Genomic DNA, 461,373 nt, shown 5'->3' with positions numbered 1-461,373 from the left:
CCAAAGCCGCCGGACGGAGGGTGCGCGGCGCACGGGGAGCGAATATCCGGACGCGGAGAATCCGGATTCCGGGCGTCCGGACGCCGCCCCCTCGTTCGCTCGCGAGAATGTACGCTGGGTTGTATAACATTAGACAGCCTGGATAATGCAGTACAAAACGGGCGCACTTTTCCGCCACTGCCGGAAAGTGATGTTGCGAATCGCCGCCCGGTGGTTATCTTGTGGCCGAGATGCACGGTGCGGCTGAAATATATGGTCTGGAGTTGCTTATGGCTTGCGTACCACGGGTACGCAAGCTCACGGGGGTGAGTATTCCGGAATGGCTTTCGTGAGTCGTGAGAGGGAACTCGGGATTCTGAAGACGGCCCTTTGCAGCGGTTGCCACGGCCCATCGAGAACAATCGTCATCACCGGCAGCGCAGGCGCAGGAAAGAGCGCGTTACTGCACGCTTTCACCGAACACGCCATGACCGTGGGAGCCACGGTCCTCAGCGCCCAGGGCAGAGCGGTGACCGCCGACCCGCCGCTTTCCCTGTTCCACCAACTGGCCGCGCAGTTGTCGGCGTCCCTGCCGGACGATCGGCCCGCACCCGCCTCCTCCGCGATGCAGTTCGCCACCGCACTGCCCCGCGTGGCCGATGACGGCGTGGTGATCTGCGTGGACGACGTACAGGAAATCCCCTGGTCCCAGCTGGATTTCCTGATCCAGACGGTCACCTGGCACCGGGACCGGCGCATTCTGCTCGTCGTCGCCGACTCCCCGCATCTGCTGCACCGGGAGACACCGGCCAAAACGGAATTCCTGCGCCGCCCCGACGCCGAGCGTGTCCGGCTGGGCCCTCTCGACGCACAGGGAGTCCGGGAGATGATCACGGCGGAGACCGAGCGGCCGCACGAGGGCTGGGTACGGCTGTGCCACCACCTGAGCGGCGGCAGCCCCCTCCTGCTGAGCGCCCTGCTGGAGGATTTCAAGAGCAGGGACATGAAAATCCCCCCAACCGGAATGGAGCAGTCCGACGAACTCGGAATGTACGGTCAGGCAGTGATGTCCGTTCTGCATCGCAGTGGTTCCGCCGCCGTAAAAATCGGTTGCCTACTGTCCGTGCTCGGCGATTCCGCCTCACCGGAGCTGCTGTCCCGGATGAGTGGGATTTCCACCTCTCTCATCGACCCGCAGCTCGCGGCTCTTCGACATTCCGGCGTTATCGACGGAATGTCGTTCCGGCATCGGACGGCTCAGCGAACGGTTCTGGCGGACGTGGATCCGTCGGTGCGCACCGAGTTGCACATCCGGGTGGCGGCCGCCCTGTACGGGGCGGGAGCGCCCGCCACCGAAGTGGCCCGGCATCTGCTGGCCGCCCGGCACACGCAGGAGTCGTGGCAGCGGACGGTGCTGCGCAACGCCGCGGAGACCGCGATGGGCGAGGAGGACACCCGGCTGGCCGTCCAGTGTCTCGAACTCGCCCTGGAGGGCTGCCCCGAAGGACCCGACCGTATCGAGATCCACATGCGGCTGGCGCTGATCGCCCTGCGGATGAACCCCACGACCGTGGAGGCCCGGCACCTGCCCGAACTCATGGAGGCCTTCCAGTCGGGCACGATGCCCGCCGCGGCCTGTGACGGGCTGGCGGACCTGCTCTTCGGCTGCGGCCGACTGGAGGAGGCCTTCACCGTGCTGCAGAAGCAGGGGGCGGAGACCAGCGCGGGGAATGTCAGAGCGGGCGACCATCCCAACATCGCCTGGCTGTGGGCCTGGTCCAGCTTCCGCTCCCCCGCCCACCCGGACGAGCGGCCCGCCGCGCACGAATCGGCCACGGCCCTGTTCCGGACCGCCGAGGGGTCCTTCCTGATCGGGGACCGGGACGACTGGGCGACCGCGGCCGAGAACCTCCTGAAGGTCTCGGCCCTGTCGGACGCCACCGTATGGTCGCTGTCCAGCGCGGTGAAGGCTCTGATCATCACCGACCGGCTGGAGTCGGCGTGGCGCTGGTGCGAGCTGCTGGTCGAGGAGTCCGCCGCCCGTGAAGCCCCCGGCTGGCAGGCGGTCTTCGCCCTGCTCCAGTCCCTCGTCGCGCTGCGCCAGGGGAAGCTGAAGGCGGGACTGGACTGCGTCCGGCTCGTGCAGCACGTCATCACCGAGCGCAGCAGCGCGATGGCCTGCGCCACCGAGTCCGTGCTCGCCGCCCTGTACATCGAGATGGGGCGGTACGACGAGGCCGCCCGGGTGTTCGCCAAGCCGGTGCCGCCCGCCTGGGAGAAGAGCGTCTACTGGCTCAGCTACCTCCGGGCCCGCGGCAGTCTCCTGATCGCCACGAACCGGCCGCACGCCGGACTCTCCGACTACCTGCGCATCGGCAAGCTGGCCGAGCGGTTCCACGTCGACCACCCGACGCTGGTGCCCTGGCGGTTGTTCGCCGCCGAGGCGTGGCTGCGGCTGGGGCACCCGAAGCAGGCGGCGTACATGCTGGCCGAACACATGGCGCGCGGCCCGCGCAAGTCCGGCCGGAACGAGGCCATGGCGCTGCGTCTCAAGGCGGCACAGGCGGAGCCGCACGCACGGTCGCGCCTGCTCCTCCAGGCCGCGCGCGAGTTCCACGCCTCGGGCGACCGGCCAGAACTGGCGAGGACTCTGCTCGACCTGGGCCAGACCCTGTGCTTACTCGGCCACGGCACCTGGGCCGTGCTGGCCGGCCACACCGCCGTACTGATCGCCCGCAGCTGCCTGGAGGAGACCGGCGTCCCCTGTGAAGAGGACGAGCCGGACCCTCCGGCCACGCCCCAGCGGCTCACCCGGGCCGAGCACCGGGTGGCCGAGCTGGTGGCCAAGGGGCTCACCAACCGCCAGGTCGCCGGCCGCCTCCACATCACCGTCAGCACGGTCGAACAGCACCTCACCCGCATCTACCAGAAACTGGGCATCACGCATCGCAAGGAGATCCGTATCCACCTCGGCACCCGCACGGCGTGAACGCACGGAGCGCACCGGAACACGCGGCCCTTTAGCGGAACGTTGTCGGCCTTTCAACCGACGTCCCTAGCGTCGCTGACGTCAGATGAAACCGAGTGCCCCAGGTGCGCTCTTCGCCGTGTGCCACGCGCTCTCGCACCCGGGAGGGCGGAGGAAGGCATGGCCGCGGTGCCCATAGAGATCCCGTTCGACGACATCTGGCTGCGCCGCTTCGGCGCGGCCCGGGAGCCGAGCGTCCGATTGGTCTGCCTGCCCCACGCCGGGGGCTCCGCAAGCGCGTTCTTCGCGCTGCACCGTGAACTGCCGCCATCCGTCGACTGTGTGGCCGTGCAGTATCCGGGCCGTCAGGAGCGCCGCCACGAGCCGCCGCTGCGCAACGCCCGCGCCCTCGCGGCCCGGGTCGCCTCGGTGCTCGAACCGCTGACCGACCTGCCACTGGTCCTGTTCGGGCACAGCATGGGCGCCGTCGTGGGCTTCGAGACGGCCGGGCTGCTGGAGCGCGGCGGCGCCAACGCGCCCGTCGGGTTCATCGCCTCGGGCCGGCACTCGCCCGCCACACCCCGCCACGAGACCACGCATCTGCGGGACGACGACGGGCTGATCGCCGAGATCACCACGCTGAGCGGCACCGATCCGCAGGTTCTGGCCGACCCGGACATGCGGGACATGATCCTGCCCGCGCTGCGCGCCGACTACACGGCCGTCGAGACCTACCGCCGTGACCCCGGGCTCGTCCTGCGCTGCCCGATCACCGTCTTCACCGGCACCAGCGACCCGCGGGTCACCGACGCGGAGGCGCGGGCCTGGGACCGGCTGACCACGGGCGCCTTCCGCGTCGAGCGGTTCCCGGGCGGTCACTTCTACCTGGACGGCGCGGAGCGGGCCGTCGCCGCCGCTCTCCTGCGCGACCTGCACGCCTTCTCGAACTCCGCGGCGACCACGGCCCGTTGACCCTCCGCCTCGGGCCCGAACCCGGAAGGACCCGTTCATGAACACGATCGACGATCTTGTCGTGCTGATCCGTGACGAACTGGGACTGGCGGTGTCCGTCCAGGACACCGAGCGGCCCCTGGACGAGATCGCCGGCTGGGACTCCGTCCACCTGCTGTGGCTGACCGCGGCACTTGAACGCCGTACCGGCCGCAGCGTCTCCCTTCCGGACCTGCTGGAGGCCGGGACCCTAGGGGGCATCTACCAGGTGGCGGTCGCGGCGTGAGCGACTCCCGATTCCCCGCCGAGCGGCGCCACACCCTCTACCACTGCGACGAGATCCGCGCCGCCGCCCCCGTCTACCTCGACACCGAGGTCGACATGAGTGGTGTCGCACACCATCGGGCGACGGCCCGCGACGAGGGCCGCCGGTACTCGGTGGTGAGTTACGTCCTTCAGGCCGCGGGCCGGGTGCTGGCCCGCCACCCGGAGGCCAACGCGGCCGTTCGCGGACGGATGCGCCCCCGGATCGCGCGGTTTCCCACCGTCAGCGGCAAGGTGACCCTGGACAAGACGCTGGGCGGCCGCCGCGTCGTGCTGGCGACCGTCGTACCGGAACTGGAACGGTCGAGCCTGGACGCCGTGCAGCGGCACCTGGAGCGGTTCCGGGACGGAGATCCCGACCACATGCCGGAGTTCGCGCCGGTGCGCAGACTGCACCGGCTGCCCGTGCCGGTCGGCCGGCTGCTGTTCCGGCTGGCGACCCGCTCCCTGACGCACCGCACCGAGCTGGTCGGCACCGTCGCCGTCACCTCTCTCGGCCACCGGCCGGTGGACGGCTTCCAGTCGCTCGGCGGGACGACCGTCACGCTCGGTGTCGGTCGCGTCGTGGACCGTGCCGTCGTCAGGGACGGTGCGGTAGTGGTGGCGCCGGTGATGCGACTGAGCCTGGCGTTCGACCACCGGGTCATCGACGGCGCCGAGGCGGCCGACGTGCTGGCCGAGATCAAGGAGTTCCTGGAGACGTACGGACCGGACGCCGCCGGGCTCCCGGAGGGGGACCGGCCGGCCGCCTCCCGTACGACGGACCGCCGGCCCGCCTCGGCCTCCGGCGCCTGACCACCTCGTACCACCGTTTCCGCCCCGCCGCGGGCCCGCGCTCCTGACGCGGGCCCGCGGCATCGGTGTCCCGGGCCCTGGGGCCTCAGCCCCGGCCCAGCTCCCTGTCGATCAGCGCGAACATCTCCTCGTCACTGGCCGCGGACAGTTCCGCGCCGGACTCCTCACCGGCGCCCGCGCCACCGTCGGGCTCGGGGTGCGTGTCCTCCAGCTGCCAGAGCAGCGACTTCAACCGCTGGGCGAGCCGCGACCGCTCATCCGCGTCGAGGGCGCCCTCGGCCAGCTGCCCCTCAAGTGCGGCGAGGCTCTCCGTACGGGCGTCGGGCCCGGTCTCGGCGGCCGTGCCGGGCAGTTCCGCGTCGATCACAGCGGCGAGCGCATCGGGTGTCGGGTTGTCGAACACCGCGGTGGCCGAAAGGCGCAGCCCGGTCGCCGCGTTCAGACGGTTGCGCAGTTCCACGGAGGCCAGCGAGTCGAAGCCGATGGTCTTGAACGCGGCGTCGCGAGGCACCGCGTTGGTGGACCCGTGGCCGAGCACCACCGCGGCGTGCGTGCGAACCAGCTTCACCAGTGCCTCGGACCGCTCGGCCGGCGACAGCGCGGCCAGCTGCCGGCTCTGCGCCCCGCCCGCCGCGCCGGGCCCGTCCGTCCCCGCGGCGCGGCGCGCCACCGGCCGAACCACCTTGCTGAGCACCGCGGGAACGTCGGCACCCTGCTCGGCCCGGGGGCTCAGCCGGGCCGGCACCACCACGGACTCACCGAGCGCCACGGCGGCGTCGAACAGCGCCAGGCCCTCGTCCGTGGCCAGCGGCAGGATGCCGCTGCGGCTCAGCCGGGCCACGTCGGCGTCGCCCAGATGTCCGGACAGCTCGCTCTCCTGCGCCCAGTACCCCCAGGCCAGCGAGACCGCCGGGTGCCCGAGCGCCTGGCGGCGCTGTGCCAGGGCGTCCAGACCGGCGTTGGCCGCCGCGTAGTTGCCCTGGCCGGCCGTACCGAGGGTGCCCGCGATGGACGAGAACAGCACGAAACGGCTCAGGTCCAGATGCCGGGTCAGCTCGTCGAGATGACCCGCGGCCGTCACCTTGGGGTCCAGGACCCGGTCCACTGCATCGGCGTCGAGCGCTTCGAGCGTGCCGTCGGCGGTCACTCCGGCCGCGTGGACGACCGCGGTCAGCGGATGCGCGTCCGGCACCTCGGCCAGCAACCGCGCCACGTCCTCGCGCCGCGAGACATCGCACGCCGCCACCGTGACGGACGCCCCGAGCTCGGTCAGCTCGGCCCGCAGCTCCGCCGCTCCGGGCGCGTCCGGGCCGCGCCGGCTGGTCAGCAGCAGCTGCCGCACACCGTGCACGGTGACCAGATGCCGGGCCGTCTGTGCGCCCAGGGCGCCCGTGCCGCCGGTGACCAGCACGGTTCCGTCGGGGTCCAGTGGGGACGGCACGGTCAGCACGATCTTGCCGATGTGCCGTGCCTGGCTCATGAAACGGTAGGCCTCGGTCGCCCGTCGTATGTCCCAGGTCCGCACGGGTGGCGGGTCGATCACGCCCGCCTCCAGCAGCGCGACGATCTCGCCGAGCATCTGCCGGATCCGGTCGGGTCCCGCCTCCATGAGGTCGAACGCCTGGTAGGTGACGCCCGGATGGCGGGCCGCGACGTCGGCTGCGTCGCGGATGTCGGTCTTGCCCATCTCGACGAACCGCCCGCCCGCCGGCAGCAACCGCAGCGAGGCGTCCACGAACTCCTTCGCCAGCGAGTTCAGCACGACCCGCATCCCTGTGCCGGACACGCGCAGGAAGCGGTCGGCGAAGTCCAGATCCCGCGAGGACGCGATCCTCTCCTCGGGCAACCCCATCTCCCGCAGCAGCCCCTGCTTCGCCGGACCGGCGGTCGCGTAGACCTCCGCCCCCCAGTGCCGCGCCAGTTGTACGGCGGCCATGCCGACGCCACCGGTCGCCGCGTGCACCAGGACCGCGTCGCCCTCCGCCAGGCCGCCCAGGTCGCGCAGGCCGTAGTAGGCGGTGAGGAAGACGACCGGCACGGCGGCGGCCTGTGCGAAGGTCCACCCCTCGGGCATCCGCACCAGCAGGCGCTCGTCCGCGACCGCGACCGGCCCGAAGGAGTGGGGCAGCAGGCCCAGCACACGGTCCCCGGGAGCGAGTCCCGTCACCCCGGGGCCCACCTCGGTGACGACGCCGGCGCCCTCGCTGCCCATGACTCGCTGCCCCGGATACATCCCGAGCGCCATCAGCACGTCCCGGAAGTTCAGCCCGGCAGCGCGCACCGCCACCCGGACCGTGCCGGCAGCGAGCGGCGCGGCCATCTCCTCGCAGGGCACCAGCCGGAGCGACTCGATGGTGCCCGGCTCGGCGGTGTCGAGCCGCCAGGCCGCGACACCCGACGGCGGGGACAGCGGCGGGTCGTCGTGCAGGCGGGTGAGGTGGGGGGTGTGGGGGGTGCCGTTGCGGAGGGCGAGTTGGGGGGTGGTGGTGGTGAGGGTTTCGGGGAGGTGGGTGGGGTGGTCGTCGGTGTCGAGGAGGTGGATGCGGTCGGGGTTTTCGCTCTGGGCGGTGCGGGCCAGGCCCCATAGGGCGGCGTGGGCGGGGTCGACGGGGTCGCCGGGGGTCAGGGCGTGGGCGTGGCGGGTCAGGATGGTCAGGGGTGCGTCGGCCAGGCGGGGTTCGGCCAGGTACTGCTGGAGGAGGGCGAGCAGGCCGTGGATGGCCTGGCGGGTGGTGGTGTCGCGGGGTGGGGCGTAGAGGAGGGCTTTGGGCTGGTGCTCGGTGTCGTCGAGGAGGGTGGGCAGGTCGGGGTAGTGGCGGGCGGCGCCCGGCAGTACGGGGGTGGCGAGGGTGGTCCAGCGGCTCGGGTCGGGTGGGGTGGTGGGCAGGGGCTGGGGGGTCCAGCGCAGGGTGTGGAGATGGTCGGCACCGGCCGTTGTGTCCGCCGCAGTGAGGGCGCGCAGGGTCAACTCGCCGACCTCGGCGACCAGACCACCCTGACCGTCGTACAGCGTGACGGCGACCGTGTTCTCCCCCGTTGCCCGTACGACCACGCGGAGTTGGGTGGCGCCGGTGGCGTGCAGGGTTACGTCGGACCACGCGAACGGGACCAGCACCTCGGCGTCCTCGCGGTCGACGAGGAGGGTGTGCAGGGCCGCGTCGAGCAGGGCGGGATGCAGGCCGAAGACGTCGGGGCCGTGACCACCGGTGTGCTCCTCGGGCAGGCTGACCTCGGCATAACGGACCTCTCCGGCACGCCACAGCCCCGTCAGACCCCGGAAACCGGAACCGTAGGCATAGCCACTCTCGGCCAACTCCCCATACGCGTCCGTCAGGTCCACGGGATCCGCGCCGTGCGGCGGCCAAGCGCCCTGCCAGTCGCCGTCCGACGTCTTCCCCTGCGGGGCGAGCCGCCCTGTGGCATGGCGGGTGTACGGGCGTGCCGGGTCGTCGTCGGGACGGGCATAGATCTCGACGCCTCGCCTGTCGTCCCCATCTTCGTCGAACGGCTCGACCGTGAGCTGGAGTTGGAGACCACCGCTCACCGGAAGCTCCAACGGCGCCTCAAGGGTGAACTCCTCCACCACCGGACAACCCGTCTCATCACCCGCCCGCAACGCCATCTCCACCAACGCCGCACCAGGCACCAACACCCGCCCCTGAACCTCATGACCCGTCAACCAGCCATGAGACGAACGGGAGACACGCCCCGTCAGCACAGTCGTGTCCGTCCCCGCGACCGTCACCGCCGCACCCAACAAACCGTGCCCGAACGCCCCCAGACCCAGACCCACCGGATCCCCACCCGCACCAGACCCCTCCAGCCAGTAACGCCGGCGTTGGAAGGCATACGTCGGCAACACCACCCGACGACCACCCGCACCCGCGAACACCGACCCCCACTCCACCCCCGCCCCGGCCACGAACGCCGACCCCACACCCGACAACAACGCCTCCGCCGCCGACACCCCAGGACCCCGCGACAACACCGACCACGTCACCGGCACATCCGGCAGACACTCCTGCCCCATCACCGACAACACCGCAGCCGGCCCCACCTCCATGAACACCGACACACCCAGACCATGAGCCGACCGCACACCCTCCGCGAAACGCACCGGCTCACGCACATGCCGCACCCAATACTCCGGATCACACACCAACACCGGATCCGCCAACCCACCCGTCACATTCGACACCAACGGAATCCGCGGCGCCCGATACTCCAACCCCCGCACCACCTCACGGAACTCCTCCAGCATCGGCTCCATCAACGGAGAGTGGAACGCATGCGAGACCGTCAACCTGCGCGCCCGCCCCCCACCCGCCTCCCACCGGGCCACCAACCCCTCCACCACAACACCAGGCCCGGAAATCACCACCGACCGCGGCCCGTTCACCGCCGCCACCGCAACCCCCGACACCCCCTCCAACAACCCCTCAACCTCAGCAACACTCCCCCGCAACGACACCATCACCCCACCCGACGGCAACCCCTGCATCAACCCACCCCGCGCCGCCACCAGACGACACGCATCCCCCAACGACCACACCCCCGCACAGAACGCCGCCGCCACCTCACCCACCGAATGCCCCACCAACACACCCGGCTCCACCCCCCACGCCCGCAGCAACCGAAACACCGCCACCTCGAACGCGAACAACCCCGCCTGCGCAAACTCCGTCCGATCCACCAACTCCCCACCACCCCACAACACATCCGCCAACGAACGACTCAACAACCCATCAAAACCCGCACACACCTCCTCAAACGCCTCCCGGAACACCGAAAACCCCATCAACCCCGAACCCATCCCCGACCACTGCGCCCCCTGACCCGTGAACAACAACCCGACACCGGCCGCAGAGGTCGCCGGGGCGGCCGGGGTCTCGGCTGCGGTCATCAACCCACGCTTCAGTTCCCCGAGATCAGCGCCGACGACCACGGCCCGGTACTCCCCCACCGCCCGCGACAGCAACGACACACCCACATCCACCGCGGACACATCCACACCCGCGCCCGCGACGAACTCCCCCAGCCGCGCCGCCTGCGCCCGCAGACCCTCCTCGCTCCGCCCCGACAACACCCACGGCACCACCGGAAGAGCCCCCACGGCCTCCGCCGAAGACCCCGCCTCCACCGGCGCCGCCTCCAAGATCACATGCGCGTTGGTCCCACTGATCCCGAACGACGACACCGCCGCCCGACGCGGCTCACCCGTCTCCGGCCAGGATCGGGAGCCGGTGAGCAGGGCGACATGCCCCGAGTCCCAGTCGACCTGTGGCGAGGGGCGGTCGACGTGCAGCGTGGCCGGCAGCTCTCCGTGCCGCATGGCCTCGATCACCTTGATCACACCCGCGACACCCGCCGCGGCCTGCGTGTGCCCCAGATTCGACTTCACCGACCCCAACCACAAAGGCCGTTCAGCCGAGTGCTCACGACCATAGGTGGCGAGGAGGGCGTCGACCTCGATGGGGTCGCCGAGCTTGGTTCCCGTCCCGTGTCCCTCGACGACGTCCACCTGGCCGGCCTCCAGCCGTGCGTTGGCGAGGGCCTGGCGGATGACGCGCTGCTGGGAAGGGCCGTTGGGAGCGGTCAGACCATTGGACGCACCGTCCTGGTTCACCGCCGAACCACGCAGCACCGCCAGCACCTCATGACCGTCGCGCCGCGCCTGCGACAGCCGCTCCAGCAGAACCAGGCCCACCCCCTCACTCCACCCCGTCCCATCCGCCGCCTCCGCGAACGCCTTGCACCGCCCGTCCGGCGACAACCCCCGCTGCCGCGAGAACTCGACGAAGGTGTTCGGTGTGGCCATCACGGTGACGCCACCGACAAGGGCACGGTCGCACTCGCCGTTGCGCATCGCCTGGGCGGCCAGGTGCAGGGCGACCAGGGAGGACGAGCACGCCGTGTCGACGGTCACCGCCGGGCCTTCGAGCCCGTAGGCATAGGCCACCCGTCCCGAGAGCACGCTGGACAGGTTGCCGGTGAGGGCGTAGCCCTCGATCTCCTGGTGCTCGGTCGACATCCGGGGTGCGTAGTCGTGGTACATCACGCCGATGTAGACGCCGGTGCGGGAGCCACGCAGAACGTCCGGATCGACACCCGCCCGCTCCAACACCTCCCACGACACCTCCAACACCAACCGCTGCTGCGGATCCATCGCCAACGCCTCACGCGGCGAGATACCGAAGAACTCCGCGTCGAAATCACCCGCACCATGCAGAAACCCGCCATGCCGGGTGTACGACTTACCCGACCGACCCGGATCACCGTCGAACAGATCCACGTCCCAGCCACGGTCCCGCGGGAACTCCGAGATGCCCTCCCCGCCCGACCGCACCAACTCCCACAGGTCCTCCGGAGACGCCACCCCTCCCGGGTAACGGCACGCCGCCCCCACCACCACGATCGGATCATCCACGTCGACGGTCGAGGGGACCGCGGGGACGGTCACGGTGTCGGTGACGGCGGCTCCGAGCAGTTCGTCACGCAGATGGCGTGCGAGAGCGGCGGGGGTCGGGTGGTTGAAGACCACCGTGGGGGCGAGCCGGGTGCCCGCTGCCGCGCTGACCCGGTTGCGCAGTTCCACGGCCGTCAACGAGTCGAAGCCGAGTGCCTTGAAGTCCTGGTCCGGGTCGATCGCGCCTGCCCCGTCGTGGCTGAGCACGCGTGCCGCCTCGGCACGCACGAGGCCGAGCAGTTCGGCATGGATGGCCGGTTCGTCGAGTCCGGCCATCTTGGCGGCCAGGTCGGAGGCGCCGGTGACCGTGGCCGAGGCCGCCGTCCTGCGCGCGGGACGTGCCACGAAGTTCCGGAGCAGGAAGGGGACTTCGCCGCTCCCGGCCTGGGCACGCAGTGCTGTCGGATCGAGGCGGACGGGGACGATGTTCGGCACGCGGGTGCGCAGTGCCGCGTCGAATGCCGCGAGTCCGAGCGCGGGGGACAGCGGAGCGATGCCGGTGCGGGACCAGCGGGCGAGGTCGGCGTCGCGGAGCGCGGCGCCCATGCCTCCGGGGCCGCCATCCGTGGCGCTGACATCGCCGACATCACTGGTATCGCTGATGTCACTCGCATCGCCGGTGTCGCCGGCTTCGCTGGTGTCGCCCCACAGCCCCCAGGCGAGGGCCTGGCCCGGCAGTCCCCGTGCGCGGCGGTCCGCGGCCAAGGCGTCCAGGCAGGCGTTGGCCGCCGCGTAGTTGCCTTGGCCCGCCGTGCCGAGCAGGCCGGCGACCGAGGAGAAGAGCACGAACGCGTCGAGGTCGAGGTCGCGGGTCAGCTCGTCCAGGTGTGCCGCGGCGTCCACCTTGGGCGCGAGGACCGCGTCCACCGCTTCCGGCGTGAGCGAGGTGATCGTCGCGTCGGCGAGGACGCCGGCGGTATGGACGACCGCGGTCAGTGGCCGGTCCTGCGGCACGGCCGCGAGCACCTCCGCCAGGGCCTCCCGATCGCTGACATCGCACCGGGCGAAGGTCACCTCGGCGCCCGACCTCTCCAGTTCCTCTCGGAGTTCACCCGCTCCTGGTGTGTCGCTGCCGCGCCGGCCGATCAGCAGCAGGTGCCGCACACCATGGGTCGCCACCAGATGGCGTGCGACGAGGCCCCCCAAGGCACCCGCACCGCCGGTGATCAGGACCGTCCCGTTCTGCCGCAAAGCCCGCCCGGGTTCTTCCGAGAGGCGAAGGCGGGTGAGGTGGGGGGTGTGGGGGGTGCCGTTGCGGAGGGCGAGTTGGGGGGTGGTGGTGGTGAGGGTTTCGGGGAGGTGGGTGGGGTGGTCGTCGGTGTCGAGGAGGTGGATGCGGTCGGGGTTTTCGCTCTGGGCGGTGCGGGCCAGGCCCCATAGGGCGGCGTGGGCGGGGTCGACGGGGTCGCCGGGGGTCAGGGCGTGGGCGTGGCGGGTCAGGATGGTCAGGGGTGCGTCGGCCAGGCGGGGTTCGGCCAGGTACTGCTGGAGGAGGGCGAGCAGGCCGTGGATGGCCTGGCGGGTGGTGGTGTCGCGGGGTGGGGCGTAGAGGAGGGCTTTGGGCTGGTGCTCGGTGTCGTCGAGGAGGGTGGGCAGGTCGGGGTAGTGGCGGGCGGCGCCCGGCAGTACGGGGGTGGCGAGGGTGGTCCAGTGGCTCGGGTCGGGTGGGGTGGTGGGCAGGGGCTGGGGGGTCCAGCGCAGGGTGTGGAGATGGTCGGCACCGGCCGGTGTGTCCGCCGCAGTGAGGGCGCGCAGGGTCAACTCGCCGACCTCGGCGACCAGACCACCCTGACCGTCGTACAGCGTCATCTCTACGATGTCCGGCCCGGTCTGGACGGCCTTGACCCTCAGGTGCCTGGCGCCGGTGGCGTGCAGGGAGACACTCGCCCAGGTGAACGGCACTCGGAGGTCGGCGTCCTCGCGGTCGACGAGGAGGGTGTGCAGGGCCGCGTCGAGCAGGGCGGGATGCAGGCCGAAGACGTCGGGACCGTGACCACCGGTGTGCTCCTCGGGCAGGCTGACCTCGGCATAACGGACCTCTCCGGCACGCCACAGCCCCGTCAGACCCCGGAAACCGGAACCGTAGGCATAGCCACTCTCGGCCAACTCCCCATACGCGCCGGCCAAATCAACAGGAGTCGCCCCAGGCGGCGGCCAAGCCCCCTCCCAGTCCCGTACCTCCCCGTCACGCTGAGGAGCGAGCAGTCCCGTCGCACAGCGGAAATACGGTCGAGTGGGATCGTCGTCGGGGCGGGCGTGCACCGCGACCGTACGCAGACCGGATCCGTCCTCGTCGAACGGCTCGACCGTGAGCTGGAGTTGGAGACCACCGCTCACCGGAAGCTCCAACGGCGCCTCAAGGGTGAACTCCTCCACCACCGGACAACCCGTCTCATCACCCGCCCGCAACGCCATCTCCACCAACGCCGCACCAGGCACCAACACCCGCCCCTGAACCTCATGACCCGTCAACCAGCCATGAGACGAACGGGAGACACGCCCCGTCAGCACAGTCGTGTCCGTCCCCGCGACCGTCACCGCCGCACCCAACAAACCGTGCCCGAACGCCCCCAGACCCAGACCCACCGGATCCCCACCCGCACCAGACCCCTCCAGCCAGTAACGCCGGCGTTGGAAGGCATACGTCGGCAACACCACCCGACGACCACCCGCACCCGCGAACACCGACCCCCACTCCACCCCCGCCCCGGCCACGAACGCCGACCCCACACCCGACAACAACGCCTCCGCCGCCGACACCCCAGGACCCCGCGACAACACCGACCACGTCACCGGCACATCCGGCAGACACTCCTGCCCCATCACCGACAACACCGCAGCCGGCCCCACCTCCATGAACACCGACACACCCAGACCATGAGCCGACCGCACACCCTCCGCGAAACGCACCGGCTCACGCACATGCCGCACCCAATACTCCGGATCACACACCAACACCGGATCCGCCAACCCACCCGTCACATTCGACACCAACGGAATCCGCGGCGCCCGATACTCCAACCCCCGCACCACCTCACGGAACTCCTCCAGCATCGGCTCCATCAACGGAGAGTGGAACGCATGCGAGACCGTCAACCTGCGCGCCCGCCCCCCACCCGCCTCCCACCGGGCCACCAACCCCTCCACCACAACACCAGGCCCGGAAATCACCACCGACCGCGGCCCGTTCACCGCCGCCACCGCAACCCCCGACACCCCCTCCAACAACCCCTCAACCTCAGCAACACTCCCCCGCAACGACACCATCACCCCACCCGACGGCAACCCCTGCATCAACCCACCCCGCGCCGCCACCAGACGACACGCATCCCCCAACGACCACACCCCCGCACAGAACGCCGCCGCCACCTCACCCACCGAATGCCCCACCAACACACCCGGCTCCACCCCCCACGCCCGCAGCAACCGAAACACCGCCACCTCGAACGCGAACAACCCCGCCTGCGCAAACTCCGTCCGATCCACCAACTCCCCACCACCCCACAACACATCCGCCAACGAACGACTCAACAACCCATCAAAACCAGCACACACCTCCTCAAACGCCTCCCGGAACACCGAAAACCCCATCAACCCCGAACCCATCCCCGACCACTGCGCCCCCTGACCCGTGAACAACAACCCGACGGGCCCACCGGAAGCCACGGGCAGGGCGGGTCGGTCGGCGAGCTGTGCCAGGTTCTCCGTCAACCGCTCCACGTCCGAGCCGACGACCACGGCCCGGTACTCCCCCACCACCCGCGACAGCAACGACACACCCACATCCACCGCGGACACATCCACACCCGCGCCCGCGACGAACTCCCCCAGCCGCGCCGCCTGCGCCCGCAGACCCTCCTCGCTCCGCCCCGACAACACCCACGGCACCACCGGAAGAGCCCCCACGGCCTCCGCCGAAGACTCCGCCTCCACCGGCACCGCCTCCAAGATCACATGCGCGTTGGTCCCACTGATCCCGAACGACGACACCGCCGCCCGACGCGGCTCACCCGTCTCCGGCCACGGCTGCGCCTCCGTCAACAGCGAGACCGCACCCGCGCTCCAGTCCACGTGGCTGGTAGGACGGTCGACGTGCAGGGTGGCCGGCAGCTCTCCGTGCCGCATGGCCTCGATCATCTTGATCACACCCGCGACACCCGCCGCGGCCTGCGTGTGCCCCAGATTCGACTTCACCGACCCCAACCACAAAGGCCGTTCAGCCGAGTGCTCACGACCATAGGTCGCCAACAGCGCCTGGGCCTCGATCGGGTCGCCGAGCGTCGTGCCCGTGCCATGGGCCTCGACGACATCCACCTGCCCCGCGCGCAGACCGCCGTTGGCGAGGGCCTGGCGGATGACGCGCTGCTGGGAAGGGCCGTTGGGAGCGGTCAGACCATTGGACGCACCGTCCTGGTTCACCGCCGAACCACGCAGCACCGCCAGCACCTCATGACCGTCGCGCCGCGCCTGCGACAGCCGCTCCAGCAGAACCAGGCCCACCCCCTCACTCCACCCCGTCCCATCCGCCGCCTCCGCGAACGCCTTGCACCGCCCGTCCGGCGACAACCCCCGCTGCCGCGAGAACTCCAGGAACATGCCGGGGGAACCCATGACGGTGACGCCTCCGGCGACGGCCAGGGTGCAGTCCCCGTCGCGCAGGGCCTGGGCGGCCAGGTGCAGGGCGACCAGCGAGGAGGAACACGCCGTGTCGACGGTCACCGCCGGGCCCTCCAGGCCGAGCGCGTACGCCACCCGCCCGGACGTCACGCTCACGGTGCTGCCGGTGAGCAGATGCCCGCCGTGGTCGTCGTGGCCGTCCGCGAGCCGTGGGCCGTACTCGTGGGTGGTCGCGCCGATGTAGACGCCGGTGCGGGAGCCACGCAGAACGTCCGGATCGACACCCGCCCGCTCCAACACCTCCCACGACACCTCCAACACCAACCGCTGCTGCGGATCCATCGCCAACGCCTCACGCGGCGAGATACCGAAGAACTCCGCGTCGAAATCACCCGCACCATGCAGAAACCCGCCATGCCGGGTAGCCGACGACTTCGCCGACCGACCCGGATCACCGTCGAACAGATCCACGTCCCAGCCACGGTCCCGCGGGAACTCCGAGATGCCCTCCCCGCCCGACCGCACCAACTCCCACAGGTCCTCCGGAGACGCCACCCCTCCCGGGTAACGGCACGCCGCCCCCACCACCACGATCGGATCATCCACGTCGGAGGCGACAGCGGCGGTCTCGGAGGGGTGTTCGGTTCCGGAGAAGAGGGTGTGCAGGTGGGCGGCGAGGCGTTCGGGGGTGGGGTGGTCGAAGAGCAGGGAGCTGGGCAGGTCGAGTCCGGTGGCGTCGGCCAGGCGGTCCCGGAGGGTGACGGCGGAGAGGGAGTCGAACCCCAGGTCGCGGAAGGCCCGTCGGGTCTCCAGGGCCGAGGGGTCGGCGTAGCCGAGGATGTCGGTGGCCTCCGCGGTGACCAGGGCGAGGGCGTCGGAGGGTCCGAGGTGCGCACCGGAGGTGACCGGGGCGGGGGGTGCCACGAGCTCCGGGAGGGTCGACGGGGCGGGTGCCGTGGCCCGTTCGGCGGGTGCGCGACCCGGCCGTTCTCCCTCCAGCCAGTGACGTTCGCGCTGGAATGCATAGGTGGGCAGGTCGACGTGGTGGGTGCCGGTGCCGTGGAAGACGGCCGCCCAGTCGACGGGGACGCCGTGCAGATGGGCGCGGGTCACCGCGGTGAGCACCTCGCGCGCCTCGGATGCCGCGCCTCGGCGCAGGGGGACGGCCGGTGTGGTGGGCAGGCCGTCCTCGGCCAGGGTGGACAGGGTGCCGTCGGGTCCGATCTCGACGACGGTTGTGACTCCGGTGGCGTCCAGTCGGCGCAGGGCGTCGTGGAAGCGGACGGTCTCGCGCACGTGACGCACCCAGTGGCCGGGGTCACGGATCTCGTCCGGGGTGAGCTCCCGGCCCGTCAGCGTGGAGACGATCGGGATGCGCGGCGGTCGCGGGTCCAGTCCGGCGGCGACGGTGGCGAAGTCGGTGAGCATGCCGTCCATGTGCGCGGAGTGGAAGGCGTGGCTGACGCGCAGCCGGCGGGTCTTCCAGCCTCGGTCGGCGCAGGCGCGGGTGAGGCGGTCGACGGCGTCGGCGTCTCCGGACACGACGGTGGCCGTGGGGCCGTTGACGGCGGCCAGGTCGAGACCGGGGATCGCGCCCGGCCCGTCGAGCAGTGCTGCCACCTGGGCCGCGGGGGCCCGGACCGAGAGCATGGCTCCGCCTTCCGGCAGGGTCTGCATCAGTCCGCCACGGGCGGCGACGAGGGTGCACGCGTCCGGCAGGGTGAGCACTCCGGCGACATGGGCAACGGCTAGTTCTCCGATGGAGTGGCCCGTCAGGACGTCCGGTCGGAGGCCCCAGCTCTCCAGCAGCCGGAACAGGGCGACCTCGAAGGTGAACAGGGCCGGCTGGGCGTACACCGTGCGATGCAGGTCGGGATCGTCGTCGGCGAAGAGGACGTCTCGCAGCGGGCGGTCGGTGTACGGGGCGAGGGCGGTGTCGAACGCGGCGCACAGCTCGTCGGTCGCGGCGCGAAAGACCGGCCACACGGCGTGCAGTTCGCGGCCCATGGCCGCCCGCTGGCTGCCCTGGCCGGCGAAGAGGTACGCGATGCGGCCGTCGCGGGGGGTGCCGCGCTGAATGCCGGGGGCGGGGGTGTCGTCGGCGAGCGCGGCGAGGCCCGCGAGCAGGGCGGCGGGGGCGGTGTCCGTCCCGTCGGTCGTCTGCGGAGCGGGCAGGACGGGGAGTACGGCGGCCCGGTACTCGAAGACGGAGCGGGTGGTGGCGAGAGCCCGGGCGATGTCGACGGGCGGCACGTGACCGCCGGTCTCCGTGAGGTGGGTGTGCAGGCGGCGGGCCTGCGCGCGCAGGGCGGCGGCGCTGCGGCCGGACAGCAGGAAGGGCAGCACGCCCGAGGCGGTGACGGGCGCGGTGGTGGCGGGCGCCGGGGCGGGTTCCTCCCCTGACGGTGTGCGGACCGGTGGTTCGGCGACGACGACGTGGGCGTTGGCGCCGCCCATCCCGAAGGAGCTGACGCCGGCGATCAGCCGACGGCCGGGGTGCGGCCACGGCCCGTGCTCCCGCTGGACGCGCAGGCCGAGTTCGGCGAGGGGGATGGAGTCCGGCGCGGTGTGGAAGTGCAGGCTGCGGGAGAGTTCGCGATGCCGGAGGCAAAGCAGCGTCTTGATCAGGCCGGTGATTCCGGCCGCTCCCTCCAGGTGACCCACGTTGGTCTTGGCGGAGCCGACGCGCAGTCGGTCCGGGCCGGTCCGTCCGGTGCCGAGGGCCGCGCCGAGGGCCGCCGCTTCGACGGGGTCGCCGAGCCGGGTCCCGGTGCCGTGCAGTTCCACGTACTGGATGTCGCCGGGGGCGATGCCGGCGCGGTCGCAGGCCAGGCGCAGCAGGTCGGTCTGGCCGCGGGTGCCGGGGGTGGTGAGGGTGCCGGTGGCACCGTCGTTGTTCACGGCGCTGCCCAGGATCACGCCGAGGACCTGGTCGCCGTCGTCGAGGGCGTCGGAGAGCCGCTTGAGCAGGACGACACCGCCGCCCTCTCCGCGTACGTAACCGTCCGCGCGGGCGTCGAAGGTGTGGCTGCGGCCCGAGGGTGACAGGGCGCCGAAGGCCTCGGTGATGTCGTAGCCCTCGGCGGCGAGGTTGAGGTGCACGCCGGCGGCGAGCGCGAGGTCGCAGTCGCCGCCGCGCAGGCTCTCGCAGGCCAGGTGGACGGCGGTGAGCGAGGAGGACTGCCCGGTGTCGACGGTCAGACTGGGGCCGGTGAGGCCCAGTGTGTACGAGACACGGTTGGCGATGATGCCACGGTGCAGTCCGGTCGCGGTGTGCTGGCTGACGGCGTGGGTACCCTGACGCTGGATGAGGCGGGCGTAGTCGTCGGACATGGCGCCCACGAAGACGCCGGACCGGGTGCCGGCGAGGGTCGCGGGGACGATGCCGGCGCGCTCCAGGGTCTCCCAGGTCAGCTCCAGCACCAGACGCTGCTGCGGGTCCATGGCGGCGGCCTCGCGAGGGCCGATGCCGAAGAACGCCGGATCGAACCGGTCGACCTGGTCGAGGAAGGCGCCCCTGCGGGTGGTGGCGCGGGTGCCGGAACCGTCGTCCAGATCGGGGCGGTCGGCGGGGAGGCCGGTGACGGTGTCGCGACCGTCACGCAGCACGTGCCAGAACGCTTCGGGGGTGTCGGCACTCGGGAGACGGCACGCGGTTGCCACCACGGCGATGGCCGAGGTGCCGTCGGGTCGTGCAAGGTCCTTGACCGCCGGTTCCGACACGGTCCAACTCCGATCCGTCGGTCCCGGCGGGGCGCGCGGATGCCGTGCCGGGCGCTGTTGTGGTCATGCTGGGCAGCGTGGCTAAAGCGGTACTAACCGTGATCTGAGTTCCGTCGCGGCAGGTCAGGCCGGTCCGGCCGAGGTGTCTCGGCGGTCTTGGCGCCGTGCGCGAAGCCGGATGACGACGAACCGTACGACCACCGCCAGCAGGGCGGCACCTACGACGACGGTGAACCAGTTGGCGTACCGCTGCACGGTGTCGGCGTCGCGGCCGGCCGCGTAGCCGGCGCTGAGCAGGGCGAGGTTCCAGAGCGCCGTGCCGGCCGCGGTGAGGGTGACGAAGGGCAGCAGCCGCATGCGTTCGATGCCGGCCGGAAGCGAGACGTAGCTGCGGACGATGGGAACGAGCCGGCACAGCAGGACGGCCTTGGCGCCGTGGCGGTCGAACCAGTGCTCGGCGCGGTCGAGGTCGCTCTCCCGGACCAGCGGGATGCGGACGAACAGCGCGCGGGTGCGGCGCCTGCCGAGGAGCGCGCCGACGTAGTAGTGGACGACGGCTCCGACGACCGAGCCGACGGTGCTCCAGAACAGCAGGGCCAGGAAGCTGAGTTCGCCGAGACGGGCGGTGAATCCGCCCAGCAGCAGCACCAGTTCGCTGGGCACGCTGGGGAAGAGGCTCTCCAGCCCGGTGGCGACGGCGACCCCGGGGGAGCCCAGGCTCTCCATGAGGTCGGTGGCCCAGTTGCCCGGGCTGTCGGCCGGGGCGGCGGCCCACGTGAGGTGTTCGAGGATCATCGCACTTCCCGGGCTCGGCTGGATGGGTGCCGGTGACCGGCGGGCAGGACGGCCCGCCGGTCTCGGGGCGTCGTACGGTTCTTGGCGGGGTCAGCCGCAGAGCTTGATGGAGTTGAGCGACTCGGTGGCGCTGACCAGCGTCCAGGTCAGCTCGCCGGTCTTGCCGGCGTAGCGGCCCTTGAGGCCGGCCGCCGGGAGCTTCTGCGTCTCGCCGGCGGCCAGCCGCGTCAGGTTGACGATGCCGGCGACCTGGATCACGCCGTCGTCCAGCGTGTACTTGGCGGTGGAGAACGAGAACAGCTCGCCCGTGGCGGCATCCTTCTTGATGATGACGCCCTGGATGTCGTTGGTGCCGACGCGGTTGCGGTCCTCGTCGAGCACCGCGTCCTCGGTGATGACGACGTCCCCGACACTCGGGCCGGCCGGGGCCACGTCCGTGGTGTCGGTGGTGACCAGTTGCTCGATGAACGAGACGGTGACGCAGTGGCGGCTCTTGCCGTGGGCGGGCGCCGCCTCGGCCGCGCCTGCGGCGGTGCCGATCGGTACGACGAGCGCGGCGGCCGCGGCTCCGGCCACGGTGAGCCGGGCGGGGAACGATGTTGAGCGCACGGGTGTCCCTTCTGACGGACGGAGATGCTGGGGGAACTGGCCGGACGGGGCGCACGGCGGCAGGCCCCGTACCGACGCGGTCATGCTGTGCGAGTGGCCTAAAGCCGCCCTTGGCCTCGTCTGCCGCTGCCGGGCGGCCAGACGGTCAGCCGGCGGCGGCTCCGAACCAGGTGGTGAGCGCGGCCCGCAGGACGTCCTCCCCCCAGCCGTGGCCGTCGTGCCAGGCGACGCAGCCGTCCGGGCGCAGCAGCAGGGTGGCCGGCAGGTCGGGCACCGGCTGGGTCCGCACCACGTCGACCCGGCCCGCCCAGTCGGCCACGTCCGGTCCCCCGGTCCGCCCGGACAGGTCGAGCAGGACGCCGCGCCCGCCGTGCAGGGTTTCGGCCACCGCGACCTCCCCGCTCTCGGTCTTGATCCGGGCCCGCGGCAGCCGGCGGCCCAGCAGCCGGTCCCGCTCGGGCGGTTCCGGGAAGCCGTCGTAGCGCATCCGGACGGCCGGGCCGAGGTTGGTCACCAACTCGGCCAGGAACACGTTGACGTCGTCGAACGCGAGGAACTCCGCCAGCATCTCGCGCATGTAGCGGGCCAGTCCGGGCGGGTAGAGCAGGGCGAGCTGCGCCTGGATGTTCATGCAGGCCATGCGCCCCGCCGCGTGCCGCTCCTCGTGATAGGTGTCCAGCAGACCTTCGGGCGCCCAGCCGTGGACCTCGGCGGCGATCTTCCAGCCGAGGTTCACCGCGTCGCCGACCGCGGTGCCGATGCCCTGTCCGTTGTACGGGTAGTGGACGTGCGCGGCGTCGCCCGCGAGGAAGACGCGGCCCTCGCGGTAGCGCTCGGCGTTGCGGGTGATGATCGAGTAGTGGCGCAGCCAGTGCGCCCCGGTCGCCTTCAGCTCCGTCCCGGTGAGCCGCCGCACGACGGTCCCGAGCTGCTCCAGGGTCGCCGGTCCGTCCTCGAACTCCGGCGGCCGGGTGGTGAATTCGGCGCTGAAGACGCGCATGGTGCCGGGGCTCAGCGGGGCGCCGAGGAACTGGTCGCCGTTGGGGGTGTACGACAGGCCGTACTGCTCGGGCGCCACGTCCGCGCGGTCGATCGCCACGTCGCCGACGATCCCGCGCACGATCACCCAGTCGTCCCCGACGTAGTCGATGCCGGCCCCCTCGCGGACCAGGCTGTCCCGTCCGTCGCAGCCGACCAGGTAACGGCACTCCAGCCGCTCCTCGCCGGTGTCCGAGGCGAGGAGGGCGGTGACGCGGGAGCCGTCGGGTGCCTGCTCGAAGCCGGTGAGCCGGGTACCCCAGCGCAGGTCCACGCCGAGCTCCAGGGCCCGGTCGATGAGTGCCTTCTCCAGGCGCGACTGGAGCACCATGTGGGTCTGCTCGCGCGGTCCGGGCACCTTGTCGAAGGCCAGCGGCAGATCCGCGAAGCGGACTTCGGGGAAGGTGACCGTGCCCTCCCGTAGCGCGTCGGCGAGGCCTCGCTGGTCCAGCAGTTCCAGGGTGCCCGCGTTGATCGCCATGGCCGGCGCCTCAAGACGCTGCGCGGGGTGGGGGTCCACGAGGACCGCGGGGACGTCTCGCATGGCCAGCTCGCAGGCGAGCATCAGACCGGCGGGGCCGGCTCCCACGACGACGACCGGCTCACTCATGACAGGGCTCCTTCGGGAAGAACGTAGGTCGGTACGGGGCGCGTCGCTCATGTCGTCGCGGACGTGTCACCGGCGGGCGGCCCGGACTCGGTCTCCGCGTCGAGCGTGGTCACCAGGTGAGCCGCCAGGGACTCGGGGGTCGGGTGGTCGAAGATCGCCACGGGCGGGATCCGCACCCCGGAACGGGCCGCGACCCGGTTGCACAGTTCGAGGGCGGTGAAGGAGGAGAGCCCCAGTTCCGTGAACAGGGCGTCCTCGGGGATCTCCGTGGCGTCCGCGTGGCCCAGCACCTGTGCCGCGGTGTCCCGCAGCAGGTCCAGCAGCAGGACCATGCGTTCGGCGCCGGAGGCGCTCAGCAGCCGGTGCCGTAACCGGGCGGCGGCCTCACCGAGCTCCGCCTCGGCGCCGGACTCGGGCGGGTCGCCGTCGAGCGTGGCGGTTCCTGCGACGTCCGGGACCGAGCGCAGCAGCGAGCCCGCCACGCCCTGCCCGGACTGGCCGACGTAGCGGTCCCAGTCGACGTCCACCAGGACCAGACCGCGCGCCGGAGCGCCCATCGACCGCACCAGCCTCCTGGCCGCGAGTCGCGGCGGCAGCGGACGGATCCCCTGATAGCGCAGGTGTTTCCCGGCCGCGGTCTCCGCTCCGTCCGGGACGTGCGGGGGGCCGCAGGCCACCGATGTGACGGGCAGGCCCCGCTCCCGGTACGACTGCGCCAGCGCCGCCAGATGGGCGTGCACGGCCCCCTGCCCGCCGAGCCCGGCCACTCCCAGGGCGCCCACCACCGATGTGCACAGCAGGAACACCTCCAGTCCCCGCTCCGCGGTCAGTTCGCACAGATGGGTCACGGCGGCCGCGGCCGGTCCGAGCAGACGGTGGACGTCCTCTCCGTCCACGGCCCCGACCACGGTGTCGTCCAGCTCTGCGGCCAGGTGCACGACCGCTGTCAGCGGATGCTCCGGCGCGACGGAGTGGAGCAGCGCGGCCACGGCCTCGCGGTCGGTGAGGTCGACCGGGGCCACGATGGCCTCGGCCCCCGACTCCCCCAGCGTCGAGACCAGTTCGGCCCCACCGTCCTCGGCGCCCGGTTCCGCGACCAGCAGCAGATGCCGTACGCCGTCCCGGGCGAGCCGCATGGCGATCTCGCCGGCGAGCGCCCCGGGCACCCCGGTCACCAGCACCGTCCCGTCCGGGGCCAGGGCCGGCCCGGCGCCGGTGAGGTCGACCGGGTGCAGACGCCGCCCGAAGACACCCTCGGACCGGACGGCGACCTGGTCCTCGCGCGCACCCGCGCGGCCCGTACCGCCGGTCAGCACAGCCCTGAGTCGCGCCCGTGTCCGCCGGTCCCACGCCCCGCCCCCGGGCAGGTCGACCAGCCCACCCCAGCGTTCGGGGTGTTCCGAGGCGGCGGGAGACTGCGCCAGTCCCCAGACACGCGCCTGGTCCGGGTCGGCGGGCGGGCCCGTGCCGACCGAGACGGCACCCGTGGTCACGAACCACACCGGCACCTTCACGGCCGCGTCGTCCAGGGCGTGCAACAGGGTGGCGGACAGATCCAGCCCGTCGCCCCCGTTCCGCCCGGTGTCGGCGTACCCGAGCAACGAGAGCACACCGGAGACCGGGCCGCGGGAGGGGCCCAGCGCCGCACGCAGGTTCGCGGCGAGCGCCGAACGCCCCGTGTTCCCCTCGACGGTGACGTCCACGACGGCCGCACCGCCCTCGGCCAAGGCGTCCCGCACGGTCCGCACCGCCGGGTGTTCCTCGTCCCCCACGGGCGCCAGCACCACCCAGGTGCCGGCCGGCATGGACACCGCCCCCTCGTCCAGGGCCTCCCAGTCGAGCCGGTGCCCCCAGCGCCGCTGCCGTCGCCAGGCGGCGAGCCCGGGCAGCGCCCTCCGCCACGCCGCGACGTCCCCGTCCGGCACACCCAGCGCCGCCACCGCGCCGTCCAGATCCTCCCGCTCCAGTGCCTCCCACAACTCGGCTTCGCCGTCCGTCGATTCGCTCGCCTTGGCGGGGTCGGGGCGGAGCCAGTAGGGCTGGTGTTGGAAGGGGTAGGTGGGGAGGTCGGGGTGGGTGGGTTGGGGTTGTGGGAGGTGTGGGGTGAGGTCGGTGGGGTGGTGGTGGGTGTGGAGGGTGGTGAGGGTGGTGAGGTGGGTGTGGGTTTCGTTGGGGTGGTGGGGGGTGGTGTGGGTGTGGGTGGGGAGGTGGGGGGTGAGGGTGGGGTGGGGTGCGAGTTCGGTGAAGAGGGTGATGTGTTGGGTTTCGGTGAGGTGGGTGATGCCTTGGTGGAAGTGGACGGGTCGGCGGATGTGGTGGGCCCAGTAGGCGGGGTTGTGGTGCTGGTCGGGGGTGGCGGGGGTGCCGGTGAGGTTGGAGATGACCGGGATCTCGGCGTTTCCGAGGGTGTGGCGGGCGAAGAGTGCGGCCAGGTGGGTGGTGAAGGTGTCGAGGATGGGTTCGGTGTGGGCGCTGTGGAAGGCGTGGGCGACGTTCAGGGTCCGGGTGCGGATTCCGGCGGCTGTCAGTTCGGCGGCGATCTGGTCGAGTTGGTCGGTGGGTCCGGCGAGGGTGGTGGCGGTGGGTGAGTTGTGGGCGGCGATCTCGATGCGCGGGTGGCGTGTGAGGTGTTCGGTGAGTGGTTCGGGTCCGGAGTGGACGGCGAGCATGCCGGTGCCGGTGGGGAGGGTGTTGAGGAGTTTGGCGCGGGTGGTGACCATGTCGGCGGCCACCGGCAGGGGGAGGACCCCGGCGAGGTGGGCGGCGGAGAGTTCGCCGATGGAGTGGCCGATGAGGGCGTGGGGGGTGATGCCGTGGGTGTGGAGGAGGTGGTAGGTGGCGGTGTGGTGGGCGAAGAGGGCGGGCTGGGTGTAGAGGGTGGTGTCCAGGAGGGTGGCTTCTTCGGTGCCGGGCTGGGCGAACATGACGTGTTGCAGGGGGAGGTCGAGGTGGGGGTCGAGGGCTGCGCAGACTTCGTCCAGGGCGTGGGCGTAGGCGGGGTAGGTGGTGTAGAGGTCGCTTCCCATGCCGGGGCGTTGGCTGCCCTGGCCGGAGAACAGGACGGCGAAGCGGGCAGGGCCTGTCGTGGTGGTGCGGGAGGGGCCGGTGATCAGGGCGGGGTGGTCGTCGCCGGCGGCCAGCGCGGCCAGCGCGGCGCGCAGTTGCGCGGGGTCGGCGGTGACGATCCCGGCGCGGTGTTCCAGGTGTGCCCGGCCCGACCACAAACGGGCCGCCAGTACACCGGGCTCCGCCTCCGGGTGCGCCTGGAGGTAGGTGGCGAGCCGGCCCGCGGTGTCGGCCAGGGCTTTGCGTGAGCGCGCCGAGACCACAACGGGTACGGGCCTTGCGTCCGGCTCGTCCTCCCGGGCGGGCTCGGGCACCTGCTCGGTCGGTGGTTCTTCGAGGATGAGGTGGGCGTTGGTGCCGCTGATGCCGAAGGAGGACACCGCGGCACGACGCGGACGGCCGGTCTGCGGCCATGACCGGGACTCGGTCAGCAGGGAGACCGCGCCGACGCTCCAGTCGACGTGCCGGGACGGCTCGTCGACATGCAAAGTCGACGGCAGCACCCCGTGCCGCATCGCCTGCACCATCTTGATCACACCGGCCACACCCGCGGCGGCCTGCGTATGGCCGATGTTGGACTTCACCGACCCCAGCCACAACGGCTGTTCGGCGGAGTGCTCCCGACCGTAGGTCGCCAGCAGCGCCTGTGCCTCGATGGGGTCGCCGAGGGTCGTGCCCGTGCCGTGCGCCTCGACCGCGTCCACCTGGCTCGCGCCCAACCGCGCGTCGGCCAGGGCCTGTTCGATCACACGCTGCTGGGAGGGCCCGTTGGGGGCGGTCAGGCCGTTGGACGCGCCGTCCTGGTTCACCGCCGAGCCCCGCAGCACCGCCAGTACCGGGTGGCCGTTGCGCTGGGCGTCGGACAGCCGCTCCAGCAGGACCAGGCCGACACCCTCGCCCCAGCCGGTGCCGTCGGCGGCGTCGGCGAACGGCTTGCAGCGGCCGTCGGGAGCCAGCCCGCGCTGACGGGAGAACTCCATGAACACACCCGGCGTCGACATCACGGTGACGCCGCCGGCCAAGGCCAGTTCGCACTCGCCGTTGCGCAGTGCCTGGGCCGCCAGATGGAGGGAGACCAGCGAGGAGGAACAGGCGGTGTCCACCGTGACGGCCGGGCCCTCCAGACCGAACGTGTACGCCACCCGCCCGGAAGCCACACTCGCCGCACTCCCGTTGCCCAGGAAGCCGTCGTAGCCGCTGGGCAGCCGGTCGAGGAGCCTGGCCACATACTCGCTGTACATCACGCCCGCGTAGACGCCGGTCTTGCTGCCCCTGAGGGTGTGGGGATCCAGGCCCGCGCGTTCGAAGGTCTCCCAGGCGGTTTCCAGGAGGAGGCGCTGCTGGGGGTCGGTGGCCGTGGCCTCACGGGGGCTGATGCCGAAGAACGCCGCGTCGAACGCCGCCGCGTCGTGCAGGAATCCGCCTTCGCGCGCGTAGCTCCTGCCGGTCGCGTCCGGGTCGGAGTCGAAGAGACCGTCGAGGTCCCAGCCACGGTTGGCCGGGAAGCCGGAGATGGCGTCGGTGCCCTCGGCGACCAACGTCCACAGATCCTCGGGTGACCGCACCCCACCCGGATACCGGCACGCCATCGCGACGATCGCCACCGGCTCCCGGGCCCCGGTCTCCAGGACGGAGAGCCGCTGCTGTGCTTCGTGCAGTTCGGCAGTGACCCATTTCAGGTACTCGACGAGCTTGTCTTCCTTGGACATCCGCACTCGATCCAGTCGTGGCGAAAGGCGAAGGCATGCTTTCGGCGAGTTTCCGTACGACCGCTAAAGGGCCCCTAAGAATTGTCGAAGTCTCCTCGGTGTCGACTCGGCGCGGGGTCGGACGTCGTGTGCAGTGACATGTCCGTATGGCCGCTGAAAACCCTCATGTGGCGGATGCGGCCGGTTGCGTCGATCCGCATGAGCGCAATCAGGGAGATCCTCAGGAATTTTCCCTCCGGTACCTGTTCGGGGCGGAGTTCGGCGACGATCGGCAGGGCCACGTGTTCGCCGTCGAGGGCGGCGACGGGGGCGCCGGGGGTCTCGTGGACGCCGTAGGCCACCAGCCCGGCCACATGGGACCGGTAGGTGGCGCGGTCGGTGAACGTGTTGTCGCCGACCGGGTCCTCGACGTGCGGCGGATCGGTGAAGAGGGCGAGGACTCCGTCGACGTCGCCCTCGTTGATCCGCCGGCAGTACTCCAGGGCGACGCGTTTGCGCGCGGCCTCGTCCAGCATCGGTGCTCCTCCCCTGACGACGGTGCGGGCTCGTCCGGCCCCGGGGAGCATGCTGGGTGCCGCCGCCAAAGCGCTGCCAAAACCCAGGGCGTGTCCGGCTCGACGACGGCTCGGGCCTGCCAGTGGTGGCGACACCGCATGGGGTGCGTGGGCAGGCCGAGCCGTGGTCGCCGCCGTGATGACGGCAGGTCCGGTCGAAGACCAGGCGCTCCGGCGGCCGGTCCAGCCATCTCCCGAGCACCGGCCGGGCCAGTGCCCAGGCGGCCAGGCAGCGGTCCCGGTCCCCGTCCCGTTACCGCGCCCGGCGGCCTCCCATTCCTCCACAGCTGCGACGGCACGTCTAGACCGGACCAAGACGGTCTTTAGAAGCCGCTTCTAGCTTCCCGTTCGTCAGATGTGGGATTTTCCGCGGCCGTCTCGGGCGCCCGATCGCAGAAGGGGATCGCCGTCGTGAAGCTGTCGGCACTGTGGCAGGACATGCGGATGCTGGGGAACCTGTTCCTCGTCCGTACAACGTCAGACCCCGAGAAGAAGACCGCGCGGCTGTACGAGATGTACCCACCGGACCGGCTCGTGGTCGAGGACACGAATTACTACAACCTCGGCTACTGGAAGCCGGGTTGCACCACGCTGGACGAGGCGGCGGAGACGCTGGCCGACGTCGTGGCGGACACCGCCGAGTTCAAGCCCGACGACACGATCCTGGACGTCGGCTTCGGCTACGGCGACCAGGACTTCCACTGGATCGACCGGTACGGGCCGAACAAGATCATCGGCATCAACATCACCAGGATCCACATCCGCACGGCCCAGGAACGTGCCCGAAAGCTGGGCCTTGGGGACCGGGTCGACTTCCGCGAGGGCTCCGCGACCGCGATCCCGCTGCCGGACAACAGCGTCGACAAGGTGGTGGCCCTGGAGTCCGCCTTCCACTTCGACACCCGCGTGGAGTTCTTCGCCGAGGCGTTCCGTGTGCTGCGTCCCGGCGGCGTGCTGGTCACCGCCGACATCATCCCGATGGCGGGCGGCAAGGCCAAGGCCGACATCAGGTCCCACGCCATCAAGTGGATCCGCATCATGATCGACGACGCCAACTGGTATCCCCGCGAGCGCTACGGCGATCTGCTGGTGACCGCCGGCTTCGAGACCGTCGACGTCCGCTCGATCCGGGACAACGTCTACGAGCAGTGGCGGCAGTACCACGTGCGCCGGGTGCAGGACCCGGCCTTCCAGCGCCGTTCCAGCAAGCTCTTCTACAAGATGGTCGCGGTAGCGCACCGCGACCAGGACCTGCTCACCGAGGAGCTCAAGTCGCTCGACTACGTGGTCGCCTCGGCCCGCAAGCCGGCCCTGTGACCACCGGCGGTCCGTGCCCTTGAGCGGGCACGGACCGCGCCCGTCGAACGCAGCCCCGCCGGTCCGCATCCGCCGCGCGGTTCCCTGCCCCGCAGGGCCCGCGGGCGCCGTTCCCGAAGGCGTTCCATGGCCAGCAACGAGGACAAGCTCCGCTCGTATCTGAAGGCGGTCACCGCCGACCTCCAGCAGACCCGGCAGCGGCTCCAGGCGATGGAGCAGCGCGAGCACGAACCGATCGCGGTGATCGGGATGGCCTGCCGCTATCCCGGCGGGGCGGTGTCCCCGGACGCCCTGTGGGAGCTGGTGGCGACGGGCCGGGACACGATCGGTGAGTTCCCCGCCGACCGTGGCTGGGACCTTCGGGCCATGTTCGACGCCGACCCCGACCGGGCCGGCACGAGCTACGCCCGCCGCGGCGGGTTCCTCTACGACCTGCCGGAGTTCGACGCCGAGTTGTTCGGGGTGTCGCCGCGCGAGGCCATGGCGATGGACCCGCAGCAGCGGCTGCTGCTGGAACTGGCCTGGGAGGCGCTGGAGCGGGCCGGGCTCGCGGCCGACCGGCTACGAGGATCGGCCACCGGCGTGTTCGCGGGGGCGTCGGCGGCGGACTACGGGCCGCGGCTGCACGAGGCGAGCGGCGGCGCCGAGGGCTATGTGCTGACCGGGACCACGCCCAGCGTCGTCTCCGGACGGATCGCCTACACGCTCGGGCTCGAAGGGCCGGCGCTGACCGTGGACACGGCCTGCTCGTCCTCACTGGTGGCGGTGCATCTCGCGGCGCGGGCGCTGCGCCGCGGGGAGTGCGGGCTGGCGCTGGCGGGCGGCGCGACGGTGATGTCGACGCCGGGCATGTTCGTGGAGTTCTCACGGCAGCGCGGACTGGCCTCCGACGGACGCTGCAAGTCGTTCTCCGACGACGCCGACGGCACCGGCTGGGCCGAGGGGGCGGGCCTGCTCGTCCTCGAACGGCTCGGTGACGCCCAGGCGAACGGACATCCGGTGCTCGCCGTCATCCGGGGCAGCGCGGTCAACTCCGACGGCGCGTCCAACGGGCTCACCGCGCCCAACGGCCCCTCCCAGCAGCGGGTCATCGCACAGGCCCTGGCCGACGCCCGGCTCACCGCACGGCAGATCGACGCGGTCGAGGCGCACGGCACCGGCACGACCCTGGGCGACCCGATCGAGGCGCAGGCGCTGCTCGCGACGTACGGGCGGGCGCACTCGGCCGAACAGCCGCTGTGGCTGGGGTCGGTGAAGTCCAATATCGGGCACACCCAGGCCGCGGCCGGTGTGGCGGGCATCATCAAGATGGTGCAGGCCCTGCGGTACGGCCGTCTGCCGCGCACCCTGCACGCCGAGCGTCCCTCCCGGCACGTCGACTGGACGTCGGGCGGAGTGGCGCTGCTGGCGGACGACACCCCGTGGCCCGCCACGGACCGGCCCCGGCGCGCCGCGGTCTCGGCCTTCGGCATCAGCGGCACGAACGCGCACGTCGTCCTGGAGCAGGCACCCCGGCCGGTGGACCCGGAGGGCGACGGGCACGCGGCGAGCCCCGCGGAGCCGGTCGACGGGCAGCGCGCGCGGGCCACCGCAGGCCAGGCGGCCCGGCCTGCGTCGGCGGAACCCGGACGGCGGGCGGACGCCGACCCCGCCCCCCGGACCGCGCTGTGGGTGCTGTCCGCCCGTTCGCAGGAGGCGTTGCGCGCCCGGGCCGTCGAGTTGGCGGACGCCGTGCGCGGTGCGTCCGGCCCTGCGGTCGCCGACGTGGGGTGGTCGCTGGCCACGACCCGGGCGGCGTTCGAGGACCGCGCCGTGGTGCTGGGGGCCGGCCGGGGCGACCTCGTCGAGGGCCTCGACGCGCTGGCCGTGGACGGTACCTCGCCGCGGCTGGTGCGCGGGAGGGCCGTTGCCGGTGCGGCGCGCCCGGTGTTCGTCTTCTCCGGTCAGGGCTCGCAGTGGTCCGGCATGGCGGTCGCGCTGTGGGAGGCCGAGCCGGTGTTCGCCTCGTGGATGCGGCGCTGCGGCGAGGCCCTCGCCCCGCACACCGGCTGGGAGCTGCGGAGCATGCTGGACACCCCCGCGGACGACGCCCGCTGGGGCCGTGACGACGTCGTACAGCCGCTGCTGTGGGCGGTGATGGTGTCGCTGGCCGAGCTGTGGCGGCACCACGGGGTCGAGCCGGCCGCGGTCGTGGGGCATTCCCAGGGCGAGTTCGCCGCGGCGGTGGCGGCGGGTGCGCTGTCCCTGGAGGACGGCGCCCGGCTGGTGGCCGCGCGCGGCAGGGTCGTGGGCTCACTGGCCGGGCGCGGCGCCATGGCGTCGGTGGCGCTGCCCGCCGCGGAGGTGGAGGGCCAACTGGCCGAGCGGGGTGGTGAGATCGGTGTGGCGGCCGTCAACGGACCGTCGGCCACGGTGATCGCGGGTGCCTGCGACGCCGTGGAGGACTATCTGGCGCACTGCGCGCGGCAGGGGGTGCGGGCCCGGCGGGTGCCCATCGCGTACGCCTCGCACTCGGCGCTGGTCGAGCCCGTGCGCGAGGAGCTGCTGCGCGAGCTGTCCGGGGTCACCGCGCGGGCCGGTTCGGTGCCGTTCTGCTCGACCGTCACCGGGGATCTGCTGCCCACGGAGACGCTGGACGCCGCCTACTGGTACCGCAATCTGCGTTCCCCGGTGCTCTTCGCGCGGGCGGTGGAGCGGCTGCTGGACGCGGGACACACCGTGTTCCTGGAGATGAGCCCCCACCCGGTGCTGGCGCCGGCCGTGGAGGAGTGCCTCGACGCGGCCGGCACGGACGGCCGGGCGCTGGGCACGCTGCGCCGCGGCGAGGGCGGTGAACCGCGGTTCCGGCAGGCTCTCGCCGAGGCCTGGACGGCCGGTGTGGTGCCCGACTGGCGGACCCTGTTCCCCGCCGCGCGGACCGTGCCCGTGCCCACCTACCCGTTCCGGCGCCGCCGCTACTGGCTCGCCGACCGGGTCGAGGGCGGCCCGCGTCCGGATCGCGGGCACGACGACGCGCGGTTGTGGGAACTGGTGGCGCGGGCCGACGCCGCCGCCCTGCGGCGGGAGCTGCCCGGGGTGGGCGAGCAGGCGCTGAGCGAGGTCGTCCCGGCACTGCGCGAGTGGCGCGCCCGCACCCGCGCCGACGACGCACTCGCCGAGCTGCGCCACGAGGTGGTGTGGCGCCCCGTCACCGAACGGCCGGTGCCGGGCCCGGCCGGGCACTGGCTGCTGGTGACCCCGGGCGCACCGGCCGGGGAACGTGCGGCCGGCTGGGCCGAGGCGGCGCGCGCCGCCCTGACCGCCCGGGGCGCGCGGGTCACGGTGGTGGAGCTGACCGGTCTGGGACCGGACGACCGCGCGGCGATCGCGCGGCGCGTGGCCCGGGTGTCGGCGGACGGGCCGGTCGAGGGCATCCTGTCGCTGCTGGCGCTGGCCGAGCGGCCGCATCCGGCGCACGGCGCGCTGCCGTCCGGCGTGGCCGGCCTGCTCGGGCTCGTGCAGGCCCTGGCCGACCTCGCGTCGAGCGTTCCGCTGTGGTCGTTGACGTGTGCTGCGGTGAGCGCCTTCGACGGTGATCCGCTGCTGCATCCGGTCCAGGCGCAGACCTGGGGACTGGGCCGGGTGGTGGCTCTGGAGCAGCCGCAGGTGTGGGGCGGTCTGATCGATCTGCCGCCGGAGCCCGGCGCCGAGGAGTGGCAGGGGCTGTGCACCGTCCTGGCGGGCGGGGCCGGTGCGGAGGACCAGCTCGCGATCCGTCCGGGCGGCACCCGGGTCCGCCGGCTGGTGCCCGCCCCGGTGCCCGCCGGGGGCCCGGTGTGGCGGCCGGGCGGCACGGTCGTGGTCACCGGCGGCTCCGGCGCACTGGCACCGCACCTGGCGCGCTGGCTCGCCGACGGCGGCGCCGAGCACGTCGTCCTGGCCAGCCGTCGGGGGCCCGACGCACCCGGTCACGCGCCGCTCGACCACGAACTCGCCGCGCACGGCACCCGGGTGACGGCGCTGTCCTGCGACGTCACGGACCGGGAGTCGGTGCGGGCGCTGCTGCGGGAGGCCGCCGAGCTGGGCGGCCCGGTGCGGGCTGTGGTGCACGCGGCCACCGCGACGCGGCTCGCGCGGCTGACCGACACCGGTGCCGCCGAACTGGCGGACGTGCTGGCGGCGAAGACGCTCGGAGCGGTGCACCTGGCGGAGCTATCGGACCAGGACAGTCCGCCTCAGCTGGTCTTCTTCTCCTCCATCGCCGCCGTCTGGGGCAGCGGCGAGCACGGCGCGTACGCCGCGGCCAACGCCTTCCTCGACGCATACGCCGAGCGGTTGCGGCAGCGTGGCCGCGCGGCCACGGCGGTCGCCTTCGGCGCGTGGCGCAGCGACGAACTGCCCGAGGAACTGAACGAGGTCCAGCTGGAGCGGCAGGGGCTGCCCCTGCTGGAGCCCGGTCTCGCGCTGGCCGGGCTCGGCCGGGAACTGGCCGCCGGCGGCGGACGTCCGGTGGCCCTGGTCGACGTGCGCTGGGAGACCTTCGCGCCGGTGTTCGCCTCGGCCCGGCCCCGGCCACTGCTCGACGGGATTCCCGCGGTGCGCGCCGCGCTGGAGCGGGCCGCGCACCCGTGGACCGTGGCCGCCGACGGCGGCGAGGAGCGGGTACGGCGGCTGGCCCGGCTGCCCGAGGCGGCGCGCGCCCGGGAGGTGCTGGACGTGGTGACCGCCGAGGTGTCCGCGGTGCTGGGCCACTCCCCCGCGGACCGGCCCGCCGCGGACCGGACGTTCAAGGAGCTGGGGTTCGACTCTCTCACCGCGGTGGGCCTGCGCAATCGGTTGCGCGCGGCGACCGGGCTGCCGCTGCCCGTGACCCTCGTCTTCGACCATCCCAGCCCGCGGGCGCTGGCCCGGTTCCTGACGGGCCGTCTGGGCGAGGACGGCGGGCGTCCGCCCGCCGGGTCGGTGCACGAGGAACTGGACCGACTGACCGCCGCCCTGGAAGGCGCGCCCGTGGCGGCCGGGGATCGGACGGCCGTGCGCGACCGGCTGCTGGCGCTGGCCGACACGCTCGCCCCGCCGTCTCCCGGTGGCAGTCCGGGCGGCGCCGACGCGGACCTCGACGAGGTCAGCACCGACGACCTGCTGAAGATCATCGACCACGAGTTCGGAACCGACGGTATCGGCGTCGACTGAACCCGACCCGACGGAACGTCACCGGAGCCGGAAGCGGCGGACGGAAGGAGCTGTCCCGGCCATGGCCGAGGAAGACAAGCTGCGCGACTACCTCAAGCGGCTCACAGCCGATCTGCGCCGGACCACCCGCAGGCTCCGGGAGTTGGAGGAGCAGCGGCGGGAGCCGGTCGCGGTGGTCGGCATGGCCTGCCGCTACCCCGGCGGCGTGGGGTCGCCGAAGGAGCTGTGGGATCTGCTGCGGGACGGCCGGGACGCCGTCGCGCCGATGCCCGCGAACCGTGACTGGCACCTGGACGACCACTTCCACCCCGACCCCGGCCGGCCTCACACCTCGTACGTGCGGGAGGGCGGGTTCCTGGACGACGTGTCCGGGTTCGACGCGGCCTTCTTCGGGATCTCGCCGCGCGAGGCCCTCGCCATGGATCCGCAGCAGCGGCTGCTGATGGAGCTGGCCTGGGAGAGCGCGGAGCGGGCCGGTATCGATCCGCACGCGCTGCGCGGCACCCGTACCGGCGTGTTCGTCGGCAGCAACCCCACCGAGTACGGCGGGTTCCTCGGGGACGCCCCGGCCGGTGTCGGCGGGCATCTGCTCACCGGCACGGTCCTGAGTGTGCTGTCCGGCCGCCTCGCCTACACCCTCGGCCTGGAGGGGCCCGCGGTGAGCGTGGACACGGCCTGTTCCACCTCGCTGACCGCGGTGCACCTGGCGGTGCAGGCGCTGCGCCGCGGGGAGTGCTCGATGGCGCTGGCCGGCGGGGCGACGGTGTTCTCGACGATCGGGCCGTTCACCGAGATGAGCCGGCAGCGGGTGCTGGCCGCGGACGGCCGGTGCAAGGCCTTCGGCGCCGGCGCCGACGGCATGGGCATGTCCGAGGGCGCGGGCCTGGTGCTGCTGGAGCCGCTGGGCGAGGCCCGCCGCAAGGGGCACCGGGTGCTGGCGGTGATCCGGGGCAGCGCGGTCAACTCCGACGGTTCCTCGAACGGGCTGACGGCGCCCAGCCGGCACGCCCAGGAGAAGGTGATCCGGGCCGCCCTGGCCGACTCGGGGCTGACCGCCGCCGACGTGGACGTGGTCGAGGCGCACGGCACCGGGACCGAACTGGGTGATCCGATCGAGGCCCTGGCGCTGCTGGCCACGTACGGCCGTGGCCGCGGCGCCTCGGGGGCGCCCCTGTGGCTGGGCTCGGTGAAGTCGAACATCGGGCACACCCAGGCGGCCGCGGGTGTGGCCGGACTGATCAAACTGGTGCTGGCGCTGGAGCACGAGGAACTGCCCCGCACCCTGCACGCGCGTACGCCCAGCCCGCACATCGAGTGGGATCCCGCGGCGCTGGCTCTGCTGAACGAGCCGGTGCCGTGGCGGGAGAACGGCCGTCCGCGGCGCGCGGCGGTGTCGGCGTTCGGTATCAGCGGGACCAACGCGCACGTGATCGTCGAGCAGGCGCCCGCCGCCGACGAGGAGGAGCCGTCGGCCGCCGGCACGCCCCGCTCCGGCGCCGCGGGCACGGGCCGGGCCCCGGCCCCGCCCTGGCTGCTCTCCGGGGCGAGCGCGGACGGGCTGCGGGCGCAGGCCGCGCGGCTGGCCGACCGGCTGCGCGCCCACCCGGAGCCGGCCGACGACGATGTGGCGCACGCGCTGGCGACGGGCCGGGCCGCGCTCGGGCATCGCGCGGTGCTGCTGGGCCGCGACCGCCGCGAGTTACTGACCCAGTTGGACGCCCTCGGCCGGGGCGAGTCGGCCGCCGGGCTGGTCACGGGCGTCCGGCAGTCCGGACGTACGGCGTTCCTCTACTCGGGGCAGGGCAGTCAGCGTCCCGGTACGGGAAGGGAGTTGTACAGGGCGTTCCCGGAGTTCACCGAGGCGCTGGACGAGGTGTGCGCGGCGCTGGACGAGCATCTCGACGTACCCGTACGCGAGGTGCTGTTCGCCGAGGCCGGTACCGAACGCGCCGCCCTGCTCGACCACACCCTGTACACACAGCCGGCCCTGTTCGCCGTGCACACCGCGCTGACGCGTCTGCTTCTGGCGTGGGGTGTCCGGCCTGATCACCTCATCGGGCATTCGGTCGGCGAACTCTCCGCCGCCCATCTCGCCGGGGTCCTGCCGCTGCCGGTGGCCGCCGACATGGTCGCCACCCGCGCCAAACTCCTCAACACCCTCCCCGCGGGCACCGGCATGCTCGCCGTCGCCTCCGGACCCGAGCCGCTCGCGGAACACCTCGCACGGCATCCGCGGGTCGAGCTCGCCGCCCATAACGCGCCCGCCGCCACCACCCTCGCCGGGCCCACCGACGAACTCGACCAGATCGCCGCCGAGTTGACGGCCGCCGGGCTCCGCACCCGGACCCTGAAAGTCGCCCACGCCTTCCACAGCGCCCACACCGACCCCGTCCTGAAGGCCTACAGCGACCACCTGGCCGCACTCTTCGCCCGCCACACCCTCGGCGTCGCCGAGATCCCGGTGATCTCCAACGTCACCGGCACCCCCGCCACCCCCGACCAGCACCACGACCCCGCCTACTGGGCCCACCACATCCGCCGACCCGTCCACTTCCACCAAGGCATCACCCACCTCCTCGGCCAAGGTGTCACCGCCTTCCTGGAGTTGGGTCCGGACAGCACCCTCAGTCCCCTGGTCCAAGCTGTCCTCGACCGTGCCGACCCGGCGGCGGAGGGCCCCGAGCCGGTCGTCGTGACGTCGGCCCAGCGGCGTGACCACGCCGAGGCCCCGGCCCTTCTGACGGCGGTCGCACGGCTGCACGCGCACGGTGCGGACGTCGACTGGCGCCCCCTGTTCGCCGGCCGGGACGTCCGTCCGGTCGACCTGCCCACCTACGCGTTCCAGCGGCGCGCGTACTGGCTGGCTCCGCCCGCACCGACGGCCGCACAGCCGGGGGTACGGCCCACCCGCCACCCCCTGCTGGGCGCGGTCCTGGAGGTCGCGGACCCGGAGCGGCCGGGCACGGTGTTCACCGGCCGGATCAGCACCCGCGCGGCCGACTGGCCGGCCGACCACGTGCTCGGCGACTCGGTGGTGCTGCCGGGCACGGCCACGCTGGAGATCGTCCTGTGCGCCGCCCGGCACGCGGGGGGCGCACACGTCGAGGAACTGACCCTGCGTGCCCCGGTGGTGGTGCCGGACGGCGGCGCCGTCGAGATCCAGGTGGGCATGGGCGCGCCGAGCGCCGACGGCCGCCGCGCGCTGACCGTCTCCACCCGCCCCGAGCCGGACGCCGTCGACGACGCCACCGAGCCGGACGGCGATGACACGGAGTGGACCCTGCACGCCACAGCCACCCTCGCGGCCGGGCCGCCCGACGCCCCGGCACAGTGGCACGACGGCGGCGTCTGGCCCCCCGCGGGCGCGACGGCCGTCCCGGTGGAGGACCTCTACGAGCGGCTGCACGACCGCGGGATGCGTTTCGGCCCGGCCTTCCGCTCGCTGCGCGCCGTCTGGCGGCAGGGCGATCACCTCTACGCCGATCTGGCCCTGCCCGAGGGCCGCGACACCGACCTGGAGGAGTACGGCGTCCACCCGGCCCTGCTGGACGGCGCGTTGCACACGATGGGCGTACTGGACGCGGCGGGCACGGATCTGCGGCTGCCGTTCGCCTGGTCCGGCGTACGGCTCCTGGGGCGGGCCGGGGCCGCCCGGTTGCGCGCCCGGGTGACACCGACCGGCCCGGACACCCTGGCCCTGGACCTCGCCGGCGTCGACGGCACCCCGGTCCTCCGGGCGGACGAGGTGACACTGCGCCCGGTACCGGCGGGGGGCCTGGGCGCCGTCCCGGATCCGCTGTACGGGGTGGAGTGGCGGGTACTCGGCGAGTCCGAGGCCCGGGCGGCGGCACCGGCCGCGCTGCGGGAGACGGAGCTCGAAGCGTCCGCCGAGCCGCCCCTCGACACGGACGGCCCCGGCACCCTCGTCGTGCGCTGCCCGGCGGGCAGCGGGCACGGGGAGGCCGCCACCGCCGAACGGGCGCGCGCCACCGCGGCCCGCGCGCTGGCCTTCCTCCAGAACTGGCTCGCCGACGACCGGTCCGCCGAGAGCCGCCTCGTGATGGTCACCCGCGGAGCGGTGGGCACGGGCCCGCGGGAGGACGCGCCCGCGCTGGACACGGCCCCGCTGTGGGGCCTGCTGCGGTCTGCGCAGTCCGAGCACCCGGGCCGGATCGTGCTGATCGACGACGACCCCGCCGACCGGGCCTCCGGTCGCGTCCCGGTGGCCGAAGCGGTGCGCCGCGCGCTCGCCGCCGACGAGCCGCAACTCGCCATCCGCGGCGACCGGCTCCTCGTCCCCCGGCTCGCCCGGCTCACCCCGGACAGCACGACGCCGGCCCTGGACCCCGAAGGCACGGTCCTCGTCACCGGAGCGAGCGGCGCGCTCGGCGGCCAGGTCGCCACCCACCTGGCGACCACGCACGGGGTACGCCGGCTGCTGCTGGTCAGCCGGCGCGGCGCGGCCGCCGAGTCCGCTCCGGCGCTGCGCGACGCACTCACCGCGCTCGGCGCCGAGGTGACCTTCGCGGCCTGTGACATCGCCGACCCGCGGGCGCTCGCCGACACGCTGGCGCTGATCCCGCCGGAGCATCCGCTCACCGCCGTGGTACACGCGGCGGGCGTCCTGGACGACGCGACCGTCACCGAACTGACACCCCATCAGCTCGATGCCGTACTGCGGCCGAAGGCCGACGGCGCCTGGCACCTGCACCGGCTGACGGCGGACCGGCCCCCGGCGGCCTTCGTGCTGTTCTCCTCGTTCGCCTCGGTGATCGGCACCCCCGGCCAGGCCAACTACGCCGCCGCCAACAGCTTCCTCGACGCCCTCGCCCAACACCGCCGGGCCCGAGGACTGCCCGCCGTCAGCCTCGCCTGGGGCCTGTGGGACCAGGGCGGGATGGGCGAGGGCCTGGACCGGGCGGGACGAGCCCGGATCGCCCGCGCCGGCGTCCGCGCGATGCCCGCGGACCGGGCCCTGGCACTGCTGGACGCGGCGCTGCGCAGCCCGGCCGCGCTGACCGCGCCGGTACTCCTGGACCGGCAGGCGCTGCGCGCGCAGGTCCGCACCGCGACCCTGCCCGCCGTCCTGCGGGCCCTGGCACCCGTGCCCTCACCGGCCGGCGGGCTCTCGGCGGACACCCGACCGGAGGCCGCCCCCACCGGGTCGGGCAGCAGCGCGCTCGGCGGACCCGAGCGGGACCGCGCGCTGCTCGCACTGGTGCGCCGAACCGCCGCGCTGGTGCTCAACCTCCCCGAGGGCGAGTCGGTGAGCCCCGGCCAGTCCTTCCGTGACCTGGGATTCGACTCGCTCACCGCGGTCGACATGCGCAACCAGCTGAGCGCCGAGACGGGACGACGCCTGCCGGCCACGGCGGTCTTCGACCATCCCACGCCCCAGGCGCTCGCCGACTGGCTGGGGACCGAACCGTCCGATGCCGCCCCGGCCGTGACGCGACCGGTGGCCGGCCCCCGCCCACCGGACGACGACCCGATCGCCGTGGTCGCCATGGCCTGCCGCTACCCCGGCGGCGTGGACTCGCCCGACGCCCTGTGGGATCTGCTGCGCCGGGGCGGGGAGGGGATCAGCACCTTCCCCGACAACCGCGGCTGGCCCGTCGAGGCGATCTTCGACCCGAGCGGCGAACGGCCCGGCACGACGTACACGCGCGCCGGCGCCTTCCTGCACGAGGCCGACCGGTTCGACGCGGAGTTCTTCGGCGTCTCGCCGCGCGAGGCGGCCTCCATGGACCCGCAGCAGCGGCTGCTGCTGGAACTGTGCTGGGAGACGCTGGAGAGTGCGGGCATCCCCGCCGACCGGCTCCGCGGCTCGGCCACCGGCGTCTTCGCCGGGATCATGTACAGCGACTACGGCGGCCGACTGCTGCTGCGCACCCCCGCCGAGTACGAGGGGTACGTCGGCAACGGCAGCGCTCCGAGCGTGGCCTCCGGGCGGATCGCCTACACCTTCGGGTTCGAGGGGCCCGCGCTGACCGTCGACACGGCCTGCTCCTCCTCCCTGGTCGCGCTGCACCTGGCCGCTCAGTCGCTGCGCAACGGCGAGTGTGAACTGGCCCTGGCGGGCGGCGCCACGGTGATGGCCACCCCGGCGGTCTTCGTGGAGTTCTCCCGGCAGCGCGGACTCGCGCCCGACGGCCGCTGCAAGTCCTTCTCCGACACGGCCGACGGCACGGGCTGGGGCGAGGGCGCCGGCCTGCTGCTGCTGGAACGGCTGTCCGACGCGCAGCGCAACGGTCACCCGGTGCTGGCGGTGCTGCGCGGCTCGGCGGTCAACCAGGACGGCGCGTCCAACGGTCTGACCGCCCCCAACGGCCCCGCCCAGCAGCGCGTCATCCAGCAGGCGCTGCACAACGCCCGGCTGACGGCGGCCGAGGTGGACGCGGTCGAGGCCCACGGCACGGGCACCACCCTCGGCGACCCCATCGAGGCACAGGCGCTGCTGGCGACCTACGGGCGGGACCACACACCCGAACAGCCGCTGTGGCTGGGGTCGGTCAAGTCCAACCTGGGGCACACGCAGGCCGCGGCCGGTGTCGCGGGCGTGATCAAGATGATCCTGGCCCTGCGCCACGGCGTGCTGCCGCGCACACTGCACGCCGGCCGGCCCTCGCGCCATGTCGACTGGGAGACCGGGGCCGTCGCACTGCTCACCGAGGAACGACACTGGCCACGGACCGGGGTGGGAGGACCGGCGGAACGACCGCGGCGGGCCGGTGTGTCGGCCTTCGGGATCAGCGGGACGAACGCACACGTGATCGTGGAGGAGGCACCACCGGGGGACGGGAGCGGGGCGGCAGGGGACACCGGCCAGGGCTTCGGTACGGAGGGGGCGCCCGGCAGCGGCTTCGCCGGTGAGCGGCCCGAGAGCGTCGGCTCCGAAACCGACCCCACCGGCGACCGGCCCGTGGCAGCGGTGCCCGATCCTGTCGTGCCGTGGCTGGTCTCCGGGGCGACCCCCGGCGGGCTGAGTGCCCAGGCCGGGCGACTGGCGGAACACCTCCGGACGCGCCCCGAGCTGGATCCGCACGACGTGGCCTGGTCGCTCGCGTCCCGCCGCACCGCCCTGCCGTACCGCGCCACGGTGCTCGGCCGGGACCGTACGGAACTCCTCGACGGACTACGGACGGTGGCCCGGGGCCGGTCGGCGCCCGCCGCCGGGGTGATCCGCACGGAGAGGGAGCCGAAACCGGGCGGGCTGGTGTTCATGTACTCCGGCCAGGGCAGCCAGCGGCCCGGCATGGGCGCGCAACTGTACGACGCGCTCCCGGTGTTCGCCGACGCGCTGGACGAGGTGTGCGCCGCGCTGGACGAGCATCTCGACGTACCCGTACGCGAGGTGCTGTTCGCCGAGGCGGGCAGCGAACGCGCGGAGCTGCTGAACCAGACGCTGTACACCCAGACCGGCCTGTTCGCCCTGCACGTGGCACTCACCCGGCAACTGCGGGCCTGGGGAGTCCGTCCGGACCATCTGATCGGCCACTCCATCGGCGAACTCTCCGCCGCCCACGTCGCCGGCGCCCTGTCCCTCACCGCCGCCGCCCGCCTCGTCGCCACCCGTGCCTCGCTGATGCAGCGGCTTCCGCGGCACACCGGCGGGATGCTGGCCGTGCAGGCGGGCCCGGACACCCTCGCCGCCCCTCTGGAACGGCATCCCGAAGCGGAGATCGCCGCGTACAACTCCCCCACGGCGACCGTGCTGGCCGGGCCGGTCCCGGCCCTGACCGCACTCGCCGAGGAGCTGCGGGCCGCCGGCATCCGCACCCGTGTCCTCAAGGTCGGTCATGCCTTCCACTCCGCCCAGATGGACGCCGTCCTGGACGAGTTCACCCGCGCCGCGGGGCAACTGCCCCCTGTGCCGCCGACCCTCCCGGTCGTCTCGAACGTCACCGGCACCGAGGCCACGGCGGAACAGCTCACCGACCCCGCCTACTGGTCCGAGCACATCCGCCGCCCGGTCCGCTTCCAGCAGGGCATCACCCACCTGCTCGGGGAGGGTGCCACCACGTTCCTGGAGATCGGTCCCGACGCCACGTTGACGGCCCTGACCCGGACGATCCTGCCGAGCGAAGACCCGTACGCTGCGATGGCGGCGCTGCGACCGGCCCGAACGACCGCAGCGCCGGCTCCCGACGAACCCACGGCGCTGTCGTACGCCCTGGCCACCCTCCACGCTCACGGCTCGGGCCCCGACTGGACGGACGTCCTGCGCCCCGCCCGGCCCGTGGACCTGCCCACGTACGCCTTCCAGCACCGGCGCCACTGGATCGACCCGGTGGACCCTGAGGACCCGGCGCGGGACCGTGCGACGGCCGCGGCGCGGTCCGGCCCCCACTACCGGACGACTTGGAACCGACTGCCGCGCGGCGGCGGCGCCCGCCTGGAGGGGACCTGGCTGCTGGTCGTACCGCAGGACGGACGCGCGGGCGAATGGGCCGAGTTCTGCGCCCGCGCCCTGCGCGACGCCGGGGCGCGGGTCGCCCTCCTGGAGACCGACCCGAGCAGGACGGAGCGGGCGGAACTGACCGGTCGTATCACCGCCCTGGTCGCGGAGGAGGCCGGCACGGCCCGTGACGGCGTCGCAGGGGTGCTGTCCTTGCTCGCCGTGGGCGGGGAACCGGCCGTGGGCGAGGAACCGGCCGTGGACGGGAAGCTGTCTGCGGGCGGCCATGGCGTGCCGGCCGGGCTCACCGCCACGATCGCCCTCACGCAGGCCCTCGGCGACGCGGGCGTCGAGGCTCCTCTGTGGGCCGTCACCCGGCAGGCCGTCTCCGTGGACGAGGACGATGCCCTCGCCGACCCGGACGCGGCGCTGGTGTGGGGCTTCGGCCGGGTCGCGGCACTCGAAGTCCCCGGCCGGTGGGGCGGGTTGATCGACCTGCCCGCCGCCGCGGAAGACCTCGGTGCGCGCGGACGGCAGGACCTCGTCGGCGTACTGGGGGCGCCGGACACGGGGAGCGCGACCGACGGACCGGCCCCCGAGGACCAGATCGCCCTGCGGGCCGACGGCACGCGAGTACGGCGGGTCAGGCGTACGACACCGCGGACGCCGGTGTCCACGTCCCCTTCCGCCCTCGCGTCGCCGTCCGAGGTCGCGCCCGACGCGGCGGCCACGTCGGTGGACTGGCCCTGGCCGCCCCGCGGCACCATTCTCATCACCGGCGGCACCGGCGGTCTCGGCGCCCATACGGCCCGATGGCTGGCCGCGAACGGCGCCGAGCACCTGCTGCTGGTGAGCCGCCGCGGTCCGGACGCCCCCGGCGCCGACACCTTGCGGACCGAACTCACCGCGGCGGGCTCCGCCGTGACCATCAGCGCCTGCGATGTCGCCGACCGGGCGGCGCTCGCCGCGCTGCTGGACACCGTACCGACCGAGACCCCGCTCTCGGCGGTGGTCCACACGGCAGGCGTCAGCGTCGACCGCGCCCTGGACGAACTGGACGCCCGACACCTGGCGGATGTGCTCGGCCCGAAGACCGCGGCGGCCCGCCATCTGCACGAGCTGACCCGGCAACGGGACGGAGCCGACCGGTTGAGCGCCTTCGTGCTGTTCTCCTCGACCGCCGGGGTGTGGGGCAGCGGTGGGCAGAGCGCGTACGCCGCCGCGAACGCCTACCTCGACGCGCTCGCCGAGCACCGCCGCGCTCTCGGTCTGCCCGCCACCGCGGTCGCGTGGGGCGCCTGGAGCGGCGGCGGTATGGCCGACACCGAGGAGACCACGCGACGCCTGCGCCGCCGCGGTGTCCGGGGCCTCGACCCGCGGGCCGCGGTGGCGGCGCTGGCCGACGCCGTACGCGGTCGAGAGACCCACCTCACCGTCGCCGACGTCGACTGGGCGACCTTCGCCCTGGCCTTCACCTCCCGCCGTCCCAGCGCACTGCTCGCCGAACTGCCGGACGTGCGCGAGGCGTTGGCGGCGACATCGGGCCGACACGGCCCCGCCGCAGACGGCCGACGGACGGACGAGGATCCCGGTACGCGACTGCGCGGGCGCCTGAGAGGGCTCTCGTCCGAGGAACGACAGCGCGTCCTGCTGGAGTTGGTCCGGACGCAGGTCGCCTCCGTGCTCGGGCACACCTCGCTGGACGGCGTGCGCCCGGGAAAACCGTTCAACGCCCTGGGCTTCGACTCGCTGACCGCCGTGGAGCTGCGCAACCGCGTCAATGCCGAAACGGGCCTGAGCCTTCCGACGACCGTGGTCTTCGACCATCCGACGCCGGACGCCCTCGCCGAGTGTCTACGCTCCGAACTCGGCGCCTCCGACGCCACCGGTCCCTCCCTACTGGCCGACCTCGAACGCCTGGACAGCGTGTTCACCGGCGACGCTCTGCGGGACGCGGAGACACGGCGCAGGGCCGAGGAGCGGCTGCGGGCGATGCTGCAACGGCTGGACGAGTCGTCGCCGTACCTGGGGCCTGACCAGAACGGGGCTGCCGTGGACGGTGCGGGCGCGAACGGAGCGGGCGGCGGCGCCCGCAGAGGCGTCCGTCATGGCTCCGGCGACGCGCCCGGTGACGGCTCCTTCGACGGTTCCGTCGCGCGGCAGGACCGCGATCTGGAGTCCGCCTCCGTCGACGACCTCCTCGACATCATCCAGACGGAGTTCGGCAAGTCGTGACTGCTGACGGCCACCGCGAGCCACCCCCTCGATCGTCCATGACCACCCCCGCCCCGCACCATTCCGCGCCTCGACAAGGAGCTTGCGCCCATGACTGACGAGCAGAGGCTTCTGGACAACCTGAAGTGGGTGACCGCGGAACTCCGCCAGGCCCGTCGCCGCCTCAGCGAGGTCGAGTCGAAGTCCACGGAGCCCATCGCCATCGTCTCCATGGCCTGCCGCTACCCCGGTGGGGTCGGCTCACCCGAGGACCTGTGGAACCTCGTGGCCGAGGGCCGCGACGGCATCACGGAGTTCCCCCTCGACCGCGGTTGGGCGGAGGACCTGTACGACCCCGACCCGGCCGCCGGCGGCAAGAGCTACACGCGGAGGGGTGCCTTCCTGGAGGGAGCGGACCGCTTCGACCCGGATCTCTTCGGCATCTCGCCCCGCGAGGCACTGGCCATGGACCCGCAGCAGCGGCTGCTGCTGGAGACGGCGTGGGAGGTGTTCGAGCGGGCGGGCCTGGACCCCACCGGGAGGAAGGGCACCGCGACCGGAGTCTTCGCCGGGCTCAACTCCCAGGATTATCTGCTCCGTCTGTACCGTGCCACCGACGATCTGGAGGGCTACGCGGCCACCGGCAGCGCGGGCAGTGTGGCCTCGGGCCGGGTGGCGTACACGTTCGGGCTCGAAGGCCCGGCGGTGACCGTGGACACCGCCTGCTCCTCCTCTCTCGTCGCCCTCCATCTGGCGATCCAGGCGCTGCGCAACGGTGAGTGCGACGCCGCGCTCGCCGGTGGTGCCACGGTCATGACCAGCCCGTCCGCGTTCACCGTCTTCTCCCGTCAACGGGGTCTGGCGGCGGACGGCCGCTGCAAGGCGTTCGCCGAGGCGGCGGACGGCACCGGCTGGGGTGAGGGCGTCGGACTCCTGCTCCTGGAACGCCTGTCGGACGCGCAGCGCGAAGGCCACCCGATTCTCGCGGTCCTGCGTGGCTCGGCGGTCAACCAGGACGGCGCGTCCAACGGCCTGACCGCCCCCAACGGCCCCTCCCAGCGCAGGGTGATCGAGCGGGCGCTGACCAACGCGCGGTTGCGGCCGGGCCAGGTGGATGTCGTCGAGGCCCACGGCACGGGCACCACCCTCGGCGACCCCATCGAAGCCCAAGCCCTACTGGCGACTTACGGCCGGGAGCACTCCGCCGAACGACCGCTGTGGCTGGGCTCGGTGAAGTCCAACATCGGGCACACCCAGGCGGCGGCGGGTGTGGCCGGCGTGATCAAGATGGTGCAGGCGATGCGGCACGGGGTACTGCCGCCGACCCTGCATGTCGACCGTCCGTCGAGCCACGTGGACTGGAGCGCGGGGTCCGTCTCCCTGCTGACGGAGGCGCAGGAGTGGCCGGAGACGGGTGAGCCGCGTCGGGCGGCGGTGTCGTCGTTCGGCATGAGTGGGACGAACGCGCACGTGATCCTGGAAGCCGCACCGGAACCTGCGGAGGCGGAGGCACCGGAGCAGGGGCAGGAGCCGCAGTTCGGGCCGGTGCCGGTGGTGCTGTCCGCGCGGTCGGAGCGTGCGCTGGCCGATACGGCGGGCCGGTTGGCCGAGTTCGTGGACGCCCATCGGGAGGTGGAGGTCGGTCCGCTGGCCGCGCGGTTGTGGTCGGGGCGGGCGAAGCTGGAGCACCGCGCCGGGATCGTCACCGACAGTGTCGGGGAGCTGCGTGACGCCCTGACCGCTCTGGCCGAGGGAAGCGGTCATCCCGCGCTGGTGGTGGGGCCGGGCGTGGTGGAGCCGGGGAAGACCGTCTTCGTCTTCCCCGGGCAGGGCTCGCAATGGGCCGGCATGGGCCGCCGCCTGGCCGCCGAAGAGCCGCTCTTCGCCGCCCACCTGGCCGCATGCCAGCAGGAGCTGGCGCGCTGGTGCGACTGGGACCTGCTCGACGTCCTCGCCTCCGAGGACGAAGACGCCCTGGCGCGGGTGGATGTGGTGCAGCCCGCCCTGTTCGCCGTCATGACCGGCATCGCGCGGGTGCTGGAACACTACGGCGTCAGGCCCGACGCCGTGATCGGCCACTCCCAGGGCGAGATCGCCGCCGCCCACATCGCCGGAGCACTCACCCTGGCGGACGCCATCGCCGTGGTCACCCTGCGAGCCCAGGCCATCAGGCAACTCGCCGGCACCGGCACCATGGCCTCCCTCCCCCTGCCCGCTTCGGAGCTCACCGACCTGCCCGACGGGGTCCACCTCGCCGCCGTCAACGGACCGGCCACCACCGTCCTGGCCGGCGAAACGGTTGCACTGACGGCACTCGTCGAGGCCTACCAACAGGACGATGTCCGGGCCCGCCTCATCCCCGTCGACTACGCCTCACACACCCCCGCCGTCGAAGCCCTGCGCGAAACCATCCTCACCGACCTCACCCACCGCGCCCAGATCCAGCCGCTCCCACCCACGATTCCCTTCTACTCCACCCACACCGGCAGCCTGCTGCCCGACGACCGGCCCCTGGACGGCGCCTACTGGGTCGACAACCTCCGCCACCCCGTCCACTTCCACACGACGGCTCTCCAACTCCTCGACGACGGCCACCACACCTTCATCGAGACCAGCCCCCACCCGGTGCTCGCCGCGGCCCTCGCCGACACCCTCGCCGCACACCCGGCAGACGCCCACCACTACCCCACCCTCACCCGCAACAACGACAACACCGCCCGACTGCTGACCACCCTCACCAACCTCCACACCCACCACCACGGCATCGACCTGGCCCAGCACCTGCCCACCACACCGCACCACGGCCTGGACCTGCCGACGTATCCCTTCCAGCACCAGCCCTACTGGCTCCAAACCCCCACCCAGCTCACCGACGCCAGCGACCTGGGACTCACGGCCGTCGACCATCCGCTGCTCAGCACCGCCACCCAGCTCGCCGACACCAACAGCACCGTCCTGTCCGGACGCATCGCACTGAAGACCCACCCCTGGCTCGCCGATCACGCCGTGTCCGGCACGGTCCTGCTGCCTGGCACGGCTCTGGTCGACCTGGCTCTGCACGCCGGGGACCACACCGGAGCCACCCACCTCGACGAACTCACCCTCCACACACCCCTCGTCCTGGACGACACAACCAGCCGCGACCTCCAAGTCACCACCACTCCCGAGGCGAGCGGATGGCAGATCACCATCCACTCCCGCCCCCACACCGACGAACCGGACACCGCCAACTCCGAATGGGTATGCCACGCCACCGGCACCCTCACCACGTCACATGAACAGGCCCAGCCCCTCACCCAGTGGCCGCCTGTCGGGACACGACCAGTCGACGTTTCCAGTCTTTACCGTCAATTGGCCGTCAGTGGTTACGAGTACGGGCCGGTCTTCCAGGGCGTCACTTCGGTCTGGGCCCAATCCGACGGCACTTTGCATGCCGAAGTGGCACTGACCGACTCAGCTGATCCCACCGGACACACCATCCACCCGGCTCTCCTCGACGCAGCCCTCCACCCCCTCGCGACAGCGGCAGAGACAGGCAGTGAGGTGCGCCTGCCGTTCGCCTGGACCGGTGTCACCGTGCACGCCACCGGCGCCACCCACCTGCGCGTCACCCTCACCACCACCGGCAACGATGTATCGCTCCAGGCCTGGGACCCCACCGGCGCCCCTGTCGCCACCGTGAACACGCTCGCCACCCGCCCCATCGACCCGGCATCACTGCAGAAGACGGCGGATGCTGGAATCCGCAACAGCCTCTTCCACCTGACCTGGAAGCCGATCCAAGCAGGCTCTGAGGTCGTGGACCCGGACCAGGTCGATGTTTACGCAGCTCCAGCCGACCTGGACGACCACAATCCGGCCGCCGCGCACGCGGCCACCGAGGCCCTCCTGGCTCACCTTCAGTCCTGGCTGACCGACAACGACGCCACCAGCCGCAGCCTGGTCATCCTCACCCAGCACGCGGTCGCCACCAGCCCAGCGGAAGACGTCCACTTGGCCCACGCCCCGTTGTGGGGTCTGATCCGCTCCGCGCAGAACGAGAACCCCGGCCGCATCCACCTCATCGACACCGACGACCCGGCGGACACGTCGTACCTCGCCGACGCCCTCGCCACCGGCGAACCCCAACTCGCCCACCGCCACGGCCAACTCCTCGCACCCCGCCTGGCACGCACCGAGGACCACCACACCCTGCACCTGCCCCAGCAGTCCTGGAAACTGTCCGCCGACACCAGCGGCACCATCGAAGCCATCACCTGCCGGCCCGCACCCGAATGGGACGCCCCCCTGACCCCCGGCCAGGTCCGCATCGACATCCGCGCCATCGGCCTCAACTTCCGCGACACCCTCATCGCCCTGGGCATGTACCCCGGCACCGCACCCCTGGGCAGCGAAGGCGCCGGCATCATCACCGAGATCGCCGACGACGTCACCACCCTCACCGTCGGCGACCGCGTCATGGGCGTCTTCACCCACGGCGCCGGCGCACGCACCGTCACGGACCACCGTCTGGTCACCACCATCCCCGACCACTGGTCCTACACCACCGCCGCCGGCACCCCCGTCGCCTTCCTCACCGCCTACTACGCCCTCTACGACCTCGCCGACCTCCAACCCGGCGAAACCCTCCTCATCCACGCCGCCACCGGCGGAGTCGGCTCAGCCGCCCTCCAACTCGCCCAACACACCGGCGCCGACATCTACGCCACCGCCCACCCCACCAAACACCACCACCTCACCACCCAAGGACTCCCCCCCACCCACATCGCCTCCAGCCGCACCCTCGACTTCGAACACCACTTCCGCACCCACACCCCCCACCACGGCATCGACGTCGCCCTCAACGCCCTCGCCCACCAACACACCGACGCCACCCTCCGCCTCCTCCACCCCGGCGGACGCTTCATCGAAATGGGCAAAACCGACATCCGCGACCCCGACCAACTCGCCCAAACCCACAACATCCACTACCGCAACTTCGACCTCATCGAAGCCGGCCCCGACCGCATCCAACACATCCTCACCACCCTCCGCGACCTCTTCACCCAAGGCACCCTCACCCCCCTGCCCACCACCAACTTCGACATCCGCCACACCCCCCACGCCCTCCGCCACCTCAGCCAAGCCCGCCACACCGGCAAACTCACCCTCACCCTCCCCCAACCCCTCAACCCCCACGGCACGGTCCTCATCACCGGCGGCACCGGCGGACTCGCCACCCTCACCGCCCACCACCTCATCACCACCCACCACACCCACCACCTCCTCCTCGCCTCCCGCACCGCACCCCAACACACCACACTCCAAGCCGAACTCCAGGCCCTCGGAGCCCACGTCACCCTCACCGCCTGCGACCTCACCGACCCACAAGCCGTCGAAGACCTGATCGCCTCCATCCCGGAAGAACACCCGCTCACCGCGGTCATCCACACCGCCGGCACCCTCGACGACACCACCCTCACCGGCCTCACCCCCGACCGCCTCCACCCAGTACTCGCACCCAAGATCGACGCCGCCTGGAACCTCCACCACGCCACCCGCCACCACGACCTCACCGCCTTCGTCCTCTACTCCTCCGCCGCCGGCACCCTCGGCAACCCCGGCCAAGCCAACTACGCCGCCGCCAACACCTACCTCGACACCCTCGCCCACCACCGCCACCACCACGGCCAACCCGCCACCAGCCTCGCCTGGGGCTACTGGAAACACACCACCAACCTCACCCACCACCTCACCGGCACCGACATCCGCAAAGTCACCGCCGGCGCTCAACCCCTCGACACCGACCACGCCCTCCACCTCCTCGACACCGCACTCACCACCGCCGAGCCATACCACCTGTGCCTCCCCCTCACCCCCAGCGCGCTGCGCACCACCGATGCCGTCCCCGCACTGCTGCGCGACCTCGCCCCACGCCCCACCCGCCGCAGCGCCGCCACCCACACCCCCACCACCGCCGGAGCCCTGGCCCAGGAACTGACCCGCCTGCCCGAAACCGACCGGCACCACCGCCTGCTCGACCTCGTCCGCAGCAACGTCGCCGCCGTCCTCGGCCACCACACCCCCGACGCCATCGACCCGCAACGGCCCTTCAAAGACCTCGGCTTCGACTCCCTCACCGCCGTCGAACTCCGCAACCGCCTCACCGGCACAACCACCCTGCGCCTGCCCGCCACCCTCATCTTCGACCACCCCACCCCCCACACCCTCACCACCCACCTCCTCAACCAACTCCTCAACACCCCCACCACAACCACCACCGCCCACACCACCAGCCCCACCACCCACGACCCCATCGCCATCGTCGCCACCGCCTGCCGCTACCCCGGCGACATCCGCAATGCGCAAGCACTGTGGGAACTCGTCAGCGAGGGCATTGACGCCGTCGGTGACCTTCCGACCAACCGTGGCTGGGACCTGGACAACCTCTACGACCCCGACCCGGACGCCACCGGCAAGACCTACACACGCCACGGCGCCTTCCTCCACGACGCCGACCAGTTCGACGCCGACTTCTTCCACATGAACCCCCGAGAAGCCCTCGCCACCGACCCCCAACAGCGACTGCTCCTCGAAACCGCCTGGGAAGCCTTCGAACACGCCGGCATCGACCCCACCACCCTCAACGGCAGCAACACAGGCGTCTTCACCGGAGTCATCTCGCAGGACTATCTGCTACGCCTCCACCAGAACCCGGAGGGGCTAGAGGGCTACATCGCCACGGGCAGTTCGGGAAGCGTGGCCTCCGGCAGGGTGGCGTACACGTTCGGGCTTGAGGGCCCCGCGATGTCGGTGGACACCGCCTGCTCCTCGTCCCTGGTCGCCCTACACCTCGCTGCCCAGTCTCTCAGCCAGGGTGAGTGCGACATGGCTCTGGCGGGCGGCGCCACCGTCATGGCCACCCCCGGCACCTTCCAAGTCTTCTCCCGTCAGCGCGGGTTGGCTGCCGACGGCCGCTGCAAGCCCTTCGCCGACGCCGCCGACGGCACCGGCTGGGGCGAAGGCGCAGGACTCATCCTCCTCGAACGCCTCTCCGACGCCCAACGCAACGGCCACCCGGTACTGGCGGTACTACGCGGATCAGCCATCAATCAGGACGGCGCCTCCAACGGCCTCACCGCCCCCAACGGACCCTCCCAACAACGCGTCATCGAACAAGCCCTCGCCAACGCCCAGTTGACCCCCGCCCAGATCGACGCCGTCGAGGCCCACGGCACCGGCACGACCCTCGGCGACCCCATCGAAGCCCAAGCCCTCCTCGCCACCTACGGGCGCGAACACACCGCCGAACAGCCGCTGTGGCTGGGCTCGATCAAATCCAACATCGGCCACACCCAGGCCGCCGCCGGCGTCGCCGGCGTCATCAAGATGATCGAAGCCATGCGCCACGGTCGACTCCCCCAAACCCTTCACGTGGACGAGCCCTCCACTCACGTGGAATGGGAAACAGGTCATATTGCACTGCTGACGGAGGCGCAGGAGTGGCCGGAGACGGGTGAGCCGCGTCGGGCGGCGGTGTCGTCGTTCGGCATGAGTGGGACGAACGCGCACGTGATCTTGGAAGCCGCACCGGAACCTGCGGAGGCGGAGGCACCGGAGCAGGGGCAGGAGCCGCAGTTCGGGCCGGTGCCGGTGGTGCTGTCCGCGCGGTCGGAGCGTGCGCTGGCCGATACGGCGGGCCGGTTGGCCGAGTTCGTGGACGCCCATCGGGAGGTGGAGGTCGGTCCGCTGGCCGCACGCCTGTGGAACGGACGCGCCAAGCTGGAGCACCGCGCCGGGATCGTCACCGACGACCGCGCGGAACTGCTCACCGCCCTCACCGCACTCGCCGACGGCAGCGGCCACCCCGCACTCGTCGTCGGCCCAGGCACAACAGCACCGGGAAAGACCGCCTTCGTCTTCCCCGGGCAGGGCTCGCAATGGGCCGGCATGGGCCGCCGCCTGGCCGCCGAAGAGCCGCTCTTCGCCGCCCACCTGGCCGCATGCCAGCAGGAGCTGGCGCGCTGGTGCGACTGGGACCTGCTCGACGTCCTCGCCTCCGAGGACGAAGACGCCCTGGCGCGGGTGGATGTGGTGCAGCCCGCCCTGTTCGCCGTCATGACCGGCATCGCGCGGGTGCTGGAACACTACGGCGTCAGGCCCGACGCCGTGATCGGCCACTCCCAGGGCGAGATCGCCGCCGCCCACATCGCCGGAGCACTCACCCTGGCGGACGCCATCGCCGTGGTCACCCTGCGAGCCCAGGCCATCAGGCAACTCGCCGGCACCGGCACCATGGCCTCCCTCCCCCTGCCCGCTTCGGAGCTCACCGACCTGCCCGACGGGGTCCACCTCGCCGCCGTCAACGGACCGGCCACCACCGTCCTGGCCGGCGAAACGGTTGCACTGACGGCACTCGTCGAGGCCTACCAACAGGACGGTGTCCGGGCCCGCCTCATCCCCGTCGACTACGCCTCACACACCCCCGCCGTCGAAGCCCTGCGCGAAACCATCCTCACCGACCTCACCCACATCCAGCCCGTTCGCCCGGCTATTCCCTTCTACTCCACCCACACCGGTGGCCTGCTGCCGGAAGACCGGCTCCTGGACGGCGCCTACTGGGTCGACAACCTCCGCCACCCGGTTCACTTCCACACGACGGCTCTCCAGCTCCTCGACGACGGGCACCACACGTTCATCGAGACCAGCCCCCACCCGGTGCTCGCCGCGGCCCTCGCCGACACCCTCGCCGCACACCCGGCAGACGCCCACCACTACCCCACCCTCACCCGCCACAACGACAACACCGCCCGACTGCTGACCACCCTCACCAACCTCCACACCCACCACCACGGCATCGACCTCACGCCCCACCTCCCGCAGCCGCAGCCCGCCGACTCCGAGCTGCCCAGCTACCCCTTCCAGCACCAGCCCTACTGGCTCCAAACCCCCACCCAGCTCACCGACGCCAGCGACCTCGGCCTGACAGCCGTCGACCATCCGCTGCTCAGCACCGCCACCCAGCTCGCCGACACCAACAGCACCGTCCTGTCCGGACGCATCGCACTGAAGACCCACCCCTGGCTGGCGGATCACGCCGTGTCCGGCACGGTCCTGCTGCCTGGCACGGCCCTGGTCGACCTGGCCCTGCACGCCGGGGACCACACCGGAGCCACCCACCTCGACGAACTCACCCTCCACACACCCCTCGTCCTGGACGAGGCCACCAGCCGCGACCTCCAAGTCACCACCGCCCCCGACGCCGACGGCTGGCGCGTCACCATCCACTCCCGACCCCACACCGACGAACCGGACACCGCCAACTCCGAATGGGTGTCCCACGCCACCGGCACCCTCACCACGTCACAGGAACAGGCCCAACCGCTCACCCAATGGCCACCCGCAGCCGCGGAACAGGTCGACATCTCCGACCTCTACGACCAACTGGCCGCAGCCGGCTACGAATACGGACCAGCCTTCCAAGGCGTCAGCGCCGTCTGGTCTGAGAGGGACGGCACCCTCCACGCCGAAATCACCCTGCCCGAAGAGGCCGACCCCACCGGACACACCATCCACCCAGCCCTCCTCGACGCAGCCCTCCATCCCCTCGCCCGCCGGACTGCGGACATCGGAGAGACACGGCTTCCGTTCGCCTGGACCGGTGTCACCGTGCATGCCACCGGCGCCACCCACCTACGCGTCACCCTCACCACCACCGACAACAACATCTCCATCCAGGCCTGGGACCCCACCGGCACCCCCGTCGCCACCGTGAACACGCTCGCCACCCGCCCCATCGACCCGGCATCACTGCAGAAGACGGCGGATGCAGGAACCCGCAACAGCCTCTTCCACCTGACCTGGAAGCCGATCGAAGCAGGCCCTGAGGTCGTGCGTGACGACGAGGTCGACGTCTATGCGACCCCGGTCGATCTGGAAGACCTAAGCCCGGCCGCCGCGCACGCCGTGACCGAGGCCCTCCTGGCTCACCTTCAGTCCTGGCTGACCACCAACGACGCCACCGATCGCCGACTGGTCGTCCTCACCCACCACGCCGTCGCAACGAACTCTGCGGAGGATGTCCACCTCCCGCATGCACCCCTGTGGGGTCTGATCCGATCCGCCCAGAACGAAAACCCCGACCGCATCCACCTCATCGACACCGACGACCCGGCGGACACGTCGTACCTCGCCGACGCCCTCGCCACCGGCGAACCCCAACTCGCCCACCGCCACGGCCAACTCCTCGCACCCCGCCTGGCACGCACCACCCCAACAACCGAAACCCTCCCCCAACCCCTCAACCCCCACGGCACGGTCCTCATCACCGGCGGCACCGGCGGACTCGCCACCCTCACCGCCCACCACCTCATCACCACCCACCACACCCACCACCTCCTCCTCGCCTCCCGCACCGCACCCCAACACACCACACTCCGCGACCAGCTGAAGGCCCTGGGAGCCGAAGTCACCCTCGCCGCCTGCGACCTCACCGACCCACAAGCCGTCGAAGACCTGATCGCCTCCATCCCGGAAGAGCACCCGCTCACCGCGGTCATCCACACCGCCGGCACCCTCGACGACACCACCCTCACCGGCCTCACCCCCGACCGCCTCCACCCGGTACTCGCACCCAAGATCGACGCCGCCTGGAACCTCCACCACGCCACCCGCCACCACGACCTCGCCGCCTTCGTCCTCTACTCCTCCGCCGCCGGCACCCTCGGCAACCCCGGCCAAGCCAACTACGCCGCCGCCAACACCTACCTCGACACCCTCGCCCACCACCGCCACCACCACGGCCAACCCGCCACCAGCCTCGCCTGGGGCTACTGGAAACACACCACCAACCTCACCCACCACCTCACCGGCACCGACATCCGCAAAGTCACCGCCGGCGCTCAACCCCTCGACACCGACCACGCCCTCCACCTCCTCGACACCGCACTCACCACCGCCGAGCCATACCACCTGTGCCTCCCCCTCACCCCCAGCACGCTGCGCACCACCGATGCCGTCCCCGCACTGCTGCGCGACCTCGCCCCACGCCCCACCCGCCGCAGCGCCGCCACCCACACCCCCACCACCGCCGGAGCCCTGGCCCAGGAACTGACCCGCCTGCCCGAAACCGACCGGCACCACCGCCTGCTCGACCTCGTCCGCAGCAACGTCGCCGCCGTCCTCGGCCACCACACCCCCGACGCCATCGACCCGCAACGGCCCTTCAAAGACCTCGGCTTCGACTCCCTCACCGCCGTCGAACTCCGCAACCGCCTCACCGGCACAACCACCCTGCGCCTGCCCGCCACCCTCATCTTCGACCACCCCACCCCCCACACCCTCACCACCCACCTCCTCAACCAACTCCTCAACACCCCCACCACAACCACCACCACCGCCCACACCACCAGCCCCACCACCCACGACCCCATCGCCATCGTCGCCACCGCCTGCCGCTACCCCGGCGACATCCGCACGGCCGATGACCTCTGGCGGTTGGTCGCCGAAGGGAAGGACGCCATATCCGGCTTCCCGACCAACCGTGGCTGGGACCTGGACAACCTCTACGACCCCGATCCGGACGCCACCGGCAAGACCTACACACGCCACGGCGCCTTCCTCCACGACGCCGACCAGTTCGACGCCGACTTCTTCCACATGAACCCCCGAGAAGCCCTCGCCACCGACCCCCAACAGCGACTGCTCCTCGAAACCGCCTGGGAAGCCTTCGAACACGCCGGTATCGACCCCACCACCCTCAACGGCAGCAACACAGCCGTCTTCACCGGAGTCATCTACGCGGATTACGGACCGCGCCTGATGCACCGGACGCCCGAGGGCTTCGAGGGGTACCTCGGCAACGGGAGTGCGGCGAGTGTGGCTTCCGGGCGGGTGGCGTACACGTTCGGCCTCGAAGGCCCAGCCATGACGGTGGACACCGCCTGCTCCTCGTCGTTGGTGAGTATGCATCTGGCGGCCCAAGCCCTACGCCAAGGGGAGTGCGATCTCGCCCTCGCCGGCGGCGTCACCGTGATGTCGACGCCGTCCGCCTTCCTGGAGTTCTCCCGTCAGCGGGGGTTGGCTGCCGACGGCCGCTGCAAGCCCTTCGCCGACGCCGCCGACGGCACCGGCTGGGGCGAAGGCGCAGGACTCATCCTCCTCGAACGCCTCTCCGACGCCCAACGCAACGGACATCACGTCCTCGCCCTCCTGCGGTCCTCGGCGGTGAACCAGGACGGCGCGTCCAACGGCCTGACCGCCCCCAACGGGCCCTCCCAGCAGCGTGTGATCGAACAAGCCCTCGCCGACGCCCAGTTGACCCCCGCCCAGATCGACGCCGTCGAGGCGCACGGCACCGGCACCACCCTCGGCGACCCCATCGAAGCCCAAGCCCTCCTCGCCACCTACGGGCGCGAACACACCGCCGAACAGCCGTTGTGGCTGGGCTCGATCAAATCCAACATCGGCCACACCCAGGCCGCCGCCGGCGTCGCCGGCGTCATCAAGATGATCGAAGCCATGCGTCACGGCGTACTGCCCTCAACCCTGCACGTCGACCGGCCCACCAGCCACGTCGACTGGGAGACAGGCGGACTGGCCCTGCTGACCGAGTCCCGGTCATGGCCGCAGACCGGCCGTCCGCGTCGTGCCGCGGTGTCCTCCTTCGGCATCAGCGGCACCAACGCCCACCTCATCCTCGAAGAACCACCGACCGAGCAGGTGCCCGAGCCCGCCCGGGAGGACGAGCCGGACGCAAGGCCCGTACCCGTTGTGGTCTCGGCGCGCTCACGCAAAGCCCTGGCCGACACCGCGGGCCGGCTCGCCACCTACCTCCAGGCGCACCCGGAGGCGGAGCCCGGTGTACTGGCGGCCCGTTTGTGGTCGGGCCGGGCACACCTGGAACACCGCGCCGGGATCGTCACCGCCGACCCCGCGCAACTGCGCGCCGCGCTGGCCGCGCTGGCCGCCGGCGACGACCACCCCGCCCTGATCACCGGCCCCTCCCGCACCACCACGACAGGCCCTGCCCGCTTCGCCGTCCTGTTCTCCGGCCAGGGCAGCCAACGCCCCGGCATGGGAAGCGACCTCTACACCACCTACCCCGCCTACGCCCACGCCCTGGACGAAGTCTGCGCAGCCCTCGACCCCCACCTCGACCTCCCCCTGCAACACGTCATGTTCGCCCAGCCCGGCACCGAAGAAGCCACCCTCCTGGACACCACCCTCTACACCCAGCCCGCCCTCTTCGCCCACCACACCGCCACCTACCACCTCCTCCACACCCACGGCATCACCCCCCACGCCCTCATCGGCCACTCCATCGGCGAACTCTCCGCCGCCCACCTCGCCGGCACCCTGCCGCTACCGGTGGCCGCCGACATGGTCACCACCCGCGCCAAACTCCTCAACACCCTCCCCACCGGCACCGGCATGCTCGCCGTCCACTCCGGACCCGAACCACTCACCGAACACCTCACACGCCACCCGCGCATCGAGATCGCCGCCCACAACTCACCCACCGCCACCACCCTCGCCGGACCCACCGACCAACTCGACCAGATCGCCGCCGAACTGACAGCCGCCGGAATCCGCACCCGGACCCTGAACGTCGCCCACGCCTTCCACAGCGCCCACACCGAACCCATCCTCGACACCTTCACCACCCACCTGGCCGCACTCTTCGCCCGCCACACCCTCGGAAACGCCGAGATCCCGGTCATCTCCAACCTCACCGGCACCCCCGCCACCCCCGACCAGCACCACAACCCCGCCTACTGGGCCCACCACATCCGCCGACCCGTCCACTTCCACCAAGGCATCACCCACCTCACCGAAACCCAACACATCACCCTCTTCACCGAACTCGCACCCCACCCCACCCTCACCCCCCACCTCCCCACCCCCACCCACACCACCCCCCACCACCCCAACGAAACCCACACCCACCTCACCACCCTCACCACCCTCCACACCCACCACCACCCCACCGACCTCACCCCACACCTCCCACAACCCCAACCCACCCACCCCGACCTCCCCACCTACCCCTTCCAACACCAGCCCTACTGGCTCCAAACCCCCACCCAGCTCACCGACGCCACCGACCTGGGGCTCGCCGCTACAGAGCATCCGTTGGTAACCACAGCCACCCAGCTCGCGGACACGAACCACACTGTCCTGTCCGGCCGCATTGGTCTGCGGAGTCACCCTTGGCTGACCGGTCACGCCGTGTCCGGGACGGTCCTGCTTCCTGGTACGGCCCTGGTCGACCTGGCCCTGCACGCCGGGGACCACACCGGAGCCACCCACCTCGACGAACTCACCCTCCACAGCCCACTGGTCTTGGACGACACGAGCAGCCGCGACCTCCAAGTCACGACCGCCCCCGACGCCGACGGCTGGCGCGTCACCATCCACTCCCGACCCCACAGCGCACAGCCCGACGACACCGAGCCCTGGACCTGCCACGCCACCGGCACCCTCACCACCGCCCACCGACCGGCCGAGCCGCTCACCCAATGGCCACCCGCAGCCGCGGAACAGGTCGACATCTCCGACCTCTACGACCAACTGGCCGCGGCCGGCTACGAATACGGGCCAGCCTTCCAGGGCGTCACCGCCGTCTGGGCCCAGCCGGACGGCACCCTCCACGCCGAAATCGCCCTGCCCGAAGAGGCCGACCCCGCCGGACACACCATCCACCCAGCCCTCCTCGACGCAGCCCTCCACCCCCTCGCCACAGCGGCAGAGACAGGCAGTGAGGTGCGCCTGCCGTTCGCCTGGACCGGTGTCACCGTGCACGCCACCGGCGCCACCCACCTGCGCGTCACCCTCACCACCACCGGCAACGATGTATCGCTCCAGGCCTGGGACCCCACCGGCGCCCCCGTCGCCACCGTGAACACGCTCACCACCCGCCCCATCGACCCCGCATCACTCCACAAGGCAATCGGCTCGGGAACCCGCAACAGCCTCTTCCACCTGACCTGGAAACCGGCCGAAGCAGGCACCCGCGAAGTGGACCTCGACGAAGTCGACATCTACATCCCTGAGAGGGACGAGGACAGCGACAGCCCAACAGCCGCGCACGCGGCCACCGAGGCCCTCCTGGCTCACCTTCAGTCCTGGCTGACCGACAACGACGCCTCCGAGCGGCGCCTGGTCATCCTCACCGAGCACGCGGTGGCCACCAGCCCAGCAGAGGACGTCCACTTGGCCCACGCACCCCTGTGGGGTCTGATCCGATCCGCCCAGAACGAAAACCCCGACCGCATCCACCTCATCGACACCGACGACCCGGCGGACACGTCGTACCTCGCCGACGCCCTCGCCACCGGCGAACCCCAACTCGCCCACCGCCACGGCCAACTCCTCGCACCCCGCCTGGCACGCACCACCCCAACAACCCAAACCCTCCCCCAACCCCTCAACCCCCACGGCACGGTCCTCATCACCGGCGGCACCGGAGGACTCGCCACCCTCACCGCCCACCACCTCATCACCACCCACCACACCCACCACCTCCTCCTCGCCTCCCGCACCGCACCCCAACACACCACACTCCGCGACCAGCTGAAGGCCCTCGGAGCCCACGTCACCCTCACCGCCTGCGACCTCACCGACCCACAAGCCGTCGAAGACCTGATCGCCTCCATCCCGGAAGAACACCCGCTCACCGCGGTCATCCACACCGCCGGCACCCTCGACGACACCACCCTCACCGGCCTCACCCCCGACCGCCTCCACCCAGTACTCGCACCCAAGATCGACGCCGCCTGGAACCTCCACCACGCCACCCGCCACCACGACCTCGCCGCCTTCGTCCTCTACTCCTCCGCCGCCGGCACCCTCGGCAACCCCGGCCAAGCCAACTACGCCGCCGCCAACACCTACCTCGACACCCTCGCCCACCACCGCCACCACCACGGCCAACCCGCCACCAGCCTCGCCTGGGGCTACTGGAAACACACCACCAACCTCACCCACCACCTCACCGGCACAGACATCCGCAAAGTCACCGCCGGCGCTCAACCCCTCGACACCGACCACGCCCTCCACCTCCTCGACACCGCACTCACCACCGCCGAGCCATACCACCTATGCCTCCCCCTCACCCCCAGCGCCCTCCACAGGACCGACCACGTTCCTCCCCTCCTTCGCGACCTCACCCCGACCAACCGCCGCACCGCCGCCACGGCCCACTCAACGGACGCAGGCCTCGCGACCCGACTGAGTTCGTTGCCGCCGGAGTTGCAGGAGAAGTTGGTGCTTGAGGTCGTCTGCGCCGGCGTCGCAGCGGTGCTGGGGCACGGCGGTGCGGAAGCCATCGATCCCCAACGACCCTTCAACGAGCTGGGGTTCGACTCGCTCACAGCGGTACAGCTCCGTAACCGCCTCACGGAGACCACCGGCCTGCGCCTCACCTCCACCCTGATCTTCGACTACCCCACGCCCCATGACTTGGCGCGTCATGTCGGCACGGCCCTCGGCGTGGGTGAGGCATCGGTCGAATCGACGTTCCTGGTCGAGATCGAGAAGCTCGAACAGGCCTTGATCGAACGTGCCGAGGACGATTCCGGGCGGGTGAAGGTGACTCGTCGACTGCAATCTCTCCTCTCTCGCCTCACTGAGAGCGGACAGGCAACGGCCAGTAACGAGGACATCGAGGAAAAACTCCGTTCGGCGTCCAACGAGGAACTCTTCGACCTGATCGACGGCGATCTCGACCTTTCCTGATCCACAGCGGCTCACCACCAGAGCAATCCCGCGTAGAGGAGCGACGACCCATGTCGGACGAAGCCAAGCTTCGGGAATACCTGACCCGCGTAGTGGCCGAACTGCACCAGACGCGTCAACGCCTCCAGGACGCCGAGTCGGCAGGGCAGGAGCCGGTGGCGATCGTCGCGATGGCCTGCCGGTATCCGGGTGGGGTGCGGTCACCCGAGGATCTGTGGACGTTGGTCGCCGAGGGCACCGACGCCATCTCCGGTTTTCCGGACAACCGTGGCTGGGACCTCGACGGCCTCTTCGACTCCGACCCGGACGCGACCGGCAGGAGCTACGCGCGCGAAGGCGGATTCCTGCACTCGGCCGATGAATTCGACCCCGAGTTCTTCGGCATGAGCCCGCGCGAAGCGATGGCCACCGACCCCCAGCAGCGCCTCCTCCTGGAAACCGCCTGGGAGACCTTCGAACGCGCGGGCCTGGACCCCCACACCCTCAAGGGCAGCAAGACCGGCGTCTACGCGGGCGTGATGTACGACGACTACGCGGGTCGTCTCATGCACCGCGCCCCGGAAGGCTTCGAAGGCTTTCTCGGCAACGGGAGTGCGGCGAGTGTGGCTTCCGGGCGGGTGGCGTACACGTTCGGTCTGGAGGGCCCGGCCGTCACGGTGGACACCGCCTGTTCCTCCTCGCTGGTCTCACTCCATCTGGCGGCCCAGGCACTGCGCAACGGCGAGTGCGAACTGGCCTTGGCCGGCGGCGTCACCGTAATGGCCACCCCCGGCACCTTCGTCGAGTTCTCCCGCCAGCGCGGCCTGGCTCCCGACGGCCGCTGCAAGCCGTTCGCCGACGCCGCCGACGGCACCGGCTGGGGCGAAGGCGCAGGACTCGTCCTCCTCGAACGACTCTCCGACGCCCAACGCAACGGCCACCCGGTACTAGCAGTCCTACGCGGATCAGCCATCAACCAGGACGGCGCGTCCAACGGCCTGACCGCCCCCAACGGACCCTCCCAGCAGCGCGTGATCGAACAGGCGCTGGCCGACGCGCAGTTGAGTGCCAGTCAGGTGGACGCGGTCGAGGCGCACGGCACGGGCACCACTCTCGGCGACCCCATCGAGGCACAAGCCCTCCTCGCCACCTACGGCCGTGAGCACACAGAAGAACAACCCCTCTGGCTGGGCTCGATCAAGTCCAACATCGGACACACCCAGGCCGCCGCCGGCGTCGCCGGCGTCATCAAGATGATCGAAGCCATGCGTCACGGCGTACTGCCCTCAACCCTGCACGTCGACCGGCCCACCAGCCACGTCGACTGGGAGGCAGGCGGACTGGCCCTGCTGACCGAGTCCCGGTCATGGCCGCAGACCGGCCGTCCGCGTCGTGCCGCGGTGTCCTCCTTCGGCATCAGCGGCACCAACGCCCACCTCATCCTCGAAGCCGCGCCCGAACCCCAACCGGCCGAGCCCACCTCACCACAGGCAGGTGTCCCCACCACGCCTGTGCCCATCGTGATCTCGGCCCGCTCGTCCAAAGCCCTGGCCGACACCGCGGGCCGGCTCGCCACCTACCTCGACGCACACCCGCAGACCGAGGTCGGCCCCCTGGCCGCCCGCCTGTGGACGGGCCGGGCCAAGCTCGAACACCGCGCCGGAATCGTCACGCATGACCGCGCCACACTCCAGGCCGCACTCGCCGCCCTCGCCGAAGGCGCCCCCCACCCCGCGCTCATCACCGGCACCCGCCCCGACGGAAACAGCCCTGCCCGCTTCGCCGTCCTGTTCTCCGGCCAGGGCAGCCAACGCCCCGGCATGGGAAGCGACCTCTACACCACCTACCCCGCCTACGCCCACGCCCTGGACGAAGTCTGCGCAGCCCTCGACCCCCACCTCGACCTCCCCCTGCAACACGTCATGTTCGCCCAGCCCGGCACCGAAGAAGCCACCCTCCTGGACACCACCCTCTACACCCAGCCCGCCCTCTTCGCCCACCACACCGCCACCTACCACCTCCTCCACACCCACGGCATCACCCCCCACGCCCTCATCGGCCACTCCATCGGCGAACTCTCCGCCGCCCACCTCGCCGGCACCCTGCCGCTACCGGTGGCCGCCGACATGGTCACCACCCGCGCCAAACTCCTCAACACCCTCCCCACCGGCACCGGCATGCTCGCCGTCCACTCCGGACCCGAACCACTCACCGAACACCTCACACGCCACCCGCGCATCGAGATCGCCGCCCACAACTCACCCACCGCCACCACCCTCGCCGGACCCACCGACCAACTCGACCAGATCGCCGCCGAACTGACAGCCGCCGGAATCCGCACCCGGACCCTGAACGTCGCCCACGCCTTCCACAGCGCCCACACCGAACCCATCCTGAAGGCCTACACCACCCACCTGGCCGCACTCTTCACCCGCCACACCCTCGGAAACGCCGAGATCCCGGTCATCTCCAACCTCACCGGCACCCCCGCCACCCCCGACCAGCACCACAACCCCGCCTACTGGGCCCACCACATCCGCCGACCCGTCCACTTCCACCAAGGCATCACCCACCTCACCGAAACCCAACACATCACCCTCTTCACCGAACTCGCACCCCACCCCACCCTCACCCCCCACCTCCCCACCCCCACCCACACCACCCCCCACCACCCCAACGAAACCCACACCCACCTCACCACCCTCACCACCCTCCACACCCACCACCACCCCACCGACCTCACCCCACACCTCCCACAACCCCAACCCACCCACCCCGACCTCCCCACCTACCCCTTCCAACACCAGCCCTACTGGCTCCAAACCCCCACCCAACTCACCGACGCCACCGACCTGGGCATGGCGACCAACGCGCACCCTTTGCTCGCCGCCACCGTTCAGCTCGCAGACACCGCAAGCAGGGCAGCATCCGGTGAATCGTCCGGCGCGTCGACGGTGTTCACGGGTCGGATCGGCCTGAGTACTCACCCCTGGCTCGCGGATCACGCCGTCGCAGGAACGGTCCTCCTGCCCGGAACCGCCCTGGTCGACCTGGCCCTGCACGCCGGGGACCACACCGGAGCCACCCACCTCGACGAACTCACCCTCCACGCACCCCTCGTCCTGGACGACACAACCAGCCGCGACCTCCAGGTCACCACCACACCTGAGGCGAGCGGATGGCAGGTCACCATCCACTCCCGCCCCCACACCCCCCAACCCGACGACACCGAACCCTGGACCTGCCACGCCACCGGCACCCTCACCACCGCCCACCGACCGGCCGAGCCGCTCACCCAATGGCCTCCGGTGAACGCCACCCGCGTGGACATCGCAGAGCTCTACGCCCGCTTGGCAGCCGCCGGCTACGAGTACGGCCCGGCCTTCCAGGGCGTCACCGCCATGTGGAACCAGCCCGACGGCACCCTGCTCGCAGAGATCGTCCTGCCCGATACGGCCGACCCCGCAGGGCACACCCTCCACCCGGCTCTCCTCGACGCGGCTCTGCACCCCCTGGCTGCCCAGGGACTCGCCTCTGCCACGGACAGCGAACTGCGGCTGCCCTTCGCCTGGAGCGGAGTAGACGTACACGCGAGCGGTGCCACCCACCTGCGCGTCACCCTCACCACCACCGGCAACGATGTATCGCTCCAGGCCTGGGATCCCACCGGCGCCCCCGTAGCCACCGTCACCGCCCTCGCCTCCCGCCCGGTCGGCCCCACCGCCCTGACCAGCGGTGCGGGCAGCGCGACCCGCAACAGCCTCTTCCACCTCGCCTGGAATCCCGCCGAAGCCGTCACGGCGGAGAGGGACCTCGACCAGGTCGACCTCTACACCCCGGACATGGACGGGGACAGCGAGGGCCCGGCAGCCGCCCATGCGGCCACCGAGGCCCTGCTCACACATCTGCAGTCCTGGCTGGCGGTCAACGAGACCACCGACCGCAGCCTGGTGATCCTCACTCACCACGCGGTGGCCACCAGCCCGGCGGAAGACGTTCATCTCACCCACGCACCCCTGTGGGGTCTGGTCCGCAGCGCGCAGAACGAGAACCCGGGCCGCGTCCACCTCATCGACACCGACGACCCGGCGGACACGTCGTACCTCGCCGAAGCCCTCGCCACCGGCGAGTACCAACTGGCCATGCGTCACGGCCAGTTACTCGCGCCGCGGCTGGTTCGATCGGCCGATCACATCGACGGCCGGCTGAGCATTCCGGACGGCAACTCGACCTGGCGGCTGGACAAGACGGCTCCCGGCACGTTCGACAACCTGGCGTTCCTGCCCAACCCCGAGCTGCCGGACGAACTCGCGCCGGGGCAGGTGAGGATCGCTGTCCGTGCGATCGGGCTGAACTTCCGTGACGTGCTGATCACTCTCGGCATGTATCCGGGCGACGCTCTGCTGGCCAGCGAAGGCGCCGGCATCGTCACGGAGATCGCCGACGACGTCACCACCGTCGCCGTGGGCGACCGCGTCATGGGCATGTTCCCGCACGGTGTCGGCGCGCAGACGGTCACCGACCACCGTCTGGTCACCACCATCCCCGACCACTGGTCCTACACCACCGCCGCCGGCACCCCCGTCGCCTTCCTCACCGCCTACTACGCCCTCTACGACCTCGCCGACCTCCAACCCGGCGAAACCCTCCTCATCCACGCCGCCACCGGCGGAGTCGGCTCAGCCGCCCTCCAACTCGCCCAACACACCGGCGCCGACATCTACGCCACCGCCCACCCCACCAAACACCACCACCTCACCACCCAAGGACTCCCCCCCACCCACATCGCCTCCAGCCGCACCCTCGACTTCGAACACCACTTCCGCACCCACACCCCCCACCACGGCATCGACGTCGCCCTCAACGCCCTCGCCCACCAACACACCGACGCCACCCTCCGCCTCCTCCACCCCGGCGGACGCTTCATCGAAATGGGCAAAACCGACATCCGCGACCCCGACGCCATCCACACCCAACACCAAATCCACTACCGCAACTTCGACCTCATCGAAGCCGGCCCCGACCGCATCCAACACATCCTCACCACCCTCCGCGACCTCTTCACCCAAGGCACCCTCACCCCCCTGCCCACCACCAACTTCGACATCCGCCACACCCCCCACGCCCTCCGCCACCTCAGCCAAGCCCGCCACACCGGCAAACTCACCCTCACCCTCCCCCAACCCCTCAACCCCCACGGCACGGTCCTCATCACCGGCGGCACCGGAGGACTCGCCACCCTCACCGCCCACCACCTCATCACCACCCACCACACCCACCACCTCCTCCTCGCCTCCCGCACCGCACCCCAACACACCACACTCCAAGCCGAACTCCAGGCCCTCGGAGCCCACGTCACCCTCGCCGCCTGCGACCTCACCGACCCACAAGCCGTCGAAGACCTGATCGCCTCCATCCCGGAAGAGCACCCGCTCACCGCGGTCATCCACACCGCCGGCACCCTCGACGACACCACCCTCACCGGCCTCACCCCCGACCGCCTCCACCCGGTACTCGCACCCAAGATCGACGCCGCCTGGAACCTCCACCACGCCACCCGCCACCACGACCTCGCCGCCTTCGTCCTCTACTCCTCCGCCGCCGGCACCCTCGGCAACCCCGGCCAGGCCAACTACGCCGCCGCCAACACCTACCTCGACACCCTCGCCCACCACCGCCACCACCACGGCCAACCCGCCACCAGCCTCGCCTGGGGCTACTGGAAACACACCACCAACCTCACCCACCACCTCACCAACACCGACCTACCCCACAACAACTCCGCGCTCAGCACCGAGGAAGGCCTCCGCCTTCTCGATGCCGCGCTCGTCAGCCCGTCCGCGTATCACTTGTGCGCTCCTCTCACGGCTTCCGCTTTCCGAGACGCGGACAACGTGCCGGCCCTCCTGCGTGACCTGGCTCCCCGCCGGCTCCGCCGAGCCGCGAAGGCGGCCCCCCGAGAGGCTTCAGGGCTGGCGCACGAACTCGCCGCGCTGGCGCCGGCGGAACAGCGACGTCTGCTGCTGAACCTCGTGCGGAGTAATGCGGCCACTGTCCTCGGGCACCCCGACGTGACGGGTGTGGACCCGCAGCAGCCGTTCAGGGATCTGGGGTTCGACTCGCTCACCGCCGTAGAGCTACGCAACCGGCTCGACGCGGCCACCGGATTGCGGCTCCCGGCCACCTTGATCTTCGACTACCCGAACGCACAGGTCTTGGCCGACCACATCAGCTCCGAGCTGCTGGAATCGGCGCCACGGTCGGCCGGCCCAGTGCTCACGGGTACCGACACCTCCGACGATCCGGTCGTCATCGTTTCGATGTCGTGCCGCTTCCCGGGAGACGTTCGCTCCGCCGCGGACCTGTGGGATCTGGTCGCCGAGCGTCGCGAAGGTCTGTCCGGCTTCCCGACGAACCGCGGGTGGGACCTCGACAACCTCTTCGACCCGGATCCGGCGGCGAACGGCAAGAGCTACACGAGTTACGGCACCTTCCTGCACGACGCCGACCAGTTCGACGCGGACTTCTTCCGCATGAACCCCCGCGAGGCCCTCGCCACCGACCCCCAGCAGCGACTGCTCCTGGAAACCGCCTGGGAAGCCTTCGAACACGCCGGCATCGACCCCACCACCCTCAAAGGCAGCAACACAGCCGTCTACGCCGGAGTGATCTACGGCGACTACGGCGCCCGCCTCATGCAGAACGCCCCTGAAGGCTTCGAGGGCTACCTGGGCAACGGCAGCGCGGCGAGCGTGGCTTCCGGCAGGGTGGCGTACACGTTCGGGCTCGAAGGCCCGGCGGTGACGGTCGACACGGCATGCTCGTCCTCGCTGGTGGCCCTTCATCTGGCCGCTCAGGCCCTGCGCAACGGTGAGTGCGAGATGGCCCTTGCGGGCGGTGCGACCGTCATGTCGAGCCCGGGCGCGTTCGTCGAGTTCTCACGCCAACGTGTCCTGTCGGTGGACGGCCGCTGCAAGCCGTTCGCCGACGCCGCCGACGGCACCGGCTGGGGCGAAGGCATCGGCCTGGTCCTGCTGGAGCGACTGTCCGACGCCCAGCGCAACGGCCACCCGGTACTGGCGGTACTACGCGGATCAGCCATCAATCAGGACGGCGCCTCCAACGGCCTCACCGCCCCCAACGGACCCTCCCAGCAACGCGTCATCGAACAAGCCCTCGCCAACGCCCAGTTGACCCCCGCCCAGATCGACGCCGTCGAGGCCCACGGCACCGGCACCACCCTCGGCGACCCCATCGAAGCCCAAGCCCTCCTCGCCACCTACGGGCGCGAACACACCGCCGAACAGCCGCTGTGGCTCGGCTCGATCAAGTCCAACATCGGCCACACCCAGGCCGCCGCCGGCGTCGCCGGTGTGATCAAGATGGTGCAGGCGATGCGGCACGGGGTGCTGCCGCCCACCCTGCACGTGGATCAGCCCTCGCACCACGTCGACTGGAGCGCGGGCAGCATCTCCCTGCTCACCGAGTCAATGCCGTGGCCCGAGTCCGGACAGCCGTACCGGGCGGCGGTGTCATCATTCGGCATCAGCGGGACGAACGCGCATGTGATTCTGGAGGCCGCGCCGGAGACTGCGGAGGCGGAGGCACCGGAGCAGGGGCAGGAGCAGCAGTTCGGGCCGGTGCCGGTGGTCGTCTCCGCACGGACCCCGCAGGCCCTCGCGCAAGCAGCCGGTCAACTGGCCGAGTTCGTGGACGCCCATCGGGAGGTGGAGGTCGGTCCGCTGGCCGCGCGGTTGTGGTCGGGGCGGGCGAAGCTGGAGCACCGCGCCGGGATCGTCACCGACAGTGTCGGTGAGCTGCGTGACGCCCTGACCGCTCTGGCCGAGGGAAGCGGTCATCCCGCGCTGGTGGTGGGGCCGGGCGTGGTGGAGCCGGGGAAGACCGTCTTCGTCTTCCCCGGGCAGGGCTCGCAATGGGCCGGCATGGGCCGCCGCCTGGCCGCCGAAGAGCCGCTCTTCGCCGCTCATCTGGCCGCATGCCAGCAGGAGCTGGCGCGCTGGTGCGACTGGGACCTGCTCGACGTCCTCGCCTCCGAGGACGAAGACGCCCTGGCGCGGGTGGATGTGGTGCAGCCCGCCCTGTTCGCCGTCATGACCGGCATCGCCCGAGTGCTGGAACACTACGGCGTCAGGCCCGACGCCGTGATCGGCCACTCCCAGGGCGAGATCGCCGCCGCCCACATCGCCGGAGCACTCACCCTGGCGGACGCCATCGCCGTGGTCACCCTGCGAGCCCAGGCCATCAGGCAACTCGCCGGCACCGGCACCATGGCCTCCCTCCCCCTGCCCGCTTCGGAGCTCACCGACCTGCCCGACGGGGTCCACCTCGCCGCCGTCAACGGACCGGCCACCACCGTCCTGGCCGGCGAAACGACCGCACTGACGGCACTCGTCGAGGCCTACCAACAGGACGATGTCCGGGCCCGCCTCATCCCCGTCGACTACGCCTCACACACCCCCGCCGTCGAAGCCCTGCGCGAAACCATCCTCACCGACCTCACCCACATCCAGCCCGTTCGCCCGGCTATTCCCTTCTACTCCACCCACACCGGCAGCCTGCTGCCCGACGACCGGCCCCTGGACGGCGCCTACTGGGTCGACAACCTCCGCCACCCCGTCCACTTCCACACGACGGCTCTCCAACTCCTCGACGACGGCCACCACACGTTCATCGAGTCCAGCCCCCACCCGGTGCTCGCCGCGGCCCTCGCCGATACCCTCGCCGCACACCCGGCAGACGCCCACCACTACCCCACCCTCACCCGCCACAACGACAACACCGCCCGACTGCTGACCACCCTCACCACCCTCCACACCCACCACCACGGCATCGACCTCACGCCCCACCTCCCGCAGCCGCAGCCCGCCGACTCCGAGCTGCCCAGCTACCCCTTCCAGCACCAGCCCTACTGGCTCCAGGCCCCCACCCAGCTCACCGACGCCAGCGACCTCGGCCTGACAGCCGTCGACCATCCATTGCTTGGCACGGCAACACAGCTCGCCGACACCAACAGCACCGTCCTGTCCGGACGCATCGGGCTGAAGACCCACCCCTGGCTCGCCGATCACGCCGTCGCAGGGACGATCCTGCTGCCTGGCACGGCCCTGGTCGACCTGGCCCTGCACGCCGGAGACCACACCGGAGCCACCCACCTCGACGAACTCACCCTCCACACACCCCTCATCCTGGACGACACAACCAGCCGCGACCTCCAAGTCACCACCACTCCCGAGGCGAGCGGATGGCAGATCACCATCCACTCCCGCCCCCACACCACACAACCCGACGACACCGAACCCTGGACCTGCCACGCCACCGGCACCCTCACCACGATGGAGGAACAGGCCCAATCGCTCGCCCAATGGCCACCCGTGCACGCCACCCCGGTCGAGATTTCGGCTCTGTACGACCAACTAGCCACAGCCGGCTACGAATACGGACCAGCCTTCCAAGGCGTCACCGCCGTCTGGTCTGAGAGGGACGGCACCCTCCACGCCGAAATCACCCTGCCCGAAGAGGCCGACCCCACCGGACACACCATCCACCCAGCCCTCCTCGACGCAGCCCTCCACCCCCTCGCCACCCGCACCACAGCAACCGGCGACACACAACTGCCCTTCGCCTGGACCGGCGTCACCGTCCACGCCACCGGCGCCACCCACCTGCGCGTCACCCTCACCACCACCGACAACAACATCTCCATCCAGGCCTGGGACCCCACCGGCGCCCCTGTCGCCACCGTGAACACGCTCACCACCCGCCCCATCGACCCCGCATCACTCCACAAGGCAATCGGCTCGGGAACCCGCAACAGCCTCTTCCACCTGACCTGGAAACCGGCCGAAGCAGGCACCCGCGAAGTGGACCTCGACGAAGTCGACATCTACATCCCTGAGAGGGACGAGGACAGCGACAGCCCAACAGCCGCGCACGCGGCCACCGAGGCCCTCCTGGCTCACCTTCAGTCCTGGCTGACCGACAACGACGCCACCAGCCGCAGCCTGGTCATCCTCACCCAGCACGCGGTCGCCACCAGCCCAGCGGAAGACGTCCACTTGGCCCACGCCCCGTTGTGGGGTCTGATCCGCTCCGCGCAGAACGAGAACCCCGGCCGCATCCACCTCATCGACACCGACGACCCGGCGGACACGTCGTACCTCGCCGACGCCCTCGCCACCGGCGAACCCCAACTCGCCCACCGCCACGGCCAACTCCTCGCACCCCGCCTGGCACGCACCGAGGACCACCACACCCTGCACCTGCCCCAGCAGTCCTGGAAACTGTCCGCCGACACCAGCGGCACCATCGAAGCCATCACCTGCCGGCCCGCACCCGAATGGGACGCCCCCCTGACCCCCGGCCAGGTCCGCATCGACATCCGCGCCATCGGCCTCAACTTCCGCGACACCCTCATCGCCCTGGGCATGTACCCCGGCACCGCACCCCTGGGCAGCGAAGGCGCCGGCATCATCACCGAGATCGCCGACGACGTCACCACCCTCACCGTCGGCGACCGCGTCATGGGCGTCTTCACCCACGGCGCCGGCGCACGCACCGTCACGGACCACCGTCTGGTCACCACCATCCCCGACCACTGGTCCTACACCACCGCCGCCGGCACCCCCGTCGCCTTCCTCACCGCCTACTACGCCCTCTACGACCTCGCCGACCTCCAACCCGGCGAAACCCTCCTCATCCACGCCGCCACCGGCGGAGTCGGCTCAGCCGCCCTCCAACTCGCCCAACACACCGGCGCCGACATCTACGCCACCGCCCACCCCACCAAACACCACCACCTCACCACCCAAGGACTCCCCCCCACCCACATCGCCTCCAGCCGCACCCTCGACTTCGAACACCACTTCCGCACCCACACCCCCCACCACGGCATCGACGTCGCCCTCAACGCCCTCGCCCACCAACACACCGACGCCACCCTCCGCCTCCTCCACCCCGGCGGACGCTTCATCGAAATGGGCAAAACCGACATCCGCGACCCCGACGCCATCCACACCCAACACCAAATCCACTACCGCAACTTCGACCTCATCGAAGCCGGCCCCGACCGCATCCAACACATCCTCACCACCCTCCGCGACCTCTTCACCCAAGGCACCCTCACCCCCCTGCCCACCACCAACTTCGACATCCGCCACACCCCCCACGCCCTCCGCCACCTCAGCCAAGCCCGCCACACCGGCAAACTCACCCTCACCCTCCCCCAACCCCTCAACCCCCACGGCACGGTCCTCATCACCGGCGGCACCGGCGGACTCGCCACCCTCACCGCCCACCACCTCATCACCACCCACCACACCCACCACCTCCTCCTCGCCTCCCGCACCGCACCCCAACACACCACACTCCGCGACCAGCTGAAGGCCCTGGGAGCCGAAGTCACCCTCGCCGCCTGCGACCTCACCGACCCCCAAGCCGTCGAAGACCTGATCGCCTCCATCCCGGAAGAACACCCGCTCACCGCGGTCATCCACACCGCCGGCACCCTCGACGACACCACCCTCACCGGCCTCACCCCCGACCGCCTCCACCCAGTACTCGCACCCAAGATCGACGCCGCCTGGAACCTCCACCACGCCACCCGCCACCACGACCTCGCCGCCTTCGTCCTCTACTCCTCCGCCGCCGGCACCCTCGGCAACCCCGGCCAAGCCAACTACGCCGCCGCCAACACCTACCTCGACACCCTCGCCCACCACCGCCACCACCACGGCCAACCCGCCACCAGCCTCGCCTGGGGCTACTGGAAACACACCACCAACCTCACCCACCACCTCACCAACACCGACCTACCCCACAACAACTCCGCACTCAGCACCGAACTGGGCCTGCGGCTCTTCGACATCGCGCTCGACGACCGCGCGGAAGCCTCCCTGGTCTGCATGCCGATCGAGCCGGCGAGTCTTCGCCGCGGTGGCGACGTGCCGACGTTGCTCCGGGACCTCGTTCCCGCTGCGGGACGTCGGGGGGCAGCCGCCGGAGCCGGGGCGGTGCAGCGCTCCGGGCTGGCTCAGCAGCTCGCCACCCTGGGCGAACCGGAACAGCAGCACCTTCTGCTCGACCTCGTCCGCAGCAATGTGGCCGCCGTCCTCGGGCACAACCGGCCCGAGACGATCGACCCGCATCGGCCTTTCAAGGAACTCGGGTTCGACTCCCTCACCGCCGTCGAACTCCGCAACCGCCTCACCAACACCACCGCGCTCCAGCTCCCGTCCACCCTCGTCTTCGACCACCCGACGCTCACCGCGCTCGCCGCACATCTACGAGCCGAGTTGCTGGACCAGCAACCGCAGACGCGGGCACCGAAGGCGGCGTCGGCGGTGGTCGACGACGACGATCCGATCGTGATCGTCTCGATGGCCTGCCGCTATCCCGGAGGGGTCAGGCAGCCGGAAGACCTCTGGAGGCTCGTCGCCGAGGGCGGCGAGACGCTCGGCGACCTGCCCGACAACCGGGGCTGGGACCTTGATGCCCTGTACGACCCGGACCCGGACGCCCCGGGCAAGATGTACACGCGCAAGGGATCGTTCCTGTACGACGCGGGCGAGTTCGACGCGGGTTTCTTCCGTATGAACCCTCGCGAGGCGCTCGCCACCGACCCCCAGCAGCGACTGCTCCTCGAAACCGCCTGGGAAGCCTTCGAACACGCCGGTATCGACCCCACCACCCTCAACGGCAGCAACACCGGAGTCTTCGCGGGCGTCATCTCGCAGGACTATTTGATGAGGATGCACGGCGCACCGGACCAACTGGAGGGCTACTTCGCCACGGGCGGCTCCGGCAGCATCGCGTCGGGCCGGGTGGCGTACACGTTCGGGCTCGAAGGCCCCGCCATGACAGTGGACACAGCCTGCTCCTCATCCCTTGTCGCCCTGCACCTGGCGGCCCAGGCGCTGCGCAACGGTGAGTGCGACATGGCCCTGGCCGGTGGCGCCACCATCATGGCCACCCCCGGCACCTTCCAAGTCTTCTCCCGCCAGCGCGGGTTGGCTCCCGACGGCCGCTGCAAGCCCTTCGCCGACGCCGCCGACGGCACCGGCTGGGGCGAAGGCATCGGCCTGGTCCTGCTGGAGCGACTGTCCGACGCCCAACGCAACGGCCACCCCATCCTCGCCACGGTTCGGGGCTCGGCGGTGAACCAGGACGGCGCCTCCAACGGCCTCACCGCCCCCAACGGACCCTCCCAACAACGCGTCATCGAACAAGCCCTGGCCAACGCCCAGTTGACCCCCGCCCAGATCGACGCCGTCGAGGCGCACGGCACCGGCACGACCCTCGGCGACCCCATCGAAGCCCAAGCCCTCCTCGCCACCTACGGGCGCGAACACACCGCCGAACAGCCGCTGTGGCTCGGCTCGATCAAATCCAACATCGGCCACACCCAGGCCGCCGCCGGCGTCGCCGGCATCATCAAGATGATCGAAGCCATGCGCCACGGCGTACTGCCGCCGACCCTGCACGTCGACCGACCCTCCACCCATGTCGACTGGGAGACCGGCCACATCGCACTACTGACGGAAGCTCAACCGTGGCCCGAGACCAGCAAGCCCCGTCGTGCCGCCGTCTCCTCCTTCGGCATGAGCGGGACGAACGCACATGTGATCCTGGAGGCCGCACCGGAACCTGCCGAGGCGGCGGCACAGGAGCAGGGGCAGGGGCAGCAGTTCGGGCCGGTGCCGGTGGTCGTCTCCGCACGGACCCCGCAGGCCCTAGCGGAAGCAGCCGGTCAACTGGCCGCCTTCGTCGAAACCCACCCGGATGTAGCGACAGGCCCGCTGGCCGCACGCCTGTGGAACGGACGCGCCAAGCTGGAGCACCGCGCCGGGATCGTCACCGACGACCGCGCGGAACTGCTCACCGCCCTGACCGCACTCGCCGACGGCAGCGGCCACCCCGCACTCGTCGTCGGCCCGGGCACAACAGCACCGGGAAAGACCGCCTTCGTCTTCCCCGGGCAGGGCTCGCAATGGGCCGGCATGGGCCGCCGCCTGGCCGCCGAGGAGCCGCTCTTCGCCGCTCATCTGGCCGCATGCCAGCAGGAGCTGGCGCGCTGGTGCGACTGGGACCTGCTCGACGTCCTCGCCTCCGAGGACGAAGACGCCCTGGCGCGGGTGGATGTGGTGCAGCCCGCCCTGTTCGCCGTCATGACCGGCATCGCGCGGGTGCTGGAACACTACGGCGTCAGGCCCGACGCCGTGATCGGCCACTCCCAGGGCGAGATCGCCGCCGCCCACATCGCCGGAGCACTCACCCTGGCGGACGCCATCGCCGTGGTCACCCTGCGAGCCCAGGCCATCAGGCAACTCGCCGGCACCGGCACCATGGCCTCCCTCCCCCTGCCCGCTTCGGAGCTCACCGACCTGCCCGACGGGGTCCACCTCGCCGCCGTCAACGGACCGGCCACCACCGTCCTGGCCGGCGAAACGGTTGCACTGACGGCACTCGTCGAGGCCTACCAGCAGGACGATGTCCGGGCCCGCCTCATCCCCGTCGACTACGCCTCACACACCCCCGCCGTCGAAGCCCTGCGCGAAACCATCCTCACCGACCTCACCCACCGCGCCCAGATCCAGCCGCTCCCACCCACGATTCCCTTCTACTCCACCCACACCGGCAGCCTGCTGCCCGACGACCGGCCCCTGGACGGCGCCTACTGGGTCGACAACCTCCGCCACCCCGTCCACTTCCACACGACGGCTCTCCAACTCCTCGACGACGGCCACCACACCTTCATCGAGACCAGCCCCCACCCAGTGCTCGCCGCGGCCCTCGCCGACACCCTCGCCGCACACCCGGCAGACGCCCACCACTACCCCACCCTCACCCGCAACAACGACAACACCGCCCGACTGCTGACCACCCTCACCACCCTCCACACCCACCACCACGGCATCGACCTGGCCCAGCACCTGCCCACCACACAGCCACTGGACATCGGCCTGCCGACCTACCCCTTCCAGCACCAGCCCTACTGGCTCCAAACCCCCACCCAGCTCACCGACGCCAGCGACCTGGGACTCACGGCCGTCGACCATCCGCTGCTCAGCACCGCCACCCAGCTCGCCGACACCAACAGCACCGTCCTGTCCGGACGCATCGCACTGAAGACCCACCCCTGGCTCGCCGATCACGCCGTGTCCGGCACGGTCCTGCTGCCTGGCACGGCCCTGGTCGACCTGGCCCTGCACGCCGGAGACCACACCGGAGCCACCCACCTCGACGAACTCACCCTCCACACACCCCTCGTCCTGGACGACACAACCAGCCGCGACCTCCAAGTCACCACCACTCCCGAGGCGAGCGGATGGCAGATCACCATCCACTCCCGACCCCACACCGACGAACCGGACACCGCCAACTCCGAATGGGTATGCCACGCCACCGGCACCCTCACCACGTCACATGAACAGGCCCAACCGCTCACCCAATGGCCACCCGCAGCCGCGGAACAGGTCGACATCTCCGACCTCTACGACCAACTGGCCGCGGCCGGCTACGAATACGGACCAGCCTTCCAAGGCGTCAGCGCCGTCTGGTCTGAGAGGGACGGCACCCTCCACGCCGAAATCACCCTGCCCGAAGAGGCCGACCCCACCGGACACACCATCCACCCAGCCCTCCTCGACGCAGCCCTCCATCCCCTCGCCCGCCGGACTGCGGACATCGGAGAGACACGGCTTCCGTTCGCCTGGACCGGTGTCACCGTGCATGCCACCGGCGCCACCCACCTACGCGTCACCCTCACCACCACCGACAACAACATCTCCATCCAGGCCTGGGACCCCACCGGCGCCCCCGTCGCCACCGTGAACACGCTCGCCACCCGCCCCATCGACCCCACCGCTCTACACACCAGCGCGGAGAGCCGTAGTCGAAACTCCTTCTTCCGTCTGACCTGGAAACCGGCCGAAGCAGCCACCCACGTCACCGACCTCGATGAGGTCGACATCTACCGGCCCGACACGTATCCCCAGGACGATCCCCAAGCCGCGCACGCCGCGACCGAGGCCCTCCTGGCTCACCTTCAGTCCTGGCTGACCACCAACGACGCCACCGACCGCCGACTGGTCATCCTCACCGAGCACGCGGTGGCCACCAGCCCAGCGGAAGACGTTCATCTCGCCCACGCACCCCTATGGGGTCTGATCCGATCCGCCCAGAACGAAAACCCCGACCGCATCCACCTCATCGACACCGACGACCCGGCGGACACGTCGTACCTCGCCGACGCCCTCGCCACCGGCGAACCCCAACTCGCCCACCGCCACGGCCAACTCCTCGCACCCCGCCTGGCACGCACCACCCCAACAACCCAAACCACCCCCCACCCCCTCAACCCCCACGGCACGGTCCTCATCACCGGCGGCACCGGAGGACTCGCCACCCTCACCGCCCACCACCTCATCACCACCCACCACACCCACCACCTCCTCCTCGCCTCCCGCACCGCACCCCAACACACCACACTCCGCGACCAGCTGAAGGCCCTGGGAGCCGAAGTCACCCTCACCGCCTGCGACCTCACCGACCCACAAGCCGTCGAAGACCTGATCGCCTCCATCCCGGAAGAACACCCGCTCACCGCGGTCATCCACACCGCCGGCACCCTCGACGACACCACCCTCACCGGCCTCACCCCCGACCGCCTCCACCCAGTACTCGCACCCAAGATCGACGCCGCCTGGAACCTCCACCACGCCACCCGCCACCACGACCTCGCCGCCTTCGTCCTCTACTCCTCCGCCGCCGGCACCCTCGGCAACCCCGGCCAAGCCAACTACGCCGCCGCCAACACCTACCTCGACACCCTCGCCCACCACCGCCACCACCACGGCCAACCCGCCACCAGCCTCGCCTGGGGCTACTGGAAACACACCACCAACCTCACCCACCACCTCACCGGCACCGACATCCGCAAAGTCACCGCCGGCGCCCGCCCGCTGGAAACCGACCACGCCCTCCACCTCCTCGACACCGCACTCAAGACCTCCCACCCTCATCACCTCTGTCTCCCGCTCACCCCCGCCGCCCTGCGTGCCATCGAGCACGAACACCTCCCCCCGCTCCTCCGCGACCTGGTTCCCGCCAACCGGCGCACCGCCGCCGCGGGCCCTGGCACCGGCGGTTCCCCGCTGGCCGAGCGGCTGGCCGCGTTGGTGGAACCGGCCGAGAGGCAGCGGCTGGTTCTCGATCTCGTCCGCACGCATGTCGCCGCCGTCCTCGGTCATGCCAGGCCTGACGGCGTCGACCCGCAACAGCCGTTCAAGGAGCTCGGGTTCGACTCGCTCACCGCCGTCGAACTCCGTAACCGCCTCACCGGTGCGACCGCCCTGCGGCTCCCCGCCACGCTGATCTTCGATCACCCCACCCCCGAAGCGCTGACCAGTCGGATCCTTCAGGAACTGGTGCCGGCGTCCGGCAGTGCCTCCCTGCGGGTGATCGGGGAACTGGACGCGTTGGAGGCGGAGTTGACGCGGCTGGCGCCCGATGACGAGGATCGGGCGAGGATCACGCTGCGACTGCAGACGCTGCTGTCGAACTGGAACGACGCACGGCCGGCGGCGACCGTGGATGTGGGAGACCGGATCCAGGAGTCGTCGACGGAGGAGATCTTCGACTTCATCGACCGGCAGCTGGGCCGGGCCGACGGCGCCGACACCACCTCCGCCACCGGCCACTGATCCCGCGTCCGGCCCTGACGCGGAGCCGGCCCGACGACGAACCGCCCCGGTGCCGATAGGGCACCGGGGCGGTTCGTCGTCGATGGGGGCGGCTCTCGGTCGAGGGTCGCGGCTCTGTGTCGTCGGGGGACGGCTTACCGCGTGCTCGGATTACCGCGTGCTCGTCCTCCGCAGCACCGCCGCCTCCGCCACACTCAGCGGCGCGGCGCTCAGCGGCGGCCGTGCGGGTCCCTGCCGCAGCGCCGTGAGGAACTCGGGGGTCTCCAGGTGGGCGAGCGGTGCGGTGAGGGTCGTGACGGCCGTGAGGGCGTCGCAGACCCGCTCGTTCACCAGCGATGCGCTGGTCACCAGGTCGGCGAAGCCCTGGCGTCGGGCGGCCTGGGTGGTCAGGCGCGGGTCGCTGACATCGGCCCGGTTGTCGGGGTAGCACAGGTCCTGGGAGGCGGAGAGCAGCCAGGGTGCGTCGGCGGCGGCCGCGATGGCTCGCTGGGCGGTTCGGGCCAGGCCTGGTTTGAGGCCGCCGGCGCGGCGCAGGCAGTTCTCCAGCGCGTGGGCGGAGCGGGCCGCGACGCTCATGCCGTGGCCGTGGATGGGGTTGAGGGAGACCACGCAGTCGCCGAGTGCGACGAGTCCCTCGGGGTGCCGGGTCAGACGGTCGAGGTGGAGGCGGCGGTTGAGGGTGCTGCGGGTGGTGCGGACGGGCGTGAGGGGTGTGGCGGCGTCGATCAGGTCGGCGATGAGGGGGTCGCGCAGGGTGCGTGCGAACGTGGCGAAGTGGTTCTCGTCGGTGGTGGGTTCGCCGCCTCGGGTGCCGGAGAGGGTGATGATCCACCGGCCGTCCTCGATGGGGAGGAGCAGGCCGTTGCGTCCTGGGCGGCCGGTGCGGTGGTCGGCGTAGACGCTGACGACCGGGAAGGGCCTCGGGGCGCCGTCGGGGGCGCGGAAGACGCGGGTGGCGTAGGTGAGTCCGGTGTCGACGCTCTCCTCGGTGACGGGTGGCAGGCCCAGTTCGCCCAGCCAGTGCTTGAGGCGTGAGCCTCGGCCGGTGGCGTCGACGACGAGGTCGGCGGGCAGGTCGCGGGTGGTGCCGTCCTGGGTGCGGACGCGGGCGCCGGTGACGCGTTCGTGGTCGCCGAGCAGGCCCTGTGCCTGTGCGCCCTGGAGGACTTCGATGCGTGGGTCGCCCAGGGCTGCGTCCCGAACGGTCCGGTCGAGCAGGGGGCGGCTGCAGGTGAGGGCGTAGTGGGATGAGGGGAAGCGGTGCTGCCAGCCGTAGGCGCTGTAGAGGACCATGTCCTGTTTGACGCCGATGCGATGGGTGCCGGCGGTGCGCAGGCGGTCGAGGGTGCCGGGCAGCAGGGCTTCGATGGCCTCGGCGCCGCCGGACCACAGAATGTGCGCGTGGTGGCTCTGGGGGGCGCCCTTGCGGGGTTCGGGTCGGTCCGGGTAGGTGTCGCGTTCGATCACGGTCACCTTGTCGACGTGGTCGCGCAGGGCGCGGGCGGCCAGGACGCCGGCGAGGCCGCCGCCGAGTACGACGCCGTGCACGGACTCCCGCGTATGTGGTGTTGCTTCCGCCATCCCCGATCCGCCCTTTCCTCGTGGTCCGGTTCGGGCGGTCGACGTATGCCGCCCGGCTCACCTTGCGGGGTGCGGCTTGGGGGTGACTTGCCGGTTTCTAAAGCCTTTCGCGGCTTCGTGGGGGACGGTCGAAGGCCTTACGCTACGGGCCTGTTCGGCAGGTCCGAGTCCGGAAGGGTGCCCTCATGCGGGATTCGTCCATGCAGGTCGGAGTCGATGTGAACCGGTGTGTGGCGTCGGGCATGTGTGCGCTGCTCGCGCCCGGGGTCTTCGACCAGGAGGCGGACACCGGGCAGGTGGTGCTGTTGGAGGAGCGTCCGCCCGCGGAGGAGTGGGAGGCGGTGGAGGAGGCTCAGCGCTCGTGCCCGGGGCAGGTCATCCGCTTCCGGGAGGCGGCCGCCACGCGGGGTGAAGGCCGGTAGCGGGGCGCGGTCCGTTGCCGCGTTAAGGCGAGCCAAGGGCGGCTTAAGGGGGCTCCCCGAGGCTGGGCGAAAAGGCGTGGACCGGTGTGGTCGGCGTCGCCTTCGCGCAGCGGGTTGCGGGCGCGGGGTGGGCGTACCCCCGTGCCCAGGCGCGCGCGTGCACCGCGCGGGCGCGGTGGCAGGGGGGTGCGTCGCGCCCCGGGCTCGACCGCCCTCGTGTGCGGCGCGGCCCGATGTGCCCTGACGTTCTGTCACCTGCCGGTTCCGTCCGCCCGCCGCGCCGGATGCGCCGGTCGCGGGAGCAGGCCGAGAAGGGAACGCGAGATGACGGACACGCTGTCCACGCCGCCGCGGCGCTTGCCGACCGAGCGGACGCGTCCGCTGGATCCGCCCGAGGAGCTGGGCCGGCTGCGTGAGGAGGAGCCGGTGAGTCCGCTGTTGTACCCGGACGGGCACGTGGGCTGGCTGGTGACCAGTCACGCCGCGGCCAGGAAGGTGCTCAGCGATCAACGGTTCAGTGCCCGCGGCGACTTGAAGAAGGTGCCGTTCGAGCTGCCGTCGGGGGGCCGGCCGTGGGAGACGGTGCCGCCCGGCTTCTTCATGCACATGGACCCGCCGGATCACACGAAGTACCGGCGTCTGCTCACCGGCCAGTTCACGGTGCGGCGGATGAAGGCGCTGGAGCCGCGGATCGCGCAGGTCACGGAGGAGCATCTGGACGCGATGGAGCGGCAGGGGCCGCCGACGGATCTGGTGCCGGCGTTCGCGCTGCCGATCCCGTCGCTGGTCATCTGTGAGCTGCTGGGCGTTCCGTACAGCGAGCGTCCGCGGTTCCAGGACCACTCGACGACGGTCATGCGGATCGGGTCGTCCCACGAGGAGGTGGCGGCGGCCTTCGCGACGATCTACGGGTTGATCCACGAGTTGGTGCAGCTCAAGCACAAGGAGCCGGCGGACGATCTGCTGAGTGGTCTGATCGCCAGTGGTGAGCTCGACGACGCGGAGCTGACCGGGGTGGGGATGCTGCTGCTGATGGCGGGCCACGAGACGACGGCGAGCATGCTGTCGCTGGGGACGTACGCGCTGCTGCGCCATCCCGGCGAGCTGGCGCGGCTGCGGGAGGATCCGGAGCTGTTCGGCAACGCCGTCGAGGAGCTGATGCGATATCTGACGATCGCTCAGTTCGGGGTGCCGCGCACGGCGTTGGAGGACGTCGAGCTGGAGGGCAAACTGATCAAGGCCGGTGACGGGGTGACGGTGTCGCTGGCGGCGGTCAATCGTGATCCGGGGCGGTTCGAGGATCCGGACCGGCTGGACGTGGGGCGTTCCACGTCCGGGCACATGGCGTTCAGCTACGGCATTCACCAGTGCCTCGGGCAGCAGCTGGCGCGGGTGGAGATGCGGATCGCGTACTCGGCGCTGTTCCGGAGGTTCCCGGGGCTGCGGCTGGCGGTGGAGGCGGACGAGGTGCCGCTGCGTTCGGAGGCGACGATGTACGCCGCGCAGCGGCTTCCGGTGACGTGGTGAGGCGGGCCGTGGGCCCGGTGGGGTCGGCGGGTCGGCCCGGGGTGGTTCCGACGCGGCGGGGAGGTGCGGCGCGGTGCTGGTGGTGAACGGGCGTCCTGCGCTGCGGATGGCTTCGGTGGGTACGGCGCTGCCGGGGCCGCGGATCGACAACGCGATGCTGGGGCGCCGGATGGGTCTGGGGCCGGCGTGGGAGCAGTGGGCCGAGGCGTTCATCGGTACGCGGTTCCGGCATCTCGCGGTGGATCTGGAGTCGGGTGAGCCGCGGTTCTCGTTGGCGGATCTGGGCGAGACGGCGGGGCGGCGGGCGCTGTCCGCGGCGGGTCTGGAGCCGTCGGACGTCGATGTGATGGTGATGGGTACGGCCATGCCCGACATGCTGATGCCGACGACGGTGAATGTGATCGCCGACCGGCTGGGCATCGACCAGGTGCCGACGTACCAGTTGCAGTCGGGGTGTTCGGGTGCGGTGCAGGCCCTGTCGCTGGCGGCGTCGCTCCTGCTGTCCGGGGGGCATCGCACGGCGCTGGTGCTGGGCGGTGATGTCTCGGCGAAGCTGGTCGATCCGGACATGGACGCGGCGGCGCTGCCGCCGGCGCAGCTGGTGAACCTGGTGCTGTTCGGGGACGGGGCGGGGGCGTCGGTGCTCACCACGGAGCCGTCGCCGGGTCCGGTGCTGCGGGCGGTGTTCACGCGGCTGGTCGGCCTGGGGCGGGAGCCGGGGCAGACCCTGGACTGGTACGGCGCGAGCAGGCGCTTCGACGGCCCTCCGGTGACCGAGGACTACAAGGCGATCGAGGAGGCGGTTCCCGTGCTGGCCGCGGAGTCGGCCGAGGAGTTGCTGGACGCGCTGGAGTGGAAGCCCGGTGATCTGTCGTATGTGCTGCCGCCGCAGTTGTCGGGCCGGATGACGGCGCGGATCCGGGAGCGGATGGGGATGCCCGCGGCGCGGGAGGTGTCCTGCGTGGAGGAGACCGGCAACAACGGCAACGCGCTGGTGTTCTTCCAGTTGGAGCGGCTGCTGTCGCGGCTGGCGTCCGGGGACCGGGCCGTCGGGGTGGCGATCGAGTCCAGCAAGTGGATCAAGTCGGGCTTCGCCCTGGAGGCGGACTGAGGTTCCGCTACGGCTGTGCCGCCGCCGTTGCGTGTGTGTCGGCGCCGCGACCCCGGGCAGGGGTCGGGGCGCCGACGCGTATGCCGGGGAGGCCGCTTTCGACGCCCGGTGATATATGGTTTTCATGAAACAGTGAACCAACGTCCCGGTGCGTTCGGCCATTTCCCCGGCGTACGTCACATCGGTACACATGACGCGGAGGGATGCGCGGATGGCGGCCGCCCCGGACGACACTCGGCAAGGCTCCGACCAGGAGCTGGCGGTGAGCCGCTTCATCGAGCAGTTCGCGCTCAGCATGGCGGGGCTCGGTTTTCCACGGATGGCCGCGCGGGTGTTCGTGGCGGTGCTCATCTCGACGAACGGGCTGACGGCGGTCGAGCTGGCGACGCAGCTGAGGATCAGCCGGGCCGCGGTGTCCCAGGCGGTGCGGTATCTGATGCAGTTGGGGCTGGTCGAGCGGCAGCGCGAGCCGGGGCAACGCCATGATCACTACCGGGTCACGGACAGCATGTGGTACGAGATGTTCGCCCGCCGCGACGAGGTCTTCCTGCGGCTGGAGGACAACCTGGCCGACGGGATCGACGCGCTCGGCGGTCAGAGCCCGGCGGCGGCGCGGCTGGACGAGACGCGGCGGTTCTTCGCGTTCATCCGGGGCGAGGTGCCCAAGCTCATGACGCGCTGGCGCGAGTCGCAGGGTGAGGCTCCCGACAAGGACTCCTGAGCACGTCAGCGGGCCCGGGGTGCGAGGACGGCCGCTTTAGGTGGCGGCAAGGTGGCGCCAAGCGGGCGCGGTGAGGCTGGGGGTGCCCGCCCGGGTGCGGTGATCGCGTCGCGGGGCGGACCGTCGCGAAGTCTCGCCTGGAGGGTGTGATCCGTGTCCCCGGCCCCCGCTCCCCCGCCCGCCGCCGACCCCGTGGCCGACCTGCACCGGTCCGGCCGCCTGGCCGCCGAGTATCCACGGCTGCCCATGTTGTTGCGTGGCCTCGGCGAGGAGGAACTCCAGCGGGCGGGACGGTTGTTGACGCGTCTGTCCGCCGACGAGGTGCTCGCCGAGCACCCGGCCCAGCCGACGGTGTCGGTCGCGGTCACCGGTCACGGCACGGTGGCCGGTCTGGTCCCGCCGCTCACCGCCCAACTGGCCCGGCACGGGCTGCTGTTGCGGCCGCACGTCGCCGACTTCGGCAGCTGGCTGTTCGATCTGGCCGATCCGGCGAGCGAGGTGTACGCGGCCGGCCGCGACCTGGTCGTGTGCGTGCTCGACGCCGGCGTGGTGTTCGACGAGGTTCCCCTGCCGTGGCGGCCCGAGGACGTGGAACGGGTGCTGGCCGAGAAGGTCCGGCTGCTGGACAAGCTCGCCGCCACCCACACCTCGGCGGGGTCGGGCACGCTCGTGTACACCACGCTGCCGCTGCCCCGCGAGTTCCATGCCCAGTTGGCGGACCACCGCTCCCGGGCCCGGCTGGGCGCGGTCTGGCGGGAGGGGAACGCACGGCTGCTGGGGCTGATGGAGGAGCATCCGGGTCTCGTCGTCCTCGACCTGGACCCGCTGCTCACCGGTCCGACCGCGCTGGGCGAGGCCCGCCTGGCGGCGTACACGGCGACGCCGTACACACCGGAACTGACCGCCGCCCTCGCCCGCGATCTGGCCCATCTGGTGCGCGGGCGGTCGGGGCGGGCGAAGAAGGTGCTGGCCCTGGACCTGGACGGCACGGTGTGGGGCGGGGTGCTGGGCGACGACGGTCCGGAGGGCATCGAGGTCGCCGGCGGCCGCCGGGGCCGGGCCTTCGCGCATCTCCAGCGGGTGGCCGCGCAACTCGCCTCGCGCGGGGTGCTGTTGGCGGCCGTCAGCAAGAACGACCTGGAGCCGGTGCGGCAGGTGCTGCGCGAGCACCCCGAGATGACCCTGCGCGAGGACGACTTCGTGCGCGTGGTGGCCAACTGGGAGCCCAAGCACGAAAATCTGCGGGCCCTGGCCGAGGACCTCAATCTGGGCCTGGACGGCTTCGTCTTCGCCGACGACAGCGCCTACGAGTGCGGTCTGGTCGCCCGGGAACTGCCCGAGGTGACCGTACTGCACCTGCACGGTGACCCGGCGCTGCACGCCGAACGGCTGCTCGCCGACGGCTGGTTCGACGTACGGGACCTCACGGAGGACGACGTACGCCGCCCGGCGCGCTACCGCGAGGAGCTCGGGCGCAAGGACTTCCTCGACTCCTTCGCCTCGCTCGACGACTATCTGCGGGAGCTGGAGGTGCGGGTCGAACTGGCCGCGGCGCGCGAGGCCGACACCGCCCGGCTCGCCCAGCTCACCCAGCGCACCAACCAGTTCAACCTGACGACCCAGCGCCTCCAGCAGGACGAGGTCCGTGCCCTGGCCGGCGCTCCCGGGCAACTCGTCCTCGCCATCAGGTCCGGTGACCGCTTCGGGGACAACGGGCTGGTGGGGGCGGTGTTCGTGCGGACCGGCGGCCCGGTGTGGCACATCGACAACTTCCTGCTCAGCTGCCGGGTCTTCGCCCGGGGTATCGAGCAGGGCTGCCTGGCCGCGCTGCTGGAACACGCCCGCGCCGCCGGAGCCGAGGCGGTCGAGGCGCGTCATGTGCCGTCCTCGAAGAACGGCAAGGTCAAGGACTTCTATCCGCGCAACGGCTTCGAGGTGTTCGGGCACGCCGAGGACGGATCCGGCCTGTTCCGCCACAAGCTGCGGAGGATCACGGCGGCGCCCGGGCATCTGGGCCTGACGGCGCGCTGGGAACGGGAGGGAACACGATGAACGACGTCGGCGAGCTCAAGGAGTTCACGGTCGTCCACGCCCGGGCGCTGCAGCTGCCGCCCGAACTGCACCAGGGGGTGCTGGACCGCGTCACCAACGACGAGGACGGCGCCTTGGGCTCGTGGGCGGTGGAGTGGTCGGCGGCGTCGGCCACGCTGGCCGAGTCCGGTCAGCTGCTGCCGGCTTTCCTGTGTTCGGCCATGGCCCGCTTCCCGTTCGTGGACGGTCCGGCGCGGCGCGCGGCGTACGAGCGGCTCCGGTCCCTGTTCGACCGGTGGCGTGCGCAGCATCCGGACATCGAGCCGGTGCGGGTGAAGATGCCCGATGGTGAGCTGGTCTGCTGGGCGGGCGGCCTGTCGGCCACGGAGCCGAAGCCGCTGCTGCTGGTGACGGGCGGGATCGTCAGCGTCAAGGAGCAGTGGGCGCCGGTGGTGCTCCAGGCGGCTCAGCTGGGCATGGCGGTCGTGGTGACGGAGCTGCCGGGCGTGGGCGAGAACACTGTCCGGTACGACTGGGAGAGCTGGCGGATGCTGCCCGCGGTGCTGGATGCGGTCGCGGACCGGGCGGACGTCTCGCGGACGTACGCCCTCGCGAACAGCTTCGGCGGCCATCTGGCGCTGCGCTGGGCCGGGCGGGACGGACGGCTGCGCGGGATCGTGACGTCCGGGGCGCCGGTGAGCGACTTCTTCACGGACGGCGCCTGGCAACGTCGGCTGCCGCGCGTCACCCGGGACACGCTGGCCCGGCTGACGGGTGTCGAGCCGGGCGACGAGGCGGCGCTGCGTGGGATGCTCACCGACTGGGCGCTGACCCCGCAGGAGCTGTCCGGCCTGGACATTCCGGTCTGTTATTCGGCCAGTCTGCGGGACGAGATCGTGCCTTCGGGGGATCCGGAGTTCCTGCGCCGGCATGTACGGCGGCTGTCCCTGAACGAGTTCGACGACGTACACGGCGCGCCGGGGCACGTGCAGCAGACCGTGGAGTGGACGTTCGGTTCGCTGCTGGCCATGCGGGGCGGCGCTCTGCCGTCCTGACCGGGGCGCCGCCCACGGGGGAAGGGCCGTCACCGGGACCACGTCGGGGGAATGCCGTGGTCCCGGTGACGGCCGGTGCCGTCCGGCCGGCCCTCAGTCGGGGGATGTCACTGGAGGGCCAGGTCGCGGCGACGGAACAGGGCGGTGCCCGCGGCGGTGAGAGCCGCCGTGATCGCCAGGAGCACCAGCAGCGGGCCTACGGTGAAGTCGCCGCCGGGCAGTCCGGGCACATGGCTGAACGGCGAGATGTCCATGACCGCCTGCGGCAGGTCCAGGGTCGAGCCGATCTGGCCGATCAGCAGGCAGATCGCGAACGCCGCCCAGGGCAGGCCGATGGCGAGCCGGGGCAGGGAGCCGAAGGCGAGCACGGCGAACGCCGCCAGCACCAGCACGGCGGGCAGGCGCACCAGCGCGGCCGCGACGAGGGAGCCGAACTCCGCGCCCATGTCCCCGGTGGCCACGCCGTAGCCGACAGCGGCGCTGATGCCGGTGAGCAGCATGAGCACGGTGACCCCGGCGAGGGTGACGACCAGGTGGCCCGTCATCCAGCTGAACCGGCTGGTGGATGTGGACAGTACGGTCTCCATGCCGCCGCTGGTCTCCTCGTGGCGCATCCGGTTCAGGGCCTGCACGGCGAATCCGGCGACCGCGAGGCCCATCAGACCGATGGTGGCGGAGAGGTAGGCGTCCAGCAGTGAGCCGGTGCCGCCGAGTTGCTGGATGATCTCGGCGGTGCGCTCGCTGTCGCCGATGAGGTCGTTGATCTCGTCGCCGACCACACCGAAGGAGAAGCTCATCACGGACACCCCGACGGCCCAGCCGGCCAGGGTCCCGCGGTGCAGGAACCAGGCGAGGCCGATCGGGCTGAGCAGGGCCGGAGCGGCCTCCGGCGAGCGGGGCTGGACCGCCCGCATACCCATCCCGACGTCACGGATGCGGGTCAGGGCGAAGGCCACGCCGACCTGGACGGCGAAGGCGGCGAGCGGCAGGGCCAGCACCCACCACCGGTCCTGGTCGAACGGGCGCATCTGCTGGCCCCAGCCGATCGGGGACAGCCAGGACGGCCATGCGCTCTCCACACGCGGGCCGCCTCCGGTGGTGCGGCCCGCCACGTCGCCGACGGCGCGCAGCATGAACGCCACACCGAGCGCCGCCGCCGCGGCGCCGTTGGCGGCCCGGGCGCTCTCCCAGATCTGGGCGGTGATCGCGGCGACACCGGCGAAGGAGACCCCGACCGCGCCGATCGCGGCGCCGGCCGCGAAGGAGGAGCCCAGTGGCAGCCCCGCCGAGGCCAGTCCGAGGGCGCTCACGACGGCGAGCACCACGTTGGCCAGGACGGCGAGCAGCAGCCCCGCGGTGAGGGCCGCGTGCCGGCCGACGGCGGTGGAGCCGATCAGTTCGGAACGTCCCAGTTCCTCGTTCTGCCGGGTGTGGCGGACGACGGCGAGGGTGCTCATCAGGGCGGCGGCCACCAGCACGAGCAGCAGGGACTGCGTCATGGCGGTGGCGCCCTCGCTGGAGCCGGAGACCAGGCCGCTGAACACCAGTGAGGCGGGGTTGTCGGCGGCGCTGGTCTGGGCGGCGATCCGGTCCTTCTCGGTTTCGTACAGACCGCTGATGCTGGAGGCCGTGGCCGTCTGCACCAGTGTCAGGCCGAGGATCCACAGCGGAAGTTGGATCCGGTCCCGGCGCAGGGCGAGCCGCAGGAGGTCGCCGGTGCCGGCGAAGTAGCGGCTCATCACCGCGCTCCTGCCGTCTCGCGCTGGGCGGGCACCTCGTCGCCGTAGTGCCGCATGAACAGCTCCTCCAAGGTGGGCGGGGTGCTGGTCAGCGACACGATGCCGAAGTCGGCCGCGTGGCTGATGACGGCACCGACCTTGCCGCTGTCGACGGTGAAACCGACACCGTCGGGCCCGGAGTGCACGTCGTGGACGCCCTCGAACCGGTCCAGGCCGGTCAGTTCGCGTTCCGTCTGGACCGTGACCGAGACGCGGGTGAGGTGGCGCAGTTCCTTCATCGAGCCGGACTCGACCGTGCGGCCCTCACGGATGATGCTGACGCGGTCGCACAGGGCCTCCGCCTCGGCCAGGATGTGACTGGACAGCAGCACGGTGGCGCCGGCCCGCTTCAGGTCGAGCACACAGCTCTGGAAGACCGACTCCATGAGGGGGTCGAGACCGGAGGTGGGCTCGTCGAAGATGTACAGCTCCACGTCGGAGGCGAGCGCGGCGACCAGGGCCACCTTCTGCCGGTTGCCCTTGGAGTAGGTGCGGAACTTTTTCGTCGGGTCGAGTTTGAACCGCTCCAGCAGCTCCGCGCGGCGTTTCCTGTCGATGCCGCCGCGCAACCTGCCGATCAGGTCGATCGACTCGCCGCCGGAGAGATTGGGCCAGAGGCTCACGTCGCCCGGGACATAGGCGAGCCGGCGGTGCAGGTCCACGGCCTCGTGCCACGGGTCGCCGTCCAGCATCCGCACCTCGCCGGCGTCGGCCCGCAGCAGGCCGAGCAGGACCCGGATGGTCGTGGACTTGCCGGCGCCGTTGGGCCCCAGGAGGCCGTGCACCTCGCCCTGCCTGACCGTCAGGTCGAAGCCGTCGAGGGCCCGCACCTGACCGAACTTCTTCACTAAGCCTGCTACGGCAATGGAGTTCGTCACTGTCACAACGTATCAAACTTCCATGACTTTGTGAAATCTGCGAAATCTCGGCTCCCGATGGAGGGACGGGTTCCCCGGCCGGGCGGGTCGACCCGTCCACGCCGGGACCTGAACCCCGCCACCGTCCCCCTGCCCCCTGTCGCGCCGGATGCACCGCGACGCCCGAACACTAGGGGGCTTTTAGGGGTGGGTAGGGGCTTCAGACGCCCTCCGCTTTCTCATAGCCTGCAAAGGCCTGCACGGCCGACGGAACAACAGCCCGGCACATCACGAAGATGGACGGGAGAAGACTTGAGAACTGTTCCAGCAAGAGAACGGCAATCGACGCAGCGTATTGTCAACGGGGGTTGAGTAAGTGCAATACGACATACTCGGACCGGTTCGGGTGACCGACAGCCGCGGTGGCAGGTTCGTCAGCGCCAGAAAAATGCAAGTGCTGCTGGTGCTCCTACTCATCCGCGCCCGACAGGTGGTCTCCATCGACGAGGCCATCGCCGAGATCTGGGGGGACAATCCCCCCCGCCGGGCCACGGCAGGCATTCATGTGTACATCTCCCAACTCCGCAAGTTCCTCGCGCAACCCGGCAGTCAGCACAATCCGATTCTGACCCGGCCGCCGGGATATCTGTTCCACCTGGGCGACGACCGGATCGACGTGGACCTGTTCCAGGAGTTGCTCCACCAGGGGCGGCGGCACCTCAAGGAGGGGCGGCCGGAGAACGCCGTCGCCGCCTTCGAGGCGGGGCTCTCCCTCTGGCGCGGCCAGGCCCTGGGCGACCTGTGCGACGGACCGGTCATCGAGGGCTTCGCCACCTGGCTGGAGGAGACCCGGCTGGAGTGCGTCGAATCGCTCATCGAGGCGCAGCTCAGTATCGGACTGCACCGCGAACTCGTGGGCCGGCTCTACTCTCTGACGGCCGAGCACCCGTTGCGGGAGACGTTCTACCGCCAGCTCATGCTCGCCCTGTGCCGCTCGGAGCGGCAGGCCGACGCGCTGCGCACCTACCAGCAGGCCAGGACCCGCCTCAACGAGGAGCTGGGTCTGGAGCCGTGCCGTGCGTTGCGCGATCTGCAGCAGGCCATCCTGATCGCCGACGAACGACTGGAGCTGCCCACCGCGGTATGACCCGCGCCACCAGCCGCCACCGGGCGGGCGGAGCCAGTAGCTCCGCCCGCCCGGTCGGTTTCCCGCGGCGGACCGCCGTCAGCTCCGCGTCGGCCCGTGCGGGGCGCGCAGCCGGTGCGTGAGCTCCGTCAGGACCCGGGGCCCGCTCTGGTCGCCGTGCACGAAGTAGTGGTCGCCGGGCAGGACCAGCAGCTCGAAGTCCCCTGTGGTCAGCGTCCGCCACGCCCTCGCGTCCGGCTCGCGGACCACGGGGTCGGCCGTGCCGTGGAACGCCGTCACCGGCAGGTGCAGCGGCGCCTCGGTCAGGTCGTGGCGGTAGCTCTCGACGATCCGGAGGTCCGCGTACCCGGCGCCGTCGAGGGCCACCTCGGCCATGCCTGCGAGGTCCTCGCCCAGTTCCGTGCGCAGCGCGTCCCGATAGCGTTCCGGCTCCGCGCGGCGCAGCCGCATCAGGTCCTCGTGGTCGGGCATGCCGGTGAAGCCCAGGCCGCGCGTGACCGACCGCAGCCGCGCGCCGAGCGGGTTCTCCCGCCCCGTCGGCGCGCTGAACGCGCTGACGAACAGATGGCGCAGCGACTCGCCGTACTTGCCTTCCAGCCGGTGCGCCAGCCGGAAGGCGAGCAGGGCGCCCATGCTGTGTCCGTAGAGGGCGAAGGGCCGGTCCAGGTACGGCTCGATCGCCTGCGCGACGGCCTCCACCGCCTCCTCCACGGTGTCGAGGGGACGCTCGTCCCCGCGTTCCTCCCGGCCCGGCAGCTGCACCGGGCACACGTCGATCGCCGGATCGGCGTCGGCCGCCCAGTCCCGGTACAGCGAGGCCCCGCGGCCGCCGTAGGGCAGGCAGAACACCCGTACGGCGCAATCGTCGCGCGGGGCGGCCGGGAGCCAGCGGGCGCTGTCGGTGTCGTAGGGGCGCCGGGTCTCGCTCACCGGGTGTCCCTCGACGGACGCGGTGACGCGGTCCAGTACCTCGTCGAGCGTGGGTCCGGCGATGAGCAGGTCGACCGGGAGGTCGACCGCGGCCTCGGCCCTAACGCGCCGGCGCAGTTCGAGGGCGGCCAGCGAGTCGAGCCCGGTCTCCGACAGCGGCAGGCTGAACGGGACGTCCTCGGGAGGCAGTTGCAGCAGTTCCCCGACCATCCGCGCGAGCCGGGAGCGCAGGGCCGCGTGGCCGGCCGGTCCACGCCATCGCGCGCGGGTCTCGTCGGTGGGCGGGGCGTCCGGGGCCGGGCCGCCGGAGCTGATGACGCGGATCTCGGTGGCGCGGGCCCAGCCGACCGTCCGACCGTCCTCTGCACCCAGCAGATGGTCACCGACCAGGCTCTGGCGGGTGGCGGGAGCGGTCAGCCGTACATGGCACCACAGGGGGCCGTCCGTCCGGGCGCCGAAACCGGCCTCGCCGAGCCCCGCGACCATGAACAGGTCACGCTCGTGCAGGTCCCGCTCCGCGGCGAGGGCGTAGAGCGGGGCACAGGCGTCCAGCACGCCCGGCGGCACCGGGAGTTCGGGAGCCGGCCTGCCGGGCCCGCCGTGCGTCTCCTCGGCGGACGGGGCGCGGAGGCGGGCCAGGACCTCGCCGTCACCGAGCCACGCCTCGGTGACCCACTCGACGGACGGGCCGTACGGCACACCGCGTTCCCTCAGCCGACGGTAGAAGTCGGCGCCGTCGATCCGCACGGCGCAGCGCTCCTTGATCGCCGCCCGGGCCTGCTCGGTCAGCGGCTCCGGTGCGGCGGCAGTGTCCTCGGCGGTCGGCCCGGTGCGCACCCGGCCGCCGACGTGCCGGCGCCAGCTGCCCGGCTCGTCGGCGGTGGCCGGTGCGTCGATGGCCCGGCTGTGCACGGAGAACGCCGACCAGCCGTCGCCGTCGGGCGGGCCGACGACGAGGTGCACGGCGCGTTCCCGGGTGCCGGAGAGGGCCAGCGCCTGCTCGAAGGTGACGTCGGACAGCCGCAGTCCACCGTCGGCGGGCGCCACCGAGGCGAGCATGTCCTGGTGGTAGCCGACGTGGACGACGCCCGCGGTGTCGGCGACCTCGGGGAGCAGCGCCCGGCTCACCGTGGCGGTGAACTGCCGCTGCTCCAGCGGCGACGGCAGCGCCTGCAGTCCCAGGGTGCCGACCGGGGCGCCGGTGCCCGGTACCGCCGGGGTGTCCGGCTCGGCGGCCGCGGTGCGGTACGCGCGGCGCCGGAAGACCTGGCCCGGCAGATCCAGCCGGGTCCGGTCGTAGCCGTCGTCGAAGGCGGACCAGTCGACCTCGTCGCCCTGGAGGTGGCGGTGGGCCAGGCCGTCGAGGAGCTCCCGCCAGATGTCGTCACCGGGCAGCCGCCACACACCGCTCGGGTCCTCCGCTGCCGCCGCGCCGCCGATGTGGATCAGGGTGTCGTAGCCGTGGACGGTGAGCGCTCCGGCGGCCGCTCGTGCCGAGGTTCCGGTCGCGGTCCGGGTCCAGAACGCCGGGTCCGCGACCTGGTCGGCGGTCACCTCGGTGGCGTCCGGGCCGTGCAGCAGACGCAGAGCGGGGGCGCGCCGGGGCAGGGCGGTGGGAGCGGGGGCGGCCGTGTGCCGGGCGCCGAGCAGGCTGCCTGCCTCGCGGACGCCGAGGGCACCGCCGAGCAGACCGGCCGCGAGGTCGCCAGGGGCTTTCCCGGCGGCCACGGCGCCGGGGGCGAGGCCCCAGTCCGCGAGCGTACGCACCAGGGCGACCTGGCAGGCGACGGTCAGCACGTCCGCCGCGAGGGTGGAGGAGAGGTGTCCGGAGGCGGCCGCCGCGGCGGGGTCGGCGCCCGCGGCGGTGGCCAACTCGGCGGCGCACTCGTCGTAGTGGGCGCGGAAGCCGGGGTGAGTGGGGTGCAGCGCCGCGACGACGTGGGCCGCGCGGTCCGCGTCGGCGCCGAGCAGGAAGGCGACCGGCCGCGTGGGGGCGCGGTCACGGGCGCCGACCGCGTCGGACGCGGAGAGCTGTCGGCCGCCGGATGCCACCTCGGGGGCGCCGCCCGCGGCGAGGGCCGCCAGCCGGCCGACGAGTTCGTCGCGCGAGGCGGTCACGAGGGCGGCGCGGTGCGCGAAGTGCGCGCGGCGGGCGGTGGTGGTGTGGCAGACGTCCGCGAGCGGGGCCTCGGGGTGGTGGGCCAGCCAGTCGCCGAGGCGGGCCGCCGCGTCGCGCAGTCCCTCGGGGTCGCGGGCCGACAGGGCCAGCACATGGGCGGGGCGGTCGGGGCCCGACGCGCGGCGGGGCGCGGCCGCGGGTTCGGTGAGGACGACGTGCACGTTGGTGCCGCTGAAGCCGAAGGAGCTGACGCCTGCCGTGCGCGCCCTGCCGTCGGCGTGGTCCGGCCAGGGGCTCGTCCGGTCGTTGAGGACCACCGGCAGCCGCTCGACGCCGAGTCGCGGGTTGGGGGTGCGCAGGTGCAGGTTGCCCGGGATCTCCCGGTGCCGCAGGGCCAGGACCGTCTTGATCAGGCCCGCCACTCCGGCCGCCGCCTCCAGGTGCCCCACGTTGGACTTCACGGCGCCGATGCGCAGCGGCGTCACGGCGGTCCGGCCGGCGCACAGGACGTCGGCGGCGGCCCGCACCTCGATCGGGTCGCCCAGCGGGGTGCCCGTGCCGTGCGCCTCCAGGTAGTCCACGTCCTGCGGATCGGTCCGGGCCGTCCTCAGCGCCTCGGTGATCAGTTCGCGCTGCGCCCTGCCGTTGGGGACGGTCAGACCGCTGGTGCGGCCGTCGTGGTTCACGGCCGACCCCGTGATGAGGGCGAGCACGGGCGCGCGTACGGCGGCGGCGTCCCCGGCGCGCATGAGGGCGACCATGCCGCAGCCCTCCGCCCGGGCGTAGCCGTCGGCCGCGACGTCGAAGACCTTGCAGCGCCCGTCCTCGGACAGCGCCTCCATCCGGCTCAGGGCGACCATGACGGCGGGTGACATCATCGCGCTCACCCCGCCGGCCACGGCCGCCGCGCACTCGCCGCGGCGCAGGCTCTCGACGGCCAGATGGACGGCGAGCAGCGACGAGGAGCACGCCGTGTCCACCGCGAGGGCGGGACCGCGCAACCCCAGGGTGTGGGCCACCCGTCCCGCGGCGACGCTGATCGCGGAGCCGGTGGCGGTGTACGGCCCGGTGTCCCGCAGCGGCCGGGGCCGCAGGGCGTTCTCGGAGCCGGAGATGCCGACGAAGACGCCGACGCGCTGCTCGGCGCGGGTGCCGGAGACCAGCCCGGCGTGTTCGAGCGCCTGCCAGCTCGCCTCCAGCAGCAGCCGGTGCTGCGGGTCCAGCTCGCGGGCCTCGGCGTCCGGGATGCCGAAGAACGACGCGTCGAACGCGTGAGCGCCCTCGGTGAGGAAGCCGCCGCGGCGGGTGTAGGAGGTGCCGGGGGTGGTGCGGTCGGGCGAGTACCAGCGGTCGTCCGGCCAGCGGTCGGCGGGGACGTCCGTGATGCCGTCGCGGCCCTCGCGCAGCAGGTCCCAGTAGCGTTCGGGGCTGTCGGCACCACCGGGGAAGCGGCACCCCAGGCCCACCACGGCGATGGGCTCCTCGGTCCGGGCGCGCAACTGCCCGACCTGCTCCCGCAGTGCGCGGACGGCGTCCAGGGAACGCCTCAGCAGGGCGTCATCGGTCATGACCGTTCCTCTCCCCCAGTGGTTCGCCGGACGTCCGCGCGGTCGGCTCCGTCGCGGGCGTCCGGCACACGTGCTCGGACTGCACGCCCTACAACTCCAGTTCCGCCAGGACGTGCTCCAGTTCGGCCGCCACCGTCGAGTAACCGTCCGCGGCGGCCGGCGCGGGCCGGTCGGTGTCCTGCGCCGGTTCGATGCGCAACAGCCGCTCCAGCTTGACCCGTTCGGCGTGGACGACCCCGAACTCGGGCCTGGCGTGGTGCAGGGCGGCGTCGAACGCGGCCACGCCGACGGCGTTCTCCAGCGGGGTCAGCCCCAGCCTGCGGCGTACGAAGCCTTCGGTGGCCTCGTCGACGCGCATGCCGCCCTCGCGCCAGAACGGCCACACCACGGCGATGCTGGCGCCGGACCGCTCCCCCGCGGCCCGCTTCTCCTCGCGAGCGCGGCTGAAGGCGTTCAGGAAGCGGCTGGCGAAGGCGTAGTCGGCCTGGCCCGGGTTGCCGGCGAGGGCGGCCAGCGAGGAGAACACCATGAAGACGTCGAGGTCGTCGTCGCGGGTCGCCTCGTCGAGGTGGCGGGCGCCGTCGATCTTGCCGGCGAGGACGGTGTCGATCTCGTCGGCGGTCTTGTTCGGCAGCAGCCCGTCGCGCAGCACGCCGGCGGAATGGATGACGCCGTGCACCGCGCCCCACTGGTCCCGGGCGAAGGCGAGGAGCCGGTCCACCTCGGTCCGGTCGGCGACGTCGGCGCGTTCGTACCGGACGTCGCTGCCGAGGGCGCGGATGCCCTCCAGGGCCGTGAGGCGGTCGTCGGTCAGCTCCGAGCGGCCGGCCAGGAGCAGGTTCACCCGGGCCCGGCGGGCCAGGTGCCCGGCGAAGAGCAGGCCGAGGCCGCCGGCACCGCCAGTGATCACCCAGGTCGTGCCGTCCCGGACGGTGTCACCGGCCCGTGCCGACGGCGCGGCCTGCAGCTCCCGGAGCCGGCGCGCCCAGCGCCCCCGGTCGTCGTGGCGGACCTCGGCCTCGGTGCGCGTGTCGGCGGCCAGTTCGACGAGGGCGGCCTCCAGGAGGGCGTCCGCCGGGTGGCCGTCCGCGCGGTGCACGGCCACGGCCTGCTGGACGAGGCGGGGGTTCTCGTGCTCGACGGAGCGGGCGAAGCCGCCGAAGGCCTCCGCGAGGGCGTCGGCCGGCCCGCCGGTGCGGGTGTGCAGGCGCAGCAGCCGCACCGGTCGGCGCAGGCCGCCCCGCAGCAGGGCCTGGCTGAGGTGGAACACGGACGTCAGCGCGGTGCGCGGATCGGTCCAGGCGTGCAGGACGGTGACGGGCGGTGTGTCCAGGCCGGCGAGGAGGGCCGTGTGGTCCTCGGCCGATCCGGGCCGGATCGTGCGCTCGGTACCGGAGGCCGTGTACCGCTCGCCGGGCTGTACGCCGATGACCAGGGCGGCGTCCGAGTGGTGCCGTCGGACGCGTTCGGTGAGGGACCCGTCGGCGTCGAGGACCAGGACCGGGTGGGTGAGCCAGGAGCCGGGTCCGTGGGGCGCGTCGGCGCGTTCCCAGGCGGCGGTGTAGTGGAGGACCTGCGGTGCCGGACCGTCCGCCGGGTGGTCGGCCGGCGTCGCGGTGGGGGCCGGGTCGGGCGCGTCCAGGTCGAGCTGTTCCAGCAGGTGCCCGGCGAGGTCGTCGATGCAGGGGTAGTCGAAGACGACGCCGGCGTAGAGGACCAGCCCCAGCGACTCCTCCAGCAGGTTGCCGAGCCGGACGGCCATCACGGAGTCCATGCCCAGTTCGAAGAAGCCGCGCTGCCGGTCCGGCGGGTCGTCCGGCGGGAACTGGAGGAGCGTGCCGAGTTCCCGTTGCATGTGGGCGGCCAGGGCGCTGTGCCGCTCGCCGCGCGGCACGGCGGCGAGCACGAGGCGCAGGTCCGGGCCCTGCGGGGCGTCGGCACTCGGCGCCAGCGCGGGTCGGTGTACCGGGTCCGGGTTGCCGCTCGGCTCAAGCCAGTAGCGGCCGCGGGAGAACGGGTACGTCGGCAGCGACACCCGTCGCCCGCCGGTCGGGGCGGCGGCCCAGTCGGTGTCGGCGCCGTCGGCCCAGCGGGCGGCCCGCTCCTCGTCCGTGGCGTCCGCCGGCACGGCCGGTACGGTGCCGGACCGGTCGGGCCGGCGGCCGATGTGGAGGCCGGCGGGGGTGTCCTGGCCGGCGGCCAGCCGGTCGAAGCGGTCGATCGCCTCGGCGAGGGTGCGGGCCGTGAACGCGGCCCGGTACTCCATGGCCTCCCGGCCCTGCTGCAGGGTGTGCGCGACGTCCTCCGGGCGTGCCGTGTCGTCGTCCGTCCCGGCCGGGGTCCGCTCCGGGGAGCGCAGGAACGCGGCCATCCGGGACGCGTAGGAGCGCAGACTCTCGGGCGTACGGGCGGACAGCGGGAACACCAGCGGCCGGCCGGCGGCGGGCGGCCGGGGTCGGGCCGGGGCCTCCTCCAGGACGAGGTGGACGTTGACCCCGCCGGCACCGAACGAGCTGATCCCCGCCCGGCGTGGCGCGGTCTTCTCACGGCCGGGGCCGGGCAGCCGGACCTGTTCCCAGGCGGTGGTCTCGCGCTGCACGCGGAACGGCGTGCTGTCGAGGTCGAGATGGGGGTTCAGCCGCGGCGAGTGCAGCAGCGAGGGTACGAGGGTGCCGTGCCGCATCTGTAGCACGACCTTGGTGACCTGGGCGATGCCGGCCGCCGCCTCGGCGTGGCCGATGACCGACTTCACCGACCCGATGGCGCACGGCGGGCGGCCGTCCCGGCGGTGCGGGAGCGCCGCGTCCCCGTACGCCTCGGTGAGGCCGCGCACCTCGATGGGGTCGCCGAGGCTGGTGCCGGTGCCGTGCGCCTCGACGTAGCCGACGGTGCCGGCGTCCACCCGGGCGTCGCGCAGCGCGGCACGGACCAGTTCGGCCTGCGCGACCGGGTTGGGCACGCCGTAGCCGTAGGTGCGGCCGTCGCTGTTGACCGCCGAGCCCTTGATGACGGCGTGGATCCGGTCCCCGTCGGCCAGCGCCCGGTCCAGCGGCTTGAGCAGGACCGCGCCGACCGCCTCGGCCGGGACGTAGCCGGTGCCGCCCTCGCCGAAGGCCCGGCAGCGACCGTCCTCGGCGAGGAATCCCGCCTCGGCGAGCATCACGTACTTGCTGGGGTGCAGCGACAGGTTCACGCCGCCCGCCAGCGCGGTGGCGCACTCGCCGCGGCGGATGGCGGCGCAGGCCAGGTGGATCGCGTAGAGGGAGGAGGAACAGGCGGTGTCCAGCGTGAGGCTGGGGCCGCCCAGGTTGAGCAGGTGGGATATCCGGTTGGCGACGGAGAAGGTCTGGGAGGTGACCATGCGCCAGACACCCTGGTCCAGGTCGTTCCCGGCGAACATCTGGTAGTTGTTGTAGGTCACCCCCGCGAACACGCCCACCGAGCCGCGCCGGTCGCCGAGCCGGGGGTCGGCCAGGGCCGCAGGGGTGTATCCGGCGTCCTCCAGGGTTTCCCAGGCGGTGGTGAGGAAGAGCCGCTCCTGCGGGTCGAGGAGCCGGGCGTCGCGCGGCGAGATGTGGAAGAACTGCGCGTCGAACGCGTCGACGTCGTCGAGGAACCCTCCCCAGCGGGGCCACGCCTCGCCGAAGCGCTCCTGGGCGAGCTCCGCGTAACGCCGGTAGCCGGGCCGGTCGAGCGGTATCTCCCCGACGCAGTCCCGGCCGTGACGCAGGTTCTCCCAGAAGTCGGCCAGGGTCGGGGCCTGGGGGTAGCGGCCGCCGATGCCGATGATGGCGATGTCGGCGGACCCGTGCCGCTCATCGAAGGTGGCGGAGGAGGTGGCCGCCGGCGAAGCCGTCACGGTCGGGGCGTTCGCGGCGGGCGCGGGAGAAGCGGGCGCGGGTGTCCGGCGGACCCGGTCGGCCACATGGCGAGCCAGCGCGTCCACGCTCTTGTAGGTGAACAGCGTGGTGCTGTCGAACGGCCCGTAGTGCTCCTCCAGACGGCGCCGCAGCTTCTCCACGAGGAGGGAGTTGAGCCCGAGGTCCTCGAAGCGGGCGGACGGATCGATCTCCTCCTGCCGCCACTTCAGCGTCTCGGCGAACAGCTGGACCAGGTGCCCGCGGATCTCCTCGGTCGAGACCGGTCCCACCGGAGCGGCGGGTGCCGTCACGGCGGCGATCGCGTCCGGCGCCGGATGCGGGAGTCCGTGCGGTACGAGGTCCTGCGGCCGGCAGCGTCGGCGTTCGAACGGGTACGTCGGCAGCGGTGTCCGGCGCACGGGCCGGTCGCCGCGCAGCACCGTCCAGTCGAAGTCGGCACCCGCCGCCCAGAGCCGGGCCAGGGTGCCGGTCTTCCCGGCCTCGACCAGGGCGGCGAGATGGGCCGCTCCCTCGGGGCCGTCGAGCAGGGCGCGGGACAGGTCGGCGGTGCCGGCGGCGTGTCCGGTGCGCCAGGTGTCGCCCTGCTGTTCGCCGCGCAGGAAGCGGACGAGTGCGTCGTACAGGTCGTCGATGTCGTCCGCGACCACCGCGAGCCGTGTCTCCATCGGCTCCCGGCCGAGCTGGAGGGTGTCGGCGAGCGCGGTCAGGGCGAAGTCCGGCGGGCTGCCGGGTGCCGCGTGATGGTCGAGGTGGTGGACCAGGTCCCGGGCGTACTCCCGCAGCGCGTCGGGGGTGCGGGCGGACAGCGGGATCAGCAGTGGACCGGCGGTCGGGACGGCGGCCGTCCGGTCGCTGACGTACTCCTCCAGGACCACATGGGCGTTCGTACCGCCGAAGCCGAAGGAGCTGACGCCGCAGCGGCGCGGGAGAGGGGTGTCGTCCGCTGTGCGGGGCGGCTCCCAGGACGCGAGGCGGTCGCCGATGCGGAACGGGCTGCCGTCCAGGCGGATGTACGGGTTGAGGGCCTCGAAGTGGCGCAGGGCGGGGAGCCGGCCGTACCGCAGGGCCTGCACCATGGTGACGAGGCCGGCGAGCCCGGCAGCCGCCTCCAGGTGGCCGATGGCGGTCTTCACCGAGCCCAGGGAGCAGTGCGGCACGGCGGGCGCGGGAAGTCCCCAGTCGTGGTAGAGGCGGGTGAACGCCTGCTTGAGACCCTCGATCTCGATCGGGTCGCCGAGGCTGGTGCCGGTGCCGTGGGTCTCGATGTGCGTCGCGGTGGCGGGGTCGAGGCGGGCGGTGCGCCAGGCGTCGACGACGACGTCCGCCTGGGCCTCGGGGCTGGGTGCGGTCAGTGAGGCGCTGCGGCCCGAGTGGCCCACGGCGCTGCCCCGGATCACGGCGTGGATGTGATCGCCGTCGGCCTCGGCGGCGGCCAGCGGTTTGAGCAGCACCGCGACCACGCCCTCGCCGCGGACATAGCCGTTCGCGGCCCGGTCGAAGGTCTTGCAGCGGCCGTCCGGCGCGAGCATCCCGGCGAGGCCGAAGCATTCGAACGGTGTGGGGCTGAGCAGCAGGTTCACGCCGCCCGCGAGGGCCAGGTCGCACTCGCCGGAGCGTAGAGCGCGCACCGCGCGGTGGACGGCGACCAGGGAGGAGGAGCAGGCGGTGTCGACGGCCTCGCTGGGTCCGCGCAGATCGAGTTGGTACGACACGCGGTTGGGCAGGACGGCGTGCGCCAGGCCGGTGGCGGTGTGCGCCTGGGGTCCGGCGGCGCTGTGGCCCAGAACTTCCAGGTAGTCCATTGAGCTGAGGCCGACGAACAGGCCGGTGCGGCTGCCGGCCAGGTCGCCGGGGCGGCGTCCGGAGTCCTCGATCGCCTTCCACACGGTCTGCAGGAACAGCCGCTGGTGCGGATCCATCAGCTCCGCTTCCTGCGGTGAGATGCCGAAGAAGGAGCAGTCGAAGGTGTCGACCTCGTCGAGGAAGGCGCCGTGCGCGTCCCGTGCCCGCTCCGGCCCGGCCCAGTCGCTCCAGCGCTCGCCCGGCACGCCGGTCACGAACTCGTCGCCTGCCACCAGGCGCCGCCAGAACTGTTCCAGGTCGGGGGCGCCGGGCAGGAGCGCGCTCACTCCGACGACGGCGACGGCGTAAGGGGCGTCGTCCAGGGCGCCCGGCCGGGCCGCCGCCGGTACCGCCGGACGCGTGTCCCGGTACCTCGCGGCCTCGTGCTCGGCACCCCCGTGCCCCACCTCCTCGGGCTCGGCCTCCGGATGACGGGCGGTCACCAGGTCGCGGTGCTCGGTGAGCAGATGGCCGGCGAACGCCTCCAGCGTGAAGTGCTCGAAGAACACGGACGGGGTGAGGTCGACGCCGAGGTCCCGCCGCAGCCGGTCGGCGAACTCGATGAGCCGGATCGAGTCGAAGCCGAGGGCGCTGAGCTCCGCCTCTGGCCGGACGGCGGACGGCTCGACCTTCAGCACGTCGGCGACCGTGCCGCGCAGGTCGCGCAGCAGCGCGTCACGCAGCGACTCCCCGGGGGCGACGGCGCTACGCGCCGGGCGCTGCCGCTCGGGCCGCCGCAGGCGCAGTTCCCCGTCGGGTGCCGTCGGCGGCGCGGGCGGCTCGTCGGTCTGCGGGGCCGGCCGCTCCACCTCCCGCCGGGTCGCCTGGATCAGCCCCCGCAGCGCCCGGCCCGGCCCCAGGGGTTCGATGTCGACGACGCCCCGGGCGAGGAGGTGGCGCACGGTGTCCGTCCACCGCACCGGGTGGTCGAGTTGGCGGATCAGCGCGCCGGCCACGTCGTCGTCGTAGGGGCGGGCGGTCACATTGGAGATCACCGGTATGCCGGGCGGCCGGAGGGCGAAGGTCCGTACGTGGTCGGCGAACTCGTCGCGGAGCTCCGACATGTAGGGCGAGTGGAAGGCGCCGCTGACCCGCAGCACCGTGTACAGGCCCGCGCCCGCGTCCTCGAAGGCGGAGCGGGCGCGCTCGATGTCCTCCCGGGGACCGGCGATCACGATCTGGGTCGGGTTGTTGTAGTTGGCGATCGACAGGTTCCCCAGGCCCGGCGCGTCGAGGACCTCGCCGACCCGCTCGGCCGTCAGGCCCACGACGGCGGCCATGCCTCCGTCGGCCACGCGGGCCATCAGTTCGCCCCGCTTGGCCACCAGGCGCAGTCCGGTGGCGAAGTCGAAGACGCCCGCGGCGTGCAGCGCGTTGTACTCACCCAGGCTGTGCCCCGCCACATAGTCGGGCTCGGGCCCGCCGTCCCGGCGGTGTGCGAACAGGCTCAGCGCGTTCACCACGTACAGGGCGGGCTGCGTGAACTCCGTGTTCTGAAGCAGACCGTCGGTGTCGGCGCAGCACAGTTCCTCGACGGAATAGCCGAGGAACTCGTCGGCCTCCGCCAGCACGTCCGGGAACGCGGAGAAGAGCTGCTCACCCATCCCTTTGTGCTGTGAACCCTGTCCGGGGAAAACGAGCGCGAACACGGCGTGTTGTTCCTTAGGTTGCATCGGAAATACCGATCCGGGATCTGACGGATGCGGGAATCCGGGGATTGCCCGGCAAATTTCAGCCAATCCATCATGCCCGGGGCGACTAAGGATGCTCTTGCGGCTCCCTAAAGCCATGGTCCAGCAATTGCCGTGCTTGACTTCCCCGTTGCATGCTGCACATCATGCGCTCGCATTCGCCATGCCATTTTCAGCCGCTCTGCGGCTTTCAATTCGGGGGTAGGAAATGCCAGTTGCCGTTTCGACCCAGGACGTTCACATCGACCGGAGGGGATTCGAGCCGGAAGACCGTCCGGGACCGGTGTCCCTGACCTCCGCGAGCACGATCGGTGCGGCCCTGCTGGAGATCGCCGAGCGCGATCCCGGCCGGCCGCTGGCCTACGTCGAGGGCTCCGGGGAGCCGGTGCGGCTGACCGCGTCCGAACTCGCCGAACTGGCGGGGGCGGCGGCGACCACGCTGGCCGAGCACGGGGTGCGCCCCGGTGACCGGGTCGGTGTCTGCATGGACACCGGGGTCGACGCCTACGCGGCGCTGCACGGCTGCTTCCTGCTGGGCGCCGTCCCCTTCGTGTGCGAGCCTCCCCTGGCCACCATGCGGCGGCAGCGCTGGGAGGACCGGCTGCGGCTGCTGATCAGCCGGGCCGAGCCGCGTGCCGTGGTGGCCTCCCCGGAGTTCCGGGACGCCGTGTCGGCGCCGTGCGCCCAGGCCGGGGTGGCGATCGTGGAGCCGCCGTTCGAAGGCGGTCTGGTGCCGGGCTCGGTGCGGGCGCGGCCCGGCGACCTCGCACTGATCCAGTTCACCTCCGGCACCACGGGCGACAGCCGGGGTGTGACCCTCACCCATGAGGCCGTCTTCGCCAATGCCGCGGCGATCGGTGACCGTGCCTACCGCTCGGGCGATCTGATCGTCAGCTGGCTGCCGCTCCACCACGACATGGGACTGATCGGGCTGAACCTCGCCCCGCTGCTGCACGGCCTTCCGGTGGCGAGCATGCCGCCGCTGTCGTTCGCGCTGCGTCCGGAGCGGTGGCTGTGGGCGATGCACCGCTACCGGGGCACGTTCACCTCGGCACCGAACTTCGCCTACCGGCTGTGTGCGACCAATGTGCCGGACAGCAAGCTGGCGGGGCTCGACCTCGGTGCCTGGCGGCTCGCCGGCAACGGCGCCGAGGTGGTGCAGGCCGGCACGCTGCGCGCGTTCGCCGAGCGCATGGCCCCCTACGGCTATCGGGAGCGGGCGATGACGCCCTGCTACGGCATGGCGGAGATCACCCTGGCGGCGACCATGTGCGTGCCGGGCGACCCGCTGATCACGCTGCCGGTGCGCCGCGACCGGCTGGCCGCCCACGGCGAGGTCGTGGAGGCCTCGCCGGACGATCCCGACCATCAGGAACTGGTGTCGTCGGGCAGGGCGTTGAAGGGGATCGAGATCCGGGTGGTGGACGAGACGGGCGCGGACCTGCCGGAGCGCCGTCAGGGGACGATCCTGCTGCGCTGCCCCTCCATGATGTCGGGCTACTACCGCCAGCCCGAGGAGACCGCGAAGGTTCTCGGCAACGACTGGCTGGACACCGGCGACCAGGGGTTCCTGGACAACGGCCAGGTGTACGTCACGGGCCGGATCAAGGACGTGGTGATCATCGCCGGGTCCAACTATCACCCGTACGCCTTCGAGGCGGCGGCCGCCACGGTGGAGGGTGTGCGGGCGGACGCGGTGGCCGCGGTGGGCTGCCCGGACCCGGAGCGGAGCACCGAGGTACTGGTCCTGGTGGTGGAGTCCCGCAGCCACGCCGACGCCGAGCGCGTCCCGGAGATCCGCGCGGCGGTGACCGCGGCGGTCTCCGCGGAGACCGGGCTGCGTCCCGATCGGGTGGAGGTGGTCCCCCGGGGTGCCCTGCCGAAGACCCCGAGCGGCAAGCTGCAGCGGCGTCAGGTCGTCGAGGCGCTCGTCAACGGGACACTCCCCGGGCGCCGTTGAGAGACGGCGACGGTGTCACGGCACGGACGGCGGGGCGCCCAGCTGGCCCAGCAGCATGGCGTCGGCGTAGGGCCCGTAGAGGTCCACGACCGTGTCCAGGTCCATGTCGGCCAGCGGGCCGATGGGGACCACATAGCGGCCGGTGACCAGCCCGACGAGCAGGGAGGCCACGAGCACGGCCCGCACTTCGGGCTCGGGGGTCGGGATCCGGCGGGCGATCGGCACCAGCAGTTCACCGCCGGCCACCTCCCTGAACAGCCGCGAGGCCTCGGGGTGCTCCATCGCGGAGCGGAAGACCACCAGGAGCGAGGAGCGTGACCCGGAGTCCTCCCAGCGCGTCAGGAAACCGCGGACCAGCCGACTGCCCGGCCCGCCCCGTGAGCCGTGGGTCCCGTCGGTGCCCTGGGGGTCGTCGAGGATCTCGGGCAGGGCGGGCAGCAGCTCCTCGGCGCGCATCGCCTCCCGGATCACCACGGAGAAGACCTTCTCCTTGCTGCCGTAGTGGTACATCACCAGGGCCGGGTCCACACCGGCGCGTTCCGCGATGGCCCGGACCGTGGTGCCGCGGTAGCCGTGCCGGGCGAACAGCTCGACCGCCGCGAGCCGGATCAGCTCGCGGCGGTTCTCCGGTGCCCCGTCAGGGCCGTCCGGCTTCGTCGGTACGGGGGCGGGGCCGCTGGGCTCCTCCGCCATCAGGCCGCCCGGGGACGGCCGGCCCGCAGCGCGGAGGCGGGTGCGACGACCACGACCGGGCGGAACGGCCGGAACCGCTCCACCACCAGCGCCACGCTCCAGGAGACGGCCGCCCACAGCGCCAGTGTGAGCAGCGGGCCGCCGGCCGCGTTGCCGTCGAAGTAGAAGACCCTGCGCAGCAGGGAGACCGTACTGCCCATGGGCAGGTACTCCGAGACGGCCGCGTAGAAGGCGGGCTGGAAGTGCGGGTCGACGACACCGCCGGACGACGAGACGCCGAGCGGCAGCACGAGCAGTGCGCCGACGACGATGCCGAGCGCGCGCAGCAGCGCCTGGCACGCCGCCACCACGCCGACGACCGCCAGCGACAGCAGGACCGAGATTCCCAGCAACTCCGCGAAGTGCCCCGTGAGGGCCCCGGTGACCGGTCCCGCGAGCAGGGCACCGACAAGACCGGCGACCATCGCGTAGGCGACGGAGGCCAGCCATCGCGCGGCGGCTCGTTCACCTCCCGCCGCCAGGCTCAGACCCACCTGGAAGAGCAGTCCGCCCACGGACAGGGCGACGCACAGCAGGACCGCGCTGACCCCTCGGGAGTCGTGCTCGGGCAGGGGCGCGACGTCCTGCGTCCGCGGTGGGGTGCCGAGTTGGTCGATCAGCCGCTCGTAGGCCGCTGTCGCCGCCCGGGTCGGCGCGTCGCCCGCCGCGCTTGCGGTGAGAAGGGTGGGCGCGCCCTGGGGCCCGATGACGATGGCGCCCAGGATCTCCTGGTCGCGCAGTGCGTCACGGGCCGCCTTCTCGTCGGCGTACGTGGTGACGTCGAAGGCGCCGGGCGCGCCCGTCTCCAGCTGCCGGCCGAGGGTCTCGACGGCCGGGGGCGGTCCGGCCACCCCGAGCGGCATGTCGTGCGGGGCGGGATTGCGCAGGCCGGGGATCATCAGCCCGGCGAAGGCGACTACCAGGAAGAGCCCGAGCAACGACGGGCCGAGCAGGACTCGGAGGTCGGGGGAACGCCGGGTCGTGGGCGGGGGTTCGGACGGGGCTGTGCCGGCGGTCGGCCCGGCAGCAGGAGAAGTCACGGTGTGCTCCCTTGAGCCAAGAAACAGGACGATTCCACTCAACAGGCGTTGAAGACCAGTCTGGCGTGCACCGTGCGGTCGCCACAACTCCCCCTGCGGGGTTCTTTTTTGGCCCGAATTTAGGCAGTGGCGCGAACCTGGCGAGGCATGACAGACGGCCCATCCACGTGTCAGGAGGCTTTCGCCATGTCGGACTTCGAAGTACTGCTGGTCGGCGGTCCGTCCGCCATTCCGGACGCGGACCGCGTCCAGCTGTCCCCGTCGCTGACGGAGAAGATCAAATACCTGTTCGGCGCCCACTACGAACACTTCGTGCACGAGGGGGAGTTCGGCGACGTCGGCGACAGGCGGCTGCCCATCTACCGGTGGACGATGCGCACCGCCATCGCCGAATGAACACGGACACACGCGGGCGAGTGGCCGAGCTGCACGAGATCCGTGCGCAGGCGCTGGCCGGCCCGAGTGACAAGGCGACCGAGGCGCAGCATGCCAAGGGCAAGCTGACCGCCCGGGAGCGCATCGAGCTGCTCCTGGACACGGGTTCCTTCCAGGAGGTCGAGCAGCTGCGCCGGCACCGGGCGACCGGGTTCGGCCTGGAGGCCAAGAAGCCGTTCACCGACGGTGTCATCACCGGCTGGGGCACGGTCGAGGGCCGCACGGTCTTCGTCTACGCGCACGACTTCCGGATCTTCGGCGGCGCGCTGGGCGAGGCCCACGCCACCAAGATCCACAAGATCATGGACATGGCCATCGCTACTGGGGCTCCGCTGGTGTCGCTGAACGACGGCGCGGGCGCCCGTATCCAGGAAGGCGTTTCGGCGCTGGCCGGGTACGGCGGCATCTTCCAGCGCAACACCAAGGCGAGCGGGGTGATCCCGCAGATCTCGGTGATGCTCGGCCCGTGCGCGGGCGGCGCGGCCTACAGCCCCGCCCTCACCGACTTCGTCTTCATGGTCCGCGAGACCTCGCAGATGTTCATCACCGGTCCGGACGTGGTCAAGGCCGTGACGGGGGAAGAGATTTCCCAGAACGGCCTGGGCGGCGCGGACATCCACGCCGAGACCTCCGGCGTCTGCCACTTCGCGTACGACGACGAGGAGACGTGCCTCGCCGAGGTGCGCTACCTCCTCTCCCTGCTCCCGCAGAACAACCGCGAGAACCCGCCGCGCGTGGAGTCCACGGACGCCGCGGACCGCCACAGCGAGGCACTGCTGGAGCTCGTCCCGGTCGAGGGCAGCCGGCCGTACGACATGACTCGGGTCATTGAGGAGATCGTCGACGACGGTGAGTATCTGGAGGTGCACGAGCGCTGGGCGCGGAACGTCGTCTGCGCGCTGGCGAGGCTGGACGGCCAGGTTGTCGGCATCGTCGCGAACCAGCCGCAGGTGCTGGCGGGAGTCCTGGACATCGAAGCCTCCGAGAAGGCGGCCCGGTTCGTCCAGATGTGCGATGCCTTCAGCATCCCGATCGTCACGTTCCTGGACGTCCCCGGCTTCCTGCCCGGTGTCGACCAGGAGCACGGCGGGATCATCCGGCACGGCGCCAAGCTGCTGTACGCGTACTGCAATGCGACCGTGCCGCGGATCTCGCTGATCCTGCGCAAGGCGTACGGCGGTGCCTACATCGTCATGGACAGCCAGTCCATCGGTGCCGACCTCACCTACGCGTGGCCGACGAACGAGATCGCCGTGATGGGCGCCGAAGGCGCCGCCAACGTGATCTTCCGCCGGCAGATCACCGAGGCCGAGGACCCCGAGGCCATGCGGCAGAAGATGGTCAAGGAGTACAAGTCCGAGCTGATGCACCCGTACTACGCGGCCGAGCGTGGCCTGATCGACGACGTCATCGACCCGGCGCAGACCCGCGAGGTCCTCATCAAGTCCCTGGCGATGCTCCAGTCCAAGCACGCCGACCTGCCCCTGCGCAAGCACGGCAACCCCCCGCAGTGAGGTTTCCGCGACCGGACCTCGCCGACCAGGACACCCCGAGGAGACTTCATGGAGACGGCGGTCCCCAGGTTAACTCCCTGAAAACTCATCGCAAGTGACGGGAAATTTTGCAGTGTTGTCATTGACATGCCATTGTCTACGCGCGTCATCATGACGGCATGAGATTCCCCCCACGGATCACCCGTATCGGCGCCGCAGCCGCCGTCCTGTCCGCCCTTCTCGTCGGCGGCACCGTCACCACCGCGACCCCGGCGGCCGCCGCGGTCGGCAGCATCTGCTACGGCAGCCTGCCCTCCCAGGCGCACGACACCCTGGACCTGATCGAGCAGGGTGGCCCCTTCCCGTACTCGCAGGACGGCGTTGTCTTCCAGAACCGGGAAGGCGTCCTGCCCAGCCAGTCGTCCGGCTATTACCACGAGTACACCGTCATCACTCCTGGCTCTTCCACGCGCGGAGCGCGCCGGATCGTCACCGGCCAGAAGACCCAGGAGGACTACTACACGGCTGACCACTACGTGACGTTCAAGCTGGTCAACTACGGCTGCTGAGCCGGGCGGTCACACAGCCGTCGAGGAACGGTGCGACCCGCCGGAGGTCCGGTCCGCGTTCAGCCGGACCTCCGGCTCCCCCTCGTGATCGGTCGACACGCACTGGTGCGCCCCGCCGCCGGGACCTGGGTCAGCCTGCCGCCCGGCGCCCCCACGCGGTGCCCACCAGTACCAGCGCGCCGCCCGCCAGGCCGAGCACGCCGAGCCGGTCCCCGCCGAGCGCGATGCCGGCCAGGGCGGCCCACAGCGGTTCGGTGCCGAGCAGGAGGCTGACCCGGGACGGGGAGGTGCGGCGGACGGCCCACATCTGCACGAAGAAGGCGAACAGTGTGCAGCACACCGACAGGAACAGCAGGCCCGTCCACTCGCGCGGCCCGAAGTCCGCGGCCGCGGCCCACGGCGTGCTGTCGGCGCCGGTCGCCAGAAGCGCGAACACCGCTACGGCGGCGCCGAGTTGGACCGTGGTCAGGGACAGCGCGTCGGCGCCCCGGACGGACTTGACGCGGGACATGGCCAGGACGTGGACCGTGCGGGCTACGGCCGCGAGCAGCATGAGCAGGTCACCGAGGGAGGGGCTCGTGAAGCCGCCGCCCTGGGTGAGCAGGACGACGCCGAGCACGGAGAGGGCGGCGGCGCCGAGGAAGGCCCGTGAGGGGCGGACGCGGGTGACGGCGGCCTCGGCGAGCGGCGTGAAGATCATGGTGAGGCTGATGATGAGGCCCGCGTTGGTGGCCGAGGTGTGGACGACGCCGTACGTCTCCAGCAGGAAGATCCCGCTGAGGATCAGCCCCAGGAGCCCGGCCCCGCGCCACTGGGCGGCGCTCAGGGTGCGCAGCGAGCGCCACCCGACGGCCACGAGGGCGGGCAGGACGATCGCGAAGCGCAGCACCAGGACCGCGATCACCGTGCGGGCGGTGGTGATGTCCTTGGCGGCGAGATAGCTCGCGCCCCACACGACCGCCACGAGCAGGACGGGCAGGTCGGTCAGCCAGGTGCGGCGGGGCGCTAGGACGCCCGGTACGGCGATCGAGGACATCTGGGCGGCTCTCCCGGTCTCCATCGGTGATGTGGAGACGTCGGTGGCTCGCACGCGGAGCGATCACCGTACCCGCGCGGCCGGACTTCGCCTAGGGGTTTTCGGGGAGCTCGTACGACCCGTATTCCGGCCGTCCTGCCAGGTCGTAGGTCTGGATGGAGGCGCCCGTGGAGGTGATGAGCCCGCTCCGGTGTGTGAAGGCCGTCGGCAGGCTGCCCTCGGTGAAGAGGCGGCGGCCGGCGCCGAGCACGACCGGGAAGGTGATCAGGTGGACGGTGTCGACCAGGTCGAGGTTCAGCAGGGACCGCAGGAGCGCTCCGCTGCCGTGGAGCTGGATCTCGCCGTCGGTGCGCTCCTTGAGGGCGGTGACCTCCTTGGCGAGGTCGCCGCCGATCACGGTGGTGCCGGCCCACTCGGGGTCGGTGAGGGTGGACGAGGCGACGTACTTGGGCAGGGCGTTGAGCTTCGAGGCGACCGGGTTGGCGGGGTCGGTCACCTTCGGCCAGTACCCGGCGAAGATGTCGTACGTACGACGGCCGAGGAGGAACGCGCCGACGTCGGCGAAGACCTGGTCGACGAACCGGCCGAAGTCCTCGTCGGCGTACGGGACGGTCCAGCCGCCCTGCTCGAAGCCGCCCCTGGTGTCCTCCTGGGGGCCGCCGGGGCCCTGGTAGACGCCGTCGAGGCTGACGAAGATCTGGGAGACGAGCTTGCCCATGACGGGTGCCTTCTCTCTCGGGTGGGGTCTGTTGTCATCAGCTCAGACCCCACCGGCACCCGCAACTCATCGGTGGCGCGTCACCCGGCGTTCGTCGAGAACAGACCGCCCGTCGGGCCCTGCTTGTCGCCACCCTGGGCCTTCTTCAGGGCGTTGGCGAGGCTCTCGATGGTGAGGGACTGCAGGATGACGCGGCCGTTGCCCTCCAGGGTGGCCAGGGAGAGGCCCTCGCCGCCGAGGACGGCGTTCATGATCCCCTGCCGGTTCAGGCCGCCGACGCGCTGGACGCCGTACTGGATGCCCTCCTCGAAGGCGACCACACAGCCCGTGTCGACCTCGATGCGGCCGCCGAAGTCGGCCGGGTTGAGGTCGATGAAGTTGCCGGCGCCGGCGATGATCACGGTGCCCCGGCCGGTGAACTTCTCCAGGACGAATCCCTCGCCGCCCTTCATGCCGGTCCTGCCGCCCTGGAAGGCGATGCCGAAGTCGACGGTGGACTCGGCGGCGACGAAGGCGTCCTTCTCCGCGAACCACGCGCGCGTGCCGTCGAGCTCCAGGGCCCGCATCTCCCCGGGCAGAACGCCCGCGAAGCCGACGGTGCCCTCGCCGCCGGTCGACGTGAAGTACTGGAACGCCAGCGACTCGCCCGCGAGCGCGCGCTGACCGACCTGCATGGCGGTGCCCATGGCCTGACGGAGCATGCCGCCCATACCGCCGGCGCCGCCCTGGGGCTGCTGACCGCCGGGGTTCGACGGGCCGCCGAGGCGGGTCTCCATGGTCACGTTCGTGGTCTTGAACAGGAACTTTCCGGCCTCGCAGTACACGGTCTGACCGGGCTGCAGGCTCACGACCGCCATCTGCATGGCGTTGCCGACGATGTCTTGCTGAAGGGTCACGTCAGGAGAACGCGGGAAGCGGAGGAAAGAGTTCCGGCCATCCGACCTCGGTGTCCGTTCGCCGCCAGCACGGGCGTCCGCGGACCACTGGGATGGAGCCATGACTACTTCTTTGAACGGCAAGGCGGCTCTCGTCACGGGTGGCAGCCGCGGTATCGGCGCGGCCACGGCGGTACGGCTGGCCCGGGAGGGCGCGGACGTGGCCCTCACGTACGTGAACGGCAAGGAGACGGCCGAGGACGTCGTACGGGCCGTCGAGGCACTGGGACGCCGTGCGGTGGCTCTGCGGGCGGACTCCGCGGACGCGGCGGAGGCGGCGGGGGCGGTGGACCGTGCGGCGGAGGCGCTGGGCGGCCTGGACGTGCTGGTGAACAACGTGGGCGTGGGGGTGCTGGGACCGCTGGAGGACCTGCCGCTCGCGGAGGTGGACCGGGTGCTGGCGGTCAATGTGCGCGGGGTGTTCCTGGCCTCGCAGGCGGCGGCCGCGCGGATGCCGTCCGGTGGCCGGATCATCACCATCGGCACCTGTATGACCCAGCGGGTGCCGGGCCCCGGCGGAACGCTCTACGCGACCAGCAAGTCGGCCCTGATCGGCCTCACGAAGGCCCTCGCCCGGGAACTGGGCCCCCGCGGCATCACCGCGAACATCGTCCACCCCGGCCCGACCGACACCGACATGAACCCGGCGGACGGTCCGTACGCCTCCGGCCAGTCGGCGATGACGGCGCTCGGGCGGTTCGGGACGGCCGACGAGGTGGCGTCGATGGTCGCGTACCTGGCGGGGGCGGCCTACGTCACGGGCGCGGAGTTCGCGGTGGACGGGGGCCACGCGGCCTGACACACACGTGGGGCGCACCGGAGCTCTCGGGCCCGGTGCGCCCCACGCGCGCGTGCGGGTGTCAGCCGCCCAGCTCCTGGTGGCGGGCCGCCAAGACCGCCGCGCCGGACTCCGTCAGCGAGCCGTGCAGCCGCAGTCGGGAGATGCCGCCGTCCGGGAAGATGTCCACGCGCGCGTGGGTGCCGACCGCCGGGGCCGGGAGGACGAAGCGGTGATCGGTGTCGGGCTGGAGGCGGGTGCGCGGGAGGATCTCCGTCCACTCGCCGTCCTCGCCGTCCTTGACGGACACCGAGGCCCAGCCGGCGCTGTTGCCCTTCAGATACGCCGTGTCGATCTCGATCGCGCGGATCCGGGACTGGGCCGCCAGGCGGTAGCTGATCCAGTCGTTGCCCTGGTCGCGGCGGCGGCGGGTCTCCCAGCCGTCGTCCATCTTGCGGGAGCGGCCCGGCTGGATGGTGTTGGAGGCCGGGGAGTAGAAGAGGTTGGAGGCGTCCTCGGCCCGGCCGCCGTTCTCCAGGGCGACCACGTCGAAGGTGCCGAGGACCGACAGCCACTGCGGGTCCGGGACCACCTCGCCGTGGACCCGCAGGCGGGCGACGCCACCGTCGGGGTGCTGGTTGACGCGCAGGTGCGTGAAGCGCTGCTCGACCGCCACCTCGAAGCCGTTCGCCGCGTGGCCGCCGACCGCCGTGCGCGGGACCAGCGTCGTCCACTTCACGTCGTCGCCCAGCAGCTCCTCCGGCGACGGCGAGCCCGCCACCGAGGTGCCCTCGACCGACACCGCCTGCGGGTAGTTGCCGCGGAAGTGGGCCGTGTCGACGACGATGCCGCGGATCACGCCGGGCGCGCCGAGGCGGACCAGCGCCCAGTCGTGGTCCTCGGCCGTCGGCCACGGGTGCCCGGCGGAGGCACCGCGGCGGCGGCGTGTCTCCCAGCCGTCCATGATCTTGCCCTTGTGCCCGAAGTGCTCGGGGTCGAACTCGGCGCGCTCGGGGATCAGCAGGTTCTCGCGCTGGGCGAAGAACTCGTCGTTGGCGGCGATGACTCCGGCACCGAGCTGCCGGGCGGCGAGGTCGGCGTACTGGGTGAAGGGGAAGTCGGCGGTGCGGTAGTCGGCGTACGGGTCACCGCCGCCGTACGGGTTCGCGTCGCCGGTGAAGCTCGGAATCGCCGTCAAAGGTCTGCCTTTCGAGAGTCGGCCGCTGCGGGTGCGGAAGTCTGAATCAGTGGTCCCGGGTGAGAAGTCGGCCCTTCGGCTCCGTGAACTCGCCGTCCTGGACGATGCGTTCGCCGCGCAGCCAGGTCGACTTCACGACGCCGTACAGGGTCTTGCCCGCGTACGCCGTCACGCGGTTGCGGTGCTGGAGCTGCGCCGGGTCGACGGTGAAGGTCTCGTCGGGCGCGAGGATCGCGAAGTCGGCGTCGCGGCCGGCCTCGATGGCGCCCTTCTGGTCCAGGCCGACCAGTTCGGAGGTCCGCGTGGACATCCAGCGGACGACGTCCTCGAGCGAGTGGTCACGCCTGCGCGCCTCGGTCCACACCGCCGCGAGGCTCAGCTGGAGACCCGAGATGCCGCCCCACGCCGTCGCGAAGTCGTCGGTCTTCAGGTCGGCCGTCGACGGCGAGTGGTCGGTGACCACGCAGTCGATGGTGCCGTCGGCCAGTGCCTGCCAGAGCAGGTCCTGGTTGGCGGACTCGCGGATCGGCGGGCAGCACTTGAACTCGCTGGCACCGTCGGGGACTTCCTCGGCGGTGAGGGTGAGGTAGTGCGGGCAGGTCTCGACCGTGATGCGGACGCCCTCGGCCCTGGCGGCGGCGATGAGCGGGAGCGCGTCACTCGACGAGAGGTGCAGGACGTGCACGCGCGCGTCCAACCGCTTCGCCTGGGCGATGAGTTGGGCGATCGCGGTGTCCTCGGCGTCGCGCGGACGGGAGGCCAGGAAGTCGGCGTACCTGGGGCCGCCGTGCTGCGGGGCGGCCTCCAGGTGGTGCGGGTCCTCGGCGTGCACGATCAGCAGGCCGCCGAAGGAGGTGATCTCGGCCAGCGACTGGGCGAGCCGGTCCTGTTCCAGGTGCGGGAACTCGTCCACGCCGGACGGGGACAGGAACGCCTTGAAGCCGAAGACACCCGCCTCGTGCAGCGGGCGCAGGTCCTTGACGTTGTCGGGCAGGGCACCACCCCAGAAGCCGACGTCGACGTGAGCCTTGTCGACGGCGACGTCCCGCTTCGTACGGAGGTTGTCGACCGTCGTCGTCGGCGGCAGGGAGTTGAGGGGCATGTCGACGAGGGTGGTGATGCCGCCGGCCGCCGCCGCGCGCGTGGCGGTCCAGAAGCCCTCCCACTCGGTGCGGCCCGGGTCGTTGACGTGCACATGGGTGTCGACCAGGCCGGGCAGGACGACGTGGTCGCCGACGTCCTCCAGGCGGGCACCCTCCGGGACAGCGGCTTCGTACGGCAGGACGGCCGTGATCTTCCCGGCGGAGACGGCGACCGAAGCGGCACGCGTCCCTTCCGGAGTGATGACGCGCGTCGAGCGCAGCACCAGTTCTACGTCGGACACCCGGACCCCTCTCTGTCGCCGTTGTTACTTCCGGGAAACGGGATTTACTCCCACGTAACGGAATTCAACGTTCTGTTGAAGGAGTCTTCACTCCCGCTTCCGCGCCGTCAAGGGCACACTTCTTCACAGGGCCCCGATGCGCCACACTCTGGACGTTTCCACAAAGCGGAATTAGAATTCCGACAGGCAGAACGTAGCTACGCACCAGCGGGGAGTCAACCGACTGGCGGGTAGGCTTCTGCCCTTTCCGCCCGCCCGCCCCGAAAGGAATGCGCCGTGCCGACGTCCAGCGCCAGCACCACCGACTCCGCCAAGTCCACCACTGGCGGGGTCCAGTCCCTCGAGCGCGCCTTCGACCTGCTGGAGCGGATGGCGGACGCGGGCGGCGAGGTCGGCCTCAGCGAGCTCTCCGCGAGCAGCGGACTGCCGCTGCCCACCATCCACCGCCTCATGCGCACGCTCGTGGCCTGCGGATACGTCCGTCAGCAGGCCAACCGCCGCTATGCGCTGGGCCCGCGTCTGATCCGCCTCGGCGAGTCCGCGGCCCGGCTGCTCGGCACCTGGGCCCGCCCCTACCTGGCCCGGCTGGTCCAGGAGACCGGCGAGACGGCGAACATGGCGCTGCTCGACGGCGACGAGATCGTGTACGTCGCCCAGGTGCCGTCGAAGCACTCGATGCGTATGTTCACCGAGGTCGGCCGGCGCGTCCTGCCGCACTCCACGGGCGTGGGCAAGGCCCTCCTGGCGAACGTCCCCGACGCCGAGGTGCGCGCCCTGCTCGCCCGTACCGGCATGCCGGCCGCGACGGAGAAGACGATCACCACGCCGGAGGGCTTCCTCGCGGCCCTGGCGGATGTACGGCAGCTCGGTTACGCGGTCGACGACAACGAGCAGGAGATCGGCGTCCGCTGCCTCGCGGTGTCGGTCCCCGACTCCCCCACCGCCGCCGCCATCTCGATCTCCGGTCCGGCGGGCCGGGTCACCGAGGCGGCCACGGACAAGATCGTGCCGGTGCTCCAGCAGGTCGCCGGGGAACTGTCCGAGGCGCTGGCCACCCAGAGCCCCGTATGACCGGCTTAGTGCGCTGGCCGGGCCGGTACACCGACGGGCACGGCACCGAGGAGATCGTCATCGAGTCGGACGGCCGGGAGCTGATCCGTACGACGATCAGGGGCGTCCGCTTCGAGGGCGACTCGATGGACGATCTCGGCGCCCTGGGTGGTGCACCGCCCGAGCTCGCGTTCTCCTTCTTCGGCGGAGGTCTGTGCTCCTGCCTCCTGGAGTGGGAGGTTCCGCTGCCCGTCGACGTGGCGGGGGACGGCGCACGGCCGGGTGTGCTGCACTGCGCGCTGCGGATGGGGGACCCGGCGGGTCCGGGGCGCGGCCTGGACTCGGAGACCCTGACCGTCACCCTGCGGCTGGACGGACACGAGTACCACGTCGTCGACGGCCCGGGCGACCTCGAGCACGCCCTGCACGCCCTCCAGCGCGAGTTGCCCAGAGCGGCCCGGCTCCGGGCCTGCGTCGCGTGCGCCTGGTCCGACTACCACCCGGCCGGCAGCCCGATGATGGCGGGGCTGGCCTGCTTCCGTGACGCCAAGGACCTCTACCGCCGGGTGGACGGCAAACACGGGCCGCACGGCATCTTCGCGGTCTGGCCCGCACAGACCGAGCTCGTCCAGGAGACCTGGCTGTGCGAGGAGTTCGAGCACCGCACCTCGGACCACGGCTACCGAGGGGGGTTCCCGTACCGCGGGCCGCTCTGAACCTAGCGCCGCGGCTCCCCGAACAGATCCACCGCGTTCCGTACGTCCGTCAGCCCCCGCGACAGCGCGCTCACCGAGCCGATCGCCCCCGCGATCAGCAGCAGCGACCTCCGCAGCCGGGGCACCTCCGGTGTCCCGTCGACCGTCATCGCGGCCAGCGCGGCGAGTTCGTCCTCGGCGATGCCACGGTCGGGGAACTCGGCCGGATGCGCGGCGAGTTCACGGCGCAGCCGGGACACCGCGGTCCGCAGGCCCGCCACCCTAAGATCCTCGTCGCTGCCGGTCACTGGCGCCCTCTGCCCCAAGCTCCGCAACACAGCTCTCCCCCCTCGCACGCCGTTGTGCGCCCTACGTCGTGATCCCGCCCGAACCGCCCCATGGCGTTGGTCAGGCGCCGGGGACGGGGGTCAGTAAACGCCAGCCGGCAGGGGCCGCGCCACTCCGCGGACCGAAATTCAGCCCTCGGAAACCGGCCAGTGGCGGGGGCGTCAGGTATGCAGGACGCATGACGGACAACGCACACCAGGTCGCCGGGCTGCTCCTCGCCGCGGGGGGCGGCCGGCGGCTGGGCGGGCGCCCCAAGGCGCTGCTCGAACATCGCGGCAGGCCATTGATCGAACACGCGGTGGGCGTCCTGCGCGCGGCGGGCTGTACGCGTGTGCACGTGGTGCTGGGCGCCGCCGCCGACGCCGTACGCGAGACCGCGCGGCTCGACGGCTGCGTGCTCGTGGACAACCCCGAGTGGGAGCAGGGCATGGGCTCCTCGCTTCGAGCCGGTCTCGACTCGTTCTCCGGCACGGACGTGCGGGCCGCGCTCGTGTCGCTGGTCGACCAGCCCGGTATCGGACCCGAGGCGTACGCGCGCGTGCTCGGCGCGTACAAGTCCCCCGACTCCCTGGTATCGGCCGCCTACGACGGCGTACGCGGACATCCCGTGCTCTTCGGGTCCGCCCACTGGGCGGGGATCGCCGCGACTGCCACCGGGGACCGGGGGGCACGTGCCTATCTCAAGGAACACGCCGGGAAGATCGCCCTCGTCGAGTGCGGGGACATCGCCCGGCCGTACGACATCGACACCGTCGAAGATCTGCTGCACCTTGAGTGAGCGAGGTGGCACTCAGCGCCACGTTCCCTCGACTCGGAGAATCTCGACATCAACAAACCATTGAACTTCCACGATGAGGAAACTAGTATCCACTGATCAGAAGCGCCCTACCGCTCCCAGGGCGTTCCTCGCCGTACCCGGTTCGAGTGGCACCCGGTGCCAACGCTGAAGGAAGTGACAGCTCATGTCCGCACCAGCGCCGTCCCCGCTGGCCATCGTCGACGCCGAGCCCCTGCCCCGGCAGGAGGAGGTGCTCACCGACGCGGCCCTCGCCTTCGTGGCCGAGCTGCACCGCCGGTTCACGCCCCGCCGTGAAGAGCTCCTCGCCCGCCGTGCGGAACGCCGCGCCGAGATCGCCCGCACCTCCACGCTCGACTTCCTCCCGGAGACCGCCGCGATCCGCGCGGACGACTCCTGGAAGGTGGCCCCCTCCCCCGCGGCCCTGAACGACCGCCGCGTCGAGATCACCGGCCCCACGGACCGCAAGATGACGATCAACGCCCTCAACTCGGGTGCGAGGATCTGGCTCGCGGACTTCGAGGACGCCTCGGCGCCGACCTGGGAGAACGTGGTCCTTGGTCAGGTCAACCTGGCCGACGCGTACACCCGCAGCATCGACTTCACCGACGAGAAGTCGGGCAAGTCGTACGCCCTGCGCCCGAACGAGGAGCTCGCCACCGTCGTGATGCGGCCGCGCGGCTGGCATCTCGACGAGCGCCACCTCGTCGCCGCCGACGGCTCCCAGGTCCCCGGCGCCTTCGTCGACTTCGGCCTCTACTTCTTCCACAACGCCCAGCGCCTGCTCGACCTCGGCAAGGGCCCGTACTTCTATCTCCCCAAGACCGAGTCGCACCTCGAAGCCCGCCTGTGGAACGACGTGTTCGTCTTCGCGCAGGACTACGTCGGCATCCCGCAGGGCACCATCCGCGCCACCGTCCTGATCGAGACGATCACGGCGGCGTACGAGATGGAGGAGATCCTCTACGAACTCCGCGACCACGCCTCCGGGTTGAACGCGGGCCGCTGGGACTACCTGTTCTCCATCGTCAAGAACTTCCGTGACGGCGGCGCCAAGTTCGTCCTGCCGGACCGCAACCTGGTGACCATGACCGCCCCGTTCATGCGGGCGTACACCGAACTCCTCGTCCGCACCTGCCACAAGCGCGGCGCGCACGCGATCGGCGGCATGGCGGCGTTCATCCCGTCCCGCCGGGACGCCGAGGTCAACAAGGTCGCCTTCGAGAAGGTCCGCGCCGACAAGGACCGCGAGGCCGGCGACGGCTTCGACGGCTCCTGGGTCGCCCACCCCGACCTGGTCCCGATCGCCCTGGAGTCCTTCGACAAGGTCCTCGGCGACCGGCCGAACCAGAAGGACCGGCTGCGCGAGGACGTCCACGTCGAGGCGGCCGACCTGATCGCGATCGACTCGCTGGACGCCAGGCCGACGTACAACGGACTCGTCAACGCCGTCCAGGTCGGCATCCGATACATCGAGGCCTGGCTGCGCGGTCTCGGTGCGGTCGCCATCTTCAACCTCATGGAGGACGCGGCCACCGCCGAGATCTCCCGCTCGCAGATCTGGCAGTGGATCAACGCGGGCGTCGAGTTCGAGAACGGCGAGAAGGCCACCCCCGAACTGGCCCGCAAGGTCGCCGCCGAGGAACTCGCCGACATCCGCGCGGAGCTCGGCGAGGAGGCGTTCGCCGGCGGCCACTGGCAGCAGGCCCACGACCTGCTCCTGGAGGTCTCCCTCGACGCCGACTACGCGGACTTCCTGACGCTGCCCGCGTACGAGCAGCTCAAGGGCTGACGTCCTCCTGCGCGGCCTTGTCCGAGTGGCCCAGGGACTTTCCCGGGGCCACTCGGTCGCGTACGGCCTGCTTCACGGCGGTGGGCTCCGGGAAGCCCTGCTCCTTGCGGTCCCAGACGACCTCGTCGTCGACACGGACGACGAAGACGCCACCGGTGCCGGGCTTGAGCGAGAGCTCGCCCAGCTCCGTCTCGAAGGTCGTGAGCAGCTCCTGCGCCAGCCAGGCCGCGCGGGGCAGCCAGCGGCACTGGGTGCAGTACTCGATCTGTACGACGGGACTCATCCGAGGTGTACCGACCAATCCTGTTCCGCCGCCGGTTTGCCGTGCAGGTCGGGGACCCGCTTCAGCCAGTCCGGACGGCCCTGCTGTGTCTTCGCCGCGCGTCGGGCTTCCTCCGCGGCGAGTTCCTCCCGGGTGGGGAAGTCGGTGGGCAGCCAGGCCTGGGAGGCCTGTACGCGCGCGTGGAGGTACTCCACGTATGCCTCACGCGCCAGGGACGGCGTGTCGAAGTCCGTGAGCCAGGCGTCGGGGACCTCGGCGACCACGGCGCGCAGCAGTTCCTCGGTGACCTTCGGCGCCAGCTCCGCGTCGGCGGCGCGTACGTCGGGGGCGTAGTGGCCGAGGGCGTGGTGGCGGAAGTCGTAGCGCTTGGCGGGGTCCGAGCCGTCCCAGCGGTGGTGGAAGACGAGGGCCGCGCCGTGGTCGATCAGCCACAGGCGCGGGGGCGCGATGCCGAGCGTGGGCCAGACCATGAGGTTGGAGCTGTGGACCGTACGGTCCACGTTCACGGTCAGGGCGTCGAGCCAGACGATCCGGCCCGCCTCCAGGGGGTCGACCCGGAAGGTCCTGGCGACCTCCGGGGTGAAGTCCGCGGCGCCCGACAGGTAGTCCATGCCGAGGTTGATGCCCGCGCTGGCGCCGTGGAGTTCGCGCACCTCCTGGTGGGGCTCGCTGTCGGCGATCGCCGGGTCGAAGTGCACGAGGACCAGTTCGGGGAAGCGCATTCCGAGCGCGCGGGCCAGCTCACCGACGATCACCTCGGCGACCAGGGCCTTGCGGCCCTGTGCGGAGCCGGTGAACTTCACGACGTACGTCCCCAGGTCGTCGGCCTCGACGACTCCGGGCACGGAGCCGCCGGTCCGCAGCGGGGTCACGTATCGAACAGCAGTCACATCACGCAGCACACCGGCCAGGGTAATTCAGATCAGGTGACGGCCAGCGGGTTCGACAGGGGCAGGTAGCGCGCGTCCGCGCCGTCGGCCCCGGTCCAGCGCAGCAGCAGGTTGGTCTTGCCGGGGAGGGTGGGCGAGGCGAGAAGGGCCCTGGTCTCCGGGAGGTCGTGGCGGGCCAGTTCGCGGCGGGCGGCGGGCCAGGGGTCGAGACCGGGGTGCCGCTCGGCCAGGACGGCCGCGACCTCGCACAGGTGGTTCACGACCAGCGTGTAGACCAGGCGCTCCCACCCGGCCGCCCGGTCCACGTCCGACAGCAGCTTCACTCCCTCCGCGTCCCGGAACAGCGCCTGGACGGGTGTTCCGTCGGCGTCGACGGCGACCAGCGTGTTCTGCAGATGTGCCTCGAGTACGACGCCGTGGTCGGCGAAGGCCGCGAGGGCGGGCGGTACGACGGCGCGCAGATACGCCTCCCACCAGGCCGCGCCTGTGGACGGGCTGCCCTCGAAGCCCTCCACGAGGCCCGCGGCGAGCAGTGGGGTGGCGCCGGTCCTGAGGTGGCCGTGAAAGCCGTCGCGGACCAGGACCGCCAGTTCCTCGAAGGCGAAGTCGGCGGTGCGGTAACCGCGGTCCGACAGCCAGGCCGCCGGTCCTCCGGCGAACGCGCGGGCCGCCGCCGTGTCGGTCGTGCGGAGTCTCAGCAGGTCGTGGCGCCACAGGCGGCGGATGTCGTTCGTGATGCGCACGTCCAGGCTGAACTTCAGGAACAGGTCGTGCTCGGGGGCGTACAGGGTCCGGATCGCGGCCGTGGGCCAGGCGTCGAAGCCGGTGGTGCCGAGGCGGATCAGACGGCCGTCGGCGAAGGCGTCCGAGAGGTCGACCAGGTCGAGCTGCCAGGGGTGGGCGGGCAGCAGCCGGTAGCCGGGCGGGGCCGCGCCGAGGGCGTCCAGGGCCGCGGTGTCGCCCTCGTCCACGACCGTGTCCTCGCGTACGCCGAGCAGCGTCAGCGGGAAGCGGACGTGCGCCTCGGGTGCGTACGGCAGCCAGCCGGCGGCCGGGCCGCCGCCGCGCGCCTTGGGGGCGGGGTGGTACGGGTGGCCGGTGAGCAGGGACTGCTCGGAGAGCAGGTACGGGTCCGAGGGCGGCGTGGCACGCGCGCGTGCGGCGAGGATCGCGGCCACCGCGTCCCGGCTGTCGATCATCTCGGCGGGCAGTTCGGGGTTGGACAGGCCGGTGTGACGGGTCAGTTCCTCGACGACGAGCTTCACCAGTTCGGTGTGGCCGATGCGCCGCCAGCGACCGCCGGTGTCCACCTCGGGGTCCGCGGGCCGCCGTTCGCCGCGCACTCGCAGCAGTCGGCCGCTCGGCAACCGGTGCGTGCGCAGTTCGCCGGGGCCCGGGAGCGGCTCGGCGACCTCGCGCAGCAGACAGTTGAGCAACGGCGCCGCGGCATGGGCGTCGGCGGCGGCCGGGGGAATGAGGTCCACGCGGTTCACTCGTTCTCTACGGGCGGGCGGAGACGATCAGTATCTATGTCGTCACCCCCGCCGTGACGTCCTACTCGTACCCGAGGAGCCAGCCCGTGCGCCATTCCCCCACCGCCGAGGCCGAGGTCGCCGAGGAGCTGGCCGAAGTGCGCCCCGACCTCGTGTCGCGGTACACGGCTCACCTCCCCGGCGCCCGCGCGGCCGTGTTGACCCGGCTGTGGCGGGCGTTGGCCCATGAGCCGCTGCCTTGGGTCACCCGTCGCGAACGCGGCCGGGACGCTCTGGTCCTGCGCCTTCGTGACGGACGCCGGCTCCAGGGGCCGCCCGCCGACCCGTACGCGACCGCCGCGTACGTCACCGTCGTCCACCTCGACGACCTGGCGTACGACGATCCGGCACGGCTGACGACCGACCTCTGCGTACCGCACGGCCCGGATCTGGCCGCCGAGCTCGGCCACAGCGTCGCCTCCATGGCACTGTCACGGGCCGGGCAGGAGAATACGTCGCACGAGTGGCCCGGGACCGACTGGGAGTGGGAGCAGCGGGTGGTCGACGGGCATCCGTACCACCCCAACTGCCGTTCCCGGCCCGGCTTCTCGGTGGCCGAGCAGCTGGCGTACGGGCCCGAGCACCGGCCGCCGGTCGCGTTGCGCCTGATGCCGGTCAGGGCGGAGGAGTGCCTGGTGACCGGCGGGTGGCCGGACGGGATGCGGGACGGGGAGCGGCTGTTGATCCCGGTGCATCCCTGGCAGGCGGCCCATGCGCTGAAGCGGGCGGGCGTCGAGGGGCCGGCCGCGCATCCGCTGATGTCCCTGCGCACGCTGGCCCTGGCCGACGGCGGTCCGCATGTGAAGACGGCCCTGAGCGCCCGGTTGACGTCCTCGGTGCGGGACATCTCCGTCTACTCGATCGGCCTGTCGGCGACCCTGTCGGCGTTCGCGGAGACGCTCACCGCGCACACGGACGGTCTGCTGCACTTCACCCGCACCCTGGGCGCCGCGACGGCCGGCTCCCCCGACCTGGCCGCCGTCCTGCGCGAATCGCCGCAGGTGTACGCCGGGAGCGGCGAGCGTGTCGTCCCGGTGGCCGCCCTCGCCACCACCGCGCTGCCCGAATCCCCGGCCTGGCTCGCGGAGTTCGCGCGGCTCGCGCTCACCGTGGGGCTGCGGCTGCTGGAGCTGGGTGTGGCTCTGGAGGCACACGGCCAGAACCTCCTGGTGGTGGTGTCCTCGACGGGCGCCCCGCTGCGGTTGGTCTATCGCGACCTGGCCGACATCCGGGTCAGCCCGGCACGGCTGGCGCGGCACGGGCTCCCGGTCCCGGAGTTGACGGGCCGGATCGTCACGGACGACGAAACCGCCCTGCGGCGCAAGCTGTTCGGGGCGCTGGTCGGCGGGGCCCTGGCGGGGACGGCGGGTTCGGGGACGGCGTTGGGCGCGGCGCTGGAGACCGTCGTGGGAGATCTTCCGCGCACGCCGGATCTGGTGGCGCTCCTCGAGAACCCGCTGCCCGCGAAGGCGTTGACGCTGATGAGGCTGTCATCGGGGACTCCTGGAGACCAGTGGGCGCAGCTGCCGAACCCGGCCCGTTTTGGAGTGCGGCACTCCTGATCAATAGGATCCGCCGATGATCACACGTAAACGGCTGGCGGCAGGAGTGTGCACCCTGCTCGCCGCCCTCACGGCCGGGATCGCCCTCCCGACCGGTGCGGCCGCCGGCGAACCCACGGGCGGGACCGCGCCCCAGGTCGACCTCGTCCTCGACGTGAGCGGCTCCATGCGGACGGCGGACATCGACGGCGGCACCCGGATGGCCGCGGCGAAGCAGGCCTTCAACGAGGTGCTGGACGCGACGCCCGAAGAGGTCCAGCTCGGCATCCGGACCCTCGGCGCCAACTACCCCGGCGACAACCAGAAGACGGGCTGCAAGGACACCGCGCAGCTCTATCCGGTCAGCACGCTGGACCGTACCGAGGCCAAGACGGCGGTGGCGACCCTCTCCCCCACCGGCTGGACGCCGATCGGTCCCGCGCTGCTGAAGGCCGCCGACGACTTCACCGAGGGCGCCGGTTCCAAGCGGATCGTCCTGATCAGCGACGGCGAGGACACCTGCGCCCCGCTCGACCCGTGCGAGGTGGCCCGCGAGATCGCCGCCAAGGGCATCGGTCTGACCATCGACACGCTCGGCCTGGTCCCGAACACCAAGATGCGGCAGCAGCTGAGCTGCATCGCGGAGGCGACCGGCGGTACGTACACCTCGGTGGAGCACACCGTGGAACTCACCGACAAGGTCAACCAGTTGGTGGACCGGGCGGCCGACCCGGTGGTGACGCCGGTGGCCACCGAGGGCGCCGCCGAGTGCGCGAAGGCGCCCACGCTGAAGTCCGGGCTCTACACGGACCGCGAGGAGTTCGGGCAGGAGCGCTGGTACCGCGTGGAGGTCTTCAACGGACAGGAGCTGCGTGCCTCGGTGAGTGTGGCGGCCGACCGGGCCGTGAACCCCGCCCACGGGGCACTGCTGCGGGCCGTCACCGTGCACGGCCGTGAGATCGTGCGCGGCGAGGCCGCCGGCAACGGGCGCACGGACGTCGTCTCCACCGGGCTGCGCTATCCGAAGCCCGAGCGGGACGACGACGACAGCGACAAGCCGGCCGCCGAAGTCGTCTGCCTCCAGGTCACCAACTCGTTCTCGGCCGCCTCCGGTGTGAAGACCACGCCCGGTCTGCCGCTCGAACTGACCGTGGACGTCGTGGACGCGCCCTCGGCCGCCGGCGACGTGGCCTCGTTCGGTCTCGGACGTGGCTGGTGGCTGCTCGGCGTACTGATCCTCACCGGCTTCCTCGCCGGTGTGCTCTGGGGCTGGCTGTCGCGCTGGCGGTTCGCGGTCTGGAGGACCAACTGATGAGGACCACACGCGTGTTGGGCGCCGCGGCGCTCATGCTCGGGCTGGCGGTCGCCCCCGCGGCGGCCGACTCGTCCCCCTCCCCTTCGGCTTCCGCCGACGACAGCGCCCCCACGTCGGCCGGTACGTCGTTCCGTACGGCGACCGAGATCGAGCAGGGCCAGGAGGCCACGGCGAGCGGCTCCACCGGCGACTACCAGTACTGGTCGTTCCCCGCGGACGCCGGACAGCGCCCCACCGTGAAGGCGACGGTGAAGCTGCCGAAGACGCATGCCGCGCAGACCTGGCAGGTCGACGTGTACGACGGACTGCGCCGCCGGCAGGCCTGCCAGTACGGCGCGCAGACCCGCACCGCCGCGGCGGACGCGGCCTCCGTGGAGCTGGCCTGTGTGCTGCGCACGGTCCGCGCCTGGTCGGAGCCGTGGGCGAACGACCCGCTGCCGGGGACGTACTACATCCGGCTGACGGCCGTCGATCTCAGCACGGCCGACCTCGGCCAGCCGGTCGACACCTCGGTCCAGGTCGACTCCAAGGACATCGGCGGTGCCGCGGCGGTGGACGGCTCCCTGGCCGAGCCGCTGGTGCCGGGCATCGCGGTCACGTCGGCGTCCGACGAGGAGACCTCGGAGTCGTCGGCCGTGCTGTCCGCCATCGAGCCCGAGGACGGCTGGTCCTCGGGCTGGTGGTCCGACCGCTGGGTGTGGACCGTGCTGGGCGGTGTGCTGGCCGCGCTCGCGGGGGTCGGCGGCTACGCCCTGACGCGCGGGGCGGGACGGCCGCGGCAGGTGCCGCCGGGCGCCTGACGGGACATCAAGAAGCCCTGGGAGAAGGCCCGCTGCTCAGTGCAGCGGGCCTTCTCGCATGTCTGTCTCATGCCTCCCGCAGGGCCTTCGCGAGCGCTCCGTCGCCGGTCACGTCGATACGTCCGTCCCGCACCGCGTCGGTCACGCTCACCTCTCCGCGACTGATCGCCGTACAGGTCGCCGTGTCCAGGACGAGCCGCGCGTCGGGCTCCCCGGGCGAGGGCCCGTCGCCGTAGACCGGCCCGTCCTCGGCGCCGACGTGCAGATGGAAGTGCCCTTCCTCCAGCCGGACTTCGACGAGCCCTGCGCCTTCTCCCCGGTCCCGCAGGGCGCGCAGCATCGGCAGCGCGAACCAGTGCGCCCGTACCGCGTCCGTGGGCCGCAGCTCTCCGAGTTCCGCCTCGCCCCACGCGCCCAGCGCCTGCAGCACGGGCAGCAACTCCCGTCCCCGAGGCGTGAGTTCGTAGACGTTCGCCGCTCCGGGCGGCGGCAGCCGGCGCCGGGTGGCCAGTCCGTCGCGCTCCATGTCCTTCAGCCGTGAGGCGAGTACGTCCGTGCTGACGCCCGGCAGATCCGCGTGCAGGTCCGAGTAGCGGCGCGGCCCGGCGAGCAGCTCGCGGACGATCAGCAGGGTCCAGCGGTCGCCGACGGTGTCGAGCGCACGCGCGGCGGAACAGTACTGGTCGTAGCTTCGGCGAGGTGACATGCGACGCAGTCTAGACAAGTCGTTGGACTTTCCAAGCCGCTACTTGGTAAAACCAAGCAACACAAGAAACCGGAGAGGCAGCAGCGCATGGAGTTCCGGCAGTCCAGCAAGCTCAGCGAGGTCTGTTACGAGATCCGCGGCCCGGTGATCGAGCACGCCAACGCGCTGGAGGAGGCAGGGCACAGCGTGCTGCGCCTCAACACCGGCAACCCGGCACTCTTCGGTTTCGAGGCGCCGGAGGAGATCGTCCAGGACATGATCCGGATGCTCCCGCAGGCACACGGCTACACGGACTCCAAGGGCGTCCTCTCCGCCCGCCGGGCGGTCGCGCAGCGCTACCAGACCCTGGGCCTGGAGATCGACGTCGACGACGTCTTCCTCGGCAACGGCGTCTCCGAGCTGATCTCGATGGCCGTGCAGGCGCTGATCGAGGACGGCGACCAAGTCCTCATCCCCGCCCCGGACTTCCCGCTCTGGACGGCGGTCACGACCCTCGCCGGCGGCAAGGCGGTCCACTATCTGTGCGACGAACAGGCCGACTGGTACCCGGACCTGGCCGACATGGAGTCGAAGATCACGGACCGAACCCGGGCCGTCGTGATCATCAACCCCAACAACCCCACGGGCTCGGTCTATCCGAAGGAGATCGTCGAGGGCATCCTCGACCTCGCCCGACGGCACGGGCTGATGGTCTTCGCCGACGAGATCTACGACCAGATCCTCTACGACGACGCCGTGCACCACTCGGCCGCGGCCCTCGCCCCCGACCTGGTCGTGCTGACCTTCTGCGGTCTGTCGAAGACATACCGCGTGGCCGGCTTCCGCTCGGGCTGGCTGGTGATCACGGGCCCCAAGCAGCACGCCAAGGACTATCTGGAGGGCCTGACCATGCTGGCCTCCATGCGGCTGTGCGCCAACGCCCCCGCCCAGTACGCCATCCAGGCCGCGCTCGGCGGCCGCCAGTCCATCCGCGAGCTGACCGTGCCGGGCGGGCGACTGTACGAACAGCGCAATGTGGCCTGGGAGAAGCTCAACGAGATCCCCGGGGTGTCGTGCGTGAAGCCCAAGGGCTCGCTGTACGCGTTCCCTCGGCTCGACCCCAAGGTGTACAAGATCCACGACGACGAGAAGTTCGTCCTGGACCTGCTGCTGCGGGAGAAGATCCAGGTGGTCCAGGGCACCGGCTTCAACTGGCCCACCCCCGACCACTTCCGCATTCTGACGCTCCCTCATGCCGATGACCTGGAGGCGGCGATCGGGCGGATCGGGCGGTTCCTGAGCGGGTACCGGCAGTAGGGAATGCCGGACATCCGCTTCCTGTTGATCGATTCCATACGGGACCGACGACTGGGGGAAGCGGGATGTCGTACGACGTGCAGGGCACCGTGGCCGACGGCTTCGAGGGCGTGCGCGAGGAGTTCGCCGCCTTCGTCGCCGAGGAGGCGCACGACCCGGGCGCACAGCTGGCGGCGTACGTGGGCGGCCGGCGGGTGGTCGACCTGTGGGCCGGGGAGGACATCAGCGGCTCCTCGCTGACCAGCCTGTACTCCATCACCAAGGGCGCCGCGCACCTCGTGGTCGCCCTGCTGGTGCAGGAGGGCGTGCTCGACCTGGACCGTGAAGTGGCCGCCTACTGGCCCGAGTTCGCGACCGAGGGCAAGGAACGGCTCACGCTGCGGGAGCTGTTGCAGCACCGGTCGGGTGTCGTCGGCGTGGACGGCGGGTTCACCACCGCGGAGTTGGCCGACGACCGGCTGAGCGCCGCGCGGCTGGCCGGGCAGAAGCCGCTGTGGGAGCCGGGGGCGGCCTACGGCTACCACGGCTTCGTGATCGGCGCGCTCACCGGAGAAGTGGTGCGGCGGGTCACCGGGCGGTCGATCCAGGAGCTGTACGAGGAGCGGATCCGGGCGCCGTACGGGATCGACTTCCACCTCGGGCTGCCCGAGGAGTTGGAGGCCCGGTGGCGGGAGGTGCTGCCGCTGGAGCCTACGGAGGAGCAGCTGGAGGCGCTGCTGGAGCGGGCGGCGGAGCCCGACAGCATCCGGGGCGTCTCCTTCAACATGAACGCGCCCGAGCCGACCGATCTGGTGGCCTTCGGCAACAGCCGTACCGTGCGCGCCCTCGGGCCCGCCTCCTCCGGCGGGGTGGGCAACGCGCGCGGGGTGGCCCGGATGTACGCCGCCGCGATCGGCACGGTGGACGGACGGGCGCCGCTGCTCACCCGGGAGACGGTCGCCGCGTTCGGGGGCCGGCGGACGCCGGGGACGGATCTGGTCACCGGGCAGTCGGGCCACTTCGGGCTCGGGTTCGAGTATCTGACCAGGCTGTACCCGTTCCTCGGGGAGGACACGATCGGGCACAGCGGCGCGACGGGCTCGCTCGGCTTCGCCGACCCCGGAAGCGGGGTGGCGTACGCCTACACGCGGCGCCGTTTCGCGTTCCCGTCCGGCGAGGGCGCATCCCCCGAGAACGGCCGTCTGGCCGAGTCCGTCGTGCGGGCCGCCCGCGCCGCATGACACCGTGCTGACAGGCATGGCAGGAGGACGGCGTGGGTGACCTGTTTCTCGTCCGGCACGGTGAGACCGAGTGGTCGCGGTCCGGACGGCACACCGGATGGACGGATGTGCCGCTGACCGAGCACGGGCGGGCGGAAGCACGTGGCCTGGTGCCGCTGATCCGCTCGCACCGGATCGGCGCGGCCTTCGTCAGCCCCCTCCAGCGGGCCCGCGAGACGGCACAGCTCATCGGGGTGCCCGACGCCCGCGTCGACGTCGACCTGCGGGAGTGGGACTACGGCGGCTACGAGGGGATCACCACCGTCGAGATCCAGCGCACCCGGCCGGACTGGTTCCTGTTCACGGACGGGGTCGCACCGGGGCCGCCGGACCGTCCCGGGGAGACACCGGAACAGGTCAGCGCCCGGGCCGACCGGGTCCTGGCCAAGGTGGACGCGGCCCTCGCCAACACGGAGGGCGTGGTGCTGCTGGTCGCCCACGGGCACTTCCTGCGGGTGCTGACGGCGCGGCGGCTCGGGTTGCCGCCGTCGCAGGGGGCGCTGTTCCAGCTGGCGACGGGGACGGTGTGCCGACTGGGCACGGAGCATGGGCGGCCGGTGGTGGCGGGGTGGAATGTCAGACCCCCGTCGTAGTCTTCGAGTGGGTTGATCGCCGCACGGTGATCGCCTGTCCCACCGGCCTGCCGACGGGAAGGAGCACGCCGTGACACGACCGCCGACCGCCGCACAGCGGCGTGTCATCGACGGCGCCGATCCCGTCACCGGACGGCTCAGGGGTACGGAGGCGCAGCTCGCGGCCCTGGTGAAGCACGGGCTCGCGTTCCGGCACCCCCGGCCGCCGCACGACCACTTCCTGACGCCGGCCGGACACCGGATCCGGGAAGCCGAACCGGCGGCGCCCCCACCGGAGCCCGAGGCGCCCTCGGCCGCCGGGGTGTTCGCCGCGCGCATCGGCGGGGAGGAGAATCCGCCGGCCGCCGGTGCGGCACGGGTGCGGGAGGTGCACAGCGCCTGGCAGGGGTTGTCGGAGCTGCGCCGGATGACGAACCCGGACGGGGCCACGGACCGGCCCTGCGGCTGGGAGCGCACGCATCTGGTGCAGGCCGCCGCGCTCGCCCTGGAGGCTGCCGGGCACCGTCCGGCGACCGGAGAGGGCGTCGAGGGATACCGGGTGCGCGTGACCCCGCAGCCCGAGGCGGTCGCCGTGCGCGAGCCGGACGCCGCCGCGCTCAGGGCCTGCGCGGCCACCCTGGAGGGGGCGGGCTGGCAGGTCGGCGAGTACACCGAGCCGCGAACCGGAGCCCGGTACCTGCTGGCCTCCCCGCGACGGGTGTAGGGCACCACAAGGAGCTGCGGCAGGTCCCGGACTGGCGGTGGTCGGCATCTCGTCGTCCTCCCGCGCAGGCCTTGACCGGGCGCTGGCGGCCCTCGGCACCAATCTGCTGACCGTCTCGCCCGGCAGCACGCTCACCGGCGACACGGCCCAGCTCCCCCTCACCGCGGAGGAGATGGTGGGCCGGATCGACGGCGTGGAGTCCGTGTCCGCTGTGGGCAAGGTGACCGACGCGAAGGTGTACCGCACGGACCGCATTCCCGAGGTGCAGACGAACGGCATCGCGGCCTACGCGGCCCGCACCTCGCTGCGTGGCGCCATCGGCGCCGACCTGGCGAGCGGTACCTGGCTGAACGCGGCCACCGCCCGCCACCCGGCCGTCGTGCTCGGCGCGACGGCGGCCGAGCGGCTCGGCGTCGGACGCGCGGGCCAGGACACCCAGGTCCTGGTGGGCGGCGTCTGGTTCACCGTCGTGGGCATTCTCGAACCGGCGCCGCTGGCACCCGAGTTGGACTCGGCCGCGCTGATCGGCTGGGCGGCGGCGCGCTCGGCGCTGGGCTTCGACGGGTACCCCACCACCGTCTACACCCGCTCGGAGGAGGCACGGGTGGAGGCGGTCCGGGATCTCCTGGGCGCCGCCGCCAACCCGGAGGCGCCGAGCGAGGTGCAGGTGTCACGGCCCTCGGACGCCCTGGCGGCACAGCGGGCGGCGGGCGAGGCGTTCACCGGCCTGCTGCTGGGTCTCGGCGCGGTGGCGCTGCTCGTCGGCGGGGTGGGCGTGGCCAACACGATGGTGATCTCGGTGCTGGAGCGCCGGGGTGAGATCGGGCTGCGCCGCTCGCTCGGGGCGACGCGCGGTCAGATCCGCACCCAGTTCCTCGCGGAATCCCTGCTGCTGTCCGCGCTCGGCGGCGCGGGCGGGGCCCTGCTGGGCCTGGCCGTGACCGCCGGATACGCCCTCTACCAGGGGTGGCCCACGGCCGTACCGCCGTGGGCCCTGGCGGGCGGGGTCGCGGCCACCCTGGTGATCGGTGGCCTGGCGGGCCCTGTACCCGGCGATCCGCGCGGCACGGCTGTCGCCCACGGAGGCACTGGCCACACCGTAGGAACGCCTATGCGTCGACCAGCTCCGGCTGGTGCTCGGTGTCGTAGGCGGCCCTCGACTCGGCGATGTAGACCCTGTTGCGCTCGGCCCAGTCGGTCAGGCGCTGCAGGGTCTCGTGCAACTCCCGGGCCGCCGTGGTGAGTTCGTACTCGACCTTGGGCGGGACCGTCGGGTGCACGGTACGGGTCACGAGTCCGTCGCGCTCCAGGTTGCGCAGCGTCAGGGTCAGCATGCGGCGGCTGATGCCCTCGATGCTGCGCTCCAACTCGGTGAAACGGATGGGCCCGTGGGCGGCGGCGACCAGGATCTGGACGCTCCATTTGCCGCTGACCCTGTCAAGAACTTCGCGGACGGGGCAGGCGTGCGCGTTCACTGCCTGGACGGTAACACCCGTGTTCCTCTGGGACATCGGACTGCCTCCTTACGGCCGGCCTCCATGGTCACCCACGATGAACCCCGTTACAAGTCGTGCACCAAGGGAAGACCGGAGGCAACGCCGCCATGACGGCCATCATCGAGTCCCGTAGCCGGACACCGCACCGAACACAGCGAACGTACTCCCGCTGGGCCTCCCTTGTCGTCCTGTGCGCGGGGACGCTGATGACGGTCCTGGACGGCAACATCGTCACGGTCGCCATGCCGGCCATCCAGAGCGACCTCGGCTTCTCGGCCCCGGGCCTGGCGTGGGTCGTCAACGCCTATCTCATCGCCTTCGGCGGGCTGTTGCTGCTCGTCGGCCGGCTCGGTGATCTCGTGGGCCGCAAACGGATGTTCACCGCGGGGCTCGCCGTGTTCACCGTGGCGTCCGTGCTGTGCGGGGTGGCGACCGAGCAGGGTGTGCTGATCGCGGCCCGTGCCCTGCAGGGCGTGGGTGGGGCGATGACCTCGGCCGTGGTCCTCGGCATGCTGGTCGCCCTGTTCCCCGAGCCGCGCGAACAGGCCCGTGCCATCGCGGTGTTCAGCGCGGTCGGCGCCGGCGGCGCTTCCCTCGGCACGTTCCTGGGCGGGGCGCTGACCGAGGTCCTGAACTGGCACTGGATCTTCCTGATCAACCTCCCCATCGGCATCGTCGCCCTGCTGGCGGCGTCCCGTGTCCTGGCCCCGGACAGCGGGGAGGGACTCGGCAAGGGTGCCGACTATCCCGGCGCGACGCTGGTCACGGGCGCCCTGATGCTCACGGTCTACGTCATCGTCGGAGCCGGTGACCGCGATCTGACCGCCACGCTCCTGCTGGCCGCCCTCGCCGTCACCCTCTTCGTGGCGTTCACCGTCCGTCAGGCGCGGACCGCCCGCCCGCTGCTGCGGCTGCGACTGTTCCGCTCCCGGGTGCTGAGCGGTGCGAACGCCGTGCAGATCCTGATGATCGCCACCATGTACGGCTTCCAGTTCATCGCCGCGCTCTACCTCCAACGCGTCCTGGGATACGGCGAGTTGGCCACCGGCACCGCGTTCCTGCCGGCGCCGATCGTGATCGGGGCGCTGATGCTCGGCCTGTCGGCGCGGACCATCGGGCGGTTCGGCGCGTACCGGGTGCTGCTCGCCGGGCTCGTCCTCATCGTCGCCGGCATGGCCCTGCTGAGCCGGGCACCCGTCGACGGCGCTTACGTCACCGACGTACTCCCGTCGCTGCTCCTGCTCGGCGCCGGGTTCGCCGCGGCGATGCCCGCGCTGACCGGGCTGGCCATGTCGGGGGCGCGGGAGGAGGACGCGGGGCTGGCGTCCGGACTGTTCAACACCACGCAGGTGGTGGGTGGTTCGCTGGGGCTGGCGGTGCTGTCGGTACTGGCGGCGAGCCGGACGGAGGGGCTGGTCGACGGCGGTACGGGGCGCCTCGCGGCGATGGCCGAGGGGTATCAGCTGGCGTTCGGGGTGGGGACGGGGATCGCGGTGGTGGCGTTGGGGCTGGCGGCGGGGGTGCTGCGACGCCACTCCGTTGGGGAACGGTGACCAACCTGCGGGCCGGTGGGGGCTGATCGCGCAGTTCCCCGCGCCCCTTAGGGGGCGCGGTTCCGCAGCCGGGGCCGGTGGCGGGCCCCCGCTGTCCGCCACCGCGCCATCCCGTCACCCTGCGGCGAACGCCTGCCGGTGGTCCTCGGCCCACTCCCGGTACGTCCGGGCCGCCCGCCCCAGCACCTCCGGCACATCCTCCGTGACGACCGCGTTGCCTCCCCCGCGCACGAAGGCCGTACCCGCCAGGATGCCCGCCGCCTGCGCCTCGTCGAAGCCCCACGCGGTGAGCAGGTGGTCGCGGGTCTCGTCCGGCGAGAGATCCCGGGTCGCGACCGGCCGGCCGAGGACCGAGGCCAGTACGGCGGCCTGGTCGGGGACGCTGATCGCCTCGGGGCCGGTCAGGGTGTACGTCCGCCCCGCGTGTCCGCCGTCGACGAGGATCCGCGCCGCGACCTCGGACACGTCTCGCGGATCGATCACCCCGGACAGCCCGTCACCGGTCATGTTCGGCACCGGCTCGCCCTGCCCGACGGCCTGCGCCCAGCTCAGCGTGTTCGAGGCGAAGGACGAGGGCCGCAGGATCGTCCACTCGGTGCCGCTGTCCCGCACCGCCTGCTCACCGGGCACATGCCAGGCGCCGGACGGACCGACCTCGGGATCGCCCGTCCCGATCGCGGAGAGCTTCACCAGCCGGTGGACGCCCGCCGCAGCCGCGGCCTCCACCAGCGCCTGGTCGTGCCGTGAGCCCGGACCGGGCGCGCCCAGCAGGAACGCGGCCGTCACACCCGCCGTCGCGCCCTCCAGGGAGCCGGGGTCGAGGTAGTCCCCGCGCACCACCTCCACCCCCGGCGGCACCTGAGCTTTCTCCGGGTCGCGGGTCAGGGCGCGGACCTTCTCGCCGCGCGCCGCGAGCTGTCGTACGAGTTCACTGCCGATGGTGCCCGTGGCACCGGTAACGAGGATCATGTCCCCACCGTGCGCCGGACAGGGGCCCGGGCTCTTGGAAATTCCGGCACGGTTCGCCCGCCCTCCGGGCCGTGCGGCTCGTCTACGGTGAAGGGGTGACGAACTCCCGCGCCGAGCAGGCCCTTGCGATGCCCGAGGCACTGCGTCCCTGGATCACCGGGATCAGCACCGTGGCCGCCGTCGGCCCGCCCGAGGAGTCGTTCGTCCATCTCCCGGACGTCGGCACGAAGATCGTCGTACGCGTGGGAGTGAGCGGGCACCGTGACGTCATCGCCGTCGGTCCTCGGGTCCGGGCTTCGTACCACGACGGCAAGGCCCTGGCCTCCTGCGTGGAGATGCGCCTCGCTCCCGGAACGGCCCGCCCCCTACTGGGTGTTCCGGCGGTCGCGCTGGTGGGGAAGGTCGTTCCGCTGGACGAACTGCCGAGCAGCACCGCACGCGAACTCGGCCGTGATCTGCGCTGGTTGGCGCCCGAGCAGACGGCGGCCCATCTGGCGGACGTGCTGCCGGACCGGCTCACCAGGACGTCCGACCGCGCCGAGCTGGTGCGGGCCGGGGTCGACGCGATGTCCGTGCGGATCGGCCGCACCCCTGGGCAGGTCAGCCAGGTGGCCCGCGAACTGGCCGTCAGCGAGCGCCAGTTGCGCAACCTCTTCGCGGAGGGGGTGGGCCTGTCCCCCAAGCACTACGCCCGCATCAATCGCGTGCACGCGGTCCTCACCCACGCCACGACAGCTCCCTGGGCCGAACTCGCCACCGCCACCGGCTACTACGACCAGTCGCACATGACATCCGACTTCCGCGACCTCATGGGCGTCCCGCCCCGCTCGTACTTCACCGGCCGGCTCCCCGCGGCCACCCCCTGCCAGGCGAATCCGCGCCCCTGAATTGGGATGCGAACCTCATGGCACGGGCCGGACAGCAACTCACAGTGACTTGCCAAGGGCACCCCACGGCTTTCCCAAGTCGGCGCGCGACTCTCGACTGCCGCTCACAGCGTCTGCCTTGGAGAACACGTGCCCTTCCCGTCCGGAAAAGCCGCCCGTCGTACCGTGCTCGCCGCCCTCGGGACGGCGGTGTTGAGCACTCAGTGGCCCTCCGCGCAGGCCGCGGACTCGACCGGGCTCGACGACCCGGAGAAGAAGGAGCTCGCGATGCGGCTGGTGTCCAGCGCGGAGAACTCCTCCCTGGACTGGAAGGCGCAGTACAGGTACATCGAGGACATCGGGGACGGCCGTGGCTACACGGGCGGCGTCATCGGCTTCTGCTCCGGGACGAGCGACATGCTCGCGCTGGTCGAGCTGTACACCGAGAGGGACGCGGACAACCCGCTGGCCGGCTATCTGTCGGCGCTGCGGGCGGTGGACGGCAGCGACTCGCACGAGGGGCTGGATCCGGGCTTCCCCACCGCCTGGCGCAAGGCGGCGAAGGCGGCCGCCTTCCGCGAGGCCCAACGCGACGAGCGGGACCGCGTCTACTTCGATCCGGCGGTCGCGCGTGCCAAGAAGGACGGTCTCGGCACGCTCGGCCAGTTCGTCTACTACGACGCGATGGTCATGCACGGTCCCGGCACCGACAGCCTCAGCTTCGGCGGCATCCGCAAGCGGGCCAGGAGTAACGCCGACACCCCTGCGGACGGCGGCGGTGAGAAGACGTATCTGCACGCCTTCCTGGACGCCCGGGTGTGGGCGATGCGGCAGGAGGCCGCCCACAGCGACGTGAGCCGGGTCGAGACCGCCCAACGGGTCTTCCTCGAGAAGGGCAATCTCGACCTGGCCACACCGCTCAAGTGGAAGGTGTACGGGGACAGTTACACGATCGGCTAGTGCGCCGCCGCGATCTCCTCGCCGGCTTCCATCGGGTGCGTGACGTCCTGCGCGTCGCGCTGTCTGCCGAGGTGGTTGAAGAGCAGGTTGAGCACCACCGCGGCCACGCAGCCCGTCGAGATCCCCGAGTCGAGCACGATCTTCGCCGTCTCGGGGAACGCGTGGTAGAACTCCGGCGCCGTGATCGGGATGATCCCGACGGCGAGCGAGACGGCCACGATCAGGACGTTGTTGTCCTTGTCCAGACCGGCCCGGACCAGGGTCTGGATGCCGCTCGCCGCGACCGATCCGAACAGGACCACGCCCGCGCCTCCGAGCACCGGACGTGGTACGACGGCGATGAGCGAGGCGGCCATCGGGCACAGGCCCATCAGCACCAGGAAGGCGCCGCCGGTGGCGACGACGTACCGGCTGCGGATCCTCGTCATCGCGACCAGGCCGATGTTCTGGGCGAAGGCGCTGCACATGAAGCCGTTGAAGAGCGGGCTGACGGCCGAGCCGAGGGTGTCGGCGCGCAGACCCGCCGCGATGGTCTTCTCATCGGCCGGGCGGTCGACGATCTCGCCCAACGCCAGCATGTCCGCGGTCGATTCGGTCATCGAGACCACCATCACCACGATCATCGACACGATCGCGGCGACCTGGAACTGCGGGGCGCCGAAGTGGAACGGCGTCGGGAACCCGACCACGTCCGCGTCCGCGACCGGGCCGAAGTCGGTGACTCCGAAGGGGATCGCGACCAGGGTGCCGATCACCAGGCCGAGCAGGACGGCGATCTGCTTGACGAAGCCCCGGGTGAAGCGGCGCAGGAGCAGGACGATCACCAGCGTCGCACCCGCGAGACCCAGATAGGTGGTCGAACCGTAGTCGTCCGCCGCAGGGTTGGGCCCTTGCGCCCAGCCGAAGGCGACCGGCAGCAGGGACACGCCTATGAGCGTGATGACCGTCCCCGTGACGACGGGCGGGAAGAAGCGGACCGCCTTGCTGAAGAAGGGGGCGGCCAGGAAGCCGAGGAGACCGGCGACGATCACCGCGCCGAAGATGACCGGCAGCGCGTCGGACTTGTCGTCGGTGGACGCCACGATCGCGGTCATCGGGGCCACGCCGGCGAAGGTGACGCCGTTGACGAAGGGCAGCCGGGCACCGATCTTCCAGATGCCCAGGGTCTGCAGGAAGGTGGCGAGGCCGGCGGTGAAGAGACAGGCGCCGGTCAGGAAGGTGAGTTCGGTGCCGGACAGGCCGATGGCCGCGCCGACGATCAGGGGCGGGGCGACGACTCCGGCGTACATGGCGGCCACGTGTTGGAGGCCAGTGGTGGCCATTTTGAGTGCGGGGAGCTTTTCGTCCACGGGGTGGGCGGTCACGGCGGTTCCTCCGGGTCAGCTAACACGTCGGCTCTGACGTGGGTTTCTTGGAGGTGGTGCGCGGTCGTGCGGGACCGGAGGACGGGTGCATGGGGATGCACGGAGACCGTTCCGGGGCGCGCGCGTGTGGCGCGCACCCCGGAGACGGCCGCCATGAACCCCGCTCGGGTTCACGGCTGCCGGCCAGGAGCCGTCCCTCCCGGCCGGAGTTCACAGGCCGTACTTCAGTACGGTGTTCAGTGACCGGCGATCTTCGCCAGGCGCTGCGCCTGCTCCCGCGTGGAGCGCGCGATCGCGTCCTCGTCGACGTGCAGCAGACGGTTGTTCTCGACGATCTGGCGGCCGTTGACGAAGGAGGCCGTGACCGGGGCGGCCGCACCGAAGACCAGCGCGGTGACCGGGTCGGCGATGGAGGCGTGGGCGAGGGTGTCCAGCTTCCACAGCACCAGGTCGGCGAGCTTGCCCGGCTCCAGGGAGCCGATCTGGCCCCCGCGCCCCAGGACCTGGGCGCCGCCGAACGTGCCCAGGCGCAGGGCCTGGCGGGCGTTCAGGGCGGCCTCGCGGTGGGCTCCGAGGCGGTTGATGAGCAGCGCGTTGCGCAGCTCGGTGTGCAGCTCGCCCGACTCGTTGGAGGCGGTGCCGTCGACACCGAGGCCGACCGGGACGCCGGCCTTCAGCATGTCCGGGACCCGTGCGATACCGGCGGCCAGACGGGCGTTCGACGAAGGGCAGTGGGCCACGCCCGTCTTGGTCCGGGCGAACGCGGCGATGTCGGAGTCGTTCATGTGGACGCAGTGCGCCATCCACACGTCCTCGCCGAGCCAGCCGGTGGACTCGAAGTAGTCGGTCGGCCCCATGCCGAACAGTTCCTTGCAGAACTGCTCCTCCTCGACGGTCTCCGAACCGTGGGTGTGCAGGCGCACGCCCAGACGGCGGGCCAACTCGGCACCGTCACGCAGGAGTTCGGTGGAGACCGAGAACGGCGAGCAGGGGGCCACGGCCACCTGGGTCATGGCGTCGAAGGAGGAGTCGTGGTGCTCCTTCACGGTCGCCTCGGTCGCGGCGAGGGCACCTTCGAGGGTCTCGACGGCGAAGTCCGGGGGCAGGCCGCCGTCCTTCTCGCTGCGGTCCATGGAGCCGCGGGCGAGGGTGAAGCGGACGCCCATCTCACGGGCGGCGCGGATGATCGCGCCGGACAGGTCGCCGGAGTCCCTGGGGAAGACGTAGTGGTGGTCCATGGCGGTGGTGACGCCGCCGCGGGCCATCATGCCGAGCGAACCCTGGGCCGCCGAGTAGCACATCTGCTCGTCGATGCGCGCCCACGTCGGGTACAGCGCGACGAGCCAGTCGAAGAGGTTGTGGTCGGTGGCCAGGCCCCGGGTGATCCACTGGTAGAAGTGGTGGTGCGTGTTGACCAGACCCGGGGTCACGAGATGACCGGAGGCGTCGATACGGCGTACGACGTTCTCCAGGCCCTCGGGGGCCCTGCCCGCGCCGAGCGCCTCGATGCGGTTGTCGGCGATGACGACGTATCCGCTCGCGTACTCGGTGTCGTCGGCGTCGACGGTCGCGATCGAACAGTTCTCGATGACGATGCGCTGGGCTGCTGCCATGGTTCGCCCCTTTGTCCTGAGGGTGTGCTGATGTGGAGTGGGCACGGCAGGACCCCGGGAGTTTGAGTGCCGCGGCCGGGGAGCCCGGAAGAGCTCGCCCCGCCGGCCGCGGGTGCCGATGTCGGGTTGCTACAGGTTGGTGAGGTCCACCGGGATCTTCGGCTCGCAGCCGTCCCGCAGGATCGTCGCCTCGATCAGGCCGTAGGGCCGGTCGGCGGCGAAGTACACCTCGTTGTCGTTCTTGAGCCCGAACGGCTCCAGGTCCACGAGGAAGTGGTGCTTGTTCGGGAGCGAGAAGCGCACCTCGTCGATCTCGCTGCGGTTGTTGATGATCCGCGAACCCATCTGGTACAGGGTCTGCTGGAGCGAGAGCGAGTAGGTCTCGGCGAAGGCCTGGAGCATGTGCTTCCTGGTCTGCTCGTAGGACTTCTCCCAGTTGGGCATCCGCTGCTCGTCGTCGGTCCAGTTGAACCGCCAGCGGCTGGAGACCTGGGTGGCCAGGATGCGGTCGTACGCCTCCTGGAGCGTCGTGTACTTGTCCTTGACGTAGCCCCAGAACTCGGAGTTGGTCGAGTTCATCACGACGAGGTCCTTGAGGCCGGAGACGACCTCCCACTTCTCACCGTCGTAGGTGATCTGCGTGACCCGGGTCTCCTGGCCCTTGCGGACGAAGGAGTGCTTGACCTCGTCCGCGCCGATGAACTGCGAGTTGGCGTCGGAGGCGGCGATGCGCTCCCAGGCGTACTCCTCGATGCGGATCCGCGCGACCTTGATCGGTTCCTGCGACGTCACGAAGTGGCGCGCGAGGTGGATGCCGAACTGTTCGGCCGACTCGATGCCGTGCTCCTTGGCGAACGCGTACACCGTGTTCTTGGTGGTGTCGGTCGGCAGGACGTGGGCGTTGGAGCCGGAGTAGTGGACCTCGTCCATGTCGCCGGAGAGCGCGACCGAGACGTTGAGGTCCTTGATGTGATGGGTGGCGCCGTCCCGCGTGATCTTTACGACTCGGTTCTCGGCCTTGCCGTACTGGTTCTGTCCCAGGATCGTGGGCATTTAGCTAGCTCCCTCGGTAAACGGAGTAGCCGAACGGGTTGAGCAGCAGCGGTACGTGGTAGTGCTCCCCGGGCTGCACGGCGAAGGTGATCGCCACCTCGGGGAAGAACACGGCACCGCTGTCCCGACTCGCGGGGGCGTCCTGCTGCGCATCGGCTTGCTTCTTTTCGAAGTACGCCTCGACCGCGAAGTCGAGCCGTACGTGGGTGGTCCCCTCCGGCAGAGCCGGGAGGTCCTTGCACCGCCCGTCCGCGTCGGTCGCCGAACCGCCGAGCGTCTGCCACCGGGCGTCCCGGCCCGAGCGGGCCGTGAGCTGGATGGCGACGTCCTGCGCGGGGCGGCCGATGCTGGTGTCCAGGATGTGCGTGGACACCGAGGCGGTGGTGCTGGTGCTCATGCTGCGTCAGTCCTCCTCGACGAGTCGGGCGAGCCGGATACGGTTGATCTTGCCCAGCTCGGTGCGGACGATCTCCCGCTCCTGCTCCGGCGAGTTCCCGATCCGCTCCTTGACCGCGTCGCGCATCTGCTCGCCGGTCCTGCCGGTGGCGCAGATGAGGAAGACATGGCCGAACCTGTCCTGGTAGGCCAGGTTCAGTTCCAGCATCTGAGTCCTGAGGTCCTCGGAGGCGCCGGCCATGCCGCGCTGCTCCCGCGCCGAGGTCGGGTCGCCCTCCTTGGGGCGGCCGATGGGCGGGTGCCCGGCCATCGCCTCCTCCAGGTCCGCCGTGGTCAGCTCGGCCATGGCGGCGTCACTGGCGGCGTAGAGGGTGTCGACGGTGGGATACGGGCGTGCGACGAGCAGCCGCTGCGCCCATGCCGTGGAGGCACACGCCTCGTGGAGAGCGGCGAAGGCCGCATGCTCCTCGAGGGCGTTGAACCGGGTAAGGCCCGGCGGCGTGGAAGTCGAAGTCACGGGAGCCTCCGTGGCCGCGAACGGCCTTCGTACTGAACGGGCTTCCGTTAGCTAACGCCCTTCGAAACAAGACGTCAACACTTTGTTGAAAATTCCGGGTTACGAAGCCCGTGGAGATGCAGGTCAGACACCTTTGTCACGATTGAGGTAGTTGTAGACGGTGAAGCGGCTCACCCCGAGCGCGCTCGCCACGGTCTCCACGCCATGCCGTACGGAGAAGGCGCCACGCGCCTCCAGTATCCGTACGACCTCCTGCTTGGCCTTGCGGTCCAGGTCGGCCAGCGGCTTGCCCTGCTTGCGCTCCATGGCGGCGAGGATGTGATCGAGGGAGTCCGCGAGCTGCGGCAGGCGTACGGCGACCACGTCGGAGCCGCCCCAGCTGAGCACGACGTCGTCGGGGCCGGCCTCGTCGGGCGGGACCATCTCGCCACCCATGGCGTCGACCAGCGGCTTCACGGCCGTGATGAAGGGCTCGTCCCCCGTGCCGGTCACTTCTCGCCCTCCCCGATCACATTGACCTGGAGCGAGACCCGGGTGGCACCGGCCGCCAGGGACTTGCGCAGCAGCGCGTCGACAGCGTTGAGCACGGCGTCGGCCCCGCCTTCCGCCGTGTTGCCGAACGGGCCGACGTCCACCGCGTCCAGCTCGGCCGCCTCGACCACCTCGCGGGCCACCAGCGCGTGCGCGGGTGCCTCGTCCAGGTCGAACGGCTCGGTCGTGAACTCCACTCTCAATCGCACGCGCACAACCTAACGCGCGGCACGTACTTCCGCCGACCCCTCTTGACAAGCAGCTACACCCGACGGCAATCTTCCATTAAGCAGAAACAAACTTCCGCAATACGGAATCACTCGACACGGAAGGGAGCGCAGGCCCACATGCCAGCTTTTGAATCGGGCACAGCCGCAGAGCAGCGCTTCAACGTCAACCTGTCGATCCTCTTCACGGAACTCCCGCTCCTGGAGCGCCCCGCGGCCGCAGCCGCGGCGGGCTTCACCGCGGTCGAGCTGTGGTGGCCCTGGATCGACTTCCCCACCCCCGAGCAGTCCGAGCTCGACGCCCTGAAGGGGGCGATCGAGGACGCGGGCGTCCAGCTCACGGGCCTGAACTTCTACGCCGGCCGACTGCCGGGCCCGGACCGCGGCGCCCTGTCGCTCCCCGGCGAGGAGTCGGAGAGGTTCCGCGCCAACATCGACGTGGCCGCGGACTTCGCCCGGTCCCTGGGCTGCAAGGCGCTCAACGCCCTGTACGGCAACCGCGTCGAGGGCGTGGACCCGGCCGAGCAGGACGCGCTCGCCCTGGAGAACCTGGTCCTCGCGGCGCGGGCGGCCGACCGGATCGGCGCGATTCTGCTGATCGAGGCGCTGAACAAGCCCGAGTCGCCGCTGTACCCGCTGGTGTCGGCGCCGGCCGCGGTCGGGATCGTCGACAAGGTCAACGAGGCGACCGGGCTGGACAACGCGCGCTTCCTCATGGACCTCTACCACCTGTCCATGAACGGTGAGGACCTGCCGTCGGTGATCGAGGAGTTCACCTCGAGGACCGGCCATGTGCAGATCGCCGACAACCCCGGACGCGGCGCGCCGGGCACGGGGACGCTGCCGCTGGCGGAGCTGCTCGACCAGCTGAAGAAGGCCGGTTACGAGGGCTATGTCGGCCTGGAGTACAAGCCGGGCGACAAGCCCAGCGCCGAGGCCTTCGAGTGGCTGCCGGCCGAGGCCCGCGCGGCCCGCTGAGCGCCACCCCACCGACGTAGAGAAGTACTGAGAGAGGCACCCTCATGAGCAACCTTCCCAAGATCGCCTGGATAGGCCTCGGCATCATGGGCTCCCCCATGTCCGAGAACCTCATCAAGGCGGGCTACGACGTCACCGGCTTCACGCTGGAGCAGGACAAGCTGGACCGTCTGGCCGCCGCCGGGGGCAAGGCCGGCGGTTCGATCGCCGAGTCCGTGAGGGACGCCGACGCGGTCATCACGATGGTGCCGGCCTCCCCGCAGGTCGAGGCCATCGCCTACGGCCCCGACGGCATCCTCGAGAACGCGAAGTCCGGCGCCCTGCTGATCGACATGTCCTCGATCACCCCGCAGACCTCGGTCGACCTGGCGAAGGCGGCGAAGGACAAGGGCATCCGCGTCCTGGACGCCCCGGTGTCCGGCGGCGAGGCCGGCGCGATCGAGGCCGTGCTGTCCATCATGGTCGGCGGCGAGCAGGCCGACTTCGACACCGCGAAGCCGATCCTCGACGCCCTCGGCAAGACCATCGTGCTGTGCGGTCCGCACGGCTCGGGCCAGACCGTGAAGGCCGCCAACCAGCTGATCGTCGCCGTGAACATCCAGGCGTGCGCCGAGGCCGTGGTCTTCCTGGAGAAGTCCGGCGTGGACCTGAAGGCCGCGCTGGACGTTCTCAACGGCGGCCTCGCGGGCTCGACCGTGCTCACGCGCAAGAAGGACAACTTCCTCAGCCGCGACTTCAAGCCGGGCTTCCGCATCGACCTGCACCACAAGGACATGGGCATCGTCACCGACGCCGCCCGCAACGTCGGCGCGGCCCTGCCCGTCGGCGCGGTCGTCGCCCAGCTGGTCGCATCGCTGCGTGCGCAGGGCGACGGCGGACTGGACCACTCCGCACTGCTTCGGGCCGTGGAGCGCCTCTCCGGCGCCCAGGTCTGACCGAAGACCCCGGGCGGCGCCGCCGCTGACAACTGTCCTGTCGCGCCCAAGCGGCGGCGCCGCCCGGAATCAACTTCGACAAAAGACTGAGCATCTTCAACAAAGTGTTGACGTCCAGATCGCCCCAAACCTAGGCTCCACAAAGCGGAAGTTCCTTTCCGAAGCCTCCGCTGACTCTCGTACGGAAGGTCCTTGATGTCGCAGCGCGTGCTCACGACAGAGTCCGGCGCCCCGGTCGCCGACAACCAGAACTCCGCCTCCGCCGGCGCCGGCGGTCCGCTCCTCCTCCAGGACCAGCACCTGCTGGAGAAGCTCGCCCGCTTCAACCGTGAGCGCATCCCGGAGCGCGTGGTGCACGCCCGCGGCTCCGGCGCGTACGGCTACTTCGAGGTGACGGACGACGTCACCGGCTTCACGTACGCCGACTTCCTGAGCTCCGTCGGCAGGCGCACCGAGGTCTTCCTGCGCTTCTCGACCGTGGCCGACTCGCTCGGCGGTGCGGACGCGGTGCGCGACCCGCGCGGCTTCGCGCTCAAGTTCTATACCGAGGAGGGCAATTACGACCTCGTCGGCAACAACACCCCGGTGTTCTTCATCAAGGACCCCATCAAGTTCCCGGACTTCATCCACTCGCAGAAGCGCGACCCGTTCACCGGCAAGCAGGAGCCGGACAACGTCTGGGACTTCTGGGCGCACGCCCCCGAGGCCACGCACCAGATCACCTGGCTGATGGGCGACCGCGGCATCCCGGCGTCGTACCGCCACATGAACGGTTACGGCTCGCACACCTATCAGTGGACGAACGCCGAGGGCGAGGCCTTCTTCGTCAAGTACCACTTCAAGACGAACCAGGGCGTCCGGTCGCTGTCGGCCGAGCAGGGTGCCGAGCTCGCGGGCAAGGACCCCAACTCGCACCAGACGGACCTGCTGCAGGCCATCGAGCGGGGCGTGAACCCGTCCTGGACGCTGTACGTGCAGATCATGCCGGCGGCCGAGGCGGCGGACTACCGTTTCAACCCGTTCGACCTCACCAAGGTGTGGCCGCACAAGGACTATCCGCTGCAGCGCGTGGGCCGTCTGGTCCTGGACCGCAACCCGGACAACGTCTTCGCCGAGGTCGAGCAGGCCGCGTTCTCCCCGAACAACTTCGTGCCGGGCATCGGTCCTTCGCCGGACAAGATGCTCCAGGGCCGGCTGTTCGCCTACGCGGACGCCCACCGCTACCGTCTGGGCGTCAACCACACCCTGCTCGCGGTGAACGCCCCGAAGGCGACGACGGCGCGGAACTACGGCCGTGACGGCCTCATGGCGTCCAACTCCCAGGGCCGCGCGGCGAAGAACTACGAGCCGAACTCGTACGACGGCCCGGTCGAGACCGGCCGCCCGCTGTCGGCGCCGCTGGCCCTCCACGGGTACACGGGCACGCACGAGGCCCCGCAGCACACCAAGGACGACGACTTCTTCCAGGCCGGTGAGCTGTACCGCCTGATGTCCGAGGACGAGAAGTCCCGTCTGGTCGCGAACATCGCCGGTGGCCTCTCCCAGGTCTCCCGCGACGACGTGATCGAGAAGAACCTGGCCCACTTCCACGCCGCCGACCCGGAGTACGGCAAGCGTGTGAAGGAGGCGGTCCGCGCCCTGCGCGAGGACTGAGCCTCCCCCGGAGAAGAGCTCCCTGCTCGCGCCCGAACGCCGAGAGACCCGGATGAGGGGTGGTCCTCGGTACGGGGCACGGGCAGGGTGCGGCCCGCGGCGGCGTGCGAGCCAGTGCGGTGGTGAAGGACCGGACCCCCTTCTCGACCTGAGGGGAGGGCGCCCCGGCTCCGTCGCTGCCGCCGCGGTCCCAATAGAGACGAAGAGCGCCTGCACGGACGGTCCCGTGCGGGCGCTCTTTGCCGTCTCCGGGGTGCGCGCCCGGCGTCCGCGCAGGACGCTGGAGGCATGGCACATCCAGCACACCATCCGCACGTCGTGGTGCACTCGCCGGCCCTGGACGGCTCCCGGCGGGTCACCGCGGACGACCACAACCTCGGCGTCGCCTCCCATCTGGACGACGTCGTGGAGCTGCTGCGCCTCGCCGATCTCGACGTGGTCGAGGTCGAGGTGAGCGACATCGTCGAATGGCAGGGCGGTGGCCCGGACGACTGGCCGGGCCTGTCCGAGCACCACGAGCACTGAGCACCGTACGCACTCGGCCCGCCTACGCCACCGGGCGTACGCGGGCTACGGAACCCTCAAATCAACCTCTGAACCCGCCTCCGGGGGCTTCAACAGCCCCTGGGTGCGGGCACATTCTCCTCTACACGGGGCCCGCCGGCACGGGGGCGGCGGGCCCCGGCGGGGGATCCACACCGGGGGGACGTGCCGAGGGGGCGGCCCAACCCCCCGGTTGGGCCGCCCCCTCGGGAGAGCGGTGGAGCTGTGCGGCCGGTCAGGCCTTGATCGGGATGATCGCGGTGGGCGCGTGGCCCGGTTCGGTCGCGATCTCCTCGAACTCCTTCACCGCGCTGATGTCGGCGGTCGGGCTCATCGCGATGTTGGTCACGCGCTCCAGGATCGCCTCGACGACGACCGGCACCCGGTACCGCGCGGCCAGCTTCTTGGCCTCCTCGAAGGCCGGCAGGAGCTGGTCGGGCTCGGTGACGCGGATGGCCTTGCAGCCCAGTCCCTCGGCGACCTTGACGTGGTCGACGCCGTACACGCCCAGTTCGGGCGAGTTCTGGTTCTCGAACTCCAGGTTGACCTGGAAGTTGATGTCCAGACCGATCTGCGCCTGCCGGATCAGCCCCAGGTAGGCGTTGTTCACGAGGACGTGGACGTAGGGGACGCGGTGCTGCGCGCCGACCGCCAGCTCCTCGATCATGAACTGGAAGTCGTAGTCACCGGAGAGCGCGACGACCTGGGCCTCCGGGTCCGCGGTGGCGACACCGAGGGCCGCGGGGATGGTCCAGCCGAGCGGTCCCGCCTGGCCGCAGTTGATCCAGTGGCGCGGCTTGTAGACGTGCAGCATCTGCGCGCCGGCGATCTGGGAGAGGCCGATGGTGGTGACGTAGCGGGTGTCGGGCCCGAACGCCTTGTTCATCTCCTCGTAGACGCGCTGCGGTTTCATCGGCACGTTGTCGAAGTGCGTACGGCGGTGCAGCGAGCCCTTGCGCTCCAGGTGCGAGGCGACCCACGCGGAGCGGTCCGGGAGCCTGCCGGCGGCCTTGAGCTCGCGCGCGACCTCGACGAAGAGTTCGAGGGCGGCCTTGGCGTCGGAGGCGATGCCGTAGTCCGGGGCGAAGATCTTGCCGATCTGGGTCGGCTCGATGTCGACGTGGACGAACTTGCGGCCCTCGCGGTACACGTCCAGCTTGTAGCCGGTGTGCCGGTTGGCCCAGCGGTTGCCGATGCCGAGGACGAAGTCCGACTCCAGGAACGTGGCGTTGCCGTAGCGGTGACCGGTCTGCTGGCCGACCATGCCAGCGTTCAGCTCGTGGTCGTCCGGGATGGTGCCCCAGCCCATCAGGGTGGGGACGACCGGGGTGTCGGTGAGCTCTGCGAACTCGACCAGCAGGTCGGAGGCGTCGGCGTTGATGATGCCGCCGCCGGCGACGATCAGCGGACGCTCGGATTCCAGGAGGAAGGTCAGGGCCTTCTCGATCTGGGCGCGGCTCGCGGCCGGCTTGTAGACCGGGAGCGGCTCGTACGTCTCCGGGTCGAACTCGATCTCGGTCAGCTGGACGTCGATCGGCAGGTCGATGAGGACCGGCCCGGGACGCCCGGAGCGCATGAGGTGGAAGGCCTGCTGGAAGACGCCGGGAACCTGCGCCGCCTCCAGGACGGTGACGGCCATCTTCGTGACCGGCTTGGCGATGGAGGCGATGTCGACGGCCTGGAAGTCCTCTTTGTGGAGCAGGGCGGTCGGGGCCTGGCCGGTGATGCACAGGATCGGGATCGAGTCCCCGATCGCGGAGTACAGACCGGTGATCATGTCGGTGCCGGCCGGACCGGAGGTACCGATGCAGACACCGATGTTCCCCGGGTGCGTGCGTGTGTACCCCTCGGCCATGTGCGAAGCGCCCTCGACATGGCGGGCGAGGGTGTGGTTGATCCCGCCGGAGGCCTTGAGCGCCGCGTAGAAGGGGTTGATCGCCGCGCCCGGCACGCCGAACGCGTTGCTGACGCCTTCGCGCTTGAGGATCTCGACTGCCGCGCGGGCAGCGGTCATACGAGCCATTGAGTACTCCTGCTTCGGCTGTCGGACGTGTACTCCCGTCGCGCCCCGCCGCGAGTACTTCCGTAATGCGGAAAGTAATTTCTACTATCTGGAAACAATGTAAGTGGGGAGGCGTAGGTCGTCAAGAGACGGACAAGCGGGGGCTTGCTGGAGGACGATGGGCTCCATGTCCGAGAGCGTGGCGGTGCGCTGCCCGGTCTGCCGGCGCGAGCATCTCTTCACGGCGCCGGAGTATCCGTGTGCGTGTGGCGCACCCGTGGTGCCGCCGCTGGATCCGCGTGCCCGGGCGACGGCGATCTCGCACCGCTCCTGGGAGGACGACTGGGTCACCGTGCTGTGCGCCTCCTGCGGTCGCCGGGGCGAGTGGCCGCATCCGGAGCTGGGCTGCCCGTGCGGGACGGTGCTGCGGATCCCGGTCACGGCGGGCACCGCCGTCGAGCGGGCCGAGCCGACCCCGCGGCGGGCCTTCCAGCCGGTGACGATCCGCACCGCACGCGACGCGGTCACGGCCGCGTCCCTCTACCTCCGCTGGCTCGGCTACCGCGACATCCGCCGCGCCGACCAGCGCCCCCCGAACGGCATCGGCATCGCCGCCCGCGGCCTCCTCGCCCAAGTCGACCCGACGGTCCGCCCGGCTTCTCTCCGGGACGTGGAGTGTCTGTGGCTCACGGCCATGACGGAGTCCGCGACCTGTGTCTACTTCTCCCTGTCCGGCTACGCCACCAAGGCCCGCGCCGTCGCCGACACCCTCGGCGTCCCCCTCTTCGTCCTCGATCTGACAGGCACACCCCAGCCGGTGAACAGCCTGGCGGACGAACTGGACTCGACCGGCGCGTAGCCCGTGGGCGGGCGGGGGCGGGCAGCGCCGGGCCGGACCCGGGGGCACCGGCCGGGAGCAGGCGGGAGCGACGGGCGGATTCGTCCCGACAGATCTGCCGATCCCCGCTCGCGCGACCCTCGGGGGCGGCCACGGAATCCCAGGGCGCCGCAGCCACCCGCTCCGCCATACTCGCCGGATGCGTATCCGCCCCGTCACGGCCGCCGAACTCCCCGCTCTCCAGGGCATCGAGCGCGCCGCCGGCGCCCCCTTCCGCGGCCTCGGCATGGCGACGATCGCCGACGACGAGCCGCCGTCCGTGGACGTACTGGAGCAGTACCGCCGAGCCGGCCGTGCCTGGGTCGCCGTCGACGCCGAGGACCGGCCCGCCGCCTACCTCGTCGCCGAGCCCGTCGACGGCGCCCTGCACATCGAGCAGATCTCGGTGCACCCCGACTTCGCGCACCGCCGTATCGGCCGGACCCTCCTCTCGTACGCCGGTGAGCGCGCCCGCGAAGAGGGCCTGGCCGGTCTCACCCTGACGACCTTCGCCGAGGTCCCGTGGAACGCCCCGTACTACGGGCGCCTCGGCTTCCGCGTCCTGGAGGAGGCCGAGCTCACCCCGGGTCTGCGGAAGATCCGCGCCCATGAGGCCGGGCTCGGCCTCGACCGGTGGCCCAGGGTGTGCATGCGCCGGGACTAGTCCGCCGCGTACGTCTCCCGCAGCTCGATCTTGCGCACCTTCCCGGACACCGTCATCGGGAAGGACTCGAGCACCTGCAGCCGGCTCGGCACCTTGTAGTGGGCCAGCCGCCCGTCGCAGAAGGCCCGCAGATCCTCCAGCGTCGGCGGATCCGCCGGGTCGCGCGCGATGACACAGGCCAGCACCTCCTCGCCGTAGCGCTCGTGCGGTACGCCGACCACCTGAACGTCGGCGATCTTCGGGTGGGCGTAGAGGAACTCCTCGATCTCGCGCGGGTAGACGTTCTCGCCACCCCGGATGATCATGTCCTTGATCCGGCCGACGATCTCGACGTACCCGTCCTCCCGCATCACCGCGAGGTCCCCCGTGTGCATCCAGCGCCCGGCGTCGACGGCCTCGGCGGTCTTCTCGGGCTCGTTCCAGTAGCCGAGCATCACGCTGTAGCCGCGGGTGCACAACTCACCGGCCGTGCCCCGGGGTTGGGTCACCCCGGCCGGGTCGACGACCTTCACCTCGACGTGCGGCAGTACGCGGCCGACCGTACCCGTGCGGTGTTCCAGGTCGTCGTCGCGCCGGGTCTGCGTGGAGACCGGCGAGGTCTCCGTCATGCCGTAACAGATCGACACCTCGGCCATGTTCATCTCGCCGACCACCCGCTTCATCACCTCCACCGGGCAGGGCGAGCCCGCCATGATGCCGGTGCGGAGCGAGGACAGGTCGTAGGAGGCGAAGTCGGGGAGGTTCAACTCCGCGATGAACATGGTCGGGACGCCGTACAGCGAGGTGCAGCGCTCCTGCTGGACGGCCTCCAGGGTGGCCTTCGGGTCGAAGGACGGGGCCGGGATCACCATGCAGGCACCGTGGGACGTGGCCGCCAGGTTGCCCATGACCATGCCGAAGCAGTGGTAGAAGGGCACGGGGATGCAGACCCGGTCCTGCTCGGTGTAGGCGATCATCTCGCCCACGAAATAACCGTTGTTGAGGATGTTGTGGTGGGAGAGGGTCGCCCCCTTGGGGAAGCCCGTCGTGCCCGAGGTGTACTGGATGTTGATCGGGTCGTCGCAGGACAGTTCCTCGTACGGCACCGGCGTCCCCCGCGCGATCAGCGCTTCCCAGCCCGGGTCACCGATGAACACGGTCTCCCTCAACTGCGGGCACCTGCCCCGCACTTCCTCCACCATGGCGCGGTAGTCGCTGCCCTTGTGACCGAGGGAGGCGAACAGCAGACAGACCCCGGCCTGGTTGAGGACGTACTCGACCTCGTGGGTGCGGTACGCCGGGTTGATGTTCACCATGATCGCGCCGATGCGGGCGGTGGCGTACTGGACCAGCACCCACTCGGGACAGTTGATCGCCCAGATGCCCACCCGGTCACCCTTGGCGACCCCGCTCGCGAGCAGCGCGTACGCCAACTCGTCGACATCTGCGGCGAATCGGGCGTACGTCCAGCGCCGCCCGGACGGCACGTCGACGAGCGCCTCGCGGTCCGGCCAACTCGCCACGGCCCGGTCCAGGTTGGCGCCGATCGTGTCGCCGAGCAGCGAAGTCCCGCTCGTTCCATGGCTGTACGACAGGGATGTCATCGGAAGTCCTCCTCGCGGTACTCGGCGTCCGAGCCGGCGGCCGTGGCCTCGCGCAGCTCGATCCGGCGGATCTTGCCGGAGACGGTCTTGGGCAGCGGCGCGAACTCCAGGCGGCGGATGCGCTTGTAGGGGGCGAGGACGTCACGGGAGTGCTCGAAGAGCACCTTCGCGGTGTCGGGCCCGGGCTCCCAGCCCTCGGTGAGGACGACGTAGGCCTTGGGCACGGCCAGGCGCAGCTCGTCCGGCGCGGGCACGACGGCCGCCTCGGCCACCGCCTCGTGCTCCAGCAGGGCGCTCTCCAGCTCGAAGGGGCTGATCTTGTAGTCGGAGGCCTTGAAGACGTCGTCGCTGCGGCCGATGTAGGTGAGATAGCCGTCCTCGTCCCGCGCGGCGACGTCCCCGGTGCGGTAGTAGCCGCCGGCCATCGCCTCCGCCGTACGGTCGGCGTCGCCGTGGTAGCCGGTCATCAGCCCGACGGGCCGCGCCGAGAGGTCCAGCGCGATCTCGCCCTCCGTGGCTCCGGGCGCACCGCTCACCGGGTCCAGCAGTTCCACCCGGTAGCCGGGGCTCGGCCGCCCCATGGAGCCCGTCTTCAGCGGCTGGCCGGGGCTGTTGGAGACCTGGACGGCCGTCTCGGTCTGTCCGAAGCCGTCCCGGATGGTGACGCCCCACCCCCGGCGCACCTGCTCGATGACCTCGGGGTTGAGCGGCTCCCCCGCGGCCACCACCTCGCGCGGCGGTGTCCGCAGCTGGGTCAGATCGGCCTGGATGAGCATGCGCCAGACGGTCGGCGGGGCACAGAAGGTCGTCACGCCCGCGCGGTCCATCTCCGCCATCAGACGGGCCGCGTCGAAGCGTGTGTAGTTGTGGATGAAGACGGTCGCCTCCGCGTTCCACGGCGCGAAGAGGTTCGACCAGGCGTGCTTGGCCCAGCCGGGCGAGGAGATGTTCAGATGCACGTCACCGGGCTGGAGACCGATCCAGTACATGGTGGCCAGGTGCCCGATCGGGTACGAGGTGTGGGTGTGCTCGACCAGCTTGGGGCGGGCGGTGGTGCCCGAGGTGAAGTAGAGCATCAGCGGGTCGTCCGCCCGGGTCTCGCCGTCGGACGTGAACCGCGGGGAGGCTTCGTAGGCGTCCTCGTACCGCCGCCAGCCCCGGGGAGCGCCGCCGACCGCGATCCGGGTGTAGCCGCCGGGCACGCCGTCGAACTTGTCGGTGTCCTCGGCGCGTACGAGCACATGGCGGACCCGGCCGCGCTCGACCCGGTCGCGCAGATCGGCGGGGCCCAGCAGCGGGGTGGCCGGGATGACGACGGCGCGGAGCTTCATCGCCGCGAGGGCCGTCTCCCACAGTTCGGCCTGGTTGCCGAGCATGACAAGGATGCGGTCCTCGGCGCCCACGCCCTGCGCGCGCAGCCAGTTGGCGGCGCGGTCCGAGCGCTCGGACATCTCCGCGAAGGAGAGCCGGACCTCGCTGCCGTCCTCCTCGACGACGTGCAGGGCGGTCCGGTCGTTCCCTTCGGCAATGACGTCGAACCAGTCGAGTGCCCAGTTGAAGCGGTCGGGGCGGGGCCAGGCGAAGCCGTCGTAGGCCGTCGCGTAGTCCTCTCGATGCTGCAGCAGGAAGTCCCGCGCGCTGCGGAAGGCGGCCGTCGTCATGTCTTCTCCTCTGTGCCGGACCATTGCCGGGCGGCTCTCTGCCATCGTGTAATCCGTGATGCAGGTCTCACTACCCCCGAACGGGGGTGTGCGCTGCAGCGAAGGGACGAACGCGTGGCGGTGGACACGGCCGGGACGGTGGAGATTCGCGGTGCGCTGGCGCGGCTGCGGCGGACGACGGGGCTGCCCGTCGCCTTCGGCGGGCTGGTGGAGCCGGGGCGGCCGCAGATGCGCATCAGTGAACTGAGCGGCACGGCCACGGCCGCGCTCCGCTCGCTCGCGGTGATCTCCGGCAGCGGCCTGGGCGGCAAGGCGGTCGCCCTGGCCCGCCCCTGCGCGGTGACGGACTACTCCTCCTCCCGGCAGATCAGCCACGAGTACGACCTGCCGGTCGCCGCCGAGGGGCTGCGGGCCATCGTGGCGGTGCCCGTGGTCGTACGACGCCGGGTGCGGGGCGTGCTCTACGGTGCGCTGCGCACCGCCCAGCCGCTGGGCGACCGCACGCTGAGCGCGGCGGTGGACGCGGCGCGGGACGTGGAACAGGCGCTGGTGGTGCAGGACGAGGCGCAGGGACTGGTGGAGGCATCGCAGGCGGCGCATACGGTCGACCCCGTGGGCCGGGAACAGGTGCGGGAAGCGCATGCGGCCCTGCGGGCCCTGGCGCCGCGGATCACCGACCCGGCGCTGCGGGCCGAACTGCTGGACGCCTGCGGACTCCTGGCCCCCAGGGCACCGGCCGAGGACATCGGTCTCGCACCCCGAGAGCTGGACGTCCTGGCCTGTGTGGCCGCCGGGGCGACGAACGCGGTGGCCGCCGAGCGACTGGGGCTGCGGCCCGAGACGGTCAAGGGCTATCTGCGCTCGGCGATGCGGAGGCTGGGGGCGCACACCCGTGGGGAGGCGGTGGTGGCGGCGCGCCGGGCGGGGGTGCTGCCGTAACACACCGTTGACAATTCATTCATAGAGCGGCACTTTGAATTTCTCCATGCTGCAAGGTTGTTATTTCCCTCACCGCGTCGTCGGTCCGAATTTCAAAGAGACCTTGCCTAGAATTTGGCCCGGACACGACACACGAGGGGAGCGGTGACCGTGCGACGGGACTTCAAGGAGCCTGCCAGATGCCGCCCCGACCTGGTCATCGGCCGGGACGAGGTGTTCGGCCAGGCCCGTGAGCAGCTCGCCCGGGGCGGCAGCGTGCTCCTGCACGGCCCGGCCGGAATAGGAAAGTCGACCGTCCTGCGGGCATTGGCCGCGGAAAACGGCGGCGCGGCCCGCACCGTGCTGCGCTGCTCGGCCACCGAGTCCGAATCCCACCTCCCCTTCCTCGCCCTCGCCGATCTGCTCGGCCTGGTCCTCGACGAGGTGTCCGGCAAGCTGCCCGCGGCCCAGCTCACCGCCCTGGAGTCGGCGCTCACCGGCCGCGGCGAGTCCACCCTGCAGCGCGACGGCCTCGCCCTGCGCCTCGCGGTGCTGTCGGCGCTGCGGGCGCTGGCCGCCGAGGGTCCCGTGCTGATCGTCGCCGACGACGTGCAGTGGCTGGACTCGGCCAGCGCCGAGCTCCTCGGCTTCGCCGCCCGCCGGCTCGGTGAGACACCTGTGCGCATGCTGTGCGCGGTACGTACCGAGGGCCAGGAGTACGACCGTCATCTACGCGCGTCCCCGCCGGACACCCTCGCCCTGCGCGTCAACCCCCTCACCCGCACCCAGGTCTCCGAGCTGCTCGGCCACCGCGGCTACACCGGCCTGCCCCGCTCCACGGTCCGGGACATCCACCGCACCAGCGGTGGCAACCCGCTCTTCGCCCTGGAACTCGGCCGCGCCCTCAGCGAGAACCCCACCCCGCCCCGCCCGGGCGAGCCGCTGCCCGTACCCACTTCGCTGCGCGCCCTCGTCCTGAACCGTCTGGAGATGCTCTCCGACGAAGCCCGCCGCACCCTCCTCGTCGCCAGCGCCGGCGCCCGCCCCACCCCCGCCCTGCTGCGCGCGGCCGGCCGCGAGAACGCGGAGGCCGAGACCGCCCAGGCGGCGGCGCTCGGGCTGCTGGCCACCGACCCCGAGGGGCCCGCCGTACGGTTCGCGCATCCGCTGATCTCGGCCGCGCTGTACGCGGAGGCGCCCGCGCACGAACGGCGGGCCGCGCACGCCGCGCTGTCCGAGGCGGCCTCCGACCCGATCGAGCGGGCCCGGCACCTCGCCCTGGCCACCACCGGCACCGACCCCAGGACCGCCGACAGACTCGCCGAGGCCGCCGCCCTCGCCCGGGACCGCGGCGCCCCTTCGGTCGCCGCCTCCCTCGGGCTGCTCGCCGCCCGGCACACCCCGGCCGACGGCACCCCGGACCCCGACGCGCGCCGGCTGCAGGCCGCCGAGGACGCGATCACCGCGGGCGAGCTGGACCTCGCCCGGGACATCGCCCGCGACGTGCTCACCCGGGCGACCGTGCCCGCGGACCGGGTACGGGCCTGGATCATCGTGATCGACACGGCGGGCCACGCCATGACGGAGGTCGACTCGGTCTTCCCGCAGGCCCTCGCCGACGCCGGCGAGGACCCCAAGCTGCTCGCCCTGATCCACTACCAGCTGACCTGGCGGGCCCTGCTCGTGGACGGCGACTTCGACCAGGCCCGCGAGGAGGCCGCGCACTCGGCGGCGCTGGCCGCGCAGGCCGACGACCGCTACAACGAGCTGATGGCGCTCGCCTTCCAGGCCCAGATCGAGACCCTGATGGGCCACCCGGACGCCCCCGCGACCATCAAACGCGCCCTGAAGGAACCCCAGGACCCGAGGGTGGCGTGCCATCACAACGGCGCCGGCTACTCGCGGTTCCGCTGGCTGATCATGAGCGACCAGCTGTCCGAGGCGCGCGCGACGGTCACCGCGCTGCTGCGCGAGGTGCAGCGCCGCGGGTCCGTCGAGAGCGAGGTGCACTTCCTGCGCGGGGTCGCGGAGACCGAACTGCGCTCCGGGCACTGCGGACGCGCCCTCGACCTCGCCCGGGAGAGCCTCATGCTGGCCCGGGACACCGGCATCGGCGAGGTCGCCTCCGCCGTGCTCACCTCGCTCTGCGAGGCCTCCGGCGGCGATGTCGAGCGGGCACTGGAGCTGGCCCGGGAGGCGGTCGAGCACGCCGAACGGGACGGCGACCAGATGTACGTCTCCCGCGGCCTCGCCGCCCTCGGATACGCCCAGCTGGTGGCCGGGGACGCGGAAGGAACGGTTCGCTCGCTGCGCCGGGTGCGGGAGCTGGAGCACGGTCTCGGCATCACCGACCCGGCGCGCGGCCGCTGGCAGGGCGACCTCGCCGAGGCCCTCGTCCGGATCGGCGAGCTGCGCGAGGCGCAGGACGTCGTCGACGTGACCCGCGAGCAGGCGCTGCGGCTCGGCCGCGAGAGCGTGCTCGCGGTGGTGGACCGCGCGGAGGCCCTGGTGCGGGCCGCGCGCGGCGAACACGAGGCCGCGCTCGCCCGGTTGACGTCGGTGCAGGACCGGCTGGCCAAGCTGGGCTACGGCCTGGAGGAGGCCCGTACCGCCTTCGCTGTGGTCCAGCTGCGCACCAGGCTGCCGAGACCGACGTCGTACGACGAGGCGGCCCGGCTGTTCCGCCGCTGCCGGGCGCTGCCCTGGCTGCGCCAGGTGGACGCGGCGACCGCCCAGCCGGTCGTCGCGCCGGAGCAGCCCGCCCCCGTACCGACGGCGGACGCGCTGGAGGGTCTCGCCTCGATGGAGCGTCAGGTCGCCGCGCTCGTCATGGAGGGCGCGACCAACCGGGAGATAGCCGCCCGGCTGTTCATCAGCGTCAAGACGGTCGAGGCGACCCTGACCCGGGTCTACCGCAAGCTGGGGATCCGGTCACGGGTGGACATCGTCCGACTGGCAGCGGGGCGCCGCACCAAGTGAGGGTCCGCGGGTTCTCCTGACCCGCGGCGGGTTTGCCGTGCTCCCATCGAGGGTTTTCCCTGTCCAACTCCCCTAGGGGGTTCCCTCATTGGGAAGGGGAACTTCCGAGTTCTAGGTTATGAACGTGCCGCTCGCCCGGGCATACGGGGGTCGGTCCCGCGACCCCCGTACACCACCCCCCACACCCGCGCGACCCCCACCGGCAACCCCCACTGAGGAGACTCATGTTCGGGCTCAACCGCGCAAAGAAGACCGCCGCGCTCATCGCGGCGACCGCTGCCGCCGCCGCGACAGCACTGATCGGCGCCCCCAACGCCGTCGCCGCTCCCCAGCCCATCGTCGGCGGTACGACCACCACGACGACCTCGTACCCCTTCATGATGCAGATCACGGACGCCTCGCAGAACCAGTTCTGCGGCGGCACCCTGGTCTCCTCCACCAAGGTCGTGACCGCGGCCCACTGTATGGTCGGCGAGACCACCAGCAGCGTGAGAGTCGTCGGCGGCCGCACCTACCTCAACGGCACGAACGGTACGGTCAGCCGGGTCAGCAAGATCTGGATCCACCCGTCCTACACGGACGCCACCAACGGTGACGACGTGGCCGTCCTCACCCTCTCGACGGCGATGTCGTACACCCCGGCGTCGTACGTCTCCTCGTCCCAGACCAGCGTGTACGCGGCCGGCACCACGGCCCGCATCCTCGGCTGGGGCACCACGTCGGCGGGCGGCAGCTCGTCGAACCAGCTGCGCACCGCGACGGTGCCGATCGTCTCCAACACCAGCTGCGCGAGCAGCTACGGCTCGGACTTCATCTCGTCCGACATGGTTTGCGCCGGATACACCTCCGGCGGCACAGACACCTGCCAGGGCGACAGCGGCGGTCCCCTGCTCATCGGGGGCGTCCTGGCAGGTATCACTTCATGGGGAGAGGGCTGCGCGGAGGCCGGTTACCCGGGTGTCTACACCCGGCTGACCACCTTCTCGAGCCTGGTGACCACGCAGGTCAACTCATAACCCAGAAGTTCTCCTGAGCACCCCTCAGGTGAAATACCAGGGGGCGTTGCGGGCCTCCACGAGCGGCCCGCAGCGCCCCCTATCCATGTCCGCCCGGTGTCCCTCAGGACTCCCGTACGACGGTCCCGAAGCGGATGTCGTACGAGGACCCGGGGTACATGACGGCCAGCATCCGCACGCCTGCTTCGGTGACCTCGTCCCGCTGCGTCTTCGTGAGCGTGCCGAAGGGCTCGACGACCAGCGCGTCCTCTTCCAGCTTCCAGACCCCGGCGAGGAAGCCGTCGACGAGGAGGGTGCTGTAGGCCATGTTCCCGACCCAGCTGCGCCCCCAGTACTCGGGCGGGATCACCCGGGTGCGGTCGGCGTGGGAGAGCAGGAGGTTGTCGAACTCGGGGAGGAAGCGGGGCGGGGCCGGGGTGTCGGCGGCGGGGCGGGGTGCGTCGGGGAGGTCGAAGAGCTCGACGCCGTTCTCGTCGCGGAAGGTGACCAGCTGCGGGCGCAGACGCTCGAAGGCGTCGCGCAGACGGGTCAGTCCGGCCCAGGTCTGCATGTCCTTGACGGAGGCGGGACCGAACGCGGCGAGGTAGCGCAGCACGGTCGCGTCCGGTGCCGGGGCGGGTTCGGCGGGGCGCCCCAGCCAGTGCTCGGCGGTGGTCAGGGCGACCTGTCCGCTCTTGCCCCACAGTCCGCGCGGGGTGACCTGGACGAGCGGGAGACGGCAGCGGGCGGCGATCCCGAGGGCCTGCGGGTCGGCGTCCGGCCACTCGGTGAGCAGCTCCTCGCGCAGCTGCTTCATGGTGCGGGGCTCGGCCTCGACGAGGTCGCGGGCGAGGACGGCGAGGTGGTCGAGGTCGACGCCCTGGAGCCCCTTGCGGAACTGCGTGAGTTCGCGGTCACGGGCGGCCTGCACCAGCGGGCGCAGGGTGCGGGTGTCCTCGGCGGTGTGGGTGTGGATGGTGGAGCGCATGGTGACGATGCGGACGACCTCGCGGTCGGCCATCAGGGCGGACAGTTCCTCGGGGGCGAAGCCGTCGAGGCGGGCCGCGAGCGCGTAGTACGGGGGTTTGACGTTCTGGGCCTGGAGGCCGAGCAGATGCTCGACGGCCGCCTTGGCGGGCAGGTCCGCGCGGCGCAGCAGCAGCTGGCGGTCGAGGGTCGCGCGGTTGAGGGCGCGGGTGTCGAGCACGGGGGCCGTCGTCTTCGTCATGGGGACCACGCTACTGAGGCTTGCGGACACCTTCTGTCCGCAACTCACACCGTTTCCCGCCCCGCACGCACACGCCGATGCCGTATGCCCCGTATATCCTGCCCGTGATCACCCAGCCGTCGGCCCGATCCGGGAGGCAGCCGCGATGCCCGAGCGACGCACCCGTCCGACCTCGAAGAGCCGGGGGAGGCCCCCCTGGCGCCGTGCCCTGACCTCACCGCCCCCGCCGGAGCAGCAGCCGGCGCGGCGGGCCGGGGCGACGGAGGCGGAACCCGAGCAGGCGAGCATCGTCCAGGCGGCCCTGTACCGGGACGGTGTCCGGGTCTCCTCCCCCGCGACCCTCGCCGACACCTTCCGTGAGCTGCGCGAGCAGCCCGCGGGCATGGCGTGGATCGGCCTGGCCCGCCCCACCGAGGCCGAACTCCTCTCCCTGGCCGCCGAGTTCGACCTCCACCCGCTGTCGGTCGAGGACGCGATGGAGGCCCATCAGCGGCCCAAACTGGAGCGCTACGGCGACACGCTCTTCGTCGTCCTGAGCGCGGCCCGCTATCTGGACGCCTCGGAGGAGGTCGACTTCGGCGAGCTGCATGTCTTCCTCGGCCCCGACTTCGTCATCACGGTCCGGCACGGCGCGGCACCCGACCTGTCGGCGGTGCGCCGCCGTATGGAGGAGACGCCGGAGCTGCTGAAGCTGGGCCCGGAGGCGATCCTGTACGCCATCCTCGACGCGGTGGTGGACGGCTACCTGCCGGTCGTGTCGGGGGTCCAGAACGACGTCGACGAGATCGAGACGGAGGTCTTCCGCGGCGACCCGGAAGTCTCCCGCCGTATCTACGAACTCTCCCGCGAAATGGTCGAGTTCCAGCGCGCCACCCGCCCCCTGGTCGGCATGCTGCACGGTCTGATGGCCGGCTTCTCCAAGTACGGCACCGACGAGGAGCTCCAGCGCTACCTCCGTGACGTCGCCGACCACGTCACCCACACCAGCGAACGCGTCGACGGCTTCCGCCTGGCCCTCACCGAGATCCTCACGGTGAACGCGACGCTGGTCACCCAGCAGCAGAACGCGGAGATGCGGGCGCTGGCGGAGGCGGGGTTCGAGCAGAACGAGGAGATCAAGAAGATCTCCTCATGGGCGGCGATCCTGTTCGCCCCGACCCTCGTCGGGACGATCTACGGCATGAACTTCGAGCACATGCCGGAACTGAGCTGGGGCTGGGGTTATCCCTTCGCGGTCGGCTTGATGGGGGTGGTCTGCGTCAGTTTGTACGTGATTTTCAAGCGCCGGGACTGGCTCTAGCAGGCGGGTGGGCGGCGTCACAGTCACCGCGAGGGAAAGGTCACAGGCGTTCCTCTGCTCCGGCTGGAGCCTGCTGGCCTAGCATCCGACGCATGACGGTCCTGCCTGACGACGGGCTTGAGCTGGCCGGTGAGTTCCCTGACGTTCCCCACGAGCAGTGGCAGCGCCTCGTGGCGGGTGTCCTGCGCAAGTCGGGCAAGGACGTCGAGGACTCCGCGGCCGAGGAAGCCCTGTCCACCGCGCTGGAGGACGGGTTGCGCACCCGGCCTCTGTACTCCGCGCTCGATGCCGCGCCCGAGCCGGGCCTTCCCGGTTTCGCCCCCTTCGTACGCGCGGGACGCGCCGAAGGGAACACGGTCGGCGGCTGGGACGTACGACAGCGGCACACGACGGCCGACGGCCCCGCGGTCCTGGCCGACCTGGAGAACGGCGTCGGCTCGCTGTGGCTGGGCGTAGGTGAGAACGCCATCCCGGTGGCGTCGCTGGGCCGCGTCCTCGACGGCGTCTACCTCGACCTGGCGCCTGTCGTCCTCGACGCCGGCACCGAAGTCGAGCCCGCCGCACGGGAGTTGCTGCGGCTGTACGAGGAGCGGGGCGTCGCCGAGGACGCGGCGCGCGGCAATCTGGGCGCCGACCCGCTCGGCCACGAGGCCCGTACCGGGCAGCGTCAGGACTTCGCGCCGGTGGCCGCTCTCGCCCGGCAGTGCGCCGAGGAGTACCCGGGGCTGCGGGCGCTGACCGTGGACGCGCTGCCGTACCACGAGGCCGGCGGCTCGGCCGCGCAGGAGCTGGGCTCCTCGCTGGCGACCGGTGTCGCGTATCTGCGGCTCCTCACCGAGGCCGGGCTGAGTGTCGAACAGGCCTGTGGACAGCTGGAGTTCCGGTACGCGGCGACCGCCGACCAGTTCCTGACGATCGCCAAGCTGCGGGCCGCGCGCCGGCTGTGGGCCCGGGTCGCCGAGGCCTGCGGGGCGCCGGGCGCGGGGGCGCAGCTCCAGCACGCGGTGACCTCGCCGGTGATGATGACGCGCCGCGACCCGTGGGTGAACATGCTGCGCGCCACCATCGCCACGCTGGCCGCCGGTGCGGGCGGCGCCGAGTCCGTCACCGTGCTGCCCTTCGACGACGCGCTCGGGCTGCCGGACGCGTTCGCGCGGCGCATCGCCCGCAACACCTCGACGATCCTCATCGAGGAGTCGCACCTGGCCCGGGTCATCGACCCGGCGGGCGGCTCCTGGTACGTGGAGCGGCTCACCGACGAACTCGCCCACGCGGGCTGGGAGTTCTTCCAGGAGATCGAGCGGGCGGGCGGCCAGGCGGCCGCCCTGCGCTCCGGACTGCTCCGCGACCGGCTCGCCGGGACCTGGGCCGCGCGCAGCGCCAAGCTCGCCAAGCGGCGTGAACCCATCACCGGCGTCAGCGAGTTCCCGCACCTGGGCGAGAAGCCCGTCGTGCGCGAGCCCGCGCCCGAGCCGCCGTCCGGCGGCCTGCCCCGGGTCCGGCGCGACGAGGCGTACGAGGCGCTGCGCGCCCGCTCCGACGCCCATCTGGCCGCGACCGGCGCCCGGCCCAGGATCTTCCTGGCGGCCCTGGGTCCGGCCGCCGCCCACACCGCGCGGCTCACCTTCGCGGCCAACCTCTTCCAGGCGGGCGGCGTCGAGCCCGTCACCGAGGGCACGTTCGAGGACAGCGGGGCCGGCGAGGTCTGTCTGTGCTCCAGCGACGCCCTGTACGAGGAGCGCGCCGAGAGTGTCGCGGCCGAGCTGAGGGCCGCCGGTGCCTCGCATGTGTCCCTCGCGGGGCGGCCCGGGCAGTACGCCGGTGTCGACTCGTACGTCTTCGCGGGCTGTGACGCGGTCGCCGTCCTGTCCGCCACCCTCGACCGCATGGGAGTGTCCTGATGACCACCCCCTCCGTCCCCGACTTCTCCGGGATCGAACTGGGGGCCCCGGCCCCCGCCGGCGGCCCCGACGAGTGGCAGGCGGCGCTCAAGAAGGCGGCCGGCGGCGACGACCTGCTGTGGGAGACCCCGGAGGGCATCCCGGTCAAGCCCCTCTACACCGGGCAGGACCTGGAGGGCCTGGACTTCCTGGCGACCTACCCGGGCGCGGCCCCGTATCTGCGCGGCCCCTACCCGACGATGTACGTCAACCAGCCCTGGACGATCCGCCAGTACGCGGGCTTCTCCACCGCCGAGGAGTCCAACGCCTTCTACCGGCGCAACCTCGCGGCCGGCCAGAAGGGCCTGTCGATCGCCTTCGACCTGCCCACGCACCGCGGTTACGACAGCGACCATCCGCGGGTGACCGGTGACGTCGGCATGGCGGGCGTGGCCATCGACTCGATCTACGACATGCGGCAGCTGTTCGACGGGATCCCGCTGGACAAGATGACCGTGTCGATGACGATGAACGGCGCCGTGCTGCCGGTGCTCGCGCTGTACATCGTGGCGGCGGAGGAACAGGGCGTACCGCCCGAGAAGCTGGCCGGGACCATCCAGAACGACATCCTCAAGGAGTTCATGGTCCGCAACACCTACATCTATCCGCCGACGCCGTCGATGCGGATCATCTCCGACATCTTCGCGTACACCTCGCAGCGGATGCCGCGCTACAACTCCATCTCCATCTCCGGCTACCACATCCAAGAGGCGGGCGCCACGGCCGACTTGGAGCTGGCGTACACCCTCGCCGACGGTGTGGAGTACATCCGGGCGGGCCGTGAAGCCGGCCTGGACGTGGACGCGTTCGCGCCCCGGCTCTCGTTCTTCTGGGCGATCGGCATGAACTTCTTCATGGAGATCGCCAAGCTGCGCGCGGCCCGCCTGCTGTGGGCGAAGCTGGTGAAGCAGTTCGACCCGCAGAACGCCAAGTCGCTGTCCCTGCGCACCCATTCGCAGACCTCGGGCTGGTCGCTGACCGCGCAGGACGTGTTCAACAACGTCACGCGCACCTGTGTCGAGGCGATGGCGGCCACCCAGGGCCACACCCAGTCGCTGCACACCAACGCCCTCGACGAGGCGCTCGCGCTGCCCACCGACTTCTCGGCACGCATCGCCCGCAACACCCAGCTCCTCATCCAGCAGGAGTCCGGCACGACCCGGGTCATCGACCCGTGGGGCGGCAGCGCGTACGTGGAGAAGCTGACGTACGACCTGGCGCGTCGGGCCTGGCAGCACATCCAGGAGGTCGAGGCGGCCGGCGGCATGGCCAAGGCCATCGACGCGGGCATCCCGAAGCTGCGCATCGAGGAGGCGGCGGCCCGTACGCAGGCCCGTATCGACTCCGGGCGCCAGCCGGTGATCGGCGTCAACAAGTACCGCGTCGAGACCGACGAGCAGATCGACGTCCTCAAGGTCGACAACTCCTCGGTGCGCACCCAGCAGATCGAGAAGCTGCGCCGGCTGCGCGCGGAGCGCGACGAGCAGGCGTGCCAGGACTCGCTGGAGGCGCTCACCCGGGCCGCCGGCGGTGAGGGCAACCTGCTGGAGCTGGCGGTGAACGCGGCCCGCGCCAAGGCCACCGTCGGGGAGATCTCGGACGCCCTGGAGAAGGTGTACGGGCGGCACGCGAGCCAGATCCGTACGATCTCCGGCGTGTACCGCAACGAAGCCGGCGAGTCCCCGTCCGTGGACCGCACCCGCGCCCTCGTGTCCGACTTCGCCGAGGAGGAGGGGCGCCGACCGCGCATCCTGGTCGCGAAGATGGGCCAGGACGGCCACGACCGCGGCCAGAAGGTCATCGCCACCGCCTTCGCCGACCTCGGCTTCGACGTCGACGTCGGCCCCCTGTTCCAGACGCCGGCCGAGGTGGCCCGGCAGGCCGTCGAGGCGGACGTGCACATCGTCGGCGTCTCCTCGCTGGCCGCAGGCCATCTCACCCTCGTACCGGCGCTCAAGGAGCAGCTGGCCGAGGAGGGGCGCGAGGACATCATGATCGTGGTCGGCGGAGTGATCCCGCCGCAGGACGTTCCGACGCTCCTGGAGATGGGCGCGGCCGCCGTCTTCCCGCCGGGGACGGTGATCCCGGACGCGGCGTACGACCTGGTCAAGCGACTGTCGGACGACCTCGGGCACGACCTGTGATCGATGTCGACGCGTATGTGAAGGGTGTGCTCGACGGCAAACGTGCGCTCGTCGCCCGCGCCATCACGCTCGTCGAGTCGACCCGGCCCCGGCACCGGGCGCTGGCACAGGAGTTGCTCACCGAGCTGCTCCCGCACAGCGGCCGGGCCCGGCGGATCGGGATCAGCGGGGTGCCGGGGGTGGGCAAGTCGACGTTCATCGACGCGTTCGGCACCCTGCTCACCGGTCTGGGCCATCGGGTCGCCGTCCTCGCCGTCGACCCGTCGTCGAGTCGTACGGGCGGCTCCATCCTGGGCGACAAGACCCGGATGGAACGCCTCGCCGTGGACCCGGCGGCGTTCGTGCGCCCCTCCCCCAGCGCGGGCACGCTCGGCGGCGTCGCCAAGGCGACCCGTGAGTCGATGGTCGTGATGGAGGCGGCCGGCTACGACGTGATCCTGGTCGAGACGGTCGGTGTCGGCCAGTCCGAGACCGCCGTGGCGAACATGGTCGACTCCTTCCTGCTCCTGTCCCTCGCCCGTACCGGCGACCAGCTCCAGGGCATCAAGAAGGGCGTCCTGGAGCTGGCCGACGTGATCGCCGTCAACAAGGCGGACGGCCCGCACCTGCGGGACGCGCAGGCCGCGGCACGGGAGTTGGCGGGTGCGCTGCGGCTGATGCACGGCAAGGACGCGTTCTGGACGCCGCCGGTGCTGAGTTGCAGCGCGCGGGAGTCGTCGGGCCTGGACACCGTGTGGGAGCGGCTCGAGCAGCACCGCACTCTGCTGGACTCGACCGGGCGGCTCGCCGCCAAGCGCCGTGACCAGCAGGTCGACTGGACATGGAGCATGGTCCGCGACGAACTCCTCGGCCGGCTCCACGCCGATCCCGCGGTACGCGCGCTGGCACCCCGACTCGAACAGCAGGTCAGAAAGGGCGAGTTGACGGCGACGCTGGCCGCGGAGCGGATTCTCGGGGCGTTCGGCGAGAGCTGACCCCGCCCTGGGCGGGGCGGGGTCGACTCGCTTCGGCGCAGGGCGACGGCAAGCACCGTTCTCACGCGCCTGCCCTGCCGTTGCGTCGCTCCTCGCCCAGGCGGGCGTAGTACTCGATGAGTTCGGGGGCGTCCACCGTGGCGGGGTTGGCGACCTGTTCCGCCGGGGCGCCCTGGAGCAGCCGCTTCACGGGGACCTCCAGCTTCTTGCCGGCTGCGCGCCGCGGATGGCCACGCGGCCGGGGCGGAGGCCAGGGGCGAAGGGCGGGCCCCGTTGGATCTCAAGCAGCTCAGGGCGATCGTGAGGACGCCCCCTACTGCCGCCACGAGGAGGGCTACCCGGGTCTCGTCGTCCACGGCCCGCTGCTGGCCCTCCTCATGCTCGAGCTGCCCCGCCGCAACGCCCCGGCCCGCCGGGTGCGCTCCCTGTCGTACCGGCTCCACCGGCCGGTGTTCGCGGGCGAGCACCTGGCGGCCTGCGGCACCCCCGGCGACGACCGTGCCGAACTGCGGATCGCCACCCACCGGGAGGAGCGGCACGCCACCGCGGAGGTGGTCTTCAGCGGGTGACCCTCTCAACACCCATGCTCCGACGTTCAGTTGACCTCGGCGTGTACGGTCGTGGCATGGCGCGCATCCTGGTCATCGGCGGTGGAACAGGCGGTACGGCGACGGCGCTCGCCCTGCACAAGGCGGGCTTCGACGTCGAAGTGCACGAGGCGCATCCCGACTCGGCGGAGGATCTGGGCGCGTTCCTCACCCTGGCCAGCAACGGCATGCGGGCGCTCGCGCAGATCGACGCCACCGACGCGGTCACCGCGATCGGCTTCCCGCTGCGCTCGATGCGGCTGCTCGACGCGACGGGCGCCAAGGTGGCCCAGGGCCCGCTCGGCGAGGCGGACGACCCGCTCCTGCGGTTCCGCTGCCTGCGCCGCGGCGACCTCAACTCGGCGCTGCAGAAGGAGGCTTCCCGCCGGGGTGTCCCCATCAGGCACGGCGCACGGCTCGCCTCCGTCGAGGAGGGCCCCGACGGCGTCACCGCCCGCTTCACCGACGGCAGCAGTGCGACGGGCGACCTCCTCATCGGCGCCGACGGCCTCAACTCCACCGTCCGCAAGGCCATAGCGCCCGACGCGCGCCCCGTCTACGCCGCCCAGCGCGTCTTCTACGGCTACACGCGCGACGCCCGACCGCCGGGCGAGGGCGAGCAGTTCACCATGGTCCGATGCAGCGAGGCCGCCTTCGGGTACACGGTGTCACCCGGCGGGGAGACGTACTGGTTCGCCCGCGTGACCGACGACCCACTGACCGCCGAGGAGCTGACGCGCGGCGGATGGCGCGACCCGCTGGTGTCGCTGCTGCGCCAGGACACCGGCCCCGCCGCGGACATCGTGGCGGCCACCACCGGGACCGAGGACGTACTGGTCACCAACGCCACCGAGATACCCCCGGGCACCCCCTGGCGCTCCGCACGGACCCTGCTCGTCGGCGACGCGGCCCACGCGGCCTCCCCCGCGACCGGGCAGGGCGCCTCGATGGCCCTGGAGGACGCCGTCGTGCTCGCCAAGTCCCTGCGCGACACCCCGGACACCGACACCGGGCTCGCCCTGTACGAGGCGCTGCGCCGCCCGCGCGTGGAGCACAACACGGTGGTCAGCGGGAGCCTGTCCCGCGGGGGCCGGGGCAGTACCGTCCCCCGGCCGCGGGAGGAGGACCTCCCCCGGCTCCTCGACTGGGACACCGCGGTGTCCGTGTGACCGTCAGATCCAGCCGTCGAGGGACTTCATGAACCCGTCGAAGTCGTCACGGTGAATGGTGTGCCCGGCGCCGGTCACCGTACGGACCTCGAAACCGCTCGCCCGCAGCCGCACCACGTCGTCGGCGCCGACCAGGTGGCTGGGGTCGGCGAGCTGGACCAGGGAGGGCACGGCCGGGCGGTCGGGGACGAAGCCGGTGAGCGGGCGGCCGTCGAGGAAGTACGAGGTGTCCGCGTCCCAGTCCGCCAGCGTGGCCGCTTCCACGTCGACGTCCTCGGCCGCCCAGTGCGGGTTGAACCGCGCTATGTGCTCGCGGGTGAGGTTCTTGGCGGACGCGAACGCCTCGGGGTCCAGGGGCTGTTCAGGGTCCCGGGTCGACCAGGCCGGATCCGAGTAGACCGCCCGCAGAGGGCGTAGCCGCTCCACGGCCAGGGAGAGGCTCAGCCCGCCGAGGGAGTGCCCGACGGCCAGTTCGGCCCCCGTCGGCAGCGTGTCGACGAGGTCGTCGGCGAAGTGCAGCGGGCTGTACTCGCCGCGTGGCGAGAGGCCGTGGCCGCGCAGGTCGACCGCGATGACCCGGTAGCCGTACTCGGCGAGCGCCGGGCCGACGCGGCGCCAGGTGCGGGAGTCGGACATGATGCCGTGCACGAGCAGGGCGGTTCTGTCGCCGGTGCCCCATTCACGGGTGTGGAGTCGCACGTCGGGCCTTTCGTTCCGGTGGGTTCGCCGCGGTCAGTCCGCGGGTTTCTCCCATACGGAAACATGGCCTGTGCTGTCGCTGGTGAACGGGTCCCTCGTCCACCCTTCCCAGCGTTCGCGCAGCCGCAGTCCGGCGAGCTGTGCCATGAGGTCGAGTTCGGCGGGCCAGACGTAGCGGAAGGGGATCTCGTGGTACGTCCCGCGCCCGTCGACGACGCTCACATGGTGCGAGCTCATCCGCTGCGTGGCCACGTCGTAGGTGTCGAACCCCAGTCGCTGCGACCCGACATGGAACGGCACGGTGTTCTGCCCGGGCGGCAGTTTCCGCAGCTCGGGGACCATGACCTCGATGACGAAGGTGCCCCCGGGCGCCAGATGGGTGGCGACGTTACGGAAGCACGCCACCTGCTCCTCCTGCGTCGTCAGGTTCATGATCGTGTTGAAGACCAGGTAGGCGACGGAGAAGGCGCCGTCCACCTTCGTCGTCGCGAAGTCGCCGATCGACACCCCGATCGCGTCGCCGCCGGGCTTGGCGCGCAGCCGGGCGACCATCGCGCGGGACAGGTCGATGCCGTGCACCGCTACGCCGCGCGCGGCCAGGGGGAGCGCGATACGGCCGGTCCCGACGCCGAGTTCGAGCGCCCGGCCGTCGCCGGCCAGTTCCGCGAGGAGGGTGACCGCCGGGGCGATGGTGTCCGGCTGGAACATGTCCGAGGCGGGGTCGTCGTAGGTCGCCGCGATGTGCTCTGCGAAGTAGCCGTCATCGTGATCCACGGACGGACCGTACTTCGGCGGCGGCCCCTCGCGCACGTCAATTCGGCTCGGCGCCCAGGCGGTTGATGTCTGGGCTGTGCAGCACGGTCGGCCCCTGCCCCTTCAGCCGGGTCACCGCGATCATCGCGCGACCCAGATGCTCGGTCGTGGTCACGTGCTTCGGTGTCAGACGGCGCAGCACCGGATAGAGCCATCCCGTGAGCCCGTACAGCAGGCGGTAGACGGTCACCCGGGCGACGGCCCCGTTGCGGGGCTGGATGAAGCCGGGCCGGAACATGTAGGCGTCGAACGGCATGGCCAGCAGCTCGTTCTCGGTACGGCCCTTCACCCGGGCCCACATCAGACGGCCCCGCTCGGTGCTGTCGGTGCCCTCGCCCGACACGTAGGTGAAGGTCAGGTCCGGATTTCCGGCGCTCACCGCCCGGGCGGCGGCCAGGGTGCAGTCGTGGGTGATCCTGGTGTACTCCGCCTCGCCGCGGCCGACCGAGGTGACGCCCAGGCAGAAGAAGCAGGCGTCGAGGTTCTCCAACTCGCCCTGGATCGCGGTGTAGTCGGTGAAGTCGGCGTGGACGAGCTGCCGGAGCCTGGGGTCCTCGACGGCCAGCGGGGTACGGACGACGGCCAGGACCTCGGTGACGTCCGGTTCGCGGAGGCAGGCGTGCAGGACGCCCTGTCCGACCATGCCGGACGCTCCGAAGACGATGACACGCAGGGGTGCTCCTGTCGGTACGCGAGGTCGGGCGGGAAATCCTACGAGGACGGTGCGCAGGAACAGCGTCGACTCGACGCCGAATCCGACCGGGGTCCCGCCGCTCGCGCCCGCCGGCTGCCCCTCGTCGGCCGGGCCTGACGCCCCGCGGCCGACCTGTGGGGGGCCGAAGAACCCGTACTCGGTGGCGCCCCAGCGGTCGGGCGAGGTCAGGCCGGCGGCTTCGCCGTCAGGATCCGGCGGGCGGCGAGCGCCTTCGCCTCCCGCAGTGGATTCTCGCCCTTCAGGAGCAGTCGTACGGTGTCGGCGATCCCCTCCACCCGTCGTACGGCGGCGTCGTGATCCAGGCCGTCGCTCTCCCGGCCGAGGGTGTACACGACCCCGCCCGCACTCGCGACGAAGTCCGGCACCCACACGATGCCGCGGGCCGCGAGGGCGTCGGCGACGGTGTCGTCGGTGAGCTGGTTGTTGGCGGGGCCCACGACCAGCCGTACGTCGAGCCGGGCGGCCGTCTCCGGGGCGAGGACTCCCCCGACGGCCGCCGGGACCAGGACATCCGCCGCCGTGCCGAGCACGTCACCGGGCTCCACCCACCCGAACCCCGACCGACGGGCGGCGTCCCGTTTGGTGCCGTCCACGTCGGAGACGAGCACGCGGGCGCCGTCCGCCGCGAGACCCGCCGCGACCCGGCTCCCCACGGAACCGAACCCGCTCACCACGACCGTGCGGTCGGCGAACGACGCGGCACCGAACACGTGCTCCGCGCCCGCGCGCAGGGCGGCCAGCACCCCGATCGCCGTGGGGACACCGGAGTCACCGGTGCCGCCGTGCTCCTCGGGCAGGCAGTAGACGTACGGCGTCGAGCCACGCAGGGCGACCATGTCCGTGGGCGAGGTGCCGACATCGGGCCCCGCGCGGTACGTCCCGTCGAAGGACGCGATGAACTCGCCCAGGTCGGCCAGCGCGGCCGCACGCAACTCCGGGGCGGGCTCCGCGCGTTCGCCCCCGTCGAGCACGACCACGCTCTTGCCACCGCCGAAGTCCAGCCCGGACACGGCGCACTTGAACGTCATCGCCTCGGACAGCCGCAGGGCGTCCGCGAGTCCGTCGCGCCAGCTGTCGTAGCGCCGCATCCGGCAGCCGCCGACGGCGGGACCGAGGGCGCGGGAGTGGATCGCGACGATCAAGGGGAGCCCCGAGCGGGGCCCACGACGGATCTGCACCTCTTCGTGTTCGAGTGTCTGTGTCATGGCCCGGACGCTAGGTTCATGTTCCGTCTCATGGGGAACATGCCGAACTTCCTTCGGAATCGGGCATGAGGAGGCGATCGTGGACGAACTTGATACGGCGATCCTGCGGCATCTTCAGGAGGATGCGCGGCAATCGAACCGTGCCATCGCGCAGAAGGTGGGCATCGCCCCGTCCACCTGTCTGGAGCGGATCCGGCTGCTGAGACGGCGCGGGGTGATCCGGGGCTATCACGCACGGGTCGCGCTGCCGGCGCTCAACCGCGGTGTGCAGGCCATGGTGTCGGCGCAGGTGCGGCCGTTGAACCGGGAAGTGGTGGCGGCGTTCGAACAGTCGGTGTCCCGGCTGCCGGAGGTGCTGTCCGTGTACACCATGGCGGGCAGCGACGACTTCCTGGTCCACGTCACGGCCCCGGACATCGAGCGTCTGCACGCGTTCCTGCTCGAACGGTTCACCGAGCGGCGCGAGATCGTCAGCTTCCGGACCTCGATCATCTTCCAGCACCTGGCCAACCCGGTCCTGGAGCCACTGGCCGAGGTGAACCCGGCGCCCTGAGCGCGGAGTTCGGAAGCACCCGCGGGCCCGCGACCCGCCCTGCCGGGGCGAGGTCAGCGGCGGGCTCGTCGGACTTCGGGGCGGGGCGGTCGTATGAACTGGAGCGTGAGCGTGGCCGGGGGCTCCGCCAGGCCCGGCCCGCCTGCCGCGGCCCAGGTCAGGACGTCGTCCGTGCAGTCGTCATCGCCGGACCAGCCGACCCAGGTGGCGCGGCCACCGCGGCGGCGCCCCTCTCCCGAGGGCTGGACCACGAGGACGTTCGCCTGGTCGCACGGGCCGAGGCAGTCGGTCGTACGGACGGCGAGACGGCCGCCGGACTCCGCGGCGGCGGCCTTCAACCGGTCGAGCTGCCACTGATGGTCGACGTCGGGATACTTGCTCGCGCTGCCGCAGCAGCAGCCCCGGCACACGACGAGCGTGCAGGGCCGTGAGGCCGCGGCCCCGAACACGACCGGACTCAACTCTGCCCCTCCCCGTCGGCGCCCACGCGACACCGTCGGCGATCAAGATGCACACACCGCCGTCTGCCCCGCAACTCCGCCCGGGCGATCGCGGGGACCACAGAAGGCTTCTGTGACGAAAGCGTTGACTGGGGCATGCCCCACTCCTATCTTCTGACCGACATAACGAACTACGTTCGAAATTACGGACAGGGACGGTCTCGTATGGTTCGGACTCGCCTCGGGAAACGCCGCAGACCTCTGCTGCTCTGTGTGCTGACCCTCCTGCTCGCACTGGTGTCGGCTACCCAGCCGGCGTCGGCGGCGGACGGTCGCCCGTACACCAATCCACTGAAGTCGTCCAAGGGCGCCGATCCCTGGCTGGAGTACTACGACGGCAACTACTACCTGGTCACCACGACGTTCACCGGCATCCTCGGCATCCGTAAGTCGCCGACGCTGGCGGGCCTGGCCACCGCGCCCAATGTGCAGGTGTGGTCGGACACCACGTCGACGCGCAACACCAACATCTGGGCGCCGGAGCTGCATTTCCTCGACGGCCACTGGTACCTGTACTACTCGGCCGGCCAGAGCGGTGTCGCCTGCTGCGACTCGCAGCGCACGCATGTGCTGGAGAGCTCCGGCACCGATCCGATGGGGACGTACACCTACAAGGGGTCGCTGACCGGCTCCAATCTCACGCCGGGCGGCTGGCTGATCGACGCGAGTGTGCTCAAGGCCAATGACAAGCTGTATCTGATCGGCAGCGGGTTCATCAACGGCAGTACGCAGAGCCTGGTCATCGCGCCGATGAGCAATCCGTACACCCTCGCCGGCAACACCTTCACCGTCATCTCCAGCCCGACCCTGGACTGGGAGCGGTCCGGCAGCCCCGTCAACGAGGGGCCGGAGCCGCTGTACCGCAACGGCCGCACCTTCCTGACGTACTCCGCGAGTTCCTGCCAGACCGCCGACTACAAGCTCGGCCAGCTGGAGTTGACGGGCTCCGACCCGCTCAGCCCCGCCTCCTGGACCAAGAAGCAGACGCCGGTCTTCCAGCGCAGTGACACGGGCGGCGTGTACGGGCCCGGCCACAACGGCTTCTTCACCTCGCCCGACGGCACCGAGAACTGGATCGTCTACCACGCCAACTCGTCCTCGTCCGACGGCTGCGGCAACGGACGCACCACCCGCGCCCAGAAGTTCACCTGGAACGCCGACGGCACCCCGAACTTCGGCACCCCCGTCGCCCTCGGCACCACCCTGCCCGGCCCTTCCGGGGAGACGGCGGCGACCCCGACGTCGTACACCCTCGTGAACCGCAACAGCGGCAAGTGCCTGGACGTGAACGGCGGCGCCACCGCCGACGGGACCAACATCTTCCAGTGGACCTGCAACGGCGGGACCAACCAGAAGTGGAAGCTCGAGGACCTGGGCGACGACACCAACCGGCTGGTCAACGTGGCCACCGGGAAGATCGCCGATGTCGCCGACTGCTCGGGTGCGGACGGCGCGGACATCCGGCAGTGGTCGTGGCTGAACAACAAGTGCCAGCGCTTCCGACTCGTGTTCACCGCCGCCGGCGACTACGTCCGGATCGTCAACGAGTCCACCGGCAAGGTCGCCGACGTGGCCGACTGCTCCGCCGCGAACGGCGCCGACGTACGCCAGTGGACCTGGCTGAACAACACCTGCCAGCAGTGGCGCCTCGTCCCCACCACCTGATCCCGCGGTTCTGGAGAACTCCCTTGAGAAACAACGCCGTTCGCCTGCTTCTGGCGATGCTGGTGGCGCTCGCCGCCTGCCTCGTCGGCCCGGGCTCCTCCCCCGCCCAGGCCGCCGTGCCCGACTCCCCCGCCGTGACCTACACCAACCCCATCGCGGAGAAGCGGGCCGACCCGCACATCTTCAAACACACCGACGGCTACTACTACTTCACCGCGACGGTCCCCGAGTACGACCGCATCGTGCTGCGCCGGGCGACCACCATCCAGGGGCTGTCGACGGCCTCCGAGGTCACCATCTGGACCAAGCACACCAGCGGGGTGATGGGCGCGCACATCTGGGCGCCGGAGATCCACTTCATCGACGGCAAGTGGTACGTGTACTTCGCCGCCGGGTCCACGAGTGATGTGTGGGCGATCCGGATGTACGTCCTGGAGGGCACCGGCGCCAATCCGCTCACCGCGACCTGGGCCGAGAAGGGCCAGATCAAGACCACGTGGGAGAGCTTCTCGCTGGACGCGACGACCTTCGTCGTGAACGGTGTGCGCTATCTGGCGTGGGCGCAGCGCAACCCGTCGGAGGACAACAACACCAGCCTGTTCATAGCGAAGTTGTCCAACCCCTGGACGATCAGCGGGACTCCGGCGGAGCTCTCGCAGCCGACGCTGTCGTGGGAGACCGTCGGCTACAAGGTCAATGAGGGTCCGGCGCTGATCCAGCACGGCGGCAAGGTCTTCATGACGTACTCGGCGAGCGCCACCGACGCCAACTACTGCCTGGGGATGCTGACGGCGTCGGCGACCGCCGATCTCACCAACCCGGCTTCCTGGACGAAGGGTTCGACGCCGGTCTTCCAGACGAGCGCGGCGACCTCGCAGTACGGTCCGGGCCACAACTCCTTCACCGTCTCCGAGGACGGCAAGTCGGACATCCTCGTCTACCACGACCGCAGCTACAAGGACATCAGCGGTGACCCGCTGAACGACCCGAACCGCCGTACCCGGGTGCAGAAGGTGTACTGGAAGGCCGACGGCACCCCCGACTTCGGCATCCCGGTCGCCGACGGGGTCACCCCGCAGCGCCTGTCGTCGTACAACTTCGCGGACCGCTTCGTCCGGCACTGGGAGTACCGGGCCCGTATCGAGGCGAACGTCTCGCCGCTCGCCGACTCGCAGTTCCGGGCCGTCACCGGCCTCGCCGGCACCGGCACGGTCTCCCTGGAGTCGGCCAACTTCCCCGGGTACTTCCTGCGGCACAAGAACTTCGAGGTGTGGGTGGAGAAGAACGACGGCACCTCGGCCTTCGCCTCGTCCGCCAGCTTCTACCGGCGGGCCGGGCTGGCCGACTCGGCGGGGGTCTCCTACGAGTCGTACAACTACGCCGGCCGGTATGTGCGGCACTACAACTACCTGTTGTACGTGCAGGCACTGAGCACCTCCACGGACCGGGCGGACGCCACGTTCTACGCCCAGTAGACGGTCCTGAAGGCATGATCGAATAGGCTATACACCGAATGTATAATCGCTGTGTATAGTCCCGGCATGCCTTCTGCGACCAACAAGATGAACAAAACGGGGAACAGGTTCCGAGCGGCGTTGATGTCGGCGGCGGCAGCATCCTTGGCGCTGTCGCTGACCGGCTGCGGGTCGCTCGACACGACCGCGCCCAGCGCCGCCCGGAACCAGGCCGCGGCCACCGCACAGGTGGCCCGGTTCGGGACCGTCGACTGCCGCGAGGCCAAGTGCGTCGCGCTCACCTTCGACGCCGGGCCCAGCGAGCACTCCGCCCGGCTGCTCGACATCCTCAAGGAAAAGCAGGTCCCGGCGACCTTCTTCCTCCTCGGCAAACGGCACATCGAGAAGTACCCGGACCTTGTCGGACGCATGGCCGACGAGGGCCACGAGGTGGCCAGCCACACCTGGGACCACAAGATTCTGACGAAGCTGACGCCCGAGGAGATACGCGAGGAACTGGAGCGCCCCAACAAGGAGATAGAGCGGCTCACCGGGCAGAGACCGACGCTCATGCGCCCGCCGCAGGGCCGGACGAACGACACCGTCCACGACATCTGCCGTGAGCTGGGCATGGCGGAGGTGCTGTGGAGCGTGACCGCCAAGGACTACAAGACGAACGACTCCGCGCTGATCCAGAAGCGCGTGCTCGACCAGGTGTCCCGCGACGGGATCATCCTGCTCCACGACCTCTACGACGGCACCGTGCCGGCCGTGCCCGGGATCATCGACGCGCTGAAGGCGCGGGGGTATGTCTTCGTGACCGTGCCGCAGTTGCTGGCCCCCGGGAAGGCCGAGCCGGGCAAGGTGTACCGCTGAGGCCTTGCGGGGCGTTCACCAGGTGAGGCGCAGACGGTACGGGGAGCGGTGGATCATCGTGGGCCGCATCTCGACCGGCAGGCCGTCCGCCAGTCGCAGCCCGGGCAGCCGTCGGGTCAACTCCTCCAGGGTGAGCCGGAGTTGCTCACGGGCGAGCTGGGAGCCGGGGCAGCCGTGCACACCGAACCCGAAGGCGAGATGGCGGCCCGGAGCACGGGTGATGTCGAACTCGTCGGGGCGCGGATGGCGGGCGGCGTCCCGGTTGGCGCCGCCGAAGGCCACGAACACCGTGGCCCCGGGCGGGAGTTCGGTTCCGGCGACAGTGACGGGGCCGGTGGTGACCCGGCGGAACCCCTGCAGGGCGCTGTCGTAGCGGGCGGCCTCCTCGACGGCCGCCGGAATCCGCTCGGGCTCGGCGCACAGCAGCTCCCACTGCGCCCGGTGCCGCAGCAGGTGCAGGACCGTCGTCCCGATGAGCGCGGTGGTGGTGAGATGCCCGGCGATCAGCAGGTTCTGAAGATGGGCGACGAGTTCGTGACGGTGCTCCAGGGTGAGGTCACCGGGTTCGGCGACGGAGCCTACGAGCTCCGTGCACAGGTCCTCGCGGGGCTCGGCGTGCCGTTCCCGCACATACCGGTCCAGCGTGTGCTGCATCGCGACGACGTCCTCGGCGGCGGCGACCTGCTCGGCCTCCTCCAGTGGACGGAACAGCAGCTCTTCGGCGCGATGGCCGCCGTGCACGACGCCGGGCACATCCTCGGGATCGAGACCGACGACGCGGCCGATGACGTCGCCGGGAAGCTTTCCGGCGTACGCCGACATCAGCTCGACCTCGCCGTCCTTGGCGAACCCCTCGACCAGGTCGGCGGCGCGCCCGGCGGCATACGGCAGGACGGCGGCGACCCGCGCCGGGGAGAGCCCGCGGACGATCGGCGCGCGCAGCTCCTGATGCCGGTCGCCGTCGGAGGTGACGACGACGGGCCGCCCGCCGAAGCCGCCGCCGAGGACGGCGAGCGCGGCGGGCGAGGGAAGCACGTCCGGGATGAGCGCGTTGACCGACGAGAAGTCCTCGGGCCGGCGGAGGACTTCTCGTACATCGGCGTCCCGGGCGACCAGCCAGGCGTCCAGCTCGTCGAGGTACGTCAGCCCGTCGGCGTGCCGCGCCCGCTCGTAGTGCGGATAGGGATCGCGCTGCAACTCATCACGTCTCCACGGCAGTTCACGGTCCACGGGACGCCCTCCGGCCGCTGGTGGTGCGGGGTCGCGCTCATGGTGCCGTACGGGTGTACGGATGCGATAGACGTCATGACGTCATCGGGCCATGCCTGTCGCCCCGTTCATCCGGTCAGAAGACGACGGACCACCCCTCCCTCGCCGCCTGGTCCTTGGTGTACGAAACTCCGTGCGCCTTGAGTCCCTTGGCGTCGAGGAGGGTGATCTCGCCGCCGTGGTTGCCGAGTCGGGCTCCGTTCGCGCCGAGCGGGACGACGAGACAGGTGCCGGGGGCGAGCGGACCGCCCGACACCGGGGACTTCTGGCCCAGCCGGTCCCCGATACGCCAGCCGGTGAGGTCGACGGGATCGGGCGAGGCGTTGAGCAGGGTGACCGTCTCCGCCTCGGGTGCGGGGCCGCGCGGGTTGACGAGCGCCGCGACGATCCGGACGGGCAGGCTGTCCGGCTCGGGCCGGTTGCCCTCGACGTCCTCCAGGGCGTGGCCGGTGACATCGTCCGTGTGCCAGGACTGGCTCTGGAAGGCGAGGAAGATCCCCACCCAGCGGTCCTGGCCGGGGAAGTGGATGAGCATCCCGCCGTCCTGCCAGACACCGTCGTCGCCACGGAACTTCCGGCTGTTGCCCTGGTTCATGTGGATGTCGTGAATGCCGTTGCCGGGCAGGAAGCCGAACACCTTGTCCTTGACGCGGGGTTCGGGCCCGAAGCGCTCGCCGAAGACGTACAGCCGGGCGTCCGGGTCCGCGACGGCACGCCGTACGTAGTGATCGAGGATGTCGGCCAGGTCGTCGTCGGTGCCGGGGGCGTCCGGGGGCAGGGTGCGCATCTTCGCCGGGTCGAAGAGGTTGCCGCGCACGAAGTCGAGGTTGGGGCCGCCGGGGCCGGGCGGCAGGGCGTTCCACCCACTGCCGAGTCCCGCGAGCCGACCGGTGACCGGGTGCCGGAAGTCCTCGTCGACGAGGTAGAGCAGCTCCGAGGGCCGCTCCTGGGACAGCACGTTGACGGCGGCGCGGTAGTGGACGTCCTGATCGTCGGTCAGATGGATCTGGTAGTGCGGGGTGTCGACGGCGCCCTCGCGCCGGGTGTCGACCGCCCGTGTGATCAGTACGCCGTAGGCCTTCAGTGGCATGGTGACCAACTCCCCCTGGGGGCGGGCGGAATGCCCACCCATGGTCGGAATCGTAGGGGTTGCGGGCCATGGTGCGGAGCGGGTTCACCGGGTGTACGCCCGTCCGACGACCGCCGAGGGGGCCAAGTATGTGAGCCGGATATGAATACGGCGCTGAGCTGGCCGGATTCCCTAAGATCGTCGCGTGGTCAACTTCCTCCTCGAACGCACGCCACCGCTTCCCCCCGACGAGGCCTGGCGCCGCCTCACCCAGTGGCCCCGCCATGGCGAGGTGGTCCCGCTGACCCGCGTCACCGTGGAGACCGCGGGGCCGACGGGTACGGGCACGGTCTTCGTCGCCCGCACCGGGGTCGGCCCCCTCACCTTCGACGACCGCATGGAGGTCACGCTGTGGCGGCCGCCGGCACCCGGTGCGGCCGGGCTGTGCCGACTGGAGAAACGCGGCCGCGTGGTGACCGGCTGGGCCGAGATCGAGGTCGGCCCCGGGCCGGGCGGGCGCAGTCGGGTGGTGTGGCGGGAGGAACTGGGGTTCCGGTTCCTGCCCGGGGTGGTGGATCCGGTGGTGCGGCGGGTGGCCGGGTATGTGTTCGGGCGGGCGGTGAATCGGCTGTTGAGGAAGGCGTGACAGGCGGTTGGGCGTGAGTCGGGACGGCTGGGAGGAGCGCTTCGCCGCGGGGCGGGGCTTCCGGGGTGTCGACGCGCACGAGATGCGGCTCTTCCGGCAGGCGGTGCGGCCACCATCCGGTGCGCGGGTACTGGACGTCGGGTGCGGCCTGGGCGGGTACGCCGCCGAGCTCGCCCGCCTCGGCTGCGACACGCTCGCCGTCGACTGGGCGGAGGCGGCGGTGGCGGCGGTGCGGGATCGGTACGCGGAGCTGGAGCCGCGTCTGGAGGCGGGCCGCCTGGACTTCGAGAACGCGGCGGAGGTGGCGGCGCGCGCTTGCCCCGGCCGGGTTCGACGTGGTGACGATGCGGCTGGTGCTGGCGTTCATGGCGGACAAGGCGGCGGTCGCGCAGCGGGTGCGCGGGCTGCTGGCGCCGGGCGGTGTGTGGGTGGTGACGACTCCGCTGACGGGGCGGCTGCCCGAGGAGCGAGGCAGCATCGGGCTGACGGCGGAGGACGTCGCCGTCGTCACGGACGGCTGGGGCCGAGGGCGGTGGTACGACCTGGAGCCCGGCGGGGTGCGCTGCTTCGTGCTGCGTGCGTAGCGGGCACCCGACCTGACCCTGTGCGCCCCGGGAGACGACCCCCGTCACGCGCCAGGCGTAAAGACCGCGCTCCTGGAGCGCGTGGGTGCCACGGAGGCCGAGGTCCCGGCCGTCGTCAAGGGCAAGCACGTGACTCTGTGCCCCAGGCAGCCCGCCGAACACGAGGGCAAGCTGGAAGTGCCTGCCCGGGATCCCCAGGTCGTGGGGCAGGAGCTCAAGTGCGCGCACAACAGGGCGTTCGACAAGGTGCGTGAGGGAGACAAGGTGTACTCCATGTTCTGGGACGGCAGGGACTCCCTCGCCGACATCCACCACCGTCTGTGACCCGCCACGCCTGAGCTCCTCAGGCCACCGACCCGATCCGCCCCACCGTCGACGACATCGCGTCGTGATGGATCGGCGTATGCGCCCCCGTCAGCGAAACCCCGCTCCCCCCACGCCGGTTGGCGACGATCTCCGCCCCGATCGACAGGGCCGTCTCCTCCGGTGTGCGGGCGCCCAGGTCCAGGCCGATGGGGGACCGCAGTCGGGTCAACTCGAGTTCGGTGACGCCGACTTCGCGGAGGCGTTCGTTGCGGTCGAGGTGGGTGCGGCGGGAGCCCATCGCGCCGATGTAGGCGACCGGCAGACGGAGGGCCAGTTGCAGCAGCGGTATGTCGAACTTCGCGTCGTGGGTCAGGACGCACAGGACCGTGCGGGCGTCGACCTCCGTGCGCTTCAGGTACTTGTGGGGCCACTCGACGACTATGTCGTCCGCGTCCGGGAAGCGGGCCGCCGTCGCGAACACGGGGCGCGCGTCGCACACCGTGACGTGGTACCCCAGGAACTTCCCGACCCGCACCAGCGCCGACGCGAAGTCGATCGCTCCGAAGACGATCATCCGAGGCGCCGGGACCGAGGACTCGACCAGGACCGTCAGCGGGGCCCCGCAGCGGGAGCCCTGTTCGCCGATCTCCAGGGTGCCCGTGCGGCCGGCGTCCAGGAAGGCGCCGGCCTCGGCCGCCACCGTGCGGTCCAGTTCCGGGTGGCCGCCGTAGCCGCCGTCGTACGAACCGTCCGGGCGGACCAGCAGCACGCGGCCCACCAGGTCCGACGGGCCCGACACGATCCGGGCCGTCGCCGCCGCCTCGCCCGACGAGGCCGCGGCCAGAGCCGCCGCCGCCACCGGACGGACAGGGTCGCCCGCCCGTACCGGCGTGACCAGGATGTCGATGATGCCGCCGCAGGTCAGACCGACCGCGAAGGCGTCGTCGTCGCTGTAGCCGAAGCGTTCCAGGACCGTCTCGCCGTCCTGAAGCGCCTGTTGGCACAGCTCGTACACCGCGCCCTCGACACAACCGCCGGAGACCGAGCCGATCGCCGTGCCGTCGGCGTCCACCGCGAGCGCGGCGCCGGGCTGGCGAGGGGCGCTGCCGCCGACGGCCACCACGGTGGCCACGGCGAAGTCGCGTCCCTGCTCGACCCACCGGTGCAGCTCTTCGGCGATGTCCAGCATCTCTCGGTCTCCTTCACAACAGCGGTCGTGGGCAACAGGGCGGCTAGTGCACGCCCATCCAGCTCTCAATGGGACTGAGGGCGAAATAGACGAAGAAGATCACTGTCAGGGCCCACATGAAGGCCCCGATCTCCCGCGCCTTGCCCTGGGCGACCTTGATCGCGACGTACGAGATGACACCCGCGGCGACGCCCGCCGTGATCGAGTACGTGAACGGCATGATGACGACGGTCAGGAAGACCGGGATCGCCGTCGCGCGGTCCGCCCAGTCGACGTGCCGCGCGTTCATCATCATCATCGCGCCGATGACCACCAGGGCCGCCGCCGCGACCTCGCCCGGCACGATCGCCGTCAGCGGGGTGAAGAACAGACAGGCCGCGAAGAACAGGCCGGTGACGACCGAGGAGAGGCCCGTGCGGGCTCCCTCGCCCACGCCCGTCGCCGACTCCACGAACACCGTCTGGCCCGAGGCACCCGCGACACCGCCGATCGCACCGCCGGCGCCGTCGATGAAGAGGGCCTTCGACAGACCCGGCATCCGGCCCTGCTCGTCGGCCAGCTCGGCCTCCGTGCCGACGCCGATGATCGTGGCCATCGCGTCGAAGAAGCCGGCCAGGACGAGCGTGAAGACGATCATGCCGACCGTCATCGCGCCGACCTCGCCCCAGCCGCCGACCTCGACGTTGCCGAAGATCGAGAAGTCCGGCATCGAGACCGCGCTGCCGTGGAGTTCGGGAGCACCGCTCGCCCACTGGCCGGGGTCGATGACGTCGAGGGCGTTGAGCACCACGGCCAGGACCGTGCCGCCGAGAATGCCGAGCAGGATCGCGCCGGGGACACCGCGCGCCTGGAGCATGAAGATCGCGAGCAGGGTCACCGCGAACAACAGCACCGGCCAGCCCGCGAGTTCACCCGCCGGGCCGAGCGTCACCGGGGTCGCCTCGCCCTGGTGCACGAAGCCGGCCTTGTAGAAGCCGATCAGGGCGACGAAGAGGCCGATACCCATGGTGATCGCGTGCTTGAGGGCCAGCGGGATCGCATTCATGATCATCTCGCGGAGGCCGGTGACGACCAGCAGCATGATGACCACGCCGTACATCACGCACATGCCCATGGCCTGCGGCCAGGTCATCGCGGGGGCGACCTGGGAGGCCAGGACGCCGGAGACGGAGAGGCCGGCGGCGAGGGCGAGCGGCACCTTGCCGAAGAAGCCCATCAGCAGCGTGGAGAAGGCCGCCGCGAACGCGGTCGCGGTGATGAGGGCCTTCTGGGCGAGCGTGTCCCCCGCCGCGTCCTTTCCGGACAGGATCAGGGGGTTGAGCAGCAGGATGTACGCCATCGCCATGAAGGTGGTCGTACCGCCGCGCACCTCGCGCGCGACCGTGGATCCCCGCTTGGATATGTGAAAGTACCGGTCGAGCCAGGACCGTCCGGCCGGGACGCGGGTGCCTTCTCCCGCGTCGTCGGCAACGGTCTTCGGCTCCAGTGACTGCTGGGTCATGTGGGCCTACTCCCAAGGTTCACAGGGGCACCCGTACCAACCGCTTTTGCGGCTACGGGATTTGGGAAGGTGCTTCGGCCGCACGACCCGGGGGACGGCCCGAGACGAACGATCAGATCTGGTACTGGGACATGCTTCAGGTGCCGCGAGCGGTGCGGGACCTGGTGCTCCGGGCGGCGCGGTGAAGTGTGACGTTCCCGCGCGCCGCCCGGAGAGCTTTGCTACGCCGTTCCCGTGAGGTGTTCGGGACGTACCGGCGTGCGGTCGAGCTCCAGCCCGGTCGCGTTCCGGATCGCCGCGAGGACGGCCGGGGTGGACGACAGGGTGGGGGCCTCGCCGACGCCACGGAGCCCGTAGGGGGCGTGGTCGTCGGCGAGTTCGAGCACGTCGACGGGGATGGTCGGCGTGTCGAGGATGGTGGGGAGGAGGTAGTCCGTGAAGGAGGGGTTCCTGACCTTCGCGGTCTTGGGGTCGACGACGATCTCCTCCATGACGGCGATGCCCATGCCCTGGAGCGTGCCGCCCTGGATCTGGCCGATGACGGACAGCGGGTTGAGCGCCTTGCCGACGTCCTGGGCGCAGGCCAGCTCGATGACCTTGACCAGGCCGAGCTCGGTGTCCACCTCGACGACCGCGCGGTGCGCGGCGAAGGAGTACTGGACGTGGCCGAAGCCCTGTCCGGTGCGCAGGTCGAAGGCCTCGGTCGGACGGTGCCGCCACTCCGCCTCGACCTCGACGCTCTCGCCTTCGAGCACGTCGACCAGGTCCGCGAGGACCTCGCCGCCGTCGGTGACGACCTTGCCGCCCTCCAGGAGCAGCTCGGCGGTGGCCCAAGCGGGGTGGTACGAGCCGAACTTGCGGCGGCCGATCTCCAGGACCTTCTCCCGGACCAGCTCGCAGGAGTTCTTGACGGCGCCACCGGTGACGTACGTCTGACGCGACGCGGACGTCGAACCGGCGCTGCCCACCTGTGTGTCGGCCGGGTGGATGGTCACCTGTGCGACACCCAGCTCGGTGCGGGCGATCTGCGCGTGGACGGTGACACCGCCCTGGCCGACCTCCGCCATCGCGGTGTGCACGGTCGCGACCGGCTCGCCGGCGATGACCTCCATGCGCACCTTGGCGGTGGAGTAGTCGTCGAAGCCCTCGGAGAAGCCGACGTTCTTGATGCCGACCGCGTAGCCGACACCGCGGACGACGCCTTCGCCGTGCGTGGTGTTGGACAGGCCGCCCGGCAGCTGGCGTACGTCGGCGGCCTCGCCGGCCGCGAGCCACTGCTGCTCCGGCGGCATCGGCATCGCCTTGACACGGCGCAGGAGTTCGGCGACCGGGGCGGGCGAGTCGACCGGCTGCCCGGTCGGCATGATCGTGCCCTGCTCCATCGCGTTGAGCTGACGGAACTCCACCCGGTCCATGCCGACCGCGTCGGCCAGCTTGTCCATCTGCGCCTCGTAGGCGAAGCACGCCTGGACCGCGCCGAAGCCGCGCATGGCGCCGCAGGGCGGGTTGTTGGAGTAGAGGGCGATGGCCTCGATGTCGACGTCGTCGACCACGTACGGGCCGATCGACAGCGAGGAGGCGTTGCCGACGACCGCCGGGGAGGCGGAGGCGTACGCACCGCCGTCCAGCACGATGCGGCACTTGACGTGGGTGAGCTTGCCGTCCTTCGTCGCCCCGTGCTCGTAGTAGAGCTTGGCCGGGTGGCGGTGGACGTGCCCGAAGAAGGACTCGAAGCGGTTGTAGACGATCTTTACGGGCTTCCCCGTCCGCATCGCCAGCAGGCACGCGTGGATCTGCATTGACAGGTCCTCGCGGCCGCCGAAGGCGCCGCCGACGCCGGAGAGCGTCATCCGGACCTTGCTCTCGGGCAGGCCGAGGACCGGGGCGATCTGCTTGAGGTCGCTGTGCAGCCACTGGGTGGCGATGTAGAGGTGGACGCCGCCGTCCTCGTCCGGCACCGCGAGACCCGACTCGGGGCCGAGGAAGGCCTGGTCCTGCATGCCGAAGGTGTACTCGCCCTTGACGACGAAGTCGGCGCGCTCGGCGGCCGCTGCGGCGTCGCCGCGGAGGATCGGCTGGCGGTGCACGATGTTCGGGTGCGGGACATGGCCGATGTGGTGGTCGTCGCGGCCCTCGTGGACGAGGATCGCGTCCGGGGCGGTCGCGGAGGCCTCGTCGGTGATGACGGGCAGCTCGCGGTACTCGACCTTGATCTTGGCGGCCGCGCGGCGCGCGGTCTCCGGGTGGTCGGCGGCGACGATCGCGACCGGCTCGCCGTGGTGGCGGACCTTGCCGTGCGCGAGGACCGGGGTGTCCTGGATCTCCAGGCCGTAGTTGCGCACGTCCGTCGGCAGGTCGTCGTACGTCATGACGGCGTAGACGCCCGCCATGGCGAGGGCCTCGGAGGTGTCGATGGACACGATCTCGGCGTGCGCGACGGTGGAGCGGAGGATCTGGCCCCAGAGCATGTCCTCGTGCCACATGTCGGACGAGTACGCGAACTCACCGGTGACCTTGAGGGTGCCGTCCGGCCGGAGCGTGGACTCGCCGATGCCGCCCTTGGTCTGCGAACCCTGGGTGATCTTGGTGGGCGCGCCGCTGGTGGGTTTCGTAGGCATGGTCAGACCGCCTCTCCCTGCCGGGCGGCCGCGAGGCGGACCGCGTCCATGATCTTCTCGTAGCCGGTGCAGCGGCACAGGTTGCCCGACAGCGCCTCGCGGATGTCCGCGTCGGTCGGGTTGGGGTTGCGCTCCAGCATCTCGTCGGCGGCGACCAGCAGACCCGGGGTGCAGAAGCCGCACTGGACGGCTCCGGCGTCGATGAACGCCTGCTGGATCGGGGAGAGTTCGGTGCCCTCACCGGTCTGCGAGTCCTGGCCCTTGGCCGCCCACTGCTGGGCGTCCTGGACGGACGTACCCGGCTTGCCCGACGTACCGCAGGCACCACTCGCGCAACCGCCGTGCTCGGCACGCTGCTTGGCGAAGTCCGCCAGGCCCTCGACGGTGACGACCTCGCGGCCCTCGACCTGACCGGCGGCGACCAGACACGAACACACCGGCACGCCGTCCAGACGGACCGTGCAGGAGCCGCACTCGCCCTGCTCGCAGGCGTTCTTGGAGCCGGGCAGGCCCAGGCGCTCGCGCAGGACGTAGAGCAGGCTCTCGCCCTCCCAGACGTCGTCGGCTTCCTGCGGACGGCCGTTGACCGTGAAATTGACGCGCATTACGCGACTCCCTCCGTGCTGGCGGCGGTGCCGCGGTACGACTCCCACGCCCAGGTCAGCGTGCGGCGGGCCATGATGCCGACCGCGTGGCGGCGGTAGCTCGCCGTGCCCCGGACGTCGTCGATCGGGTTGCAGGCACCGGAGCACAGGTCCGCGAACTGCTTGGCGACCGACGGGGTGATGATCTTCCCGTTGTCCCAGAAGCCGCCCTCCGCGAGCGCCGCGTTCAGGAACTCCTCCGCGGCCTTGGCCCGGACGGGGGTGGGCGCAGCCGAACCGATGCCGGTGCGGACGGTGCGGGTCTCGGGGTGCAGCGCGAGGCCGAAGGCGCACACGGCGATGACCATGGCGTTGCGCGTACCGACCTTCGAGTACTGCTGCGGGCCGTCGGCCTTCTTGATGTGGACCGCGCGGATCAGCTCGTCGGCGGCGAGCGCGTTGCGCTTCACGCCGGTGTAGAACGCGTCGATCGGGATCAGGCGCGAGCCGCGCACCGACTCGACCTCGACCTCGGCGCCAGCCGCGAGGAGGGCGGGGTGGGCGTCGCCGGCCGGGGAGGCGGTGCCGAGGTTGCCGCCGACGCCGCCGCGGTTGCGGATCTGCGGGGAGGCGACCGTGTGCGAGGCGAGCGCCAGGCCCGGGAGCTCGCCGCGCAGGTTCTCCATGATCGCGGTGTACGGGACGGAGGCACCCAGCCGGACACTCTCGTCGCCGACCTCCCACTCGGTGAGGTCGGTGATCCGGTTCAGGTCGAGCAGGTACTCGGGCCGCCGGTGGTCGAAGTTGATCTCGACCATCACATCGGTGCCGCCCGCAATGGGCACAGCGGTGGGGTGCTCAGCCTTGGCGGCGAGCGCCTCCTCCCAGCTGGCGGGGCGAAGGAAGTCCATGACCGGCTCTCTTCTGCGTCTCGTGGGTCGTACGGATCGAGCCAAACCGTGTGCGGCGGGACCGGCTCGTTCATGTGCTGTTTACGCGGAGTGGGCTCAGTACACAGCGGTGTGCTCCGACGGGGTCAGTCACGGAAACTCTGAAGGAGTTGGCTGGTCGGGGCAGGCATCTTGTAGATTCGTATGAACGGGGGTCCTCAGTAACCTCCATGTTTTCCTGCGGAAACGCGCGACACAGTGGGCGTGACCTGGGACACAGCCCGGAAGGCCGGGAGACGTGCCCTCAGCCCACCTGGCGGGCCTCTGTCATCACAAGACCCTCAAAGTTCATCGTAGATTTCGAGACAAAGATCGGCGGCGACGAGAATGCGGCTGCGCGCACTGCTGGACACCGACGCGCTGGGCCTGCGGCTGCTCGGCGGCGAGGACGAGCTGGATCGCACCGTGCGGGGTGTGATGACCACCGACCTCCGTGACCCGAGCCGCTATCTCTCGGGCGGGGAGCTGGTCCTGACGGGCCTGGCCTGGCGCCGGGACGCCGAGGACTCCGACGCGTTCGTACGGATCCTGGTGCAGGCCGGGGTGGCCGCGCTGGCCGCCGGTGAGGCCGAGCTGGGCAATGTGCCGGACGACCTCGTGCTGGCCTGTGCCCGCAACCGGCTCCCGCTGTTCGCGGTGCACGAGTCGGTGGCGTTCGCGACGATCACCGAGCATGTCGTACGGCAGGTGTCGGGCGAGCGCGCCGGAGATCTCGCGGCGGTCGTGGACCGGCACCGCCGGATGATGGCCTCGGGCCCGGCGGGCGGCGGCCCGGACGTGGTCCTGGACCTGCTGGGCTCCGACCTGGACCTGCGGGCGTGGGTGCTGTCGCCCACCGGGCGGCTGATCGCGGGCTCGAAGACCACGGGCCCGGCGCTGCCCGCCGACATCTGCGCGAAGCTCGCCGCGGAGCACCTGGCCGCCGCCCGCACGGGCCGCCGCGGACCGCACCGGCTGCCGCTCGGCTCGACGACGTACTCGCTCTTCCCGGTCCGCAGCAGCGGCCGCTCCCCGCAGGCCTCGCGGGACGTGCGCGAGACGGTCCTGTCGGACTGGCTGCTGGCCGTCGAGGCGGACGCCGGGGACTGGCCCGAGGAGCGCCTGGACCTGCTCCAGGGCGTCACCCAGCTGATCTCGGTCGAACGGGACCGCAGGGACGCGGCGCGCACGGTCCGCCGCCGACTGGCCCAGGAGGTCCTGGAGCTGGTCCAGACGGGCGCCGCTCCCGCCGAGATCGCCGCGCGCCTCAGGGTCGCCGCGCCGGTGCTGCTGCCCGGTCTCGGGGCCGCCCCGCACTGGCAGGTCGTCGTGGCCCGCGTCGAGTGGGACGGCGGGACCGCCGGGGAGATCGAGAGCGGCGCGGTCGCCCAGTCGCTGCTCGAGGAGATCCTGGTCGACCCGCTGTCCGCCGGGCCCGAGCACTCCGACCGCATCGCCGTGGCCCACACGGGTGACGAGGCCATCGCGCTCGTCCCGCTGCCGGCCGTGTCGACCGAACACGACGGCTCGGAGGCGGGGATCCTCGCCGATGTGCTCCTGGAGTCCGTACGGGACCCCCTCGCCGCCGGTCTGGACGACGACGGCCGGGTCACGCTGGGCGTCAGCGCGGCCGTGCACTCGGCGGAGGGGTTGCGGGGCGCGCTGGAGGAGGCGCGGCACGCCCGACGGGTGGCGGCGGCGCGGCCGGGCCGGGTGTGTGCGGCGGGCCATCAGGAACTGGCCTCGCACGTCCTCCTGCTCCCTTTCGTGCCCGACGACGTCCGCAGAGCCTTCACCGCGCGGCTGCTGGACCCGCTGCGCGACTACGACCGCCGCCACCGCGCGGAACTGATCCCGACCCTCGAGGCCTTCCTCGACTGCGACGGTTCGTGGACGCGTTGCGCGACCCGTCTCCACCTGCACGTCAACACGCTGCGCTACCGGGTGGGGCGAATCGAGCAGTTGACGAGTCGTGACCTGTCGAGGCTGGAGGACAAGCTGGATTTCTTCCTGGCACTGCGGATGAGCTGAAACCTGGCGGGGCCAGGGAACCCACGACTTTGTGAAATCCTTCACCCACCCCCTTGGCCGGGCCACGGAATTCGTGCTGAGATGCGGCCACCACTCAACAGCTCAATGGTGTGCCGGGGAGGGCGAGGTGGCGTATACCGCCATGTCTGGTAACGGAACGACCCCTGACGATCCACTCCAGACCGCGGTATGGCGGCTGCGCTCACGCGCGTGCTGGGTCGACGCAGCGGCGCTGCTCCAGCCGGTGGAGGCGGGATCCGCGCTGCAGCGGGCGTCCTTGCTGGTCGAGCGATGTCTCTACACCGAGCAGGGATGGCAGGAGGCCGAGGACGCGCTGCGGATCGCGGAGGCGCTGGCGCACACCGACGAGGAGCGGGGTGCGGCCGCTTGTGAACGCGGGCATCTTGCGTATGCCGCCACGCTGCACGGGGTGCGGGACCGGGCCGACGAGGCGCGGGCGGCGCTGGGGCGGGCGGCGGCGTTGATCCCTCCGGGGGCGGCGGGGCGGGCCTTGCTGGACTTCCGGCGGGGGTTGCTGGCGGAGAACCTGGCGCGTTCACCGCAGTCGGCGCGGGCCGCGTATCGGCGGGCGCATGCGGGTGCGGTGGCTCATGCCGATCCCCTGCTGCTGTCCTTCACTTGGCGTCACCTCGCCGGACTCGCCCTTCGGGACGGCGAGTTGGCCGAGGCGCGGCACGGCTTCGCCGAATCCCTGCGGATCCGTGAGGAGTTGGGATATCTGGTCGGCACGGCCCCGGCGCTCGCCTCCCTCGCGGACGCGGAAGTCGAGCCGGAGGCCTCGCGGTTGCGGGAGGAGGCTCGTCGGCTGTTCCGTCTGCTGGGCGGGGTACCGACGTGGCTGTCCCAGCAGTTGGCACCCCCACCGGCGGCCACGGCCTGAGGCTTTTTTCGCCCCCGCCGCCCCTACCCGTTCCCATCCCCAGGGGCTGCCGCCCCTTCGACCCCGCTCCCAGGGGGCGCAGCCCCCAGGGACGGGACGGGAAGGGGCGGCGGGGGCGAGAAACGCCTCAGCTCGCGCCCGTGAAGTGTTCGCCCACCAGCACCCGCACCACATCCACGTCCCCGGCGATCAACGCGTCCAGCAGCGCGGTGTGTTCCGCCGCGTCCGCCACGAGTTCCGCGCGGCCGCGGGAGGTGGGGGCGCCGACGAGGGGCCACTGGGCCCGGCGGTGGAGGTCGTCGGCGATCTGGACGAGCTGGTCGTTGCCGGCGAGGGCGAGGACGGCGCGATGGAAGGCGCGGTCGGACTCGGCGTACGCCGCCCGGCTCCCGGTGGACGCGGCCCGCACCGTCGCCTCGGCGAGCGGCCGCAACTCGGCCCACCGCTCGACCGTCACGGTACGCGCCAGCCGCAGCATCACCGGCACCTCGATCAGCGCACGCACCTCGGCCAGTTCACCCAGCTCCCGCGCCCCCCGCTCCACGACCCGGAACCCGCGGTTGGGCACGACCTCGACGGCACCCTCCAGCGCGAGCTGCTGCATGGCCTCACGGACCGGCGTCGCGGACACCCCGAAGCGGTCGCCGAGAACGGGCGCCGAGTAGACCTCACCGGGCATCAGCTCGCCGGAGACCAGCGAGGTCCGCAGGGCGTCGAGGATCTGCCCGCGCACGGAGGCCCGCTGCACGACGGGCCGGACGGGCGGCTCGGCGGGGGGCCGGTCGGCACGGACCTGCGGGGCGACCGCGTCGTCGGTACGCGTGCGCTCGGTACGGGGCTCCGGCACACAGCCCTCGGGGCGCGGTCGCGCCACGCCGACCGGAGGTACGGCCGGCTCGGGACGGGGCCGCTCGCCGTGCGTGTGCTCACCCCTCGCCGCCGTGAGCTGCGGCGGTACACGTACCGCCGGTGGAACCCCCGTCCCGGTGGAGCCCTGCGCGCTCGGCTTCACGGGTCCTCCTCCGGACGTGTCGGTACTTGGGGTCATTACGGCGGGTTGTTACTCGTCCGTCAAGCACCTTAGGCGCAGAAGCCCCTGGTTCAAATCCCGGCGATCTTGGGTAAGGTTAGGCTTGCCTTCAAAACAGTCGTACAACTGTCTTGGATCGGTGGACCCCGCATGACCGTGCGCACCTCGGCCCTCACCGACGCCTACAACCGTCTGACCGAGGCCTTCCCGGGATTCACCGTCGCGGAGCTGGACAGTGCGGACCAGGCCCCGCGGGGCGGCGGCTGGGTCACCGCCACCTCGCTCGCGGAGGGCGGGGCCGGCCTCGACGCCTTTCTGGCGTGGGACGACACACAGGTGCTGCGGGACCACGGGCGCAGCGGACGCCCGGACGTCATAGCGAGCTTCGGGCTGCACCGGTACGCCTGGCCCGCCTGTCTGCTGATCACCGCGCCGTGGTTCCTGCAGCGCCGGGTGCCGCGCTTCCCCGTGACGCATGTCTCGTACGACCGGACCGAGGGGCCGATGGCCTTCGCCGTGCGGACCGGCGCCTTCACCTGCCTGCCCGGCGATCCCGCCGCCGCGCTGCCCGGCGCCCGCGTCGTCCCCGACGAGGAGGCACTGCGGGCCGAGGTACGGGAAGCGATCGCCGAGCACCTGGAGCCCATGCTCGGCGGGTTCGGGCCGCGGATGCGGCGGCGCGGGCGGGCGCTGTGGGGCATGGTGACCGACGAGATCGTCGAGGGGCTCTGGTACGTCGCCCAGCTGCTCGGCGAGAGCGAGCAGGCGCGGGCCCAGCGGGAGCTGGAGCTGCTGCTGCCGGGCTCGACGAAGCCGTACGTCGGCGCGGCGGCCTTCCGGCAGCTGACGGGACCGCGCGGCGAGGCGCTGCCCACCCGGGACCGGGCCAGCTGCTGCATGTACTACACACTGGAGCCCGAGGACACCTGCGCCACCTGTCCGCGCACCTGCGACGCCGACCGTGTCGTCAAACTCCTGGCCGAAGCCGCCAGTTGAGGGCCCCTCAGGCGCGGGTGCGAGCGGACGTCCCGTAAGATCATCCGCGAACAGGGCTGCCACTCGGTTACAGGCGATTCACAATTTCCTCACCTGGCGCAGGAACTTTCCGTGGAACCACCCGTACGGGTAGTCTTATTCGAACTCAACTCCCGCCCCTCACGCGGCAGTTCGAGCAGAACGCCGCCTTGGGCATTCCCTTGCACCTCCTTGGCGGCCTCTTGCCCCGAAACCCCCTGAGGGCCAGTGGGATTGGGCCACTATGGCGGGCGTTACACGCCCTATCCCAATGCAAGGGACCCCAGATGAGACTGACCGACATATCGCTGAACTGGTTGCTTCCGGGCGCCGTACTGCTCCTGGGCATGCTGGCAGCGGTAGCGGTGCTGGCGCGCGGCAAGCGGTCCGCCGGGGAGCATGCCAAGACCGAGGACTCCTGGGAGCGCAGCGAGGAGCGCCGCAGGCGCAAGGAAGCCATATACGGAACGGCCTCCTATGTACTCCTCTTCTGCTGCGCCGCCGTCGCGGCCGCACTCTCCTTCAAGGGCCTGGTCGGCTTCGGTGAGCAGAACCTGGGCCTGGACAACGGCTGGCAGTACCTGGTGCCGTTCGGCCTGGACGGCGCGGCGATGTTCTGCTCCGTCCTCGCGGTGCGCGAGGCCAGCCACGGTGACGCGGCCCTCGGCTCCCGGATACTCGTATGGACGTTCGCCGGTGCCGCGGCCTGGTTCAACTGGGTGCACGCGCCCCGGGGCCTCAGCCACGCGGGTGCCCCGCACTTCTTCGCCGGCATGTCCCTCTCGGCGGCCGTCCTCTTCGACCGCGCGCTGAAGCAGACCCGCCGGGCCGCCCTGCGCGAGCAGGGTCTGGTGCCGCGCCCGCTGCCGCAGATCCGCATCGTCCGCTGGCTGCGGGCCCCTCGCGAGACCTACAGGGCCTGGTCGCTGATGCTGCTGGAGAACGTGCGCAGCCTGGACGAGGCGGTCGACGAGGTCCGCGAGGACAAGCGCCAGAAGGAGACCGCCCGACTGCGCCGCCGCGACAAGGAGCGCATGGAGCGCGCCCAGCTCAAGGCCATCAGCCGCGGTCACCGCGGATTCATCGGCCGCGGTGGCGGCCGGCCGGGCGAGGCCCAGGCCCTGGAGCGGGGCTCCGACATGGTCTCCGCGGAGCCTGCCATATCGACGCCGGAGCAACTGCCCGTACGCTCACGGCCGTCCCTGCAGCCCGTCCGCAAGGGTACTGACCCCATCACCGTCGACCTCACCGCCGAGGACGACACCATGGCCCTGCCGCGACTCGACTCCCTGGAGCGCAAGCTCAAGGACCTCGAGCAGCAGTTCGGCTAGGCCTTCGGGCATCTCGGGAGGGGGGTACGGCTTCACGGCCGTACCCCCCTCCCGTTCGTCATGGGACACCGGCGTCATCCGGCTGCGATGTCATGCGGTCCCGGCGTCGAGTTCGAACCACACCACCTTGCCCACCCCGTGCGCCCGCACACCCCACGCGTCCGCGAGGGACTGGACGAGCACCAGGCCCCGGCCGTGCATACCGTCGTCGGCGTTCGGTACGCGCAGTCTGGGCCGGCGGGCCACGAAGTCCCGTACCTCGACCCTGAGTCCACCGGGTCCGACGGTGGCCGTCAGAACCGCGTCGTGGTCGGTGTGGATGAGCGCGTTGGTCACGAGCTCACTGGTGAGCAGTTCCGCTATGTCCGATCGCCCCGGCCTCCCCCATTGTCGTAACAACTCCCGGAGCGCCCTGCGGACTTCGGGCACCGCCCGCAGGTCCGCCTTCCCGAGTCTGCGCCTGAGCTGAGACGCCTGCGCCTGATTCCCGGCGCCCGCGGCCACGTCCTCCACTGTCTGTGCCGAGAAGGCCCCGATCGCCATGGGACCGCCTCCTCGCGCCTGCCTTTTCATGACCCCCGCCCGCGTGCCGATGTCGGTTCCCCTCCTGCTCGAACACGTTCACGGGATCCATGCCCCGTCGGGCACGCGCCAGTCATGTCGAATCATCAACGACCAGGTGTTCGGCCACGGTTGGGCCGCGCCGGAGCAGGGGCTGCCGTGCCACGGGCAAGGGCGCGCGGGGCGGCGGGCGCCGAGGATGGTGGGACGGGAGTGCGCGGTGGGGCCGCTCGTACGGCGCGGCCGGTGCGGGGTGGGCGTGCCGGTGGTTCCGGCGGGTGGCATGTGCCGCTCGGCGCCCGACAGACGCACCCTCCGCGAAGTACGGGGAAACCGCTGGTCGACGCGGAGGTTCCGGTTGGTGGCCACGAAGGGGCTCAAGACCTGCGCCGCCCCGGTCCTCTCCTGCGCACAGCGGTCCGCGCACTCACAGGCGTCCCCGGGGAGGCGTACGCCCGCCGATCATGGTGTGCCGGTTGGCGGAGGCGAGCCGGTGCATCCGCCCTCGCGGGCTGCGGCCGACCCGGTGGTCCGATCCCGGCTCCGGGTCCGCGCACTGAGGCGACGTGGTGACCGCAGGGCCTCGCACCCACCGTCCAGTGCGGGCTGCCGATCCGGTCGTAGCCGGCGAAGCCATGGGACGGCTGTTCCTGGACGCCCTGGGCGGAGCGGTCCTTTGCCCGCCGTGGAAACTGGCCTGAACTCGCCGCCTCCGCACCTGATGTCACACAGCGGGAGCCGCCCTCCCGTACCCCCGTCGCAGGAGGGCGGCTCCGCTTCTTCGGTTGGTCTCACACGAGGGCCGGGCTCAGTAGAGCTTGTTGACCGCCGTGGTGGTCGTCTTCTTGAACGCCTTCACCGGTGCGTTGTCGAAGTCGCCCATCTGCCCCCACTGCACGACGGTGACGGTCCGCCCGTCCCGGCCGACCGACAGCAGGTGGATGTCGGTGGCGCCCCAGGAGGCCTCGGTGTGCAGACCGTGGACGCGGGCGCCCTCCTCCACCGGCAGCGTGCCGTAGTTCTTGTACGTGGCGTCGATCTCCGGGTCGGCCTGCTCGATGCGCGTGGCACAGTCGCGCATGTCCTTGTTCAGACGGTCGGCGAGTGCCTTGGCCTTGGCGGTGCTGCCGACGACGATCGTGAGCTGCTGGGCGTTGGTCTCCAGCTCGGTGGTGAACGAGCGGTACCGGGAGTCGTAGCCGGGCATCGTCTCCCGCAGACAGCTCAGAAGTTCGTCCGGGACGCCGTCGGTGACCTTGCCTGCCTTCCAGGCGGATGAGGGGTGCGGCGGCAGTTCGGCCGCCGACAGGAATTTCGGCGCGGTCTGCGGTGCGGCGTCCGCCGGTGCGGCGAGCGTCGCACCGAGGGCGAGGCCCGTGACGGCGACGGCGAACAGGGCGCCGGCTCGGGTGCGCTTGGGCATGGGTGGTCCCCCGTGTACGAGTGAGTGCTTGGATGTGGAATGCCGCCGACGGCGGATGGTCGGTCCGGCCCGGTCGGTGCGACACCAAAAGCATCAGCCGTCACAGGCGGCCTGCGCAACAGCCGGCGCCCGATCCGCCACGGTGGAACCATCCCAGCCCGTCTGACGTGCAGGTATATGGGGTGCCTGGGATGGGGGCACCGGTCCGGGAGACACAGGGGGAACGTTGTCGGAACGGGACGGCGTGAACGAGGTCGCGGAATTCGCGGCACTGCTCACGCGGCTGAAGGAACGTACGGACCGCAGCTACGGCCAGCTGGCCCGGCGTCTGCACATGAACACCTCGACGCTGCACCGCTACTGCGCGGGTGACGCGGTCCCTCTCGACTTCGCCCCCGTGGAGCGCTTCGCCGCGTTGTGCGGGGCAACGGCGGAGGAACGGCTGGAGCTGCACCGGCTGTGGCTGCCGGCGGTGGCGGCACGGCAGCGGCCGCGGACACCGGTGGCGGAGGCCGGGCCCGCTCCTGACCCTGAGCCCACTCCCGAGCCCGCTCCTGATCCTGGACCCGCTCCCGAGCCCGAATCGGTACCGGAAGCCCAGCCGCAGGCCGAGCCGGAGCCGGTGCCGGAGGCCGAGACGGTCACGAACCTGGGCGCCCCTCCCGCCCCACTCCCCTGGTACCGCCGTCGGCGGATCCTGGTGACGACGGCCGTCGCCGTCGCGTCCGCCGCCACCCTCGTCGGCCTGTCCGCCCTGTCGAACGACCGCTCCCCGTCCGCCGATGCCGTACGCCCCACCGATCCCGGCCGTACGAGCTCGGCCGCTCCCGAGTCCCCGGGCCCCGGCACGTCGAAGAAGCCGAAGGGCAGCGCCTCGCCTTCGCCGGACCGGACCTCGCCGCCCGCCTCCCCCGGCGGGCGTACCCCCTCCCCGTCCGGCTCGGTCACCGGCGACAGCCCCACGGGCGGGGCGGGCCCGGGCGCCGCCGTGCCCCTGACCTGGACCGTCAACTCCCATGCCTGGAACCAGGGCTGCGGCCACGACTACGTGCTCGCCGCGCCGCCCGCGCAGGTCCCGCCGCCCCCGACCGCCCAGGACGCCGCGGTCTGGGCGGCGGCGCAGGACGCCCTGCACGGCCGTGACACCAACGTGCGGATCTCGGTGCAGGGCCGGAACTCCACGGCGGTGGTGCTCGAAGCCCTCCGTGTCCGCGTCGTCGGACGTGCGGCCCCGTTCGAGGGCAATTCCTATGCCATGGACAACGGCTGCGGCGGAGCCCTCACCCCCCGGTTCTTCTCGGTCGACCTGGACGCCGACCGTCCCGTCGCCCACTCGGAACCCGGCGGTGACCCCGAGGGCCCCATCCCCGCGATCCAGCTGCCCTACCGCGTCTCCGCGGAGGATCCGGAGGTGCTGCTGGTCACCGCGAAGACCGCGGCCTGCGACTGCAGTTGGTATCTCGAACTGGACTGGTCCTCGCAGGGCCGCACCGGCACCGTCCGTATCGACGACCACGGCAGCCCGTTCCGCACGAGTGCCATCAAGGGGCTGCCGCGCTACTCGTACGACACCTCCAACCGCCAGTGGGTGCCGTACGTGTCCTAGGGCCGCGGCACGTTACGGAGGTTGGACCGCGCCATCTGCAGCATCCGCCCCACGCCGCCGTCGAGCACGATCTTCGAGGCGGACAGGGCGAACCCCGTCACCATCTCGGTGCTGATCTTCGGCGGGATGGACAGGGCGTTGGGGTCGGTGACGACGTCGACGAGGGCGGGCCCCTTGTGTCTGAAGGCGTCCTTGAGGGCGCCGGCCAGCTGCTTGGGCTTCTCGACCCGGACACCGTGGGCACCGCAGGCGCGGGCCACGGCGGCGAAGTCGGGGTTCTTGTTGGTGGTCCCGTAGGAGGGCAGGCGCCACGTACTCGGGGTGGATCGGGACGTGCTTGTCGACCTTGCGGGTGTACGCCTTGACGACGCCTTCCAGCGCGTCGGCGTGCTTCTTGAGCATCCTGTCGAGGAACTTGCGGTTCTGCTTGGCCCGCACCCGTGGGGTGAGACAGCGCAGTGTCTCCTTCACATCGCCCCACACGGCGAGGTCGAGCTTGGAGCGGCGGCCCAAGTGCTCCGGGCGGACGTCGACCTGGGCGATCTTGACGTCGTCGGGGAGGAACGCGTTGTACGGGAAGTCGGTGCCGAGGAGGATCAGCAGATCGCACTCGTGGGTGGCCTCGCAGGCGGCGCCGTAGCCGAGCAGTACGCTCATGCCGACGTCGTACGGATTGTCGTACTGGATGTGCTCCTTGCCCCGCAGCGCGTGCCCCACCGGGGACTTGATCTTCTCCGCGAACTCCATGACCTCGGTGTGCGCGCCCGCGGTGCCGCTGCCGCAGAACAGGGTGACCTTGTCGGCCGCGTCGATCATCTCGACGAGCCGGTCGATCTCGGTGTCGCCGGGGCGGGGTCGTCGGCGATGTCACCAGGGAGGGAGACGACTTCGGGGCCGACCGCTTGCCTGAACGGTCGGCCCCTACATGGCACCTGCCGGGTGCCTCGGAGATCATCCTGCTGTCCGCAGTACGTCAGCCCGGGTGGGTCTTCTGGAATTGGCGTCCGCGCCGCCGAGATGACGACGATTCCTACCGCCCCCGGAGAGGCCTCGGTGGGTTCCTGCTTCACCAGCCCGAGCCGAGGTTTGCCTCGGTCTTACCAGGCCTCCACAGGCGCTTAGCGTCTCCGCCCGGCGGCGACTGCCGGGCCGTGTCCGTCCCGGCGGCTTGGAGCTTCCGGAGTCACCCTTCGCCCAACAACAATCAGCTTACCGCGATACGCAGTTGAGCAAGCACAGAACGTAGCCAGGGGCGTTCGGCTCCGGCGCGGACGAGGATGTCGACGAACTGTTCGGCGACGTTCTGCTTGGCCATGGATCCATCAATCCACAACCCCCGCCGTTATGCCTCCCACACGGCGGCGGCCGTACGGTCGTCCGCGTAGCCCTTGACCCGCACCTGGGTGTCCGCGAGGAAGGCGGCGAGGCCCGGTGGGATGGGGCCGGACCAGCGGCCCGTGAGGTACTCGCACAGCTCCGGTTCGCCGCGCAGGGGCTCCGCGAGGCCGCCGCTGCACATCAGCAGCGTGTCACCCGGGCGGGCTACCGAGGCGCGGAAGCGGAAGGGTTCGCGGGGCGGCTCGGGGGCGGCCTCGTACGGGCTCGGCGGGGTGGGGATGCCGAGGTCCATGGTGAGGCGGTCGCCCTCGGGGGTCTCGGCGGGCAGCGAGCCGAAGCCGACCACCGGTTCGCCGGTGACGTCCAGGGCGCGCGGCTCGATGTCCTGCCACTCGCCCTCCCTGAGGCGGAACAGTCCGCCCTCGCCGACGCCGAAGAAGACGCGGGTACGGCAGTCCGTGTCGGCCGGCAGGAGCAGGCAGCGCAGGGTGGCGGTGTACTCCTCCGGGTCGATGCCCTGCTCGGTGGCGCTGGCGCGGAGTTTGCCGAGGCTGCGGTCGGTGAGCCGGTGCAGCCCCGACTTCAGGTCGCCGCGGCGGGCGGCGCGGAGGTCCTCGGCGAGGCGTGCGTGGCTGCGTCCGACGGCCCTGCCGATCCAGTGGCAGGCCTCGGCTGCGGCCCGGTGGGCGCCGGGGGTCGCGCGGGCGCCGGTGGCCATCGCCACGAGGACCAGGGCGTGCTCGCCGGTGCCGAAGCGGGCGGTGAGGAGGGAGTCCCGGCGGGGTTCGCCACGGAAGCGGGCGGAGTCGCCCCGCACGGAGGCGGCACGCAGGACGCAGGAGCCGTAGTGGGCGCCGTCGAGGACGGTGTCGGCGACCAGGTCGTCCAGGTCGTCGGGGTCCGCGGGCGGGAGGGCGGTGGGTTCGGCGTCGTAGGTGGGCGGCCCGGAGCCCACGAAGCCCAGGGGGCCGGGAGGGAGCGTGGGGAGGTCGACTCGGGTGGGGGTGCGGGTGGGTGATGGTTCCGGGGGCGTTTCTGTGGGCGGGGGTGCCGCGTCGACCGGTGTTTCGGCAGGCGGGTGGGTGTCGCCCGCCCGCGCTTGCGGGGTGCCGCCCTGCTCGGGGTCGGGAGCCGTCCCGGCGGCACGACTGTCCGCGGGCTCCGCGGCTGCGGTGTCGGCGGGCGGTGCGGGCGGGTCGCTCCCGGGCCTCGGCGGAGCGCCGCCCGCCGCGAAGCCCGTCGGGCCTGTCGTCGCCCGTGTCGGTTCCCATGGGGCTCGGGAACTCGTCGGTGGGGTGTCCTCCTCGCCCGCCCTCGGCGCCGGAACCCCCGTGCCCGTGTTCACCGTCCCCGCTGCCGAGGCGAACCTGTCGTCCAGCGAGTCGGGCGCGGCGGCCGGGCCCGCGTCCTCGGTGTCGTCGTACAGCTGACCCCACCAGTCGTCCTCGTGACCGGTGGGCCTTCCCCCCTGCTGGCTCATGCCCCTAATTGTCCACCGTGCGGGCCGGATGAATACGGGGCATCCGGAAAAATCGGCGGCGCGCCGCACGGCGGGTGATCCACAGAACGACCGTACGAAAGGAGCCGCCGGGCAGTTCCACCCCCCACGGGAGAACCGCCCGGCGACGCCGGGGTGACCCGGGCCTTCGATCCCCTGACGCGCTAGCGCACGTCGTAGGCCCGGGACACTGTCTGACTGACCGAGTTGCCGTTGGCGTCGGTCATGTCGGCCCTGAGTGTGACCTGCTCTCCTGTCGCCGTGCTGTGGTCGACGTACGCCTCCCACACGGTGCCCTTCCTCGACGCAGCGGAAGGACCAGGTCGTCGAGGTGGCCGTCGAGCGCTTCCACACGCGGGCCGGGGAACCGAACTTCGTGGTGGTGAGGGTGAGTTCGTACGATGACTGCGCGGCCGGGACCTCGAACACCCCGAACGGGTAGGGGCTGTCGCCGACGGTCTCACCGTCCCGCTTCAGCACCATGCCGCCGATGTCACCGAAGCTGCCCTGGACGCCCTGGTGTTGACCGTCGCCCCAGAAGGCGGGCGCGACACCGATCAGGTTGCCCTGGCGTTCGGCGGCGAGGGCCTGGTCGCCGTTGGCGTCGAGCGGGGTGCTCGGCGCGAGGACGCCGCCGTACCACTCCTCGGTCCGCCGCTCCCCCTTCTCGTACGTCCGCACGGGGTCGATCATGAACTCGCCCCAGGGGAAGCTGCTGGACACCTCCTGCTCCCAGCCGGTGGTGCCCGGCGTGTGGAACTCGGTGCGCTCGAAGGGCGCGGGAACGGTCTCGATCTCGCCGAAGTAGCCGGTCAGTCCGCTCGGGCGGGTCACCGACTGGAGGTCGATGTGGTCGGTGGCGGTGCCCGCCATGGAGTTGTACGTCGCCGTGGTCGCCGCCAGGTCCCGGTCCCGCACCCGGTAGGTGCGGTCGCTCCGGATCTGGCCGGTCTCCGGGTGGGCGAGGTTGTAGACGTACGGGCTCTTCGCCGTGGCCGTCCAGCGCAGTGTCACCTCGCCCGCGGCGAGCAGGGACTTCGCCTCGTCCGTCGGGATGCCGAGGACCGGCAGCGCACCGCCGATGAAGCCGGCCGACGGGTACCAGCGGCCCGGTGCCTCGCGGTAGCCGAGCACGGCCACGGCACCGGCCGCCTTCGCGCGGTCCGCGACCTCGTTCGCGCTGCCGCTGTCGTCCAGCTTCACGAGCGCGATCTTTCCCTCGGCACCCGAAAGCTCAGCCTCCGTACCGGACTTGGCGTCGAAGAGCGGCGCCCGTCCGGTGCCGTCGAGGTTGGCCGAGCTGGTCGACGCGGTGACCGGGTGGAGCTTCTTGCCGCCCACCACGGCGAGTTCGGTGATCTGAGGAGCCGCCGCCCTCCAGAAGCTGTCGAACTCGAAGGTGCCGTCGGTGGCCCTGCCGGTGACGGAGGCGTAGTAGCCGCGCACCGAGCGACCCGCCGCCGCGGTGCCGCCGTGCAGCCAGGTGTCGTCCCACGAGCGGGCGAAACCGAGCGTGGCGCCGCGCAGTTCGGTCGGCCGGTCCGTCCTGACGCTCAGCCGGTGGGCCTTGCGGGCGTCGAGGACGACGGTCGTGTCACCGCGGATCTCCAGCTGCGGACGGGCCAGATAGGAGAGGGAGTCGAGCAGGGTGCCCTCGGTCTCCGGTGTCGTGACGAAGCTGGAGAGGAAGTAGCTGCCGGGGCGGATCTCGTACGTCTGGTCGCTCGCGCCGTCGTTGAAGCGGCGCTCGCCGCTCGCGTCGTCGGTGCCGATCAGGTCGACGGAGGAGGCGCCGGTGGCGGGCTCGCCGAGGCGGTCGATCAGCTTCACCCGGAGGGTGACCGTCTCCGGCTGGATGTACAGCGCGAAGGGGGTGGAGACGGAGACGCCGTCGGCGGTGGCCAGGACACGGCCGGTGATGTCGCCGTACTGGGCGCGCTCGATCGTCGCCGTCGGGTCGATGCGGAGCGGGACCTCGACCGTCTTCCCCGCCGGGACCTTGAGGGACCCGGCCCCGAGGCGGGCGACGGAGGAGCGGACGGCGGAGCCGTCGTTGCCGGTGACTCCCACCACCGACAGCGCCAACTCCACCGCCCTGTCAGTGGTGTTGGTGTAGGGCACCGAGGCCGTCGTGCGGTCGCTCGTGTCCTGCGGCCAGTTGAAGGTGCCGGCCTGGACGGCGGGCGCTCCCAGTACCGTCTGGTCGGTCGCCGCCTTCACGTCGAGGCGGCCGAGATGTCGACGCCCGGCGCGGTGATCTCGGGCTTGAGGGTGTGCGCGCCGTGGACCGGGCCGCGGCTGGAGAAGTTCGCGGTGGAGTCGTCGCGGTCGACGGCGCCGACGGTGAGGACGCTGGGGGCGCAACCGGGCGAGGAGACCGTGTTGTTGCCGGGGCCCGTGTTGCCCGCGGCGATCACGAACAGGGTGTTCTCGTTGGCCTGCGCGAGTTCCTCCGTGGCCTGGGCCATCGGGTCGGTGCAGTCCGTCTGCGCCGGGTTGCCGAGGCTCATCGAGACGACGTCGGCGCCCTGGTCGACGGCCCACTGCATGCCGGCGATGATCCATGAGGTCTCGCCGGAGCCGTAGTCGTTCAGGACCTTGCCGTTGAGGAGGTCGGCGCCCGGTGCGACTCCCTTCTTCTTGCCGCCGCTCGCCGCGCCCGTGCCGCCGACGGTGGAGGTGGTGTGGGTGCCGTGGCCCTGGTGGTCGTCGGCGTCCGCGGAGTCGGTGAAGTTCTGCGAGGCGGTGATCCGGCCCTCGAGGTCGGGGTGGCCGGCGTCCACGCCCGTGTCCAGGACGGCGACCTTGGTGCCCTTGCCGTCGTAACCGGCGGCCCAGGCCTCGGGAGCGTGGACCTGCTTCGTCGACCGGTCGAGGGTGGCCTCCACCTTGGCGTCGAGCCAGAGCTTCTTCACCGGGCCCTGGCTGACGTCGGCCCAGAAGTCGTCGGCCTTCTTCTTGTTCGCGTCGAGGGCGACACCGTCGATCGAGTCGAGGACGAGGTCGCGTTCGGCGCCGCGCGGGGTCCTCGGGACACTGCGGGCGGTGACGGCACGGTCGTACGTCGCGATCAGCGGCAGCGTGTCGCTGTGCGCGTCGTCGTAGCCCTGCCGGACCAGGCCGGTGACGTTGAAGAGCTCCTCGTCGACGCGGCCCGCGGCCAGCGCCTCGATCGCGCCCTCGGGATAGACGTACAGGTCGTCGCCCGACTGGCGGGTCTGGGTGAAGGGGGTCGTGCCGTCCTCGCCGGGCAGGGCGACGGCCCCGCCGTCGGTGACGAGGACCCGGTCGCCGGTGACGAGGGTGACGACGGAACCGGCGGCGGGGGTGGCCCGGCTGCCGGTCAGTGTTCTCGACGGGCCCGGTCTTTCGGCCCCGTGCGTGGGCGCGGCGGTCGTGACGGCCAGGAGGGCGGCGGTCGCCGCCCCCAGGGCCGTCCGGCGTATCGCTCTCGCCAAGATCGCTTCTCCTGCCGTGTTGCCGTATCCCCGCGAACGCGAAACGCGCAGGCCGAAGGGGCCCGAGGCGGGCATTGCGGACGGTGGTCGATGCTGCGGTGGCGCCACCTTGGCAGAGGGACGGGTGGTGCGGGGATGATGTGCCGAGGCGGGTTTGCGCCGTGGCCGATTCCCGCCACGGCACCACTGGGGAGGGGCTGCCGATGCTGGGCGTGCTGGGGCTGGACGAGCGGCACGAGTCCGCGTACCGGGCACTGGTCTCCGTGGGCGCGGCCGACGTGCCCGATCTCGCGCGGCGGCTGACGCTCGGCGAGCACGACACGGAGCGTGCCCTGCGCCGCCTGGAGCAGCACGGGCTCGCGGCGCAGTCGTCGGCGCGGCCCGGCCGTTGGGTCGCCGCGCCGCCCGGGGTGGCGCTGGGTGCGCTGCTCACCCAGCAGCGGCACGAGTTGGAGAAGGCGGAGCTGGCGGCGGCGCTGCTCGCCGAGGAGTACCGGGCGACCGCCGCCGAACCGGCCGTGCACGACCTGGTCGAGGTGGTCAGCGGCGCGGGCGCGGTCGCGCAGCGCTTCCTGCAACTGCAGCTCGGGGCGAGCGAGGAGGTGTGCGCGCTGGTCACCGGCAGGCCGACGGTCGTCCCCGGCATCGAGAACGACGCCGAGGAACAGGCGGCCGGACGCGGGGTGCGCTACCGCGTGGTCGTCGAGCGCTCGGTCCTGGATCTCCCCCACGGCCTCACCGAGCTGTCCGCCGCGCTGGGCCGCGACGAGGAGGTCCGGGTCGTGGACAAGGTGCCGACGAAGCTGGTGGTCGCCGACCGGGCACAGGCCCTCGTACCGCTGACCTCACCCGCCACCGAACCCGCCGCGCTGGTGGTGCACGCCAGCGGTCTGCTGGAGCTGCTGTCGGGTCTGTTCGAGTCCGTGTGGCGGGACGCGCTGCCGCTGCGCCTCGGCGCCTCGGGCGTCAGTGAGGAGCCTGCGGACGGCCCCGACGGCACCGATCTGGAGGTGCTGTCCCTGCTGCTCGCCGGGATGACCGACGCGAGCGTCGCCAAACAGCTCGACCTGGGCCTGAGGACCGTACAGCGCCGGGTGAAGCGGCTGATGGGGCTCAGTGGGGTGACGACCCGGTTGCAGCTGGGGTGGCACGCGTACGAGCGGGGCTGGGTGGCCCGGGAGTGACAGGACCGGGGCTGAGCCTGGCTGACCTGCGGGTTCTCCGACCGTCCGGCACCCTGGACGCATGGGAGTGTGGGACCTCCTGCTGGTCGGCCTGGTCCTCTTGCTCGGCCTGTGCGGAGTGCTGGTGCCCGGGGTGCCGGGGTCGTGGCTCGTGTGGGCCGCGGTCTTGTGGTGGGCACTGAAGGATCCGCGGCCGGTCGCGTGGTGGGTGCTGATGGGGGCCACCGTCGTGCTGTTCCTGTCCCAGGTGGTGCGCTGGGCGCTGCCGCCTCGGCGTCTGCGCACGAGCGGCGCCACCCCCCGGATGGGCGTGTACGCCGGGATCGGCGCGTTCCTCGGCTTCTTCCTGGTCCCCGTGGTGGGCGCGATCCCCGGCTTCATGGCCGGCATCTACCTGCACGAACGCCTCCGCCTCGGCCGCCACGGCGAGGCGAAGGCGGCACTGCGCACGGTCATGCGCTCGGGCGGCTCCAGCGTGCTGGCGGAGCTGTTCACCTGCCTGCTGATCACGGGGGCGTGGCTGGGGGCGGTGCTGTGGGGATGACGTAGGGCCGCGGCCCTAGGCCGAGAAGCCGATGTGCCCGCCGCGACGGGCGTGTTCGGATGACGGCATGACCGAATTCAGCGAGGCCGAACGCGCGTATCTGAAGTCGCAGCGGCTGGGGCGGCTCGCCACGGTGTCCCCCCAGGGGCAGCCCCAGGCCAACCCGGTCGGGTTCTTCCCCCAGGACGACGGGACGATTCTGGTCGGCGGCTACGAGATGGGGCGCAGCAAGAAGTGGCGCAACCTTCAGAAGAACCCGAAGGTCGCGCTCGTCGTCGACGACATCGTCAGCCTGCGGCCCTGGACCGTCCGTGGCATCGACATCCGCGGCGAGGCGGAGCTGCTGGTGGGGCCGCATGAGCTGGGGGCGCATTTCAGTGAGGAGGTCATTCGGATCCATCCTCGGCGGATTCACAGTTGGGGGCTTGACGGGGTGGAAGGGGCGTCGTGAAGCTCCTGGAGGACACCCTCCAGGCCCAGCAGCCTCGTCTTACGCTCCAGGCCGCCCGCGTACCCCGTCAGTGAACCGTTCGCGCCGATCACCCGGTGGCACGGCCTGACGATCAGCAGGGGGTTGGCGCCGATCGCGCCGCCGACCGCTCGAACCGCGGCCCGGGGCGCCCCGATGCGTGTGGCGATCTCGCCGTATGTCGTCGTGGCGCCGTAGGGGACGTCGTCCAGGGCGGCCCAGACCCGCTCGCGGAACTCCGTGCCCTCGGCCCGCAGTTCCAGCCGGAACTCCTTCAGCTCACCGGCGAAGTACGCCGTGAGCTGTTCCTCGGCCTCGCGGAAGAGGGCGGGGTCGTGCAGCCAGCCGTCCTGGACCGTGCGGCCGCCCTTCTGGTCCGGTACGGACAGGGAGGTCAGCACACCGGTCGGGTCGGCGGTGAGGAGAAGCGGGCCGACAGGGCTCTCCGCAGTCGTCCAGTGCGTGGTCATCGGGTCTCCAGCTCCCCTGCGGTGCGCAGGTGTTGTACGGCGTAGGAGCGCCAGGGGCGCCAGGTGTCGGGGGCGTTCAGGTCGGGCGGGGCCACGTCGGGGTCGCCGAGGGCGCGGGTGCGGACGACGGCGACGGTACGGGCGTCCATGCCGGGCAGGGCGAGCAGCGCGGTCTGTGCGTCGTCGCGGTCGGCACCGGGGTCCAGGTGGAAGGCGCCGTCGGCGAGGGCGGCGGTGAGCGCGCCGAGGGGGCCCTCGGGCTCGGCCTCCGCGAGGACCGCCGGTTCGGGGAAGAGGTGGGTGAGGCTGCCGCAGGGCGCGTCGAGCGCCTTGCCGTACCGCTGCACGAGCCGCGCGGCCTGTGCCGGGCCGGCCAGCGCACGTACCGCCAGCTCCTCCGGGTCGGCAGCGCCCGGCGACCGCAGCCCCGGCCGGGCCGCGACCAGCGGGGCGAGCCGCGGGTCGGCGCCGAGCCGTTCGTCGACGGCGTACGGATCGGCGTCGAGGTCGAACAGACGCCGCAGCCGCTGCACGGCGGTCGTCAGATCCCGCAGATCGGTGAGGTGGAGCCGGGCGTCGAGCCAGCCGCGGGGCCGCTCCTCGACGGCGACGATCCCGGTGCCGTACGGCAGCCGCAGCGTGCGCCGGTAGGTGCGCTTCCCCTCCGGTCCGCTCACCTCCTCGACGCCGGGCACGGCCTCGTCGGCCAGGAGGTCGAAGACGGCGCCGGACCGGTACGGGCCCCGGTAGGCGAGCCGCAGCGGCACCCCGGCCGCCGGGGTGGCCGTACGGCGGGACGCGGGCGCGGCGTCGCGCAGCCGGCTCGGGGTCTGCGCGTACACGGTGCGGATCGTGTCGTTGAACTGCCGCACGCTGGCGAACCCGGAGGCGAACGCGATCTGGGTGACCGGCAGCTCCGTGGTCTGCAGCAGGACCCGTGCGGTGTGCGAGCGCTGGGCGCGGGCGAGGGCGACGGGCCCGGCGCCGAGTTCCGCGGTGAGCTGCCGCTGGACCTGCCGGGCGCTGTAGCCCAGCCGGTCCGCGAGACCCGCGACGCCCTCCCGGTCGACGACGCCGTCGCCGATCAGCCGCATCGCACGCCCCACGACATCGGCCCGTACGTTCCACTCCGCCGACCCCGGCACGGCGTCCGGACGGCACCGCCGGCAGGCCCGGAACCCGGAACCCTGCGCGGCGGCGGCCGTCGCGAAGAACCGCACATTGCGCCGCTTCGGCGTGACGGCGGGGCAACTGGGCCGACAGTAGATCCCGGTCGTCTCGACGGCGAAGAAGAACTCCCCGTCAAACCGCCCGTCCCGACTCCGCACCGCCTCGTACCTGCTGTCTTCGTCCATCACACAGTCCAGTGTGCGGCCTGGACGGGAGTGTGGCTGGCGGGATTCGGACACGGCGCTCGGGGCGCCCCGTCAGGGGCGCGGGGAACTGCGCGACAAGCCACAGCCCACCCGCACCCGCGAGACGACACAGCGAGGCACCCCAATAGGCGCCCTACCGCACCCTCCCCCGCTTCGCCTCCATCGCGGCCTTGCCTTCAGCACCCCGACGCTTCCAATCCTTCCGAAGCTCCGCACGGACCCGCGCATCGGTCTTGGCCACGATCCGCTGGTTCTCCCGGATCAGCTTCCGGTAACTCTCCAGGCGCCGCTCACCCAGCTCGCCGGAGGCGATCGCGGCGAGCACCGCACACCCCGGCTCCGCCTCATGGGCGCAGTCGTGGAAGCGGCACCGCTCGGCCAGTTCCGCGATCTCGGAGAACACCTGCCCGACACCGCTCTCGGCGTCGAAGAGGCCGACACCGCGCAGCCCCGGGGTGTCGATCAGCACACCGCCGCCCGGGAGGGCGAGGAGGTTGCGGGTGGTCGTCGTGTGACGCCCCTTGCCGTCGACGTCCCGGGCCGCGCGGACGTCCATGACGTCCGCGCCGACCAGGGCGTTCGCAAGGGTCGACTTGCCCGCTCCGGACTGCCCGAGCAGCACGCTCGTACCGCCGGAGACGACCGCGGCGAGGACGTCGAGCCCGTCGCCGTCGTGGGCGCTGACCGTCAGCACCGTTACGCCCGGCGCCGTGGTCTCCACGTCCTGGACGAGATGCGAGAGCGTCACCGCGTCCGGCACGAGGTCGGCCTTGGTGAGCACGACCACGGGCTGCGCCCCGCTCTCCCAGGCGAGCGCGAGGAAGCGCTCGATGCGGCCGAGGTCGAGCTCGACGGCGAGGGACACGGCGACGATCGCGTGGTCGACGTTGGCGGCGAGGATCTGCCCCTCGGACCGCTTGGAGGAGGTGGAGCGCACGAAGGCGGTCCGGCGCGGCAGATACGTGCGGACGTAGCGCGGGTTGCCGCCGGGCTCGACGGCGACCCAGTCCCCGGTGCACACGACCCGCAGCGGGTCGTGGGGCGTGACGAACGCGGTGTCCGCCCGCAGGAGACCGTCCGCGGTGACGACGTCGCACTGCCCGCGGTCGACGCGGACGACCCGCCCGGCCAGCAGTCCTTCGGCGTCGTAGGGGGCGAACTCGTCCGCCCATGCGTCGTCCCAGCCGTAGGGAGCGAGCGCGGTGAAAACAGAGGTGGAAGTCAAGGGTGACCCTTCACAGGGTGGCCCCGGCGAGGAGTGAGGTGGTCAGCCGGCGGCCACGGAGGTGGACTTGATGAACTGAATGCGGGCAGGGCTCATCGCAGAGACAGCCATCGGTCAACACCTCCTCATGCGTGCTCGGTCGACGCCGGAACACGCCCCACCTTAGAGAGGTGCGCTCGCGGACGCCACGGGTTTTTTCGCCGCGCGACAGGACATGGGCACGTTCTGTCAGGAAAGCGCCTTCAGTTGGCAATGTCGCACTACAGGCGCCTGACCTGCGCCTTGCTCCTAATGTTCTTGGTAGGGCCGCCGTACGTCCGCCCACCGCGGATCTCCGGCGCGCACGGGGCGTACGACGTTCGGAGGCGGGTTCCGATTCTGCAAGCATCCGCGACGCGAGGCACGACCGGTCGGAGCCTGAGGGCGTCGAGCTTCGTCGGCCGACGGCAGGAGGTCGCGGAGGTCAAGCGGCTGCTGGCCGCCCACCGGCTGGTGAGCCTGACCGGGCCGGGCGGCGTCGGCAAGACCAGGCTCGCCCTGCACGTCCTGCCCGCCCTGGCGAAGCGGTTCGCCGACGGGTTGCACCTGGTCCAGCTGGCCGGTGTGCGGGACGCCTCGCTGGTGCCGCTCGCTCTGGTCGAGGCGCTGAACATCCGTGATGTGTCGGGACGTTCGCCCGTCGAGGTCCTCGTCGAGCATCTCGGGGAACGCGATCTGCTCCTCGTACTGGACAACTGCGAGCATCTGGCCGACGCCTGCGCGGAGCTCGTCGGGATGTTGCTGGCGCGGACCGCGCGGGTGCGGGTGCTGGCCACCAGCAGACATCCGCTGGGGGTGGCCGGACAACACGTGCTGGAGGTACAGCCGTTGCCCACGCCCGCACCGGGCGAACCGTTGCCCCCGAAGCCCGCCCTGGAGTATCCGGCGCTGGCCCTGTTCGCCGACCGGGCCGCGGACGTGCTGCCCGGGTTCGCGCTCACGGCGGACAACCAGGAGGCTGTGGCCGCCCTGTGCCACCGCCTGGACGGGCTGCCCCTCGCGATCGAGCTGGCCGCGGTCCGGATGCGCGCGCTGGGCGTCCGGCAGGTGCTCGACCGGCTGGACCGGCGGTATCGGCTGCTGACCGACGCCGAGGACGCCCCGGCCCGGCACCGCACCCTGCGGGCGACCGTCGACTGGAGCCACGACCTGTGCACCCCTCAGGAGCGGGCGGTGTGGGCGCACGCCTCGGTGTTCGCCGGAAGCTTCGACCTGGACGCCGTGGAGGAGGTCTGCGCCGGCGCGGGCCTCGACCGGGACGCGACGGTGGACGCCGTCGCCGGGCTGGTCGACAAGTCGCTCCTGGTCCGCGACGGCGACACCGTGCACGCCCGGTACCGGATGCTGGAGTCGATCCGGCACTACGGCCTCGACCGGCTGCGTGAGAGCGGCGCCGGCGCGCAGGAGACGGCCCGCGCACGGGCCCGGGCCCTGTGGAGCCTGGCGCTGATGCTGCTCAGCCAGGGCGACGCGGTCCGGGGCGGGCCGCTCGCCGAGGAGTCGCACGAGCTGGCCCTGCGGCTCGGCGACGGGACCGAGGCCGCCCACACCTTCTTCGGCCGCGGCGGCGCCCTCCTGATCAGCGGCGCCTACGAGCGGGCCCGCGAGGTGTACGAGGAGGCGCTCGCCGAGCCGCCGCGCGAGGGCGAGTCGATGAGCCTGGTCGGCTTCAAGTACGTCGAACTGGCCCATGTCCTCAGCCTCCAGGGCGAGCACGGGCGGGCCATGGCCCTGTGCGCGGAGTTCCGCAGGATCTGCCTGGTCCACGGCGAGCAGTGGATCCACTCGTACCTCCTGCGCATCCTCGCCTTCGCCGAGTGGTCCCAGGGGGACCAGGTGTCGGCCAGGACGCACGCCCGGGAGTGTCTGCGGCTCAAGCGTGCGGTCGGCGACGTGTTCGGGATCGGGATCACGCTGGAACTGCTCGCCGCGGTCCACGCCCGCGCCGGCGAGGGCCGGTCCGCCGCGGTCCTGCTGGGCGCGGCCCGGCGGATCTGGCGGGAGGCCCATGTCGCCCTGGACCGCACCCCGTCCCACGGCCCCGTCCGTGACGAGGCCGAGGAAGACGCCCGTGCGCTGCTGGGCGAGGCGTTCGGGCACGCCCACCGCGAGGGCCTGGAGCTCGCCCTGGACGACGCGGTGGGCTATGCGCTCGGTGAGCGGAGGTCACCCGTCCGCCCGGTGCCCGTCAGTCCGCTCACCCGCCGCGAGGCGGAGGTCGCCGAACTCCTCGGCCAGGGCCTCACCAACCAGCAGATCGCCGACCGGCTGGTCGTCGCGGTACGGACGGCGGAGGGCCATGTGGAGCGGATCCTCGGCAAGTTGGGCTTCACCTCCCGCAGCCAGGTCGCCGTGTGGACCGCGTCGCGCAGCACCACGCGCCCCTGACGACATCCCCGGACCGCATCCGACACGCATTGCACGAAAGGGAACCGGACATGACGGATCACCAGCAGCGGACCACCGCTCCCCTCAAGCATCACGCCGGCATCCACTCCTGCGACGAGGAGTTCCTGACGGTGATGGTGCCGTTCCTCAGGGACGGCATCGCCGCCGAGGACGAACCCGACCCGGTGGCCATCACCACCCCGCGCAAGCTGGACCTGCTGCGCGAGGCGCTCGGCCCCGACGCCCGGCACGTGGACCTCCAGAACTCCGCAGACTGGTACTGCGGGACACCCGCGAACAGCATGGCCACCGCCCTCGACTACTACGTCACGCACGCGGGCCCGACGGGCCGGCTGCACATGGCGGGCGAACCGCTCTGGAACGGCCGCTCGCCACGTCAGATCACCGAGTGGAAGCGGTACGAGGCCCTGGCCACCGAGCTCTTCACCGGAGCCCCGCCCGACCTGATGTGTCTGTACGACACCCGCATCGCACCGCCCGACGTCGTCGAGGCCGCCCGGCACACCCATCCGACCGTGCTGGACCGGCTCGGCGTCCGGCCCAGCCCCCTGTTCACGCAACCCGCCGAGTACGCGACCCGGGACCTCGCCCCGCTGCCCGAACCGCCGCCGGAAGCCGTCGGGGTCCCTCTCGCCGGGGACATGGCCGGCGCCCGCCGGTTCGCGGCGGAGCAGGCGAGGGCCCGCGGCATGACGGGCGAGCGGGCCGACCGTTTCGGGGTGGCCGTGTCCGGGGCAACCGGCTATGCCGCCGCCCAGGGCCTGGACAGCGCGCAGCTGCTGCTGTGGTCGACCCGGGAACGGATCGTCTGCGAACTGCGCACCCCGCACGGCCGTATCACCGACCCGTTCCTCGGCTTCCGGCCGCCCGGCCCCGAGACGGGCCCGGAGGACGGGCTGTGGCAGACCCGTCAGTTCTGCGAGTTCGTGGACCTGAGGTCCGGGGGCGCGGCCGAGGACGGGTGGACGATCCGGATGGAGACGGCGCTGGCGCCTTCGGGGTGACGGACCGGGGGCGACGGACCCGGTGCGCGGAAGCGCGTAGTTTCCCCCGCGACCCGCAGGGCTCGCCGACGGCATGGTGGAGGTCGAGCCGCAGGGTTGAAGGGAAGCGACCATGCCCGACGTCCGTACGCCCGGTCTGTCCCTGGGGGGTGGTTGTACGACGATCCTGGGGCCCGGGCGGTCCTCGGTCCGCCTCGCCCGGGTGGCCGTGCGGACCTGGCTGGCCGAGTACGGGCTCCAGGACCAGGCGGAGATCGCCGAACTGCTGGTCAGCGAGCTCGCCACCAACGCGGTCGTGCACGCCCGGGGCCGCTATCGGCTCACGCTCTGCGTTGCGGCCGGCCGGCTGCGCTGCACGGTCGCGGACGAGGGTCCCGACCTGCCCCGGACACACGTCGAGAGCTCCGACGCGGACAGCGAGAACGGGCGCGGCCTGCTGCTGGTCGACGCGCTCGCCGACCGGTGGGGCAGCGGGTGCGTCGAGGACGGCGTCGGCAACGAGGTGTGGTTCGAGCTGGACACCGCCGGCCCGCACGCCCCGGCAGGCAGTGCGGGCCCGGCACCGGCGGCCGAGCCGAGGTGGTGCCTCCCCGACCGGGCCACGGTGCCGATGCTGCTGCGTCCGACGGATGCCGTCAGGCCTTCGAGCAGCTGTGCCCGTTCAACGTGAAGTCGTACGCCGGGGAGTTCGTGCCCTGCCAGGAGGCGAGGAAGCCGAAGGCGAGGTCGGCGCCCGCGCGCACGGACCTGTTGTAGTCCGCGGCGTCGGCGGTGACACGGGAGCCGTCCTGGGCGTAGCTCGCGTCCCACATCTGGCCGACCTTCTGGCCGTCCTTGAAGGACCAGGCGACGCGCCAGTCGTCGAGGGCCTCGTCGGTGGTGACGGTGACGGTGGCCTGGAAACCGTCGGGCCACTGGTTCACCAGCTCGTACCGGACCTCGCAGGTGGCCGACGCGCTCGTGGCCGGGTTCGGCTTCTCGTCGTCGTGGGCGGCGGAGGAGGTGGTGCCCTGGGGTTCGGGGTCGGGGTTCTTCCTCGCGGAGGTGCTGCCGGCCGCGGACGGTGTGGGCGAGGCCGCCGGCCCGGAGGTCGCGGACGGCGACGGCACGGTGACGCCGGGATCGGCCACCGGCTGACGGTCGGTGGGTACCGAGGCCCCGTCGTCCATGGAGCCGCCCGCCGGCATCATCGAGACGGCGAGGGCCAGCAGCGAGACCAGTACGGCGGTGACGAGCAGTCCGCTGCGCACGACACGCGCCTTGTGCGCGCCGGGGTTCGGCGGACCGGCGTCGGCCGGTTCCGGGCGTCCGGCGCCCAGCCGTACCTCCGCGGCCCGGCGTCTGCGCTCCAGGTACGCGAGGCCGCCCCAGCCGATCACGCCGCCCGCGAGCGCCCCTGGCAGTCCGCCGCCGTGCAGCCGCAGACAGGCGGCGGCCTCGGCGCACTGCACACAGGTGGCGAGGTGCCGGGAGAGGTCCACCGGGGTGTCGGCGTCGGTCGAGCGGGTGACCGCGTCGAGGAGGCGGGCGTAGCTGCGGCACTGCGGGGCCATCGGGGTGTCGAGGTGGTTGCGGTGACTGCGGTCCCGGAACAGGCCGCGCACCTGCGCGAGTTCCTCCGGCAGATGGGCCGGGTCCAGACCGAGCCTGCGGGCCACCACGGACAGCGGCAGCGCCTCCACCTCGACCAGCCACAGCAGATCCGCGTCGTGTTCCTGCATGTCGCGCAGACCGCGCAGGGCGAGCGGGCGCTGCAACGGAGGGCCGGTGTAGCGTGCGGCCTTGTCCGAGTTGAGCCACAGGCGCAGGTCGGGATCGAGCCGGTGACCCTGGCCGGCGGTCTCCCAGGCGGTGGCGGTGGTGCGTACGGCGGTCAGCAGCAAGGGGATCACGGGCAGCCGGGGCGCACGGCGGCCCACGCCTCTGGCGGTGCCGCCGCCGTCGGTGCGGGCCTCGCGCATGCCGAGGGCGAACGCCTCCGTGGCCAGCTGGGTGGCCGCGGTGGAGCCGGCGGTGCAGAGGTCGGCGTAGGAGAGCACGGCGTCCCAGCACTCGGTGAACAGCGCGGCCTCGGCGGCGTCCTGGGGGGTCGGCAGGTCGGGCATCGGACTCCTGCATCGAAAGCGAGGTCAACTCACCTTATTGGCAACGGAGTTGTGGGGAACCTCGCGGCAGTGCACGAGCTTTTCACGGCTTCCACACAACTGACAAGCTCACCATTCAAATCCGGTTACCGGGAGTTCGAGCCCGCCCACACCTCGTTGCCGCTGTTGCGCTTGTTACTCGTGAAGACATACGCAGAAAAGGCCCGGCCGACTCGATCCGGACCCTGACTGCTTCATCGGCTCTCGCCGCGACTACACCTCGGCGGGCTCCTGCGCCGGGAGGCTGTCCATGAACGAGCTCACGGAGAAGACGGCGCGGCCGGGCCCGGGCTCGCCGTATCCGGGGGGCGAGGAGAGACCGAAGTCCTCCATCGTCTGGCGATAGGCCTGCAGCAGCCGGATGTGGTACTCCAGCGGCGCGCCCTGCGGGTTGGCCTTGCCGAGCGGGGTGGTCGGCTCGGGGCACCAGGTGGTGAAGCGGGGCGTGATGCCCTGCGACATGAAGAAGCGCAGCCCCTCGGTGGTGGACGCGATGGCCTCGTCGACGGTCTTGAAGCCGAAGGGCTCGGCCATCTCCACGCCCGCCACGAAGTTGGGGATCACATTGCGCGCGCCGAAGATCTCCGCCGAGTCGAGGATCCGCTTGTGCCACTCGTCGCGGCCGACGTAGCGCTCCTTGCCGGGGCAGTGGAGCTTGAAGAGGTACTCGTCCCACACCTCGTAGTTGGGGTGGTAGATCTGCACGCCGTAGTCCTTGAAGCGCTGCACGTCGTCGCGCGGCAGCGCCTGGGCGACGACCTTGCCGATCCAGCGGCCCGGGAAGCGCTCCTCGATGGCCTTGGCGTAGTGGCCGTAGAAGTCGGCCTCGTCGCGTCCGGCCACCGTCTTGGTGATCGCGCCGCCGGTGAGGGTGTAGGCGGTGGAGGTCTTCGCGGTGTCGTACCGGTCGATGATCTCCAGGGCTTCGAGGACCTCCTCGACGTCCTTGACGCCCGTGTACGGGCGCCCGGCGGCCTTGTGCTGGCGCCAGTTGTGGTTGATGTCGCAGTACTGGCACTCCTCCTTGGCGCCGAAGTACTGGCAGACCCGGAAGACGGTCAGGTAGATGAGGTAGCCCCACTGGATGGTGGGGGCGACCTCCATGACGGACTTCCCGTTGGAGAGCTTGTGCTTGTAGTACTCCGGCATCGGCGGCACACCGACGTCGGCGATGCGCTTGCCGTCGAGGTAGAGGCCGAGCACGCCCTCCTCGTCGGCGGCGACGCGGTACGGCGACGACGGGTTCACGCGCACGGAGACGACGGTGCGGCGCAGGTCGTACGGACCGCCCGTGAGGATGATCTCCTCCGGCGGCCGCCGCAGCGCGGCCTCGCCGAGCTCGGGCAGGGTGCCGTGGTCGAAGGAGAAGATGAAGTACGACTTCGGCTTGACCTCACCACCCTCGTTGTCGCTGAGCGCGGACGGATCGAAGGCCACCCCGCCGCGCAGCAGGTCCTCCTTGAAGACGGCTTCCCGCGGTACGTGCGGGAATCGCTCCATCAGATCTTCGACCAGTGCGGTGCGGCTGCCCATCCGTAATCTCCTCCCGGCTCAGGCGTTCGACTCCTCACGTTATGCCCCCGCCCGCCCGTCACGCGTACCGGGTCCCCTCGCGCCGCGCGATGTGTTCAGGTACGGGCGTTTCGTCCTGCAGTACGGGATCACCGACGGGCGCTCCCCACACCGAGGTCAGCGGCAGGGTCCCGGCCCAGAGACCGAGCTGCGCGTCGGGTCCGTCGCCGTCGTCCGGCGGGCCGGTGCGGATCTTGACCGAGGCCTCTTCGAGGGAGAGGGCGAGGACAGTGGTGGCGGCGAGTTCCTTGCGGCTCGGGCTTCGGGCGTACGACCACTGCCCCGGGGTCGCCTGGTCGGTGAGCCGGCGCAGGCCCGCCAGCTTCTCCTCGGGGTCGGTGACCTTGCGGGCCTCGCCGTGGATCATCGCGCTGCGGTAGTTCACGCCGTGCTCGAAGACGGACCGGGCGAGGACCAGTCCGTCGACGTGCGTGACCGTGACGCAGACGGAGGTGCCGCCGGAGAGACTGCGGCTCGCCACCGAGCCATGGAGGTAGAGCTGCCGGTCGTCCCGCCCGTAGACGGTCGGGACGACCAGCGGCCGGCCCTCGATCACCACACCCAGGTGACAGACGAAGCCCGCGTCGAGGATGGCGTTCAGGTCGGCGCGGTCGAGGCTGCCCTGGTCGCGCAGGCGGCGGTGGCGGGTGCGGTCGGTCTCGGGGAGCGGGTCTAGCGTCATGACGGTCGAAGCTACTGATATCGCTGCTTTATCGCCAGACATTTATCGATACCCATACCGAAAGGCTTATCCGGCTACGAAATCCGCACCTCCTCAGGCGCCGTGCTCCAGCGCCGCCAGCTCCACCGGATACGCCGGTCCGCCACCGGTCGCGAGCCGCTCCGCCTCCTCGACCACCGCCGTGCCGAGCCGGCCCAGCTCATTGCCCTGGGAGCCCGCGAGGTGCGGGGTGACGAAGGCGTTGGGGAGGTCGTAGAGGGGCGAGTCGGCGGGGAGCGGTTCGGGGTCGGTCACGTCGAGGACCGCGCTGAGGCGGCCGGCGCGGAGCTCGGCGACCAGGGCGTCGTGGTCGACGAGGCCGCCGCGCGCGGTGTTGACGAGGACCGCCCCGTCGGGCATCAGGGACAGCTCACGGCGGCCGATGAGGTGATGCGTCTCGGGGGTCTCCGGGGCGTGGACCGTGACGATCTCCGAACCCCGCAGCAGCTCGTCCAGCTCCAGGAGGGGCACGCCGAGTCGGGCCGCCTGCGCCTCGGTGACGTACGGGTCGGTGAGCACGGGCCGCAGGTCGAAGGGGCGCAGGAGTTCCAGGACACGGCGGCCGATGCGGGAGGCGCCGATGACACCGACCCGGCGGCCGTGGTTGCCGATGCCGGGGACGATCCCCCAGCCGGGATGGGCCCGTGAGGTGCGCAGACGCTCACGGGCGACGAAGAGGTCCTTCCCGGCGAGGAGGATCATGGCGAGGGTGTACTCGGCGACAGGAAGCGCGTTGGCGTCGGCGGCCGAGGAGACCTCGATGCCACGGCGCCAGATGTCCGGCGTGGCGAAGCCCTTGACCGAGCCGGCGGAGTGCAGGATCGCCCGCAGTCCGGGTGCGGCGTCGAGGACCGTCGCGTCGATGCGGGGGCAGCCCCAGCCGGTCACGAGGATCTCGGTGCGGGCCAGCGTCTCCTTGACGCGCGGGTCGGTGAAGTCCTCGGCCACGAGATCCGGGTCGATGTCCACCGCCTCCCGCAGCCGCTCCAGCACCTCCGACGGGAAGACGTGCGGCAGGTTGGCGGCGGTCATGGCGAACAGCGCCTGGGGACGCTCGGGCAAGGTGGTGACCCCCGGTCGAGGAAAACGGATAGAAACCGCTCTCTAAGTTAGGTGGCGGCGGATGAGAGGGTCAACGCAGAGGCATGCCGGCGAGGGCCGGCGTTCCAGGGAAGGGACGACAGGGATGACGGAGACGGTCACCAACTGGGCGGGCAACATCACGTACGGCGCGAAGGAGCTGCACCGCCCGTACTCGCTCGACAAGCTGAGTGCCCTCGTGGCCGGGAGCGCGAAGGTGCGGGTACTGGGCAGCGGGCACTCCTTCAACGAGATCGCCGAACCGGGCCCCGACGGCGTCCTGCTGTCGATCGCCGGGCTCCCTGCGGTCCTCGACGTGGACGCCGCGGCCCGTACGGTGCGGGTCGGGGGTGGCGTCCGGTACGCGGAGCTCGCCCGCGCGGTCCACGCCCAGGGGCTCGCGCTGCCCAACATGGCTTCGCTGCCGCACATCTCGGTGGCGGGGTCGGTCGCGACGGGGACGCACGGCTCGGGTGTGGGCAACGGTCCGCTGGGCTCGGCGGTGCGGGAGGTGGAGCTGGTCGTCGCCGACGGGTCGAGGGTGACGATCGGACGGGACGACGAGCGCTTCGGCGGTGCCGTGACCTCGCTCGGCGCCCTGGGTGTCGTCACCGCACTCACCCTGGACCTGGAGCCTGCCTACGAAGTCGAGCAGCATGTGTTCACCGAACTGCCGCTGGAGGGGCTGGACTTCGAGACGTTCTCGGCGATCATGTCGGCCGCGTACAGCGTCAGCCTCTTCACGGACTGGCGGGAGCCGGGCTTCAGGCAGGTGTGGCTGAAGCGGCGGGTGGATCAGCCACTCGACCAATTCACCTGGGCCGCGCCCGCCACCGAGAAACTGCACCCGGTGCCGGGGATGCCAGCGGTCAACTGCACCGAGCAGTTCGGGGTGCCGGGGCCCTGGCATGAGCGGCTGCCGCACTTCCGGGCGGAGTTCACACCGAGCAGCGGGGCGGAGCTGCAGTCGGAGTATCTGTTGCCGCGGCCGTATGCCGTCGACGCGTTGTATGCAATCGACGGTATTCGGGAGACGGTCGCCGGCGTACTGCAGACCTGCGAGGTGCGTACGGTCGCCGCCGACGAGCAGTGGCTGAGCCCGTCGTACGGACGCGACACGGTGGCGCTGCACTTCACCTGGATCGAGGACACCGCGGCCGTACTGCCGGTGGTGCGACGGCTGGAGGAGGTGCTCGACGGCTTCGAGCCGCGGCCGCACTGGGGGAAGGTCTTCACCACGCCGGGCAAGGTCCTGCGCGGCCGCTATCCCAGGCTGGACGACTTCCGGGCGCTCGCCGACGGTCTGGACAGTGAGGCAAAATTCGCCAACGCCTTCGTCCGGGACGTGCTGGCCGACTGACTTTATAAAGCCCCTTTCCTAACCCCTTGTCGAAAGTCCCCGGCAGCCCATAGCCTTGCGCCGCGCCGGTGCCGATGCCGTCCCGGCGTGAGCCGAAGGGACGGGGGCAACCCGGTGAAGCGCACCTCACGTGACATCCGCACCGCGAACCGCTACGAGGTGCTGCGCCAGATCATCGCCGCGTCGCCCACCTCCCGGCAGGAGCTGGCGGCCGCCACCGGGCTCAGCCTGGCCACGGTCGCCACGCTCGTCGGCGAGCTGCTCGACCTCTCGATGATCACGGAGGTCGGGTTCGAGGACTCGGCGGGAGGCCGCCCCCGGGGACTCGTCGCGGTCAACGCGTCGGGGGGCGCGTTGATCGGTGTCGACATCGCGGAGACCTACGTCCATGTCGAGCTGTTCGACCTCGGGCTGAACGTGCTGGCCCGCGCCGAGGAGGACGTCCGCCCGGGTGAGAGCCTCCCCGAACAGGTCGTCGGCCATGTCGCCGCGGTCGTGGGCCAGGTGGTCGCGCAGGCCGGCATCGAGGGCGCCCGTGTCCTCGGTGTCGGGGTGAGCGTGCCGGGTCAGGTGGACCGGGACACCGGGTTCTCCGAGTACGCGCCCAACTGGGACTGGCACGACGTGCCGCTGCTCGACCTGCTCACCGAGCACATCGCCTACCCGCTGTACCTGGACAATCCGCTGCGCGCCTCCGCGGTGGCCGAGCTGTGGTTCGGGGCCGCGCGCGGACGCGGGAACGCCGTGGTGGTGAACCTCGGCACCGGCGTGGGCGCCGGGCTCGTGCTCGGCGGCGGACTGCACCGCGGGGTCAGCAACAGCGCCGGCGAGTGGGGCCACACCACGATCGTCCTGGACGGCCGGGTGTGCCGCTGCGGCAAGCACGGCTGTGTGGAGGCGTACGTCGGCGCGTCCGGGATCATGCTGAATCTGCGGGAGTTGAGTCCCGACAGCCCGCTGCTGCACCAGGACGACCAGACGGCCACCATCGCCGCCCTGGCCGAGGGCCTGCGGCAGAACGATCCGGTGGCGGTCAACACGCTCCGCGACACCGTCCGTTACCTCGGCGCCGGGATCGCCAACCTGGTCAACCTGTTCAATCCCGAGGTGATCGTGCTCAGCAGCTGGGTCGCGGCCGCCCTCGGCGAGTCCCTGGTCGAGGAGGTGCGCGAGGCCGTCGCCCGGCACGCGCTGCCCCGGCCGATGGCCGCCACCGAGATCGTCCTCTCCCCGATCCCCACGGATCCGGTGTGCCTGGGCGCGGCGACGTTCGCGCTCGAGGGCGCCCTCCAGTCGGTCGGCCAGAAGTCGCCGAAACGCACCACCGTGCCCGCGAGGGCCAAGACGCACAACCCGCGTTAGCCCGAGCCTGTCCCGGCAGTGGGCCGTAAGGCCTGGAAGGCAGTAACTCGCAGTACCTGAAGGGAGGTTGCGGGCCGCCGGTGCGGCGGCCCGTGACCCGTGACGTCCGGTATCCCGAACGCTCCGCAACGCTTCGAACAGACTTCGTCCAACCCCTTGCCGAAGCCTTAGCCGAAGGTTAACGTCCCGCACCGCGACACCATTTGAGCCACCTGGCGCTGAGCCGCTTCAGGCATTGGGCGCAGAGCCGCAGCCGTACTCGAGACAAGGACGTCAGCATGTCGGCAATGAGAAACGTCAACTGGGACCGCCGTACCGTTCTTCGGGCCGCCATGGGTATGGCCGCCGCCGGCGGACTGGCCGCGTGCGGGGGCAACACCGGACGCAGCAGCTCCGGCGAGGGCCTCACGCAGTACTTCCACGCGTACGGCGAGGCGGGCACCGAGCAGGCCATCAAGCGGTACGCGAAGGCCTACAAGGAAGCCGACATCACCACCCAGTGGATCACCGGCTCCAACTTCGAGAACAAGCTGTTCCCGGCTCTGCTCACCAAGAACGCGCCTGACGTCTTCGAGTTCCACCCGCAGCTCCAGATGGTGACGAGCGGCCAGGTGGCGGACCTGAGCGACATCATCAACCCGGTCAAGGACGACTTCAACCCGGCCGACATCGCCTCGCACACGGTCGACGGGAAGATATACGGCGTCCGGATGATCGACGACCCGCAGTTCTTCTACTACCGGCCCTCGCTCTTCGAGAAGGCCAAGGTCGAGGTCCCCCAGACGCTGGAGGAGCTGATCGAGGTCATCGACAAGCTCACCACGAGCAAGGTCAAGGGCGCCTTCCTCGGCAACGACATCACCCCCGTCCAGTCCCCGCTGATCTGGTCGGCCGGCGCGGACACCCTCAACGACAAGAACGAGATCGCCTACCACACGGACGCCGTGGCGGACGGTCTGAGCCAGCTGCGCAAGCTGTTCACCAGCGGCAACCTGCTCCTGGACGCCCCGGCCGACTGGTGGGACCCCTCGGCCTTCACCCAGGGCCTGACCGCGATCCAGTGGTGCGGCATGTGGGCCATGCCGGTGATCCAGAAGGCGCTCGGCGACGACGTCGGCATCTTCCCCTTCCCGAAGGTCGGCGACTCCGGCAAGTTCTCGGTCACCAACGGCGGCTGGTCGATGTTCGTCAACGCCAAGAGCAAGAACCTCGACGCGGCCAAGGAATACGTCAAGTGGCTGTGGATCGACCAGAAGGAGTACCAGGAGGACTGGGCGCTGTCCTACGGCTTCCACATCCCGCCGCGCACCTCGATCGCGCAGTCGGCCACCAAGCTCAAGTCGGGTCTGCCGGCCGAGGGCGTCAAGCTCTTCAGTGAGTACGGGCACTTCGACAACATCGCCTGGACGCAGGCGATGATCGCCTCGGTGAACGACGTGATCGCCAACTCCGTGCGCAAGGGCGGCAGTCCGGAGGCCGCGCTCGACGCCTGCGACAAGAAGGTCAACGCAGAGCTCAAGAAGCTCTTCGGATAGGCCGGCGGGCGAACCTCGACATGTCGACCACCACCAAGCTCGACCTCACGGACGCCGCCCCGGCCAAGCCTGAAAAGGCGCGGCCGCGGCGGAGTCTGCGGGCCAACAGCACCCTCAACTTCTGGCTCTTCACCAGCCCCTTCCTGATCGGCCTGGTGATCTTCGTCTTCGTGCCGATGGGCTGGAGCATCTACCTCAGCTTCTTCGAGGCACGCTTCACCGTCTCGCCGAGCGAGTTCATCGGCCTCGACAACTACAAGGCGATCCTGGACAACCCGGACTTCACGGGGTCCCTGGTCACCTTCACCGTCTTCGCCGCGTTCATCGTGCCCACCACGTGGGGGCTCTCGCTGGGCCTGGCGCTGCTGGTGCACCGGCTGACGTTCATGAAGGCGTTCTTCCGGTCGGTGTTCTTCATCCCGACCGCGGTCTCCTACGTGGCCGCGGCGCTGATCTGGAAGATGTCCATCTTCAACGGCGTCCGCTTCGGTCTGGCGAACACCGTCATCGGCTGGTTCGGCGTCGACAACACCGCCTGGCTGGCCAACCCCGACCCGCCCTGGTACTGGCTGGTCATCGTGACGCTGCGGCTGTGGCTCCAGGCCGGCTTCTACATGATCCTGTTCCTGGCGGCGCTCCAGAACATCCCGGCGGAGCTCTACGAGGCCGCCTCGATCGACGGCGCCAAGCCGGGCTGGCAGACCTTCCGGTACATCACCCTGCCCCAGCTGCGGGCCACCTCGACCGCGGTGATCCTGCTGCTGCTGATCGCCGCCTACCAGGCCTTCGACGAGTTCTGGAACCTGCTCAGCAAGGCGACCTGGGGCCAACCACCCCTCGTGGAGCTGTACAAGACCGCCCTCGGCGAAAGCCAGGACTACGGCCAGGGCAGCGCCGGTGCCGTCATCCTGACCTTGCTCATCCTCGTGATCACCCTGCTCCAGGGCCGGATCATGGGCTTCGGAAGGGGTGAGGAGTCCAAGTGACCACCACCGCACCTGACGTCACGAAGACCCCCCGCAAGAAGCGCGGGGGCAAGGTCATCGGCAACACCGGGCTCTACATCGCCACCGGTGTCGCGGCCCTGCTCTTCCTGGTCCCGTTCTATCTGATCGTCCGCAACGCCCTGATGACGGACCAGGAGATCACGGGCGAGAACTGGAAGTGGCTCCCCACCGACATCCAGTGGGGCAACATCACCGAACCGTTCAACGACGAGACCGTCGACTTCGGCCGGGCCCTGTGGAACTCCTGGGTCGTCGCCGTCCTGCACACCAGCGGCATCCTGCTGATCTGCTCGCTCGCCGGCTACGGCCTCGCCCGCATCCCGTACCGGCACGCCAACAAGGTCTTCTACGCCGTCCTGGTCACCCTGATGATCCCGACGGCCGTCACCTTCGTGCCGAGCTTCGTGCTGGTGTCGTCGCTGGGCTGGGTGGACACCTACCGCGGTCTCATCATTCCGGGCCTGTTCAGTGGTTTCACCTGCTTCCTGTTCCGGCAGTACTTCCTGGGGTTCCCCAAGGAGCTGGAGGAGGCGGCACGCGTGGACGGACTCTCGTACTGGGGGGCGTACTGGCGGGTCGTCGTGCCCAACTCGCTGAACTTCTTCGCGGCGATGGCCACGATCACGTTCATCAGCGGCTGGAACTCCTTCCTGTGGCCCCTGGTCATCGGCCAGGACCCGAGCTCCTGGACCATTCAGGTGGCCCTGTCCTCGTACATGACCAACCAGACCGTCAACTACCACCTGATCTTCATGGCCACGGCCATTTCCATCCTGCCCCTGTTGCTCGTGTTCCTCTTCCTCCAGCGCTGGCTGGTGCAGGGGATCGCGCAGACCGGCATCAAGGGCTGACAGCTTTCTTCTCAAGACCTGGAGACCGATGTCTTTCCGCACCACCACGGACGTCGACTACGTGGAGGACGTATCGCCCGGTAGCGGGGCCCTGCCGCCCCGCGCCTGGTATGCGTCCTCGGACGCCAAGTCCCTGTCGCTGAACGGCAGCTGGCGGCTGCGCGTGTCACCGACGATCGACGCCGAGGACGACTCGTTCGCCGATGAGGGCTACGACGCAGGGGACTGGGCCGAGGTCCAGGTCCCCGGGCACTGGGTCCTCCAGGGGCACGGCTCGCCCATCTACACGAACCATCTGTACCCCTTCCCGGTGGACCCGCCGCACGTCCCGACGGAGAACCCGACCGGCGACCATCTGCGCGTCTTCGACCTCCCCGAGGGCTGGCCCGCCCTGTCCGAGGGCGGGGCCGTCATCCGCTTCGACGGCGTCGAGTCCTGCGCCCGGGTGTGGCTGAACGGCACGGACATCGGCGAGTTCAAGGGCTCGCGGATTCCCCATGAGTTCGCGGTGGGGCATCTGCTGAAGCCGAAGGGCAACGTCCTCGCGGTCCGCGTCCACCAGTGGTCGGCCGGCTCCTACCTGGAGGACCAGGACCAGTGGTGGCTGCCCGGCATCTTCCGTGACGTCACACTGCTGCACCGCCCGGCGGGCAGCGTCCTGGACTTCTTCGTGCACGCCGACTACGACCACGTCACGGGCGAGGGCACCCTGCGCGTCGACTCCGACGTCGACGGGCGGGTTACCGTGCCCGCCCTGGACATCGATGTCGCGACCGGCGAGCCGGTGACGGTCGCCGTGGAGCCGTGGAACGCCGAGACACCCCGGCTGTACGACGGCGAGCTGGTCACCGAGGGTGAGCGGGTCCCGCTGCGCATCGGTTTCCGCACGATCGTCCTGGAAGACGGTCTCCTCAAGGTCAACGGCAAGGCGATCCTCTTCAAGGGCGTCAACCGGCACGAGTGGCACCCTACGAAGGGACGCGCGCTCGACCTGGAGACCATGCGCGAGGACGTGCTGCTGATGAAGCGGCACAACCTCAACGCGGTGCGCACCTCCCACTACCCGCCGCACCCGGCCTTCCTGGACCTGTGCGACGAGTACGGCCTGTGGGTCATCGACGAGTGCGACCTGGAGACCCACGGCTTCACCGAGCAGGACTGGCGGGACAACCCGGTCGACGACGACCGCTGGACCCCGGCTCTCCTCGACCGCGCGGCCCGCATGGTCGAGCGCGACAAGAACCACCCCTCGATCGTCTTCTGGTCGCTGGGCAACGAGGCCGGCACCGGCCGCGGCCTCACCGCGATGGCCGAGTGGATCCACGGCCGGGACTCCTCGCGCCTCGTGCACTACGAGGGCGACTGGAACTGCCGTGACACGGACGTCTATTCACGGATGTACGCCAACCACGCCGAGGTCGAGCAGATCGGCAAGGAGCTCGACGGGGGCACCCACAAGCGCCGTCAACTGCCCTTCATCCAGTGCGAGTACGGGCACGCGATGGGCAACGGCCCCGGCGGACTCGCCGACTACCAGGCGCTGTTCGACGGGTACGACCGGCTCCAGGGCGGCTTCATCTGGGAGTGGATCGACCACGGCATCAAGCACCCCGAGCTGGGCTACGCCTACGGCGGCGACTTCGGCGAGGAGCTGCACGACGGCAACTTCGTCTGCGACGGCCTGATCTTCCCCGACCGCACGCCCTCCCCCGGCCTGGTCGAGTACAAGAAGGTCATCGAGCCGGTCCGTATCGAGAGCGACGGCGCCGACGGCACCGTGCGGGTGACCAACAAGTACGACTTCGCCGACCTGTCGGCGCTGGCCTTCGAGTGGTCGTACCAGGTCGAGGGCGAGACGGTGGAGTCCGGCTCACTGTCGGTGCCCGCGCTGAAGCCCGGTGAGACGGCGGAGGTGAAGCTGCCGGAGCCGCCCGCGGACCACCGGGGCGCGGAGACGCAGTGGACCGTGCGGGCGCTGCTGGCGCAGGACACCTCGTGGGGGCCGGCGGGCCATGTGGTGGCGTGGGGCCAGTTCCCGGTCGCCGCCCGCCCGTTGCCGTCCGTCGCGCCCACCGAGGGGCCCGTGCGCGGCGAGGGGCAGATCACGCTCGGCCCGGCCTCCTTCGACGCCCGCACCGGTGTGCTGCGGTCGGTCGGCGGGGTGTCGGTCGAGGGCCTGCGGCTGGACGTGTGGCGGGCGACGACGGACAACGACGAGGGCGCCGAGTGGCAGACGGACACCCGGTACGGGGTGCTGTGGCGGGCGCTCGGCCTGCACCGGATGCAGCACCGGCTGGACGCGGTGGAGCTGTCCGACGACGCGCTGACCGTGCGGACCCGGGTGTCCCCGGCCGCCCGCGAGGTGGGTCTGGCCACGGTGTACCGCTGGACCTCCGACGGCGACAAGCTGAAGCTGACGGTGTCCGTGGCGCCCGAGGGCGACTGGACGGTGCCGCTGCCCCGCCTGGGCATCCGGCTCGGGCTCGCCGAGGCGGACGCGGTGCGGTGGTTCGGCGGCGGTCCCGGTGAGGCGTATCCGGACAGCCGGACGGCGTCGACCGTCGGCCGTTGGCAGTCGACTGTGGACGGTCTCCAGACGCCGTACGTGCGCCCGCAGGAGAACGGTGCCCGTGCCGACGTCCGCTGGGCGGAGATCGGCGGTCTGCGGATCGAGGGCGACCCGGAGTTCTGGTTCACCGCCCGCCGCTGGACGACCGAGCAGCTGGACGCGGCCACCCACCGCACCGACCTCACCCCCGGCGAGACGGTCTGGGTCAACCTCGACCACGGCCAGCACGGCGTCGGCTCGCAGTCCTGCGGACCGGGCCCGCTGCCGCAGTACCACCTGAAGGCGGAGCCGGCGCAGTTCTCGTTCGTGTTCTCGACCGCCAAGTAAGAGATCCGTTAATCGATTGACTGATTGATCGACATTCCGACAGTGTCGGAACGTCGCCAGCGGCCGGTCGGCATCCATGCCGACCGGCCACAATTCTGTTTGCGCACAAAGGAGTTGATGCCACTTGGTTGGCAGCATCGAGGTCCGCGGACTGTCCCGCACCTTCCACACCACCGTCCGCCGACCGGGCTTCACCGGCGCGGTCCGTTCCCTGGTCAACCCGGAGCGGGTCGCCAAGCACGCCGTCACCGACATCACCTTCGACGTGTCCCCGGGCGAACTCCTCGCCCTGCTGGGCCCGAACGGTGCCGGCAAGTCCACCACCATCAAGATGCTCACCGGCATCCTCACCCCCACCGCCGGCCAGGCCCGGGTCGCGGGCGTGGTGCCCTACGAGGAACGCGAGCGCAACGCCCGCAACATCGGCGCGGTGTTCGGCCAGCGCACCCAGCTGTGGTGGGACCTGCCCGTGCGTGAGTCGTTCGCGATCCTGCGGGACATCTACGAGGTGCCGAAGGCCGAACACGCCGCCCGTCTCAAGGAGTTCGACGACCTCCTGGACCTGTCGTCGTTCTGGGACACCCGGGTGCGCCACCTCTCGCTCGGCCAGCGCGTCCGCAGCGACCTCGCCGCCGCCCTGCTCCACGATCCGCCGGTCGTCTTCCTCGACGAGCCCACCATCGGCATGGACGTGGTCGTCAAGGAGCAGGTCCGGGAGTTCCTCAGACACCAGGTCGAGGAGCGCGGCCGCACGGTCCTGCTCACCACCCACGACATGACGGAGGTCGAGCGGCTCGCCGAGCGGGTCGTCCTCGTCAACCACGGCCGACTCGTCCTCGACGGCTCCCTCGACGAGATCCGCCGCAAGTTCGGCTCGACCTGGCAGGTGCGGGCCACCCTCGCCGACCCGCACGCCGAGATCGTCCCGCTGCCGGGCATCACGCTGCTTCAGCAGACGGGCCCACGCCTCGTGTTCGGCCCGGACGGCGTCGACGCACCGACCGTGCACCAGGCGCTGAAGGCCGTCATCGAGCGGTACGAGGTGACGGACATCGCGCTCGACGAGGCGGACCTCGAGGACGTGATGCGGGCCGCCTACGTCCATGCGGAAGGGGTCTGACATGGCGGCGATCCACGCCTGGCGCGCCGCCCGCGTCACTCCCCTCGGCGAACTGCACACCCCGCCCCGTATGACGGCCGCCCTGCTCCGCCTGACCGTGCAGATCGTGCTGGTGGCGTCCCTGTGGCACGGCCTGTACCAGAACACCGGCACCACGGCGGGACTCGACCGCGACCAGGCGGTGACCTACGCGGTCCTGGCCGTACTGGCCTCCCGGCTGCGGGAGTTGGACCAGTACGCGGGCCGCGACACCGTCCTGCAGCACATGCACTTCGGCACGATCATCTACTGGTACCTGCGCCCGCTGAAGCCCCAGCGGTACTACGCCCTGCGCGCGTTCGGCGAGCAGCTCTACGGCCTGGCCTGGGCGCTGGGCGGTTACGCGGTCTGTCTGGCCCTCGGGGTCGTCGAGCCGCCCGGGTCCGCCGCCGTGGCGGGGGTGTTCGCGCTCAGTCTGCTGCTGGGCCAGTGGGTCCTGTACTACGTCATGCTCGTCATCGACCAGCTGTGCTTCTGGACCCTGCGCAACGGCGCCGCGATGCTCATCCTGATCTTCGCGCAGAACCTTCTGGCGGGTGTGTACGCGCCGCTGTGGTTCTTCCCCGACTGGTTCATCACGTTGAGCACGTTCCTGCCGTTCCAGGCGACGCTGAGCGTGCCCCTGTCGATCTACATCGGCCGGATCGAACTGTCGGACGCCGCACTCCAGTTGGCGATCCAGGCCGCCTGGATCCTCGCGCTGGCCCTGTTCACCCGTCTGCTGTGGCGGCGGGCCGCCCGCCGTGTCATCTCCCAAGGAGGCTGATGCCTATGAATGCCGTCCGGATCGCGTGGCGCATCACGCGTCTCAACTTCCGTGCCCAGCTGGAGTACCGCTCCGAGTTCCTGATGATGATCGCGATCGGCGCGGTCTGGCAGGTGTCCGTGATCGTGTTCGCGACGGTGCTGCTCACCCGGTTCACCGGGATGGGCGGCTGGGACAGCTCGGACGTGCTGCTGATCCCGGCGACACGGATGCTGGCGCACGGCCTGTTCGTGCTGTTCCTCGGCCGGGTGCACGGTCTGGGCCGGCGCATCCAGGAGGGGGTCATCGACACCTATCTGGTCCGCCCGATGCCGGTCTACCGCCAGCTCCAGCTCTCCTACTTCCCGACCAACGCGATCGGCGACCTGACGGTGGCCGCGGGCCTGATGGCGGGCGCGCTCAGCCGCAGCGACCTGGACTGGACGGCGGGCCGGATCTCGTACCTGGTCGTGGCCGTGCTCGGCGGTCTGCTCCTGGAGGCGGCCCTGTTCACGCTGGTGGCCTGCGCGTCGCTGCGTTTCCCGGCCGCCGACTACTGGGGGCGCTGGCTGGAGGAGCTCCTCGGCACCTTCGGCAGCTACCCGCTCAACGTGCTGCCCAGGGCGGTGGGCGGCCTCCTGACGTACGGCCTCCCGCTCGCGTTCGTCGCCTACTTCCCGACCGCCGTGCTCACCGGCCACGACACCGGCGTCCCGTACTGGCTGGCCGCGGCCTCGCCGCTGCTGGGGGCGCTGGCGTACCTCGGGTCGCGCCGGCTGTGGCGGTGGAGCCTGCGGCACTACACCGGTGTGAACGGGTGATCGTCCACCACTACGCTCGCCGGGATGGACGACTATCAGGAGAAGGTGCGGAAGCACGCCGCCGAGGGGGTCGTCTGGTCCCGGCTCGCCGGGCTGCTGCCGGGCGCGGAGGACGTGGATCCGGTCCAGGGGGCCTGGGACATCGGCGAGCAGGAGGCCGGCCTCTTCCACCTGGTGGACCGGCTGTTCGAGCTGGAGCTGTCCGTGGACGACCGGACACGGGCCGAACTCGCGGCGATGGCCTCGCAGTGGGGGGTGTGGGACCAGCTCGCCACGGACATCGTCGATCTCCCCGGTTTCCAGGGGAAGTTGCGGGTGGTCGAAGGCCTGGAGCCGGTCGAACGGGGCGACATGGCTCTGGTGCCGTGGATGAGGTGCGAGCCGTGCGGCCGCATTCTGGCCCTGGAGCACCGGCACGAGTCGTGGGGCGCCCTGTCGGCCTCGCCGGTGTCGTACATCGTGTCCGTCCCCGACGCCACGGGCTCCCAGTTCGTGTTCGACGCCGAGGAGCAGGACGCGGTGTGGCGTGCCCTGGACAGGCTGACGGCGACGTGTGACCCCAGCCCCCGGGAGTAGCCGTGCCACCAGGGCCTGTCCGGCGGATCACGCCGGACAGGCCCTGGTGCGGTGGTGTCGCCGAGCGGGCGGCTATCCCGCGCCGGGCGCCGTCGCCGCCAGGTCCGGAGGCGGCGAGGTCGGTGCGCGCCTTCGCCATCGCGGCCCTGACCTCGGGCCGGGTCAGATCCTGGTCGGAGTGGAAGATGACGTTCGAGGTGGAGACGGTCTCCTGCGGGAACTTGTCCTCCAGGGCCTCGGCCGCCTTCTGCGACTCGACGCCGGGCAGCTTGAAGGTCTCGTCCGCGGTGCCGCCGTAGGACTGGTTGAGCAGGAAGGCGGCGGCCGCGATCGCGATCCACGTCAGGATGACGCGCCAGGGGTGCCGGCCGGAGAAGTGTCCGATCCGGTAGAGCAGTCGGGACATGGGGTGCCTCTCACGTTTCGGTGGCGAGGGTGGGGCTGGGGTGCGCGGGTGGCTCCACGGCGCCGGGCGGGGCCTTGGCGGTCCAGAAGCGCCGGTGGGCGAGGACCAGGCCGAGGGCGACCGCGCACCAGACGACGACGTAGAGCCAGGTCTCGCGGGTCGCGTCCGCGCCGGACGGCCACAGGTCCTCGGTGTTGATGCTGCCTTCGGTGGCATGGGCCAGCAGGGTCAACAGGGCGCTGCCGCTTGTCTGGTTGAAGAGCCAGCCGTACCAGAAGGTGACGGCCACGGTGGTCAGCGCCTCGTAGGGCTCCAGGCCGAAGGACGAGACGAAGAAGAGCGGCGCGTGCCAGCCGGTGATCAGCACCGCGAGGATCGCGGTGGCCGCCAGCGGGGTGCGCCGGGACTGGAGGCGCGCCTGGGCGAAGCCGCGGAAGCTGGGCTCCTCGCTGAACGGGCCGCCGAAGGGGTCGACCATGTTCATCCCGATGGCGAGCGCGATGCCGTAGACGGGGGTGAAGTCGTCGGTCGAGGGTGCGGGTGCGCCGAGCGCCATGTTCGCGCCCATGGTGGACAAGTGGACGGCCAGCGGTACGGCGATCGCGATCACGTACCAGATCCAGTGCACCCGCCAGCGGATCAGCCGGGAACCCAACTCCTTCAGCCCCGCGGTTCCTTCGGCGACGGAGACCACGATCAGGGCGGCGATCAGGGCACCGGGTGCGAAGAAGCTGCCGAACGCTACGGCGGCCCAGCTCAGGGCGTAGGCCAGCACGAAGAACGCGGCCAGTTGATGCGCCTGGACCCATGCGGCGGCTCGGGACATGAGCTTCCTCCTCGGGGCGCGGAGCCGCGGTGGACCGGATTCCTGGGGTGCGGACGAGTCGGCGGTGCCCCGGCGGGGCTCCTCCGGTTCCTCTTGGATGACCCGGGTCTTCATCACGGCTCCTCGGTGGGTTCGGGGGTGTCCCTCACGCTGGCAGCGAGCGGTGCGACGGGTAAGGCGGGCCACTGGCGGTTCGGGGGGCGGGTTTCTGGTGTGTCCGTACGGGGGATCTGCGGGCCCGGGGCCGGCCCTGACACCGCGTCGGCGCAGCGCTGGCGCCGGTCCGGTGCCGGGAGTAGCGTGCGAGCGACGCCTCCCTTCATGTCCGGCCGTACGCGGGCCCCTTGTGGACGGTCGCGCCCCGGTCACGCCCCGACGGCAATGATCGGGAGGGGGGAGTGATGCCGACGACCTCGGCGGATCCGGCTGTTCGCCCGCGCAGGCCGGTGCTCCTGGTCGGTCTGGCGGGCCTGGTGCCGGCCGCGGCCGCCGGGTGTGTCGCGCTCGCCGCGGCGGGCGGCACGCCGGCCATCCATGCCGGGCTGATCATCTGGATCGCGGTGTCCTACTCCGCGGCCGGTCTCGTCGCGTGGTGGCACCGGCCGGCCAGCCGCATCGGTCCGCTGATGCTGCTCGCCGGGGTGGCCGCCTTCCTGTCGGCCCTGTCGTGGTCGGGCGACACCGCCGTACAGACCGTCGGTCAGCTGTTCGACCTGCTGCCGATGATGCTGATCCTGCATCTGTTCCTGGCATTCCCGACCGGACGGCTGACGGGACGGCCGACGAGGCTGCTCGTCGGCCTGGGCTACGTCGCCGCGGCCGGCGCGCAGCCGGTGGTGATGATGCTGGGCGGCTTCGGCCCGGAGCACCCGCTGCGACTGCTCGACGCGCCGGACCTGGCCAGGGTGCTGTACGACGGTGCGCTGGTCGCGATCAGTGTCCTCTCGCTCGTCGGAGTCGCGCTGCTCGCGGCCCGTCGGCGGGCCGGCGGACGGCCGTTGCGCCGGTCGCTGGGGCTGCTCATCGACTCCTTCGGGCTCGGCCTGGTGATGATCGCCGTCCTGCTGCTGGTGGGCGTGTTCGGCGGACCGCCCTTCCCGGTGATCCAACGTGTGAGCCTCGCCGTGATCGGCCTCGCCCCGGTCGCCTTCCTCGCCGGTCTGCTGGGCGCCCGGCTGGCCCGTACCGCCGTCGCGGGACTCGTGATGGAGCTGCGGGTACCATCGTCTCCACCCTCCTGTCACGACGGCGCCGCGACGACCCGCTCGACCGGCTGACACCTCGGGAGCGTGAGGTGCTGGAGCTGATGGCCGTCGGCAACTCCAACCAGGGCATCGCCGACCGGCTGGTGATCACGCTGCGCGCGGTGGAGAAGTACGTCTCGAGCATCTTCGGCAAGCTGGGCCTCCCGGCCACGGGCAGCGAGTCCCGGCGGGTGCTGGCCGTGCTGATGTTCCTGCGGACCTGACACGGCACGGTGCGTCCGCACCCGCGCGGGCAACCTTCTTTGTCCCGCCCGCCGTCGCGGGCACATGCTCGCCGCCGGGGCCGTCACGCTCCCCCGGCTCACCCCGGACGCGTCGGCGCGAAGCCGGCCTACACGGGGTTGTCCAACGGGCTCGACCCGGCGCTCTGAACGGGCTGTTCGGCCGGCAGGTCCGCCAGGGAGCGGATCCCCGGGATCGGCGACGGCAGCAGCCACAGCACCGACAGCACCCCGCCGACGGCGACGGTGACGAGGGTCGCGCGCAGGCCGAAGGTCGTGGCGAGCGCCCCTCCGGCGAGTGCGCCGAGAGGGCGTACGCCGTAGTTGACGGTGCCGAAGGCGCCGGTCACGCGGCTGCGCAGGGCGTCCGGAGTCACCGCGGTCTGCAGGGAGTTGAGGTTGACGTCGAACCACATCACCCCGAGGCCCACGAGGAAGTAGGCGCCGCCCAGGCAGCCTGCGGCGGCCCACGCCGGCCCGTCGGCGACCGCGGCGAGGGCGTAGGGCGCCGGGAACAGCACGGCACCCACGGCGACCGCGCGCCCGACTCCGATACGGCGGGACAGCCGGGGCGCGGTGAGGGCGCCGACGAGAGAGCCGGTCGCCCCGACGCCCAGGGTCAACCCGATGGCGCCCGGGGAGAGTTGGAGGACCCGGTCCGCGAACAGCACCACGAGGCCGGTGCCCGCCAGGAACGTGAAGAAGTTGACGGTCGTGCAGCAGCCGAGGCTCGCCCTCAGCACCGGGTGCCGGACGACGAAGGCCAGACCGTCGCGGGCGTCACGCAGCAGCGCGGGTACGGCGGCGCCGGTGCGGGTCGCGGGCGCCGGTTCGTCGACCCTGATCCGGCCGAGCAGCAGGGCGGAGGCCAGGAAGGACAGGGCGTCCACGACGACGGTGACCGGTGCGCCGATCGCCTGCACGAGGCCGCCGCCGACCGCGGGACCGGCGACGAACGAGGCGGAACGGGCGGCGCTGAACTTGCTGTTGGCGTCGACGTACGAGGAAGGCGGCACCAGCCGCGCGAACAGCGGCTGCCACGCACAGCCGGCCACCACGCCCGCGAGGCCGGTCAGCAGCGCCACCGCGTACAGCTGGCCGAGCGTGACCGTGCCCCACAGGTAGGCGGCGGGCAGCGACAGCAGCACGCCCGCCCGCACGAGGTCGGTGACGATCAGCAGCCGCCGTTTGCGCCGTCGGCCGTCTACCCAGGCGCCCAGCACGATCCCCAGCAGGTTGGGCGCCCAGGCGAGTGCGGTCAGCCAGGCGATCTGCGCGGCCGAGGCGTCCAGGAGGCCGACGGCGATCAGCGGGACCGCCACCTCGGAGACCCGGTCGCCGAACTGGGAGACGGCGCCGCTGGTCCAGGTGAGCCGGAAGGGACGGTCGCGCCACAGGGAGGTCTCGGAGACCGGTATCCGGGGGCGCCTCATTCCGGCGTCCCGGATTCGTCGTCCGCCGCCTCCGGCAGGGCGTACAGCAGCATCCGCACGGCCCTGCCGTCCGGCGGCAGCTGTGCGGGCTCGCGGGTGACGTAGGGGGCGAGGAGCTCCTCCAACGCGTCCTTGAGCGCGGCCAGTTCCCCGGCGGTGACGACGATCCCGGTGTTGTTGGACATCGCGGCGCCCATCCACTCCGGCTCCAGGTGCGGCGCGGTCTCGGTCAGCCAGCGCATCGGCAGCTCCGCGCGGCTCGCGAACATCTCGCCGGCGAGCACCTGGGCGGCCGCCCGGCCTTCCTCGTCCTCCGGCACCTCGAACCGGTACCCGCGCGCCACGGCCTCCCAGCGCCGCTCGCGCCGGTCCGCCCCGCCCTCCGCGTCCCGGACCAGTCCGAATCCCGCGAGGTGGCGCAGATGCCAGCTGGTCACGGACGGGGTGGCCCCCACGTGCGGGGACAGCTGGGTGGCCGTGGCGGGCCCGTACCGCTGCAGGCGCTCCAGGGCGGCGAGCCGTACGGGGTGGGCCAGCGCACGCATGGCCTTCGGGTCGGTGATCTCCAAGTCGCCGAAGCGATTGCCGGAATCCATGACGTGAGAGTGTCCTCTCACAAAGTATGAGAGTCAACTCTCATGACTCTCACTGTTTCCTCAACTGCCCTTGCCCGCCACACTGGTTGCCGTCGAACCTGAGCACCGTTCACCTTCTGCCCCGCCTTTCGACCGGAGCCCCCATGAGAAGACTCCTCGGCACCCTCGCGGCCGCCGCGCTGGCCGTCACCGGCCTCGCGGGCACCGGCGCCACGCCCGCGGCCGCCGCGACCAGCGGCTCGTTCAACGTGCTGACGTACAACGTCGCCGGCCTCCCGGAGGGCCTGAGCTCCGGCAACCCGGAGACCAACACCCCGCTGATCTCACCGCGGTTGGGGGCGTACGACATCGTCAACGTCCAGGAGGACTTCAACTACCACGCGGCCCTGTACGCGGGTGACAACCACCCGTACCGCACCGCGACCAGCGGCGGTGTGCCCTTCGGCGACGGTCTCAACACCCTCTCGGACCACGCCTTCGAGGACTTCGAGCGGGTGAAGTGGAACAACTGCACCGGCACCAACTGCCTGACGCCGAAGGGCTTCTCGCTCGCCCGGGTCCGGCTCGCAGAGGGTGTCTTCGTCGACCTCTACAACGTCCACACCAACGCGGACGACACCGACGACGCGCTCGCCGCCCGGCGCGCCAACATCACACAGCTGTCGAACTTCATCCAGGCGAACTCCTCGGGCAACGCGGTGATCGTCATGGGCGACACCAACACGCGCTACACCCGCAGCGGCGACAACATCCGCACCCTCGCCGACGCGAACGGGCTCACGGACGCGTGGGTGCAGCTGGCGAAGGGCGGCATCCGGCCCACCCAGGGCGCGGACGCGCTGCTCTGTCCCACGACGGCGCCGCCGAACGGCTGCGAGGTGGTGGACAAGGTCCTCTACCGCGGCAGCGACCTGCTGTCCTTGAACGCCACCCGCTACAACAACGAGTGGTCCTCGTTCCTCGACCCGGCGGGCGCCAACCTCTCCGACCACTTCCCGCACACGGTCGACTTCTCGTACACGCTCAACTCCTCGCTGCGGGCGAGCGACTTCCTCGGCGGCCCGCACGGCACGGCGTACAACGACGCCGACAACCTGCCCTCCACGGTCTCCCCCCGCACACTGACCCTCCGCGGCAGCTCCCGCCTCGACGCGGTGTCCCTGACCCACGACGGCGGTACGACGCTGAGCCACGGCGGCACGGGCGGCACCGCGTCGTCGCTGACCCTGGCGTCCGGTGAGCACCTCAGGTCCGTGAAGCTGACGCAGGGTCAGAAGGACGGCCGTACCAGGATCTTCTCGGCCGCCTTCACGACCGACAAGAACCGCACCCTGTCCTCCGGTACGGCGACGTCCGACACGAAGACCTTCACGGCACCCTCCGGCTGGCAGATCGTCGGGTTCACCGGCCGGTCGGGCGTCGAGATCGACAAGTTGGGCGTGCTGTACGCACCGATCAGCTGAACGCGGCTGTTCCGCAGGGTTCGCCCGGTCGTCGGCATCCACGCCGACCGGGCGAACCGGCGTCGGTGACAGGCGTGTTCACCGCTCGCCGCATCCGGGTCGCGCGACGGAGGAGGCCGTTGAGCCCGGCGTATCAGGCGATCCACGCCCCGCCGTGCCGATGCCGTTCCAGTCCCACGGCGGAGAACTCGTCCTCGTCGGGACCCGCCACCACCCCCAGCCGCCGCAGCGCCCGGGAGACCGGGCCACCTTCGGGCGGAAAGGGCTCCCCCTCCTCCACCCGCAGCGGCCCCAGCACGACGGCACCGCCGTCCCACACTGCAGCCCGCTGTTCGCCCACGCCGCCGAAGTACTCGGCTTCCACGTAGGCCACCGGACCGCCGGCCGACCAGGCGGCGACGGTCTTCTCGAACCGCTCCGGCAACCGCCAGAACCCCAGCACGCCCCCACCTCCGCCGTGCGCGACGGACTCGAACAGGGCGTGCGTCATCGGCATCAGCGACAGGCCCTGTCCGATCGACGCCAGCCGGGCGGCAGGCAGGTCCCGCGCAGCGCGGCGCAGCGACGCCTCTTCGGCGATCACTGCTTTCAGGTCGTAAGCCATCCGGTCCGTCACAAGGTGGGGTCGGTCTCGTCCGCCGGCCGTACTACCAGGGCGTCAGCACACAGAACTCGTTGCCGTCGGGGTCGATCATCGCGACCCGGCCGGTCTCGCCCGGGTCGTCGTCGGCGAGCTCGGCCCCGAGGGTGAGGAGACGCTCGACCTCCGCCCGCTGGTCACCGCCGACAGGGGGCGCGAGGTCGAAGTGCTGGCGGTTCCGGCCCGTCTTCGGCGCGACCGGCGGGCCACCCCAGGTGATCTTCGTCCCGCCGTGCGGTGACTGGATCGCGGTCTCCTGGTCCTGGTCCCAGACCAGCGGCCAGCCCAGCGCCTCGCTCCAGAAGTACCCGACGGCCTGCGAACCGTCGCAGGCCAGCGCTCCGATGAACCCGGTGTCGGCGAGGAAGTTGTTGCCCGCCGGGATCACGCAGAACTCGTTGCCGTCGGGGTCGGCGAGCACCACGTGGCCCTCCTCCGGGAGTTGGCCGATATCGATGTGCCGCGCGCCGAGTCGCAGCGCCCGGTCCACCGTCTCCTGCTGTTGCTCCGGGAAGGCACTCGTCAGGTCGAAGTGCATCCGGTTCTGGCCGGCCTTCTTCTCCTGGGCCGGAAGGAAGCGGAGCCGGAACCCGCGCTCATCGGCGGGTAGCAGCGCGACTCCGTCGTGCGGGTCGTCGATCAACTCCCGCCCCAGGACCTCGGACCAGAATCCCGCGAGTTGTTGTGGCTCACTCGCGTCGAAACACATCGCGAACAGTTGACAAGTCATAGCCCCGCGCATCCCCGATCCGCTGCCCGACCACTGCCGACAGGACGCCTCTCCGGCCCCCGGGGCGGAAGCCTAGGGGCGAGCCGACGTCACGCGCAGCCCAATATTCGGCGGACCTTCATGCACTAGCATTCGACCTAGATATCCTAGGTTTCTGGATACCCCAGGTTTCCCTTCGGCACCCCGGAGCCCCATGGCCCGCGCAGGAATCACCCCCGACCGCCTCACCGCGGCCGCCGCCGACCTCGCCGACGAGGTCGGGTTCGAGAGCGTCACCCTGTCCGCGCTGGCGCGGCACTTCGGGGTGAAGGACGCGAGTCTGTACTCGCACGTCAGGAATCTTCAGGAGCTGCGGACCCGTGTCGCGCTGCTCGCCGGCGGCGAGATGATCGACCGGATCGCCGTCGCCGTGGCGGGCCGGGCCGGGAAGGACGCGCTGGCCGCGTTCGCCGGGGCCTACCGGGAGTACGCGCTGGAGCGCCCGGGGCGGTACGCCGCCACCCAGATCCGTGTCGACCAGGCCCTCGTCGCCGACTCCCCCGACCTCCGCCGCACCGCCGAGATCACCTACGGCATGCTCCGCGCCTACGGCCTCGAGGAACCCGACCTCACCGATGCCGTGCGCCTGCTGCGCAGCACCTTCCACGGCTACTGCGCGCTGGAGGCTAGCGGCGGCTTCGGCGCCCCCCGCGACGTACAGAAGTCCTGGAAACGCACCATCGACGCCCTGCACGTCCTGCTGCAGAACTGGCCCCGCGAGGAGAGCGAAGAAGAGTGACCGACCTCTACTACGACGTCCATGGCAGCGGGCCCGTGCTGCTGATCCTCCCCGGCGGGGCGGGCCACCCCATGGGGCTCGGTCCGCTGACCGAGGCACTCGCCGACCGGTTCACCGTCGTCGTCCTCGACCCCCTCGGCCTGGCCCACGGCCGGCTCGGCTCACCCGTCGACGACCAGCGCGTCCAGGACTGGAGCGACGGTGCCCGGCGGGTGCTCGACAGCGTCCTCGCCGACGGCGACACCGCGTACGCCGTCGGCACCAGCGCCGGCGCCATCGTCGCCCTCGACCTGCTCGCCCGGCACCCGGAGCGGTTGCGGCACGTCGTCGCGCACGAGCCGCCGTGTGTCGGCGTACTCCCGGACGGGCACCGGCAGCGGGCCATGTTCCGGGAGGTGGTCGACACCTACCGCACGGCCGGGCTGCGAGCCGCCGCCGCGCGGATGACCGCCGGGCTCACCGACCAGCCGGTCCCGGCCGCCGAGGCGCCCCTGGTGGGTCAACCCCTCACCCGTGAAGAGGAGTTGGGCAGCCCCATGGCGCTCTCCCTCGCCCACGTCCTCCTCCCCTTCACCTCCTACGACCCCGATCTCACCGCCCTGGCCTCCGCACCCCTCACCCTCGCCGCCGGCACCGACTCGCGCGGCCACCTCCTGTACCGCACCGCGGAGTTCACCGCCCGCCGGACCGGCGCCGCCTTCGCCGAGTTCCCTGGCGGACACCTCGGCGCCGCCCAGCATCCCGACGCCTTCGCCGAACGCCTCGTCGGCGCGGTGGGGTTCGGCGAACGCGGTCACGACAGATCGCCCACCGCGTCCGCGTAGTACGTCGATCCCTTGAGGTGGAGGGCGAGTTCACGGAAGCTCCAGCCCTCGCCGGGGGAGTCGTCGAGCTCGCTCTCAGTGAGCGCGTCGAGGCGGGCGGACCAGATCTGGGCCAGTCGGTCGAGGCGGCTGCGGGCCTCGTCCAGGTCCTCCTGGGTGAAGGGGGCCAGGTCCGCCTCGGTCGTGATCGCCGAGGCGTGCCAGTGGTCCGGCCGGGGGTCCACGCCCGCCAGCCGGGCCTCCATTTCCGCGAGATGGTCGACGAGGTGGTCGGCGACCCGGCGGATCGCCTTGTGCGGCGTGTACACACGGTCGTCGATCTCGTACGGCTTGCCGTCCCAGGTGGTCCAGGTCGCGGCCAGGGCGAGGACGTGGTCGACCATCCCGGTGACGGCCCGGGCGGGGGTTTCCTGCGGGTTCTCGGTCATACCGGCACGCTAGAAGGGTGTCGGTTCGGTGCCCGCCGAAGTGTCCCCGAGGGGCCCGCTACGCTCCGCGCTCCCCCGCACTGCGCTCCACACAGAACTCGTTGCCCTCCGGGTCGGCCAGCACCGCCCAACCCGTACCGTCCGGCTTGCGCCGGTCGTCGAAGAGCTTGGCGCCCAGGCCGAGCAGCCGCTCGACCTCCTCGTCACGGGTCCGGTCCTGCGGCTGGACGTCGAAGTGGATCCGGTTCTTGGCCGCCTTGGGCTCCGGAACGGTGACGAAGAGCAGACCCGCGGCCTCGATCAGCGCCTCCTCGTCGCCGGGGTGGTCGTCCTCGTGCAGCGGCAGACCGAGGACCTGGGACCAGAAGCCGGCGAGGGCGTAGGCGTCGGCGCAGTCGATCGTCGTATGACGGATGGCGGAAGTCATACGGCGGATTCTTGTGCAGCGCCTTCGCAGAGATCAATGCGCTTTTCGAAGAGACCGACGCACGCGGCAACCATTGCTTCACCCGCGGCCACTTCAGAACATGACTTCTGCACCACGCACCACGCGCCACCGCCGTATCCGGGGCGCCCGCAAGCCACTGATCGCGGGGCTCGCCGCCACGGCCGCGCTCGTCGGCGCCTGGTACGCGACCGCCGGGGCGAGCACGGCCACCGGGCTCACCGTGTCCACGACCACGGTGTCCCTGTCCGCCAAGTTCCCCTATCTGTCGGCGGGTTACAACAACAGCAGGGAGTGGACGCGCACGGCGACGGCGGCCGCCCCCGACGGCACCCTGCGGGTGGCCTGGCCCGCCTCCGACGGCATCCACGTCACACCGCTGACGGCGGCCGGCAAGCGTTCGGGCTCGGACACGATCGTCAAGGGCGCCAAGGAGGTCGGCGGGCTGGTCGCGCACAACAACGGGTTCGCGCTGCTCACCCGGGTCTCCGACACCAACAAGTGGAAGGAGACGGCGGCCGCGATCGTCCGCTACACGAACGGCGAGAAGACCTTCCAGACCAAGCTCACCGGCACCGCCACCCACGACACGTCCCCCACCCTGGACGGGCAGCTCACCTGGAACGGCACCAAGTACGGCGCCTACTTCGTGGTCCACGGCGCGGGCGGCTTCGCCGACGGGCACTTCGGCGACAAGCTGTCGTACCTGAGCAGCAAGGGCAAGAAGCTGAGCGGTGGCTGGAGTTGGGGCTGCAGCCACAACGAGGGCATCGCCCTGCACGCCGAGACGTCCGGCGCCTTCACCTCCCTCTGCTTCGACGACTGGCGCTCGGGCCTGTTCGTGTCCACCGGTATCGGCGCCCCCGACGTCGCACCGGTCGTGCAGCGCGAACAGTGCTGGGCGGGTTACTGCGGCGGTACCTTCGCGGGTCGTACGGGCGACCTGGTGAAGTCCGCCACCGGACGCTACGCCACCGCGTTCGCCTCCCGCGGTGCCGCGTCGGCCAAGAAGAACCCCGACGACTCCAGCGGGCGCGGCTGGAGCGTCACGCCGAAGACCAGCACCCACCAGGTCGCCGTCGCGTTCATGAAGAACCGCAACTCCGGCCCCGGCAAGGCGGTCTACCTCTCCACCACCAAGGCCACGGACCATGTCAACGTCCGTCTCGCCCCGTACGGCAAGGACCGGCTTCTGCTCTCCTGGGAGTCCGTCAAGAACGCCAAGTGCAAGGCCGGCACCTGCACCGGCACCTTCGCGGGCACCCATCTGCGGCTCATCGACTGGAACGGCAAGTTCCAGGGCGCCGACAAGATCGTGAACACCCGGATCACCGGTGACATCGCGGTCCAGAAGGACGGCACCCTGACCTGGGCGTCCCTACCCGTCACCCCGTCGTACGCGTCCGCCCTCACCGGGGCGTCCCCGACGACCAAGACGCTGAAGATCAGCCGCCTGACTCCCTGAACGCGTACAACCACCTCCCCGTCCGGCGTGTCTCCTACGTGCGATGCACGCGGACGGGGGAGGTCGGTGCGATGTCCGACGAACGGTTCAAGCGGGATGTACAGCGTTTCTTCTGGCTGCCGCCGGATGTGCCGCGCCCGCCCGCCCGGGTGTGGGCCACCTTGCGGGTCTGGCTGCTCTGCCTGGCCTTCGGGGCGCTGGGTACGGCTGTCGGCTGGGAGGAGGAGGGTCTCTTCGCGATGATGATGGTGGCGCTGCTGAACCTGCTGGACGACGTGTCCGAGGGGGTACGCCACCGCTGGCCCGCCTTCGTGGCCGCCCTGGCGTCCGGCTGGGGCGTGAACCGGCTCGCCCACGTCTCGGTGCCTTCCTCCGACTCGCTGTGGGGCGAGTACGGCATCTACGCCCTGTGGACGCTGGTGGCCATGGCGACCTTCGTCGCGGTCAGTCGGCTCCCCCAGCGGTGAGTACGCCGACCATCCGGCGTACGACCTCGGCGGGCAGCGCCGGATTCCGGGCCGCCGTCTCCGCGTTGCCGGTACTCGTCCGCAGCAGCCAGACGAGGAGCCGGGCCGGCAGCCGAGGGTGGAGCGCGGCGGCATGCCGGATGTGCTCGTGCGGATCCTCCAGGAGCCTCGCGGCGCCCGCCGCCGACAGCCGGGGGTCGGTCGCGGCGCGGTAGCGCACCTCCTCGTCGGGGTCCCTGCTGAGCCGTTCCACCAGCTCGGGCGTGGACCGCGGGTCGTCCAGGGCCAGTTGGCGCATGCGTGGGCTGGGGTCATCCGCGTACCGCAGGAGGCCGTGGCGGGGGAAGTTGGGGTGGCCGCGCGGCCGGTCGGGGCTGGTGAGGCTGCCGGTCCACCACTGCCACACCTCCAGGAGCATGTCGGCGGGCGCGTCGTCGCAGGACTCGGCCAGGAAGAGCTGGACGACACGGTCCTCGTCCCGGGCGAGGCGTGCGACGACGTCGGGCGGCAGACGGCGGGCGCGGGCGACGCTTCTGCGGATGAGGGGGTGGCAGGAGGCGGCCAGGCGGCGCATGGCGTCCTCGTCCTCGTGCAGGGCGACGACCCAGTCGAGGGCCCAGGAGTGCAGGTTCGGGTCGAACTCGAAGTCGATGCACGCGCGTTGCTCCTCGGTGAGGTCGGCCCGCTTCGCCACAACGTAACGGACTCCGGCGTCCGGGTCCTCGGCCAGGAGGGCCACGAGGTCCGGGTCCAGACGCGGGTTGAGTGCCAGCGAGCGGCGCTCGTCCGACTCGCCGTGCCGTGCCAGATGTTCGGCGAGACCGCGCTCCAGGCGGCACGTCTCCAGTGCCTGGCGCCGGATGTCCTGGACCTCCTGGATCTCCTGGGCTTCGAACACCGCACGGGGCATGGGATGTTGCCGGTGGTGCAGCAGCCGGGCGCGGACGCGCACGATGTCGTGCGGATCGACCAGGAGCGCTTCCTGTGCGGCGGCGTCGAGATGGGGCCAGGCCGCCAGGCAGGCCACGGCCCGCACGCCGTCGTCGGGATCGGCGACCAACGCGACCGACACATCGGGCGGCAAGGTCTTGAGGCGGGCCGTCTCGGAGCGCACGCGCGGGGACGGATCGGCGGCGAGTCTGCGGCAGGTGCCTTCGTCGAGTTCGGCCCAGCGCTCGGCGGCGATCATGGTGAGCAACCACCGTTGGCGCTCGTCCTGCTCGGCGAGGATCACCCGGTCCCACTGCTCGGGAGTGATGTTCGGCTGGTGCTCGGCCGCCCGCATCCGCGTCTTCCAGTCCGGGTGGGCCAGGGCGGCGTCCAGCGCTTCTGTCGACAATGCGCTGTACATCGCATACGAAGACCTGTCCACCAGCTTGGACCGCAGCTCCTTCGGGGTGGCCGCGTTGAGCGAGAGCCCGCTCGCCCAGGCGTCGATCACTTTCTCCGGGGGCTTCGGACCCTGGAACAGCGACTCCCAGGCGGCCGCCCGGTCCTCCGCCGTCTCCCGGCCCGCAAGCCGCGCGGCCTCCTCCTGCCGCTCCCTGATCCGGTCGACGGCGACGAGCCAGACGGCGTACTCCTCGGTCGTGACGCCCAGCAGGGTGTCCCCGTCCGGCGACATGGTGAGGAACTCCGGCTGCCCGGGCCGCTCACCGAGCACCCCGGCGAGATCCCAGTCGGCGGCGAGCCGGACCCGTATCCACCGCCGGGACGAGCACCCGGCGTGGACGAGGAACACCCTGTCCTCGCCGAGGATCCCCGTCTCGGACGCCAGCCGGAACCACTGAGCGTTGATCTCGGCGACCAGGTCGGCCCGGTCGGAGGCCACCGCCACGGCCGGCTCCGCCTCCCACTTGGCGACATGACGCCACGCGAACGGAGGCGGCAACACCTCCTCGACCCGCCGCTCCCCCACGACCTCCAGCCCGGCCCGCCCCAGCAGTTCTACGAGTTCATCCGTCCCACCCATGATCCCCATACTGCCCGAGGCGGCTCAGCCTTCGGCCCCGACCGACACCTCGGAGTCGTCCAGCCGGACCCGCACCTCGGATCCCGCACGCCAGCGGACCGTCAACTCGCCCGCCCCATCGACCCGTACGGTCACGGCCTCGTCCAGCGGCACGGGATCCGCCTCGCCGGTGAGCCGGACGAGCGCGACGAAGAGCGTCCCGCCCTCACCGGTGACACCGGTCAGCGCCCCGTCGAGACCGACAGCGGGCAACGCCTGCGCCAGTACACCGTCCCGCGCCGCCCACCCGGTGAGCCGCACCGGCGTCCCGGGCTCGGCTCCGGACACCAGATGGGCCCGCACCTCCACGGCCCCACGCGCCAGCACCACGCTGGTCACCCGCGCTCCCCCACCGGCCGCATGCCGCGACGCCACCCACCCGTCCCCCACCCCGAGCGGCTCGATGTCGGTACGGCTCGGGTCGTCGCCGACGATCACGCTGTTGTCGTACGAGGGTGAGGGCGCCGTCACCGTGGAGTACGCGAGGCGCGTGTAGTACGGGTCGTAGCGGACGTCCTCGCTGCCGTGGTTGTGGAGGCGGACCAGACCGTCCGAACTGGTCGACTGGATCAGCCAGTTCGGGGCGGCGACCGGTCGGATCTCGTCCGCGCGCTCGACCGGGGACGGCTCCTCCTCGGCCGTCCACACCTCGTGGTCCGGCGGGAGGAGCAGACCGAGGAAGGCCTTGCTCGCCCAGTACGGGGAGGCGGGGCCCGAATAGCCCTGGAGGACGGCGGAGTCGGGGCCGTGCCAGCCGAGGGTCAGCAGACCGTCGGAGTTCACCGCGCCCCGGTCGAGGAAGTACTTCAGCGCCCCGGACGCCAGCCGCCGGGTCTGCCCCGGCGTGAGCGGGGTACGGCCGGTCAGGGCGCCCAACCACAGGGGGGCCGTCGTGGCGAAACGATAAGTCAGCGAGCGGCCCTGGTGCATGGGGGCGCCGTCGCCGCCGAACAGGCGGGCGTAGTCGGCGAGGTGGGCCTCCAGCCGTTCACCGTATACAGCCGACAGCCGACTGTCGTCGGCGAACCAGGCATGCAACACCGGATACAGGTGCATCGCCCAGCCGTTGTAGTAGTCGAACTTGCGACCCTCGCCGTCGGTGTACCAACCCCCGCCGACGTACCACTCCTCGATCCGCTCGAGGCCGCGGTCGATCGCCTTGCGCGAGGCCTCGGGCTCGTGGCCGATCTCCTGGAGGAAACCCCCGACGGTGACGGGGAACAGCTCCCAGTTGCAGGGCCAGGCCTCCGCGGTCAGTGCGTCGCCGAGCCAGGCGGCGGCCCGCTGGCGCACCCCCTCGTCCAGCCGGTCCCACAGCAGCGGGCGGGTCAGCCGCAGCGCCACGGCGATCGACGCCGCCTCCACCAGCGGCTGGCTCCGGTCCTCGATACGCGGCCAGACTCCGGACACACCGGCCGCGAGGCCCTCGGCATAGCGCTGGAGCGCGGTCTCGTCCTGACGGAAGGCGGCCAGCAGGATCGTACGGGCATACCCCTCCAGGCCGTCGGAGAGCCGCCCTGACCAGCTGGTGCGGTCGCCGGGGAAGTAGTAGAGGGCACCCCCCTCGGCGGCGTACGGCTCCGTGGCAGCGAGCAGGGCGTCGGCCGCGGCCTCCCAGTGGGCGCGGGTGTATCCGGTGTACGGGCTACGGATGCGGTCGGCGGGAGGGAGGTGCATGGAGCTCTCTTTCAGATCTTGAAAATGTCCGGCACGATAACGCGCCCCGTAAGGGGCGCGGGGCTGTGTCGATATGCGGCTCCGCCGCGCGGGCGCGACCAGCCCCCACCGGCCCGCAGCGTGTCACGGCTCAGCAAGCGCAGCGAACAGGCCTGGGGCGCCCCGGTTCCGGTCGAGGCGCCCCAGGGGCTCATCCCACCCGCACCAGGCCTTTCGGCACCAGGTGCTGGGCGAGGAGTTCGTCGCGGACGAGGCCGGCGTACACCGTGGCCCCGTGCACGGAGGTGTGCGTGTTGTCCCGCTTCTCGTTGTAGAGGTAAATCGCCTTGGAACCCTCGACTCCCAAGGACTCCACGAGCGACTTCGTCCTCGCCGTCAAGTCGATCAGCGGGACGTCCTGCGCGGCGGCGACCGAGCGGATGACTGCGGGGTGGTCGACGCCGAGGCCGTTGACCAGGAGTGCGGTGTTGTTGTTCAGGGTGCCGTCGGAGTTGAACCAGCGTCGCACGATCGGCGTCACGAGGACAGGCTCACCGCCCTTTTCCCGGATACCGGCGACCAGTGTCTCCAGGTTCGTCCGGTAGGTCACCTCGTCGGTGGTCTTGTCGTTGTGGGCGAGCTGGACCAGAACGAGGTCGCCGCGGCGGATCAACGGCTGGACGGTGGCGAACAGTTGAGGATTGGACAGGTAGGTCACCGTGCTCTCGCCGGAGTCGGAGTAGTTGGCGACGGAGACACCCTTGCGGAGGTACTGGGGCAACTGCTGGCCCCAGCCGGAGTACGGGTCGCCGGGCTGGTCGCAGACCGTGGAGTCGCCGACGAGGAAGATCTGGCGGGCGTGCCGGGCGGGGGTGACCTTGATGTCGGCGAGCGCGGGGGCCGAGCCGCCGAGCACGAGGTCCAGACCGGGGGTGCCCTCGGCACCGGTGGGTTCACCCTCGGGGGTGCGGACGTTCACGGTGAAGCTGCGGGCGGTCCGCTCGCCGGCCGCGACGGCGGTCTCGGGGAGCAGGGAGCGCCGGGTCTCACCGCTGACACTCGTGCTCGATCCGGCGTCGCCGCCGAGGAGGACCTTCACGTCGTACGTGCCCGCGGGGACGTCGAAGTGACACCCGGTGGCGGTGCAGTTCTCGATGCCGAGGGCATGGCGCCCCTCGGCATCGGCATGGGCCGGGACGGCGGTCAGTGCGGTGCTCAGTGCGACCGTCGCCAGCAGGGCGAGGTTGAAACGTCTCATTCGAGGCTCCTACGACACACGACAAGGCCTGGCGGCTGGACCGTACCCCCATTGGCAAGCGCTTTCTAGACCTCGGTGCGATTTCACAAGATTGCCAACCTCCAGCAAGCGAAAGCCCTTTCGCGAAATCGATTCAACTGTCACCCTCGCTCTCACCCGCACCACCCCCACATGTCCTCGAAGGAGGCACCCCCATGTCCGGATCCGCTGAGAACAGACCGGTCCGACGCCGTACCTTCGTCCTCGGCACCGCTGCCACCGCAGGCACGGCCGCCCTGGCCGGCCCGCTCGCCCAGACCGCCTCCGCCGCGACCTTCGGCTGGAGCGACGACGGCTCCAACTACGTCGTCGACACCGGCGCGAACCTGGTCTTCAAGGTCAGCAAAACCAACGGCGACCTGACCTCGCTGGTCTACAAGGGCACCCAGTACCAGGGCTACGGCGGCAAGAACTCGCACATCGAGTCCGGCCTCGGCACCTCCACCGTGAGCATCAAGCAGTCCGGTACGACGATCCTGATCTCGGTCGCGTACGGCACGCTGAAGCACTACTACGCGGCCCGCAGCGGCGAGAACAACGTCTACCTGTGGACCAACAAGGCCGACACCTCGGTCAGCGCGACCCGCTACATCCTGCGCGTGAACGCGGGCAAGTTCCTCAACGACGAGTCCGACTCCTACACCTACGCGCCCACCACCATCGAGGCCCAGGACGTCTTCGCGAAGTCCGACGGCCAGACCCGCTCGAAGCACTACACGAAGTCCCGGGTCATCGACTACAACTACGTCGGCTGGACCACCGGCAGCGTCGGCCTGTACATCGTGCGCTCCAACCACGAGAAGGCCTCCGGCGGACCGTTCTACCGCTCCCTCCTGCGCCACCAGAGCGCGGACGGCGGCGGCCTGTACGAGATCCTGTACTACGGCGAGAACCAGACGGAGGCCCAGCGCTTCGGCCTCCAGGGCCCCTACGTCATCGCCTTCACCGACGGCGGCGCCCCCTCCTCCGCGCTGTACCCGGGGACCCTCACCACTTCGTGGGCCGACTCGCTCGGCATCTCCGGCTACGTCCCCGCGAGCGGCCGGGGCAAGGTCGCGGGCGTCGGCATCACCGGCCGGAACACGGCGTACGCCTACACGGTCGGGCTCGCCAACTCCGCTGCCCAGTACTGGGGTTCGGCACGGTCGTCGGACGGCTACTTCTCCATCGGGGGTGTCCTTCCGGGGACGTACACCCTGACCGTCTTCAAGGGTGAACTCGCCGTCCACACCGGCTCGGTGAGCGTCAGCGCGGGCGGGACGACCACCCTCAACTCCATCGCGATCCCGTCCTCGAACGACCCCAGCAACGCGGGCACGATCTGGCGCATCAACGACTGGAACGGCACGCCCGGCGGCTTCAAGAACGCCGACCTGATGACGTACGCCCATCCGTCCGACGTCCGCGCCGCCTCCTGGACCGGGAACGTCGTCATCGGCAGCGGCACCGAGACCTCGGCCTTCCCCTGCTATCTATGGAAGGACGTCAACAGCGGGATCATCGTCTACTTCAAGCTGACGGCCGCCCAGGCCGCCGCCGCGCACACCCTGCGCATCGGCGTGACGACGGCCTACGCCAACGGCCGCCCACAGGTCGTCATCAACGACACCTGGACGTCCGCCGTCCCCTCGCCGCCCACCCAGCCGAGCACCCGGTCGCTGACCGTGGGCTCGTACCGGGGCAACAACAACACGTTCACCTACAGCGTGCCGGCGTCCGCCTGGCTGACGGACACCAGCGCCTACAACACGCTGAAGATCTACGTGGCGAGCGGTTCGGGGTCGACGTCCTTCCTCAGCGCCGGTACGTCGATCGACGCGATCGACCTGCTGGCCTGACCTGACGTCAGGTCCCGCGCGTCCACTGCTGATTGGTCGCTCCGTTGCACGTGTACGTGATGATCGCGGCGGAGTTGGCGGTGGACGCGCCGTTCACGTCCAGGCACTCGCCGGAAGCGCGGGCCTTGATGTTGACGTACGAGCCCGAAGTGACCACCGACCACTGCTGGGTGATCGCGCTGCCGCAGTTCTCCTGGGTGACGTTGGTGGAGTTCTCCTGGAGGCACAGGGAGCTGCCGCGGCCGACGAGCTGGTAGTAGCCGGTGCCGAGGTCCTTGAACCAGAACTTCTGGTTGTTGCCGCTGTTGCAGGTGTACTGGGCGAGGGCGATGCCCTGCCACAGGGACTGGTTCGGTACGTCGACGCACTTCGAACTGTTGCGGGCGATCAGGGTGTTGTACGTCGCGCTTCTCCCCGAGATCGTCCCGGTGGCCGCGTCGACGGTGATCTCGGGGTACCAGGACATCGACATCGTGGTGGAGCTCGGGAAGGTCAACGGCAGCCACACGTAACGGGAGTCGTTGACGGTGCCGCCGAAGGAGTTGCCCCAGCGGTCGCCCATGTAGAGGTACGAGGTGCCCGAAGTGCCCTGTACGGGAAGGACGTAGGCGGTCTGCGAGTTGTACGTCGTGGAGTCGCCGACGTTGGCCATCGACGTCCACGGTCCGGCGAGCGAGGTCGCGGTGGCGTACTGCTGCTGGTTGGCGCTCCAGCCGGTCGCGCCCGACGTCAGCATGAAGTAGACGCCGCCCCGCTTGAAGAGGGCCGGGGCCTCGCGGTGGCCGCCCGCCCAGGGGTTGGCGACCAGGCTGTCTATGGCCGTGTAGGCGGAGTTGAGCCTGTAGATGTGCAGGTCGTAGTTCTCGTTGGCGGCGGACACCATGTAGCCGGTACCGTCCGTGTCGACGAACGTCGTGATGTCACGGGACATGTGGGTGCCCAGCGGACGGAAGCTGCCCTGGTAGGTGTAGTTCCCGTCGACGGTGTCGGAGACGGCGACGGCGGCGCGTGCCTCGCTGTAGTCGGTGCCGTTCTCCTTGTGCATCCACATCACGAACTTGCCGGTGGACGCGTTGTACATGACCTTGGGCCGCTCGATGTAGGCGGTGCCCAGCTCGGAGGCGCTGGACTGGGTCAGGACGTTGTTCCTGAACTCCCAGTTCTTCAGGTCGGTGGAGCGGTAGGCGGACACGTACCGGAAGGTGTTGTCGGAGTTGCGGTTCTCTCCGAACCAGTAGTAGTACGACCCGACCTTGATGACCCCGCCGCCGTGGGCGTGCAGAGCGCCTCCCGAACTGTCCGTGAACTGGACGCCGTTGGGGATCGTCAGGGCGGCCGCCTGGGCAGGTCCGGCGGTCACCAGGGCGCCCGCCAGCGCCAGACAGAGGGCGAGCAGTACCGCGTAGGCACGTCTCATCTCACGCACTCTCCTTCACCGAGTCGATGACGGTGTCCGCCACCGGTATGCCGAAGTTCGGGGTGCCGTCCGTGTTCCAGCCCAGCTTCTGGACGCGGGTGTGCCGGTTGGGGTCGTTCAGCGGGTCGCCGACGATCTCCTTGTACTGGCGGGCGTGGTAGACGAGGACGTCGCTGCGACCGTCCTCGGCGACCGTGAAGCTGTTGTGGCCGGGGCCGTACTGCTTCGTGGTGTCGTTGCTGGTGAAGACCGGGGTGGGCGACTTGGACCAGTTGGCGGGGTCCATGAGGTCGGCGTCCGCGTCGACGGTCAGCAGGCCCATGCAGTAGTTGAAGTCGGTGGCGCTGGCCGAGTACGACATGAACAGACGGCCGTTGCGGGCGATGACCGAGGGGCCCTCGTTGACCTTGTAGCCGATGCACTCCCAGTCGTACTCGGGGGTGGACAGCCGTACTTGAGGGCCCGTCAGGGTCCAGGGGTTCGCCATCTTCGACAGCCACAGCGCGGTGTTGTTGCCCATGTCGGGCTCGTGCTGGGCCCAGGCGAGGTAGCGGCTGCCGCGGTGGGTGAAGGTGGTGGCGTCGAGGGAGAAGGTCTCCCAGGCCGTCTTCAGCTGGCCGCGCTCGACCCACGTCCCCTTGAACGGGTTGGGGTTGGCGTTCTCCAGGACCCAGATACGGATGTCCCAGACGCTCTCGGCGGGTGCGGAGGCGAAGTAGATGTACCACTTGCCGCCGATGCGGTGGATCTCCGGCGCCCAGATGTGGGCGCCCATGGGACCGGTCGCGTGCTTGGTCCAGATGACCGACTCGGGCGCGGCAGCCAGCCCGTTCAGGGTGCGGGAGCGGCGCAGGATGATCCGGTCGTACTCGGGGGCGGTGGCGGTGAAGTAGTAGTGGCCGTCGGAGTGACGGTGGATGTGGGGGTCGGCGCGGTTGCGGACGAGCGGGTTCACGAACGGGGGTGTCTTCTTCGGGCTCGGAGCGGCTGCGGCGGCGGCGGGGGTCACGGCCAGGGCGCCCGCGGCCAGGGCGCCTTTCAGCAGCAGTCGCCTGTCGGGGACGTCGGGAGTGCGGCTCATACGGACTGCCTCTCGGATGGGGGTGTCCTGAGAGTGATGTTCGATATTGAGAACATCTGTTGTTATTGCGAACAGCCGAAAGGTAAGGCTGGGGAACGACGAGGTCAACGGGTCGGACGCGACTAAAGAAGGCGCTTTCTACTGGGCGGCTCGTCGCGGGAACTTTTCTGTTATCGACGGCCGGTCCGGCCCGTCTCCGTAACCGTGCGCAGCCATACCCACAAGACAGCAGCCGCAGCCGGCGCCCTCGCGACGGTCGCCTTCCTGATCGCCGCTCCCCCGGCGCAGGCGGCCGGCACCCGCGACATCACCGCCGACGTGCTCGCGGGCCGGAACGTGACGCTCGCCGGCGACACGGTCGTCACCGTCCCCTCCGGGACGACGACGTACGACGGCGTCCTCCGCGGCGAGGGCACGCTCACCGTGCGCGGCAGCGGAACGCTGGTCCTGACCAGGGACAGCGACTTCACGCTGCCGAAGTCCCGGCAGCGGCAGAAGGTGTCGGTCCAGGGCGGCAACCATCCCTACGTCACCACGACCGCCCCCGACCCGCCGGCGATCACGGTCGCACGCGGGGCGACGCTTCAGTACGGCAACGGCGGCTCGACCGGTCTGATCGGCCATTTCCCTTACGGCACCCCGCAGTTCGCGCTGAACCAGGACAACATCCGGGTCGACGGCACCCTGCGGCTGTCCCTGAAGAACACCGCCTACAACCTGGGCACCATCAGCGGCTCCGGGCTGATCACCCAGCCGCGCTTCCTCTGGGGCACGTGGGACCTGTCGGGCACCCACCCCTTCTCCGGAGTGATCGACAACGGCACGCAGGTCAACGCCGGACGGCCGGAGTTCGCGACCTCGCTGCCGAACGTCCGCAAGGTCCTCAACCAGGGCACCTGGACCGTGGACACCCCGCTGGGTCAGACCGTCACCGAGGGCATGGACTTCTACCAGCGCGAGTACGGCAGCGACATCAACGTCCAGTCCCGGCCGGGCAGCAAGGTCGTCCTGACAGGCCAGTACAGCTGGTCGAACCAGGGCGGCGACACCGACCCCTCGCTCAGCGACCCGTCCCTGAACTGGACGCCCGCACGCAAGAACGTCAACAAGCGCGGCACCAACATCAAGGGCGCGAACGTCCAGTGGGGCGACGGCACGACGCACCAGATCTTCATGCCGGGTACGGCCGAGACGGTCTACATCAACCTGCTGGCGGCACGCTCCCGCTCCCTGCTCACGTTCGACTACAACGGGCCGGTGACGCTGGGCGCCCCCATCGGCGGCGGCAAGTTCCACGACACCCTGGCCGCACCCGGCGCCGGGGACGTCGTCATCGCCGGGACGCGCGGGAACGACGTCACCTTCGCCGCCGTGCAGTACTACGACGGCTCGACGACCGTCGAGAAGGGTGCGGTGCTGCGGCTGGGCAGCGGTCGGTCGGGCGGCGACGGTGGACTGTATACCGCGGGCGGTCTGTACAAGGTCGTGAACAACGGCTCGCTCGTGCTGAACAACGCCGGCAAGGCCCTGACCCTGTCCCGGATCACCGGCAGCGGGTCGGTCACCCAGGCGGGCGCCGCGACGACGACCCTGACGGGGAGCGGGGTGGGGTACACGGGGACGACCACGGTGAAGAAGGGCACGCTGGCGCTGCGCCAGGGGGCGACGCTGCGGCGCAGCGAGGCGATCCGGCTGACCTCCGCGGGCTCCCGGTTGGACGCGGGCACGACGGGGCTGCGGGTGGCGACCACGCTCAGCGGCAAGGGCACGGTGAAGGGCTCGGTGACCAACGTCGGTGTCGTCGCCGGCGGGATCACGGTCTCCGGGAACTACACGCAGAGCGCGAAGGGCGAACTCGTCCTGCGCGACAAGCCGTTGAAGGTGACCGGTGCGGTGCGCCTGGCCGGGGCCCTGGACCTCGCGGCCGCCGGGACCGCACCCGCGCGCGAGATCACCGTGCTGAACCACACGGGCGGCTCGAAGACCGGTGGCACGTTCACCGGGCTGAAGGAGGGGACGAAGGTCAAGCTCGCCGACACCACCTACCGGATCAGCTACCGGGGCGGCGACGGCAACGACGTCGTGCTCACCGCCGCCACCGCGGGCAAGTCCCCTTCCCCGTCCGCGACTTCGTCCTCGTCCACCGTGGTGACCCGCACCGTGGGTGCCGCGGAGGACGACCGCCTCGGCTGGTGGCCGTACGCGCTGGGGCTCGGGCTGCTGGGCGGGCTGGCGGTTCCGGCAGTGCGGCACCGGCGCGGTGGGCGACGGCGGGGCGGACGGCACGCGGCGAACGGATGAGGCCTCTCCGCACCTTCGGGGAGGCGCCGAGCGGGCGTTGGCCGGCCGCTGGTCGAGGTGGTTGAGCGCGCGGGAGGGACTCCATGATCCGGAGGAACCACTCGCGGTCATGGTGGAGGCGGACCATGTCCTGGCGCAGGCCTGCCGGGAAGTGGTCCCGGACCAGGGGCCGGCGCCAGGCCTCGTCGTCGAGGAGCTCCTGGCCGAGGGTGTTGCTGCCGACGTACTGCCGCAGAAAGCGATGCGAAAGCCACGGCTCGTCGACTGTATGCAGTCGCGATGTGATCACGTTCCGCCGTACCCAGCCTGTTCGCGGGGTGGACAAGCACGGTCCGAGCCCCGTCCCCGGAGTACCGTCGACGGCATGACCAGCAACTCCTCCCTCGCCGAGGCCCTCGCCGCCGGGACCGTCGTGCTCGACGGCGGTATGTCCAATCAGCTCGAGTCCGCCGGACACGACCTCAGCGACGAGCTGTGGTCGGCGCGACTGCTCGCCGAGCGGCCCGAGGCGATCACCGAGGCGCACCTCGCCTACTTCGAGGCCGGCGCGGACGTGGCGATCACCTCCAGCTACCAGGCCACCTTCGAGGGCTTCGCCAAGCGTGGGATCTCGCACGAGCGGGCGGCCGAACTGCTCACGACGAGCGTCGAGTTGGCCCGCGAGGCGGCCTCGCAGGCCAAGGCGAAGGGCGTCACGCGGCCGCTGTGGGTGGCGGCGTCGGTCGGCCCGTACGGGGCGATGCTGGCGGACGGCTCCGAGTACCGGGGACGGTACGGCCTGAGCGTCGACGAGCTCGAGCGTTTCCACCGGCCCCGTCTGGAGGTGCTCGCCGCCGCCGGACCCGACGTACTGGCTCTGGAGACGGTGCCGGACGCGGACGAGGCGGAGGCGCTGGTGCGGGCGGTGCGTGGACTGCATACACCCGCCTGGCTCTCGTATTCGATCGACGGTCGGCATACCCGCGCCGGCCAGCCGCTGGAGGAGGCCTTCGCCCTGGCCGCCGACGCGGACGAGGTGATCGCGGTCGGCGTGAACTGCTGCGCGCCCGAGGACGTGGACGCCGCGGTCGAGATCGCCGCCCGTGTCACCGGCAAGCCGGTCGTCGTCTATCCCAACAGCGGCGAGGCCTGGGACGCCGAGGCCCGCGCCTGGAACGGGCGCTCCTCCTTCGCCCCCGGCCAGGTGCGCGCCTGGCGGGAGTCCGGGGCCCGGCTGATCGGCGGGTGCTGCCGGGTAGGGCCGCAGGCGATCACGTCGATCGCGGGGACGCTGGCGGAGGCGTAGAGCTCCGCCGGGCGCCGCCGGGCGGCAAAAGGAAAGGCAAGGAGTCAGGTACTCCTTGCCACTCTCAACCTATAGCGCACCCTGGGCCTTGCGGCAAGACCCCCCTCGTGGCGCAGAATCTCCGGTCGAAGCCAGAAGCTGCTGAAATCAGCGATTCGCGCAATGCATGCGCTTATGGGGGTCTCATGATCGACGTGATCATCGCCGGTGGCGGACCGACCGGCTCGATGCTGGCCGGCGAGCTGAGGCTGCACGGCGTGCGGGTGCTCGTGCTGGAGAAGGATGCCGAGCCCGCCGCGTACGTCCGCTCGCTCGGCCTCCACGTACGCAGTATCGAGGTGATGGACCAGCGCGGGCTGCTGGAGCGGTTCCTCGCCCACGGCCGGCAATTCCCCGTCGGCGGTGGCTACTTCGCCGCCATCGACAAGCCGGTGCCCGAACTGGACACCGCGCACGGCTACATCCTCGGCATCCCGCAGCCCGTCACCGAACGTCTGCTGGCCGAGCACGCCACCGAGCTCGGCGCCGAGATCCGGCGCGGCTGCGAGGTGGTGGGGGTGAGCCAGGACGAGGACGGGGTGAGCGTCGAACTCGCCGACGGCACACGGCTGCGCTCGCGCTGTCTCGTCGGCTGCGACGGCGGGCGCAGCACGGTGCGCAAACTGCTCGGGATCGGCTTCCCCGGTCAACCCGCCCAGGCCGAGACGCTGTTGGGCGAGATGGAGGTGACGGAGACCCAGGAGACGATCGCCGCCGTCGTGACGGAGATCCGGCAGACCGAGAAGCGGTTCGGCCTCGGACCCGTCGGGGAGGGGCGGTACCGCGTCGTCGTGCCCGCCGAGGGGGTGGCCGAGGACCGCTCGGTCGCGCCGACCCTGGAGGAGTTCAAGCGGCAGTTGCGGGCCTATTCGGGCACCGACTTCGGGGTGCACTCGCCGCGTTGGCTCTCCCGCTTCGGCGACGCCACCCGGCTGGCCGAGCGCTACCGGGTCGGCCGGGTGCTGCTGGCCGGCGACGCGGCGCACGTCCACCCGCCGTTGGGCGGACAGGGGCTCAACCTCGGTATCCAGGACGCGTTCAACCTCGGCTGGAAGCTGGCCGCCGAGGTCACGGGCCGGGCTCCCGAGGGACTGCTGGACAGTTACGAGAGCGAACGGCGCCCGGTGGCCGCCGCCGTACTGGACAACACCCGCGTACAGAGCCTGCTGATCTCCACCGACCCGACCGCCCAGGCGGTGCGGCGGCTGATGGCGGAGCTGATGGACTTCGAGGGCGTCACCCGGCACCTGATCGAGAAGGTCACCGCGCTCGACATCCGCTACGACTTCGGCGAGGGCCACGAGCTGCTCGGCCGGCGGCTGCGCGACGTGAAGCTGAAGCAGGGGCGCCTCTACGAGCTGCTGCACGGCGGCCGCGGGCTGCTGCTCGACCAGACCGGCGGCCGGCTCTCCCTCACGGGCTGGGCGGACCGGGTCGACCACGTCGTCGACGCAAGCGAGGAACTGGACGTGCCCGCCGTGCTGTTGCGGCCGGACGGCCATGTCGCGTGGGTCGGCGAGGACCAGGAGGAGCTGCTCGATCGGCTGCCCCGGTGGTTCGGCGCCGCCACCGGCTGAGCGCGCGGCCGCCGCAGTTCCTGCCGCATCCCCCTCGTCCCGGCCCTCCCCCGCTGCTAGCCTCCGGGTCGGGAACCGGTTTCCATCCATGTTGCCGCAGTTCCCGAGGGGTGGGCCGACAAGCCCGGGGAGAGGGACGAGGCAGGTATGACCAGAAAGAGCGAGGACGCGAGCCGCAGCACGATCAGGGACGTGGCGGCGCGCGCGGGGGTGTCCGCGTCGACCGTGTCGCGGGTGCTGGGCGGGGTCTATCCGGTGAGCGCGGCGACCCGTACGCGCGTGATGCGGGCGGTCCGCGAGATGGACTACGTCGCCGACGCGCGCGCCAAGGCGATCGCGGGCGTCGGCACGCCCACGCTGGCGTTCGTGCTTGAGGACATCACGGGTCCGTCGTTCGCGCTGATGGCGCACGGCGTGGAGCGTGAGGCGATGCGGCTGGGCCATCTGTGCCTGGTGTGCAGCACGGAGGGCGACGCGCGGTACGAGCTGGAGTTCGTGGAGATGATGCGCGCGCAGCGGGCGGCCGCCGTGATCCTGGTCGGCGGTGGCGCCGACACCGCCGAGTACCGCGAACGCACCCGCCGCATGGCCGACTCGCTCGCCTCGGCCGGCTCCCGCCTCGTACTGTGCGGGCGCCCGCCGCTGGGGCCCGGGGCACCGGTCACGGTCATCGAGTACGACAACGAGGGCGGCGCCTACGCCCTGGTCGCGCACGTCCTCGCACAGGGTCACCAGCGGGTGCTGTTCCTCGGCGGCAAGTCCGACCACACCACGGCGCAGGGGCGCGAGCGCGGCTATCTCGCCGCCCACCGGGCGCGCGGTGTCGAGCCCGCCGAGGAACTGGTGCTGCACGGCGACTTCACCCGCGACTCGGGCCACCGGCTGATGCGCCAGGCGCTGGAGCAGAAGCTGGACTTCACGGCCGTGGTCGCCGCCACCGACATGGTCGCGGCGGGTGCGCTCACCGCGCTGCACGAGGCGGGCCTCAGCGTGCCGCGCGATGTGTCGCTGGCCGGGTACGACGACATTCCGTTCGCCCGGGATCTGCATCCGGCGCTGACGACCGTGCATGTTCCCTACGAGGAACTGGGCAGGCTCGCCGTGAGGACCGCGCTGGGGCGCGAACCGAACACCCCGGACGAGCATCTGCTGCTGGGAACGCATGTGGTGGTACGGGACTCGGTGGCGCCGCTGAAGGAGTAGGCGGTGCGGCCGCGGGCACCGTGGGCCTCTTGTCGCGGAACCGGTTGCTTCCTATGCTCACGATCTTGGCAAACGCTCTCTATCCTGGAGCCTCCCGCATGAGCACCGGCCCCATCCGTCTCACCCCGGGCGCGCACACCGCCCTCCGTCCCGCGACAGCCGCCCGCATCACCGACGGATTCTGGGCCGCCCGCCGCACCACCAACGCCGACGTCAGCATTCCGCAGGGCCCCGACCGGCTGGAGGCGGCCGGAAACCTCGACAACCTCCGCGCCGCCGCCGACGGCAAGGGCTCCTTCACCGGCGACTTCCCGTTCCAGGACTCGGACGTGCACAAGTGGCTGGAGGCGGCTTCCTGGCAGCTCACGGACCGTCCCGACGACCCCGAACTGGCCGCTCACGTGGACGAGTTGACCGCGCTCCTGGCCGCCGCACAGGACACCGACGGCTATCTGCAGACGTACTACCAGGTCGCCCACCCGGACCGGCGCTGGCAAGAACTGGGCTGGGGCCACGAGTTGTACTGCGCGGGCCATCTGCTGCAGGCCGCGGTGGCCCACCACCGTGCGACGGGACGCCGTGAACTCCTCGACGTCGCCGAGCGGTTCGCCGCACACATCGACGCGGTCCTCGGCCCGGGCCGGCGGATCGACAACGTGTGCGGCCACCCCGAGATCGAGACCGCGCTGGTGGAGCTGTACCGGGAGACCGGGGAGCGACGCTGGCTGGAGCTGGCCGGCCACTTCGTGGACCGGCGCGGGCACGGGCTCCTCGACGCCGACGTCAACCCCCATCTGGGCCGAGCCTATTGGCAGGACCACATACCGGTGCGCGAGGCCACGACGGTCTCCGGTCACGCCGTACGGCAGTTGTATCTGCTCGCGGGTGTGGCGGACCTCGCCGCGGAGACGGGCGACCGCGAACTGTATGCAGTCGCCGAGAGACTGTGGGACGTGATGGTGGCGACGAAGACGTATCTGACGGGCGGTGTCGGCGCCCGTCACGAGGGCGAGTCCTTCGGGGAGCCGTACGAGCTCCCGCCGGACCGGGCCTACGCGGAGACCTGCGCGGCCATCGCGTCGATCCAGTGGTCGTGGCGGATGGCGCTGCTGACCGGTGACGCGAAGTACTCCGACCTCGTCGAACGCACCCTCTACAACGGCTTCCTGGCCGGCGTCGGCCTCGACGGCGACAGCTGGCTGTACGTCAACCCGCTCCAGGTGCGCGAGGGGTACGAGGGCGCGTACGAACCGGACAAGGCGGCCCGCCGCACTCCCTGGTTCCGCTGCGCCTGCTGCCCGCCGAACGTGATGCGGCTGCTCGCCTCGCTCCCCCACTACATGGCGAGCGGCGACGCCGAGGGGCTGCAGCTCCATCAGTACGCGACGGGCGTGTACGAGGCCGGCGGCGGCCGGGTCCGGGTGGAGACCGGCTACCCCTGGGACGGGCGGATCGCGGTGACCGTCGAGGAGGCGCCGGACGCCGATTGGACGCTGGCGCTGCGGCTCCCGTCCTGGTGCATGGAGTTCACGGCGACGGCCCCCGACGGCGAACCGCCCGCCGAGACCCTCCCCGGCTGGCTGCGGGTGCGTCGTCGCTGGTCGCCGGGCGACACCTTCACCCTCGACCTCGCACTGGACGCCCGACTCACCCGCCCCGACCCGTACGTGGACGCCGTACGCGGCTGCGTGGCCATCGAACGCGGCCCCCTGGTCCACTGTCTGGAGGGCGTGGACCAGCTGCCCGGCATCCCCTTCGAGGACCTGACCCTGCCCTACGGCTCCCCTCTCACGGTCCGGCACGACTCCGAGCTGCTGGGCGGGGTCGATGTCGTCACTGCCGACGGACTGCGCCGGGGAGGCGGAGACGCCGTACCACTGACCGCAGTTCCGTACTACGCGTGGGCGAACCGTCAGGAGGGGCCGATGCGGGTGTGGATTCCGGAGGGGTGACGTCGGCGGTCCAGAGGGCGAAACCGGTATCGCGGGGGCCGTGTGCCGTGTACGGCGGACTGTATGCGAAATCCTGGCGACCGTCGCCGACGTCGCCGAAGATCCGCACCGGGTGCGTCTCGTCCCACGCCTCCCACCCCGGATCCCCGTCGACGGCGAACCGCACCCACGCCCCGTGCATCGCCTCGGCCAGCTCGTGCGGTGCCCCCTCCCCGGCGAGCTTGGCCGACTCGGGGCTGTCGCCCGTGTCGAAGACGAAGCCCAGTTCCAGGGCGTGGCAGGAGCCGAGGTCGGGGAGGTTGGAGGGCCAGGCGAACTCGTAGACGTACGCGGTGTCGGGGCGGGCCTCGGCCAGGCGGTGCAGGGGGAGGCGCAGCAGGTGGTCGGTGACCATCTGGCCGACGATCTCGGCGGTACCGGCGTCGGGGTGCAGGAGGCGGTAGCCGCGCGGCACCTCGTGGCCGGCGTGGCAGCGGGCCATGGCGCCGGCCAGGGCGACGGCGCCGAGGCGGTCGACGCGTTCCAGGAGGCCGCCGGGGACCAGCCAGAGCCGGTACTCGTCGCGGGTCCAGCCGACCATCAGGTCGACGTCACGGGCCGCGTCGCCCTCGATCAGTGCCTCCAGGGGGTCGCGCGGGACGAGGTCGCCGTCGACGACGATGCCGAAGGCGGGGCCGCCGAGGACCGGGCTGCTGAGCCGGCCGACCTCGCCCTGGGTGCGCAGCAGCAGTTCACGGTCGACCTCGGCGAAGGCGGCCGCGGTGGCGGGGATCTTCAGCCGGGCGGCCATCCGGCGCACCATCCGCCGTACCTTGTCGCGGTCGGCGGCCTCGGGCGGTCCGCTCTGCAGGATCGCGCGCCGTACCAGGCCCTGTGCCTGCGGTGCGGCGAGCAGGGCGCCGGTGCTGATGGCGCCCGCGGACTGGCCCGCGAGGGTGATGCGGGCGGGGTCGCCGCCGAAGGCCTCGATCGACCGGTGCACCCACTCCAGTGCGGCGAGCTGGTCGCGCAGGCCCGGGTTGGCGGGGGCGTCCGGGAACAGGCCGTAGCCCTCGACTCCCAGCCGGTAGTTGACGGAGACGAAGACGACGCCGTCACGGGCGAAGCCATGCCCGTCGTACACCGGCACCGCGGAAGATCCCCTGGTCAGGGCGCCTCCGTGCAGCCAGACCAGGACCGGGAGCCGGGCCCCGCGGCCCGGCTCCGGTGTCCATACGTTGAGGTTGAGGCAGTCGTCGCCGGGCACGACCGGGTCGGACAGGTACTGCGCGAAGGCTTCGGAGTACGGCGGTTTCGGCGCCGTGGGCCCGAAGGCCCCCGTGTCCCGCACGCCCTCCCACGGCTCGGGCGGGAGGGGCGGCCGGAACCTTCGGGGGCCGAAGGGGGGTGCCGCGTAGGGGATGCCGCGGAACACCGCGATCCCGTTCTCATGACGGCCGCGTACGGCTCCGTACGGCGTGCTCACGACGGGATCCTTCTTGACTGCTGCCGTCATTCGACCACCAGCCTCCTCGCCGCACTCGTGCACCGGTAACAACAGAGCACCACATCACGGCGCGCTATTCCGGCGCACGAGGCGGTCTGGAGGCTGTTCGGGGTACATCGCATACAGTCCGCTACCGTCTGTACACGGTGTGCGGTGTGTACAGACGGTGCCGCGTACTACTTCGCGTACATCAGCGTGCCGAAGCCGAGCTGGTCGAAGCCGCCGCTGGTGGAGCCGTAGTCTCCGCCGCCGCCCTCGGGGGCGTTGGCGTAGTAGAACGCCGAGATGTACTTGTCGTCGAGGCTCAGGCGCCGGTTGTAGTGGAAGTGGAGCATCGCCCAGACGGGGCGGATCTGGCCGCGGGAGGCGGAGGAGATCACCGTCTGGGAGGACTGGGAGCAGTTCTGGCCGGTGCCCCAGGTGTAGGTGGTGAAGGGGACGTCGTTGCCGAGGTTGTACTTCGCGACGTACTGGGCGCCCTTCATGAAGCGGCGGCTGTCGTAGGAGTAGAGGTCGTCGCCCTGGTTCCAGGCCATCTCGCAGATGGCGCCCATCTGGCCCATGCCCATGACGGTGTGCCCCTGGTCGCGGCCGGACTCCTGCCACTGGCCCAGCGCATAGCCGTCGGAGTCGGTGTACAGGTACGGCACCGCGTGCGCGAGGGAGCCGTTGCCGGCACCGGACTTGAAGTACGTGACTGCCTGGTCGTACTTGCCGCCGTCCTCGTTGAGGATGCCGATGGCCAGGACGGAGGCCATGTTGCACAGGTCCCAGTTGGCCCAGTAGTTGGTGATGCAGGCGTCGTTGTGGTTGGTCAGGAAGCTGTTGTTCATCGGGTAGAAGACGCGCGCCATCATCTCCTGGGCGGCGGCGAGGTCGAACCCGTCGTAGTCCCGCATGAGTTCGCAGGCGTTGGCGAACTGCCAGCCGTAGAGACCGGCCGCGAGGAACCGGTCGGCGTTGCCGCCGATCGAGGTGAGCGTGGTGGACCACGCGTTGAGGATGCCGGCGGCGCAGACCGCGTTGGCCTCGGTGCCGCCGACCCGCCAGCGCAGGGCGTTCTGATAGGCGGCGGCGATGTCGTTGTAGAGGAGGCCGTAGTTCTCGCCGGTGCCGCCGCGGATGACGGTGGCGGTGGCCCGGTTGGTCCAGGTGGACTGGGAGTGGGAGTTGGCGACCAGTTTGTTCCAGCCGGACAGCCAGGGGTCGGTTCCGGCGGCGACCCTGACCTTGGCGCGGTTGATGTCGCCGGCGTTGTGCAGCATGCCCGGGTGGGTCCAGGTGGACGGGGCGGCGTCCGCGGTGGTGGCGGCGAAGGCGCCGCCCCCGAGGGCGAGGGCGGCGCCGAGTCCGCCGGCGGTCCTCAGCAGACCGCGGCGGCTCAACTCGCTCTCCTGGACGTGCCGGTGGGGGGAGGTGCGGCTCATGTGCGTCTCCAATCCGTGGGGGGATCTAGAGAGAGGTGACACTCACCTCTTCGAACTGGGTGGTGCAGCGGACCAGCGGGCTGCGGGAGCAGACCACGAGGCCGACGTGGTGGGCGGCGTCGCCGAAACCGGGGATCTCGCCGGAGGCGAGCTCGGTCCAGGTGGTGCCGTCGTCGGTGGAGACTGCTGCGGCGAAGGCGGTCCCGGTGCGCTTCAGCCGTAGCAGCAGGGGCAGTTGGACGGTGGCGGTGCCGGAGAAGGCGGAGGCTCCGGCGACGGTCTTGCGCAGCATGAGCTGTGCGGTGGTACCGCCGGTGACGATGAGTCCGGCCGCCTGGTCGAAGGGGGACAGCGACTTGGCCATCAGCAGACCGACCCGGTCCGCGGTGGCGCCGGCGCGGGAGACCAGACGGGCGGTGACCTGGCAGTCGCCGGTGACCGGGCGGCGTACGAACTGCCCTGTCATCCCTTGGTTGTTGACGGTCAGGTCGGTGCCCGCGCCACGGACGGTGAAGGTGCCGTCGGCGTATGAGGTGCTGCCGGGTGTCGCGACCGCCACCACGCCGAGGGTGCCGAAGGCGCGGTCGTCGAGGACCGGGTCGCCGAGGTCTCCGTACGTCCAGGGGGTGGGCGGGGGTGTGCCGACCGTGAGGGCGAGCGTGCCGGCGCCGTCACCGGACGCGTTGCCCGCGGTGGTCGTGACCGTGAACTCGCCTGCTTCGGTGGGGGTTCCGCAGATCAGACCGGTGCGCTTGTCGAGGCGCAGGCCGTCGGGGAGTCCGTCGGCGGTGAACCGTACGGGCTCGTGGGAGCCGCGCAGCAGGTGCCGGAAGGTGTCGCCGCGATTCGCGAACACGGAGGCCGAGGAGGTGAGTTGAGGCACGGCGGGCGTGGGCATCTGCGCGGCGGTGGGTTCCGAGAGGGGGCCGCGGCCGGCGCTGTTCGTCTTCGCCACGACGTAGTGGTACGCCGTGCCGGGGGTGCCGGTGGCGTCCGCGTACCGGATGCGGGTGCCGAAGCCGACGGGGCCGACGCGGGTCGCGATCGTCTCGTAGGGGCCGTCGGCGGTGGTGGCGCGAAGGACCTTGTACCGGGCGGAGAGATCCGGGTCGGTCCAGGCCAGTTCGACCGAGTCGGCGGCGGAGGTCGCCCGCAGGTCGACGGCGGTGCGCCTGGGGCGGGGTACGGACCAGACCTCGCCGGCCGTGGCGGATACCACGCTGACGTGGTCGAAGGCGCCGGTGCCGGTCTCGGCGTAGTCCTCGTCGACGCCGAGGCAGGAGGTGAGGACGAGACCGACGTATGCAATGTGCCGTAGACCGTCGACCTCGGTACGGCCGACTTCCGTCCACCGTATGCCGTCCGGCGAGATCGCCCCGGTGCACCAGCGGCCCTTGCGGGTCACCCGCACCCAGTACGGGGCCCGCAGCCGGTAGCCGTCTCCGGCGCCCTCGACGTACGGGGCCTCCAGGGGTGTCGCCGATTCCGGCAGCGTGCCGAGGCCGGAGATCGGGAAGGACGCGTTGACGGTGATCGCGTCCTGCTGGGAGGGCGGCACCGGGGTGCTGCCGGTGGCCGAGATGGCGGCCCCGGCCTTCGGCCGTACGGTCCACACGCCGCTCCAGGTGTGCAGCGGCAGCCCCTGGATCAGCATCGAGGCGTGGGCGGCGTCCGCGTCGAGGCCCGCCCGGACGGTGACGCCGATCTTGGAGTACTGGGAGCTGAGCGGCCACACGATGCGCGCGGTGACGGTGCCGTCGCCGCCCAGCGGGAAGTGGACGAGGCGGTGGGTGTCGGCCGTGCCGCTCGCCTCCAGGACGAATCGTTCGCCGTCGAAGGAGGCGGAGCCGGGGATCCTCACGTCGCCGACGTCCTGGGTGGACCAGGGCTCGGGAAGGCCTGCGGTGGCGGCGGCGAGGCTCGACGCGCCACTGCTGCCCTGGGAGTTCGTGGCGGTGACGGTGTAGTAGCAGGTCTGCCCGGACCGCACGCCGTCGTCTGTATGCGATGTGCCGTCGACTGCAGACGCGATCTCCTGGTACGGCCCTTCGGGCTTGTCCGCCCGGCGGACGGTGTACTTCGTCGCCCACACGGACGGCAGCCAGGTCACGGTGACCGACGTACCGTCGCCGCCCCCCAGCGCCGTGACCCCAGCCGGTGCCGTCGGCACGGCCGGGTCCGGCGTCTTCGTCCCGGCGTAGGCGAACGTCCCCCAGCTGGGCAGGTCGTCGTTGCTGCCCTCGATGACGCGGGCGCCGCCGGTGCCACGGAAGACGGCCGCCTCGGTGTACGGGGTGTCGAGGCCACGGACGCCGGCGTAGTGGGCGTAGTACATCTCGTAGATCGGCGGCAGGGTGCCACGGACCTTGGCGGAGACGGTCGTCTTGATGTACTTGCCGGTGCGGTCGAGGTCGGGGGCGAAGGGGACGTCGCCGCCGAGGTTGTAGCGGGCGGCGTACTCGGCGTTGGCGAGGATGCGGTGGTCGTCGAAGGCCCACAGGTCGACGCCCTGGTTCCAGGCGACCTGCGCGGCGTCGCCCAGGAGGCCGACGGCGAGCTGTTCGTGGGCCTGGTCGCGGCCGCTCTCCTGGCCCTGACCGCCGTCCGTGACGACCCGGTTGCCCACGCTGCCGTTGCCGGCACCGGCCGCGGCGAACCGCAGCGCGTCCTCGAAGAGGGTGCGTTGCTCGCAGAACACGCCGATGGCCAGGATGGACTGGAGGGCCGTCAGGTCCCAGTTGCCGTTGGCGTAGAGCATGTAGCCGGAGATCGCCGGATACCAGACGCGCAGGAAGGACTCCTCGCAGCGCGCGATGTCTGCGTCGCTCCAGCCGTCGTAGTCCGAATGCCGCAGCAGTTCGGCCGCGTTGACGAACTTGAAGACCTGCAGCCCCGCGCCGAGCGGACCGTCGGCTCCGGTGACCATGGTGAGCGATGCCGACCAGGCGTTGAGGATGTCCCGGGCCTTGTCGGCGTGGGCGCGGTTGCCGGTGACGGCCCACATCAGGGCGTTCTGGTAGGCGGCGGCCGAGTCGGCGACGGCCTGGTTCTGGAAGTTGGTGGGGCCGCGGCCCCAGGCGGTGATCTGGCCGGTGTTCTGGACGGTGTACGTGGACTTCGAGCGGGTGTGGGCCGCGAAGGCGAGGTAGCCGTCGTGGATCGGGGATTCCTGCGCCGCGACGGCGGATTTCATCCGTGCGATGTCGTCGGCTGTATGCAGTAGGCCGGGGTGGGTGAACTGTCTGCCGTCGGCAGTCGTGTCGGCGTCGGAGTCCGCCGCTCTCGCCGTGCCGGGCACGAGCAGTCCGCTCGTGCCCGCCACCAGCAGCAGGGCAGCGGTGCCGCCGAGGAAGCCCCGGCGGCTCGTCGCGGGAGTGATCATGACGCGGCGGCCGCCTCGGCCTCGGCGGTGGTGAGGAACTTGAGGTTCGTCACGTGCTCGTTGACGAACATGGGCACGCCGTCCGAGGCCAGGTACCACCTCGGCTTGCCCGTGCTGTCGGCGATCACCCTGCCGTTGACGCGGAGGTTCTCGAAGGTGACGTCCTTGATCGCGTGCTCCGCGTCGAGGCCGGCGATGATCGAGAGGTCGGCGTTCTTGCCGTTGTAGCTGAGGTCCTTGATGTAGACGGACTCGATGGCGCGGCCTGCCGAGGTGTTGTACTTCGGGTTGTACTCGACCCGCATGTGGATGAGCTGGCCCCAGCGGAAGTCCTCCACGCGGATGTTGTCGAACCTGACGTCCCGGACGATGTTGCTGTCGCCGACCATGAAGGCGATAGCGCCCTGGTAGGTCACCTGCGGCTCGCGGTGGTCAAGGATGTCGATGTTCTCGTAGCGCAGGTTCTCCAGCATCTCGGGGGTGTCGGAGTTGCCATGCACGCCGATGTTGATCGGGTGGGCGACGTCGGCCCAGAGGGAGCAGTTCTTGACGGTGATGTTGCGGGTGTCGCCGTAGAAGTCCCAGCGGTGGGTGTAAAGGGCGACGCAGTCGTCGGAGGTGCGCAGGAAGCAGCCGTCGATCGTGACGTTCTCGGAGCAGTAGAGCTGGATGCCGTCACCCCAGCCCTGGTGGCTGAAGGCGCGCAGGTTCTTGATGGTGAGGTTGTTTGACTCGGCGACCCTGATGTTCTCGTACCGGGGGTTGAGGATCGTGACGCCGTCGATCGTGACGTTCTCGCACTTGCGGACGAAGACCGCGCCGCCGGGCGTGTCGTAGATCACGCCGCGGCCGATCAGTCGGGCGTTCTCCACGTTCTCGAAGATCACGGCCGAGGTGAGGACGGCGCCGGCGGCCAGGTAGACGGTCGTGCCGTCGGGCACCTTCAGGGTTCGGTCGGGGTGGGTGTGCAGACCGGGCCCGAAGTACATGACCTTCTTGTCGCCCTCGGTGGGCACGTCCTTCTCGATCGGGTTCGCGAACAGGTGCAGGCAGTCGAAGATCTTGTCGTCGATCTGGACGACGAGGTTGCGGGGCCGGTCCAGGGTGAAGCGCGCGGTGCTGCCGAGCACCTCGGGCTTGATGCCGTACGAGTCCGGGCGGATACGGAAGTTCTCGCCGCCGCCCGGGTTGTACGTGACCTCGACCTCGACGGTGCCGGAGAAGTCGAAGGCGGCCCAGGAGGAGTTCTGGGCCCTGTTGCTGCCGGTGCTCGCGTCGATCAGTGCGAGCTTGGCAAGGTAGACGCCGAGCTTCTGCCAGGTGCCGCCGAGCGGCCGGACCTTGACGGTGAAGGAGTTGTTGACAGGCACCTGCGGAAGCGTCGGGTGGATGACCACGCTGTCGCCGGTGGTGCCGTTCTCCTCCGCCGTGGCGGCCTGTGCGGTGCCCGCGATGCTGCTGGCCAGGCCGGCGGCAGCGATGACACCGGCGGCCTGGAGGGTGGTCCGGCGTGACAGGGGCGCGTTCATGCGTAACTCCTTGCAAAAGGTTCGGTAAGAGGGATTACTTCAGTCCGGTCGTGGACATCCCGGCCACGAAACCGCGCTGGGCGATCAGGAAGATCAGCAGGATCGGGACGACGTACATCACCGAGGCCGCGGCCTGGAGTTCGGGGACGGGCGTGCCGCCCTCGTTGACGTAGGCCGTCATCACGGCGACGGCGAGCGTGGTGCGGTCGGTGGACAGCAGCAGTTGTGGAGCGATGTAGTCGCCCCAGGTCCAGGTGAAGGCGATGATGAAGCTCGCGGACAGCACCGGCCAGGACTGCGGCAGGAAGATGCGCCAGAAGATCGTGGCGTATCCACAGCCGTCGACGATCGCGGCCTCCTCCAGCTCGCGCGGCATGCCCGCGAAGAACTGCCGGAAGAGGAAGACCAGATACGGCGCGGCGGACAGCCCCCACAGCACCCAGGGCCAGTACGTGTCGACCATGCCGACCTTGGCGAAGATCAGGTACGTCGGCAGCAGGGTGACCATCTGGGGCAGCATCATCGAGCCGAGCAGAACACCGAACAGCACCTTCTTGCCGGGCGCTTCGAGCCGGGCGAAGCCGAAACCGACCCAGGCCGAGCTGAGGGTGACGAGGGTGGCGTAGATGAGGGCGATGACCAGGGAGTTGCGGGCGTAGCCGAGGAAGTCGATCTGGTTGAAGGCGTCGGCGAAGTTGTGCCACTGGAAGGCGTCGGGCAGCCAGTGCACGGGTGAGGCGGCCAACTCGCCCTGGGTTTTCAGACCGGAGAGGATCAGCCAGCCGAAGGGGCCGAGGAACAGCCCGGTGACCGAGACGAGGACCGTGTAGAGGGCGAGACGTTTGACGCGTACCCGTACGCGCACGTCGGTCGCCGATGACTTGGGCCGCAGGATGGTGGCGGTCACTTCTTCGCCTCCGGGTCGACGTTGTAGAACACCACGCCGGACGTGAACTTGAAGATGAGTCCGGTCACGACGAGGATGAGGACGAAGAGCACCCACAGCAGTGCGGAGGCGTAGCCGTAGCGGCCGAGCGCGAAGTACTGCGCGAACACGTGCATCATGTAGAGGTAGTTGGACTGCGGGACCGTGGTGATACCGCTGGTGTCACCGAGCGGTGCCAGCAGCAACGGCATGATGGTCTGCACCGAGGCGATCATCCCGGTGACGGTCTGGAAGAGCAGCACGGGCGACAGCAGCGGCACGGTGATGCTGCGGAAGGTGCGCCAGGCGCTCGCCCCGTCGATGCGGGCCGCCTCGTGGAGTTCCCGGGGGACGTCCTGGAGACCGGCCAGCGAGATGATCATGACGTTGCCGGCACCCCAGAGCACGGTCATCAGCAGTACGTAGCGGGCGTAGGGGTCGGCGAGCCAGGCCACGGCGTCGATGCCGAAGAAGGTCAGAACGCCGTTGGTGGCACCGGAGTTCTGGTCGAAGAGGAACTTGAAGGCGAGGCCCGCACCCACCGGCGGCACCACGGCGGGCAGATAGAGCAGGGTGCGGAACAGTCCGCGCGCCTTGAGCGGCCGGTTGACCAGTACGGCGAGGCCGAGTCCCGCGATGATCGACAGCGGTACCGAGGTCACCGCGAACAGGCCCGCACGGCCGAGGGAGTCCCAGGTGACCGGATCGTTCAGCAGCTCGCGGTAGTTGCCGAGTCCAACGTACTTCCAGTTGGGCGAGATGCCGTCGAAGGTGGTGAAGCTGAGCCACAGCGCGTACGCCATCGGCACGATGGTCAGCAGCAGGAACCCGATGATCCAGGGCGAGGTGAACAGGTAGAACGCCCTGTGTCTGCGCGCGGTCATGGTGATCCGTGGCCGCCCGGCGGCGCTCGCGCGTCCGGTGCTCGCGGCGGCGTCGGGCCGGTCCGCGACGGGGGAGATCTGATCGACCGTCATCCCACCTGCTCCTTACCGCGCTTCAGCTGATCGTTGATGGCCGAGTTCAGACGTCCGGCGAGGGTGTCGACGGAGATCTGGCCGTTCATCGCGGCGGGGGCTATCTGGTTGAAGAGGGCGTCGAACGCGTCCGCCCTGGTGTACGGGGTGAAGGAGACCACCGAGAAGTGCTTCAGTTCGTTCTCCTGGACCTTCAACACCCGTTTCTCGTAGCCCTCCTGACCGGGCATCAGGGAGCGCAGCGACTTCAGCGTGGGGATGCCCCAGCCGCCGGCGGCGCGTGCCTTGGCCGGCTCCTCGCCGAAGAACCACTCGAAGACCCGCCAGGCGGCGTCCTTGTTCTTCGCGCCGCGCGGCATCCACAGTCCGGTGCCGCCCTGGCAGGCACTGATCCGCCGACCGCCCGCGAACATCGGGGCGGGCGCCAGCCTGGACACCTTCGCCAGCTTCTTGTCCGGGTAGATCATGCCGCCCAACCAGTAGCCGGAGTTCGACATGGCCAGCCGCCCGGCCTGGTAGGTGGGGCCGTCCCAGCCGTTGGGGTCGGGCTGGATGAGGCTCGGCCCCACCTTGGTCCGGCAGTAGTCGATGTACCAGGACAGGGCCTTGCGGGCCTCGGGGGTGGTGAAGTCGACCCGGGAGAAGTCGTCGCTGAAGAGGCTCCCTCCGGCGGACGCTGTCATGGTCGTCAGGAGCGTGGCCCGGGTGAGGCCGGCGTAGCTGCCGCCGAAGACGGTGGTCTGGCCCTTCTTGCGCTGCACGAGGCGCTTGGCGGTGTCCTGCCACTCCTCGTAGGTGACCGGCTCGGTCTCCGACGGCTGGTCGACACCGGCCTTGTCGAAGGCCGCGGTGTTGTACCAGTACATGGAGTCCTGGGAGAAGTCCTTGGCCATGCCGTAGCGCGGGCCCTTGCCCTGGGTGCGGCCGTCGTACCGCCACAGGTCGTTGACGGGGTCCAGGTCGTCCAGCTTGAGGACGCCGCTCCGCGCGAAGTAGGGGTCCAGTTCCTCGGCCACGTCCCGCGCCGCGAAGAACGGCGAGTCCACGGCGCCGACACCGCGCACCAGGTCGGGCGGGTTGCCGCTGGTGAGCATCGCGATCAGCTTGGTGATGTCGTACTTCACCAGGACGATCTTGATGCCGAGGGCCTTCTTCGCCTGCTGCACCTGCTCCGGGAGGATGTCTCCGGAGTTGACCATCACGGTGACGGTCTCACCCGAGCCGCTGACCCCGGTGGACACCTGCATCGCGCAGCCGCTCAGCGCAGCCGCGCCGGCCGCGGCACCTCCCGCCGACAGGGCGAGGAACCGGCGGCGGCCCATCGGAGCACCGACATGAGGGTGCATGAAGGCACCACCTCCCGCTTCACCTAGTTGGCTCGATTGCATAGCAACCGGTTGTTGGACAGTGAGGCAGAGCTTCTTCCTGTCCGGAAACCGCGTCAAGAGGCTTGACGAGTTTTCGAAAAGACTGTGTAACCCCGACGACACGCGCCGGACGGCCCACAAGGCCGAGCAGGTTGACAAAAGTGCAGCTCAAAGCCGTCTTGTACGGCGATGTCGGCCACCCTCATCCGGACGTGCCCACCGGTCGGGAGAGCCCCGCACCCGATCTCGCCGATCACCCGCAGGGGTACGGAACGCGGCTCGATCACCGCTGAAGAGCAGTCATCAGCAGGCGTTCTTGACGGCCTGTACGGAAACCGGTTGTCACGAACGAGGCCGCACTTGGGCCTGCCGGCGCCCAGGTCGAGGAGGGAGCGGAACTCCCAGGCCATCTCCTGATCTCCCGGGCGTCCGCGAGACGTGGGTCGGCGACGCGGATCTACGGCACTGCACCTCGTACGACCCCTCGGCGGACACCACCGCATCCCCGTCCGCCAGGCTGACGCCACGACCGCGCGGCGGGACGGCCGACTGCCGAGCCGCTGAGGCCGCCCGGCGAGAAAACGCGGTAACCGATTTCCCGACAGAGCGGGATCAAGACCCTCGGCCACCCCACGGTGCTGACGGGCCTCCCCCGACCCCTCCTCCCGATCCTGGCCCTCCACCCCGCCGTGACGTGGGCATACGGGCGGAAACGAGCCAGGAGAAATCCGCGCCTCCCCGATCCGCCAGACCGATTGACCCGCCGTTCCCGGCAGATCTACGGTAGAAGGCGCTTTCTGAAAATGTTTCTACTCAGCGTGTCAGGAGTCTCATGCCCAGCCCCCAGCTGCCGCGGACCGTGTTCGCGATGGACCCGGTGCACCTCCCCCTGCTGTTCCCCCCGGCGCTCATGGCCCGGCTGCGGCAGGCGGCCGACCTCGACCCGGGCCTCGTGCTGCGGGACTTCACCGATCCCGCGGCGGCCGAGGTCCTCGCCGCGACCGAGGTGCTCATCACCGGCTGGGGCTGCCCGAGCCTCGACGCGGACGTCCTCGCCGCCGCACCCCGGCTGCGGACCGTGCTGCACGCGGCGGGCTCCGTCCGCTCGCTCGTCGGAGAGGAACTGTGGGAACGCGGCATCAGCGTGTCCAGCGCGGTCACCGGAAACGCGCTGCCGGTCGCGGAGTACACCCTCGCGATGATCCTGCTCGCCGGAAAGGACGCCTTCACCCACCGCGAACGGTTCCGCACCACCCACGCCTACCCGCCCCCCACCGAGACCGCGCACATCGGCAACGTCGGCCGCCGCATCGGCGTCATCGGAGCCTCGCGCGTGGGACGCCGCCTGCTGGAGCTGCTGCGCCCCTTCGACTTCACGGTCCTGCTCCACGACCCCTATGTGAGTCCCGCCGAGGCCACCGCGCTGGGCGCCCAACTCGTCTCGCTGGACGACCTGTTGAGCCAGTGCGACATCGTCAGCCTGCACGCCCCGGACATCCCCGAGACCTACCGCATGCTCGACGCCGGACGGCTCGCGCTCATCCGGGACGGCGGCGTCCTCATCAACACGTCCCGGGGCGCGCTCGTCGACCCTGACGCACTGACCGACGAGCTGGTCGTCGGTCGGCTGTACGCGGTACTCGATGTCACCGAGCCCGAGCCGCTGCCGGCGGGGTCGCCGTTGTACCGGCTGCCGAACGTGTTTCTCACACCTCATATCGCCGGTTCGCTCGGGAACGAGCTGGAGAGACTCGGGCGGATCGTGGTGGAGGAGCTGGAGCGAATGGCGTCCGGCGGGGCCCTGGTGCACGAGGTACGGCATGCGGATCTGACCCGTGTCGCCTGAGGCAACCGGCACCTCTCGGCCCACGGAAACAATGGGATACGGTTTTCCGTACCGGCTCCGGGCCGGACCCCCGACCGGTGTCCTCCCGGCCCCCGGTGGGGCGATCGCGACGGTGAAGGAGCCCCCAGGGTGAGTCAGCGCAAGGCTTCGGGCGACGCCGGACGGGCCACCATCCGGGACGTCGCGGAGCGGGCGGGCGTCTCCGTCGCCAGCGTCTCCCGCGTCCTGTCGGGCAACTACCCGGTCTCGGAGGAACTGCGCCGCCGGGTGATGAAGGTGGTCGGGGACCTGGACTACGTCACCAACGCCCACGCCCGCTCCCTGGCCGGTGGCGGCACACCCACGGTGGCGATCCTCATCAACGACATCACCGGCGCCGCGTTCGCCCATGTCGCGAGGGGTGTCGAGGGGGCCGCCACGCTGCGGGGCTGGCTCTCACTGGTCGGTACGACGGGTGACGACCCCGAGCGTGAGCTCGCGCTGGTCAACATGATGCGCCAGCAGGGCGTCGCCGCCGTGGTGCTGCTCGGCGGCGCCTACGACTACGACGAGTACCAGCTGCGCATGGCCCGGTTCGCCCGCTCCCTGGACGCGGCCGACTCCCATCTCGTGCTGGTGGGCAGGCCGCCGCTGGAGGGTGACGTACCGGCGACGACGGTCGACTACGACAACGAGGGCGGCGCGTACGCGATGGCCAGCCATCTGTTGTCCGCCGGGCACCGCAAGGTCCTGGTGCTGCCGGGACATGCCGAACTCACCACCGCACAAGGCCGGTTGAGAGGTGCGCGGCGGGCCTTCGAGGCGTACGGCGTGCCCTTCGAACCCAACATGGTGCGGCACGGCTTCTACGACTACGAGCACGGCTACGACGCCGTCCAGGAGAGCCTGCGCGACGGGCTCGACTTCACCGCGGTGCTGGCCGGGACCGATGTGGTCGCCGCGGGTGCCATGCAGGCGCTGCGTGCGGCGGGGCTGCGGGTGCCGGAGGACGTGTCGATCGTCGGGTACGACGACATTCCCCTCGCGTCCCAGCTCACGCCTCAACTGACCACCGTGCATGTGCCGTACGAGGAGATGGGCCGGGTCGCGCTGCGCGCGGTCGCCGACCGGCGCGAGGGGGGCCCGGGCCGTCGTAAGGGCGACGGGGACCACCTCGTGCTGGGCACCCATGTCGTCGTACGCAACTCCGTCCGGCCACCCGCCCCTCGCGTGTGATCCGTGCGAGTGGGCGGTTCGGAAGCGCTGCGAAAGCGATCGTTTCGTAAGCGTTTTCCGAAGGTTTTTTCGCGATCCTCCGGGGCCGGGCCGCTGGTCGCCCGGCCCTTGCGCAGGCTGCTATCTGCATCCTCTGACCTGCACATACAGTCCAGCGCGGCCACCGCCCGCAGGACACTTCGACATCACGCGACGGACAACCCGGCGTAACAAATTTCCGCGCACCTCTTGCTATGGACTGATCCGTCGTCCTACCGTCCCAGCAACCGCTTACTACATCTTCTGCATGGCCGACCCCCCTCAACCGCGAGCCGCGGATTCCGGCCGCCGTTCCCGGCCTGCGCCCCCCAAGCCGCCATCCTCGTTCCGAGACGCCCAACTTCCGAAGGAACACGGTCAGATGAACTTCACCAGCCGCCGGAGAAGGTTCGCCCAAACCGCTGTCGCGGGTATCGCGCTGACAGGCCTGCTCGCCGCCTGTGGCGGGTCGGACTCCGGAGACGACACCGACTCCTCCGGCCCGGTCACCCTCGACTTCTGGGGCTGGGCCAACGGCCAGGAGGCCGTCGTGAAGGCGTTCAACGCCTCTCACAAGGACGTCCAGCTGAAGTACACGAAGATCACCGATCAGCTGACCATGCAGAAGCAGCTGAGCAACGCCGTCAAGGCGGAGAACGCTCCCTGTCTGCTGCAGAACACCGGTGAGTACGTGACGAGTTGGGTCGCGCAGGGCGCACTGGCCGACATCTCGAAGTACGTGGAGTCGAGCAAGGGCAAGTTCAACTCCGGTTCGTGGGCGACCGGCCAGGTGCAGGGCAAGACCTACGGTGTGCCCACGGCCTCGGCGCCCGCGTTCACGATCTACCGCACCGACATCTTCAAGAAGTACGGCCTGAAGGCACCGACGACCTGGGACGACTTCATCGCCGCGGGCAAGGTCCTCGAGAAGCACGACATCAAGATCACCAACTACGCAGGTGAGGACCCCAGCACCCTGGAGGTGCTCGCCATGCAGGCGGGCGCCCACTGGTACGCCATCGACGGCAACGCCTGGAAGGTGAACTTCCAGGACGAGGGCAGCCTGAAGGCCGCGAAGGTGATCCAGGAGATCATCGACAACGACCTCAACGCCAAGCTGTCCTTCGCCGACTACGCGGCCGTGCAGCGCAGCTTCGACAACGGTGACACCGCGACCCGGCAGATCTCCACCTGGCAGATGTCCGGCATGGTGCAGAACTTCACCAAGTCCTTCGGCGACTGGGCGCTGTCCCCCTGGCCGACGTTCGCCGGTGCGGCGGCCAAGACGCCGGCGGGCACCAACCAGAGCGGCAACCTGACGCTGGTGTCCGAGCAGTGCGAGCACCAGGAGCAGGCCGCCGAGGCGGCGCTGTGGATGTCCACCGACACCGGCGCGGTCAAGACCATGGCCAGCCCGGAGACGGGCAGCGGTGTGATGCCGGCGCTGGCCGACAGTGACTCGTACGTGCCCGAGGCGATCTCCGAGAAGCTGCTCGGCAAGAACTACGAGCCGGCGCAGCAGATCGTGAAGGACAGCCTCGGTACCGTCACCACCGACTGGACCTTCGGTCCCAACTGGACCGCGATGTTCACCGAGCTGCAGAGCCAGTGGGGCAAGGTCGTCAGCAAGAAGCAGACGGTCACCGACCTTCTCGCCCACATGCAGGAGTGGACGGTCAAGGACCTGAAGTCCCGCGGCATCAACGTCAAGGGCTGAGGCACATCCCGATGATTCGCTCACTGCGCTGGAAGGGTGCCGCCTTCACGGTGCCCTTCCAGCTCGGCTTCGTGTTCCTGTATCTGCTGCCGATCGGCTACGCCGTCTATCAGTCGCTGTACCGCTCGCAGTCCTCCGGCCTTGGCCTGGGCGGCACCACCGACGAGTTCTCCGGCTTCGACAACTACCAACAGGGCCTGACGGACTCGAAGTTCATGGGATCCGTGCTGCGGGTGGTGGTCTTCGCCGTGGTGCAGATCCCGATGATGCTGCTGATCAGCCTGGTGCTGGCACTGCTCCTGGACGCGGTGACGGCCAAGGTGGCCGGCAAGTTCCGGATCATGCTGCTGGTGCCGTACATGATCCCCGGGGTGGTCGCGGCGATCGTGTGGATCAACGTGTACAGCCCGGACGTCGGCCCGCTCACCCCGCTCGGCGACTTCTTCGGCTTCCACTGGAACTTCTTCTCGCCGTCGATGGTGTGGCCGTCCATCGGCAATCTGCTGACCTGGCACGGCATCGGCTACAACATGGTGATCATCTACGCGGCGCTGCAAGGCGTGCCACGCGAGCTGTTCGAGGCCGCGCGTCTCGACGGCGCCACCGAGTGGCGGATCGCGCTCAGCATCAAGATCCCGTTCGTACGGGGCGCGTTGGTGCTGACCGGCATGCTCTCGATCATCCAGATGCTGCAGATCTTCAACGAGCCGGCACTGTTCCGGAACATCACCCCGGAGACGGTCGACGACAGCTTCACCCCGATCATGATCATCTACAACCAGGCGTTCAACGCCGGGAACTACCACTACGCCGCGACGCTCTCGGTCCTGCTCGCACTGATCCTCGGCGTCGCCTCCTTCCTCTTCTACAGGCTCACCTCGAGGGAGGCCGACTGATGACCCTCACCGAAGAGCGCGCGGGCAACCGCACCGTCCGCCGTCTCAACCGCCCCGACCCGGCGGCCCGTTCACGCGGCGGCCAGCGGTTCCTGCTCATCGGCCTGACCCTGGCGAGCGTCTACAGCCTGTTCCCGGTGTGGTGGCTGATCGTCGCCGCCACCAAGGACCGCACAGGCCTGTACCAGTCCAACGGTCTGTGGTTCTCCGGCTGGCACCTGTGGGACAACCTGCACCAGGTGTTCACCTACGACGACGGCATCTTCCTGCGCTGGACGTTCAACTCGTTCCTGTACGCCGGTGTCGGCTCCCTCGGCGGCACACTGATCGCCCTGGCGACAGGCTACGGTCTGGCCCGCTTCGACTTCCCGGGCCGCAACCTGGTGTTCGCGAGCGTGGTCGGCTCGTTCCTGATCCCGCTCGCGCTGCTGACCCTGCCGCTGTACCTGCTGTTCTCGGAGATCGGCCTGGTCGACACGCCCTGGGCGATGCTGATCCCCTGCCTGATCAACCCGTTCAGCGTGTACCTCGCCAAGGTGTATACAGAAGCCACCATTCCGTACGAGCTCCTGGAGGCCGCTCGTATCGACGGCGCCGGCGAGCTGCGGATCTTCTTCAGCATCGTGCTGCGGATGATGACGACGGGCGGCGCGACGGTCTTCCTGCTCGCCTTCGTGAACACCTGGAACGCCTTCTTCCTCCCCCTCACCGTGCTGCGCGGCCAGGAGAACTGGACCCTCAACCTGGGCCTGTACAACTGGTCCGGCAAGCGCGCGGAGTCCGGCGTCGACCTCACCAGCCTGGTACTGACCGGCGCCCTGCTGTCCATCATCCCGATGGCGATCATGATGGTCGCGATGCGCCGCTATTGGCGGTCGGGCGTGACCATGGGGGCGCTGAAGTGACGTTGCTTCACAACCCCGTCCTCCGCGGCTTCGCCCCCGACCCCTCACTGGTCCGGGTCGGTGACCGGTACTACGTGGCGACCAGTTCCTTCGAGTGGTTCCCCACCATCCCGATCCACCGCTCCCGCGACCTCGCCCACTGGGAGTACGCGGGCCACGTCAGCGGCGCCGTCCCCGGCGACTCACTGGCCGGCGTCCCCGACTCGGGCGGCGTCTGGGCACCGTCGCTGAGCTGGGACGGCGAACGGTTCTGGGTCGTGTACTCCATCGTCCGCTCGGTCGGCACGCCCTACTTCGACGTGGACACCTACGTCAGTACGGCGACGGACCCGGCCGGCGAGTGGACGGCCCCGCGCCGCGTCGCGAGCCACGGCTTCGACCCGGCGCTGTACCACGCCGAGGACGGCCGACTGTGGCTCCTCAACCTCCAGAACGACTGCCGCCCCGGCGGACAGCGCTTCGCCGGCATCGTGGCGACCGAGCTGGACCGCAAGACCCTGGCCGCCGTCGGCCACACCCACCTGTTGCTCCAGCACGGACGGCTCGTGGAGGGGCCGAAGCTGCTGCGGCGGGAGGGCTGGTACTACCTGGTGCTGGCGGAGGGCGGTACCGGTTTCGAGCATGGGGTGCTGGTCGCGCGCAGCCGTGCGCTGACCGGCCCGTACGAGGTCGACGAGCGGCCGCTGCTGACGACCCGGGACGACCCGACCGTGGCGTTGCAGAAGGCGGGGCACGGGGAGTTGGTCCGGACAGCGGGCGGGGACTGGGTGTTGAGCCATCTCGCCGCCCGTCCATTGCATACCGTCGACGGCCGACGGTGCCCGCTCGGGCGGGAGACCGCGATCCAGGCGGTGGTGTGGGACGCGGAGGGGTGGCCGAGGCTGCGGGATGGTGGGCATCATCCGGCGGTGGAGGTCGACGTACGACTGCATACAGTCGACGTCCCGCCGGATGCCGTCGACTCGGCGCATACAGTCGGCGAGTCCTCGCATACCGGTGACGGTCTGGCGCCTACGGTCGACCGCCCATTGCATACACCGACTTCGGACCCCACAGAGCGCGCACCCGGCCCAGGCTCCAGCTCCGACTCCAGCTCCGCCCCCGCCACCCACCTCGCCTGGCCCTGGAGCACCCTGCGCGCCTACGCCGACCCGTCCTGGGCCGACCCCACGACCCGCCCCGGCTGGATCCGTCTGCGCGGTCGGCACGGCCCGGAGTCCTGGTGGGCGCACAGCCTGCTCGCCCAACGCATCACCGAGCACCGCGCGGAGGCCGAGGTCACCGTCGAGGCGCGACCGGGGACGTTCACGCAGGCCGCCGGTCTCGTGCTCTGGTACAACACCGAGGCCTATCTGAGCCTGGACCTGACCTGGGCGGAACCGGAAGGCGAGGGGCAGCACGGGCAGCAGTGGTCTAGCGGTGGCCGTACGGTGCTCAGCCTCGTCGAACGGGAGGAGTCCGGGACCCGGCAGGTGGCCGCCGTGGACGTCGACGCGGGCGCACCGCTCACTCTCGGTGTGACGGTCGACGGCGCGGAAGCACGGTTCTGGTATCTACGGGGCGGCGTGCGCACACCGGTCGGCGGGCCGCTCGACTTCGGCAAGCTCTCCGACGACCACGGTTCCAGGCTCCGTTTCACCGGAGCGATGGCCGGCATCCACGCCGTGGACCTTGTCGACGCGGCGTTCACCGCCGATTTCACGGGATTTCGCCTGACCTGCCGGTAGCCCTCGGCCTCTTTCCGACTTTCCCCGGCGAACCTAGGGTAGGAAGCGCTTACTATCCGCCTTGGTCGAAAACTTTCCATGGCCCTCGGGCGGGCCGGAGAGGTGGTTCCCGATGGTCCGTACGGGGAGTGCGAGTGTGGCGGCCGGGCCGACGCTGGCAGTCGTGGCTCGGGAGGCGGGGGTGTCCGTACCCACCGCCTCCAAGGTCGTCAACGGCCGGGAGGACGTCGCACCCGAGACCCGCCGCCGGGTCACCGAGGCACTGGACCGGCTCGGCTATGTCCGCAGACCCCGCTTCGACGCGGCGAAGCCGCCGGCGCTGGTCGACCTCGTCGTGCACTCGCTCAACAGCTCGTGGTCGGGGGCGGTGCTGCACGGTGTGGAGGAGGCCGCCCACGACGCGGGCCTGGAGGTGGTGGTGTCGGCCGGGCTGACCCGCCAGCGGTGCGGCCGGCCGGAGCGGGGCTGGCTGGACAAGCTCATCGCGCGTGGTTCGTCAGGGGTGTTGTTCAACCTGGCCGAGCTGACGGCCTCCCAGTACGCGTGGCTGGAGCAGCATCGCATCCCGTTCGTGATGATCGATCCCGTGGTGGAACCGCCGGCGGGCGTGGTGTCGGTGGGCGCGGCGAACTGGCAGGGCGGGATGGCCGCGACCGAGCATCTGCTGGCGCTGGGCCATGAGCGGATCGCGGTGATCGCCGGGACCCGGCGCAAGATGTGCAGCACCGCCCGGGTGGCCGGCTACCGTTCGGCGCTCGCGTCGGCGGGGGTGCGGCAGCGCCCGGAGTACGTACGTCATGCGAGCTTCGACGAGTCGGTCGCCCGCGAGCGCATGCGGGAACTCCTCGACCTTCCCGAGCCGCCCACCGCCGTCTTCGTCTGCTCGGACCGGATGGCGCTGGGCGTCTACGAGGCCCTGGCCGAACGGGGGTTGAGCATCCCCGACGACATGAGCGTCGTCGGCTTCGACGACCTGCCGGAGGCCCGCTGGGCCAGCCCTGCCCTCACCACCGTCCGCCAGCCGCTGTCGGAGATGGCGGCGACGGCGACGCGGCTGCTGGTGCGGATGATGGAGGGGACGCGGCCGGAGGGGACGCGTACGGAACTGTCCACGCGGTTGGTGGAGCGGGCGAGTACGGGGCGGCCGCGGGGGTAGGGGCGGGTCGGCGGACTCCGTACGGGTGTCTAGGTCGCCCGCCAGACCGACACGTCCGCCATCAGGAAGCTCATTCCGCGCGTGTCCCACAGCGCGGTGCTCTTGACCTGGACCACGAGCAGCGCGATGTCTCCGGAGGGATGCTTGATGCAGAACTCGCTGCCGGCGGAGGCGGCAGCGAGCGGGAACGTGTGGTAATCCTCGCTCGTTTCGGCCTCGGCGCCGTCGAGGAGCCAACTGCAATCCTTGAAGTCGGCACCCGTCTCCTCGGCGAAGTACTGAACGATCAAGCTGGCGTCACTCTCCAGCGCACAACCGACGTCCTCGCAGGTGAAGCGGATGTCACCCTTGCGGTCCTCGCGTGTCGCCGGGCGTTTGCCGTCGTGGAGGTACAGGGAGTTCTTCTCGTTCAGAGACTGGGGCAGGTCCGCCGATATGGCGCGAGGCTGGCCGGCCGACGTCGAAGCCGAGGACGAACTCGACGCCTCCTCCGCCCCCTCCTCGCCCTTCGCTTCCGCCCCGGCCGCCGTCGACGCCCCCGCCGACCGCCCCGACGCCGTCGCACTCGGCGTCACCGAGGACGCGGTCGTGTCCCGCCCCCCGCTGCCGTCCTCCCCCTCCTTGGCCTTCCACACCAGCCCCGTCACCAGCAACGCACCCGCGGCCACCACCGCGCCCGCGACCAGTGCCGTACGACGACGCCGCCCCCGCTCCGGCACAGTCGGCACAGTCGCCCGCGCCGGCGCGATCAGCGGCATCGTGTGCACCGGCGTGGGGTCGGGTACCGGGGCCGGGACGGTCACCTCGGGCCCCGTGGCCTCGCGCCAGACCGCCGGCCCGGCACCCGCGTCGGCGTCCCCGCCCAGTCGCTGTCGGCACCACTCGACGACCTCGGCGAGCGTGGCCCGCTCCTGGGGGTCTCTGGCGAGGCACCGCGTGAGCAGCGGTCGGAGGGGTTCGGGCAGGCGGGACAGGTCGGGTTCGGAGTGGACGATCCGGTAGAGGATGGTCGCGGAGGGGCCGTCTCCGTACAGCGGTGAGCCCAGGGCCGCGAAGGCCGCGGTCTGGCCGAGCGCGAAGACGTCGGTCGCCGGTGTGATGTCGCCCGCGACCGCCTGCTCGGGGGCCATGAACTGGGGTGTGCCGACGGCGGCGCCGGTGGCCGTGTAGGCCGTGGTGTCGGCGGCCAGGGAGATGCCGAAGTCGATGACCCGGGGGCCGTCGGCGGCCAGGAGCACGTTGGAGGGCTTGAGGTCCCGGTGGACGATTCCCTCGCCGTGGATGGCCTGGAGCGCCTCGGCCACGCCCGCCATCAGCCACAGCACCGCCGGCACCGGCAGCGGGCCGCGCCGGTGGACGGCTTCCGCCAGGGAGGGTCCGGGGATGTAGAGCGTAGCCAGCCAGGGCGGACGGGCGTCCGCGTCGGCATCGATGAGCTCGGCGGTGTAGGCGCCCCGGACCCGCCGGGCCGCCTTGATCTCCCGGCCGAAGCGCCGCCGGAAGTCCGGGTCGTCGGCCAGCTCCGGGCGTACCACCTTGATCGCCACCGGTCGGCCGCCCGCCGTGTGCGACAGATAGACCCGACCCATGCCACCCGCGCCCAGCCGGGCGGCGAGACGGTAACCGGCCACCACGGGCGGATCGTCCACCTGAAGTGGCTGGAACACGTCAGCCGCGTTGTTCACCTGTCCCCCTGCTCCCCTGATCCCCTGTCGCGCCGATCCGATCATCCGTGCGACAGCAGAAGCCTAAAGGGTCTTCCGTGACCGCTGACCAGGGTCGGGACCGCGACCGTCCAGCCGGGCCGCCCAACTGATCCCGCCCAGCAGATGCGCCCGGAAGTCGGGGTCCTCGTACGCCTCGGCGGCGTGGCCGAGCGCCGTGTAGAAGACGCGCCCCGCCGCCTGCTCGCGGCACCAGACCAGTGGATGGTCGGCGCCCATGCCGCCTCCGTCGTACGACGACTCGTCGGCGCGGGCCAGCACCCGTACCGTGCCGCGGGGGTTGGTGCGGAAGTCGTACCACTCGTCGGTGAAATCCCATACGGCGGGCAGGTGTCGGGTGGCCGGGTGCTCGTGGTCCTCGATGAGGGCCTTGCCGGGCTGGTACTCGGGGTGCCGGTCGAAGCGGGCGCCCAGCAGTTCGGCGTAGTACGGCCAGTCGTACTCGGTGCAGGCCGCCGCGTGGATGCCGACGAAGCCGCCGCCCGACTCGACGTAGGAGGCGAGCCGTTCGCGGCCGGTCGGGGTGAGGACCTCGCCGCTGGTGGAGAGGAAGACGATCGCGGCGTACCGGTCCAGGGGTGACTCCAGTGCCGTCGGGTCCTCGCTCGCGTCGACCTCGAAGCCGCCGAGGGTGCGTACGGCGGCGATGCCGGCCGGGATGGAGTCGTGCCGGTAGTCGGCGGTGCGGGTGTAGACGAGGAGTCGAGGTGCCATGCCGGCGACCCTATGACGCAGGCGGTTCAGGTCCCGCTGAAGTGATCAGTCCGAAAATTTCGGCGGCCCGACGGGGCCCTGACCTCCGCGTGAGGCGACCGGCCACCGTTCGGGTGTTCCATCACGGAGGCCGCTCTGCGTAGCCTCGACTGCACGATGAACACCATTCCCGCACGACTTGACCACCTCGTCCTCGCAACCCCCGATCTGGCGGCGACGGTCGCCGACTTCGCCCGGCGTACCGGTGTGGCGCCCGCTCCGGGCGGGGTGCACATCGGGTTCGGCACCCGGAACTACCTGGTGTCGCTGGGCGGTACCGGCTATCTGGAGATCATCGGCCCGGACCCGGAGCAGCCCGAGCCGCAGGGGCCGCGCCCCTTCGACGTCGACACACTGGCGGCGCCCCGCACGGTGACCTGGGCGATCAGTCCGCCTGACCTGGACGCGGCGGTCACGGCCGCCCGGGCCCGGGGGTACGACCCGGGCGCGGTGCATCCGATGAGCCGCCGCAGACCGGACGGCACGCTGTTGGAGTGGCGGCTGACGGACGGCGAGACCCAGCACCCCTCCGGTCTGGTGCCGTTCCTCATCGACTGGGGCACCGCGGTCCACCCGTCCGCCTCCGGTCTGCCCGCCACTCCCCTGCTGGCGCTGTCCGCGACCGCCCCCGATCCGGGCGAGATCCGCGCCCTGCTCGCGGCCCTCGACACCGAACTCACCGTCACCAAGGGGCCGGTGGGGCTCTCCTTCACGGTGGACACCCCGCTGGGGCCGGTCGGCTTCGGCTGAATGCGGGCGGCGGCGTCGAGGACACGTCCGATTCCTTCAAGACCGACCGTCCCCGCCCTGCCTACGGTGGCCGCATGACTCCACGATTCGATGCCATCGGCCTGATCGTCTCCGACATGGCCGCCTCCGTCGCCTTCTACCGCCGCCTGGGTTTCGAGTTCCCCGAGGGAACCGAGCAGGAGGGGCATGTCGAGGCACAACTGCCCGGCGGACTGCGGCTGTTGCTGGACACCGAGGAGGTGGTGCGCTCCTTCCACGCGACCTGGCAGCCGCCGACGGGCGGCGGTCGCACGGGGCTGGCCCTGCGGTGCGACAGCCCCGCCGAGGTGGATTCGGTGTACGAGGAGCTGGTGGGCGCCGGTCACCACGGCGAGCTGAAGCCGTGGGACGCCGTCTGGGGCCAGCGGTACGCGAGCCTGCTCGACCCGGACGGCAACGGCGTCGACCTGTTCGCGCCGCTACCCTCGGCCGAGTAGCTCGGTCAGCGGCACACCGGCCAACTCCCTGACGTCCCGCGCCAGATGAGCCTGGTCGGCGAAGCCGGCGCGAACCGACGTCTCCGCGTACGCCACGCCGCTCCGGGCCAGGCCGAGCGCCCGCTGCAATCGCAGCACCCGGGCCAGCGTCTTGGGCCCGTACCCGAACGCGGCCAGGCACCGGCGGTGCAACTGCCGGGCGCCGAGACCGAGTTCGTCGGCGGTCGCCGCGACCGGGCGCCCCGCGTCGAGGGCCGCCACGACGTGCCCCAGCAGCGGATCGGGCGGCTCGGTGTCGGCCGCCCGTCCCAACGCCACTTCTTCGAGTCCGCGGGCCGGATCGCCGGCCGCGTTCACGCGAGCGGTGAGCCGCCGTACTTCGGCGATCGGCCAGAGGTCGGCGAGTTCCACCCGCCGGTCGAGCAACTCCCGGGCGGGAACGCCGAGCAGCCCGGGCGCGGTGCCGGGCGGGAACCGAACCCCCGCCCACGCGGTCGGCACGCCTTCAGTGACGTACGCACGCGTGTCGGGCCCGGCGACGAGCAGCCGCCCTTCGTGCCACAGCAGATCCATGCACCCGTCGGGCAGGACGCGCCCCGGGCCGGACCCGGACGGGGTATTGGTCCAGACGACGGCACCGTCGAGCCGGGACTCCCACTCCGCGTACATAACAACCAGGCTACGCGGCACCCGCCCAGGGGCGCGGGGAACTGCGCGATCAACCACGGACAACCCGCACCCGGCAGCGCTCCTAAGCCACCCTCCCCCGATGCTCCTGCGGACTCACCCCGTACACCCGCTTGAAGGCACTGGACAGCGCGAACGCACTCCCGTACCCCACCTGCCGGGCGATCGCGTCGAGCGTCGCGTCGCTGTCCCGAAGACGATCCGCGGCGAGCGCCAGTCGCCAGCCCGTCAGATACGTCATCGGTGGCTCCCCCACCAGCTCCGTGAACCGCCGGGCGAGAGCAGCCCTGGACACCCCGGCCTTCGCCGCGAGGGACGCCACCGTCCAGGGGTGGGCGGGATCGTCCTGAATCAGCCGCAGCACCCGCCCGACGACCGGGTCCGCCATCGCCCGGTACCACGCCGGTGCCGCCGCCTCGGGCCTGGAGAACCACGCCCGCAGTGCCGCGATGACCAGCAGGTCGAGCAGCCGGTCGAGGACGACCTCCTGGCCGGGCTCGTCGCGCACGATCTCCTCCATGAGGAACGGCGTGAGCGGGCAGTCCCACACGTCGGAGGTGAGTGTGAGCAGCGGCGGCAGCGCGTCCAGCAGCCGCCCGCTGACCTCGCCCTGCCACAGATACGTGCCGATCAGCATCACGGCCGACCCGTCGAGCCGGTCGCCCCAGGTCCGCACGCCCAGATCCATGGAACCGTTGAGGGAGCGCCCGTCCGGGTAGTGGCACTCGGCGCCCGGCAGGATCACCGCCTGTGGTGCGGTGCCGGGGTCGTCGGCGCAGGTGTAGGGGTCGGGGCCGCGGGCGATGGCGAGGTCGCCGGCCCGCAGCCGTACCCGCTCTCCCGCGTCCGGCGTGATCCACGCCTCGCCGCGGATCATGAGCATGACGGTGAGGGGGGCGCGGTCCTCGATGCGTATGCACCAGGGGGGTTCGAAACACGCTCGGATCATGAAGGCGCCCCGCGCGCGGGGGCCCTCCAAGAGGCCTGCGAGAGCGTCCATGCGGCCAGCGTAGACGGCCGCGTATGGGAATGAGCCGTTCAGCGATGGGGTATTGGGGCGTGCGGCCGTTGACTTGAGGCATGGCAGACAACACGGTGAAGAAGACAGTGGTGGTGACCGGCGCCTCGGGTCGTACGGGCAGCCGGGTGGCTCAGGCGGTAGGGGCGGCGGGGTTCGAGGTGCGGGCCGCGTCCCGGGCCCAGGGCTTCGACTGGGAGAACCCGACGACGTGGGCGGAGGCCCTGCGGGACGCGGACGCGGCGTATCTGATGTATCCGTCCGACGTCGGCTCCCCTGCGGCGGCCGAGGGTGTCGGGGCGCTCGCCCGGGAGGCGGTCGGGCTCGGCGTACGGCGGCTGGTGCTGCTGTCGGCGCGGGGCGAGACGCAGGCGCTGGCGACGGAGGAGGCGCTGAAGTCGTCGGGGGCGCAGTGGACGGTCGTACGGGCGTCGTGGTTCTCGCAGAACTTCAGTGAGGGGCCGCTGGTGGCGGAGTTGCGGCGGGGGGAGCTGGCGTTTCCGGCGGGTGAGGTTCCGGAGCCGTTCCTCGATGTGCGGGACATCGCGGATGTGGTCGCGGTGGCGTTGACGTCCGGGGACGCCTATGTGGGGCGGACACTGGAGCTGACGGGGCCTCGGTTGCTGTCGTTCCGGGAGGCGGTCGCGGAGATCTCCGAGGCCGCCGGGAGGGAACTGGCGTACATCCCGGTTCCGGCGCGGGACTACGGGGACGCGCTGGTGGGGTTCGGGGTGCCGGCCGAGGAGGCGGAGTTCCTGGTGGAGGTGTTCGAGGGGCTGCTCGACGGGCGGAACGCGCGTCTCACGGACGGGGTCCGGGAGGTGCTGGGGCGTTCGCCCCGGGAGTTCGGGGACTTCGTGCGGGAGGCTGCCGCGGCGGGGGTTTGGAAGGGGTAGCGCCGTGGGGGGTGCGGGGACGCTGCCAGGTGCCGGTTCATCGTGGCTGATCGCTCCCCCACTCTCGGCTTCGCTCGAGCGGGGGGACCCCCATCGCGGCGGTAGCCGCACATCGATACAGCCCCGCGCCCCTGGGTACACCCGGCAGCCCGGCGACTGCTAGGAACCGTCCTCCTTGTGCGGGGGGTGCGTGCTCTTCACGTGGGTTCGCAGTCTCGACGTCACGTCCTCCGGCGGCAGGAACCGTGACCACCGCTCGGGGAACTCCGACGGCATGTCGGGGTCCTCCGGGTCGATCTTGTGGTGGGCCGCGGCTCGTGCGACGTACTCGGCGACCTGCGCCTCGCGGACCCGCTCGTTCGCGGCGCGGGCCGCCGCCGTCGCGGCGGCCGGCCAGACGCGGTCGATCGCGGCGTTGACCGCGGCGCCGACGAGGACGGCGAAGGCGGAGACGCCGATCCACAGCATGACGGCGACGGCGGCGGCGAGGGAGCCGTAGATCGACGCACCCTCGATGGTGTTCGTGAGGTAGATGCGCAGCAGGAAGCTGCCGAGCACCCACATGGCGAGGGCCACCAGTGCGCCGGGCACGTCCTCGATCCAGGGGGAGCGCACGGGGACGGACACGTGGTAGAGCGTGGTCAGGAAGGCGATCGACAGGACCATCACCACCGGCCAGTACAGGATCTGCACGAGGGTCTCCGACCACGGCACGATCCGCACCACGGCGTCCGGGCCCGCGACCATCAGCGGCAGCGCGATGGAGCCGATCAGCAGGGCCGCGAGGAAGAGCAGGAACGCCACGAGACGGGTCTTGACGATCCCCCGGACGCCGTCGAGGCCGTACATGACGGTGATGGTGTCGATGAAGACGTTGACCGCGCGGGAGCCGGACCACAGGGCGAAGAGGAAGCCTATGGAGATGACGTCGGGGCGGCCGCCGTTCATGACGTCGTCGAGGATCGGCTGCGCGATCTGCCGCACGCCCTTGTCGGACAGGACGGTGCGCGAGGCCTCCAGGAGGTTGGCCTCCAGGCTGCTGATGCTGTCGGTGCCGGTCCAGTCGTCGACGTAGCCGAGCAGGCCGATCATGCTGAGCAGCAGCGGCGGCACGGACAGCAGCGTGAAGAACGCGGCCTCGGCCGCGAGGCCCAGGATGCGGTACTCCATGCACGAGTTGACGGTGTCCTTGAGCAGCAGCCAGGCGGTCCTGCGCTTGGAGACGTCCCGATAGAGGGCACGCGCCCGGTGGAGGCGGCCGGAGGGGGGCCGCTGGGGGGATTCACTTGCTGGCTGCACGCCCTAAAGGTATCCGTCGCGGGAGGCTGCACTCATCCCCCGGGTGGGCGTCGGGCCCGTGTGAGCACGTAGGCGATTCGAACCGTTTCTCTGTCATGTCCGCGTTGGCCGAAATGTTCGGTCACTTATGTGAACATCCCGGTCCGGAATTTCTCGGGGTCCGGAAACAGGACAATGACCGAAAATCTCTTGAAGCGTTCATGAATCTGCCGAAACAATCCTGATTGCATTCATTGCGTATGCCGAGGATCACTCGGGCGCACACGACACGGGGGAATTCACGGGTCACTGACCATGACCTTTTTCAGCCGCGTTGCCTGTGACTCGCCCTTTTCCGCGGCCACTCTCATCACCTTCAGAACACGTCGCACCGCATTTCTCACTGCCCCCGGGGAACTGCACCAATCACCGAGGAGCTCTTTGTGCCGAACGGCACTGAACGTGTTCTCGCAGAAGTCCTGGCCGGTGTCGTCCAAGTGGACCATGTACCGCCCGACAGCCACTTCTTCGAGGATCTCTGCGCCAGCTCTCTCGTGATGGCCCACTTCTGTGCCCGGGTCAGGAAACGCCCGGACCTGCCGTCCGTGTCGATGCGGGACGTCTACGGCCATCCGACCATCCGACCATCCGACCATCCGCAGCCTGGCCGCCGCGCTCGATCAGGCCCCCGAACCCGCCGTGGCCAGGGCCGAGGAGCCGCCACCGCCGCCGGGCAGTACTCCCCGCTACGTCCTGTGCGGGGCCCTTCAGCTGCTGGTCTTCGGCCTGTACTGCCTGCTCGCCGGGGTCGTCACCGCCCGCGGCTACGAGTGGGTCTCCGCCGGCGACGGAGCCGTCGAGATCTATGGGCGCTCGACGGTCTTCGGCGGCGGCCTCTTCCTCGGCGCGTGCGCCCTGCCGGTGGTGGCCAAGTGGCTGCTGGTCGGACGGTGGCGGGAGACCGAGTTCCCGGTCTGGAGCCCGGCGTACGTCCGTTTCTGGACCGTGCGGGCACTGGTGCAGGCCAGCCCGATGGCACTGTTCGTCGGCAACCCGCTCTACGTGCTCCATCTGCGGCTGCTCGGCGCCCGCATCGGCCCGGGCGTGACGATCCTGTCCCGCTCCGTGCCCGTCTGCACCGACCTGCTGACGATCGGCGCCGGCACCGTGATCCGCAAGGACTCCGCCTTCCTCTGCTACCGGGCACACAAGGGCCTGATCCAGACAGGACCGGTCACCCTCGGCCGGGACGCGTTCGTCGGCGAGAAGACCGTCCTCGACATCGGCACCTCCCTGGGCGACAGCGCCCAGCTCGGCCACGCCTCCGCCCTGTACGGCTGCGCCACGGTCCCCGCCGGCCACCGCCGGCACGGCTCCCCGGCCCAGCCCACCGACGTCGACCACCTCCGCGTCCCCCGGCCCGCTGCTCCACCCCGCGCCGGGCCGGGTACGCGCTGGCCGCGCTGCTCCAGACGCTCCTGCTGTACGTCCCGCTCGCGATCGGCGGCACTTATCTGCTGCTCACCGTGGCGCCCGGCCTGGACGTGCTGCTGACCCCGGACTCCCAGGACCTGACGTCGGCGGCGTTCTACGCCGAGGCGCTCGGCCTGTCGATCGGCGCCTTCCTGACGTTCGTCGTCCTCGGACTCGCCGTCGTGACCCTGGTGCCGCGTGCGCTCAAGCCGGTGCTGCGCGCGGACCGGACGTATCCGCTGTACGGCTTCCACTACTCCGTGCACCGCGCGATCGCCCGCCTGACCAACATCAAGTTCTTCAAGTGGCTGTGCGGCGACAGCTCGTACATCGTCCACTACCTGCGGTCCATCGGATACGACCTCTCGCACGTGGAGCAGACCGGCTCCAACTTCGGCACGGAGGTGCAGCACGAGACGCCGTACCTGGCCACGGTGGGCAGCGGCACGATGGTCGCCGACGGGCTGTCGATCCTGAACGCCGAGTACTCGGGTACGTCCTTCCGCGTCGCCCGCGCCACGATCGGGGCGCGCAACTTCCTCGGCAACCACATCGCCTACCCCGTGGGCGGGCGCACCGGTGAGAACGTCCTCCTCGCGACCAAGGTGATGGTCCCGCTCGACGGCGAGGTCCGTGAGGGCGTCGGGCTGCTCGGCTCGCCCAGCTTCGAGATCCCGCGCACCGTGGAGCGCGACACCCGCTTCGACCATCTGCGCGAGGGCGCCGAACTGGGCCGCCGCCTCGCCGCGAAGAACCGTTTCAACCTGCGCTCGATGGGGCTGTTCCTGTTCATCAGGTGGCTGCACTGGTTCGCGCTGACGGTCATCGGCTTCGCCGCGATCGACCTGTACCCACGGGTCGGGGTGTTCCTGATCGGTGTGTCCCTGATGGCGGCCCTGCTGTTCAGCATCGGCTACTACGTCCTGGTGGAGCGGCTCCTGTGCCGCTTCCGGCCACTGCGGCCACTGCTGTGCTCGATCTACGACCCGCGCTTCTGGCAACAGGAGCGGCTGGACCACCACGGCCGGCGGGGCCTGACAGCGGTGGCGATCGCCCCGGACCTGGGCGAGCGGTACCTGGACACCGTGTACCGCGAGGATTGGCTCACGGAAGGAGCGGAATCCGAACTGGCAAGCCTGATGGCAGCGCCCCTCTAGGGGCGCGGGGCTCTGTCGATGTGCGGCTACCGCCGCGTGAGCGCGACAGGCCACGACGGACCCGCACCCGCCGAACGACTTCACACCCCCACGGCGGGTAGGTTCCCCACATGGCAGGCAGCACGCACACCGTGACCAACCAGCCCCCACCCCTGATCGGCCACGACGTCTACACAGCCGACAAAGCCCTGGTGGCGGCGGTGGAGCGCCACACGGAACCCGACCTCCTGGACGAAGTCCGAGGCGAACTGGCGGCACTGGGCAAAACCTCCGGCTCCGCCCAGGTCCAGGAATGGGGCACACAGGCCAACGAGAACCCCCCGACTCTGCGCACCCACGACCGCTACGGCCACCGCATCGACGAAGTCGACTTCCACCCCGCCTGGCACCGCCTCCTCGGCAAGGGCGTCTCCGCCGGCCTCACCGCCGCCTGGACCCGCCCCGCCGGCCACGTCCGCCGAGCCGCCGCGTTCCTGATCTGGACCCAGGTGGACGCCGGCAACCTCTGCCCCCTGTCGATGACCCACGCCGCCGTCCCCGCGCTCCGCACGGACCCCGCCCTCGCCGAGGAGTGGGAGCCCCGTCTGACCTCGATGGTCTACGACCGTGAGCTGCGCCCCGCGCACCAGAAGGCGGGCGCCCTGTTCGGCATGGGGATGACGGAGAAGCAGGGCGGCAGCGACGTACGGGCGGGCACCACCCGGGCCACCCCGCTGGCCGAGGACGGCACCTACGAGCTGACCGGCCACAAGTGGTTCTGCTCGGCCCCCATGTCCGACGGCTTCCTCGTCCTGGCCCAGGCCCCCGACGGCCTCACCTGCTTCCTCGTCCCGCGCGTCCTGGACGACGGCACCCGCAACCCGTTCCGCATCCAGCGCCTCAAGGACAAGCTCGGCAATCGCTCCAACGCCTCCGCCGAGGTCGAGTTCGACGGCACCTGGGCACGCAGGGTCGGCGAGGAGGACCGGGGGGTGCGGACCATCATCGAGATGGTCGCGGCGACCCGGCTCGACTGCGTGCTCGGTTCGGCGGGTCTGATGCGGCAGGCCGTCACCCAGGCCGTCCACCACTGCACATACCGCGAGGCCTTCGGCGGCAAGCTCGTCGACAAGCCCCTGATGCGCAACGTACTGGCCGATCTCGCCCTGGAGTCCGAGGCGGCGACCACCCTCGCGCTGCGGCTCGCGGCCGCCTACGACGACGGCGGCGAACAGGAGCGGGCGTTCCTGCGGATCGCGGTGCCGGCCGCCAAGTACTGGGTGACCAAGCGCTGCCCCCCGGTGACGCTGGAGGCCTCCGAGTGCCTGGGCGGCAACGGCTACGTCGAGGACTCCGGCATGCCCCGGCTGGTGCGCGAATCCCCGCTCAACTCGATCTGGGAGGGCGCTGGCAACATCCAGGCCCTGGACGTACTACGGGCCCTGCAACGAGAGCCCCTGGCCCTCAACGCCTACCTCCAGGAGGTAGGCAAGGCCCGCGGCGCCGACCACCGCCTGGACGGCGCGATCAAGAACCTGCTGACGGAACTGGCCGACCTGGAGGGGATCGAGGCCCGAGCCCGACGACTCACCGAGCGACTCGCGCTCGTGCTCCAGGGCTCACTGCTGGTCCGTTTCGCCCCACCGGAGGTAGCCGACGCGTTCTGCGCGTCCCGCTTGGGCGGAGACGGCGGCTCGGTCTTCGGCACCCTGCCCTCGACACTGGACCTCGCGTCGGTGGTGGACCGGTCAAGGCCGCAGGCCTGACCGTCCAGGGGCGCGGGGAACTGCGCGACCAGCCACACCGAACCCGCAGACGCCACCGCACATCAAGCAGGCACCCCCTACCGCGAAACCCCGCCCGACCGCCGGAGGTAGGGGGTGGTGCTGCGCCGACGCGGCACCACCCCCGCCTTGGCCCGTTCGAGGCCGCGAACGCCGCTCGGGACGGCGTCGCTCAAGTTTCAAACAAGGCCTGGCCGTCCACCAGGGTTGCAGGGGGTTGCAACTTGCTGCTGGCTGTGGCCGGACTGGGTCCCTCCGCGAGGGCCGAAAGGCACTATGAGACGAACAGTCAGGACGGGCGTCGCACGCGTGGCCGAAAGGCACCGAGAAACCGGTTGTCCGCAGCCCTTCATCAGCCTTCATCCGGGAGGATCCCGTGGCGCATCCGCAGACGGACGTCACCCAGCTCGCCGCCGTGGACGCGGCGCGTGCGGCACGGGTGCTCAGCGACGTGCGCTCCGCCACGCTCTCCGGGCAGCGGACCCCGGTCGCGCCCCGTCCGGTGATCGAGCAGTCCTGGGGGCGGATGCTGCGCGGCGGGGTCGATCCCGACCATGACTTCCGGACCGGGCTGCTGTCCCTGGAGGAGGTGCAGCGGCGGCGCGAGACCTCGGTGCTGCGGCACGTCCTGCCGGTGCTGCGACAGGGGCTGGTGTCAGTCGCGGACGTCGCCCACCACATCATGGTGGTCGCCGACGAGGAGGGCCGGGTGCTGTGGCGGGAGGGCAGTTCCCCGGTGCTGCGCAAGGCCGACGGGACCGGTTTCGAACTCGGCGCGGACTGGCGGGAGAGCGTCGTCGGCACCAACGGCATCGGCACCCCGGTGGTGGCCCGCCGGCCGGTGCAGGTCTTCGCCTCCGAGCACTTCGTGCGTTCGCAGACCACCTGGACCTGCACCGGGGCGCCGATCACGGACCCGCGGGACGGGCGGCTGATCGGTGTGGTGGATGTGAGCGGGCCGCTGGACACGATGCATCCGGCGACCCTCGCCTGGGTCGACTCGGTGGCCAAGCTCGCCGAGGCCCGGCTGCGGGAGCTGCACCAGGCCTCGCTCGAGCAGCTGCGCGCGGTGGGGGCGCCGGTGCTGGCGCGGCTCGGCGGCCGGGCCCTGGTGGTGGACGGGGACGGCTGGACGGCCGCGATGACCGGGATGCCGTACCAGAACCGGATCGGGCTGCCCAAGTCGCTGACGGCGGGCCGACGGTGGCTGCCGACGCTGGGCCTGTGCTCGGTGGAGCCCCTTGCCGGGGGCTGGCTGGTGCGGGCGGCGGCCGAGCCGGTGCCGGAGGGCACCACCCGTATCGTCCTGGATCTGTCGCAGCCGCGCCGCTGGTCGGTGACGGTGTCCGGGATCGCCGGGTCGTGGTGCCATGAACTGAGTCCGCGGCACGCCGAGTTGCTGTATCTGCTGGCCGTGCACCGGGGCGGTCGCAGTGCGGCGGGCCTGGCCGAGGACATGTTCGGCGACCCGGAGCGCAGGGTGACGGTGCGCGCGGAGATGTCCCGGGTCCGCCGGTATCTCGGGGGACTTCTGGAACACCGGCCGTATCGTTTCTGCGAAGGTGCGGAGGTCGAGGTCCTCCGCCCCGCCGACCCGCACGATCTGCTGCCGCACTCCACGGCACCCGCGGTGACCGGCAAACGGTTGTCCGCACACCTGCCCTGAGTGACCCAACAGGCGGCATCTTTCGCATATTTGCAGGGTCTTCGTCACCGGCAGGGCCCGACTGCCGTAGCATCCCTCTACGGGCCACCCCACCTGCTCCTTGGTCAACGTACGGATCACCAGGCGCAGTTGGCCCGCCTCGGGAGGACGACATGATGCAGCGCGGCAGACACCGCAGGCAGAAGCGGGGCAGAGCGGCACGCGCCTTCCTGGCCGGGACCGCCCTCGCGCTCACCGCCGCCGCCACGATGATCAGTGCCTCACAGGCCACGGTCGCCGACGATCCCGGGGCACTGAAACCGCTCGCCACGTCCGCCGAGACGGACGTACTGCGCCTGCGGGAGCACCTGGAACCGCAGCGCAGCCTCGACCGGCTCGCCTCCGCGATGGGCACACCGGTCGGCGTCAGCGCCGTCCTCGACGGCGCCGACCACACGCTGCGCACCGCCGCCGACTGCACCGCCACCGAGCGCGAGGCGCTGCCCGTCGAGCCGACCGCCACCCGCGCGTACTGCTGGGACGCGGCCGACACCCGGTCCTGGCGGGCCGGCGCGGTCACCACCTCGGGCGACGCGGACGACGACGGTCTGTGGGGGCAGAACCGGGTGGTCCTCTCCGCCTGGTCGCAGGGCGCCCATGATCTGGCCCGGGTGGCGTTCATCGACGCCAACGACCTGGAGCGCCCCACCTACTCCTGGGTCCTGCTCACGGTCCCGGTCGACGGCGGCCGCGACTACCGTGCCCTCGACTCCCGGATCTCCGGCATGGTCTGGTACCAGGACAAGCTGCTGGTGACCGCCGCCGAGGGTCTGTACGTGTACGACATGGACCGCGTCCAGCGCACCACGGTGGACAGCCCCGCCGTCGGCCGTGTGGACGGCGGTTGGGCGGGGCACGGCAGCCGCTGGGTCCTGCCCGCGGTCGGCGCCTACAGCCTGGCCGGCGGGAAGGCCGCCGCGCAGCCCGCCTATCTCTCCCTGGACCGCAGCACCTCCCCCGACAGCCTGGTCGCGAGCGAGTGGGTCTCCACGGACGACGACCGGGACGCCCGGCTGTGGCGCTACGACTTCAGCGGCGCCTCCGACCGCGCCGGCCTCCTCACCACCGACCCCGCCGGGTACACCCGGGTCGACGAGGCGTACGAGACGAAGGCGGCCGGTGTCGGCGCCGTGCTGTCGTACGGCTCGAACTGGTACCTCGGCCGTGCCGCGGACGCGGACGGCGGTCACGGGACGCTGTGGCGGCAGAGCGCGACCGGCGCGCGGGCCACCCGGTGCGGCACCGACGAGACCCGCCAGTGCTGGAGCACCGAGTCGGAGTCCCTCTCCTACTGGGAGGCGACCGGCGAGGTCTGGTCCCAGTCGGGCCGGGTGCTGTTCGCCATGCCGCTGGCGTCGGTCGACAAAGCGCTGGGCTAGGGCCCGCCGGGCGGATCACGGGGCCGTTCGACAGATGATCGGGCCGGATGGTTCCCTGGCAGGCATGGCCAACATCCCCGTGACCACCTGGTCCCTGGAACAGACCGACCCGACCGACGTTCTCCCGGCCGCCGGGCCGGACGGTGACGTCGAGATCGTGCGCTCCGAGGTCCCCTCCCCCGAGTTCAGCCGCTTCCTGTACGCCTCCGTCGGTGGCGACATCCTCTGGATCGACCGGCTCGGCTGGACGTACCCGCAGTGGGAGGAGCACCTGGGCCGGCCCGGCGTGGAGACGTGGGTGGCGTACGACCGGGGCACGCCCGCGGGGTACGTGGAGCTGGAGCCGCAGGACGACGGGGTCGTGGAGATCGTCTACTTCGGGTTGATCCCGGCCTTCCGGGGCCGCCGGATCGGCGGACACCTGCTGTCGTGCGGCGCCGCCCGCGCCTGGGACCTCGCGGACCGCTGGCCGGGGCTGGCGCCGACGAAGCGGGTCTGGCTGCATACGTGCAGCCTGGACGGCGAGCACGCCATGGACAACTATCTGCGCCGGGGCTTCAAGCTCTTCGACACCAAGGTCGAGGAGGAGCCCGACGTGGCCGCTCCGGGGCCCTGGCCGGGCGCCTACCCGGCCTGACCTGCGCAGACAAGACTCCGCGCGCAGTATGTGATCGAGACCACCCTTGTCTCACCCTTCGGGACAAGGGTGTCCGTATGATGGACGAAGCTGGACTGTGTCCAGATCGCCGTGACACGCTTCCGTCATGTCTGGAACTGGAATTGCCTTGGTGAGTCGGCGGCACGTCGACCTCGGCCGCATGTCCAGCGCCATCTGTCCGGCGCGCTAGCGCTGCATCCGACAGTGGCCTCCGGCCACGGGGCAGCACCGCCCGACATCTCCCGCATTGGTCTCATTCCTGCGCAATGCTGCGCACGTACACGTATGCGCCCGTACGCGCAGGTCAGAGCCGCTTTCCCGCCTGTCCCGAAGGACGAATAACCATGGCCGCCACCCCGCAGAACCCTGCTGCCACGACTCCGCGCCGCAAGGTGAGCCGTCACCGCGGTGAGGGGCAGTGGGCCGCGGGACACCACACCCCGCTGAACGGCAACGAGCAGTTCAAGAAGGACGACGACGGTCTCAATGTGCGGACACGCATTGAGACGATCTACTCCAAGCGGGGCTTCGACTCGATCGACCCCAACGACCTGCGCGGCCGCATGCGCTGGTGGGGCCTCTACACCCAGCGCAAGCCCGGGATCGACGGCGGCAAGACCGCGATCCTGGAGCCGGAGGAGCTGGACGACAAGTACTTCATGCTGCGGGTGCGGATCGACGGCGGACGCCTCACCACCCAGCAGCTGCGGGTGATCGGCGAGATCTCGCAGGAGTTCGCGCGCGGCAGCGCGGACGTCACCGACCGGCAGAACATCCAGCTGCACTGGATCCGCATCGAGGACGTCCCGGAGATCTGGAACCGGCTCGAGGCCGTCGGCCTGTCCACGACCGAAGCCTGCGGCGACTGCCCGCGTGTGGTCATCGGCTCGCCGGTCGCCGGTATCGCCGAGGACGAGATCATCGACGGCACCTGGGCCATCGACGAGATCCACGAGCGCTACATCGGCAGCAAGGAGTTCTCCAACCTGCCGCGCAAGTTCAAGACGGCGATCTCCGGCTCCCCGCTCCTCGACGTCGTCCACGAGATCAACGACGTGGCCTTCGTCGGCGTCGAGCACCCCGAGCACGGCCCCGGCTTCGACGTGTGGGTGGGCGGCGGCCTGTCCACCAACCCGAAGCTCGGTGTCCGGCTCGGCGCCTGGGTGCCGCTGGAGGAGGTCCCGGACGTCTGGGCCGGTGTGATCGGCATCTTCCGTGACTGGGGCTACCGGCGTCTGCGGACGCGTGCCCGTCTGAAGTTCCTCGTCGCCGACTGGGGCGCGGAGAAGTTCCGCCAGGTCCTGGAGGACGACTACCTGAAGCGCAAGCTGACCGACGGTCCCGCACCCGCCGAGCCCTCGGGCCGCTGGCGCGACCACGTCGGCGTGCACCGGCAGAAGGACGGCCGCTACTACGTGGGCTTCGCCCCGCGCGTCGGCCGTGTCGACGGCGCCACGCTGACGAAGATCGCCGAGGTGGCCGAGGCACACGGCTCGGGCCGGCTGCGCACCACCGTCGAGCAGAAGATGATCGTCCTCGATGTCGAGGAGGCGCAGGTCGAGCCGCTGGTCGAGGCCCTGGAGGCTCTTGACCTGACCGCCAAGCCCTCCCCGTTCCGGCGCGGCACCATGGCCTGCACCGGCATCGAGTACTGCAAGCTCGCCATCGTCGAGACCAAGCAGCGCGGCTCCTCGCTGATCGACGAACTGGAGCGCCGGATCCCGGAGTTCGACGAGCCGCTCACCATCAACCTCAACGGCTGCCCGAACGCCTGCGCCCGTATCCAGGTGGCGGACATCGGTCTCAAGGGCCAGCTCGTGCTCAACGACCAGGGCGAGCAGGTCGAGGGCTACCAGGTGCACCTGGGCGGCGCCCTCGGTCTGGAGGCCGGCTTCGGCCGCAAGGTCCGTGGTCTGAAGGTGACTTCCGACGAGCTGCCCGACTACGTCGAGCGGGTCCTGAAGCGCTTCCAGGAGGAGCGCGAGGACGGTGAGCGGTTCGCCGCCTGGGCCTCGCGTGCGTCCGAGGAGGCCCTCTCATGAGCGAGCGGGCCGCCCCCTTCTACTGCCCCTACTGCGGCGACGAGGACCTCCGTCCGAGCGAGCAGGGCCACGGCGCGTGGGAATGCGCGGCGTGCAACCGCGCTTTCCAGTTGAAGTTCCTCGGGCTTCTCGCCCGGGGTCTTCAGCAGACCGACGCAGGGGGAGAGCAGATATGACCGCCGTTCAGGAAGAGCGCACGACCGACGATCTCAAGGCACTCGCCGAGCAGGCGGGCCGCGACCTGGAGGACGCCTCCGCGCTGGAGATCCTCCAGTGGGCCGTCGACACCTTCGGGGCACGCTTCTGCGTGACCTCCTCCATGGAGGACGCGGTCGTCTCCCATCTGGCGTCCCGGGTCCGCAAGGGCGTGGACGTCGTCTTCCTCGACACCGGCTACCACTTCGAGGAGACCATCGGCACCCGTGACGCGGTCGAGGCCGTGATGGACGTCAACGTCATCACGCTGTCGCCGACACGGACGGTCGCCGAGCAGGACGCCGAGTTCGGCCCGAAGCTGCACGACCGCGACCCCGACCTGTGCTGCAAGATGCGCAAGGTCGAGCCGCTGGAGCGGGGCCTCACGAACTACCTGGCCTGGGCGACCGGGCTGCGCCGCGACGAGTCCCCGACCCGGGCGAACACCCCGGTCGTCGGCTGGGACGAGAAGCGCCGGAAGGTCAAGATCTCCCCGATCGCCCGCTGGACCCAGGACGACGTGGACGCGTACGTCGCCGAACACGGCGTCCTCACCAACCCGCTACTGATGGACGGCTACGCCTCCGTCGGCTGCGCCCCCTGCACCCGCCGCGTCCTGGAGGGCGAGGACGCGCGCGCCGGCCGCTGGGCGGGCCGCGGCAAGACCGAGTGCGGGCTGCACGAATGACCATCACCGAGAAGGAGTTGCACGTGACGACCGGAGCCACCGTCTGGCTCACGGGTCTGCCGAGTGCCGGCAAGACCACCATCGCGTACGAGCTGGCAGGCCGGCTGCGCGAGGAGGGCCATCTCGTCGAGGTGCTCGACGGCGACGAGATCCGCGAGTTCATCTCGGCGGGCCTCGGCTTCAGCCGCGAGGACCGGCACACGAACGTGCAGCGCATCGGCTTCCTCGCCGAACTGCTCGCCCGCAACGGCGTCAAGGCGCTCGTCCCGGTGATCGCGCCCTACACGGACAGCCGTGAGGCGGTGCGCAAGCGCCACCAGGAGGGCGGGGCGGCGTACCTGGAGATCCACGTGGCCACTCCGGTCGAGGTGTGCTCCGTACGCGACGTGAAGGGTCTCTACGCCAAGCAGGCCGCGGGCGAGCTGTCCGGGCTGACCGGCGTCGACGACCCGTACGAGGAGCCCGACTCGCCCGACCTGCGGATCGAGTCGCAGGACCAGACCGTCCAGGAGTCCGTGGCGGCTGTGCACGCGCTGCTCACCGAGAGGGGACTGGCATGACGACGACCGTTGCGGCGGTGGAGGAGGGTACGGACGCTCCGTACGCCCTCTCCCACCTGGACGCTCTCGAATCCGAGGCCGTGCACATCTTCCGCGAGGTTGCGGGCGAGTTCGAGCGGCCGGTGATCCTGTTCTCCGGCGGCAAGGACTCCATCGTCATGCTGCACCTGGCGCTGAAGGCGTTCGCCCCCGCGGCGATCCCCTTCTCGCTGCTGCATGTCGACACCGGACACAACTTCCCCGAGGTCCTGGAGTACCGCGACCGCGCGGTCGAGCGGCACGGTCTGCGGCTGCATGTCGCCTCCGTGCAGGACTACATCGACCGCGGTGTGCTGAAGGAACGTCCGGACGGGACCCGCAACCCGCTCCAGACCCTCCCGCTGACGGAGAAGATCCAGGCGGAGAAGTTCGACGCGGTCTTCGGCGGTGGCCGGCGTGACGAGGAGAAGGCCCGCGCCAAGGAGCGCGTGTTCTCCCTGCGCGACGAGTTCTCGCAGTGGGACCCGCGCCGCCAGCGCCCCGAGCTGTGGAACCTCTACAACGGCCGGCACGCCCCCGGCGAGCACGTCCGTGTCTTCCCGCTGTCCAACTGGACCGAGCTGGACGTCTGGCAGTACATCGCCCGCGAGGGCATCGAGCTGCCGGAGATCTACTTCGCGCACGAGCGTGAGGTGTTCTCGCGTTCCGGCATGTGGCTGACTCCCGGCGAGTGGGGCGGCCCCAAGGACGGCGAGACGGTCGAGAAGCGCCTGGTGCGCTACCGGACCGTCGGTGACATGTCCTGCACCGGTGCCGTCGACTCGGACGCTGTGACGCTGGACGACGTCATCGTCGAGATCGCCGCCTCCCGGCTGACCGAGCGGGGCGCGACCCGCGCCGACGACAAGATGTCCGAGGCCGCGATGGAAGACCGTAAGCGCGAGGGGTACTTCTAAGCATGAGCACGACCACGGAACTCTCCGAGACCACGCTCCTGCGGTTCGCCACCGCCGGCTCCGTCGACGACGGCAAGTCCACGCTGGTGGGCCGGCTGCTGCACGACTCCAAGTCGGTCCTCACCGACCAGCTGGAGGCCGTGGAGCGCGCCTCGACCGCGCGCGGGCAGGAAGGCCCCGACCTGGCGCTGCTGACGGACGGTCTGCGGGCCGAGCGTGAGCAGGGCATCACGATCGACGTGGCGTACCGCTACTTCGCCACCGCCAAGCGCCGGTTCATCCTCGCGGACACCCCGGGGCACGTGCAGTACACCCGCAACATGGTGACGGGTGCCTCCACGGCCGAGCTGACGGTGATCCTGATCGACGCCCGCAACGGTGTCGTCGAGCAGACCCGCCGGCACGCCGCCCTCGCGGCGCTGCTGCGGGTCCCGCACGTGGTCCTCGCCGTGAACAAGATGGACCTGGTCGACTACCAGGAGTCCGTGTTCGCCGCGATCGCCGAGGAGTTCACGGCGTACGCGCTGGAGCTGGGTGTCCCGGAGATCACCGCGATCCCGATCTCGGCGCTGGCCGGTGACAACGTGGTGGACCCGTCCGCGAACATGGACTGGTACGGCGGGCCGACCTTCCTGGAGCACTTGGAGACGGTTCCGGTCGCCCACGACCTGAGCCACTGTCACGCCCGCCTCCCCGTGCAGTTCGTGATCCGTCCGCAGACCGCCGAGCACCCCGACTACCGGGGTTACGCGGGCCAGATCGCCGCCGGTTCGTTCCGTGTCGGCGAGGCCGTGACCGTGCTGCCGTCGGGTCGTGGCTCGCGGATCGCCGCCATCGACCTGCTGGGCGAGCCGGTCGACATCGCCTGGACGACGCAGTCGGTGACGGTCCTCCTGGAGGACGACATCGACATCTCGCGCGGCGACCTGATCGTGCCCAGCAAGGACGCGCCGCCGACCACGCAGGACATCGAGGCGACCGTCTGCCATGTGGCCGACGCGCCGCTGACCGTCGGCCACCGGGTGCTGCTCAAGCACGGCACCCGCACGGTGAAGGCGATCGTCAAGGACATCCCGTCCCGTCTCACGCTCGACGACCTGTCCCTGCACCCGCACCCGGGACAGCTCGTCGCCAACGACATCGGCCGGGTGAAGATCCGCACCGCGGAGCCGCTGCCGGTGGACTCCTACGCCGACTCCCGCCGCACCGGCTCGTTCATCCTGATCGACCCGAACGACGGCACCACGCTCACCGCGGGCATGGTCGGCGAGTCGTTCGCGTCCCCGGAGCCCGTCAAGGACGCGGCCGAGGACGACGGGTGGGACTTCTGACATGAACTCTCCCGACATCTACTCCACGTTCGCGAAGGAGGGCGGCCGCGTCGGCAGCGGTGCGCTCGGCAGCGGGCAGGGCGGAGTGGCGCGATGTGTGCGTTGACGTACGCGCACCGCTTGCGCGCCCTCACCCCCCGCCGCCGTAAACGCAGACCTGCCGACCTCCCGGCCACGACCTGAGAGACCGTGACCGCCGGGCCTCCGAGAGGAACACCTCCCGTGCCTGCAAAATCCGCTCTTCGCCGCACCCTCGCGGTCATAGCCGCGCTCCCCCTTCTCACCCTCGCCGCCTGCGGCTACGGCTCCGAGGCCAAGGACGACGACACCGCCAAGGTCGCCGCGGGGGCGAAGAAGATCGACGGTCTCGACTCCGTCAAGATCGGCTACTTCGGGAACCTGACCCACGCCACCGCGCTGGTCGGCAACCAGAAGGGCTACTTCCAGAAGGCGCTGGGCGCCACGGAAGCGAAGTACCAGGTGTTCAACGCCGGGCCCTCCGAGATCGAGGCCCTCAACTCCGGCTCCATCGACATCGGCTGGATCGGCCCCTCCCCGGCGATCAACGGCTACACCAAGTCCAAGGGCACCAACCTGCGCATCATCGGCGGTTCGGCGTCCGGCGGCGTGAAGCTCGTCGTCAACCCGGAGAAGATCAAGTCCCTGAAGGACGTCAAGGGCAAGAAGATCGCCACCCCGCAGCTGGGCAACACGCAGGACGTGGCGTTCCTCAACTGGATCTCGGACCAGGGCTGGAAGGTCGACGCCGAGAGCGGCAAGGGCGACGTGTCGGTGGTCCGTACCGACAACAAGGTCACCCCGGACGCCTACAAGTCCGGTTCCATCGACGGCGCCTGGGTGCCGGAGCCGACCGCGTCGAAGCTGGTCGCCGAGGGCGGCAAGGTGCTGCTCGACGAGGCCGACCTCTGGCCGGACAAGAAGTTCGTGATCACGAACATCATCGTGTCGCAGAAGTTCCTCAAGGAGCACCCGAAGGCCGTAGAGGCGGTCCTGAAGGCCTCGGTCGAGGCCAACAAGTGGATCAACGCCAACCCGGACGAGGCCAAGGCCGCGGCGAACAAGCAGCTGGAGGCGGACTCGGGCAAGGCGCTCCCGACGGACGTCCTGGACCCGGCGTGGAAGTCCATCCAGTTCACCAACGACCCTCTGGCCGCCACCCTCAACACCGAGGCGGAGCACGCGGTGAAGGCCGGTCTGCTGGAGGACCCGCTGCTGGACGGCATCTACGACCTCACGCTTCTGAACAAGGTCCTCGAGGCCGCGGGTGAGAGCACGGTCGACGACGCCGGTCTCGGCGTCAAGTAAGTCCTGACCCCCAGAGTCCCCAGGAGGTGACGACCATGGCCACCGCGGTTGCCAAGGCCGAGCAGGCCGAGTCAGTCGAGTACGCCGCCCGGATCGAGCATGTCTCGAAGTCCTTCGCCGGCCCCGCCGGGCAGCAGCTCGTCCTCGACGACATCACCCTCGATGTCGCACCGGGCGAGTTCGTCACCCTCCTGGGGGCCTCGGGCTGTGGCAAGTCCACGCTGCTCAACCTGGTCGCGGGTCTCGACGACCCGAGCGCGGGCAGCATCAAGACGGACGGGCGCCCTGCCCTGATGTTCCAGGAACACGCTCTGCTGCCGTGGCTGACGGCGGGCAAGAACATCGAACTCGCCCTCAAGCTCAGGGGAGTTCCGAAGAACGAGCGGCGCGAGAAGGCGGAGTCGCTGCTCGAACTCGTGCGGCTGCAGGGCGCGCACGGCAAGCGGGTGCACGAGCTGTCGGGTGGCATGCGCCAGCGCGCGGCGCTGGCCCGGGCTCTCGGCCAGGAGAGCAGCCTGCTGCTGATGGACGAGCCGTTCTCGGCTCTCGACGCCATCACGCGGGACGTGCTGCACGACGAGCTCACCCGTATCTGGCAGGAGACCGGGGTCTCCGTCCTGTTCGTCACGCACAACGTGCGCGAGGCGGTGCGGCTCGCGCAGCGCGTGATCCTGCTGTCGTCGCGTCCGGGCCGGATCGCGCGCGAGTGGACGGTCGGCATCCCGCAGCCGCGCCGCATCGAGGACGCGCCCGTGGCCGAACTGTCCCTTGAGATCACCGATGTACTGCGTGGGGAGATCCGCCGTCATGGCCAGCACTGACACGACACCGGTCCAGGACACCGGGAGCGTAGAGGCGGGCCTCGACGCGCTGGACGCCCAGGTCACGGGCCGGCCGCCGTTTCGGCAGACGTTCCGCGAGAAGATCTTTCCGCCGCTCGTCGCGACCGCCGTGGTCCTGGTGATCTGGCAGGCGCTGATCTCGTTCGACATCGTCACCGACCCGACCAAGCTGCCCTCTCCCGGCGACGTCGCGGCCGAGTTCAAGGACGCCTGGCTGGAGGGCAAGCTTCTCGGCTACATCTGGACCAGCGTCGAGCGCGGTCTGCTCGGCTTCCTGCTGGCGCTGGCGATCGGCACTCCGCTGGGTCTGGTCGTGGCCCGGGTGAAGTTCATCCGTGCGGCGATCGGACCGGTCCTGTCGGGCCTCCAGTCGCTGCCGTCGGTGGCGTGGGTGCCGCCGGCGGTCCTGTGGCTGGGTCTGAACAACTCGATGATGTACGCGGTGATCCTGCTCGGTGCGGTCCCGTCCATCGCCAACGGTCTGGTCTCCGGCATCGACCAGGTGCCGCCGCTGTTCCTGCGGGCGGGCCGCACGATGGGCGCGACCGGATGGAAGGGGGCCTGGCACATCGTCCTGCCGGCGTCGCTGCCGGGCTATCTGGCCGGTCTGAAGCAGGGCTGGGCGTTCTCCTGGCGCTCGCTGATGGCGGCGGAGATCATCGCCTCCTCACCCGATCTGGGCATCGGTCTCGGCGCGCTGCTGGAGAACGGCCGCAACGCCAGCTCCATGCCGATGATCTTCGAGGCCATCTTCCTGATCCTGTTCGTCGGTATCGCCGTCGACCTGCTGGTCTTCAGCCCTCTGGAGCGGCGGGTGCTGCGCAGTCGCGGTCTGCTGGTGAAGAGCTGAGGTTCGCATGCACAACAAGCCGGTCCGCCCCGTCCTTTTGGTGATCGCCCACGGCAGCCGTGATCCACGGCACGCCGCGACGGTGCACGCCCTCGTCCGCCGGGTGCGCTCCATGCGCCCGGGTGTACGGGTGGAGACCGGCTTCCTGGACTTCAACATCCCCTCCGTCCAGGGGGTGTTGGAGTCGCTCGCGGCGGAGGGCGTCCGTGAGGTGGTCGCCCTCCCGCTGCTGCTGACCCGCGCGTTCCACGCGAAGGCGGACATCCCCGCGGTCCTCAGGGACGCTCCGCCGCAGCTGCGGATCCGCCAGGCGGAGGTGCTGGGCCCGTCCCCGCTCCTGCTGTCGGCGCTGGAACGGCGTTTGTTCGAGGCGGGGTTGACGCCCGCCGACAAGTCCTCGACCGGGGTCGTACTGGCCTCGGCGGGGTCCACGGACCCGGAGGCGATCGCAGTGATCGCAGCAATCGCGCGGGAGTGGCGGCGCACCGGTTGGTGTGCCGTGCGGCCTGCGTTCGCCTCCGCCGCGTTGCCCCGCACGGAGGACGCGGTGCGCGAACTCCGTTCCCTGGGCTGTTCCCGGGTGGCCGTCGCGCCGTACGTCCTGGCTCCCGGCTTCCTGCCGGACCGGATCGCGCGGGGTGCGGCCGAGGCGGATGTGCTTGCCGATGTGCTCGGTCCGTCGCCGGAGGTGGCGCGGGTGTTGTTGGAGCGGTACGACGAGGCGCGGGTGCCGACACTGGCGGTAGTCGGCGCGTAGCCGTCTGCGGGTCGGTGGGGGCTGGTCGCGCCCACGCGGCGGAGCCGCAAATCGATACAGCCCCGCGCCCCTGAAGGGGCGCATGACCACTGCCCCTTCAGCGGCACAGCTCGTCCCCCAATGCGGTACGCGCATACCGTACGACTCTCCCCTGCCGCGCCCTGCTGAGCAGTCCCGCGTCGTAGAGCACCGCCAGGTGCTGACTGACCGCGCCCGGGGTGACGTTCAGGCGATGGGCCAGTTCTGTCGTCGAAGCCGGTTCTGCCAGAAGCAACAGGAGTCTGGCCCTGGGGCGGCCCAGCAGGCGGGCGAGGGCGTCGTCGGTGACCGGGGGCGCTTCCTCGGAGAGGGTGGCGCGGCCGCGGGCCGGGTAGACGAGGGTCGGCGGGCGGTCGGGGTCGATCAGGGGCTGGGCGCCGCGGGCGAACATGGTCGGCAGCAGTACGAGGCCGCGTCCCGCGATGCTGGTGTCGCCCCACGGCGCCTGTTGCATGAAGTCCTGTGTGGACAGCTTCAGTCGGCCGTCGGTCCAGGAGAGTCGCCGGTCGAGGTCCTCGAACATCGCGCCGGCGCCCTGCTCCGCCAACACCCGCCCGTAGTGGGCGAGATCGGCCTCCAGGATGCTCTGCACGCGGGGCCACCAGTCGGAGACCAGGCAGGTGTGCCAGTAGGCGGCGAGTGCGTCCGCGACCCGGGCGAGGAAGGCCTCCGGTTCGGCTAGCCCCCGGGCGACGACGCGCGGCAGCGCGTCCCCGGTCCGGTAGGCGGCACGGAAGTCGGCCTCCAGGACGTCCCGGGGCGTACGGCGGACCCGGTCCAGTTCGTCCGCGAAGGCGGGGCGGGCCCGGTCGGGGCGCGGGGTGAGGAAGTCCGGCACCCACAGCCAGGGGGTGGTGAGAGCGGTGAGGAGTTCGTGGTCGAGGCCTTCGAGGCGGGGGCGCATCCGGCGCAGCCACGGCCGGTGGTGCGGGTAGCGGGCCGGGTCGTGCAGACAGCGCAGCGAGAACACCGTCTCCTGGAGCGGGGAGTACGCGAAGGAGGTGGTGGCGAGGTCGCCGACCTCGAAGCGGAACTCGATCATTGAGCGCCACGCTAAATCATTGTCGGCGCGGGTCCGCCGCCGGGTGGGATGTCCGCATGACCACGACACCCGCCGCCGTGCCCGCCGCCGCAGGCCAGGAGCTACGTCCTTCACGGCTCCCCACCGACCCGACCCTGCGCCGCGCGGCCCTGCTCACCGCCGTCAACTCCCTCGGCAACGGCCTCTACTTCCCGCTCGGCGTCCTCTACTTCACCCGTATCGTCGGCCTCGACGCGACCTCGGTGGGGCTCGGGATGACGGGCGCTGGCCTGGTCGGCGTGGCGGCCGGGGTGCCGGCGGGGCGAGCCGCGGACCGGTGGGGCGCCCGGCAGGTGGGGGCGTGGCTGTGGGCGGGGACGGGGCTGGCGACGGCCGCGTACGTCCTGGTGCAGTCGTACGTCGGGTTCCTTGTCGCGGTGGTCTGCGCGACGGGGCTGCAGATGGCGAGCCGCGGGGTGCAGGGCGCGATCTACGCGGATGTGCTGCCCGCGGCGACCCGGGTGGAGGCGCGGGCCTATCTGCGGATGGTGACGAACGTCTTCATGGGCGTGGGCGGCGTGTTCGGCGCCATCGCCCTCCAACTCGACACCCGCGGCGCCTATATGACGGTGATCGTGGTCAACGCCCTGTCGTTCGCGGGGCCCGCCCTGTTGCTCCCGCGGCTGCCGCTGGCACCGCACGCCCTGGAGCGAACGGCCCATGCGCCCGACGCACCGGCCGCCGACCGCTGGCGGGCGGTGCGCGACCTGCCGTTCCTCGCGGTGACCGTGCTGAACGCGATCCTGGTGGCGCAGTACACGCTGAGTGAGGTCGGGTTGCCGCTGTGGATCGTCGAGCGGACCGAGGCGCCGCGCTGGACGGCGGCCCTGCTGATGATCGTCAACTGTGTGCTGGTGGCCCTGCTCCAGGTGCGGGTGGCCCGCCGGGCGTCCCAAGTCCCGTCCGCGGTGCGGGCGATGGGCTTCTCGGGGCTGCTGCTCGCGGCGGCCTGTGCGGTGTACGCGCTGTCGGCGGGCCTGTCGCCGGTGTGGGCGGTGCTCGCGCTGAGCGTCGGCGCGGTGGTGCAGGTCTTCGCCGAGGTGCTGTCCGCGGCGGGCGGCTGGACGCTCGGCTACGAACTCGCCGACTCCCGCGCCCACGGCGTGTACCAGGGAGTGTTCGGCGCGGGCATGTCGGCGGGCATGATGGCCGGCCCCGCGCTGGTCACGGTGACCGCGATCCAGCACGGTTCGGCGGGCTGGGTGGTGCTCGGCGTCCTGTTCGCAGCTGCTGGGCTGGCGGTGGCACCCGCCGTCCGCTGGGCGCAGCGCAACGGCGAGTGGCGCGGCGACAAGAGCTGACGTACCTCTCCTGCCCCCGGTCGAGGCACCGCGCGGCGCTGCCCGGTCTTCAGCGCTCCGCGTCGTCGGCCAGCCGCATCAGCTCGGCCACCGGCATCGACCCCGCCTCCCGGCGCTCCCTGGCGAAGGTGTTGGCGAGGCGCTGGAGCAGGTCGTTGAGCGGGGTCGGTACGCCGTGGAGGCGGCCGAGGAGGGCGATCTCGCCGTTGAGGTAGTCGGCCTCGATGGTGCCGGTGCCGCGGGTGAGGGACTGCCAGGAGGAGCCGCCGCCGCGCGGGGTGCCGTGGAGCGGGACGAGGAAGACCTTGTCGCCACGGACCGCCTTCTGCTCCTCGGCGTCCGCGTACGGGATCCCGGCGGCTTCGAGGACGGCCGCGCCCTCGGCCTTCACGCGCTCGAAGAGCGCCACCGCCTCCGTGCTCTCCATCGGCCCGGTGACGGCCTCCAGCGCGTTCCCGAGGTTGGCCAGCAGCTTGGCGTACTGCCAGCGCGCCACGTCCGGCGTGACCGGCGCCTCGATGTGCGACTTCTCCAGGTCGGCGGCGACCAGCCGGGCGGTCTCGTCGGTGCCGTGCGGGTAGCGGCCGAGGTGGAGGATGCCGGTGAGCGGGCTGCCGGCGGCGCTGACGGCGCCCGGTTCGATGTAGGTGCAGGGCAGCCATACGCAGACGCCGTACACGTTCCGGAAGACCCGCAGGGCGAGCCGCTGGCTCTCCACACCGTTCTGGGCACACAGGAGCGGCAGCCGCTCGGCCGCCGTGCCGCCGCCCGCGACCGGTGCCGGGCCCCAGGTCTGGAGGGCGGCCGCGCTGTCCTGGGTCTTCACGGCGAGGACGAGCACGTCGTCGGCGCGCAGCTCACCGAGCCCGGCGGGCCCCTCGACGACCGGCAGCCGGTACGTCAACTCCCCCTCCGGCACCCTGAGCCGCAGCCCACCGTCCTCCAGCGCCGCACGATGGGCGCCGCGCGCGACCAGGACCACCTCGTGCCCCGACCCCGCGAGCCGCCCGCCGATCGTGCCGCCGACCGCCCCTGCTCCGATGATGATGTAACGCATGGGACGAGCCTCGCACGCTTGACCTTGTCCTTGGGTAAAGGCCGAGGCTCCCCGGCCATGGACAGTTATCTGCACCAGACCCCGTACAGCGACCCGGGGGACCTGGACCTCACCGGCCTGCCGCGCGATCCGGGTGAACTCACCTGTCTCGTACGGGATCTCATCATCCATCGGCTGGAGGGCCGACGCTTCGGGTACACCGTCCCGGAGGAGCGGCTGCACGAGGACGCCGAGTCGCGGTACGTCACCGAGATCCTGCGGATCCTGCGCGAACGCCGGGACGCGCCGCTCACCGAGGCCCGCGCGCCGCACGAGCGGTTCGTGGGCACCTGCCGGGACTTCTCCCTGCTGTTGTGCTCACTGCTGCGGGCGACGGGGACACCCGCGCGGATCCGCGGCGGCTTCGCGACCTACTTCGTGGCGGGTTTCCACGAAGACCACTGGGTCACCGAGTACCGCCTCCCGGACGGGAGTTGGCGGCTGGTCGACCCGCAGGTCACGCACCCGTCGTACGACATCCCCTTCGACCCTCTGGACGTACCGCGCGACCGCTTCCTCCTGGCGGCGGACGCCTGGCGGGCGTGCCGCGACGGGGCCGCCGATCCCGCGACGTTCGGGTTCTGGAGCGTCGCGGGGCTCAGGGGGCTGTGGCTCGTGCGGGCCCGGCTGCTGCAGGACCTGGCGGCCCTGAACGGAGTGGAGCCGCTCCCCTGGGACGGCTGGGGCCCGCGGCAGGTCATGGACGACGCGGATCTCACCGCCGACGACCTCGCCCTGATGGATGCGGTCGCCGCGGGCGAGGTGCCCGACGGGATGTCGTCCGTGCCGGACACGGTGACCTCGTACACCGTCCACTCGGGCCCGCGGCAGGTCACTCTGCGGCGGTCATCTCCACCAGTTTGACGACGGTGTTCCAGTTGCGGGTGGTGGCGATCAGGCCCTTGTTCACGCGTGGCTTGGCGAGTTGTTCGGCGAGTTTGGAGCGGCCCAGGCCGGTCGGCGCGTAGAGGTAGAGGGCGCGGTCGCCGAGCTTGAACTCCTCGGGGAGGAAGGCGCCTTGGTCGATGGCGGCGAAGCGGTCCGCGTCGACCGGCTCGGAGAAGTAGGTGACGTGGAGCTGCTTGCCCTCCAGTTCGGCGGCCGGGAAGGGGCAGGCGTCGGCGATCGCGGCGAGATAGGCGTGGTCGCGGACGATCACGTCGACCGAGAAGCCGAAGTGCTTCTCGACCGCGGCCGTGAGCTCGGCGGCGAGGGACTCCTCGTCGCCGTGGCCGGCGGTGAAGACGGCCTGGCCGCTCTGGAGGTAGCTGCGCACGCTTTCGTGGCCCAGGCCCTCCATCAGCGTGCGCAGTTCCGCCATCGGGACCTTCTTGGCTCCGCCCACGTTGATCCCGCGCAACAGCGCCGCATACGTCGTCATGGGCACACCCTAGGGCGGCCTCTCCCTGATGGCCTCCCCGCAGAGCCACCGTTAGGTGTAAGGGTCACCCTCCTCCTCAGTGAGGAGGGTCCGGGGGGTCCGAGCGGACGATCCCGCCCACCTCACTTCACCAGGCAGAACGACGAGATGGCTTTATCCGCGCCATACCTTCGAATCGAACGGTGTGCGGCACGGGTCGCCATCGTCCGGTGGCGGCAGGGGGCCGTCACCTCGATCAAGGGGGCAAGCCCGTCATGGGGAACGGAGAAACACGCGTGCGGGGCCTCGCGGCCCGGGCCGGCGGCTGGAGTGCCCGGCATCGCTGGGCGGCGGTCGGCATCTGGGTGCTGTTCGTGGTCCTGGCGATGGGACTCGGTTCGGCGGCGGGCCGGGTCGACGTCGACGAGAGCGAGGGCCTGAAGGGCGAGACGCACACCGCCGCGACGATCATCAAGGACGCCGACATCGAGGAACCGGCCGGTGAGACGGTCCTCGTCCAGGCGAAGGGCAGCGGGCTGAAGGCGACGGACACCGAGTTCCGGGCCGCCGTGGACGCTGTCGTCAAGGCCGTCGACGCGACCGGGAAGGTCACGGACGTCCAGTCGCCGTACACCGCCGACACGATCTCGAAGGACGGTCGCAGCGCGCTGGTGCAGTTCGACATGCGCGGCGACGCGGAGACCGCGGCCGAGCGGGTCGAGCCGGTGCTGAACGCGGTCGAGAAGGTCCAGCAGGACCACTCCTCGGTGCGGATCGAGGAGATCGGCAGCGCCAGCATGCAGAAGACGTTCGACGACGCGTTCGGCGACGACTTCAAGAAGGCCGAGTACTCCGCCCTGCCCGTGGCCCTCGGCATTCTGCTCGTGGCCTTCGGTGCGCTCGTGGCGGCGCTGGTGCCGGTGCTGCTGGCGGTCACCGCGATCATGGCGACGATGGGTCTGATGGGCATCGTCAGCCATGTGATGCCGATGGGCGATGTCGCCAACTCGGTGATGCTGCTTGTCGGTCTGGCCGTCGGCGTCGACTACTGCCTGTTCTATCTGCGCCGTGAGCGCGAGGAGCGCGAGGCGGGCCGGGACGCCCAGACGGCCCTGCGCATAGCCGCCGCCACCAGTGGCCGCGCGATCATCGTCTCCGGTGTCACGGTGTGTGTGGCGATGGCCGGCATGCTCTTCACGGGGATCGCCGACTTCGAGGCGATGGGCCTGGCTTCGCTGATCGTCGTCGCCGTCGCCATGGTCGGCTCGATCACCGTGCTGCCTGCGGTGCTGTCGCTGCTGGGCCACCGGGTCGAAAAGGGCAAGATCCCCTTCCTCCACCCGGAGAGCCGCCTTCGCCGCAACCGCGGGCGCGTCAACCGGGAGAGCCGGTTCTGGACGGCCGTCCTCGGCGGCGTGCTGAAGCGTCCCATGGTCTCGGTCGTCGTCGCGGCCGGTGTGCTGCTCGCGATCGCGGCTCCCGCGGTCGGCATGAAGACCCAGAACCTCACCCTGGACCAGGAGTTCGGCGACTCGCTGCCGATCGTGCAGACCTACGACCGGGTCAACGAGGCCTTCCCGGGCGGCTCGGAGCCCGCCGAGGTGATCGTCAAGGCGGACGACATCAACGCCCCGGAGGTGACGAACGCGCTGGCCGCCTTCAAGCAGGAGGCGATCGCCTCGGGTGCCTCGCGCGGCCCGGTGGAGATCAAGCTGCACGACGCGCAGAACCTCGCCTTCGTGTATGTCCCGCTGGTCGGCGGCTCCGACCTCGACAAGGCGGGCGAGAGCCTGGACAAGCTGCGGGACGAGGTGCGGCCCGCCACGCTCGGCAAGGTGGACGGTCTCGAGGCGCCGATCACCGGGCAGGTGGCCGGTTCGAATGACTTCAACGACCAGCTGACCGGCGCGGTCGTCCCGGTCTTCGCGTTCGTCGTGGTCTTCGCCTTCCTGCTGATGCTGCTGTCGTTCCGCTCGCTGACGATCGCGATCACCTCGATCGTGCTGAACCTGCTGTCGGTGGGTGCGGCGTACGGCATCCTCGTCGCCGTCTTCCAGCACGGCTGGGGCGCGTCCCTGGTGGGCGCGGAGGGTGTGGGCGCCATCATCAGCTGGCTGCCGCTGTTCCTCTTCGTGATCCTGTTCGGCCTGTCGATGGACTACCACGTGTTCGTGGTCTCCCGGATCCGCGAGGCCCGGCTGCGCGGCCGTACGACGAAGGACGCGATCCAGCACGGTGTGGTCACCACCGCCGGTGTCGTCACCAGTGCCGCGGTCATCATGGTCGCCGTGTTCGGGATCTTCGGCACGCTGTCCATGCAGTCCATGAAGCAGATGGGTGTGGGCCTGGCGGCCGCGGTGCTCATCGACGCGACGATCATCCGGGGTGTGCTGCTTCCGGCGGTCATGGCACTGCTCGGTGAGCGCAACTGGTATCTGCCGAAGTGGCTGAACCGGCTGCCGGACCTCACGCACGACGAGGCACCCGAGGCCGTGGTGCAGTCGGCGCGGGACGACGAGAGCGATCGCGTCCCTGTCTGATTCCGCCCGTTGACTGAAGGCCCGTTGGTGTCCCGGGGGAACCAACGGGCCTTCGCCTGCCTCTGTTTCTCTGGTCGAACACGGTTGTTCGAGCACGGGGTTCGAGCGCGGGTTCGGTCACGGGGGAGGTCACCACATGGACAGGCGAGACCTGTTGAAGGGCGTGCTGGCGGGGGCGGTGGCCGGGCCGGCCGTCGGGCTGGCGGGCGCGGGGACGGCGAGCGCGGCACCGGCGCAGTTCAACGTCCTCATCGGGGACGTCAATTCGGGAAAGATCTTTCTCTTCGACCGCAACAAGCCGTTCACCGACGCCAACATCAAGTGGTCGCTGAATCCTGCCGGTTCGGGCCACCCGATGGAGCACCGGTTCCGCGACACGAACGGCGACGGCCGGATCCTGCTGGCCGTGACGGGTACGGCGACCAGCGGCACGGCGAGCATCTACCGCCGCTCGGACAAGACGAAGCTGTGGGAGGCGACGGTCCCGAACTACCCGCACGCCATCGAACGCGCCCGTGGCACCGGGGTGGTCGTGGTCGCGGGCCGTAGTCACGGCAGCGGCGGCGGCTCGGCTACGGGCGGCAGCCTGCATGTGTTCCGGCCGACGAACAGCCACAGCGGCTCACTGGTGAAGGCCGGCAGCCCGGTCCCGTTCCACCAGGCACACGGCCTGCTGTGGGACCCGCAGCTGGAGCGGATGTGGGTGACGGGCGGCAAGCGGCTGACGGCGTACCGGATCGTGACGACGGGCGGCACGGCCAAGCTGGTCGAGGACACCGACCGTCGCCTGGACGCCTTCACCCGCGCCCACGACCTCCAGCCGGACTACCGGAACCCCGGCCGGCTGCTCGTCACGGACACCTACGGTGTGTACGCCGTCGACAAGGCGACCATGACCAGGAGCGCCCCGCTGCACAGCCGCCGGCTGGTGAAGTCGTACGTCCACCACTCGTCCGGCGAGCAGATGTGGACGGGCGCAGTGGAGGGCGGCAACGCCTTCGGCACCAAGTACGTCCACTTCAATGTGAGCGGGGTCGCCCGTGCCCGCAACGGGGCGATCGTCTACAAGGCGCGCCTCGACACCCCGAACTACCTCTAGCGGGCGGGCAGTTCGGCCTCGATGAGGTCGGCTGCCCGCTGGGTGCCGCCCTCATCGGCCATCCGGGCCTGGATGTCCTTCAGTTTCCGCGCGACCTCGGCGTCGCCCAGGAGGGCGAGGGCGGTGGTCCTCAGGGTCTCGGCGGTGGCCTCCTCGGTGGGAATGTGCCGGGCGACGCCGAGCGCCTGGAGCATGTCGGCGTTGCCGAACTGGTCCACGGCCTGCGGTACGGCGATCATCGGCGTGGCGGTGGCCAGCCCCTCCTGGCTGCCGCCGGCGCCGGCGTGGGTGACGAACAGGTCGGCCTGGCGCAGGATCGCCAACTGCGGGACCCACGACCGTACTTCAACGTTCGCGGGGATGTCGCCCAGTTCGGCGGGGTCCACGCTCCTGCCGATCTGGAGCACCAGATACCAGCCCGGCAGGTCGCCGAAGGCCTTCAGGCACTCCCGGTAGAAGCCGGGCTGCTTGGTGAAGGACGACCCGAGCGACACGAGCGCCACCTTCTCGGCGTCCGCGGGCCGCTGCCAGTCGCCCTCCGCGCCACGGTCGCCCTGACAGGCGCCGACGAAGCTGTAAACCGTCTCGTCGACCCGGTCGGCGTTGGGCTGCAGCGCCTCGGGGATCAGGACGATGGAGCGAGGGGGGCGGCCGGCGAAGTCGTCGGGGTGCCGACTGATCCCGTTCTCCTCCAGCCAGGCGTGGAAGCGGGCGTAATAGGCCTGTCCGCGCTCGGTCTTCTTCGGCTCCGCCCACATCGGCTCGGCGACCTCCTCCTCGTACCCCTCCCAGGCGACGAGGTTCGGCGAGAGCGAGACGGCGGGCACGCCCCAGCGGTGGGCGAGGACGCGGGCCGGGTACGAGGTGATGTCGTGCAGGACGAGATCCGGCTCGTCCCCGTCGTACGCCTCGATCAGCTGCGGGAGCGCCTGGACGGCATCGGCGAGGAACGGCTCCACGTTGTCCAGCAGTGTGCTGCCCCATGCCTCCGGGTCGGCGCCGGGGCCGGGCAGGGTGGAGTTCCAGAGCTTGGGCTCGGCGCCGGTCTCGGCGACCTTCTCCGCGAAGGCCGGCGGGATGGCGTACGTGACGCGGTGGCCGCGCGCGACGAGCTCCCGGATCACTTCCAGGCTCGGGTTCACGTGGCCGTGGGCGGCGATGGAGAACATGGCGATGTGTGCGGGAGTGGTCATGGCGTCGACCGTAGGCGAGACGATACGTCTCGTGCAACCTGTTTTCGTGAACCTCGCAGCTAGCGCTGATAGCGGGCTAGCACCAGATTGCCGTCCTTCTCCAGCCGCTCACGCAGCTCGTCGAGTCCGATCGCCCCGCTGTAGTACTCCTGGAAGGCGGGCGTGGCGACCTTGTCCTTCCACTCGGGGTAGCCGCGCACGGACTGGGCGGGCGCCGAGCGCAGCCGGCCGGCGAGCGCGGTCCCCGTGGCCCAGTCGTTCTTGCTTGTGCGCAGGGCCGGGTCCTTCAGTGCCTCGGTGCCGGTGGGCAGCATCCAGTCGCCCAGCGCGAGGCGCACCATGTTCTTCGGCTGGAGCAGGAAGTCGACGAACTCGACGGCCTCCTTCTTGTGGGGGCTGTCCTCGGCGACGGAGAGCGTCTGGGGGCTGACGCCCTGACTGAGCCCGTCGGTACCGGCCGGGGCGGGCAGTACCTGCCAGTCGAAGCCCTTCGGCGCCTGCTGGACGATCTGCTGACGGTAGGAGAAGCCGAGCGGGACCATCGCGTACTTGCCGCCGAAGAAGCCGGGCAGGGTGTCCGAGCCGCCGCTGCCGAGGGTGGTGGGCGAGGCGCTGTGGTCGGTGTTCGCCTGGTCGTGGATGGTGCGCGGCACGACCTCGTCGCCCTCCTCGAAGCGGATCGTCACCTTGCCGTCGGAGCCCCGGTGGAAGAGCTGTCCGCCCGCCGACAGGGACAGGTTGAGCGTGGCCGACACGGGCTCCTTGAGCGGCCAGGCGACGCCGTACTTCCCGTCGCCGCTCAACTCGTCCGTGATCTGCCGGAACTCCGGCCAGGTCCAGGGGTCCTCGGGTGTCGGGATCCGTACGCCGGACTCCTTCAGCCACTCGGCGTTGGCGATCAGTACCCGCGGTTCCTGGAGGAAGGGCACACCGTAGACACCGTCGCCGAAGGTCGTCGTGTCCCAACTCCGCTGCGGGATGTCCGACTTGAGCCGGGCGGGCAGCAGGTCGGTCAGATCGGCGAGATAGCCGCCGTACGCGAAGTCCGCCAGGTCGTCGGAGGCGTCATGGATGATGTCCGGCGCCTCGCCGCCCTCGAAGGAGGTGAGGAGCTGGTCGTGGACGCTGTCCCAACTCCCCTGGACGTACTCGACCTTGATGTCCGGGTGGGTCGCGTTCCACTCCTTCACCAGCTGCTGGTTCGCCTCGACGGACTCCTCCTGCCAGGCCAGGGACTGGAAGCGCAGGGTGACGGTGCCGCCGTCGTCGCTGTCACCGCCTCCGGTGCAGGCGGTGAGCAGCAGGGTCAGGCACAGGGCGACGATCCATCGCGTTCGCATCAGCTCTTCACCGCCCCGGTCAGCATGCCGCTCGTGATCCGCCGCTGGATGATCGCGAAGACGACCAGGGAGGGCAGGGTCGCCAGGAACGCGGCGGCGGCCAGCGGGCCCAGGTCGGCGACGCCCTCCGCGCCGATGAAGTGGGTGAGGACGACCGGCAGGGTCTGTTTCTCCGGGGTCTTCAGCAGCACCAGCGCGAAGAAGAACTCGTTCCACGCCGTGATGAACGCGAACAGTGCCGTCGCCACGATCCCCGGCGCCAGCAGCGGCGCGGTCACCGACACCAGGGTCCGCAGCTTCCCGGCCCCGTCGACGGCCGCCGCCTCCTCCAGTTCGACGGGCACCGCCCGGACGTATCCGACGAGCATCCACAGCGCGAACGGCAGCGCCCACACGACGTACACCAGCACCAGCCCGAACAGCGAGTTGATCAGCTGAAGGTTCTTCAGCACCAGGAACAGCGGGATGATCACCAGCACCAGCGGGAACGCCTGGCTGACCACCACCCAGCCGGTCGCCGCCCGCGCGAACAGAGTGCGGTGCCGGGCCATGACGTACGCCAGCGGGGTCGCGATCAGTACGGCGATCAGGGCGGCGCCGAGCGCGGCGAGCAGGGAGTTGCCCGCGGCGCGCAGCAGCGGCTGTTCGTCGAAGGCCTGCCGGAAGTTGTCGAGGGTGGGGTCCTCGGGGATCCAGGTCGGGTGCAGACTGCCCAGTTCCCGGGGCGACTTGAACGCGGTGGAGATCAGCCAGAGGAACGGGAACGCGAGGAAGACGAGATACGCGAGCAGGGCGGCGTACTGTCCGACGCGGCCCGTGGTGCTGGTCCTCATGCCTCGTCACCTCCCCTGATCCGGCCCACCAGGAAGACGGCGAGGAGGAGGGAGATCACCGCGACCATCACGCATCCCATGGCCGCCGCGTACCCGAACTGCCCGTAGCGGAAGGCCTCTTCGTAGGCGAAGAGCATGGGCAGCCGGGTGCGGCCGCCGGGTCCGCCGCTGGTGAGCACGTACACGAGGGCGAAGGAGTTGAAGTTCCAGATCAGGTTGAGGGCGACCATGGCGAGGGCGACCGGCCTCAGGGCGGGCCAGGTGACCGTCCGGAATCGCCGCCAGGCACCGGCTCCGTCGACCGCCGCCGCCTCGTGCAGTTCGCGCGGGGTGTTCTGCAGACCCGCGAGCAGGGCGACCGTGGTGGTCGGCATGCCGGCCCAGATGCCGACGACGATCACCGCGGGCAGGGCGGTGCCCAGGCCGCTGAGCCAGTCACGGCCGTCACCGAGTCCGAGGTCGCGCAGGGTCTCGTTGAGGACGCCGGCGTCCGGGTTGTAGACGAGGCGCCACATCACACCGACGACGACCTCGGGCATGGCCCACGGGATGATCGCCAGCGCACGGGCCAGCCATCTCAGCCGCAGGTCCTGGTTGAGCAGCAGGGCGAGACCGAGGGCGAGCAAGAACTGCGGCACGGTCACCCCGACGGCCCACACCAGGCCGATCCGGAACGACTCCCAGAACAGCGTGTCGTGCAGCAGGTCCTGGAAGTTGAGGGTGCCGATCCACTGTGTGGACCGGGTCCGGCCGGACTGGGCGTCCGTGAACGCCAGCAGGATGCCGTACAGCAGCGGGCCGACGCTCAGCACCAGGATGGGGATCAGCGCGGGCAGCACCAGGAACCAGGCCCCGCGGTCCACCATCCGCCGGTCCCCGCCGGCGCGTGGCGCACCCCGCGTCGACCGCTTGGTCACGGTCACCGTTGTCACGTGATCGGCTCCTTCCCCCGGTGGGCCTCCGTCATGGTCGTGAAGGGGTTATGGGTCGTCAAGGCACCGCGCACACCGTCCGACCTGTACGAATGCGAGACTGGCCGACGGATGGCGGGAAGTCGACGCCGTGTGCACGAGCACATCGGCAGATCCGGGACATCCGGCACGGGCAGGGCCGAGGAGACGGAGGCGGACGATGGACGAGGCACGGGCGCGGGACGTACTGGCCGCGGCGGGAGCACTGCCCGGGCCGGCCGCCGAGGCGCGGCTGCTCGCGCTGGGCGAGAACGCGGTGTTCGCCTCCGGTGACCTGGTCGTCAAGGTCGGCCGGGACGCCGAACTCCTGGACCGGGCCCGCCGGGAGCTGGACATCGCGGCGTGGCTCGCCGAGGCGGAGGTGCCGGCGGTGCGGGCGGCCGAACCGAAGGCACTGCTCGTCGAGGGTCACCCGGTGACGGTGTGGCACCGGCTGCCCGATCCCGTACGGCCCGCCGAGCCCCGGGATTTGGCCGAACTCCTACGGGTGGTCCACGCTCTCCCCTCCCCCGCCTTCGCGCTTCCGCCCCGCGAGCTGCTGGGCGGTGTGGAACGCTGGCTGCGTCTCGCGGGTGACGCGATCGACCCCGCGGACGCGGCGTACCTCCGGCAGCGCCGGGACGGCTTCGCGGCGGCCGCGGCCGCACTCACCCCGCAGCTGTCGCCCGGCCCCATCCACGGCGACGCCCTCCCCCGCAATGTGCACATCGGCCCCGACGGCCCGGTCCTGGTGGACCTGGAGACCTTCTCCGCCGACCTGCGCGAGCACGACCTGGTGGTGATGGCCCTGTCCCGCGACCGCTACGGGTTGCCCGCGGCGGCTTACGAGTCCTTCACCGAGGCGTACGGCTGGGACGTACGCGAGTGGGAGGGCTGCGGTGTGCTGCGGGGCGCCCGGGAGACGGCGAGCTGCGCCTGGGTGGCCCAGCACGCCCCGAGCAACCCGAAGGCGCTGGCCGAGTTCGAGCGACGGGTGGCGTCGTTGCGGGACGGGGACGAGACGGTGCGCTGGTATCCGTTCTGAGCCGGTCGCCCCGAAGGGTCAGACCGTTTCGTCCGCCAACTCCCGCAGGGGCCACGTCCCGTCGACCACCGCGTCCGTCTCGCCCTTGCGGCGCAGGAAGCTCTGGAAGTCCGCCGCCCACTCCGCGTACCACTCGATCTGGCGGCGGTGCAGTTCCGCCGGGCCGAGAGAGGCGATCTTGGGGTGGCGGTCGGCTATCGCGTGGGCGAGCCGGGCCGCGGCGAGGGCGTCCGCCGAGGCGTTGTGGGCGGCGTCGAGCGGGACTCCGTACTCCCTGCAGACCGCTTCGAGGTTGCGCTTGCCGCGGCGGTAGCGGTCGACGGACCGGTCGATCGTGTACGGGTCGACGACCGGTGCCGGATCGACGCCGCCCAGGCGGTCCCGCAGCGAGGGCAGGCCGTGGCGGCGCAGCTCCGCCGAGAGCAGGGTCAGGTCGAAGGCCGCGTTGTAGGCGACGACCGGGACGCCCGTCTTCCAGTAGGTCGCCAGGACGTCGGCGATGGCGTCCGCGACCTGGTCGGCCGGGCGGCCCTCCGCGGCCGCGCGTTCATTGCTGATCCCGTGGACCGCCACCGCGTCCGCGGGGATCTCCACGCCCGGGTCCGCCAGCCATTCGCGGTGCCCTATGGGCTGTCCCGCCCTGACCTCGATCACGGCCCCCGTGACGATGCGCGCCTCGCGCGGATCGGTTCCGGTCGTCTCCAGGTCGAAGCCGATCAGCAGCTCCTGGTGCCAGCCCATGCGGCGGCCCCCCTTCTTGGTGGTGCTTTCCCCCAGTGGTCTCCACGATCCCATGCGCCACTGACAATCAGAGGACCGCGTTCCGCTTACGGAACTTTCAGGACACCGGCCGTGAATCCACCCAAGACGTCTCGAATTCCTCGCGGTAGGTCGGGAAGAGTCCGCTGTCGTCGATCTCGCCCGGCTTGACCACTTTGTTCCCGTTGCGCAGCACCAGCACCGGCGCCTCCATGCCCCGCGACCGCCGCAGATAGGACTGCACGACGGCGACCCCGTCCGCGCCGTCCCCGTCCACGAGGTAGGCGGTGAAGCGCGGCGTCTCGTCGTAGACCTGGATCTCGAAGGCGCCCGGGTCGCGCAGCCGGGACCGCACCCGGCGCATGTGGAGGATGTTCATCTCGACGGCACGGCTCAACTCACCGCGCTTGATGCCGAGTTCACGCTCGCGCCGTTTGACGGCACTGGACGCCGGGTTCAGGAACAGCAGCCGCGCCCGGCACCCGGCCTCGGCGAGGCGCAGCAGCCGGCGGCCGGAGAAGTTCTGCACGAGCAGGTTGAGGCCGATACCGACGGCGTCGAGACGGCGGGCGCCGCCGAAGATGTCCTCGGCGGGGAACTGGCGCAGCAGCCGCACCCGGTCGGAGTGGACGGCGACCACGTCCGCGTACCGGTCGCCGACGAGGTCTTCGACCGCGTCAACAGGCAGCCTGCGCGCGGACGGCACGTCGCCGCCGGCGCCGAGTATCTCCAGCAGTTTCGCCGAGGCCCGCTCGGCCTGGCCCAGGACGGCCTCGGACAGGGCCCGGTTGCGCGAGACGACGTTCCGGGTCACTTCCAGCTCGTCCAGGGCGAGTTCGACGTCCCGGCGCTCGTCGAAGTAGGGCTCGAAGCACGGCCAGTGCTGCACCATCAGCTCGCGCAGCTGCGGCAACGTGAGGAAGCTCAGGACGTTGTCGTCGGCCGGGTCGAGCAAGTAGCCCTTGCGGCGGCTGACTTCGCGTACGGCGACCGCGCGCTGCACCCACTCCTGGCCGGCCGGCCCTGCGGCGGCGACCACCCAGTCGTCGCCGTGGACGGGTTCGTAGATGGGACGCAGAACAGCGGCCACGACCGCGCGCAGCCGCTGTTCGACGAGGTTCAGCCATATGTAGGCGCGGCCGGCTCGCTGGGCGCGCGTACGCACCTCGCGCCAGGCGTCGGCGTCCCAGTCCAGCTCCGGCCCGATGGAGCCGGCGGCGTCCATGGGCCGTGCCAGCGACACCGTGCCGGGCGGGACGTCTGCGGAGTTCCCCTCGTGACCCTCGTCACCAGGGGGCAACTCCAGCCCTCCCGAGCCCACCCGCGCACCGCCTTCCGCTCCCCCGAGCACTCCCCTTGCCAACGATCAAGGAAGGGTACTCCGGGAGCGGTCGGCGGTGCAGCCGGATGGACAGGGTCGTTTCTCAACTACCGCGGTTCCAGTCGCCGTTCTGCCCGGCGAGGGCGGCGGGAGTGAGCGGATTCATAGCCGTGACGTCGCGCGGGGCGATGGAGAAGCCCTGCCAGTGGACCGGCATCGGCTGCTGGTCCTCGTCCCGGGCTATGTGGTGGAACCCGACGTTCATCCAGACCACGGGGTGGGTGAGGGCCTGTCCGTTCACGAACTTGTCGACGGACGAGCCCGATCCGGTGGCGCAGCCCGGCTGGTTCTCACTGGCGTACTTCTCGCACTTCTTGTACTCGGTGAAGTACACGTCGTGCTTGGTGAAGGGGCGGCCGGAGTACTTGCTGGTGGGTCCGGGGACGAGCTCGTACGAGCGCGGGTGGCCGTCCTTGTTCTTGCCCGCCGAACTCACCACGCGCCACCAGCGCATGTTCTTGCTGTCGCCCGCCAGTTCCTTGGTCACCGTGGTGCGGGTGGTCTTGGCGGTCGGGCCGTTGCCGGCGCCGGCCGGGGCGGTGACCTTCGAGTCGTACTGCTCGACCTTCGCCTTGGAGGAGCCGTCGAGGGCGAAGTCGAGCTTCCAGAAGACGTTGTGGCTGTGGCTGTCGGCCTTGGCCGCCGCGCCCTTGCCGATCGGCCAGCTGCGGCCGTCACCGGCGTCGTAGTCGTACGGCGAGAGGCTGCCGGTCGCGCCGACGTTCATGTTGACGGTGCCGTCGTCCTGGAAGCGCCACTCGGTGATGTACTCGTACCAGTCGACCTTGTTGACCGTGTAGACGAGCAGGTCCTTGCCCTGTGCCTGGTAGACCGTGTTGTTCTGGTCGTAGTTCATGAGGCGGTAGGCGTGGCCGCGGGTCTTGGTGGTGGTGCACAGGCCCTTGATGTTCGGGTCCTGGTAGTACGAGGTGTTCTTGACCTTGACCGTCTTGATCGTGCCGCCCGGGCACTCCGCGGCGGTCATGTTCATCAGACCGTCGCCGAAGTTGTACGTCGTCAGGTCGTTGTACTCGCTCCTGCCGTCGTCGTACGGCACATGGATCTGGGCGAGCCTGGCGCTGTTGAGGACCTTGATCGGCTTGGTCTCGCCGGGCGGCTGGTAGGAGATGTCCTCCAGGACGATCCCGGCCTTGCTCTCGAAGCGCCAGCACATCCGCCAGGTCGTGCCGGAGGCGAGCTTCTTCTCTATCTGGTACGCCGTGCTGCAGTCGGCGGCCGCCGCCGCGGCGGGGGCGGCCTTCGGCTGAGCGCTGGCCGGGCCCGCACCGGTGGTCACGCCGGCAGCCAGGGCCATGACGGCGACACCCAGGAGCGTCCGCCTGCGGGCACGGCTCATTCTGTTCACGCGCATGAAGAAATGACTCCCTTACAGGAGGTGCAGATGGGAAAAGTGAACGGGCGGGCGGCTCAGCCGCGGACGATCTCGACGACCTTGCGGGTGCTCAGGTCGATGACCAGGTCCCGGGTGTCGATCCACGGTCCGTTCTTGACCTTCGGGGTCAGCGTCGCGCAGCGGTGCTCGCCGCAGGCCGTGAGCGCGGCGGGCCTGATCCCCGGGTTCGCCCTGAAGACCATGCTGTTCAGCTGGAGCTGGTCCGGCGAGGTGAGCTCCTTGCCGGTGGCGTCCTTGTAGTCGCCCTTCAGCCCCGCGGACAGCGGGTCGGCGAGCAGCAGACGGGCCGCCTCGGCCGTCTCGGCCCGGCTCAGCGGCGGCTGTACGCCGTGGCTGGTGGAGGTCCCCTCGACCTTGCCGGTGTCGAGATTGACGGTCCGGGTGACGAGCGTGTCGTCCTTGTAGTCGTAGTACGTCACGTCTGCGCGCCGCGGCGCGTTCGGGTCGTCCAGCTCGCTCGTCTCGGGGTCGGCGAGGTCGATGCCGAGCTGCTGCGGGCCGCGGTCCCCGTCGACGTCCTCACTGGCGTTGAACAGCTGCCGGTTGAGGGCGAGTTTCGCGACCCGTTCCATCTCGTCGTCGGTCAGCGGGTCGCGGCCCTTGCCCTTGTCGCCCTCGGCGGGGGCTTCCTCGACGACGCCCGGCGCGGCGGCCGAACCCTGCGTCTCCTGGTCCTGCTGCTGCCCGGCGGCCGCCTGCCCGCCCCCCTTGGCGCCTCCCGTTTCGTCGGCCCCGGCCGTGCCAGGCAGGGTGATTCCGACCATCACGGCGGTCGAGGCCACCGCGATGGCCGCACCGGCCACCACCTTGCCAAGGTGGCGGCGCACTATTTCGCGCACGTCTTTCCCCCTACTCCCCCTGGTCACGGGAGTATGTGATTGCCCCACAGGTCTGTGCACACCACGTATGCACCGGTCGATCGATAAGAGGGGCGTAAGTCATAGGTGGTTCCATCACTTTCGGGGAGACTCGGGGCCAAGGCGCCCCGGCGGCGGGCACGAGCTGAAAGAGTCGTATCCATGCAGGTCTGGCCTGGAGAGGCGTATCCACTCGGTGCCACGTACGACGGCGCCGGCACCAACTTCGCGGTCTTCACCGAGGCCGCGGACCGAGTAGAGCTGTGTCTGCTGCACGACGACGGCTCGGAGACGGCGGTGGAGCTGCGGGAGAGCGACGCGTTCGTCCGGCACGCGTATCTGCCCGGCGTGATGCCGGGCCAGCGCTACGGATTCCGGGTGCACGGCCCGTACACCCCGGAGCGCGGACAGCGCTGCAACTCCGCGAAGCTGCTCCTGGACCCGTACGCGCGCGCGATCAGCGGGGCCATCCAGTGGGGCGAGGAGGTCTACGGCTACCACTTCGACTCGCCCGACAAGCGCAACGACCTGGACTCCGCCCCGCACACCATGAGCTCGGTCGTGGTCAACCCGTACTTCGACTGGGGCGACGACCGTCGCCCGCGCACCGACTACCACCACACGGTGATCTACGAGGCCCATGTGAAGGGCCTCACCATGCGCCACCCCGGCCTGCCCGAGGAACTGCGCGGCACCTACGCCGCCCTCGCGCACCCGGCGGTCATCGAGCACCTGACGGAACTGGGCGTCACCGCGCTGGAGCTGATGCCGGTCCACCAGTTCGTGAACGACCACCGGCTGGTCGACATGGGCCTGAACAACTACTGGGGCTACAACACCATCGGCTTCTTCGCCCCGCACAACGCGTACGCCTCCTGGGGCGATCGCGGCCAGCAGGTCCTGGAGTTCAAGTCGGCGGTCCGGGCGCTGCACGAGGCCAATATCGAGGTCATCCTCGACGTCGTCTACAACCACACCGCCGAGGGCAACCACCTGGGCCCGACGCTGTCCTTCCGGGGCCTGGACAACGCGTCGTACTACCGCCTCACCGACGACCCCCGCTACTACATGGACACCACGGGCACCGGCAACTCCCTGCTGATGCGCTCCCCGCACGTCCTCCAGCTGATCATGGACTCGCTGCGCTACTGGGTCACCGAGATGCATGTCGACGGCTTCCGCTTCGACCTCGCGGCGACCCTGGCCCGGCAGTTCCACGAGGTGGACCGGCTGTCGTCCTTCTTCGACCTGGTGCAGCAGGACCCGGTGGTCTCCCAGGTGAAGCTGATCGCCGAGCCGTGGGACGTCGGCGAGGGCGGCTATCAGGTGGGCAACTTCCCGCCGCTGTGGACCGAGTGGAACGGCAAGTACCGCGACACCGTGCGGGACCTGTGGCGCGGCGAGCGGCGGGCGGTCGCGGAGTTCGCGTCCCGGCTGACGGGCTCCTCCGACCTGTACCAGGACGACGGGCGGCGCCCGTTGGCCTCCATCAACTTCGTGACCTGCCACGACGGGTTCACGATGCACGACCTCGTCTCGTACAACGACAAGCACAACATGGCCAACGGCGAGGAGAACCGGGACGGCGAGAGCCACAACCGGTCCTGGAACTGCGGAGCCGAGGGCGAGACCGACGACCCGGGCGTGCTGGAGCTGCGTGCCCGGCAGATGCGGAACTTCATCGCCACCCTGATGCTGTCCCAGGGCGTGCCGATGCTCAGCCATGGTGACGAGTTCGCCCGCACGCAGCGCGGCAACAACAACGCCTACTGCCAGGACAGCGAGGTGGCATGGGTCCAGTGGCCCGAGGAGGGCGAGGTCTTCGGCGATCTGCTGGCCTTCACGCGCGCGATGGTGTGGCTGCGCCGGGACCATCCGGTCTTCCGCAGGCGGCGCTTCTTCCACGGGCGGCTCGTGGAGGGCACTCATGACGAGTTGTCGGACATCGCCTGGTTCACCCACAAGGGCGAGGAGATGACCCAGCGGGACTGGGACCGGGCGCAGGCGTCGGCCATCTCGGTGTTCCTCAACGGCAACGCGATCTCCGAACCGGGCCCGCGCGGGGAGCGCATCGGCGACGACTCGTTCCTGCTGATGTTCAACCCCTCGCACCGGACGCTGGACTTCGTGGTGCCGGTCAACCACGGCCGGCAGTGGGAGGTCGTCGTCGACACCGCCCTCGCCGACGGCGTGCCGCCGGGCACGGGCCCCAAGGTGCGGGCCGGGGACCGGCTGACGCTGGTGGACCGGAGCATGACGGTGTTGCAGCGGCCGGTCTAGGACCTGCCCGGTCTAGGGACTGCCGGTGGGGACACGCGCGTGGAGCGTGCTTCCGGTGTCCCGGGCGTACGACGTCGGCCTCGCCGTCAGTGCGATCGCGCAGGCGAGCGCGGCCGCCACGCTCGCCGCGCCGAACGCCGCGGCGGGGCCGTACGACTCGGCGAGTGGCCCCGTGCCGGCGATCGCGAGGGCCTGGCCACCGACCAGGGCGCTCGTCGCGAAGGCCATCGCCTCGGCGAGCCGCGTCGGCGGCACCGTTCGCTCGGTGAGCCCGAACACCGTGATGAGGTGCGGGGCGTAGGCGACACCGAGGACGGTGACGACCGCGTAGAGGGCGACCAGGCCGTCCGTCCACAGCAGGGGCAGGGAGAGTGCGAACGCGGCCGCGGTGGCCGTCCGCCAGCGTGTCGCGAGTGGGATGCGCGCGGGTACGGCGGCCATGGACAGGCCCGCGACGGCGCTCATCACTCCCATGGCGGCGTAGACGAGCCCCGCCTGGTCGGGTTGTCCGAGGCGTTCGGTGAGCGCGGTGATGCCGGCCTGGCACGCGCCGAACATGGCGCCCTGGAGAGCGAGGGCGGCGCGCAGGGCGTGGACGGAGCGGGGGATGCGGGGGCGGGCGGCGACGGTGGGTGACGTGGCTGCCGTGGTGGCCCTTCGCGTCGCCGTCGGATGCAGCGCGAAGCCGCTTCCGCACACGGCCACCGCCACCGCGGCGGCGCCCAGTGCGTACGCCGGGTGGGCCAGGACCGCGGCGAGGCCGACCAGGGCGGGGCCGAGGACGAAGGAGATCTCGTCGAGGGTGCTCTCGAAGGAGAGGGCGGTGGCGACCGTGGTGTCGGGGGCGTCCGCGCGGCGGGCCAGGGCGATCAGGCGGGCGCGGGCCAGAGGGCCGATCAGCGGCACGGTCGCACCCGCCGTCGCGCCGAGGACCGCGAGGAGCGGTGTGGGCAGGCCGCCCACTGCTCCGGCGACCAGCGCCGTGATCGCCAGGGCGTTGACGAGGGAGAAGACGAGCACGACCGTCCGCTGACCGTGCCGGTCGGCGAGCCGGCCCACCAGCGGACCACAGGCCACCTGGCCGAGCGCCAGCGCACCGCCGGTCAGCCCCGCGGCGGTCAGCGAGCCGCTGGTGCGGGCGACGAGCAGCACGCTGCCGAACTGGATGGTGGCCGTAGGCAGTCTGCCCAGGAAGGACACGACCGGCAGCAGTGGCCCGGTCAGGCCGATGACCTCGCGGTAGGTGCGTCCCATGGTCCCCATCGCTCGAAGCTAGCCACGCGCGCGAGGGGACGTGCACCGGCCGATGACACGAAAGACGGTGGGGCGGGTACGTAGGTTTGCATGACACCTGAGCGACCCGACCCGGTGGTGCCGACCGCCACGTACCGGCTGCAGCTGCAGCCCGAGTTCCCCTTCGCCGCCGCGGCGGCCGCCGTGCCGTACCTGGCCACGCTCGGCGTCTCGCATCTGCACCTGTCCCCCGTCCTGGAGGCGGTCCCCGGCTCCGCGCACGGCTACGACGTCGTGGACCACGCGCGCGTACGGGCCGAACTGGGCGGCGAGGAGGGGCTGCGCGCGCTGGCCGACACCGCGCGGGAGCACGGGCTCGGCCTGCTCGTGGACATCGTGCCGAACCACATGGCCATGGCCCCGCGCCACAACCGGGCGTTGTGGGAGGTGCTCAGGGAGGGCCCCAAGTCACCGTACGCGCGATGGTTCGACATCGACTGGGAGGCGCAGGGCGGACAGGTGCTGCTGCCGGTCCTGGGCGGCCCGCTCGGCTCGGTCATGGGTGACCTGCGGGTCGACGGCGACGTCCTGCGCTACCACGAACACGTCTTCCCGTTGCGCGAGGGCACCGGGGAACTGCCGCTGCCGCGGCTCCTGGACGCGCAGTGGTACCGCCCGGTGTGGTGGCGGCTGGCCCGTACGGAGCTCAACTACCGGCGTTTCTTCAGCATCTCGGAGCTCATCGGGGTGCGGGTGGAGGACCCGGAGGTCTTCGAGGCCACCCACGCCAAGATCCTCCAGCTGCTCCACGAGGGCGTCGTCGACGGGCTGCGGATCGACCACCCCGACGGTCTCGCCGACCCCGACGCGTATCTGCGCAGGCTGCACGAGGCGACCGGCGGCCGCTGGACGGTGGTGGAGAAGATCCTGGCGGACGGCGAGCCGCTGCCGGCGTCCTGGCCGGTCGCGGGCACCACCGGGTACGACGCCCTGCGGCACATCGACGGCGTGCTCACGGACCCGGCCGGGTTCGGCGAACTCCTCGGCCAGTACCGGCGGTTCGCGGCCCCGCAGACGGACCGGGGCGGGCAGTGGGAGGCGACGGTGCGGCGGGCGGCGTACAAGGTCCTCGCGCACGAACTGGCCGCCGAGACCGAGCGGCTGACCCGGGTGGCGGTCCGGCTGTGCGCCACCTCCCCGGAGCCCGCGCTGCGCGACCGGGCGCCGTGGGCGCTGCGCACCGCCCTGCAGGAGCTGCTGGTCCGCATGGAGGTCTACCGGCCCTACGGCTCCGTCGACGCCGCTTCCGTCGTCACCGAGGAGGCCGCGGAGGAGGCCCGGCAGGCGTTCGTGGTGCCCGAGGAGGCCGGTGCGGTGGACGTGGTCCGCGCTCTGGTGCTGGGGCAGGCGGGTGAGGGGCCCGAGCACGTGGAGTTCGGGACCAGGTTCGCGCAGACCTCGTCGGCGCTGCGGGCCAAGTCCGTGGAGGACACGGCGTTCTACCGCTATGTGCCGCTGCTGTCGGCGACCGAGGTGGGCGGGAATCCGGGCGCACCCGCGGTGTCCCCTGACGACTTCCACGCGTACTGCGCGCGCGTGCAGCGCGACTGGCCGGCGACCGGCACGGCCGTGTCGACGCACGACACCAAGCGCAGCGCCGACGTACGGGCCGCGCTGGCCGTCCTCACCGAGTGCCCGCAGCGCTGGGCCGACGTCCTGGCCGAGGTGACCCGCACCGGCGAGGGGGTGCCGGACGCGCAGGTGGCGTGGGCGGCCTGGCAGACGGTGTTCGGGCTCGGCCCGGCGGATGCGGAGCGGGTGCAGCAGGCGCTGCTGAAGCATGTGCGCGAGGCCGGGCTGTACACGAGCTGGACGGAGCAGGAGCCGCCGTACGAGGAGGCGGTGGCGGCCTTTGTCGCGGCGGGACCGACCGGGGCGCCGGGCGAGCACGTGGCCGCCTTCCGGAGCGCGCTGGGGCCGTCCGTCCGGGCGAACATGCTCGGCACGGCGCTGCTCCATCTGACCATGCCGGGGGTGCCCGACATCTACCAGGGCACGGAGGCCGAGTACCGGGCGTTGGTGGATCCGGATAACCGCCGGCCCGTGCGGTTCCCGCCCGAGGAGCCCGGCGAGAAGGGCGCGCTCACCGCGGCGGCGCTGCACCTGCGCGCACGACGCCCGGCCGCGTTCGGCGACTCGGCGACGTACGCCCCGCTGACCGCCGAAGGGCCCGCAGCGGCCCACTGCCTGGCGTTCGCACGCTCCGGGGAGGCCGTCACCGCCGTGACCCGGCTGTCGCTGCGGCTGACGGAGGCGGGCGGCTGGCGCGAGACCCGGTTGCCGCTGCCACCGGGCCGATGGGCCGATGTCCTGTCTCCGGAAAGGGAGTTCACGGGGCAGGTGCGCGTGGCGGAGCTCTTCGAGGGGCTGCCGGTGGCATTGCTGGAGCGGGTGGAAGCGGATCGCGACTGAACCGGAGCCGCGAACTCACCTCGGGCGTGGGTGCCTTCACCGCACGCCGTCGTACGGCCCGGCCACCGGCTCGTGACCGCGTGCGCTCCTGGAGCCCGGGCCGGGCGGCCGGCGCGCGGTGACGGGCGGCGGCGCGCGCTCGATCGACACCGTGAGCGGCCCCCGGAAAGGGTCCGGACGTGCACGCCGGCGTCCGGGCCCCGTCCCGTCCGACCCCGGCACCCCCGCTGGCACCAACGGCCCTTCATGCTGACGGTAAATGCATCTGGGCGCCCCCTGGAGGCGCCCCCGTTGCGCGCTTGACACTTCACAGAGGGCGTGGGGTACTGCGGATTGCGAAGCCGGGCGGATGTGTCGGGGGTGAGTCTCCTGCCGGAGCTGCGCTACCCCACGGTGACCGAAGTCGTCACGTCCGCAAGGGCGTTGGCCGCTCGTCGGCCCGCTCTCTGCACCCTGCGCCAGATCGGCCGGTCCCGGGCGGGCAGACCCCTGCATCTGCTGTCCGTGGGACATGCCCGGCGTGCCGTGCTCGTCGTCGCCGGCGCCCACTCCAACGAGCCGACCGGCGGTGCGACCCTCCTCGACGTCGCCGAACGTGTGCTGAACGAAAGGGAGTTGAGGCTGGGCACGTCCTGGCACTTCCTGCTGTGCGCGGACCCCGACGGGGCGAGCCTGCACATCACGCCCGCGCCGCGCAGCCTGTTCGACTACCACCTCGGCTTCTTCCGGCCCGCCGGCCACGAACAGCCGGAGTGGTCCCCGGCGGTGCTGCCACCGGACCGACTGCCGCCGGAGACCCGGGCCCTGACCGGCGTCATCGACGAGTTGCGCCCCTACCTCCAGGTCACCCTGCACGGCACCGATCTGGGCGGCAGCTGGGTGCAGTTGACGAAGGACATCCCGGGCCTCGCGGAGCCGTTCGCCAAGTCCGCGGCGGGGCTGAACATCCCCGTCGAGACGGGCGCCTCGGACGCCGCGGGCTGGCCCGCGTCCGGGCCCGGGGTGCATGTGATGCCCGCGCCGGGCGCGGGGGCGGCGTACCCGAGCATGCCGGACGACGCGCGCAACAGCACCTGGTACCACGCGCATCGGTACGGCGGGCTGACCGCGATCGTCGAGGTGCCGATGTGGGCGAGCGACCTGGTCGACGACCCGGCGCCGCATCCGGCCCCGGCCGTCGCGCTGCGGCGCCTGGCGGGGCGGCTGCTGCAGGACGCGCGGCAGGTGGAGCGGGTGCTCGCCGACGCCACGCCGCGTCTGCCGGACGTCGAGGGGCCGCTGCTGCGGGCCTCCAAGTGGGGCCTGGAGCTGGTGCCGGGGCTGGCCGCGGACTGGATGCACACCCCGCCCGCCGACAACACGCGCGCGTACGTGGGCAGCGTGGACGCGTTCGCGCGCCGGCTGCCGCTGCGGGCGGCGTCGATGCTGCTGCGGGTGCTGCTGGAGCAGGACGACCGTGCGGCGCCCCGTCTGGAGCGGTTGGTGGCGACCTGGAGCGAGGCCTTCGCGGACCGCTTCCGGGCCCGCTGGGTGCCGTTGGAGCACCAGATCGAGCACCAGTCCCGCACGGTGGTGGCGGCGGCGATCCACGCGCGCGCGAGGGCGGTCTGAGCCCCGCCGCCACCGGCCGGACTCAGGTGGCGAGGCCGTCGAGCGCGAACACCGATCCGGTCCGGCCGGCCATCACACAGCCGTTGGAGAAGGTCTCCGCGTAGTCGACCGGCCGCCCGTTCCACTGCCCCTGCGCGCGTGCGGTCACCGGGGCGTAGTTCATCGGGCAGTAGGTGTTCTTCGCCGGGAGGGCGGCGAGGTCGCCGGTCGCCGCCTCCAGTTCCGCGCAGGCCTCGGCCGCTTTCCCGTGTCCCTGGGGCGGGTCGCACAGCAGCAGGGTGCCACGGGTGTCACTGGACCGGGCGTCGCCCTTGGCGACCGTGAGGAAGAGCCAGTTGTCGGTGCGGAGGTCCTCGGGCGCCGCCTGCGCGGGGGCCGTGGTGGCGACAAGGAGCGCGGCTGCGGCGAGCAGAGTGCCTCGTGCCGCCTTCGATGCGGTGCAGTTCTTCATTCCAGATGCATCGGCACGGCGGCCTGGGATCCCCACCCCGACTCACCCGAACGGGAGCTCACACGCGCGTGCCGCCCGGCCAGTTCGAACACGGTCTGCACCACCCGCGCCTGGTACTCCACCTGGCGTGCGACGGGGATCCAGCGTGCCCCGCAGCCGTCGCGGTAGTCGGCGCACCACTCGTCGATGAGGCGGTCCAGCTCGGGCAGGGCATCGACCGGATCGGTCCCGGCGGCCCTCACGAGCTGGTGCAGCAGGCCCGCCGTGCGCAGCGTCAGTCGACGGCCGGAGATCCGCAGGGCGGCCAGGTGGGCGGTGCTGAGAGGCGGCAGCGGATGGGAGCCGTCGTCCACATCGGGGTCCCAGGAGTCCGCGATGCCGGGACAGACCAGTAAATAGTCGTCGACCGGTGCGAGCAGCCGCTCCGCGTCCGGGGCGGCGGTGACGAAGGGGCGGACGCGCGCGAAGATGCGCTCCAGGCGCTGGGTGTCGTGGCGCAGGGTGCGGCTGACGCCTCGCAGCACGGCGGCCGCGTCGGTGGGCGGGGAGCCGTCCTCGACGGCGGTCACGCCCCACATGGGCGCCTCGACGATCGCGGTCACGGTGCCGTACCGGTGCGGGTGGTACCAGGTCGACTCGACGGCGGCCTCGGTGATGGCGGCGGCCAGGTCGCCGCGGCGCGGCGGCGGGATACGGAAGACGGCGGGCCCCAGGGCCGGCCAGTACAGGGTGTCGTACGGGCCGAGTTCGCGTGGGATGCCGAGACGGGCCGCGTGGTGGGCGACGCGGCCCGCGAGGCCCGGCAGGTCATGGGTCAGCTCGACGAAGCCGCCGCCCACGTCGACGCCGTGCAGGGAGCACTGGAGGAAGGGGCGCAGTTCGTCCTGGACGTCGAGCAGGGCGCGGGTCTCCGGCAGCGTGACGGCGTCGGCGCCGTCGGGCAGCCACTCGGGCTGTTCGAGGAAGCCGGGCCGGAAGAAGTTCCGGAAGTGCCGGCCGAGGGTGTACGGGCCGTGCAGCCAGCCCTCGTTGCGGCGCAGACCGTCGGGGTCGAGGCTGAGCAGCAGGTTCCAGGTGGCGTCGGCGCCCTCGGTGAGCAGGGGGTCGGCGAGGGCGCGTTCGGCGAGCCGCAGGACGGTGCCGCCGCCCACGGGTTCGTTGGCGTGCGGGCCGGCGACCACGAGGGCCTGGCGGGCGCCGTGGCCGACGGACAGCAGCCACAGCGGTGTGCCCGCGCGGGACGTGCCGACCGTGCGGAGTCTGGCGTCGCCGGGGTGGCGGGCGACGAGTGCGGACGCCCGGGCACCCAACTCGTCGACGGTCGGGTAGCGGAGGAGTGGCGGCAGGGCACACCTCCACAAATATGGTGCCGTCGATTCACCTGATGTGCATGGTGTACGCACAGTGAGTCACGACTTGTGGGGTACGTCAACACCGCGGTCGGCAAAGGGATCTGAGCCCTCGACAGGACGTAAACCCCAGGCCAGAGCTAAGGTTCGGCTCAGTTCACGGGCGCCCCGGCTCAGTCGGCGGAGAGCCGGAACCACATCCGCCCGAAGCCGATCTGGTCGCCCTCACGGACCACGGCGGCTCCGATGACACGCCGCCCGTTCACCGTCGTGCCGTTGGTCGAACCGAGGTCCCGCAGCACCCACATGCCGCCCTGCCGGCTCAGCTCGGCGTGCACCCGGGACACCGTCTCGTGGGTCAGCCTCAGTCCGTTGGCGGGGTCGCGGCCGATCCGCAGCGGGTATCCGTTGCCGGGGTGCGGCAGCAGCAGCTTGGGCAGCCGCTCGGCCTGCCAGGCGCGGCGCAGCCGCTGGGTGAAGCCGGAGACCGCCTCCACGGAGCCGAACACCAGCCGGGAGAAACGCCCTTCGGAGGGCAAGTCGGCGGTGAGCGCCGCGAGTTCGTCCGAGCGGCGGGCGGCGAGCGCCAGCTCCATGCGCCGGATGAACGTGTCGTGCGACAGCCGACCCATAGCGACACCGTCACGGAGCACGTTCAGCGCCTTGTCGCGCTCCGCGTCGGAGAGCCGCGCGGGGTACGTGTTGAACTCGAAGGACGACGTCACGTTCGTGATTGTCGGGCAGTGAACGCCGAGTGTCCAGAAAACGTGAGAACAGCCGCCACGCGCGTGCACCGGACGCCACCTGCCACGACACCCGCCGCAAAAGGGAGGATTCAAAAGCGGATCGGTCCTGTTTGAAGCACCATGGACGGGCTACATCACGGTGAGCAGACGAAGGGGAACCGTCCGTGCAGTTCGAGGTGTGGGCACCGCAGGCCGACCGTGTGACGCTCCAGTGCGACGGCGCCACGCGCGCGTTGGAGCGCGATCCGGAACGGACCGGATGGTGGCGAGGTGAGGCGGAGGCGCAGGACGGCTCCCGGTACGGCTTCGCGCTGGACGACGGCCCCGTGCTGCCGGACCCGCGCTCGCGCCGGCAGCCCGACGGCCCGGACGGGTTGAGCGCGCTCGTCGACCAGGGGCGGTACACCTGGCGCACGGAGTGGGCCGGACGACCGCTGCCGGGCGCGGTCCTGTACGAGCTGCACGTGGGCACGTACACGCGTGAGGGCACCCTGGAGGCGGCCGCCGAGCGCCTCGGGCACCTCGTCGAACTCGGCGTCACCCACGTCGAGTTGATGCCCCTGTGCCCCTTCCCCGGCCGGCACGGCTGGGGGTACGAGGGCGTGTCGCTGTGGGCCGTGCACGAGCCGTACGGCGGGCCCGAGGGACTGAAGCGGTTCGTCGACCGGGCGCACGAGCTCGGCCTCGGCGTGGTCCTGGACGTCGTGCACAACCATCTGGGGCCGTCGGGCAATTACCTGCCCGCGTTCGGGCCGTACTTCACGGACACCCACCACACACCGTGGGGTTCCGCGGTGAATCTGGACGCGCCCGGGTCGGACGAGGTGCGGGCGTATCTGCTCGGCAGTGCGCTGGCGTGGCTGCGGGACTACCGGATCGACGGGCTGCGCCTGGACGCGGTGCACGCACTGGCGGACACGCGCGCGTTGCACTTCCTGGAGGAGCTGTCGACGGCGGTGGACACGCTCGCCGCCGAGGCGGGCCGGCCGCTGTTCCTGATCGCCGAGTCCGACCTGAACGACCCGCGGCTGATCACCTCCCGCGCGGAGGGCGGATTCGGGCTGCACGCGCAGTGGAACGACGACTTCCATCACTGCCTGCACACCGCGCTGACCGGCGAGTCCCAGGGCTATTACGCCGACTTCGGCCGCGCCCCCCTCGCCGCGCTGGCGAAGACGCTCACCGGCGGGTACTTCCACGACGGCACGTACTCGAGTTTCCGGGGCCGCCGGCACGGGCGTCCGCTGGACCGTTCACGGGTCGCCGCTCACCGTCTGCTCGGCTACGGCCAGACCCACGACCAGGTGGGCAACCGCGCCCAGGGCGACCGGCTCGCGGCGTCCCTCTCCCCCGGTCTGCTGGCCTGCGCGGCGGCGCTGACGCTGACCGCTCCGTTCACGCCGATGCTGTTCATGGGCGAGGAGTGGGCGGCGGGGACACCCTGGCAGTTCTTCACCGACCACACCGATCCAGAGCTGGCGGAGGCCGTACGGCGGGGCAGACGGCGGGAGTTCGCCGCGCACGGCTGGAAGGAGGAGGACGTGCCCGATCCGCAGGACCCGGCGACCCGGGACCACTCCTGCCTCGACTGGTCCGAGCCCGCCCGCGAGCCCCACGCGCGCGTACTGGACTGGTACCGCCGGCTCCTCGCACTGCGCCACGAACAGGCCGACCTCACCGACCCGGACCTCGCCGACACGAAGGTGGCGTACGACGAGCAAGGGCGCTGGCTGGCCTTCCGCCGCGGGGACGTGCGGGTGGCGGTGAATCTGGCCAAGGGGCCCGCCACGATCCCTCTGGGGCCGCGTCAGGCGCGTGTACTGGCCGCCTGGGAGCCCGTGGAGGGGCCGGGGGCGGACGGGGTGCTGCATGTGCCCGGGGAGTCGTGCGTGGTGCTTCTGCAGGAGTGAGGGGCCCGGCACGGGTGAGGGTCAGCGGCCCGGCGCGGCTACTCCTCCTCGTCGCCCTCCCGCAGCTCCGTCACCCGCTCCAGCAGGATCGCCTCCCAGGCGTGCCGCAGCTGCACCCGTAGCTCCGGGAGCGGTGTGGCGCCGCGGCCCCCCAGGCGTTCGGCGAGGCGGACGACCGCGTCGCAGCGGGCGAGCCACAGACCGCGCAGGCAGGGGCGGGCGCCGTAGCCGGCGAGGGTGGCGGCGCGGACGGCGGCGGGGGAACCGACGGCGAGGGCGAGCCCCGCGATGTCCTCGGCGGGGTCGCCGACGATCGCCTCGGCCCAGCCGAGCACACCGCGTACCCGGCCGTCGGCGCTGACCACGAGGTGGTCGCCGGTGAGCCCGTGGTGGACGAGGACGGCCGTGCCGGCCTGGGCGGCGAGCTGGACGGCGGCCGCCGAGGTGAGCTGGTGGAGGCGGCCCGCGTCGAACTCGTCGGCGGCGGCGAGGGGTCGGGCCGAGCGTTCGGCGGCTCGCCGCAGTGCCTCCAGGGAGCGCGGGGCGGTGCGCGGAACGCCGAGGGTCTCGGCCTGCCGGGTGGGCACCTCGCGCAGACCGGTGAGCAGCGCGGCCAGGTCGGCCTCGCCGACGGCGGAGACGTCGTGCTCGCGCGCCGAGCCGCCGGGGAGCAGGGCGTCGAGCGTGTAGGTCAGCCCTGGCGTCCACTCGCCGTTGGCCACGCTCGTCGGGACGGCGGCCGGGATGTGCGGTCGGACGAGGTCGCGCAGCCGCAGTTCGCGGCGCTGGCGCAGGGCGGCCTCGCGGTCGGGGGCGAGGCGCAGCACATGGCGGGTGCCGACCCACCAGGTGGCGGGCTCGGCGCTCTCGGCGACGGGCCGGACCTCGGGTCCGGCGCCGGCCGAGGCGTCCTTGAGGAGGGAACGGACCAGCCGGCGGACGGTGTCCGCGGTGGGTGTCGGTGCCTGGGTCATGGTCGCGCCGTAGTCACTCGGGGGGTGTGCCGGGGCTCCTGATGGCTTCTCAGTCCACTATGACCATGTCGCGGGCCGTGTCGTTGAGGCGGCGGCCGCCGTCCTCGGTGACCGTGACGATGTCCTCGATGCGCACCCCGAAGCGTCCCGGCAGATAGACGCCAGGCTCGACGGAGAAGCACATGCCGGGGACGAGGGGCTGCTGTTCGCCCTCGATCATGTACGGCGGTTCGTGCGTGGTGACGCCGATGCCGTGGCCGGTGCGGTGGATGAAGTACTCGCCGTACCCGGCGTCGGCGATGACCCTGCGGGCCGCCCGGTCCACCTCCTGGCAGGCGACGCCGGGGCGTACCGCGCGGAAGCCGGCCTCCTGGGCCTCGCGCACGAGGTCGTGGACCCGGCGTTCCTCGTCGGTGGGTTCGCCGACGTGGACGGTGCGGGAGGTGTCGGAGCCGTAGCCGTCCTTGAGGCCGCCGAAGTCGAGGACGACCATGTCACCGCGCTCGATGACCCGGTCGCCGACCTCGTGGTGCGGGTTGGCGCCGTTCGGGCCCGAGGCGACGATGGTGAAGTCGACCTGGGAGTGCCCGTGGCGGCGCAGCAGCCCGGCGAGGTCGGCGGCGACCTCGGACTCCCGGCGGCCGCCGAAGGCAACCTTGCGGATCTCCTCGAACGTCGCGTCAGCGGCTGCTCCCGCGGCCGCCAACAGCTCCAGCTCCGCCGCGTCCTTGACGGCCCGCAGCATCGGCAGGGCGTGGGTGAGGGAGGCGTACGAGGTGCCGGGGAGCGCCTTCTGCAGGCCCAGCAGGTGCATCGCCCAGGCGTTGTCGCTGATGCCGAACCGGCCGCCGGAGTCCAGGAGGGCGGCGGTGGCGGCGTAGGGGTCCTTGCCGTCGGTCCAGTCACGCAGGGTCATCGCGGGCGCGCCGGTGGCGTGGGCGGCGTCCGGGGCCTCCAGGGTGGGGACGACGAGGACGGGGTCCTGGCCGGCGGCGAGGACCAGCAGGGTGAGCCGTTCGGTGATCGCGGTCGGGGTGTAGCCGGTGAGCCAGACCAGGTCAGGGCCGGGTGCCACGAGGAGTCCGGCGAGTCCGGCGTCGGCGGCCGCCCGGGCGGCGCGCTCCATGCGGGCCCGGTAGTCGTCGGCGGTGAAGGGCGCGAGCGTACGGCCGGTCATCCGGGCCTCCCTGGGCGGACAAAGGGACAACGGGGGCTACGGGCAGCATCCTGCCCGGACAGCGGGGGCCGCGCGAGCCGGTTCGCGGTGTTTTCCGAGGATGCGGCGGGTGTGTGCGGGGGTCCGTCGGCCATGGCGTCAGTTCTCCAGGGCCAGGCGGACACCGAGCAGGAGCAGCACACCTCCGGAGACCTGCTCCAGGCGCCGGCGCACTCCGGCCCGGGACAGCAGGGTGCGCATCCGGCCGACGAACCACACGTACAGGCCGTAGTAGCCGACCTCGTAGACGGCCCAGAGCGCGGCGAGTCCCACCTCCCCACTGCCCGGAGGCCATGGGAGGCCTCCATCGGCAGATGTGGGAACCCAAAGTATGAACTGCGGCAGAATCTACACTCGTTCCGTTGGCAACCACGTTAAGGTTCCGTCATGACTGAAGCACCCTCACGGGTCCTCCTCTACGCTCGGGTCTCCCGCACGGCCGACAACTCGACGTCGATCGCCCGCCAACTTGCCGAGGGGCGCGAGCAGGCCACGAGACGGTGGCCTGGCGCCTCCGTCCTGACGTTCACCGACGACGGCGTGAGTGGCGCCGTGGACCCACACCGGCGGGAGGGATTCAGGGCGCTCATGGCGGAGTGGCGCCCGGGGGATGTGCTGATCTTCTGGCGCCTGGACCGGCTGGCGCGCTCACTCCTGGGGTTCGCAGACACGATGCGGTCCGCGCAGGAAGCCGGGGTCATGCTGCTCTCCGTTCACGATGTGTTCGACCTGACGACGCCGGACGGGAGGATGCAAGCCAACATTGTGGCGACTTTTGCCGAATGGGAGCGCGAACTCATCCGCGCACGCGTGGCAGCCACCCGCCGAACGCTCCACAAGGCAGGCCGTTGGCCCGGCGGGAGAGCGCCCTACGGGCTCATGGCAGCTCCGCACCCGGACGGGGAAGGCAGAACGCTTGTCCGTGACCCCAAGGCAGCCAAGGTGATCCGGGAGGTTGTGGCCCGCGTCAGTGACGGAGAGGGAATCACGGCCGTGGCACGGGACCTCCAGGACCGAGGCATCCCGTCGCCAAGGATGCACACGTCCGTCAAGCCCGACCCGAAGCCTTCGGCGTGGTCGTCGGCATCCGTGCGCGACGTACTCGGTCATCCCAACATCGTGGGCCATCAGGTGGATCCCATGACCGGCCGTCTCGTCCGGGAGAAAGGCCTCCCCGTGGAGGTATGGGAACCGATCGTCAGCGTGCATGAGCGAGACCGCGCCATGGCAGCGCTCCCCACAGTCACCGGCAGGGCCGCCACGAGGGACCGTCATCCGCTGTACGGCGTCGTCACCTGCGGGGTCTGCGGCTCGAACATGCACCGCACGTCAGGCAGCAACGGCGAGACATCCGCGTTCAAGTGCGACGGGGGCCGTAAGGACTCCCACGGCGTCGTCACCGCCCGCATTGCGGACGTGGAGGCGTACGTTCAGGCGAGTGTCCTGGAGTCCCTGGGAGGTGCACTGTACGCACAGCGGAAGTGGGTTGGAGGTGCGGATTCCCGGGCCGACCTGGAGCGGCTCCGGGCCTTCCTGGCGGAGCTGGAGGAAGACCGAAAGGCCGGTCTCTACTCCACACCAGAGGGCCGCGACAGGTTCCGCCGCCAGTACGCCGATACGGAACAAGAGATCCACGAGCTGGAGGCCCGACCCGTCGTCGAGAGCGGCTGGCAAGTCGTGCCGACGGAGGACCGGATGGGGGACGCGTGGGAACGCTGGACACCGGACGAGCGTGGTTCATGGCTCCGCGACTCCGGCGTGACCGTCGCCATCTCCCGCCCTGCCGTGAAGCGCACTCGGGTACTTCTGGCGAACCGGGCCACCGTTGATTGGGGCACACTCCCGGAGCTGTACATGGAGCTGAACGCTCTCAGCGTGGACATGGACTGACACACCGCACAACCACCCGACCCCTTTCCCGGATCCGCTCCCGGACGGGGCGTTCGTCGCCTCCCCACAACATGGGTCATGTGACGATGCCCGGCGTCGCCGTCAACTGTTGGTAGCCACCGCTCTGGTGACGAACTGTCAGGGTGATCTCCTTGCCGGGGCGGGTGCCGGCGACGGCACGGGCGAGGTCAGCGGCCGAGTCGACGCGGGCCTTGCCGACCTGGAGGAGTACGTCGCCCCGGACCAGGCCCGCCGTGAAGCCGGGGCCCGGCACATGCACGCCGACGATCAGGGCGCCCGCCTTCTCGGCGTCGACGGCCTCCACGCCGAGGGCGGCCGTGGGCGGGGCCGGCGCGGGGGTGGGCGACGGCGAGGGCGACGACGGGGCGGAGCGGGTCGAGGCGGGCGGGGTCCGCTCCATCTGCCGCTGCAGCTCGGCGAGTCTGCTCATGCCGATCACCGTGGCACCGACCGTGCCGAGTCCGACGCCGGACAGGACCAGGACCGTTCCGACGAACAGCCCGAGCAGCAGGGTCCGCAGCCTTCGGCCGCGGCGGGGCGCGGCGTGCGGATGCCGGGTGGCCCGGGGTTTGCTGGCGCCGGGATCCTGGCCTGGCATCGGCTTCGGACGCAACGCGGTCTGTTCCATGGCTTGCCTCCGGCGGACACGGGGTCGCTCCCGGCTGGTGCTCTACCCGGGACAACGGCGCCGGACGAGCCACGAACGAGTGAGACTGACTGGCGGTCAAGAACGGGAAGCCATGGGTGTTCGGGCCGATCGACAACACGCACGTTCGAGCTCAACCTGTCAGCACGTCCACCAGCGCCGCCGCCGCTCCCCGCAGCACCCCCGCGTGGACCAGTTCTGTGCGATGGACGACTCGCGGCTCCGTGACCGGAACGGCGACCGTGCCGGGAATTCCCGTCGCCGCCGAGCGGGGCAGCAGGGCCAGGCCCCGCCCCGCCGCGGCCAGGGCGGTGAGGGTGCGGACGTCCGTGCCGTCGTAGCGCAGTGCGGGGCGGAACCCGTGGCCGCCGTTCGCCGCGCGGAGATGGGTCAGGGGCAGGCCCGCGTCCGGGGCGTCCAGCCAGCGGGCGTCGGCGAGGTCGGCGAGGCGCAGACCGGAGCGGCGCGCGAGCGGATGCGCGTCGGGCAGCAGCACGCACACGGGCTCCTCGCCGGCACCGCGCGTGGTCAGCGGCGCCACGTCGGGCAGCCGAAGCGGGTCGCTGGGGGCGGCCAGGCCGTCGACCAGGCCCAGGTCCGCCGTACCGGTGGCGACGGCCACCGGAACAGCCTCGCGGGCGAGCACCCGCAGGGTCACGCCCGCGGCCGGAAGCGCGGCCAGGACATGGGCCCCGAGCGCGGTCGGGGCGGCGGCGAGAGCCAGCCCGTGCTCGGGCGCGGCCGCCATCCGTACGACGTCCGCGCGGGCCGCGTCCAGACGCAGCAGCAGTGGGCCCGCGTGTTCGAGGAGCCGCTCGCCGGACGCCGTGGGCAGGACGGGACGGCGGGTCAGCAGCGGGGCGCCCAGGTCCTGTTCGAGGGCCTGGATGTGCTGGGACACGGCCGACTGTGTGTAGCCCAGCTCGCGGGCGGCCTCGGAGAAGGAGGCGAGGCGGGCGACGGTGACATAGGTGCGCAGGAGGTGCGGGTCCATGCCCCCAGGGTCCCATCAGCTCTGCTTATCGGGAGTGCAGAAATCATCGTTGGACGCGATCCGGCGGCCGCGCCCAGGATGAAGCCATGACGAACTCAGCAGCCGTGAGCGCCCGGATCGCCCTGGTCGGCGACCGCTCCCCCAGCGTCGTGTCCCACACCCGCATCCCCCTTCTGATGGACTCCCTCGCCGAACGCGACCGGCTCGTCCTGGACGCCTACTGGATCCCGTCCGAGGACGCCGAGGCGGAGGGCGCCGTCAGCGGGTTCGACGCGGTGTGGGTGGTGCCGGGCAGCCCGTACCGCAGCGAGGAGGGCGTGCTCGCGGCGATCCGCACCGCGCGCGTGGAGGGCATTCCGTTCCTCGGTACGTGCGCCGGGTTCCAGCATGCGCTGCTGGAGTACGCCCGTGACGTGTGCGGCCTCGTGCGCGTGGCGCACGCCGAGACCGACCCCGACGCCGAGGACCTGCTCATCGAGCCGCTGGCGTGTTCCCTCGTCGGCCACGAGGGCGTGGTCACCATCGAGCCGGGCTCGCTCGCCCAGTCCGTGATCGGATCGGAACGCACGGTCGAGCGCTACTTCTGCGCCTACGGCGCGTCCCGCCATCTCGACACGCTGCGCGCGCACGGGCTGCGCTTCTCCGGGTACGACGAGGACGGAAACGTCCGGATCGCCGAACTGCCGGGCCACCCCTTCTTCCTGGCCTCGCTGTTCCAGCCCGAGCTGGCCGGCGACGGCTCGCGCCCGCACCCGATGGTCCGGGCGCTGGCGCGAGCCGCGGTGGAGCACGCCGTGCGGTACCGGGGTCAGCCCGTGTGACCCTCCCTGTGGCCGCCGTGGTGGCCGCCGCCGTGGTCGAACTTCAGGGCCTCGGGCGGCATGACGACGAAGGGCCGCATCATGCCCATGTCCTCGTGCTCGAGGAAGTGGCAGTGGTACATGAACCGGCCGTACGCCCCGTCGAACCTGCCCATGATGCGCAGCATCTGGTTGCCCGGGACCCGGTAGACGTCCTTGTGGCCCAGTTCGTTGGGTGCCAGCGGAATCTTCCTGGTCGGGTCGTACGCGATCGGTGTGCGGGTGCCGCCCACCGCCGGGTCGAAGCCCGTCACCACGTACGGGTCCCGTCCCATCGCTTGGAAGTCGGCCAGGTGGATGTGCATCGGGTGCGGAATCGGCGCGAGGTTGAGGAAGCTCCACTGTTCGTGGCTGCCCTCGGCGATGGTGAAGCCCAGGCCGTCGTTGAAGGTCCGGGCCGTGCGCCGGTAGGTCTTCGTGGTGCCGTCCGGACCGGTGACCTGGATGATGCCCTCGGCGGGAAACTGGATACCGCTCGCGTCCTCGACCTCGGCCGTCTCCCAGATCTCCGGGTGTCCGCCGCCGCCCTTGGTGCCGGGCGGAGTGAGCACGATCAGCCGGTGGCCGTGCGCCACGTCGTGCGTCATCCGGCGGAAGGAACCCGAGAGCATCTCCGGCAGCTCGAAAGTGTCGGTCTCGCAGGACTCACGGACCCGGAACTCCATGACCGCCGGGTAGCGCACATTGCCCACCGGGTCGGGCACGCCCACGGGCTGGTTGGGGCCCTTGTTGACCAGCCGGAGCCGGCGGCCCGCGAGGCCGCGGAAGTCGACCAGCAGGTCGAAGCGCTCGGCCGGGGCGGCGGTCAGGGTGGGCAGCGCGCCGTCGAAGTCGATCGGCACGGGCCGCGGCAGCAGCCCGCCGTCGCTGCCGATCTGATGCACGATGCCCGGCACCGGGTTGTCGTCCTCGTCCACCAGGACCAGGTCGTAGATCCGCGCGTTCGACGCGTTCACCAGGCGGAAGCGGTACCAGGCGTCGTCCACGTCGGCGTACGGCCAGATGCGGCCGTTGACCGTGGTGTACGGGCCGAGGAACGGTGTCGTGACCGGCTTGCCCGTCTCCGGGTGGGACGGGTTCACCACGATCGTCTTGTGCAGCAGCCGGCCGTTGAGAAGACCGTCCTCGTCGGTGTCGAGGTTGCGGTCGGCGAGCAGAAGCGGGATCTCCCGCTCCCCGTAGGGGAGATGGAGCGCGTCCTCCTCCTCGTCACGGACCAGGTAGGTGCCGTACAGGCCCGCCATCACGTTCCACCGCGTGATGTTCATGGCGTGGTCGTGGTACCACCACTGGACAGCCTGGTGGTCGTTCGGGTATTCGGATAGCTGGGCGTCGCCGAAACCCACGGCGTTGTCCGCCCAGCCGTCGTTGCCGCCGCCCGTCTGGGCGCCGTGCAGATGGGTCACCGACCAGGCGGGCAGGGCGGCCACGTCCGCGTCCGGCTTGACGCCGCCGCGGCCGGGCTCGGTGGTGGCGGGCGGAGTGCCCGCCGGGCGGACCGGCACCTCGACGGCGGTGACCGGGTATTCGCTGCCCTTGGGTACGCGGTTGGTCCAGGCGATGCGGAGCCGCTGTCCGCGCCGCACCTCGAGGGTGGGGCCGGGCACCAGGCCCTCGTACCCCCACATCAGGGTCGGCGGCAGTTGCGGATGCAGCCGGACCCAGGTCGGCTGCAGGGCGATCTCCGTCTCACGCAGCACATCGCCGGTGGCGGGCCGCAGGACGGGCGGGACGGGCAACGGTGCGACATACGGCGCCAGTTCGCCCGGTGCCGCCTCCTGCTCCCCCTTGTCGCTCTCCGTGATCCTCTCGATGATGTCGGTCAAGGTCGAACACCCCCGTGTGTTCTGTGGTCTTGATTCCCTCACCCCGGAAGACTCCTGGCGCATCGCCGAAGTTCCCTGAATATCCCGTTCCGCACGAGAAGGTCCGAAAACCGCGCATGGGTGCGCGAACTCCCGTTGACAGTGGCGGCTGTTACGTTCAGTGACATGACTGATCACGCTCTCCGGCTCCTGCGCGAGAACCCCCGGCTGGCCGCGCTGGCCGAGTTCCCGTTCGACTTCTCCCTCGACCGGGCGGAGTACGGCCATGGGGAGCCGGTCCGCCTCGTCTCCGGCGGCTCCCTTGAGGTCGTGGCCGGGGACGCCGGGGGCGGTACGTACTTCGTGTGCGAGGACGGCTCGGTGCTGTACGCCGACTCCGAGGGCTCGGCCGGGCTCGTCGGCTCCGGCTTCGACGAGGCGTTCGAGATCCTGATCGGCCTGGGAGGTGAGGACGATCGGGACGAGGAAGAGGAGGAGTACTACGGCTATGAGGCCGCGCGGGCCGAACTGCGGGTCGCGCTGGGCTTTCCGGAGCGCTCCCGCGAGGAGCTCGAAGCGCTGCTGGACGCCGCGCAGGCGCGTACCTGGCCCGACTTCCTGCTCCTCAACGCCGAGGAGGGGTGTGCCTACGAGCTCATCGGCCCGCCCCCGCCCCCGCTGTGGGAGCGCGTGCCGGTGCCCGGCGGCTTCGAGGGCGACCCCGCCTCGGAGCCGCTGTACACCTGGACGGACCTGGCCCTGGCCCAGGGCCGCACCAACCTCGCCCGTGCGGCTCATCCAGCGGTTCGACGCGATCTACCTGGACCAGGGCCTGCTGCGGCGGGCGGACGACCCCACCCGCCTGGACACGGCCGAACTGACGCTGCTCGCGGACAACTTGGAGCGTGTCGGCGAGCCGCTCCCGGCGGAGCGCGCCCGGCGTCTGCACGCGGCGCTGCGGGAGACGCCGGACGGCTCCGGGACGCCGTGACGGAGCCCGGAGCGTCAGGTCAGCCGACGAGCGGCAGTGTCAGGGCCGGGGGCCGGTCCGGCAGGAAGCCGTGGGAGCGGCGGGACAGGTACGCGGCCTTGTAGCGGTCGACGGTGCGGTGCCAGTGCAGGATGCCCGCCATCCAGTTCTCGAGGTCGACGACGTAGTTGCCCATGATCTCGCGCGCCTCGTCCGAGAGGTCGAAGTCGTCGTAGACGATGGGCAGTTCATGCGCGGCGACGTGCTGGAACTGCTGCATGCGCTGGGTCATCAGGTCGTGGACGACGTCGAGCGCGGTCGGGTAGTCGATGCCGAAGAAGTTCTGCACGACGAGGATCGCGTTGTGGACCTCGCCCTCGTACTCGATCTCCTTCTGGTACGAGAAGACGTCGTTGATGAGCATGCCGTAGTCGATGGCCGCGTTCTCCAGCGAGCGGACCGGGCCGCTGCGGTAGACCTCCGGCGGGACGGCGGGGCCGTGGCCCATCCGGCACAGGCTCATCGTGAGGTCGGAGCCGAAGGTGGCCCGGCGCATCTCCAGGTAGTCGACCGGGTCGGGGATCCGGTTCTGGACCTGGTTGGAGAGCTCCCAGACCCAGCTCTCGGTCATCACGTTCACGGAGTCCTTGAAGGAGCGGCGCTGGTCCGGCGTCATCTCCGCCGTCGTGCGCGGCCACAGGTCGATCAGGCCGCGCTCCATGCCGTTCAGGGGCGCCGGGACCTGTTCGCCCGCCACGGGCATGCAGTCCGACAGACGCTGGGTGATCAGCCGGGCGGCAGCGAGGTCGCGGCGGTGGCCGAAGACCAGCGGGTAGTAGTCGTCGCCGTACGTTCCCCAGGCGAGCCACTGCGCGCTGAGGTCGAGGGCCTCGGATGTCGCGTCCGGGTCGAGTCCCGCCGAGCACAGCGGCAGGTCGGCCGCGGCCAGCCTGTCCTCGTCCCAGACGCCCTCCTGGAGCATGCCCATCCGGTGCATCCACTCGGTGAGCCGGGGGCGGGCGGCGGGCAGATGCGGGCTGAGCTCGACCTCGAAGGGCATGTAGAAGTCGGGGAACCGGGATGGACCGACCTTCTGGTACGGCACGTGCGTGTACGCGCGCAGCCGTTCCGCACCGGCCGAGGCGAGCAGGGCGCCGATGTCGGCTGCGGAGGTGCCCGGGCCGGTGAGCCCGTGCCAGGGCGAGGTGGAGGTGGCGCCCTCGTTCATGTAGCGACTGGAGCGCAGGTGCCACTCGTGGCCGCCGGACTGCCAGTCCTGAAGTCCCTTGGTGTAGGCGGCGACCGCGGCGATGTCGCCCGGGGCGAGACCTTTCTCCAGGGCGACCGCGGGCACCTCGGTGAGGGCGGTGTGCTCGAACTGGTGGAGCCGGGAGGTGAGGATGTCGTTGACGGTGTCGGCGGCCTGCTGGGTGGTGCAGCCGAAGAAGGTCTCCAGGACCAGCACGCCGTTGCTGTTCTCGCCCTCGTCCTCGACCTCCCGCTGGTAGGAGAAGAGGTCGTTGCGCAGGTGGACGGCGTCGGAGAACGTCTCCATCAGGACCCTCAGCGGCCTGGACCCCGCGACGGCCACGGGTACTTCGGCGGTCGCGAACTCGACGAGCCCCGCCGACCAGGGGGCGCCGCCCACCTTGCGGCGCATCTCGATGTACTCGACGGGGTTGGCGATACGCCCCTCGTTGATGTTGGACAGTTCCCACAGGGACTCGTTGAGGAGATGCTCGGTGGCGACGGCGAAGCGGCGGCGCCAGTCGGCCGACATGGCGGGCACGGTCCGCGTCCACAGGTCGGCGAGGCCCGCCTCGACGGGGTTCTCCGGCTCGGGCATCGGGGTGGCGAGGTCCATCGGCATGAACAGCGGTAGCCGGTCGAGGTAGGCCTTGCCGCCGGCGCGGTCCTGGGTCCGTTTGAAGATCTCCAGGAAGTGGTCGTCGAAGAAGAAGACCCACACGTACCAGTCGGTGATCAGCGACAGGGCGGGGCCGTCGCAGTCGGGGTGGGTGTAGGCGCAGAGCAGACCGTAGTCATGGGCGTCGAGGTCGGACTGCTCCCAGACCCCGGATCCCTCCAGCATGCCCATGTCGCGTGCCCACCGGCTCGAGTGGGCGCGTGCCTCCTCGACGTGCGGGTTCAGCCGCGCGGGATACGGCATGTAGAAGTGCGGGAGTTCGAAGGGCTGCGTCATGGGCGGGGCCTTACCCAGGCCCTTCCGGGGGCATCCGCGGCACGGCACATGATCACACCATCGCGTGAATCGGGGCTGAACTCGGGAGTTCTCGACGGGACTTGTGGCGTTCATCTCTACGCGCGCAGACTTCACCCGCTCACGTGCCCCCTCCTCACCGGAGTCCCGATGAACCACGATCACAGAGCCTTCTCCCGCCGGACCGCGCTCGCCGCCGTCGCCGGCGCGGCACTCGCCGGGTCCACCCCCGTCCCCGCGTCGGCGACCGGCCGCCGGACCGTCCGCTTCGCCACGTTCAACGCGTCCCTGAACCGCGGCACCCAGGGCGCGCTCGTCACCGACCTGTCCACCCCGGACAACGTCCAGGCGCGCAACGCCGCGGAGACGATCCAGCGGGTCGACCCGGACGTGCTGCTGATCAACGAGTTCGACTACGACGACGCCGGTGCGGCGGCCCGGCTGTTCCTGCGGAACTACCTCGCCGTCGGCCAGAGCGGGGCGGCCCCGATCCGCTTCCCGTACCGGTTCACCGGGCCCGTCAACACGGGCGTCGCCTCCGGCGCGGACCTCGACGGGCGCAACGGCGCGGTCACCACGCCGGGTTCGGACGCGTACGGTCAGGACGCCTTCGGGTACGGCTGGTTCCCGGGGCAGTACGGCATGCTCGTGCTCTCCAAGTACCCGATCGACGCCCGCGCGGTGCGCACCTTCCAGCACTTCCTGTGGAAGGACATGCCGGGTCATGTGATGCCGCCGGGCTACTACAGCGACGAGGCCCGCGCGATCCTCCGGCTGTCCTCCAAGAGCCACTGGGACGTGCCGGTGCGCGTCGGACACTCCACCGTGCACTTCCTGGTCTCCCATCCGACACCCCCCACCTTCGACGGCCCCGAGGACCGCAACGGCCGGCGCAACCACGACGAGATCCGTCTGTGGGCCGACTACATCTCCGGGCCCCGCCGCAGCTCCTACCTGTACGACGACAAGGGGCGGCGCGGTGGTCTGCGGCCGGGATCGCGGTTCGTGATCGCGGGTGACCTCAACGCGGACCCGTACGACGGGGACAGTTACGACCACGCCGTAGGGCAGTTGCTGGAGCACCCGGCGATCCGGCTGCCCGCCGCACCGCCGGCCAGTGCGGGAGGGGTGGAGGCGGCGCGGTTGCAGGGCGGTGCCAACGCCTCGCACATCGGGAACCCGGCGTACGACACGTCCGACTTCAACGACAACGCGCCCGGGAATCTGCGGGTCGACCACGTCCTGCCGTCCAAGGGCCTCGAGCCGTGGGGGAACGGGGTGTTCTGGCCGACGTCGGGCGATCCGCTGTACCGGCTGGTCGGAGGCGGGACGAAGGTGCCGACCTCGGACCACCGGCTGGTATGGCAGGACGTGCGGGTCGTCTGACCGGGCAGCCGGGCCCCCCGCCGCCCCGCTAGGTGCCCCGTACCGCCCGCCCCACGTCCGCTCTGAGCGCCACGAACTCCGGGAGTCCCCGGGTCCCGATCTGCTCCCGCTTGCCCGGCAGTTCGACGGGCAGGTCGAGGACGATGTGGGAGCCGGGGCCCGGAGAGAGGACGACGACGCGGTCGCCGACGTAGACGCTCTCGTCGATGTCATGGGTGACGAACACGATGGTCGTGCCGTCGGTGCGGTGCACCTCCAGGAGGAGGTCCTCCAGGTCCTCGCGGGTCTGGGCGTCCAGGGAGCCGAAGGGTTCGTCCATGAGCAGCAGAGATGGGCGGCAGACCAGGGCGCGGGCGATGGCGACGCGCTGCTGCATGCCGCCGGAGAGCTGCCAGGGATGGCGTCCGGCGGCGCCGTCGAGGCCGACGCGTTCCAGGATGCCTTCGGCCTCGGCGCGTCGCTCGGCCCGGCCGAGGCCGCGGCGGCGCAGTGGGAGGGCGACGTTGTCGCGGACGGTGAGCCAGGGGTAGAGGGAGCGGCCGTAGTCCTGGAAGACGACCGCGAGCCGGTCGGGTACGCCGGTGACGGGGGTGCCGTCGACGGTGATCTCGCCCTCACGGGCGGGCAGCAGTCCGGCGACGGTGCGCAGGAGGGTGGACTTGCCGCAGCCGGAGGGGCCGACCACGCACAGGAGTTGGCCGTCGGGGACGGTGAGGGTGAGGTCGGTGAGGACCGGGTGGTCGCCGTAGTACTGGCCGACCGCGTCGAGGCGGAGCATGGGCGTGTGTCACCTGGCCCGGGGGTCGTGGGGTGGCTCGGTACGGGTCATGCGGTGGTCCTCCCGCTGCCGACGAGGCGCTTCTCGACCGCCAGCAGGCCGGTGTTGAGCAGGTAGCCGAGGGCGCCGAGCAGGACCAGGGCCGCCCATACGGTGAGCAGGTCGGAGCGGGTCTGGGCGTCGGTGAGGGTGAAGCCGATGCCGTTGGCGGTGCCCGGGAGCAGTTCCGAGAAGACCATGAGGATGAGGGAGAGCGAAAGGCTCAGCCTGAGGCCCGCGAAGATGCGGGGCAGCGCGGAGGGGAGGATGAGGAAGCAGAGCCGTTCGACGGGGTTCAGACGGAGCACGGCGGCGACGTCGAGGCGCAGTGGGTCGGTGTTGCGGGCGCCTTCGGCGGTGTTGATGAGGACCGGCCAGACGGCGCTGAAGGCGATCGACGCGATCTGCATCGGCGTACCGAAGTCGAGGACCACGACGAAGACCGGGACCAGTGCGGGTGGCGGGACGGCGCGTGCGAACTGCAGGACGGGGTTGCACAGGGCGTATGCGCGCCGCGAGCGGCCGACCGCGACGCCGAGCGCGATCCCGGCGACGGCGGCGAGCCCGAACCCTGCGCCCATCCGGCCGAGGCTGGGCAGGAGGTCGGCGACGGCGGCCTCGGAGAGGAACACATGGCGGGCGGGGCCGGAGAACCACAGCTCGTGGACGTGGCGTGCGATACGGCCGGGGGGCGGGAAGTAGACGCTGCCGTGCGCCCGGGCGGCCACCTCCCAGAGGGCCACGGCGACGGCGAGGACGAGCCAGCGCAGGAAGGCGTGACGGAGGCCGGTCGGGGGGCGCCTGCGCCGCGCCGCCTTCGGGGACCGGGCGTCGGCCGTCCCGTGCCGCCGGCTCCGGCGGGTGGAGCCTGGCACTGGCCGTGCCGACCCGGGCGGCCCGCCGGGTCGTGCGGCTCCGCCGGGGGACACCGATCCACCGTCCGTGGGGCAGCCCTCGTCCGCCGGCCCGCCCCCGCTCTGGCCCGACGATGCGGCGCGCGGGGGACCGAGCCCGGCCGCGCCCGCGGCACGTACGCCCTCCCCCGCGCCCTCCTGCCCGTCGCCCGTCTCCCGGCAACCGCTCATCCCGTCACCCCGGCCCCCCGGTGCGCCGGCGTCCACGGGAACAGCTTGCGCTCTCCCCACACCAGCACCCCGTTGATGACGAGCCCGAGTGTCCCGGCCCAGACCACGCCCGCGAGGACGTCCCGCGTGCCGTCGGTGGCGAGGCTTGCCTGGGCGATGTAGATACCGAGGCCCTCGCCGAACCCGGCGAGGATCTCCGTGGCGACGGCGAGGATGAGGGCGACGGCGGCCGAGATGCGGATGCCGGCGGCGATGAAGGGGGCCGTGCCGGGCAGTTCGACGCGCAGGAGTACCGACAGCCGGCCGAAGCCGAAGGCCCGCAGGGTGTCCTTGGCGAGGGGGTCGGTCTCGCCGAGGCCGTAGACGGTGTTGAAGAGGATCGGCCACACGGAGGCGTAGGTGACGAGCGCGACCTTGGTCTCGGTGCCCGAGCCGAGCAGCAGGGAGACCAGCGGGATCAGTGCCACGGACGGCAGCGGCCGCAGGAACTCCACGATCGCGCGTACGGCGGCGTCGACGACCGGCACGCTGCCGAAGAGCAGGCCGAGCGGGACGGCGATGGCGCAGGCCAGTCCGAGGCCGAGCGCCCAGGCGCACAGCGTGGCGCCGACCCCGTCCAGGAACACGCTGTCGCCCGCCAACTCCACGGCCCGGGCGAGGACTTCGGAGGCGGGCGGGAAGTAGCTGCGCCGGACGATCCCGGCCCGGCTCACCGCCTCGCACACGCCGAAGGCGAGCAGTACGCCGAGGGCGCCCAGCCACCACTCCCGCAGCCGCCCCGTCCGCTTCACCGCACCAGCAACGTCGCCGGATCGATCGGCTTGCTCAACATCCCCTGCTTCTTCATGAGTTCGGTGAGCCGGGCGATCTGCGCCGCGTCCATGGTCGCCGGGAAGACCGGCAGGTCGATCGACTCCGCCTGTTTCCCGGTCACCTTGGTGTAGGTCGGCAGCACCTTGCGCACGGCCTCGGGGTCCGCCTCGGCGATCTTCACGGCCGCCTTGAGGGCCCGCTGGAACGCGGCCAGCGAATCGGCGTTGTCGGAGGCGTACTTCTCGGTGGTGAGGTATCCGCTGAGCGGGATGGACTCGACGGGCGCGGACGCCCCGTCCACGAGGACCCGCGCTCCCAACTCCTCCTGGATGGCGCTGTCGTAGGGCTCGACGGCGTGCACGGCGTCGACCTGCCCCTTGTCCAGGGCGGCACCCATCTGCGGGAAGGGGATCTGCCGGTAGACGGGCTTACCGGGGGCGCCCTGTTCCGCGAGGATCTCGTTGAAGGTCAGCGACTGGACGTTGTTGAGAACGTTGACGGCGAGCTTGCGGCCCGTGAGGTCGGCGACGGACTTGATGTCGGAGTCCTTCGGCACCAGCACGTCCATCATCTTCGGCGCGGCCCTGATCGACTCGGCGACGATACGGATGTCGAGAGTGCCCTTGTCGTGGGCCTGGAAGTAGGTGACGTAGTTCGCGCTCGCGACCATGTCGATCTGCCCCTTGGACAGGGCCGGCAGCGCCTGGAGGCTCTGCTGGATCTGCTGGACGCGGACGTCCAGGCCCTCCTTCTCGAACAGGCCCCGTTCCTGCGCGATGTAGAGCATGGCGCAGTCGACCAGGGGCAGCGCGGCCACGGTGACCGTCCGCCGGTCGCCGTCCGAGGACGCGGAGTCGTTGTCGTCGCCGCAGGCCGTGAGCGCGAGCGCGAGGGCGATCGCGGCGGCCGCCGCCTTTCCTCTTCCCGAACACGATGGACGTGACGCCATCCGCGCATGATGACGCTCCGTTTGGCATGATAACTACACACAAGCAAGCCAACAATCCGCCACCCGCGGGCATGCGCCCGTACGCCGCCTTGCCGCGGGCCTCCTCCCGGGTCACCGTGGTCGCATGACCCCTACCCTGGCCGGGCTCGACGTGTTCGATCCACGACGGTACGCCGCCGGTGTGCCGTACGGCGCCTATCGCGTGCTGCGCGACCGCCACCCCGTGGTGCGGCAGGACGAGCCCGAGGTGCTGGGGTGGCCGGCCGGGCCCGGGTTCTGGGCGGTGACGCGACATGCGGATGTCGTCAGGGTGCTCAGGGACTCGGCGACGTACTCGTCGTCCCTCGGTGCGACCCAGATCCGCGATCCCGACCCGGAGGATCTCCCGTTCATCCGGCGCATGATGCTCAATCAGGACCCGCCACAGCACGGGAGGTTGCGAAGGCTGGTCAGCCGGGCGTTCACGCCCGGGCGCATCGGCCGGTTCACACAGGTCGCCGAGGAGCGGGCCCGGACGTTGTTCGCCCACGCCCTTCGGACCGCCCGCGACGGGGACGGCACCGTCGACCTCGTCGCCACGGTGACCGACGACTACGCCCTGCTCAACCTGGCCGATCTGCTCGGCGTCCCGGAGACGGAGCGCGGACTGCTGCTGCACTGGACGCAGCGGGTCATCGGCTACCAGGACCCCGACGAGGCCGGCGCCCCGGCGCTGGACGCGGCGGACAAGCCGGTGAACCCCCGGTCGCCCGCGATGCTCAAGGACATGTTCGCCTACGCCCGCCGACTCGCCGCGTACAAGCGGCGCTACCCCGCCGACGACGTAATGACCACACTCGCCCTCCCCCAGTTCTCGACTTCGCTCGAGCCGGGCGGTACCCCCATCTCCGAACTCGCCGACGCCGAGCTACAGATGTTCTTCTTCCTGCTCACCGTCGCCGGCAACGACACCGTCCGCAGCGCGGCTCCCGGCGGACTGCTCACCCTGGCCGAGCACCCGGAGTCGTACGAACGACTGCGCTCCGGCAGCCATGAACTCGCCACCGCCGTCGACGAGTTGCTGCGCTGGCACCCACCCGTGCTCACCTTCCGCCGAACCGCCGTGCACGACACCGAGCTCGCCGGGCAGCGGATCCGCGCGGGCGAGAAGGTGGTGGTCTTCCACGCCTCCGCCAACCGTGACGAGCGGGTCTTCCAGGCCCCGGACCGGCTGGATCTGTCGCGTACGCCCAATCCGCACGTGTCCTTCGGGGACGGGCCGCACGTCTGCCTCGGCGCGCACTTCGCCCGGCTGCAGTTGCGGGTGCTCTATGCGGAGGCGCTGCGGGTACTGCCGGTCCTGCGGACGGCGGGACCGCCCAGGCGGCTGGTGTCCAACTTCATCAACGGACTCAAATCGCTGCCGATACAGGCCGGTTGAGCGCTAGGGGCGTACCTGGATCAGCGCGTGCGTACCGCCGGTCCGCCATCGCTGACCCTCCGCCGCCACCAGCGCGGCCTCCGTCGCCGGGGCGAGGCCGGTGATCACGTCGGACTTCAGGGTGCGCAGAGCGGCCACCGGGCTCGGGAAGCAGGCCGTCACGTCGGCGAAGGAGGTCGTGGGCGGCCACATCCGATCGCCCACCAGGCGACGGTAGTTGAGGTCGCCCTTGACGACGGTCAGCGCGGCTCCGGTGAACTCGGCCCGGAGATCGTCCGGCATCTCCTGGTACGGCAGCGGGGCACAGGAGAAGGGGTGGGCGCGCACGGCGAGGCTGCCGTCGGCCATCGCCGACCACAGACGGCGCCCGTGATCGGCAGCCGCGCCCGGCGCCCGGGTCAGCCGGCGCACGGCGTCGACCACATCGGCGGTCGTGGCGTCGGAGACGTAGTACGGATACGACTTGACGTGCAGGATCGCCCGACGGACGCGTCCCTGGGCGAGGAGATGGGCGATCAGGAGCAGGTCCGGGACCAGTTCGCGGCCCGCGTTGTCGGCGACGAGACAGAGGGTGTCCGCGCCGTCGAGAAGCGACCAGAGGGCGGTGCTGTCGTCGGCGACCAGCCCCGGGACGGCGTTCCGGCCCTCGGCGTCGGCGTCGGACAGGCGGAAGCCGAGGTCCGCGCGGTTGCCCCACAGGGAGCCGTGCAGCAGGGCCGCGGCCTGTTCGTCGACGGGCCGGCCGTCGAGGGCGTCGAGCGCGGCCAGTTCCTCGTCGGTCTCCGGGGCGTCGAGCTCGGCGAGCTTGAAGGGGCGGAAGGGGTCGATGCCCTGCCAGGGGCCGGAGCCGAAGTAGCCCACGGCCTCCAGGAGTTGGCGGTAGAACCAGCTCTCCGACCAGAGCCACGGCACATCGAACCAGGAGCGGCCGGTGTACTCGTCCGCTCCCCAGGCCGCCCATGCGGCGCGGTCCGACGCGGTGGCGGGGAGCGGTTCGACGACGCCCTTGGTGCAGTTCTCCAGCAGCGCGTCGAGGGCGCGATGCTGCTCGGGGCCGTAGGGGAAGGCATCCCGCACCTGCCGGATGATCGCGGGATGCCGCTCGGCGAGCACGCTGTGCGGGAACGAGCCGGGTTCGGCGGCGAGGATCACGGGCGGGGTGTCGGACATGGGCGCCACGGTACCGCGCGGATCACGCGGCTCTGAGCTCCCGCTCCAGGTGGGTGACGAGGCTCAGATAGCGGGCGCGGCGGGGCACCGGCACCATGCCGCGGATGAGGATGTGCCACAGCCCGGCCAGCCGGCGGGGGTGGCGGGTGACGGGTTCGAGGGAGTGGCCCACGACCCGGGTGCCGACCAGGGACGCGACGAGGGAGTGCGCGGCGGCGTCGACATCGATGTCCGCATGAAGGTCGGACTCCTTGACCGCGTCGTGGAATCTGCGGGTGGCGAGGCCCAGGCACTGGGCGAAGGGGTGCGGAAGTTCGGGCGGCAGTTTCAGGCCGCCGGTGGCGAGCCGGAGGCCGGCGCTCGGCAACGGCCCCTCCAGGGACAGCCGCGCCATGCCGAACGTGCAGCGGATCAGGGCCTCGAGCGCGGTACAGCCGCGGCTGTCCATCTCCTCCGAGAGCCGGTTCAGGTTTCTGTACTGGATCTCCATGATGGCGTGAGCGAGATCCTGCTTCGCAGCGAAGTGGAAGTAGAGTGCACCCTTCGTGACTTGGGCATGATCGACGATGTCGCTGAGACTCGTCGCCTCGTATCCGCGCCGGTCGAACAGTTCCGCGGCGGCGGCGATGATCGCCGCGCGAGTCTGTTCGGCTCGTAATTGCCTGGCCATAGGCGAGTCTCTCCTGGGGCGAGAGAGCATGCCCTGAAAAGAACAGGACATGCCGTTTGTTTCTTACTCCCTGTACACGATATCTCACCGTCCGACGGCCACCACCGGACACCCGAACTCCGTCCAGTTTCCAGGCCTCCCACAACTTGTAGATCACTTGTGCGCGTACCGCAGGCACCGGCGGGAGAACCCGGGCGGGCGGCACCAAAAAGGCGGGCCGGCCGGTGCCCCATCCGCACCGGCCGGCCCGCCTGCTCAGGGCGCGCTCAGAGAATTCGAGACCCAGAAGCTCAGAAGGTCAGCTTCCAGCTGTTGAGCGTGCCCGTGTCCTGCGCGGCCGTGTCCTGGACGCGCAGCTTCCAGGTGCCGTTGGCCGTCTCGCTCGAAGCGTTGACGGTGTAGGTGGTGTTGACGTTGTCCGCGGAGTCCGAGGAGCTGGCGGCCTTCAGGGTGTACACCGTGCCGTCCGGGGCGACGAGGCTGACCACCAGGTCACCGCGGTAGGTGTGGGTGATGTCCACCGCGACCTGGAGGGCCGAGGGGGCGTTGCCGGTGCGGCCGGTGACCGCGATGGAGGACTCGATCGCCGAGCCGTTGTCCGGAATGGACGCGGCGGTGGTGTTGGAGAACGTCGTCCCCGTGCTCGTACCGCCGCTCACGGCCGCGACCGTCTTCGCCGCGTCCGCGAGACCCGCGCCGCAGCCGCCCGAGCAAGCGCCCGGCAGGGCACGGGCGTTGTTCTTGATGGCGGTCTCGATCTGGGCCGGGGTCAGCGAGGAGTTGGCCGACTTCAGCAGCGCGGCGAGGCCCGCGATGTGCGGGGTGGCCATGCTGGTGCCCTGGTAGTAGGCGTAGCTCTCGGTGGACGCCGTCGTGGCGCCGGAGTTCAGCGTCGACAGGATGCCGTTGGCGGTGCCGGTGCTGGTCTGGCCGCCGGGCGCGGAGATGTCGACCAGGGAACCGTAGTTGGAGTACGACGCCTTGGCACCGGTGCGGCTGGTCGCGGCGACGGATATGACGTTGTTGCAGTTGCCCGGCGAGTGGTTCGCCACGTTGTCGTTGTCGTTGCCCGCGGCGACGGCGACGACGGTGCCGCGGTTCACGGCGGCGGTGATGGCGCTCTGGGTCGCGGTGGTGCAGGCACCGTCGCCGCCGAGGCTCATGTTGATGACCTTGGCGACATTGGTGTTGGCGGGCACGCCGGAGACGGTGCCGCCGGACGCCCAGGTGATGGCGTCGATGATGTCGGAGTCGTAGCCGCCGCACTTGCCGAGGACACGGACCGGGGAGATCTTCGCGCCGTAGGCGATGCCCGCGATGCCCTTGCTGTTGTTGGTGACGGCGGCGATGGTGCCGGCCACGTGCGTGCCGTGCCAGGAGGAGCTGGACGCGGGGATGCCGGAGCCGCACTCGTTGGCCGCGTAGTAGTCACCGGGGTCGGCCGGGTTGCTGTCGCGGCCGTTGCCGTCGACGGAGACCGCGGTGTCGGCGATGAAGTCGTAACCGGCGACGATGTTCGCAGCGAGGTCGGTGTGGGCGACGTAGCCGGTGTCGATGACGGCGACGGTGACGCCGGAGCCGGTGGTGGTGTTCCAGGCGCCGGGGACGTTCATGCCGGCCGTGGACTCGAACAGGTCCCACTGCTTGGCGTACTCGGTGTCGTTCGGGTCGGCCTGCGGTGTGTTCAGGCGGTCCGGTACGACGTAGGCGACCTGCGGGTCGGCCTTGTACTCGGCGACCACGTCGGCGACATCGGTGCGGGTCAGGTCCGCGCCCAGGTCGACGAGGGCGGCACCGGTGCCGAGGCGGCGCTGGAAGTCGACGTCCTCGCCGGCCTCCTTGCCCTTGGCGGCGGCGTCGGCCTCGGCGGCCTTGTTCGACTTGGCCTCGGTGGCACCGGACTTGTAGCCGACGATGAGGCGCTCGGCCGCGATGCCGGGAGCGGCCTCGGTCTGCGCGGTGGGGACCGCGGCGGCCCGCGGCGCGGCGGACTCCTGGGCCACGGCGACGGTGGTGCCGGCCGCCGAGAACAGCGCGGCGGAGACCGCGGCGACGGAGACCAGCTTCCGTCGCAGGGAGGGGGAGGTACGCAAGGGCTTGCCTTTCGTAGCCGTCTCCGGGCAGCGCGGAGCGGCGGTCTGATCGCTTCGTCGATGAAGCGGCGGGGGGTAGATCGAAAAGCGGCGCGGTGGCCGGCCAAGCGCGTGAGCCGAATTATCGAAGGGGTTACCTGTGGTTCGGCTGTGGTCGAACGATAGGCAAAGGGAAGGTCATGTGAATACAGGGGAAACCCTCGATCCGGCGGGAAACACACCCTCGCTGTCGAGGAGTTGAGGGGGAATGAACCCTTTCACCCTCTGCTGTCCCGCACTGAACGCGCCGGGCCCGGTTTCCGTACTGCACGAGAGCAAACCGTTCCCGCGTCGGCCGAGGAGACGTCCCGGATGCCCCGGATGACCGCATACCGCACCGTTCTGGCGGCCACCGCCGCCGCCCCGCTGCTGCTCACCGTCTGGGCGGCGGGTCCGGCGCAGGCGCACGGAGCGCCGACGGATCCGGTGAGCCGCGCCTACGCCTGCTCCCCCGAGGGCGGCGAGCGGGCGGGTACGGCGGCCTGCCGCGCCGCCGTCGCCGCGAACGGCACTTCCTTCGCCGCCTGGGACAACCTGCGGATCGCGAACGTGAACGGCCGGGACCGGCAGACTGTTCCCGACGGCGAGCTGTGCAGTGGCGGCCTGCCGGCCTACAAGGGCCTCGACCTGACCCGCACCGACTGGCCGTCGACGCGCCTCAATCCGGGCGCGTCGATGACGATGACGTACGCCTCGACGATCCCGCACACCGGCACGTTCAAGATGTTCCTGACCAAGCCCGGCTACGACCCGTCGAAGCCGCTCACCTGGTCCGACCTGCCGTCGCAGCCCTTCGCCGAGGTCAAGGACCCGGCGTTGACGGGCGGCGCGTACCGCCTGCCGGCGAAGCTGCCCGCCGACCGGACCGGTCGCCATGTGCTGTACACGATCTGGCAGAACAGCAGTACGCCGGACACCTACTACTCGTGTTCCGACGTGGTGTTCCCGGCGGCCGCGAAAGAGAAGACGAAGGAGCCGGGTACGCCTTCGCCCTCGCCGTCCGTGACCGCGGGCGCGAAGACCTCCGCGAGCGCCTCCTCGAGCGCCCGGCCCCGGACGGCGACACCTTCACCGACGCCGTCGAAGGCGAGCCCCGACACCACTCCCGTGGCCTCCACACCCACCGCGGACTCCGGCCCTTCGGCCCCGCTCGTGGCGGGCGGCGCCGCCGCGGTGCTGGTGATCACCGGGGGCGCCGCCCTGGCGCTGCGTCTGCGTCGACGCTGAACGCCGTGCGCGCGAAGGTCAGTTGACGAAGACCGCCGCGCCGTCGGAGGTGGCGACCGGGGCGTACTTCGCGGTCCAGAAGCCGCTGCTCGGGCAGAGCGAGGAGCCGGAGCTCCTGGTGAACTGCTGGTTGGCGAACTGGATGCTGTTGTCGGTGTTGGAGGCCGCGCCGGTGAGGCTGCCGTTCGTCGCCTGGTAGACACAGGTGACGCTGCCCAGCAGGGTCCTGAGCACGACGGTGGTCTGGATGGCCCCTGCACTCCCCGGGGCCACGGTGACGGTGCCGTCGGAGGCCACGGTGGTGGTGTACGCCAGGTTGTTGACCGTGACGCTGTTGACGCCGAGCACACCCACGTTGTTCGAGGTGCAGTTGCTGAAGGTGTGCGCGGTGAGCGACTCGGACGCCGTGCCGGGAGCGGCCGGGTTGCTGTCGACCGTCGCGGTGAACTGCGAGGTGGTGCAGGTGATGCCCGTGGTGCCGGTCGCGCTGGAGTAGAGCGTGGCCGTGGTGCCGCTCGCCAGGGGTGCGGTGAGCGTGGTGCCGTCGGCGACGGCGTCGCCGCCCGCGGATCCGGTGGTGAGGACGTTGTCGGCGGCCGACGCCGGGGAGATCGCCGGGAGGGTGAAGGCGGCGAGGGCGGCGGTGAGGGTGAGCAGGGTTCGCGTACGCATGCGGGGGTGCCTCTTTTCCGAGGTGGGGGGCCTGAAAGGGGTGCGAGGACGCGACTCGGCGTCCGCCGGCACCGGCTCGTCACGCCTTCTCCGTACGTGACGGACCGGCAACGGCAGCCGGCCGGTGACCGGCCGGAGAACCGTGGGGTGGCCTCCGGCCGGGCCGGGCGGAAAGGCACTCGGCACGGACCGAGGGGGGAAGCGACCGTGTGGGTGCCTGGGAGGAGGCGGGCACAGGAGGTGCCCGGTACGGACAGGACGTCCGGGAGACGCGGGCAGTGCCGCGTGACGGATCCGGCGCCACGGATCCGGGTGAGCAGTGAGAGTTGTAGACCTGATGGTCAGTCAACGTCAAGGAAAAACCGGGTAGTTGACGATCGTTCAATGGTTTTTTCCGGGACGCTGAAATCCCTTGACGCACAGGTGGGGCACAACCGGCACCCTTTTTTCACAACTCCCTTGACCCTCGAATGTAACCCCGGGTAACTTCCTCAGCGGCTACTGCGGAGTAGCGAGAAAGCCCTTGCGCCCGCCGGGAGTTGTGAGGGTCGCGCGCCGCATGCGCTGTCCGCGCCAGGACAACGTGCCAGTGAGATGCCAGACCGCACTTTCTATGCACCTGGGAGCAGACATGGCCTCGTCCTCGGACGTCTCGTCGTCCGCCGACAACACCCCCGAGAACCCGGAAAGCGGTTCCTCGCCCGACCCCGTCAGACGTGGACGGGTCCGGGGCCGCCGGGCCGCCGTGATGGCGGTGCCGGCCACGCTGGTCGCCGCGACGCTCGCGGTGCTCACCGCGGAGGGCGCGCTGGGCGTGCAGTTCGCGATCTCCGGGATGCCGTTCACGGTCACCGCCAAGGAGCTGAACGGCACCGGGTTCGAGCAGTTCGGCGCACTCGACAACATGGCGCCGGGCAGCCCCAACGAGGGTGACACCGGGGGGCAGGTGCTGGTCGTGACCTCCGCGATCAAGAGCGCGACCCTCGACAGCCTGTGCCAGAGCGTCGACCTCGGCGGCACCAACCTGCTCATCAAGGCGGGCAGCGGGTCGCAGAAGGTGACGGCGACCGACCTGACCACCGACTCGACGGAGCTGTCGGGCGACGCGTCCTTCACCAACATCGAGATCGGCAACGACGCCAGCACCCTCACCAAGGCCGGGGTCAAGGGTCCGATCGGCGTCTTCAGCCAGCAGTCCGACACCGTGCGCATCGCCAACCTGCGGCAGACGAACTACGCGACCACCGCAGCGGTGTTCAAGCTTCCGGGTCTCAAGCTCAGCTTCAGCAGCACGGGTTGCTGATGTCGGACACTCCAACTCCACGAACCGGAGTGCGGTCGGCCTTCCGTGCCTGGCGGGCCGACCGTCCGTTCTGGGGCGGGCTGTTGCTCACCCTGGGCGGGGCCTGGATCCTGCTCACCGAGAAGGCGTCGCTCAAGGTCATCCTGCACATCGGCATGCAGGGACTGGCCGGCTATCTTCTGCCGGCGCTGATGGTGGTGCTGGGGCTGCTCATCCTGTTCAACCCCACCCAGCGCCTCTTCTACTCGATCACCGGGGTTCTGCTCGCCCTGGGCACCTGGCTCACCTCCAACCTGGGCGGCTTCTTCATCGGGCTCCTGCTCGGTGTCGTCGGCAGCTGCATGACCTTCGGCTGGCTGCCGGACCAGGAGCCGCGCATGAGCCGCCGCAAGCGGCGCAAGGCCGCGCGGGCGGCGGCGCCACAGGGCTCCGCCAAAGAACAGCCCGCCTGACCCCGCCCCACCACCGACTCCCTCTGAGCCACCGGCTGCCCACCCCGACCCACCTGAGGTGCGCGGGATGAACAGCCGGTGTTTCAGGGGGAGTTCGCGTGTGGAGGGCTGGTCAGCACACCGCAGGCCGCCGCTGGGGACGGCGCACCGTCGCGGGTCGCTCACCGACGCACCGCGGTAAGGGCATGCCGCACCTGGCAGTGGACATGCCGGTACGACCGGAGGGGTTGGGCCGGTCCGTGCGGGGACACCGCCGCGGACCGCGATCCGGAGCGGCACGCCGTCGCGGCCGCTCCCCGCGGCAGCGCGCCGAGGCGCGACGAACCTGGCACCGGACATTCCGGGCGGCCTGAGGGTGAGCTGGTTCGCGGGGGCGAGGCGATCCTGGGCCGGTACGTCGCCGTAGGCAGCGACGCTGCCCGGTGCACCGCCACAGGTGCGAATCGATGCCGGTTAGCGGGCGGTCGGGGGCGCCCCGGGTCAGGTCGTGGGGCCCGCCGCCTGTGTGGTGGCCGGTGGCTCCGTCGCCGCGGCCGTGGTGTCGTCGTCCTTCAGCGCCTTCGCCTCGCTCTTGAGGATGCGCATGGACCTGCCGAGCGCTCGCGCGGTGTCGGGCAGCTTCTTCGAGCCGAACAGCACGATGACGACTATCGCCACGATCAGCAGGTGCCAGGGTTCCAGTCCGTTACGGAGCACGGCCGCGACCTCTTTCTCCGGAGTTCTTCTCAACTCACTCTTACGTCGGTCGAGCACACTTGCCCCGGCCGCCCGTCGGGTGACGGTTGCTGTGGTGCGCAACTTTACAACTCAGGGCGAACATGACAAACCCCCGCAATACGCAAGAGGGCGCGCATGACGATCACCAGCACGCGAAGGCCCGCGCCCCCGCGGCACAGGCAGAGCGGCCGCCGCCGGGCCGCACGTCGCCGGGGCCGCCGGATACGCCTCGCGCTGCTGATCTGCCTCTCCGTACTGGTGCTCGCGACCGCCGGCGCCGGCTGGCTCTATCTCAAGCTGGACGGCAACATCAGCACCTTCGACGCGGGCGGCCTCTCCGACCACCGCCCCGACGCGGCCTCCCAGAAGGGCGAGAACGTCCTGCTGATCGGCTCCGACGCCCGCACCGACGGCAACGACAAGCTCGGCGGCGGCGACAAGGACGACATCGGGCGCTCCGACACCACGTTCCTGCTGCACATCTACGCCGACCACCAGCACGCCCTCGCGGTCTCCATCCCCCGCGACACCCTGGTGGCCATCCCGCCGTGCGAGCTCCCCGACGGCAGCTGGACGAAGACCCGGACCGACACCATGTTCAACGCCGCCTACTCCGTCGGCGACACCACCAAGGGCAACCCGGCCTGCACCCAGAACACCGTCGAGCAGCTCACCGGGCTGCGCGTGGACCACACCGTCGTCGTCGACTTCAAGGGCTTCGCCCGGCTGACCGAGGTGGTGGGCGGGGTGAAGGTGTGCCTCCCCCAGGACGTCTATCAGAACGACCTCAACCCCAACCGCACGACCCCGGGCAAGCGGCTCTTCAAGAAAGGCGAGCAGACCGTCTCCGGGCAGAAGGCGCTGGACTACGTCCGGATCCGGCACGGCATCGGGGACGGCTCCGACATCGGCCGTATCAAGCGCCAGCAGGCGTTCGTCGCCAGCCTGCTCAAGGAGGTGAAGAGCAGGGGTCTCACCCCGACCAGACTGCTGCCGCTCGCCGACGCGGCCACGAAGTCACTGACCGTCGACTCGGGTCTGGGCACGGCCGACAAGCTCATCTCCTTCGCCATGGCGCTGAAGGACATCGACCTGCACAACACCAAGTTCGTGACCGTGCCCTGGCGGTACGAGGGGTCACGCGTCGCGATCGTGCAGCCGGACGCGAGCGAGCTGTTCGCCACGCTCAAGGCGGACCGGACGATCGACGGCAAGAACGCCGGCGGGAAGAAGAAGGCGGCGCCGACCGCCTCCGCCTCCCCCGTCTCCGGGGCCGGGATCGACGTCTCCGTCTACAACGGCACCACGGTGACCGGCCTGGCCGCGCGGGCCGCCGCGACGCTCACGTCGGACGGGTTCACGGTCACCGGTACGTCGACGGCGGCCACGCAGGACCACACCGGCACGTCGGTCGAGTACGGTCCCGGCGAGCTGTCCCGGGCCCGTACCGTCGCCGAGGCGTTCCCGGGTGCCGAGCTGGAGTCCGTCACGAGGGCCGGGATCAGCGTCGTACTCGGCCGGTCGTACGCCGCCACCCTCACCGCGACCCCGACGGCCGTACCCACCGAGGTCGCGGACGGCGCGCGGTCCGCGGATGACGATCCCTGCTCGAATCTGACGTACGGATGATGTCGTCGGGAGGCCGGACACCTGCGAGGGCGCGGAAGAGTTCCGGTCCGGAGAACATCGCCCTGATCAGCCCGATGGTCTGCGGGACGACCAGGGCCGCCACCGCGCCCTGCACCGCGCGGAAGCCGATCAGCACGCCGGGCGTGGGCGCCAGGGCGCAGGCGATCGAGGCGAGGGTGAACCCGATGACGCCCAGGACGAAGACGCGACGCCGGCCGCCGATGTCGCCCAGTCGCCCGCCGGTGATGAGCAGCACCGCGAACGGCAGGGTGTACGCGGTGCCGAACCACTGCACGACGGTCGTGTCCAGCAGGTTCATGGCCTCGCCGAGCAGATCGAGGATTCGTTCCGTCGAAGGCTCCGAGGATCGTGATTTCTCAGGTGGGCGCACAACTGCCGCGCGTTTGATGGGAAGTTGAACCTTGAACTCGTATTCCACGCGACGGGAGGGGCACATTGCCCGCCAACGGACGGCCCACCGACCGCATCGACACCGAGACCGCGCACGCCGCTCGGATCTACGACTACATCCTCGGCGGCAAGGACCACTACCCCGCCGACCGGGAGGCGGGCGACGCCATGTGCCGCGAGTGGCCCGCGATGCCCGTGCACATGCGGGCCAACCGCGACTGGATGAACCGGGCCGTGCGGTGGCTCGCCGCCGAGGCGGGGATACGGCAGTTCCTGGACATCGGCTCCGGCATCCCCACCTCGCCGAACATCCATGAGATCGCCCAGTCGGCGGCCCCGGACGCACGCGTCGTGTACGTCGACAACGACCCCCTGGTCCTCGCGCTCTCCGAGGGCCTGCTGAACAGCACACCGGAGGGCAGGACGTCGTACGTCGAGGCGGACATGCGCGACCCGGCGGCCATTCTCGACTCCCCCCAGTTCCGCGAGACCCTCGATCCCGGCGAGCCGGTCGCGCTGACGGTCATCGCGATCGTGCACTTCATGCTGGACGAGCACGACGCCGTGGGCATCGTCCGCCGGCTCCTCGAACCGCTGCCCTCCGGCAGCTACCTGGCGATGTCCATCGGCACCGCCGAGTTCGCCCCCGAGGAGGTCGGCCGCGTCGCCCGTGAGTACGCGGCCCGCGACATGCCGATGCGGCTGCGCACCCACCCCGAGGCCGCCGAGTTCTTCGCGGGCCTCGACCTCGTCGCCCCCGGGATCGTCCAGGTCCACAAGTGGCACCCGGACGGCACGGACACGGAGACGATCCGGGACGAGGACATCGCGATGTACGGAGCGGTGGGGCGCAAGCCGTGACCCCTTCCACGAACAGGCCGTGGCCGTTCACCACAGAGTCCCCACGCTTTACGGCTGGTCCGCACCTGAACATCACGAAGCGGCACCGACAACTCACATAAAGTCGCTGCTCACTTGACTACCGACGGCCTCACGCGATTGGCTCCGGCGAGTGAGAGTCACCCGGACGGCGCACGACGCATCGAACGTCTGCCGGGTGCTCCCTCTCGCCGTTCCTCCAGCTCGGCCGCACAGCGAGGTGCCGCACCATCATGATCACTCCTCCCCCACCTCCCGTCTCCCCCAGACGCGTTGCCGCCCTGGCCGCCGCCGTCTGTCTGCTGGCGGCCGGCTGCTCCGCATCCGGTGACACGTCGGACTCCGCCGCCTCCGCCGGCAAGGCGGACGGAGCCGGGCTCAGGATCGCCCTGATCACACACGCCCCCGAGGGCGACACCTTCTGGGACCTGGTGCAGAAGGGCGCCCAGGCGGCCGCCGCCAAGGACGGCATCGAGCTGACCTACGCCGGCGACCCCGACGCGGCCGGACAGGCCGAACTGGTGCGTGACGCGATCCGCGAGAAAGTGGACGGCATCGCGGTGACCCTCGCAAAACCGCAGGCGATGCGGCGACCCGTCGCCGCCGCCAAGGCGGCCGGTATCCCCGTGGTCGGCCTCAACTCCGGTATCGACTCCTGGCAGTCCGGCGGGCTGCTGGAGTTCTTCGGCCAGGACGAGAGCGTGGCCGGGCAGGCCGTCGGCGACAAGCTGGACGACCTCGACGCCGAACACGCGCTCTGTGTGATCCACGAGCGCGGCAACGTCGCCCTGGAGGCCCGCTGCGCCGGGCTGAAGAAGACCTTCGCCGGCGAAACGGAGAACCTCTATGTGGAGGGCACCGACACCAAGGCCGTCGCCGCCGCGATCACGGCCCAGCTGCGGCAGGACCCGACGGTCGACGAAGTCGTCACGAACGGCGCGCAGTTCGCGCTCACCGCGGTCGCGTCGGTGAAGGACGCGGGCAACAAGGCACGCGTCGCCACGTTCGATCTCAACAAGGACCTGGTGAAGGCGGTCAAGAGCGGTGCCGTGGAGTTCGCCGTGGACCAACAGCCCTACCTCCAGGGGTACCTCGCGGTCGACTCGCTGTGGCTGTACCGGACCAACGGCAACGTCAGCGGCGGCGGTGTGGCCCCCGTCCTCACCGGTCCGGCGTTCGTGACCAAGGCGAACGTGGACGCGGTGGCAAGGTTCGCGGCCAACGGCACACGCTGACCGGCCGGATCACCCCCTTCCTCTCCCTCTCCCTCGGTATTTCCCACCCGCTCACCCCGCTTTTCCCACCCCCTCCCTGCTCATCGCCTAGGACGACGAATGTCTCCACGGACAGGTGCCCGGCGCCGTCTCGGCTCCATACGTCTCTCCCTGATCCTGCTGGCCCTGGTGCCCAGCGTCGCGCTCACCGCCCTGTGGGGTGTGACGACGACGCAGATGTTCACCGAGGGCCTGCGGCTGCGCGGACAGACCGAGTTGAGCCGGTCGACCGGTGCCATGGGCACCGACGCGACGCTCGCCCTCCAGCGCGAACGCAGCCTGTCGGCGGCCCTGCTGGCGTCACCGCGCGGCTCCCGGGCCGCGCTGGACGCGCAGCGCGCGGAGACGGACCGGGCGGTCGCCAAGCTGGTCGGGCAGTCCGACGCGATCGCCAAGGCGCCGTCGCGTATCTCGGACCAGCTGTACTCGGTGCTCGGATCGGTGGGCAGCCTGGAGTACTACCGGGACCAGGTCGACGACCCGACCGACATCACCCCCGCCCAGGTGCTGGACCAGTACAGCTCGATCATCGACGACCAGATCCACGCCTTCCAGGAGCTCTCCCAGGTCGACGACGGCGACCTCACCTCACAGGCCGGCCCGCTGGTCGCGCTGGAGCACGCGGCGGAGCTGGTCTCGCAGGAGGACGCGCGGCTCACCCTGGCCTGGCCGACCGGGCACCTCGGCGAGAAGGAGTGGATCGGGTTCGCGCAGCTGGTCGACGCCCACCGGTGGCTCGTCGAGGACCAGATCGTCCCGCAGTTGAGCGGCAGCGCGAAGACACAGACCGAACGGATCCTGCAGGGCCCCGAGTGGCGGACCCTGACCGACATCGAGGACCAGGTGCTCGCCGCGCGGACGAGGGCCACCGACGGCAAGGTCGTGCTGCCCGACGCACAGAAGAAGTGGACCGCCGCGCTGGACAAGGTCGCCGCCGCGTACACCCGGCTGATCCAGGACCAGACGTCCGGACTGCTCGACCGCAGCGCGGACAAGGCGGACAGTCTGCTGCTCACCGCCGCCTCGCTGAGTGCGGGCGGGCTGTTCGGGCTGCTGCTGTGCGTGGGCATGTCCTGGCGGATCACCCGCTCCCTGTCCCGGCGGCTGCACGGCCTCCGGGAGGCCACGCTGAGCCTCGCCGAGGAGCGGCTGCCCGACGTGGTGTCGCGGCTGGAGCGCGGCGAGACGGTCGACGCGGATCTCGCGGCGCCGCCGCTGGACTACGGCAGTGACGAACTCGGCGCGGTGGCAAGGGCGTTCAACAAGGCGCAGCGTACGGCGGTGCACACGGCGATCGAACTCGCCGACACCCGGCGCGGCTTCCAGAAGGTGATCCTCGGCATCGCCCGGCAGAGCCAGAACCTGGTCAACCTCCAGCTCACCAAGCTCGACGCGCTGGAGCGCCGGCACACCGATCCCGAGGTCCTCAAGGGTCTGTACGAACTGGACTCCACGGCCAGCCAGTTGCGGCGGTACGAGGAGAATCTCGTCGTCATCAGCGGTGAGCGGCCGGGGCGCAGCTGGCAGGAGCCGGTCGCGCTGATCGACATCCTGCGCAGTGCGGTGGGCGAGGTCGCCGAGTACCAGCGGGTGGAGGTGCACACCGAGGAGGACGTGTATCTCGCGCCGCCCGCGGTGGCCGACGTGATCCATCTGCTGGCCGAGCTCATCGACAACGCGACCGTGTACTCGCCCGCGCCGGCGCCGGTCACGGTGCAGGCCTCGTCGGTCGCCAAGGGCCTGGCCGTCGAGGTCGAGGACCGTGGCCTCGGCATGTCGGAGGAGGACTACGCGTCCCTCAACTCCCAGTTGGCGGTGCCCCCGAAGTTCGACGTGGTCGCCCTCGCCGACGACCTCCGTCTCGGCATGTTCGTCATCGGCCGCCTCGCCACCCGCCACGGCATAGCGGTCACCCTGCGCCCGTCGCCGTACGGCGGCACGACGGCGATCGTGCTGCTGCCGCAGGAGATCGTCGTACGGGACGTCGCGGACACCGATGTGCCGGGTCCACGGGACGCGACCGGGCCGGGCACGACCTGGGGCACGACCGCGAGCCGGGCCCGCATCGGGACGGGAGGCCCCGTCCGGCACACCGACGAACCCGCTGCGGCGGGTGGCACCCCTGAACTGACCCACGCCGCCACGGGAGTCGCTGTCCGGGGCGGCACCGCGGACAGCGACGAGTCCGGTACGCGGCGGGGTGCGACCACGGAGGCTCTTGAACAGACGAACGCCGACGCCGGAGCCCTCGTCCAGCGCAGCATCACGGAAGCCGACGGACCCGGCGTGGAGCAGGGCGCCCTCGAACCGGCCAGCACCGACGCCGAAGGGCTCCTCCGACACGGCGACTCGGGGACCGACGGAACCGATGGGGCGCGGAGTGCGACCACAGGGGCGGCTGAACTGGCCGACTCCGATGCCGGAGTCGCTGTCCGGCACGGCAGCACGGACGCCGGCACACCCGGGGTGAAGCCGGGTGCGACCACCGGGGCTCCTGGACAGGCGGACGTCGACGGCCGAGTGCCCGTCCGGCAGCGGCGTACGGAGGGCACGGCACCCGACAGGCAGGTGCGGGACGCCGAGGCCTCCGTCCCGCCTCTGCCCGCGCGCCGACGAGGCGCACAGGGCGACTCGGAGCACTCCCGCGCGGGTGAGACCGACCGGCCGGGAGGGCTCAGGGTCCCTGGTGACGTGGGTCGTGCGGGCGAGGTCGGGCACCCCGGGCGCCGCCCCGGCATGGCCCCGCTCCCCCGCCGGGTCCCCCAGACCAGCCTCGCCGTCGAGCTCCGCGAGGACGCCGCGCCCGCCGAACAGGAGGGATCGGACGAGGAGTTCACCGCGGAGCGCGCCGCCTCCTCACTCGCCGGCTTCCAGCGCGGCACGTTCCGCGCACGGGGCGAGGACGCCGAGGCGTCGGACGGCCAGGAACCGGAAAAGCTCCACCCCCAACCCTCCACCCCCACCGATGCGCCGTACGGTCAGGAGGAAACAACCGCACCGGACAACCCCGGCCCCCAGCCCCCGGCCACCGGCACGGACACCCCCGCCGACCGCTGACCTCCCCACCCCTCTCTCCGACCGCCGCCTCTTTCACCCCCCGCCGCCGCCCGCCGACGAAGGACGCCCTCATGACACGCCCCACCCCCGCCACCCACACCCAGCTCGACCAGTTGCTGACCGGACTCGTGGAGCGGGTCGCCGAGGTGAACCATGCCGTCGTGCTGTCCGAGGACGGGCTGGTCGTCAGTAAGTCGACCGGGTTCCTGCGTGATGACGCCGAGCGGCTGGCCGCGACCGCGTCCGGGCTCATGAGTCTCAGCAAGGGCGTCAGCATGGACTTCCGCGGTGGCCCGGTGCGGCAGGCGCTGATCGAGATGGCGCACAGCTATCTGATCCTCACCTCCGCCGGCCCCGGCGCCCACCTCGTCGTGCTCACCAACCAGGGCGCCGACGTCGGTGTGGTCGCGTACCAGATGAACATGCTGGTGAAGAAGATCGGCGAGCACCTCAGCGCCGCACCGCGGGCAGGCGTCGGCCCCACCGCCGACTCCGGCGCGTGAGGTGAGCGGAGGCGATACGGCGGGCCGTCTCGTACGGCCGTTCGCCCTGACCGGCGGACGTACCCGCCCCAGCCGCGCCGACTTCACCCTCATCTCGACGGTGACCGCGGTGGACCCGCCGCCGGTCCGGGCCCCCCGCCCGCAGCCGGAGCACCAGCGCATCCTGCGCCGGTGTGCCGAGCCGATCGCCGTCGCGGAACTCGCCGCTCTGCTCGACCTTCCGATGAGCGTGATCGTCATCATGCTCTGCGACCTGCTGGAAGCGGGCCGCATCACGGTCCGCCCGCCGCATCCGGTCGCCCCCGGCGTCGACCTGGATCTGCTGCAGAAAGTGAGGGACGGTCTTGGCCGACTCTGACACCATCGCCCGGCCGGCACCCGACACGGTCAAGATCCTGATCGCCGGAGGGTTCGGCGTCGGCAAGACCACCATGGTCGGCTCGGTCAGCGAGATCGCCCCGCTGCGCACCGAGGAGTCACTGACCGCGGCGGGCCTGGGCATCGACGACCTGAACGGCATCGAGGAGAAGAAGGCCACGACCGTGGCCCTGGACTTCGGCCGCATCACCATCAGCCGGGATCTGATCCTCTATCTCTTCGGGACCCCCGGCCAGCAGCGGTTCTGGTTCATGTGGAACGACCTGGCGCTGGGCGCCCTGGGTGCCGTCGTCCTCGTCGACGTCCGCCGCCCGGAGTCCAGCTTCGCCGCGATCGACTTCTTCGAACGCCGGGGCATCCCCTTCGTCGTCGGCGTCAACGGCTTCCACGGCGACCACCCCTACCCGCCCGGCGAGATCCGCGACGCGCTCGCCCTGCCGGACCATGTCCAGGTCCTGCTCTGCGACGCCCGCGACCGCGAGTCCTCCCGGGACGTACTGATCGCTCTCATCGACCAGTTGATCGCCACCGCGGTCCGGTAGCGGGCCGGCGCTCCGCCGACGGACGGCGCGGGTGCCCTCCGTGTCGGAGGGCACCCGCGCCGGTTCGTCCGTGGTGGGGCGTCAGGACAGTCCGGCCGACTTCAGCCAGGCCTGGGCGACGTCCAGCGGGTCCTTGTTGTCGAGCTGCACCTGGGAGTCGAGGTCCAGGAGCGTCTCCGTGTCCAGCTTGGCGGAGACCGCGTTGAGCGCGTCCACGCCTTCCTGGGAGAGGCCGGACTTGTAGGCCAGCGGGGTCACGTTCGCGAAGCCGAAGAGGTTCTCCGGGTCCTTCAGGACGACGAACTTCTCCTTGGTGATGGTCGGGTCGGTGGTGAAGATGTCCGCGGCCTGCACGGTGTTCTTCGTCAGCGCCGCCTGGGTCAGCGGGCCGCCGGCGTCGAGCGCCTTGAAGGACTTGAACTCCAGGCCGTACACGGACTTCAGGCCGAGCAGGCCCTGCTGCCGGGTCTGGAACTCGGGCGAGCCGCCGATGACCAGCTCGGGTGCGGCGTCCTTGAGGTCGGCGAGTGTGGACTCCGCGGTGAGGTTGTACTTCTTCGCGGTCGCCGCGTTGACGCTGACGGAGTCCTTGTCCTCGGCGGGCGACGACTCCAGCAGCGTCAGCGTGCTGTCGAGCTTCGTCTTCACCGCGGCGTTCACCGCCTCGGCCGTCTTCTGCTCGGCCTTGGGGTCGAGGTAGGACAGCAGCGAGCCGTTGTACTCGGGCAGGACGGTGATGGAGCCGTTCTTCAGCAGGCCGTAAGTGGTCTCGCGGCTGCCGATGTTGGGCTTGTAGGTGACCTTGATGCCCTTGGCCTTGAGGGCCTCGCCGTAGATGTCGGCGAGGAGGATGCTCTCGGCGAAGTTGTTGGAGCCGACGACGACGGTGTCGCCGCTGCCGCTCCCCTTGTCCTCCTTGAGCGGGTCGGAGGTGTCGTCGGAGGAGCCGCATCCCGCCAGCAGGGCCGCGGTGGCGGCGAGCGCGACGGCGGCTACGCCGGGATGCTTCCGGATGGACCTGCTGCGTGGGGCGTTGGAAGTCACGATTCCCGTTCCGGGCTGTGTGGGCTGATGAGAAACAAGCTCTGACACTGATCCAATCCAGCCAGTTCTCGGTCAGTCAAGTGCACCCTGGTCACCAATTGGCGTCAATGCGCGACCGGTTGTGAAAAGGCGCCAAAGCCCCGTCATCCAGGTGCCGTCCCGTTGTAACGGATTCTTGACTCAGGGTGGCATGATCGATCTTCCGAAGAGACGGTAGTCTCCGGGTCGTTGGCGTTCGGACACACTGGCGTGCCGGTGCCCCATTGGTGCATTTCGACACCATCCGACACGATCAGAATCGGTCACGTGAGGTCTTCGCGCGCCGTCATCCCCCATGAAGGAGGCCTGGTGTCCACGAGCGAGTCGGCTCCGCCTTCGGCCCCGGGTGGCATACGAGGCTTCGCCGATCGCCGGCCGTTCCGGCACAAGCTCAACGTGCTGGTCGGCGTCCCGCTGACGGTGGTCGCGGTCCTGCTCGCCTACCTCATCACCGACCAGGTCCAGCAGTCCTCGGAGGCGGCCGACGCGGCACGGCTCGTGCGCACCAGCACCGAGGTCGCCACGCTGGTGGACCGGCTGGAGGCCGAGCACCAGCAGGCCATCCTGCTCTCCGTGCGGCACGAGGCCACCAACGACGGCGGCACCCCCTCCCAGACCCCGTACCGCAAGGCGCAACTGGCGGTGGACAACCAGGTCAAGGAGGTCCGCAAGGCCTTCGGTGACCGGCTCCCGGCGGACGAGGCCCGGGCCCTGCGGGAGATCGAGGGCCTGGAGAGCCTGCGCAACACCATCGAGCAGGCGTATCTGCCCGCCGACAACATCGACCCCGCCTACACCAGTGCCGCCAAGGGCCTGATCGACGGCCTCGGCCTGGACCGCAACACGGCGCTGGCGACCACCTTCACCGGCAACCTGCTCGACTCCCTGCTGCGCGCCGACGCCGCCCACAGCTCCTTCGAGACCGGTGTGTTCTCCGCGACGACCGGTGACTCGAACGCGCTCATCGAGTTCATCGGCGCGATCGGCTCCTACGACGAGTACACCCACCAGGCCGACCGGTTCGCGCGCTTCGCCACCGAGGAGCAGACGGAACAGCTCGCCGGGATCGAGCACAACACCCCGCAGGCCGCGATCAACCGGCAGTTCGCCGAGCTCCAGATCGACCCCAGCTCCCTGCAGGCCGACTCCCCCGCCGAGATCCGCCGGATGTTCGGGACGGCGCTCGACGCGTACCCCTCCTACCGCAAGCAGGCCGCGATCCGGCTGGGGATCACCACCGCGCTGATCGACCAGATCGCCGACCGCGCCGACCGCGCCTCCGACGAAGCCCTGCGCAACGCCGTCCTGCTGCTGGGCCTCGCCCTGCTCGGCTTCGTCATCTGGCTCGCGTTCTCGGTGGTCGTACGCCGCTCCGTGGTCCGCCCGGTCCAGTCCCTGACCCACGCCGCGCAGCAGGTCGCCGAGGACGCCGAGCGCGAGCTCGCCCGGGTGGCCGACGACGACGCCGAGGACGACCGTCCGACGCAGCTGCGGGAGATGCCGGCCACGGCACGCGACGAGATCGGCGATCTCGCCGAGGCCTTCAACCATGTGCAGACCACCGCGGTCGCGCTCCTGGAGCGTCAGGTGCTCAGCCGCCGCAACGTCGCCGAGATGTTCGGCAACGTCGGCCGCCGGGTCAGCAACCTGACCACCCGGCAGCTGGCCCTGATCGACGCGGTGGAGCGCGGCGAGACCGACCCCGAGCTCCTCGAACGCCTCTACAGCATCGACCACATCGCCGTCCGTCTGCGCCGCAACGCCGACAGCCTGATGCTGCTCGCCGGCATCCGCGAGACCGTCCTGGACGCCGGGCCGATCGCGCTGACCAATGTCGTACGGGCCGCGCTCGGCCAGATCGAGGGCTTCCAGCGGGTCCAGCTGCTCGCGCGGACCGAGGTCGCGGTGGCGCCCGACATCATCGCCGACCTGACCCTGATGGTGGCCGAACTCGTGGAGAACGCCGTGTCGTTCTCGCCCGCGGACAGCCCCGTCGAGGTGTTCGTGCAGAACTCCGCCGAGGGCGCGGCGATCGTGGTCGCCGACCACGGCCTGGGCATGGACCCCGAGCGGCTCGACGAGGAGAACGCCCGTATCGTCCGCCGTGAACGTCTCGACCTGGTGCCCTCGAAGGTGCTCGGCCTCTTCGTGGTCGGCTCGCTGGCGCGCCGCTGGGACATCGACGTCGCCCTGTCCCGCACTCCGGGCGGCGGTGTCACTGCCGAGGTGACCCTCCCGCAGTCGCTGCTGCTGACGGCGGCCGCGGTGCAGGCGGCGGCACCGACCACACCGGCGGCGGCCACGGACGACTCGGGCCCCCGGCCGCCGGTCCCCACCGACGAACACGACGGGCCCCTCCCGCGCCGGGTACGCCGCGAGGAGGACCCGGCCGCTCCGGACGGGGACGGCCTGCCCTTCATCCCCAAGGCCCGCGCCGAGGAACCGGCACCCGCCGACGACGCCCCCGGCTCTGCCCGCCCCCTGCGCCGCCGCGTCCGTGGAGCCACCCTGCGCACCACGGCCGACGCCGCCCCCGCGAGCACCCGCCAGGCACCCCGTCCCGCCGACGCGGAGGCCGTCCGCAGCGCCCTCGAGGAGTTCGAGGCCGCGGTGGAACGCGCCCACCGCGACAGCGACACGGAACAGACCCCGCACCAGACCCCCCGCAAGCACGACCAGAACCACCTCCCGGAAGGAGCGGATCAGTGAGTACGTCGACAGGTGATACTCCGACGGGAAACACACCGGCCGAACTGAAGGCCGCGGCAGCCGACTTCACCTGGCTGTTGAATCGTTTCGCCACCGAGACCGCGGGCGTCGTGGACGCCATCGCCGTCTCCTCGGACGGACTGCTCATCGCGGTCTCCGAACTGCGTGAGCACGCCGACTCCGAGCGCCTCGCGGCGATCGTCTCCGGCATCACCAGCCTGGCCGCCGGCGCGTCCGGCAACTACGGCCTGGGCGGCCTCAACAAGGTCATCATCGACCTGGAGGGCGGCCACGTCCTGGTCTCCGCCATCGGCAGCGGCGCCGTCCTCGGCGTGGTCACCGACAAGGAGGCCAAGCTGGGCAACATCGCCTACGAGATGACGCTGTTCGCCAACCGGGCGGGCAGCGCGCTCAGTCCCCAACTGGTGCTGGCGCTGAAGAACAGCGTCGGCTCCCCGTCGGCGCTCTGACCGGGACCGGGACGGACACGCCATGGCGGACGGCTCCTCAGCCCCGGGGCAGGACCCGGTCGGGCCCGCCTCCGCCGTGCGGCCGTTCCTGGTCACCGCCGGCCGGGTGGCGCCCAGCGCAGCCGGCCGGCCGATGCCCGTCGAGACCCAGGTGGTGGCCACCGTCGAGGGTCTCGAGGCGCTCGGCGGGCTCTCCTTCGAGCAGCACGACATCGTCGCCGCCTGCCGTCTGCCGCAGTCCATCGCAGAACTCGCGGCCCGGCTGCGGCTGCACCTCAACGTGGTCCGGGTCCTCGCCGAGGACCTGCGCACGGAGGGGCAGCTGACGGTGCATGTGCCCGACTCCGACGACACGCACGACGCTTCCGTCCTGCGAAGAGTGATCGATGGCCTGCGCGCCATCCCCGACTCCCGAGGGGTACTCCGTGACTCCGACTGAACCGGCCACCCTCGACGGGTCCGGTCCGGCAGCCGCCGTGCGGCCACCGCTCCCGGTCAAGATGGTGATCGCGGGCGGCTTCGGCGTGGGCAAGACCACCGCCGTCGGCGCCATCTCCGAGATCGAGCCGCTGACCACCGAGGCGGCCATCACGGAGGTCGCGGCGGGCGTGGACGACCTCACCCACACCCCGCGCAAGACCACGACGACGGTCGCGATGGACTTCGGCTGCATCACCATCGACCCGACCCTGAAGCTGTATCTGTTCGGCACGCCCGGGCAGGAGCGGTTCGGCTTCATGTGGGACGACATCGTCGAGGGCGCGCTGGGCGGCCTGGTCATCGTGGACACCCGCCGTCTCGACGACTGCTACGCCGCGGTCGACTACTTCGAGCACCGGCAGATCCCGTTCGCGGTGGCCGCGAACGCGTTCGACGGAAAGGTCGAGCACACGCTGGAGGAGGTCCGCTGGGCCCTCGACGTCGCGGACCACGTCCCGGTCGTGATCTTCGACGCCCGTGAGCGCGGCTCGGTCCGGGACGCCCTGCTCGTCGTACTCGAACTGGCCCTGGCCCGTACGGAGAGCTGACGCGGGGCCACGGAATGGGCAGGCGGGCACGGGGGTTGTCCCCTGACATGACCCATGACGAGCGCACCATCACCAACCCGCCCGCCCTGCACGACCCGACGCCCTTCGGCTACAGCCACGCCGTCTCGGCACCCGGCGAACTCGTCTTCGTCGCGGGGCAGTACGCCTCCGACGCCACCGGCGCCCCGGTGCCGGGCGACTTCGCGGAACAGGTGGAGCTCGCCTTCGACCGGCTGGGTGCGGCCCTGGAGGGCGTCGGCCTCGGCTTCGAACACGTCGTCCGGCTGGGCTCGTTCATCGTCGACCACGACCTCACCAAGCTGGAGATCCTCGGCAAGGCCCTCCACGCCCGCTTCGGCGACCGGCTCCCGGCCCAGACGCTCAGCGGGGTCGCCGCCCTCGCCCTGCCGGGCATGCTCTTCGAGGTGGACGCGGTGGCCGTCCGGCCGGTCCGCTAAGCGCTCCGCTGGAAATGCCGCGATGGGTTGCGGTTCGCCTGCGGCGCCGTCGTGGCTGTTCGCGCAGTTCCCCGCGCCCCTTCAGGGCGCTGCCGAACCGTAGTTGACTCCGCCCGGGCTACTCAAGCGCTCCGGCGCACCCCCCGGGACACGGCGGCCCTTCCCACCGCCCAGAACACCGCGAGGGTGAGCAGCGCCAGTCCCGCGACCAGCGTGGCGCCGCCGACGACCTTCTCGTAGTTGCGCTGGTAGAGCCCGTCCACGATGTAGCGGCCGAGGCCGCCGAGACTGACGTAGGCCGCGATGGTCGCCGTGGAGACGATCTGGATGGCTCCGGAACGCAGGCCGCTCAGGATCAGCGGAAGCGCGGCCGGGAGTTCGACCTGGAAGAGGACCCCGGCCTCGCTCATGCCCATGCCCCGCGCGGCGTCCACCGAGGAGGGGTCGACGGTGCGCATCGCCTCGTACGTCGTGACCAGGATCGGCGGGATGGCGAGGATGACGAGCGGGGCCATCACGTTGACCAGGCCGAAACCCACCAGCAGGGTGAGCAGTACCAGCAGGCCGAAGGTGGGCAGGGCCCGCCCGGCGGTGGCGATCAGGGAGAGGACGGTCCCGCCGCGCCCGTAGTGGCCGGTGACCAGTCCGACCGGCAGGGCGATCGCGGCGGCGATGAGCAGGGCCTCCAGGGTGTACTGGAGGTGCTCCGCCACCCGCGTGGGGATGCCGTCGTAGCCCTGCCACTGGGCGCTGTCGTTGAAGAAGTTGCCGATGTGGGTGAGCAGGTTCACCGTGCTGCCTCTTCCAGGACGGGGGCGGCCTTCCGCTTCCTGCGCTGCGGGCGCGGCATCCACGGCGTCAGCAGACGGCGCAGGAGCACCAGCGCGGCGTCGGCGAGGATCGCGAGGGCGGCCATGGACAGCACGGCGTTCACGGCGAGTTCCGGCCGGTTGTAGATGTTGGCGTCGTTCAGCAGGTTGCCGAGGGCGCCCTGGTTGCCGATGAGGGTGCCGACGCTGACGAGGCTGACGCTGGACACGGTGGCGACCCGCAGCCCCGCGATGATCGCGGGCACGGCGATGGGCAACTGGACCTGGACGTAACGGCGTACGGGTCCGAAGCCCATGGCCTTCGCGGCGGCGAGGGTCTCCTGCGGGACCGAGCGGACGGCGTCGACGACGGCCGGGACCAGGACGACGAGGCTGTAGACGGTGAGCGGGATCATCACCGTCAGCTCGGTCATGCCGGTGTAGTCGATGAGCAGCACGAAGAAGGCCAGCGAGGGGATGGCGTAGAGCACGGTCGTCACCCACAGCACCGGCGGGTACAGCCAGCGGAAGCGCACGCACAGCTGGGCCAGCGGCAAGGAGATCAGCAGTCCGGCGAGCACCGGCAGCAGGGCCTCGCGCAGATGCAGACCGACCAGGCCCAGCCAGCTGTGCTGGAGGTCGCTGGGGATGTCGAACATACGGTCCCAGTTCATCCGGCGACCTTCGCGTCCGTACGCCCCTGCGCGTGGGCGCCGCGGATGGCCTCCGCGATGGTCTGCTGGGAGACGACCCCGGCGACCTTCCCGTCGGCGTCCACGGCGACCGCCCACCCGGTGGGCGAGAGCACCGCACAGTCCAGCGCGGCCCGCAGCGAGTCGGTGCCGGCGACGAACGGCCGCCCGTGCGACAGCAGTCGGCCGACCTCGACCTCGCCCGCCGTCAGGTGCTGCGGCTCGCTCCAGCCGAGGGGCTTGCCGTCGGTGTCGGTGACGAGGAGATAGGGGGCGTCCACGATGTCGCGCGCCCGCTCGGCGATCTGCTCGGCGGTGGCGTCGACCGCGACGACCGGTCCGCTCGACAACTCCAGCCCCGCGGACGGGAAGAAGGAGAGCCGGCGGATGCCGCGGTCGGCGCCGAGGAAGTCCTCGACGAACGCGTCGGCCGGGTTCGTCAGCAGCTCGGCGGGCGGCGCGTACTGGGCGAGCCTGCCGCCGGTGCGCATCACGGCGACCATCGTGCCGATCTTGACGGCCTCGTCGATGTCATGGGTGACGAAGACGATCGTCTTGCCCAGCTCCTCCTGAATGCGGAGGAGTTCGTCCTGGAGTCCCTTGCGGACCACGGGGTCGACGGCGGAGAACGGCTCGTCCATCAGCAGCACCGGCGGGTCGGCGGCGAGCGCCCGGGCCACGCCGACGCGCTGCTGCTGGCCGCCGGAAAGCTGGTAGGGGTACCGCTTGGCGAGCGCGGCGTCGAGTCCGACCCGCTCCATCAGCTCGCGGGCCCGCTCCCGGGCCTTGTCCTTGCTCCAGCCGAGGAGACGGGGCACGGTGGCGATGTTGTCGATGATGGTGCGGTGCTGGAAGAGACCGGCGTTCTGGATGACGTAACCCATGGACCGGCGCAGGGTGTTGACCGGCTGCCGCAGGATGTCCTGGCCGTCGAGGAGGATGGTGCCCTCGGTGGGCTCGACCATGCGGTTGATCATCCGCAGGGTGGTCGTCTTGCCGCAGCCCGAGGGGCCGACGAGGACGGTGATCGAGCGGTCGGGTATCTCCAACGAGAGCCGGTCGACCGCCACCGTGCCGTCCGGGTACCGCTTGGTGACTGAATCTATCCGTATCAAAACGCCGAATACCCTTCGGGTCTGGCCGAGGTGGACCGCTTTCGGCCGTGGTGGTACGGGCCATTGCGGGTGAGTCTAGACCGACGGTGTTGACGCACTTCAGCGGGCACAATCCGCCGGAGCGGCCGGAAAGCACTGTTGACCGGGCAGGGCGCGCGTACTGTCATGGAGTTCGCACGCATCCGACCGTCCATGACGAGGAGCGCGATGTGAGTGAGCGGCCCAGCGCCTGTCCGGTGCGGTGCCCCGTCGCGCGTCCGCCGCACGCGAGTGACCGAAACGGTTCGGCGGCGACCGCCTTCGTCCGCCGGGCCCGGTGAGCGGCCGTGGCCTCCGGCGGAGCGGCCGCGGGTGGCGGTTCCCGAATACCCTCCTCCCTGCCCGGCCGGCCCGGGTTCGATCCGGCGGTGCTGGCCCGGGGGCGGCTGCTCCTGGCGCTCGCCGACGACGCCCGGGGACGTGACGCGGCCGACGAGGCGCGGACGCTGGCGCTGCGGGCGGCGGCGGACTTCGAGACCGGCGTAAGGCTCACCGGCCGGCACAGCGCCCCCTCCGCCGTGCGCTGCCGGGCCCTGCTGGACCTGGCCGAAGCGCGTGCCGTGGCCGCCGGTGACACCGGGCATCCGGGGGTCCTGGAGGCGCTGGAGCGGGCGGTGGAGGCGGTCCGCGACCAGGGCCCCGCGTTACGCGTGCCGGCCCTGCGCCGGCTGGCCGAGGCGCGCACGGCCCGCTACCGGCACACCGCCGAGTCCGGCGCCCCGTCCGGTACATCCACCCCCCGCTTCCCCAACGACCCGCCGTAGGTGTGAAACGTGCCGCGCGCAACGTCCGCTTCACCGGCCGCGACGCGATCCTGGAGGAGGCTGCATGCCCTCTTCGAGCGCGGCCGCCGCAGCGGCGCGCGGGTGGCGCTGCGTGGCCTCTCCGGCGTCGGCAAGAGCCAGATCGCGAACGAGTACTCGCACCGCGTCGGCAACTACTACGACATCGTGTGGTGAGTCGGCGCCCGCTTCCGTGCCCCGTCACGCGAACAGTTCGCCCAGCTCGCCCCGCGACTCGAACTGCCCGTCAGCCAGGAGCTGGGCGCGCGGATCCGCTCGGTCCACGAGGCACTGCGGGCAGGGACGCCGTAGAAGAGGTGGCTGCTGATCCTGGACTCGGCCGACGACATGGAGCAGATCGAGGACCTGCTGCCGGAGGGCAACGGCCATGTCCTGATCACCATGCTGACCCAGGACTGGGCGGCGTCCGGTAATGCCACCGAGATCGAGGTGCAGACCTTCAGGCGGCCCGAGAGTGTCGCCTACGTCCGCCGACGCGCCCAGCGACTGTCCGATGCCGAGGCCGACGAGCTCGCCGACGCCGTACAGGACCTGCCACTGCTGCTGAAGCAGACCGCGGCCTGACTGGACGCCCACGCGATTCCGGCCCAGGACTACATCTCGATGATCCGGCGTGGCAACACCAGCCAGATCGGTATCCGAATCTCCTCCGAGCACCGCCTCTACCACGGCTTCCTCATCAGCACGCTGACCGAGAAGCGCCGCGAGGCCCCGTCGGAGGCCGCCTGCAGCACGTCCTGAAGGTCCACAGCCGCTGCAACCTGGCATGTAGTTACTGCTACGTCTACGAGGGCGCCGACAACAGCCGGCACGGATCGCCGAACACAGCGTGGCCCACGGGCTGACCTCTTTACAGATCAACCTGCATGGCGGCGAGCCCCTGTTGGTCGGTGTGAAGACCCTGGTCGGCTATGTCGCCGCCGTGCGGGAAGCGGTCGGCGCGAGGTGCCGGGTGGACGCCAGCGTGCAGACGAACGGCACCCTGCTCACCGAGGACCGGGTGCGTCGGCTGGCCGACGCGGGGATCGGTGTCGGGGTGAGCGTGGACGGCGGCAACCCGTGGCTGAACCGGCACCGCGTGAACCACGCCGGACGCTCCTCGTGGGCCGCTGTCTCTGCCGGGCTGGAAGTGCTGCGGAGACATCCGGAGGCGTACGCCGGGATCCTGAGCGTGATCGACCCGGACTCCGACCCCGTCGAGGTGTACACGTCGCTCGCCGCGCTCGGCCCGCCCTCCATGGATCTGCTGCTGCCGCACGCCAACTGGGCACATCCACCGGCCGGGACAGGACCCCACCCGTACGCCGACTGGCTGATCCAGGTCTTCGACCTCTGGTTCGACTCCACCGGACAACTCGTCCCAATCCGGCTGTTCCGCGAGATCATCGGGCTGCTGCTCGGTCTGGACGGCGGGGCCGAGGCCGTGGGGAACTCGCCGATGGTCGCCGTGGTCGTCGACACCGACGGGGCGATCGAGCAGGTGGACTCGCTGAAGACGGCCTACGAGGGCGCACCCGCCACCGGACGCGACGTCTTCCGGCACTCCTTCGACGACGTCCTGGACCATCCCGGCGTCGTCGCACGGCAGTTGGGGCGCCGGGCCCTGTCCGACGACATCGGCATCCAGATCTCCCCCGACTACCCGATCGGCTTCCAGACCAGCTGGGCCATCACCCTCGATTCCCTGGAGCGGGAGAACCCCAGGACTGCTGAACTGCTGCGGCTGTTCGCGCTGTTCTCACCCGGCTCGATCCCGGTAGGCCAGCTCCAGCGCGCCCGCCCCGGAGATCTGCCGCCGCATCTTGCGGAACTGGCCACCGACCCGGTGCGCTGGCAGCTGGCTCTGACCCGGATCTCGGAGTCCACCGCCGTCCGCATGGACTACGCCCGGTCCTCGGCCGGCAGCACCGACAGCGTCTCCGCCGTCGAGAGCGCGGAGATGCACCGCCTCTACCACCGGTTCCTGCGCCGCACCCTCTCCCCCGCCGACCGGACCGCACTCTCCGCCGTGGCCTGCCGGGTGCTGGTCTCGGCCGACCCCAAGCGCCCCTGGGACAAACCCACCTGGCCGACGTACGCCGCACTGCTGCCGCATCTGTCTCCGTCCGGTGCGCTGGAGAGCCCGGAGGACCCGGTGCGCGAACTCGTCCTGCGCTGCATCGAGTACCTGCGGCTGCAGGAGGATGCGAGTGCCGGGCTCACGCTGTGCGAACAGGTGCTGGCGCGCTGGCGAGGGCGGCTGACTCCCACCCATCCGTCGATGCTGATACTGGTGCACCAGCAAGCCAACATGCTGCGGCGCTGTGGCCGTTACCGGGAGGCGGAGGCCGTCGGGCGGTCCGTGGCCGAGCAGCTCGCGTACGAGCGTGAGCCCGACGACGCGGATCTGCTGCGGGCCAAGACGGGGCTCGGCGGCTCCCTGATGGCGCTGGGCAGGTTCGGGGAGGCGCATCAGCTCTTCGACCAGGTGTGGCGGGCGTACGACGCCCTGGAGGGGCCGGAGGTACCCCGCACCCTGAGTTCGCTGCACAATCTCGGTGTAGCCCTGGGGCTGCTGGGCCGCTATTCGGAGGCGACGTCCGTCCGTCACCAACTGCTCGTCCAGCGCGAGCGGTTGCTGCCGACGAACCATCCCCTGACCCTGTTCAGCGCCCTCACCTACGCCCGTGCGCTGCGCCTGCAGGGGCGACACGAGGAGGCCATCGAACTTCAGGACGCCAATACGGAGCTGTACCTGCGGACCATGGGCAAATATCACGCGCAGACCCTGGACGCCCTGCATAACCAAGCCCTGTGCCTGCTTCGTTCGGGCGACGTCCCGGCCGCCGGGGACCTGCTGCGGGACCTGGTGGAGCGGTGCCGGCAACTGCAGGGCGCGCGACATCCGATGACGTTGATGATCAAGTCGGACCTCGCGTCCTTCCTACGCTCGTACGGCGATCCGGCCGAGTCGGCCCCGCTGGTCGAGCTGGTCGCCGCGGACTACCGGAATCTGCTCGGCGACGACCACCCCAACACCGTGGGCGCGCAGGGCAATCGCGGGCTGACGCAATGGCGACTGGGTGACCATGACGCCGCCGGGGGCCGGATCGAGCAGGCGCTACGCGGGATGCGGGCCACGGTGGGCGGCGCCCATCCGTGGACCTTGGGCTGCGCCCTCAACACGGCCGCGGTGCAGCACCTTTCGGGGCGGCGGGAGGACGCCGCCGCGCTGCGCGAGGACACCCTGCGGCGGGCGCGGCAGGTCGTCGACGAGGGGCATCCGCTGTTGCTGGCCTGCGCGGAGGCACTGACGACGGCGGCCGACGATCCGCCGGGCTGGAACTTCGAACCGCAGCCCATCTGAACTGCCTTGCGGGTGCGAGGCCTGGGGTCCCGCATGGCGCCACTGTGCGCAGCCTGTGAGTCCGCTGATTCTCACTCTTCCCTCAGCAACGGCTCAGGGTTCCCCCAGACAGCGCCCCGATCGTCACTGCCATGAACGAAACGAACGCGGGAGGCGTCCGGCGGCGATCGGTCCAGATCGTGGTGCCGGTCCACAACGAGGCGCACGTCCTCGCCGAGTCCGTCGGCTGTCTCCACACCTACCTCGAAGAGTCCTTCCCGTTCCCGTTCCGGATCACGGTCGCGGACAACGCCAGCACCGACGCCACCTGGCAGGAGGCGACGGAGCTGACCCTGCGCCTGCCGCATGTGCACGCCGTGCGTCTGGAGGAAGAGGGCCGCGGTCGCGCCCTCAAGCACGTGTGGTCCCGGTCCACCGCCGACGTCGTCGCCTACATGGACGTGGACCTGTCGACGGGCCTCGAAGGCTTCCTGCCGCTGGTGGCGCCCCTGCTCTCCGGTCACAGCGACCTCGCGATCGGCAGCCGGCTGCACCGGCAGGCCGCGGTGACGCGGGGCGCCAAGCGGGAGTTCGTGTCCCGCACCGCCCTGGACGACCTCAAGGGCATGGCCCGCGTGCTCCGCACCGGCCGTACCCGCATATCCGTACCCCGGCGGACCAGCACTCCGCAGGTGCCGGCCGCCCGCCCGACCACCCCTGCCGTCCACCTGGACCACCTGGAGTACGCGTCATGACGACTCTCGCCCCGCCGCCCGTCCAGGAGGCCCGGCACCGGGCCGCGCCGCCCGCCGCGCGCGGCCGTGTGCGCAGGCTGTTCACCGGCGCCCCCGAGGACCCCCGCTGGGCCCGCCCGGCCCTGTGGGCGGTCCTGGTCCTGGCCACGGCCCTGTACGCCTGGAACCTGTCCTCGGTCACCGGCAACACCTTCTACAACGCGGCCGTCTACTCCGGCACCAAGAGCTGGAAGGCCTTCTTCTTCGGCGCGTTGGACTCCGGCAGCTTCATCACCGTCGACAAACCGCCGTTCGCCCTGTGGGTGATGGGTCTGTCGGCCCGCGTCCTCGGCTACGGCACCTGGCAGTTGATGCTGCCGATGGTCGCGCTCGGCACCGGCTCGGTGGCCCTGCTGTACCGCATGGTCAAGCGGGACTTCGGCTCGGTGGCGGCGACGATCGCCGCGCTGGCACTGACGTTGACCCCGATCACCGTCGCCATCAACCGGGACACCAACCCGGACCCGGTCCTCGTCTTCCTGATGCTGCTCGGCGCGGCCGCCCTGATGAAGGCCGTGCGCACGGGCCGGCTGATGCCGCTGGTGTGGTCCGGGGTCGCGATCGGCTTCGCGTTCAACACGAAGATGATGCAGGCGTACGTGGTGCTGCCGGCGTTCTTCCTGGTCTATCTGTGGGCCGCGAACGTCTCGCTGGGCCGTCGTATCCGCAATCTCGCCGTCGGCACGGTCGCCCTGGTGGCCAGTTCGGCGTGGTGGATGGTGGTCGTCGATCTCATCCCCGCGTCCTCCCGCCCCTACATCGGTGGCTCCACGGACAACACGGTCTGGGACCTCGTCATCGGCTACAACGGCTTCGGCCGGATCTTCGGGGCGAGTTCGTCGGTGGGCTCGCAGGGCAACGGGGCGAGCTTCGGCGGCGAGGCGGGCCTGTACCGGATGTTCAACAGCATCATGGGCGGCCAGATCTCCTGGCTGATCCCGTTCACGCTGATCGCCCTCGTCGCCGGGCTGGTGCTGCGGGGCCGGGCGCCGCGCACCGACGCCAAGCGGGCGGCGTTGCTGCTGTGGGGAGGCTGGTTCGTCCTCCACTATCTGACGTTCGCGCTCGCCGAGGGCACGTTCCACCCGTACTACGTCACCGCCATGGCGCCCGGTATCGCGGCGCTTGCCGGTATCGGCGGAGTGCTGCTGTACCGCGCCTTTGTGGAGGGGTCGGCGGCGAAGTGGGGCTGGGTACTGCCGGCGGCGATCGCGGTGAGCACGGTGTGGGCGGTCGTGCTGCTCCAGCGGGTGTCGGGTTCCGGGACGCTGTACACGGTGGCGGAGGTCGTCGCCGGTGTGACAGGTGCGGTCGCGGTGATCGGGCTGCTGCTCGGGCGGTTCACCAAGCGGCAGCGGCTGACCGGGCTCGCGGCGCTGGCGGCCGTGGTCGCCCTGCTGGCCGGTCCCGCGGCGTACTCGGTGTCGGCGGCCGCTTCCAGCACGAACGGCACCAACCCGACGGCCGGTCCGAGCACCGGTGGCGGCATGGGCGGTGGCGGCGGCATGGGCGGCGGTGGGCAGCGGCCCAGCGGCGGCCCGGGCGGCAGCACCAGCCAGAGCGGCACCAGTCAGAGCGGTTCGGACGGACAGTCCACGGGGCAGCCGCCGTCCGGCACGGAAAGCGGCGGCACCGAGTCCGACAGCGAGTCCCGGACCGGTGGATCCGCCGGAGGCATGGGCGGCGGCAGTCAGGTCTCGTCCGCGATGATCACGTATCTGAAGAAGAACCAGGACGGTGCCACCTGGCTGGTCGCGGTGGCCACCGACCAGACGGCCTCCTCGATCATCCTGGAGTCCGGTGAGCCGGTCATCTCGATGGGCGGCTGGTCCGGCAGCGACGACGCGATGACGCTCGCCAAGCTCAAGAGCCTGGTGAAGGCGGGCAAGCTGCACTACATCGTGATCAGCGACAGTGGCCAGGGTTCCTCGAACACCGAGATCTCCACCTGGGTCAAGAAGAACGGCACGGCGGTCTCCGACTACAGCGGCCTCTACCGCCTGGACGCCTCCGACGTCAGCTGACCATCCCCTGAGCTGGACGGGCCACCGGACTCCCCTGCCGGTGGCCCGTCCGTCGTACGCGCTGAAACCGCTCTGAAACCACGCTGAAGGCGGCCCCCCGCACACTCCCCACCATGACCGTCCATCTCACGCCCGACCTCGTCCAGAACCCCCTCGGCGCCTACGCGGACCTGCGCACCCGCCCCGGCCTCGGCCATGTCGTCCTCCCCGGCCTGAGCACGCCCGTGCGGCTCGTCACCCGCCACAAGGACGTGACGGCGGCGCTCACGGAACCCCGGCTGGTCCGGGACCGGTCGACGATCACCGACGCCGACATGCCGGATCCGCAGGCCGAGTTGCTGGCATCGGGGCTCGAGGGCCTCCCCGAGGAGTACCTGCCGTACCTCTCCGGGCATCTGGCCCTCTTCGACGGCGACGAGCACGCCCGTCGCCGCAATCCGCTCACCCGTGCCTTCACCGCCCGCCGGGTGGCCGCGCTGCGCCCCTTCGTGGAGAAGACCGCGCAGGAGCTGGCCGACGCCCTCGCCGGACGCGAACGGGCGGATCTGCTGGGCGGGTTCGCCTATCCCCTCAGCACCGCCCTGATCTGCGAGCTGGTCGGCGTGGACGCGGCCGACCAGGACAGGGTGTGCGGCTGGATCCGGGACTTCGCGTACGGCGACGGCAGCGGTGTCCTGGACGGGCTCGGCGGGATCGTCGGGTACACGAAGGACCTGGTGGCCCGGCGCCGCGCCGAGCCCGCCGACGACCTGGTGTCGGCGCTGCTGGCGGACGGCGGCATGACCGACGACGAGATCGTCACCGTCTTCTTCCTGCTGATCAACACCGGCATCACCCCGCCCGCCCTGTTCCTCGCCCACGCCGTCCTCGCCCTCCTCGACCACCCCGACCAGCTGCAACGCCTGCGCGCGGAACCGGAGTTGCTCGGCCGGGCGGTGCCCGAGCTCCTGCGTCACGTCACGCTGGTCCGCATGGGCGCCACGCTCTACGCCACCGAGGAGTTCGTGTTCGCCGGCACCCTGCTGAGGAAGGGCGAGGCGGTGACGGTCGCCCTGTTCGCCGCCGATCACGACCCGGCCGCCTACGACTGCCCCGAACGCCTCGATGTGACCCGGGAGTTCGGCCCCGGCGACGGCCATCTGGCTTTCGGCCACGGCCCGCACTACTGCATCGGCGCGGCGCTCGGCCGGCTGGCGACGGGCGTGGTGCTCGAGGAGCTCGTCGTACGACGGTCGGCGGCGCCGGAGTTGGCGGTGGACCGCGCCGACGTGCCGTTCGGGCACTGGCCCGGCGACGGCTTCCACCTGCTGGGCCTGCCGGTCAGACTGTGACCCGCACCAGCCCCAGCGCGGCCTCCCGAAGCCCCTGCGGGTCCAGGGCGGCATACGTGGCCACCGCGTCCTCGTAGGCCGCCCTGTCGGCGTTCTGTGCGGCCTCGCGGGCGAGCGTCGAGGACATCGTGGGCTGGAAGTTGCGCAGGACCCGGAAGCGTTCGGCGAGGGCGGTCAGCCGGGCCCCGCGCGCGCCGTCGCCGTCGGCCAGGGCGATCGTGCCCAGGGCGAGCAGCAGAGCGCCGCACACCGGGAAGTCGACGGTCACATAGCGCGGGGTGGCCGCCGGGCGGGTCAGCAGGGCGGTGAGGCGGTCGGGCAGCGCGGCGGCGAGGGGTGCGACGAGGTGGGTGCGGCCATGCCGGGCGTGGGCGGTGAGGGCGGCGGACTGGAGCTCCAGCACCCAGCCCTGGATGACGAGTTCCTCGCCGGGGGCCGGGCTCGCCGCGTGCTCCAGGCGTTCCACGGCCCGGCGCCACAGCCCCAGCCCGGTCTCGACGTCGCCGCGGGCGAGCGCCATCTCGGCGCGGGCGCCCAGGTCGGGGGTGAAGGCGTCCAGGGCGGTGGACTCCGGCTCGTGCCGCAGCGCCTCCTCCAGCCAGTGCTCGGCCGCGTCGAGGTCGCCGGTCTGGAGGTTGGCGAGCATCAGACCCCACCGCATGCCGATGGTGTCGCTCCACTCGCCGAGGTTCTCCAGGGCGTCGAGCGCGGCCCGCATGTGCACCAGCGCCTCGCCTCCGCGCTCCGTCTGCAGACAGAGTTCGGCGAGCCGGGAGGCGGGCCAGATCCGCAGCACCGGGATGTCCCCGTCGCCGAGCGCCTCGACCATGCGGCGGGCGGCGGCCAGGGCGAGGTCCGGCCGGTGCTCGCTCTCCCACACATAGCTGGCGACGTAGTTGGCGACGCCCGCGAGCAGCGGCTTGTCGCTGTCGCACAGACCGTCCAGCTCCTCGTGGTCCGCGAGCACGTGCGGGAAGGCGCACAGCACCGCCGCGATGGCCCGGACCATCGTGTCCGGCTCGGCGGGCGGCAGCCGGCGCAGGGTGACCAGGGTGCGCACGGCGCCCGGTCCGACACCCAGGAACAGGTTGGCGGTCAGCAGGGTGGCCGCGGTGCGGGTCGGTTCGACGTACTCGGCGGTGGGCCGGTAGTGGGACAGGGGCCGGGCGGTGTCCTCCAGGAGGGTGATCATCCGCAGGAAGTTGGTCTCCGTGCTCCACAGGGCGCCGAGGACGGCGGTGACCGTGGCGACGGTGGCGAGGTCCTCGCGGGCGAGCGCGAGCCGCAGCGCCTGGACGAGGTTGTCCTGCTCGGCGCGGATCAGCTGCCAGGACGCGAACGGGTCGGTGCCGAAGGGGGCGTCGTGGTGCGTTGCGCCGAACTCCCGTGCCCAGTCCAGGAATCGGTCGGTGACCGCGTCCTCCCGGTCCACGGCGGCGAACTCGCGGACCGTCTCCAGCATGCTGAAGCGCGCACCGTACGGCGTGTCGGTGACCTTCAGCAGGGACTGGTCGACGAGGTCCTCCAGGAACTCCCAGGCGTCGTCGACGAGTTGACCGGCCGCCTCGGCCGTGAACCCGGCCGGGAAGACGGACAGGGCACGGAGCGCCGCCTGCGCCGGTTCCTCCAGGAGGTTCCAGCTCCAGTCGACCACGGCGTGCAGGGTGCGGTGGCGTTGCGGGGCGTCCCGGGGGCCGCCGCGCAGCAGCGTGAACCGGTCCTCCAGGCGCCGGGCTATCTCCGCGACCGACATCACCCGGACCCGGGCGGCGGCGAGTTCGACGGCGAGCGGCAGTCCGTCGAGGCGGCGGCACAGGGTGGCCAGGGCGTCGGCGGGCAGGTCGACCCCGGGGCGGGCGGCGCGGGCGCGCTGTGCGAACAGCTCGACGGTGGTGGCGGGGTCCAGCTCGGGCAGCGGGTGGACGGTCTCGGAGGACAGTCCGAGAGGGGCCCGGCTGGTGGTCAGGATCCGCAGGTCCCGGGTGCGTGACACGAGGGCCTGTACGAGGTCGGCGACGCCGCGCACCACCTGTTCGCAGTTGTCCAGGACGAGCAGGGCGGGTCCGGCACCGAGGGCGCCGACGACGGCGGTGACGGGGTCGGGCCCCGCGGCGTCCAGTGCGGAGGCCACCTCGGCGGCGACGTCGGAGTCCTCCCGGACGCCGGCGAGCGGCACCAGGTGCACGATCCGCTGCTCGGCGTCGCGGGCGACGGCGCTCGCGAGGCGGGTCTTGCCGAGGCCGCCGGGGCCGACGACCGAGGTGACCCGGGAGCCGTGCAGCAGCCGGGTCACCTCGGCGACGTCGGCGTCCCGGCCGAGCAGCGGGTTCGGCTCGTGCGGTACGCCGCGCCGGACGACGGGTGCCTCGCCGCGCAGCAGTTCCTGGTGGAGTTCCTGGAGGGCGGGGCCGGGGTCGGTGCCGAGTTCGTCGCGCAGGCGGCGGCGATGGCGGTCGTAGGTCGCGAGCGCGTCCGGGGCGCCTGCGGTGGCCGTCTGGCAGCGCATCAGCTCCAGGAGGAGTTCCTCGTCGCGCGGGTGGGCGGCGGCCAGGGCGGTGAGCGGGCCGACGGCTTCCTCGCGGCGGCCGGTGCGGGCCAGGGCGAGGGCCCGGGAGCGGACGAGGGTGTGGTGGGTGGCGGCCCGTTCGGCGCGCAGTGCGCCCAGGGGGTCGCCGGGAACGGCCTCGCCGTCAGGCGCCTCGGCGCCGTCCCAGAGCGCGAGTCCGGCCTCGGCCTCGGCGAGGGCGCCCGCGTGGTCCTGGGCGCGGGACTTCTCGGTGGCTGCCGCGGTGTGCAGGAGGACGGCGCAGGCGTCGACCTGGTCCTCGCGCAGGGTGAGCCGGTATCCGGCGGGTGTGCTGGCGATGGCCTCGGTGCCGAGCTGCCGCCGGGCCCGTGAGACCAGGATCTGCAGCGCCTTCGCCGGATTCTCCGGCTGTTCCTCCGGCCACAGCCCCGCCACCAGCCGCCCGGCACTGCACCCCGTGCGCAACTCCCCCACCAACAGCGCGAGCAGCCCCCGCAGCCGGGGCGCGGTGATCTCCCGCCCCTGATGGGACACGGCCGTCAGCAACGTCAACTCGATGGTCACCGCGCCAGGTTAGTCAGCCGATCACACGACCGCCCCTGGCTGGGAACGCGAGCGGTTGCCGGGAACACCGAGGCAGGCAGCCCGAACTCGCCCGCCCCGCACCCGGTTTCGTCACGTTCTCACGCCGCCGTAGACCGCTCCCGCGCCGTGGGGAACCCCGGCGTCCGCAGCACCCGGCGCTCGGCGTCCACCGCGAAGACCTCGCAGCCCGGCAGGCCCGCCGCCCAGTCGACGCCCTCGGCGCCCATGGCGAAGGCGGCCGTGGCGACCGAGTCGGCCTCGGTCAGGGTGTCGGCCACCACCGTGAGGCTGAGCAGGCCCGTGGCCGGGCGGCCGGTGCGGCCGTCGATGATGTGGTCGCCGCGTTCGTAGCGGGCGGAGGTCGCGACCGCGCCGTCGGTGAGGTCGAGGACCGTGCACAGCCGGTCGGCGTGTTCGGGGTGGCGTACGCCCACCCGCCAGGGCCCGCCGGCGGCGACCACGTCGCCGCCGGCGTTGAGGACGAAGCGCCGGGCGCCGGCCGCCGTCAGGAGCTCGGCGGCGCGCTGCACCGACCAGCCCTTGACCACCGCGCAGGGGTCGAGGCCCCGGCCCGGCAGCCGTATGTCGAACGCGCCGGCCGTCGCGACCCGGTAGTGCTCGCACAGGTCGAGCACGGTCCGCAGATCCGCGCTCACCGCCCCCTCGGCGAGCTCGCCCCGGCCCAGCCGCGACACCTCGCTGTCGGGCTTGAACGGGCTGAACCGGGCGTCGACCTCGCGCAGCCACGCGAAGACGGCGTCCGCGGTCTCCTCGCCCACGTGCTCGTCGTCGACCCGCAGCGAGACCGGGAACCCCATGACGTGTTCGACCCTGTGCATGGTCAGCCCTTCGCGTCGATCGCGGCCTGGAGGGACTCCTTGTAGCCGTCGCTGGTGATCGTCGCACCGGACACCGTGTCGATGTCCGCGCTCTGCGCCTCCAGCGTCTCCGCGATCAGCTTCGGCACAGCCGCCGTCGTCTGCGGATGGTTCGGCTGCTGGAGCATCTTCACCGCGGAGATCTTCTCGCCCTCGAAGGTCACCTGGACCTGCACGGTGCCCTTCTCGGTGTTCACCGCCGAGCCGTCGACGGTCTGCGCCGCCGAGGCGGTGGAGGCCGAGGCGGACGGCGAGGGCGAGGCGGCGGCCGCCTCGGCGTTCGCGTCGATCGCGGCCTGGAGGGACTCCTTGTAGCCCTCGGTGGTGATCGTCGCGCCGGACACGGTGTCGATGTCCGCGCTCTGCGCCTCCAGCGTCTCCGCGATCAGCTTCGGCACAGCCGCCGTCGTCTGCGGGTGATTCGGCTGCTGGAGCATCTTCACGGCGGTGATCCTGTCGCCCTGGAAGGTCACCTGGACCTGCACGGGGCCCTTCTCGGTGGTGACCGTCGTGCCCTTGACGACGGTGCCCGACGACGAACCCGAACCCGAGGACGAGGCGGACGCCGACGGCGTCGAGGCCGCCTCCGTGGTGGACGTGCTGCCGCCGATGGACGGCTCGTAGCGCCAGATGGGGACTAGGCCCGCGATGCTGAGGACGACTACAGGTATGGCTCGCTTCACGATCTCTTCCTCATCCCGCCAGGCTGAAGCGCTCGAAGTGGGTCTGCGCCTTGGGCACGTTCAGCGCGCGGAGGCTGCCGAGCACGGCGTTCATCATCGGGGGCGGTCCGCACAGGAAGACGTCCCGGTCGGTGATGTCGGGGACCAGCCGGAGCAGCTCGGCCGGGGCCAGCTTGTCGGGCACCGGCGGGCCGGTCACCAGGTGCAGCTCGGCTCCCTTGGCGTGGGCGAGCTCGCGCAGCTCCTCGTAGAGGACGGCGTCCCGGTCGGTGGCGACGCGGTAGATGACGACCGCGTGGCCGTGCAGCTCCTCCAGGAGCGCCCGGATCGGGGTGACGCCGACACCGCCGGCGATGAGGACGGCCTCGGGGCGGGTGCGGTGCAGCGCGGTGAAGGCGCCGTAGGGGCCCTCGGCGAAGACACGCGTGCCGGCCTTCAGGTGGCGCAGGGCGGCGGTGCCGTCACCGGCGACCTTCGCGGTGAGCCGCAGGGTGCGGCCGTCGGGGGCCGCCGACAGGGAGAAGGGGTTCGCCTGCCACCAGCGGTCCTTGGTCAGGAAGCGCCACAGGAAGAACTGGCCGGCCTGGGCGGGCAGCTTGTCCAGGTCACGGCCGGTGACGTAGATCGAGACGACGTTGTCGGACTCGGGGACGACGGCCTGGATACGGAACTGGTGGCGCAGGTTGCGCCACAGCGGCAGCACCATCCGGCCCAGGACCACCGAGCCGAGGGCGACGGTCCACAGTCCGTACCAGTACGTCTTCGCGGCGTTCGACGAGGTGAACGTCGTACCGACCGCGACCTGGTGGGTGAAGGCCAGCAGCACCGCGACGTAGGTGTACAGGTGGATGAAGTGCCAGGTCTCGTAGGCCAGCCGGCGGCGGGCGTAGCGGGCCGAGACACAGCCCACCACGAGGATGATCGCGAAGGCGGTGATCGCGCGGAGCACGCCCTCGGTGGTCTCGGCGAGGTCGACGACCGTGCCGATCGGTCCCACCTCGGTGCCCTCGGCGTAGCCGAAGGCGATGAAGACGAGGTGCGCGAGCAGCGTCCACAGGATGCCGAAGCCGGTCCAGCGGTGCCAGGAGGTCAGCCGGTCCATGCCGATACGGCGGTCGAGCCACGGCAGCCGGGCCACCAGGAGCAGCTGGAAGGCCATGAACAGGGCGCCGTAGAGACCGGCGAGCCGGCCGATCACGATCAGTGCGTTGGAGGCGAACCCGGCCTGGGCGAAGAAGAGGGCGACCACGGCCACGTTCGCGGCGATCACGGCGTACAGGCCCGTGCGGGCCACCACTTTGGGCCGTATCGCCGTGGGGGGCGCGGTGGGCGGTTTGACGGTCGTCGTCACGGACGGAGCTCCTTGATCGGGGCTTGGGTAGTCGAGCTTCGCTTGAGTGACCTGTCGATTTACTGTCGTACAACTTTCAAGTGGTTATCGATCTGGCCGCGAGGCGGCATCGGCTCTGGAGTCCGGGCCCGCGTGACGCACTATGAACGGGTGGAAAAAGTACGCCTCCTCGTCGTGGACGACGACCCGCCCATCGCCGACCTCGTGGCGACCGTCGCCCGTTACGAGGGCTGGGACGCGGTGACGGCGAACTCCGGGGAGGAGGCGCTGAGCCGTGCCGCGTCGTTCCGTCCGGACATCGTGGTCCTCGATCTCATGCTGCCCGACATCGACGGCTTCGGCGTCCTGGAGCGGCTGCGCAGCTCGGGCACGATGGTGCCCGTGGTGTTCCTCACCGCCCGGGACGCGGTCGCCGACCGGGTGGCGGGGCTGACCCGGGGCGGCGACGACTATCTGGTGAAGCCGTTCGCGGTGGAGGAGCTGATGGCCCGGCTGCGGACCGTGCTGCGACGCTCCGCGGGGCCCGGCTTCCAGCGGTCGGTGCTGCGCGTGGCCGATCTGACGATGGACGAGGACACCCGCGAGGTGCGCCGCGGCGACAAACTGCTCACGCTCACCCCGACCGAGTACGAGGTGCTGCGCTATCTCATGCGCAAGTCACCGACCGTGCTCACCAAGGCGCAGATCCTCGACCATGTGTGGGAGTACGGCTTCGGCGGCCGTTCCAACGTCGTCGAGCTGGTCGTCAGCCGGCTGCGCCGCAAGCTGGACGACACGGGTGATCCGCTGATCCACACCGTCCGGGGCTTCGGCTATGTGATCCGGCAGGCGGCGGAGTGATCCGGCGGTTCCGTCAGGCGTATCGCAGGCTCCGGCTCGGCACCCGGCTGGCGCTGGGCCTGGGCGTGCTGGCGCTGCTGGTGTTCGGCGTCGTGGGCACCGCGCTGACCACGTACATGCGGGACTATCTGTCGGCCCAGCTCAACGAGCAGCTCCAGATCGCCCAGGTCGCCCAGTCCAAGAGCATCGTGGACAACGGCTCGCTGGCGGGCAAGAAGTACTACCGCTGGTACTACGCCGTGTACGACGTGAAGGACGGCACCGCCGAGCTCCGTACCCCCGAGGACGCCACCGACCTGCCGGAGGACATCGACGACTTCACGTCCCTGGCACAGGCACAGACAACCGCCGGTACCGAGCTGCTGCGCACCGAGCACCTCAGGGGCGCGGGCGACTACCGGCTGCGGGCCTGTGAGGTCGAGCCCGGTGTGGTCCTGGTCAGCGCGGCGCCCATGGACGAGATCGACGAGACCGTGGGGCAGCTGATCACGATCCAGGTCGTCACGTTCGGTCTCGCGCTGCTGGCGCTGGTCCTGTTCGGGCGGAAGGTGCTGCGCAAGGGCCTGAAGCCGCTGAGCGACATGGCGCACACCGCGCACGGCATCTCCTCGCACAACCTCACCGACCCGGAGGCCCGGCTGCCGCTGCGCGCGGACCGCAAGGGCGGCGGCCCGGAGGTCGAGGAGCTGCGCACCGCGTTCAACACGATGCTGGAGCACATCGACGACTCGCTCGCGGTGCGCGCGGAGGCCGAGCAGCGGCTGCGCCGGTTCGTCGCGGACGCCTCGCACGAACTCCGTACGCCTTTGATGTCCGTACGGGGCTATGCGGACCTCTTCCAGTACGCCGCCGCGAACGAGCCCGAGGAGCGGGACCGGCATCTGGCGAGGCTGCGCGCGGAGGCGGCCCGGATGGGTGTCCTGCTGGACGACCTGCTGATGCTCGCCCGTCTCGACGCCGCCGAGGTGGACACCCCGCTGCGGCCCAAGGACACGGACCTGGTGGAACTGGTCCACGACGCGGCCGACGCCTTCCGCGCCGCGCACCCGGGCCGTCCGTTGACGCTGACGGAGGGCCCCGAGTCATTGGTGCTGCGCCTGGACCCGCACCGCCTCCGCCAGGTCCTGGACAACCTCCTCACCAACGCGGCCGTGCACACCCCGGCCGGCACCCCGGTGTCGGTGGCGGTCAAGGTCGTCTCCGCCCGGGCCCTGGTCCGTGTGACGGACGCGGGCCCCGGCATTCCGCCCGCCGACCAGGAGAAGGTCTTCGACCGCTTCTACCGCGTCGACAAGGCCCGCAGCCGCGACCGCGGCGGCAGTGGCCTGGGCCTGGCGGTGGCCCGCGCCCTGGTGTGGGCCCACGGCGGCACGGTGGAGGTGAGCAGCGAGCCGGGCCGGACGGTGTTCACGGTGGCGCTGCCGCTGGGGCGGGGCGGCACGGCGGACGGCTGAACGGCCAGGGCCGGGCCCGCAGGCGGTGAAATGTCACCGGACGGGCAAGTCTCGTTTGCGGAAGCCAAGTTGGCAGGCCCGGCTCTCCATGAACGGCTGGACAGATCTTCCGGGCTCCCCCAGGATGGCAGTCGCCGGGCTGTGGAGTCCGTGCCCTGGGAGGCAACCCCCGTGGTCACCTGCGCGGAGAGGCGATGCGGTCCGATCCCCAACGTTTGCTTGCCATGGCTGTTCGTCGCATCGCCCGCGCCGAGGACCGTGCGGAGGTCGTCCACGAACTCTGTGCGGTGGGCGTGGAGCACTTCGCGGACGCGGTTCTCGTCTACCTCGCGCCCTGCCCCGGCCCCTCGGACGAGCCGGAAACGGTCCCCGACCAACTCCATCTGACCGCAAGCCGGTTCCTGGAAGGCGGACAGGACCTGGCCGGCGCGATCGGCGCTCCCGTGCCGGCTCTCGCCTCGGTGGCGCACTCCGGTGTCCTGGCCGAAGTCCTGCGTGCGGGTGACACGTTGAGCCGGATCTCCCCCGCGACCGACCCGGCACTTCGCGAACTGCTGGGCCCGGCTCCCGGTCTGCCGGAGGGGCATCGCGTCCTCCTCGCACCCCTGTCCGACGCGCGGGGCGTGCTCGGCGCCGCCGTGTTCCTCCGCCGCCCCGACCGCGAGGCCTTCGACGCCGACGACGTCCTGACGGTCGGCCGGCTCTCGGCGCAGGTCGCACTCGGCGTGAGCGAGGCGACAGCCTCACCCCCGACGGCCACCGCACCCTCCACGAGCACCTCGACCGACACGGCTGACCCACCACCCACGGCCTTCGCACCCCCGACGGCCGCCTCACCTTCCACGGCTGACTCCCTCGTCTCGGCTGACCCACCACTCACGGCCTCCGCGCCCTCCACGGCTGATTCACCGGCCGCGGCTGACCCACCACCCACGGCCTCCGCACCTTCCTCCACGGCCGCCTCACCACTCCCTGCCGCCGGGACGCAAAAGCCGTCCCCACCGTCACCGACCTCCACAACCACCCCCACACCCATGCGCCGCGAGGGCGACCGGCTCCGCTTCGCCGGCGCGGCGACCCGCCGGATCGCGCGCGGCATCGACCTGGACGAGATCGTGATCGGGCTGTGCCGGGCCAGCGTGCCGACCTTCTCGGACGCGATCCTGGTCTACCTCCGCGAACCACTGCCGGTCGGCGACGAACGTCCCGTCGAACCGCTCGTCCTGCGACTGCACCGGACCGACCGGATCCCGCACGAAGAAGACGGTCTGTGGTCCGTGGACGACCCACGGCCGAAGCCGCCAGCGCTGGACGAGCTCGTCGCCGAGCGCTGCACCGTGCCGGGCGGTGGCGCGCTCGCCGAGGTGCTGCGAGGCGTACGCCCCGTCTTCACGGACTCTCCCGCGGCCCAGGCCGCCCTGCCCGAACTCCTCGGCAAGGGCAGCGAGTCGATCACCCCCGACGGACAGCACGCCATCCTCGCCCCGCTGCGCGGCCGCCGCCGGGTCATCGGCGCCGCCCTCTTCCTGCGCAGCCCCGAACGCCCCGCCTTCGAACAGGACGACCTCCTGCTCGCCGCCCAGCTCGCCACCCACAGCGCCCTCGGCATCGACAAGGCGGCCCTGTACGGCCGTGAGGCCTACATCGCCGACGAACTCCAGCGCGCCATGCTCCCCGAGACCCTGCCCCGCCCGACCGGCGTCCGCCTGGCGTCCCGCTACCTCCCGGCCGCCGAGACCGCCCGCGTCGGCGGCGACTGGTACGACGCGATCCCCCTGCCGGGCAGCCGCGTGGCGCTGGTCGTCGGCGATGTCATGGGCCACTCCATGACCTCCGCCGCGGTCATGGGCCAGCTGCGCACGACAGCCCAGACGCTCGCCGGTCTCGACATGCCGCCGCAGGAAGTGCTGCACCACCTCGACGAGCAGGCCCAGCGCCTGGGCGCCGACCGCATGGCGACCTGCCTCTACGCCGTCTACGACCCCGTCGCGCACCGCATCACCATCGCCAACGCCGGCCACCCGCCGCCCATCCTGGTGCACCTGGGCGGCCGCACCGAGGTGCTGCGGGTGCCTCCGGGCGCCCCCATCGGGGTCGGCGGCGTGGCCTTCGAAGCCGTGGAGCTGGACGCACCGGCCGACGCCACCCTGCTCCTCTACACGGACGGGCTCGTCGAGTCACGCCTGCGGGACGTGTGGACCGGTATCGAGCAGCTGCGCGAGAAGCTTGCCGCGACCGCGCGGTTGACCGGCCCCGATCGTCCGCCGCCGCTGGAGGAGCTGTGCGACGAGGTGCTCGACATGCTCGGACCGGGCGACCGGGACGACGACATCGCGCTGCTCGCCGCCCGCTTCGAGGGGATCGCGCCCAGTGATGTGGCGTACTGGTTCCTGGAGCCGTCGGAGGCGACACCCGGCCGGGCCCGCCGGCTGGTCCGGCGCACGCTGTCCCGCTGGGGGCTGGAGGAGCTGAGCGACTCCGCGGAACTGCTGGTCAGCGAGGTCGTCACCAATGCCGTGCGGTACGCGTCCCGGCCCATCACCGTGCGGCTGCTGCGCACCCACGTCCTGCGCTGCGAGGTCACCGACGACGAGCCCCGGCTCCCGGTGCTCGGGCAGGCGCGGGCCACGGACGAGGGCGGGCGGGGCCTGTACCTGGTGAACCGGGTGGCCCGGCGCTGGGGAGCGTCCCGGCTGAGCACCGGCAAGGTCGTCTGGTTCGAGCTCGACCGGCCGTGACCGGGTCCGTCACGGCAACGGCAGCTCCGTCCAGATGATCTTCCCCTCGGGGGTGTACCGCGTCCCCCACCGCTCGGTGAGCTGGGCGACGAGGAACAGGCCGCGGCCGCCCTCGTCCTCGTTCTTCGCACGGCGCAGTCGCGGGGACGTGCTGCTGCCGTCGGAGACCTCGCAGATCAGGGCGCGGTCGCGGAGCAGCCGGAGCCGGACCGGGCCGGTGGCGTGCCGGATGGCGTTGGTGACCAGTTCGCTGGCGACGAGTTCGACGGTGAACGACAGCTCCTCCAGGCCCCAGGCCGCGAGCTGTTCGGTGACCGCCGCGCGGAAGCGGGAGACGGCCGCCGGGTCGCTGGGCACGTCCCACTGGGCGACCCGGTCGGAGTCCAGGGCGTGCGTACGGGCCACCAGCAGGGCCACGTCGTCGCTCGGCCGGGCCGGCAGCAGCGCGTCCAGGACCGCCTCGCAGGTCTCTTCCGGCGGCCGCCCGGCCTGGGCGAGGACGGCGCCCAGCCGCTGCATCCCGGCGTCGATGTCCCGGTGCCGGTCCTCGATCAACCCGTCGGTGTAGAGCACCAGTTGGCTGCCCTCCGCCAGCTCCAGCTCGACGGTCTCGAAGGGCATCCCGCCGAGCCCGAGCGGCGGCGCGGACGGCAGGTCGACGAAGGTCACCGTGCCGTCGGGGTCGACGACCGCGGGCAGCGGGTGCCCGGCGCGGGACAGAGTGCAGCGCCGGGACACCGGGTCGTAGACGGCGTAGAGACAGGTCGCCCCGACGATCCCGGAGTCCGGGCTGTTCTCCGCCGCCCAGCCCTCGCCCCGGTCGAGGCGGCCGACGAGGTCGTCGAGGTGGGTGAGGAGGTCGTCGGGCGGCAGGTCGAGGGAGCAGAAGTTGTGGACGGCGGTGCGCAGCCGGCCCATCGTGGCGGCCGCGTGCAGTCCGTGGCCCACGACGTCCCCGACCACGAGCGCGACCCGCGCGCCGGAGAGCGGGATGACGTCGAACCAGTCGCCGCCGACGCCGGCCTGGGCCGGCAGATAGCGGTAGGCGACCTCGACGGCGCTCTGCTCGGACCGGCCCCGCGGCAGCAGGCTGCGCTGGAGGGCGAGCGCGGTGTTGTGCTCGCGGGTGTAGCGGCGGGCGTTGTCGATGCAGATCGCCGCGCGGCCGGCCAGTTCCTGGGCGAGGGAGAGGTCGTCGTCCTCGAAGGGGGCGGTCTTCTCGGCGCGGTAGAAGCTGACCAGGCCGAGGGTCTCCCCGCGGGCCCGCAGCGGCACCGTGACCAGGGAGTGGATGCCGGCCGCGAGGATCCGCTCGCCCCTGGCCGGGTCGTGGGCGAGCCAGCCATCGGCGGCGGCGAGCACGGGTTCGAGCATCGACTGCCGGGCCTCCAGACCGCGGGCCTGCGGAGCGGACGGGGCGTACCGCACGAGGTCACCGACCGGGTGCAGATGCGATTCCTCATGTACGGCGCCCAGGGCGACCCGCCGCAGCGGGGTGTCCGCGCCCAGCGGCCCCGGCTCCTCACCGTGCAGCACCCCGTCCGGCAGGTCCACGGCGACGAAGTCGGCGAACCGGGGGACGGTCACCTCCGCGAGTTCCTCCGCGGTGCGGGTGACGTCGAGAGTGGTGCCGATCCGCACGCCCGCGTCGTGCAGGAACTCCAGCCGCCGGCGCGCGAGCAGGGCCAGCCGTCCGACACCGGGCTCACCGAGGAGAAGGAGCCGGACGTCGATACCTGCGGCACCCATGCCGGAGGCGTCGCTGCCGCGCTCGGTGGCGACGGACGTCCCGGGCCGGACCGGCGTCCGGGCAGCGACGCCCACGGCTGTATCCACTCCGACAGCCGAGTCCGTCGCGGCGGGCGCCCCGGTCTCACCCTGCGCGCCCCTCTCCACTTCGGCAGGTGTCGGTACGACCGTCCGCAGCCCGGCGGATCTCGCTGCGGGTCGGGCCGGTGCCGGGGAGGGGGCCGGCGCCGGCCCGGGTGGGACGGTCGGTTGCGGGAGGGCCCGGGTCGGGGTGACCGGAGCGGCCGGTGCGCTGAGGCAGACCTGGCGCACGTGCGGGCTGCCGACGATGCGGGCCTCGACGACGACGCCCGTCTCGCCCGCCGCGCCCCGGACCTGACGGCGCAGCAGGGTGGCGGTGCGGCCGCCGGAGAGGGTCACCTCGTCGAGGGTGCGGTGCGGGGAGGCGAGGAGTTCCTCGGCCTTCTCGCGCAGCACGGCCCGGTCGACGGGGCCGAGTTCGTCCCCGTCCGGTCGCCCCGGCTGCCGCCACTGTGTCGACGCCCGGGCGGTGGCCCGCCGGTACGCGGCGAGAACCGCCCGCTCGCGTTCCGTGGCCACCTCCAGCATCCGCCCCTCGATGGCTTGGGCGGCCTCACGGACCAGCCGCAGCATGGCGGGGTCGCCCTCGTCGCGCAGACAGGTGAGGTCGAGGACGGCCTCGATGCGTCCGCTGAGCGGGTTGCGGACGGGCGCGCCGGCGCAGGCGAAGGGCTGGAGACAGTCGGCGAAGTGCTCACGGCCGACGACGTAGACGGGGTTGCGTTCGGCGAGCGCGGTGCCGACGCCATTGGTGCCCACGAACCGTTCGGAGGCGTCGTAGCCGGGGGCGAAGTTCACCTCGTCGAGGCGGTCGCACAGCTGTCGTCCGCCGCCGAGCCGCTGGACCATGCGGCCCTCTCCGTCGCACAGCGCGATGGTCATGCCGGCCTCGGAGAGCGAGGCGGCGAGGTTCTTCAGGACCGGCTCGGCCGCGTGCAGGAACGGGTCGTCCAGGGTGAGGTCCGGCGCGTAGGGGACTTGGAGGCGGTCCGGTTCCAGCCCTACGGACCTGCACCGCTTCCAGGAGTCGAGCACGGAACCCCGGACGTCCGCGTCCACTGGGACGCCGGCCAGAAATCGTTCGTGGGCATCGACGAGCCCGCCGATGTCGTCCCAGGCGACGGACAACAGGATCACTTCCCTACCCGGAGACGGGCCCGGTGGCGCGCCGCCGTTCGGCTCGCCCCCGGCGGAGTCCTCCCAGTCGTTTGTCACCCTAGACCCTTTGTGATACCGATCACAACAAAGTCCCGAAGTGCCCCGGAGGCACCTTTCATCCACATGTTCGACCGCGCTCCTTCGCGTTCGATCAGAGGCGGGACTCGACCCCCAATCGGGTCGTCGCCTCCATGAGATCGACGGTGAACGGGTGCCGCGGCTCGGCCAGGACCCGCCGGGCCGAGCCCTGTTCGACGAGCGCCCCCGCGTCCAGGACGGCGATGCGGTCGGCGAGGCGCGCGGTGTCCAGGTCATGGGTGATGAGGACGAGGGCGAGGTCGTCACCACCACCGTCCCGGACGAGGCCCACGAGGAGGTCCAGAAGGGCACGGCGGCTGACCGTGTCGAGCCCGGAGGTGATCTCGTCGCAGATCAGCACCCGGGGCCGGGCGAGAAGAGCGCGCGCCAGGGCCGCGCGCTGGAGTTCGCCTCCGGAGAGCTCGCCGGGGCGCCGGGGCGCGAGCCCCTCCGGGAGCCCGAGGTCCACGAGAGCCCGAAGGGCCTCCTCCCGCGCCTCCCGCTCGCCGCTGCCCCGCAGCCGGACGGCGGTGCGGGCGACCTGGTCCAGCACGGGCCGGTGCTCGTCGAAGGCGGCACGGGCGTCCTGGAAGACGTACTGCACGGCCGCCAACTGCCCCCGGCCGCGGCGGCGCAGACTGCGCGGCAGGGCCGAACCGTCGAGCAGGACCTCCCCCGCGAAGTCACGGTGGAGGCCCGCCAGACAGCGCGCGAGGGTGGTCTTGCCGCTGCCGGAACGGCCCACGACGGCAAGGCACTCGCCCGCGCGCAGCGTGAGCCGCGGGGCGCGCAGCACCGTGGTGGTGCCGTGTACGGCGGCGAGGTCCCGGACCTCCAGGACGGGCCGCCCGTCCACGGCGTCCCGGACGGGGACCCGCCGCTCGTCGAGGAGCCGCCGCGTCCACGCGTGCCGGGGAGCGCGCCACAGTCGCTCGACGGGCCCCGACTCCACGACCCGGCCTTCCCGCATGACGAGGACCTCGTCGGCGAGGGCGCGCACGACGTCGAGGTCATGGCTGAGCAGCACGACCGCGATACCGCGCGCGGCCACCGCCGCGAGCTGCTCGACGACACGGCTCTTGGTGAGGGCGTCCTGCCCGGTGGTGGGCTCGTCGGCGACGACGACCCGGGCGCCCAGGAGCAGGGCCTGGGCGAGGACGACACGCTGCTGCTGACCGCCGGAGAGCTGATGCGGATGCCGCCGCAAGAGGGCTCCCGCGTCCGGGAGCTGGGCGTCGGACAGCGCCCGCAGGACGCGCTCGCGGGCCGCCGCGCGGCGTTCGGCCCGGGGCAGGTGCCGGACCTGGGCGCGGGCGATGTCGTACAGCAGCGCGCCGACGCGGCGGGCGGGGTTGAGGACGGCCGCGGGATGCTGCGGCACGTATCCCACCGGGCCGTCCGCGGTCAGCCGTACGTCGCCCGAGACGCGTGCTCCGGCCGGATACTCCCCCAGCAGCGCCAGCCCGGTCGTGGTCTTGCCGCTGCCGGAGGCGCCGACGAGTGCGGTGACCTTGCCGGGCCGCACCCGCAGGTTGACCCCGTCGACGATGGCGCGGCCGTCGATCTCGACGCGCAGCTCACGGATCTCGGCGACGATGTCGCTCACGAACGCCTGCCCTTCTTCTCCAGCGCGGCGTCGAAGAGCAGGTTGACGCCTGTCGTCAGGGCCACGATCAGCAGCGCGGGCACGACGACGGCCCACGGCTGCACGAACAGGCCGGTGCGGTTGCGGTCGACCATGACCGCCCAGTCGGCGGCGTCCGGCGCGACGCCGACGCCGAGGAACGCGGCCGTGGACACCAGGTAGAGCACGCCGGTCAGCCGGATCCCGGCGTCGGCGGCGAGGGTGCGCAGGGCGGAGCGGCCGACGTACCCGACGGCGATGCGCCACCACGTCTCCCCCTGCATCCGCAGCGCCTCGACCTCGGGCCGCGCCGCCGCCTCCCCCGCCGCGGCCCGCACGATCCGCGCCGCGTCGGGCACGTTGACGAGCGCGACGAGCAGCGCGAGTCCGACGGCACCGGGCGAGAACACCGAGGCCACGAGCAGGATCAGCAGCAGTGACGGTACGGCGAGCAGCACGTCCAGCGGCCGCATGAGCAGCTCCTCCAGCCGGCGGAGGTGGGTGAGCGCGCTGACGAGTCCGACGGGTACGGCGACCAGGTAGGCGAGTGCGGTCGCGGCGAGAGCGGTGACGACGACCGTACGTCCGCCGTGCAGCACCTGCTGCCACACGTCCCGTCCCACGAAGTCGGTGCCGAGCCAGTGGCCGTCGCCGAGGGTGAAGGAGGGGGCGCGGGGGCCGGGGTCGCCGACGAAGAGGGGGCCGAGCAGGGCGAGTACGAGGGGTACGGCGAGGATCGCCAGGCCCAGTGCGAAGCGACCGCGTCTCACGCCGCCACCGCCGCTCTCGGGGTGAGCCGATGGGCCACCAGATCGGCCCCCAGGTTGAGTACGACCGTCAGCACCCCGAACACCACCGCCAGCCCTTGCACGACCGGCACATCGCGCTCGGCGACGGCGTTCAGCAGGACCGTCCCGAGTCCGGGGATCACGAAGAGCGCCTCGACCACGATCACCCCGCACAGCAACCAGTCGACGGTACGGGCGAGTTGCTGGACCGCCGGGGCCGAGGCGTTGGGCAGGGCGTGGAGATAGCGGACGCGGGCGCCGGAGACGCCGTAGCGGCGGGCATGGGCGGCGTAGGGGGAGGCGAGGGCGTCGACCATGCCGGCCCGCACCAGGCGGGACAGGGAGCACACTGGGCGGGCGAGGAGGACGAGGACCGGGAGGACCAACGCGGCCGGATGGGCGAGCAGGTCGGTGCCGTAGCCCAGCGCGGTCGGCGGCAGCCAGGCGAGCTTCAGTGCGAGGACCGTCACCAGCAGGACCCCGAGGGCGAACTCGGGGACGGCGTACACCGCGAGGGTCACCGAGCTGACCAGCCGGTCGACGAGCCGTCCCTCGTGGCGGGCGGCGAGGACGCCGAGGCCGAAGCCGACCGGGACGAGGAGGGCGAGCGTGAGCGCGGCCAGCAGCAGGGTCGGGCCGAAGCCGTCGCCGATGTACTGCGTGACCGGGCGGCCGGAGGCCAGGGAGACGCCGAAGTCGCCGTGCAGCAGGCCCGTCGCCCAGTCCGCCAGACGTTCGTACGCCGGCCGGTCCAGGTCCATCGCCTCGCGGATGGCGGCGATGCGCGCCGGGTCGGGCTGGTCGCCCGCGAGGGCCACCGCCGCGTCGCCCGGCAGCGCCTCGGTGAGCGCGAAGACCAGCAGCACGACGGCCACGGTCTGTGCCACGCCGAGGAGGAGCCGCCGGGCGACGAAGGAACGGAGTCCCGTCACGCGAGCCACACCTTGTCGAAGCGCGCCCAGTCGAGGGTGTTGGCGGGCGCCTTGGTCTCCACTCCCTTCACCGTGCGGCCCGTTCCGATGATCCAGTCGGCGAACCCCCAGATGAGGAAGCCGCCCTCGGTGTACAACCGGCGCTGCATCCGCTCGTAGACGGCGGCCCGTTCGGCCTTGTCGCGGGTGGACTGCGCCCGCTCGTACAGCGCGTCGAAGTCCTTGTGCCGCCACTTGGTGGCGTTGGTGGTGGAGTCCGTGAGCAGCCGCTGTGAGATGTGGGCCTCGATGGGCATCGCGCCGGAGCGGTAGCAGGACAGGGTGCCGGAGTCGAGGATGTCGCTCCAGTAGGAGTCCTTGCTGCCCATCTTCACGTCGACGGTGACGCCCGCCTTGGCGGCCTGGTCGCGGAAGATGCTGGCGGCCTCGGTGAACCCGGCGGCGACGGCCGAGGTGTCGAGGCTGACCTTGAGCTTCTCGGCGCCGGCCTTCTTCAGCAGGGCGCGGGCCTTGTCGAGGTCCTGCTCGCGCTGGGGCAGATCGGCGGCGTAGTACTCGTAGCCCTTGCCGAACAGGTCGTTGCCGACCACGCCCGCCCCGGACAGTGCGCCGTCGACGAGTTCCTTGCGGTCGGCGATGAGGAAGAACGCCTCGCGCACCCGCTTGTCGTCGAAGGGGGCCCGGTCGGTCTTCATGCAGAACGCCTGCATGGCGCTGTTGCGCAGCCGCACGATCTCGATCTGGCCCTTGCCCTCGTGGGCGCGGGCGGTGGTGGGGTTGAGCTCGTGGGCGTACTCGACCTGGCCGCCGAGCAGGGCGTTGACGCGGGCGGACTCCTCGTTGGCGACGACGAACTCGAGCTCGTCGAGATGCGGGGCGCCCTCCCAGTAGCCGTCGTAGCGGCGGAGGACGGCGGAGCGGCCCGGGGCGAAGGAGACGAAGCGGAAGGGGCCGGAGCCGACCGGCTTCGTGTCGAAGTCGGTGGCGTTCTCGGGGACGATGTACGCGCCGAACGCGGCCAGGATGTTGGGGAATTCGGCGGTGGGCCGCTTGAGCACGAACTCGATGCCGCGCTCCGACGTGGCGCGGCTCGCGTCGAGGTCGATGGGTTCCAGGGACGCCTTGGCGCGGAAGGTCTGCTTCGGGTCGGCTATGCGGCGGTAGCTGTGGAGGACGTCCTTGGCGGTGACCGGGCTGCCGTCGTGGAAGGTGGCCTCGCGGAGGGTGACCTGCCAGCGGTCCAGGGTCTTGTTGGACTCCCACTCGGTGGCGAGGCGGGGTTGGGCGGAGAGGTCGGCGCCGTAGTCGGCGAGCTTGTCGTAGAGGGCCTTGGCGCGGGCGACGTCGGCGAACAGGTTGGCCAGGTGCGGGTCGAGGGTCTCGCTCGCACCCCCGCCGGCGAACGCGGCGCGCAGTCGTCCGCCGCGTCTGGGCGTGCCTCCGCTGCCGCTGTCCGCCTTGTCGTCGGCGCCGCTTCCGCAGCCCACAAGGGCGAGGGCGGCGGCGCTCGAGGTGGCGGCGAGGAAGCCGCGTCGGCGCAGGCCGGGAAAACGTTCGTCGTACATGACTGTCCTTCAGATGTGGGGTCGGCGAATGGTGTTGAGGAGGAAGCGGCCGGTCACGCGTTGCTCTTCTCCCGCTCGGGCGCCGCGGGGGCCGGCAGTGTCCCGCTCCGGTTCAGCCACGCCAGTCCGCCCGCCGAGGTCAGTCCGAGCAGGGCACAGCACGCCCACGGCAGCCAGGCGTGGCCGCCGCGCTCCCCGGCGTCCATGGCCCAGCCGACGGCGGTGTTGCCGAGGGCGGCGGCGACGCCCGAGACGACGTAGAAGATCCCGAAGTACGTACCGGTCAGCTCGGGTCGGCCGAAGCGGGGGATCAGCTCCATCACGAACGGGGAGGCGATCATGAGCCCGAGGGAGAGCAGCAGCGCGCCGGCCAGGACGGACCCGGCACCCGGCACCCGGCATGACGGCCTGCGGCAGGAATGCCAGCCCCGTCACGGCGAGCCCGGTCGCGATCCAACGCCCCCTGTAGCCACGGGACTTGAGGGCCCGCGTGATCCGCAGTTGCAGTGCGAGACTGGCCAGTGTGCCGACGAGGAAGACGAGGCCCGCCGCGCCGTCCCAGCCGGTCGCCGCACGCGCCCCGGCGGGCAGCAGCAGATAGAGCTGGTTCTCCAGGGTGAACATGCCGACCATGGCGAAGGCGAAGGCCAGGAAGGCCCGGTTGCCGACGACTTCACGCCAGTCCGCGAGTACGCTGCCGCCCGCCGGTTCGACCTTCCGCGCGGGCAGGACGGCGGCCTGCGCCACGGTGAGCACCGCGAAGATGCCGGCGGCGGTGAGCGCGGACGCACGGAAGCCGACCAGCAGCAGCGCGCTGCCCAGCAGCGGACCGATCAGCGCACCGGTGGTCGCGAAGACGTTGAACAGCGCGAACGTCTCCGCCTTCCGTTCCCCTGCCTCGTGCGCGAGATACGCCCGCACCGCCGGGTTGAACAGCGCCCCCGCGACCCCGCTGAGCACGGACGCCGCGAGCAGCACCGCCAGCCCGTCGCCGAGCGCGAACAGCGCGAACCCGACCGCCCGCAGGGCGCAGCCGGCGATGATCACGCCGCGTGCGCCGAGCCGGTCGGAGGCCGAGCCGCCGATGAGGAACAAGCCCTGCTGGCTGAGGTTGCGCACCCCGAGGACGACGCCGACGACGGCCGCCGACATGCCCAGGTTCTCGCCGAGATGGGTGGCGAGGTAGGGGACGAGGAGGTAGAAGCCGGTGTTGACACCGAGCTGGTTGACCAGCAGGAGCCGCACCGCGAACGGAAGACTCCGCACCTCATGCCACGTCTTCAATCGGTCCCGCCCCCTCGATGACCACCGGCTCGACGCGACACACGCTATCGATAATCATTTTCATATACCAGTCACAAAATGACCACGCACAAGGAAGGAGAGACGAGAAGGAGGGAGAGACGAGGTGGAGGCGGGCTGTCAGCCCCGCGGCGGCCGACCGCAGCTTTGGCGGACGATGACCTCGACGGGGATCAGCGGCTCGACCCGCTCCTCGGTCCGCCCGTCGATCCGGTCCAGCAGGAGCCGCAGCGAACGCCTGCCGATCGCTGCGAAGTCGGTGCGTACGGTGGTGAGCGGCGGCAGCAGATGGGCCGCCTCGGGGATGTCGTCGTACCCGACGACACTCACGTCCTCGGGGACCCGGCGCCCCGCCTCGTGGAGGGCGTGCAGCAGACCGAGGGCCATCTGGTCGTTGGAGGCGAACACGGCGGTGACGTCCGGGCGCCGGGCCAGCCGCCGGCCGAGTTCGTACCCGGAGTCCGCGCTCCAGTCGCCGATGAGCAGCTCGGGCACCCCGGCGCCCGCCGCCCTCAGGGTGTCCCGCCAGCTGATGAGGCGCTCGTCGGCGGAGGTCCAGCCGGTGGGCCCGGCGATGTGCCACACGGTGGGGTGTCCGAGGCACAGCAGGTGCTCGACGGCCTTGCGGGCGCCGTTGCGGGAGTCGGCGGAAGCCAGCGGCGTGCCGCCCCTGATCTCGTTCTCCAGGACCACCAGCGGGGTGTCGAGGTGGGTGTCGGCCAGCGCCTGCCCCACCCGGTGCTGCGGCGCGATGGCGATGACGCCGTCCGCCCCCTCGGCCGACAGCCGGTCCACGGCCTCGGCGACCGTGGCGTGATCGGCCGTGTCGTCCAGGGCCATGGAACTCAGCAGGTAACCGGCCTTCTGGGCGGCGGTGTTGATGGCGGTCAGAGTGCTGGCGGGCCCGTAGCGGGCGGCGTCGAAGGAGATGACCCCGAGCATCCGCGTCCGTCCGCTGGCCAACGACCGCGCACTGCGACTGGGCCGGTACCCGAGACTCCGCATGGCGGCCTGCACGGCCTCACGCGTCTCGGGCCGGACGGCCGGGTTGTCGTTCAGCACCCGCGAAACGGTCTGCTTGGACACCCCGGCCAGCCGCGCCACGTCGTCCATGACCGGCCGCGCACCCGCGAAGTTGCGTCGACTGCGCCCTTTGGGGGCGGGAGCGTCGGCGGCGCGAGGGTTCATCGCGGGTGCTTCCTCAGCATCTCTTCGGGGGCTGGGTGGGCCCCAGCATAGGTCGCAGGCCCAGCCCGACGCCCCCAGGGGCGCGGGGCTGTGTCAATTTGCGGCTCCGCCGCGTGGGCGCGACCAGCCCCCACGCACCCGCAGCCGACACGTCACCCCACAGCCCTACGGCGAACAGTCACCAGCTCCACCCGCTCGATGTCCGCCCTCCCCCAGCCGTCCCCGGCCTCCGGCGGAACGTACACGTCGGCGCCCTCGAATCCGGGAAGCACCCGCAGGCGCAGCGGCCCCGCCGGGATCCGGTCCAGCCCGATGTCCCACACCCGCCCCGAGAAGAACTGGTCGGCGACAAGGGTGTCCCCCACGTAGGCGCGCCCCACGTCCCCGGCCCAATGGATACGCAGCAGCGTCCCCGGCGGCACCTCCTTCGGCAGGTCGACCCGGTACTCGGCGGCTGCCGTGTCGAAGTACTTGTCGGCCGGCGCACTGGCCCGCCCCTGCACCCCCATGGCGGGCTCGGGCGCGGGACCGGCGGGCCTGAGGAGCGTGACCGACGCTTCACCCGCGCCGGCACCGTCCGCCGGCAAGGTGTACCGGGTGAACACCCCGTCCGGCGCCCCCTCCCGGACGGGCGGCGCGGGGAACACGGCGTACGAGGGCCGCTCCACGGCGCTGTGCAGCCGTACCTCACCCCGGTCGAAGACCACACCGGCGTCGGCCAGCACCAGCCGCTCGGCACCCCACATCTCCCCCCGGTAGGCGGTCCGTGCCGTGGCCGCGTCCAGCACCAGCAGCCCGACGCGGCCGCCCGTCGCCGTCTCCACCTCGACCAGGGCGTCGGTACCGGGCCGCAGACCGGTGACCAGTACCCGGCCGCCGGTGTGCGTGACCTCCGCGGACGGTGTGCTCAGTGAGCCCACCGTGCCCTCGTCCAGAGCGAGTTCGGGCGCGATCCCCGCCACCGCGGCGAGCACCAGCACGGTACGACCGCCGTCCTGGACCGTGCACACCGGCTGCGCCGTCGCCCACTCCACCCGCAGCCCGGCCACGTCGAGCCGCAGCGGCCAGCAGAAGGTGGCCCCCGACGGGACGGTCACGGGAGCGCTCGGGAGGCTCACCGAGCCGCCCTCGGGGAACTCCACCGTGAAGGACGTTCCCGGATGATCCGGCAACGGTCCGTGGGGCTGGTGGTTGTTGACGAACAGGAATCCCGAACCGCCGTCACCGCGCACGGCCCAGCGCAATGTGTCCCGGTCGTCCTGCCCCCGCGGCCGTGCCGAGGGCAGCACCGACTCCATCGGCGCGATCAGATGCCCGAAGTCGGCCAACAGCAGGTGCTGGAGCCGGAGTTCGTCGTACGTGGCCCGGTACTGCCCGTATTCGCCGAGCGGTGCCTGGAAGTCGTACGTCAGGACGGGCAGGTCGTTCGGGTAGCCGGTGGCGTGGGACTCCTGGAGCGAGGTCAGTTCGCCCGCGGGATTCGTGCCGCCGTGGAACATGTAGTACCCCTGCCACGCCGAGCCGCACCCGATCTTGGTGAGCCCGAGCGCGGCGATGTCGGCGGCGTCCACGCGCGGGCGCCGATGATAGGAGACGGCCATGCCGCCGCCCAACTCGCAGGTGGCCCAGGGGAATCGGTCCGCACTGGCGTCCGGGGCGCTGCCGCGGACGTGCACCGGGCGCAGGTCGGAGCCGATGCCCTCGTCGTCGCGCTGGTGGGTGAAGAAGAAGTGCTTGCGGCAGGTGTCGGGCCAGCCGCCGTCGGCCTCGGTCCAGAAGGTCTCGGTGTAGCCGCCGTACAGCGGGAGCAGTTCGTCGGGCGGGAGCTGGACACCGCCCCAGGCGGTCGACGTCCACAGCGGGGCGCTCAGGCCGGCCTTCTGGGCCATGCGCTTGAGGGTGAGCAGGTGGCCGGGCTGGTCGTAGAGCTCGTTCTCGATCTGGACGGCGACGATCGGGCCGCCGTTCGCCCGGTCGAGACCCCGCAGCTGCTCGGCGACGGCCTCGAACCAAGCGCCCACCGCCTCCAGATAGACCGGGTCGTCGGTACGCGGCACGCAGTCGCGGGCCGACACCCAGTCCGGCAGGCCGCCGTTGCGGACCTCGGCGTGCACCCAGGGGCCGATACGGGGGATGAAGTCCAGGCCGTGGCGGGCGCAGAGTTCGGCGAAGCGGCGCAGGTCGCGGTCGCCGTCGAAGCGGACGCGGCCCTCGGTCTCCTCGTGGTGGATCCAGATGACGTAGCTGGCGACGACGGTGACACCGCCGGCCTTCATCTTGAGGAGTTCCTCCTCCCACTCCCCGGCCGGGTAGCGGGTGTAGTGGAACTCTCCGGAGACCGGGAACCAGGGACGCCCGCCGCGGGTGAGGTAGCGGCTGGTGACCTCGATGGGGTCGGGCACGCCCGGCGCGTCGGCGAAGGGGAGATGCCCGGTGAGCGGGGGCCCGGAGGGCGCGGGAACGCGCAGGCGGTGCGGCATCAGAAATTCTCCGGGCCGAGGTCGGGGGTGTCGGTGAGATGGGCGGTCGTGCCGGTGGTGGCGTGCAGTTCGAACAGGACCAGTTCGTTGGTGCCGGGGCGCAGGACCGGGGCGGGCACGTACAGGGTGTGCTGGGGGCCGCGGTTCCAGTAGCGGCCGAGGTGGAAGCCGTTGACCCAGGCCTGGCCCTTGGTCCAGCCGGGCAGGGCGAGGAAGGCGTCGGCCGGTTCCGCCACCTTGAAGGTGCCGCGGTGGAAGGCGGGTACGGCGTCCGTGGTGGCGTCCGACGGGGTGAAGGGCACGGCCGTGAGGTCGGTCAGGGGCAGTGGGTGGTTGTCCCAGGCGCGCAGGACGGTGCCGTTGAAGGAGACCGGACCGAGCAGGCCCTTGGGGGCGCCGATGCGGGGGCCGTAGTTGACGCCGCCCATGTTCTCCACGAGCACGTCCAGCGTGGCGCCGGGGCGGGGCACGAGGACGGGCAGGGCCTCGTCGTGGTGGCGGCGTTCGAGTACGCCGACGGGGGCGCCGTCCAGGAAGACCTGAGCGCGGTCGCCGACGCCGCCCGCGAAGTGCAGCAGGCCCTGGCCGGCCGTGGGGACGGTGGTCCGGTAGAGCGCGTATCCGGAGCTGAGGCCCAACTCGTCCATCATCGCGGGGTCTTCGGTGCGCAGCGGGTCGGCGAGGGTGCCGGCGTGCGGGAGCAGTGCGGCGCGATGGGTCAACTCGACGGTGTCCGAAGGGAGTTTGGGGCCCGGGGCCGGGACCGGTTCGTCGGGGACGGGTGCGTGGCGGGCGATGACCTCGCGGAAGGCGTGGTACTTGGGGCCGGGGTCGCCGGACTCGGTGAGCGGGGCGTCGTAGTCGTAGGAGGTGACGGTGGGTTCGTAGGCGTGCTTGTGGTTGGCGCCGTTGCTGAAACCGAAGTTGGTGCCGCCGTGGAACATGTAGATGTTGACGGAGGCGCCCGCCGAGAGCAGCCGGTCCAGGTCTGCGGCGGCGTCGGCCGCGTCCCGGGTGTGGTGCGGGCCGCCCCAGTGGTCGAACCAGCCGATCCAGAACTCCGCGCACATCAGCGGGTCCTCGGGCCGGTGCGCACGGTACTGGTCCAGTGCGGCGTCGACCCGGCCGCCGAAGGTGCCGGCGGCCAGGACCCCGGGGAGGCTGCCGGCGGCCAGGTGCTCGGGGTCGGCCTGGTCGCAGGTGAAGAGGAACTCCTCTACACCCCTGTTCCGGAAGGCCTGTTCGAGGTGTTTCAGATAGGCGCTGTCGTCGCCGTAGGCGCCGTACTCGTTCTCCACCTGGACGGCGATGACGGGACCGCCCGCCTCGGCCATGTGGGGCAGCAGCGGGGGCAGCAGCAGGTCGAGGTAGCGGTCGACGGCGCCGGTGAAGCGGGGGTCGGAGCTGCGCAGCCGGATGTCCGGGTCCGAGGTGAGCCAGCCGGGCAGACCGCCGCCGTCCCACTCGGCGCAGATGAACGGGCCGGGCCGGAGCAGGACGTGCAGCCCTTCGTCCTTGGCGAGGCTCAGATAGCGGGGCAGGTCGAGGAATCCGTCCAGGTCCAGCTCGCCCTCCGGATCGGGCTGGTGAAAGTTCCACGGCACATAGGTCTCGACGGTGTTGAGGCCCATCAGTCGGGCCTTGCGCAGCCGGTCGGCCCACTGGTCGGGGTGGACGCGGAAGTAGTGCATGGCGCCGGAGAGGATGCGGAACGGCTTGCCGTGGAGCTGGAAACCGTCGGACGTCGTCGTCAGTGCGGGCATGCGGGTGTTCCCCTTCAGTGCGAGCGGGATGGAGTACTGCGGATCAGCCAGAGGGTCGCGGCCAGGCAGAGCGCCGAAACCCCTCCGAGCAGCAGCGGTACGGCCTTGATGCCGGACCACTCGATGACCTTGCCGAGTGCCGGTCCGGCCACCACTCCGCCGGCCATCGAGGCCGCGATGACCAGGGCTCCGGCCCGGCGGGCCTGCGGGGCGGCCTTGTGGAGCCAGGGCAGTCCGGTGGGGAAGATCGGCGCGATGAACAGACCGACGCCGGCATAGGCGTAGGGCGCCAACTCGCTGATGGACGCGAGCAGGAGACAGACCGTCATTCCGGCGCACGAGACGGTGATGATCGTCTGCGCCGAGAAGCGCAGTGCGAGGGGCGCGACCAGGAACCGGCCCACGGTCATCATCAGCCAGTACACGGAGGTGGCGGTGGCGGCGACCCCGGCGCCGTAGCCGACGGTCTCCAGGTGGGTGGGCTCCCAGCCGCCGACGCCGGCCTCGATGCCGACGTGCAGGACGTACAGCGCGACGAACACGGCGAGTACCGAGCCGAGGCTGCGGCCGAGGACGCCACCGGAGTCGGGGACCGTGCCGGACGGCTGCGGTGCCTTGTCCCGTACGCCCTTCAGGCACCACAGCAGCGGCAGGTCGACCAGCGCGAAGGCGAGGAAGACGGCCGGGTAGTGCTCGGCGCCGACCGCGCCGATCACGGCCGGTCCGAGGATCGCGCCGATGCCGAAGTGGGCGTTGAGGATGTTCAGCATCGCCGTCGATCGATGCCCGAAGCCGACGGCGAACAGCTGGTTGAGCCCGTAGTCGATACCGCCGAAGCCGAGCCCGGCCAGCAGGGCGGCGGCGAGCGCGAGCGGCCAGTCGGGGGCGAGCGCGAAGCCCGCCGCGCCGACGGCCATCAGGAGATACGAGGCGCCGAGGATCCGCCGGTTGCCGATCCGCCCGAACCACCGGTCGAAGAGCAGCACCCCGGCCACCCCACCCACGAAGTGCGCGCTCAGGCCCAGCCCGGCGGCCGACGGGGACAGCCCGAACTCCTCACGGAAGGCGGGGATGGCGGGCCCGTAGAGAGCCTGGAGCGCACCGATCAGAACGAAGCCGACGCACGAGGCGACGACGGCGGCCGGGCTGAACACCGGGGCTTCGACTACACGGGTTTCTCGGAGCACGACAGGAAATGTTACCGGTAACATCCCGCCCGTCAAGATTGCCGACAGCGGCACCATTGAATGATTCAATCAGCATCAATAGACTCCGCCGGTGGATGAATTCACCTTGCGTTCGAGACTCTCCAGGAGATCGGCGGGGGTGGCCGCCGTGCTGCTGATGGCCGCCGGTCTCACCACCCCGTCCCTGTCACCGGCATCGGCCGCACCCCGGCAGCACACCCCCGAGGTCTGGCCGAAACCCCAGAGCATGCGGACCGGGCCCGACCGGTTCACGGTCCCCGACCGGGTCGTGGAGGTCGTCGGCCCGGACACGGACGCCTCGGCCCGCAGGGTCGTCGAGTCCGCCCTGCGCGAGGCCGGCGCCGACCGGATCGTGACGGTCGACAAGCCGCCCGCGTCGGCCGCCTTCACGGTCTACCTCGACGGCCCCGGCACCGCCGCCGCGCTGAAACGCCTGGGCGCCCGGTCTCCGGCCGGACTCCCTTCCGGCGGTTACACCCTGGCATCCGGGCGCCGGGACGGCCGTACCCTTCTCGCCCTCTCCGGATCCGACGCGACCGGCACCTTCTACGCCGCCCAGACCCTGCGCCAACTCCTGGGCGCCTCAGGCAAGTTGCCCGAGACAAAGATCCGCGACTGGCCCACCGCCGCGCTGCGCGGAGTCATCGAGGGCTTCTGCCTCTGATCTTCGCTGGTGCTCCGCCCTTCAGGGCGGGGGTGAAGGCCATCCTTGGGCCGGAGGTGCGAAGCGCAAGAGGGCTCTGCGCCTCCGTGGTGGCGGTCAGATGGGGCTGCTGGTTCTCGATGTACTGCTTGACAACGCTCAGGGGTGCCCCGCCGCACGATCCGGCGAAGTAGGAACCGGACCAGAAGTGTCCGCCCCACAGGTACCGGCGGACATGGCTGTCGTATTCCTGGCGGAGCCTGCGGGAGCTGACGCCCTTGAGGGAGTTGACCAGCTTGGAGAGCTGAACTTTGGGCGGGTAGTACACGAGCAGATGGACGTGGTCCTGTTCTCCGTCGAACTCCTTCAGCTCGGCCTCGAAGTCGTCGCAGACATCCCGCATGATCTCTTCGGTGCGGGTCAGCATGGCGTCGGTGAGCGCCTTCCGCCTGTATTTGGTTACGAAAACCAAGTGAACGTGCAGGTTGCAGACAACATGACGACCGGTTCTGACATCGGGATTAGGATCCCATCGCGGTGACATAAACCAATGCTAGGTTCTCGATTGTGAGTCAAGAGACCCTGGTCAAGCGGCAGTTCGGGCACCGCGCCCGGCTTGCGCTGTCGCCTGCCGGGGTGGTGAAGACCGATGACCAGGCGCACGCGGCCCGCACCCTGTGGAACCTTCTGCACGCCTGGTGGCAGATGATGCCGAAGCAAGAGCGGACTCTCGCGAACGCGGACGCCGCGATTCGCCAGGCCCGCGAGGACATCGGCTTTCTCGCCGTCCTGCCCGCGCAGGCGGCGCAAGCGGTACTCAAGACGTACTTCCGAGCGTGGAAGAACTGCTGGGACGGGCGTGCTGCGGCCCCGAACTTCAAGGGCCGGTTCCGCACGGTGATGTCCGTGGACATCCCGCAGGGCCGGGACCTGAACATCGTCCGCGTTCACCGCCGGTGGGGACAGGTCAACATCCCCAAGGTGGGCCGTGTCCGGTTCCGGTGGACCAAGGACCTTCCGGTAGGCAAGCGTGCAGGCGCGGACAACCGGATCACCGGAGCCCGACTGATCAAGGACGTGCTCGGCTGGCACATTGCCTTCCGTGTCCAAAGCCTGGAGCCCAGGCCCGATCCGCATCAAGGACCGGACGTCGGCATCGACGTGGGTGTCACCGTGCCCATCGCCCTCTCGGACGGCGAAACGTACGAACACGGCGAATGGCTGACCGAGAAGGAGCAGGCCAGGCTTCTGCACCTGGAGCAGAGCGCCGCGCGGCGTAAGCGCCACCGCAAGCCCGGCGAACGCACCAGTCGTCGGCTGCACCGCACCTACGACCAGATCGCAGGACTCCGCGCGAAAGCCAAGCGCAGGGCCCTGGACTGGCAGCATCAGACGACCACGGCCATCGCCCGCACCTACGGCACCGTCGTGGTCGAAGCACTCACCATCACGAACATGGTCAAGTCCGCCAAGGGAACGGTCGAAGAGCCGGGGAAGAACGTTGCCCGGAAATCCGGGCTGAACCGCTCCATCAGCCAGGAGGCATGGGGCCGCACCGTCACCATGCTGACGTACAAGAGCGCCCAGCTCGGCGGCAGCCTGGTCAAGGTCCCCGCCCCCGGCACGTCCCGGCGCTGCTCAGCGTGCGGTGTCACCACACCCGGGAGCCGGGAGTCCCAGGCCGTGTTCGTGTGCAAGAACCCGGACTGCGGATGGTCGGGCAACGCCGACCACAACGCAGCCCGGAATGTCTTGCATCTTTACCGGATGGGCCTCGCGCTCATCCCGGCTGCCGGGAGGGCAGTCGTCAGGCGCGCGAAGCGCGTCAAGCCCGCTGCCGCAAGGTAAGCAGGAATCTCCCGGCTTCAACCGGGAGAGCACTTCAATCCCCCAAGGACGACCCCCCTATGTGCGCGCCCAATGGCGGGACGAGTACCCACCCACGGAACTGGCCCGGCTCAAGGAACTGGTCGACCGCGCTACCGCCAACCACGTCCGCTTCGCCTCCGGGATTTCCTTCGTTTTGCCACCATGGATCAATTCCCCTGGATGACAACCATCCAGCGTCCAGGTGTCGGAATCTCGGGGGTCACTCCAGGGACCGACACCCCCAACTTCCCCTGCAGTCACGGTCTTCACGCTACGAGGGGAGGGCACCCTCACGAGCTTCGCCACCGCCATACGTTCGTTGTCGAGGAGGCGCCGTTCTCCCATATCAGCTAGAGGTTGTGTCGGAACTCGGCGGCCGCCTGACCCTCATCCTCCCGTCGAAGGAATACCGGCAGAACGTCCGGCTCATCGAAGCAGCTGCTGAGGTTGTGGTTCTGGACCACGAGACGGCGAACAGGTCGGCGTACACAGACGCCAACAGCATGCTGCTGAAGCGCGCTGACCGCCTCGTTGCCGTGTGGAACGGTGCGCAGCCGAGCGGGAGCGGCGGCACCGCGGACACAGTCCTCGAAGCCCGCGAAGCCGGAGTCCCCGTGGACGTCGTGTGGCCGGACGGAGCAACCAGGGATTGAGGACACCTCCGCCGATCCAAAGGTCGGGGGCGAGGCGAGGTGCGCGAAGGCCCCCGCCGCCTCAACTCGCCGTACGCCGGATCCGCCCCTCGTAGCGTCGCTCCAGCTCCAAGTTCCCCTCGAAGCCCCCCGGCACATTGGCCGACACATACACCGGCGGCCGCTCTCCGGCGGCAAGCAGCACAGCCGACGCCTCCGCCACCGCCATCTGCACCAGCATCACCCCGGTAAGCGTCGACAACGCACACACCGCACCCCCGCCCGGCAACTCCAGCAGCGCGTCCCCGCGCGGGGCCGCGTTGTCGAGGACCACGTCGGCGAGGTCGACAAGCTTCTTGCCGCTGGAGTGGCCGGCCGGGACGGCATGGGTGTGGGAGAGGGAGGTGAGGGCCAGCAGCTTGTGGCCCTGCTGCTTGGCCTGGAGGGCCATCTCGACGATGACGTTGTTCACGCCGGAGTTGGAGATGATCACGAAGAGGTCCTGGGGGCGGGGGGCCGCGAGGCCGTACAGCCGCGCTGCCACGCCCGGCTGCCGCTCCAGGAGCGGATCGTCGAGGACGGACGGGGCGTCACCGCCGTACAGGACGAGGTCGGCGATGCTCAGTCGGTTGGTGGGCACCAACCCGCCCGCCCGGCCCGCGACTTCGAGGACCATGGCCTGGGAGTGGCCGGTACCGAAGGCCTGGATGACGCCGTCGGCGCGTACGCAGTCGGCGATCAGTTCCGCGGCGCGGGCCACGTCGGCGCGGGCGGACTCGGTGATCTGCTCAAGGACGGCCAGGCTCTGCTGCGCGAAGCCCTGGGCGCTGACGGACTCGACGGACACGCGGCACTCACTCCCTACTGATGGATTGAACCACCCTATACATCTCCATCGGTGAATCAATAAACCATAGGATGGCCACTGCATTCAATCGCCCTGCACATCGGTCCCAACCCCACCCGTGCCTCACCCGCGAATCCGGTCCTGGTATTCACTGAGTGGCATGAACGGTGGCTGATACCTTCTTCTCATGCCTCCGACGGACGTCACGACACTGATCCGCACCGAGCTGCCCCGGCTGGCCGGCTCACTGCGCAAGGTCGGCGAGCTGATCCTGGAGGATCCGGCCGCCGTCACCCACTGCTCGGCCGCCGAGCTGGGCCGCCGCACCGGCACCTCGCAGGCCACCGTGACCCGCTTCTGCCGGGCCATCGGCCTGGACTCCTATCAGCATCTGCTGATCGAGCTGGCCAAGGAGCACGGCCGCGGCGAGGTCTCCGACTGGGGTACCGCCGAGATCGGCCCGGACATCTCCCCGGACGACAGCCTGGAGCGGGTCGTGCAGGTCGTGGGCAACGCCGACCTGCGGGCCGTCCAGCAGACCATCGACCGGATCGACCTCGACGCGATCGAGCGCGCCGCCCAGGCCATGGCCCGGGCCCGCCGTATCGACCTCTACGGCACCGGCGGCAGCGGGGCGGTGGCGCTGGAGACCGAGACGCGGCTGTTCCGTATCGGCTGCTCGGTGCGCGGCTGGACCGAGGTGCACGGCGCGGTCACGTCCGCGGCCCTGCTCACCCCGGCGGACGTCGCCGTGGGCATCTCGCACTCGGGGGCCACCCGGGAGACCATCGAGCCGTTCGAGCTGGCCAAGGAGCGCGGCGCGACCACCGTGGCGATCACCTCCGACCCGCGCTCACCGCTCGCCAAGGCCGCCGACATCCGGCTCGTCTCGTCCGCCTCGGAGACCAACTTCCTCACCGGCATCGGCGGCCGGCACTCCGTCCTGGTGCTGCTCGACTGCCTCTACGTCCGGGTAGCGCAGCTCTCCTACCAGCGCGCGAGCGCCTCCCTGGCGCTGACCGACCACATCGTGCCGCAGCACTCGGCGAAGGGCCGGCGCACCCGCTGACCGCAGTGATATTGCATAGATGATTCACCGAGAACACGCGTAGATGGTTGTTTGAACCATCCCTGCGGTGCCAGGATGGTGCTCCGCCGAGCATCCTCGTAGGAGACCCATGCGCGTCACCTCTGTCGAGTCGACCGAGCTTTTCGTCGGAACCGTCGAGCAGCCGTACCAGGTGGTGGTCGCCGAGATCAGCCACGTCCCCGGCCGTACGGTCCGTCTCACGGCCGAGGGCCCGGGCGGTCTCCGCAGTGTCGGAGAGACGCTGGTCACCACCGCCGACGACGGCACCGCACGCGCCGAGATACCCGTGAACGGCGAGGGCGACGAGATCACGGTCGTCGCCGTCGACGGTGAGCACAGCGACCGGCACACCGCCCCGTTCACGGCCGCCGAGCCCGGCTGGACCATGTTCATGGTCAGCCACTTCCACTACGACCCCGTCTGGTGGAACACCCAGGCCGCCTACACCGAGACCTGGGACGTCGCCGACGACCCGGCCTCCTCCGGCCTGCCGGCCCGCACCTTCGACTCGCGCGGCCAGTCCGGGATGAGCCTGGTGCGCGCCCACTGCGACCTCGCGCGACGCGACCCGGCCTACACCTTCGTGCTCGCGGAAGTCGACTATCTCAAGCCGTACTGGGACGCCTTCCCGGAGGAGCGCGCCTTCCTGCGCCAGCTGATCCGCACCGGCCGCGTCGAGATCATGGGCGGTACGTACAACGAGCCCAACACCAACCTCACCGGCGCCGAGGCCACCGTACGGAACGCGCTGTACGGCGACGGATACCAGCGCGGGATCATGGGGGCGTCACCCGAGACCGCCTGGCAGCTGGACGCGTTCGGGCACGATCCGCAGTTCCCCGGGCTGATGGCGGACGCCGGGGTCACCTCCAGCTCCTGGGCGCGCGGGCCGTTCCACCAGTGGGGGCCGACGCTCTCGGTGTTCGGCGAGGAGCCCCGGGATCCCCAACGGATGCAGTTCCCGGCCGAGTTCGACTGGATCGCCCCCTCGGGGCGCGGCATCCTCACCGCGTACATGGTCAACCATTACGGCGCGGGCTGGGCGATCGACAACGCGCCGACCCTGCCGGAGGCCGAACAGGCCGCGTTCAAGCTGTTCAGGGGCCTGAAGAAGGTCGCGCTCACGCGTAACGTCCTGCTGCCCGTCGGCGGGGACTACGCGCCGCCGTGCCGCTGGGTGATGGGCATCCACCGTGACTGGAACGCCCGTTACGTCTGGCCGCGGTTCATCAGCGCGACACCCCGGGACTTCTTCGCCGCCGTCCGGGCGGAGTTGGCGGCGGAGGGCCGCAAGGCCTCCCCGCAGACCCGGGACATGAACCCGGTGTACACCGGCAAGGACGTCTCCTACATCGACACCAAGCAGGCCCAGCGGTACGGCGAGAGCCTCCTCGCCGACGCGGAGGCCTGGGCGACACTCGCCTCCCTCACCGCCGGGCATCCCTACCCGGACGCGGCGCTCGACAAGGCGTGGCGGCAGCTCGTCTACGGCGCCCATCACGACGCCATCACCGGGTCGGAGTCGGACCAGGTCTACATCGATCTCCTCACCGGCTGGCGGGAGTTGTACGACCTCGCCGAGACCGTCCACGCCGACGCGACGCAGGCCCTCGCGGACCGGGTCGTCCCGCTGCCGGGCGACGGCGCCGACCTGGTGGTCTTCAACTCCGCGACCTGGACGCGCAAGGACGTGCTGAGCCTCCGGGACGAGGGCCTCCTGCCGGTCGACGAGAGCACCGGGCTCCCCCTGCCCGCCGTGCGCGAGGAGGACGGCCGGCTGAGCGTCGTCGTACCGGACGTGCCCGGACTGGGCCTCAAGGCCGTCCCGCTCGCCGAGGGCACCGTCTCCGCTTGGGCGCCGGCCGAAGGGGCCACGATCCGCAACGAGTTCTACGAGCTGACCGTCGACCCTGCGCGCGGCGGCGGCGTCAGCAGCCTGCGAGCCCTTCAGGAAGGGGCCCGGGAATTGCTGCGCACCGGCGACATCGGCAACGAACTCGTCGTGCAGGAGGAGTACTCGAGACACCCACGCTTCGGCGAGGGGCCCTGGCACCTCACGCCGACCGGCACAACTGCCGCTCGCAGCAGGGACGTCAGGGCCGACATCGATGTCGAGCACTCCCCCGCCGGACAGCGCATCACGGTCCGCGCCGACCTCGGTCTCTTCACCTACACACAGCGGCTGACCCTCTGGAAGGGCGTCGACCGTCTCGACGTCTCCACGACCGTCGACGGGTACGACGGTGCCGACCGGCTCATCCGGGTGCGCTGGCCGTCCGACGTGCGCGGCGGGCTGCCGGTGCACGAGGTGGCGGACGCGGTGATCGGGCGCGGGTTCGGGTTCGTGGACGTGGACAGCGAGCAGTTCCCGTGGACGCTGGACAACCCGGCCAACACCTGGTTCGGGCTGGGGTCTACCGCGCGGGTCGCCGTGCACGACGGCTCCGGCGAGCTCCTCGGGCACCGCTCGATCGGGGTCGCCGAACTGATCTACCCCGACTGGGACGTGGCCGGTGAGCTGGGCGCCGAGCTCGCCGCCGCCCTCGTCCGCGCCGGGGTCACCGCGACCTCGACCATCGCGGGCGGGCCCCGTTACGGCGACCTGGAGGTCGACTCCAACCTCCCCGACATCCGGATCGCCGTCGGCGGCCCCGACCGCAACTCCGTGGTCGCCGAGGCCCTCGGCTGGGACCCGGCCGCCGGGCGCGAACTCCGGCGGCAGCTCGCCGAGGGGGACGTGGCGGCCGTGTGGGTCGCACCGCGCGCCTCGCTGCGGGAGGAGTGGGTGCCGGGAGCCGATCTGCGGGACCTGGAGCGGCTGCCGCTGCTCGTCGTGGCGGGCGGTGAGGACGACTCCAAGGCGGTCGACGCCCTCATCACCGACCTGGACGACTTCACCGTCACGGCCACCGCCGCGGGCAGCGGCGAGGCGCTGCCGCCCGGCGACGCCTGGGACGGCCGGAGCTTCTCGGTCCTGAACCGGGGCACGCCCGGCTGTGTGGTCACCTCGTCCGGCGACCTCCACATGTCCCTCATGCGTTCCTGCACCGGCTGGCCCTCCGGCATCTGGGTCGACCCACCGCGCCGCACGGCCCCCGACGGGTCCGCCTTCCAGCTCCAGCGCTGGTCGCACACCTTCGAGTACGCCGTCGTCGCGGGCGAGGGCGACTGGCGGGAGGGTCAACTGCCCAAACGCGGGCACGAGTTCAACCGCCCCCTCACCGCCCGGCTCCGGACCGAGCCCAAGGACGCGTTCCTGCCCCGGAACAGCTCACTGCTCCAACTGGAGCCCGCGGGCGAGGTGTTGCTGGACGCCCTCAAGCCGGCCGGCTCCCCGCTCGCCCGGGGCGGCACGGCACAGCCGGACCCGGGCGGCGGCGTCGTCGTCCGTATGCACGAGGTGAACGGCCGCCCGGTGCGGGCGCGTCTGTCGCGGCCTCACGGATGGACGGAGGGCGCCCGGGCAAACGTACTGGAGGCGCCCGGAGAGCCCCTCACACCGGGTACGGACGGGATGCTGGAGCTCGACCTGGCCGGCTTCGAGGTGGCGACCGTCCTCGCCACGCCCGCAGGCGCCCTGGAGACACCGCAGGACCCCGGAGTCGCCGCCGCCGAACCCGCCCAGCCCGTCCACACCCGCTACTGGCTCCACAACTCCGGCCCCGCCCCACGCGGCAACATGCCCGTCGCCGTGTACGTCTCCCCCACCACGCTCACCGTCTCCGGCCCCGTCACGGCGACCGTCCGGATCGGCTCGGAGCTGACCGACGCGCCGGTGTCGGGCACGGTGACCTTCGAGGTGCCTCCCGGCTGGTCCACCGAGCCCACCGAACTGCCGTACACGCTCGGCCCCGGCGGCTTCAGCCTCACCGAGGTCACGGTGACACCGCCACCCGAACCCGAACCCGGCCGGCACTGGCTGGCCGCGCGGCTGTCGTACGGCGGGCAGACGTACGAGGACGAGGTGGCGCTGGACGTGCCGGACGGGCACACAGGACCAACGCTCGTGTCACGTCTGGGAGTTGACAGGGTCGTCGTACGACGGGACGAACACGCCCGCGTCCCCGTGACCCTGCGCAACACCACCCGGGGCCCCGTCAGCGGCACCCTCTGGGCGGTGTCCTCCTGGGGCACATGGCCCGGCGTCGGACCGGGCGTCCAGGGCTTCACCGTGGCCGGCGGAGCGGAGGCCGAGTGCGTGATCGAGGTGGACGGCTCGGCGGTGCCACCGGGTTCCTACTGGCTGATGGCAAAGGTGGGCTGGCACGGCTGCGTGGCGTACACGGAGGCCGTGGAACTGGAGGTGAAGCCGTGACGGAGGAATACGCGGCACAGGTACGCGGCAGACCGGTCCCCAAGGACCGCGTGGACGCCCTTTTGGAGACCGTCCCGGCCCGCGACCGAGAGACCCGGCCAGATGCCCTGGCTCGGGCCGAGCGGCAACGAAGGCGGTGGGCAACACAAGTCGTGGTGATAGACGAACTCGCCCAAAGGGCCTGCGCGCAGCGCAGCCCTAGGGGCGCGGGGCTGTATCCATCAGCGGCTCCGCCGCGGGGCGCGACCAGCCACGACGGCGCCGCACCCGAAATACGACCCAACACGACCCTCCCCGCGGAGCGCGACGTCGCCGACCTGGGCAGCATCGTCGCAGTAGCCCTCGCCCACTCCCCAGCCGCCCGCACCCTCCTCGAACAACTGGAACGCGACCAACAGATCCCCGAGGAGGCGGCGTACGACTACTACGACCGCAACCGCGACCGCTTCCTCACCCCCGCGGAGCTGACCCGCGGCGCCGACCCCTTCCACGAGTCGTCGGACCTCCTCCCATACGCCCAGGTCCGCGAGGGCATCCTCCTCGAACTGCGCCGCGCGGCAGGCCGTCGCGCCTTCTTCGACTGGCTGGACCGAGCACGGGCCGACGTCGTGTACGCACCGGGGTACGAGCACCCCGGCGACCCCTCGCACCCGGACCACGAGCACCGGCACTGATCGGGTCGCTGACCCCGCACGGAACCACCACGGAACCGAAAAGCAACACGGCTAGGCATTGACCTCCGATGAATTCTGGTCCACCTTTTCATCAATCGGAGTCGAAGTTGGTTCATTGAACCAGCCACATCCCTGACTCGCCCGGTCGCAGGAGGGCCCATCACATGCGTGCAAAGAGACTGACCCGCACCTTGACCTGTCTCGCCGTTCTGTCCCTGACCGCCGCCGGCTGCGGCCTGTCGGGCGGCGGTTCGGACGACGGGGACGCCACGGCCGGCGGCTGCAAGGTCGACAAGGGCAACGTCGGGTCGGGCAAGCTGACCGGGGACGTCAACGGCACGATCACCTTCCAGACGACGAATCTGAAGAAGGACTTCGGGGACTTCTTCAACGGAGTGATCGCCGACTTCGAGAAGGCCCACCCCGGCGCCAAGGTCAAGTGGATCGACGACCCCGGCGACAACACCTTCACCAGCCGCACGGTCGCCGACGCCCAGGCCTGCACGCTGGCCGACGTCATCAACGTCAACGCGCCGACGGCCACGGCCCTCACCAAGGCCGGCTACCTGCTCGACGTCGGCACCAAGGACCCCGACGCGTCCAAGCCCTTCGTCCCGTCGTTCTGGAAGTCCAGCACCTTCAACAACGCCGAGGGCAAGGCGATCCACACCACGCTGCCCTGGTACACCGGCGGTGTCCTCCTGACGTACAACAAGGATCTGCTGGAGAAGGCGGACATCGACCCGGCGAAGCCGCCGACGAGCATCCTCGGGCTCTTCGCCGACTACGAGAAGATCGCCAAGGCCTCCGACGGCAAGTACTTCGCGACGATGGCCAACCCCATCTGGCGCATCCCCGCCGACTTCGACCAGATGGGCATCAAGGTCCTCTCCACCGACGGCAAGTCCGCCGTCTTCGCCGACGACCCGCGCACCACCCAGTGGGTCGCGTGGATGGCGAAGCTGTACAAGGCGGGCGCGATGCCGAAGGACTCGCTGTCCTCCAGCAACGACCCGTCCACGCTCTACAGCCAGGGCAAGGTGGCCTACGGTTCGACCAACCCGAGCTTCGTGCGGTTCGTGAAGCAGAACAGCCCGTCGGTCTACGACAAGACGGCCGTCGGCCAGCAGCCCTACGACGCGCTCGGCCGCGCCTCCGCCGGCGCCCCGCAGTACATCTCGGTCGCCGCGACCAGCAAGCACGCGCCCACGGCGCTGTCGTTCGCGGAGTTCCTCACCAACGCCGAGAACCAGACGGCCTGGTGCAAGGACCCGGCCGTGGTGATCTTCCCGACGACCACGGAGTCGCTGAGCGACCCGTTCTTCCAGAACGCCACCGGCAGCGACCCGTTCTCCCAGGCCCGCAAGCTCGTCGCCGACCAGCTCAAGACGGCTGACACCAACCAGACCAACCTCTCCCCGGCCGTGCAGAATGCGATCGTCTCCCAGGTGCAGCTGGCCATGCAGGGCAAGAAGAGCGCGGCGGACGCGGTGAAGGACGCCCAGGAGAAGGCCGACGAGCTGCTGAAGCAGGCGGGCTGACCGTGACGGCTCAGATCACGAAGCCGGTGTCCGTGTCCGGCGCGGAGCGCACCCCCTCCGCGCCGGGCGCGAAGCCCTCCCGACTCCGGGCCCTGCTGCCGGGCCCGGCAGCCGGTGCCAACGGGGCGGCGATGTACCGCCGTTGGTGGCTGCCCTGGCTGTGGACGGCCCCCGCGATCGTCTGCGCGGTGGTGTTCGGCGTGTTCCCGTTCCTCAACACGCTCCTGCTGTCGTTCACCGACGCCAAGCCACTGGGCGGCGCCGCGAGTTTCGTCGGGCTCGACAACTACACGCGGATGCTGGACGACTCGGACTTCTGGCTGGCGACGCGCAACAGCATCCTGTACGCCGTGATCGTCGTCCCGCTGATGGTCCTGCTGCCGCTGATGCTGGCGGTCCTGGTGGAGAAGAACCTCCCCGGCATCGGCTTCTTCCGCTCGGCCTTCTACACACCGGTGCTGGCCTCCAGCGTGGTCGTCGGTCTGAGCTGGCAGTGGCTGCTCGCCGACGACGGACTGGTCAACACCTGGCTCGAGAAAGCCCACTTGATCAGGTCGGCGATCCCCTTCCTGTCCGACCCGTGGCTGATCCTGCTGTCCGCGATGGGCCTGACGCTGTGGAAGGGCCTCGGCTGGTACATGGTCTTCTACCTGGCCGCGCTCGGGAACGTACCGAAGGAACTGCACGAGGCGGCGGCCATGGACGGCGCCGGCGCGGTCCGCCGTTTCTGGCACATCACCATGCCCGGTGTACGGCAGGCCATGATGCTCGTCGGCACGCTCACCGGCATCGGCTCGCTCAGGGTGTTCACCGAGATCTACATGCTCGGCAGCTCCACCGGCGGCCCCGGCGGCGCCGACCGCACCCTGCCGTTCTACATCCGGGACGTCGGCCTGGACCCCATCACCGGCAACGCCGGTTACGGCTCCGCCGTCAGCGTGGCCCTGTTCCTGCTGACGCTGGGGCTGACCCTGCTGGCGCAGCGCCTGACGAAGGAGGACGAGTCGTGACGACCGCTGTTCCGGCCAGGCGCCGGCGCCTGCTGCCACGCTGGCGGGACTACGGCCGTCCGCGCGAACTGGTCGTCCGCTACCTGCTGTTGTTCCTCGTGCTCGGCCTCACCGTGGGCCCGTTGGTCTGGCAGCTGCTGGCCTCCCTGAAGAGCACGAGCGAGGACGTCTTCGGCGCCGACGCCACCCTCCTGCCGCACGACCCGACCCTGCGCGCCTACCGCACGGTCTTCGACCAGGTCCCGGTGGCCACGTACATCAAGAACAGCCTGATCGTGGTCGTCCTGTCGGTCACCAGCCAGCTGGTCTTCTCCACGACGGCCGGCTACATGCTCTCCAAGCCGGGCTGGAAGGGCCGCAAGGCGGTCTGGGTGGTGCTGATCGCCTCCATGATGTTCCCCTTCGAGTCGATCATGGTGTCGCTGTTCCTGAGCATCCGCGACCTGGGCCTGGTCGACAGCCTGGCGGGCGTCTGGCTGCCCGGCTTCGTCGGCGCCATCAACGTGCTGCTGATGCGCGCCGCGTTCCTGGCGGTGCCGCGCGAGATCGAGGACTCGGCGATGCTCGACGGCGCGAACGAGTGGCAGCGCTTCCGGCATTTGTATCTGCCGTCCGCGTGGGGCGCGATCCTGGTGGTGGTCATCAACACCTTCATCAGCGCCTGGGACGACTTCCTCTGGCCGCTGATCGTGCTGCGCTCGGAGAGCAACATGACGCTGACGCTGGGGCTTTCGCGTCTGCAGAGCTCGTCGTTCGGCTACGACCAGCGGATGGTCATGGCCGGGTCCGTCATCTCGGTGATCCCGGTGCTGGTGCTGTTCGTGATCACCCAGCGGTGGTTCTACAAGGGCGTCTCGTCCGGGGCCGTCAAGCTCTGACGCCTCTCACGTCCAGCACGATCGGCACGGCACGCAAAGCCGCCCGGGCCGACTCCGCGACACGGATCTCGGCGGAGTCGGTCCGGGCTTCCCCCATCGACAGCGGGAGAACGACCGTACGGCGCTCGCCCGGCTCCAGGCCGACCCCCTGGAACGCGCACAGTTCAAGGGTGCGCGGCCAGGTGGACGTGATCAGGCGCCTGAGATAGACCTGCACGACCGAACGCCCGTACCGCTTCCCCGTGTTGGTGACGTCGACCGTCACGGTCCCGTCGGTGATCCGGGGCGTGCCGTACTCGAAGCTCGTGTACGACAGTCCGTGCCCGAAGGAGTGGTGCGGCTCCGCGCTCTCGTCTACGTAGCCGCCGTACTCGGTGTCCTTGTGGTTGTAGTAGACGGGGAGTTGGGCGGCGGAGCGCGGGACGGAGACGGGGAGCCTGCCGGTGGGTTCCGAGAGTCCGAGCAGCACCTCGGCGATCGCCTCGCCGCCCCATGGGCCCGGGTACCAGGCCGTGAGCAGCGCACCCGCCGTGTCGGGGACGACATGCGGGCGGCCCTGGATCAGAACGACCGCCGTGGGCGTGCCCGTTGCGACGACCGCGTCCAGAAGCCGGTACTGGGCGGGGCCCAGCCGCAGGTCGGCCAGGTCGACGCCCTCGCCGCAGGTCATCTCCGAAACCGCCCTCAGCGCAGCCCCGTTGGCGTCGAACTCGGTGTCTGTGGTGCGTGCGCTGCTGCCGCCCAGCACCAGCACGGCCACGTCGGAGGCGGCGGCCGCGGCGACGGCCTCGGGGATGCCGGAGAGGTCGTCGCCGGTGAGGGCGCAGCCGCGGGCGTGCCGGACGTCCACGCCGGGCGGGGCGAGCCGGCGGAGTCCGTCGAGGACGCTGCTGCCGGTGCCGGGGCGCTGGGGGGCGGTGTAGTCGCCCGACTGGTGTGCGGTGGTGGCGGATTGGGGTCCGATCACGGCGATACGGGAGACGGTGGCCGGGATCGGCAGCAGCCCCTTGTTGTCGAGGAGTGTGACGGCGGCCCGGGCGAGCTCCTTGCTGATCTCCCTGCCTCCGGTCGGCGGAGGGGGTGTGGTGCGCTGTCCGTCGAACAGTCCCAGCCGGAACTTGAGCCGCAGGACGCGGGCGACGGCGACGTCGAGCACCGACTCCTCGACCAGCCCCCGCTCGACGGCCTCCTCCAGATGCGTGAAGCCCTCGTCCCAGAGGCTCAGATCGACACCGGAGTTGAGGGCGAGGGCGCCCGCGGAGACCTTGTCTCCGGTGATGCGGGCCAGCCGGTCCACGGCGAGGCCGTCCGCCATGACGAGGCCGTCGAACTCCCAGCTCTCCCGGAGGAGTTCGGTCAGCAGGGCGCGATTCCCCGAGCACGGCATGCCGTCGACCTCGTTGTACGCGGCCATGACCGCGGCCGCTCCGGCCCGGACGCCGGCACGGGCGGCGGGGAGGTGGATCTCGTGCAGTTCCCGCAGGCCGAGTTCGGACTCCGCGGAGTTGCGGCCGCCGACGGTGGCGCCCTGTCCGGCGAAGTGCTTGAGGACGACGGGGGCCTTGTCGGCGGCGAAGTACTCGTGCGTGTCGCCCTGCATGCCCCGCACGAGAGCCTCGGTGAGCCGTGCCGCGAGGTGGGGGTCCTCGCCGAAGCACTCCTCGGTGCGGCCCCAGCGGGGGTCGCGGGCGATGTCGAGGGCCGAGACGAGGGCGACATGGCCGCCCCTGGCGCGGAGTTCGGCGGCGGCGTGGGCGGCGGCCCGCTCGTACAGCTCGGGACCCCAGGTGGCGCCGACGGCCAGGTTGACGGGGAGGACGGTGCCGTCGAGGGCCATGAGGCCGTGCGGCACCTCCTCGACGAACAGAGCGGGGATACCGAGCCGGCTCCGCTCGACGACATGCCGCTGCACCAGCTCGGCGAGGGCCGCGGCGTCCTCGGCGCCGGGCCCGTTCCCATGGTCCACACCGGACCAGGCGTCGGCACGCTGGAGCCCGTAGAGCGCACCGAGTCCGGCGAAGCGCTCGGTCTCGGCGTACAGGGCGTCGGTGAGTTCGTAACTCCCGTCGGGGGTACGGCGATAGGCGTCCCAGCCGTACATGCGCTGGTTGAGCTGGCCGACCTTCTCGGGGAGGGTCATGCGGGCGAGGAGGTCATGGACGCGGGCGTCGAGGGGGGCTGTGGGGTCGCGGTAGAGGGGCTCACTCATCGGCCGCCTCCACCGTGCGCGGGGCGGGCGAGGGGGCCCGGGGGCTGAGGCCGGTTCAACGTCCACCCCCACCTTGCGCGGAGCGGGCGAAGCATCGCGAGGCGAGAAGGCCCGTCATCGTCCACCGCCCCCGTATGCGAGCCGGGCCAGGGCCACGGCGCCCCGGCAGCCGTCGGCCACCCAGTCGAGGGTCAGGCCGAGGGCGTGCAGGCGGATGGTCAGGGGTTCGGTGAGGGGGCCCTCCGGGCCGAGCAGACCGCCGGTGGCGACGAGCGGTTCGCCCGCGCCGGGCGCCAATGCCCGTACGGTATCCGCCAGTTGGTCGGCGGCCTCGTCGAGGATGCGCACCGCCACGGCGTCCTTCTCCCGGGCCGCCTCGACGACCAGCGGGGCCAGGCGGGCCAGCCGGATCGGGGGGTCGTTCATGACGGCGGGGAGCAGGTGCGCTCGGTAGGCCTCGCGATGGGCGAGGGGCCAGTCCGGTACGGCGGGGCCGCCACCGTCGTACGAGACCACCCCGCCGCCCGCCGAGAGGCCGCCCCCGCCACGCGACGCCCCAGTGCCACCCGCCCCCTCAGGGTCACCGAGCCCGTCCGGGATCACGCCACCGTCCGGCACCGCGCCACCGCCGGGCAGCGCCCCGTCACTCGGCGCCCCACTCCCACCCAGCGCCACGCCACCACCCGGCAGCACCCCGTCCGGCACCCCGAAAGCCCTCCCCACCAGCACAGCCAGCCCCGTCCCCGGCCCCCGCCCGTCCGCCATCCGCAGCGCCGCCCGCACCGCGCTCCGCCCGATCCAGAACCCGCTGCCGTCGTCACCCAGCAGCCAGCCGTCGCCGTCCACCGTGGTCGTGGCCCGGCGCCCGGCGATACGCATGGCGACGGCACCCGTGCCGGCGACCAGGGCGAGGCCGTCGGCCGGGGTGCCGGGTGCGGAGGCGAAGGCGGCCTCGATGTCGCTGCAGAGGGCGACCGGCCCGGGCGGGATGCGCAGCCGTCGCAGGGCCCCGGTGAGCGCGGACCGGGCGTGGACATACCCGGGGTCGTCCGTCGACGTGCCCGTCGCGCCCGCGAATCCGCCGGCCACGGCGACGACCCGGCCCCGCGCCGGCTCCGGCACCGCCGCGGCGATCGCCTCGGTCAGATGGTCGGTGAGCTGCGGTTCCGGGACCGTCAGGGCGTTGCCCGGACCTCCCGAGCCCTCGCCCAGCAGCCGGCCGTCCACGGCGGACGCGCACATCGCCCGGGTGCGGGTGCCGCCCGCGTCGAGACCGACGACGAGGTCGTGCCGCGCGTCGCCCGAGTCTGCCAAGTTCTGGTTCAAATCATTGCCCATCACTGACTATGGTGGTTGATACATTCGCGCAGAACAAGAGCCGACGTGCACCGAACCCGAGGAGGATCCCATCCGTACGCTCCGCTTCGGCGTCAACTACACGCCCCGCCGCGGCTGGTTCCACGCCTGGCAGGACTTCGACCCGGCGCACGCCCGCGAGGACCTGGAGCAGATAGCCGGCCTGGGGCTCGACCACGTCCGTGTCTTCCACCTCTGGCCACTGCTCCAGCCCAACCGGACCCTCGTCCGCACCGCCGCCGTCGACCAGCTGGTGCGGCTCGTCGACCTGGCGGGCGAGGCCGGCCTGGACGTCCTGGTCGACGGCGTTCAGGGCCATCTGTCGAGCTTCGACTTCTACCCGGAGTGGACCCGCAGCTGGCACCACCGCAACGTCTTCACCGACCCGGACGCCATCGAGGCCCAGGCGGACCTGCTCCGCACCCTCGGCCGTGCCCTGGCCGGCCGCCCCCACCTGCTCGGCCTCCAGCTCGGCAACGAGCTCAACAACCTGGTCGAGCACAACCCGGTGACCCCCGCCGAGGTGGACCACTACCTCGACACCCTCCTGGCCGCCGCCCGTGACGGACTCGGCGAGCAGGGCATGGTCACCCACTCCGCGTACGACGCCGCCTGGTACGGCGACGACCACCCCTTCACCCCCGAGGCCTCCGCCCGCAAGGGCGATCTGACCACGGTCCACCCCTGGGTGTTCTCCGGCGACTGCGCCCGCCGCTACGGACCCCGCTCCCCGCAGGTACGCCATCTCGCCGAGTACGGAACCGAGTTGGCGAAGGCCTACGCCGAGGATCCGGCCCGCCCGGTGTGGGTCCAGGAGACGGGCGCCCCCGAACCGCACATCCCGGCCGCCGACGCCCCGGAGTTCGCCCGCGCGACGGTCCGCAACTCCGCCGACTGCGAGGGGCTGTGGGGCGTGACCTGGTGGTGCTCCCACGACGTGGACCGCTCCCTCGCCGACTTCCCCGAACTCGAGTACACCCTGGGCCTGTTCGACTCGGCCGGCCGCCCCAAGCCCATCGCCGAGGCGCTGGCGGAGGCGATCACCGAGCCGCACGCGCCCCGACCCCGCGGCACCGCCCTGGTGTTGGACTGCACGCCGGGCACCCGGTCCGTGTCGGGCCCGGGCGGGGAGTACTTCGAGGAGTGGATGCGGTTGCGCACGGAAGGGGTGCGCCCGGCGGTCGTCCTGGCCGAACGGGCCGAGGACGAGGGGTACTTGGCCGCTCGCGGGATCAAGGAAGTCGTACGACTTTCCTGATCAGGTTCCGAGATCAGGTTCTGAGGAAGTCGTACGACCGTCCTGATCAGCTTCCGGTGAGCACCTCCGCCACCGCCCGCAGGTTCACCCGTCCCCGCCCGTAGGAGCACAGCGCACCGCCCTCCGGCAGCCCGGTGTCCACCCGTATCGCGTCGGGCCGCCGGGCCAGGAGGGTGTCGCGCAGCCGGGCCTGCCAGGGGTGGAGCCCGGCGTCGCAGGTGGCGACGACGAGGGGCCGTTCGCGGGCCAGTATCCCGTCGGCCAGGGCGGCAGGATCCTCCGGTTCACCGGCGACCGCCGTGCCCACGGCCGTGGGGTCGAGGGCACGGACCTCGGTGAGCAGGTCCTCGCCGCCCCAGTTGAGAGCGGAGTGCGGGTGCGGGAACAGGTCGACGACATGAGCGCCGCGCACCGCGGACGGCGCTCCCTGGCCGCGCACGGCCCGGCGTGCGGCCTCCAGCCCGGCATCGTTGTCCCACGCGGCGACCCTCTCGGTCGGCGTCGCGTACCGCTCGGCGAGCCGCCGCACCCGTTCCGCCGCCTCCCACACCCGCTCCAACGGCAGCACTCCGGAGCCCAGCGCGTCGAGGACCTCGTCCCGGCAGGCGAGCGTGACCTCCAGGTCCGGTACGGCGACGATGACCTGGTCGGCTCCGGCCGCGAGGGCGATACGCGCCCCGGCCGCCTCCCCGTACTCGTCGGCGATCGCCTTCATCTCCAGGGCGTCGCTGACCAGGACGCCGTCGAAGCCGAGGTCGTGCCGGAGCAGGTCGCCGAGGATGCGGCGGCTGAGGGTGGCGGGCCGGTTGGCGTCCAGCGCCGGGAAGACGACGTGCGCGCTCATCAGCATCGGCACCCCCGCGGCGACGGCGGCACGGAACGGTTCCAGGTCGGCGCGGAGTGCGTCGTACGGCCGTGGGTCGACCGCGATGCCGTGGTGACTGTCGGTGTCGGTACCGCCGTGGCCCGGGAAGTGCTTGGCGCAGGAGGCGATGGAGCGGGCCTCGGTGGCGGTGATCCAGGCCCGCAGATGCCGGGCGGCCACCTCGGGGTCGGCGCCGAAGGAGCGGGTGCGCACGATCGGGTTGCTCGGCAGGTGCTGGAGGTCGGCGACGGGGGCGTACGAGACGCTGATGCCGAGGGTGGCCAGATGCCCGGCGAGTGCGTCGGCGCAGCGTGCGGTGAGGTTGGGGTCGTCGGCGACGCCGAGGGCGTAGGAGCCGGGCACCTCGGGCGCGCCCGCGCCCACCAGGTGTCCGATGCCGCCGCCCTCGTTGTCGATGGCCACCAGCAGATCCGGCCGGATCGCCCGCAGCGCGTCGGTGAGCTCGCGGACCTGCTCCGCGTCCCGCACGTTGCGGGTGAACAGGATGACCCCGCCCAGCCCCCGGTCGACCAGCCGTTTCAGGGTGTCGGGGAACGTGGTCGTGCCGTCGAACCCGGCGACGAGGCAGCGGTGCGCCGCCTCGTCCAGGTCGGACGGGAGGACGGGGCCGGAGGCCGGGAGCGCTGAAGGGGTCACATCCGGATTCTTCTGGCTGATTCAGCCGGAAGTCAACATCGTGATGGATAGTTTGATTCACCACACATCGCGCGGCCCGCGGGCGGGGCCGTCCGCCGGGTCCGGGCGGGGCCGCCCGCCCGGACCCGCCTCAGCCGGCGATCTGCTCCTTCTCCGGCGCCGACCGCGTCGGTGCCGTGCGGCCGGCCTCGCGCATCCGGCCGTAGGCGTAGACGCAGCCGGCCAGGGCGAGGTCGGACAGGAGCATGAAACCGATGGAGTAGGAGTCCTTGGCGCTGTACACCGCGCCCATGACCAGCGGGGGGACGAATCCACCGAGGCCGCCGACCGCACCGACGATGCCGGTCACGCTGCCGACCTGCGGCTGCGGGGTGACCCGGGCGACCAGGGCGAACACCGCGCCGCTGGTGGCGCCGAGGGCGGCCGCCATCACCAGGAGACAGATCGTGGCGCCCGGCATCAGGGCCGGGTCGAAGGCCTGGACGACACCGAGGACCGCCACCGCGCCCAGCGCCCAGGCGGTGACCACGGCCGGGTGGATCCGGTCCGACAGCCACCCGCCGATCGGCCGGAACACCACCGCGACCAGGGCGAATCCGGCGGCCCTGGTGCCCGCGTCGGTGGCGTCGAGCTCGTACCAGGTCTTCAGATACGTGGGCAGATAGACGCCGAACGCGACGATGCCCCCGAACCCGATCGCGTACAGGGCGGACAGCTCCCAGGTCACCCGCAGCCGGCCGGCCTGGCCGAGGCGCGTGGTGAGCGGGGTGGACGGGACGGGCCGGTCGGGGCGGTCGTTGATGAGGAAGTAGGCGAGCACGGCGTAGACGGCGAGGGCGATCGCCAGGACGACGAAGGGCAGGTTCTCGCTGTGGCGGTACATGCGGGGCGTGAAGTAGCCGGACAGGGCGACACCGCCCATTCCCATGCCGAAGACGCCGAGCGCCGCGCCCCGCCGCTTGGGCGGGAACCAGGAGTTGACGAGCGGGACGCCGATGGCGAACGTCGTGCCGCCGAGGCCGAGCACGAAGCCGACGGCGATCAGGGCCAGGTAGGAGTCATGGGCCGGGACGAGCAGCAGCACCGGCACGATCGTCAGGGCGCTGACCAGGGGGAACATCACCCGCGCCCCGTAGCGGTCGGTGAGCGCGCCCACCGGCACCCGTCCGAGGGAACCGACCAGCACGGGGATGGCGACCAGTTCGGACTGCGCGAAGGACGACATGTGCAGTTCGTCGTCGAAGTCCGCGGCCAGCGGGGCGATCAGGTTCCACGCCCAGAAGGTGAGCGTGAACCCGACGGTGGCCACCACGAGGTTGCGCCAGGCGGCGGCGGTAGGACGGTCGCCGCCGGACGTCGCCACGTCGGTCATACGTGCTCCCAGACTCCGTGATCCCCCGTCCATGACGGCACGGCTCGGGACGCCGGGCAACTTTTCAGAGGAGCTCTTTACCCCGCTCGATCTTGATCACTACGACGGACTCCGGGTCGAATGGAACGATGGACACCGCACTCACCGACGCCTTCCAGGACCTTCCCCCCACCACCCTCGCCGACCTGCTGGGCCGTGCCCAGGTCATGGACATCGGCATCCGCCCGCTGTGGGACGCGCCGCGCGTCGCGGGCCCCGCGTACACGGTGCGCTGCGAGCCGGGCGACAACCTGATGCTGCACGCCGCCATCCATCGCGCCGAGCCCGGTTCGATCGTCGTCGTCGAGTCGGGCGACCTGGACTACGCGCTGGCCGGCGGCAACGTCTGTGCCGTGGCCCGGCGCCGGGGCATCGCCGCCTTCGTGGTCGACGGCCTCGTCCGCGACCTCGCCGAGGTCCGCGAGGCCGCCTTCCCGGTCTTCGCCCGTGGAGTCATCCCGATCCCCGGCACCAAGAAGAAGCTCGGCACCCTCGGCGAACCGGTCCACGTCGGCGGCGTCCTGATCCACCCCGGCGACATCGTGGTCGCCGACGAGGAGGGCATCGTCGTCACGCCCGCGGCCCGCCGGGAGGAGATCCTCACGGCGGCGCGCGCGAAGCTCGCCAAGGAGGCGGAGGAATCCCTGGACACCTGGGAGGCGAACCACCGGGCACGCATCGACGATGCGCTGCGCGAGCTGGGCTTCACCGGCTGACGTCCCCTGGTCTCCCCGGTCCTTCTCTGGTCCTTCCCTACTCCTTACTCCTTACTCCTTCGCGGACTCGGGCTCCTCCGTGAACGACACCGCCAGGGTGGCCTCGAATCCGGTGCCCTTGATCGGGAAGCGCCACACGCCGTCCAGCCCCGGTCCGGCGGCCCGGACCACGCCCGCCGATTCGACACGGGTGGCGGCCTCCAACTCCTCCCGGGTGTCCGTGAGGCGTCCTTCGCCCGTGTGCAGATACAGCGCGGGCTCGTCGCCGTCGTCCGTCAGCAACTGCAGGTAGTACTGCTTGCGGAAGACGACGTTGTCCGAGAACCCGATCCCGAAGGAGTCCCGTTCACCGAGGTACACGTCGAGGCGGAACACCAGGCCCGATGCCCCGTCCGGGGTCGCGGGCCGTACGGTCCGGTCGACCCAGCCCTCCCAGATCAGCCGGCCGGGCCCGGCCCAGCCGGTGGTCCGGTCTCCCGCGGCCGACAGCGGCTCGTTCAACTCCTCTGCCAGAGGGGGCGGTCCATCGGTGAGGTGGTCCGAGTGGAACGGGCCGTAGCAGTTCTCCGCCTCGGGACTCTGATGGAACAGATCGAAGTCGACTCCCCTGGGTTTCACCGAGACCCCGAAGTAGAACTCGCTGCGGCCGAAGAAGTCCTTGCCGCGCAGCACGTCCGCCGATTCGAGGTGCAGCCGCACATGGTGGGTGCCGTGGAAGAACCTCATGGCGATCTCGAACGCCTCGCGCGAGGTGATGAGGGAGTCCGGCCCGCCGTGGCACTTGTGCACGAACGTCCTGGGCGCGCCCGGCAGTTGGGCCGCCGCCTGCTTCACCAGTCCGTCACTGCGGTTGTGGACCAGGTTGCCTTCGTCGGTCAGGCTCACGATCCGGTTCGCCACCGAGGCGATCGCGACCCCGAAGCTGCGGTGGTCCGTCCCCACCACGGTCAGGACGCGCTCGACGGGGAACCAGTCGTCCCAGCGCCTGAACTCCGTGCTCCCCGGATCGAACGCCGCGAGTTCGTCGGCCGCCTCGGCGACCCCCGGCACGTGTTCCACGAGTGCACGCGGCAGCACCTGGAAGGCGATGCCCCGGTGCGGGGTACCGAGCGTCACGATCCGGTGGACCAGTTCCCCCGGGCGCGGCTCCCCCGCCGGGGCAGCGCTCAGCTGCCGGAGCGCGGCCCGTACGACGAGCCCTCCCATGCTGTGCGCCACGATGTCGACACCCGGGAACGGTTCCCCGCCACCGCCGTTCCGGGCGGCGGCGCGCCGAATGATGTCGATCAGTCGTACCAGACCCGCCCCGTACCCCTCGATCGTCCTCGGTTCGAGGTCGTAGTAGCGGTAGATCCACAGCGTCCCGTCCACGCCGTCACGCAGCACACGATCCGCCATGCCCGGATCGAGGACCACGCTCCCGGACAGGAGATCGTCGTCCCAGTCCCACTCACCCGGCGGTGCCGGCAGCGGCCGGGTGTAGTAGCCGACGACGTTCGTGGCGTCCCGGTAAGGATGTTCCAGGTACTTCAACGCCCGCAGCACGAAGCCCTCGTAGATGAAGTTCTCCCCGCGACGGCTGGGATACACGGTCCCTTCGTTGAAGCCCTGGTAGGCATTGCGCCGAACACCACCGACATCCGGTCCGCCGAACCCTCGGACCAGAATCATGGGCCGTACGAAAGCGGTCATCGCGCCCTCCCCGATCGTGAACCTGGGCACCTCCGCAGTCCCGCCCTACCAGAGTCCCGGCCGCGTGAACACACCGGCTTCGGCAACTACGCCCCGAATCAGGCTCGTTCAGGGGCCCATACGCAGAGACCGTGCGCCCGACGACGTACCGACGGCATCCCCTACGGCGCGCCACCTCGCCCCACCGCACCAACCAGCCCTTGCCGCGCGCCGTTCGCGCCAAGACCATGAAGGTGCACCACTCGGGGGGACCCATGAACGACGACCCACAGGCGAGCCGACGCCCACCGGAGCCGACCGCACCTGCCACCCCGGAACCGGGAGAACCCCCCACCCCGGAACCACCCGCCCGCGCACCCCGCCGGCCCAGGGACAGCGCGATACGGGCTGCACTGATCACCGGCGGCTTCGGGCTGGCGCCACTGCTCCTCGGTTTCCTGGGCCTGTCAGCGGCCGTGACGCCGCCGACGGTGGACACGCCGACCCATACGGTGACCGCGACCATCACACAGACGGTGCCGCCATCCCCCGACACCACCAGGACACCGGGGCCAAGCTCGTCGCCCTCCACGACCACGGAGCCCCCTTCCGCCGGGTGGCTGCGCACCTGGCAAGGCCGCGTCACGCTCGTCTCGACCTTCACCGACTTCGATGGCATCCCGCCCGCCCACGGCCTCAGCGACGTGAAGGCCCTCGGATTCGTGGACGGCGTCTACCTCAAGGCCACTGAACCGGGAGACTTCGCCAAGGTGACACCCAGCGCTTCGCCGCCAACGGCCGACTCCTGCCTGTCCCTCATCGACGCGACCAACGACCGGACCAACCGCCTGCCTGTCGTCAAGGGCGACCGCGTCTGCCTGCGGACCAACATCGGCCGCATAGTCCTGCTCGACATCCAGGACACCATCGTCCGAGGGGAGGACAACAGCAGCGCGACCGCGGAGGTGACCGTGTGGACGGGATCCGCGACGAGGTCCTAGGCCCGGGCGAGGATGTTCGGACCGAATCCGGCCATTCCCCACCTTGCCCCACCCATGATCGGCACAATGCTGTTGTGGCTGACTACACGGAGCTGACCCTCACGGACGGGGCGACCGTCCGATTGGAGCTGGCCGCGGTCGGTGATCCTCCCGCCGCCGACTCCCCCTGCACGACGGAGGAGTTACCGGACGGCTTCGGCACCGAGGTGCCCGTGGGCACCGGCCGAGGGCGGATGGCTACTCTCGCGACCGACGCTCTGCGGACTGTGCTCAGTCCTCTCGGGCCGCTTCTTCAGGAGGTCCACGATTCGGTCTGCGCCATCACCGATCCGCCGGACGAGATCAGCGTCGTGTTCGGTGTCCAGATAGGCCAGGACCTGAAGATCGGCATCGTGGGAGCCCAGGGCCAGGCCGCGATGACCGTCTCGGCGACCTGGCGGACAGACCGACCACAGGGCTGAGTCATGGGATGGTTCCGTCCGAGCGGCGCTCCCGCTCCCGTCGTCTCCGTACTGCGCCGGGGCGAGGCCAGGGCGGCCGGTGCCGCCGCCCTCATCTCCCGCCACCGGGTACTGACCTGCGCCCACGTCGTCAACGACGCGCTGGGGCGGGACGACCTCCTGGCCCCGGACCACCCGCCCGCCGTGGACATCGCCCTCGTGTTCCGCCATGGGCACGAGGCTCCTCAACAGCGCATCGCACGGGTGTCGTTGTGGATCTCACCGCCGGGCCGCACCGCTGCCTGGTCGGGCGGCGATCTGGCCGTTCTGGAACTCGCCGAGGCCGCCCCCGAATGGTTGACACCCGTCAGCTGGGGTGAAATGGCCGAAGGCCAGCCATTGCGAGCCTGGCACGGCAGCGGGCAGCGGATCACCTACGCCGACACCGAAGTGAAACTGTGCGACGGCCGAATCGCCTACCTCGACGCGCCGCTGACGGGTGCGGCCATCGGGCCGGGGTACAGCGGCGGTCCTCTCTGGTCGCGGGAACAGCCGGTGGCCGTGGGGCTGGTGGCGGCGCATGTCATGCCGGACGGAACTCCCTTCGACGGGCAGCGGACGGTGCGCCGCAGCCGTGCCCTGCCGTGGCAGGCCGTGCGCGACGAGTTGGTCAGGGCCGGGGCCTCGGACGTACTGGAGGAGTGCTCGGTCCTGCCCGCCGCCTCGGCGCCCACCCGGGCCGAGGAAGACCTCCTGCCCCTGCTGTGGCCGCTGCTCGCGGACCCCGCCACGCGGGCGGACCATGCCCGCACACTGGCGCGGCACCTCGGCTACACGGTGCCCGACGACGACTCGGCGCCGCCTGTCGCCGAGCTCGCGGCCCTGCTGTCGACCCACAGTCGGGCGCTGGCGACCCTCAGTGAGTCGCTGGCTCCGGGCCTGGCGGACGACAAGGCGCGGACCGCGCTGACCCGTCTCCTCTTGCACGGCCGGTTCTCCGGCACCGCCTCGTTGCTGTCGGTGGGCGAACACCACCGGCTCCTGGCGGAGTTACGAGAGATCGTCGAGGCCGATCCCACACTGATACCGCGCGCGGCCCGGGAAGCCCTGCGATTCACTCCGCTGCCCGAGGTCCTGCACTCGGTCCGGTTGCCCGTCGACGACATCGCACTCGCCGTCGGGGAGTTGGAGGCCGTTTCGGACAGCGCTCCGGTGCCGGCCGGGACGCCGCAGGTGCCGGCCCTGCTGTATCTCGTCGAGTGCGTCGCCGCGGCCGCAGGCGGACCCGCGGAAGCCGAGCTACGGGGATGGAACGAGCGGGTGACCGAGCGCCTCGGCATCCACCCGTCCGCTCTCGCGCAACGCCGTTTCGACGCCCTCCGCTGGGCCGCCCACCGCCCCTCGCCGGTCTGCAACATCCAAGTACGGCTGTACCGGAACACCAGCGATCCCGAGGGGGAGTTCCGGTGCAAGCTCTGGCTCCTCCGCAATGACGGCCCACCGACTCCGCTCCCCTCCTCGGAGAGCACACCGCGAACGGCCGAGGAGGTCGCGAGGCTCGTCCGGGACGCGATCGACGGCATCCGGACGGAACCCGGCCAGGAGCACCATGCCCCCCGCGTGACCGCCGTCGTGGACCGCGGAGGGCTGCACCTGCCCGTCGACGAGTGGAACCCGGGCCCGCACAACACGTTCGTTCCCGGCCTGCCGATCGGTGCGGCCTTCCAACTCACGCTGAGCTGCCCGGAGATGAGCGACCTGGTGCGCACCCGGGACGCCGAGCAACACCGCCGATGGGCGAGCGGCCACGGAACACCCCTGATAGTCAACCCCGACTGCAGCCCCGAGCGCCTCACCCTGCTGCTGCAGCACAGTCACCGCGACACCGTCCAGGTCGTGTTGCACGGGCCCCCCGGCGATCGGGCCCGATTTCTGGAACTGTGCCTCGCGCTGGGCGTCCCAGTGGTGCTGTGGGACCGCACGGCGGAAGACCACCAGCACGCGTCCCGGCTCGACCCGGTGCAGCCCACCGGGCCACTGCACGGTCTGCCCGAGCGGGTGAGGGGCTTCCGGGGAGATGCCTTCGGCGACTCGCCCCGGCACCCGGCCAGACCGTCACTGGTATGGGAGGACACGGACCCGTCCCCGACAGCCGGGCTGCAACTGCTGGACCCCTCGGAAGGAAACACTCCCGCATGACAGCGACTGACACCGGAACGAATACCTCGGACGACGGCTGGCGGCTGTTCCGAGGTAACGGAACACATCGCGATGTAGCCATCCCCCAAGCCCCACCGTGGCGCCGGTTCACCCCGTCCCAGCAGAACTCCGCCCTGCCTACGCCCTACCTCATCGGTGCGGCCGAGGCCGACGTCGTGAACGCGGCCCTTCACCTGCGTCGGCCATTGCTGGTGACGGGATATCCGGGCACCGGCAAGTCCTCCCTGGCGTATGCCGTGGCGCACGAACTCGGCCTCGGCCGCCTTCTGCACTGGCCCATCAACAGCCGCTCGACCCTGCAGGAGGCCCTGTACCGCTACGACGCCGTCGCCCGGCTCCGTGAGGCGAACCTGCGCCGTGACCGTCACGACACCGAGCCCGGGATCGGCAGTTACGTCCGTCTCGGCCCCCTGGGCACCGCCCTGGTCCCCCGCGACCGGCCCCGGGTACTGCTGGTCGACGAGTTGGACAAGGGGGACGTGGATCTGCCCAACGACCTGCTGACCGTCTTCGAGGAGGGCGAGTTCGAGGTGCCGGAACTCGCCAGGCTGACGGAGGAAGAGTCCACGGTCCAGGTCCTGACCGACGACCCGGACGACCAGGTTCCGGTCGTCCGGGGCAGAGTCCGCTGCACGGAGTTCCCCGTCGTGGTCATCACCAGCAACGGCGAGCGCGAATTCCCTCCGGCATTCCTCCGGCGCTGTATCCGACTCGATCTGCCCGAGCCGGACGAGCAGCGATTGCGCGACATCGTCGAGGCGCATCTGGGAGCCGCCGCTCTGGAGGATGTCGACGATCTGGTGCGGGAGTTCCTGGGGAGGCGCGCTCCCGGTGAGCTGGCCACCGACCAACTGCTGAACGCGGTCTTCCTCCGCAAGGGAGGGGTGGATCTCGATGCCGACGGCCTGTTGAACGCCGTACTGCACCGACTCGGCCGGGCGGTGTAGCGGCGTGCCGGGCCGACTGCGGCGGGTGCTGGCCGACAGCGAGGTGGAGCTCTCCGACGAGGAGCTGCTGGATGTTCTGTGGCTGGCCGCACGCCTGCCGCAGGACGAGGCTCCGCTGGTACGGGCGCTGCGACACGCGCACTCCGCTCCCCCCGGTCTCTCCGAGGAGCATCCGCCGTCAGCCGCGGACGGTGCCGGCACGCCGCCGGATCCGCCCTCACTTCCTTCCGAGGACGCATCGCAACGGCCCGGCGAACCGCTGCACGCCTCGGGCACGCGCGGAGCCTCGAGCCTCGAGGCTCGGAGTCGCCCCGGGCTATCGGCCCAGTCCGTGCGGGCGCCCGGGAAGAAGTCCCTCGGAACCGACGAACTTCGACTCGGCAGAGCCCTGCGGCCACTGAAACAGCGGCTGCCGGACCTCCGCAGGCAAGAACTGGACGAGACCCGCACCGTCACCGCCATGGCCGAGACGGGACTGCCCGACCCCGTACTGCGCCCCGCGCGCACCCGCTGGCTCAGCCTCGCCCTGCTGGTGGACGACGGCGTCTCCATGCTGCTCTGGCAGCGCCTGGCTTCGGAGCTGCGGGCGCTGCTGGAACGCAGTGGCGCGTTCCGCGGCCTTCGTGTGTACGGCCTGGACAGCAGGGGTCCGAAGGCCCCCGTGCTGCGCGGTCGCCCGTACAGCGACGACGGTGTGCCCCTACCGCCGTCCATCGTGAACGATCCCACCGGAAACACTCTGGTCCTCATCGTCAGCGACGGCGTGGGCATGGCCTGGCAGGACGGACGAATGGGGAAAGCGGCACGGGCCTGGGCACGGCAGGGACCCACAGCGATCGTCCATGCCCTGCCCACCCGCCTGTGGCAGGGGTCGGGCATCCGGGCCCAGCAGTGGCAGGTGACCACCCGGCATCGTGGCGGGCCGACCACTGCCTGGCAGGTGACGGATCCTGTGCTGCCCGCGGACCTGGTGTCCTACGAAAGCGTCCCGGTTCCGGTCCTGGAGCCGGAGCCGACGGCTGTGGGACTGTGGGCGCGCGTGGTCGCGTCGCCGGGCACCACCGTCACGTTGCCCCTGCTGGCGGACGGCGCACTGCCCGCCGCACGCCCGTACGCCGACACCCGGCAGACCGACACCCGGGACGCCGTGCTGCGTTTCCGCCATGCGGCGTCGCCGGAGGCCTACCGGCTGGCGGCCCATCTCGCGGCGGTCGCGCCCGTGTCGGTGCCGGTCATGCGTCTGGTGCAGGCCGCGTTGGGCCCGCCGACGGATATCGGGCACCTCGCGGAAGTCCTGCTCGGTGGGCTGATGCGGCGTGCCGACCCTGCCGACCCCGCCCAGCCGGCCCGGCATCGTGCCTTCGACTTCTCCGAGGAGGCCCGGCAGATCCTGCTGGGGACGGTGCCGGCGCACGAGCTGCTGCGCAACACCGCCGCCATCACGGACCAGCTCGGCCGGCTGATCGGCCGCTCACCGGACTTCCCGGCCTGGCTCGCCCACCCCGACGGCCCTGACCGCCTGAGCGACGACAGCCGGCCCTTCACCTGGCTGGACACCCGGTTGACGACACGACTGGGCGTGCGTCCCACGGCCACCCGGCCCCTGGCCGAGTCCGAGAGCACGTCGGAGGCGCGGTCCGTCGTGCCGCACACCCCACCGGCGGCCCACGATCCCAGGCTGGTCCAGGGCCGGTACCGGCTGCTCGATCTGATCGGGCGCGGCGGCATGGGCGAGGTGTGGCGGGCGCGCGACGAGTCGCTGGGCCGCCATGTCGCCGTCAAGCGGCTCAAGCCGCTGGGTCCGTCCCATGACCAGTCCTTCATCCGGGTGCTGCGCGAGCGGTTCCGCCGCGAGGCCCGGGTGGCCGCCGCCCTCCAGCACCGTGGGGTCACCGTCGTCCATGACTTCGGAGAGTCCGACGGAATCCTCTACCTCGTCATGGAGTTGCTGAAGGGCCGCAACCTTAGCCGGCTCCTGAAAGACCACGAGGAGCATCGGCTGCCGATCGCCGAAGTCGAGGAGATCGCCGAGCAGACGGCCAAGGCCCTGGCATACGCGCACGCCCAGGGCATCGTCCACCGCGACCTCAAGCCCGCGAACATCATGCGGCTGACCGACGGCACGGTGAAGATCTGCGACTTCGGCATCGCCCGCCTCGGCCGCGACATCGGCTTCACCTCCCGGCTCACCGGCACCGGCATCACCATGGGCACCCCGCACTACATGTCGCCGGAGCAGATCGGCGGCTCCGAGGTCGACCAGCGCAGCGACCTGTACTCGCTGGGGTGCGTGCTGTACGAGATCGCCACCGGGGTACCCCCGTTCGACCTCGACGACGCCTGGGCGGTCCTCGTCGGCCACCGCGACACCCCGCCCCGGCCACCGCGCAGCCTCCGACCCGACATGCCCGAGTACCTCGACAGACTCATCCTCGACCTGCTGGCCAAACAGCCCGAACACCGCCCGCACGACGCCGACGAGTTGAGCCATCGCATCCGGGTCGGACGCACCATGCCCGCCTCGGTCCAGAGTGCGGAGGACGAGTCCGCGTCGGACGCGCCACGGCTCCCGTCCTGGGCTCGAGGCATGACCGCCGGGCACCAGGCCATGAGCACGGAACCGGGCGCCACACCGCCGGACGACACAAGGGAGATCTCAAGACAGTGGACCTCGGGGCAGACCCCCCATCCCGTGCGTCATCCCGTGCCCGCCGGCCGCCAGTCGGCGACGGCCGAACGTCTCACCCCGTCCCCGGAGGCGCTCACCACCCTGACCGGACGGCACAACACGGGGCTCAGCCTTGGCCGGCTGGGCCGCTGGTCGGAGGCCGGTGAGGTGCACCGCGCGGTGGCCGCCGAGCGCGAGCACCTGCTCGGCCCCGACCACCCGGACACCCTCGGCAGCCGCTACGAGGTCGCCTTCACCCTCTCCCGCACCGGGCGGCCCGCCGACGCCCTGACCGAGTACACCCACGTCGCCCGGTCCAGGGAGCGACTGCTCGGCCCGGACCACCCCGACACCCTGGCCGCCCGTCAGGAAATGGCGTACGTGCTGGGCCAGTTGGGCCGTCACTTCGAGGCCCACGAGGTCTACACGTCCGTCCTCGCCGCCCGTGAGCGCACGATGGGCTCCGACCACCCCGACACTCTGCGCTGCCGCCACAACCTCGCCTTCAACCTCAGCCGGCTCGGCCGCCTGGAGGACTCCTACCGCATGGCCTGCGACGTCGCGGCGGCCCGCGCCCGCGTCCTGGGACCCGCCCACCCCGACACCCTGGTCACCCGCTACGAAGTCGCCTATGCGCTGGGCCAGTTGGGACGCTGGGCCGAGGCTCTCCAGACCTACCGCGAGGTCGCCGAGGCCCGTGCCCAGGCCCTGGGCACCGACCACCCCGACACCCTCGGCGCCCGCTACGAGGTCGGCATCAGCCTCGGCCGCCTCGGCCGCAGCACGGAGGCGCTCCAGCTCTACCGCGACCTGATCGACGACCGCACCCGCGTCCACGGCCCCGACCATCCGGAGACCCTTCGCGCCCGCCACGGCCTGGGCGTCAACCTCGGCCGCCTCGGCCGCTGGGAGGAGGCCCTCGCCGAGTCCCGCGACGTGTACGCCATCCGCGAGAGCGCGCTGGGACCCGATCACCCCGACACCCTGGTCAGCCGCCGCGAGGTCGCCGTGGGCCTGGGCTGGCTGGGCCGCTGGGCCGACGCCCTCACCGAGTACCGCAGAGTCGCCGCCGCCCGCGAACGCGTCCTCGGCGCCGACCACCCCGACACCCTCGCCAGCCGCAACGACGAGGGCCACTGCCTGGAACAGCTCGGGCGCGGGGAGGAAGCGGTGGAGCTCTACCGGCAGGTGGCGGCACTGCGCCGGCAGGGGCACAGCGCCTAGCCGCAAGCCGTCGGCCCTCGTCCGGCGTCAACGCAGCTCCTCGCGCGGCTGGGCCGGCGTCCGTGCCGGCGGACCGTCCGCACGGTGACGTCACGGGCCCGTCGATCACCGATCACGTCCACCGGGATCAAGAACAGCCCGATCGAGCACCGAGCCCGCGCGGAGCTGATCGCAAGAAAACGGCTGCTGTCCGCTTCGGACATCACCGACTCCCCATCGCGGGCGGCTCGTTGATCGAGGGGACGTATCCGGCTCCTCGTCACAAGGCAGGCTCAGGGCTTCATGGCAACCATCACCACCATCGAACTCGACGACGGCTCGCTGCTGCGGGTGGAGACCGCGACACCGACCGGCACACCACGGACGCCCTCCGATGCGTACGAGCCCATCGGCCGGCCACGCCCCGCGGAGACCGTGGCGAGCGCCGCCGACACCCTGCGCGACGCGGTGGACCGGGTGCGCCCGGCCGTCCAGGACGTGGTCGACTCGCTGCGTGCGATGCCGCGCAGGCCGGACCGGATCACCTTGGAGTTCGGGGTGAAGGTGACCGCCGAGGCCGGTGTGGTGCTCGCCAGGACGGCCGCGGAGGCGCACTTCACCGTGGGCGTGGAGTGGGAGACCACGGGTGGACGGGGCGGATCCGGTGAGGTCTGACGGTCTTCCCCCCGAGGCCCGCTACGAACGGGGCGCGGCCCGGGTGTTCGGCCCGGACGGGGCGGTCGCGGGAGCGGGTTTCCTCATTGGCGAACGGCTGGTGTGCACCTGCGCCCACGTCGTCCAGGAAGACGACGGCAGCCGCCCGGACCGACCGGTCACCGTCGACTTCCCGCTGCTCGCGGGGGCCGAGGCGGGCCCTCCGGTCACCGCCGAGGTCGTGTCCTGGCGGCCGGAGGACGATGTCGCGCTCCTGCGCCTGGCTCTCCCGGTGGGCGGCACGGAACCGCTGCCGTTCGTGGACGACGGGAGCGACGAGTGGGGCGGGGAGATCCGCTCCTTCGGCTTCCCCGAGGACGCGCCACGAGGCGTGAACGCCACCGGAGTGCTGCGCGGCCGCCAGCGGGCCGACCGGCTCCAGCTCGACCTCGCCGCCCACGGGGTGCCGATCGGCCAGGGGTTCAGCGGGGCCGCCGTATGGGACGTACGACGGCAGGCCGTGGTCGGGATGCTCGTCACGCGCGGACGGTACGGGCTCAGCGGCACCGCGTATCTGATTCCCGTGGACCGGTTGCTCGACACGGAGACGCACGTGGCGTGCCCCTTCCGCGGTCTGGGCCGGTTCGAGGAACAGGACGCCCCGCACTTCCACGGCCGTGCGCCGGAGGTGCGAACGCTCGTGGAAGCGGTCGGCTCACGTCCGCTCACCGTGCTCGCCGGCCCCTCCGGCAGCGGGAAGTCGTCCCTGCTCAGGGCCGGTCTGCTGGCCGAACTGCGACGCCGGGGAACACCGTCCGCGCTGCGCGTACCTCAGCCCGCCACGGAACCGGCCGGTGCCGCGCTCGGGCACGCGGACGCCTGGGTCGGCGAGGCCGTCGTGGCCGCCTGGCACGCGGCCGCACCGGACACCACGGCCCGCCGGGAGCGCCTCGACGCCGTGCTCGAAGCCTGTGCCGGGCCGGAGAGCGCGCGCATCGCCCTGCGCGGCCGGCTCCGCGACGAACTCGGGCCGTCCGGAGCCGTGCTCCTGCTCGACCAGTTCGAGGAGCACGCCGCCGAGGACCCGCGGGCGGCGCTCCGGGTCTTCCGGACGTTGTCGGCGCTGACCGCCGCTCCCGATCCGGCACAGGGCGGCGGTCTGCGCGTCGTACTGACGGCGCGGCCCGCCACGCTGGAATCGCTCACCGCCGCCGACACGTCCGCGTCCCTGAGCCGAGCGGTCACGTTCCTGGCCCCGATGACGCCCGAAGCGCTGGCCCTCACGGTCGACGAACCGGTCAGGTCCGTCCCTGGACTCCGCCTTCAGGACGGACTGAGCGCCCGCCTCGTACGCGACGCCGCTGGGGAACCGGGCTGTCTGCCGCTGCTGCAGTTCACCCTCACCGAGCTGTGGCGCCGCAAGAAGGCCCATACGCTCACGCACTCCGCGTACGAGGAGATCGGCGGCGTCGGAGGGGCGCTGGCCTCGTACGCCGACGAAGCCCTCACCGCGTGCCTTGCGCGGAGCGACGTACCGGAGGCGGCCGCCCAGCGGCTCTTCCAGCGGCTGGCCCGTCCGGACGGACAGGGCGGCTTCACCCGGCGGTCGGTGGCGACCGGCCAACTACCCGCCGATCAGGCGGGGTTGGCCCTCGGTTTGGCCGGGCGGCGCCTCCTCGTGTGGGACGTCGTGGAGACAGCGGGCCCCGGGGATCCGGGTGGCGCCGTGCAGGTCGTGCACGAGGCCCTGCTGCACAAGTGGCCGCGCCTCGCCGAGTGGTTGCGGGACGACGCCGGGTTCTGCGAGTGGCAGGAGCGCACGGCACGGGACGCGGCCGAATGGGAGGCCCGCGGCCGGCCGGCCGGACTGCTGCCGCACGGGGTGCGGTTGGCCCAGGGGCTGGAGTGGCTGACCGGCCGCCCCGACGACCTCACGACGGCGGAACGGGCCTACCTGGAGGCGGGCCGGCGACGGCAGCGACGCGGACTGCGGCGGCTGTGGGGTGTCACGGGCCTGGTCACCGCACTGGCGGTGCTGGCCTCGGGCCTCGCGGTCAACTCGTACCGTGCCCACCAACGGGACCTCGCGGAGCTGCGGACGGCCGCTTCCACCGAGTTGAGCGAACTCACCGGTGAGACGGCCGAGGGTTCACCGGACAGCGCATTCCGCTACGCGGCGGGCGCGTGGACCATGCGACACACACCCCAGGCTCAACGCGCGCTGTTCCAGCAGTACGTCCGGGCGCGGGACACCACCGCCTCGTACAGCGGGTTGTGGCGGGGCGCGGCCCGTACGACCCGGGCGACACCGGACGGCCGAACCCTGGTGGTGGTGTCCCAGCCGAACGGCAGGGCCGATTCGGAGGCGACCGTCGTGACCGGTGCCCTCGACGCGAGACCACGGGCCCTGCGGCTGCGGGATTTCCCCACGGGCCTTGTCGTGGGCGGCTACGACGACGCCTTGAGCGACGACGGCCGACGCTACGCGCTGGCGACGACGGACGGCCGGGTCCTGCTCTGGAACCTCACCGACCGTGTCCCCCGCCCGCGCACCCTGTCGGGCCCCCTGGCCGCCCGCGGCGATGTGTACAAGTCCTCTGTCGACTTCTCCGACGACGGCAGGCGCCTGCTGCACTTCCACGCCTTCCAGAAGCCGAGCCCCGAGGACGCCGGCCGGCACGCACGCGTACGGCTGTGGGACCCGGGGACCGGTCGGCCCCTTCCCGCGTCCCAGCGGTCGGTCGCCCGGGACAGGCCGAGCCGGGCCTGGCTGTTGGGGACGGGTGACCGAATCGCCGTCGCCGTCACGCGCAAGGCGCGCGATGGAGAGAACGGCGCCTACGACTACCTCGGCGTCCACACCGTCCGCTCCGGCGAGCGAGTGCGTCCGCTGTACGGGCCGATGGTGTGGCTCTACCCGGGGATTCACGCAAGCCGGGGGCACGGTGTCTGGTTGACCGCGGACGGCGTCCACCGCTGGTACGAGTTGGCCCCCGGGCCGCATCAGCCGAGCGGCACGATCGACGGAGCGGTCGGCCAGCCGGATCTGACGGGCACGCACCTGTACGACGAACAGGCCACCCTCGCGTCACCGGGCGGCGACCACCGGCGCGTCACGTTCCTGGACGCCCGGGGCGGCCGCCGCTACTGGGCGGCCACGCTGCCGGGCAAGGCCTCCGCCCAGGACATCGCGGTGGTCGGCAGGAACGACGAACCACGCACCGTGCTCACCACCGTGGGCGACTCCCTGATCCGGGTGCGCCCGGTACCGGTGCCCCCGCCCGCCCGGAGCGTCTCCTCCCCCTGGGGCACCGCCTTCGCCCTGGCGCCGGACGGCTCGCGCGCCGCGAGGGTGCAGCAGGGCAGGCTCGAGGTGCTGGGCCCGGGTGCCCGTCTGCGCGGCACACGCCTGCCCGCCCTCAAGCGGGAACTGAACCATCCGCTGCGGATGCTCTGGGCCACCCGGGACGGCAAGGACACGCTGCTGCTCTGGGCGAGGAACATGAAGTACGCGCTCCTGTACGACGTGGACACCCTGGCCTCCCCCGCGCGGGTCACGTGGAACTGCGGGCGCCCCGGCGGCCCGGACTGGAACACACCGGAGGACGTGGTCCGGACGGCCGACGGAGAGATCGTCCTGCTCTGCCTCAACAGCGCACTGGTCCGGCTGGATGCCCGCACCGGACTCCAGAGCGGCGGCCCCGTCCCCGTGGAGCCCGCCTCCCCGTCGGGCAACGAAGCCTGGGGCGGGCAGCTCACCGCGCGGCCGGGCCACCCGGACCAGGTGGCGGTGGTCACGCAGGAGTGGGGCGAGAACGGCCGGATCGAGGTGTGGGACGTGCGCAGGGGTACCCGGCTGTCCCGGCTGGAAGGCGCCCCGCTCGCCTACGCCTCGGACGACTTCGACCGGCTCACGGTCTTCACCCCGGACGGCGACCGGCTCGCCGCCCGCGGCGAGGACCGCCGGGTGGAGTGGTGGCAGGTGGACGAGGAGCGCGGTACGGGACGCACTGGTCGCCTGGAGGAGGTGAGCAGCCTGCTGGGCGTCGCGGAGGACGGGACGCTGGTCGCCGACCTGTACGGGGACATCGCGCTGTTCTCTCCCCGGAGCGGCAGGCTCCTGGGCCGCGTCGGACTCCCGTCCTCTCCGCTGAGCGCCTGGCAGCTGAAGGGCGACACCCTGCGCCTCACGAACGGGGACTACGACACCCTGACCCTGCGCCTGTCACCCGCCCACTGGCACGACACCCTCTGCTCCGCGGCCCCCGGCGCCTACAGCCCCGCCCAGCGCACGGGCCCACGCCTGCGCCAGGCTCGGGACACACCGTGCCCGAACCGCTGACGCCGCGACCCGTCGGATCAGCCCTCGTCCGGCGTCAACCGCAACGAGATGCTGTTGATGCAGTACCGCTGATCCGTCGGGGTGGCATACCCCTCCCCCTCGAACACATGCCCAAGGTGCGACCCGCACCGGGCACACCGCACCTCGGTCCGCACCATGCCGTGGGACCGGTCGGACACCAGCTCCACGGCGTCGGTGTCCTTCGGGTCGTAGAAGGAGGGCCAGCCGCAGTGGGACTCGAACTTCGTGGTGGAGGTGAAGAGCTCGGCGCCGCAGGCGCGGCAGGAGTAGACGCCCGTCGCCTTGGTGTCGGTGTACTCACCGGTGAAGGCGGGCTCCGTGGCGGCCTGGCGCAGGACGGCGTACTCGGCCGGCTTCAGCTCCGCACGCCACTGCTCGTCCGGCTTTTCGACGTCGTACGACATGTTGCTCAGCCCCTATCCACTACGCGAGACGGTCCAGGATGCGCGGGCCGAGGTCCGTGACGTCGCCCGCGCCCATGGTGAGAACGAGATCGCCGGGCTTCGCCATTCCCGCGACCACCGCGGGGACGTCCGCCTTGTCGTGGACCGGTGTCACGTCGGCGCCCGCGGCGCGCGCCGCGTCGATGATCAGGTCGCTGGTGACGCCGGGGATCGGGTCCTCGCGGGCCGGGTAGATGTCCAGGACCAGCGAGGCGTCCGCGAGGGACAGCGACTGGCCCATCTCCTTGCCCAGCTCCTGGGTGCGGGAGAAGAGGTGGGGCTGGAAGACCACCAGGATGCGGGCGTCGCCGGCGGCCCCGCGCATCGCCTCCAGGTCGGCCGTCATCTCGGTCGGGTGGTGGGCGTAGGAGTCGATGACCTGGACACCGGCCACCTCGCCCTTGAGCTGGAGGCGCCGCTTCACGCCCGTGTACGCGGCCAGGGCGGGGGCGAGGTCCGTCGCGGGGATGCCGAGCGCGACGCCCGCCGCGAGGGCGGCGACCGCGTTGTGCGCGTAGTGGCGGCCGGGGACGGAGACGGTGAAGGTGAGCGGCGTGCCGTCCAGCTCGACCGTGACCTCGCTCTTCAGACCCTGGGCCACCACCGACAGCACCCGTACGTCGGCGTCCTCCGCCTCTCCGTACGTCACCGTCCGCACCGAAGGAGCCACCCGTCGCGTCAGCTCCCGCGCGCCCTCGTGGTCGGAGGAGATCACCAGCGTGCCGCCGGGGACGATCTTTCCGGTGAACGTCTCGAAGGACTCGTAGATCTCGTCCATGGACGCGTAGTTCGCGTGGTGGTCGAGCTCGACGTTGAGGACGATCGCGACCTCGGGGGCGTACTTGTGGAAGCTGCGGTCCGATTCGTCCGCCTCGGCGACGAAGATCTCGCCGTCGCCGTGCAGCGCGTTGGAGCCGGGGGCGTCCAGGTCGCCGCCGATCGCGTACGAGGGCCGCAGGCCGAGCTCCGACAGCGAGACCGCCAGCATCGAGGTGGTCGTGGTCTTGCCGTGGGTGCCCGCCACCGCGATCGGGCGCAGGCCCTCCATCAGGGCGGCCAGCGCGTCGGAACGGTGCACCACCGGGATACCCAGCTCGGCCGCGCGGGCCAGCTCCGGGTTGTCCTGGCGGATCGCGGACGACACGACCACACAGCTCGCGTCGTCCGCGAGATGCTCCGCCGCGTGCCCGATGTGCACGGTGACACCCAGCGCCCGCAGCGCCTCGGCGGTCGCCGACTCCTTGGCATCACTGCCCGCCACCTTCGCCCCACGCTGCGCGAGGATCTTCGCGATCCCCGACATCCCGGCGCCGCCGATGCCGATGAAGTGCGGTCGGTCCATGGCGGTGGGAAGGGTGCCGGGTGCCACGTGATGTCTCCCTGTGCATACAGATACGGCGGACGTACAGGCGCCCCAGCCTAATTGCCTACGGCGACGCGACCGACCTAGGGGCGCGGGCCTGTATCGATTTGCGGCTACCGCCGCGCGGGCGCGACCAGCCACACACCACCCGCAGCCGCAATCACACAGGCACCCCAACGGCGACTACGCCATGCTGTGCGAGAACAGCTTCAACACCGGCACCCCCACCTTGTGCCGAGCCCGAGAAGCCCAGTCCCGGTGGAAGAACTCCTCCACATAGTGCGGATCGGTCAGCACGATCACCTCGTCCGCCCCGACCTCCTCCACCAGCCCCTTCAACGCATCCAGCGGATGATCCTCGATCAACCGCCCCTCCGCCGCGTTCCCGGAGCCCCGCAGCGCCTGCAGGGACACCTCCAGCGCCCGCTCCCCGAAGGGCCTCGCGGCATCACCCTCGGGTACCTCACGCTCCTTCGCCGCCTCGTCCAGTTCGCCCAGTGCGACGTCGTCGATGGCCCGCAGCAGGCGGTCCGCCTGGTCGCCGCGCGGCTGGAGCAGCACATGGAAGGAGACCTGCTCGTCGCCGTGCAAGGTGGTCACGAACTCCACGTCGGCGGACGTCAGGGCCTTTTCGATCATCAGTACGCTTGTGAACACCGAGCGCCCCTTCTGCGGAAACCATCCTGCCCCGTGATCTCACGGGGCTGCGAGATTCAGTGTGCCCGTCGGAAGCTAAACGGAACGGTAGATTCCGCCGATTTCGGGACCGACGGTACCGCTGAACGAATTTCAAGCGCGCTGGTAGCGGCCGAAGAGAAACCCCTCCTCCTCCAGCAGGGACACCAGTGCGAACCGATGCGGAACCGCGACGGACGGTCCCCCGGCGATGCGCTGGGCATCACCCGCGGTGAGCATCGGGGCAACGGTCAGACAGAGCTCGTCGAGCACGCCGGCGGCCACGAACTGACCGAGCAGCCGCGGGCCGCCCTCGGTCAGGAGCCGGGTGAATCCGAGGTCCGCGAGAGCCCGTACGGCACGGGCGGGCTCCACGCCGACGCCGTCACCGGCGATCACTACCCGGGCGCCCGCCTTCTCCGCGGTCGCGATCCGGTCGGGGGCGGCCGCCGCGCCGGTCAGGATCAGGGTGGGGACGAGGGGGGACGTGAACAGCGGAAGGGAGAAGTCCAGCTCCAGGCTGGCGCTGACCACCGCGATCGCCGGCGCGGGCCCCTGTCCGGCCGCCTCCCTGCGCTCGGCGAACTCCGCACGCGCGCGTGCGGGCCGGTAACCCTCCTGCCGTACCGTTTCCGCGCCGACGACGACCACGTCCGCCAGCCCCCTGAGCGTCCCGAAGATCCGCATGTCGGCCGCGGTGGAGATGGGCTGCGACTTCCCGTCGTGCTGAGCGGCACCGTCGAGCGTCGACACCATGTTCGCCCGCAACCAGGCCACCGGCGCCCCGCCGGCCACGGGCTCGGGATAGGCATAGGCCTCGGCCAGCTCGCCGAGACTCCACTCCCGGTCGACGAGATCGGCACCGGGCACACCACCCGCGCCGGAGTCGGCGAACGAGGAAGGACCAGCGCCGGTCCCGCCCAGAGCACGCACCGCTTCGCCCCCCTCTCCGACAGCACCGGACCCGTCCGCCCCGGGTACCCCACCGAAGCCTTCCGTCACAGCACCGCCGGCACCGCCGTCCGCGGCGCCGGGCACGACGACCGCGTCCCCGGCCTCGGCACCCCCACCAGAACCGCCAGTCCCGACAGGCCCACCGACTCCACCACCCCCGGAGCCCTCGACCGCACCCCCCGTCCCCACACCCCCGGCCCCACCGCCGGCGGCCCTCGTCGCTGTCTGGTCGGTCACAGGGAACAGGCGTCGCATGTCGTGCAGTGTGGCACGGCGCTTAGCATGGGGAACCGTGTCGTCCTCCACCACCGCCTCCGGGATCAGCCCGATAGCAGACGCGGCCCCGATGTCCCTGTGCTCCCGTGAGCCGCACGTCCCCGCGGACCGGCTCGTCGCCGAGATGGTGCCGCCGCCGCGGTTCGACTCGGTGCGGTTCGGCACGTACATCCCGGACCCGAACCAGCCCAGCCAGTTCGAGGCCGTCCGGGTACTGGAAGGCTTCGCCGGTGGACTCGGCGGGGCGCATGCCGTCGGCGGCGGGAAACGCGGGCTCTTCGGGTTCGGGAAGGCCAAGGCGCCCAAGGTGCCGGCCGGTCCCCGCGGGGTCTATCTCGACGGCGGCTACGGCGTCGGCAAGACCCATCTGCTCGCCTCCCTCTGGCACGCCACCCCGGCGGAGCCCTCGCTCAAGGCGTTCGGCACCTTCGTCGAGCTGACCAACCTCGTGGGCGCCCTGGGCTTCCAGAAGACGGTCCAGACGCTCTCCGGACACCGTCTCCTCTGCATCGACGAGTTCGAGCTCGACGACCCGGGTGACACCGTCCTCGTCTCCACCCTGCTCGGCAAGCTCGTCGACGCGGGTGTCGCCCTCGCCGCCACCTCCAACACCCTCCCCGGCAAGCTCGGCGAGGGCCGCTTCGCCGCGGTCGACTTCCTGCGCGAGATCCAGGGGCTCAGCGCCCACTTCCGGCCGCTGCGCATCGACGGCGAGGACTACCGCCACCGCGGTCTGCCCGCGGCACCGGCCCCCTACTCCGAGGAACAGGTCACCAAGGCGGCGTACGCCACCGAGGGCTCCTCGCTGGACGACTTCCCGCAACTCCTCGAGCACCTGGCCCGCGTCCACCCCAGCCGGTACGGCGCGCTGACCGATGGCCTGAAGGCGGTGTGTCTCACCGACGTACAGCCGATTCCGGACCAGTCCACCGCGCTGCGGCTCGTCGTGCTCGCGGACCGGCTGTACGACCGTGAGGTTCCGGTCCTCGCGTCCGGACAGCCGTTCGACCAGCTGTTCAGCGAGGAGATGCTCAAGGGCGGGTACCGCAAGAAGTACTTCCGGGCCATCTCCCGGCTCACCGCGCTGGCCCGCGACGGCAAGGGACTCGTCGAACCCGCCTAACCGGTGAACTCCCGCAGGTCAAGGGCTGGTTCCCGCCACCCGACCTATGAGTTTCAGGCTCTCTTCAGCTCGAAACGTTAAGTTAACCCTGCAAACAACTTTGCAGGGTTAACGTGTTTCTTGACCAGGCATTGACCATGTCTTGGCAAGCGCGTGAGCCGTGAACTACAGGGAGGGGGACGCACGTTGCGGGACAAACCGACACGGACCGGGCTCTCAACCCCTGCCGTGGGTCCACTCCCCCTCGCCTTCTTCGCTATCACGGCATCGTTCGCAACCGCGCACACAGCCAGTGAGGCTTCGACCAGAGCTCGGCCTCACAGATAACGGCAGTACCCCCCACCTGTCATGTACGTCCGACGCGCCGCTGCAGGCGCGCCAGGAGGAGTCACCACATGCAGCCCCTCATCGACAACGCCCGTCTGTTCGGACAGCGCCCTGAGGAGTTCGCCAAGCTCGCAGAAGGCCAGTCCCCTCAGGTCCTGTTCATCACCTGCTCCGACTCCAGGGTCGTCCCGGCCCTGATCACGGGCGCCGGCCCCGGCGAGCTCTTCGAGCTGCGCACCGCCGGCAACATCGTCCCGCCGTACACCTCCGAGCACCCCACCGGCGAGGCGGCCACCATCGAGTACGCCGTCGAAGTGCTCGGCGTCAGCGACATCGTGGTCTGCGGCCACTCGCACTGCGGCGCCGTCGGCGCCCTGGTGCGCGGCGACGACCTGACCGCCGTACCCGCCGTCCGCGACTGGCTCGCGCACGCCGCGCCGCGCCCCTCTGGAGCGCCCGAGGATCCATCCGTCGCCGAGGGCGTGCAGAGCCACGTCCTGACGCAGCTGCTGCGGCTGCGCGCCTACCCGTTCATCGAAGAGAAGCTGACGTCTCGTCAACTCACCCTCCGCGCCTGGTACTACGAGGTGCACACCGGTGCCGTGCGGGAACACCGCGCGGACACCGACACGTTCGAGGCGCTGTGATCGCGATGATGACCAAATACCCGCACCTGCGGCAGGACTTCGCCGCCTCCCTGGTCGTCTTCCTGGTCGCACTCCCGCTGTGCGTGGGCGTCGCCGTCGCCTCCGGCGTACCGGCCGAACTCGGTCTCGTCACAGGCATCGTGGGCGGCATCGTCACCGGCCTCATGCGCGGCAGCAGCCTGCAGGTCTCCGGACCGGCGGCGGGTCTGACCGTGCTGGTCTTCGAGGCGGTCCAGGAGTTCGGACTGCCCGTGCTCGGCGTGATCGTGCTGGCCACGGGCGCGCTCCAGATCCTCATGGGCGTCCTGAAGCTGGGCCGTTGGTTCCGGGCCATCTCGGTCTCCGTCGTCGAGGGCATGCTCGCCGGCATCGGCCTCGTGTTGATCGCCGGACAGCTGTACGCGATGGCCGACGCCAAGGCCCCCGCCTCCGGCCTCGGGAAGATAGCCGGGCTGCCCGGCGCGCTCGCGGACGCCGTCGGGAACGCCGGGGCGCTGGCCTCGCTCGGACTCGGCGTCGGCACCATCGCCGTCCTCGTGCTGTGGAAGCGCATGCCGGCGAAGGTGCGCACCGTGCCCGGTCCGCTCGCCGCGGTCGGTCTGGCCACGCTCGCCGGCCTGGCGTTCTCCATGCCGGTGGCGACCGTCGAGGTGCAGGGGCTGCTGGGTTCCATCCAGCCACCGTCCTTCACCGCCTTCGGTGAGCTCGCGAACATCGGTGTGCTCGCCACGATCGTCGCGTTCACCCTGATCGCGTCCGCCGAGTCGCTGTTCAGCGCGGCGGCCGTGGACCGGCTGCACGACGGGCCGCGCACCGCGTACGACAAGGAACTGGTCGCGCAGGGCGCGGGCAACGCGCTCTGCGGTGTGCTCGGCGCGCTGCCGATGACCGCGGTGATCGTGCGCAGTGCGGCGAACGTCCAGGCGGGCGCGAAGACCAAGGCGTCCCGGGTCATGCACGGCGTATGGCTGCTGCTGTTCGCGGCGCTGCTGCCGGGCGTCCTCGCCTACATCCCGATCCCGGCGCTCGCGGGCATCCTGGTCTACTCCGGCGCCAAGCTGATCCCCGTACGGGAGATCGTGTCGCTGTGGCGCGAGCACCGCGGTGAGGCGCTGATCCTGGTGGTCACGGCCGTGTCGATCGTCGCGGTCAGCATGTTCGAGGGCGTCCTCATCGGCCTCGCGCTGGCCGTCGCCAAGACCGCCTGGGAGGCCTCGCACCTGAAGCTGGAGGTCGTGGACAAGGGCGCCGGACCCGTCCAGGCGTATCTGTCGGGCAACGCGACCTTCCTCAGGCTGCCGAAGATCCTCGACAACCTGGAGTCCCTGCCGCAGGACCGCCCGGTGGAGCTGGACCTGTCCGGTCTGCACCACCTGGACCACGCCTGCCGTACGGCGCTGGAGAACTGGGCCGAGCGGCACAGCGCGGTCGGCACGGAGCCGGTTCGGGTCACCGCGCAGTAGGACGCACCACGCGACACACACCCGGCGCCTGGTCCGTAGCCTCGGACCAGGCACCGGGCATATCGTTGCAGGAGCGGACAAACAAGGCCTCTCAGTGAGGGGGTCGTTATGCTCCAGGAGCTCCTGACCGTGGCCGCGGCAGCCGGTTCCGCCGCTGTGGTCTATGTCGCCGCCGGGGCGCGGGTCGTCAAGCAGTACGAGCGCGGGGTGATCTTCCGGCTCGGGCGGCTGATGGACGACGTGCGGGCGCCCGGGTTCACGATGGTGGTCCCCTTCGTGGACCGGATGCACAAGGTCAACATGCAGATCGTCACACTGCCGATCCCGGCCCAGGAGGGCATCACCCGGGACAACGTGACGGTGCGCGTGGACGCGGTCGTCTACTTCCGGGTGATCGACGCGGCGAGCGCGCTCGTGAAGGTCGAGGACTACAAGTTCGCGGTCTCCCAGATGGCGCAGACGTCGCTGCGCTCGATCATCGGCAAGAGCGAGCTGGACGACCTGCTCTCCAACCGCGAGAAGCTCAACGAGGGCCTGGAGCTGATGATCGACAGCCCGGCCGTCGGCTGGGGCGTGCAGGTCGACCGCGTCGAGATCAAGGACGTGTCGCTGCCGGACGCGATGAAGCGCTCCATGGCCCGGCAGGCGGAGGCCGACCGCGAGCGCCGCGCCCGGATCATCAACGCGGACGCCGAACTCCAGGCGTCGAAGAAACTCGCCGAGGCCGCGAAGGAGATGTCCGAGCAGCCGGCCGCGCTCCAGCTGCGGTTGCTCCAGACGGTGGTGGCGGTGGCCGCCGAGAAGAACTCCACCCTGGTCCTCCCCTTCCCGGTGGAGCTGCTGCGCTTCCTGGAGAGGGCCCAGGAGCACCCCACCGACAGGTGACACCTCTACGCGCGTGGTTCCCGGAGCCCGCGCCAGGTGATAGACACAGCGGCGTCACATCCTGTCCGCCAGCAGGAAGGTTGCTGCTCCATGTCCGCAACACGACGTCAGGTGCTCGCCCGCTCCGGCGCCTTGGGGGCGGGAATCGCCTTCACCGGCGCCCTCTCCGAGCTCTTCACGGGCACCGCCGCCGCACAGAACCTCGGCCACACCGGCTACGGCCCGCTCGTCCCCGACCCGAACGGCCTGCTCGATCTGCCGGAAGGTTTCCGCTACAAGGTCCTCTCCCGTGAGGGCGACCAGCTCCGCTCCGGCGAGGGCCAGGTCCCCTCCAACCACGACGGCATGGCCGCCTTCGCCGGCAGACACGGCCGCGTCCACCTGGTCCGCAACCACGAGAACCGCGTCACCGGCAGGATCCCGGTCCCGACGATCGACGGGCTCACCTACGACCCGATGGGCAAGGGCGGCTGTACGGCCCTGACGCTCGACGGCCGCAACAAGGTCCTGTCCGAGCGGGTGGCCATCGCCGGCACCGCCGTCAACTGCGCGGGCGGGCCCACTCCTTGGGGCACCTGGCTGACCTGCGAGGAGACCGAGGACAAGGCCGGCACCAACGGCTACACCAAGGACCACGGCTTCATCTTCGAGGTCGACGGCGCCGACCCACGCCGCTCCGGAGCGGTCCCGCTGACCGCGATGGGCCGCTTCCAGCACGAGGCGATCGCCGTCGACCCGAAGCACGGCATCGTCTACGAGACCGAGGACGCGTTCCTCAAGCCGTTCGGCCTCTTCTACCGCTTCCTGCCGAACAAGCCGCTGGGCGGCCTGGGTTCGCTCCGCGCGGGCGGAAAGCTCCAGGCGATGCGCGTGCCCGGCGTACCGGACCTGTCCTCCATCCAGGAGACGGGCGCGTGCTTCGAGGGCGTCGAGTGGGTCGACGTACCGGACCCGCTGGCCGCCCAGACCCCCATCCGCCTCCAGGACTTCGGCCCGAAGGGCATCACGCACGCGCAGAAGCTGGAGGGCTGCTACTGGGGCGGCCGGTGTGTGTACTTCGTGTCCTCCTTCGCCCACAGCGCGGAGGGCTCGGCCG

322 protein-coding genes and 12 pseudogenes (1 of these 334 running past the window's edge) are annotated in these 461,373 nt (G+C 71.2%); 186 read left to right on the top strand and 148 right to left on the bottom strand.

All coding sequences use genetic code 11. The annotated features are described in order from the left end of the window. The first annotated feature begins 319 nt into the window (after positions 1-319). From OHU89_RS38745 to OHU89_RS38730, 4 genes are all read left to right on the top strand, one after another. The gene (locus OHU89_RS38745; RefSeq protein ID WP_405649602.1) at positions 320-2,968 is read left to right on the top strand and encodes an AAA family ATPase; all 2,649 of its coding nucleotides are present in this window, start codon (positions 320-322) and stop codon (positions 2,966-2,968) included. Between the two features lie 159 nt (positions 2,969-3,127). Then, on the top strand, positions 3,128-3,919 hold the full coding sequence (locus OHU89_RS38740) for a thioesterase II family protein (protein WP_405649601.1): 792 nt from the start codon (positions 3,128-3,130) through the stop codon (positions 3,917-3,919). Between the two features lie 37 nt (positions 3,920-3,956). Beyond that, a complete protein-coding gene (locus tag OHU89_RS38735; protein ID WP_266886230.1) occupies positions 3,957-4,184 on the top strand; it encodes an acyl carrier protein in 228 nt (75 codons plus the stop codon). Continuing rightward, complete coding sequence (locus OHU89_RS38730) at positions 4,181-5,017, top strand: 2-oxo acid dehydrogenase subunit E2 (RefSeq protein WP_266886232.1); 837 nt, start codon at positions 4,181-4,183, stop codon at positions 5,015-5,017. The genes OHU89_RS38735 and OHU89_RS38730 overlap by 4 nt, the downstream gene beginning before the upstream one ends. 85 nt (positions 5,018-5,102) lie before the next feature. On the opposite strand, the gene OHU89_RS38725 is transcribed toward OHU89_RS38730, so the two are convergent. The 6 genes from OHU89_RS38725 to OHU89_RS38700 all read right to left on the bottom strand — a co-directional run bounded on the left by OHU89_RS38725 (position 5,103) and on the right by OHU89_RS38700 (position 28,165). After that, the gene (locus OHU89_RS38725) at positions 5,103-19,823 is read right to left on the bottom strand and encodes an SDR family NAD(P)-dependent oxidoreductase (protein WP_405649600.1); all 14,721 of its coding nucleotides are present in this window, start codon (positions 19,821-19,823) and stop codon (positions 5,103-5,105) included. Positions 19,824-19,946: 123 nt separating this feature from the next. Next, positions 19,947-20,618, bottom strand: coding sequence for a DedA family protein (locus OHU89_RS38720; protein WP_266886236.1), 672 nt, complete (start codon positions 20,616-20,618; stop codon positions 19,947-19,949). Positions 20,619-20,708: 90 nt separating this feature from the next. After that, complete coding sequence (locus OHU89_RS38715) at positions 20,709-21,227, bottom strand: allene oxide cyclase barrel-like domain-containing protein (RefSeq protein WP_405649599.1); 519 nt, start codon at positions 21,225-21,227, stop codon at positions 20,709-20,711. Between the two features lie 145 nt (positions 21,228-21,372). After that, on the bottom strand, positions 21,373-22,875 hold the full coding sequence (locus tag OHU89_RS38710; RefSeq protein ID WP_405649598.1) for an FAD-dependent monooxygenase: 1,503 nt from the start codon (positions 22,873-22,875) through the stop codon (positions 21,373-21,375). Between the two features lie 47 nt (positions 22,876-22,922). Then, positions 22,923-27,656 (bottom strand): type I polyketide synthase, encoded by a 4,734-nt coding sequence (locus tag OHU89_RS38705; protein WP_405649597.1) that lies wholly within the window; start codon positions 27,654-27,656, stop codon positions 22,923-22,925. A 68-nt stretch (positions 27,657-27,724) separates the two neighbouring features. Next, a complete protein-coding gene (locus OHU89_RS38700) occupies positions 27,725-28,165 on the bottom strand; it encodes a nuclear transport factor 2 family protein (protein ID WP_405649596.1) in 441 nt (146 codons plus the stop codon). A 450-nt stretch (positions 28,166-28,615) separates the two neighbouring features. Here OHU89_RS38700 and OHU89_RS38695 point away from each other — a divergent pair, with 450 nt between their 5' ends. The 5 genes from OHU89_RS38695 (at position 28,616) to OHU89_RS38675 (ending at position 79,720) form a co-directional block, all read left to right on the top strand. Then, positions 28,616-29,521: an SAM-dependent methyltransferase gene (locus OHU89_RS38695; RefSeq protein ID WP_405649595.1), complete on the top strand. Its 906-nt coding sequence runs from the start codon at positions 28,616-28,618 to the stop codon at positions 29,519-29,521. A 126-nt stretch (positions 29,522-29,647) separates the two neighbouring features. Continuing rightward, a complete protein-coding gene (locus tag OHU89_RS38690) occupies positions 29,648-34,693 on the top strand; it encodes a type I polyketide synthase (protein ID WP_405649594.1) in 5,046 nt (1,681 codons plus the stop codon). Positions 34,694-34,754: 61 nt separating this feature from the next. Beyond that, a complete protein-coding gene (locus OHU89_RS38685) occupies positions 34,755-45,326 on the top strand; it encodes a type I polyketide synthase (RefSeq protein ID WP_405649593.1) in 10,572 nt (3,523 codons plus the stop codon). A gap of 90 nt (positions 45,327-45,416) precedes the next feature. Continuing rightward, the gene (locus OHU89_RS38680) at positions 45,417-62,021 is read left to right on the top strand and encodes an SDR family NAD(P)-dependent oxidoreductase (RefSeq protein ID WP_405649592.1); all 16,605 of its coding nucleotides are present in this window, start codon (positions 45,417-45,419) and stop codon (positions 62,019-62,021) included. 50 nt (positions 62,022-62,071) lie between these two features. Continuing rightward, positions 62,072-79,720: an SDR family NAD(P)-dependent oxidoreductase gene (locus tag OHU89_RS38675; protein WP_405649591.1), complete on the top strand. Its 17,649-nt coding sequence runs from the start codon at positions 62,072-62,074 to the stop codon at positions 79,718-79,720. Between the two features lie 150 nt (positions 79,721-79,870). Here OHU89_RS38675 and OHU89_RS38670 read toward each other — a convergent pair whose 3' ends face one another. Continuing rightward, positions 79,871-81,301, bottom strand: a complete 1,431-nt coding sequence (locus OHU89_RS38670; protein WP_405649590.1) for an NAD(P)/FAD-dependent oxidoreductase — start codon at positions 81,299-81,301, stop codon at positions 79,871-79,873. Between the two features lie 185 nt (positions 81,302-81,486). Here OHU89_RS38670 and OHU89_RS38665 point away from each other — a divergent pair, with 185 nt between their 5' ends. The 6 genes from OHU89_RS38665 to OHU89_RS38640 all read left to right on the top strand — a co-directional run bounded on the left by OHU89_RS38665 (position 81,487) and on the right by OHU89_RS38640 (position 88,168). Then, complete coding sequence (locus OHU89_RS38665; protein ID WP_405649589.1) at positions 81,487-81,723, top strand: ferredoxin; 237 nt, start codon at positions 81,487-81,489, stop codon at positions 81,721-81,723. Between the two features lie 324 nt (positions 81,724-82,047). Further along, positions 82,048-83,250 carry a cytochrome P450 gene (locus OHU89_RS38660; protein ID WP_405649588.1) on the top strand — a complete coding sequence of 401 codons (1,203 nt, stop codon included), beginning with the start codon at positions 82,048-82,050 and terminating at the stop codon, positions 83,248-83,250. Between the two features lie 106 nt (positions 83,251-83,356). Then, positions 83,357-84,361, top strand: coding sequence for a 3-oxoacyl-ACP synthase III family protein (locus OHU89_RS38655; protein ID WP_405654829.1), 1,005 nt, complete (start codon positions 83,357-83,359; stop codon positions 84,359-84,361). Between the two features lie 211 nt (positions 84,362-84,572). Beyond that, positions 84,573-85,082 (top strand): GbsR/MarR family transcriptional regulator, encoded by a 510-nt coding sequence (locus OHU89_RS38650; protein ID WP_405649587.1) that lies wholly within the window; start codon positions 84,573-84,575, stop codon positions 85,080-85,082. 153 nt (positions 85,083-85,235) lie between these two features. Beyond that, the gene (locus OHU89_RS38645) at positions 85,236-87,134 is read left to right on the top strand and encodes an HAD-IIIC family phosphatase (RefSeq protein WP_405649586.1); all 1,899 of its coding nucleotides are present in this window, start codon (positions 85,236-85,238) and stop codon (positions 87,132-87,134) included. Further along, a complete protein-coding gene (locus OHU89_RS38640; RefSeq protein WP_405649585.1) occupies positions 87,131-88,168 on the top strand; it encodes an alpha/beta fold hydrolase in 1,038 nt (345 codons plus the stop codon). The genes OHU89_RS38645 and OHU89_RS38640 overlap by 4 nt, the downstream gene beginning before the upstream one ends. A gap of 107 nt (positions 88,169-88,275) precedes the next feature. Here OHU89_RS38640 and OHU89_RS38635 read toward each other — a convergent pair whose 3' ends face one another. Together OHU89_RS38635 and OHU89_RS38630 are read right to left on the bottom strand one after the other, a co-directional pair. Continuing rightward, positions 88,276-89,907 (bottom strand): ABC transporter permease, encoded by a 1,632-nt coding sequence (locus OHU89_RS38635; protein ID WP_405649584.1) that lies wholly within the window; start codon positions 89,905-89,907, stop codon positions 88,276-88,278. After that, positions 89,907-90,824 carry an ATP-binding cassette domain-containing protein gene (locus OHU89_RS38630; RefSeq protein WP_405649583.1) on the bottom strand — a complete coding sequence of 306 codons (918 nt, stop codon included), beginning with the start codon at positions 90,822-90,824 and terminating at the stop codon, positions 89,907-89,909. Before OHU89_RS38630 ends, OHU89_RS38635 begins: the two co-directional genes overlap by 1 nt. A gap of 355 nt (positions 90,825-91,179) precedes the next feature. Between OHU89_RS38630 and OHU89_RS38625 the strand changes: the two genes are divergently transcribed. After that, positions 91,180-91,950: a BTAD domain-containing putative transcriptional regulator gene (locus tag OHU89_RS38625; protein WP_405649582.1), complete on the top strand. Its 771-nt coding sequence runs from the start codon at positions 91,180-91,182 to the stop codon at positions 91,948-91,950. Between the two features lie 78 nt (positions 91,951-92,028). Here OHU89_RS38625 and OHU89_RS38620 read toward each other — a convergent pair whose 3' ends face one another. Both OHU89_RS38620 and fabD read right to left on the bottom strand, forming a co-directional pair. Next, entirely contained in the window at positions 92,029-96,567 is a 4,539-nt protein-coding gene (locus OHU89_RS38620; protein WP_405649581.1) for a beta-ketoacyl synthase N-terminal-like domain-containing protein, read from the bottom strand. Between the two features lie 88 nt (positions 96,568-96,655). Further along, positions 96,656-103,963: an ACP S-malonyltransferase gene (gene fabD, locus OHU89_RS38615; RefSeq protein WP_405649580.1), complete on the bottom strand. Its 7,308-nt coding sequence runs from the start codon at positions 103,961-103,963 to the stop codon at positions 96,656-96,658. Positions 103,964-104,264: 301 nt separating this feature from the next. Here fabD and OHU89_RS38610 point away from each other — a divergent pair, with 301 nt between their 5' ends. Further along, complete coding sequence (locus OHU89_RS38610; RefSeq protein WP_405649579.1) at positions 104,265-105,941, top strand: AMP-binding protein; 1,677 nt, start codon at positions 104,265-104,267, stop codon at positions 105,939-105,941. Between the two features lie 15 nt (positions 105,942-105,956). Here OHU89_RS38610 and OHU89_RS38605 read toward each other — a convergent pair whose 3' ends face one another. Together OHU89_RS38605 and OHU89_RS38600 are read right to left on the bottom strand one after the other, a co-directional pair. After that, positions 105,957-106,634 carry a TetR family transcriptional regulator gene (locus OHU89_RS38605; RefSeq protein WP_405649578.1) on the bottom strand — a complete coding sequence of 226 codons (678 nt, stop codon included), beginning with the start codon at positions 106,632-106,634 and terminating at the stop codon, positions 105,957-105,959. Continuing rightward, entirely contained in the window at positions 106,634-107,713 is a 1,080-nt protein-coding gene (locus OHU89_RS38600; protein WP_405649577.1) for a hypothetical protein, read from the bottom strand. The genes OHU89_RS38605 and OHU89_RS38600 overlap by 1 nt, the downstream gene beginning before the upstream one ends. 186 nt (positions 107,714-107,899) lie before the next feature. Between OHU89_RS38600 and OHU89_RS38595 the strand changes: the two genes are divergently transcribed. The 3 genes from OHU89_RS38595 to OHU89_RS38585 all read left to right on the top strand — a co-directional run bounded on the left by OHU89_RS38595 (position 107,900) and on the right by OHU89_RS38585 (position 110,210). Then, positions 107,900-108,109: a DUF5988 family protein gene (locus tag OHU89_RS38595; protein WP_405649576.1), complete on the top strand. Its 210-nt coding sequence runs from the start codon at positions 107,900-107,902 to the stop codon at positions 108,107-108,109. A gap of 20 nt (positions 108,110-108,129) precedes the next feature. Beyond that, positions 108,130-109,662 (top strand): acyl-CoA carboxylase subunit beta, encoded by a 1,533-nt coding sequence (locus OHU89_RS38590; RefSeq protein WP_405654827.1) that lies wholly within the window; start codon positions 108,130-108,132, stop codon positions 109,660-109,662. Positions 109,663-109,820: 158 nt separating this feature from the next. Continuing rightward, complete coding sequence (locus OHU89_RS38585) at positions 109,821-110,210, top strand: ribonuclease domain-containing protein (protein ID WP_405649575.1); 390 nt, start codon at positions 109,821-109,823, stop codon at positions 110,208-110,210. Positions 110,211-110,340: 130 nt separating this feature from the next. Here the strand turns inward: OHU89_RS38585 and OHU89_RS38580 are convergent, their stop codons facing one another. From OHU89_RS38580 to OHU89_RS38570, 3 genes are all read right to left on the bottom strand, one after another. Further along, the gene (locus tag OHU89_RS38580; protein ID WP_405654825.1) at positions 110,341-111,246 is read right to left on the bottom strand and encodes a DMT family transporter; all 906 of its coding nucleotides are present in this window, start codon (positions 111,244-111,246) and stop codon (positions 110,341-110,343) included. A gap of 91 nt (positions 111,247-111,337) precedes the next feature. Continuing rightward, positions 111,338-111,964, bottom strand: a complete 627-nt coding sequence (locus OHU89_RS38575; protein WP_405649574.1) for a dihydrofolate reductase family protein — start codon at positions 111,962-111,964, stop codon at positions 111,338-111,340. An 80-nt stretch (positions 111,965-112,044) separates the two neighbouring features. After that, a complete protein-coding gene (locus tag OHU89_RS38570) occupies positions 112,045-112,860 on the bottom strand; it encodes an AIM24 family protein (protein WP_405649573.1) in 816 nt (271 codons plus the stop codon). A 100-nt stretch (positions 112,861-112,960) separates the two neighbouring features. Here OHU89_RS38570 and OHU89_RS38565 point away from each other — a divergent pair, with 100 nt between their 5' ends. Continuing rightward, positions 112,961-113,698 carry an SDR family oxidoreductase gene (locus OHU89_RS38565; protein ID WP_405649572.1) on the top strand — a complete coding sequence of 246 codons (738 nt, stop codon included), beginning with the start codon at positions 112,961-112,963 and terminating at the stop codon, positions 113,696-113,698. A 61-nt stretch (positions 113,699-113,759) separates the two neighbouring features. On the opposite strand, the gene alc is transcribed toward OHU89_RS38565, so the two are convergent. Continuing rightward, positions 113,760-114,875 carry an allantoicase gene (alc, locus tag OHU89_RS38560; protein ID WP_405649571.1) on the bottom strand — a complete coding sequence of 372 codons (1,116 nt, stop codon included), beginning with the start codon at positions 114,873-114,875 and terminating at the stop codon, positions 113,760-113,762. Between the two features lie 46 nt (positions 114,876-114,921). Beyond that, on the bottom strand, positions 114,922-116,259 hold the full coding sequence (gene allB, locus OHU89_RS38555) for an allantoinase AllB (protein ID WP_405649570.1): 1,338 nt from the start codon (positions 116,257-116,259) through the stop codon (positions 114,922-114,924). Between the two features lie 276 nt (positions 116,260-116,535). Between allB and OHU89_RS38550 the strand changes: the two genes are divergently transcribed. Beyond that, on the top strand, positions 116,536-117,330 hold the full coding sequence (locus tag OHU89_RS38550; protein WP_405649569.1) for an IclR family transcriptional regulator: 795 nt from the start codon (positions 116,536-116,538) through the stop codon (positions 117,328-117,330). Then, positions 117,327-118,025 carry a DUF6304 family protein gene (locus tag OHU89_RS38545; protein WP_405649568.1) on the top strand — a complete coding sequence of 233 codons (699 nt, stop codon included), beginning with the start codon at positions 117,327-117,329 and terminating at the stop codon, positions 118,023-118,025. The genes OHU89_RS38550 and OHU89_RS38545 overlap by 4 nt, the downstream gene beginning before the upstream one ends. A 2-nt stretch (positions 118,026-118,027) precedes the next feature. Here OHU89_RS38545 and OHU89_RS38540 read toward each other — a convergent pair whose 3' ends face one another. Next, positions 118,028-118,312 (bottom strand): DUF5955 family protein, encoded by a 285-nt coding sequence (locus OHU89_RS38540; RefSeq protein ID WP_405649567.1) that lies wholly within the window; start codon positions 118,310-118,312, stop codon positions 118,028-118,030. Positions 118,313-118,530: 218 nt separating this feature from the next. Between OHU89_RS38540 and OHU89_RS38535 the strand changes: the two genes are divergently transcribed. Continuing rightward, complete coding sequence (locus OHU89_RS38535) at positions 118,531-119,130, top strand: NTP transferase domain-containing protein (RefSeq protein ID WP_405649566.1); 600 nt, start codon at positions 118,531-118,533, stop codon at positions 119,128-119,130. A gap of 184 nt (positions 119,131-119,314) precedes the next feature. Continuing rightward, positions 119,315-120,940, top strand: a complete 1,626-nt coding sequence (gene aceB / locus OHU89_RS38530; protein ID WP_405649565.1) for a malate synthase A — start codon at positions 119,315-119,317, stop codon at positions 120,938-120,940. Here the strand turns inward: aceB and OHU89_RS38525 are convergent. The 3 genes from OHU89_RS38525 to OHU89_RS38515 are packed head-to-tail and all read right to left on the bottom strand — an operon-like array spanning position 120,930 to position 123,606. After that, complete coding sequence (locus tag OHU89_RS38525; protein WP_266886309.1) at positions 120,930-121,223, bottom strand: SelT/SelW/SelH family protein; 294 nt, start codon at positions 121,221-121,223, stop codon at positions 120,930-120,932. The two genes, aceB and OHU89_RS38525, sit on opposite strands and share 11 nt — an antisense overlap. After that, positions 121,220-122,125: a HipA family kinase gene (locus OHU89_RS38520; protein ID WP_405649564.1), complete on the bottom strand. Its 906-nt coding sequence runs from the start codon at positions 122,123-122,125 to the stop codon at positions 121,220-121,222. The genes OHU89_RS38525 and OHU89_RS38520 overlap by 4 nt, the downstream gene beginning before the upstream one ends. Positions 122,126-122,145: 20 nt before the next feature. Beyond that, positions 122,146-123,606 carry an IucA/IucC family protein gene (locus tag OHU89_RS38515; RefSeq protein WP_405649563.1) on the bottom strand — a complete coding sequence of 487 codons (1,461 nt, stop codon included), beginning with the start codon at positions 123,604-123,606 and terminating at the stop codon, positions 122,146-122,148. 86 nt (positions 123,607-123,692) lie between these two features. Here OHU89_RS38515 and OHU89_RS38510 point away from each other — a divergent pair, with 86 nt between their 5' ends. Genes OHU89_RS38510 through OHU89_RS38500 form a run of 3 tightly spaced genes read left to right on the top strand, consistent with a single transcriptional unit; the run spans position 123,693 to position 127,301 of the window. After that, a complete protein-coding gene (locus OHU89_RS38510; RefSeq protein ID WP_405649562.1) occupies positions 123,693-125,207 on the top strand; it encodes an IucA/IucC family protein in 1,515 nt (504 codons plus the stop codon). Between the two features lie 16 nt (positions 125,208-125,223). Continuing rightward, positions 125,224-126,498 (top strand): VWA domain-containing protein, encoded by a 1,275-nt coding sequence (locus OHU89_RS38505; protein ID WP_405649561.1) that lies wholly within the window; start codon positions 125,224-125,226, stop codon positions 126,496-126,498. After that, positions 126,498-127,301, top strand: a complete 804-nt coding sequence (locus tag OHU89_RS38500) for a hypothetical protein (protein ID WP_405649560.1) — start codon at positions 126,498-126,500, stop codon at positions 127,299-127,301. Before OHU89_RS38505 ends, OHU89_RS38500 begins: the two co-directional genes overlap by 1 nt. Positions 127,302-127,368: 67 nt before the next feature. Here the strand turns inward: OHU89_RS38500 and OHU89_RS38495 are convergent, their stop codons facing one another. Then, complete coding sequence (locus tag OHU89_RS38495) at positions 127,369-128,007, bottom strand: winged helix-turn-helix transcriptional regulator (protein WP_405649559.1); 639 nt, start codon at positions 128,005-128,007, stop codon at positions 127,369-127,371. An 87-nt stretch (positions 128,008-128,094) separates the two neighbouring features. Here OHU89_RS38495 and OHU89_RS38490 point away from each other — a divergent pair, with 87 nt between their 5' ends. The 5 genes and pseudogenes from OHU89_RS38490 (at position 128,095) to OHU89_RS38470 (ending at position 132,961) form a co-directional block, all read left to right on the top strand. Continuing rightward, on the top strand, positions 128,095-129,303 hold the full coding sequence (locus tag OHU89_RS38490) for a pyridoxal phosphate-dependent aminotransferase (RefSeq protein ID WP_266886319.1): 1,209 nt from the start codon (positions 128,095-128,097) through the stop codon (positions 129,301-129,303). 65 nt (positions 129,304-129,368) lie between these two features. Then, the gene (locus tag OHU89_RS38485; protein ID WP_405649558.1) at positions 129,369-130,523 is read left to right on the top strand and encodes a serine hydrolase domain-containing protein; all 1,155 of its coding nucleotides are present in this window, start codon (positions 129,369-129,371) and stop codon (positions 130,521-130,523) included. A 32-nt stretch (positions 130,524-130,555) separates the two neighbouring features. Then, positions 130,556-131,155 (top strand): histidine phosphatase family protein, encoded by a 600-nt coding sequence (locus OHU89_RS38480; protein WP_405649557.1) that lies wholly within the window; start codon positions 130,556-130,558, stop codon positions 131,153-131,155. 70 nt (positions 131,156-131,225) lie between these two features. After that, entirely contained in the window at positions 131,226-131,858 is a 633-nt protein-coding gene (locus tag OHU89_RS38475) for a hypothetical protein (protein ID WP_405649556.1), read from the top strand. A 31-nt stretch (positions 131,859-131,889) separates the two neighbouring features. After that, positions 131,890-132,961 (top strand): annotated as a pseudogene (locus OHU89_RS38470) (ABC transporter permease). Between the two features lie 6 nt (positions 132,962-132,967). Here the strand turns inward: OHU89_RS38470 and OHU89_RS38465 are convergent. Then, positions 132,968-133,369, bottom strand: coding sequence for a helix-turn-helix domain-containing protein (locus OHU89_RS38465; protein ID WP_361541453.1), 402 nt, complete (start codon positions 133,367-133,369; stop codon positions 132,968-132,970). Between the two features lie 92 nt (positions 133,370-133,461). Here OHU89_RS38465 and OHU89_RS38460 point away from each other — a divergent pair, with 92 nt between their 5' ends. Next, the gene (locus OHU89_RS38460) at positions 133,462-134,907 is read left to right on the top strand and encodes an MFS transporter (protein WP_405649555.1); all 1,446 of its coding nucleotides are present in this window, start codon (positions 133,462-133,464) and stop codon (positions 134,905-134,907) included. Positions 134,908-135,021: 114 nt separating this feature from the next. On the opposite strand, the gene OHU89_RS38455 is transcribed toward OHU89_RS38460, so the two are convergent. Then, positions 135,022-135,876, bottom strand: a complete 855-nt coding sequence (locus OHU89_RS38455) for an SDR family oxidoreductase (protein ID WP_405649554.1) — start codon at positions 135,874-135,876, stop codon at positions 135,022-135,024. 95 nt (positions 135,877-135,971) lie between these two features. On the opposite strand from OHU89_RS38455, the gene OHU89_RS38450 reads away from it, so the two are divergent. Further along, positions 135,972-136,763 carry a helix-turn-helix domain-containing protein gene (locus OHU89_RS38450; protein ID WP_266886346.1) on the top strand — a complete coding sequence of 264 codons (792 nt, stop codon included), beginning with the start codon at positions 135,972-135,974 and terminating at the stop codon, positions 136,761-136,763. Between the two features lie 129 nt (positions 136,764-136,892). Beyond that, positions 136,893-137,702 (top strand): chitosanase, encoded by an 810-nt coding sequence (locus tag OHU89_RS38445; RefSeq protein WP_405649553.1) that lies wholly within the window; start codon positions 136,893-136,895, stop codon positions 137,700-137,702. Here the strand turns inward: OHU89_RS38445 and OHU89_RS38440 are convergent. The 7 genes from OHU89_RS38440 to OHU89_RS38410 form a co-directional block, all read right to left on the bottom strand. Further along, positions 137,699-139,066: a nucleobase:cation symporter-2 family protein gene (locus tag OHU89_RS38440; RefSeq protein ID WP_405649552.1), complete on the bottom strand. Its 1,368-nt coding sequence runs from the start codon at positions 139,064-139,066 to the stop codon at positions 137,699-137,701. The genes OHU89_RS38445 and OHU89_RS38440 overlap by 4 nt on opposite strands. A gap of 236 nt (positions 139,067-139,302) precedes the next feature. Continuing rightward, a complete protein-coding gene (locus tag OHU89_RS38435; RefSeq protein WP_405649551.1) occupies positions 139,303-140,679 on the bottom strand; it encodes an 8-oxoguanine deaminase in 1,377 nt (458 codons plus the stop codon). Between the two features lie 129 nt (positions 140,680-140,808). Beyond that, positions 140,809-141,732: a factor-independent urate hydroxylase gene (gene pucL / locus OHU89_RS38430; protein ID WP_266886354.1), complete on the bottom strand. Its 924-nt coding sequence runs from the start codon at positions 141,730-141,732 to the stop codon at positions 140,809-140,811. Positions 141,733-141,736: 4 nt separating this feature from the next. Then, entirely contained in the window at positions 141,737-142,129 is a 393-nt protein-coding gene (gene uraH / locus OHU89_RS38425; RefSeq protein ID WP_266886357.1) for a hydroxyisourate hydrolase, read from the bottom strand. A 6-nt stretch (positions 142,130-142,135) separates the two neighbouring features. After that, positions 142,136-142,645 carry a 2-oxo-4-hydroxy-4-carboxy-5-ureidoimidazoline decarboxylase gene (uraD, locus tag OHU89_RS38420; protein WP_405649550.1) on the bottom strand — a complete coding sequence of 170 codons (510 nt, stop codon included), beginning with the start codon at positions 142,643-142,645 and terminating at the stop codon, positions 142,136-142,138. Positions 142,646-142,768: 123 nt separating this feature from the next. Continuing rightward, positions 142,769-143,137: a helix-turn-helix domain-containing protein gene (locus OHU89_RS38415; protein WP_266886361.1), complete on the bottom strand. Its 369-nt coding sequence runs from the start codon at positions 143,135-143,137 to the stop codon at positions 142,769-142,771. Continuing rightward, positions 143,134-143,385: a hypothetical protein gene (locus OHU89_RS38410; RefSeq protein ID WP_405649549.1), complete on the bottom strand. Its 252-nt coding sequence runs from the start codon at positions 143,383-143,385 to the stop codon at positions 143,134-143,136. The genes OHU89_RS38415 and OHU89_RS38410 overlap by 4 nt, the downstream gene beginning before the upstream one ends. 138 nt (positions 143,386-143,523) lie before the next feature. Between OHU89_RS38410 and OHU89_RS38405 the strand changes: the two genes are divergently transcribed. From OHU89_RS38405 to OHU89_RS38390, 4 genes are all read left to right on the top strand, one after another. Next, entirely contained in the window at positions 143,524-144,381 is an 858-nt protein-coding gene (locus tag OHU89_RS38405) for a TIM barrel protein (protein ID WP_405649548.1), read from the top strand. Positions 144,382-144,425: 44 nt separating this feature from the next. After that, positions 144,426-145,316 (top strand): 2-hydroxy-3-oxopropionate reductase, encoded by an 891-nt coding sequence (locus OHU89_RS38400; protein ID WP_405649547.1) that lies wholly within the window; start codon positions 144,426-144,428, stop codon positions 145,314-145,316. A 195-nt stretch (positions 145,317-145,511) separates the two neighbouring features. After that, a complete protein-coding gene (locus OHU89_RS38395) occupies positions 145,512-146,969 on the top strand; it encodes a catalase (RefSeq protein WP_405649546.1) in 1,458 nt (485 codons plus the stop codon). 288 nt (positions 146,970-147,257) lie between these two features. Further along, on the top strand, positions 147,258-147,494 hold the full coding sequence (locus tag OHU89_RS38390; RefSeq protein ID WP_046262412.1) for a hypothetical protein: 237 nt from the start codon (positions 147,258-147,260) through the stop codon (positions 147,492-147,494). Positions 147,495-147,747: 253 nt separating this feature from the next. Here the strand turns inward: OHU89_RS38390 and gcl are convergent, their stop codons facing one another. Continuing rightward, positions 147,748-149,535 (bottom strand): glyoxylate carboligase, encoded by a 1,788-nt coding sequence (gcl, locus tag OHU89_RS38385; protein ID WP_405649545.1) that lies wholly within the window; start codon positions 149,533-149,535, stop codon positions 147,748-147,750. Between the two features lie 157 nt (positions 149,536-149,692). On the opposite strand from gcl, the gene OHU89_RS38380 reads away from it, so the two are divergent. Both OHU89_RS38380 and OHU89_RS38375 read left to right on the top strand, forming a co-directional pair. Further along, positions 149,693-150,373: a hypothetical protein gene (locus OHU89_RS38380; RefSeq protein WP_405649544.1), complete on the top strand. Its 681-nt coding sequence runs from the start codon at positions 149,693-149,695 to the stop codon at positions 150,371-150,373. A 178-nt stretch (positions 150,374-150,551) separates the two neighbouring features. Then, complete coding sequence (locus tag OHU89_RS38375; RefSeq protein ID WP_405649543.1) at positions 150,552-151,055, top strand: GNAT family N-acetyltransferase; 504 nt, start codon at positions 150,552-150,554, stop codon at positions 151,053-151,055. Here OHU89_RS38375 and OHU89_RS38370 read toward each other — a convergent pair. Both OHU89_RS38370 and OHU89_RS38365 read right to left on the bottom strand, forming a co-directional pair. Further along, entirely contained in the window at positions 151,052-152,638 is a 1,587-nt protein-coding gene (locus tag OHU89_RS38370) for an AMP-binding protein (protein ID WP_405649542.1), read from the bottom strand. The two genes, OHU89_RS38375 and OHU89_RS38370, sit on opposite strands and share 4 nt — an antisense overlap. Next, complete coding sequence (locus tag OHU89_RS38365) at positions 152,635-154,299, bottom strand: AMP-binding protein (RefSeq protein WP_405649541.1); 1,665 nt, start codon at positions 154,297-154,299, stop codon at positions 152,635-152,637. The genes OHU89_RS38370 and OHU89_RS38365 overlap by 4 nt, the downstream gene beginning before the upstream one ends. A gap of 114 nt (positions 154,300-154,413) precedes the next feature. Between OHU89_RS38365 and OHU89_RS38360 the strand changes: the two genes are divergently transcribed. The 3 genes from OHU89_RS38360 (at position 154,414) to OHU89_RS38350 (ending at position 159,212) form a co-directional block, all read left to right on the top strand. Continuing rightward, positions 154,414-155,238, top strand: coding sequence for a response regulator transcription factor (locus OHU89_RS38360; RefSeq protein WP_405649540.1), 825 nt, complete (start codon positions 154,414-154,416; stop codon positions 155,236-155,238). Between the two features lie 144 nt (positions 155,239-155,382). After that, entirely contained in the window at positions 155,383-158,196 is a 2,814-nt protein-coding gene (locus tag OHU89_RS38355) for an ATP-binding protein (RefSeq protein ID WP_405649539.1), read from the top strand. A gap of 224 nt (positions 158,197-158,420) precedes the next feature. Beyond that, a complete protein-coding gene (locus OHU89_RS38350) occupies positions 158,421-159,212 on the top strand; it encodes a S1 family peptidase (RefSeq protein ID WP_405649538.1) in 792 nt (263 codons plus the stop codon). A gap of 103 nt (positions 159,213-159,315) precedes the next feature. Here OHU89_RS38350 and OHU89_RS38345 read toward each other — a convergent pair whose 3' ends face one another. Then, positions 159,316-160,419, bottom strand: coding sequence for a winged helix DNA-binding domain-containing protein (locus OHU89_RS38345; RefSeq protein ID WP_405649537.1), 1,104 nt, complete (start codon positions 160,417-160,419; stop codon positions 159,316-159,318). Between the two features lie 145 nt (positions 160,420-160,564). Between OHU89_RS38345 and OHU89_RS38340 the strand changes: the two genes are divergently transcribed. The 4 genes from OHU89_RS38340 (at position 160,565) to meaB (ending at position 166,777) form a co-directional block, all read left to right on the top strand. Next, complete coding sequence (locus OHU89_RS38340; protein WP_405649536.1) at positions 160,565-161,719, top strand: magnesium and cobalt transport protein CorA; 1,155 nt, start codon at positions 160,565-160,567, stop codon at positions 161,717-161,719. Positions 161,720-161,811: 92 nt separating this feature from the next. Next, positions 161,812-163,620: a methylmalonyl-CoA mutase family protein gene (locus tag OHU89_RS38335; RefSeq protein ID WP_405649535.1), complete on the top strand. Its 1,809-nt coding sequence runs from the start codon at positions 161,812-161,814 to the stop codon at positions 163,618-163,620. After that, positions 163,620-165,803 (top strand): methylmalonyl-CoA mutase, encoded by a 2,184-nt coding sequence (gene scpA, locus OHU89_RS38330; protein ID WP_405649534.1) that lies wholly within the window; start codon positions 163,620-163,622, stop codon positions 165,801-165,803. The genes OHU89_RS38335 and scpA overlap by 1 nt, the downstream gene beginning before the upstream one ends. Beyond that, complete coding sequence (gene meaB / locus OHU89_RS38325; RefSeq protein WP_405649533.1) at positions 165,800-166,777, top strand: methylmalonyl Co-A mutase-associated GTPase MeaB; 978 nt, start codon at positions 165,800-165,802, stop codon at positions 166,775-166,777. Before scpA ends, meaB begins: the two co-directional genes overlap by 4 nt. A gap of 61 nt (positions 166,778-166,838) precedes the next feature. Here meaB and OHU89_RS38320 read toward each other — a convergent pair whose 3' ends face one another. Then, positions 166,839-166,967, bottom strand: coding sequence for a hypothetical protein (locus OHU89_RS38320; RefSeq protein WP_405649532.1), 129 nt, complete (start codon positions 166,965-166,967; stop codon positions 166,839-166,841). Positions 166,968-167,154: 187 nt separating this feature from the next. Between OHU89_RS38320 and OHU89_RS38315 the strand changes: the two genes are divergently transcribed. Continuing rightward, positions 167,155-167,346, top strand: coding sequence for a hypothetical protein (locus OHU89_RS38315; RefSeq protein WP_405649531.1), 192 nt, complete (start codon positions 167,155-167,157; stop codon positions 167,344-167,346). 56 nt (positions 167,347-167,402) lie between these two features. Beyond that, positions 167,403-168,533 carry an FAD-dependent monooxygenase gene (locus tag OHU89_RS38310; RefSeq protein ID WP_405649530.1) on the top strand — a complete coding sequence of 377 codons (1,131 nt, stop codon included), beginning with the start codon at positions 167,403-167,405 and terminating at the stop codon, positions 168,531-168,533. Between the two features lie 3 nt (positions 168,534-168,536). On the opposite strand, the gene OHU89_RS38305 is transcribed toward OHU89_RS38310, so the two are convergent. From OHU89_RS38305 to OHU89_RS38290, 4 genes are all read right to left on the bottom strand, one after another. Then, positions 168,537-169,232 (bottom strand): alpha/beta fold hydrolase, encoded by a 696-nt coding sequence (locus tag OHU89_RS38305; RefSeq protein ID WP_405649529.1) that lies wholly within the window; start codon positions 169,230-169,232, stop codon positions 168,537-168,539. 33 nt (positions 169,233-169,265) lie between these two features. Then, on the bottom strand, positions 169,266-170,006 hold the full coding sequence (locus OHU89_RS38300) for a class I SAM-dependent DNA methyltransferase (RefSeq protein WP_405649528.1): 741 nt from the start codon (positions 170,004-170,006) through the stop codon (positions 169,266-169,268). A 37-nt stretch (positions 170,007-170,043) separates the two neighbouring features. Then, the gene (locus tag OHU89_RS38295; protein WP_405654823.1) at positions 170,044-170,709 is read right to left on the bottom strand and encodes an NAD-dependent epimerase/dehydratase family protein; all 666 of its coding nucleotides are present in this window, start codon (positions 170,707-170,709) and stop codon (positions 170,044-170,046) included. A gap of 215 nt (positions 170,710-170,924) precedes the next feature. Next, a complete protein-coding gene (locus tag OHU89_RS38290) occupies positions 170,925-171,965 on the bottom strand; it encodes a Glu/Leu/Phe/Val dehydrogenase dimerization domain-containing protein (protein WP_405649527.1) in 1,041 nt (346 codons plus the stop codon). A gap of 79 nt (positions 171,966-172,044) precedes the next feature. Between OHU89_RS38290 and OHU89_RS38285 the strand changes: the two genes are divergently transcribed. Continuing rightward, positions 172,045-172,518, top strand: a complete 474-nt coding sequence (locus tag OHU89_RS38285; RefSeq protein ID WP_405649526.1) for an Lrp/AsnC family transcriptional regulator — start codon at positions 172,045-172,047, stop codon at positions 172,516-172,518. A gap of 53 nt (positions 172,519-172,571) precedes the next feature. On the opposite strand, the gene OHU89_RS38280 is transcribed toward OHU89_RS38285, so the two are convergent. Next, complete coding sequence (locus tag OHU89_RS38280; RefSeq protein ID WP_266886438.1) at positions 172,572-172,979, bottom strand: (2Fe-2S) ferredoxin domain-containing protein; 408 nt, start codon at positions 172,977-172,979, stop codon at positions 172,572-172,574. Positions 172,980-173,183: 204 nt separating this feature from the next. Between OHU89_RS38280 and OHU89_RS38275 the strand changes: the two genes are divergently transcribed. The 3 genes from OHU89_RS38275 to OHU89_RS38265 all read left to right on the top strand — a co-directional run bounded on the left by OHU89_RS38275 (position 173,184) and on the right by OHU89_RS38265 (position 177,013). Then, entirely contained in the window at positions 173,184-174,683 is a 1,500-nt protein-coding gene (locus tag OHU89_RS38275; protein ID WP_405649525.1) for a family 43 glycosylhydrolase, read from the top strand. 56 nt (positions 174,684-174,739) lie between these two features. Then, positions 174,740-176,158, top strand: a complete 1,419-nt coding sequence (locus OHU89_RS38270) for a family 43 glycosylhydrolase (protein WP_405654821.1) — start codon at positions 174,740-174,742, stop codon at positions 176,156-176,158. 66 nt (positions 176,159-176,224) lie between these two features. Beyond that, positions 176,225-177,013 (top strand): polysaccharide deacetylase family protein, encoded by a 789-nt coding sequence (locus OHU89_RS38265; RefSeq protein ID WP_405649524.1) that lies wholly within the window; start codon positions 176,225-176,227, stop codon positions 177,011-177,013. Between the two features lie 15 nt (positions 177,014-177,028). Here the strand turns inward: OHU89_RS38265 and OHU89_RS38260 are convergent, their stop codons facing one another. Beyond that, positions 177,029-178,243, bottom strand: coding sequence for a cytochrome P450 (locus OHU89_RS38260; RefSeq protein ID WP_405649523.1), 1,215 nt, complete (start codon positions 178,241-178,243; stop codon positions 177,029-177,031). A 115-nt stretch (positions 178,244-178,358) separates the two neighbouring features. Beyond that, entirely contained in the window at positions 178,359-179,372 is a 1,014-nt protein-coding gene (locus OHU89_RS38255) for a DUF2278 family protein (RefSeq protein WP_405654819.1), read from the bottom strand. Between the two features lie 184 nt (positions 179,373-179,556). Between OHU89_RS38255 and OHU89_RS38250 the strand changes: the two genes are divergently transcribed. The 4 genes and pseudogenes from OHU89_RS38250 to OHU89_RS38235 all read left to right on the top strand — a co-directional run bounded on the left by OHU89_RS38250 (position 179,557) and on the right by OHU89_RS38235 (position 180,905). After that, on the top strand, positions 179,557-179,997 hold the full coding sequence (locus OHU89_RS38250; protein WP_405649522.1) for an SRPBCC family protein: 441 nt from the start codon (positions 179,557-179,559) through the stop codon (positions 179,995-179,997). An 82-nt stretch (positions 179,998-180,079) separates the two neighbouring features. After that, positions 180,080-180,232: pseudogene (locus tag OHU89_RS38245) on the top strand (class I SAM-dependent methyltransferase); the annotation flags it as partial. 103 nt (positions 180,233-180,335) lie between these two features. Next, positions 180,336-180,581 carry a hypothetical protein gene (locus OHU89_RS38240; protein ID WP_405649521.1) on the top strand — a complete coding sequence of 82 codons (246 nt, stop codon included), beginning with the start codon at positions 180,336-180,338 and terminating at the stop codon, positions 180,579-180,581. Between the two features lie 81 nt (positions 180,582-180,662). Next, positions 180,663-180,905 carry a hypothetical protein gene (locus OHU89_RS38235; RefSeq protein WP_405649520.1) on the top strand — a complete coding sequence of 81 codons (243 nt, stop codon included), beginning with the start codon at positions 180,663-180,665 and terminating at the stop codon, positions 180,903-180,905. Positions 180,906-180,924: 19 nt separating this feature from the next. Here the strand turns inward: OHU89_RS38235 and OHU89_RS38230 are convergent, their stop codons facing one another. The 5 genes from OHU89_RS38230 to OHU89_RS38210 all read right to left on the bottom strand — a co-directional run bounded on the left by OHU89_RS38230 (position 180,925) and on the right by OHU89_RS38210 (position 187,690). Continuing rightward, positions 180,925-182,076 carry an XdhC family protein gene (locus OHU89_RS38230; RefSeq protein ID WP_405649519.1) on the bottom strand — a complete coding sequence of 384 codons (1,152 nt, stop codon included), beginning with the start codon at positions 182,074-182,076 and terminating at the stop codon, positions 180,925-180,927. Positions 182,077-182,119: 43 nt separating this feature from the next. Continuing rightward, positions 182,120-183,577 (bottom strand): NCS2 family permease, encoded by a 1,458-nt coding sequence (locus OHU89_RS38225; protein WP_405649518.1) that lies wholly within the window; start codon positions 183,575-183,577, stop codon positions 182,120-182,122. Between the two features lie 221 nt (positions 183,578-183,798). Then, positions 183,799-186,195 (bottom strand): xanthine dehydrogenase family protein molybdopterin-binding subunit, encoded by a 2,397-nt coding sequence (locus tag OHU89_RS38220; RefSeq protein WP_405649517.1) that lies wholly within the window; start codon positions 186,193-186,195, stop codon positions 183,799-183,801. A 2-nt stretch (positions 186,196-186,197) separates the two neighbouring features. Continuing rightward, positions 186,198-186,800, bottom strand: coding sequence for a (2Fe-2S)-binding protein (locus tag OHU89_RS38215; protein WP_266886455.1), 603 nt, complete (start codon positions 186,798-186,800; stop codon positions 186,198-186,200). After that, positions 186,800-187,690, bottom strand: coding sequence for a xanthine dehydrogenase family protein subunit M (locus tag OHU89_RS38210; RefSeq protein WP_266886457.1), 891 nt, complete (start codon positions 187,688-187,690; stop codon positions 186,800-186,802). The genes OHU89_RS38215 and OHU89_RS38210 overlap by 1 nt, the downstream gene beginning before the upstream one ends. Positions 187,691-188,056: 366 nt before the next feature. On the opposite strand from OHU89_RS38210, the gene OHU89_RS38205 reads away from it, so the two are divergent. Continuing rightward, positions 188,057-189,739, top strand: coding sequence for a PucR family transcriptional regulator (locus OHU89_RS38205; protein ID WP_405649516.1), 1,683 nt, complete (start codon positions 188,057-188,059; stop codon positions 189,737-189,739). 127 nt (positions 189,740-189,866) lie between these two features. Beyond that, positions 189,867-190,640: a hypothetical protein gene (locus tag OHU89_RS38200; RefSeq protein WP_267014551.1), complete on the top strand. Its 774-nt coding sequence runs from the start codon at positions 189,867-189,869 to the stop codon at positions 190,638-190,640. A 127-nt stretch (positions 190,641-190,767) separates the two neighbouring features. Here the strand turns inward: OHU89_RS38200 and OHU89_RS38195 are convergent, their stop codons facing one another. Further along, positions 190,768-191,652 carry a GntR family transcriptional regulator gene (locus OHU89_RS38195; RefSeq protein WP_405649515.1) on the bottom strand — a complete coding sequence of 295 codons (885 nt, stop codon included), beginning with the start codon at positions 191,650-191,652 and terminating at the stop codon, positions 190,768-190,770. 168 nt (positions 191,653-191,820) lie between these two features. On the opposite strand from OHU89_RS38195, the gene OHU89_RS38190 reads away from it, so the two are divergent. Continuing rightward, positions 191,821-192,666 carry a (2Fe-2S)-binding protein gene (locus OHU89_RS38190; RefSeq protein ID WP_405649514.1) on the top strand — a complete coding sequence of 282 codons (846 nt, stop codon included), beginning with the start codon at positions 191,821-191,823 and terminating at the stop codon, positions 192,664-192,666. Between the two features lie 305 nt (positions 192,667-192,971). Beyond that, positions 192,972-194,015 (top strand): DUF2637 domain-containing protein, encoded by a 1,044-nt coding sequence (locus OHU89_RS38185; protein WP_266820968.1) that lies wholly within the window; start codon positions 192,972-192,974, stop codon positions 194,013-194,015. A 90-nt stretch (positions 194,016-194,105) separates the two neighbouring features. Here the strand turns inward: OHU89_RS38185 and OHU89_RS38180 are convergent, their stop codons facing one another. After that, positions 194,106-194,558: an ATP-binding protein gene (locus OHU89_RS38180; protein WP_405649513.1), complete on the bottom strand. Its 453-nt coding sequence runs from the start codon at positions 194,556-194,558 to the stop codon at positions 194,106-194,108. 826 nt (positions 194,559-195,384) lie between these two features. Then, on the bottom strand, positions 195,385-195,999 hold the full coding sequence (locus tag OHU89_RS38175; protein WP_405649512.1) for a hypothetical protein: 615 nt from the start codon (positions 195,997-195,999) through the stop codon (positions 195,385-195,387). 226 nt (positions 196,000-196,225) lie between these two features. Here OHU89_RS38175 and OHU89_RS38170 point away from each other — a divergent pair, with 226 nt between their 5' ends. Continuing rightward, positions 196,226-197,605: a helix-turn-helix domain-containing protein gene (locus OHU89_RS38170; protein WP_405649511.1), complete on the top strand. Its 1,380-nt coding sequence runs from the start codon at positions 196,226-196,228 to the stop codon at positions 197,603-197,605. Here OHU89_RS38170 and OHU89_RS38165 read toward each other — a convergent pair. From OHU89_RS38165 to OHU89_RS38155, 3 genes and pseudogenes are all read right to left on the bottom strand, one after another. Further along, positions 197,602-198,920: pseudogene (locus tag OHU89_RS38165) on the bottom strand (thiamine pyrophosphate-dependent enzyme). The gene OHU89_RS38170 and the pseudogene OHU89_RS38165 sit on opposite strands and share 4 nt — an antisense overlap. Before the next feature lie 27 nt (positions 198,921-198,947). Further along, positions 198,948-200,423, bottom strand: a complete 1,476-nt coding sequence (locus tag OHU89_RS38160; RefSeq protein WP_405649510.1) for a protein phosphatase 2C domain-containing protein — start codon at positions 200,421-200,423, stop codon at positions 198,948-198,950. Between the two features lie 182 nt (positions 200,424-200,605). Next, a pseudogene (locus OHU89_RS38155) lies at positions 200,606-203,899 on the bottom strand (S8 family serine peptidase). A gap of 203 nt (positions 203,900-204,102) precedes the next feature. Here OHU89_RS38155 and OHU89_RS38150 point away from each other — a divergent pair. The 3 genes from OHU89_RS38150 (at position 204,103) to OHU89_RS38140 (ending at position 206,078) form a co-directional block, all read left to right on the top strand. Further along, positions 204,103-205,083 (top strand): LuxR family transcriptional regulator, encoded by a 981-nt coding sequence (locus tag OHU89_RS38150; RefSeq protein WP_266886479.1) that lies wholly within the window; start codon positions 204,103-204,105, stop codon positions 205,081-205,083. A gap of 61 nt (positions 205,084-205,144) precedes the next feature. Beyond that, positions 205,145-205,627, top strand: a complete 483-nt coding sequence (locus OHU89_RS38145) for a DUF456 domain-containing protein (RefSeq protein WP_405649509.1) — start codon at positions 205,145-205,147, stop codon at positions 205,625-205,627. A 67-nt stretch (positions 205,628-205,694) separates the two neighbouring features. Continuing rightward, positions 205,695-206,078 carry a PPOX class F420-dependent oxidoreductase gene (locus OHU89_RS38140; RefSeq protein ID WP_405649508.1) on the top strand — a complete coding sequence of 128 codons (384 nt, stop codon included), beginning with the start codon at positions 205,695-205,697 and terminating at the stop codon, positions 206,076-206,078. Here the strand turns inward: OHU89_RS38140 and OHU89_RS38135 are convergent. The 3 genes from OHU89_RS38135 to rsgA all read right to left on the bottom strand — a co-directional run bounded on the left by OHU89_RS38135 (position 206,039) and on the right by rsgA (position 209,167). Continuing rightward, entirely contained in the window at positions 206,039-206,566 is a 528-nt protein-coding gene (locus tag OHU89_RS38135) for a methylated-DNA--[protein]-cysteine S-methyltransferase (RefSeq protein ID WP_405649507.1), read from the bottom strand. The two genes, OHU89_RS38140 and OHU89_RS38135, sit on opposite strands and share 40 nt — an antisense overlap. After that, the gene (locus OHU89_RS38130) at positions 206,563-207,921 is read right to left on the bottom strand and encodes a DNA-3-methyladenine glycosylase 2 family protein (protein WP_405654817.1); all 1,359 of its coding nucleotides are present in this window, start codon (positions 207,919-207,921) and stop codon (positions 206,563-206,565) included. The genes OHU89_RS38135 and OHU89_RS38130 overlap by 4 nt, the downstream gene beginning before the upstream one ends. Before the next feature lie 154 nt (positions 207,922-208,075). Further along, entirely contained in the window at positions 208,076-209,167 is a 1,092-nt protein-coding gene (rsgA, locus tag OHU89_RS38125; RefSeq protein ID WP_405649506.1) for a ribosome small subunit-dependent GTPase A, read from the bottom strand. A gap of 291 nt (positions 209,168-209,458) precedes the next feature. Between rsgA and OHU89_RS38120 the strand changes: the two genes are divergently transcribed. From OHU89_RS38120 to OHU89_RS38110, 3 genes are all read left to right on the top strand, one after another. Continuing rightward, complete coding sequence (locus OHU89_RS38120; protein WP_405649505.1) at positions 209,459-211,594, top strand: ATP-binding protein; 2,136 nt, start codon at positions 209,459-209,461, stop codon at positions 211,592-211,594. Between the two features lie 50 nt (positions 211,595-211,644). Then, positions 211,645-212,619, top strand: a complete 975-nt coding sequence (locus tag OHU89_RS38115) for an anti-sigma factor RsbA family regulatory protein (protein WP_405649504.1) — start codon at positions 211,645-211,647, stop codon at positions 212,617-212,619. Positions 212,620-212,731: 112 nt separating this feature from the next. Next, the gene (locus tag OHU89_RS38110; protein ID WP_405649503.1) at positions 212,732-213,289 is read left to right on the top strand and encodes an ATP-binding protein; all 558 of its coding nucleotides are present in this window, start codon (positions 212,732-212,734) and stop codon (positions 213,287-213,289) included. Here the strand turns inward: OHU89_RS38110 and OHU89_RS38105 are convergent. The 4 genes from OHU89_RS38105 to OHU89_RS38090 all read right to left on the bottom strand — a co-directional run bounded on the left by OHU89_RS38105 (position 213,255) and on the right by OHU89_RS38090 (position 218,118). Then, positions 213,255-214,724, bottom strand: coding sequence for a cellulose binding domain-containing protein (locus tag OHU89_RS38105; RefSeq protein ID WP_405649502.1), 1,470 nt, complete (start codon positions 214,722-214,724; stop codon positions 213,255-213,257). The genes OHU89_RS38110 and OHU89_RS38105 overlap by 35 nt on opposite strands. A gap of 252 nt (positions 214,725-214,976) precedes the next feature. Next, entirely contained in the window at positions 214,977-216,296 is a 1,320-nt protein-coding gene (locus OHU89_RS38100; protein WP_266886499.1) for a radical SAM protein, read from the bottom strand. Between the two features lie 58 nt (positions 216,297-216,354). Beyond that, positions 216,355-217,017 carry a pyridoxamine 5'-phosphate oxidase family protein gene (locus tag OHU89_RS38095; RefSeq protein ID WP_405649501.1) on the bottom strand — a complete coding sequence of 221 codons (663 nt, stop codon included), beginning with the start codon at positions 217,015-217,017 and terminating at the stop codon, positions 216,355-216,357. Between the two features lie 93 nt (positions 217,018-217,110). Then, positions 217,111-218,118, bottom strand: a complete 1,008-nt coding sequence (locus OHU89_RS38090) for a hydroxyacid dehydrogenase (RefSeq protein ID WP_405649500.1) — start codon at positions 218,116-218,118, stop codon at positions 217,111-217,113. A gap of 124 nt (positions 218,119-218,242) precedes the next feature. Here OHU89_RS38090 and OHU89_RS38085 point away from each other — a divergent pair, with 124 nt between their 5' ends. The 11 genes from OHU89_RS38085 to OHU89_RS38035 all read left to right on the top strand — a co-directional run bounded on the left by OHU89_RS38085 (position 218,243) and on the right by OHU89_RS38035 (position 230,747). Beyond that, a complete protein-coding gene (locus tag OHU89_RS38085; RefSeq protein WP_405649499.1) occupies positions 218,243-219,496 on the top strand; it encodes an FAD-binding protein in 1,254 nt (417 codons plus the stop codon). 114 nt (positions 219,497-219,610) lie between these two features. After that, entirely contained in the window at positions 219,611-220,858 is a 1,248-nt protein-coding gene (locus tag OHU89_RS38080) for an ROK family protein (protein ID WP_267016437.1), read from the top strand. 278 nt (positions 220,859-221,136) lie between these two features. Continuing rightward, entirely contained in the window at positions 221,137-222,393 is a 1,257-nt protein-coding gene (locus OHU89_RS38075; protein ID WP_405649498.1) for an ABC transporter substrate-binding protein, read from the top strand. Positions 222,394-222,413: 20 nt separating this feature from the next. After that, positions 222,414-223,379: a carbohydrate ABC transporter permease gene (locus tag OHU89_RS38070; protein WP_405649497.1), complete on the top strand. Its 966-nt coding sequence runs from the start codon at positions 222,414-222,416 to the stop codon at positions 223,377-223,379. Continuing rightward, positions 223,376-224,251 (top strand): carbohydrate ABC transporter permease, encoded by an 876-nt coding sequence (locus OHU89_RS38065; RefSeq protein WP_307024323.1) that lies wholly within the window; start codon positions 223,376-223,378, stop codon positions 224,249-224,251. The genes OHU89_RS38070 and OHU89_RS38065 overlap by 4 nt, the downstream gene beginning before the upstream one ends. A 28-nt stretch (positions 224,252-224,279) precedes the next feature. After that, positions 224,280-227,147, top strand: coding sequence for a glycoside hydrolase family 2 TIM barrel-domain containing protein (locus OHU89_RS38060; protein WP_405649494.1), 2,868 nt, complete (start codon positions 224,280-224,282; stop codon positions 227,145-227,147). Positions 227,148-227,271: 124 nt separating this feature from the next. Then, complete coding sequence (locus OHU89_RS38055; protein ID WP_405649493.1) at positions 227,272-228,267, top strand: ATP-binding cassette domain-containing protein; 996 nt, start codon at positions 227,272-227,274, stop codon at positions 228,265-228,267. A 1-nt stretch (position 228,268) separates the two neighbouring features. Beyond that, positions 228,269-229,072, top strand: coding sequence for an ABC-2 family transporter protein (locus OHU89_RS38050; RefSeq protein ID WP_266886519.1), 804 nt, complete (start codon positions 228,269-228,271; stop codon positions 229,070-229,072). A 5-nt stretch (positions 229,073-229,077) separates the two neighbouring features. After that, positions 229,078-229,872: an ABC transporter permease gene (locus tag OHU89_RS38045; RefSeq protein WP_266899245.1), complete on the top strand. Its 795-nt coding sequence runs from the start codon at positions 229,078-229,080 to the stop codon at positions 229,870-229,872. Between the two features lie 24 nt (positions 229,873-229,896). Continuing rightward, positions 229,897-230,448: a hypothetical protein gene (locus OHU89_RS38040; protein ID WP_405649492.1), complete on the top strand. Its 552-nt coding sequence runs from the start codon at positions 229,897-229,899 to the stop codon at positions 230,446-230,448. Between the two features lie 2 nt (positions 230,449-230,450). Beyond that, a complete protein-coding gene (locus tag OHU89_RS38035) occupies positions 230,451-230,747 on the top strand; it encodes a hypothetical protein (protein WP_405649491.1) in 297 nt (98 codons plus the stop codon). 117 nt (positions 230,748-230,864) lie between these two features. Here the strand turns inward: OHU89_RS38035 and OHU89_RS38030 are convergent, their stop codons facing one another. After that, entirely contained in the window at positions 230,865-231,680 is an 816-nt protein-coding gene (locus tag OHU89_RS38030) for a CPBP family intramembrane glutamic endopeptidase (protein WP_405649490.1), read from the bottom strand. Positions 231,681-232,081: 401 nt separating this feature from the next. Between OHU89_RS38030 and OHU89_RS38025 the strand changes: the two genes are divergently transcribed. Together OHU89_RS38025 and OHU89_RS38020 are read left to right on the top strand one after the other, a co-directional pair. Beyond that, positions 232,082-232,957 carry a hypothetical protein gene (locus tag OHU89_RS38025; RefSeq protein ID WP_405649489.1) on the top strand — a complete coding sequence of 292 codons (876 nt, stop codon included), beginning with the start codon at positions 232,082-232,084 and terminating at the stop codon, positions 232,955-232,957. Beyond that, positions 232,882-233,148, top strand: a pseudogene (locus OHU89_RS38020) (response regulator transcription factor); the annotation flags it as partial. The gene OHU89_RS38025 and the pseudogene OHU89_RS38020, both read left to right, overlap by 76 nt. 128 nt (positions 233,149-233,276) lie before the next feature. Here the strand turns inward: OHU89_RS38020 and OHU89_RS38015 are convergent. After that, on the bottom strand, positions 233,277-234,599 hold the full coding sequence (locus tag OHU89_RS38015; protein WP_405649488.1) for an MFS transporter: 1,323 nt from the start codon (positions 234,597-234,599) through the stop codon (positions 233,277-233,279). After that, on the bottom strand, positions 234,596-235,195 hold the full coding sequence (locus tag OHU89_RS38010) for an ArsR/SmtB family transcription factor (RefSeq protein WP_405649487.1): 600 nt from the start codon (positions 235,193-235,195) through the stop codon (positions 234,596-234,598). Before OHU89_RS38010 ends, OHU89_RS38015 begins: the two co-directional genes overlap by 4 nt. Before the next feature lie 143 nt (positions 235,196-235,338). Here OHU89_RS38010 and OHU89_RS38005 point away from each other — a divergent pair, with 143 nt between their 5' ends. Beyond that, complete coding sequence (locus OHU89_RS38005) at positions 235,339-236,658, top strand: jacalin-like lectin (protein WP_405649486.1); 1,320 nt, start codon at positions 235,339-235,341, stop codon at positions 236,656-236,658. Positions 236,659-236,791: 133 nt separating this feature from the next. Here the strand turns inward: OHU89_RS38005 and OHU89_RS38000 are convergent, their stop codons facing one another. Further along, positions 236,792-237,262: a hypothetical protein gene (locus OHU89_RS38000; protein WP_405649485.1), complete on the bottom strand. Its 471-nt coding sequence runs from the start codon at positions 237,260-237,262 to the stop codon at positions 236,792-236,794. A gap of 43 nt (positions 237,263-237,305) precedes the next feature. Next, positions 237,306-238,028 carry a VOC family protein gene (locus tag OHU89_RS37995; protein ID WP_405649484.1) on the bottom strand — a complete coding sequence of 241 codons (723 nt, stop codon included), beginning with the start codon at positions 238,026-238,028 and terminating at the stop codon, positions 237,306-237,308. A gap of 193 nt (positions 238,029-238,221) precedes the next feature. Between OHU89_RS37995 and OHU89_RS37990 the strand changes: the two genes are divergently transcribed. Continuing rightward, positions 238,222-238,806, top strand: a complete 585-nt coding sequence (locus OHU89_RS37990) for a TetR-like C-terminal domain-containing protein (protein ID WP_405649482.1) — start codon at positions 238,222-238,224, stop codon at positions 238,804-238,806. Then, positions 238,803-239,630: an alpha/beta fold hydrolase gene (locus OHU89_RS37985; RefSeq protein ID WP_405649480.1), complete on the top strand. Its 828-nt coding sequence runs from the start codon at positions 238,803-238,805 to the stop codon at positions 239,628-239,630. The genes OHU89_RS37990 and OHU89_RS37985 overlap by 4 nt, the downstream gene beginning before the upstream one ends. Here OHU89_RS37985 and OHU89_RS37980 read toward each other — a convergent pair. Continuing rightward, positions 239,600-240,058, bottom strand: a complete 459-nt coding sequence (locus OHU89_RS37980) for a hypothetical protein (RefSeq protein ID WP_267014574.1) — start codon at positions 240,056-240,058, stop codon at positions 239,600-239,602. The two genes, OHU89_RS37985 and OHU89_RS37980, sit on opposite strands and share 31 nt — an antisense overlap. A 58-nt stretch (positions 240,059-240,116) precedes the next feature. After that, entirely contained in the window at positions 240,117-240,485 is a 369-nt protein-coding gene (locus OHU89_RS37975) for a VOC family protein (RefSeq protein WP_405649478.1), read from the bottom strand. 100 nt (positions 240,486-240,585) lie between these two features. Here OHU89_RS37975 and OHU89_RS37970 point away from each other — a divergent pair, with 100 nt between their 5' ends. Further along, on the top strand, positions 240,586-241,968 hold the full coding sequence (locus tag OHU89_RS37970) for a hypothetical protein (RefSeq protein ID WP_405649477.1): 1,383 nt from the start codon (positions 240,586-240,588) through the stop codon (positions 241,966-241,968). A 71-nt stretch (positions 241,969-242,039) separates the two neighbouring features. After that, a complete protein-coding gene (locus OHU89_RS37965) occupies positions 242,040-242,435 on the top strand; it encodes a hypothetical protein (protein WP_405649476.1) in 396 nt (131 codons plus the stop codon). Here the strand turns inward: OHU89_RS37965 and OHU89_RS37960 are convergent. The 3 genes from OHU89_RS37960 to OHU89_RS37950 all read right to left on the bottom strand — a co-directional run bounded on the left by OHU89_RS37960 (position 242,413) and on the right by OHU89_RS37950 (position 247,360). Beyond that, entirely contained in the window at positions 242,413-244,407 is a 1,995-nt protein-coding gene (locus OHU89_RS37960; RefSeq protein WP_405649475.1) for a PE-PGRS family protein, read from the bottom strand. The genes OHU89_RS37965 and OHU89_RS37960 overlap by 23 nt on opposite strands. A gap of 24 nt (positions 244,408-244,431) precedes the next feature. Then, positions 244,432-246,123, bottom strand: a complete 1,692-nt coding sequence (locus OHU89_RS37955; protein WP_405649474.1) for a DUF2264 domain-containing protein — start codon at positions 246,121-246,123, stop codon at positions 244,432-244,434. Between the two features lie 190 nt (positions 246,124-246,313). Then, entirely contained in the window at positions 246,314-247,360 is a 1,047-nt protein-coding gene (locus OHU89_RS37950; RefSeq protein ID WP_405649473.1) for a rhamnogalacturonan acetylesterase, read from the bottom strand. A 194-nt stretch (positions 247,361-247,554) separates the two neighbouring features. Between OHU89_RS37950 and OHU89_RS37945 the strand changes: the two genes are divergently transcribed. Continuing rightward, on the top strand, positions 247,555-249,237 hold the full coding sequence (locus OHU89_RS37945) for a rhamnogalacturonan lyase B N-terminal domain-containing protein (RefSeq protein WP_405649472.1): 1,683 nt from the start codon (positions 247,555-247,557) through the stop codon (positions 249,235-249,237). Between the two features lie 7 nt (positions 249,238-249,244). Here OHU89_RS37945 and OHU89_RS37940 read toward each other — a convergent pair whose 3' ends face one another. After that, positions 249,245-250,654 (bottom strand): RICIN domain-containing protein, encoded by a 1,410-nt coding sequence (locus tag OHU89_RS37940; protein ID WP_405649471.1) that lies wholly within the window; start codon positions 250,652-250,654, stop codon positions 249,245-249,247. Position 250,655: 1 nt separating this feature from the next. Continuing rightward, on the bottom strand, positions 250,656-251,735 hold the full coding sequence (locus tag OHU89_RS37935) for a family 43 glycosylhydrolase (protein ID WP_405649470.1): 1,080 nt from the start codon (positions 251,733-251,735) through the stop codon (positions 250,656-250,658). 204 nt (positions 251,736-251,939) lie between these two features. Between OHU89_RS37935 and OHU89_RS37930 the strand changes: the two genes are divergently transcribed. The 5 genes from OHU89_RS37930 (at position 251,940) to OHU89_RS37910 (ending at position 260,092) form a co-directional block, all read left to right on the top strand. Beyond that, positions 251,940-254,036, top strand: coding sequence for an autotransporter (locus tag OHU89_RS37930; protein ID WP_405649469.1), 2,097 nt, complete (start codon positions 251,940-251,942; stop codon positions 254,034-254,036). Positions 254,037-254,400: 364 nt separating this feature from the next. Continuing rightward, a complete protein-coding gene (mmuM, locus tag OHU89_RS37925) occupies positions 254,401-255,321 on the top strand; it encodes a homocysteine S-methyltransferase (protein ID WP_405649468.1) in 921 nt (306 codons plus the stop codon). Between the two features lie 185 nt (positions 255,322-255,506). After that, positions 255,507-256,937 carry a rifampin monooxygenase gene (rox, locus tag OHU89_RS37920; protein ID WP_405649467.1) on the top strand — a complete coding sequence of 477 codons (1,431 nt, stop codon included), beginning with the start codon at positions 255,507-255,509 and terminating at the stop codon, positions 256,935-256,937. 147 nt (positions 256,938-257,084) lie between these two features. Then, positions 257,085-258,140, top strand: a complete 1,056-nt coding sequence (locus OHU89_RS37915; protein WP_405649466.1) for a LacI family DNA-binding transcriptional regulator — start codon at positions 257,085-257,087, stop codon at positions 258,138-258,140. A 98-nt stretch (positions 258,141-258,238) separates the two neighbouring features. Then, positions 258,239-260,092 (top strand): glycoside hydrolase family 127 protein, encoded by a 1,854-nt coding sequence (locus OHU89_RS37910; protein WP_405649464.1) that lies wholly within the window; start codon positions 258,239-258,241, stop codon positions 260,090-260,092. Here the strand turns inward: OHU89_RS37910 and OHU89_RS37905 are convergent. From OHU89_RS37905 to OHU89_RS37875, 7 genes are all read right to left on the bottom strand, one after another. Next, positions 259,974-261,587 (bottom strand): carboxylesterase/lipase family protein, encoded by a 1,614-nt coding sequence (locus OHU89_RS37905; protein ID WP_405649463.1) that lies wholly within the window; start codon positions 261,585-261,587, stop codon positions 259,974-259,976. The two genes, OHU89_RS37910 and OHU89_RS37905, sit on opposite strands and share 119 nt — an antisense overlap. 167 nt (positions 261,588-261,754) lie before the next feature. Continuing rightward, entirely contained in the window at positions 261,755-263,005 is a 1,251-nt protein-coding gene (locus tag OHU89_RS37900; protein ID WP_405649461.1) for an alginate lyase family protein, read from the bottom strand. A gap of 25 nt (positions 263,006-263,030) precedes the next feature. Beyond that, complete coding sequence (locus OHU89_RS37895) at positions 263,031-266,387, bottom strand: alginate lyase family protein (protein ID WP_405649460.1); 3,357 nt, start codon at positions 266,385-266,387, stop codon at positions 263,031-263,033. Beyond that, a complete protein-coding gene (locus tag OHU89_RS37890; protein WP_405649459.1) occupies positions 266,384-267,916 on the bottom strand; it encodes a glycosyl hydrolase family 28 protein in 1,533 nt (510 codons plus the stop codon). The genes OHU89_RS37895 and OHU89_RS37890 overlap by 4 nt, the downstream gene beginning before the upstream one ends. A 34-nt stretch (positions 267,917-267,950) precedes the next feature. Beyond that, on the bottom strand, positions 267,951-268,823 hold the full coding sequence (locus OHU89_RS37885; RefSeq protein WP_405649458.1) for a carbohydrate ABC transporter permease: 873 nt from the start codon (positions 268,821-268,823) through the stop codon (positions 267,951-267,953). Beyond that, complete coding sequence (locus OHU89_RS37880) at positions 268,820-269,818, bottom strand: carbohydrate ABC transporter permease (protein WP_405649457.1); 999 nt, start codon at positions 269,816-269,818, stop codon at positions 268,820-268,822. The genes OHU89_RS37885 and OHU89_RS37880 overlap by 4 nt, the downstream gene beginning before the upstream one ends. Beyond that, positions 269,815-271,164 (bottom strand): extracellular solute-binding protein, encoded by a 1,350-nt coding sequence (locus tag OHU89_RS37875; protein ID WP_405649456.1) that lies wholly within the window; start codon positions 271,162-271,164, stop codon positions 269,815-269,817. The genes OHU89_RS37880 and OHU89_RS37875 overlap by 4 nt, the downstream gene beginning before the upstream one ends. A gap of 853 nt (positions 271,165-272,017) precedes the next feature. Between OHU89_RS37875 and OHU89_RS37870 the strand changes: the two genes are divergently transcribed. The 7 genes from OHU89_RS37870 to OHU89_RS37840 all read left to right on the top strand — a co-directional run bounded on the left by OHU89_RS37870 (position 272,018) and on the right by OHU89_RS37840 (position 280,665). Then, positions 272,018-273,031 (top strand): hydroxyacid dehydrogenase, encoded by a 1,014-nt coding sequence (locus OHU89_RS37870; protein WP_405649455.1) that lies wholly within the window; start codon positions 272,018-272,020, stop codon positions 273,029-273,031. Positions 273,032-273,160: 129 nt separating this feature from the next. Beyond that, positions 273,161-274,246 (top strand): LacI family DNA-binding transcriptional regulator, encoded by a 1,086-nt coding sequence (locus tag OHU89_RS37865; protein WP_405649454.1) that lies wholly within the window; start codon positions 273,161-273,163, stop codon positions 274,244-274,246. A 400-nt stretch (positions 274,247-274,646) separates the two neighbouring features. Next, entirely contained in the window at positions 274,647-275,981 is a 1,335-nt protein-coding gene (locus tag OHU89_RS37860; RefSeq protein ID WP_405649453.1) for an ABC transporter substrate-binding protein, read from the top strand. Between the two features lie 11 nt (positions 275,982-275,992). After that, entirely contained in the window at positions 275,993-276,877 is an 885-nt protein-coding gene (locus tag OHU89_RS37855; protein ID WP_405649452.1) for a carbohydrate ABC transporter permease, read from the top strand. Beyond that, on the top strand, positions 276,877-277,782 hold the full coding sequence (locus tag OHU89_RS37850; protein WP_405649451.1) for a carbohydrate ABC transporter permease: 906 nt from the start codon (positions 276,877-276,879) through the stop codon (positions 277,780-277,782). The genes OHU89_RS37855 and OHU89_RS37850 overlap by 1 nt, the downstream gene beginning before the upstream one ends. Beyond that, positions 277,779-279,509: a family 43 glycosylhydrolase gene (locus OHU89_RS37845; RefSeq protein ID WP_405649450.1), complete on the top strand. Its 1,731-nt coding sequence runs from the start codon at positions 277,779-277,781 to the stop codon at positions 279,507-279,509. Before OHU89_RS37850 ends, OHU89_RS37845 begins: the two co-directional genes overlap by 4 nt. 112 nt (positions 279,510-279,621) lie before the next feature. Next, complete coding sequence (locus tag OHU89_RS37840) at positions 279,622-280,665, top strand: LacI family DNA-binding transcriptional regulator (RefSeq protein ID WP_405649449.1); 1,044 nt, start codon at positions 279,622-279,624, stop codon at positions 280,663-280,665. 29 nt (positions 280,666-280,694) lie between these two features. Here the strand turns inward: OHU89_RS37840 and OHU89_RS37835 are convergent, their stop codons facing one another. Beyond that, a complete protein-coding gene (locus tag OHU89_RS37835; protein WP_405649448.1) occupies positions 280,695-282,350 on the bottom strand; it encodes a serine/threonine-protein kinase in 1,656 nt (551 codons plus the stop codon). Positions 282,351-282,413: 63 nt separating this feature from the next. Beyond that, positions 282,414-283,103: a ThuA domain-containing protein gene (locus OHU89_RS37830; protein WP_405649446.1), complete on the bottom strand. Its 690-nt coding sequence runs from the start codon at positions 283,101-283,103 to the stop codon at positions 282,414-282,416. A gap of 156 nt (positions 283,104-283,259) precedes the next feature. Between OHU89_RS37830 and OHU89_RS37825 the strand changes: the two genes are divergently transcribed. Beyond that, a complete protein-coding gene (locus OHU89_RS37825) occupies positions 283,260-283,892 on the top strand; it encodes a VOC family protein (protein ID WP_266886602.1) in 633 nt (210 codons plus the stop codon). Positions 283,893-283,966: 74 nt separating this feature from the next. Then, positions 283,967-284,368 carry a VOC family protein gene (locus tag OHU89_RS37820; protein ID WP_405649445.1) on the top strand — a complete coding sequence of 134 codons (402 nt, stop codon included), beginning with the start codon at positions 283,967-283,969 and terminating at the stop codon, positions 284,366-284,368. Here the strand turns inward: OHU89_RS37820 and OHU89_RS37815 are convergent. Then, positions 284,351-285,037, bottom strand: coding sequence for a helix-turn-helix domain-containing protein (locus OHU89_RS37815; protein WP_405649443.1), 687 nt, complete (start codon positions 285,035-285,037; stop codon positions 284,351-284,353). The two genes, OHU89_RS37820 and OHU89_RS37815, sit on opposite strands and share 18 nt — an antisense overlap. Before the next feature lie 82 nt (positions 285,038-285,119). After that, entirely contained in the window at positions 285,120-286,055 is a 936-nt protein-coding gene (locus tag OHU89_RS37810) for a cupin domain-containing protein (RefSeq protein ID WP_405649442.1), read from the bottom strand. 80 nt (positions 286,056-286,135) lie between these two features. On the opposite strand from OHU89_RS37810, the gene OHU89_RS37805 reads away from it, so the two are divergent. After that, the gene (locus OHU89_RS37805; RefSeq protein ID WP_405649441.1) at positions 286,136-286,969 is read left to right on the top strand and encodes an NmrA family transcriptional regulator; all 834 of its coding nucleotides are present in this window, start codon (positions 286,136-286,138) and stop codon (positions 286,967-286,969) included. Positions 286,970-287,128: 159 nt separating this feature from the next. On the opposite strand, the gene OHU89_RS37800 is transcribed toward OHU89_RS37805, so the two are convergent. Both OHU89_RS37800 and OHU89_RS37795 read right to left on the bottom strand, forming a co-directional pair. Further along, positions 287,129-288,268, bottom strand: a complete 1,140-nt coding sequence (locus tag OHU89_RS37800; protein WP_266886608.1) for a YihY/virulence factor BrkB family protein — start codon at positions 288,266-288,268, stop codon at positions 287,129-287,131. Between the two features lie 278 nt (positions 288,269-288,546). Beyond that, the gene (locus OHU89_RS37795) at positions 288,547-288,879 is read right to left on the bottom strand and encodes a hypothetical protein (RefSeq protein ID WP_405649440.1); all 333 of its coding nucleotides are present in this window, start codon (positions 288,877-288,879) and stop codon (positions 288,547-288,549) included. Between the two features lie 67 nt (positions 288,880-288,946). Between OHU89_RS37795 and OHU89_RS37790 the strand changes: the two genes are divergently transcribed. From OHU89_RS37790 to OHU89_RS37710, 17 genes are all read left to right on the top strand, one after another. Further along, positions 288,947-289,801: a hypothetical protein gene (locus OHU89_RS37790; protein ID WP_405649439.1), complete on the top strand. Its 855-nt coding sequence runs from the start codon at positions 288,947-288,949 to the stop codon at positions 289,799-289,801. Next, positions 289,774-290,877 carry a hypothetical protein gene (locus tag OHU89_RS37785; RefSeq protein ID WP_405649438.1) on the top strand — a complete coding sequence of 368 codons (1,104 nt, stop codon included), beginning with the start codon at positions 289,774-289,776 and terminating at the stop codon, positions 290,875-290,877. Before OHU89_RS37790 ends, OHU89_RS37785 begins: the two co-directional genes overlap by 28 nt. Before the next feature lie 110 nt (positions 290,878-290,987). Further along, positions 290,988-292,622, top strand: coding sequence for an acyl-CoA dehydrogenase family protein (locus tag OHU89_RS37780; protein ID WP_405649437.1), 1,635 nt, complete (start codon positions 290,988-290,990; stop codon positions 292,620-292,622). A gap of 394 nt (positions 292,623-293,016) precedes the next feature. Further along, positions 293,017-294,306: a GAF domain-containing protein gene (locus OHU89_RS37775; RefSeq protein WP_405649436.1), complete on the top strand. Its 1,290-nt coding sequence runs from the start codon at positions 293,017-293,019 to the stop codon at positions 294,304-294,306. Positions 294,307-294,458: 152 nt separating this feature from the next. Next, positions 294,459-295,724 carry a hypothetical protein gene (locus tag OHU89_RS37770; RefSeq protein ID WP_405649434.1) on the top strand — a complete coding sequence of 422 codons (1,266 nt, stop codon included), beginning with the start codon at positions 294,459-294,461 and terminating at the stop codon, positions 295,722-295,724. Positions 295,725-295,788: 64 nt separating this feature from the next. Beyond that, positions 295,789-296,361 (top strand): GNAT family N-acetyltransferase, encoded by a 573-nt coding sequence (locus OHU89_RS37765; protein WP_405649433.1) that lies wholly within the window; start codon positions 295,789-295,791, stop codon positions 296,359-296,361. A gap of 127 nt (positions 296,362-296,488) precedes the next feature. Then, complete coding sequence (locus OHU89_RS37760) at positions 296,489-296,572, top strand: putative leader peptide (protein WP_310591794.1); 84 nt, start codon at positions 296,489-296,491, stop codon at positions 296,570-296,572. A gap of 154 nt (positions 296,573-296,726) precedes the next feature. Further along, complete coding sequence (locus OHU89_RS37755; RefSeq protein ID WP_266886619.1) at positions 296,727-298,424, top strand: nitrite/sulfite reductase; 1,698 nt, start codon at positions 296,727-296,729, stop codon at positions 298,422-298,424. Beyond that, a complete protein-coding gene (locus OHU89_RS37750) occupies positions 298,421-298,600 on the top strand; it encodes a hypothetical protein (protein ID WP_266886620.1) in 180 nt (59 codons plus the stop codon). The genes OHU89_RS37755 and OHU89_RS37750 overlap by 4 nt, the downstream gene beginning before the upstream one ends. Then, complete coding sequence (locus OHU89_RS37745) at positions 298,597-299,307, top strand: phosphoadenylyl-sulfate reductase (RefSeq protein WP_266886621.1); 711 nt, start codon at positions 298,597-298,599, stop codon at positions 299,305-299,307. The genes OHU89_RS37750 and OHU89_RS37745 overlap by 4 nt, the downstream gene beginning before the upstream one ends. 23 nt (positions 299,308-299,330) lie before the next feature. Then, positions 299,331-299,867, top strand: coding sequence for an adenylyl-sulfate kinase (gene cysC, locus OHU89_RS37740; protein WP_405649432.1), 537 nt, complete (start codon positions 299,331-299,333; stop codon positions 299,865-299,867). Then, a complete protein-coding gene (cysD, locus tag OHU89_RS37735; RefSeq protein ID WP_266886623.1) occupies positions 299,864-300,802 on the top strand; it encodes a sulfate adenylyltransferase subunit CysD in 939 nt (312 codons plus the stop codon). The genes cysC and cysD overlap by 4 nt, the downstream gene beginning before the upstream one ends. Before the next feature lie 2 nt (positions 300,803-300,804). Further along, positions 300,805-302,133: a sulfate adenylyltransferase subunit 1 gene (locus OHU89_RS37730; protein ID WP_405649430.1), complete on the top strand. Its 1,329-nt coding sequence runs from the start codon at positions 300,805-300,807 to the stop codon at positions 302,131-302,133. 222 nt (positions 302,134-302,355) lie between these two features. Continuing rightward, positions 302,356-303,459 carry an aliphatic sulfonate ABC transporter substrate-binding protein gene (locus OHU89_RS37725; protein ID WP_405649429.1) on the top strand — a complete coding sequence of 368 codons (1,104 nt, stop codon included), beginning with the start codon at positions 302,356-302,358 and terminating at the stop codon, positions 303,457-303,459. Positions 303,460-303,494: 35 nt separating this feature from the next. Continuing rightward, positions 303,495-304,280, top strand: a complete 786-nt coding sequence (locus OHU89_RS37720) for an ABC transporter ATP-binding protein (protein ID WP_365397755.1) — start codon at positions 303,495-303,497, stop codon at positions 304,278-304,280. Beyond that, the gene (locus OHU89_RS37715) at positions 304,267-305,151 is read left to right on the top strand and encodes an ABC transporter permease (protein ID WP_405649428.1); all 885 of its coding nucleotides are present in this window, start codon (positions 304,267-304,269) and stop codon (positions 305,149-305,151) included. The genes OHU89_RS37720 and OHU89_RS37715 overlap by 14 nt, the downstream gene beginning before the upstream one ends. A gap of 7 nt (positions 305,152-305,158) precedes the next feature. Further along, positions 305,159-305,908, top strand: coding sequence for a sirohydrochlorin chelatase (locus tag OHU89_RS37710; RefSeq protein WP_405649427.1), 750 nt, complete (start codon positions 305,159-305,161; stop codon positions 305,906-305,908). A 97-nt stretch (positions 305,909-306,005) separates the two neighbouring features. On the opposite strand, the gene OHU89_RS37705 is transcribed toward OHU89_RS37710, so the two are convergent. Beyond that, positions 306,006-306,989 (bottom strand): ArsR family transcriptional regulator, encoded by a 984-nt coding sequence (locus OHU89_RS37705; RefSeq protein ID WP_405649426.1) that lies wholly within the window; start codon positions 306,987-306,989, stop codon positions 306,006-306,008. 56 nt (positions 306,990-307,045) lie between these two features. On the opposite strand from OHU89_RS37705, the gene OHU89_RS37700 reads away from it, so the two are divergent. Next, on the top strand, positions 307,046-308,329 hold the full coding sequence (locus OHU89_RS37700) for an MFS transporter (protein WP_405649424.1): 1,284 nt from the start codon (positions 307,046-307,048) through the stop codon (positions 308,327-308,329). Positions 308,330-308,378: 49 nt separating this feature from the next. Here the strand turns inward: OHU89_RS37700 and OHU89_RS37695 are convergent, their stop codons facing one another. Further along, positions 308,379-309,386, bottom strand: coding sequence for a ketopantoate reductase family protein (locus OHU89_RS37695; protein WP_405649423.1), 1,008 nt, complete (start codon positions 309,384-309,386; stop codon positions 308,379-308,381). 57 nt (positions 309,387-309,443) lie between these two features. On the opposite strand from OHU89_RS37695, the gene OHU89_RS37690 reads away from it, so the two are divergent. Beyond that, positions 309,444-310,289, top strand: a complete 846-nt coding sequence (locus tag OHU89_RS37690) for a transglutaminase-like domain-containing protein (RefSeq protein WP_405649422.1) — start codon at positions 309,444-309,446, stop codon at positions 310,287-310,289. Here the strand turns inward: OHU89_RS37690 and OHU89_RS37685 are convergent. Then, positions 310,258-310,806: a DUF1697 domain-containing protein gene (locus tag OHU89_RS37685; protein WP_405649421.1), complete on the bottom strand. Its 549-nt coding sequence runs from the start codon at positions 310,804-310,806 to the stop codon at positions 310,258-310,260. The genes OHU89_RS37690 and OHU89_RS37685 overlap by 32 nt on opposite strands. A gap of 254 nt (positions 310,807-311,060) precedes the next feature. Here OHU89_RS37685 and OHU89_RS37680 point away from each other — a divergent pair, with 254 nt between their 5' ends. Together OHU89_RS37680 and OHU89_RS37675 are read left to right on the top strand one after the other, a co-directional pair. Next, positions 311,061-313,325 (top strand): MMPL family transporter, encoded by a 2,265-nt coding sequence (locus OHU89_RS37680; RefSeq protein WP_405649420.1) that lies wholly within the window; start codon positions 311,061-311,063, stop codon positions 313,323-313,325. 136 nt (positions 313,326-313,461) lie between these two features. After that, on the top strand, positions 313,462-314,424 hold the full coding sequence (locus OHU89_RS37675; RefSeq protein WP_405649418.1) for a hypothetical protein: 963 nt from the start codon (positions 313,462-313,464) through the stop codon (positions 314,422-314,424). Here the strand turns inward: OHU89_RS37675 and mgt are convergent. The 4 genes and pseudogenes from mgt to OHU89_RS37655 all read right to left on the bottom strand — a co-directional run bounded on the left by mgt (position 314,421) and on the right by OHU89_RS37655 (position 318,722). Continuing rightward, positions 314,421-315,654, bottom strand: a pseudogene (gene mgt, locus OHU89_RS37670) (macrolide-inactivating glycosyltransferase). The gene OHU89_RS37675 and the pseudogene mgt sit on opposite strands and share 4 nt — an antisense overlap. A gap of 22 nt (positions 315,655-315,676) precedes the next feature. Further along, entirely contained in the window at positions 315,677-316,957 is a 1,281-nt protein-coding gene (locus OHU89_RS37665; RefSeq protein WP_405649417.1) for an ABC transporter substrate-binding protein, read from the bottom strand. Continuing rightward, entirely contained in the window at positions 316,957-317,790 is an 834-nt protein-coding gene (locus OHU89_RS37660) for a carbohydrate ABC transporter permease (protein ID WP_405649416.1), read from the bottom strand. The genes OHU89_RS37665 and OHU89_RS37660 overlap by 1 nt, the downstream gene beginning before the upstream one ends. Next, positions 317,787-318,722 (bottom strand): carbohydrate ABC transporter permease, encoded by a 936-nt coding sequence (locus tag OHU89_RS37655; RefSeq protein ID WP_405649415.1) that lies wholly within the window; start codon positions 318,720-318,722, stop codon positions 317,787-317,789. The genes OHU89_RS37660 and OHU89_RS37655 overlap by 4 nt, the downstream gene beginning before the upstream one ends. A gap of 199 nt (positions 318,723-318,921) precedes the next feature. Between OHU89_RS37655 and OHU89_RS37650 the strand changes: the two genes are divergently transcribed. Continuing rightward, entirely contained in the window at positions 318,922-319,785 is an 864-nt protein-coding gene (locus OHU89_RS37650; RefSeq protein ID WP_405649414.1) for a phosphotransferase enzyme family protein, read from the top strand. Between the two features lie 18 nt (positions 319,786-319,803). On the opposite strand, the gene OHU89_RS37645 is transcribed toward OHU89_RS37650, so the two are convergent. The 4 genes from OHU89_RS37645 to OHU89_RS37630 form a co-directional block, all read right to left on the bottom strand. Continuing rightward, a complete protein-coding gene (locus OHU89_RS37645; RefSeq protein WP_365397717.1) occupies positions 319,804-320,526 on the bottom strand; it encodes a 3'-5' exonuclease in 723 nt (240 codons plus the stop codon). 97 nt (positions 320,527-320,623) lie between these two features. Then, on the bottom strand, positions 320,624-321,895 hold the full coding sequence (locus OHU89_RS37640; RefSeq protein ID WP_266899247.1) for an SAV2148 family HEPN domain-containing protein: 1,272 nt from the start codon (positions 321,893-321,895) through the stop codon (positions 320,624-320,626). 73 nt (positions 321,896-321,968) lie between these two features. Continuing rightward, positions 321,969-323,297, bottom strand: coding sequence for a copper amine oxidase (locus OHU89_RS37635; RefSeq protein ID WP_405649413.1), 1,329 nt, complete (start codon positions 323,295-323,297; stop codon positions 321,969-321,971). Between the two features lie 56 nt (positions 323,298-323,353). After that, a complete protein-coding gene (locus OHU89_RS37630) occupies positions 323,354-324,178 on the bottom strand; it encodes a Tat pathway signal sequence domain protein (RefSeq protein ID WP_405649412.1) in 825 nt (274 codons plus the stop codon). Between the two features lie 180 nt (positions 324,179-324,358). Between OHU89_RS37630 and glgX the strand changes: the two genes are divergently transcribed. Further along, a complete protein-coding gene (gene glgX / locus OHU89_RS37625; protein WP_405649411.1) occupies positions 324,359-326,476 on the top strand; it encodes a glycogen debranching protein GlgX in 2,118 nt (705 codons plus the stop codon). Positions 326,477-326,488: 12 nt separating this feature from the next. On the opposite strand, the gene OHU89_RS37620 is transcribed toward glgX, so the two are convergent. Continuing rightward, positions 326,489-327,739 carry an MFS transporter gene (locus OHU89_RS37620; RefSeq protein ID WP_405649410.1) on the bottom strand — a complete coding sequence of 417 codons (1,251 nt, stop codon included), beginning with the start codon at positions 327,737-327,739 and terminating at the stop codon, positions 326,489-326,491. Between the two features lie 81 nt (positions 327,740-327,820). Here OHU89_RS37620 and treY point away from each other — a divergent pair, with 81 nt between their 5' ends. Next, positions 327,821-330,181 (top strand): malto-oligosyltrehalose synthase, encoded by a 2,361-nt coding sequence (gene treY, locus OHU89_RS37615; RefSeq protein WP_405649408.1) that lies wholly within the window; start codon positions 327,821-327,823, stop codon positions 330,179-330,181. A gap of 360 nt (positions 330,182-330,541) precedes the next feature. Next, the gene (locus OHU89_RS37610; protein WP_405649407.1) at positions 330,542-331,792 is read left to right on the top strand and encodes a M14 family zinc carboxypeptidase; all 1,251 of its coding nucleotides are present in this window, start codon (positions 330,542-330,544) and stop codon (positions 331,790-331,792) included. Between the two features lie 22 nt (positions 331,793-331,814). Here OHU89_RS37610 and OHU89_RS37605 read toward each other — a convergent pair whose 3' ends face one another. From OHU89_RS37605 to OHU89_RS37595, 3 genes are all read right to left on the bottom strand, one after another. Then, complete coding sequence (locus OHU89_RS37605) at positions 331,815-332,243, bottom strand: SSI family serine proteinase inhibitor (protein WP_405649406.1); 429 nt, start codon at positions 332,241-332,243, stop codon at positions 331,815-331,817. Further along, complete coding sequence (locus tag OHU89_RS37600; RefSeq protein ID WP_405649405.1) at positions 332,240-333,604, bottom strand: M14 family zinc carboxypeptidase; 1,365 nt, start codon at positions 333,602-333,604, stop codon at positions 332,240-332,242. Before OHU89_RS37600 ends, OHU89_RS37605 begins: the two co-directional genes overlap by 4 nt. Before the next feature lie 161 nt (positions 333,605-333,765). Continuing rightward, positions 333,766-334,317 carry an FHA domain-containing protein gene (locus tag OHU89_RS37595; protein WP_046260753.1) on the bottom strand — a complete coding sequence of 184 codons (552 nt, stop codon included), beginning with the start codon at positions 334,315-334,317 and terminating at the stop codon, positions 333,766-333,768. A gap of 185 nt (positions 334,318-334,502) precedes the next feature. Between OHU89_RS37595 and treZ the strand changes: the two genes are divergently transcribed. Beyond that, entirely contained in the window at positions 334,503-336,248 is a 1,746-nt protein-coding gene (treZ, locus tag OHU89_RS37590) for a malto-oligosyltrehalose trehalohydrolase (RefSeq protein ID WP_405649404.1), read from the top strand. Between the two features lie 38 nt (positions 336,249-336,286). Here the strand turns inward: treZ and OHU89_RS37585 are convergent, their stop codons facing one another. From OHU89_RS37585 to OHU89_RS37575, 3 genes and pseudogenes are all read right to left on the bottom strand, one after another. Beyond that, complete coding sequence (locus OHU89_RS37585) at positions 336,287-337,222, bottom strand: aminoglycoside phosphotransferase family protein (protein ID WP_405649403.1); 936 nt, start codon at positions 337,220-337,222, stop codon at positions 336,287-336,289. Between the two features lie 49 nt (positions 337,223-337,271). After that, positions 337,272-338,399, bottom strand: coding sequence for an aminopeptidase P family protein (locus tag OHU89_RS37580; RefSeq protein WP_405649402.1), 1,128 nt, complete (start codon positions 338,397-338,399; stop codon positions 337,272-337,274). Between the two features lie 138 nt (positions 338,400-338,537). Beyond that, positions 338,538-338,783: pseudogene (locus OHU89_RS37575) on the bottom strand (hypothetical protein); the annotation flags it as partial. A gap of 42 nt (positions 338,784-338,825) precedes the next feature. On the opposite strand from OHU89_RS37575, the gene OHU89_RS37570 reads away from it, so the two are divergent. Further along, positions 338,826-340,328, top strand: coding sequence for a recombinase family protein (locus tag OHU89_RS37570; RefSeq protein ID WP_405649401.1), 1,503 nt, complete (start codon positions 338,826-338,828; stop codon positions 340,326-340,328). 76 nt (positions 340,329-340,404) lie between these two features. Here the strand turns inward: OHU89_RS37570 and OHU89_RS37565 are convergent, their stop codons facing one another. Next, positions 340,405-340,977 carry a PDZ domain-containing protein gene (locus OHU89_RS37565; protein WP_405649399.1) on the bottom strand — a complete coding sequence of 191 codons (573 nt, stop codon included), beginning with the start codon at positions 340,975-340,977 and terminating at the stop codon, positions 340,405-340,407. A gap of 151 nt (positions 340,978-341,128) precedes the next feature. Then, positions 341,129-341,989, bottom strand: coding sequence for a LysR family transcriptional regulator (locus tag OHU89_RS37560; RefSeq protein ID WP_405649398.1), 861 nt, complete (start codon positions 341,987-341,989; stop codon positions 341,129-341,131). 86 nt (positions 341,990-342,075) lie between these two features. Here OHU89_RS37560 and OHU89_RS37555 point away from each other — a divergent pair, with 86 nt between their 5' ends. Continuing rightward, a complete protein-coding gene (locus tag OHU89_RS37555) occupies positions 342,076-342,810 on the top strand; it encodes a glutamine amidotransferase-related protein (RefSeq protein WP_405649397.1) in 735 nt (244 codons plus the stop codon). Here the strand turns inward: OHU89_RS37555 and phsA are convergent. Further along, a complete protein-coding gene (phsA, locus tag OHU89_RS37550) occupies positions 342,798-344,675 on the bottom strand; it encodes an O-aminophenol oxidase PhsA (protein ID WP_405649396.1) in 1,878 nt (625 codons plus the stop codon). The two genes, OHU89_RS37555 and phsA, sit on opposite strands and share 13 nt — an antisense overlap. Positions 344,676-344,840: 165 nt before the next feature. On the opposite strand from phsA, the gene OHU89_RS37545 reads away from it, so the two are divergent. Next, positions 344,841-345,749 (top strand): hypothetical protein, encoded by a 909-nt coding sequence (locus OHU89_RS37545; RefSeq protein ID WP_405649395.1) that lies wholly within the window; start codon positions 344,841-344,843, stop codon positions 345,747-345,749. Here OHU89_RS37545 and cyc2 read toward each other — a convergent pair. Beyond that, a complete protein-coding gene (cyc2, locus tag OHU89_RS37540) occupies positions 345,665-347,827 on the bottom strand; it encodes a germacradienol/geosmin synthase Cyc2 (RefSeq protein WP_405649394.1) in 2,163 nt (720 codons plus the stop codon). The two genes, OHU89_RS37545 and cyc2, sit on opposite strands and share 85 nt — an antisense overlap. Before the next feature lie 168 nt (positions 347,828-347,995). Here cyc2 and OHU89_RS37535 point away from each other — a divergent pair, with 168 nt between their 5' ends. Continuing rightward, positions 347,996-349,231: an endonuclease/exonuclease/phosphatase family protein gene (locus OHU89_RS37535; protein ID WP_405649393.1), complete on the top strand. Its 1,236-nt coding sequence runs from the start codon at positions 347,996-347,998 to the stop codon at positions 349,229-349,231. Between the two features lie 28 nt (positions 349,232-349,259). Here OHU89_RS37535 and OHU89_RS37530 read toward each other — a convergent pair whose 3' ends face one another. The 4 genes from OHU89_RS37530 to OHU89_RS37515 are packed head-to-tail and all read right to left on the bottom strand — an operon-like array spanning position 349,260 to position 352,895. Continuing rightward, positions 349,260-350,009, bottom strand: a complete 750-nt coding sequence (locus OHU89_RS37530; RefSeq protein ID WP_405649392.1) for an ABC transporter ATP-binding protein — start codon at positions 350,007-350,009, stop codon at positions 349,260-349,262. Between the two features lie 47 nt (positions 350,010-350,056). Next, positions 350,057-351,133: an ABC transporter permease gene (locus OHU89_RS37525; protein ID WP_405649391.1), complete on the bottom strand. Its 1,077-nt coding sequence runs from the start codon at positions 351,131-351,133 to the stop codon at positions 350,057-350,059. Further along, complete coding sequence (locus tag OHU89_RS37520) at positions 351,130-351,924, bottom strand: ABC transporter permease (protein ID WP_405649389.1); 795 nt, start codon at positions 351,922-351,924, stop codon at positions 351,130-351,132. Before OHU89_RS37520 ends, OHU89_RS37525 begins: the two co-directional genes overlap by 4 nt. Next, positions 351,921-352,895: an ABC transporter substrate-binding protein gene (locus tag OHU89_RS37515; protein WP_405649388.1), complete on the bottom strand. Its 975-nt coding sequence runs from the start codon at positions 352,893-352,895 to the stop codon at positions 351,921-351,923. Before OHU89_RS37515 ends, OHU89_RS37520 begins: the two co-directional genes overlap by 4 nt. A 124-nt stretch (positions 352,896-353,019) precedes the next feature. Between OHU89_RS37515 and OHU89_RS37510 the strand changes: the two genes are divergently transcribed. Further along, entirely contained in the window at positions 353,020-354,315 is a 1,296-nt protein-coding gene (locus OHU89_RS37510) for a cytochrome P450 (protein WP_405649387.1), read from the top strand. Positions 354,316-354,318: 3 nt separating this feature from the next. Here OHU89_RS37510 and OHU89_RS37505 read toward each other — a convergent pair whose 3' ends face one another. The 3 genes from OHU89_RS37505 to OHU89_RS37495 all read right to left on the bottom strand — a co-directional run bounded on the left by OHU89_RS37505 (position 354,319) and on the right by OHU89_RS37495 (position 358,248). Further along, complete coding sequence (locus OHU89_RS37505; RefSeq protein WP_405649386.1) at positions 354,319-355,485, bottom strand: damage-control phosphatase ARMT1 family protein; 1,167 nt, start codon at positions 355,483-355,485, stop codon at positions 354,319-354,321. Positions 355,486-355,507: 22 nt separating this feature from the next. Then, the gene (locus tag OHU89_RS37500) at positions 355,508-356,155 is read right to left on the bottom strand and encodes a ScbR family autoregulator-binding transcription factor (protein WP_405649385.1); all 648 of its coding nucleotides are present in this window, start codon (positions 356,153-356,155) and stop codon (positions 355,508-355,510) included. Positions 356,156-356,445: 290 nt separating this feature from the next. Further along, entirely contained in the window at positions 356,446-358,248 is a 1,803-nt protein-coding gene (locus OHU89_RS37495; protein ID WP_405649384.1) for a S8 family peptidase, read from the bottom strand. Positions 358,249-358,599: 351 nt separating this feature from the next. Here OHU89_RS37495 and OHU89_RS37490 point away from each other — a divergent pair, with 351 nt between their 5' ends. Then, on the top strand, positions 358,600-359,514 hold the full coding sequence (locus tag OHU89_RS37490) for a lytic polysaccharide monooxygenase (protein WP_405649383.1): 915 nt from the start codon (positions 358,600-358,602) through the stop codon (positions 359,512-359,514). Positions 359,515-359,532: 18 nt separating this feature from the next. Here the strand turns inward: OHU89_RS37490 and OHU89_RS37485 are convergent, their stop codons facing one another. Then, on the bottom strand, positions 359,533-360,186 hold the full coding sequence (locus tag OHU89_RS37485; protein ID WP_405649382.1) for a Tat pathway signal sequence domain protein: 654 nt from the start codon (positions 360,184-360,186) through the stop codon (positions 359,533-359,535). A 631-nt stretch (positions 360,187-360,817) separates the two neighbouring features. Here OHU89_RS37485 and OHU89_RS37480 point away from each other — a divergent pair. Further along, positions 360,818-361,489 (top strand): DUF6230 family protein, encoded by a 672-nt coding sequence (locus OHU89_RS37480; RefSeq protein WP_405649381.1) that lies wholly within the window; start codon positions 360,818-360,820, stop codon positions 361,487-361,489. Continuing rightward, complete coding sequence (locus OHU89_RS37475) at positions 361,489-361,941, top strand: DUF6114 domain-containing protein (RefSeq protein ID WP_405649379.1); 453 nt, start codon at positions 361,489-361,491, stop codon at positions 361,939-361,941. Before OHU89_RS37480 ends, OHU89_RS37475 begins: the two co-directional genes overlap by 1 nt. 480 nt (positions 361,942-362,421) lie before the next feature. Here OHU89_RS37475 and tatA read toward each other — a convergent pair whose 3' ends face one another. Beyond that, a complete protein-coding gene (gene tatA, locus OHU89_RS37470) occupies positions 362,422-362,637 on the bottom strand; it encodes a Sec-independent protein translocase subunit TatA (RefSeq protein WP_405649378.1) in 216 nt (71 codons plus the stop codon). 156 nt (positions 362,638-362,793) lie between these two features. On the opposite strand from tatA, the gene OHU89_RS37465 reads away from it, so the two are divergent. Next, the gene (locus OHU89_RS37465) at positions 362,794-364,287 is read left to right on the top strand and encodes an LCP family protein (RefSeq protein WP_405649377.1); all 1,494 of its coding nucleotides are present in this window, start codon (positions 362,794-362,796) and stop codon (positions 364,285-364,287) included. Here OHU89_RS37465 and OHU89_RS37460 read toward each other — a convergent pair. Then, positions 364,196-364,606, bottom strand: a complete 411-nt coding sequence (locus tag OHU89_RS37460) for an MFS transporter (RefSeq protein ID WP_405649376.1) — start codon at positions 364,604-364,606, stop codon at positions 364,196-364,198. The two genes, OHU89_RS37465 and OHU89_RS37460, sit on opposite strands and share 92 nt — an antisense overlap. 137 nt (positions 364,607-364,743) lie before the next feature. On the opposite strand from OHU89_RS37460, the gene OHU89_RS37455 reads away from it, so the two are divergent. From OHU89_RS37455 to OHU89_RS37430, 6 genes are all read left to right on the top strand, one after another. Then, positions 364,744-365,559, top strand: a complete 816-nt coding sequence (locus OHU89_RS37455) for an SAM-dependent methyltransferase (RefSeq protein ID WP_405649375.1) — start codon at positions 364,744-364,746, stop codon at positions 365,557-365,559. 251 nt (positions 365,560-365,810) lie between these two features. Beyond that, positions 365,811-366,812, top strand: a complete 1,002-nt coding sequence (locus OHU89_RS37450) for a substrate-binding domain-containing protein (RefSeq protein ID WP_405649374.1) — start codon at positions 365,811-365,813, stop codon at positions 366,810-366,812. A gap of 99 nt (positions 366,813-366,911) precedes the next feature. Beyond that, complete coding sequence (locus OHU89_RS37445; protein ID WP_405649373.1) at positions 366,912-369,908, top strand: nitrate- and nitrite sensing domain-containing protein; 2,997 nt, start codon at positions 366,912-366,914, stop codon at positions 369,906-369,908. A gap of 71 nt (positions 369,909-369,979) precedes the next feature. Next, on the top strand, positions 369,980-370,411 hold the full coding sequence (locus tag OHU89_RS37440) for a roadblock/LC7 domain-containing protein (protein WP_046263356.1): 432 nt from the start codon (positions 369,980-369,982) through the stop codon (positions 370,409-370,411). Position 370,412: 1 nt separating this feature from the next. Continuing rightward, the gene (locus OHU89_RS37435) at positions 370,413-370,769 is read left to right on the top strand and encodes a DUF742 domain-containing protein (protein ID WP_307024535.1); all 357 of its coding nucleotides are present in this window, start codon (positions 370,413-370,415) and stop codon (positions 370,767-370,769) included. Then, positions 370,756-371,331 carry a GTP-binding protein gene (locus OHU89_RS37430; RefSeq protein WP_405649372.1) on the top strand — a complete coding sequence of 192 codons (576 nt, stop codon included), beginning with the start codon at positions 370,756-370,758 and terminating at the stop codon, positions 371,329-371,331. The genes OHU89_RS37435 and OHU89_RS37430 overlap by 14 nt, the downstream gene beginning before the upstream one ends. Before the next feature lie 81 nt (positions 371,332-371,412). Here OHU89_RS37430 and OHU89_RS37425 read toward each other — a convergent pair whose 3' ends face one another. After that, complete coding sequence (locus OHU89_RS37425) at positions 371,413-372,375, bottom strand: ABC transporter substrate-binding protein (RefSeq protein ID WP_405649371.1); 963 nt, start codon at positions 372,373-372,375, stop codon at positions 371,413-371,415. A gap of 348 nt (positions 372,376-372,723) precedes the next feature. On the opposite strand from OHU89_RS37425, the gene OHU89_RS37420 reads away from it, so the two are divergent. From OHU89_RS37420 to OHU89_RS37400, 5 genes are read left to right on the top strand one after another with little or no spacing between them, the layout of a single operon-like run. Further along, the gene (locus tag OHU89_RS37420; RefSeq protein ID WP_405649370.1) at positions 372,724-375,123 is read left to right on the top strand and encodes a sensor histidine kinase; all 2,400 of its coding nucleotides are present in this window, start codon (positions 372,724-372,726) and stop codon (positions 375,121-375,123) included. After that, a complete protein-coding gene (locus OHU89_RS37415) occupies positions 375,120-375,593 on the top strand; it encodes a roadblock/LC7 domain-containing protein (RefSeq protein ID WP_046263351.1) in 474 nt (157 codons plus the stop codon). Before OHU89_RS37420 ends, OHU89_RS37415 begins: the two co-directional genes overlap by 4 nt. A 22-nt stretch (positions 375,594-375,615) precedes the next feature. After that, positions 375,616-376,032, top strand: coding sequence for a DUF742 domain-containing protein (locus OHU89_RS37410; RefSeq protein WP_266886725.1), 417 nt, complete (start codon positions 375,616-375,618; stop codon positions 376,030-376,032). Continuing rightward, entirely contained in the window at positions 376,019-376,621 is a 603-nt protein-coding gene (locus OHU89_RS37405) for an ATP/GTP-binding protein (protein WP_046263349.1), read from the top strand. Before OHU89_RS37410 ends, OHU89_RS37405 begins: the two co-directional genes overlap by 14 nt. A gap of 47 nt (positions 376,622-376,668) precedes the next feature. After that, a complete protein-coding gene (locus OHU89_RS37400; protein WP_405649369.1) occupies positions 376,669-377,079 on the top strand; it encodes a RidA family protein in 411 nt (136 codons plus the stop codon). Between the two features lie 122 nt (positions 377,080-377,201). Here OHU89_RS37400 and OHU89_RS37395 read toward each other — a convergent pair whose 3' ends face one another. From OHU89_RS37395 to OHU89_RS37385, 3 genes are read right to left on the bottom strand one after another with little or no spacing between them, the layout of a single operon-like run. Beyond that, positions 377,202-377,870, bottom strand: a complete 669-nt coding sequence (locus OHU89_RS37395) for an ABC transporter permease (RefSeq protein ID WP_405649368.1) — start codon at positions 377,868-377,870, stop codon at positions 377,202-377,204. Further along, on the bottom strand, positions 377,867-378,562 hold the full coding sequence (locus tag OHU89_RS37390) for an ABC transporter permease (RefSeq protein ID WP_405649367.1): 696 nt from the start codon (positions 378,560-378,562) through the stop codon (positions 377,867-377,869). Before OHU89_RS37390 ends, OHU89_RS37395 begins: the two co-directional genes overlap by 4 nt. Next, complete coding sequence (locus OHU89_RS37385) at positions 378,559-379,695, bottom strand: ABC transporter ATP-binding protein (RefSeq protein ID WP_405649366.1); 1,137 nt, start codon at positions 379,693-379,695, stop codon at positions 378,559-378,561. Before OHU89_RS37385 ends, OHU89_RS37390 begins: the two co-directional genes overlap by 4 nt. Before the next feature lie 326 nt (positions 379,696-380,021). Here OHU89_RS37385 and OHU89_RS37380 point away from each other — a divergent pair, with 326 nt between their 5' ends. From OHU89_RS37380 to OHU89_RS37345, 8 genes are all read left to right on the top strand, one after another. After that, on the top strand, positions 380,022-380,498 hold the full coding sequence (locus tag OHU89_RS37380; RefSeq protein WP_405649365.1) for a hypothetical protein: 477 nt from the start codon (positions 380,022-380,024) through the stop codon (positions 380,496-380,498). A gap of 9 nt (positions 380,499-380,507) precedes the next feature. Beyond that, positions 380,508-380,693 carry a hypothetical protein gene (locus tag OHU89_RS37375; RefSeq protein WP_405649364.1) on the top strand — a complete coding sequence of 62 codons (186 nt, stop codon included), beginning with the start codon at positions 380,508-380,510 and terminating at the stop codon, positions 380,691-380,693. A 171-nt stretch (positions 380,694-380,864) separates the two neighbouring features. After that, the gene (locus OHU89_RS37370; RefSeq protein WP_405649363.1) at positions 380,865-381,101 is read left to right on the top strand and encodes a hypothetical protein; all 237 of its coding nucleotides are present in this window, start codon (positions 380,865-380,867) and stop codon (positions 381,099-381,101) included. 39 nt (positions 381,102-381,140) lie between these two features. Beyond that, on the top strand, positions 381,141-381,278 hold the full coding sequence (locus tag OHU89_RS37365) for a hypothetical protein (RefSeq protein WP_405649362.1): 138 nt from the start codon (positions 381,141-381,143) through the stop codon (positions 381,276-381,278). A gap of 88 nt (positions 381,279-381,366) precedes the next feature. Beyond that, positions 381,367-383,883: an FxSxx-COOH system tetratricopeptide repeat protein gene (gene fxsT, locus OHU89_RS37360; protein ID WP_405649361.1), complete on the top strand. Its 2,517-nt coding sequence runs from the start codon at positions 381,367-381,369 to the stop codon at positions 383,881-383,883. 131 nt (positions 383,884-384,014) lie between these two features. Continuing rightward, positions 384,015-384,617 (top strand): glycosyltransferase, encoded by a 603-nt coding sequence (locus tag OHU89_RS37355; protein ID WP_405649360.1) that lies wholly within the window; start codon positions 384,015-384,017, stop codon positions 384,615-384,617. Further along, entirely contained in the window at positions 384,614-386,680 is a 2,067-nt protein-coding gene (locus OHU89_RS37350; protein ID WP_405649359.1) for an ArnT family glycosyltransferase, read from the top strand. Before OHU89_RS37355 ends, OHU89_RS37350 begins: the two co-directional genes overlap by 4 nt. 113 nt (positions 386,681-386,793) lie before the next feature. Beyond that, the gene (locus OHU89_RS37345; protein WP_405649358.1) at positions 386,794-388,011 is read left to right on the top strand and encodes a cytochrome P450; all 1,218 of its coding nucleotides are present in this window, start codon (positions 386,794-386,796) and stop codon (positions 388,009-388,011) included. Here OHU89_RS37345 and OHU89_RS37340 read toward each other — a convergent pair. From OHU89_RS37340 to OHU89_RS37325, 4 genes are all read right to left on the bottom strand, one after another. Further along, positions 388,001-391,102, bottom strand: coding sequence for an ATP-binding protein (locus OHU89_RS37340; protein WP_405649357.1), 3,102 nt, complete (start codon positions 391,100-391,102; stop codon positions 388,001-388,003). The genes OHU89_RS37345 and OHU89_RS37340 overlap by 11 nt on opposite strands. A gap of 119 nt (positions 391,103-391,221) precedes the next feature. After that, a complete protein-coding gene (locus OHU89_RS37335) occupies positions 391,222-391,962 on the bottom strand; it encodes an FAD:protein FMN transferase (RefSeq protein ID WP_405649356.1) in 741 nt (246 codons plus the stop codon). A gap of 2 nt (positions 391,963-391,964) precedes the next feature. Then, a complete protein-coding gene (locus tag OHU89_RS37330; protein WP_405649355.1) occupies positions 391,965-392,684 on the bottom strand; it encodes an FMN-binding protein in 720 nt (239 codons plus the stop codon). A 10-nt stretch (positions 392,685-392,694) separates the two neighbouring features. Next, positions 392,695-394,035 carry a ferric reductase-like transmembrane domain-containing protein gene (locus OHU89_RS37325; protein WP_405649354.1) on the bottom strand — a complete coding sequence of 447 codons (1,341 nt, stop codon included), beginning with the start codon at positions 394,033-394,035 and terminating at the stop codon, positions 392,695-392,697. A gap of 150 nt (positions 394,036-394,185) precedes the next feature. On the opposite strand from OHU89_RS37325, the gene OHU89_RS37320 reads away from it, so the two are divergent. The 3 genes from OHU89_RS37320 (at position 394,186) to OHU89_RS37310 (ending at position 399,067) form a co-directional block, all read left to right on the top strand. Beyond that, a complete protein-coding gene (locus tag OHU89_RS37320; protein ID WP_307024620.1) occupies positions 394,186-394,875 on the top strand; it encodes a response regulator transcription factor in 690 nt (229 codons plus the stop codon). Beyond that, entirely contained in the window at positions 394,872-396,329 is a 1,458-nt protein-coding gene (locus tag OHU89_RS37315; RefSeq protein ID WP_405649353.1) for a sensor histidine kinase, read from the top strand. Before OHU89_RS37320 ends, OHU89_RS37315 begins: the two co-directional genes overlap by 4 nt. 224 nt (positions 396,330-396,553) lie before the next feature. Continuing rightward, positions 396,554-399,067: a SpoIIE family protein phosphatase gene (locus tag OHU89_RS37310; RefSeq protein WP_405649352.1), complete on the top strand. Its 2,514-nt coding sequence runs from the start codon at positions 396,554-396,556 to the stop codon at positions 399,065-399,067. Between the two features lie 9 nt (positions 399,068-399,076). Here OHU89_RS37310 and OHU89_RS37305 read toward each other — a convergent pair whose 3' ends face one another. The 10 genes and pseudogenes from OHU89_RS37305 to OHU89_RS37260 all read right to left on the bottom strand — a co-directional run bounded on the left by OHU89_RS37305 (position 399,077) and on the right by OHU89_RS37260 (position 414,986). Continuing rightward, positions 399,077-402,034 (bottom strand): SpoIIE family protein phosphatase, encoded by a 2,958-nt coding sequence (locus OHU89_RS37305; RefSeq protein WP_405649351.1) that lies wholly within the window; start codon positions 402,032-402,034, stop codon positions 399,077-399,079. A 172-nt stretch (positions 402,035-402,206) separates the two neighbouring features. Next, entirely contained in the window at positions 402,207-403,739 is a 1,533-nt protein-coding gene (locus OHU89_RS37300; protein ID WP_405649350.1) for an ABC transporter ATP-binding protein, read from the bottom strand. Beyond that, positions 403,736-404,527, bottom strand: a complete 792-nt coding sequence (locus OHU89_RS37295; RefSeq protein ID WP_405649349.1) for an ABC transporter permease — start codon at positions 404,525-404,527, stop codon at positions 403,736-403,738. Before OHU89_RS37295 ends, OHU89_RS37300 begins: the two co-directional genes overlap by 4 nt. Further along, positions 404,524-405,477, bottom strand: coding sequence for an ABC transporter permease (locus OHU89_RS37290; RefSeq protein WP_405649348.1), 954 nt, complete (start codon positions 405,475-405,477; stop codon positions 404,524-404,526). The genes OHU89_RS37295 and OHU89_RS37290 overlap by 4 nt, the downstream gene beginning before the upstream one ends. Next, entirely contained in the window at positions 405,474-407,042 is a 1,569-nt protein-coding gene (locus OHU89_RS37285) for an ABC transporter substrate-binding protein (protein WP_405649347.1), read from the bottom strand. The genes OHU89_RS37290 and OHU89_RS37285 overlap by 4 nt, the downstream gene beginning before the upstream one ends. Positions 407,043-407,095: 53 nt before the next feature. Next, positions 407,096-408,326, bottom strand: a pseudogene (locus OHU89_RS37280) (MFS transporter). Between the two features lie 138 nt (positions 408,327-408,464). After that, positions 408,465-409,532 carry a LacI family DNA-binding transcriptional regulator gene (locus OHU89_RS37275; protein ID WP_405649346.1) on the bottom strand — a complete coding sequence of 356 codons (1,068 nt, stop codon included), beginning with the start codon at positions 409,530-409,532 and terminating at the stop codon, positions 408,465-408,467. Positions 409,533-409,684: 152 nt separating this feature from the next. After that, positions 409,685-412,012 carry a beta-galactosidase gene (locus OHU89_RS37270; protein ID WP_405649345.1) on the bottom strand — a complete coding sequence of 776 codons (2,328 nt, stop codon included), beginning with the start codon at positions 412,010-412,012 and terminating at the stop codon, positions 409,685-409,687. Next, on the bottom strand, positions 412,012-413,775 hold the full coding sequence (locus OHU89_RS37265; RefSeq protein ID WP_405649344.1) for a glycoside hydrolase family 35 protein: 1,764 nt from the start codon (positions 413,773-413,775) through the stop codon (positions 412,012-412,014). Before OHU89_RS37265 ends, OHU89_RS37270 begins: the two co-directional genes overlap by 1 nt. Before the next feature lie 14 nt (positions 413,776-413,789). Beyond that, complete coding sequence (locus OHU89_RS37260) at positions 413,790-414,986, bottom strand: MFS transporter (protein ID WP_405649343.1); 1,197 nt, start codon at positions 414,984-414,986, stop codon at positions 413,790-413,792. Between the two features lie 67 nt (positions 414,987-415,053). Here OHU89_RS37260 and OHU89_RS37255 point away from each other — a divergent pair, with 67 nt between their 5' ends. Further along, the gene (locus OHU89_RS37255; RefSeq protein ID WP_405649342.1) at positions 415,054-415,647 is read left to right on the top strand and encodes a glycoside hydrolase family 20 zincin-like fold domain-containing protein; all 594 of its coding nucleotides are present in this window, start codon (positions 415,054-415,056) and stop codon (positions 415,645-415,647) included. Positions 415,648-415,753: 106 nt separating this feature from the next. On the opposite strand, the pseudogene tnpA reads toward OHU89_RS37255, so the two are convergent. Beyond that, positions 415,754-416,170, bottom strand: a pseudogene (gene tnpA / locus OHU89_RS37250) (IS200/IS605 family transposase); the annotation flags it as partial. Between the two features lie 23 nt (positions 416,171-416,193). Between tnpA and OHU89_RS37245 the strand changes: the two are divergent. From OHU89_RS37245 to OHU89_RS37235, 3 genes and pseudogenes are all read left to right on the top strand, one after another. Then, on the top strand, positions 416,194-417,474 hold the full coding sequence (locus OHU89_RS37245; RefSeq protein ID WP_405649341.1) for an RNA-guided endonuclease InsQ/TnpB family protein: 1,281 nt from the start codon (positions 416,194-416,196) through the stop codon (positions 417,472-417,474). Then, on the top strand, positions 417,374-417,679 hold the full coding sequence (locus OHU89_RS37240) for a beta-N-acetylglucosaminidase domain-containing protein (protein ID WP_405649340.1): 306 nt from the start codon (positions 417,374-417,376) through the stop codon (positions 417,677-417,679). Before OHU89_RS37245 ends, OHU89_RS37240 begins: the two co-directional genes overlap by 101 nt. Before the next feature lie 169 nt (positions 417,680-417,848). Beyond that, positions 417,849-418,148: pseudogene (locus OHU89_RS37235) on the top strand (hypothetical protein); the annotation flags it as partial. Positions 418,149-418,209: 61 nt separating this feature from the next. Here OHU89_RS37235 and OHU89_RS37230 read toward each other — a convergent pair. Continuing rightward, complete coding sequence (locus OHU89_RS37230) at positions 418,210-418,974, bottom strand: sugar isomerase domain-containing protein (protein ID WP_405649339.1); 765 nt, start codon at positions 418,972-418,974, stop codon at positions 418,210-418,212. Positions 418,975-419,161: 187 nt separating this feature from the next. Here OHU89_RS37230 and OHU89_RS37225 point away from each other — a divergent pair, with 187 nt between their 5' ends. The 6 genes from OHU89_RS37225 (at position 419,162) to OHU89_RS37200 (ending at position 428,482) form a co-directional block, all read left to right on the top strand. Then, a complete protein-coding gene (locus OHU89_RS37225; RefSeq protein ID WP_266886790.1) occupies positions 419,162-420,043 on the top strand; it encodes a MurR/RpiR family transcriptional regulator in 882 nt (293 codons plus the stop codon). 109 nt (positions 420,044-420,152) lie between these two features. Beyond that, positions 420,153-424,379, top strand: coding sequence for an NEW3 domain-containing protein (locus OHU89_RS37220; protein ID WP_405649338.1), 4,227 nt, complete (start codon positions 420,153-420,155; stop codon positions 424,377-424,379). Beyond that, entirely contained in the window at positions 424,376-425,053 is a 678-nt protein-coding gene (locus tag OHU89_RS37215; protein WP_405649337.1) for a peptidyl-prolyl cis-trans isomerase, read from the top strand. The genes OHU89_RS37220 and OHU89_RS37215 overlap by 4 nt, the downstream gene beginning before the upstream one ends. 164 nt (positions 425,054-425,217) lie before the next feature. Then, complete coding sequence (locus tag OHU89_RS37210; protein ID WP_405649336.1) at positions 425,218-426,594, top strand: extracellular solute-binding protein; 1,377 nt, start codon at positions 425,218-425,220, stop codon at positions 426,592-426,594. A 2-nt stretch (positions 426,595-426,596) separates the two neighbouring features. Then, complete coding sequence (locus OHU89_RS37205) at positions 426,597-427,604, top strand: carbohydrate ABC transporter permease (RefSeq protein WP_405649335.1); 1,008 nt, start codon at positions 426,597-426,599, stop codon at positions 427,602-427,604. Continuing rightward, complete coding sequence (locus tag OHU89_RS37200) at positions 427,601-428,482, top strand: carbohydrate ABC transporter permease (RefSeq protein WP_405649334.1); 882 nt, start codon at positions 427,601-427,603, stop codon at positions 428,480-428,482. The genes OHU89_RS37205 and OHU89_RS37200 overlap by 4 nt, the downstream gene beginning before the upstream one ends. On the opposite strand, the gene OHU89_RS37195 is transcribed toward OHU89_RS37200, so the two are convergent. Further along, positions 428,472-430,691 carry a glycoside hydrolase family 3 N-terminal domain-containing protein gene (locus OHU89_RS37195; protein WP_405649332.1) on the bottom strand — a complete coding sequence of 740 codons (2,220 nt, stop codon included), beginning with the start codon at positions 430,689-430,691 and terminating at the stop codon, positions 428,472-428,474. The two genes, OHU89_RS37200 and OHU89_RS37195, sit on opposite strands and share 11 nt — an antisense overlap. Before the next feature lie 114 nt (positions 430,692-430,805). Next, positions 430,806-432,029: an N-acetylglucosamine kinase gene (locus OHU89_RS37190; RefSeq protein WP_405649331.1), complete on the bottom strand. Its 1,224-nt coding sequence runs from the start codon at positions 432,027-432,029 to the stop codon at positions 430,806-430,808. A gap of 8 nt (positions 432,030-432,037) precedes the next feature. On the opposite strand from OHU89_RS37190, the pseudogene OHU89_RS37185 reads away from it, so the two are divergent. Continuing rightward, positions 432,038-433,305 (top strand): annotated as a pseudogene (locus tag OHU89_RS37185) (glycosyl hydrolase). 46 nt (positions 433,306-433,351) lie between these two features. Here the strand turns inward: OHU89_RS37185 and OHU89_RS37180 are convergent. Both OHU89_RS37180 and OHU89_RS37175 read right to left on the bottom strand, forming a co-directional pair. After that, positions 433,352-434,827 (bottom strand): glycoside hydrolase family 3 N-terminal domain-containing protein, encoded by a 1,476-nt coding sequence (locus tag OHU89_RS37180; protein ID WP_405649330.1) that lies wholly within the window; start codon positions 434,825-434,827, stop codon positions 433,352-433,354. Positions 434,828-434,957: 130 nt separating this feature from the next. Beyond that, on the bottom strand, positions 434,958-436,199 hold the full coding sequence (locus tag OHU89_RS37175) for a nitrate/nitrite transporter (protein ID WP_405649329.1): 1,242 nt from the start codon (positions 436,197-436,199) through the stop codon (positions 434,958-434,960). 128 nt (positions 436,200-436,327) lie between these two features. Between OHU89_RS37175 and OHU89_RS37170 the strand changes: the two genes are divergently transcribed. Then, entirely contained in the window at positions 436,328-436,954 is a 627-nt protein-coding gene (locus OHU89_RS37170) for an RraA family protein (RefSeq protein WP_405649328.1), read from the top strand. A 51-nt stretch (positions 436,955-437,005) separates the two neighbouring features. Here the strand turns inward: OHU89_RS37170 and OHU89_RS37165 are convergent, their stop codons facing one another. Beyond that, positions 437,006-438,646, bottom strand: a complete 1,641-nt coding sequence (locus tag OHU89_RS37165) for an esterase/lipase family protein (protein WP_405649327.1) — start codon at positions 438,644-438,646, stop codon at positions 437,006-437,008. 254 nt (positions 438,647-438,900) lie between these two features. Here OHU89_RS37165 and OHU89_RS37160 point away from each other — a divergent pair, with 254 nt between their 5' ends. The 8 genes and pseudogenes from OHU89_RS37160 to OHU89_RS37125 all read left to right on the top strand — a co-directional run bounded on the left by OHU89_RS37160 (position 438,901) and on the right by OHU89_RS37125 (position 452,100). After that, the gene (locus OHU89_RS37160) at positions 438,901-439,626 is read left to right on the top strand and encodes a hypothetical protein (RefSeq protein WP_405649326.1); all 726 of its coding nucleotides are present in this window, start codon (positions 438,901-438,903) and stop codon (positions 439,624-439,626) included. Positions 439,627-439,700: 74 nt separating this feature from the next. Then, positions 439,701-440,087, top strand: coding sequence for a CU044_2847 family protein (locus OHU89_RS37155; RefSeq protein ID WP_405649325.1), 387 nt, complete (start codon positions 439,701-439,703; stop codon positions 440,085-440,087). A gap of 3 nt (positions 440,088-440,090) precedes the next feature. Continuing rightward, on the top strand, positions 440,091-442,265 hold the full coding sequence (locus OHU89_RS37150) for a trypsin-like peptidase domain-containing protein (protein WP_405649324.1): 2,175 nt from the start codon (positions 440,091-440,093) through the stop codon (positions 442,263-442,265). Next, entirely contained in the window at positions 442,262-443,233 is a 972-nt protein-coding gene (locus OHU89_RS37145) for an AAA family ATPase (protein WP_405649323.1), read from the top strand. The genes OHU89_RS37150 and OHU89_RS37145 overlap by 4 nt, the downstream gene beginning before the upstream one ends. Before the next feature lie 4 nt (positions 443,234-443,237). Beyond that, positions 443,238-444,680, top strand: a pseudogene (locus OHU89_RS37140) (SAV_2336 N-terminal domain-related protein); the annotation flags it as partial. Positions 444,681-444,875: 195 nt separating this feature from the next. After that, positions 444,876-447,125 carry a tetratricopeptide repeat protein gene (locus tag OHU89_RS37135; protein ID WP_405654814.1) on the top strand — a complete coding sequence of 750 codons (2,250 nt, stop codon included), beginning with the start codon at positions 444,876-444,878 and terminating at the stop codon, positions 447,123-447,125. A 282-nt stretch (positions 447,126-447,407) separates the two neighbouring features. After that, entirely contained in the window at positions 447,408-447,779 is a 372-nt protein-coding gene (locus tag OHU89_RS37130) for a CU044_2847 family protein (protein WP_405649322.1), read from the top strand. Continuing rightward, entirely contained in the window at positions 447,769-452,100 is a 4,332-nt protein-coding gene (locus tag OHU89_RS37125) for a trypsin-like peptidase domain-containing protein (protein ID WP_405649321.1), read from the top strand. The genes OHU89_RS37130 and OHU89_RS37125 overlap by 11 nt, the downstream gene beginning before the upstream one ends. A 17-nt stretch (positions 452,101-452,117) precedes the next feature. Here the strand turns inward: OHU89_RS37125 and msrB are convergent, their stop codons facing one another. From msrB to OHU89_RS37105, 4 genes are all read right to left on the bottom strand, one after another. Then, the gene (gene msrB / locus OHU89_RS37120) at positions 452,118-452,525 is read right to left on the bottom strand and encodes a peptide-methionine (R)-S-oxide reductase MsrB (protein ID WP_266886828.1); all 408 of its coding nucleotides are present in this window, start codon (positions 452,523-452,525) and stop codon (positions 452,118-452,120) included. Between the two features lie 19 nt (positions 452,526-452,544). Beyond that, complete coding sequence (murC, locus tag OHU89_RS37115; protein WP_307024662.1) at positions 452,545-453,933, bottom strand: UDP-N-acetylmuramate--L-alanine ligase; 1,389 nt, start codon at positions 453,931-453,933, stop codon at positions 452,545-452,547. A 177-nt stretch (positions 453,934-454,110) separates the two neighbouring features. Further along, entirely contained in the window at positions 454,111-454,584 is a 474-nt protein-coding gene (locus OHU89_RS37110) for an indole-3-glycerol phosphate synthase (protein WP_405649320.1), read from the bottom strand. 132 nt (positions 454,585-454,716) lie between these two features. After that, positions 454,717-455,472 carry a pyrimidine reductase family protein gene (locus tag OHU89_RS37105; RefSeq protein ID WP_405654813.1) on the bottom strand — a complete coding sequence of 252 codons (756 nt, stop codon included), beginning with the start codon at positions 455,470-455,472 and terminating at the stop codon, positions 454,717-454,719. A 376-nt stretch (positions 455,473-455,848) separates the two neighbouring features. Between OHU89_RS37105 and zapE the strand changes: the two genes are divergently transcribed. The 5 genes from zapE to OHU89_RS37080 all read left to right on the top strand — a co-directional run. Then, a complete protein-coding gene (zapE, locus tag OHU89_RS37100) occupies positions 455,849-456,955 on the top strand; it encodes a cell division protein ZapE (protein WP_405649319.1) in 1,107 nt (368 codons plus the stop codon). Between the two features lie 395 nt (positions 456,956-457,350). Then, positions 457,351-457,929 carry a carbonic anhydrase gene (locus tag OHU89_RS37095; protein WP_405649318.1) on the top strand — a complete coding sequence of 193 codons (579 nt, stop codon included), beginning with the start codon at positions 457,351-457,353 and terminating at the stop codon, positions 457,927-457,929. 5 nt (positions 457,930-457,934) lie between these two features. Beyond that, a complete protein-coding gene (locus tag OHU89_RS37090) occupies positions 457,935-459,392 on the top strand; it encodes a SulP family inorganic anion transporter (protein WP_266886843.1) in 1,458 nt (485 codons plus the stop codon). 108 nt (positions 459,393-459,500) lie between these two features. After that, positions 459,501-460,277 (top strand): slipin family protein, encoded by a 777-nt coding sequence (locus OHU89_RS37085; RefSeq protein WP_405649316.1) that lies wholly within the window; start codon positions 459,501-459,503, stop codon positions 460,275-460,277. A gap of 90 nt (positions 460,278-460,367) precedes the next feature. Next, a protein-coding gene (locus OHU89_RS37080) for a PhoX family protein (RefSeq protein WP_405649315.1) crosses the window boundary here: on the top strand, positions 460,368-461,373 show its 5' portion. 362 nt of this gene lie beyond the right edge of the window; only the first 1,006 of its 1,368 coding nucleotides appear in the window; the start codon lies at positions 460,368-460,370; the stop codon falls past the right edge of the window.

The organism is Streptomyces sp. NBC_00019, assembly GCF_045041015.1.
GTDB lineage: Bacteria > Actinomycetota > Actinomycetes > Streptomycetales > Streptomycetaceae > Streptomyces.
This window is presented reverse-complemented; position numbering and strand designations above follow the sequence as displayed.

Coding starts and splice junctions, on each gene's coding strand:
- OHU89_RS38745 (WP_405649602.1), top strand. CDS start 320: ATGGCTTTCGTGAGTCGTGAGAGGGAACTCGGGATTCTGAAGACGGCC.
- OHU89_RS38740 (WP_405649601.1), top strand. CDS start 3,128: ATGGCCGCGGTGCCCATAGAGATCCCGTTCGACGACATCTGGCTGCGC.
- OHU89_RS38735 (WP_266886230.1), top strand. CDS start 3,957: ATGAACACGATCGACGATCTTGTCGTGCTGATCCGTGACGAACTGGGA.
- OHU89_RS38720 (WP_266886236.1), bottom strand. CDS start 20,618: ATGATCCTCGAACACCTCACGTGGGCCGCCGCCCCGGCCGACAGCCCG.
- OHU89_RS38710 (WP_405649598.1), bottom strand. CDS start 22,875: ATGAGTGAGCCGGTCGTCGTCGTGGGAGCCGGCCCCGCCGGTCTGATG.
- OHU89_RS38700 (WP_405649596.1), bottom strand. CDS start 28,165: ATGCTGGACGAGGCCGCGCGCAAACGCGTCGCCCTGGAGTACTGCCGG.
- OHU89_RS38690 (WP_405649594.1), top strand. CDS start 29,648: ATGGCCAGCAACGAGGACAAGCTCCGCTCGTATCTGAAGGCGGTCACC.
- OHU89_RS38685 (WP_405649593.1), top strand. CDS start 34,755: ATGGCCGAGGAAGACAAGCTGCGCGACTACCTCAAGCGGCTCACAGCC.
- OHU89_RS38680 (WP_405649592.1), top strand. CDS start 45,417: ATGACTGACGAGCAGAGGCTTCTGGACAACCTGAAGTGGGTGACCGCG.
- OHU89_RS38675 (WP_405649591.1), top strand. CDS start 62,072: ATGTCGGACGAAGCCAAGCTTCGGGAATACCTGACCCGCGTAGTGGCC.
- OHU89_RS38670 (WP_405649590.1), bottom strand. CDS start 81,301: ATGGCGGAAGCAACACCACATACGCGGGAGTCCGTGCACGGCGTCGTA.
- OHU89_RS38665 (WP_405649589.1), top strand. CDS start 81,487: ATGCGGGATTCGTCCATGCAGGTCGGAGTCGATGTGAACCGGTGTGTG.
- OHU89_RS38660 (WP_405649588.1), top strand. CDS start 82,048: ATGACGGACACGCTGTCCACGCCGCCGCGGCGCTTGCCGACCGAGCGG.
- OHU89_RS38655 (WP_405654829.1), top strand. CDS start 83,357: ATGGCTTCGGTGGGTACGGCGCTGCCGGGGCCGCGGATCGACAACGCG.
- OHU89_RS38650 (WP_405649587.1), top strand. CDS start 84,573: ATGGCGGCCGCCCCGGACGACACTCGGCAAGGCTCCGACCAGGAGCTG.
- OHU89_RS38640 (WP_405649585.1), top strand. CDS start 87,131: ATGAACGACGTCGGCGAGCTCAAGGAGTTCACGGTCGTCCACGCCCGG.
- OHU89_RS38635 (WP_405649584.1), bottom strand. CDS start 89,907: ATGAGCCGCTACTTCGCCGGCACCGGCGACCTCCTGCGGCTCGCCCTG.
- OHU89_RS38620 (WP_405649581.1), bottom strand. CDS start 96,567: ATGACCGATGACGCCCTGCTGAGGCGTTCCCTGGACGCCGTCCGCGCA.
- fabD (WP_405649580.1), bottom strand. CDS start 103,963: ATGCAACCTAAGGAACAACACGCCGTGTTCGCGCTCGTTTTCCCCGGA.
- OHU89_RS38605 (WP_405649578.1), bottom strand. CDS start 106,634: ATGGCGGAGGAGCCCAGCGGCCCCGCCCCCGTACCGACGAAGCCGGAC.
- OHU89_RS38595 (WP_405649576.1), top strand. CDS start 107,900: ATGTCGGACTTCGAAGTACTGCTGGTCGGCGGTCCGTCCGCCATTCCG.
- OHU89_RS38585 (WP_405649575.1), top strand. CDS start 109,821: ATGAGATTCCCCCCACGGATCACCCGTATCGGCGCCGCAGCCGCCGTC.
- OHU89_RS38580 (WP_405654825.1), bottom strand. CDS start 111,246: ATGTCCTCGATCGCCGTACCGGGCGTCCTAGCGCCCCGCCGCACCTGG.
- OHU89_RS38575 (WP_405649574.1), bottom strand. CDS start 111,964: ATGGGCAAGCTCGTCTCCCAGATCTTCGTCAGCCTCGACGGCGTCTAC.
- OHU89_RS38565 (WP_405649572.1), top strand. CDS start 112,961: ATGACTACTTCTTTGAACGGCAAGGCGGCTCTCGTCACGGGTGGCAGC.
- OHU89_RS38545 (WP_405649568.1), top strand. CDS start 117,327: ATGACCGGCTTAGTGCGCTGGCCGGGCCGGTACACCGACGGGCACGGC.
- OHU89_RS38535 (WP_405649566.1), top strand. CDS start 118,531: ATGACGGACAACGCACACCAGGTCGCCGGGCTGCTCCTCGCCGCGGGG.
- aceB (WP_405649565.1), top strand. CDS start 119,315: ATGTCCGCACCAGCGCCGTCCCCGCTGGCCATCGTCGACGCCGAGCCC.
- OHU89_RS38525 (WP_266886309.1), bottom strand. CDS start 121,223: ATGAGTCCCGTCGTACAGATCGAGTACTGCACCCAGTGCCGCTGGCTG.
- OHU89_RS38505 (WP_405649561.1), top strand. CDS start 125,224: ATGATCACACGTAAACGGCTGGCGGCAGGAGTGTGCACCCTGCTCGCC.
- OHU89_RS38500 (WP_405649560.1), top strand. CDS start 126,498: ATGAGGACCACACGCGTGTTGGGCGCCGCGGCGCTCATGCTCGGGCTG.
- OHU89_RS38495 (WP_405649559.1), bottom strand. CDS start 128,007: ATGTCACCTCGCCGAAGCTACGACCAGTACTGTTCCGCCGCGCGTGCG.
- OHU89_RS38490 (WP_266886319.1), top strand. CDS start 128,095: ATGGAGTTCCGGCAGTCCAGCAAGCTCAGCGAGGTCTGTTACGAGATC.
- OHU89_RS38485 (WP_405649558.1), top strand. CDS start 129,369: ATGTCGTACGACGTGCAGGGCACCGTGGCCGACGGCTTCGAGGGCGTG.
- OHU89_RS38465 (WP_361541453.1), bottom strand. CDS start 133,369: ATGTCCCAGAGGAACACGGGTGTTACCGTCCAGGCAGTGAACGCGCAC.
- OHU89_RS38460 (WP_405649555.1), top strand. CDS start 133,462: ATGACGGCCATCATCGAGTCCCGTAGCCGGACACCGCACCGAACACAG.
- OHU89_RS38455 (WP_405649554.1), bottom strand. CDS start 135,876: ATGATCCTCGTTACCGGTGCCACGGGCACCATCGGCAGTGAACTCGTA.
- OHU89_RS38435 (WP_405649551.1), bottom strand. CDS start 140,679: ATGGCAGCAGCCCAGCGCATCGTCATCGAGAACTGTTCGATCGCGACC.
- pucL (WP_266886354.1), bottom strand. CDS start 141,732: ATGCCCACGATCCTGGGACAGAACCAGTACGGCAAGGCCGAGAACCGA.
- uraH (WP_266886357.1), bottom strand. CDS start 142,129: ATGAGCACCAGCACCACCGCCTCGGTGTCCACGCACATCCTGGACACC.
- OHU89_RS38405 (WP_405649548.1), top strand. CDS start 143,524: ATGCCAGCTTTTGAATCGGGCACAGCCGCAGAGCAGCGCTTCAACGTC.
- OHU89_RS38400 (WP_405649547.1), top strand. CDS start 144,426: ATGAGCAACCTTCCCAAGATCGCCTGGATAGGCCTCGGCATCATGGGC.
- OHU89_RS38395 (WP_405649546.1), top strand. CDS start 145,512: ATGTCGCAGCGCGTGCTCACGACAGAGTCCGGCGCCCCGGTCGCCGAC.
- OHU89_RS38390 (WP_046262412.1), top strand. CDS start 147,258: ATGGCACATCCAGCACACCATCCGCACGTCGTGGTGCACTCGCCGGCC.
- gcl (WP_405649545.1), bottom strand. CDS start 149,535: ATGGCTCGTATGACCGCTGCCCGCGCGGCAGTCGAGATCCTCAAGCGC.
- OHU89_RS38380 (WP_405649544.1), top strand. CDS start 149,693: ATGGGCTCCATGTCCGAGAGCGTGGCGGTGCGCTGCCCGGTCTGCCGG.
- OHU89_RS38375 (WP_405649543.1), top strand. CDS start 150,552: ATGCGTATCCGCCCCGTCACGGCCGCCGAACTCCCCGCTCTCCAGGGC.
- OHU89_RS38370 (WP_405649542.1), bottom strand. CDS start 152,638: ATGACATCCCTGTCGTACAGCCATGGAACGAGCGGGACTTCGCTGCTC.
- OHU89_RS38365 (WP_405649541.1), bottom strand. CDS start 154,299: ATGACGACGGCCGCCTTCCGCAGCGCGCGGGACTTCCTGCTGCAGCAT.
- OHU89_RS38350 (WP_405649538.1), top strand. CDS start 158,421: ATGTTCGGGCTCAACCGCGCAAAGAAGACCGCCGCGCTCATCGCGGCG.
- OHU89_RS38345 (WP_405649537.1), bottom strand. CDS start 160,419: ATGACGAAGACGACGGCCCCCGTGCTCGACACCCGCGCCCTCAACCGC.
- OHU89_RS38340 (WP_405649536.1), top strand. CDS start 160,565: ATGCCCGAGCGACGCACCCGTCCGACCTCGAAGAGCCGGGGGAGGCCC.
- OHU89_RS38335 (WP_405649535.1), top strand. CDS start 161,812: ATGACGGTCCTGCCTGACGACGGGCTTGAGCTGGCCGGTGAGTTCCCT.
- scpA (WP_405649534.1), top strand. CDS start 163,620: ATGACCACCCCCTCCGTCCCCGACTTCTCCGGGATCGAACTGGGGGCC.
- OHU89_RS38315 (WP_405649531.1), top strand. CDS start 167,155: ATGCTCGAGCTGCCCCGCCGCAACGCCCCGGCCCGCCGGGTGCGCTCC.
- OHU89_RS38310 (WP_405649530.1), top strand. CDS start 167,403: ATGGCGCGCATCCTGGTCATCGGCGGTGGAACAGGCGGTACGGCGACG.
- OHU89_RS38290 (WP_405649527.1), bottom strand. CDS start 171,965: ATGACACAGACACTCGAACACGAAGAGGTGCAGATCCGTCGTGGGCCC.
- OHU89_RS38275 (WP_405649525.1), top strand. CDS start 173,184: ATGGTTCGGACTCGCCTCGGGAAACGCCGCAGACCTCTGCTGCTCTGT.
- OHU89_RS38270 (WP_405654821.1), top strand. CDS start 174,740: ATGCTGGTGGCGCTCGCCGCCTGCCTCGTCGGCCCGGGCTCCTCCCCC.
- OHU89_RS38265 (WP_405649524.1), top strand. CDS start 176,225: ATGCCTTCTGCGACCAACAAGATGAACAAAACGGGGAACAGGTTCCGA.
- OHU89_RS38255 (WP_405654819.1), bottom strand. CDS start 179,372: ATGCCACTGAAGGCCTACGGCGTACTGATCACACGGGCGGTCGACACC.
- OHU89_RS38230 (WP_405649519.1), bottom strand. CDS start 182,076: ATGCTGGACATCGCCGAAGAGCTGCACCGGTGGGTCGAGCAGGGACGC.
- OHU89_RS38225 (WP_405649518.1), bottom strand. CDS start 183,577: ATGACCCAGCAGTCACTGGAGCCGAAGACCGTTGCCGACGACGCGGGA.
- OHU89_RS38220 (WP_405649517.1), bottom strand. CDS start 186,195: ATGCCTACGAAACCCACCAGCGGCGCGCCCACCAAGATCACCCAGGGT.
- OHU89_RS38215 (WP_266886455.1), bottom strand. CDS start 186,800: ATGCGCGTCAATTTCACGGTCAACGGCCGTCCGCAGGAAGCCGACGAC.
- OHU89_RS38210 (WP_266886457.1), bottom strand. CDS start 187,690: ATGGACTTCCTTCGCCCCGCCAGCTGGGAGGAGGCGCTCGCCGCCAAG.
- OHU89_RS38205 (WP_405649516.1), top strand. CDS start 188,057: ATGCGGCTGCGCGCACTGCTGGACACCGACGCGCTGGGCCTGCGGCTG.
- OHU89_RS38190 (WP_405649514.1), top strand. CDS start 191,821: ATGACCGTGCGCACCTCGGCCCTCACCGACGCCTACAACCGTCTGACC.
- OHU89_RS38185 (WP_266820968.1), top strand. CDS start 192,972: ATGAGACTGACCGACATATCGCTGAACTGGTTGCTTCCGGGCGCCGTA.
- OHU89_RS38180 (WP_405649513.1), bottom strand. CDS start 194,558: ATGGCGATCGGGGCCTTCTCGGCACAGACAGTGGAGGACGTGGCCGCG.
- OHU89_RS38175 (WP_405649512.1), bottom strand. CDS start 195,999: ATGCCCAAGCGCACCCGAGCCGGCGCCCTGTTCGCCGTCGCCGTCACG.
- OHU89_RS38160 (WP_405649510.1), bottom strand. CDS start 200,423: ATGAGCCAGCAGGGGGGAAGGCCCACCGGTCACGAGGACGACTGGTGG.
- OHU89_RS38150 (WP_266886479.1), top strand. CDS start 204,103: ATGCTGGGCGTGCTGGGGCTGGACGAGCGGCACGAGTCCGCGTACCGG.
- OHU89_RS38145 (WP_405649509.1), top strand. CDS start 205,145: ATGGGAGTGTGGGACCTCCTGCTGGTCGGCCTGGTCCTCTTGCTCGGC.
- OHU89_RS38140 (WP_405649508.1), top strand. CDS start 205,695: ATGACCGAATTCAGCGAGGCCGAACGCGCGTATCTGAAGTCGCAGCGG.
- OHU89_RS38135 (WP_405649507.1), bottom strand. CDS start 206,566: ATGACCACGCACTGGACGACTGCGGAGAGCCCTGTCGGCCCGCTTCTC.
- OHU89_RS38130 (WP_405654817.1), bottom strand. CDS start 207,921: ATGGACGAAGACAGCAGGTACGAGGCGGTGCGGAGTCGGGACGGGCGG.
- OHU89_RS38120 (WP_405649505.1), top strand. CDS start 209,459: ATGTTCTTGGTAGGGCCGCCGTACGTCCGCCCACCGCGGATCTCCGGC.
- OHU89_RS38115 (WP_405649504.1), top strand. CDS start 211,645: ATGACGGATCACCAGCAGCGGACCACCGCTCCCCTCAAGCATCACGCC.
- OHU89_RS38110 (WP_405649503.1), top strand. CDS start 212,732: ATGCCCGACGTCCGTACGCCCGGTCTGTCCCTGGGGGGTGGTTGTACG.
- OHU89_RS38105 (WP_405649502.1), bottom strand. CDS start 214,724: ATGCCCGACCTGCCGACCCCCCAGGACGCCGCCGAGGCCGCGCTGTTC.
- OHU89_RS38100 (WP_266886499.1), bottom strand. CDS start 216,296: ATGGGCAGCCGCACCGCACTGGTCGAAGATCTGATGGAGCGATTCCCG.
- OHU89_RS38095 (WP_405649501.1), bottom strand. CDS start 217,017: ATGACGCTAGACCCGCTCCCCGAGACCGACCGCACCCGCCACCGCCGC.
- OHU89_RS38085 (WP_405649499.1), top strand. CDS start 218,243: ATGACGGAGACGGTCACCAACTGGGCGGGCAACATCACGTACGGCGCG.
- OHU89_RS38075 (WP_405649498.1), top strand. CDS start 221,137: ATGTCGGCAATGAGAAACGTCAACTGGGACCGCCGTACCGTTCTTCGG.
- OHU89_RS38070 (WP_405649497.1), top strand. CDS start 222,414: ATGTCGACCACCACCAAGCTCGACCTCACGGACGCCGCCCCGGCCAAG.
- OHU89_RS38060 (WP_405649494.1), top strand. CDS start 224,280: ATGTCTTTCCGCACCACCACGGACGTCGACTACGTGGAGGACGTATCG.
- OHU89_RS38050 (WP_266886519.1), top strand. CDS start 228,269: ATGGCGGCGATCCACGCCTGGCGCGCCGCCCGCGTCACTCCCCTCGGC.
- OHU89_RS38045 (WP_266899245.1), top strand. CDS start 229,078: ATGAATGCCGTCCGGATCGCGTGGCGCATCACGCGTCTCAACTTCCGT.
- OHU89_RS38040 (WP_405649492.1), top strand. CDS start 229,897: ATGGACGACTATCAGGAGAAGGTGCGGAAGCACGCCGCCGAGGGGGTC.
- OHU89_RS38030 (WP_405649490.1), bottom strand. CDS start 231,680: ATGTCCCGAGCCGCCGCATGGGTCCAGGCGCATCAACTGGCCGCGTTC.
- OHU89_RS38025 (WP_405649489.1), top strand. CDS start 232,082: ATGCCGACGACCTCGGCGGATCCGGCTGTTCGCCCGCGCAGGCCGGTG.
- OHU89_RS38015 (WP_405649488.1), bottom strand. CDS start 234,599: ATGAGGCGCCCCCGGATACCGGTCTCCGAGACCTCCCTGTGGCGCGAC.
- OHU89_RS38010 (WP_405649487.1), bottom strand. CDS start 235,195: ATGGATTCCGGCAATCGCTTCGGCGACTTGGAGATCACCGACCCGAAG.
- OHU89_RS38005 (WP_405649486.1), top strand. CDS start 235,339: ATGAGAAGACTCCTCGGCACCCTCGCGGCCGCCGCGCTGGCCGTCACC.
- OHU89_RS38000 (WP_405649485.1), bottom strand. CDS start 237,262: ATGGCTTACGACCTGAAAGCAGTGATCGCCGAAGAGGCGTCGCTGCGC.
- OHU89_RS37995 (WP_405649484.1), bottom strand. CDS start 238,028: ATGACTTGTCAACTGTTCGCGATGTGTTTCGACGCGAGTGAGCCACAA.
- OHU89_RS37990 (WP_405649482.1), top strand. CDS start 238,222: ATGGCCCGCGCAGGAATCACCCCCGACCGCCTCACCGCGGCCGCCGCC.
- OHU89_RS37980 (WP_267014574.1), bottom strand. CDS start 240,058: ATGACCGAGAACCCGCAGGAAACCCCCGCCCGGGCCGTCACCGGGATG.
- OHU89_RS37975 (WP_405649478.1), bottom strand. CDS start 240,485: ATGACTTCCGCCATCCGTCATACGACGATCGACTGCGCCGACGCCTAC.
- OHU89_RS37970 (WP_405649477.1), top strand. CDS start 240,586: ATGACTTCTGCACCACGCACCACGCGCCACCGCCGTATCCGGGGCGCC.
- OHU89_RS37965 (WP_405649476.1), top strand. CDS start 242,040: ATGTCCGACGAACGGTTCAAGCGGGATGTACAGCGTTTCTTCTGGCTG.
- OHU89_RS37960 (WP_405649475.1), bottom strand. CDS start 244,407: ATGGGTGGGACGGATGAACTCGTAGAACTGCTGGGGCGGGCCGGGCTG.
- OHU89_RS37955 (WP_405649474.1), bottom strand. CDS start 246,123: ATGCACCTCCCTCCCGCCGACCGCATCCGTAGCCCGTACACCGGATAC.
- OHU89_RS37950 (WP_405649473.1), bottom strand. CDS start 247,360: ATGAGACGTTTCAACCTCGCCCTGCTGGCGACGGTCGCACTGAGCACC.
- OHU89_RS37945 (WP_405649472.1), top strand. CDS start 247,555: ATGTCCGGATCCGCTGAGAACAGACCGGTCCGACGCCGTACCTTCGTC.
- OHU89_RS37940 (WP_405649471.1), bottom strand. CDS start 250,654: ATGAGACGTGCCTACGCGGTACTGCTCGCCCTCTGTCTGGCGCTGGCG.
- OHU89_RS37935 (WP_405649470.1), bottom strand. CDS start 251,735: ATGAGCCGCACTCCCGACGTCCCCGACAGGCGACTGCTGCTGAAAGGC.
- mmuM (WP_405649468.1), top strand. CDS start 254,401: ATGACCAGCAACTCCTCCCTCGCCGAGGCCCTCGCCGCCGGGACCGTC.
- rox (WP_405649467.1), top strand. CDS start 255,507: ATGATCGACGTGATCATCGCCGGTGGCGGACCGACCGGCTCGATGCTG.
- OHU89_RS37915 (WP_405649466.1), top strand. CDS start 257,085: ATGACCAGAAAGAGCGAGGACGCGAGCCGCAGCACGATCAGGGACGTG.
- OHU89_RS37910 (WP_405649464.1), top strand. CDS start 258,239: ATGAGCACCGGCCCCATCCGTCTCACCCCGGGCGCGCACACCGCCCTC.
- OHU89_RS37905 (WP_405649463.1), bottom strand. CDS start 261,587: ATGACGGCAGCAGTCAAGAAGGATCCCGTCGTGAGCACGCCGTACGGA.
- OHU89_RS37900 (WP_405649461.1), bottom strand. CDS start 263,005: ATGAGCCGCACCTCCCCCCACCGGCACGTCCAGGAGAGCGAGTTGAGC.
- OHU89_RS37895 (WP_405649460.1), bottom strand. CDS start 266,387: ATGATCACTCCCGCGACGAGCCGCCGGGGCTTCCTCGGCGGCACCGCT.
- OHU89_RS37890 (WP_405649459.1), bottom strand. CDS start 267,916: ATGAACGCGCCCCTGTCACGCCGGACCACCCTCCAGGCCGCCGGTGTC.
- OHU89_RS37880 (WP_405649457.1), bottom strand. CDS start 269,818: ATGACGGTCGATCAGATCTCCCCCGTCGCGGACCGGCCCGACGCCGCC.
- OHU89_RS37875 (WP_405649456.1), bottom strand. CDS start 271,164: ATGCACCCTCATGTCGGTGCTCCGATGGGCCGCCGCCGGTTCCTCGCC.
- OHU89_RS37870 (WP_405649455.1), top strand. CDS start 272,018: ATGCCCAGCCCCCAGCTGCCGCGGACCGTGTTCGCGATGGACCCGGTG.
- OHU89_RS37860 (WP_405649453.1), top strand. CDS start 274,647: ATGAACTTCACCAGCCGCCGGAGAAGGTTCGCCCAAACCGCTGTCGCG.
- OHU89_RS37855 (WP_405649452.1), top strand. CDS start 275,993: ATGATTCGCTCACTGCGCTGGAAGGGTGCCGCCTTCACGGTGCCCTTC.
- OHU89_RS37850 (WP_405649451.1), top strand. CDS start 276,877: ATGACCCTCACCGAAGAGCGCGCGGGCAACCGCACCGTCCGCCGTCTC.
- OHU89_RS37840 (WP_405649449.1), top strand. CDS start 279,622: ATGGTCCGTACGGGGAGTGCGAGTGTGGCGGCCGGGCCGACGCTGGCA.
- OHU89_RS37830 (WP_405649446.1), bottom strand. CDS start 283,103: ATGGCACCTCGACTCCTCGTCTACACCCGCACCGCCGACTACCGGCAC.
- OHU89_RS37825 (WP_266886602.1), top strand. CDS start 283,260: ATGAACACCATTCCCGCACGACTTGACCACCTCGTCCTCGCAACCCCC.
- OHU89_RS37820 (WP_405649445.1), top strand. CDS start 283,967: ATGACTCCACGATTCGATGCCATCGGCCTGATCGTCTCCGACATGGCC.
- OHU89_RS37815 (WP_405649443.1), bottom strand. CDS start 285,037: ATGTACGCGGAGTGGGAGTCCCGGCTCGACGGTGCCGTCGTCTGGACC.
- OHU89_RS37810 (WP_405649442.1), bottom strand. CDS start 286,055: ATGGACGCTCTCGCAGGCCTCTTGGAGGGCCCCCGCGCGCGGGGCGCC.
- OHU89_RS37805 (WP_405649441.1), top strand. CDS start 286,136: ATGGCAGACAACACGGTGAAGAAGACAGTGGTGGTGACCGGCGCCTCG.
- OHU89_RS37795 (WP_405649440.1), bottom strand. CDS start 288,879: ATGGCCGTAGACGTCCCGCATCGACACGGACGGCAGGTCCGGGCGTTT.
- OHU89_RS37780 (WP_405649437.1), top strand. CDS start 290,988: ATGGCAGGCAGCACGCACACCGTGACCAACCAGCCCCCACCCCTGATC.
- OHU89_RS37770 (WP_405649434.1), top strand. CDS start 294,459: ATGATGCAGCGCGGCAGACACCGCAGGCAGAAGCGGGGCAGAGCGGCA.
- OHU89_RS37765 (WP_405649433.1), top strand. CDS start 295,789: ATGGCCAACATCCCCGTGACCACCTGGTCCCTGGAACAGACCGACCCG.
- OHU89_RS37760 (WP_310591794.1), top strand. CDS start 296,489: ATGTCTGGAACTGGAATTGCCTTGGTGAGTCGGCGGCACGTCGACCTC.
- OHU89_RS37755 (WP_266886619.1), top strand. CDS start 296,727: ATGGCCGCCACCCCGCAGAACCCTGCTGCCACGACTCCGCGCCGCAAG.
- OHU89_RS37750 (WP_266886620.1), top strand. CDS start 298,421: ATGAGCGAGCGGGCCGCCCCCTTCTACTGCCCCTACTGCGGCGACGAG.
- OHU89_RS37745 (WP_266886621.1), top strand. CDS start 298,597: ATGACCGCCGTTCAGGAAGAGCGCACGACCGACGATCTCAAGGCACTC.
- cysD (WP_266886623.1), top strand. CDS start 299,864: ATGACGACGACCGTTGCGGCGGTGGAGGAGGGTACGGACGCTCCGTAC.
- OHU89_RS37730 (WP_405649430.1), top strand. CDS start 300,805: ATGAGCACGACCACGGAACTCTCCGAGACCACGCTCCTGCGGTTCGCC.
- OHU89_RS37720 (WP_365397755.1), top strand. CDS start 303,495: ATGGCCACCGCGGTTGCCAAGGCCGAGCAGGCCGAGTCAGTCGAGTAC.
- OHU89_RS37715 (WP_405649428.1), top strand. CDS start 304,267: ATGGCCAGCACTGACACGACACCGGTCCAGGACACCGGGAGCGTAGAG.
- OHU89_RS37710 (WP_405649427.1), top strand. CDS start 305,159: ATGCACAACAAGCCGGTCCGCCCCGTCCTTTTGGTGATCGCCCACGGC.
- OHU89_RS37705 (WP_405649426.1), bottom strand. CDS start 306,989: ATGATCGAGTTCCGCTTCGAGGTCGGCGACCTCGCCACCACCTCCTTC.
- OHU89_RS37700 (WP_405649424.1), top strand. CDS start 307,046: ATGACCACGACACCCGCCGCCGTGCCCGCCGCCGCAGGCCAGGAGCTA.
- OHU89_RS37695 (WP_405649423.1), bottom strand. CDS start 309,386: ATGCGTTACATCATCATCGGAGCAGGGGCGGTCGGCGGCACGATCGGC.
- OHU89_RS37690 (WP_405649422.1), top strand. CDS start 309,444: ATGGACAGTTATCTGCACCAGACCCCGTACAGCGACCCGGGGGACCTG.
- OHU89_RS37685 (WP_405649421.1), bottom strand. CDS start 310,806: ATGACGACGTATGCGGCGCTGTTGCGCGGGATCAACGTGGGCGGAGCC.
- OHU89_RS37680 (WP_405649420.1), top strand. CDS start 311,061: ATGGGGAACGGAGAAACACGCGTGCGGGGCCTCGCGGCCCGGGCCGGC.
- OHU89_RS37675 (WP_405649418.1), top strand. CDS start 313,462: ATGGACAGGCGAGACCTGTTGAAGGGCGTGCTGGCGGGGGCGGTGGCC.
- OHU89_RS37665 (WP_405649417.1), bottom strand. CDS start 316,957: ATGCGAACGCGATGGATCGTCGCCCTGTGCCTGACCCTGCTGCTCACC.
- OHU89_RS37660 (WP_405649416.1), bottom strand. CDS start 317,790: ATGAGGACCAGCACCACGGGCCGCGTCGGACAGTACGCCGCCCTGCTC.
- OHU89_RS37650 (WP_405649414.1), top strand. CDS start 318,922: ATGGACGAGGCACGGGCGCGGGACGTACTGGCCGCGGCGGGAGCACTG.
- OHU89_RS37645 (WP_365397717.1), bottom strand. CDS start 320,526: ATGGGCTGGCACCAGGAGCTGCTGATCGGCTTCGACCTGGAGACGACC.
- OHU89_RS37635 (WP_405649413.1), bottom strand. CDS start 323,297: ATGCGCGTGAACAGAATGAGCCGTGCCCGCAGGCGGACGCTCCTGGGT.
- glgX (WP_405649411.1), top strand. CDS start 324,359: ATGCAGGTCTGGCCTGGAGAGGCGTATCCACTCGGTGCCACGTACGAC.
- OHU89_RS37620 (WP_405649410.1), bottom strand. CDS start 327,739: ATGGGGACCATGGGACGCACCTACCGCGAGGTCATCGGCCTGACCGGG.
- treY (WP_405649408.1), top strand. CDS start 327,821: ATGACACCTGAGCGACCCGACCCGGTGGTGCCGACCGCCACGTACCGG.
- OHU89_RS37605 (WP_405649406.1), bottom strand. CDS start 332,243: ATGAAGAACTGCACCGCATCGAAGGCGGCACGAGGCACTCTGCTCGCC.
- OHU89_RS37585 (WP_405649403.1), bottom strand. CDS start 337,222: ATGACCCAGGCACCGACACCCACCGCGGACACCGTCCGCCGGCTGGTC.
- OHU89_RS37580 (WP_405649402.1), bottom strand. CDS start 338,399: ATGACCGGCCGTACGCTCGCGCCCTTCACCGCCGACGACTACCGGGCC.
- OHU89_RS37570 (WP_405649401.1), top strand. CDS start 338,826: ATGACTGAAGCACCCTCACGGGTCCTCCTCTACGCTCGGGTCTCCCGC.
- OHU89_RS37565 (WP_405649399.1), bottom strand. CDS start 340,977: ATGGAACAGACCGCGTTGCGTCCGAAGCCGATGCCAGGCCAGGATCCC.
- OHU89_RS37560 (WP_405649398.1), bottom strand. CDS start 341,989: ATGGACCCGCACCTCCTGCGCACCTATGTCACCGTCGCCCGCCTCGCC.
- OHU89_RS37555 (WP_405649397.1), top strand. CDS start 342,076: ATGACGAACTCAGCAGCCGTGAGCGCCCGGATCGCCCTGGTCGGCGAC.
- OHU89_RS37545 (WP_405649395.1), top strand. CDS start 344,841: ATGACTGATCACGCTCTCCGGCTCCTGCGCGAGAACCCCCGGCTGGCC.
- cyc2 (WP_405649394.1), bottom strand. CDS start 347,827: ATGACGCAGCCCTTCGAACTCCCGCACTTCTACATGCCGTATCCCGCG.
- OHU89_RS37535 (WP_405649393.1), top strand. CDS start 347,996: ATGAACCACGATCACAGAGCCTTCTCCCGCCGGACCGCGCTCGCCGCC.
- OHU89_RS37530 (WP_405649392.1), bottom strand. CDS start 350,009: ATGCTCCGCCTCGACGCGGTCGGCCAGTACTACGGCGACCACCCGGTC.
- OHU89_RS37525 (WP_405649391.1), bottom strand. CDS start 351,133: ATGAGCGGTTGCCGGGAGACGGGCGACGGGCAGGAGGGCGCGGGGGAG.
- OHU89_RS37515 (WP_405649388.1), bottom strand. CDS start 352,895: ATGGCGTCACGTCCATCGTGTTCGGGAAGAGGAAAGGCGGCGGCCGCC.
- OHU89_RS37510 (WP_405649387.1), top strand. CDS start 353,020: ATGACCCCTACCCTGGCCGGGCTCGACGTGTTCGATCCACGACGGTAC.
- OHU89_RS37505 (WP_405649386.1), bottom strand. CDS start 355,485: ATGTCCGACACCCCGCCCGTGATCCTCGCCGCCGAACCCGGCTCGTTC.
- OHU89_RS37500 (WP_405649385.1), bottom strand. CDS start 356,155: ATGGCCAGGCAATTACGAGCCGAACAGACTCGCGCGGCGATCATCGCC.
- OHU89_RS37490 (WP_405649383.1), top strand. CDS start 358,600: ATGCCCCGGATGACCGCATACCGCACCGTTCTGGCGGCCACCGCCGCC.
- OHU89_RS37485 (WP_405649382.1), bottom strand. CDS start 360,186: ATGCGTACGCGAACCCTGCTCACCCTCACCGCCGCCCTCGCCGCCTTC.
- OHU89_RS37480 (WP_405649381.1), top strand. CDS start 360,818: ATGGCCTCGTCCTCGGACGTCTCGTCGTCCGCCGACAACACCCCCGAG.
- OHU89_RS37475 (WP_405649379.1), top strand. CDS start 361,489: ATGTCGGACACTCCAACTCCACGAACCGGAGTGCGGTCGGCCTTCCGT.
- OHU89_RS37465 (WP_405649377.1), top strand. CDS start 362,794: ATGACGATCACCAGCACGCGAAGGCCCGCGCCCCCGCGGCACAGGCAG.
- OHU89_RS37460 (WP_405649376.1), bottom strand. CDS start 364,606: ATGAACCTGCTGGACACGACCGTCGTGCAGTGGTTCGGCACCGCGTAC.
- OHU89_RS37450 (WP_405649374.1), top strand. CDS start 365,811: ATGATCACTCCTCCCCCACCTCCCGTCTCCCCCAGACGCGTTGCCGCC.
- OHU89_RS37445 (WP_405649373.1), top strand. CDS start 366,912: ATGTCTCCACGGACAGGTGCCCGGCGCCGTCTCGGCTCCATACGTCTC.
- OHU89_RS37440 (WP_046263356.1), top strand. CDS start 369,980: ATGACACGCCCCACCCCCGCCACCCACACCCAGCTCGACCAGTTGCTG.
- OHU89_RS37410 (WP_266886725.1), top strand. CDS start 375,616: ATGGCGGACGGCTCCTCAGCCCCGGGGCAGGACCCGGTCGGGCCCGCC.
- OHU89_RS37400 (WP_405649369.1), top strand. CDS start 376,669: ATGACCCATGACGAGCGCACCATCACCAACCCGCCCGCCCTGCACGAC.
- OHU89_RS37390 (WP_405649367.1), bottom strand. CDS start 378,562: ATGAACTGGGACCGTATGTTCGACATCCCCAGCGACCTCCAGCACAGC.
- OHU89_RS37370 (WP_405649363.1), top strand. CDS start 380,865: ATGGAGCAGATCGAGGACCTGCTGCCGGAGGGCAACGGCCATGTCCTG.
- OHU89_RS37365 (WP_405649362.1), top strand. CDS start 381,141: ATGATCCGGCGTGGCAACACCAGCCAGATCGGTATCCGAATCTCCTCC.
- OHU89_RS37355 (WP_405649360.1), top strand. CDS start 384,015: ATGAACGAAACGAACGCGGGAGGCGTCCGGCGGCGATCGGTCCAGATC.
- OHU89_RS37350 (WP_405649359.1), top strand. CDS start 384,614: ATGACGACTCTCGCCCCGCCGCCCGTCCAGGAGGCCCGGCACCGGGCC.
- OHU89_RS37345 (WP_405649358.1), top strand. CDS start 386,794: ATGACCGTCCATCTCACGCCCGACCTCGTCCAGAACCCCCTCGGCGCC.
- OHU89_RS37335 (WP_405649356.1), bottom strand. CDS start 391,962: ATGCACAGGGTCGAACACGTCATGGGGTTCCCGGTCTCGCTGCGGGTC.
- OHU89_RS37310 (WP_405649352.1), top strand. CDS start 396,554: ATGGCTGTTCGTCGCATCGCCCGCGCCGAGGACCGTGCGGAGGTCGTC.
- OHU89_RS37285 (WP_405649347.1), bottom strand. CDS start 407,042: ATGTACGACGAACGTTTTCCCGGCCTGCGCCGACGCGGCTTCCTCGCC.
- OHU89_RS37275 (WP_405649346.1), bottom strand. CDS start 409,532: ATGAACCCTCGCGCCGCCGACGCTCCCGCCCCCAAAGGGCGCAGTCGA.
- OHU89_RS37270 (WP_405649345.1), bottom strand. CDS start 412,012: ATGCCGCACCGCCTGCGCGTTCCCGCGCCCTCCGGGCCCCCGCTCACC.
- OHU89_RS37265 (WP_405649344.1), bottom strand. CDS start 413,775: ATGCCCGCACTGACGACGACGTCCGACGGTTTCCAGCTCCACGGCAAG.
- OHU89_RS37260 (WP_405649343.1), bottom strand. CDS start 414,986: ATGTTACCGGTAACATTTCCTGTCGTGCTCCGAGAAACCCGTGTAGTC.
- OHU89_RS37240 (WP_405649340.1), top strand. CDS start 417,374: ATGTCTTGCATCTTTACCGGATGGGCCTCGCGCTCATCCCGGCTGCCG.
- OHU89_RS37225 (WP_266886790.1), top strand. CDS start 419,162: ATGCCTCCGACGGACGTCACGACACTGATCCGCACCGAGCTGCCCCGG.
- OHU89_RS37220 (WP_405649338.1), top strand. CDS start 420,153: ATGCGCGTCACCTCTGTCGAGTCGACCGAGCTTTTCGTCGGAACCGTC.
- OHU89_RS37210 (WP_405649336.1), top strand. CDS start 425,218: ATGCGTGCAAAGAGACTGACCCGCACCTTGACCTGTCTCGCCGTTCTG.
- OHU89_RS37195 (WP_405649332.1), bottom strand. CDS start 430,691: ATGAGTGAGCCCCTCTACCGCGACCCCACAGCCCCCCTCGACGCCCGC.
- OHU89_RS37190 (WP_405649331.1), bottom strand. CDS start 432,029: ATGGGCAATGATTTGAACCAGAACTTGGCAGACTCGGGCGACGCGCGG.
- OHU89_RS37175 (WP_405649329.1), bottom strand. CDS start 436,199: ATGACCGACGTGGCGACGTCCGGCGGCGACCGTCCTACCGCCGCCGCC.
- OHU89_RS37170 (WP_405649328.1), top strand. CDS start 436,328: ATGGACACCGCACTCACCGACGCCTTCCAGGACCTTCCCCCCACCACC.
- OHU89_RS37165 (WP_405649327.1), bottom strand. CDS start 438,646: ATGACCGCTTTCGTACGGCCCATGATTCTGGTCCGAGGGTTCGGCGGA.
- OHU89_RS37160 (WP_405649326.1), top strand. CDS start 438,901: ATGAACGACGACCCACAGGCGAGCCGACGCCCACCGGAGCCGACCGCA.
- OHU89_RS37150 (WP_405649324.1), top strand. CDS start 440,091: ATGGGATGGTTCCGTCCGAGCGGCGCTCCCGCTCCCGTCGTCTCCGTA.
- OHU89_RS37145 (WP_405649323.1), top strand. CDS start 442,262: ATGACAGCGACTGACACCGGAACGAATACCTCGGACGACGGCTGGCGG.
- OHU89_RS37130 (WP_405649322.1), top strand. CDS start 447,408: ATGGCAACCATCACCACCATCGAACTCGACGACGGCTCGCTGCTGCGG.
- msrB (WP_266886828.1), bottom strand. CDS start 452,525: ATGTCGTACGACGTCGAAAAGCCGGACGAGCAGTGGCGTGCGGAGCTG.
- OHU89_RS37095 (WP_405649318.1), top strand. CDS start 457,351: ATGCAGCCCCTCATCGACAACGCCCGTCTGTTCGGACAGCGCCCTGAG.
- OHU89_RS37090 (WP_266886843.1), top strand. CDS start 457,935: ATGATGACCAAATACCCGCACCTGCGGCAGGACTTCGCCGCCTCCCTG.
- OHU89_RS37085 (WP_405649316.1), top strand. CDS start 459,501: ATGCTCCAGGAGCTCCTGACCGTGGCCGCGGCAGCCGGTTCCGCCGCT.